At 56.3% G+C, this 461,373-nt stretch carries 386 protein-coding genes, 5 tRNA genes, 4 pseudogenes and 2 riboswitches (2 of these 397 cut by a window edge); of the genes and pseudogenes, 217 read left to right on the forward strand and 178 right to left on the reverse strand.

Going from position 1 to position 461,373, the window contains the following annotated elements; genetic code table 11:
* From prfB to P4G45_RS05170, 4 genes are all read left to right on the forward strand, one after another.
* Positions 1-242 (forward strand): peptide chain release factor 2 gene (gene prfB, locus P4G45_RS05155; RefSeq protein WP_348268606.1); it begins 890 nt to the left of the window's first position. Within the gene, positions 1-242 belong to an annotated coding region that runs on past the window's edge; the region does not span the whole gene.
* A gap of 69 nt (positions 243-311) precedes the next feature.
* On the forward strand, positions 312-818 hold the full coding sequence (locus P4G45_RS05160; RefSeq protein ID WP_348268607.1) for a DinB family protein: 507 nt from the start codon (positions 312-314) through the stop codon (positions 816-818).
* Positions 819-831: 13 nt separating this feature from the next.
* On the forward strand, positions 832-1,272 hold the full coding sequence (locus P4G45_RS05165; protein ID WP_348268608.1) for a CoA-binding protein: 441 nt from the start codon (positions 832-834) through the stop codon (positions 1,270-1,272).
* Positions 1,269-3,353, forward strand: a complete 2,085-nt coding sequence (locus tag P4G45_RS05170) for a thioredoxin family protein (protein ID WP_348268609.1) — start codon at positions 1,269-1,271, stop codon at positions 3,351-3,353. The genes P4G45_RS05165 and P4G45_RS05170 overlap by 4 nt, the downstream gene beginning before the upstream one ends.
* Positions 3,354-3,365: 12 nt before the next feature.
* Here the strand turns inward: P4G45_RS05170 and pyrE are convergent, their stop codons facing one another.
* The 3 genes from pyrE to uvrA form a co-directional block, all read right to left on the reverse strand.
* Complete coding sequence (gene pyrE, locus P4G45_RS05175; protein WP_348268610.1) at positions 3,366-4,016, reverse strand: orotate phosphoribosyltransferase; 651 nt, start codon at positions 4,014-4,016, stop codon at positions 3,366-3,368.
* 382 nt (positions 4,017-4,398) lie between these two features.
* The gene (locus P4G45_RS05180) at positions 4,399-5,349 is read right to left on the reverse strand and encodes a type II CAAX endopeptidase family protein (protein WP_348268611.1); all 951 of its coding nucleotides are present in this window, start codon (positions 5,347-5,349) and stop codon (positions 4,399-4,401) included.
* Positions 5,346-8,432 (reverse strand): excinuclease ABC subunit UvrA, encoded by a 3,087-nt coding sequence (gene uvrA, locus P4G45_RS05185; RefSeq protein ID WP_348268612.1) that lies wholly within the window; start codon positions 8,430-8,432, stop codon positions 5,346-5,348. Before uvrA ends, P4G45_RS05180 begins: the two co-directional genes overlap by 4 nt.
* 234 nt (positions 8,433-8,666) lie before the next feature.
* Between uvrA and P4G45_RS05190 the strand changes: the two genes are divergently transcribed.
* A complete protein-coding gene (locus P4G45_RS05190) occupies positions 8,667-8,837 on the forward strand; it encodes a hypothetical protein (protein ID WP_348268613.1) in 171 nt (56 codons plus the stop codon).
* A 42-nt stretch (positions 8,838-8,879) separates the two neighbouring features.
* Here P4G45_RS05190 and P4G45_RS05195 read toward each other — a convergent pair whose 3' ends face one another.
* Positions 8,880-9,464, reverse strand: a complete 585-nt coding sequence (locus tag P4G45_RS05195; RefSeq protein ID WP_348268614.1) for a hypothetical protein — start codon at positions 9,462-9,464, stop codon at positions 8,880-8,882.
* Between the two features lie 169 nt (positions 9,465-9,633).
* On the opposite strand from P4G45_RS05195, the gene P4G45_RS05200 reads away from it, so the two are divergent.
* The 3 genes from P4G45_RS05200 to P4G45_RS05210 all read left to right on the forward strand — a co-directional run bounded on the left by P4G45_RS05200 (position 9,634) and on the right by P4G45_RS05210 (position 12,428).
* Positions 9,634-10,647, forward strand: coding sequence for a hypothetical protein (locus P4G45_RS05200; RefSeq protein ID WP_348268615.1), 1,014 nt, complete (start codon positions 9,634-9,636; stop codon positions 10,645-10,647).
* A gap of 146 nt (positions 10,648-10,793) precedes the next feature.
* Positions 10,794-11,441, forward strand: coding sequence for a nitroreductase family protein (locus P4G45_RS05205; RefSeq protein ID WP_348268616.1), 648 nt, complete (start codon positions 10,794-10,796; stop codon positions 11,439-11,441).
* 27 nt (positions 11,442-11,468) lie between these two features.
* Positions 11,469-12,428: an alpha/beta hydrolase gene (locus tag P4G45_RS05210; RefSeq protein ID WP_348268617.1), complete on the forward strand. Its 960-nt coding sequence runs from the start codon at positions 11,469-11,471 to the stop codon at positions 12,426-12,428.
* A gap of 7 nt (positions 12,429-12,435) precedes the next feature.
* Here the strand turns inward: P4G45_RS05210 and P4G45_RS05215 are convergent, their stop codons facing one another.
* The 14 genes and pseudogenes from P4G45_RS05215 to P4G45_RS05280 all read right to left on the reverse strand — a co-directional run bounded on the left by P4G45_RS05215 (position 12,436) and on the right by P4G45_RS05280 (position 24,053).
* Complete coding sequence (locus tag P4G45_RS05215; RefSeq protein ID WP_348268618.1) at positions 12,436-13,035, reverse strand: UbiX family flavin prenyltransferase; 600 nt, start codon at positions 13,033-13,035, stop codon at positions 12,436-12,438.
* Positions 13,036-13,049: 14 nt separating this feature from the next.
* Positions 13,050-13,643 (reverse strand): YkgJ family cysteine cluster protein, encoded by a 594-nt coding sequence (locus P4G45_RS05220; RefSeq protein ID WP_348268619.1) that lies wholly within the window; start codon positions 13,641-13,643, stop codon positions 13,050-13,052.
* A 16-nt stretch (positions 13,644-13,659) separates the two neighbouring features.
* A complete protein-coding gene (locus P4G45_RS05225; protein ID WP_348268620.1) occupies positions 13,660-14,628 on the reverse strand; it encodes a carboxypeptidase-like regulatory domain-containing protein in 969 nt (322 codons plus the stop codon).
* A 358-nt stretch (positions 14,629-14,986) separates the two neighbouring features.
* Complete coding sequence (locus tag P4G45_RS05230; protein WP_348268621.1) at positions 14,987-16,051, reverse strand: SDR family oxidoreductase; 1,065 nt, start codon at positions 16,049-16,051, stop codon at positions 14,987-14,989.
* 116 nt (positions 16,052-16,167) lie between these two features.
* On the reverse strand, positions 16,168-17,475 hold the full coding sequence (gene purB, locus P4G45_RS05235; protein ID WP_348268622.1) for an adenylosuccinate lyase: 1,308 nt from the start codon (positions 17,473-17,475) through the stop codon (positions 16,168-16,170).
* Between the two features lie 31 nt (positions 17,476-17,506).
* Positions 17,507-17,764 carry a glutaredoxin family protein gene (locus tag P4G45_RS05240; RefSeq protein WP_348268623.1) on the reverse strand — a complete coding sequence of 86 codons (258 nt, stop codon included), beginning with the start codon at positions 17,762-17,764 and terminating at the stop codon, positions 17,507-17,509.
* A 70-nt stretch (positions 17,765-17,834) separates the two neighbouring features.
* Positions 17,835-18,605, reverse strand: a complete 771-nt coding sequence (locus P4G45_RS05245) for a glucose 1-dehydrogenase (protein ID WP_348268624.1) — start codon at positions 18,603-18,605, stop codon at positions 17,835-17,837.
* Between the two features lie 27 nt (positions 18,606-18,632).
* A complete protein-coding gene (locus tag P4G45_RS05250; protein WP_348269217.1) occupies positions 18,633-18,998 on the reverse strand; it encodes a DUF3175 domain-containing protein in 366 nt (121 codons plus the stop codon).
* 39 nt (positions 18,999-19,037) lie between these two features.
* Positions 19,038-19,487: pseudogene (tadA, locus tag P4G45_RS05255) on the reverse strand (tRNA adenosine(34) deaminase TadA); the annotation flags it as partial.
* Positions 19,484-19,813, reverse strand: a complete 330-nt coding sequence (locus tag P4G45_RS05260; protein ID WP_348268625.1) for a hypothetical protein — start codon at positions 19,811-19,813, stop codon at positions 19,484-19,486. The gene P4G45_RS05260 and the pseudogene tadA, both read right to left, overlap by 4 nt.
* The gene (locus tag P4G45_RS05265) at positions 19,810-20,904 is read right to left on the reverse strand and encodes an agmatine deiminase family protein (RefSeq protein ID WP_348268626.1); all 1,095 of its coding nucleotides are present in this window, start codon (positions 20,902-20,904) and stop codon (positions 19,810-19,812) included. The genes P4G45_RS05260 and P4G45_RS05265 overlap by 4 nt, the downstream gene beginning before the upstream one ends.
* Positions 20,905-21,314: 410 nt before the next feature.
* On the reverse strand, positions 21,315-21,572 hold the full coding sequence (locus tag P4G45_RS05270; RefSeq protein WP_348268627.1) for a hypothetical protein: 258 nt from the start codon (positions 21,570-21,572) through the stop codon (positions 21,315-21,317).
* A gap of 32 nt (positions 21,573-21,604) precedes the next feature.
* Positions 21,605-22,888: an NAD(P)/FAD-dependent oxidoreductase gene (locus tag P4G45_RS05275; protein WP_348268628.1), complete on the reverse strand. Its 1,284-nt coding sequence runs from the start codon at positions 22,886-22,888 to the stop codon at positions 21,605-21,607.
* Between the two features lie 205 nt (positions 22,889-23,093).
* On the reverse strand, positions 23,094-24,053 hold the full coding sequence (locus P4G45_RS05280) for a carbon-nitrogen hydrolase (protein ID WP_348268629.1): 960 nt from the start codon (positions 24,051-24,053) through the stop codon (positions 23,094-23,096).
* A 264-nt stretch (positions 24,054-24,317) separates the two neighbouring features.
* On the opposite strand from P4G45_RS05280, the gene P4G45_RS05285 reads away from it, so the two are divergent.
* Positions 24,318-25,745 (forward strand): glutamine synthetase family protein, encoded by a 1,428-nt coding sequence (locus tag P4G45_RS05285; RefSeq protein ID WP_348268630.1) that lies wholly within the window; start codon positions 24,318-24,320, stop codon positions 25,743-25,745.
* Between the two features lie 82 nt (positions 25,746-25,827).
* Here the strand turns inward: P4G45_RS05285 and P4G45_RS05290 are convergent, their stop codons facing one another.
* The 4 genes from P4G45_RS05290 to P4G45_RS05305 form a co-directional block, all read right to left on the reverse strand.
* The gene (locus tag P4G45_RS05290; protein WP_348268631.1) at positions 25,828-26,736 is read right to left on the reverse strand and encodes an aspartate/glutamate racemase family protein; all 909 of its coding nucleotides are present in this window, start codon (positions 26,734-26,736) and stop codon (positions 25,828-25,830) included.
* Positions 26,733-27,461 carry a GerMN domain-containing protein gene (locus tag P4G45_RS05295; RefSeq protein WP_348268632.1) on the reverse strand — a complete coding sequence of 243 codons (729 nt, stop codon included), beginning with the start codon at positions 27,459-27,461 and terminating at the stop codon, positions 26,733-26,735. The genes P4G45_RS05290 and P4G45_RS05295 overlap by 4 nt, the downstream gene beginning before the upstream one ends.
* A complete protein-coding gene (locus tag P4G45_RS05300) occupies positions 27,458-28,210 on the reverse strand; it encodes an N-acetylmuramoyl-L-alanine amidase (protein ID WP_348268633.1) in 753 nt (250 codons plus the stop codon). Before P4G45_RS05300 ends, P4G45_RS05295 begins: the two co-directional genes overlap by 4 nt.
* 382 nt (positions 28,211-28,592) lie before the next feature.
* Positions 28,593-29,927 (reverse strand): DUF1015 domain-containing protein, encoded by a 1,335-nt coding sequence (locus tag P4G45_RS05305; protein WP_348268634.1) that lies wholly within the window; start codon positions 29,925-29,927, stop codon positions 28,593-28,595.
* Positions 29,928-30,223: 296 nt separating this feature from the next.
* On the opposite strand from P4G45_RS05305, the gene P4G45_RS05310 reads away from it, so the two are divergent.
* The 4 genes from P4G45_RS05310 to P4G45_RS05325 are packed head-to-tail and all read left to right on the forward strand — an operon-like array spanning position 30,224 to position 34,512.
* A complete protein-coding gene (locus P4G45_RS05310; protein ID WP_348268635.1) occupies positions 30,224-31,291 on the forward strand; it encodes a VWA domain-containing protein in 1,068 nt (355 codons plus the stop codon).
* Entirely contained in the window at positions 31,275-32,408 is a 1,134-nt protein-coding gene (locus P4G45_RS05315) for a VWA domain-containing protein (protein ID WP_348268636.1), read from the forward strand. The genes P4G45_RS05310 and P4G45_RS05315 overlap by 17 nt, the downstream gene beginning before the upstream one ends.
* On the forward strand, positions 32,408-33,322 hold the full coding sequence (locus P4G45_RS05320) for a cysteine synthase family protein (protein WP_348268637.1): 915 nt from the start codon (positions 32,408-32,410) through the stop codon (positions 33,320-33,322). Before P4G45_RS05315 ends, P4G45_RS05320 begins: the two co-directional genes overlap by 1 nt.
* A gap of 29 nt (positions 33,323-33,351) precedes the next feature.
* Complete coding sequence (locus tag P4G45_RS05325) at positions 33,352-34,512, forward strand: PLP-dependent aspartate aminotransferase family protein (protein ID WP_348268638.1); 1,161 nt, start codon at positions 33,352-33,354, stop codon at positions 34,510-34,512.
* Between the two features lie 123 nt (positions 34,513-34,635).
* Here P4G45_RS05325 and P4G45_RS05330 read toward each other — a convergent pair whose 3' ends face one another.
* The 3 genes from P4G45_RS05330 to P4G45_RS05340 form a co-directional block, all read right to left on the reverse strand.
* Complete coding sequence (locus P4G45_RS05330) at positions 34,636-36,792, reverse strand: M28 family metallopeptidase (protein ID WP_348268639.1); 2,157 nt, start codon at positions 36,790-36,792, stop codon at positions 34,636-34,638.
* A 95-nt stretch (positions 36,793-36,887) separates the two neighbouring features.
* Positions 36,888-37,283, reverse strand: coding sequence for a large conductance mechanosensitive channel protein MscL (mscL, locus tag P4G45_RS05335; protein ID WP_348268640.1), 396 nt, complete (start codon positions 37,281-37,283; stop codon positions 36,888-36,890).
* A 105-nt stretch (positions 37,284-37,388) separates the two neighbouring features.
* Positions 37,389-38,000, reverse strand: coding sequence for a D-sedoheptulose 7-phosphate isomerase (locus P4G45_RS05340; protein ID WP_348268641.1), 612 nt, complete (start codon positions 37,998-38,000; stop codon positions 37,389-37,391).
* 152 nt (positions 38,001-38,152) lie between these two features.
* Here P4G45_RS05340 and P4G45_RS05345 point away from each other — a divergent pair, with 152 nt between their 5' ends.
* The 10 genes from P4G45_RS05345 to P4G45_RS05390 all read left to right on the forward strand — a co-directional run bounded on the left by P4G45_RS05345 (position 38,153) and on the right by P4G45_RS05390 (position 50,548).
* Positions 38,153-39,100, forward strand: a complete 948-nt coding sequence (locus P4G45_RS05345) for an alpha/beta hydrolase (protein ID WP_348268642.1) — start codon at positions 38,153-38,155, stop codon at positions 39,098-39,100.
* 2 nt (positions 39,101-39,102) lie between these two features.
* Positions 39,103-39,381, forward strand: coding sequence for a hypothetical protein (locus P4G45_RS05350; RefSeq protein WP_348268643.1), 279 nt, complete (start codon positions 39,103-39,105; stop codon positions 39,379-39,381).
* Between the two features lie 193 nt (positions 39,382-39,574).
* Entirely contained in the window at positions 39,575-40,999 is a 1,425-nt protein-coding gene (locus P4G45_RS05355; protein WP_348268644.1) for an ammonium transporter, read from the forward strand.
* Positions 41,000-41,042: 43 nt separating this feature from the next.
* Complete coding sequence (locus tag P4G45_RS05360; protein ID WP_348268645.1) at positions 41,043-41,381, forward strand: P-II family nitrogen regulator; 339 nt, start codon at positions 41,043-41,045, stop codon at positions 41,379-41,381.
* 69 nt (positions 41,382-41,450) lie between these two features.
* On the forward strand, positions 41,451-44,111 hold the full coding sequence (gene glnD / locus P4G45_RS05365) for a [protein-PII] uridylyltransferase (RefSeq protein ID WP_348268646.1): 2,661 nt from the start codon (positions 41,451-41,453) through the stop codon (positions 44,109-44,111).
* Between the two features lie 138 nt (positions 44,112-44,249).
* Positions 44,250-44,867: an NADH-quinone oxidoreductase subunit B family protein gene (locus P4G45_RS05370; RefSeq protein ID WP_348268647.1), complete on the forward strand. Its 618-nt coding sequence runs from the start codon at positions 44,250-44,252 to the stop codon at positions 44,865-44,867.
* A 214-nt stretch (positions 44,868-45,081) separates the two neighbouring features.
* The gene (locus P4G45_RS05375) at positions 45,082-46,710 is read left to right on the forward strand and encodes a hypothetical protein (RefSeq protein WP_348268648.1); all 1,629 of its coding nucleotides are present in this window, start codon (positions 45,082-45,084) and stop codon (positions 46,708-46,710) included.
* Between the two features lie 115 nt (positions 46,711-46,825).
* Positions 46,826-48,901, forward strand: a complete 2,076-nt coding sequence (locus P4G45_RS05380) for a hypothetical protein (RefSeq protein ID WP_348268649.1) — start codon at positions 46,826-46,828, stop codon at positions 48,899-48,901.
* 31 nt (positions 48,902-48,932) lie between these two features.
* The gene (gene mqnE / locus P4G45_RS05385) at positions 48,933-50,084 is read left to right on the forward strand and encodes an aminofutalosine synthase MqnE (protein WP_348268650.1); all 1,152 of its coding nucleotides are present in this window, start codon (positions 48,933-48,935) and stop codon (positions 50,082-50,084) included.
* 338 nt (positions 50,085-50,422) lie between these two features.
* A complete protein-coding gene (locus tag P4G45_RS05390; RefSeq protein WP_348268651.1) occupies positions 50,423-50,548 on the forward strand; it encodes a hypothetical protein in 126 nt (41 codons plus the stop codon).
* Between the two features lie 363 nt (positions 50,549-50,911).
* On the opposite strand, the gene P4G45_RS05395 is transcribed toward P4G45_RS05390, so the two are convergent.
* The 6 genes from P4G45_RS05395 to P4G45_RS05420 all read right to left on the reverse strand — a co-directional run bounded on the left by P4G45_RS05395 (position 50,912) and on the right by P4G45_RS05420 (position 60,116).
* Positions 50,912-52,993 (reverse strand): beta-galactosidase, encoded by a 2,082-nt coding sequence (locus P4G45_RS05395; RefSeq protein WP_348268652.1) that lies wholly within the window; start codon positions 52,991-52,993, stop codon positions 50,912-50,914.
* Between the two features lie 168 nt (positions 52,994-53,161).
* Positions 53,162-53,833 (reverse strand): DUF4142 domain-containing protein, encoded by a 672-nt coding sequence (locus tag P4G45_RS05400; RefSeq protein ID WP_348268653.1) that lies wholly within the window; start codon positions 53,831-53,833, stop codon positions 53,162-53,164.
* Between the two features lie 103 nt (positions 53,834-53,936).
* Positions 53,937-55,160 carry an MFS transporter gene (locus tag P4G45_RS05405; RefSeq protein WP_348268654.1) on the reverse strand — a complete coding sequence of 408 codons (1,224 nt, stop codon included), beginning with the start codon at positions 55,158-55,160 and terminating at the stop codon, positions 53,937-53,939.
* A gap of 139 nt (positions 55,161-55,299) precedes the next feature.
* Positions 55,300-56,373 carry a LacI family DNA-binding transcriptional regulator gene (locus tag P4G45_RS05410; protein WP_348268655.1) on the reverse strand — a complete coding sequence of 358 codons (1,074 nt, stop codon included), beginning with the start codon at positions 56,371-56,373 and terminating at the stop codon, positions 55,300-55,302.
* Positions 56,374-56,467: 94 nt separating this feature from the next.
* Positions 56,468-57,748 carry a UDP-N-acetylglucosamine 1-carboxyvinyltransferase gene (murA, locus tag P4G45_RS05415; protein WP_348268656.1) on the reverse strand — a complete coding sequence of 427 codons (1,281 nt, stop codon included), beginning with the start codon at positions 57,746-57,748 and terminating at the stop codon, positions 56,468-56,470.
* Positions 57,749-57,821: 73 nt separating this feature from the next.
* Positions 57,822-60,116 (reverse strand): TonB-dependent receptor, encoded by a 2,295-nt coding sequence (locus tag P4G45_RS05420; protein ID WP_348268657.1) that lies wholly within the window; start codon positions 60,114-60,116, stop codon positions 57,822-57,824.
* A 241-nt stretch (positions 60,117-60,357) separates the two neighbouring features.
* Here P4G45_RS05420 and rpsO point away from each other — a divergent pair, with 241 nt between their 5' ends.
* The 6 genes from rpsO (at position 60,358) to P4G45_RS05450 (ending at position 66,467) form a co-directional block, all read left to right on the forward strand.
* Positions 60,358-60,624, forward strand: a complete 267-nt coding sequence (rpsO, locus tag P4G45_RS05425; protein WP_348268658.1) for a 30S ribosomal protein S15 — start codon at positions 60,358-60,360, stop codon at positions 60,622-60,624.
* 332 nt (positions 60,625-60,956) lie between these two features.
* Complete coding sequence (gene pnp, locus P4G45_RS05430; RefSeq protein WP_348268659.1) at positions 60,957-63,380, forward strand: polyribonucleotide nucleotidyltransferase; 2,424 nt, start codon at positions 60,957-60,959, stop codon at positions 63,378-63,380.
* Positions 63,381-63,489: 109 nt separating this feature from the next.
* The gene (locus P4G45_RS05435) at positions 63,490-64,377 is read left to right on the forward strand and encodes a hypothetical protein (RefSeq protein WP_348268660.1); all 888 of its coding nucleotides are present in this window, start codon (positions 63,490-63,492) and stop codon (positions 64,375-64,377) included.
* A 33-nt stretch (positions 64,378-64,410) separates the two neighbouring features.
* Positions 64,411-64,821, forward strand: coding sequence for a hypothetical protein (locus tag P4G45_RS05440; protein ID WP_348268661.1), 411 nt, complete (start codon positions 64,411-64,413; stop codon positions 64,819-64,821).
* 134 nt (positions 64,822-64,955) lie between these two features.
* Positions 64,956-65,951, forward strand: a complete 996-nt coding sequence (locus tag P4G45_RS05445; protein WP_348268662.1) for an IS1595 family transposase — start codon at positions 64,956-64,958, stop codon at positions 65,949-65,951.
* A 219-nt stretch (positions 65,952-66,170) separates the two neighbouring features.
* Positions 66,171-66,467, forward strand: coding sequence for a hypothetical protein (locus tag P4G45_RS05450; protein ID WP_348268663.1), 297 nt, complete (start codon positions 66,171-66,173; stop codon positions 66,465-66,467).
* Positions 66,468-66,578: 111 nt separating this feature from the next.
* Here the strand turns inward: P4G45_RS05450 and P4G45_RS05455 are convergent, their stop codons facing one another.
* Positions 66,579-66,824 carry a DUF4177 domain-containing protein gene (locus P4G45_RS05455; RefSeq protein ID WP_348268664.1) on the reverse strand — a complete coding sequence of 82 codons (246 nt, stop codon included), beginning with the start codon at positions 66,822-66,824 and terminating at the stop codon, positions 66,579-66,581.
* 29 nt (positions 66,825-66,853) lie between these two features.
* Positions 66,854-67,564: a hypothetical protein gene (locus tag P4G45_RS05460; RefSeq protein WP_348268665.1), complete on the reverse strand. Its 711-nt coding sequence runs from the start codon at positions 67,562-67,564 to the stop codon at positions 66,854-66,856.
* Between the two features lie 621 nt (positions 67,565-68,185).
* Here P4G45_RS05460 and P4G45_RS05465 point away from each other — a divergent pair.
* Positions 68,186-68,737, forward strand: coding sequence for a PEP-CTERM sorting domain-containing protein (locus P4G45_RS05465; protein ID WP_348268666.1), 552 nt, complete (start codon positions 68,186-68,188; stop codon positions 68,735-68,737).
* A 29-nt stretch (positions 68,738-68,766) separates the two neighbouring features.
* Here P4G45_RS05465 and P4G45_RS16970 read toward each other — a convergent pair whose 3' ends face one another.
* Both P4G45_RS16970 and P4G45_RS05470 read right to left on the reverse strand, forming a co-directional pair.
* Positions 68,767-68,922, reverse strand: a complete 156-nt coding sequence (locus tag P4G45_RS16970; protein WP_373694160.1) for a PEP-CTERM sorting domain-containing protein — start codon at positions 68,920-68,922, stop codon at positions 68,767-68,769.
* Positions 68,923-69,138: 216 nt separating this feature from the next.
* Positions 69,139-69,912 carry a dienelactone hydrolase family protein gene (locus P4G45_RS05470; RefSeq protein WP_348268667.1) on the reverse strand — a complete coding sequence of 258 codons (774 nt, stop codon included), beginning with the start codon at positions 69,910-69,912 and terminating at the stop codon, positions 69,139-69,141.
* Between the two features lie 143 nt (positions 69,913-70,055).
* Between P4G45_RS05470 and P4G45_RS05475 the strand changes: the two genes are divergently transcribed.
* Positions 70,056-70,916 carry an SCO family protein gene (locus P4G45_RS05475; RefSeq protein WP_348268668.1) on the forward strand — a complete coding sequence of 287 codons (861 nt, stop codon included), beginning with the start codon at positions 70,056-70,058 and terminating at the stop codon, positions 70,914-70,916.
* On the opposite strand, the gene P4G45_RS05480 is transcribed toward P4G45_RS05475, so the two are convergent.
* The 6 genes from P4G45_RS05480 to uvrB all read right to left on the reverse strand — a co-directional run bounded on the left by P4G45_RS05480 (position 70,913) and on the right by uvrB (position 78,265).
* On the reverse strand, positions 70,913-71,950 hold the full coding sequence (locus P4G45_RS05480; protein ID WP_348268669.1) for a methyltransferase: 1,038 nt from the start codon (positions 71,948-71,950) through the stop codon (positions 70,913-70,915). The two genes, P4G45_RS05475 and P4G45_RS05480, sit on opposite strands and share 4 nt — an antisense overlap.
* A 122-nt stretch (positions 71,951-72,072) precedes the next feature.
* Positions 72,073-73,971 (reverse strand): alpha-L-arabinofuranosidase C-terminal domain-containing protein, encoded by a 1,899-nt coding sequence (locus tag P4G45_RS05485; RefSeq protein WP_348268670.1) that lies wholly within the window; start codon positions 73,969-73,971, stop codon positions 72,073-72,075.
* Between the two features lie 129 nt (positions 73,972-74,100).
* Positions 74,101-74,769 carry a YdcF family protein gene (locus tag P4G45_RS05490; protein ID WP_348268671.1) on the reverse strand — a complete coding sequence of 223 codons (669 nt, stop codon included), beginning with the start codon at positions 74,767-74,769 and terminating at the stop codon, positions 74,101-74,103.
* Entirely contained in the window at positions 74,762-75,160 is a 399-nt protein-coding gene (locus P4G45_RS05495) for a DUF302 domain-containing protein (RefSeq protein WP_348268672.1), read from the reverse strand. The genes P4G45_RS05490 and P4G45_RS05495 overlap by 8 nt, the downstream gene beginning before the upstream one ends.
* A 282-nt stretch (positions 75,161-75,442) precedes the next feature.
* The gene (locus P4G45_RS05500; RefSeq protein WP_348268673.1) at positions 75,443-75,967 is read right to left on the reverse strand and encodes a transposase; all 525 of its coding nucleotides are present in this window, start codon (positions 75,965-75,967) and stop codon (positions 75,443-75,445) included.
* A gap of 309 nt (positions 75,968-76,276) precedes the next feature.
* Positions 76,277-78,265: an excinuclease ABC subunit UvrB gene (uvrB, locus tag P4G45_RS05505; RefSeq protein ID WP_348268674.1), complete on the reverse strand. Its 1,989-nt coding sequence runs from the start codon at positions 78,263-78,265 to the stop codon at positions 76,277-76,279.
* A gap of 36 nt (positions 78,266-78,301) precedes the next feature.
* On the opposite strand from uvrB, the gene P4G45_RS05510 reads away from it, so the two are divergent.
* On the forward strand, positions 78,302-78,889 hold the full coding sequence (locus tag P4G45_RS05510) for a histidine phosphatase family protein (RefSeq protein WP_348268675.1): 588 nt from the start codon (positions 78,302-78,304) through the stop codon (positions 78,887-78,889).
* A 6-nt stretch (positions 78,890-78,895) separates the two neighbouring features.
* Here P4G45_RS05510 and P4G45_RS05515 read toward each other — a convergent pair whose 3' ends face one another.
* Entirely contained in the window at positions 78,896-80,122 is a 1,227-nt protein-coding gene (locus P4G45_RS05515; RefSeq protein ID WP_348268676.1) for an FAD-dependent oxidoreductase, read from the reverse strand.
* A gap of 45 nt (positions 80,123-80,167) precedes the next feature.
* Complete coding sequence (locus P4G45_RS05520; protein ID WP_348268677.1) at positions 80,168-80,878, reverse strand: HAD hydrolase-like protein; 711 nt, start codon at positions 80,876-80,878, stop codon at positions 80,168-80,170.
* A gap of 102 nt (positions 80,879-80,980) precedes the next feature.
* Between P4G45_RS05520 and P4G45_RS05525 the strand changes: the two genes are divergently transcribed.
* On the forward strand, positions 80,981-81,616 hold the full coding sequence (locus P4G45_RS05525) for a carbonic anhydrase (RefSeq protein WP_348268678.1): 636 nt from the start codon (positions 80,981-80,983) through the stop codon (positions 81,614-81,616).
* On the opposite strand, the gene P4G45_RS05530 is transcribed toward P4G45_RS05525, so the two are convergent.
* From P4G45_RS05530 to lexA, 3 genes are all read right to left on the reverse strand, one after another.
* Positions 81,617-82,468: a DUF4097 family beta strand repeat-containing protein gene (locus P4G45_RS05530; RefSeq protein ID WP_348268679.1), complete on the reverse strand. Its 852-nt coding sequence runs from the start codon at positions 82,466-82,468 to the stop codon at positions 81,617-81,619.
* 36 nt (positions 82,469-82,504) lie between these two features.
* Positions 82,505-83,713, reverse strand: a complete 1,209-nt coding sequence (locus P4G45_RS05535) for an efflux RND transporter periplasmic adaptor subunit (protein WP_348268680.1) — start codon at positions 83,711-83,713, stop codon at positions 82,505-82,507.
* Between the two features lie 183 nt (positions 83,714-83,896).
* A complete protein-coding gene (gene lexA, locus P4G45_RS05540) occupies positions 83,897-84,502 on the reverse strand; it encodes a transcriptional repressor LexA (RefSeq protein ID WP_348268681.1) in 606 nt (201 codons plus the stop codon).
* 479 nt (positions 84,503-84,981) lie between these two features.
* On the opposite strand from lexA, the gene P4G45_RS05545 reads away from it, so the two are divergent.
* The gene (locus tag P4G45_RS05545; protein WP_348268682.1) at positions 84,982-85,173 is read left to right on the forward strand and encodes a hypothetical protein; all 192 of its coding nucleotides are present in this window, start codon (positions 84,982-84,984) and stop codon (positions 85,171-85,173) included.
* Positions 85,174-85,466: 293 nt separating this feature from the next.
* On the opposite strand, the gene P4G45_RS05550 is transcribed toward P4G45_RS05545, so the two are convergent.
* Together P4G45_RS05550 and P4G45_RS05555 are read right to left on the reverse strand one after the other, a co-directional pair.
* Complete coding sequence (locus P4G45_RS05550) at positions 85,467-86,378, reverse strand: IS1595 family transposase (protein ID WP_348268683.1); 912 nt, start codon at positions 86,376-86,378, stop codon at positions 85,467-85,469.
* Positions 86,379-86,389: 11 nt separating this feature from the next.
* Entirely contained in the window at positions 86,390-86,632 is a 243-nt protein-coding gene (locus tag P4G45_RS05555; protein WP_348268684.1) for a hypothetical protein, read from the reverse strand.
* A gap of 249 nt (positions 86,633-86,881) precedes the next feature.
* Here P4G45_RS05555 and P4G45_RS05560 point away from each other — a divergent pair, with 249 nt between their 5' ends.
* From P4G45_RS05560 to P4G45_RS05680, 26 genes are all read left to right on the forward strand, one after another.
* Positions 86,882-87,625 carry a response regulator transcription factor gene (locus P4G45_RS05560; RefSeq protein ID WP_348268685.1) on the forward strand — a complete coding sequence of 248 codons (744 nt, stop codon included), beginning with the start codon at positions 86,882-86,884 and terminating at the stop codon, positions 87,623-87,625.
* Positions 87,612-87,878, forward strand: a complete 267-nt coding sequence (locus P4G45_RS05565) for a hypothetical protein (protein WP_348268686.1) — start codon at positions 87,612-87,614, stop codon at positions 87,876-87,878. The genes P4G45_RS05560 and P4G45_RS05565 overlap by 14 nt, the downstream gene beginning before the upstream one ends.
* A gap of 5 nt (positions 87,879-87,883) precedes the next feature.
* Positions 87,884-89,197, forward strand: coding sequence for a sigma-54 dependent transcriptional regulator (locus tag P4G45_RS05570; protein ID WP_348269218.1), 1,314 nt, complete (start codon positions 87,884-87,886; stop codon positions 89,195-89,197).
* Positions 89,198-89,303: 106 nt separating this feature from the next.
* Positions 89,304-89,666: a flagellar basal body rod protein FlgB gene (gene flgB, locus P4G45_RS05575; RefSeq protein WP_348268687.1), complete on the forward strand. Its 363-nt coding sequence runs from the start codon at positions 89,304-89,306 to the stop codon at positions 89,664-89,666.
* A 3-nt stretch (positions 89,667-89,669) separates the two neighbouring features.
* Positions 89,670-90,179: a flagellar basal body rod protein FlgC gene (gene flgC / locus P4G45_RS05580; RefSeq protein WP_348268688.1), complete on the forward strand. Its 510-nt coding sequence runs from the start codon at positions 89,670-89,672 to the stop codon at positions 90,177-90,179.
* Positions 90,180-90,203: 24 nt separating this feature from the next.
* Positions 90,204-90,530, forward strand: a complete 327-nt coding sequence (fliE, locus tag P4G45_RS05585) for a flagellar hook-basal body complex protein FliE (RefSeq protein ID WP_348268689.1) — start codon at positions 90,204-90,206, stop codon at positions 90,528-90,530.
* 26 nt (positions 90,531-90,556) lie between these two features.
* A complete protein-coding gene (gene fliF / locus P4G45_RS05590; RefSeq protein WP_348268690.1) occupies positions 90,557-92,356 on the forward strand; it encodes a flagellar basal-body MS-ring/collar protein FliF in 1,800 nt (599 codons plus the stop codon).
* Positions 92,356-93,444 carry a flagellar motor switch protein FliG gene (fliG, locus tag P4G45_RS05595; RefSeq protein ID WP_348268691.1) on the forward strand — a complete coding sequence of 363 codons (1,089 nt, stop codon included), beginning with the start codon at positions 92,356-92,358 and terminating at the stop codon, positions 93,442-93,444. The genes fliF and fliG overlap by 1 nt, the downstream gene beginning before the upstream one ends.
* Positions 93,428-94,180: a FliH/SctL family protein gene (locus P4G45_RS05600; RefSeq protein WP_348268692.1), complete on the forward strand. Its 753-nt coding sequence runs from the start codon at positions 93,428-93,430 to the stop codon at positions 94,178-94,180. Before fliG ends, P4G45_RS05600 begins: the two co-directional genes overlap by 17 nt.
* On the forward strand, positions 94,180-95,505 hold the full coding sequence (locus P4G45_RS05605) for a FliI/YscN family ATPase (RefSeq protein WP_348268693.1): 1,326 nt from the start codon (positions 94,180-94,182) through the stop codon (positions 95,503-95,505). The genes P4G45_RS05600 and P4G45_RS05605 overlap by 1 nt, the downstream gene beginning before the upstream one ends.
* 2 nt (positions 95,506-95,507) lie before the next feature.
* Complete coding sequence (locus tag P4G45_RS05610) at positions 95,508-95,990, forward strand: hypothetical protein (RefSeq protein ID WP_348268694.1); 483 nt, start codon at positions 95,508-95,510, stop codon at positions 95,988-95,990.
* A gap of 64 nt (positions 95,991-96,054) precedes the next feature.
* Positions 96,055-97,815 (forward strand): hypothetical protein, encoded by a 1,761-nt coding sequence (locus tag P4G45_RS05615; RefSeq protein ID WP_348268695.1) that lies wholly within the window; start codon positions 96,055-96,057, stop codon positions 97,813-97,815.
* Between the two features lie 68 nt (positions 97,816-97,883).
* Positions 97,884-98,213, forward strand: coding sequence for a flagellar hook capping FlgD N-terminal domain-containing protein (locus tag P4G45_RS05620; protein ID WP_348268696.1), 330 nt, complete (start codon positions 97,884-97,886; stop codon positions 98,211-98,213).
* A gap of 90 nt (positions 98,214-98,303) precedes the next feature.
* Positions 98,304-99,740 carry a flagellar hook protein FlgE gene (locus P4G45_RS05625; RefSeq protein ID WP_348268697.1) on the forward strand — a complete coding sequence of 479 codons (1,437 nt, stop codon included), beginning with the start codon at positions 98,304-98,306 and terminating at the stop codon, positions 99,738-99,740.
* Between the two features lie 286 nt (positions 99,741-100,026).
* Entirely contained in the window at positions 100,027-100,473 is a 447-nt protein-coding gene (fliL, locus tag P4G45_RS05630) for a flagellar basal body-associated FliL family protein (protein WP_348269219.1), read from the forward strand.
* Between the two features lie 47 nt (positions 100,474-100,520).
* Positions 100,521-100,853 carry a FliM/FliN family flagellar motor C-terminal domain-containing protein gene (locus P4G45_RS05635; protein WP_348268698.1) on the forward strand — a complete coding sequence of 111 codons (333 nt, stop codon included), beginning with the start codon at positions 100,521-100,523 and terminating at the stop codon, positions 100,851-100,853.
* Between the two features lie 183 nt (positions 100,854-101,036).
* Complete coding sequence (locus P4G45_RS16975; RefSeq protein WP_373694179.1) at positions 101,037-101,213, forward strand: flagellar biosynthetic protein FliO; 177 nt, start codon at positions 101,037-101,039, stop codon at positions 101,211-101,213.
* A 47-nt stretch (positions 101,214-101,260) separates the two neighbouring features.
* Positions 101,261-102,118 carry a flagellar type III secretion system pore protein FliP gene (fliP, locus tag P4G45_RS05640; protein WP_348268699.1) on the forward strand — a complete coding sequence of 286 codons (858 nt, stop codon included), beginning with the start codon at positions 101,261-101,263 and terminating at the stop codon, positions 102,116-102,118.
* 44 nt (positions 102,119-102,162) lie between these two features.
* The gene (locus P4G45_RS05645; RefSeq protein WP_348268700.1) at positions 102,163-102,408 is read left to right on the forward strand and encodes a flagellar biosynthetic protein FliQ; all 246 of its coding nucleotides are present in this window, start codon (positions 102,163-102,165) and stop codon (positions 102,406-102,408) included.
* A gap of 7 nt (positions 102,409-102,415) precedes the next feature.
* Positions 102,416-103,198, forward strand: a complete 783-nt coding sequence (locus P4G45_RS05650) for a flagellar biosynthetic protein FliR (protein ID WP_348268701.1) — start codon at positions 102,416-102,418, stop codon at positions 103,196-103,198.
* Positions 103,195-104,340 carry an EscU/YscU/HrcU family type III secretion system export apparatus switch protein gene (locus P4G45_RS05655; protein WP_348268702.1) on the forward strand — a complete coding sequence of 382 codons (1,146 nt, stop codon included), beginning with the start codon at positions 103,195-103,197 and terminating at the stop codon, positions 104,338-104,340. The genes P4G45_RS05650 and P4G45_RS05655 overlap by 4 nt, the downstream gene beginning before the upstream one ends.
* Positions 104,341-104,420: 80 nt before the next feature.
* The gene (gene flhA, locus P4G45_RS05660) at positions 104,421-106,460 is read left to right on the forward strand and encodes a flagellar biosynthesis protein FlhA (RefSeq protein WP_373694180.1); all 2,040 of its coding nucleotides are present in this window, start codon (positions 104,421-104,423) and stop codon (positions 106,458-106,460) included.
* A 65-nt stretch (positions 106,461-106,525) separates the two neighbouring features.
* Positions 106,526-107,428, forward strand: a complete 903-nt coding sequence (locus P4G45_RS05665) for a FliA/WhiG family RNA polymerase sigma factor (RefSeq protein WP_348268704.1) — start codon at positions 106,526-106,528, stop codon at positions 107,426-107,428.
* A gap of 57 nt (positions 107,429-107,485) precedes the next feature.
* The gene (locus tag P4G45_RS05670) at positions 107,486-108,511 is read left to right on the forward strand and encodes a FliM/FliN family flagellar motor switch protein (RefSeq protein ID WP_348268705.1); all 1,026 of its coding nucleotides are present in this window, start codon (positions 107,486-107,488) and stop codon (positions 108,509-108,511) included.
* A 14-nt stretch (positions 108,512-108,525) separates the two neighbouring features.
* Positions 108,526-108,831, forward strand: coding sequence for a FliM/FliN family flagellar motor switch protein (locus P4G45_RS05675; protein ID WP_348268706.1), 306 nt, complete (start codon positions 108,526-108,528; stop codon positions 108,829-108,831).
* Positions 108,819-109,790 carry a hypothetical protein gene (locus P4G45_RS05680; protein ID WP_348268707.1) on the forward strand — a complete coding sequence of 324 codons (972 nt, stop codon included), beginning with the start codon at positions 108,819-108,821 and terminating at the stop codon, positions 109,788-109,790. Before P4G45_RS05675 ends, P4G45_RS05680 begins: the two co-directional genes overlap by 13 nt.
* Positions 109,791-109,859: 69 nt before the next feature.
* On the opposite strand, the gene P4G45_RS05685 is transcribed toward P4G45_RS05680, so the two are convergent.
* From P4G45_RS05685 to P4G45_RS05720, 8 genes are all read right to left on the reverse strand, one after another.
* A complete protein-coding gene (locus P4G45_RS05685) occupies positions 109,860-110,291 on the reverse strand; it encodes a peptidoglycan-binding protein (RefSeq protein ID WP_348268708.1) in 432 nt (143 codons plus the stop codon).
* 231 nt (positions 110,292-110,522) lie between these two features.
* Positions 110,523-112,187 (reverse strand): trypsin-like peptidase domain-containing protein, encoded by a 1,665-nt coding sequence (locus tag P4G45_RS05690; protein WP_348268709.1) that lies wholly within the window; start codon positions 112,185-112,187, stop codon positions 110,523-110,525.
* Positions 112,188-112,806: 619 nt separating this feature from the next.
* Positions 112,807-113,568 carry a succinate dehydrogenase iron-sulfur subunit gene (sdhB, locus tag P4G45_RS05695; RefSeq protein ID WP_348268710.1) on the reverse strand — a complete coding sequence of 254 codons (762 nt, stop codon included), beginning with the start codon at positions 113,566-113,568 and terminating at the stop codon, positions 112,807-112,809.
* Positions 113,569-113,891: 323 nt separating this feature from the next.
* Entirely contained in the window at positions 113,892-115,667 is a 1,776-nt protein-coding gene (gene sdhA, locus P4G45_RS05700) for a succinate dehydrogenase flavoprotein subunit (protein ID WP_348268711.1), read from the reverse strand.
* Positions 115,668-115,748: 81 nt separating this feature from the next.
* On the reverse strand, positions 115,749-116,567 hold the full coding sequence (locus P4G45_RS05705; protein ID WP_348268712.1) for a succinate dehydrogenase: 819 nt from the start codon (positions 116,565-116,567) through the stop codon (positions 115,749-115,751).
* Between the two features lie 132 nt (positions 116,568-116,699).
* Complete coding sequence (locus P4G45_RS05710) at positions 116,700-117,317, reverse strand: non-canonical purine NTP pyrophosphatase (protein ID WP_348268713.1); 618 nt, start codon at positions 117,315-117,317, stop codon at positions 116,700-116,702.
* An 18-nt stretch (positions 117,318-117,335) separates the two neighbouring features.
* Positions 117,336-118,682, reverse strand: a complete 1,347-nt coding sequence (locus tag P4G45_RS05715) for a hypothetical protein (protein ID WP_348268714.1) — start codon at positions 118,680-118,682, stop codon at positions 117,336-117,338.
* 77 nt (positions 118,683-118,759) lie between these two features.
* Positions 118,760-119,089, reverse strand: a complete 330-nt coding sequence (locus P4G45_RS05720) for a hypothetical protein (protein WP_348268715.1) — start codon at positions 119,087-119,089, stop codon at positions 118,760-118,762.
* 78 nt (positions 119,090-119,167) lie between these two features.
* Here P4G45_RS05720 and P4G45_RS05725 point away from each other — a divergent pair, with 78 nt between their 5' ends.
* Positions 119,168-119,599, forward strand: a complete 432-nt coding sequence (locus tag P4G45_RS05725; protein ID WP_348268716.1) for a secondary thiamine-phosphate synthase enzyme YjbQ — start codon at positions 119,168-119,170, stop codon at positions 119,597-119,599.
* Here P4G45_RS05725 and P4G45_RS05730 read toward each other — a convergent pair.
* Genes P4G45_RS05730 through P4G45_RS05740 form a run of 3 tightly spaced genes read right to left on the reverse strand, consistent with a single transcriptional unit; the run spans position 119,565 to position 121,396 of the window.
* Positions 119,565-120,320, reverse strand: a complete 756-nt coding sequence (locus P4G45_RS05730) for a flagellar motor protein MotB (protein WP_348268717.1) — start codon at positions 120,318-120,320, stop codon at positions 119,565-119,567. The genes P4G45_RS05725 and P4G45_RS05730 overlap by 35 nt on opposite strands.
* Positions 120,317-121,096, reverse strand: a complete 780-nt coding sequence (locus tag P4G45_RS05735) for a flagellar motor protein (RefSeq protein ID WP_348268718.1) — start codon at positions 121,094-121,096, stop codon at positions 120,317-120,319. Before P4G45_RS05735 ends, P4G45_RS05730 begins: the two co-directional genes overlap by 4 nt.
* 21 nt (positions 121,097-121,117) lie before the next feature.
* Entirely contained in the window at positions 121,118-121,396 is a 279-nt protein-coding gene (locus tag P4G45_RS05740) for a flagellar FlbD family protein (protein WP_348268719.1), read from the reverse strand.
* 251 nt (positions 121,397-121,647) lie between these two features.
* On the opposite strand from P4G45_RS05740, the gene P4G45_RS05745 reads away from it, so the two are divergent.
* The 3 genes from P4G45_RS05745 (at position 121,648) to fliS (ending at position 125,145) form a co-directional block, all read left to right on the forward strand.
* Complete coding sequence (locus P4G45_RS05745) at positions 121,648-123,156, forward strand: flagellin (protein ID WP_348268720.1); 1,509 nt, start codon at positions 121,648-121,650, stop codon at positions 123,154-123,156.
* Positions 123,157-123,308: 152 nt separating this feature from the next.
* Positions 123,309-124,667, forward strand: a complete 1,359-nt coding sequence (gene fliD, locus P4G45_RS05750) for a flagellar filament capping protein FliD (RefSeq protein WP_348268721.1) — start codon at positions 123,309-123,311, stop codon at positions 124,665-124,667.
* 4 nt (positions 124,668-124,671) lie between these two features.
* Entirely contained in the window at positions 124,672-125,145 is a 474-nt protein-coding gene (fliS, locus tag P4G45_RS05755) for a flagellar export chaperone FliS (protein ID WP_348268722.1), read from the forward strand.
* Here fliS and P4G45_RS05760 read toward each other — a convergent pair whose 3' ends face one another.
* The 3 genes from P4G45_RS05760 to cyaY are packed head-to-tail and all read right to left on the reverse strand — an operon-like array spanning position 125,146 to position 127,953.
* Positions 125,146-126,888, reverse strand: a complete 1,743-nt coding sequence (locus P4G45_RS05760) for an ABC transporter ATP-binding protein (protein ID WP_348268723.1) — start codon at positions 126,886-126,888, stop codon at positions 125,146-125,148. It lies immediately after the preceding gene.
* Between the two features lie 53 nt (positions 126,889-126,941).
* Positions 126,942-127,592 carry an FKBP-type peptidyl-prolyl cis-trans isomerase gene (locus tag P4G45_RS05765; RefSeq protein ID WP_348268724.1) on the reverse strand — a complete coding sequence of 217 codons (651 nt, stop codon included), beginning with the start codon at positions 127,590-127,592 and terminating at the stop codon, positions 126,942-126,944.
* A gap of 22 nt (positions 127,593-127,614) precedes the next feature.
* Complete coding sequence (gene cyaY, locus P4G45_RS05770; protein ID WP_348268725.1) at positions 127,615-127,953, reverse strand: iron donor protein CyaY; 339 nt, start codon at positions 127,951-127,953, stop codon at positions 127,615-127,617.
* A 69-nt stretch (positions 127,954-128,022) separates the two neighbouring features.
* On the opposite strand from cyaY, the gene P4G45_RS05775 reads away from it, so the two are divergent.
* Complete coding sequence (locus tag P4G45_RS05775) at positions 128,023-130,278, forward strand: Tex family protein (protein ID WP_348268726.1); 2,256 nt, start codon at positions 128,023-128,025, stop codon at positions 130,276-130,278.
* Between the two features lie 18 nt (positions 130,279-130,296).
* Here the strand turns inward: P4G45_RS05775 and P4G45_RS05780 are convergent, their stop codons facing one another.
* The 5 genes from P4G45_RS05780 to P4G45_RS05800 all read right to left on the reverse strand — a co-directional run bounded on the left by P4G45_RS05780 (position 130,297) and on the right by P4G45_RS05800 (position 136,218).
* Positions 130,297-130,992, reverse strand: coding sequence for an SGNH/GDSL hydrolase family protein (locus P4G45_RS05780; RefSeq protein WP_348268727.1), 696 nt, complete (start codon positions 130,990-130,992; stop codon positions 130,297-130,299).
* Positions 130,993-131,103: 111 nt separating this feature from the next.
* The gene (locus P4G45_RS05785) at positions 131,104-132,366 is read right to left on the reverse strand and encodes a sialidase family protein (RefSeq protein WP_348268728.1); all 1,263 of its coding nucleotides are present in this window, start codon (positions 132,364-132,366) and stop codon (positions 131,104-131,106) included.
* An 18-nt stretch (positions 132,367-132,384) separates the two neighbouring features.
* Positions 132,385-135,237 carry a carboxypeptidase regulatory-like domain-containing protein gene (locus P4G45_RS05790; protein WP_348268729.1) on the reverse strand — a complete coding sequence of 951 codons (2,853 nt, stop codon included), beginning with the start codon at positions 135,235-135,237 and terminating at the stop codon, positions 132,385-132,387.
* Positions 135,238-135,305: 68 nt separating this feature from the next.
* Entirely contained in the window at positions 135,306-135,698 is a 393-nt protein-coding gene (locus tag P4G45_RS05795) for a DUF2946 family protein (protein WP_348268730.1), read from the reverse strand.
* Positions 135,699-135,837: 139 nt separating this feature from the next.
* A complete protein-coding gene (locus P4G45_RS05800) occupies positions 135,838-136,218 on the reverse strand; it encodes a hypothetical protein (RefSeq protein WP_348268731.1) in 381 nt (126 codons plus the stop codon).
* A 182-nt stretch (positions 136,219-136,400) separates the two neighbouring features.
* Between P4G45_RS05800 and P4G45_RS05805 the strand changes: the two genes are divergently transcribed.
* The 4 genes from P4G45_RS05805 to P4G45_RS05820 all read left to right on the forward strand — a co-directional run bounded on the left by P4G45_RS05805 (position 136,401) and on the right by P4G45_RS05820 (position 140,179).
* A complete protein-coding gene (locus P4G45_RS05805) occupies positions 136,401-136,898 on the forward strand; it encodes a hypothetical protein (protein ID WP_348268732.1) in 498 nt (165 codons plus the stop codon).
* 59 nt (positions 136,899-136,957) lie between these two features.
* Complete coding sequence (locus tag P4G45_RS05810; protein WP_348268733.1) at positions 136,958-138,133, forward strand: oxidoreductase; 1,176 nt, start codon at positions 136,958-136,960, stop codon at positions 138,131-138,133.
* Between the two features lie 1,405 nt (positions 138,134-139,538).
* The gene (locus P4G45_RS05815; RefSeq protein WP_373694162.1) at positions 139,539-139,766 is read left to right on the forward strand and encodes an energy transducer TonB; all 228 of its coding nucleotides are present in this window, start codon (positions 139,539-139,541) and stop codon (positions 139,764-139,766) included.
* A gap of 324 nt (positions 139,767-140,090) precedes the next feature.
* Positions 140,091-140,179: transfer RNA gene (locus P4G45_RS05820), tRNA-Leu, on the forward strand.
* A 196-nt stretch (positions 140,180-140,375) separates the two neighbouring features.
* On the opposite strand, the gene P4G45_RS05825 is transcribed toward P4G45_RS05820, so the two are convergent.
* The 4 genes from P4G45_RS05825 to P4G45_RS05840 form a co-directional block, all read right to left on the reverse strand.
* Complete coding sequence (locus P4G45_RS05825) at positions 140,376-141,236, reverse strand: universal stress protein (protein WP_348268734.1); 861 nt, start codon at positions 141,234-141,236, stop codon at positions 140,376-140,378.
* A gap of 217 nt (positions 141,237-141,453) precedes the next feature.
* A complete protein-coding gene (locus P4G45_RS05830) occupies positions 141,454-143,286 on the reverse strand; it encodes a heavy metal translocating P-type ATPase (protein ID WP_348268735.1) in 1,833 nt (610 codons plus the stop codon).
* A complete protein-coding gene (locus tag P4G45_RS05835; RefSeq protein WP_348268736.1) occupies positions 143,283-144,284 on the reverse strand; it encodes a zinc-dependent alcohol dehydrogenase family protein in 1,002 nt (333 codons plus the stop codon). Before P4G45_RS05835 ends, P4G45_RS05830 begins: the two co-directional genes overlap by 4 nt.
* 213 nt (positions 144,285-144,497) lie before the next feature.
* Entirely contained in the window at positions 144,498-145,106 is a 609-nt protein-coding gene (locus P4G45_RS05840) for a hypothetical protein (protein WP_348268737.1), read from the reverse strand.
* Positions 145,107-145,369: 263 nt separating this feature from the next.
* Between P4G45_RS05840 and P4G45_RS05845 the strand changes: the two genes are divergently transcribed.
* The 9 genes from P4G45_RS05845 to P4G45_RS05880 all read left to right on the forward strand — a co-directional run bounded on the left by P4G45_RS05845 (position 145,370) and on the right by P4G45_RS05880 (position 155,988).
* A complete protein-coding gene (locus tag P4G45_RS05845; RefSeq protein WP_348268738.1) occupies positions 145,370-146,263 on the forward strand; it encodes a universal stress protein in 894 nt (297 codons plus the stop codon).
* Position 146,264: 1 nt separating this feature from the next.
* On the forward strand, positions 146,265-147,131 hold the full coding sequence (locus P4G45_RS05850) for a polysaccharide deacetylase family protein (RefSeq protein ID WP_348268739.1): 867 nt from the start codon (positions 146,265-146,267) through the stop codon (positions 147,129-147,131).
* Complete coding sequence (locus tag P4G45_RS05855; RefSeq protein WP_348268740.1) at positions 147,131-148,426, forward strand: putative glycoside hydrolase; 1,296 nt, start codon at positions 147,131-147,133, stop codon at positions 148,424-148,426. The genes P4G45_RS05850 and P4G45_RS05855 overlap by 1 nt, the downstream gene beginning before the upstream one ends.
* A gap of 788 nt (positions 148,427-149,214) precedes the next feature.
* Entirely contained in the window at positions 149,215-150,105 is an 891-nt protein-coding gene (locus P4G45_RS05860) for a DmsE family decaheme c-type cytochrome (RefSeq protein WP_348269221.1), read from the forward strand.
* Between the two features lie 11 nt (positions 150,106-150,116).
* Positions 150,117-152,309 (forward strand): hypothetical protein, encoded by a 2,193-nt coding sequence (locus P4G45_RS05865; protein ID WP_348268741.1) that lies wholly within the window; start codon positions 150,117-150,119, stop codon positions 152,307-152,309.
* A gap of 54 nt (positions 152,310-152,363) precedes the next feature.
* A complete protein-coding gene (locus P4G45_RS05870) occupies positions 152,364-152,684 on the forward strand; it encodes a cytochrome c (RefSeq protein ID WP_348268742.1) in 321 nt (106 codons plus the stop codon).
* Positions 152,685-152,839: 155 nt separating this feature from the next.
* Positions 152,840-153,307: a ubiquinol-cytochrome c reductase iron-sulfur subunit gene (locus tag P4G45_RS16980; RefSeq protein WP_373694181.1), complete on the forward strand. Its 468-nt coding sequence runs from the start codon at positions 152,840-152,842 to the stop codon at positions 153,305-153,307.
* 13 nt (positions 153,308-153,320) lie between these two features.
* On the forward strand, positions 153,321-154,787 hold the full coding sequence (locus P4G45_RS05875; protein WP_348268743.1) for a cytochrome b N-terminal domain-containing protein: 1,467 nt from the start codon (positions 153,321-153,323) through the stop codon (positions 154,785-154,787).
* Positions 154,788-155,100: 313 nt separating this feature from the next.
* Entirely contained in the window at positions 155,101-155,988 is an 888-nt protein-coding gene (locus P4G45_RS05880) for a universal stress protein (protein ID WP_348268744.1), read from the forward strand.
* Positions 155,989-156,023: 35 nt separating this feature from the next.
* Here the strand turns inward: P4G45_RS05880 and P4G45_RS05885 are convergent, their stop codons facing one another.
* From P4G45_RS05885 to P4G45_RS05920, 8 genes are all read right to left on the reverse strand, one after another.
* Positions 156,024-156,671, reverse strand: coding sequence for a pentapeptide repeat-containing protein (locus P4G45_RS05885; RefSeq protein WP_348268745.1), 648 nt, complete (start codon positions 156,669-156,671; stop codon positions 156,024-156,026).
* 213 nt (positions 156,672-156,884) lie between these two features.
* Positions 156,885-159,071: a glycogen debranching protein GlgX gene (glgX, locus tag P4G45_RS05890; RefSeq protein ID WP_348268746.1), complete on the reverse strand. Its 2,187-nt coding sequence runs from the start codon at positions 159,069-159,071 to the stop codon at positions 156,885-156,887.
* A 77-nt stretch (positions 159,072-159,148) separates the two neighbouring features.
* Positions 159,149-161,662: an alpha-glucan family phosphorylase gene (gene glgP, locus P4G45_RS05895; RefSeq protein ID WP_348268747.1), complete on the reverse strand. Its 2,514-nt coding sequence runs from the start codon at positions 161,660-161,662 to the stop codon at positions 159,149-159,151.
* A 54-nt stretch (positions 161,663-161,716) separates the two neighbouring features.
* The gene (locus P4G45_RS05900; protein WP_348268748.1) at positions 161,717-162,592 is read right to left on the reverse strand and encodes a universal stress protein; all 876 of its coding nucleotides are present in this window, start codon (positions 162,590-162,592) and stop codon (positions 161,717-161,719) included.
* A gap of 82 nt (positions 162,593-162,674) precedes the next feature.
* A complete protein-coding gene (locus P4G45_RS05905; protein ID WP_348268749.1) occupies positions 162,675-164,144 on the reverse strand; it encodes an efflux transporter outer membrane subunit in 1,470 nt (489 codons plus the stop codon).
* A 12-nt stretch (positions 164,145-164,156) separates the two neighbouring features.
* A complete protein-coding gene (locus P4G45_RS05910; RefSeq protein ID WP_348268750.1) occupies positions 164,157-165,239 on the reverse strand; it encodes a biotin/lipoyl-binding protein in 1,083 nt (360 codons plus the stop codon).
* The gene (locus P4G45_RS05915; RefSeq protein WP_348268751.1) at positions 165,229-165,945 is read right to left on the reverse strand and encodes an ABC transporter ATP-binding protein; all 717 of its coding nucleotides are present in this window, start codon (positions 165,943-165,945) and stop codon (positions 165,229-165,231) included. Before P4G45_RS05915 ends, P4G45_RS05910 begins: the two co-directional genes overlap by 11 nt.
* Before the next feature lie 2 nt (positions 165,946-165,947).
* Positions 165,948-167,084, reverse strand: coding sequence for an ABC transporter permease (locus P4G45_RS05920; protein ID WP_348268752.1), 1,137 nt, complete (start codon positions 167,082-167,084; stop codon positions 165,948-165,950).
* A gap of 250 nt (positions 167,085-167,334) precedes the next feature.
* Between P4G45_RS05920 and P4G45_RS16985 the strand changes: the two are divergent.
* From P4G45_RS16985 to P4G45_RS05930, 3 genes and pseudogenes are all read left to right on the forward strand, one after another.
* Positions 167,335-168,117: pseudogene (locus tag P4G45_RS16985) on the forward strand (peptidoglycan-binding protein); the annotation flags it as partial.
* Positions 168,118-168,398: 281 nt separating this feature from the next.
* A pseudogene (locus P4G45_RS16990) lies at positions 168,399-168,608 on the forward strand (murein L,D-transpeptidase); the annotation flags it as partial.
* A 51-nt stretch (positions 168,609-168,659) separates the two neighbouring features.
* Positions 168,660-168,914, forward strand: a complete 255-nt coding sequence (locus P4G45_RS05930) for a hypothetical protein (RefSeq protein WP_348268754.1) — start codon at positions 168,660-168,662, stop codon at positions 168,912-168,914.
* A gap of 140 nt (positions 168,915-169,054) precedes the next feature.
* Here the strand turns inward: P4G45_RS05930 and P4G45_RS05935 are convergent, their stop codons facing one another.
* The 4 genes from P4G45_RS05935 to P4G45_RS16995 all read right to left on the reverse strand — a co-directional run bounded on the left by P4G45_RS05935 (position 169,055) and on the right by P4G45_RS16995 (position 173,992).
* Positions 169,055-169,948, reverse strand: a complete 894-nt coding sequence (locus P4G45_RS05935; protein ID WP_348268755.1) for a universal stress protein — start codon at positions 169,946-169,948, stop codon at positions 169,055-169,057.
* An 827-nt stretch (positions 169,949-170,775) separates the two neighbouring features.
* Positions 170,776-172,377, reverse strand: coding sequence for an oleate hydratase (locus P4G45_RS05940; RefSeq protein WP_348269222.1), 1,602 nt, complete (start codon positions 172,375-172,377; stop codon positions 170,776-170,778).
* A gap of 77 nt (positions 172,378-172,454) precedes the next feature.
* Positions 172,455-173,381, reverse strand: coding sequence for a universal stress protein (locus P4G45_RS05945; RefSeq protein ID WP_348268756.1), 927 nt, complete (start codon positions 173,379-173,381; stop codon positions 172,455-172,457).
* 266 nt (positions 173,382-173,647) lie between these two features.
* Positions 173,648-173,992 (reverse strand): hypothetical protein, encoded by a 345-nt coding sequence (locus tag P4G45_RS16995; protein WP_373694182.1) that lies wholly within the window; start codon positions 173,990-173,992, stop codon positions 173,648-173,650.
* 449 nt (positions 173,993-174,441) lie between these two features.
* Between P4G45_RS16995 and P4G45_RS05950 the strand changes: the two genes are divergently transcribed.
* The 4 genes from P4G45_RS05950 (at position 174,442) to P4G45_RS05965 (ending at position 175,688) form a co-directional block, all read left to right on the forward strand.
* Entirely contained in the window at positions 174,442-174,681 is a 240-nt protein-coding gene (locus tag P4G45_RS05950; RefSeq protein ID WP_348268757.1) for a BON domain-containing protein, read from the forward strand.
* Positions 174,665-174,880 (forward strand): BON domain-containing protein, encoded by a 216-nt coding sequence (locus tag P4G45_RS05955; protein ID WP_348268758.1) that lies wholly within the window; start codon positions 174,665-174,667, stop codon positions 174,878-174,880. Before P4G45_RS05950 ends, P4G45_RS05955 begins: the two co-directional genes overlap by 17 nt.
* Before the next feature lie 48 nt (positions 174,881-174,928).
* Positions 174,929-175,093: a BON domain-containing protein gene (locus P4G45_RS05960; RefSeq protein ID WP_348269223.1), complete on the forward strand. Its 165-nt coding sequence runs from the start codon at positions 174,929-174,931 to the stop codon at positions 175,091-175,093.
* Between the two features lie 76 nt (positions 175,094-175,169).
* On the forward strand, positions 175,170-175,688 hold the full coding sequence (locus P4G45_RS05965; RefSeq protein WP_348268759.1) for an Hsp20/alpha crystallin family protein: 519 nt from the start codon (positions 175,170-175,172) through the stop codon (positions 175,686-175,688).
* A gap of 203 nt (positions 175,689-175,891) precedes the next feature.
* On the opposite strand, the gene P4G45_RS05970 is transcribed toward P4G45_RS05965, so the two are convergent.
* From P4G45_RS05970 to P4G45_RS05995, 6 genes are all read right to left on the reverse strand, one after another.
* Positions 175,892-178,396, reverse strand: coding sequence for an AMP-binding protein (locus P4G45_RS05970; RefSeq protein ID WP_348268760.1), 2,505 nt, complete (start codon positions 178,394-178,396; stop codon positions 175,892-175,894).
* A 292-nt stretch (positions 178,397-178,688) separates the two neighbouring features.
* Positions 178,689-180,776, reverse strand: a complete 2,088-nt coding sequence (locus P4G45_RS05975; protein ID WP_348268761.1) for an ABC transporter permease — start codon at positions 180,774-180,776, stop codon at positions 178,689-178,691.
* Between the two features lie 5 nt (positions 180,777-180,781).
* The gene (locus P4G45_RS05980) at positions 180,782-182,056 is read right to left on the reverse strand and encodes an efflux RND transporter periplasmic adaptor subunit (RefSeq protein ID WP_348268762.1); all 1,275 of its coding nucleotides are present in this window, start codon (positions 182,054-182,056) and stop codon (positions 180,782-180,784) included.
* 27 nt (positions 182,057-182,083) lie between these two features.
* The gene (locus P4G45_RS05985; RefSeq protein WP_348268763.1) at positions 182,084-182,617 is read right to left on the reverse strand and encodes a hypothetical protein; all 534 of its coding nucleotides are present in this window, start codon (positions 182,615-182,617) and stop codon (positions 182,084-182,086) included.
* A gap of 724 nt (positions 182,618-183,341) precedes the next feature.
* Positions 183,342-184,454, reverse strand: a complete 1,113-nt coding sequence (locus P4G45_RS05990) for a hypothetical protein (RefSeq protein ID WP_348268764.1) — start codon at positions 184,452-184,454, stop codon at positions 183,342-183,344.
* Positions 184,455-184,749: 295 nt separating this feature from the next.
* Positions 184,750-185,631, reverse strand: coding sequence for a universal stress protein (locus P4G45_RS05995; RefSeq protein ID WP_348268765.1), 882 nt, complete (start codon positions 185,629-185,631; stop codon positions 184,750-184,752).
* Positions 185,632-186,001: 370 nt separating this feature from the next.
* Between P4G45_RS05995 and P4G45_RS06000 the strand changes: the two genes are divergently transcribed.
* Together P4G45_RS06000 and P4G45_RS06005 are read left to right on the forward strand one after the other, a co-directional pair.
* A complete protein-coding gene (locus P4G45_RS06000) occupies positions 186,002-187,957 on the forward strand; it encodes a PAS domain S-box protein (protein WP_348268766.1) in 1,956 nt (651 codons plus the stop codon).
* A 53-nt stretch (positions 187,958-188,010) separates the two neighbouring features.
* Positions 188,011-188,436, forward strand: a complete 426-nt coding sequence (locus tag P4G45_RS06005) for a response regulator (protein ID WP_348268767.1) — start codon at positions 188,011-188,013, stop codon at positions 188,434-188,436.
* Here the strand turns inward: P4G45_RS06005 and P4G45_RS06010 are convergent.
* Positions 188,425-189,861 (reverse strand): sigma-54 dependent transcriptional regulator, encoded by a 1,437-nt coding sequence (locus tag P4G45_RS06010; RefSeq protein ID WP_348268768.1) that lies wholly within the window; start codon positions 189,859-189,861, stop codon positions 188,425-188,427. The genes P4G45_RS06005 and P4G45_RS06010 overlap by 12 nt on opposite strands.
* A 267-nt stretch (positions 189,862-190,128) precedes the next feature.
* Here P4G45_RS06010 and P4G45_RS06015 point away from each other — a divergent pair, with 267 nt between their 5' ends.
* On the forward strand, positions 190,129-190,743 hold the full coding sequence (locus P4G45_RS06015; RefSeq protein ID WP_348269224.1) for a Crp/Fnr family transcriptional regulator: 615 nt from the start codon (positions 190,129-190,131) through the stop codon (positions 190,741-190,743).
* 151 nt (positions 190,744-190,894) lie between these two features.
* The gene (locus P4G45_RS06020) at positions 190,895-192,007 is read left to right on the forward strand and encodes a zinc-dependent alcohol dehydrogenase family protein (protein WP_348268769.1); all 1,113 of its coding nucleotides are present in this window, start codon (positions 190,895-190,897) and stop codon (positions 192,005-192,007) included.
* A gap of 128 nt (positions 192,008-192,135) precedes the next feature.
* Here P4G45_RS06020 and mgtA read toward each other — a convergent pair whose 3' ends face one another.
* Positions 192,136-194,679: a magnesium-translocating P-type ATPase gene (gene mgtA, locus P4G45_RS06025; protein WP_348268770.1), complete on the reverse strand. Its 2,544-nt coding sequence runs from the start codon at positions 194,677-194,679 to the stop codon at positions 192,136-192,138.
* 685 nt (positions 194,680-195,364) lie between these two features.
* Positions 195,365-195,438, reverse strand: a tRNA-Gln gene (locus tag P4G45_RS06030).
* Between the two features lie 155 nt (positions 195,439-195,593).
* Here P4G45_RS06030 and P4G45_RS06035 point away from each other — a divergent pair.
* Positions 195,594-196,040 carry a DinB family protein gene (locus P4G45_RS06035; protein WP_373694163.1) on the forward strand — a complete coding sequence of 149 codons (447 nt, stop codon included), beginning with the start codon at positions 195,594-195,596 and terminating at the stop codon, positions 196,038-196,040.
* A gap of 17 nt (positions 196,041-196,057) precedes the next feature.
* Here the strand turns inward: P4G45_RS06035 and P4G45_RS06040 are convergent, their stop codons facing one another.
* The 4 genes from P4G45_RS06040 to P4G45_RS06055 form a co-directional block, all read right to left on the reverse strand.
* Positions 196,058-197,251 carry a VWA domain-containing protein gene (locus P4G45_RS06040; RefSeq protein ID WP_348268772.1) on the reverse strand — a complete coding sequence of 398 codons (1,194 nt, stop codon included), beginning with the start codon at positions 197,249-197,251 and terminating at the stop codon, positions 196,058-196,060.
* A gap of 73 nt (positions 197,252-197,324) precedes the next feature.
* Positions 197,325-198,287, reverse strand: a complete 963-nt coding sequence (locus P4G45_RS06045) for a carbohydrate kinase family protein (RefSeq protein ID WP_348268773.1) — start codon at positions 198,285-198,287, stop codon at positions 197,325-197,327.
* 265 nt (positions 198,288-198,552) lie between these two features.
* Entirely contained in the window at positions 198,553-199,695 is a 1,143-nt protein-coding gene (bshA, locus tag P4G45_RS06050; RefSeq protein ID WP_348268774.1) for an N-acetyl-alpha-D-glucosaminyl L-malate synthase BshA, read from the reverse strand.
* Positions 199,692-200,588, reverse strand: coding sequence for a ChbG/HpnK family deacetylase (locus P4G45_RS06055; RefSeq protein ID WP_348268775.1), 897 nt, complete (start codon positions 200,586-200,588; stop codon positions 199,692-199,694). The genes bshA and P4G45_RS06055 overlap by 4 nt, the downstream gene beginning before the upstream one ends.
* Before the next feature lie 322 nt (positions 200,589-200,910).
* Between P4G45_RS06055 and P4G45_RS06060 the strand changes: the two genes are divergently transcribed.
* Positions 200,911-201,549: a PEP-CTERM sorting domain-containing protein gene (locus tag P4G45_RS06060; protein WP_348268776.1), complete on the forward strand. Its 639-nt coding sequence runs from the start codon at positions 200,911-200,913 to the stop codon at positions 201,547-201,549.
* A 473-nt stretch (positions 201,550-202,022) separates the two neighbouring features.
* Here P4G45_RS06060 and P4G45_RS17000 read toward each other — a convergent pair whose 3' ends face one another.
* Entirely contained in the window at positions 202,023-202,223 is a 201-nt protein-coding gene (locus P4G45_RS17000; protein WP_373694164.1) for a helix-turn-helix domain-containing protein, read from the reverse strand.
* A gap of 486 nt (positions 202,224-202,709) precedes the next feature.
* Here P4G45_RS17000 and P4G45_RS06065 point away from each other — a divergent pair, with 486 nt between their 5' ends.
* The 7 genes from P4G45_RS06065 to P4G45_RS06090 all read left to right on the forward strand — a co-directional run bounded on the left by P4G45_RS06065 (position 202,710) and on the right by P4G45_RS06090 (position 210,345).
* The gene (locus P4G45_RS06065; RefSeq protein ID WP_348268777.1) at positions 202,710-203,018 is read left to right on the forward strand and encodes a helix-turn-helix transcriptional regulator; all 309 of its coding nucleotides are present in this window, start codon (positions 202,710-202,712) and stop codon (positions 203,016-203,018) included.
* Between the two features lie 77 nt (positions 203,019-203,095).
* The gene (locus tag P4G45_RS17005) at positions 203,096-203,455 is read left to right on the forward strand and encodes a permease prefix domain 1-containing protein (RefSeq protein ID WP_373694165.1); all 360 of its coding nucleotides are present in this window, start codon (positions 203,096-203,098) and stop codon (positions 203,453-203,455) included.
* Positions 203,412-203,567 (forward strand): hypothetical protein, encoded by a 156-nt coding sequence (locus tag P4G45_RS06070; RefSeq protein WP_348268778.1) that lies wholly within the window; start codon positions 203,412-203,414, stop codon positions 203,565-203,567. The genes P4G45_RS17005 and P4G45_RS06070 overlap by 44 nt, the downstream gene beginning before the upstream one ends.
* A gap of 73 nt (positions 203,568-203,640) precedes the next feature.
* The gene (locus P4G45_RS06075) at positions 203,641-204,249 is read left to right on the forward strand and encodes a transposase (RefSeq protein WP_348268779.1); all 609 of its coding nucleotides are present in this window, start codon (positions 203,641-203,643) and stop codon (positions 204,247-204,249) included.
* Positions 204,250-204,705: 456 nt separating this feature from the next.
* Positions 204,706-208,398 (forward strand): TonB-dependent receptor domain-containing protein, encoded by a 3,693-nt coding sequence (locus tag P4G45_RS06080; RefSeq protein ID WP_348268780.1) that lies wholly within the window; start codon positions 204,706-204,708, stop codon positions 208,396-208,398.
* A gap of 1,097 nt (positions 208,399-209,495) precedes the next feature.
* Entirely contained in the window at positions 209,496-209,939 is a 444-nt protein-coding gene (locus P4G45_RS06085) for an RHS repeat-associated core domain-containing protein (protein WP_348268781.1), read from the forward strand.
* The gene (locus P4G45_RS06090) at positions 209,920-210,345 is read left to right on the forward strand and encodes a DUF4105 domain-containing protein (protein WP_373695299.1); all 426 of its coding nucleotides are present in this window, start codon (positions 209,920-209,922) and stop codon (positions 210,343-210,345) included. Before P4G45_RS06085 ends, P4G45_RS06090 begins: the two co-directional genes overlap by 20 nt.
* Positions 210,346-211,175: 830 nt before the next feature.
* Here P4G45_RS06090 and P4G45_RS06095 read toward each other — a convergent pair.
* Positions 211,176-211,252 (reverse strand) — tRNA-Val (locus tag P4G45_RS06095).
* A 256-nt stretch (positions 211,253-211,508) separates the two neighbouring features.
* On the opposite strand from P4G45_RS06095, the gene P4G45_RS06100 reads away from it, so the two are divergent.
* From P4G45_RS06100 to P4G45_RS06115, 4 genes are all read left to right on the forward strand, one after another.
* Positions 211,509-211,850, forward strand: coding sequence for a hypothetical protein (locus tag P4G45_RS06100; RefSeq protein ID WP_348268783.1), 342 nt, complete (start codon positions 211,509-211,511; stop codon positions 211,848-211,850).
* A gap of 249 nt (positions 211,851-212,099) precedes the next feature.
* A complete protein-coding gene (locus tag P4G45_RS06105) occupies positions 212,100-213,209 on the forward strand; it encodes an efflux RND transporter periplasmic adaptor subunit (protein WP_348268784.1) in 1,110 nt (369 codons plus the stop codon).
* Positions 213,209-216,397 (forward strand): efflux RND transporter permease subunit, encoded by a 3,189-nt coding sequence (locus P4G45_RS06110; RefSeq protein ID WP_348268785.1) that lies wholly within the window; start codon positions 213,209-213,211, stop codon positions 216,395-216,397. The genes P4G45_RS06105 and P4G45_RS06110 overlap by 1 nt, the downstream gene beginning before the upstream one ends.
* Before the next feature lie 100 nt (positions 216,398-216,497).
* On the forward strand, positions 216,498-217,790 hold the full coding sequence (locus P4G45_RS06115; RefSeq protein WP_348268786.1) for a TolC family protein: 1,293 nt from the start codon (positions 216,498-216,500) through the stop codon (positions 217,788-217,790).
* 12 nt (positions 217,791-217,802) lie between these two features.
* On the opposite strand, the gene P4G45_RS06120 is transcribed toward P4G45_RS06115, so the two are convergent.
* The 3 genes from P4G45_RS06120 to P4G45_RS06130 form a co-directional block, all read right to left on the reverse strand.
* Entirely contained in the window at positions 217,803-219,083 is a 1,281-nt protein-coding gene (locus P4G45_RS06120) for a M20/M25/M40 family metallo-hydrolase (protein WP_348268787.1), read from the reverse strand.
* Between the two features lie 57 nt (positions 219,084-219,140).
* The gene (locus P4G45_RS06125) at positions 219,141-219,965 is read right to left on the reverse strand and encodes a tRNA pseudouridine synthase A (protein WP_348268788.1); all 825 of its coding nucleotides are present in this window, start codon (positions 219,963-219,965) and stop codon (positions 219,141-219,143) included.
* A 150-nt stretch (positions 219,966-220,115) separates the two neighbouring features.
* Positions 220,116-221,309 (reverse strand): L-rhamnose/proton symporter RhaT, encoded by a 1,194-nt coding sequence (locus P4G45_RS06130; protein WP_348268789.1) that lies wholly within the window; start codon positions 221,307-221,309, stop codon positions 220,116-220,118.
* Between the two features lie 132 nt (positions 221,310-221,441).
* Here P4G45_RS06130 and P4G45_RS06135 point away from each other — a divergent pair, with 132 nt between their 5' ends.
* The 12 genes from P4G45_RS06135 to P4G45_RS06190 all read left to right on the forward strand — a co-directional run bounded on the left by P4G45_RS06135 (position 221,442) and on the right by P4G45_RS06190 (position 235,617).
* Positions 221,442-222,182 carry a (Fe-S)-binding protein gene (locus tag P4G45_RS06135; RefSeq protein WP_348269225.1) on the forward strand — a complete coding sequence of 247 codons (741 nt, stop codon included), beginning with the start codon at positions 221,442-221,444 and terminating at the stop codon, positions 222,180-222,182.
* Positions 222,179-223,636 (forward strand): LutB/LldF family L-lactate oxidation iron-sulfur protein, encoded by a 1,458-nt coding sequence (locus P4G45_RS06140; protein WP_348268790.1) that lies wholly within the window; start codon positions 222,179-222,181, stop codon positions 223,634-223,636. The genes P4G45_RS06135 and P4G45_RS06140 overlap by 4 nt, the downstream gene beginning before the upstream one ends.
* Complete coding sequence (locus P4G45_RS06145; protein ID WP_348268791.1) at positions 223,626-224,303, forward strand: LUD domain-containing protein; 678 nt, start codon at positions 223,626-223,628, stop codon at positions 224,301-224,303. The genes P4G45_RS06140 and P4G45_RS06145 overlap by 11 nt, the downstream gene beginning before the upstream one ends.
* Positions 224,304-224,412: 109 nt before the next feature.
* Positions 224,413-225,621, forward strand: coding sequence for a TIM barrel protein (locus P4G45_RS06150; RefSeq protein WP_348268792.1), 1,209 nt, complete (start codon positions 224,413-224,415; stop codon positions 225,619-225,621).
* Between the two features lie 250 nt (positions 225,622-225,871).
* On the forward strand, positions 225,872-226,984 hold the full coding sequence (locus P4G45_RS06155; protein ID WP_348268793.1) for a substrate-binding domain-containing protein: 1,113 nt from the start codon (positions 225,872-225,874) through the stop codon (positions 226,982-226,984).
* Between the two features lie 147 nt (positions 226,985-227,131).
* Positions 227,132-229,339, forward strand: coding sequence for a bifunctional rhamnulose-1-phosphate aldolase/short-chain dehydrogenase (locus tag P4G45_RS06160; RefSeq protein ID WP_348268794.1), 2,208 nt, complete (start codon positions 227,132-227,134; stop codon positions 229,337-229,339).
* Between the two features lie 26 nt (positions 229,340-229,365).
* Positions 229,366-230,820: an FGGY-family carbohydrate kinase gene (locus P4G45_RS06165; RefSeq protein WP_348268795.1), complete on the forward strand. Its 1,455-nt coding sequence runs from the start codon at positions 229,366-229,368 to the stop codon at positions 230,818-230,820.
* A gap of 36 nt (positions 230,821-230,856) precedes the next feature.
* Complete coding sequence (locus tag P4G45_RS06170; protein WP_348268796.1) at positions 230,857-232,320, forward strand: RNB domain-containing ribonuclease; 1,464 nt, start codon at positions 230,857-230,859, stop codon at positions 232,318-232,320.
* Between the two features lie 120 nt (positions 232,321-232,440).
* Entirely contained in the window at positions 232,441-233,526 is a 1,086-nt protein-coding gene (gmd, locus tag P4G45_RS06175; RefSeq protein WP_348268797.1) for a GDP-mannose 4,6-dehydratase, read from the forward strand.
* A gap of 9 nt (positions 233,527-233,535) precedes the next feature.
* Positions 233,536-234,495: a GDP-L-fucose synthase gene (locus P4G45_RS06180; protein WP_348268798.1), complete on the forward strand. Its 960-nt coding sequence runs from the start codon at positions 233,536-233,538 to the stop codon at positions 234,493-234,495.
* Positions 234,496-234,649: 154 nt separating this feature from the next.
* On the forward strand, positions 234,650-235,420 hold the full coding sequence (locus P4G45_RS06185) for a CAP domain-containing protein (RefSeq protein WP_348268799.1): 771 nt from the start codon (positions 234,650-234,652) through the stop codon (positions 235,418-235,420).
* Between the two features lie 122 nt (positions 235,421-235,542).
* Positions 235,543-235,617 (forward strand) — tRNA-Asn (locus tag P4G45_RS06190).
* A 173-nt stretch (positions 235,618-235,790) separates the two neighbouring features.
* Here the strand turns inward: P4G45_RS06190 and P4G45_RS06195 are convergent.
* Entirely contained in the window at positions 235,791-236,228 is a 438-nt protein-coding gene (locus tag P4G45_RS06195) for a hypothetical protein (protein WP_348268800.1), read from the reverse strand.
* A 248-nt stretch (positions 236,229-236,476) separates the two neighbouring features.
* Positions 236,477-238,357 (reverse strand): winged helix-turn-helix domain-containing protein, encoded by a 1,881-nt coding sequence (locus P4G45_RS06200; RefSeq protein WP_348268801.1) that lies wholly within the window; start codon positions 238,355-238,357, stop codon positions 236,477-236,479.
* Between the two features lie 90 nt (positions 238,358-238,447).
* Between P4G45_RS06200 and P4G45_RS06205 the strand changes: the two genes are divergently transcribed.
* The 5 genes from P4G45_RS06205 (at position 238,448) to P4G45_RS06225 (ending at position 242,984) form a co-directional block, all read left to right on the forward strand.
* Positions 238,448-239,308 (forward strand): hypothetical protein, encoded by an 861-nt coding sequence (locus tag P4G45_RS06205; protein ID WP_348268802.1) that lies wholly within the window; start codon positions 238,448-238,450, stop codon positions 239,306-239,308.
* Between the two features lie 66 nt (positions 239,309-239,374).
* Positions 239,375-239,653, forward strand: coding sequence for a hypothetical protein (locus tag P4G45_RS06210; RefSeq protein WP_348268803.1), 279 nt, complete (start codon positions 239,375-239,377; stop codon positions 239,651-239,653).
* A 185-nt stretch (positions 239,654-239,838) separates the two neighbouring features.
* A complete protein-coding gene (locus tag P4G45_RS06215) occupies positions 239,839-240,948 on the forward strand; it encodes a DUF2130 domain-containing protein (protein WP_348268804.1) in 1,110 nt (369 codons plus the stop codon).
* 243 nt (positions 240,949-241,191) lie between these two features.
* The gene (locus P4G45_RS06220) at positions 241,192-241,929 is read left to right on the forward strand and encodes a DUF6088 family protein (RefSeq protein WP_348268805.1); all 738 of its coding nucleotides are present in this window, start codon (positions 241,192-241,194) and stop codon (positions 241,927-241,929) included.
* Complete coding sequence (locus P4G45_RS06225) at positions 241,926-242,984, forward strand: nucleotidyl transferase AbiEii/AbiGii toxin family protein (RefSeq protein WP_348268806.1); 1,059 nt, start codon at positions 241,926-241,928, stop codon at positions 242,982-242,984. The genes P4G45_RS06220 and P4G45_RS06225 overlap by 4 nt, the downstream gene beginning before the upstream one ends.
* 38 nt (positions 242,985-243,022) lie before the next feature.
* Here P4G45_RS06225 and P4G45_RS06230 read toward each other — a convergent pair whose 3' ends face one another.
* From P4G45_RS06230 to P4G45_RS06240, 3 genes are read right to left on the reverse strand one after another with little or no spacing between them, the layout of a single operon-like run.
* Positions 243,023-245,293 (reverse strand): DEAD/DEAH box helicase, encoded by a 2,271-nt coding sequence (locus P4G45_RS06230; RefSeq protein ID WP_348268807.1) that lies wholly within the window; start codon positions 245,291-245,293, stop codon positions 243,023-243,025.
* A complete protein-coding gene (locus P4G45_RS06235) occupies positions 245,262-246,557 on the reverse strand; it encodes an ATP-binding protein (RefSeq protein WP_348268808.1) in 1,296 nt (431 codons plus the stop codon). The genes P4G45_RS06230 and P4G45_RS06235 overlap by 32 nt, the downstream gene beginning before the upstream one ends.
* The gene (locus P4G45_RS06240; protein WP_348268809.1) at positions 246,557-249,832 is read right to left on the reverse strand and encodes a TerB N-terminal domain-containing protein; all 3,276 of its coding nucleotides are present in this window, start codon (positions 249,830-249,832) and stop codon (positions 246,557-246,559) included. The genes P4G45_RS06235 and P4G45_RS06240 overlap by 1 nt, the downstream gene beginning before the upstream one ends.
* A 451-nt stretch (positions 249,833-250,283) precedes the next feature.
* Here P4G45_RS06240 and P4G45_RS06245 point away from each other — a divergent pair, with 451 nt between their 5' ends.
* The 7 genes from P4G45_RS06245 (at position 250,284) to P4G45_RS06275 (ending at position 261,340) form a co-directional block, all read left to right on the forward strand.
* Positions 250,284-251,216: an ArdC family protein gene (locus P4G45_RS06245; protein ID WP_348268810.1), complete on the forward strand. Its 933-nt coding sequence runs from the start codon at positions 250,284-250,286 to the stop codon at positions 251,214-251,216.
* Between the two features lie 171 nt (positions 251,217-251,387).
* Positions 251,388-252,083 (forward strand): hypothetical protein, encoded by a 696-nt coding sequence (locus P4G45_RS06250; protein WP_348268811.1) that lies wholly within the window; start codon positions 251,388-251,390, stop codon positions 252,081-252,083.
* A gap of 278 nt (positions 252,084-252,361) precedes the next feature.
* Positions 252,362-252,778, forward strand: a complete 417-nt coding sequence (locus P4G45_RS06255) for a hypothetical protein (protein WP_348268812.1) — start codon at positions 252,362-252,364, stop codon at positions 252,776-252,778.
* Positions 252,778-253,683 carry a hypothetical protein gene (locus P4G45_RS06260; protein ID WP_348268813.1) on the forward strand — a complete coding sequence of 302 codons (906 nt, stop codon included), beginning with the start codon at positions 252,778-252,780 and terminating at the stop codon, positions 253,681-253,683. Before P4G45_RS06255 ends, P4G45_RS06260 begins: the two co-directional genes overlap by 1 nt.
* A gap of 471 nt (positions 253,684-254,154) precedes the next feature.
* Positions 254,155-256,914, forward strand: coding sequence for a MobF family relaxase (mobF, locus tag P4G45_RS06265; RefSeq protein ID WP_348268814.1), 2,760 nt, complete (start codon positions 254,155-254,157; stop codon positions 256,912-256,914).
* An 83-nt stretch (positions 256,915-256,997) separates the two neighbouring features.
* A complete protein-coding gene (locus P4G45_RS06270) occupies positions 256,998-257,306 on the forward strand; it encodes a helix-turn-helix domain-containing protein (RefSeq protein ID WP_348268815.1) in 309 nt (102 codons plus the stop codon).
* A 128-nt stretch (positions 257,307-257,434) separates the two neighbouring features.
* Positions 257,435-261,340, forward strand: coding sequence for a hypothetical protein (locus tag P4G45_RS06275; protein ID WP_348268816.1), 3,906 nt, complete (start codon positions 257,435-257,437; stop codon positions 261,338-261,340).
* Positions 261,341-261,366: 26 nt separating this feature from the next.
* On the opposite strand, the gene P4G45_RS06280 is transcribed toward P4G45_RS06275, so the two are convergent.
* The 4 genes from P4G45_RS06280 to P4G45_RS06295 form a co-directional block, all read right to left on the reverse strand.
* Positions 261,367-262,467, reverse strand: coding sequence for a tyrosine-type recombinase/integrase (locus P4G45_RS06280; RefSeq protein WP_348268817.1), 1,101 nt, complete (start codon positions 262,465-262,467; stop codon positions 261,367-261,369).
* 763 nt (positions 262,468-263,230) lie between these two features.
* Positions 263,231-265,261: a dehydrogenase E1 component subunit alpha/beta gene (locus P4G45_RS06285; RefSeq protein WP_348268818.1), complete on the reverse strand. Its 2,031-nt coding sequence runs from the start codon at positions 265,259-265,261 to the stop codon at positions 263,231-263,233.
* Positions 265,262-265,420: 159 nt separating this feature from the next.
* Positions 265,421-266,173, reverse strand: coding sequence for a universal stress protein (locus P4G45_RS06290; RefSeq protein ID WP_373695301.1), 753 nt, complete (start codon positions 266,171-266,173; stop codon positions 265,421-265,423).
* Between the two features lie 340 nt (positions 266,174-266,513).
* On the reverse strand, positions 266,514-267,035 hold the full coding sequence (locus tag P4G45_RS06295) for an Hsp20 family protein (protein WP_348268819.1): 522 nt from the start codon (positions 267,033-267,035) through the stop codon (positions 266,514-266,516).
* Positions 267,036-267,253: 218 nt separating this feature from the next.
* On the opposite strand from P4G45_RS06295, the gene P4G45_RS06300 reads away from it, so the two are divergent.
* Positions 267,254-267,922, forward strand: a complete 669-nt coding sequence (locus P4G45_RS06300) for a BON domain-containing protein (RefSeq protein WP_348268820.1) — start codon at positions 267,254-267,256, stop codon at positions 267,920-267,922.
* Between the two features lie 135 nt (positions 267,923-268,057).
* On the opposite strand, the gene fdhF is transcribed toward P4G45_RS06300, so the two are convergent.
* From fdhF to P4G45_RS06325, 5 genes are all read right to left on the reverse strand, one after another.
* A complete protein-coding gene (fdhF, locus tag P4G45_RS06305; RefSeq protein WP_348268821.1) occupies positions 268,058-270,733 on the reverse strand; it encodes a formate dehydrogenase subunit alpha in 2,676 nt (891 codons plus the stop codon).
* Positions 270,721-272,193, reverse strand: a complete 1,473-nt coding sequence (locus P4G45_RS06310; RefSeq protein ID WP_348268822.1) for an NADH-ubiquinone oxidoreductase-F iron-sulfur binding region domain-containing protein — start codon at positions 272,191-272,193, stop codon at positions 270,721-270,723. The genes fdhF and P4G45_RS06310 overlap by 13 nt, the downstream gene beginning before the upstream one ends.
* A 47-nt stretch (positions 272,194-272,240) precedes the next feature.
* On the reverse strand, positions 272,241-272,528 hold the full coding sequence (locus P4G45_RS06315; protein WP_348268823.1) for a hypothetical protein: 288 nt from the start codon (positions 272,526-272,528) through the stop codon (positions 272,241-272,243).
* Between the two features lie 315 nt (positions 272,529-272,843).
* Positions 272,844-273,620, reverse strand: a complete 777-nt coding sequence (locus P4G45_RS06320; RefSeq protein WP_348268824.1) for a metal ABC transporter permease — start codon at positions 273,618-273,620, stop codon at positions 272,844-272,846.
* Positions 273,617-274,339, reverse strand: coding sequence for a metal ABC transporter ATP-binding protein (locus P4G45_RS06325; RefSeq protein ID WP_348268825.1), 723 nt, complete (start codon positions 274,337-274,339; stop codon positions 273,617-273,619). Before P4G45_RS06325 ends, P4G45_RS06320 begins: the two co-directional genes overlap by 4 nt.
* 344 nt (positions 274,340-274,683) lie before the next feature.
* On the opposite strand from P4G45_RS06325, the gene P4G45_RS06330 reads away from it, so the two are divergent.
* Both P4G45_RS06330 and P4G45_RS06335 read left to right on the forward strand, forming a co-directional pair.
* Positions 274,684-275,250, forward strand: a complete 567-nt coding sequence (locus tag P4G45_RS06330) for a nitroreductase family protein (protein ID WP_348268826.1) — start codon at positions 274,684-274,686, stop codon at positions 275,248-275,250.
* Between the two features lie 49 nt (positions 275,251-275,299).
* Positions 275,300-275,461 carry a hypothetical protein gene (locus P4G45_RS06335; RefSeq protein ID WP_348268827.1) on the forward strand — a complete coding sequence of 54 codons (162 nt, stop codon included), beginning with the start codon at positions 275,300-275,302 and terminating at the stop codon, positions 275,459-275,461.
* A 28-nt stretch (positions 275,462-275,489) separates the two neighbouring features.
* Here P4G45_RS06335 and P4G45_RS06340 read toward each other — a convergent pair whose 3' ends face one another.
* Positions 275,490-276,455: a bifunctional enoyl-CoA hydratase/phosphate acetyltransferase gene (locus P4G45_RS06340; RefSeq protein ID WP_348268828.1), complete on the reverse strand. Its 966-nt coding sequence runs from the start codon at positions 276,453-276,455 to the stop codon at positions 275,490-275,492.
* Between the two features lie 225 nt (positions 276,456-276,680).
* On the opposite strand from P4G45_RS06340, the gene ppsA reads away from it, so the two are divergent.
* From ppsA to P4G45_RS06360, 4 genes are all read left to right on the forward strand, one after another.
* Positions 276,681-279,098 (forward strand): phosphoenolpyruvate synthase, encoded by a 2,418-nt coding sequence (gene ppsA, locus P4G45_RS06345; protein WP_348268829.1) that lies wholly within the window; start codon positions 276,681-276,683, stop codon positions 279,096-279,098.
* A gap of 505 nt (positions 279,099-279,603) precedes the next feature.
* Positions 279,604-280,509 carry a phytanoyl-CoA dioxygenase family protein gene (locus P4G45_RS06350; protein ID WP_348268830.1) on the forward strand — a complete coding sequence of 302 codons (906 nt, stop codon included), beginning with the start codon at positions 279,604-279,606 and terminating at the stop codon, positions 280,507-280,509.
* A gap of 121 nt (positions 280,510-280,630) precedes the next feature.
* Positions 280,631-281,704: an alcohol dehydrogenase catalytic domain-containing protein gene (locus P4G45_RS06355; RefSeq protein WP_348268831.1), complete on the forward strand. Its 1,074-nt coding sequence runs from the start codon at positions 280,631-280,633 to the stop codon at positions 281,702-281,704.
* Positions 281,697-282,491: an alpha/beta hydrolase-fold protein gene (locus P4G45_RS06360; RefSeq protein WP_348268832.1), complete on the forward strand. Its 795-nt coding sequence runs from the start codon at positions 281,697-281,699 to the stop codon at positions 282,489-282,491. Before P4G45_RS06355 ends, P4G45_RS06360 begins: the two co-directional genes overlap by 8 nt.
* A 104-nt stretch (positions 282,492-282,595) precedes the next feature.
* On the opposite strand, the gene pdxS is transcribed toward P4G45_RS06360, so the two are convergent.
* Positions 282,596-283,549, reverse strand: coding sequence for a pyridoxal 5'-phosphate synthase lyase subunit PdxS (pdxS, locus tag P4G45_RS06365; protein WP_348268833.1), 954 nt, complete (start codon positions 283,547-283,549; stop codon positions 282,596-282,598).
* A 229-nt stretch (positions 283,550-283,778) separates the two neighbouring features.
* Here pdxS and P4G45_RS06370 point away from each other — a divergent pair, with 229 nt between their 5' ends.
* Complete coding sequence (locus P4G45_RS06370) at positions 283,779-284,501, forward strand: glycosyltransferase (protein WP_348268834.1); 723 nt, start codon at positions 283,779-283,781, stop codon at positions 284,499-284,501.
* Here the strand turns inward: P4G45_RS06370 and P4G45_RS06375 are convergent.
* Positions 284,498-284,986, reverse strand: coding sequence for a PaaI family thioesterase (locus tag P4G45_RS06375; RefSeq protein WP_348268835.1), 489 nt, complete (start codon positions 284,984-284,986; stop codon positions 284,498-284,500). The genes P4G45_RS06370 and P4G45_RS06375 overlap by 4 nt on opposite strands.
* 97 nt (positions 284,987-285,083) lie before the next feature.
* On the opposite strand from P4G45_RS06375, the gene P4G45_RS06380 reads away from it, so the two are divergent.
* Positions 285,084-285,734: a DUF4126 domain-containing protein gene (locus tag P4G45_RS06380; RefSeq protein ID WP_348268836.1), complete on the forward strand. Its 651-nt coding sequence runs from the start codon at positions 285,084-285,086 to the stop codon at positions 285,732-285,734.
* A 56-nt stretch (positions 285,735-285,790) separates the two neighbouring features.
* Complete coding sequence (locus P4G45_RS06385) at positions 285,791-287,473, forward strand: 30S ribosomal protein S1 (RefSeq protein ID WP_348268837.1); 1,683 nt, start codon at positions 285,791-285,793, stop codon at positions 287,471-287,473.
* On the opposite strand, the gene P4G45_RS06390 is transcribed toward P4G45_RS06385, so the two are convergent.
* Genes P4G45_RS06390 through P4G45_RS06405 form a run of 4 tightly spaced genes read right to left on the reverse strand, consistent with a single transcriptional unit; the run spans position 287,470 to position 292,277 of the window.
* Complete coding sequence (locus P4G45_RS06390; protein WP_348268838.1) at positions 287,470-288,879, reverse strand: amidase; 1,410 nt, start codon at positions 288,877-288,879, stop codon at positions 287,470-287,472. The two genes, P4G45_RS06385 and P4G45_RS06390, sit on opposite strands and share 4 nt — an antisense overlap.
* Positions 288,880-288,883: 4 nt before the next feature.
* The gene (locus P4G45_RS06395; protein WP_348268839.1) at positions 288,884-290,008 is read right to left on the reverse strand and encodes a DegT/DnrJ/EryC1/StrS family aminotransferase; all 1,125 of its coding nucleotides are present in this window, start codon (positions 290,006-290,008) and stop codon (positions 288,884-288,886) included.
* A complete protein-coding gene (neuC, locus tag P4G45_RS06400; protein ID WP_348268840.1) occupies positions 290,005-291,159 on the reverse strand; it encodes a UDP-N-acetylglucosamine 2-epimerase in 1,155 nt (384 codons plus the stop codon). The genes P4G45_RS06395 and neuC overlap by 4 nt, the downstream gene beginning before the upstream one ends.
* Positions 291,156-292,277 carry a polysaccharide biosynthesis protein gene (locus P4G45_RS06405; protein ID WP_348268841.1) on the reverse strand — a complete coding sequence of 374 codons (1,122 nt, stop codon included), beginning with the start codon at positions 292,275-292,277 and terminating at the stop codon, positions 291,156-291,158. Before P4G45_RS06405 ends, neuC begins: the two co-directional genes overlap by 4 nt.
* A gap of 499 nt (positions 292,278-292,776) precedes the next feature.
* Here P4G45_RS06405 and P4G45_RS06410 point away from each other — a divergent pair, with 499 nt between their 5' ends.
* The 5 genes from P4G45_RS06410 to P4G45_RS06430 all read left to right on the forward strand — a co-directional run bounded on the left by P4G45_RS06410 (position 292,777) and on the right by P4G45_RS06430 (position 303,220).
* A complete protein-coding gene (locus P4G45_RS06410; RefSeq protein ID WP_348268842.1) occupies positions 292,777-296,466 on the forward strand; it encodes a carboxypeptidase-like regulatory domain-containing protein in 3,690 nt (1,229 codons plus the stop codon).
* A 121-nt stretch (positions 296,467-296,587) separates the two neighbouring features.
* Entirely contained in the window at positions 296,588-298,315 is a 1,728-nt protein-coding gene (locus P4G45_RS06415) for a tetratricopeptide repeat protein (RefSeq protein ID WP_348268843.1), read from the forward strand.
* The gene (locus tag P4G45_RS06420; protein WP_348268844.1) at positions 298,302-300,026 is read left to right on the forward strand and encodes a CRTAC1 family protein; all 1,725 of its coding nucleotides are present in this window, start codon (positions 298,302-298,304) and stop codon (positions 300,024-300,026) included. The genes P4G45_RS06415 and P4G45_RS06420 overlap by 14 nt, the downstream gene beginning before the upstream one ends.
* A gap of 153 nt (positions 300,027-300,179) precedes the next feature.
* Positions 300,180-301,766: a lipase maturation factor family protein gene (locus P4G45_RS06425; RefSeq protein ID WP_348268845.1), complete on the forward strand. Its 1,587-nt coding sequence runs from the start codon at positions 300,180-300,182 to the stop codon at positions 301,764-301,766.
* Between the two features lie 143 nt (positions 301,767-301,909).
* Complete coding sequence (locus tag P4G45_RS06430; RefSeq protein ID WP_348268846.1) at positions 301,910-303,220, forward strand: sugar MFS transporter; 1,311 nt, start codon at positions 301,910-301,912, stop codon at positions 303,218-303,220.
* Between the two features lie 44 nt (positions 303,221-303,264).
* Here the strand turns inward: P4G45_RS06430 and P4G45_RS06435 are convergent.
* Positions 303,265-303,342: transfer RNA gene (locus P4G45_RS06435), tRNA-Glu, on the reverse strand.
* Positions 303,343-303,616: 274 nt separating this feature from the next.
* On the opposite strand from P4G45_RS06435, the gene P4G45_RS06440 reads away from it, so the two are divergent.
* The 3 genes from P4G45_RS06440 to P4G45_RS06450 all read left to right on the forward strand — a co-directional run bounded on the left by P4G45_RS06440 (position 303,617) and on the right by P4G45_RS06450 (position 309,088).
* Positions 303,617-304,711 (forward strand): efflux RND transporter periplasmic adaptor subunit, encoded by a 1,095-nt coding sequence (locus tag P4G45_RS06440; protein WP_348268847.1) that lies wholly within the window; start codon positions 303,617-303,619, stop codon positions 304,709-304,711.
* 95 nt (positions 304,712-304,806) lie between these two features.
* Positions 304,807-308,001, forward strand: a complete 3,195-nt coding sequence (locus tag P4G45_RS06445) for an efflux RND transporter permease subunit (RefSeq protein ID WP_348268848.1) — start codon at positions 304,807-304,809, stop codon at positions 307,999-308,001.
* A 199-nt stretch (positions 308,002-308,200) separates the two neighbouring features.
* Positions 308,201-309,088, forward strand: a complete 888-nt coding sequence (locus P4G45_RS06450; RefSeq protein WP_348268849.1) for an arginine deiminase-related protein — start codon at positions 308,201-308,203, stop codon at positions 309,086-309,088.
* A gap of 8 nt (positions 309,089-309,096) precedes the next feature.
* Here P4G45_RS06450 and ligD read toward each other — a convergent pair whose 3' ends face one another.
* The 4 genes from ligD to P4G45_RS06470 form a co-directional block, all read right to left on the reverse strand.
* Positions 309,097-311,940 carry a DNA ligase D gene (gene ligD, locus P4G45_RS06455; protein WP_348268850.1) on the reverse strand — a complete coding sequence of 948 codons (2,844 nt, stop codon included), beginning with the start codon at positions 311,938-311,940 and terminating at the stop codon, positions 309,097-309,099.
* 26 nt (positions 311,941-311,966) lie between these two features.
* Entirely contained in the window at positions 311,967-312,902 is a 936-nt protein-coding gene (locus P4G45_RS06460; RefSeq protein WP_348268851.1) for a Ku protein, read from the reverse strand.
* Positions 312,903-312,989: 87 nt separating this feature from the next.
* Positions 312,990-313,799, reverse strand: a complete 810-nt coding sequence (locus P4G45_RS06465) for a fumarylacetoacetate hydrolase family protein (RefSeq protein WP_348268852.1) — start codon at positions 313,797-313,799, stop codon at positions 312,990-312,992.
* Positions 313,800-313,830: 31 nt separating this feature from the next.
* Positions 313,831-316,611 carry a PIG-L family deacetylase gene (locus P4G45_RS06470; RefSeq protein ID WP_348268853.1) on the reverse strand — a complete coding sequence of 927 codons (2,781 nt, stop codon included), beginning with the start codon at positions 316,609-316,611 and terminating at the stop codon, positions 313,831-313,833.
* A 138-nt stretch (positions 316,612-316,749) separates the two neighbouring features.
* On the opposite strand from P4G45_RS06470, the gene msrP reads away from it, so the two are divergent.
* Both msrP and P4G45_RS06480 read left to right on the forward strand, forming a co-directional pair.
* Positions 316,750-317,739 carry a protein-methionine-sulfoxide reductase catalytic subunit MsrP gene (msrP, locus tag P4G45_RS06475; protein ID WP_348268854.1) on the forward strand — a complete coding sequence of 330 codons (990 nt, stop codon included), beginning with the start codon at positions 316,750-316,752 and terminating at the stop codon, positions 317,737-317,739.
* A 152-nt stretch (positions 317,740-317,891) separates the two neighbouring features.
* Positions 317,892-318,611 (forward strand): protein-methionine-sulfoxide reductase heme-binding subunit MsrQ, encoded by a 720-nt coding sequence (locus P4G45_RS06480; RefSeq protein ID WP_348268855.1) that lies wholly within the window; start codon positions 317,892-317,894, stop codon positions 318,609-318,611.
* A gap of 166 nt (positions 318,612-318,777) precedes the next feature.
* Here the strand turns inward: P4G45_RS06480 and P4G45_RS06485 are convergent, their stop codons facing one another.
* A complete protein-coding gene (locus tag P4G45_RS06485) occupies positions 318,778-321,369 on the reverse strand; it encodes a transglycosylase domain-containing protein (RefSeq protein WP_348268856.1) in 2,592 nt (863 codons plus the stop codon).
* Positions 321,370-321,393: 24 nt separating this feature from the next.
* On the reverse strand, positions 321,394-323,190 hold the full coding sequence (locus tag P4G45_RS06490) for a proline--tRNA ligase (protein WP_348269227.1): 1,797 nt from the start codon (positions 323,188-323,190) through the stop codon (positions 321,394-321,396).
* A gap of 386 nt (positions 323,191-323,576) precedes the next feature.
* Here P4G45_RS06490 and P4G45_RS06495 point away from each other — a divergent pair, with 386 nt between their 5' ends.
* Positions 323,577-324,308, forward strand: coding sequence for a Crp/Fnr family transcriptional regulator (locus tag P4G45_RS06495; protein WP_348268857.1), 732 nt, complete (start codon positions 323,577-323,579; stop codon positions 324,306-324,308).
* Positions 324,309-324,384: 76 nt separating this feature from the next.
* The gene (locus P4G45_RS06500; RefSeq protein WP_348268858.1) at positions 324,385-324,870 is read left to right on the forward strand and encodes a hypothetical protein; all 486 of its coding nucleotides are present in this window, start codon (positions 324,385-324,387) and stop codon (positions 324,868-324,870) included.
* A 423-nt stretch (positions 324,871-325,293) separates the two neighbouring features.
* On the opposite strand, the gene P4G45_RS06505 is transcribed toward P4G45_RS06500, so the two are convergent.
* Positions 325,294-326,286, reverse strand: a complete 993-nt coding sequence (locus P4G45_RS06505; protein ID WP_348268859.1) for a KpsF/GutQ family sugar-phosphate isomerase — start codon at positions 326,284-326,286, stop codon at positions 325,294-325,296.
* 106 nt (positions 326,287-326,392) lie between these two features.
* Between P4G45_RS06505 and P4G45_RS06510 the strand changes: the two genes are divergently transcribed.
* From P4G45_RS06510 to P4G45_RS06525, 4 genes are all read left to right on the forward strand, one after another.
* The gene (locus P4G45_RS06510) at positions 326,393-327,046 is read left to right on the forward strand and encodes a TlpA disulfide reductase family protein (RefSeq protein ID WP_348268860.1); all 654 of its coding nucleotides are present in this window, start codon (positions 326,393-326,395) and stop codon (positions 327,044-327,046) included.
* Positions 327,047-327,532 carry a protein-disulfide reductase DsbD N-terminal domain-containing protein gene (locus tag P4G45_RS06515; protein WP_348268861.1) on the forward strand — a complete coding sequence of 162 codons (486 nt, stop codon included), beginning with the start codon at positions 327,047-327,049 and terminating at the stop codon, positions 327,530-327,532.
* A 108-nt stretch (positions 327,533-327,640) separates the two neighbouring features.
* A complete protein-coding gene (gene alaC / locus P4G45_RS06520) occupies positions 327,641-328,822 on the forward strand; it encodes an alanine transaminase (protein ID WP_348268862.1) in 1,182 nt (393 codons plus the stop codon).
* 25 nt (positions 328,823-328,847) lie between these two features.
* The gene (locus P4G45_RS06525; protein ID WP_348268863.1) at positions 328,848-329,255 is read left to right on the forward strand and encodes an OsmC family protein; all 408 of its coding nucleotides are present in this window, start codon (positions 328,848-328,850) and stop codon (positions 329,253-329,255) included.
* Between the two features lie 125 nt (positions 329,256-329,380).
* On the opposite strand, the gene gltX is transcribed toward P4G45_RS06525, so the two are convergent.
* On the reverse strand, positions 329,381-330,856 hold the full coding sequence (gene gltX, locus P4G45_RS06530; RefSeq protein ID WP_348268864.1) for a glutamate--tRNA ligase: 1,476 nt from the start codon (positions 330,854-330,856) through the stop codon (positions 329,381-329,383).
* Between the two features lie 81 nt (positions 330,857-330,937).
* Here gltX and P4G45_RS06535 point away from each other — a divergent pair, with 81 nt between their 5' ends.
* Positions 330,938-331,327: a DUF309 domain-containing protein gene (locus tag P4G45_RS06535; protein WP_348268865.1), complete on the forward strand. Its 390-nt coding sequence runs from the start codon at positions 330,938-330,940 to the stop codon at positions 331,325-331,327.
* A gap of 7 nt (positions 331,328-331,334) precedes the next feature.
* Here the strand turns inward: P4G45_RS06535 and P4G45_RS06540 are convergent, their stop codons facing one another.
* The 6 genes from P4G45_RS06540 to P4G45_RS06565 are packed head-to-tail and all read right to left on the reverse strand — an operon-like array spanning position 331,335 to position 335,859.
* Positions 331,335-332,093, reverse strand: coding sequence for a DUF169 domain-containing protein (locus P4G45_RS06540; RefSeq protein WP_348268866.1), 759 nt, complete (start codon positions 332,091-332,093; stop codon positions 331,335-331,337).
* A gap of 57 nt (positions 332,094-332,150) precedes the next feature.
* Complete coding sequence (locus P4G45_RS06545; RefSeq protein WP_348268867.1) at positions 332,151-332,453, reverse strand: heavy metal-associated domain-containing protein; 303 nt, start codon at positions 332,451-332,453, stop codon at positions 332,151-332,153.
* Between the two features lie 20 nt (positions 332,454-332,473).
* A complete protein-coding gene (locus P4G45_RS06550; RefSeq protein WP_348268868.1) occupies positions 332,474-333,532 on the reverse strand; it encodes an ABC transporter substrate-binding protein in 1,059 nt (352 codons plus the stop codon).
* Positions 333,522-334,304, reverse strand: coding sequence for an ABC transporter permease (locus P4G45_RS06555; protein WP_348268869.1), 783 nt, complete (start codon positions 334,302-334,304; stop codon positions 333,522-333,524). Before P4G45_RS06555 ends, P4G45_RS06550 begins: the two co-directional genes overlap by 11 nt.
* The gene (locus P4G45_RS06560) at positions 334,301-335,059 is read right to left on the reverse strand and encodes an ABC transporter ATP-binding protein (protein ID WP_348268870.1); all 759 of its coding nucleotides are present in this window, start codon (positions 335,057-335,059) and stop codon (positions 334,301-334,303) included. Before P4G45_RS06560 ends, P4G45_RS06555 begins: the two co-directional genes overlap by 4 nt.
* Before the next feature lie 41 nt (positions 335,060-335,100).
* Entirely contained in the window at positions 335,101-335,859 is a 759-nt protein-coding gene (locus P4G45_RS06565; RefSeq protein ID WP_348268871.1) for an ABC transporter permease, read from the reverse strand.
* Between the two features lie 313 nt (positions 335,860-336,172).
* On the opposite strand from P4G45_RS06565, the gene P4G45_RS06570 reads away from it, so the two are divergent.
* The 4 genes from P4G45_RS06570 (at position 336,173) to P4G45_RS06585 (ending at position 344,222) form a co-directional block, all read left to right on the forward strand.
* Positions 336,173-339,709: an FG-GAP-like repeat-containing protein gene (locus tag P4G45_RS06570; protein ID WP_348268872.1), complete on the forward strand. Its 3,537-nt coding sequence runs from the start codon at positions 336,173-336,175 to the stop codon at positions 339,707-339,709.
* Positions 339,706-341,502 (forward strand): CRTAC1 family protein, encoded by a 1,797-nt coding sequence (locus P4G45_RS06575; protein WP_348268873.1) that lies wholly within the window; start codon positions 339,706-339,708, stop codon positions 341,500-341,502. Before P4G45_RS06570 ends, P4G45_RS06575 begins: the two co-directional genes overlap by 4 nt.
* The gene (locus P4G45_RS06580; RefSeq protein ID WP_348268874.1) at positions 341,499-342,389 is read left to right on the forward strand and encodes a hypothetical protein; all 891 of its coding nucleotides are present in this window, start codon (positions 341,499-341,501) and stop codon (positions 342,387-342,389) included. The genes P4G45_RS06575 and P4G45_RS06580 overlap by 4 nt, the downstream gene beginning before the upstream one ends.
* Positions 342,390-342,455: 66 nt before the next feature.
* Positions 342,456-344,222 (forward strand): CRTAC1 family protein, encoded by a 1,767-nt coding sequence (locus P4G45_RS06585; protein WP_348268875.1) that lies wholly within the window; start codon positions 342,456-342,458, stop codon positions 344,220-344,222.
* 26 nt (positions 344,223-344,248) lie between these two features.
* Here the strand turns inward: P4G45_RS06585 and P4G45_RS06590 are convergent, their stop codons facing one another.
* Genes P4G45_RS06590 through P4G45_RS06600 form a run of 3 tightly spaced genes read right to left on the reverse strand, consistent with a single transcriptional unit; the run spans position 344,249 to position 348,377 of the window.
* Complete coding sequence (locus tag P4G45_RS06590; protein WP_348268876.1) at positions 344,249-345,805, reverse strand: FAD-dependent oxidoreductase; 1,557 nt, start codon at positions 345,803-345,805, stop codon at positions 344,249-344,251.
* Positions 345,802-346,764 (reverse strand): hypothetical protein, encoded by a 963-nt coding sequence (locus P4G45_RS06595; RefSeq protein WP_348268877.1) that lies wholly within the window; start codon positions 346,762-346,764, stop codon positions 345,802-345,804. The genes P4G45_RS06590 and P4G45_RS06595 overlap by 4 nt, the downstream gene beginning before the upstream one ends.
* Positions 346,765-346,772: 8 nt before the next feature.
* Positions 346,773-348,377, reverse strand: a complete 1,605-nt coding sequence (locus P4G45_RS06600) for an asparagine synthase-related protein (protein ID WP_348268878.1) — start codon at positions 348,375-348,377, stop codon at positions 346,773-346,775.
* 20 nt (positions 348,378-348,397) lie between these two features.
* Here P4G45_RS06600 and P4G45_RS06605 point away from each other — a divergent pair, with 20 nt between their 5' ends.
* The 3 genes from P4G45_RS06605 to P4G45_RS06615 all read left to right on the forward strand — a co-directional run bounded on the left by P4G45_RS06605 (position 348,398) and on the right by P4G45_RS06615 (position 354,215).
* Positions 348,398-351,736, forward strand: coding sequence for an FG-GAP-like repeat-containing protein (locus P4G45_RS06605; protein WP_348268879.1), 3,339 nt, complete (start codon positions 348,398-348,400; stop codon positions 351,734-351,736).
* An 82-nt stretch (positions 351,737-351,818) separates the two neighbouring features.
* The gene (locus P4G45_RS06610; protein WP_348268880.1) at positions 351,819-352,208 is read left to right on the forward strand and encodes a hypothetical protein; all 390 of its coding nucleotides are present in this window, start codon (positions 351,819-351,821) and stop codon (positions 352,206-352,208) included.
* A gap of 60 nt (positions 352,209-352,268) precedes the next feature.
* On the forward strand, positions 352,269-354,215 hold the full coding sequence (locus P4G45_RS06615) for an ABC transporter ATP-binding protein (protein WP_373695303.1): 1,947 nt from the start codon (positions 352,269-352,271) through the stop codon (positions 354,213-354,215).
* Positions 354,216-354,280: 65 nt separating this feature from the next.
* Here P4G45_RS06615 and nth read toward each other — a convergent pair whose 3' ends face one another.
* Together nth and P4G45_RS06625 are read right to left on the reverse strand one after the other, a co-directional pair.
* The gene (gene nth, locus P4G45_RS06620) at positions 354,281-355,054 is read right to left on the reverse strand and encodes an endonuclease III (RefSeq protein ID WP_348268882.1); all 774 of its coding nucleotides are present in this window, start codon (positions 355,052-355,054) and stop codon (positions 354,281-354,283) included.
* Between the two features lie 6 nt (positions 355,055-355,060).
* On the reverse strand, positions 355,061-355,900 hold the full coding sequence (locus P4G45_RS06625) for a chlorite dismutase family protein (RefSeq protein ID WP_348268883.1): 840 nt from the start codon (positions 355,898-355,900) through the stop codon (positions 355,061-355,063).
* A 76-nt stretch (positions 355,901-355,976) separates the two neighbouring features.
* Here P4G45_RS06625 and P4G45_RS06630 point away from each other — a divergent pair, with 76 nt between their 5' ends.
* From P4G45_RS06630 to P4G45_RS06640, 3 genes are all read left to right on the forward strand, one after another.
* Positions 355,977-356,603 (forward strand): DedA family protein, encoded by a 627-nt coding sequence (locus P4G45_RS06630; RefSeq protein ID WP_348268884.1) that lies wholly within the window; start codon positions 355,977-355,979, stop codon positions 356,601-356,603.
* An 88-nt stretch (positions 356,604-356,691) separates the two neighbouring features.
* On the forward strand, positions 356,692-357,144 hold the full coding sequence (locus P4G45_RS06635) for a hypothetical protein (protein ID WP_348268885.1): 453 nt from the start codon (positions 356,692-356,694) through the stop codon (positions 357,142-357,144).
* 457 nt (positions 357,145-357,601) lie between these two features.
* Complete coding sequence (locus P4G45_RS06640; protein WP_348268886.1) at positions 357,602-358,942, forward strand: inositol-3-phosphate synthase; 1,341 nt, start codon at positions 357,602-357,604, stop codon at positions 358,940-358,942.
* A 76-nt stretch (positions 358,943-359,018) separates the two neighbouring features.
* Here P4G45_RS06640 and yihA read toward each other — a convergent pair whose 3' ends face one another.
* The 3 genes from yihA to P4G45_RS06655 all read right to left on the reverse strand — a co-directional run bounded on the left by yihA (position 359,019) and on the right by P4G45_RS06655 (position 361,015).
* Positions 359,019-359,630, reverse strand: a complete 612-nt coding sequence (gene yihA / locus P4G45_RS06645) for a ribosome biogenesis GTP-binding protein YihA/YsxC (RefSeq protein ID WP_348268887.1) — start codon at positions 359,628-359,630, stop codon at positions 359,019-359,021.
* 80 nt (positions 359,631-359,710) lie between these two features.
* Positions 359,711-360,538, reverse strand: coding sequence for a hypothetical protein (locus P4G45_RS06650; RefSeq protein ID WP_348268888.1), 828 nt, complete (start codon positions 360,536-360,538; stop codon positions 359,711-359,713).
* Positions 360,539-360,676: 138 nt separating this feature from the next.
* A complete protein-coding gene (locus P4G45_RS06655; RefSeq protein ID WP_348268889.1) occupies positions 360,677-361,015 on the reverse strand; it encodes an L-rhamnose mutarotase in 339 nt (112 codons plus the stop codon).
* A 196-nt stretch (positions 361,016-361,211) separates the two neighbouring features.
* Between P4G45_RS06655 and P4G45_RS06660 the strand changes: the two genes are divergently transcribed.
* The 3 genes from P4G45_RS06660 to P4G45_RS06670 are packed head-to-tail and all read left to right on the forward strand — an operon-like array spanning position 361,212 to position 364,237.
* Positions 361,212-361,961 carry an SDR family oxidoreductase gene (locus P4G45_RS06660; RefSeq protein WP_348268890.1) on the forward strand — a complete coding sequence of 250 codons (750 nt, stop codon included), beginning with the start codon at positions 361,212-361,214 and terminating at the stop codon, positions 361,959-361,961.
* Positions 361,962-362,012: 51 nt separating this feature from the next.
* Positions 362,013-363,317 (forward strand): enolase C-terminal domain-like protein, encoded by a 1,305-nt coding sequence (locus tag P4G45_RS06665; protein ID WP_348268891.1) that lies wholly within the window; start codon positions 362,013-362,015, stop codon positions 363,315-363,317.
* Positions 363,314-364,237 carry a fumarylacetoacetate hydrolase family protein gene (locus P4G45_RS06670; RefSeq protein ID WP_348268892.1) on the forward strand — a complete coding sequence of 308 codons (924 nt, stop codon included), beginning with the start codon at positions 363,314-363,316 and terminating at the stop codon, positions 364,235-364,237. The genes P4G45_RS06665 and P4G45_RS06670 overlap by 4 nt, the downstream gene beginning before the upstream one ends.
* Positions 364,238-364,261: 24 nt before the next feature.
* Here P4G45_RS06670 and P4G45_RS06675 read toward each other — a convergent pair whose 3' ends face one another.
* Complete coding sequence (locus tag P4G45_RS06675; protein ID WP_348268893.1) at positions 364,262-364,753, reverse strand: nuclear transport factor 2 family protein; 492 nt, start codon at positions 364,751-364,753, stop codon at positions 364,262-364,264.
* Between the two features lie 181 nt (positions 364,754-364,934).
* Here P4G45_RS06675 and P4G45_RS06680 point away from each other — a divergent pair, with 181 nt between their 5' ends.
* From P4G45_RS06680 to P4G45_RS06705, 6 genes are all read left to right on the forward strand, one after another.
* Positions 364,935-367,370 (forward strand): Ig-like domain repeat protein, encoded by a 2,436-nt coding sequence (locus P4G45_RS06680; protein ID WP_348268894.1) that lies wholly within the window; start codon positions 364,935-364,937, stop codon positions 367,368-367,370.
* Positions 367,371-367,407: 37 nt separating this feature from the next.
* Entirely contained in the window at positions 367,408-368,460 is a 1,053-nt protein-coding gene (locus tag P4G45_RS06685) for a dihydrodipicolinate synthase family protein (protein WP_348268895.1), read from the forward strand.
* 38 nt (positions 368,461-368,498) lie between these two features.
* Complete coding sequence (kduI, locus tag P4G45_RS06690) at positions 368,499-369,329, forward strand: 5-dehydro-4-deoxy-D-glucuronate isomerase (RefSeq protein WP_348268896.1); 831 nt, start codon at positions 368,499-368,501, stop codon at positions 369,327-369,329.
* Positions 369,330-370,448: a sugar kinase gene (locus tag P4G45_RS06695; protein WP_348268897.1), complete on the forward strand. Its 1,119-nt coding sequence runs from the start codon at positions 369,330-369,332 to the stop codon at positions 370,446-370,448.
* 44 nt (positions 370,449-370,492) lie between these two features.
* Positions 370,493-371,149 (forward strand): bifunctional 4-hydroxy-2-oxoglutarate aldolase/2-dehydro-3-deoxy-phosphogluconate aldolase, encoded by a 657-nt coding sequence (gene eda, locus P4G45_RS06700; RefSeq protein ID WP_348268898.1) that lies wholly within the window; start codon positions 370,493-370,495, stop codon positions 371,147-371,149.
* Between the two features lie 158 nt (positions 371,150-371,307).
* On the forward strand, positions 371,308-372,387 hold the full coding sequence (locus P4G45_RS06705) for a class I SAM-dependent methyltransferase (protein ID WP_348268899.1): 1,080 nt from the start codon (positions 371,308-371,310) through the stop codon (positions 372,385-372,387).
* A gap of 5 nt (positions 372,388-372,392) precedes the next feature.
* On the opposite strand, the gene P4G45_RS06710 is transcribed toward P4G45_RS06705, so the two are convergent.
* The gene (locus P4G45_RS06710; protein WP_348268900.1) at positions 372,393-373,607 is read right to left on the reverse strand and encodes an alginate lyase family protein; all 1,215 of its coding nucleotides are present in this window, start codon (positions 373,605-373,607) and stop codon (positions 372,393-372,395) included.
* Positions 373,608-373,713: 106 nt separating this feature from the next.
* On the opposite strand from P4G45_RS06710, the gene P4G45_RS06715 reads away from it, so the two are divergent.
* The 7 genes from P4G45_RS06715 to P4G45_RS06745 all read left to right on the forward strand — a co-directional run bounded on the left by P4G45_RS06715 (position 373,714) and on the right by P4G45_RS06745 (position 382,235).
* The gene (locus P4G45_RS06715) at positions 373,714-375,942 is read left to right on the forward strand and encodes a TonB-dependent receptor (RefSeq protein WP_348268901.1); all 2,229 of its coding nucleotides are present in this window, start codon (positions 373,714-373,716) and stop codon (positions 375,940-375,942) included.
* Positions 375,943-375,995: 53 nt separating this feature from the next.
* The gene (locus P4G45_RS06720) at positions 375,996-376,832 is read left to right on the forward strand and encodes a TatD family hydrolase (RefSeq protein ID WP_348268902.1); all 837 of its coding nucleotides are present in this window, start codon (positions 375,996-375,998) and stop codon (positions 376,830-376,832) included.
* Positions 376,833-376,859: 27 nt separating this feature from the next.
* On the forward strand, positions 376,860-377,360 hold the full coding sequence (locus P4G45_RS06725) for a YajQ family cyclic di-GMP-binding protein (RefSeq protein WP_348268903.1): 501 nt from the start codon (positions 376,860-376,862) through the stop codon (positions 377,358-377,360).
* 28 nt (positions 377,361-377,388) lie between these two features.
* The gene (locus tag P4G45_RS06730; RefSeq protein ID WP_348268904.1) at positions 377,389-378,378 is read left to right on the forward strand and encodes a polyprenyl synthetase family protein; all 990 of its coding nucleotides are present in this window, start codon (positions 377,389-377,391) and stop codon (positions 378,376-378,378) included.
* Between the two features lie 148 nt (positions 378,379-378,526).
* Complete coding sequence (locus tag P4G45_RS06735) at positions 378,527-380,335, forward strand: DUF885 domain-containing protein (protein ID WP_348268905.1); 1,809 nt, start codon at positions 378,527-378,529, stop codon at positions 380,333-380,335.
* 44 nt (positions 380,336-380,379) lie between these two features.
* Positions 380,380-381,234, forward strand: a complete 855-nt coding sequence (gene proC / locus P4G45_RS06740) for a pyrroline-5-carboxylate reductase (RefSeq protein ID WP_348268906.1) — start codon at positions 380,380-380,382, stop codon at positions 381,232-381,234.
* A gap of 41 nt (positions 381,235-381,275) precedes the next feature.
* On the forward strand, positions 381,276-382,235 hold the full coding sequence (locus P4G45_RS06745) for a COX15/CtaA family protein (RefSeq protein ID WP_348268907.1): 960 nt from the start codon (positions 381,276-381,278) through the stop codon (positions 382,233-382,235).
* A 95-nt stretch (positions 382,236-382,330) separates the two neighbouring features.
* Here the strand turns inward: P4G45_RS06745 and P4G45_RS06750 are convergent, their stop codons facing one another.
* The gene (locus tag P4G45_RS06750) at positions 382,331-382,615 is read right to left on the reverse strand and encodes a hypothetical protein (RefSeq protein WP_348268908.1); all 285 of its coding nucleotides are present in this window, start codon (positions 382,613-382,615) and stop codon (positions 382,331-382,333) included.
* Positions 382,616-383,006: 391 nt separating this feature from the next.
* Between P4G45_RS06750 and P4G45_RS06755 the strand changes: the two genes are divergently transcribed.
* On the forward strand, positions 383,007-384,695 hold the full coding sequence (locus tag P4G45_RS06755; protein ID WP_348268909.1) for a sodium:solute symporter family protein: 1,689 nt from the start codon (positions 383,007-383,009) through the stop codon (positions 384,693-384,695).
* A gap of 10 nt (positions 384,696-384,705) precedes the next feature.
* Entirely contained in the window at positions 384,706-384,951 is a 246-nt protein-coding gene (locus P4G45_RS06760) for a hypothetical protein (RefSeq protein WP_348268910.1), read from the forward strand.
* A 92-nt stretch (positions 384,952-385,043) separates the two neighbouring features.
* Here the strand turns inward: P4G45_RS06760 and P4G45_RS06765 are convergent, their stop codons facing one another.
* Both P4G45_RS06765 and P4G45_RS06770 read right to left on the reverse strand, forming a co-directional pair.
* Positions 385,044-385,271: a hypothetical protein gene (locus P4G45_RS06765; RefSeq protein WP_348268911.1), complete on the reverse strand. Its 228-nt coding sequence runs from the start codon at positions 385,269-385,271 to the stop codon at positions 385,044-385,046.
* A gap of 326 nt (positions 385,272-385,597) precedes the next feature.
* Positions 385,598-385,996, reverse strand: coding sequence for a hypothetical protein (locus P4G45_RS06770; RefSeq protein ID WP_348268912.1), 399 nt, complete (start codon positions 385,994-385,996; stop codon positions 385,598-385,600).
* A 167-nt stretch (positions 385,997-386,163) separates the two neighbouring features.
* Here P4G45_RS06770 and P4G45_RS06775 point away from each other — a divergent pair, with 167 nt between their 5' ends.
* Positions 386,164-386,697: a thioredoxin domain-containing protein gene (locus tag P4G45_RS06775; protein ID WP_348268913.1), complete on the forward strand. Its 534-nt coding sequence runs from the start codon at positions 386,164-386,166 to the stop codon at positions 386,695-386,697.
* Positions 386,698-386,955: 258 nt separating this feature from the next.
* Here P4G45_RS06775 and P4G45_RS06780 read toward each other — a convergent pair whose 3' ends face one another.
* Positions 386,956-387,639 carry a class I SAM-dependent methyltransferase gene (locus P4G45_RS06780; RefSeq protein ID WP_348268914.1) on the reverse strand — a complete coding sequence of 228 codons (684 nt, stop codon included), beginning with the start codon at positions 387,637-387,639 and terminating at the stop codon, positions 386,956-386,958.
* A 333-nt stretch (positions 387,640-387,972) separates the two neighbouring features.
* Positions 387,973-389,358, reverse strand: coding sequence for a signal recognition particle protein (ffh, locus tag P4G45_RS06785; protein ID WP_348268915.1), 1,386 nt, complete (start codon positions 389,356-389,358; stop codon positions 387,973-387,975).
* Positions 389,359-389,515: 157 nt separating this feature from the next.
* Here ffh and P4G45_RS06790 point away from each other — a divergent pair, with 157 nt between their 5' ends.
* From P4G45_RS06790 to P4G45_RS06805, 4 genes are all read left to right on the forward strand, one after another.
* On the forward strand, positions 389,516-390,319 hold the full coding sequence (locus tag P4G45_RS06790) for an EAL domain-containing protein (protein WP_348268916.1): 804 nt from the start codon (positions 389,516-389,518) through the stop codon (positions 390,317-390,319).
* A gap of 128 nt (positions 390,320-390,447) precedes the next feature.
* Positions 390,448-391,389, forward strand: a complete 942-nt coding sequence (locus P4G45_RS06795; RefSeq protein WP_348268917.1) for a site-specific tyrosine recombinase — start codon at positions 390,448-390,450, stop codon at positions 391,387-391,389.
* Positions 391,382-391,672, forward strand: a complete 291-nt coding sequence (locus P4G45_RS06800; RefSeq protein WP_348268918.1) for a hypothetical protein — start codon at positions 391,382-391,384, stop codon at positions 391,670-391,672. Before P4G45_RS06795 ends, P4G45_RS06800 begins: the two co-directional genes overlap by 8 nt.
* Positions 391,669-392,634, forward strand: a complete 966-nt coding sequence (locus tag P4G45_RS06805; protein ID WP_348268919.1) for a tyrosine-type recombinase/integrase — start codon at positions 391,669-391,671, stop codon at positions 392,632-392,634. The genes P4G45_RS06800 and P4G45_RS06805 overlap by 4 nt, the downstream gene beginning before the upstream one ends.
* A gap of 13 nt (positions 392,635-392,647) precedes the next feature.
* Here P4G45_RS06805 and P4G45_RS06810 read toward each other — a convergent pair whose 3' ends face one another.
* From P4G45_RS06810 to pgm, 3 genes are all read right to left on the reverse strand, one after another.
* Entirely contained in the window at positions 392,648-392,974 is a 327-nt protein-coding gene (locus tag P4G45_RS06810; RefSeq protein WP_348268920.1) for a rhodanese-like domain-containing protein, read from the reverse strand.
* An 18-nt stretch (positions 392,975-392,992) separates the two neighbouring features.
* On the reverse strand, positions 392,993-394,249 hold the full coding sequence (locus P4G45_RS06815; protein ID WP_348268921.1) for an arsenic transporter: 1,257 nt from the start codon (positions 394,247-394,249) through the stop codon (positions 392,993-392,995).
* Positions 394,250-394,382: 133 nt separating this feature from the next.
* Positions 394,383-396,029, reverse strand: coding sequence for a phosphoglucomutase (alpha-D-glucose-1,6-bisphosphate-dependent) (gene pgm, locus P4G45_RS06820; RefSeq protein WP_348268922.1), 1,647 nt, complete (start codon positions 396,027-396,029; stop codon positions 394,383-394,385).
* 299 nt (positions 396,030-396,328) lie between these two features.
* On the opposite strand from pgm, the gene P4G45_RS06825 reads away from it, so the two are divergent.
* From P4G45_RS06825 to P4G45_RS06870, 10 genes are all read left to right on the forward strand, one after another.
* Positions 396,329-398,140 carry a DNRLRE domain-containing protein gene (locus P4G45_RS06825; protein WP_348268923.1) on the forward strand — a complete coding sequence of 604 codons (1,812 nt, stop codon included), beginning with the start codon at positions 396,329-396,331 and terminating at the stop codon, positions 398,138-398,140.
* A 109-nt stretch (positions 398,141-398,249) separates the two neighbouring features.
* Positions 398,250-399,014 carry an SDR family oxidoreductase gene (locus tag P4G45_RS06830; RefSeq protein ID WP_348268924.1) on the forward strand — a complete coding sequence of 255 codons (765 nt, stop codon included), beginning with the start codon at positions 398,250-398,252 and terminating at the stop codon, positions 399,012-399,014.
* A 4-nt stretch (positions 399,015-399,018) separates the two neighbouring features.
* Positions 399,019-401,592 carry an alpha-glucuronidase family glycosyl hydrolase gene (locus tag P4G45_RS06835; RefSeq protein ID WP_348268925.1) on the forward strand — a complete coding sequence of 858 codons (2,574 nt, stop codon included), beginning with the start codon at positions 399,019-399,021 and terminating at the stop codon, positions 401,590-401,592.
* Positions 401,589-402,797, forward strand: a complete 1,209-nt coding sequence (manD, locus tag P4G45_RS06840; RefSeq protein ID WP_348268926.1) for a D-mannonate dehydratase ManD — start codon at positions 401,589-401,591, stop codon at positions 402,795-402,797. The genes P4G45_RS06835 and manD overlap by 4 nt, the downstream gene beginning before the upstream one ends.
* Positions 402,798-402,980: 183 nt before the next feature.
* Positions 402,981-404,267, forward strand: coding sequence for a glycosyl hydrolase family 8 (locus P4G45_RS06845; RefSeq protein WP_348268927.1), 1,287 nt, complete (start codon positions 402,981-402,983; stop codon positions 404,265-404,267).
* A 169-nt stretch (positions 404,268-404,436) separates the two neighbouring features.
* Positions 404,437-405,990, forward strand: coding sequence for a 4-alpha-glucanotransferase (gene malQ, locus P4G45_RS06850; RefSeq protein WP_348268928.1), 1,554 nt, complete (start codon positions 404,437-404,439; stop codon positions 405,988-405,990).
* A 63-nt stretch (positions 405,991-406,053) separates the two neighbouring features.
* Entirely contained in the window at positions 406,054-406,239 is a 186-nt protein-coding gene (locus P4G45_RS06855; protein ID WP_348268929.1) for a hypothetical protein, read from the forward strand.
* Positions 406,239-406,823, forward strand: coding sequence for a 3-hydroxyacyl-CoA dehydrogenase NAD-binding domain-containing protein (locus P4G45_RS06860; RefSeq protein ID WP_348268930.1), 585 nt, complete (start codon positions 406,239-406,241; stop codon positions 406,821-406,823). The genes P4G45_RS06855 and P4G45_RS06860 overlap by 1 nt, the downstream gene beginning before the upstream one ends.
* 85 nt (positions 406,824-406,908) lie before the next feature.
* Complete coding sequence (locus P4G45_RS06865) at positions 406,909-408,165, forward strand: ABC transporter permease (RefSeq protein WP_348268931.1); 1,257 nt, start codon at positions 406,909-406,911, stop codon at positions 408,163-408,165.
* A gap of 20 nt (positions 408,166-408,185) precedes the next feature.
* Positions 408,186-409,424: an ABC transporter permease gene (locus tag P4G45_RS06870; RefSeq protein ID WP_348268932.1), complete on the forward strand. Its 1,239-nt coding sequence runs from the start codon at positions 408,186-408,188 to the stop codon at positions 409,422-409,424.
* A gap of 9 nt (positions 409,425-409,433) precedes the next feature.
* On the opposite strand, the gene P4G45_RS06875 is transcribed toward P4G45_RS06870, so the two are convergent.
* Genes P4G45_RS06875 through P4G45_RS06890 form a run of 4 tightly spaced genes read right to left on the reverse strand, consistent with a single transcriptional unit; the run spans position 409,434 to position 415,625 of the window.
* On the reverse strand, positions 409,434-411,419 hold the full coding sequence (locus tag P4G45_RS06875) for a M1 family aminopeptidase (RefSeq protein WP_348268933.1): 1,986 nt from the start codon (positions 411,417-411,419) through the stop codon (positions 409,434-409,436).
* Between the two features lie 45 nt (positions 411,420-411,464).
* Positions 411,465-412,712, reverse strand: a complete 1,248-nt coding sequence (lpxB, locus tag P4G45_RS06880; protein ID WP_348268934.1) for a lipid-A-disaccharide synthase — start codon at positions 412,710-412,712, stop codon at positions 411,465-411,467.
* Positions 412,713-412,733: 21 nt separating this feature from the next.
* Complete coding sequence (locus P4G45_RS06885) at positions 412,734-414,779, reverse strand: ABC transporter ATP-binding protein (protein WP_348268935.1); 2,046 nt, start codon at positions 414,777-414,779, stop codon at positions 412,734-412,736.
* A gap of 51 nt (positions 414,780-414,830) precedes the next feature.
* Positions 414,831-415,625, reverse strand: coding sequence for a DUF1223 domain-containing protein (locus P4G45_RS06890; protein ID WP_348268936.1), 795 nt, complete (start codon positions 415,623-415,625; stop codon positions 414,831-414,833).
* An 82-nt stretch (positions 415,626-415,707) separates the two neighbouring features.
* Between P4G45_RS06890 and hemW the strand changes: the two genes are divergently transcribed.
* Positions 415,708-416,934 carry a radical SAM family heme chaperone HemW gene (gene hemW / locus P4G45_RS06895; RefSeq protein WP_348268937.1) on the forward strand — a complete coding sequence of 409 codons (1,227 nt, stop codon included), beginning with the start codon at positions 415,708-415,710 and terminating at the stop codon, positions 416,932-416,934.
* A gap of 21 nt (positions 416,935-416,955) precedes the next feature.
* Positions 416,956-417,984, forward strand: coding sequence for a GntG family PLP-dependent aldolase (locus P4G45_RS06900; protein ID WP_348268938.1), 1,029 nt, complete (start codon positions 416,956-416,958; stop codon positions 417,982-417,984).
* 458 nt (positions 417,985-418,442) lie between these two features.
* Here P4G45_RS06900 and P4G45_RS06905 read toward each other — a convergent pair whose 3' ends face one another.
* Together P4G45_RS06905 and P4G45_RS06910 are read right to left on the reverse strand one after the other, a co-directional pair.
* The gene (locus P4G45_RS06905; protein ID WP_348268939.1) at positions 418,443-420,236 is read right to left on the reverse strand and encodes an ATP-binding protein; all 1,794 of its coding nucleotides are present in this window, start codon (positions 420,234-420,236) and stop codon (positions 418,443-418,445) included.
* Positions 420,237-420,248: 12 nt separating this feature from the next.
* Positions 420,249-420,623, reverse strand: a complete 375-nt coding sequence (locus tag P4G45_RS06910) for a response regulator (RefSeq protein ID WP_348268940.1) — start codon at positions 420,621-420,623, stop codon at positions 420,249-420,251.
* 160 nt (positions 420,624-420,783) lie between these two features.
* Between P4G45_RS06910 and P4G45_RS06915 the strand changes: the two genes are divergently transcribed.
* The 7 genes from P4G45_RS06915 (at position 420,784) to phoU (ending at position 427,551) form a co-directional block, all read left to right on the forward strand.
* On the forward strand, positions 420,784-421,488 hold the full coding sequence (locus P4G45_RS06915; protein WP_348268941.1) for a response regulator transcription factor: 705 nt from the start codon (positions 420,784-420,786) through the stop codon (positions 421,486-421,488).
* A gap of 14 nt (positions 421,489-421,502) precedes the next feature.
* Positions 421,503-422,855, forward strand: coding sequence for an ATP-binding protein (locus P4G45_RS06920; protein WP_348268942.1), 1,353 nt, complete (start codon positions 421,503-421,505; stop codon positions 422,853-422,855).
* Between the two features lie 161 nt (positions 422,856-423,016).
* Entirely contained in the window at positions 423,017-424,042 is a 1,026-nt protein-coding gene (pstS, locus tag P4G45_RS06925; RefSeq protein WP_348268943.1) for a phosphate ABC transporter substrate-binding protein PstS, read from the forward strand.
* A 111-nt stretch (positions 424,043-424,153) separates the two neighbouring features.
* Complete coding sequence (gene pstC / locus P4G45_RS06930) at positions 424,154-425,209, forward strand: phosphate ABC transporter permease subunit PstC (RefSeq protein ID WP_348268944.1); 1,056 nt, start codon at positions 424,154-424,156, stop codon at positions 425,207-425,209.
* A 67-nt stretch (positions 425,210-425,276) separates the two neighbouring features.
* Complete coding sequence (pstA, locus tag P4G45_RS06935) at positions 425,277-426,131, forward strand: phosphate ABC transporter permease PstA (protein WP_373694189.1); 855 nt, start codon at positions 425,277-425,279, stop codon at positions 426,129-426,131.
* A complete protein-coding gene (gene pstB / locus P4G45_RS06940) occupies positions 426,131-426,889 on the forward strand; it encodes a phosphate ABC transporter ATP-binding protein PstB (protein WP_348268946.1) in 759 nt (252 codons plus the stop codon). Before pstA ends, pstB begins: the two co-directional genes overlap by 1 nt.
* Positions 426,886-427,551: a phosphate signaling complex protein PhoU gene (gene phoU, locus P4G45_RS06945; RefSeq protein WP_348268947.1), complete on the forward strand. Its 666-nt coding sequence runs from the start codon at positions 426,886-426,888 to the stop codon at positions 427,549-427,551. The genes pstB and phoU overlap by 4 nt, the downstream gene beginning before the upstream one ends.
* Positions 427,552-427,560: 9 nt before the next feature.
* Here the strand turns inward: phoU and P4G45_RS06950 are convergent, their stop codons facing one another.
* The 3 genes from P4G45_RS06950 to P4G45_RS06960 are packed head-to-tail and all read right to left on the reverse strand — an operon-like array spanning position 427,561 to position 435,047.
* Entirely contained in the window at positions 427,561-431,163 is a 3,603-nt protein-coding gene (locus P4G45_RS06950; RefSeq protein WP_348268948.1) for a UvrD-helicase domain-containing protein, read from the reverse strand.
* Positions 431,156-433,927 (reverse strand): PD-(D/E)XK nuclease family protein, encoded by a 2,772-nt coding sequence (locus P4G45_RS06955; RefSeq protein WP_348268949.1) that lies wholly within the window; start codon positions 433,925-433,927, stop codon positions 431,156-431,158. The genes P4G45_RS06950 and P4G45_RS06955 overlap by 8 nt, the downstream gene beginning before the upstream one ends.
* On the reverse strand, positions 433,902-435,047 hold the full coding sequence (locus P4G45_RS06960) for an MFS transporter (protein WP_348268950.1): 1,146 nt from the start codon (positions 435,045-435,047) through the stop codon (positions 433,902-433,904). The genes P4G45_RS06955 and P4G45_RS06960 overlap by 26 nt, the downstream gene beginning before the upstream one ends.
* Positions 435,048-435,097: 50 nt before the next feature.
* Between P4G45_RS06960 and P4G45_RS06965 the strand changes: the two genes are divergently transcribed.
* The gene (locus P4G45_RS06965) at positions 435,098-435,991 is read left to right on the forward strand and encodes an SCO family protein (protein ID WP_348268951.1); all 894 of its coding nucleotides are present in this window, start codon (positions 435,098-435,100) and stop codon (positions 435,989-435,991) included.
* A gap of 101 nt (positions 435,992-436,092) precedes the next feature.
* Here the strand turns inward: P4G45_RS06965 and P4G45_RS06970 are convergent, their stop codons facing one another.
* The 4 genes from P4G45_RS06970 to P4G45_RS06985 all read right to left on the reverse strand — a co-directional run bounded on the left by P4G45_RS06970 (position 436,093) and on the right by P4G45_RS06985 (position 440,405).
* On the reverse strand, positions 436,093-436,626 hold the full coding sequence (locus P4G45_RS06970) for an outer membrane beta-barrel protein (protein ID WP_348268952.1): 534 nt from the start codon (positions 436,624-436,626) through the stop codon (positions 436,093-436,095).
* Positions 436,627-436,675: 49 nt separating this feature from the next.
* Positions 436,676-437,227, reverse strand: coding sequence for an outer membrane beta-barrel protein (locus tag P4G45_RS06975; protein ID WP_348268953.1), 552 nt, complete (start codon positions 437,225-437,227; stop codon positions 436,676-436,678).
* Positions 437,228-437,364: 137 nt separating this feature from the next.
* Positions 437,365-439,224 carry a hypothetical protein gene (locus P4G45_RS06980; protein ID WP_348268954.1) on the reverse strand — a complete coding sequence of 620 codons (1,860 nt, stop codon included), beginning with the start codon at positions 439,222-439,224 and terminating at the stop codon, positions 437,365-437,367.
* Between the two features lie 89 nt (positions 439,225-439,313).
* Positions 439,314-440,405 (reverse strand): TonB family protein, encoded by a 1,092-nt coding sequence (locus tag P4G45_RS06985; protein WP_348268955.1) that lies wholly within the window; start codon positions 440,403-440,405, stop codon positions 439,314-439,316.
* 387 nt (positions 440,406-440,792) lie between these two features.
* Here P4G45_RS06985 and galE point away from each other — a divergent pair, with 387 nt between their 5' ends.
* The 5 genes from galE to dcp all read left to right on the forward strand — a co-directional run bounded on the left by galE (position 440,793) and on the right by dcp (position 447,135).
* Positions 440,793-441,761, forward strand: coding sequence for a UDP-glucose 4-epimerase GalE (gene galE, locus P4G45_RS06990; RefSeq protein WP_348268956.1), 969 nt, complete (start codon positions 440,793-440,795; stop codon positions 441,759-441,761).
* A gap of 74 nt (positions 441,762-441,835) precedes the next feature.
* Complete coding sequence (locus P4G45_RS06995; RefSeq protein ID WP_348268957.1) at positions 441,836-442,411, forward strand: YetF domain-containing protein; 576 nt, start codon at positions 441,836-441,838, stop codon at positions 442,409-442,411.
* Between the two features lie 53 nt (positions 442,412-442,464).
* Positions 442,465-442,526: riboswitch (Fluoride riboswitch) on the forward strand.
* Positions 442,527-442,565: 39 nt separating this feature from the next.
* Positions 442,566-442,991 (forward strand): fluoride efflux transporter CrcB, encoded by a 426-nt coding sequence (gene crcB, locus P4G45_RS07000; RefSeq protein ID WP_348268958.1) that lies wholly within the window; start codon positions 442,566-442,568, stop codon positions 442,989-442,991.
* 45 nt (positions 442,992-443,036) lie between these two features.
* Positions 443,037-443,107: riboswitch (Fluoride riboswitch) on the forward strand.
* A gap of 13 nt (positions 443,108-443,120) precedes the next feature.
* Complete coding sequence (locus P4G45_RS07005; RefSeq protein WP_348268959.1) at positions 443,121-444,866, forward strand: chloride channel protein; 1,746 nt, start codon at positions 443,121-443,123, stop codon at positions 444,864-444,866.
* A 97-nt stretch (positions 444,867-444,963) separates the two neighbouring features.
* Positions 444,964-447,135 carry a peptidyl-dipeptidase Dcp gene (gene dcp, locus P4G45_RS07010; protein ID WP_348268960.1) on the forward strand — a complete coding sequence of 724 codons (2,172 nt, stop codon included), beginning with the start codon at positions 444,964-444,966 and terminating at the stop codon, positions 447,133-447,135.
* An 18-nt stretch (positions 447,136-447,153) separates the two neighbouring features.
* Here dcp and P4G45_RS07015 read toward each other — a convergent pair whose 3' ends face one another.
* Positions 447,154-447,348 (reverse strand): hypothetical protein, encoded by a 195-nt coding sequence (locus P4G45_RS07015; RefSeq protein ID WP_348268961.1) that lies wholly within the window; start codon positions 447,346-447,348, stop codon positions 447,154-447,156.
* 106 nt (positions 447,349-447,454) lie between these two features.
* Between P4G45_RS07015 and acs the strand changes: the two genes are divergently transcribed.
* On the forward strand, positions 447,455-449,395 hold the full coding sequence (acs, locus tag P4G45_RS07020) for an acetate--CoA ligase (protein WP_348269228.1): 1,941 nt from the start codon (positions 447,455-447,457) through the stop codon (positions 449,393-449,395).
* 24 nt (positions 449,396-449,419) lie between these two features.
* Here the strand turns inward: acs and P4G45_RS07025 are convergent, their stop codons facing one another.
* The 4 genes from P4G45_RS07025 to sppA form a co-directional block, all read right to left on the reverse strand.
* Positions 449,420-451,816, reverse strand: coding sequence for a PAS domain S-box protein (locus P4G45_RS07025; RefSeq protein ID WP_348268962.1), 2,397 nt, complete (start codon positions 451,814-451,816; stop codon positions 449,420-449,422).
* A gap of 66 nt (positions 451,817-451,882) precedes the next feature.
* Positions 451,883-452,458, reverse strand: a complete 576-nt coding sequence (locus P4G45_RS07030) for a nuclear transport factor 2 family protein (protein ID WP_348268963.1) — start codon at positions 452,456-452,458, stop codon at positions 451,883-451,885.
* 199 nt (positions 452,459-452,657) lie between these two features.
* Entirely contained in the window at positions 452,658-453,008 is a 351-nt protein-coding gene (locus P4G45_RS07035) for an HU family DNA-binding protein (RefSeq protein ID WP_348268964.1), read from the reverse strand.
* A gap of 250 nt (positions 453,009-453,258) precedes the next feature.
* Complete coding sequence (gene sppA / locus P4G45_RS07040; RefSeq protein ID WP_348268965.1) at positions 453,259-454,080, reverse strand: signal peptide peptidase SppA; 822 nt, start codon at positions 454,078-454,080, stop codon at positions 453,259-453,261.
* Between the two features lie 68 nt (positions 454,081-454,148).
* Here sppA and P4G45_RS07045 point away from each other — a divergent pair, with 68 nt between their 5' ends.
* The 3 genes from P4G45_RS07045 to P4G45_RS07055 all read left to right on the forward strand — a co-directional run bounded on the left by P4G45_RS07045 (position 454,149) and on the right by P4G45_RS07055 (position 456,502).
* Positions 454,149-454,277 (forward strand): hypothetical protein, encoded by a 129-nt coding sequence (locus P4G45_RS07045; RefSeq protein WP_348268966.1) that lies wholly within the window; start codon positions 454,149-454,151, stop codon positions 454,275-454,277.
* A gap of 205 nt (positions 454,278-454,482) precedes the next feature.
* Positions 454,483-455,295, forward strand: a complete 813-nt coding sequence (locus P4G45_RS07050) for a dolichyl-phosphate beta-glucosyltransferase (RefSeq protein WP_348268967.1) — start codon at positions 454,483-454,485, stop codon at positions 455,293-455,295.
* Positions 455,296-455,641: 346 nt separating this feature from the next.
* Positions 455,642-456,502 carry a proline dehydrogenase family protein gene (locus tag P4G45_RS07055; protein WP_348268968.1) on the forward strand — a complete coding sequence of 287 codons (861 nt, stop codon included), beginning with the start codon at positions 455,642-455,644 and terminating at the stop codon, positions 456,500-456,502.
* Between the two features lie 30 nt (positions 456,503-456,532).
* Here P4G45_RS07055 and P4G45_RS07060 read toward each other — a convergent pair whose 3' ends face one another.
* The 4 genes and pseudogenes from P4G45_RS07060 to P4G45_RS07075 all read right to left on the reverse strand — a co-directional run bounded on the left by P4G45_RS07060 (position 456,533) and on the right by P4G45_RS07075 (position 457,877).
* Entirely contained in the window at positions 456,533-456,973 is a 441-nt protein-coding gene (locus P4G45_RS07060) for a DUF6526 family protein (protein ID WP_348268969.1), read from the reverse strand.
* Positions 456,974-457,096: 123 nt separating this feature from the next.
* Positions 457,097-457,237: a hypothetical protein gene (locus P4G45_RS07065; protein ID WP_348269283.1), complete on the reverse strand. Its 141-nt coding sequence runs from the start codon at positions 457,235-457,237 to the stop codon at positions 457,097-457,099.
* Positions 457,238-457,291: 54 nt separating this feature from the next.
* Positions 457,292-457,483: pseudogene (locus P4G45_RS07070) on the reverse strand (hypothetical protein); the annotation flags it as partial.
* On the reverse strand, positions 457,422-457,877 hold the full coding sequence (locus P4G45_RS07075; RefSeq protein WP_348268970.1) for an SRPBCC family protein: 456 nt from the start codon (positions 457,875-457,877) through the stop codon (positions 457,422-457,424). The pseudogene P4G45_RS07070 and the gene P4G45_RS07075, both read right to left, overlap by 62 nt.
* A gap of 125 nt (positions 457,878-458,002) precedes the next feature.
* Between P4G45_RS07075 and P4G45_RS07080 the strand changes: the two genes are divergently transcribed.
* Together P4G45_RS07080 and P4G45_RS07085 are read left to right on the forward strand one after the other, a co-directional pair.
* Positions 458,003-458,473 carry a nuclear transport factor 2 family protein gene (locus P4G45_RS07080; RefSeq protein WP_348268971.1) on the forward strand — a complete coding sequence of 157 codons (471 nt, stop codon included), beginning with the start codon at positions 458,003-458,005 and terminating at the stop codon, positions 458,471-458,473.
* A 430-nt stretch (positions 458,474-458,903) separates the two neighbouring features.
* The gene (locus P4G45_RS07085) at positions 458,904-461,006 is read left to right on the forward strand and encodes a TolC family protein (RefSeq protein WP_373695304.1); all 2,103 of its coding nucleotides are present in this window, start codon (positions 458,904-458,906) and stop codon (positions 461,004-461,006) included.
* A gap of 69 nt (positions 461,007-461,075) precedes the next feature.
* On the opposite strand, the gene P4G45_RS07090 is transcribed toward P4G45_RS07085, so the two are convergent.
* On the reverse strand, positions 461,076-461,373 hold the 3' portion of the coding sequence (locus P4G45_RS07090) for a PEP-CTERM sorting domain-containing protein (protein WP_348268972.1). 236 nt of this gene lie beyond the right edge of the window; only the last 298 of its 534 coding nucleotides appear in the window; its start codon lies off the right edge, out of view; its stop codon occupies positions 461,076-461,078.

A 461,373-nucleotide genomic window follows, 5' to 3' on the forward strand; every position in this document is an offset into this window, starting at 1 on the left:
ACAAGAAGAAAGCCGTCAGCCGAAAGCTTGAAGACTCCAAGCTCGACATCAAGTTCGGCTCGCAGATTCGCAGCTATGTCCTTCAGCCCTACCGTATGGCTAAGGATCTTCGCACCCGCGTAGAAGTAGGCGATGTCGATAAAGTTCTCGACGGCGACCTCGAACCTTTCATCCGCGGCTATCTCCGTATGAGACGCGAAGGTAATTTCCCAGCCGAGATCGCTGAGGAGGAAGAAGTTTAAAAGCTCTGATTCGAGGGCCGGTGCTGGCGCATCCAATTTTGAAAGCACCAAGCGGAGGAGCCGAAGCGTATGACGAAATCCAGCGACACGCCCGATGTTCACCAGGCTTTACGCAAGCAGCTTGTAACCCTGATTCAGGGCGGGGAAGCTCATGCCACCTTCGAAGATGCGATAAAGGACTTTCCTGCTGAACTTCGTGGCAAGGTTCCAGCCCATCTCCCCTACTCTGCCTGGCAACTCCTCGAACACCTGCGCATTGCCCAGCGCGACATCCTCGACTTCAGCGCCCCTCCGACCGGTGGCTATCAGCCGCTCGAATGGCCCGATGCCTATTGGCCCAAATCACCCGAGCCGCCTTCAGCACACGCATGGGACCACTCCATTGCCGCGATCCGCAAAGATCGAGAGCACTTCGAGGCGCTCATCCAGAAGCCGGATGCTGATCTCTTCAAGCCCTTCCGCTGGGGCAACGGCCAGAACCTTCTACGTGAAGCGCTCCTCATCGCCGATCACACGGCATACCATCTCGGCGAATTCATCGTCCTTCGCCGCCTGCTCGGTGTCTGGAATAAATAAGGGGAGAGGTGCAGTGAATCAACCCGAAATCATCCGAGCCATGCTCGGCAACCCTGCTGCGAAGCCGGTCGTCATAGCAGTCATCGGCCTGTCGCCGCACCCCGACAAACCCAGCCACTTCGTTCCGGCCTACATGCAGCAGCACGGCTACCGCATCCTGCCCGTCAACCCGACGGTAGACAGCGTCCTCGGAGAGAAGTCTTACGCCTCGCTCGCCGACCTGCCCATCAAGCCCGACATCGTCAACGTCTTCCGCCTACCGCGATATATTTCTGCCATCGTCGACGAGATGCTCCAACTCGGCCTCCAGAGTCTCTGGGTTCAATCGGGCATCATCAACCTCGAAGCCGCCGCTAAAGCCGAGGCAGGCGGCATCCATGTCGTCATGGACCACTGCATCATGGTCGAGCACCGGCGAGTTCTTCCACTTTCAGCCTACAATCTAGCTAAATGAGAATTCGCTACTCCCTGCTCGCTGCGGTCTGCATTCTCTTTCCCATCCTGACTGCTCACGCGCAGCTCCCGGTAGCGGGCGACGGCGGCCCCGGCCCTGTAAAAGCCCAGCATTTGACGGCGGAACTAGTCTCAGCTTCCTCCACCATCGCTCCTGGCGGAACCGTTCAGGCCGGTCTCGTCCTCACGCTTGATCCCCATTGGCACGTCTATTGGATCAACGCAGGAGACTCCGGCGAACCGCCGAAGATCACCTGGACGCTGCCCGCCGGAGTCACTGCCAGTCCCATGCAGTTTCCGGTCCCCAGCCGCCTCCCTCTCGGCCCGCTGATGGACTTCGGCTACGAGAACGTAGCAGCCTTTCCCGTTCAACTCACCGCCGCAAAATCAGTGAAGCCGGGCAATATCCACCTCGACGCCAAGATCAGCTGGCTGGTCTGCCGTGAGGTCTGCATCCCCGGGAAGGCGCACCTCGGGCTCAATCTCACGGTGGCCCAGGACGCTGCCTCAGTTCCGCCTACGGGCGTGTTGGGAGAAGCTCTCAACCTGATCCCACGGCCGCCTCCGGCTGACGTGAAGTTCACGGTCATTGGCGGCAAATCTGATTTCGTCGTTACCATGATCAATGGTCACAGGGAGACCAGCGCAGAATTTTATCCCTTTGATGAGGACCAGATTCTGAATGCCGCGCCGCAGACAGTGGAGTCTCTGCCGAACGGCGTTCGTCTACGCGTCAAGCGGGCCGAAGATCTCGCCAAACTCCCAGCCGAGCTTCACGGCCTCGTTAAACTAAGCGCCACAAAGGCGTACGACGTGACTGCTCCAGTCACGCCAGGCGAAGTGGCTCCGGCTGTTGGCTCCAAGTCGCCGAACAGCAGCAGCGGGATCACTATCGTCACCGCAATTGGCCTCGCCTTCCTCGGCGGAATCATTCTCAATCTGATGCCGTGCGTCTTTCCCGTGCTCTTCCTCAAGGGGCTGGCGCTGGTGCAGTCCTCTGGCGAAGAACGCAGCCGCTTGCGCAGCCATGGCCTTGTCTACACGCTCGGCATCCTGGTGTCGTTCTGGATCATCGTGGCGGTCTTACTCGGGCTGCGGGCGGGCGGCGCGCAGGCTGGATGGGGCTTCCAGCTTCAGTCGCCGGTCTTCATCGCAGTGCTTGCGCTCGGGTTGTTCTTCTTCGCTCTCTCTCTTGCGGGACAGTTCGAGCTTGGCCTTTCGCTGACAAGCGTCGGCGGTGAACTGGCGCAGAAGCAGGGCTTTGCCGGCAGCTTCTTTACCGGAGTCTTGGCCACGATCGTTGCTACGCCATGCACCGCTCCGTTAATGGGAGCGGCGATCGGCTTTGCGCTCGCTCAACCGGCAGGAATTACCTTTGCCGTCTTTACCGCGCTCGGCCTCGGGCTCGCGACGCCGTATCTACTACTCAGTTTTCAGCCTGCGTGGACTCGCATTTTGCCGCGTCCAGGTCGATGGATGGAGACGCTCAAGCAACTCACCGCCGTGCCGCTATTTGCCACGGTAATCTGGCTGGCGTGGCTCTTTGGACGGCTTTACGGCCCGTCCGGCTCGCTGGATCACATGTCTTTTCTGCTGGGCGGCTTTCTTCTTGTAGCGATTGCCGGATGGATGCTGGCTCGTTGGCCTGCACGCTGGGCCTCGGCGATTGCTGCCGTCGTACTTGGTGCGCTGGCGCTTGCTACATCGCTCTATTCTCCGAAGGACACAACGCTGGTCTGGCAGCCCTACACGCAGCAGACTTTGGATCAGGCTCGTGCCGGTGGACATCCGGTTTTCATCGACTTCACGGCTGCGTGGTGCCTGAGCTGCCAGGTCAACGAACGGCTGGTGCTGCGTTCGGCGGATGTGCAGCGGCAACTTGCGGACCACAAACTGACTCTGTTGAAGGCTGATTGGACGCAGTACGACCCGGAGATTACCAAAGAGCTTGCTTCACTGAACCGGAGCGGTGTTCCTACTTACGTCATCTATCCGACTAGCCAGGCAGCTCCCGCAGATGTTCTGCCGGAGCTGCTGACCAAGGATGTAGTGCTGACTGCTATCGACCGCGACGCCCGCTAGAATAGCCGCGCGTTAGGCCTTTTTGAGGGCAATGTGGGCGGCGCGGACGTCGGTTGCGGTGTAGACGGAGAGGAAGGGTGCTCCGGCTGCGGCGGCCTCGATATGGGCTCGGCCACCTTGTTCCCGGTCGACCAGGCAGAGGACTCCCGCTACGTTCATTCCGGCTTCGCGAGCGGCTTCGATGGCCGTGATCGTTGAGCCTCCGGTTGTGCAGACATCGTCGACGATTACGACCTGCGCGCCTTGCTTGAGGAAGCCTTCGATGCGGCGTCCGGTGCCATGAGATTTCTCAGCTTTGCGGACGAGGAAGCCGTGGATGAGGGTGGGGGCTGGGTCGGAGCCGGTTTCGAGTTCCAGTTCGCTGGAGAGTTCGAGAATCTCGGCGTGATCAGCCAGAGCCCAGGCGCTGGCGCTCGCGGTGTTGGAGACGAGGGGATCAGCGCCCATGGTCAGGCCGCCTACGGCCTCGGCCTGCGGGATGTGCTGGCGGATGAGGTCATAGAGGACGAGGCCCGAGAGGCGTCCGCCTTCGGCGTGGAGCGTGGTGGTGCGGCAGTCGATGTAGTAATCGGACTTCTGGCCGCTGGCCAGGGTGAAGTCACCAAGTTTGAAGGAGAGTGTGGCGATCAGATTGAGGAGGTCAGCGCGGGCATCGTTTGGCATGGTCTTCTCGATTGTAGATGGTATCCTCCCCCCCTACTATTTTGTCGCAAAGTCTTCCATTATTGAGACTTAAGTCCGGACTTCAATTCAAAGTCTCGATTTAGCTTGCCGAGCTGCTGCAAAGTCTTCTAAATGAAGGGGTTGTTAAACAAAAAGTCCCGGTTTGAGCCGGGCGTGCTATTTAAGTTGTGTATTAAGCATAGCAAATAGGCGGAAACTCTTTTGCAGGTGAGATGTGGTTTGGTTTCAATGGATTAGATGGTGTTGGGACTTGACAGGATTTTTGCGGCATTCCTGCCCACCTTAGCGACGATAAAGCTGCCGCGAAGGTGGGGCACCCGGCTTGTGCGGTCACTGCATGGGCGAAGAGCGACGGTGTTGGTCAGTGGCCGATGCGGTCGAGGTGGCGATAGCCGCCGGTGACGATGAACAGGGCGATAAAGACCGAGAGGTTGTAGCAGGCATGCACTAGCGCGGAGCAGGCCACCGACTGGGTGCGGATGCGGACCAGGGTGAGGATGAGGGAGACGACGAAGAGGACGATGAGCGCTCCCCAGGCGTGGGCGAGCTGCTCGGCGTGAAGGAGGGCGAAGAGAAGGCTGGAGAGGATCGCGGAGAAGAGCAGACCGGCGGTGCTGAGGTTGGTCGTGGTCTGCCAGCGCTGGTGGGCGACCGGCGTACGAGGCAGGCTGAGCCAGTCGTAGGCGATGGCGAAGGCGGGCAGAAGGAAGCCGCGGAAGCAGATCTCCTCGAAGGCCGGGGCGAGCAGGGTGCCGAAGGCGGTGACCAGCCAGACGTCGGAGGGGGTGTGGAAGAAGCTGTCCATGGGGATGGACTTGGGCATGGGGATAAGGCTGGAGATGGCCTGGACGGTCCAGCCGAGGACCAGACCGAGGCCGATGAGCTTAAACGCGTTGCGGCGGACGGCGCTAAAGTTCCATTGCAGGCCGTCGGGGAACGAGCGATGCCAGAGGAGGGGGAAGAAGAACCAGGAGATGAGCAGGGTCGTGAGATAAGTCACGGCCATGGCGGCGACCAGGAGTTTGGGCTGCTGGGCGGCTGCGGCGAGCTTTTGCGCGGTGTGGATGGTGAAGAAGCCCAGAAGGGTGGCCTGTGAGATCAGCAGGACAAGTCCGGCAAAGGAGACGAAGAGGAAGGCGTGACCGAGGTGGGGGATGCGGCGGGGCGTGTAGTCCGACGAGTCGTTGGGAGTTTCTGGGAGGAACATCGTCGTCTCGTCCTCTGCTCCGGTGGGGCCGAAGGAGGGGATGGCGGGTGCCTCGGGGGAGGGTTGGTCGATGAAGGCGGAGGTGTCGAGTGGCTGTTCGCTCATGCTTTTTTCTTGCGGGGCGCTGGCTTGGACTTTGGCGCTTTCTTGGGTTTCGGCTCTGGTTTTGGAGCGCCAGCTAAGGGTACCCCGGTTTTCTTTGGTGGAACGATGAATTTGCCGCGTGCATCTTTCTTGCGGTCGGCAGCGGCGACAATATTGAGCGCCTGAGGGCCTGCATGGCTGTCGCCGTTGCGGCTGGCGAGAGCTTCTGGCGAGAGGTTGTAGTGGCGGGCAAGGAAGTTGCCGGTGAACGAGTCTGCGACGGTGGCGATCTGCTCCGGGGTGCCGTGAGCGATGATCCGTCCGCCGCCCTCACCGCCTTCGGGGCCCAGGTCGAGGATGTAATCGGCGTTGCGGATGATGTCGAGGTTGTGCTCGATGATGATGACGGTATTGCCGAGGTCGGTGAGGCGGTGGAGAACTTCGAGCAGCTTACGCACGTCATCGAAGTGGAGGCCGGTGGTCGGCTCGTCGAGCAGGTAGAGGGTGCGGCCGGTCTGCCGTTTGGATAGCTCGCGGGCGAGCTTCATGCGCTGGGCCTCGCCGCCCGAGAGCGTGGTGGCGGACTGGCCGAGATGGATGTAGCCGAGGCCAACATCGACGAGGGTTTGCAGCTTGACGTTGACGGTGGGGATGTCTTTGAGGATCGGCACGGCGTCCTCGATGGGCAGATCAAGGAGGTCGGCGATGCTATAGCCGTTGAACTTGACCGAGAGGGTCTCCTGATTGTAACGACGGCCGTTACACACCTCGCAGAGGACGTAGACGTCGGGCAGGAAGTTCATCTCGATGCGGCGCTGGCCTTCGCCCTGGCAGGCTTCGCAGCGGCCTCCCTGCACGTTGAAGCTGAAACGTCCCGGCTTGTAGCCACGCTCACGTGACTCGGGCAGCATGGCGAAGAGGTCGCGCATCGCGGTGAAGACGCCGGTGTAGGTGGCGGGGTTCGAGCGCGGCGTGCGGCCTATGGGGGACTGGTCGATCTGGATGACTTTATCGAGCTGGTCGATGCCGACGACGCGACCATGCTGGCCGGGTTCTTCGCGGCTCCCGTATAGATTTTTAGCTAACGCCCGGTAGAGAATGTCGTTGACGAGGGTGGATTTGCCCGAGCCGCTGACTCCGGTGATGACGGTCATGACGCCGAGAGGGAAGTGGGCGGTGACGTTTTGCAGGTTGTGGGAGTGGGCGTCTTCCACAGTGATCCAGTTGCCGGTAAGCTCGCGAGGCTGGGCGCGGGCGACGATTTCGATCTTTCCGGCGAGGTACTGGCCGGTGATGGACGCCGGGTTGTCCATGATCTGCTGCGGGGTACCGTCGGCGATGAGGTGGCCGCCGTTCTTGCCGGCTCCGGGGCCGAGGTCGAGGACGTAGTCGGCCTTACGGATGGTGTCTTCGTCGTGCTCGACGACGAGAACGGTGTTGCCGAGGTCGCGGAGGTTTTCGAGCGCGGTGATGAGGCGCTGGTTGTCGCGCTGGTGCAGGCCGATGCTGGGCTCGTCGAGCACGTAGAGGACGCCGCGGAGGCGAGAGCCGATCTGCGTGGCGAGGCGGATGCGCTGGCCTTCGCCGCCAGAGAGGGTGGCGGCGCTGCGGTTCAGCGCAAGGTAGCTGAGGCCGACGGCGTTGAGGAATTCGAGGCGCTCGATGATCTCGCGCTGAAGGCGGTCGGCGATGATGCGGTCGCGTCCGGTGAAGTGCATGGCGCGGGCGTGACTGAGGGCGCGGTCGAGTGGAAGGGCGGTGAAGTCGGCGATGGAGAGACCGTGGCGCTGGTCATTTGTCACCCCACTCGTTGCAGGATGAGACCCTGCGATGAATGGGGCACCCGATGTGGTGGCGGGGACGGGGATGGTAACGGCGAGGGACTCCGGGCGCAGGCGTTTGCCGTGGCAGCGCGGGCAGAGGGTCGCCGACATGTACTGCATCATGTACTCGCGGTAGCCCTCGGATTTGGTGTCTTCGAGGTTGCGGCGGAGGTAGTCGAAGATGCCGTGGAAGCCGGTGCGGCTGGCTTCGGCTTTTGGGGGGCCGTAGAGGAAGAGGTTCTGCTGCTCGGCGGTGAGGTCTTCGAAGGGAAGCTTGAGGCTGATCTTGTATTTTTCGGCGGCGAGCTTGATAAGGCGCAGGAGATAGGCGGAGCCGCTGCCGGGGCCCATGGCTCCGTCGAGCAGGGGCTTGGACCAATCGGTGATGGTCTTGGCGGGGTCGAAGTCGTAGATGCTGCCGAGGCCGTGGCACTCGGGGCAGGCGCCGTAGTTGGAGTTGAAGGAGAAGCTGCGGGGCTCGAGACGGGGGACGTTGATGCCGCAGTCGGGGCAGGCCATCGAGGAGGAGTAGAGCGTTTCGTCCATGCCCTGAATGCCGATGAGGACGAGGCCGTTGGCCATCTGCAGAGCTTTGAGGACGCTGGTTTCGAGGCGGCGCGTGTCGAACTTGGTTTCGCCGGGGATGTGTTTGAGAATGATGCGGTCTACGACGGCTTCGATGGTGTGGTTCTTGCGCTTTTCGAGGCGCATTCCGTCAGTGAGCTCGGTCATCTCGCCGTCGATGCGGGCGCGGAAGCCCTGCTGGTCGAGGGCTTCGAGCTCTTCACGGAATTCGCCTTTGCGGCCACGAACGATGGGAGCGTAGACGGTGATGCGTTCGCCGGGGGAGAGAGAGGCGATGCGTTCGACGATCTGCTCGGCGGACTGGCGGGTGATGGGACGGTGGCAGTTGGGGCAGTGGGGCTGGCCTACGCTGGCGTAGAGGAGGCGGAGGTAGTCGTAGATCTCGGTGATGGTGCCGACGGTGGAGCGGGGGCTGCGGCTGGTGGTCTTCTGCTCGATGGAGATGGCAGGGGAGAGGCCGTCGATGGCGTCGACGTCGGGGCGCTCCATCTGGTCGAGAAACTGGCGGGCGTAGGCGGAGAGGGTTTCGACGTAGCGGCGCTGACCCTCGGCGTAGATGGTGTCGAAGGCGAGCGAGGACTTGCCCGAGCCAGAGAGGCCGGTGACGACCGTGAGCGTATTGCGCGGGATGCTGACGTTGACGTTGCGCAGGTTGTGCTGGCGCGCTCCGCGGACGGTGATGTGCGTGATACCCATGGATGATTGTGGCCGGTGTGGGCCAAGTCTCTAGGATACGGCATTTGGAGGGAGGGCGTGGCGCAGGGGCGGCAACCCGAAACGGGAAAAACGTATCCGAAGGAGCAATAGGGTTTGCGTTCGGGTTATTGTAATTGCCGCCGGATTTGTAACAATAGCAACGTTGAACCATTGCTGTGACGTGTCTGGATCCGTTTCTTGGGGCTCGCGGTCGGGTTGAATCAGGAGTAATTTGTGTATTCGTCGATTATGTTGATTTGCGCGGTGCTGGCTTCCCTGGCAATTGGCGTTCTGGCCGCTTATGGCGTTTGTATTGCGATGTTCAATATCTTCCGCATCCATGCGCGGCAGGTGGCGGTGAAGTCGGCCCGCGGAGTGGCTCCGGCACGGGTGGTTCAAGGCTAGATTTCCCCCCTGGCTTTATTTAGTGCGAACTTCCATCTATTTTTATTGTGGGTTTGACTGGCGCTGTTGCTGCTGCTGGCGCATGCGTTCAAGCTGCTCGTAGATCTGCTGCGGGGTCTTGACTCCGTTGGGGGCTTCTTGCGCTGGTGCGGCTGCGGTTGGTGCGGGAGCCGCATTTTCTTCGGGCTGGTTGGCTATGGGATACTGCGGGCGAACGGGCTCGGAGACGGGAGCTTCGCTGTAGCCTTCGGGATTGGGTGGCGTGGGGCCGCCGTGGCGCGGGGTCAGGATGAGTTCGGCCGGCGCGGCGGCTGTGGCCTGCATGAGCAGCATGTTGCTTTCGGTGCCGTCAAGAAGTTCGCCCAGGATTTTTGATGGGGTGGCTGGTCCGTATTGGCCGAAGACACGCTCGTCGGTGACGCCTCCGGTGATCTTCATTCCGGTTTCGTGAGCAATGTCGCGCAGAATCTGATTGAGGCTGGAGTTGTTCGCGGCGACGGTGAGTTCGCCGTTGGCGTAAGTGACCTGGGCGTGCTGCGGTGCCTGCTGCGGGGCCTGGGCTCGCAACAGCGGGGCGAAGGCAAGCGCGGCGGTGAGGATGAAGCGGAATTTGGTGGAGGACTGCATCTTGATTTGGAAGTCGTGTTGATAGGACGTGCTGGAACGATAGAGGTTACTGCTTCTGGGAATCAGTCTATCGCGTGGCCATGAGGTATGGTGGGCTAACGGTGGCGAAGGCAGGTTGTACTAGACTGTCAAAGGAATCCGCGGGCTCGTGCGAGGCTGCATGGTGAAGATGATGATGAGATGCAAGGTTGCTTTGCTGGCGGCGGGGATTCTGTTTTCCGGAATAGCGTCGGCCGAGGTGTGCACCACGCAATCGCAGATGACGTCCGCTGATCGCGATGCGCTGGCGGCGGCAGGACGCAATCTGGCGACGAAGGTGCAGGCGGACGATGTAAAGGGCCTGCAGGCGGCGACAGTGGCGGAGTATGCGAAGGATTTCAGCGGCATCGGCGATGTGGTGGGCACGACTTCGGCGAAGCTGAAGGGCGGCACGATCGCGGTGGAGCAGGTTTATCTGCTGGATGGCACGCAGTTGAAGAAGAATGCGGATGGGTCGGCTCCGGATGCCCAGTTTTTTTGTTCGCTGAACAAGTCTGTAGACGAGGCGGATTTTTTGATTCCGGGGCTGCTGCCGGGACAGTATGGATTTGTGATCGTGAATGTTCAGAGTGCATCTCCCTGGCAGCTCTCGTTTCTGCTGCGGCACGATCAGGGACAGTGGGCGATGGCCGGCTTCTATCCCAAAGCGTTGACGGCGGCGGGGCATGATGGTCTCTGGTATTGGACGCAGGCACGGGCAATGGCAGCGCGCAAGGAACATTGGAATGCGTGGCTCTACTACCAGCAGGCCCAGGCGTTATTGCAGCCTGCGGGATTTGTGCAGAGCAGCCATCTGGAGAAGTTGAAGAGCGAGCAGACTGCGGTTGCCCCTCCCGCGTTGTCCGATGGGATCAATCCGAATACTCCGTTGGTGGTGAAGGGCACGGACGGCACGGAGTACCGATTTATTGGATTAGGAGTGGATGATTCGCTGAGCGCGGCGAAGATCGATGTTGTGGCGCACCTGAAGGTAGACCAGATAGGCGACGCGGCTACAGCGAAGAAGCGTAATTCGGATGCTGCGAGTGCGTTGCTTGCGGCGTATCCGGAATTGCGTAAGGCTTTTCATGGAGTGTGGGTATTTGCCGAAACTTCGGGCCAGAATCCTTATGCAACCGAAGAGTCAATGAGCGAGATTCATTAAGCCTTCAGTGAATTTTCAGGCCCGTCACAGCGGGTGCTATCTTGGAAGTCGTTTTTGCAGAATGATTTGATTGTCCCGGGCCAGAATTGGCAGGCTAAAACTGGCATCTTATGAGCTATTAGTAGATAGAACAGGAAAAAGTCACAATGGCAGAGATCAAAAAGACCTTGAGCGAGGCGATCGAAGGCAGACGGGCGACGCCCAGCTTCGATGGCGAGCCGATTCCGGCAGAAGATCTGCAACAGATTCTGGATGCTGGCCTCCATGCTCCCAGTGGATACAACATGCAGCCGTGGCGATTTATTGTGGTGCAGTCGCCGGAGCAAAAGAAGCGGCTGCGGGCGGCGAGTTATAACCAGGGCAAAGTAGAAGAGGCGTCCGCGGTGATCGTGGCCTGCGGCGATGCGGACGGGTGGAGAAAAGACATCGACCTGATGCTGCAGCAGGGGCGCGAAGGCGGGATGCCGGAGAGCTATGCGGCGCAGGCGCGGAGCAGTGTGACCAACTATCTGTCCAGCTTCAGCAGCGACGAGATGCATGGCTGGCTGAACAAGATGGTGATGATTGCCTTCACGCACATGATGTTGATGGCTGAGGTGATTGGCTATGATACGGCGCCGATGGAAGGTTTTGAGCAGGAGAAGGTGCATGAGGTGTTGCGGCTTCCGCTGAGCTACTGGGTAGTGGCGCTGCTGGGAGTTGGCCATCTGAAGGGCGATGATAAGTTCAACGGCGGCCGGTTTGACATGGCACATACCGTTTTTGGCGAAGAGTTCGGCAAGCCTCTCAAATAAAGAAATGAAGCGGGGAGCGACAGAACGATGAGGCGTGGACTTCGGGTTGTCGCTCTTCTGCTTTTACTTTGTGTTGTTGCGGGAGGCGTGGTTTATTGCTTTCCGCTTCAACTGGCAGACCAGATGGTTCGCTTCCATCTGTGGCGCGCCGGCGTGCAGAGCAGATATGTCCAGGCGGGCGGTTACAGGATGCACTTCTTCGAGGCGAAGCCTTCGGGCGGGGCCGAGGGCACACCGCTGTTGCTGGTGCATGGGCTGGGAGCGCGTGGCGAGGACTGGGCGCCGATGATTCCCGCGCTGACAGCAAAAGGCTTCCATGTGTACGCGCCTGACCTGCTGGGCTATGGGCGGTCGGCGCATCCCGATACGAGCTACTCGATTTCGATGGAGGAAGCGGCGATTGTGCAGTTTATGCAGTCCGTCCATCTGAAGCGCGCAGATGTTGGTGGGTGGTCGATGGGCGGTTGGGTTACGTTGAAGTTGGCGCTGGATCATCCTGAGATGGTGGATCGCCTGGTGGTCTATGACAGTGCGGGCCTTTATTTCCCGGCGACGTTCAGCCCGGACCTGTTTATGCCGACGGATGTAGCCGAGGTGCGGCGGCTGGCGGCCACACTGACGCCAAAACCGCTCGATATGCCGGGTTTTGTGGCGAGGGCTGCGCTGCGGAAGCTGGAAGGAAACGCCTGGGTGATTCGCCGCAGCATGACCGCGATGACTAACGGATACGATCTGCTGGATTTTCGGCTGAACAATATGCAGCGCCCTGTACTGATTGTGTGGGGAGCGCAGGACGCGCTGATTCCGCTCTCTGTCGGCGAGACGATGCACCGGGATATTCCGGACTCTGTTCTGAATGTGATGGAGGGCTGCGGGCATCTCGCCCCGGCGGTGTGCTGGAAGCCGGTGGTGCGGAGTACGGTAGATTTTTTGCGAGCGGAACCGCCGATGCAGGGTGGAGAGAAGACCTTTCCGGCGGAGCAGTAGGTAGATTTCAGTCAGGTCGCCATTGATAGGCATCTGGCTGGGGGAGACCGATGTGGCTGAGGACTCGGTTGATGAACTGGCGAGCCATCTCGGTGGTGTTCTGCGGGTGGTTGTAGAGCGTGGGAATGACGGGGAAGATAACCGCTCCGGCGTCGGATGCGAGCTGCATGTTGCGAAGATGAATGCGGTTGAGCGGAGTTTCGCGGACGCACAGCAGCAGCGGGCGGCGCTCTTTGAGGCAAACGTCGGCGGCGCGCTGGATCAGGTTTGCGGCGAGGCCATTGGCGACGGCGGCGAGGGTTCCCATGGAGCAGGGAAGGATGATCATGGCGTCGGTGGGATAGCTGCCGCTGGCGATGTTGGCGCCGATGTCGGTTTCGGGATGCTGCTGGACTTTGGCTGAGGGTGCGCCGAGGAGTTTTTCCGTGAGGCCATTGCGGCCGCTGAGCTGCATCTCTTCGGCGAAGACACGGAGAGCGCTGTCTGAGACGACGAAGTTGACCTTGGCCACGCGGATATCAGCGGCGAGCGCACGCAGGATCTCGGCGGCGTAAATGGAGCCGCTGGCTCCGGTAACGGCTAGCGTGATGTTGCGGGCGTTAGGCACTGGATGATTATCGCCTACGCGCCTCGAAGTGCGTAGGCGATGAGGGTTTGGCCGTGGAGGCCGTGCGCAGTGTTGTAGGCCTCGTTGCTGGCCTCTTCCTGCGCGGGGATGTTGGGATCAAGCTCGCAGGCGGCGATCTCTTCGGTGCTGGCGTGGATGTAGCAGAGCTCGCAGGTGGCGAGGTTGTCCTCAGCGGTTCGCATGGGCGGCCCGAAGGTGCGGCAGAGGATGGGGCGATGCTCGTAGAGATCGCACGTGCCATGGTCGAGGTCGAGCACGGGACAGGGCTCGTCGTTGGCGAACTCTTCGAAGAGAATGGCGGCTTCGTAGTCTTCGTTGAGGATGCCGGTGTGCAGGTCGCCGGGAAACCAGGGATCGAGGCGGGTCAGGGACTCTTGGACGCGGGCGTTGACGCGGGCGGCTTTGGCAGGGTCGGTTTGGGTGAGGGCTTCGAGGCCTTCGCGGAGCCGCGCAGCGTCTTCGTGGGCGATGGGGAAGACTCCGATGCAGCACTGGGAGCAGCCGGGTTTGCAGACGAGGTGGTGGCCACTGCGGAGTGTGGCAGAGGCGAGGGCTGCGTCTACGATTTGAATGAGGGGCTGCTGCATCGTGCCTTGGTGCCCATTACTTGCCTGTGGCGAAGTTCGGAACAGACGGCTCCAGATGTCTCAGGATAAACTCCCTTGCGAGATTTCCGATAGCGGTTGTGGCTAAGGTTACGCCGACGGTTTGAAAGGTGAGTCCCGCCCCTCTGCTCGACTCCGGATGATAGGTGTTCGCGATTGCACCTGCCGCCATATTTCCGAGGACACGGGAGTAGTTAAATTGCGACTTGCCATTGTCTCCGCGGGTGATCAGCGTGGAACTGATCGCATGCCAGGTTCGCGAGGGGATACTTCCCGAGCCCTGGTAGAAATATCGTGGATCCTGATGCAGCACGGAGGGCAGGATGGCGCTCCCGATGATTCGGCTGGAGACCGAGTCCGCAAGGGCTGCCCCATAGCGCTTTCCGTATCCTTCAATTCCGGGGCCATAGCCTGGATAGGTGTTGTTGTACTGCTCCGCACCCGCCACTCCTGCGAGGATGACGAACGTGGTGGGATCGCCCATGGTGCGGAACGCCAGCTTGTACTTCTGTTTGGCGGTCATCGGTTCGGCCTTCCAGATGTAGCTTGTATAAAAATTCTGAAAGACACCAAAGACGCGCTGCTTTTCCTGCTCCTGAATTTGCGCCTGAGCGACTTGCTCGGGCGACGCGAAGACGGTCGTCGAGGAGGTTGTGGCGATGTTCAGAGCGATTTTCGGGGCCTGGATCGTCTCGCCTGGTCGCACGAAAAACTCCGGAGAGGCAAAGTTCGCATGATCGGGCGCTGTGACGATGAGCCGAAACTTACCGGCAGGCACTGCGGTAAAAGAGAAAGTTCCGTCGCTGGCTGGGGTCGCCGTCCTGTCGCCCAGAATGCCGGGCGCGTCCAGGGTGACACTCGCTGCGGGGACGGGGTTGCCTTGCGCATCGAGAACGACGCCGGTGACCTGGGCCGTACCCTGCGCTTCGCCGGTTTGATTGGGGGCCGGAGCTGACTGGCTCGCCATGTCGGGAGCATCCGGCAAATTCTCGTTGCTTGCCAATGTCTGGCTTATTCCCCGATATGAGCAAACTGCCAGCAACAAAACCACAGCAGTACGATATCCAAAACTATTCATCTACCCTCTATTTCACAACATCGGCAATTAGAACTACCCACGCTTAAGTGAGATGCAATGCAATCCTGCCAAAAAGAGAGAGATTTGTAACAAAATCCCGGAAACCGCAGGCAACCATACGGCTGCAGGTAAGGTACGCCTGCCGGTCGCGGTGGTCACAAGTTGCGCGTCTGGATAGGGTGATTGCCCATCAATTACTGCAGAATCCTTCCCTTCGTGCGGGATGACAAGAAGGAGATGTGCTGTCCTATGGAATGATTCGCCGTTGGCGAAGTGTGGTGAAGAGGTCGAAGAAGCTGTCGTCGGTGGCCTGATAGTCGAGGAAGCCGAGTTTGCGGCTCTTGCTCATGTCGGTGACGACTTCGATGGGTCGACCGAGGTCGGCGTCCGTGTGCCATGGCGAGATGAGTTTGGAGAGATCAGGCTCAAGGAGATTGTTGGCTTGGGCGATCCTTCGCCAAAGGGGAGCGGCGTCGGCGAGCTGCTGCTCGAGTGGAGTGATCTCAGGACTGAAAGGGGCGGGCGAGATGCCAAACCATTCCGCGAGGCGAGACCACATCCAACTCCAGCGGAAGACGTCGCCATTGACGACGTTGAAGGCCTGATCGCGTCCGGCGGGGGTGGTACAGGCCCACAGGAGATGGCGGGCGAGGAGCCGGGCGTCGGTCATATCTGTGAGGCTGATCCACTGTGCGGCTGAACCGGGAAAGAGGAAGGGAAGGCCGGTTTCGCGGCAGATAGTGGCGTAGACCGCAAGGGTGACGCCCATGTTCATGGCATTGCCCAGGGCGTAGCCGATGATTGTGTGAGGACGGTGGATGCTCCAGGTGAAGTGGTCCCGCGCTGCCGCTGCGAAGACTTCATCTTCCTGTGCGTAATAGAAGTTCTCGATGTCGAGACGGCCCTGCTCCTCGCGGAAGGGCGTGGCAGGCAGCTTGCCTTTGCCGTAGGCCTCGAAGGGACCGAGGTAGTGCTTGAGGCCAGTGACCAAAGCGACGTGTTGGACTGACTTGGCGGGTGAGACGGCGTCGAGCAGGTTGCGCACCATGGAGGAGTTGACGCGGATATTTTCGGCCTCGGTGGATTGACGAAGCCAAGTAGTCAGAAAGACGTGGGTAGGCTGGAGGCCTGACAGCGCGGATTGGACGGAAGCAGCATCAAGGAGGTCGGCAGCGATGGGTTGTACCCCATCCAAATCAGAGGAGGGGTGGCGAGCGAGACCGAGCACCTGCCATCCTTTGGAGGTAAGATGCGTCGCCAGGTTGTTGCCGACGATTCCGGTGACTCCTGCGATGAGTGCGGTGGGTGGCATTTTTCCCTTCGAACAGACTCTTCCTATTGGATGAGAGGCGCCACGGTTTGATGCCTGGCCCGTTGAATTTCAAACGACGTGGGCGCGGAGCGGCAAACAAAATCGGAATATAGAGGCTAGTTGGAATCCCCCAGCACGCGGGCAAAGATAGCGTCTACGTTAGCTAGCTGGCGATTATAGTCGAAGGCGCGGGTTAGCTTTTCGGGGGAGAGGCGGGCGGTGATCTCGGGGACTTTGGCTACTTCGTCGCGGAAGATGAGGTCGTTCTTCCACGAGTTCATGGCATGGCCCTGGACGAGGCGGTAGGCGTCTTCGCGGCTCATGCCGGATTCGGTGAGGTCGAGTAGAAGTTGACCCGAGAAGATGAGGCCGCCGGTGGATTCGAGGTTCTTCAACATGCGCGCGGGGTACACGAGCAGCTTGTCGATGAGGTTCGTGGTCTTTGCAAGCAGGTAGTCGGCGAGGATGGTGGAATCGGGCAGAATGACGCGCTCGGCGGAGGAGTGAGATATGTCGCGCTCGTGCCAGAGGGCTACGTTTTCAAACGCCGTCTGCGCGTTGGAGCGGACGACGCGGGCGAGACCGCTGATCTGTTCGGAGACGATGGGGTTGCGCTTATGCGGCATCGCGCTTGAGCCCTTCTGCTTCTCGGAGAAGAACTCCTCGGCTTCGCGTACTTCAGTGCGCTGCAGGTGGCGAACCTCGGTGGCGATCTTGTCTAAAGAGCTTGCTAGAACCGCAAGGGTCGCAACATAGGCGGCGTGGAGGTCGCGCTGGACTACCTGAGTTGCGATGGCTACGGGCTTGAGGCCCAGGGCGGCGCAGATGGCCTCTTCGTGCTCGGGCTTGAGATGGCCGAAGGTGCCGACTGCTCCGGAGAGCTTGCCGACGCGGAGGTCTTCGGCGGCGGCGTCGAAGCGGGTGAGGTTGCGCTGGACTTCGGCGTACCAGAGGAGGAGCTTGAGCCCGAAGGTGGAGGGCTCGGCGTGGACGCCGTGAGTGCGGCCGATGATAGGCGTGTGCTGGAACTCAATGGCGCGGCGCTTGAGGACTTCGGCGAGCGCGACGATGCCGGTGCGGATGATGGCGGAGGCTTCCTTGAGCTGAAGCGCCTGCGCGGTGTCGACGACATCGGTGGAGGTGAGACCGTAGTGCAGCCAGCGGGAATGCTCGGGGTTGTTGATGTGCTCGGCAACGGTGGTGGTGAAGGCGATGACGTCGTGACGGACTTCGGCCTCGATCTCGTCGATGCGGGCTACGGTGAAGTTGCCCTTGTCGCGGATGGCGTCGGCGGCGGCCTGCGGAACGAGGCCGAACTTCGCGAGGGCCTGTGAGGCAGCGGCTTCGACGGTGAGCCAGCAGCGGTACTTGTTTTCGTCAGACCAGATTTTGCCCATCGCGGGGCGAGTGTAGCGGGCGATCATGATGTTCCTTATTCGAACTTTTTTGAGAAGATTACGAGTTGCTGACGCCGAAGAGCTCTGCCATCTCGGCATGGAGGAAGCCGCGGCCGGGGCGATAAGGCTGTATCCATTTGCCGTCGAGAACGAACTGCGGGATGGCGCGCTTGCCTACATTTTCGAGGACCTCGTCGGCGGCGCCGGGGGTCTCCTCGATGTCGATCTCGGTGAAGGGAATGTTGTGTTGGGCGAGGAAGCGCTTGGCCTCGCGGCAGTCGCGGCACCATGAGGCTGAGTAGACAGTCAATTCCATGGTTCTATTTTACCTTTTCCGCGCTGCGCGAGGCCTGTTTGCTGCGTATTGAGCTGCTTTACTGAGCTACTTACTGTTCGTGGTAGTTGCGAATGAGGCCGCCGTCGGTGAAGTAGGTGGAGCCGGTGACGTAGGCTCCATCCTCAGAGGCGAGGAAGAGAGCTACCGCAGATACGTCGTCGACTGTGCCCATGCGGCCCAGCGGAATGTTGGCGAGCAGAGCGTTGAGCTGCTCCTTGTTGTTGAGCAGGTTGGCGTTCATGGGTGTAATGACTGCGCCGGGAGCAATGTTGTTGACCGTGATGCCGAGGGGACCGAGTTCGACGGCTAGGTTGCGCATTAACATACGCATTCCACCTTTGGCAGCGCAGTAGCTGGCGAAGTGAGGGAAGACCATATCTTCGTGCACAGAGCTGACATTAATGACGCGGCCGGGCTGCTTGGCCTCGCGTAGGCGGCGGACAAAGGCCTGAGTGAGAAAGAAAGCACCCTTGAGATTGACGTTGAGAACGGCGTCGTAGTCCTTCTCGGTGACGTCCCAGAAGTCAGCACCGATCTCGATGCCAGCGTTGTTGACGAGGATGTCGCAACGGCCAAGCTGTTTGTAGGTCTCTTCGATGAGATTGTGCGTGTCGGCGGTCTTGGTGACGTCGCCCAGGACTGTGATGGCTTTTCCGCCAGCGGCTTCGGCCTTGGCCTTGGTCTCATTCGCGCCTTCTGGCTTGAGATCGTTGATGACTACTGTTGCTCCTTCGCTGGCGAAACGAATGGCGATGGCCTGCCCAATGCCTGAACCTGATCCACTGATGACGGCAACTTTGCCTGCGAGACGACCTGACATGATTTCTTTTCCTCTATTCTTCGTTATCTATTTCAATTTTGCGCTGGATTTTTTGCTTGCGGTTTTCTTCGCTACTTTTTTTGTAGCAGATTTGGCCGATGTATGCGGTTTCCGTGGCTTTTGTTTTTCGGCTTCAGCCTTTTGTTTTTCAATCAGGGCGGAGAGTTTTTCTTTTGCCTTCTCCAGTTCGGCGTGTCTCTCCTGCGAGAGATTCTTGCCGGCGCGGTTGATGTAGAAGTTCAGCATTCTCATTCCGGAGGCTGGGCCCTTGGGAGAGACTTCTTTCGATGCGAGGGCCTTGGCGATGGCAGTGGCGCTCTTGTTGAAGAGGCCTTCGTCGGGATGAGTTGAGTCGGTGTCTACCTTCGCCGACCACTTTTTCTTCGTTGTCATGGATGCCTTCCCGATTTGTAGGATGCGGGCTGCGGCCTTCTTTTGGCGACGCTGGCGAAAAAAGTTGGTGAGGAGGGTACCGCACTCTTCGGCGAGCAGGCCGGGGTGGACATTGACTCGGTGGTTGAGTTGCGGGTGGTTCATGACGGCGAGGACGCTGCCGCAGGCTCCGGCTTTGGGGTCGGCGGCGGCGTAGACGAGGCGGTTGATGCGGGCGTGGAGGATGGCTCCGGCGCACATCGCGCAGGGCTCAAGCGTGGCGTAGACGGTGCAGTCTTCAAGGCGGTAGTTGGCGAGATGACGGCCTGCTTCGCGGAGAGCGACGATCTCGGCGTGAGCTGTCGGATCGCTGTCCCGGAGGACGCGGTTCTGGCCTCGGCCTATGATTTTTCCGTTGTGAACGACGACCGCGCCTACGGGAACTTCGCCGGAGGCTTCAGCGGCGTGCGCCTCGGCGATGGCTTCGCGGAGGTGATCGAGATCGGTCATGTCTGCGGTCGAACCTGCGGTTTTGCTTCCGGGCCGAAGAAACGAGCTATCTGTTGGGCGAGTTTCAAGAGCGCTGGGCGACGTTGAGCAAGTTGTTCGTCGTTCAACATAAACTGCTTGACCCAGAGTTGTTCGAGAGAGGGGAGTGTCTGCTCTGCAGCGAACTTGCTCGTGGGAAAGCCGATCGTTGCTTCATAAAAATGCTTTGCTTCAGGATCGTACTCATCAAGCGGGCACTCATCAGCAATGAGACCTTCGATGTCTGCTGTCGCGAATAGCTCCTTCAAGGAATCCAGATCCGGAGGCGGGGGCCAGATGGCGGTCATGCAGGCTCCTGTTGAGAGAGGCAGTGGAGCGTGCCGAGGCCCCAGACGAGATCGACGGCGTGGATTCCTACGATGTTGCGGTCGGGGAAGCAGGAGGCGATGGTGTTGAGGGCGTGGCGGTCGTTGGGGTCGTTGAAGGTGGGGACGAGGACGAGATTGTTGGCGATGTAGAAGTTCGCGTAGCTGGCGGGGAGGCGCTGGCCTTCGAAGATGACTGGCGCGGGCATGGGGAGTTCGACGATCTCGAAGGGCTTGCCGCTCAGATTGCGGGCGGAGCGCAGGCGATCTCGATTCTCGGCGAGGGGGAGATGGTTTTCATCGTGGGTGTTGGGTTCGACGGCGGTGAGGATCGTGTTCTCGCCTACGAAGCGGGTGATGTCGTCGACGTGGCCGTGCGTGTCGTCTCCGGCGCAGCCGCGATGCAGCCAGATGGTCTTTTCGATGCCGAGGTAATCGTGAAAGGCCTGTTCGAGATGTTTGCGGGTATCCTCTTCGCTGCCGAGACCGGGATTGCGCTGCTGGATCTCGGAGAGCAGGCACTCTTCGGTGGTGAGCAGGATTCCTGCGCCGTTGGTGTCGATGCTGCCGCCTTCGAGGACGAGGCGGTGAGGCTTGCCGTTCGACACCGTCTCGGGCTTGAACTGGGGCATGTCGTAGTGTTTGGCTACGTGTTGGGGAATCTGGTCGTCGCGATGCCAGTTGTCGTATTTCGCCCAGGCATTGAATTTCCAGTCGGTGATGGCTAGTTCTCCCCTGGGGTTTTTTACAAAGATGGGGCCGGAGTCGCGGAGCCAGACGCGGTCGGTGGGCCAGTGGTGGAAGTGGAGTCGGGCCATGTTGGCTCCCGCGCGCTGGAGCAGACCGGTGGTCCGCCGCTCGGCGGGGAGGTCGTTGACGAGGATATGGACCTCCTCGACTCCAGAGAGGTAACGAACGATTTCGGCGTAGACCCAGGGGATGGGTTGGAATTTTCCTGGCCAGTCTTCGGCGTTATGCGGCCACGCGATCCAGGTGGCGGCGTGGGGAGCCCACTCTGCGGGCATGCGGTAGTTCTGTTCGGCTGGCTTCGTTGTGCTGGTGTCCATAGTCATGCCTCCCCCTCCCCCTTACTAAAGTACGTAAAGTCTTCCATTGAATAGGTTTAAGTCCGGACTTTCGATGGAGTACCGCGCTAAAGTCCGCTATTCAAAGGAGTTGCAGCTAAAGTATTCATTCCAAAAGGAAAGGATCTCACTTATACCGAGATTCCCTCTCTGTTTTCAAGTATAGCTTGTTGGATAGAACTATTTTGCAATGTCTATCCCCTTTGTTTGTATGTACTTATGCAGGTTTTGGGCTTGACAGGATTTAGCGTGGTTTCGCGCTTTCGCGAATGAGGACGAGGTGTTCGGTGCGGGTTTAGATCTGATTTGCTGTTGGTGTGGAGGAAGGCAACCGCAGATTCCCTTCGGGAGTGACAACCAAGAGGCACGGCCCGCCTCTACGCGACCTGCTAATTTGCTCAAAAGGTGGAATGCAGAGACAGAACCAAGATCATTCCGAAGATGACATAGGCCGCGCCGATGAGCTTCCAGTTGGTGGGGGTGATCTGTTCAAAGCGGGAGGCGTTCCGGGTGAAGAGGCGGCGGCCAAGGAGGAAGCGGTAGATGGGGAGGACTTTGGTGGGCGCGGCGAGGTGAATCGTTCCCAGAAGAACGTAGGCGGCGGCGATGAAGAGGATGAGGAAGGTGGCGGCCATTTCAGCGTGTGTTGAGTCCAAGGAGAACATATGTGAGGCCGAAGGTGTACCTCCTAAGTGGATTGTTGAAGGATTTGCTGGGCGGCTCGTTGGCCTGAGCGGATGGCGGCATGGACGGTGCCCCAGTGGCCGGTGGTATCGGTGTGTTCGCCTGCGAAGTAGAGGGTGTTGCCGGCGGGGAGGGTCATTTTGGAACAGGCGTCGAGGGCTCCGGCGGCGATGTAGCTGTAGGCGCCGAGGCTGAAGGGGTCGTGCTGCCAGTCGTGGGTGTGGCAGGAGAGGAGCTGGACGCGGATGTCGGCGGGATTGAGGGAGAAGATCTGGGCGAGGGTTTTGCAGGCGGCTTCGCTTAGCTGGCTGGGGGTGAGGTTGGCGAGGGCTTCGGAGCGGGGCCCGCCGACCCATCCGGTGAGGGTGTTGCTGGAGGCGGGATGGGGCGTCCACCAGACGGGCGGCATGGAGGAGAAGGAGAGGAGGAAGCTGAGTTCGCGGAGGCCTGCGGGTGGGAGGTGCTTCCAGAAGGGCTCGCGGAAGACGAGAGTAAAGCGGCGGGCGTTGCCCATGCGGATGCGGTTGGCTTCGTGGAGGGCGTCGGGGGTGGGGCTGAAGGCGACGGAGTTTTGCTGGAGGACGCCGAGGGGCAGGGTGATGACGGCTTTGGCGGCATCGTGGGTGATGGGACGACCGTTGGTTTGGGCCTGGATGCGGACGTGGTTGGGGGTCCAGTCGATGCGCTCGACGAGGGTGTTGAGGGCGAGGGTTCCGCCTGCGTCGGTGAACTTCTGCGCGAGGAATTGGGGGAGGCGGTCGTAGCCGTCCTTGACGCGGAAGAGGCGGTCGCCTTCGATGGCCTCTTCGGCGGCTTGCTGCAGGCCGAGGGCGTGGGTGCTGATGATGCGGTGGTCGGCGGCGTTGAAGCCTTCGACGTAGCCGATTGCGGCTTGCTTTTGATCTTCAGGGATGGGGTGATGGGTGAGGTATTCGGCGAAGGTTAGGTCGGGGCCGGGGAGGGACTCGAGCTTGTCGAGGATAGGGGTGGACTCCTCTTCTTCGTCGCGGGATTGGAGGCGGCCGTCTTCGTAGGTGAGCATGGAGCCGTCGAGCTCGTAGGTTTCGAGGTTGGCTTCTTCGATGAGGGACCAGAGCTCGGGCGGGCGGCCGTGGATGAATTCGGCTCCTAGCTCGATGGTTTCGTTGGCTTCGCGGAGGGTGTGGATTCGTCCGCCTACTCGGCTGCTGGCTTCGAGGAGGGTGACGTTACGGCCTGCTTCGGCGAGGGTACGGGCGGCGGTTAGGCCGGACATACCGGCTCCGATGATGAGGATGTCGGATTGCATGTTGGTTGGATGCTGGTGTGGGGAGTTTTACTCTCCGATCCTTCGCCAAAGTGCGCGAAAGATGGGGCAGCCGGCGATAGACTGACGTGGATGGTGGCGAGGTTCGCGCGTAGCGCGAATACCCACTCATGCGATGAGACTGCATGAATGGGGCACCCGGCACCCGGCATGAATGGGACTCCGGCGTCTGTTTGGAATCGAACTGCTAATCCAGGAAACGTTTGGCTATGCCTTCGTAGGCGTCGATGCGGCGGTCGCGTAGGAAGGGCCAGTGCTGGCGGGTGACTTCGACTAGTTTGGGGTCGAGGTCGGCGTAGAGGATCTCTTCTTTATCGTGGCTGGCCTGGGCGAGAATGCGGCCGAAGGGATCGGCGATGAAGCTGCCGCCCCAGAACTCGATGCCGGAGTGGGGGGTGTGGTCACCGGGGCCGTGCAGCTCGACCGTGGCGGGGTTGCCGTCGGCGGCGGGGGCTTTGAATTTAACGTCGCCGTGCTCGTGGCCGACGCGGTTGACGGCGCAGACGAAGACTCCGTTGGCGATGGCGTGGGCGCGCTGGGCGGTCTGCCAGGCTTCGTATTGGGCGGTGCCGAACTCTTCCTTCTCGGAGGGGTGCCAGCCGATGGCGGTGGGGAAGAAGAGGGTTTCGGCTCCGCGGAGGGCGGTGAGGCGGGCGCCTTCGGGATACCACTGGTCCCAGCAGACTAACGTGCCGATCTTTCCGGCGGTGGTTTCGGTGGCCTTGAAGCCGAGGTCGCCGGGGGTGAAGTAGAACTTCTCGTAGTAGAGAGGGTCGTCGGGGATGTGCATCTTGCGGTAGGTGTCGGCGATGCGGCCGTCGCGCTCGATGGTGACGGCGGTGTTGTGGTAGAGGCCGGGGGCGCGGCGCTCGAAGAGGCTGGCGACGAGGACGACGTTGGCTTCGCGGCAGACGCGGGTGAGGATGTCGGTGGAGGGGCCGGGGATGGACTCGGCGAGGCCGAAGAGGGCGTGGTCTTCGCGCTGGCAGAAGTACTGGGCGCGGAAGAGCTCGGGCAGGCAGACGAGGGTGGCTCCCTGGGCCGCGGCCTTGTAGACACGCTCAGCAGCGCGGTCGAGGTTGAGCTGGGTGTCGGGGGAGCAGGACATCTGGATGAGGGCAACGCGGGTGTTTTGGGTGGGTGCCATGGGTGCCTTTTTTATCACGGGTGGAATTGTTGTTTTGGTCGCTTCCAGTTGCCAAGGATAACGCGAGGAGCTGGACTCGATGATAAAAGGCTGAGAGACTGGCGGGAAATCGCCAATTCGGTCTTTTTTCGAGTGACGATATCTGATACGTTGGAAGTGCCGAAGAATCCATGACGCTTCTGCGGCTCAACCATCCCACAGCGTTTGTATTCATCACCCGCCAGGTGCGGCCGCCGTGTATTTCATGGCAGAAGGAGTGGTACTTTGACCGAATTACGTGATTTTCTGGAACTTCCCTACGGTGAACTCGAGGACCTGAACCTGCAGGCGAAGGAGCAGCGCAAGAAGCGCGTTGCCGCCGATGTGATTCAGGAAGAGCGTCTGAAGTACCTGACCGACGAGAAGCGGATCAAGGCCGTCACCGTGCTGTTCAGCGACCTCGAAGGCCGTCTGCACATGCTGGACTATGACAAGAAATTTCTGATCAAGAGCTATGACAACCTGACGTTCGATGGCTCGTCGATCCGCGGCTTTACGGCGCAGCGGGAGAGCGACCTGCGGCTCGGCATCGACTGGAGCGCGTTCTACTGGGCGCCCGCCGATGTGTTTGGCGGCGGCAAGGTCCTCGTCTTCGGCGAAGTGATCGACAAGAACGGCGGCATCTATAGCGGCGACATCCGCAGCGTGTTGAAGCAGTTTTCGCAGGAGCAGTTCGACAAGCACGGCTACACGCTGAACGCTGCCAACGAGATTGAAGGATTTCTCTTCGAGGGCATCGATGCTGAGCGGATGTATCACGAGACGGGCAGCTTCGAGTATGTCAACAAGGGCGGCTACTATCACTCGCTGCCGGGCGATCCGCTGCGTGAGTTCATCGACACCACGGCGGAAGTGCAGCGCGCCATGGGTTTCGAGAACGAGAAGGACCATCCCGAGGTTGCGCCGTCGCAGTTTGAGATCAACTACACCTACGGCGAGGTTGTTGCCGCGGCTGACCAGATTCAGCTTTATAAGCTGATCTGCCGCCAGGTCGCCACGCAGATGGGCATGACGGCTAGCTTTCTGCCGAAGCCGGTGGTCGGCGTCAACGGAAGCGGAATGCACACCAACGTCTCGATCACCAAGAACGGCAAGAACCTTTTCTGGGATCCGAAGGGCGAAGAGAAGATCTCCAAGATGGCGTGGCAGTTCACCGACCGCATTCTGACGCATGGCAACGATCTTTGCCTGCTGCTGAATGCCAGCGTGAATGCCTATCGGCGTCTGGATCCTCACTTTGAGGCGCCGAACCAGATCAAGGCTTCGGCTGTCGATCGTGGATCGATGATTCGAATTCCTATCGGCAATGAGAAGTCGTCGCGTGTCGAGGTTCGCTCGGTTGGACCGGATGCGAATCCGTACCTTGTGCTGCATTCGATCTTCAAGACCGGCCTGCATGGGGAGACTGCGAAGATCAAGAATCTGCGCCAGGCGGAACGGTATCTGCCGGACAACATCTACACCGCGCTTGAGAACTTCCGCGATGCGGAGTGGACGGGGACGCTGCTTGGTGACGACGTGAAGGCACGCTATGCCGATCTGAAGCAGGCTTCGGCGGATCGCTGCGCACGGCTGCTGGGGACGATCGTCAAGGCTCCCGAGGTACAGTTCCATCACGATGTTTACAACCAGTTGCTTTGGAATATCTTCTAGGCTGTTCGCAGAAAGATTGAAGGCCCCCTGTTGCAGGGGGCCTTTGCTTTTTGGGACCGATGTTGAATATCAGCGAACCGCTCTAGCCGCCGAGGTCGAGGAGGTGGACTTCGCTAAGGGGATGGCCGAGAAAGCTGGAGCCGAGGCGCTGGAATTTTTCTATGGAGTCGGTCGCGTAGAAGCGGCTGGTTGCGGGTGCGCCGGTGGGGTTGGCGGGGAAGTATTCGGCTACGGTGGCGGCGGTGGCGGCGGCGGAGTCGATGATGGTCATGGGGTGGTTGAGTTCGGCGAGGGTGCGCTTGATAAGCGGCTGGAGTAGCGGGTAGTGGGTGCAGCCGAGGAGAAGGGTGTTCAGGTTGGGAGCTTCGGCGAAGGCTTCGTTGAGATAGATGCGGAGGACTTCGGCGGTGACGGGGTGGTCGATCCAGCCTTCTTCGACCAGCGGGACCAGGAGGGGGCAGGCCTTTTCGATGGCGGCGAGCCCGAGGGCGTTGAGGGCGTGAGCGTAGGCGTGGGACTGGATGGTGGCCGTGGTGGCGAGGACGAGGACTGAGGGTGAGGTCTGGGGCGGTTCCTCCCCCTTCGCGACGGTAAGACTGTCGGGAAGATGGGGCACCCGGTTGGTTGAGGAGTCGATTGCTTGGTGGGCGGCTTCGGCTCCGGGTTGGATGACGCCTACGACGGGGATGGGAAGAGCTTGCCTGATGTCTTCGAGGGCGAGGGCGCTGGCGGTGTTGCAGGCGATGCAGAGGAGATCGGCGCCTTGTTCTTCGAGGAATTTTGCGCTGGAGACGGCGTAGCGGGCGATGGTCTCCTGGGACTTGGAGCCGTAGGGGAGCCGTGCGGTGTCGCCTAGATAGATATAGCTGGCTCCGGGGATGAGGGGGAGCAGATCTCGGAGGACGGTGAGGCCGCCGAAGCCGGAGTCGAAGACGCCGATGGTGGGGTTGGGGGGAAGGAGCTTAGCGGGCTTGGCAGTCTTCGCGGTCATGGCTGAGGGGTTTCCTGCGAGTTGGGCTGGGCTTCGGGCTGGGGCAGCGTTGGAGTTGTGGTGGTGTCGATGGCGGGGTAGGCGCGCTTCAGGTCGGCGTGGCCGCTAAGGGTGTCGTGGGGCTGACCGTCGACGAGGAAGCGGACCTCGGTGAGTTGAGGGAAGGCAGCGTGGAGGGTGCCGATGATGGAGAGCAGGGTAAGCTCTTCTACCTGAATGCCGGACGGATGGTTGTCGACGAAGGCGCCGTGCAGATTGACGACGGCCAGTTCTCCGGTGGATTTTGCGGTGTGGGCGGGAGCGGCTTTTTCCGTTTGGGGGAGCCCGGTGGTTCCGCTGAGGGTGTTGTTGGGTGCGGGCGTGGTGATGGGTAGCGAGAGGAAGAAGACGTCGTCTACCGCGGGGCCGCTTTTGAGGGGGTGGGCGGAGGCGGGGAGAGCGTATTCGGCGAGGAGGTGTTCGAGCAGGGCGCGGGCACGGAGGGTGGGGTCCTGCGGCAGGGCGAGTTGCTCCTGATTGGGGGCGATGAAACCGTCGGCGTCGTTGGCGAGGTAGAGGGTGACGTCCTGAGTGCTGGCGGTGGTGGGTGCGGCGATGGGAGTGGCGTCGTTGAGCGCGGTGAGGCGCTGGTGCGCCTGGCGGCAGCCGTGGATGAGGAAGGCGGCCATAAGGAAGACTCCGCCGACGAGGCTCCAGAAGAGAATGCGCTGGTAGCGGGGGATCATTGGGCGGCTCCATCCGCGGTGTTCTCAGCCCGCCATTTGGTGAGGGCTGTGACGATGGCTTCGGCGGCGTGCTGCTGGTAGTTGGCGTCCGAGACAGGCGTGGAAGTCGCTGTGGTGTTGGTTAGAGGAGCGAGTTCGACGGCGATGGCAGGGCAGGTGAGGTTGTCGAGCGGAGGGACGGTGGCGTGGCCGAGGAGGACGGGCAGCTTGGCATTGAGCAGGGCTACGCCGATCTCGTTGGCGAGAGTGCGGCTTTCGGGGACGAAAGATGCCTGCGCGGTGTTCCAGCGCAGGATGCGCGGCGGTTGGGCTGGGGGCGTAAGGGCGGAGGTGAAGATATGGATTCCCGAGCCACTGCTGGTGGCGTGGAGGACGAGGCAGACGGCGGGGTGGTCGTGATTGGCGATCTCGGCGCGCTGGTCGGTGGTGAAGGTGGTGCCGGGGTCGGAGGTGCGGGTGGAGATGACGGCGAAGTTGGCGCCGGAGAGCAGGGCGCGCAGGCGGTTATTGAAGGCGAGGGTGATGTCTTTTTCGAGGAGGTTGTTGGGGAGGTGGGCTCCGCTGTCGGGACCTCCGTGGGCGGGGTCGAGCAGGATGAGGGTGCGGGTGGGCCTGGGCTGAGGGGCTGCGGGGGCTATCTGCGGGGTTTGTGGGTTGGGCTGGACTGGCGGAGGGGTTTGGGCGAGGGACGCGAGACTGCCGAGCGTGAGCAGGATGGCGGCGGCGAGTTGCTTCCGGGGAGGAGTCAATGTCGTTGATTGTAATTGGTCGGGATGGAGGGCGTGGTTGAGGGTGTTGGTTCCTGCCCTGATGAATGTTGGAGCTGCGGGTTAGGGCATACCCCCAGGGGCTAAAGCCCCTCGGCTTTTTAAGGGGATATAGAGGGCCAAGGCTGAAGCCTTGGCGTACCAGAGCCGTTCTCCTCCAGATGCATTTTGGTGATTCGACAAAAACGCAGATTCCCTTCGGGAATGACAAACAAGGGAAGCAACATCTGAGAGGAAATAGCTATAGAAGCAAGAACAACTGCAACTGCAAAATCAGGCCGCGGGTTCTTCGCGCTGCGCTCAGAATGGCAGTTTTTTGGGGTTGGCGCGGTCATCTTTATGATGACCGCGCCTGTGATGCTGGTTAGTCGAGGGCGTAGATGGCGAGGCCGCTGAGGAGCTTGGGGTAGAAGTCGGTGGACTTCTGCGGCATGACGTCCATTGAGAGGGAGACGTCCTTGAGCTGGTCGAGGGTGATCGGTTTGATGAGGAAGGCGATGTCGGCTTCGCCGCTGGCTACCAGACCGACGGCTTCGTCGGCTTCGCGGATGTAGCGGATGTTGCCGAGCTTGGTGATGGAATCGCTGGTGAGGCCGAGGATGCGCTCGAGCACGATGGAGTGGAGCTGGACGACGTCGAGCTGGGCCTGACGGGCGGGGACGTTGGCAAGTTCTTTTGCGATGACTTCTTTTTTGGCGGAGAGGAGATAGTTGCCGTCTCCGGTGGCGGCTACGAAGGCCACGCCGGGAGTTTTTTCGAGGATGCTGACATCGGGAGAGTCGAGTTCCTTGATGTCAAAGAAGGCTGAGGCCTTGGTGAGGAAGTCCGGGGAGCTGAACTCGGGAATGTCGTAGACGACGCGGTGGGTCGGCAGGATGGTGATGCCGGGGGCTTCCATGTTGACGAAGGTCATCATCATGGCAGCTTCTGGGAAGGGCGGTACGGGAAGATGGCCGGAGCCCAGCTTCTCCTCTTCGTCGCGGGGCTGGTTGAGGGGCAGCTTAAGCTGAGCGCTGCGTTCTTTAGCGTAGGCGACCGAGGTCTCGTAGCGGTGATGGCCGTCGGCGATGATGAGTTTCTTGTCGGCCATGGCGGTGACGAGGAGATTGATGAGCGTGGGATCGGTCAGCTTCCAGACTTTGTGGACGACGCCGTACTCGTCGGTGATGGCGAGGTCGGCGGGGGCGCCAGAGTCGAAGATCAGCTTTTCGGCGGTAAAGGCCGGGTCGGAGTAGAGCATGTAGATCTGCTCGCAGTAGGCACGGGTGGCCTTGAAGAGGCTCATACGGTCAGACTTGTGCTTGGGGAAGGTCTGTTCGTGGCGGTAGACGACCTTGTCGGCGTAATCGTAGAGGTGGCCAAGGGCAATGAAGCCGCGGCGCTCCCGCACCTCGTTGGTGTGGGGAACGGTGTAGGTCTGGGAGTAGCCGTAGAGGGCAGGTTCTGCTTCTTCGCGGAGGATGTGGTCTTTGCGCCACTGGCGGAGGGTCTCGGCGGCGCGGGTGTAGCAGTTTTCGTCGTCGGTGTCGGTGGGGAACTGCTTGCCGAGGATGACGCGGATGAGGTTGTAGGGGCTGGCTTCGTAGTAGCGCTCCTGCATGGCCGGGGTGATCTTGTCGTAGGGCTGAGTGACGACGTCTTCCATTTTGACGCGGGAGGTGTCGTAACGAAGGGCGCGGAAGGGGTAGATACGGGCCATGCTTTTGGTTTTCTCCAAGAGGTAAGTATGGGGTTATTGTACGGTGTTGGCGAAAAATAGAAGGCTTAGCGCCTAATTGCATCGATAACACCGATTAAGAACGGGCGACGGAAAAAGTGACGACTCCGATCGAGAGGGCTGTCGGGTGTGAGGCAGGGAAGGAAATAGAGTCGATGGTAACGAATGATTTTGATGGGGCGTCTATCCTTCGGTGTGACCGGAAACACAGTTGGATTGGAATTACTGAAGGAGTATGGTGATACTTCCCTTCAGGTCGGGGACAGGATGGCGGTCTTATGCGGGACACGCTTCAGGTACGAAGATGGCGGTTGATCCAGCGGTTCGGGTGGGCGTTGGTTGTGGTGATGTTTTGTGCGGTGAGCTGGGTTGGGGTGGGATGGGCGCAGGAGAATCCGCTGGGCCAGGTGCAGACGCAGGCGCCCCCTGCTCCGAAGAAGACCGCGGAGGATTCAAAGCCGGTAATTGAGGGCGCAGCGAACGTTGTGGCCCATGCTACTTCCAACCGGAATGCGCGGATTCGGGTGGATGTGAACCTGGTGCTGGTTCCGGCGACGGTGACGGACCCCATGAACCGGCTGGTAACGGGGCTGGAGAAGGAGAACTTTCAGGTCTTCGACGACAATGTGGGGCAGGTGATCAAGAGTTTCTCTACGGAAGACGCGCCGGTGTCGATTGGGGTGGTCTTCGATCTGAGCGGAAGCATGTCGTCAAAGTTCATGCGGTCGCAGAAGGCGCTGACGGAGTTCCTGCGGACATCCAATCCAAAAGACGAGTTTTTTGTGGTGGGATTCAATGATCGTCCGGCGGTGATTGTGGACTATACGTCCGAGGTGGATGACGTGGAAGCCCGGATGGTGATGCTGAAGCCGGAGAAGCGGACAGCGCTGATCGATGCGGTTTATCTGGCGGTGAACAAACTGAAAGACGCCAAGTATGAGCGCAAGGCGCTGCTGATTATCTCTGACGGCGGCGACAATCGGAGCCGGTACACCGAGGGCGAGTTGCGGCGGGCGGTGCGGGAGAGCGATGTTCAGATCTATGCGATTGGAATCTTTGATATGTATGCGCCCACTCCCGAGGAGCAACTGGGGCCGCTGCTGCTGGCGGATATGTGCGACGCGACGGGCGGACGGATGTTTCGAGTGACCGATGTGGCGGACCTGGGCGACATTGCGACACGGATCAGCGCGGAGCTGCGCAACGAATATGTGATCGGGTATACGCCCTCGCAGATGAAGACGAATGGGAACTGGCGTAAATTGAAGTTACGATTGCTTCCACCGCCGGGACTTCCTCCGCTGACGGTGCACAATCGCCAGGGGTACTATGCACCTTCGGAGTAACGGTTTTTGGCCGCTGGTTTTGGCGGCGGGGATGTTGATGGTGGGGGTTGGCCCGGTGGCCGCGTGGGCCCAGCAGGCAGGGGCTGCGCAGCAACAGCCTTCGTTGACGGTAGACCGCGATCCGGTGCCGTCGCCTGACCCGGATACACAGGCTGCGCCGGCAACGGGAGAGGCGCAGGGCCTCGCTCAGCAGACGATTGAGAAGGGCGCGGGGGGGCGGTATACGCTCCGCGAAAATGCCTATGAGGTGCGGCTGAACGCTACTGTTGTCGACAATGGCGGGCGCTCGATTCAGACACTGAACAAGGACGCCTTTCATGTGTACGAGGACGGAGTGCCGCAGACGATCTCCTCGTTCCGGCATGAAGATCTGCCGGTTTCGCTGGGAATACTGATCGACAGCTCGGGGTCGATGTACGACAAGCGGGCGGCGGTGGAGGAGGCTTCGCTGGACCTGGTGAAGCTGTCGAACCCGGAGGACGAAGCGTTCGTGGTGGACTTCTCCTGGGAGGCGTTCATCGACCAGGACTTCACCAGCGACATCAATAAGCTGCAGAAGGGGCTGGACTATATCAAGTCGAGCGGCGGGACGGCGCTCTACGATGCGCTGGTGGCCTCGGCGGACTATACGGCGAAGAACGCCAAGCATCCCAAGCAGGTGCTGCTGGTGATTACAGACGGCGAGGACAATGCTTCGACGGCGACGCTGGAGCAGACGATTCGCAGGATTCAGGATATCGATGGGCCGGTGATCTACAGCATTGGACTGCTGTTTGGGCAGGATACCGACAAGCGCGAGGCGCGTCATGCGCGCAGGGTGCTGGAGTCCCTGTCGGAGGAGACGGGCGGCGTGGCTTATTTCCCGAAGTCAGTGCAGGATGTGGATGAGATCGCGGCGGAGGTGGCGAAGGACATCCGCACGCAGTACACGATTGCGTATCATTCGACCAAGTCGCCGGCGCTGGGCGGATACAGGCAGGTGCATGTGGAGGCGAAGGAGAAGGGGATGGGCCGGCTTTCGGTGCGGACGCGGGCTGGGTACTTCCCGAGGGTGGCCGATGGAGGGGCCTCGACGGGGGAGAAGGGGTTGACCGATCCAGGAAAGCGGCCACAGTGATGCGGGTTGCGGAGAATATTACAGAGCTGGTGGGGCAGACTCCGATGGTGCGGCTGGGGCGGTTGAGTCCGGCGGGTGGTGCGGAGATTTGGGCCAAGCTGGAGTTTCTGAATCCGGGCGGCAGTATCAAGGACCGGGCGGCGCTGGGGATTGTTTTGGATGCGGAGCGGCGTGGTGTGCTGCGGGCGGGCTCGACGATTGTGGAGGCTACCGCGGGGAATACCGGTGTGGGGCTGGCGCTGATCGGCGTGAATCGCGGCTATAAAGTCATGCTGTACGTGCCGGAGGGGTTTGCCGAAGAGAAGTGCATTCTGATGCGGGGGTTGGGGGCGACGGTGGTGCGGACTCCCGAGGTTGAAGGGATGGCGGGTGCTATTCGGCGGGCGCTGGAGTTTGAGGCGGAGACTGAGGGCGCGTTCGCGGCGTTACAGTTTGAGAATCCGGCGAACCCGGATTTTCACGAGCAGACGACGGCGGTGGAGATTTGGGAGCAGATGGAAGGGCGCGTCGATGCGTGGGTTTCGGGGGTTGGGTCGGCGGGGACTTTTACCGGGGTGGCGCGGTTTCTGAAGGCACGACGGCCATCGGTGATCAATGTGGCGGTGGAGACGCAGGGGAGCGTGTTGCAGGGTGGTTTGCCGGGGCCGCACAAGGTAGAAGGGATTGGGGTGGCATTTGTGCCGGTTACGTTTGATCGCAGCGTGTGTGACCGGATCATCAAAGTGATGGATGAGGACGCGTTTGCGATGGTGAAGCGTTTGGCTGCGGAGGAGGGTGTGTTCGCGGGCTCGAGCGCAGGGGCGATGTTGTATGCCGCGGTGGAGATGGCTCGGGAGTTGGGCGCGGGGAAACGGGTGGTGACGGTGATTCCGGATTCGGCGGAGAGGTATTTGTCGAAGGGGATTTTGGGGTGAGAGTTTAAGGACTAGGACTAGGGGGCCAGATGACAGAGGCGAAGAAGCAGGGATTTGCGACGCGGGCGATCCATGATGGGCAGGCGCCGGATCAGTTGACGGGTGCGGTTAATGTGCCGATCTATCTGACTTCGACGTATCAGCAGGAAGAGATTGGCAAGAATAAAGGGCATGAGTATGCTCGGCTTACCAATCCGACGCGGGATGCGCTGGAGGAGAGCTTGTGCTCGCTCGAAGGCGGGACGAGCGCTCATGCGTTTGCCAGCGGCATGGCTGCGATTACGGCGATGTGCACGATGATGAAGGCGGGCGACCATGTGGTGTGCTCGGATAACGTCTACGGCGGCACGGCGCGGCTCTTCGACAAAGTGATGGCGAACTATGGGCTGATCTTTACCTATGTCGACAGCAGCGTGGCGGAGAATGTGGCGGCTGCGATTACGCCCGCGACCAAGCTGGTGCATATAGAGACGCCGACCAATCCGATGATGGCGATTACGGATATTCGGGCGGTGGCCGATATCTGTCATGCGCGTGGGGTGGAGTTAAGTGTCGATAACACTTTCTTATCGCCCTATTTGCAGCAGCCTATCGCGCTGGGCGCGGACATCGTGATGCATTCGACGACCAAGTTTTTGAATGGTCATTCGGATGGGCTGGGTGGGGCGCTCATTTGCACGAAGCCGGAGCAGGCGGAACGGTTTCGGTTTGTGCAGAAGTGTACGGGCGGGATTCTGTCGCCGTTCGAGAGCTATCTGCTGCTGCGCGGGGTGAAGACGCTGGCGGTGCGGATGAAGCAGCATGATGCCAATGGGCGTGTGGTGGCTGACTTTTTGAAGGGACACAGGGCGGTCAAGCAGGTGTTCTATCCGGGGCTGGCGGAGCATCCGCAGCATGAGCTGGCGAAGCGGCAGCAGAGTGGATTTGGGTCGATGATCTCGATTGAACTTGGTTCGCTGGAGCGGGCGAATATCTTTGCAAAGGCGTTGCGTCTGGGCTATCTGGCGGAGAGCCTGGGTGGAGTGGAGACACTGATCTGTCATCCGGCGAGCATGACTCATGCGGCGGTTGGCGCGGAGGGACGGGCTCGGCTCGGAATCACCGATGGATTGATGCGGATCAGTGTGGGGATTGAGGACGTGGAGGATATTGTGGCCGACCTGGGGCAGGCGCTGGATGGGTTGGGATAATCGGGGCAGGATGATCTGCGGATCACAGCGTGCGTAAGAGAGCATCCCCCAGGGGCTGAAGCCCGCTTTATTGCTCATAAAAGTACCCCAAGGCTAAAGCCTTGGGGTACCCAGAAGCCGAGGCTATTTTGCTGCAGAATCTAATTTGTCAGCGGCGTGGTTGAGGGCTTCGGTGAGGGCTGCGAGTTGGGATTGGGCGCGGGTGGCGTCGTTCGCTTCAATGGCTTCGTTGACGCCGGGGATGACGACAGCCTCGTAGCCGGTGTATTCGCCGGGGGCGTAGATGAGGTGCTTGTACCAGGGGCGGTGGGGTAGACCTTCGGGGTTCAGGAAGGCTTCTTCGGCAGAGCGCAGGGTGCGGTTGAGCGCGGCGGCGTCGGCTGGTGGATTGGCTTGATCGGTGTGAACGGCGGCAGCCGCTGCTGCAAAGCGTTGCGCGGCGGTTAGAGTGGCGGTGAAGTCGAGTTTGAGGTTGTCTTTTGCGGCGTGGCGCTGGGCGGCTTCGATGTAGGAGAGAATCTCTTTGCCGTAGGTCTGGTAGTCGTAGGGAAGGACGTCGGCGTCGGCCATGTGGAGCACTTCGAGGCCGAAGATACGGGCCATCTCCTGTTCGTAGACGAAGGTGGGATCGGCGAATTTGATGAACCAGTTGTAGTCGTCGAAGGTGGAATGATAGACGCCGTAGCGGCCTTCGGAGCCGATGTCTGTGGAGGGCACGCCGAGGTGCTGGATGAATGGGGTGTAGTCGGAGCCCGAGCCGAGATTGTCGATGGGAGCATCGTCTTCTTTTTCTTTGGACGATTTGTCACGATGATTTGCGGTTTCGGTATTTCCTTCTTCGTGTTTCTTCCACTGATCGTAGACGGTGCCGCCCTTGGGGCTGGGAACTTCGCTGGTGATTTCGCGGATGAACTGTTTGAGCGAGGGAACGGCGGCGGCGCTGAAGTTGGGGCCGGAGACGCTGACGTCGGTGTTGAAGTAGGCGACGGCGTGATTGAGTTCGGCGGCGTGTTGCTCGACCCATTCGGTGGAGCCGATCAGACCTTCTTCTTCGGCGTCCCAACTGGCGAAGAGGATGGTGCGTCGGGGACGCCAACCTTGTTTGAGCAGATCGCCGATGCCGTGGACGGTTTCGAGCATGGCGGCGGTGCCGCTGTTGGGATCGACGGCACCGTAGACCCAGGCGTCGCGATGATTGCCGGCGACAACCCAGTCGTTTCTTTCTGCCGGGTCGGTGCCTTCGATTTTGCCGATGACGTTCCAGATGGTGCGGCGGGCGTAGTCCTGCTGGAGATGCATGTGGACGGTGACCTTGCCGGTGCCGCCGAGATGGTAGGTGAAGGGCAGCGCGCCCTGCCAGCCGTCTGGAACATCGGGCCCGTCGAGCGCTTTGAGGATGGGTTTGGCATCCTTGTAGGAGAGTGGGTTGGCGGGGATCGTCGAGAGGTCGACGGGGTTTTTAATGCGCTGGGAGTCGGGAAGATCGGGCGTGGAGGCGATGCCCGGAGTCTCGGGATCGCCGGGATAGATGGGCAGAAACTGGACGGAGCCGCGCTGCACGGCAGAGGCGGGACGGTAGGGGCCCTTGGGGTACGGGTCGCCGCGGAAGTAGCCGTCGTCGGCGGGGTCGGAGTAGATGAGGACGCCCTTGGCTCCGTATTGCTGGGCGATGTAGACCTTCACGCCGCGGAAGTTCTCGCCGTAGCGAACGAGAACGATCTTGTCCTTGACGCTGATGCCGAGGCTCGCGAGTTTTTTGAAGTCGGCGAGGGTTCCGTAGTTGGCGTAGACGACCTGAGCGGTGACGTCGCCGGAGGGAGAGAATCCGTTGAAGGCGGTCAGGATGCGGGGGTCGTTCTGGCCGGGGTCGCCGCCGTATTTTGCAGGGTCGACGTGCTCGGGCGTGGGGCCGGACATGAGCTTCTTGCCGTCAGCGTCGAAGGCTTCGATGAGGATGCTGACGGGCTTGTTGAGCAGGACTTTGTAGGGGACGATGCTGGTTTCGAGGCCTGCAGCCTTGAATTTGTCGGCGACGTAGAGGGCGGTCTTGTAGTCCTCGGGGGAGCTTGCCCAGTGGGGTTCGGCGGTGAGGATTTTGAGGTGCTCGCCGGCGAGCTTCGCGTCGGGGATGGCCATGAAGGCGGCATCCCATTTGGCTTGCTGGGTGAAGTCGCGATAGCCGAAGACCTGCTGCAGAGCGGGGGATTGGGCTAATCCTACAAAGGGGACGGCGAGGACGGTGAAGAGGGACAGAAGGAGCCGAGTGCGTGGAGGTGTCAACGGGGTGCCTTGGAGTGGACTGGTCGGAAAATCTGAAACGTGGCGATGCCCACGGCCGGGCGTGGGCATCGAGGTTTTGTCGCGAAGGTTCCCGCTCAGGCTACCGGCTGGCCGCAGAACTTGCAGCGGTGCGCGGCGAGAGGAATCTCCGAAAGGCACTCTCCGCAGGTCTTGGTGGTAGCGGCTTCAGGTCCTTTGATCCTCGCCAGCAGTCGATTTGCAGGAAGCACAATGAGGAAGTAGATGACTGCAGCGAGAAGGACGAATGCGATGACGGCGTTGATGAAATTGCCGTAGGTGATGACTCCGCCGTGGAGGTGGAAGACGAGGTAGGAGAAGTCTGGTTTGCCGACGATTGCAGCGACTAGCGGATTGATGATGTCCTTAGTGAGCGACGCGACGATGGTGGTGAAGGCGGCGCCGATGATCACGGCGACGGCCAGATCCAGGACATTGCCGCGGAGGACGAAGTCACGAAAGCCTTTGAGCATCGGTTGATCTCCTTGAAGCGTAAATAATAGTTCTGAAAACACGCCGAGTATACGCCAGCAGAATTCAGGTTGATGCAGAATTTGAAGCAGTTAGTCGCGGAGTGACTACTCGCTTAGGATTTGGGGTTTGTTCTCGAAGTCTTCCCCAAAGGTGAAGCGCTCTACGATCATGCAGAAGATGTGCTCGAGTGCAAGGTGCGACTCCTGGATGTTCATAGTGACGGCGGAGGGGATGACGACGTTGTAGTTGCAGAGGCAGCGCATCTGGCCGCCGTCGTTGCCGCTGAAGCCGACCGTGGTGATGCCCATCTTCTGGGCCTGGTGAAGAGCTTTGACGATGTTCGGTGAGTTGCCGGAGGTGGAGATGCCGAGGAAGACATCGCCGGACTGGCCAAGAGCCTCGATCTGACGCTCGAAGAGACGGTCGTAGCCGAAGTCGTTGCCGGTGGCGGTGAGGATGGAGGAGTCGGTGGTGAGGGCAATGGCGCGCAGGGCCGGTCGATTGACGGTAAGGCGAACAACGAACTCGGCGACGAGGTGCTGGGCGTCCGCGGCGGAGCCTCCATTGCCTGCAACGAGCAGTTTATTGCCGGACTTCATGGCATCTGCGGTAAGCTTGCCGACGCTGACGAGAGTGTCGGCGATGTGCTCGTCGGCGAGGACAGCCTGCATGGTGGCGATGGATTGGGCCAGTTGCTTCTTAACGAGTTCCTTCATAGGCCTCCAGTTTGCTTGATCTGTGATTTTATCGTGGGGAATACTGCTATCCCGTAAATGCGTTTTGAATTCCAAGGACAACCGATCTGCGGGATACAATTTGTTCGTTGAGCAATAGGATGCGTCGCACTGCGACAGGAGATGTAGACCGGATGATGACAAGATTGCTGCAGGTGGGTGGAAGTGTGTTGGCGGTGGTCTTGAGCCTGGGCATAGCGCAGGGGCAGCAGGCCCCGGATGCGGCGGCAGGGAAGACGTTGCTGCTTTGGCCCGCGGGTGCTCCGGGAGCACAGGGAACGGCGGATGTGGACAAGCCGACGTTGACGGTTTTTCTGCCGTCCGGCCCAAATGCGACGAAGACGGGAGTGGTGATTGCTCCGGGAGGCGGGTATCAGCATCTGGCGATGGGGTACGAAGGTACGGATGTGGCTCGCTGGTTGAATGAGCGCGGGGTTGCGGCATTTGTGCTGAAGTATCGTTTAGGGCCGAAGTATCACAACCCCATCGAGATTGGAGATGCGCAGCGGGCGATACGGATGGTTCGCGCCAACGCGGCCGAGTATGGCATCGCGCCGGACCACCTGGGGATGTGGGGCTTCTCAGCGGGCGGGCATCTGACGGCCACGGCGGGGACGCACTTTGATGCGGGCAATCCCAATGCTGCTGATCCGATTGACCGGCAGGGTAGTCGGCCTGATTTTCTGATTCTCGCTTATCCGGTGATAACGCTCGAAGCGCCGTATGCGCATGTCAGCTCGCGGAAGTATCTGTTGGGAGATGATCCCGATCCGGCGGAGGTGCAGTCGTTGTCGGCGGAGTTGCAGGTGACCAAGGACACGCCTCCGACATTTCTGTTCTCGACTACCGATGACGGCACTGTTCCGGTGATGAACAGTGTGATGTTTTATTCGGCGCTGGTGAAGGCCGGGGTTCCGGCGGAGATGCACTTGTTTCAGCATGGGCATCACGGCTCGGGGCTGGGGACAGGGAATCCTGAGCTGAGCGTGTGGCCCGATCTGCTGATCAAGTGGATGCGGGAGCGGGGTTATGCCTCTCCTACTGCTACGGCGGCGGGGCCGGGGGTTCCGGCAGGGGACTGACGATGACGGTTGCGGAGTTTGCGGCGGCGGATAGCGGCGAGTTTACTGGTGCTCTGCTGGCTCTCTGGTGGGACGGGCACGGGGACTGGCAGAAGGCGCATGAGATCGCCCAGGATGTGCCCGGGGCGGATGGAGCGTGGGTTCATGCCTATCTGCACCGCGAGGAGGGCGATGCAGGGAACGCCGCTTACTGGTATCGCCGGGCGGGGCGGGGAGTGGCAGAAGGCAATTTGCGCCGGGAGTGGGAAGATATCGTTGCGGAGATGCTTGCGAGAGGCTGAATTATTTGGCGGCGTATGGATTGCGCCTTTGTAATGCAGGGCATCTTGTGTAGATTAAATAAATCAGCGCAAAATGTGGCCTTCGCTCCCATGACGTGGCGATGCGCATTTTTTTGTTCACACCGCCATGTCCGCGGGTTTGCCGAAGTATCTCTTTCATCGTTCCTCAAAATTCTGAAAAGAGTGTAGACACATGCGTCTTCGAGCGGCCAAGGTATTCCTTTCATTTTTGTTCTTGCTGATATTCGGCGGATCGGTCCTGTGTGGATCTGTGGCGATGGCGCAGACACCTGCGACGGCACAGACGGATCGGATTGCGGCGTTAGAGAAACGGGCGGATGAGAACGCGGCTGCGATTGCGGCGGCGCAGACTGCGGGCGATAACGGCTGGATGCTGGTCTCGGCGGCGCTGGTGCTGATGATGAGCGGGCCCGGGTTGGCGCTCTTCTATGGCGGCCTGGTGCGGAAGAAGAACATTCTGGGCACGATGATGCAGACCTTCGCCATGATGGCGGTGATCACAGTGCTGTGGGGGCTGCTCACTTATTCGCTTGCGTTCAGTAGCGGGAATGCGTTTATCGGTGGGTTGCACAATGTGTTTTTGCACGGTGTGGGGCTGGCGCCGGACAAGGCCTATGCGGGGACGATTCCTCTGCAGACCTTCATGATCTATCAGATGATGTTCGCCATCATTACACCGGCGCTGATTACCGGTGCGTTTGCCGAGCGCATGAAGTTTTCTGCGATGTTGGTGTTCATGGTGCTGTGGTCGATCTTTATTTATAGCCCGATGGCGCACATGGTCTGGGGGCAGGGCGGATTTCTGAATGCAACGGGACGTTTTCCCTGCCTCGACTTCGCGGGCGGTACGGTGGTGCATGTCACCTCGGGCGTGTCGGCGCTGGTGACGGCGATCTATCTGGGCAAACGTATCGGATATCCGAAGGTTCCGATGCCACCGCACTCGGTGGTGCTGAGCTTTATCGGTGCCTGCATGTTGTGGGTGGGTTGGTTCGGATTCAATGCCGGTTCTGCGCTGTCGGCGGGTACGCTGGCGACTTCTGCCTTTGTGGCGACCCAGTTCGGCGCGGCGGCGGCGGTCATAGGCTGGACGGCGGTGGAGTGGATTCGCCAGGGCAAGCCCTCGGCGTTGGGTGCGATTTCGGGCGCAGTGGCCGGATTGGTCGCCATCACGCCCGCGGCAGGATTTGTGTCGCCGATGTCGGCCTTGTGGATCGGCCTGATTGCCGGAGCGTTTTGCTTCACGATGGTCGCAAAGGTGAAGAGCTGGTTTGGGTATGACGACTCGCTTGATGCATTCGGCGTCCATGGTGCGGGCGGAACGCTGGGGGCATTACTGACGGGTATCTTTGCGAACAGCGCGATTAATCCCATCTTTGGTCCCGGCAAGGCTACGGGACTGTTTGAAGGGAACTGGCGCCAGTTGTTCCACCAGGCGTTCGGCGTGGGATTGGCCTGGACGATTTCGATCGTGGGAACGCTTATTATTCTGTTCGTCGTAGACAAGACGATGGGCCTGAGAGTAAGCGAAGAAGACGAACGCGTCGGATTGGACCTGTCGCAACACGGCGAAGAAGGATACGATTGGGCACATTAGTATCGCTGTAGAAGAAATTGAAGGTGCGAGAGGATAGACGGCTATGCAGAAGATCGAAGCGGTGATTCAACCATCGAAGCTGGACGCAGTGAAAGATGCGCTGGTGGAGATTGGCGTTGAGGGGATGACGATCACCGAGGCCCGCGGTCACGGGCGGCAGAAGGGGCATACCGAGTTCTATCGGGGCCGGGAGTATTCGGTGGATCTGCTGCCCAAGGTGAAGCTCGAACTGGTGGTCAAGGACGAGATGTTGGACAGAGCCATTACGGCGATTACGACTGCGGCGCGGACCGGAACGATCGGCGATGGCAAAATATTTGTCTCGAGGATCGATGAGGCCATTCGCATTCGCAATGATGAGCGGGGCGAGGTCGCGCTTTAGGGCGATCTGTAACCATCAATGTTCTTCAGCAGCCTCTCTGGGCTTCAAGTTTTCTTTTGAGGAAACCGTATGAGCACAATTGAGTCCACAGGCAGCGGGATGCGCGAGAAGTACCAGCGAAGAATGCTGGAGATTCGCGGCGCGTTCGATTCAGGAGCGTCGGGGGCTGCGACGATTGCTGCCCGGTCAAAGGCCATTGATGAGCTTGCGACGGGGCTCTGGGCGCAGGAGGTCCAGCGCGACCGGAGGCTGGCCACCGGAATCGCGCTGGTCGCGATTGGTGGTTATGGCCGTGCCCAGCTATTTCCTTACTCCGATGTTGACCTGCTGTTTTTGCTGGATGGCAGGCTGGCCGAGAAGGATGTGAAGGACGCGATTCGGCGTGTGAATCAGGAGATGTGGGACTCCGGGATACGCATCTCTCCGGCGACGCGTAAGCTCGCGGAGTGCGAGCGGTTCGACGAGGAGAACGCTGAATTCGCGATCTCGCTGATGGACCATCGCCAGCTTGCCGGCGACGCTCTCCTTTACCGCAAACTGGCGACAGTGACCATACCCAAGCTGCTGCAGCGGGAGCAGAAGGGATTGATGGCCCGGCTGACGGAGTTGACGCGGGCGCGCCATGCGAAATATGGCGACACAATCTTTCATCTGGAGCCGAACATCAAGGATTGTCCCGGTGGCCTGCGCGATATCCATGTGTGCGGTTGGATGATGCTGCTGCGCGGAGTTGGGCCGGATGGGTCAGGCCGTGTAGGGGGAAGCGGAAACGCGGAAGAAGACAGCGAGTTTCTCAAGGCCGTGGAGTTTTTGTGGCTGGTTCGGTGTTTTTTGCACTACCGGCACGAGCGCGACGACAACTCGCTGGACTGGCAGGCGCAGGATGCCGCTGCCGCAGCAGGCGTTGGAATGGGAATGGCAAGAGGAGCGCCACCGAATGTCGAAGCTGCGTACTGGATGCGGTTCTACTTCCGCCATGCGCGGCGGGTCGAACGGCGTGTATCGCAGATGATGGAAGAGTCGCCCCTGGACAAGCCACGGTTGAAGCTGCTGGGGCTGAGGCGCGAACGGCGCACGGAGCCGTTGCAGCAGGGGTTTCGGGTAGAACGCGGGCACATCGTGCTGGACGCGCTGGTCGGGGATAGCAGTGGCGCTCCGGCGCATGATCCGGCGCAGGACCCGGACATTGTGCTCGACGTATTCGAGACCATGGCGCGGACGGGATGCACGCTGGGTGAAGAAGCAGAGCAGCGGCTGCTGCTTGCGTTGCCGGTGCTCTCCGCGCACCTTGAAGAAGGTCCGGCGCTGTGGCAGCACCTGCAGCGTATCCTCACCGGACGGAACGCCGGAAATGCGCTGCGGACGATGCATGTGCTCGGCGTGCTGGAGCTCTTAATTCCCGAGTTTCACGGTATCGATGCTCTTGTGATCCGCGATGCCTATCACCGCTACACGGTGGATGAGCATACCTTTGTGCTGATCGACACGCTGCATGAGCTTGAGGTCGTGCAGGAAGGACCGATGGGGGAGTGGGCCGCGCAGTTCGGGCGTGTGCTGCGCGAGCTGCCGCATCCGGGACTGCTGTATCTGGCGGCACTGATGCACGACACTGGCAAGGGCCGCAGCACCGACGATCATGCGAAAGAGAGCATGACTATGGCGCAGAGCGTGCTGGAGCGGCTGGAACTCGATTCATACGAGAGCGGTATGGTGAGCAACCTGATTGCGAACCACCTGGAGATGTCGCTGGCTGTGCGCCGCGATATCTTCGACCGGCAGACGGTGCGGGCCTTTGCGAACAAGGTGCAGACGCCGGAGGTCCTGCGGATGCTGGCGCTGTTTACCTATGCGGACATCAATGCGGTGCATCCCGATGCATTGACGCCGTGGAAGGCGGAGAATCTGTGGCGGCTTTACATCGCGACGTCGAACTACCTTGACCGCAATGTGGACGAAGACCGTGTGGGCGCGAAGGAAGAGAGCGAACTTGTGCATCGCGTCGCCGCGCTATTGCCGGGGCAGCGTGCAGCGGTGTCTGAGTATCTCGATGGATTTCCTGAGCGTTATGTGCTGACGCGAACGCCGGAGCAGATCCGGACAAACTTCCTGATGGCGACGAAGTTTGCGGAGGATCCCGTGCAGCTCGATTTTCGTCACGCGCCGGGAGTGAGCGAACTGACGCTGGTGACTCCGGACCGCGCGCTGCTGTTTGCGAATATGACGGGTGCGCTCGCGGCATGGGGAATGAACATCGTGACGGCGGACGCTTTTTCGAACCGGCATGGAGTCGTCGTGGACAGCTTCCGGTTCACCGACAGCTTCCGCACGCTGGAGATGAATGCATCCGAGCATGAGGCGTTTGTGAAGAGCGTTCATGAGGTGATGACCGGCGCGCTCAACGTCGAAAAACTACTGAGCGGGCGCAGGCGCGGCAGACGCAAGGTGCCGAAGGTGGTGGTGGAGTCGCGGGTCGAATTCGACGATGAGGCTTCGTCACACAGCACGTTGCTGGAAGTCGTCGCCCAGGACACGACCGGTCTGCTTCACGCGCTGAGTCTGACGCTGGCCCGGCAGAACTGCAATATCGAGGTGGCTCTGATCGATACTGAGGGGGAGATGGCAATCGACGTCTTCTATCTGACGCATAAGGGCACGAAGCTGAATCAGGCCGAGGAACGGGCACTGCGGCAGGCTTTGCTGCGGGCCATCGAAGAAAATGCCCAATCCTGAGGTGTTTTTTGATAATCCGCTGCCCGTAGTAGGCCAAGTGGCATCGCAGAAGATATTTTGACAGGCAATCACGCAAATCTTTGCTTCCAGCATGAGAAAAAGTCGTCGGAAGGCAACATCGGTTTTATTATTAGAGATATGAGCACAGCACCCACTGAAACAACGAGCAGCGGCCGCCCAACGACTGCGCCGCAAAAGAATGACCGCTATTTCTTCGGCGCTCTGGAGAGTTTTGGTAAAAACCGCGAAAAGCTTGAAGAAGTGAGCTGGGGCTACGACCAGCCCGAAGGCATCGTTCTGGCGTCGCTCGATGGCGCAATCAACTGGGTGAGGAAAAATTCCATCTGGCCCATGACGTTCGGCCTCGCGTGTTGCGCTATCGAGATGATGTCGATGGGTGGCTCGCGGTACGATATCGCGCGGTTTGGGGCGGAGGTCTTTCGGCCCTCGCCGCGGCAGAGCGATCTCATGATTATCGCGGGACGGGTCTCGCAGAAGATGGCTCCCGTGATCCGGCGGCTTTATGAGCAGATGCCGGAGCCAAAATGGGTCATCTCCATGGGGGCGTGCGCCACGTCAGGCGGCGTCTTCAATAACTACGCCCTGTTGCAGGGAGTCAATCAGGTGATCCCTGTTGACGTCTATGTTCCCGGGTGTCCGCCGCGTCCTGAACAGTTGTTGTACGCCATTACTTTATTGCAGGAAAAGATACAGCGTGAGCGTGGTTCTCTGAAAAAGACTTTGAATTTAGCATAATAGGGCCAATCTGGGCTGGTTACTTGCAAGGTTCATTTATAGAGATAACTGGGATCTTTTTACGTTCCCGGCTGGTAAAGTATTGAAAAGATGGTCACCGGAAGGTAACTTTTTACTGGTATGGCTCACAACCCACGTAAGCCCTACTGAATCGAACTAAACTAACTAGCCGTAGGGCTTATAAAAAATGAAAGATTTTAGCGGAGGAAGTTCAATGGTTCATCGCCCGTTTCGTAGTGTTGGCCGGTTCGTACTGGCTGCATGTGCAGTCAGCCTTGGAGTAGCCACTCTGGGTGCACAGACAGTGCCCAGCACAACCGCCCCCTTGGGGCCTAACCCTTCGCGTGTAGATATCTTCACTGGTTACTCTTATTTTGGAGCCCATGGGCAGGTTAAGCCGGCGGGAATCAATTACTCCTCGGTCGATCTTGGAGCTATCGGCAGCGGCGCCTACTATTTCAACAAGTATTTCGGCGGCGAGGTCAATTTCGTGGCGCATCCGGACGGCAATAACGATGGTCTGTATTCGGCATCGGCAGGTCCGATCTTCCGCGCACCAATGCAGAACTTCACGCTCTTCGCGCACGGCCTAGTCGGCGGCGCCAAGCTTGGCGGACCGAACAGCGAACCACCATTCGCCTATCACGAGCCTTACACCTGGGGCCCGACCCTCACCGCTGGCGGCGGCATGGACTACGATCTGCCGTTCTTCAGCAACCGCTTCTCACTTCGTCTCTTTGAGGCGGACTACCGTTACGTTCACACCAGCTTCGGCCCCTATACTCCTCCCCCCACGGGTGGCGTTATGGGCGGGCGCGCCAATCTCAGCGGCGTGGATCTCAGCACCGGTATTGTGACGCACTTCGGCCACGTTATTCCGCCGCCGCCAGTCACGTACACCTGCGCTGTCTCTCCTGCACAGGGCTACCCTGGCGATCCTCTGACTGTCACCGGTACGGCTCTGAACCTCAACCCCAAGAAGACTGCCACCTACAGCTGGACTGCTGACGGCGGCACGATCACCGGCACGTCCAACGTTGCCAACATCGACACCAAGAATGCTGCTCCCGGAACCTACACGGCCAAGGGCCACGTAGCCGAGGGTAACAAGCCTGGCCAGATGGCAGATTGCTCGGCCCAGTACACGGTCCAGGCCTTCCAGCCGCCAACCATCAGCTGCTCGGCGAACCCCTCCAGCCTGAATCCGGGAGATTCTTCCACGATTACGGCAGAAGGCGTCAGCCCGCAGAACCGTCCTCTGACCTATAGCTATAGTGCCACCGAGGGTACGGTCAGCGGCAACGGCAACACAGCAACGCTGAGCACAGCCGGCGCAGCACCTGGCACGATTACCGTCACCTGCAACGTGGTTGACGATAAGGGTCAGACTGCATCGTCTACCACCAGCGTCACCATCGCCGCACCTCCGCCGCCGCCGGCTCCTACGGTCAGCACTCTCTGCTCGGTCAACTTCGAGCGTGACAAGCGCCGCCCGGTTCGGGTCGACAACGAAGGCAAGGCTTGCCTGGACGATGTATCCCTCAAACTGCAGCAGTCGTCGGACGCGAAGCTCGCGCTCGTCGGTAACGCTGCCAGCACGGAGAAGCATGGCGAGCACCTCGCCGCTGAGCGTGCTGTCAACACGAAGGACTACCTGGTCAAGGAAAAGGGCATTGATGCCAGCCGTATCTCGGTCTACACCGGTACACAAGACGGTAAGACTGTGACGACGACCCTTATCCCCGCCGGGGCCACGATGGACAGCACTGGTGTCACCGCTGTGGATGAGAGCGCAATGATGGCGAAACCTCATCACCATGCACGGCACCATGCAAAGAAGTAGATAAGACGCAGTAAAGACATAAAGGCTGACTGGGGTGATTCCCAGTCAGCCTTTGTGCTGAGTGCGATTATCGTGCTGCGGCTTATGCTTGTAACATTGAGCTTGTAAGAACTGGATGAATACGTTGACTCGACGGTACAGATTTCAAATTTCTTTCCTTGTATTGTTTCTTGCTTTTACCTGCCTTCGCGGCAACGCTGCCACCTGGCTACCCTTCGGGCCTGATGGCGGGGACGCAAGAACTGTGGTTGCCGATCCACTGGACCCTTCGCATCTATATCTCGGCGCAGTTAATGGCTGGATTTACGAGTCCCACAACCGTGGTCAAGACTGGAAGCGTCTCGCGTTGGTTAGCGGTCGCGACGGTCTCGCGCTTGATTCCATTGTCATCGACAAGGCGAACCCCAAGCACATTCTGGTTGGCGCGTGGATGTTGGGCGGCCGCGATGGCGGTCTTTATATCAGCAATGACGGAGGCGTCACCTGGGTCAGCGACAATGAGATGAAGGGGCAATCGATTCGCGCTTTGGCTGCCTCCTCCTCCGATCCCAGGATTCTCGTAGCGGGTACGCTGCTTGGCGTATATCGATCGTCCGATAGTGGTCTCCACTGGAAGTTGATCAGCCCCGAAGGCAGCAAGGAGCTGCATGAGGTGGAATCGATCGCCATCGACCCGGTCGATCCGCAAATTATTTACGCCGGAACCTGGCATCTGCCGTGGAAGACGACCGACGGTGGCGAACACTGGAAGAACATTAAAGATGGAATCATCGACGACTCCGACGTATTTTCGATCATCGTAGACCCAAAGCAACCCATGACTGTCTACGCCAGCGCCTGCTCCGGCATCTACAAGAGCGAAGACCAGGGTCTGAAATTTCAAAAGATCCAGGGCATTCCCTCGACCGCCCGTCGAACGCGCGTCCTGATGCAGGATCCGCAGCACCTGAACATAGTCTTCGCTGGGACGACGGAGGGCCTATTCCGCTCGAGCGATTCGGGCAAGACGTGGCTGCGCACGACCGGACCTGAAGTCATCGTGAACGATGTGTATGTTGATCCAGCCGACGACAACCGTGTCCTTCTGGCGACCGACCGGGGAGGGGTGCTGGCCAGCAACGACGGCGGCATGAGCTTTCTGCCCTCGAATCGTGGCTTTTCCTCACGCCAGATCGTGGCTTATGTGCAGGATGACGAGCACCCGGCGACGATCTACGTCGGTGTTGTGAACGACAAGGAGTGGGGCGGCGTCTTCGTCAGCAACAACGGCGGCCTCACCTGGGACCAAATCAGTGCGGGCCTGAATGGCAGCGATGTATTCAGCCTCGGCCAGGCCTCCGACGGCACGATTATCGCGGGCACCGGCCACGGCCTCTACAGACTTCAAGGACAGCTGTGGAGCCGCGTCGACGATGTGAGTCTCCAAGCGCCACGAGAAGCCAAAGCCAGCCCCGCAGCACGAAGAAGCAAGCCTGGCGCGAAACGTGCGAGCAGACCGGCGGTCGCTTTGGTCAGAAACTTTCACTCGGATTCATTGGGTGGCGTCAACGCAATTGCACGGTCGGGCGATACCCTCTACGCTGCCACAAACGATGGCCTACTGCAGAGCGTGACCGCAGGCCAGAGCTGGCAATTGACTCCTGGCCTGGAGAGGCAGAGCTGGCGGTTTGTCGCCGCGGCAAGAGCCATGGTGGCAGTCGCAAGCCTCAACAGCGTCGAACTGACGATCGATGGCGGCAAAAAATGGCAGACGGTCAGCCTGCCGGCTGCAGTCACGCAGCTTGCCGCCGTGGCCGTCGATGGCGCGGGTGGTCTGTGGATTGGGGGCCGCGAAGGGGTCTTCTTTTCTGAAGATGAAGGCGGGACCTGGCATACGTTGAGCCGCTTCTCCATTCATGATGTAACCAACCTTTTCTTCGACGCACGGGCAGAGCGCATCCTGATTACCGCCAACAACAGAAACACCATCGTCTACGGAGTCCATCTGCCCGACAGAAAAGTGCAGTATTGGAATGCCGGCTGGTCGCTCCGTCTGGCCCGCCCCGTTGGAGACCATCTGGTGGGAGCAACCTTGTTTGACGGCATCGTCGTGCAGCCGCGTATGGTGGCATCGAAGGAAGTATCTACCAACACCGAAGCCTCGGCCACGACGGAGACTTCCACGAAGCCCGCAATCATTGCTCGACCATAGCGCCGGGCTTTAGAAGGAATAGAATCGTACTATGAGCCTTCTTTCAGCAGACGCCCGGCCGCAACACTCGTTCCAGACAGACGATGCATCCCTCCTGCCCATTGCGGAGAAGGTGCAGCGCGGCGAGCGTCTCAGCTTCGATGATGGCGTAACGCTCTATCGCAGCGGAGATATCCTGGCCGTGGGCTGGTTGGCCAATCTCGTCCGCGAGCGGATGCACGGCGACCTTGCCTACTTCAACGTCAATCGCCACATCAATCCGACCAATGTTTGTGTCGCCTCCTGCCGCCTTTGTGCCTTCGGACGCAAGAAGGGCGAAGCCGGAACGTACACAATGGCGCTCGAAGAAGCATGGGAGACAGCGGGCTCCGGCTACTCCGAGGCGATCACCGAGTTTCACATCGTTGGCGGTCTGCATCCGGATCTGCCCTTTGAGTACTTCATGGACCTGGTGCGCGGCCTAAAGCAGCGCTTCCCCAAGGTGCATATCAAGGCATTCACCATGGTCGAGGTGGCATTCCTTGCCAAGCGTGGCAAGATGACGATTCCCGAGACACTGCAACGTATGAAAGATGCCGGCGTGGACTCCATGCCGGGCGGCGGTGCGGAGATATTCGCTGACCGCGTTCGCCACATCATCTGCGACCACAAGATCGACGGCGGTGAGTGGCTGGAAACCGCGAAGACGGCTCACCAGATGGGCCTGCGTTCCAACGCGACCATGCTCTACGGCCATGTCGAAAATGACGAAGACCGCGTAGACCACCTGCTGAAGCTGCGCGCAGTGCAGGACGAGACGGGCGGCTTTCAGACCTTTATCCCTCTGGCCTTCCACCCCGACCACACCGCACTGGCACATATTCCGCGCACCACCGGAATGCTCGACATCAAGCAGATCGCCGTCGGTCGCCTCATGCTCGACAATTTCTCCCACATCAAGAGCTATTGGCAGATGGTCTCCCCGAAGATGGCACAGATTGCACTCCGCTTCGGGGCCGACGATATCGACGGCACCGTCGTCGAGGAGAAGATCTACCACGATGCGGGGGCGACGACTCCGCAGGGAATGCGTCGCGCCGACCTGGTTCGACTCATCACAGAAGCGGGTCGTGTGCCCTTCGAGCGTGACACCCTTTATCGGGCGGTGACGCGAAGCGAAGACACGTTCACCGTTGCGGTTTGAGCGGGGAACCATTCCTCAAAAATTCGCAATGAAAGAGGTCGGAGTACATTCACTGAATCATTCAGTGAACTGGGGAAAACACTTTCTGTAAAAGTTTGCCCTTCGCAATCCTTTGCAGGAAAAGTTTTTCCTATTTGCATAAAACTCTGTCGCCCTTGCACTATAAAAACCCCATAAACAGGTAAATTCTTCGGCATCTTCATTTGGCACGCCGCTTGCTATCTAACTTCTCGTAACGATACCAACTGCGATCGATTCGCTTGCATCTAAGGCGCAAACGATCACAACAATAGTTTTTTACCGGTTTGCCCTTTGGGCGAGCCCGGGAGAACCTCGCAATGAAACGTAAGACTGCACTTCTTTTATCAGTGATCTGCCTTGCCACACTCTCGGTTTCTGCAGTGGCGGGCACCCTTGTATCCATTAGCGGCGGCAACTGCGGCGGCGAAGACATCGCTTCCTAAAGCAAAAAATATTCAGTTGGTCTGGTGGTAGCTGGTTGCAGCAAAGGCTGTGTGTATCGGGGTGATCGGAGTACTCGCTGACCTCCGCGATAGTCATGGCAGGTAATTCGCTTTACATCGCATGTCCATAAAAGGAGGCTTTATGTACCTGTTGTTCATCCCATCCATGTGTGCAGTAGTCGTCATTGGCTTCATCCAACTCCGGGACCAGTTCACTGTAGCAAAATCGAAGTAGATACTCCGGGCCCAAAATTTTTCACCTTACTTACCGCCCCAAACCCAGGTCTGTACGGATCGGTAAGTAGGCAAGAAGAGAGCCGGGCACAATCGGCCCGGCTCCTCTTTGCCATCTGTGACCTTAATTTACTTTGCCTGCAGGACTGCCACTCCGTAGTGGGGGAGCGATACGGTGCGGACTTCCTTGTCATCGAGAACGCTTCGCATCGCCGATGGCAAGGTGACGGTCTGTGGTGCTTTATTGAAGTTGACGAGGATGAAGACCTTTTTGCCCTCTCCCTCGCGCGGATAGACATCGACGCCCATGGGCACCGGCCCTAACGCCGCGGTCACACCGCTGGTTTCGGCCATCCACTTGGCAGCTCTCAACATAGTTGCATCATCCATCCATGCGCCAATGTAAGTGATCTGCCCTTTACCAACCTTGCGGGTAATCACAGCGGGCTGCCCATCCAGCCAGCCATTGCTCCTGCCATAGCGCATCAGCACCTTCGTATCCGGGGCTGAGGTGCTAAGCTGCTCCGCCCAGATCTTCGAAGTGGTATCGCCCCATATTCCGGTAACGGGAACCGTATCCTCGGGCTTGTCGTCGATGGCATAGAACTGATCGACCCTTCCTCCGAGCAGTTCGGCCAGCGGACCAGGTTCGCGTTCCGGCCACAGCCCATTGTCTTCGTTCTTCATCCCAGTGCGCTGTCCCAGGACAAGGTGTCCGCCATTCTTCACGTAGGCGATGAGGTTTTCGGCCTCGGCCTCCGATATCACCTCAAGGCCCGGCGCAACCACGAGCTTGTAGCCGTCGAGCGGTGTGGTTGGAGGCACAATATCGATTGACTGAGCGACTTCCCGCAGCGGCTTGTAGTAGCTCACAATCTGCGTCACGGGATCGAAAGCCTGGTTGTGCCGTTGCCAGTTAATGGCCCACCGGCTGTCGTACGAGTGCAGAATCGCGACCTGTGAGTGGACGCTCGTTCCCGCCAGGGCCGAACCAGCTTTGGCAAACTCTTTCCCAATCTGTGCAACTTCGGAGTAGACGGGAACCGGCGTTCCATCGGCTCCGATAAGCGTGCCATGCAGCTCTTCCTGCCCATTCAGGTCGGAGCGCCACTGCCAGTAGCTCACCGCATCCGCGCCATGGCCGACATCGTGCCATGCCATCGCCCGCACTTCGCCTTTATCGAGCACCGTATTTACCGGAGCCCAATTAACAAATCCCGGCTGCGTCTCCATCACCCAGAAGTTCTTTCGCAGAAATCCCCGCGTCAGGTCATGCGCCGCTCCATTGCGGTACGGATCGAGATGGCCGCGGCCAACATAGTCGTCCCACGAAGCAAGGTCAAGGTCCTGAGAAACGGTGTAGTGATCGTAGCCGTCGAACCACCCCATCATGTTCGTTGTGATGAACTGCCGCCGGTCGCTGTTGGCGCGAATCACATCGAGCTGGTTCTTCTGGTAGCTCCGGTAGGTATCCGAGACGAACCGCTTCCAGCTCAGCAGCAGCCCCGGATTGCCAGCCTTCTCTTCAATTGGAATCTGCGACCAGTCCGTGTATGTCTCGCTCCAGTAGGCCGTCGTCCAGCGTTCATTCAGATTATCGAGCGTCTTATAGTGTGCCTTCAGCCAGTCCTGAAACTGCTTCTGCACGTCCGGCCCGTACGATTCGGCAGCGTATTCATTGTCGATCTGCCAGCCAATCACATTGGGGTTATGCCCATAGCGCTCGGCCATCTTCTCCGCAATGCCACGGCAAAGCTCACGGTACTTCGGATTAGCCCAGTTGAACTGCTCGCGATTTCCATGCTCATCGCGGCGGCCATCTTCCTTGATGCGCAGCGTCTCCGGATACTTCTGCGTCAGCCACGCTGGAGGAGCAGCCGTCGGCGTTCCCAGAACAACGTAGATGTGATGCTTCGCTGCATCGGCGATAGCATGGTCCACCCAGTCAAATTTATATACGCCCTCGGTCGGCTCGATTGATGACCAAGCAAACTCCGTGATGCGAACGAAGCGAATTCCGGCCTGCTGCATCAGGGTAAGATCAGCATCCCAGCGCGACTCGGGCCACTGCTCGGGATACCACGCGGTGCCAAGATAGATAGGCGGCTGTGCCTCAGGTTGCTGTTGTGCCTGCGCGGGCGAGCGCAATGCAAAAAAAATGAAAAGGCTTACAAAGGCGAGCGGAAGAAGTTTGCGGGTCGGCAGTATCATCTGTGGGATTCTCCAAGGGCGTCCTGCCGCACAGCGGATGCGCGCCAGCAATGCCAATTAAGCGACGCATCCATACTAATTGCAACGCGCTCCCAGCATCTGCCGAACAACAGGAAGGACGCTCTCGAAGGAGCGCCCATCCTGCCTGATACTAGATTCGTGACCTTGTTATTTTGATGACACCTTATTCTTCTGGGCGATCTGCTCGATCATGTGCAGGTGCTGGCCGATGACTTGCTCACCCTGCGAAACAACCTCTTTCAGCGCAGGGTTGGAGGTGTTTATCGCCTCCTGTTTGAATTCCTTTTCATCCTGTTTATGGTCTTTCACCATGTTCTGGATGTAGGCCTTGTCGAACGCATCGCCATTCAGCGCACTGAGCTTGGCGACGGTCGATTTATCTTTGGACGACAACGAGTCAGGCGGTTTGATGTTCATCTGCTGCGCCACCTGTTTCATCTCGTCACCAAGCTTCGTATGGTCATCGACCATCTTCTGTCCAAATTGCTTTACATCGGGATTGTTGCTCTTTTGCGCGGCGAGTTGCCCCATCTGAACTTCAGCCATGCCGCCTTCCAGTGCCTTGCGGACGAATGCCTTGTCCATCATCATGGCTGGACCATTCGGGTCCTGGTTGCTGGAGGGCTGGTCCATGGGAGACGCTCCCGGTTGCGCTCCGGGTTGCGGCATCGGAGTCGTCTGCTGGCTTGGAGAGGATTGTTGCGCGCCGCCGGGAGGCATCTGTGCGATCGCTGAGGCGCTGCTGAGAAACGCCGCACCTGCAAACAGCGCGAGACTGGCGCGTATGAGGCGGTTATTCATCTGACAACTAATTTTCATGGTTTTAGCTCCTGAACAGGGGTTCGAATAGCCATCCCGTAATGGAATGTTCCGTTCGCGATCCACACCTTACAGGTCGCATTCAATAGGGTGCATCGCAGCGTTATCCGGTTGCCTCTGCAGAGGAGCGGGCTTCGCACGTCGTTGTATCTATTGGTCTGTTTGTAATGCTGGTAGAGAGTAGCAATAGCAGGACCGCACCTGTAGCCGGGACGGCAAGCCCGGCGCGCAGTCCATGGAATTGTGTAGAGACCACACCGGTCAGCCACGGCAGCGTCGCTCCTCCAATTGAAGCTGCGGCAAAGACCCGGCCAAGCCGCGGATGGTTTCCCGTCCGTGCAAGAAAGAACGAAAGAATCAGGGGGTAGATTGGAGCAAGCGCAAGTCCGCTCAGAACCGTGAGTGTCACGACTCCGCCAGCACTAAGGTGTTTCGCGACGATCAGCGCGCCCTCCGTCAGGATGAGCAGCACGACGCTGCATCGGTAGAGCGACGCTTCGCCAAACAGGCTCGTCAGCGCAGCCAATAGCATCCGTCCCGTCATCTCCGCCACCCAGAAATAGAGCGCGATTGACGAGGCCAGCAGCGCCTGGCTCGTGCGCACGCCGTAGCTTGGCAGCCAGCCTCCTAACGCATTTTCGATTCCTACATATAGGAGCATTGCGGCAGAAAACATCAGGAGCGGGAGCAGCGGCAACGGCATCTGCCTCTTTATCTTCGCTTCCGCCGGCGACTCTGTTGCAGGGGGCACCACCTTTACATCGTGAGGCAGAACGATCGCAAAGGCAGCCGCAAGAGCAAGACATCCGGAGAGCACAAAAAAGAAGAGTCTCACTCTGTTCGGACCGCATGCTCTCACCAGCAGCGAACAACTGATTGCTCCCGCTCCCCACGCGACATTCAGCAGCGCAATCAGGCGTGTCCGTGCTGAAGGGATGGCGATGCCCGAGATTACATTTCCAGCGGTCAGTCCTGCGCCGAGTCCCAGCCCGACGCAGAACAATGCTATATGGGCGGCGCTGAAATCGGTCCACGCCATTAAGGCGCACCCCACCGCGCTCATGCACGCACCGTACAGCATGCTGGCCCGCAGATTGCGCGTGGCAAACCACGCTCCACAAAGCTGGCCTGCGAAGGTCGCCATAAACAATGTGCCGGCCTGGGCGTCCTTAATATCCCATCGCGCAATCAGGGCAGGGAGCAGAGGCCCCAGCATCACCGTCGCAACGCCGGCTACGAAGAAGTAGAAAAATACCGGCCCCAATGCGCGGAAGGCACCTGCCCGTGTTCTCGAAGCGTCTGTTATAGATGAGGTAGTGTCTGACAATTCATTGCTCTCACGTCGTCATCTTGGACGAAATAGCTATACGCTGTCACCCTGACGAAGCGAACTATCCTCGCATTTGTTCTAGCTTATTTGAGATGGCTCATCGAGCTACGCGCGGAATTCTCACCGGCGAACGCGGCTAATGTTTGGATTTATGCGCCTTCGCAGGACGATCTTCGCGAATTCCGGCCGTGGATTCCCGCACTACCAGTTCAGGCTCGAACCATACGGCATCAGGATAGGGTTCGTCCGGCGACTGAATTCGATTGACCAGCAGTTGAGCCGCTGTCCAGCCCATCTTGTGAAGCGGCTGGCGGATCGTAGTCAGCCGGGGATTGTAGTATTCGGCGACGATAATATCGTCGAAGCCAATGACGGAGATATCACGCGGGCAACTCAGCCCCACATCCTCGATAGCGCGAATAGCTCCAATTGCCGCCGTATCGTTGAAGCAGAAGATGGCGGTAAAGTCTCGTGTGCGGGCGAGCAGCTCGCGCACCGGCGGATAACCCAGCTCAGGCGACCACGAATTCTTTTCAAGGTGAATGCATAGCTCCGGGCGGATGGTAATGCCGATTTCCTGCGCGATGCTGCAAATCGCCTCCCAGCGCGCCGCCGTATCGCTGACGTACTTCGACCCCTTCATGAAGGCGATGCGGCGGTGCCCCAGATCGTATAGATGGCGCAACGCCATCTTCGCCGCGCGGTTATGGTCGAGCACAACGTTGGTCAAGCCGGGCGTCTTGCTGTGCGACGAGATGCCCACCACCGGTAGCGGCACCTTATGCCGGAGTTCCGTGTTCACCATCAGAAAGCCATCGACAGCGCGATTCATCAGTAGTTGCGGATACTCCTCGATCAGGTCGGGCCGTCCCAGATGGCTGACGGTGAAGTAGAGGAAGCCCTCTTGCAGCAAGTATTGTTCGACGCCGAGCATGACACCGGTGAAGTACCCTTCGCTAACCTCCGGCACAATCACGCCAACGGTATTGGTGACCCGCGTCCGCAACATGCGTGCATGGAGATTAGGACGGTACTCGAACTTCTTCGCCGCCGCATGGACGCGTTCCTTGGTCGCGGCGGAGATCGATTTTGCCACCGGGGAATCGTTCAGCACGATGGAGACCGTCGCCGGAGAGAGGTCCAGATACTCGGCAAGGATCTTCAGCGTTACCGGCTTGCCGGCCTCGGATATTTTCTTCTTTCCTGTCATGGTTCTCCAAGGGAACTTTATTGCGAGGTGTGCAACCTTTGTACACCTTTCGGCCGCGAACGCCAGAACTTAAAGATCCCGCAGAAAATTCGAATCATCTCTTACCGAAGACATCCCCCATGCGGCGGATCTGCGCTCCAACTCCGCGCAGCTTCTCCTCCAGTCGTTCGTAGCCCCGGTCCATGTGGTAAACCCGGTCCAGAATCGTCTCTCCGTCTGCTACCAGCGCCGCCAGCACCAGCGAAGCCGAGGCCCTCAGGTCCGAGCACATCACGGCAGCCGACTGCAGCGGCGTCTTGCCCCGTACCGTGGCTGTCCGCCCCTGTACGGTGATGTTCGCGCCCATGCGGTTCAACTCCTGCACATGCATGAAGCGGTTCTCGAAGATGTTCTCCGTAACCACGGTCGTACCCTCAGCCTGCGTTGCCAGCGCCATATACTGCGCCTGCATGTCTGTAGGGAATCCTGGATACTCTTCTGTCGAAATATCCGCCGCCTTCAGATCGCCGCCGCTGCGAACGCGAATATGATCGGTGCCCACATCGATCCGAACACCGCACTGCTCCAGCTTATTAATCAAGGCGCTCAGATGAGCAGGCTCGCAGCAATCGACATTCAGGTCGCCGCCGGTAATTGCTCCGGCAACAAGAAAGGTCCCGGCTTCGATCCGGTCAGGGTTGATGCGATGCCGCGCCCCATGAAGTTTAGTGACGCCGTGCACGCGGATCGTGGATGTTCCCGCTCCTTCGATCTTTGCTCCCATCGCAACTAGAAGCGCCGCCAGATCAGTAACTTCGGGTTCACAGGCACAGTTCTCGAAGAGGCTCTCTCCCTCGGCGAGCGTGGCAGCCATCAGCAGGTCTTCCGTACCGGTAACAGTGATCTTGTCGAAGACAATATGTGCACCCTTCAGCCTGTCGGTGCGGGCTTCGAGATAACCATGTTCCTGGGTGATCGTTGCGCCCATCGCCTCAAGACCTTTGATATGCAAGTCGATAGGACGGCCACCGATGGCGCAGCCTCCCGGCATGGCAACTCGGGCGACTCCAGTGCGTGCGATGAGTGGGCCAAGCACAAGCGAACTTGCACGCATGGTCTTGACGATCTCATACTTCGCGACCGGGTCCGAAAGCACAGCGCAGCGAATATGTGTGCGGTGTTGGGCGCGCCCGTAACCCAGTTCGACCTCAGCGCCCATGCTGGCCAGCAGCTTGCGCTCGGTCTCAATGTCGCGGACCTGCGGGATGTTTTCGAGGATGACCTCATCCTCGGTAAGAATGGCGGCGGCCATGCAGGGAAGTGCGGAGTTCTTGGCTCCGGAAACTTTGATCGTGCCGAGAAGCGGATTTCCGCCGCGTACAACAAACTTGTCCATCCTGCCAGTTTACGGGCCGCTGACGTGGAAATGAGTGCCTACGCTGGTACGGATTGCACGATTGCGGGAAAACCTAGAATGCAAAGCTCAGACGAGCCTGATAGCTACGCGGTACACCTACTGCTGTCCCGGAGAAAAGGCTGGCGAAATTGATCACATTCACGCGATTGCCGAGATTATCGACGTGGAACTCCATCTGCATATCGCGGTCTCCGCGGCGCAGCAGATGGATTCCGCCGGACAGATCGATCGAGGAAGAGGGGCGCACCCGACCTCGGTCAAAGTTGACGGCATCCACGATCTGGTCGCCGTACGCCTTTCTTAACTGGTCCTGATCGGTGTCCGAATCAAGCTCCACTGGAAGCCCGCTGTTGTATTGCGCGTGTGCGCCTGCCCACAGACGGGGCAGGGGAGTCCAGCGGACCTGTGCGCGAAGCGTATTGCGCTGGTCCTGGGAGATGGGAAAGCGGGACGTATCGGCAAGTTCGCCCACTCCTTCATCGCCGAGCAGAAGGCCGCCTGTAATAGGACCGGCGGCCGTGCCGTTCTGATTCGAGTAGCTCAGCTGTGCCGTCAAGTGGTGCGAATCCGGAACACTGAGAGTGATCTCTTCGCCATGGATGCGTGCACTTCTGGTTGTAATGGGAAAAGAAACCCCAGTGTTGAGGAGCGTATCGTCATCCGCATAGTTTTGAACGTCGCGCAGGAAGATGTTTGCCGTGATGGTGAGTTTATCTGCCACCGTATTCGAGAACCCGACCTCAAAGTAATGGGCGCGACTGGGTTCGACAGGGAGTCGCTTGACGAAGCTGCTGACTGAATCGAGTGCGGACGAACTGGCAAGCAATAGATTCTCGACGGCCGGAAATTGAAAGACGCGGTCATAAGAAGCATGCAGCGTGAGATGGGCCACAGGGAAGAAGCGAGAGACGGCAACCCGTGGACTCCACGCATCGTCGTGAACTACAAAGGAATAGTTGTCATAGCGCAGGCCGGCTGCGACATTCCAGTTGCCGAAGTACACGTTGTCTTCAAGAAAAGCGGCGGGCTCAGAGTCCCAGTGCTGCGCCTGAAAATTGAGTTGCTGCTGCGTTCCCGGATCGAAATAAGCAGGGTCGGTGATGGTGTAATTGAGGCGCTCCTGCACATGGCGGAGTATGGAATCCGCGCCGACTTTCCAATTGTGGTTGCCGTGATGTCCGGCGACATCGAAACGCGCCCAGCCCTGGCGGAAGCCGCGCTGCTGATTCACGATGATCGGAGTGGACTGAGTATTGGATTGCAAACTGGCATCGGTGTCGAGAGCGCTTCCGGCGGCGGTCAGCAGCAGGTCAGGCGACACCGTATGCTGCCAGGAAGCGCTGCCGCCATATTGGCTGCTGTCGCGCGCCTGCCGCTGACCGGCTTGCTCCTGCACCGCTTCGTTGGGAACACTGGCGCGCAGAGAGGCCTGCGAAAAATCCAGATGAAGCGTATCGCTTTGCGAGAGTGTGATCTCTTCGTCGACCCGTGAATTTTGGGCGTTCGCGTGATTGCCGAAGTTTTCGAGCACAGGTGGATCGAGATAACGGTCGGTGCGATAGCCCTGGGCGAAGACCGCCAATTGCTGCCGTGCCGTGCCATAGCTTACGTCGACATCGCCGGTTGCCGTAGCAAAGCTGCCTCCGGAGATCGCAAGATTGCCATGCCATCCCCGCGCCGCTCCCGGCGCGGTTGTGATGTCGATGACCCCGCCGAGGCTGCGCCCATACTCCGCGGGAATTCCTGCCGTACGCACCTGCGCGGAGTCCACCTGGTTGGCCGGGATCGGCATGGCGAAGGCGGGCGAAAGGTTCTCTGTCCTCGGCACTCCATTGATCACCAGTTGGGTCTGATACTCCGAGCCTCGGGGATGCAGCACGCCATTGGCTTCAAAGATCCATCCCGGCTGGTCCGCAATGACGTCAAGGAAGCCTCTGCCGGGCTGCGACGGGAGTTTGGCGGCAATCTGGTCCTGTCCGATGGCAACCGCGGAACTCGCCTGAATTCCATCCAGCATATTTGCTGTGGACGAAACAGTGATGCTCTCTTGCACGGGAGCGACATCCAGACGAACTGTCATCCGCAACGGCAATGTTGATCGAACCTGAAACGGTAGTACTACGGGAGTGAAGCCGGTCGCGTCGATCTTAAGTGCGTAGTTGCCAAACAGAAGATGGGTGATATTGAAGCGGCCATCGCTTCCGGTCTCGAAGTGTTTCAAAAATAGTCCGTTCTCGCCTTCCACTGTTCCACTTACCATCAAGGGGGTGGCGCCGGCAACGATCTCTCCGAGGACCTCGCCGCGTTCGCTCTGCGCGAAGAGGTGGGTGCTGAAACCTGTTACCACGAAGATAAGACAAACGATAGAGCAAAAGAACCGGAGTCGGGCAGTGTGTAGGAAAGAGAACAACATGCAGGTTTATTCCTGACGGTAAGCGCTGCGATTTGACTCGATGGGCTCCCTAAATCATGATAACTGCGATATGGATTGCCGTAGAGTTCCTGCTTTTATTGCTGGGTTTCCCTAGCGGTGCTATCCTAACGTAGACACTAAGAGTGGACTAGAAGACTAGGAGTAAAAGACATCTGTGCTGGCATCTGCTAAAAAGACAGACATTATTGCGAAGTTCCGTACACACGACTCAGATACCGGGAGTCCCGAAGTTCAGATCGCGATTTTAAGTGAGCGCATCGGCGAGTTGACGGAGCATTTCAAGACCCACAAGAAGGACCACGGATCGCGCCGCGGGCTTCTCATGCTCGTGAGCAAGCGCCGCGGTTTGCTTGATTACCTGAAGAAGTGCGATGCCGACCGCTATCGCGAGGTAATCGATAAGTTGGGAATCCGCAAGTAGCGCATTGTCTCCGGAGACACCGTTCAATCCTATGGAAGCATGCACGGCCCGCTCTCGTTCGGCTGCAACTTCTCGTGCAAGGTCACGCAAGACCTTGTCGCTGAAGTCGCTGACGATGAGCGGGCGGTGTGCTGTCCAGGCATTTTCCGGAGCCGGACACTTGAACTTTGCGGAAGATCTATTACGGTGCAGCTTGCTGACGGCTCGATAGCCGGTTCAGCGGAGCTGCACTTTTTCGCGCCCGACAGGATGACGCGATACAACAGTTATTGATAGATAGATAAACTCAAGTTCCTTTATATATAGATAGATAAACGAGAGAAGAGGGCAACATGAAGCAGGACGTTACAGTTGAGCTTGCCGGCGGCAAGCAGATTAAATTTGAGACAGGGCGCATGGCCAAGCAGGCCTCCGGCGCAGCGCTTACCACCAGCGGCGACAACGTAATTCTGGCGACTGCAGTCGCCTCGCCCGACCCCAAGGAAGGCATCGACTTCTTCCCCCTCACGGTTGAGTATCGCGAGTTCACCTACGCGGGTGGCCGCATCCCGGGCGGGTTCATCAAACGCGAAGGCCGTCCCAGCGAGAAGGAGATTCTGACCAGCCGTCAGATCGACCGTCCTATCCGTCCTCTGTTCCCTGAGGCCTTCCGCAACGAGACCCAGGTTGTTGCCTTCGTCTACTCCGCGGACAAGGAAAACGATCCCGACGTGCTCGGTATCAATGGCGCAAGCTGCGCGCTCGCCCTTTCGGATATCCCCTTTCACGGTCCTGTAGGTGCGGTACGCATCGGCCACATCGATGGACAGTACATCGTCAACCCCACCTATGCGGAGCGCGCCAAGAGCACGCTGAACATTATGGTTGTCGGCACCAAAGACGGCATCGTGATGGTCGAGTCCGGGTCAAAGGAGACCTCGGAGGAATCGGTTGTCGGCGCCATCGAGTTCGCTCATGTCGAGATCAAGAAGATCTGTGCAGCGATTGAAGATCTGGTCAGCCGCGCAGGCAAGACCAAGCGTCTCGTCACTGCGGTCGAGATCGATCACGAATATCTCAACGGCCTGACTGCAAAGATTGGCGCGAAGTTGAAGGACGCGCTCGACACCCAGAAGCATCCGAAGTTCGAAAGCTACGCGCTGGTCAAGGAGATCAAGGACGAGCTCAAGCGCGACCTCCCCGAAGGCGATGCCGTGGCTGCGAAGAAGCTCAGCAAGTACTATGAGCTGCTCCGCGAAAACATCTTCCGCGAGCAGGTGCTGAAGGAGCGTATCCGCCCCGATCACCGCGCTTTCGATCAGATTCGCCAGGTCACAATTGAGGTTGGAGTGCTGCCCCGCGTCCACGGCTCCGCTCTGTTTACTCGCGGAGAGACCCAGGCCCTTGTCAGCGCGACACTCGGCACGACCGACGATGCGCAGCGCATGGAGAGCTACGAAGGCGAGCAGAAGCGTCGCTTCATGCTGCACTATAACTTCCCGCCGTTCTCCGTCGGCGAAGTTGGTCGTATGACCGGCGTCGGACGCCGCGAGATTGGTCACGGCGCGCTTGCGTTCCGTGCCATCGAAGCTGTTCTGCCGGGCGAAGACGAATCGCCATATACGTTGCGCGTCGTCTCCGACATTCTTGAGTCGAACGGTTCCTCTTCGATGGCGACGGTTTGCGGCGCATCGCTTGCGCTGATGCAGGCTGGTATTCCCATCAAGGGATCGGTTGCGGGCGTTGCGATGGGACTCGTCAAAGACGGCGATAACTACGCCATCCTGACCGATATCGCCGGTGCTGAAGACCACTACGGCGACATGGACTTCAAGGTTGCCGGTACGCGTAAAGGCATCACCGCGCTCCAGATGGACATCAAGATCATGGGCATCACGCCGCAGATCATGCGTGAGGCACTTGAGCAGGCACGTCATGGCCGTCTGTCCTTGTTGGACACGATGGATGCTGTGATCGCCGGCGCGCGCGAAGAGAAGTCGCAGTTTGCTCCGCGCATTCACACCATCCAGATTCCGACCGACAAGATTCGCGATCTCATCGGACCTGGTGGCAAGGTCATCCGCGGCATCGTCGAGGCCACTGGGGTCAAGATCGATGTGGACGACACCGGTCGAGTCAACGTTGCTTCGAGCGACGCCGATGGACTGGCGCGCGCGATCCAGATGATCAGCGACATCACCGCAGTGCCCGAGGTTGGCAAAACTTATCTCGGTAAGGTGGTCCGGCTGGCCGAGTTCGGCGCATTCGTCGAGATCTTCCCCGGCACCGACGGTCTGCTTCACGTCTCCGAGATCGCGGAGCATCGCGTCAAGGAGGTCAAGGATGAACTCCGCGAGGGCGACCAGATTCTGGTGAAGGTACTCGCCATCGAAGGCAACCGCATCAAGCTTTCGCGCAAGGCTGTTCTGCGTGAGCAGCGCGCCAAGCTGGGGCTGCCCGAGCCGGGACAAGTCGGCATCGATGGTGCGGCCGAGGCTCACCCTCGTGCAGCAGCGTCGGAGGAGAATGCCGCCGATCTTGAAGATGGCGACTTTGACGATGACGGCGACGAGTTGGATGAGGAGCCTGACTTCAACCAAGCGGACGAGGCTGTTCCCGCAACTGCCGGACAAGCCGCAGGCGCTCCTGCCGGACCCGGCGGACAGCGTCGGCCAGGCGGCGGCAGACGTCGTCGCAGCGGACGCCGCGGCGGACCAGGCGCAGGTGGTTCGGGCGGTGGTGCCCCTCGTACGGGCGGCAATAGTGGTAATCAGTAGTATTTGTCTGGAAGATAAGAGAAGGGCCGCGCAGATTGCGCGGCCCTTCTGCTTTTTACGCAGCAACCTGCAACTTAGATCATGGCGACCGAAAGGCAGCGATAGAAGAATGAGACGTACGATCTGGATCGCGTTTGGTGCGCTGTGTGTCATGCTCTCGAGTTCGTGGCTGCTTCCCGCCGAGGACTTGAATGCATTGCCGATTGCGCAGCAAGGTTGTTTCTATGGGGTTGTTGGGTTGGCGGCGGGGATGCTTTCGTATCGGCAACTATGGGGGCGATTGAAGCGGCGGGAGTGGCTGTGTTTGCAATTGGCTGGACTGAGTGTTCTGCTGCTTGGTTTGCCCACCGTTCTTAGCGAATGGGTACGCGATGGGATGTCGGATATCAGCCGAGCGGCTCTCTTTGCTTTGGTGCCGTTCGTCGTTGTGGTGGTTGCGGCCGCGCGCGAACTGGAGCCTGGAGTGCGTCGCTTCTTTGTTCCCGCGTTGATTGGCTTTGGAGGCGCTTTATTGCTGCTCCCGTTCAACTTTCCCATGTCGGTGCGCGGACAAGCCATGTTCGGCGTTCTTCTGCTGGTTATCGTTCTGGTCGGCTTTGCCAGTGAATGGATCTATCGGCTGCTTCGCGGGTTCGGCATGATGGAGGCTTTGGCCGTAATCTGTCTTTCTAATGCCGTGTTTCTTGCGGCCTGTCACTTTGCAGGCTTGCCTTTTGCGGAGAGTTGGAGTGGAGCATCGGCTTTGATCTCAATTCACTCGCTGTACAGTTTGCTGGAGCTGCTTCTTCTGGTGTGGTTGCTGCGCGAGATGACGCCTGTGCGTCTCGCTGCGCGGTATCTGGTGGTTCCACTTTTTACCGTGCTGGAAGGTCTTGTATTTTTGCGCCCTGCTCCGACGGTGCGGATGGGGGCGGGACTGGTTTTGCTGGTGTTTGGGGTTGGGTACATTCTGTTTTCGAGGGGTGGAGACTCTGATGCGGTGCTCTCGATTCGGTGACTTTCCTCTTGAGAGAGCGGTACACTTCCTTGAATGGCTGCTTCCATGTACATCGTGGTCGAGGGTGAAGACCCGGGGTTCGATACCTTCGTGAATGGGCGTTCGCTGGCCCGGCATGAGGACGCTCTTGAAAAGCTCGCGCTCAGTCTCGGGGTGCGTCCGCTGATTGAGTTCTTCTCTGCGGACGAGAACTCGATGGCGCTGCTGATCGAGGAGGGTGCAGGCGACCAGGAGTTGCTGCGAAAGCTTCCGCCGCCGCAATGGTATCCGCCTGCCGATGGCCTGAAGACGGTCCAGGCGCTTTTGCAGGCCCTACGGGATGACCCCCAGCAGCTAGGGACCGAAGGGAAACAGGTGATCTCTGAACTGAAGGAGTATGCGGAGGTTCTCGAAAAAGCCCGGGACAGGGAGATGCGCTGGCATCTGGCCGTGAGCTGGCGCTAGTTCGGCGACGTTTTTCTGGCGTTATGTAAGTACCCCCCCTCCCCGTACTTAGGTCCTAAAGTCTTCAAAATAAATGACCTAAGTCGGTATAAATATATTTGACTAACCCATATATTCCTGCTATCGTTCTGTCTATGGAAAGCCCAAAGACATTACTCGAAGCGATTCAATACTTTAGCGATGAGCAGACTTGTATCGACACCGTTGCGATGATGCGCTGGCCGGAGGGTGTGCGGTGTGGTTACTGTGATGCCGACAAACCTTATTACCTGAAGACTCAGAAGCGGTGGAAGTGCCGCTCCTGCCGCAAACAATTCTCGGTGAAGGTGAACTCAATCTTTGAGGATTCTCCTATCTCGCTTAAGAAATGGCTCCCCGCGCTCTGGCTCTTGGTCAATTGCAAGAATGGCGTCTCCAGCTATGAGATTGCCAAAGATTTAGGCGTCACTCAGAAGTCGGCATGGTTCATGCTCCAACGGCTCCGGCTGGCCCTCAGAGCGCGGGATTTCAGCTTCAAGATGGGCAGCGGTGAGGGCGGGGCGGTTGAAGTGGACGAAACCTTCATCGGCGGCAAACCAGCGAACATGCACAAGGAACGGCGGCTCAGAATCGCCCGTATCCAGAGCCAGCAAGCGCGGACGGTCAATAATTATGGCCGTGCTGGTAAAGCTGCCATCATGGGCATGTACGACCGTGAGGCTAGGCAGGTGAGGGCAACCGTCGTCCCCAACGTCAAGCGTGAGACTTTACAGAATGAGATTCTGGCCAATATCGAACACGGCTCTGTGATCTATAGCGATCAGGCTGTTTCCTATAACGCGCTACACGAGAAGTACGTCCATGAGACCGTGAGCCATGTAGACGCTTACGTGCGCGGTCAGGTGCATACCAACTGCTTAGAGAACTTCTGGTCGCTCACCAAGCGCACCTTACGCGGAACCTACGTCGCTGTAGAGCCATTCCACCTAGACCGCTATGTTGATGAGCAGGTATTCCGTTTCAACCATCGCGCCACCCGCGATAACCCATTGAACGATGCTGACCGCTTCTATATCGCACTCTCTCAGGTCGCAAACAAGCGTCTCACCTATGCCGAGCTAACCGGCAAGGTGGGTACGACGCAAGCCTAACCCTTACTTTGCAAAGCGCGGCCCGAAGCCGAAGATTTAGGCTTGGGGCCTTTGGGTTGGCGCACGGATTCGATGGCCGATTGGTCGTGGAGCATGGCCGTCAATTCCGGCTTCGTCACCGTCATCACTGAACGTAAGGCGTCGTTGAATCTCGCCATTTCTGGCGTGGAGGATTTCATGCGGCTATGATAGCGCAATCCTGAAAGGGAGGTCTCTTGAATGGCACGTAAGAGAGGAAGTAGCGTGCCTCCGCACGTTCAAATAGCAATTAACATTTTTGAGATTGCTGATCTTTGCAGGCGCGAGAATAATGCTTTGCGAAGCATTTTGCGTAAGCAGGGTCTATCTGACGCAGCAATTCGGAGTAGAGTGCAGCGCCTGCTCCAAAAGCCGGAAGCTGACGAGACCGGAGCGCAACTCCTGAAGCTAGTATGCGAAGAAAGTCTGAAGCGCTATCAAGACATCGATCTTGCAGGTTGGCTTTCAAAAGCTGAGATAAAAGGTAGACCTCAATAGATTCGCCTTGATTCACAACATGCTCCATGCGAAGATTCGCGTAGAGCGATCACGCCCGATTGCCCATCAAAGATCAGAAACGGCCACCCCTGGCAGGGTGGTCGTTTTATTTTAATCCTCTGTCTGCCGTTTGAATACTGCGTGATACATCCACGGATTCGCAGAATCTATCCCTTTCCACTTCTGCGCCATGGGTAGCGCGGGCAGAAACGAAACCAGCTCCCATCCATCCGCACCCATCTCCTTTAGGTGCGATTGAATAATTTCGCCGCTGGGAGGAGAATCTTCGAGATCCCCCTCGAACGGAACCTCATATTCCGTGTTAATCGTGATAACGCTGTATTCCCACTTAACCACTCAATACCTCCTACGGCGCGATGTCACTGTCATTCTACTTTTAATGTCTTATATGGAGATTCAGCGAGTGTTTTCATTAGACCTGCAACGCGCTGCATAGCGTCCATTGCGTTGTGTTTGTTGTAGTGTCGGCGAGTGTGCATTACATCATTACGGTAGAGGTCTTTTAGATGCGAAAGGGTCTCTCCGCAGTCTGAATAGAAGCGCAATCTATCGTTCTGCGGATAGCTCTTTGGCTCTTGGCGTAATTCTCTCTTGGTCTTGTCAATCGCAGCTAAGACTGTTTCCCAAGTCGCAAATTCTACAGGCAAAGGCTTTTTCCCATCGGTCAACTCAATATCTAACTGGGCTGCAACATGACGTAATCCAAACTCGGCCACACGCATGGAATGGAATACCGAGCCAGTATTTAGATTTGCAGCATATGCGTTACCTGCCTCCAACATATCTTCAGAAGCTTCGGGGAAACTCTTTAGTAGGTCGTTCCCAAATACGCAGGGTGCCCTGTAAAACTTGCTCAGTTCGGGAGACATATAAAAGAACTTGCGATTTCTAAGCAAGTCAATCAGACTGTGTTGAAGAGAGCGAATAAGGGCTTCAATCTCAATGTGTGAGGTCTGCCCAAAATCTTCATCGATCAGGTCTTGCAAATGGTAAATCTGGGCTTCTAGTCCGGCGTCAAAGTTGAGGACAGGCGAAAATTTTCGCAGATCGACGAGGACTGCTTCGAGTCGTTCCATTGTTCGACGATCCTTTACATACCCATCTGAGGTGTAGTTTAAGGACTCGTAGAACCTTAGGCGATCTAGGATCGCAACCAGATCGCTGAGCTTTATTTCGTACATAAGTTCATATAGGGATAGCAGATTATGCTGCTGCTCGTTCCCTCCCAAGATCAGCATAACGAACCGCCTTGGGTTAGGCAAGTATGTTTATGCCCCTAAGTCCGGACTTGAGTCGGGACTCAGGTCAAGTTAGGCTAAATGAAAAAGCCCGGCTAGTGCCGGGCTTCTCTTTTACCTTCTGATCTAATTATATCGGGGCTGTCAATAGGCTGAAACTGTGGGTGGGAGCTAGTTTCCAGATTGCTGGCAATTCGGATGTGAAAAGCCATTGTCGGATTACCTTCCAGTTCGCCAATTTGAGAGGTGAACTTGCCGAAAAGTCGACATTTCAGGAAGTTCGCGCGCTGTCTTAGCAGGCTTGTCGAGGGATTATCACTAGCTCTCCCAAGAATGCAGTTTACTGGCTCTGCGATTCGCTTTGTCGAGGGCATCGGTGTTTCATTTTGACACGAGAAAACGACGTGTGCTAGATTCGGTTCCCGGCCCAGGAGACAATTTTCAAGATGAGGAACCCTTATGAAAGTATTGCTTTCCGCTATCTTACTGATCGCCGGAGCAGGTTTGGCGAAGGCTGACACTATCGAGACGATCACCTTCAATCTGGGTGATTTGCATCCTGGATCAACGCTCTCAGCCACTTTCGACGTGCCCACTTTGATCCCTGGAACTGGGGTGACGCAGAACGTCACCTATTCTTTCAGCGATCCTTTGGACTATGCCGAAGGAAGTCTGACGGGGCCGACGGGAGGAACGTTGGCGGGAACGGTCTCGATTGACCCCAACACGCCGATCAGCAACTATGTCGTAAATTTCTCCGTCCCGGTATTTTTCAACCCCACCGGTAACATGTTTGATCGGGAAAACGTCCTTTCCGAGGATGGCCTTGCGGAATGTGCATCTTTTCCGTGCACAGCTACCGGACAATTCGAAGACAGTATGGCCTTTTCTAACGGTGTGTACACTGTCGCTCCCGCAGCCACGACTCCTGAGCCATCTTCCTTCTTATTGCTGGCTACCGGTCTCGGGGGAGCGAGTCTTCTTTACGCGAGCCGCAAACGTTTCGCCTAGACCATTTCCACTAGCTACAAAAATTGTGTCTAGATCGCAGTCGACGCTTCCGCTAACCTCAATTTTTTGCGAAATCGCCGGATGAGCAGCACGAACATTCCGGCCGTCATCAGGACTGCGGTTGAAGGTTCTGGAACGGTGGTAGTCGTAAGTACGTCGCTCTGCGATGGCAGCGAATAATTCATATCCAACCAACGATTTCGCTATTTATCAGACCAGATCCGTGAACGAGGGTCGCCGGGCGCGCAAACACGCAGCTTCCCCAGTACGGCGACTCCCCATGGTTGCGTATGGAACGAAGGTGTGCCGTCCGAAAGATGCGGAGCCTGCGAGACAACGTTTTTGTTTAGGCATCGTTGATCGATGTTCAGTATGTCGATCAACGATGCACTCCAGTTCGGTTAATCTTTGCGATAGATGGTGGTCAGGTCGCCCTGGCCTAGTTTGCGGTGGAAGAGGTTGAAGACCAGACCGTAGAGGCTGTAGGCAAGCTCGGGATCGTAGCGGGGGCCTTCGTCGCGCATGAAGGCGTGGGCTCCGTTGACCTCGTGCCAGCTCAGGCGGGTGCCAAGCTCGTTGAGCCGGGCAAGGACTTTGAGGCGGCCTTCGAGGGAGATGTGGGGGTCTTGTCGGCCCCAGATCATGAGTAGTTCGCCCTTGATGTCGGCGGCGCGCTGGAGGGAGTCGTCGCTCATGCCTTTACCGAGGCTGCCTTTGTGGATGTCGGTAGCGTAGAAGCAGGCGGTGGCGAGGACTTCGGGATTCATGGCGGCGCGGAAGGCGAGGTGTCCGCCCAGGCAGATGCCGAGCGCTCCGATGTGTCCGGTGCAGTCGAGGCGGGACTTGAGGTGGTCGATGGCGGCGCGGGCGTCGGCGTCGTAGCTTTCGATGGTTTTGGTGGTCTTGAGGGCGTTGCCGCGGTCAGAGCCAGCTTGATCGTAGGCGAAGACGGTGCCTGCGGGTTCGAACTCGTGATAGACCTCGGGCATGGCAACGATGTAACCCTGTCCCCCGAGCAGGCAGGCGGTGCGGTGGATGGGCGCGGTGATCTGGAAGATCTCAGAGTAGAAAACTATGCCGGGGTAGCGGCCGGGTGCGGCAGGACGGACGATGTGGGTGCGCATGGGTCCGTTGGGGGTGGGCAGGTCTACGTGTTCGTCGCTGATGATGATCATGTTTTCCTCTGGGCTGATGGGAAAGAGCGGTTTCTTATACTTTGTCTCCTTATGCTACTCAAGGCTGAAGTCTTCGGGTACCTCAGAATCAAATGCGGTGGGGCAACGGCGTAGCATGGAGAGAGAGTCGGTTGGAGGGTGCTTTGATTGGGTTTCGGCGTTTTGGGGTTCTGGCGGTAGCGGGTCTGGGTCTGTTGGCAACAGGGGCGTATGCGCAACAGATTGGTATGGACAAGCCGATGGGGACGATGGCGCAGCATACGCCGGACTATCTGAAGGGTGCGGGTCTGGTGGAGCGGTTAAATCAGCCGCTGCCGTTGGCGACTGCTTTTGTGGACGATGCGGGGAAGCAGGTCACGCTGGGCCAATATTTTCATCAGCGACCGATTGCGCTGGCGCTGGTCTATTTCAAGTGTGGGATGCTTTGTCCGCAGGTGCTGCATGGCATGGCTGCCGGGTTGAAGGGGACGGGGCTGACGGCGGGGAAGGACTATGACGTTGTGGTGGCTAGTATCGATCCGATGGACACACCGGCGGATGCGGCTGTGGCGAAGAAGACGTTTCTGGCTGGGATCGGGCAGCCGGGGGCGGGTGACAGCGTTCACTTTTTGACCGGGCAGGAGCCTTCGATTACGGCGCTGAGCGAGGCTACAGGGTTTCACTACGTTCGGGTGCCGGGGCCGGATGGGAAGATGGACCAGTTCGCTCATTCGAGCGTGATCATGTTTGCCACGCCGGAGGGAAAGATGTCGGAGTACCTGGCGGGGATTGATTACCCGACGAGAGATGTGCGGCTGGCGCTGGTGAATGCGTCGCACCTGAAGATTGCTACGGCCAAGGATTTGTTTCTGCTGTACTGCTGCAACTATGTTCCGTCGTCGGGAAAGTACACGGTAGCAGTGCTGCGGATACTGGGACTGGCGGCGATGTTGACGCTGATTGGAATTGGATTGGGATTCTATTTCCTTAGCCGGAAGAAGCCGATGTCGGGTGCGGCGGCTTAAGAGCTAGTTCGAGCCTCGATGATGGAGACGTCCATCTCGGCTACGGGAATGAATTGCACTGTGGTGAATCCTGAGGCTTGAAGCAGGGTGGACCACTCGGCTGCGCTGCGCTCTTTGCCTCCGGTGACGGCGAGCATGTTGAGGTCGCTGAAGAGACGTCTCTGCAGTTGCGGGTTGGGTTCGGAGATGATGTCGGGCAGGACGAATTCGATGATGAGCAGGCGGGCGTCGGCGTCCATAACGTCTCGGCAGTTGCGAAGAACCTCGGCGGCAGCGGTATCGGTGTAGCCGTGTAGGACGTGCTTGAGGATATAGGTGTCCGCGCCGCGGGGGACTTCGGTGCGCAGGTCCGCGGCGATTAGTTTGCATCTGGCGGAGAGATCGTTGTTCTGGAAGCGGGGTTTTGCGGCTTCGATGGATTCGGGGCGGTCTACCAGCATTCCTTGGAGATGAGGGGACGTGGACAGGATGGCTGCGAGAAGGGAACCGCCGCCGCCACCGAGATCGGCTATGACGTGACGGCTGGCGAAGTCCCACCGTTTTGCGATGGGTAAGTAATTTTCTGTCGGGGCAGTTCCCATGACGGCGCGGAAGATGGCGTTGGCGTCGGGAGCGGTAGCCCAGTGCGAGGTGATTCCTTGCTGCTGCATGATCTGCATGGCGGTGTCGCCGGTGCGAATGCAGTCGGTGAGGTGAGACCAGTTATCGGCGAGGAGATCGGACCAGAAGACGACGCTGGCCCAGGCGGAGTTCGGTGCGTCTTTGCGGAGTGGTTGGCCGAATGGAGTCAGGGCAAAACGATGGGGAGCGGACTCGGTTGTGATGCCGAGGACGGCGAGGGCGCGGAGGAGACGATAGAGCGAGGCGGCATTGGCGTTGCAGGTTTGAGCGAGTTCCTCGACGGTACGCTCGTCGTTGCCGAGTGCGTCAGCTATGCCGAGACGGGCGGCGGCGCAGAGGATGCAGCTGCGCGAGTAGGACATCGCCATGTCGACCAGTTCGGTGTTTGCGGTGACGTTGCCGATTGCGCTCATGGATCGCTCCGGGCTTTTGAATTTGGCCTGTTCAGATTAGATGATGCTGACGCGATTGCAGATAAGAACGGCCCATCCTTGCGCCTCGATGAGGACGAAAGGATGGGCCGTGTTGGGTTGAATTAGTTGAGGTCGAGATCGAGGATCTGGATGGAGAAGCGCGGGACCGTGTGAGTGAAGGTGGAGGCAGCGTTCGAGATCGTGCTGACGACGGGAACGATGCGCGTGGGGTCGGTAATGGTGTTGGTGGCTTCGGTGGTGGGTGCGCCGAGGGTGGTGACGTGGGCGTTGCTGCGTACTTTTGCGCCGGAGAGGTTGATGCTGACCGACTGCGGCTGAGATGAGCCGTTGACCAGCTTGACGATGACGCGGCGGTGTTTGGTATCGAGGGTTACGGAGTCGAAGAGGCGCGGGTTGGTAGCGTCGAGCTTCGCGTCGAGGACGTGATCGCCGACGTGCGTGCTGAACATGGCCTGAGCGTAGTAGCTGGGCGAGCCGTAGCTGTTGAGTGCGTCGTAGCCGATAAGGTCGCTGGGCCACTGCATGCCGCCGGGGTTGACGTTGACGAAGAGCGGAGCGTAGCTGGCGAGGACGATGATGTCGCTGTTGCGCTCCATGCCGGTCATCCATGCGGCGTCGCCGAGGGCTGCGCCCATGTTGGTGGTGGGAGATCCTTCGCGGGTGGCCCACTCGCCGACCATGACTTTGGGACCGTTGCGGTCGGTGTTGTCGTAGTGATGGACGTCGTTGAAGAACTCCTGGGCAGAGCGGTAGAAGTGGTCGTCAACGATATCGGGACGAATGCCGGTGACCGGTGCGGTGGCGATGATCTGGATGTCGGGATAGGCGGCCTTGATGGCTTTGTAGAACTGAGCGTAGCGGCCGCTGTAGCTGCCGGATTTATCGAACCAATCTTCGTTGCCTACTTCGATGTAGTTGATGTGGAAGGGTGCGGGATGGCCGTCTTTGGCGCGGATGGCTCCCCATTTGGTGGAGGTGCTGCCGGTGGCGTATTCAATCTCGTCGAGGGCGTCCTGAACGTAGGGCTCGAGGGCGGGACCGGCATCGACGTGCTCCTGGCGCATGGAATATCCGGCGTAGACAGCGAGAAGAGGCTGCATGTGCAGGTCTTCACACCACTCGAAGAATTCGAGCAGGCCAAGGCCGTCGGAGGAGTGGTAGTTCCAAGGGCTGGGGTGGGTGGGGCGATCGACGAGCGAGCCGATGGTCTTCTTCCACTCGTAGCGCTCGTTGATATGGTCCCCTTCGAGGTAGTTGCCGCCGGGGAAGCGCAGGAAGGCGGGGTGCATGGCGGCGAGCTTCTGCATGAGGTCGATGCGGTTGCCGTTGGCAGTGTTCTGATAGGTGGGCGGGAAGAGGGAGACGAGCGAGAACCAGGCGGTGCCGGAGTGCTCGACCGAGATTGTGAGGTGGTTGGCGGCGGAGGCGGTGACGGCTCCGGATTTGAGGGTGTACTCGTAGCGGTGCCAGTCGGCGCTGAGGGCGGGGACGGTGGCGGTGGCTTCGATGGCGCCGGTGTCGTTGTTGATGAGACGGATGGTGACGGCACCGATGCTGGCGCTGTCGGCCTTCGCGTAGAAGGAGCCGTGGAATTGCTCGGACGGATGGACGGGGATGCCCCAGTAGCCGTTGTTGACGATGCCTGCTTCAGATTTGGGGGCGGCGTTGTCGACGGTGAGTTTGAGGCTGAGGGGAAGCGCTTCGCTGGGGCCGGTGTTCTTGTCGATGGCCATGGCGGCGCGGGCGTTGCCGTTCTGCAGGATCGTCCAGTCTGCGGTGCTGGGGCCGCGATTGGATTGGAAGGTGCGGTTGTTGACCAACTCAGCGTAGAGGCCGCCATCGTAGGAGTAATTGATCTCTTCCGTCATTAGGCCGTAAAGGGTGGGGCTGACGGCGGCGATGGGCTTGGCAGTGTCGATGGTGAGCGTGGCGGGCTGCTGAGCCATGGCGGCGAGAGGCAAGCCGGCAAGGAGGACTGCGGCGAATTTTCCGAGGCGCATGAATGGGTCCTTCGTGAATTAGGCGGTGAGAGAACGTTTACTTCGGGGTGCACAACGATGCTACCCGAATAAAGGCGCTTTGGGCGCGGAGATTTTTTTCTTGGGATTGAATTTATCTTGAATTGAGCCTTAATTTATGGCTCGATCACGGGGAAGGAAGCGGGAGGAGGGGAAGCCGTTGAAGCGGAGAATGAGGCAGTTGCGGGCTTCGCCGATGTAGAGGATGGCTTCGTGGAAGATGCTGTATTCGGGTGGCCAGGAAGCGGCGTGGGTGCTCCAGTTGATATAGAGGCTGGGCTGGTCGACGTTGAAGGTGTTGACGACGAGGGCGGCGCGGGGAAGATGGCTGGGGGAGCTGATGATTTCGGCGGAGTTCATGTCGTACTGATGCATGATGCTGGCGGAGTAATAGATGTTCTGGATCGTGTTCTGGGCCTGCACGTCTTCGAGGATTGCCGATGCGGGGACGCCCTGGCTGCGGGCCAATTCTGCCATGACGTCGGCTTCGATGTATTGGTTGTGGGCGGCGGCGCCGGTCATGAGGATGTACGGGGCGACTCCCGCTTTGTACTCACGCACACCTTCGAGGACACGCTCGCGCTCCTCGGGCGAAGGGGTGCCGTCGGCGTTGGCGGGATAACCGAGGACGATGAGCGTGTCGAAGTGAGAGGCGGCGGTGTTGTGTGTGGGGATGGTGAGATAGATGCCGGCAGCGAAGAGCGCGATCGCAAAGACAGCGGCGCCAAAGTAGAAGAGGATTCGGGTGAGGATCTTCACGGAGATTAGGGTATCAGGCAATGGCTTGCTGGATAAGGACTTCGAGGCCGCTGATGGGCTTGAGAAGATCGTCGTTGAGGGCATAGCGGCTTTGCAGGTAGCGAGGATCGTTGAAGCTTAACCAGACTTTGCCTTCGGTGTCCTGCCAGGCCAGAGCTTTGAGGGGAAGATCGATGGCCGCGAGAGGAGCGGCGAGCATGATCGGTGTGCCGCCCTGGGGATTGCCGAAGATGAGGAGTTGCGTCGGCGGCATGGTGAGGCCGACTTTTGCGGCTTCGCCGCTGTGGTCGATGCGGGCGAAGATGGTGATGCTCTTCGCGCGGAGGATGGACTCGAGGCGATCGAGGGTTTCGGGGACGGTGTAGGGGCTGGGGTGGGAGATGAGGCCGTTGGGTGTGGCGGGGATCGGCATAGGTTTGCGCTCCTGATATCTCTTGGTGCGAGTTATTGATGGTGTCGCATAGCTTGCGTCAATGTCCAGCCCAAACATAGCTTCTGGATAATGATGACTTCGGTTTGCTGGTCATGGGGTATCCCCCCCCCCGTACTTTTTCCGCAAAGTCTTGGAATGAAAAGGTTTAAGTCTGGACTTCGGTATGAGGTGGGCATACTTGGGCCTGGACCTAAGCCTTTGGTGGGTTAAATGCGAAAGCCCGGCGGATGGCCGGGCTGAATCTTTCCCTCTATGGATTAATTATAGCTGGCGGGTCAAGTGTTTTGGTTGGTCGGCGATCCGTCGGCTGAAGGTCCAGTGGGATTCGATCTCTACCGGAGCGATTTCTCCGGTGAGCCAATGCCGGAAGCTGCTCCATGGCCAGTCTTCGGGTCTTTGAACGAGGCCGCGCTCGACTGGGTTGCGGTGAATGTAGCGGAGCTTTTCGACGAGCTTGGCCTGTGTCAGTACGTTGAAGTCGTGGTAGCGGCGTTGCCAGAACTGTTGGCGGTCGCCTTTGAGACGTTTGGAGGTTTGTGTTTTCAGGGCGCGGAAGATGTCTTCGAGCTTTGATTGTTTGGGCTCGCCGAGCAAGAGGTGAACGTGCTCGGGCATGAGGACGTAGCCGAAGACGTAGAAACAGTGGCGTTGGCGGAGCTGTTCGAAGGTTTCGAGGAAGACTGTGCGGGAGTGGTCGTCGTTGAGGTACGGAAGACGCTGGTAACAACTGAAGGTCACGAAGTGATCGTGGCCGAAGCCATGATAGCGCTTGAGACGGCTCGGCATGTACGGAAGTATATCGGACGAGGAATGAAGGTTTGGGTGCCCCATTCATGCGCGTTCTTTGCGTATGAGTGGGGTGTCGTCAGAGATGTCTGCGGCGGTACGACCCCACTCATGACGATAGAGCCGTCATGAATGGGGCACCCAGATCTGGTGAGTGGGCCACCCGCCGACGTCCTCACAATCGTTCGCGATGATGTAGCCGATTGAATGGGGTGTCCCCAGAGATGCCTGTGGTGGTACGACCCCACTCATGACGATAAAGCTGTCATGAATGGGGCACCCAGATGTGATAGTGCCCAGATGTGGTAGCTAACTGAATAAGAATTCTTTGGTGCGGAGTTCTTTTACGGTGTCGCGGAGTTTGGCTGCTTTTTCGAATTCGAATTTTTTGGCGGCTTCGCGCATGTCGGATTCTAGTTTGCCTATGTAGGTGTCGAGTTCCTGCTGGGTGGAGAAGTCGGGCATGCCTTCGGCTTCGTCGGTGAGGTCGGCGTAGTCGGCTTTGAGGATTCCGGCGAGACCCATTTCGAGTGGGCGGATGATGCTCTCCGGGGTGATGCCGTGTTCTTCGTTGTAGGCGACTTGCTTTTCGCGGCGGCGGTCGGTCTCGTTGATGGCGCGCTGCATGGAGTCGGTCATCTTGTCGGCGTAGAGGATGGCGCGACCTTCGAGGTGGCGGGCGGCGCGGCCGATGGTTTGAATGAGGGAGCCTTGCGAGCGGAGGAAGCCTTCTTTGTCGGCGTCGAGGATGGCGACTAAGGAGACTTCGGGGAGGTCGAGGCCTTCGCGCAGGAGGTTGATGCCGATGAGGACGTCGTACTCGCCCTTGCGCAGGTCGCGGAGGAGCTTGATGCGCTCGAGGGTTTCGATCTCGGAGTGCATGTAGCGGCAGCGGACTCCGACCTCGGTATAGTAGCTGGCGAGGTCTTCGGACATGCGTTTGGTGAGGGTGGTGACCAGGACGCGCTGGTTTTTTGCGGTGCGGTCGCGGATCTCGGCGAGGAGATCGTCGATTTGTCCCTTGACGGGGCGGATCTCGACTACGGGATCGATGAGGCCGGTGGGACGGATGATCTGCTCTACAACTACACCGGCGGCTTTGGTGAGTTCGTAGGGGCCGGGGGTGGCGGAGACGTAGATGATCTGGCCGGTGCGGGACTCGAACTCTTCGAAGCGCAGGGGGCGATTGTCGAGCGCGGAGGGCAGGCGGAAGCCGTAGTCGATGAGGTTCTGCTTGCGGCTGCGGTCGCCGTGCCACATGCCGTGGAGTTGAGGGACGGTGACGTGAGACTCGTCGATGAAGATGAGGAAGTCCCGGGGGAAGTAGTCGAGCAGCGTCGGCGGCGGTTCGCCGGGGAGGCGGCCGGACATGTGGCGGGAGTAGTTCTCGATGCCGTGGCAGTAGCCTACGGATTTAATCATCTCGAGGTCGAAGCGGGTGCGCTGGTGGATGCGCTGGGACTCGACGAGGCGGCCCTCTTTTTCGAGCTGCGCTTCCCACTCGAAGAGCTCTTCGAGGATGGATTCAGAGGCGGCTTTTTTGCGCTCGGGCTGGACTACGTAGTGGGACTTTGGGTAGATGGGGAGGCGGGAGTATTTTTGGCGGACGCTGCCGAAGAGGGGGTCGATCTGCGAGAGCGAGTCGATCTCGTCGCCGAAGAGCTCGATGCGGTAGGCGTTTTCGTCGTAGGTGGGATAGACCTCGATGATGTCTCCACGGACACGGAAGGTGCCTCGGCGGAAGTCGACGTCGTTGCGCTCGTAGAGGATTTCGACCAGGCGGCGGGTGATGTCTTCGCGCTTGATCTTCTGGCCTTTTTCGAGGAGGAGCAACATGCCGTAGTAGGCTTCGGGTGAGCCGAGGCCGTAGATGCAGGAGACGGAGCTGACGATGATGCAGTCGCGGCGTTCGAAGAGGGAGCGTGTGGCGGAGAGGCGGAGCTTGTCCAGCTCTTCGTTGATGGTGGCCTCTTTTTCGATGAAGAGGTCGCCGGAGGGGATGTAGGCTTCGGGCTGGTAGTAGTCGTAGTAGGAGACGAAGTATTCGACGGCGTTGTTGGGGAAGAAGGTCTTGAACTCGTGATAGAGCTGGGCGGCGAGGGTTTTGTTGTGCGCGAGGATGAGGGCGGGGCGGTTGGACTCGGCGATGACCTTGGCCATGGTGAAGGTTTTGCCGGAGCCGGTGACGCCGAGCAGGACTTGATCTTTCTCTCCGGCGTTGAGACCGCTGACGAGTTCGTCGATGGCTCGGGGCTGGTCGCCCTGGGGTTTGTAGGTGGTGGAGAGCTGGAAGTCCATCTTTGTAGGATAGAGGAATCAGCGTGGAGGTTGTGAATGAGTGACGGAACTGAGCTTTGGTTGATTCGGCATGGGGAGACGGAGTGGAGTTTGAACCGGAAACATACCAGCCGGACGGATGTTGGGTTGACGGAGCATGGGCGGCAGCGGGCTGAGGAGTTGCGGGATTATCTTGCCGGAACGGAGTTTGCGGCGGTGTTTACAAGTCCGATGAAGCGGGCTCGGGAGACTTGCACGATAGCCGGGTTTGGGGATGTCGCCAAGGTGGATGAGGGGTTGATGGAGTGGGACTATGGGGTGCATGAGGGGAGGACGACGGCGGAGATTCGGGCGGAGTCGCCGGGATGGTCGGTTTGGAAGGATGAGATTGTTGGCGGAGAGACCGTGGAACGGGTGGGCGAGCGGGCAGATAGTGTGATTGAACGGGCTTTGGCGGCTGGTTCAGGCGGGCGTGTGGCTTTATTTGCACATGCGCATATCTTGCGGATATTAGGGGCGCGTTGGATTGGGCTGGAGGCGCGGAAGGGGGAGTTGTTTGTGTTGGGAACAGGGAGCGTGAGTGTGTTGGGGTGGGAGCGGGAGACGCGGGTGATTGAGGGCTGGAACCGGGGGTTTGAGGGGTAGCTGGGATTAGTGTCCGCCTGATATATGTTCGGGGCGGACGCCCATGCCTATGAATCGCGCCATGAAGCGGCGGAAGCTGGGATGAGGGGATAAGAGTCGGAGGACCAGTGGGGGTTTGATCGCGGCGGGGTGGCCGAGGGTGCGGTTCAGGAAGTAGTGAACCATGACCTGAAAACGCTGAGCAATTCGGGTGGGGAGTTCACGGCGGCTCTGGACGTGAGCGAGGGTGAGTTCGGTGACGATGCTGGTTTTGAGCGGGGGCGCGAGGATGCGGGCCGCGGCCACGGCATCCTGAATGGCGAGGTTGATGCCAATGCCGCCTACGGGGGACATGGCGTGAGCGGCGTCGCCGATGCAGAGGAGACCCGGGCTGTGCCAGCGGGTGAGGTGGTTGACCTGGATGGAGAGCAGTTTGAGCTGATCCCAGCTGGTGATTTCGTTGACGCGATCGCTTAAGAACGGGACGAGGCGCACGAGGGAGTCGCGGAAGGCGTCGAGCCCTTCGGGCTGGACGCGGGTGACGAAGGTGTCCTTGGCGATGATGAAGCCGCACTGGTAGTAGTCGCCGCGGTTGATGAGGATGAGGAAGTTGCCGAAGTTGATATTGCCGAGAGCGTTCTCGGGCTCGCCGTCGCGGCGGGGGAGCCGGAACCAGAGGATGTCGATGGGCGCTCCGGTGTCGTGGACGGGAAGATGGGCGGCGGTTCGGGTGGTTGCGTGACGGCCGTCGCAGCCTACGACAAGCTTGGCATGAATTTCGACTGGACCTGCGGGGGTGTTGGCGCGGACTCCGGTGACGCGGTTGTGGGACTCGATGAGACCGGTGACCTCGTGCTCCATGAGGAGGTGAAATGTGGGGAGTTTAGTGGCTTGTGCGGAGAGGAAGTTGAGGAAGTCCCACTGGGGCATGAGCGCGATGAACTTTGCTTGCGTGGGAAGTTGGCTGAAATCGCTGATGGGCAACGGCTGACCGCCGATGGCGATGGTCAGGCGGGTGAGTTGCTGGTGCGGGAGGCTAAGGAATTGGTCGAGCAGACCTAACTCGTACAGCAGTTGGAGCGTTGCAGGGTGGATGGTGTCGCCACGGAAGTCGCGGAAGAAGTCCTTGTGTTTTTCGAGGACGGTGACTTCGATTCCGGCGCGGGCGAGGAGGAAGCCGAGCATGATGCCGGCGGGGCCTCCGCCGACGATGCAGCATGCGGTCGTTGAAGACGTGCTGGGAATTGCGGCCATTGTGCCGCAAGAGTAGCAAGGGGTAGGTGGCGAGTCAAAGTGAAATTATGCGGAGGGATCGATGCCGAGAACGGTGAGCCAGTCCGTGGGAGTGTGGGCGAGGTGGTCGGGTGGAGTGGTCGCCAGGGACTGGGGTGCGAGGCCGAAGGTGCAGCCGATGGATCGTGCTCCGGCGTTGCGGGCGGTGAGGATGTCGACATGGGAGTCGCCGACCATCAGGGTTTCTGCCGGGGAGATCGTTTGGCCGGTGATGGCGGAGGCTTCGGCGATGAGGGTGAGGAGGCCGTGGGGATCTGGCTTTTTGGTGTGGAAGCTGTTGCCGCCGTAGTTCTGGAAGAAGAATGGCGTGAGGCCGAAGTGGGCGCAGATGTCGCGTGAAGGGTTGACGGGTTTGTTGGTGAGGACGGCCATCAGGGTTGCTGGCCACGCTGCGCGGATGGCTTCGAGAGAGGCGAGAACGCCGGGGTATAGGTAGGTGAAGTCGAGTTTGTGGATGCGGTAGTAGTCGAGGAAATATGTCAGGACTTCGGCCACGTATTCTTCATCGTGGACGTCGCCTTCGGGGTCGCCGAGGGCGCGGCGGACGAGCATGGAGGCGCCGTCGCCGATGTAGCTGGCGATGACAGGCTCGGGGAGAGGCGGCTTATTGAAGTGGGCCAGGGCGGCGTTGATGGAGTTGCAGAGATCGACGCTGGAGTCGATGAGAGTGCCGTCAAGATCGAAGACGATGAGGCGGGGTTGGGATGGGGATGCCATTTCTTAACGATAATCGACGGGACTGCGGTAAGCTCTGTGCGGGCGTTCAGGAGGCAAATGATGAGCGATTTGAGGAGCAATGATTGGACGCGCCGTAGGTTTATGACAGCTGTTGCGGCGAGTGGCGTTGCAGGTGCGGCGATGATCCGTGGCGTCGAGGTGCAGGCGAAGTCATCGATTGGGGTGGATGAGGCGATACGGGAATTGACGGCGGGTAATGAGCGGTTTGTGGCAGGAAAGCTCACCTCATTTGACCTTGACCTCAAGATATTGCGGGAACGGACGGTGGAAAAGCAGGAGCCGTTTGCGGCAATCCTATCGTGCGCGGATTCTCGTGTTCCAGCCGAGCTGGTTTTCGATCAGAGTATCGGACACCTGTTTGTGACGCGGGTGGCGGGAAACATGATCACTCCGGAGATTATTGGCAGTCTGGAGTATGGCGTGGCTGTGCTTGGGGTCAAGGTGATTCTGGTGCTGGGGCATGCGAAGTGCGGCGCGGTGAGTGCGGCGATGAAAGCGCAGGAGGTCCCGGGACAGATCAGCGTGCTCTATCAACACATCGTACCGGCGATCAGAGAGATTGAGGACGTTGAGTCTGCGGTGAAGGCGAATGCCAGGTTTCAGGCCAGCCTGCTGCGCGAGAGCTCAACCGTAATTGCCAAAGCAATCAAGGATGATGGGTTGAGGGTCGCAGCGGGATACTACGACCTTGGGACTGGCAAGGTTACAGTGCTCTAACTATTTGATATCAATATCGCCGGAACCGGTGTTGGCGCGGATCACGGGGCCGCCACCGTTGACGGTGCCATTGACGTGGTGCTTATTAATTTCTCCCTGCATGGCGATGGGTTGAGCCGTATTGACGGAACCGGAGCCGGTGCTGGCGTTGAGAGTGTAACGGGCAGAGGAGCCGAGGGTCAGTTGGATGGAGCCTGAGCCAGTGTCGAGTTTCCAATCGGAGTTCGGCTGGCCGCTGGCTTCGATGTTTCCGGAGCCGGTGCCGGCTTTGAGTCCGCCCGAGAGTCCATTGAGATGGATGGAGCCCGAGCCGGTCTGGGCGCGGACGTCACCGCTTGCGGTTTGCTGAAGGTAGATGTCGCCTGAGCCGGTCTGCAGGTCTGCGGGGCCGGGAATGCCTTCGGCACGAACTGTGCCCGAGCCGGATTGCGCCTTGAGGGTAGAACCTGCGTCATGGATTTCAACATCTCCCGAGCCAGTGGTGGCGCGAATGTTTGAAGCATGAGGAAGGGTGACTTCGTAGTCGATGCTGATGTTCTGAAAGAGTTCGTGGGAGTGGTTGTCGCCAATGGTAATGTCGTTGCCGTTTTGAGTGATAGGTGGGTTGTTGGCAATCTGCTGGACACGAGCGTCGCTGTTGCCGCTGAACCATGAATTGCTGGCATGAACATGGCCGACGACATGGACCTGATTGTCGGAGCCGGGGCGCAGATGAATGTAGCCCGAGCCGGTGGAGATGGCGACGCTGGGCGCGGCGGTGACGTTGAGAGTGCGGTCGAAGTCTTTGCCCGCGGCGAAAGCGGTAGCTGCGGCGAGGGTGAGGACGGCGGCGGTGAGGATGCGCATTTTCATGGGGACTCCTTAAGTTGGGGGCGAAGCCCTGATCTTCTATTGCTGGAGGATGACGGGATCGCCTGCGTTCAGGCCGGAGAGGAGCTCGGTCTTGGTGCCGTTGGAGATGCCGGCTTTGATGGCGACTTTGCGCCTGCCATTTTTCTGTTTCGGATCGGGAACTTCGACGGAGGCATTGCGGTCTTTATCGTAGATAACCGATTGTTCGGGAACGGTGAGGATATTTTTGTGCTCCTCAAGAATGATTTCGGCGTTGGCGGTCATATTGGTCTTAAGTTCACCGCCGGGATTGTCGATGGAGACCCGCACCTCAAAGGTGGTGACGTTGTCCTTTTCCACACCGAGGGGGGCGATCTTGGTGACTTTGCCGTAAAAGGTTCTGTCCTTGAAGGATTCGACCTTGATGCGCGCGGGCTGGCCGAGATAAACCTTGCCGATGTCAGACTCGTCTACCTTGCCCTGCACGTAAACCTGGGTCGTGTCGCCTACGGTCATGACGAGGGTCGCGGTCGAGCCGAGGACGAGGATGGAGCTGACGGCATCGCCGACTTCGACGTCGCGGGAGAGGACAGTCCCGTCCATGGGCGCGGTGATGAGGGTGTAGCTGAGCTGTTCTTCAAGCTGCCGGAGTGAGGCTTTGGCCTGGTTCACCTGGGCCTGAGCCTGGCGGAGTTTGGAGTCATCAACCGTGATCTGGGCGATAGCCTTATCGCGAGTGTTAGCGGCGAAGAGATATTTCTGCTGAGCATCGTCGAGGGATTGCTTGGAGACGACACCCTCTTTAGTCATCTGCAATGCACGCTCGTAGGTATTCTTGTACATCGGCAGGTCCGGGGCTTCGGCGTTGACCTTGTCGTACTCGATGGAGGCGGAGGCAGCGTGGGCATTGGATTCAGCGGCGGCCAGCTGGGCCTTCTGGGCCTCGACCTGGGCGAGAATTTCAATCTGATCGAGCTGGGCGAGCAACTGGCCCTGATGGACGTGGGCGTTGATGTCGACGAACAGCTTGGTGACGATGCCGCTGGCTTTGGATTTGACCTCGACTTTGGTGATGGGCTGGACTTTACCGGTGGCGACAACTGATCGGGCGATGTCTCCGCGTTCAACCTTGGCGAGTTGGGAAGGATCTATTTTTGTGCCGCTGCCAGTGGTGGCAAAGGCAATGCCGATGGCGGCGGCGACGATCAGGACGGCAATGCTGCCCCAGATCCATAATTTTCGTTTATTTTTTTGCGATGTCGCCACTTGGTTGCTCCGAGGAACATTGATTGGACTGAATAAGAAACGTCTCGGAGAAGTTTACGCAGAATGTGGAAGGATGGTTCCGTTGTCGATGTGAAAAATGCTCCCGGAATGCTCGGAGCGCACACAATTATGAGTGCCGGTATCAACCGGTATCTCGACGAGTCAGAGGATTCTGAGGATCACTCAGGCGTATTTGCGGAGGACGCCCAGCACTTTGCCTTGGATCCTGACGTTGGCGGCAGGGGCATAGATGGGGGCCATTTCAGCGTTGGATGGCTGCAAGCGGATCATGCTGCCTTCGCGATAGAAACGCTTGAGGGTGGCGTCGGCGCCGTCAATGAGGGCGACAATAATCTCGCCCTCTCGGGCAGTGCGGGTGCGCTCGACGAGGACGTAGTCGCCGGAGACGATGTGCTCATCGCGCATGGAGTCGCCGCGGACCTCGAGGGCAAAGACTTCGCGGTTGCCGATGATGTCGTTGAGGGAGATGCTCTCCGCGGTTTCGATGGCTTCCACAGGCTGGCCGGCTGCGATGCGCCCGAGCAGGGGGAGGCGGTCGGAGCCTTTTTTGCCGGTTCGGGCAGGCAGGACGTCGATGGAGCGGCTGCGATTGTGAGCGCGTTGCAGCATCCCCTTGTTTTGCAGATTGGTGACGTGTTTATGCACGGTGGCTAGTGAACTAAGGCCGAGGCCACTGGCGATCTCCTCATAAGACGGTGAGTAGCCGTTCTTTTGTGTGAAGCCGGAGAGGAAGTCGAGAACCTCTTTTTGTCGCCGTGTGATAGCCATGCGGAGATTGTAGCGAATAAAAAGCGAATTGCAATACCTTTAAATGATTATCCCTTTGACTCACGTTGAGCGGGTTCTCACTAAACAAGTAGAAATAGTCTTGACACGGAAAGGCTTCATCCACTGTGTCAACTTATTTTTCGACTGTAATTATCCCTGCAAAGGGTCATTTAGGAACGGTGTCGGTTCCAAGTCCGACAAACCCACAAATTCGACATTCTCCGTTGTTACGTGGGTGGTCGAACCGCATGTTGAGCCATCATCGCAAAGATAGGGGCAGGTTTGGAAACCCCCTAGTTTTTGTTCCTGTTCTAGTTTGGTTCGCAACTCTTCGATTTGAGCGTCGGCGGGGAGATCCACGAAGTCAACTTGGAGCATTCTTCCGCAGTTCCAGCACTTTACTCCGTAGACACGCTTTTCGAGTTTATCGGTGGGGATTCGAGACTGGACTGATTGGCTCATACGCGGAAGAATAACGCATGGAAGACGAAACTCTCTACGATAAAGATAAATTTGACGCTGTTCTACGCCGCATGGTGAACATGAAACCCATGACGGTCAAGGAACTAAGCGCAAAGCTAAAGGTCGAGAAAGCGGCCAAAGCCACCAAAGAAGCGGAAGCCTTGAGAGCAAAAATAGCTGAAAGACGTGTCCAGAAAATGGACAAATAGGTTCTGAGAATAGACACAATCCGGTACCTATTCCTTTGCGCGGGAACCACCCACGGCAGCGATTCAACACAGCAGGTCTACATTGCCTTACGGCTTTTTAGTTTTCACCCAATCTGAGTAATCCAACCCAGACCAGAAGGATGCGTCATCACTAGTAAATAACGGCTTTGTAGTCAGCCTCTCGCTGTAGAGGAAGGGTAGGCCCCGTGACTACTTTGCACTGCGTGGTGCCGGGACCGAGCAAAAATTTGGCCGATAAAGCCTCCAATCCGCCGTTTCCGGTCACCCGCAGTCTAGAACGTCAGATCCTTATAGGGCAATGGCTTTTTGTTGAGCATGTTGGTCAATGCCATATCGAATAGCCAAGGCTGCATCTTGCGGCGATTGTATCTCCAACAAAATTCACCCAGGTAACGATCCAGATGGTCGGCACTGAGTTTGTGATAGTTGCCGACGATACCCCGTTTGAAGAGTGAAAAGGCGTTCTCGACTGTCTGTGTTCGCGTCCAGTTTTTATCTTTCAATTCTTCTGCATGGTTGCCGCGTTCGTGTTTTGCTCTGGGAATAGCGCCTTTGTAGAGTTGGTTGCCGTCGGTCACGATCTTTGGGGTTTCAGGATCAATTTTGGTGTTTACCGTTTCCCGAATGTTTTCCAATGACGCCCGATTGACGCGCTGCATGTGAATCTGGCCATCGCGTTCAGCCAACCCGAGCACTACCGCTTTCGCGTTCTTACCTGCTTTCACGCCGTGTAGCCGTTTGCGGCCGCCAACATACATCTCATCCATTTCAACAGTTGTAGCTGGTCCGCCAACCTTGAAGCTAGGATCTTCCTGCATGGCTTCTCTGATGCGATGACATACATACCAAGCGGTCTTGTAGCTCATCGGAACATGACGCCGAACCTGATTAGCTGAAATGCCTTTCTTCCCCTCCACCATGAGGCAAAGCACGGCAAACCATTTCGTTAGTGGCAGGTGAGAGTCATGAAATAGCGTATTGGCTGTTGCACTGAATTGCAGCCCACACTCCGCACATTGGAAGAGTTTGCGCGGTTTACCAGTCTTTCCCTTAGCTTCGATCAGCCAGCAACGGTCATGGTCACAAGCTATGCACCGAACCCCATGAGGCCAGCGCGTCTTTATCAAGTGCAACAGCGCCATATCTTCATTGGGGAATTTCTTAGCCAGAGAGTAGAGATTCATGAATTGCCTTCCTATTTCGCCTGCGTTGCTTGAGAAAATGTCTCGGATGTCTCTTGAGGATCGGGAACGAGTACAACATGCTTGGACGCTCGCAGCCTCTCCAGTTCCGCCAGATATAACTTGTCAAACTCAGGTGAAATGCGCGAGAGAGCTATTCGGGTCGCGTGAGCAACGTCAAAAGCAAGTTCCGCGAAGGCTATCGGTGTCAGTGCTTGTTCTTTCATTGAAGCGATTAGTTGGTCTATTTCGTTCATGGCTAAAACTCTTTCTAATTACCGAACCATAATGCTCTTTCACTCAACATGAGTCAAAGGGATAATCATTTACCTTTATTAGTTTCTCGTTTTTGCAGGTACCAAAGATGGGTCATTTATTCCATAATTCCCATTTTGAAATTGACCCATGCAAAATATTTCACATTCGCCTTGTCACCTCGTTCCCGATCAACCAAGGTAGTTACACGCCGTCGGAGATTGGAACACGACGGGTTGGGAGGCAAGAACATGCAGGTATTGATTGTTGAAGATGATTTGGCCTTGGGATCGTTTCTACAGAAGGGGATGAAGCTGGAGGGACATGATGTGGAGTGGGTCGGGGACGGAGAGGCGGCACTGCTCCACGCCGAAGAGCACCGCCCGGACCTGATGGTGCTGGACCTGAGCCTTCCGCGGAAGGACGGAACCGAGGTACTGGCAGAGATGCAGGGCCGTTTCAATGAGATGGCGGTCCTGGTGCTGACCGGACGGAGCCAGGTTGAGGAGAGGGTGAAGTGCCTGAATCTCGGCGCGGATGATTGCCTCTTGAAGCCGTTCAGCTTTCATGAGTTGACTGCCCGGTGCCGGGCGCTGCTGCGACGGCGTGAGCAGTTTGCCGATCCGATGCTGCGGCACGGTGACGTTGAACTGAACCGCATGGATCGGCGGGTGGCGCGGAGTGGAGTTGGAGTGGAGTTGACGGTGAAGGAGTTCAACCTGCTGGAGTTTCTGATGTTGCGGCGCGGGCGATGCTGTAGCCGGACTGAGCTGCTCAAGGAGGTCTGGCATATGTCCCCGGATGCAGGGACAAATGTTGTTGATGTGTACATCAATTACCTGAGAAAGAAACTGAGCGCGGCGAGCGGAGGCCTCGATGCGGGATACTCCGTTATTGAGACGGTGCGCGGCGAGGGGTATCAGATGGGCAGCGTGAAAAGGCTGTCGCAGCGGGTCAACGAGTTTCCGCGGCGCGCGGTATTTGCCAGTGCCTGATGCGGGGAAACAGCTCCAGGCAGGCCTTGCGGCGCGGATGGATGATGCGCTTCACGAGCTTTGCCAACCGTTGACGGTTCTTCAATGCAGGCTGGCGATGGGCGAGTTGATCGGTGGCCCGGATGCTATGCGCAATGCGATTGCCGAAGCCTTGGTGCAGTGTACGCGGGTAAACCTGGCTGTGGAGTTAATGCGTGGGATATTGCAGCGCGCTTTGCAGGCAGATCGAGATGAGCAGGAGAGGATGAGGTGAATCAGATGGGCGCAGGACAGGTGATGTTGGCGGGTGTGGGCGGAGTGGATGCGGCAATGCGAACGGTTGTGCTGGCGAGCGCGGATGCAGGACTACGGCAGCGGTTGCGGCGATCGCTGACGGACCTGCGGTGGCAGGTGCGTGAAGCGAGCGGCGGCGCTGAGGCGATGGCGCAGTTGGAAGCTTCGCGCCCGGAGGCGCTGCTGGTGGATAGCTGGCTACCTGATCTCGAGGTAGGTGAGTTCGCCGGGCAGGTGAGGATGATGTATCCGGCGATGGAGATGCTGCGGGTGGATGGCGGCGTGGATGGTGGGGCGCGCAGTCCGAGGAGGAACGAGTTGCTCCATGCGTTGCGGGAGGCGCAGAGTGCTCCGCTGAACGATACGGCGGCGTGGAAGGCTGCTCCTGTGTCTGTGCCTCGGATTGCGGCACGAGCGCCCGCGGTAGCAAAGAATTTTGATCAGGAGGCGGCGAGGCGCGCACTTTCGGTTCTGCTGGGAGGCGATGAGCCTTTGCGGCAGGAGAGTGTTGCGGGAAATGCATTGCAGGATAACGTTCTGTTGCCAGAGATGGTGGGTTCGAGCGAGTCGATGCGGGAGCTGGCGCGATTGATTCGTTTGGTGGCTCCGCGTTCGACTACGGTGCTGATCGAAGGGGAGACGGGGACGGGCAAGGAGGTTGTAGCGCGGGCGTTGCATAGATTAAGTGAACGCGCGGGGAAGCCGTTTGCGGTGCTGAATTGCGCGGCCATTCCAGAGGCTCTGCTGGAGGCGGAGTTGTTTGGTCATGCTCGCGGTGCGTTTACTGGAGCGGTGCAATCGCGAACGGGACGAATCGAGGCGGCACATGGAGGGACGCTGTTTCTGGATGAGATTGGCGAGATGCCGATGGCGTTGCAGGCGAAGATGCTGCGCTTTCTGGAGTGCGGAGAGTTGCAACGCGTAGGTGACAATGAGACGGTGCGCGTGGATGTGCGGGTGATTGCGGCGACGCATCAGCCCTTGCAGCAGAGATCCGAAGAGCGCACATTTCGATTAGATCTTTATCATCGGCTCGCTGTGTTCCCGGTGGAGGTTCCTGCGCTGCGCGACAGGATGGAAGATATTGGTGCATTGGCCGAGCATTTCCTCGAGAAGATGGGGCAGGAGATGCCACGGAAGCGGTTGAGCGTGGAGGCTGAGGCCAAGCTGCATGAGCATCACTGGCCAGGAAATGTGCGGGAGCTGATGCATGTGTTGGAGAGAGGTGCGATTCTTTCCGGTGACAGGATGGAGATTGGCGCGGAAGAGATTCGATATCGCAGGGCAACACGGGATTAAAGGGTAAAGAAAGTCAGTGACTTGCCGATAGATAAGAGCGCTCTCATCCGAGGGCGCTTTTGTTTGGGCGTTGACCTGCATAGGTAATCGCGTGGAGGTGACGAGTATGGAAGTGACTACTCCTTTGAGCGATGCGCTGAACCGGTATTTGGATCTGACCAGCGAGCAGATGAAGTTGACGGCGAGCAACATGGCCAATGTCGATACGCCTGGCTATAAGACTGAGGGCTTCAATTTTGAGCAGCAGTTTATGCAACAGATGAATGGCAGCGAGCAGGCGGACTTTGGTGCGGGGGCGACGGTGCAGGATGTTGACGGTCTGGTGGCGCGGCCGGATGGCAACAATGTCTCGATGGATCGCGAAGGAATGCAGATGGCGAAGTCACAGTTGCAGTTTCGGCTGGGCGTGGAACTGCTGAAGCAGCAATTTACGAATGTGATGGATGCAATTCACGCGGAGGCGAAGTAGGCAATGAATTTATTTGGCGTGATGGATGTAAGTGCGTCGGCGTTGAAGGCAGAGCGGGTGCGGGCTGAAGTGGTCGCCTCGAATATGGCGAACGCAGAGACGACACGGACACCGGAGGGCGGCCCTTATCAGCGGCATCATGTGGTCTTCGAGGCGGAGGGTGATGCGAGTTTTCAGCACTCATTGATGAGCCAGATGGGTGGCGTTCTCAGCGATGGGGCTGATGGGTTCGGTTCCGGTTTTAGCAGCTTGTCCGGCGACGTAACCGCAGCGGGTGAAACACCAGGCGGGGTTGCGGTAACGGGAGTGATCGCGGACAACAGCGCTCCGCTGCGTAGATACGATCCGCAGCATCCCGATGCGGGACCTGATGGATTTGTGGCTTATCCGGACATCAATCCGCTGACGGAGATGACGGACCTGATGGGCGCGACACGATCGTATGGGATGAATGCTTCCGCAGTTCAGGCAGAGAAGAACATGGTCACGTCATCACTGGACATTTTGAAGTAGAGAAAAGCAAAAGGGGCTTGAACAATGATTGACGCTGGAACAATTGCCGGGGTGATGAAGGGGATTCAGGGTGGGGCCGGATCCGCGGGCTTTCTGGATACCACAACGAATACAGCAGCGAGCGCGGGTGACGCGCCCTTTGCCGGGATGTTTCAAACGATGGTGCAGCAGACGAGTGCTTTGGACAAGAAAGCTTCGCAGGCAGTGACCGGCGTGTTGACAGGGCAGGGGGTAGAGATTCATGACGCGATGATCGCGACGCAGAAGGCTGATATGGCTTTTGAGCTGGCGTTGCAGGTGCGCAACAAGGCGGTGGCGGCGTACCAGCAGATGATGGGCATGCAGTTCTAACGAACCTGAAGGATTGCTGAGGCGAGATGGCGGAGACGGAACGAGCAGGGCTGGAGAGGACTGGGCAACAGGGCGCTGCCTTGGCGGGCGACGGCCCCGTCGAGAAGGCGTCGGCGATGGCTTCGGCGATGCGGCAGCGTTTGATGGCGATGCCTGCCGGCAAGCGGACCTGGCTGATTGCATCGGCTGCATTTCTGGCGGCGGCATGTGTCGGCATGATGTGGTTTGTGCAGCGTCCGGACTGGCGTGTATTGTTCAGCGGTCTTGATGGGAAGGACACGCAGCAGGTATCGCAGGAGCTTGCAGCAGCGAGTATTCCTTTTGAGATGACCGCGGATGGGACAGGCGTTGAAGTGCCAGCGGACATGCTGGACAAGGCGCGGATGGAGGTTGCGGCGAAGGGAATGCCGCAATCGGGTCGGCTGGGGTTTGAGTTATTCGACAAGCCTAACTGGGTGGGGAGTGAGTTCGACGAACGAGTCAATTATCAGCGAGCGCTTGAGGGAGAGTTGGAGCACACGATTGAGACGCTGGATGTGGTTCGGTCGGCGCGAGTGCATCTGGTGCTACCGCAGCAGAGTCTGTTCGCGTCGGAGGAGAAGATGGCGAAGGCTTCCGTCGTGCTGAAGTTGAGGCGTGCGACGGTAGCTCCGGAGCAGGCCGATGCTATTCGCAGCCTGGTGGCTGGGGCGGTCGAAAATCTGAGCCCGGAACAGGTGACGCTGGTGGATGCGGATGGGCGGGCGAACTTGAAGCCGAGATCGGGAGACGCCAGCAAGGACGAGGCAGAGCAGGAGATGGAGGCGAAGCTGGTCGCGATGCTCGAGCCGCTTGCGGGGCATGACAATGTGCGGGCGACGGTGAACGTCAGTTACGACGAGGGCAGCGAAGAACGGACAGACGAAGTCTACGATCCGAGCCAGACGGCAACGCTGAGTATGCAGAAGAAGGAACAGGTTTCGGCGCTGCCTGCTACAGCCTCGGGGGTACCAGGGACGGCGAGCAATTCTCCAGGGGGCGCACCGGCGGGTTCGGTGGCAGGCTCGCAGGCGGCTGCTGCTCCGGGAACTCCACCCTTGTTGCAGAAGCAGGCGCTGCCGGTTTATCCGCAGCAAGGTAATGGAAGAGACCAAAGCATTCAGGAAGAGAACGGCACGTATGGAGTGACGAAGCATCTGCTGCATTCGGAAGAAGGGCCGGGGCGAGTGCGAAGAGTGACTGCGGCTGTGGTCGTAAATGATCGTGCGATGACAGAGGGTACGGGCAAATTAGAGCACACGGTGTGGAAGCCGAGAAGCGCTGATGAGATGCATCGGCTGGAGCAACTGGCACAGGCAGCGGTGGGTTTCGATCCGCGACGGGGCGACCAGGTTGTGATGGAGAACATCAGCTTCAGCACGAATGCGGCGGAGATGAAGCCGCCGGTGATGGATAGGGTGATGGAAGAGACGCGCACGCTTGCAGCCTCACAGCCGGGAATGATGCGGACGATATTGATAGGAGTATGCGGCATCCTGCTGGTGATGTTTGTGCTGCGTCCGGTGGCGAGACAGATGACTGCAACGCTGCGTGAGCCAATAGTGCTGACCGCAGGGGCGAAGGCTTCGGCTGCCTTAGGAGGTCAGCAGGAGCGGATGCTGGCAGCGGAGCCGGAGTGGAGCGCGGACGATACCGATCATGGGGCAATCCCGCTGCCGGTCAAAAGCAGGGCGCAGCGGCAGCAGCAGGGGATCTTCGACCATGTATCCGAGCATATTCGGCGAGAGCCCGTACAGAGTACGCGGCTGCTCGAGGCGTGGATCGGTTCAACAGAGGACGGTGAGTAATGAGTGCAGCGATACAGATGCGAGAGGCTGAGAGTGTGCGGCATAATCCGCTGCTGTTGCCGGCGGAGTCAGGATTCGCGCCAGCGGAGATTCCGGGATTGCGAAAAGCCGCCATCCTGATGGTGGCGCTGGGAGATGAACTTGCGAAGACTCTGTTTCTGAGCTTGTCCGAGGCGGATGTCCGGCGGGTGACCGAGGAAATTACGCGGTTGGGAGAGATTCCGGCGCAGCAGTTGACCCAGGTACTGACAGAGTTCTACGGCTTGCTGGAGACGCAGCAATACATGGTGCGTGGTGGGCCGGAGTATGCGCTGAAGCTGCTGACCGAGGCGTTTGGGTCGGGCAAGGCCGAGGACCTGCTGGCGCAAGTTAGGAAGATCAGGGAGCGGACCAACGGGGACATGGCAAAGCTGCAGAAGATGGACCCACAGCACCTGAGTAAATTTTTGGAGACAGAGCATCCGCAGACGATTGCTCTGGTGCTGGCGCATCTGGATGCGAAGCGGGGATCGGCGGTGCTGATGAGCCTTCATGGCCAGATGCGCGTGGAAGTGGTACGCAGACTGGCCGAGATGCGGCAGTTTTCGCCGGAGATGGCGCAGACAGTTGCCCTTGTATTGCATAAGCGGATGGAGGGAGATGGAACGAGTGGAAGAAAATCCTACTCAGGCTTTAAAGCGGTGGCGGAGCTGCTGAACCGGTTGGACCAGATCGAGAGCAAGGGAATTCTTGAAGAGATTGAGCATGACGAACCGCAACTGGCCATTGGGATCAGAAACCTGATGTTTACGTTTGAAGATCTGGTGACGGTGCCGCCGGAGAGCATCCGCGAGTTTGTTGCGGCCGCCGACAAGAAGGTGATGGCACTGGCGTTGAAGGGCGGACGCGACAACGTGAAATCTCACCTGTTCAAAGCAATGAGTTCGAGGGCGGTGGAGATGCTGAAGGAGGATATGGAGGTGATGGGGCCGGTGCGGCTGAAGGATGTCAATCATGCGCAGCAGGAGTTGCTGGCCCTGGCGCGGCAGCTTGAAAGTGAAGGCCGCATGATTCTGAAGATGGAGGTGGACGATGACCTCGCTATCTGAGAACGCGGAGGACGTGGGCTCATACAATCCTCTGCCGGGAATGCCTGACAGATGGATCAAGGATGCAAGGAAAAGCAAGAACGTATCCAGGCTTGAGTTTCATACGCTCGATTGGCTGGAAAAGGATGCAGCTCAGGATGTGGATACGGCGGCGCCTTTGAATGCGGCGGAAGCTTCCATCGAAGAGCGAATCGCGGAGATGGAGCGGCAGTTGAAATTGCAGCAGCAGGAAGCGCTTGCGGAGATTGAGGCGGCGCAAAGAGTAGCGAGAGTCGAGTCGCGGCAGGAGTGGAAAGAGGAGTTGGAAGAGCGAGTAGCAATGGAACGTGCTCGCGTGGCGCGAGTTTGTGATGAGTTTGGAAGGGAACGCGCTCGTTACTTTTCCGATGTAGAGGGTGAAGTTGTGAAGCTGGCGTTGGCGATTGCGGCACGTGTGTTACATCGCGAGGCCAACCTCGATCCGCTGTTTCTCACTGCAGCGGTGCGAGTTGTGCTGGAGAAGGTGGCGGACCAAAGCACGATGCAACTGCGTGTGCCTGCCGAAGAGGTGGAGAGATGGAAAGAAGCCATGTCGGCTGATGCGGAATCGAGATTGCAATTCATCGGAGAAGAGCGGATGAGTGCGGGGGAATGCGTTCTTGAAACGAGTGTCGGGAGAGTGGAACTGGGTGTGAAGGCCCAGTTGGAAGAGATTGAAAAGGGATTCTTCGATCTTCTGCAGCAGAGGCCAGCTTGATGCTGGTCGTGCATCCGGCAAAGGAGAGGCTCTCCTCGTATTTCACGCGGCTGGCAGATCGTTCAGCATGGCGTTGGAGTGGACGTGTGGTAGAGGCTAATGGGCAAACCATCGAGGCGGAGGGTCCTCTGTGTTCGGTGGGTGAGTGCTGCGAGATATTGGATGGAGACGGCAGACGGCACCGCGCGGAGGTGATTGGCTTTCGCGGACGGCATGTGTTGGCGATGCCGCTTGAGGCGACGCAGGGAATTCGCTATGGCGACACGCTAAGGGCAATGGGCGTTACACCTGGGATTGCGGTTGGGGAGGAGATGGAAGGACGAATTTTGAATGCGCTGGGTGGGCCGCTGGATGGTTTGCCAGCGCCGAGAGTAGCGCAGATGTGGCCGCTCGATGGCGCAGTACCTCACCCGATGGAGAGAGAGCCGATTCGCGAGCCATTACAAACGGGACTGCGCGTGCTGGATGGGATGTTGACGGTCGGCCGTGGGCAGAGAATAGGCATCTTCGGTGGCTCGGGTGTGGGCAAGAGCACTCTGATTGGAATGATGACGAGAAATACCGCGGCGGACCTGACTGTAGTGGGACTGGTCGGTGAGCGTGGGCGCGAGGTGCGAGAGTTTGTCGAAGATTCATTGGGCGAGGAGGGACGGCGGCGTTCGGTAGTGCTGGTGTCTACTTCGGACCAGAGTCCGCTCTTGCGGATGCGAGCGGCAATGGCGGCTACCTCTGTTGCGGAGTTTTACGCTGCACGGGGAAAACATGTGCTACTGGTGTTGGACTCATTGACCCGGTATGCGATGGCGGCGCGGGAGATTGGTTTGGCTGCGGGAGAGCCTCCTGCCAGCAAAGGGTATACGCCGTCGGTGTTTGCGCGGCTGGCAAAGCTGGTGGAGCGCGCGGGGAATTTTCAGAATGGCAGTATTACGGCGTTCTATACGGTGCTGATGGAGGGAGATGACCAGCAGGACCCTGTGGTGGACGCCGTGCGTTCACTCTTGGACGGACATGTGGTTCTGTCGCGATCAATGGCGGCTGGGGGATGGTATCCGCCGGTGAATGTTCTGGATTCGTTAAGCCGTTTGATGCCTGCGGTCACGACACCGGAGCATCGGGGAAAGGCGGCGATGGCACGGAGACTGCTCGCGGCCCACGCCCGGTCAGAGGACCTGATTCGCATTGGGGCGTACAAAACAGGGACAGACGAAGAACTGGATCGTGCGATGCGCGCGATGCCCGTATTGCGTGAGTTTCTCGAGCAGGGAAGCCAGGAGCGCGTGACGATGGAGCAAAGCGTGACTCGATTAAACGCAATGGAACTCTAACGATGCATTCGCGGGTAGATGCGCTAAAGCGGCTGATGTCTCTCTACGTCCGCATCGAAGAGATGCATTCGATAGAACTGCAGCGGACGACCGCAGCGGTTAAAGAAGCGGAGCAGGCAATTGATGCGCAGGAGGAGACGGCGCGCTCTTCGAGTTACCTTGGTCGCGATGCGCTGATTGCAGGGGACCAGATGGATTGGGCGGCAGCCCGCACACAGCGGGAGGTCGCGGAATGGAAGCAGCAACGATTGCAGCAGATTCGATTGGAACGCGAGATGTTGAGTGAACAAGCGGGAAGAATGTATCGCTCAAGCCATCTTCGAAGTGAGCAGATTCGACATGTCGTCGATGATGCGGCAATGCAAATTGCGAGCAAAACAGATCGGCAGGCTCAGGCGGCACTAGATGACCGATTTCTTGCTCGACGAAGATGGACGGACGCACGCGAAGATTTGCGTGCAGCGGCAGAAATAAATATTTCCTAATGTTTTCAGCGGTCATTTCGGCGCGTGAAATGCACTTCGTTGATAGAGCGTAAGAGGAAGAGACATGCTGACAGCAACGACGGTTTTGACGTCACTCGGCACCGATTTGGTGAACGTTCGTGCTCCGGCCGAACGCGCTAATTCCGCTGACATTTCTTTTGCGAGAAGCTTTGATGAGAGCTCGGCTCTTGCGGTCGGTGTGCCATCGCAGACTGCCGATCAAAAGCTGAAAGATATTGTCGAATCTGAAAGTAGCGTTCCTGTGAACAGCGCTGGGAACAGCCGAAGAGCGACTGCTGCTGTTGCCGACCTAAAGATGAAGCAGGATGCGAACGCTGGAGACGAGACGCAGAAGGAATCTACTGCCGCAAAGAGCGGATACTCATTCCCGAGCCAGAAAGGCACAGCACCTACAACCGTCGGAGTAATAATTCCTTCAATGGGCGTAACTGTTCAGCATGGCCAAAGATCGGATAAGGATTCGTCACCACCCATTTCAATGGAGATGTCTGAGGTCCCGATTCCATCGGAGGATGTGAAGGATCTCGATCATAAAAATGTGTCATCAGTCATTGACGACACGAAGACGGATGCTACGAAGATAATCGCAGAGCTTCAGACGGATGGGACTGATTCGCAAGTAGCCGATATTCCAGGGAAGCAGGTCACGCCTGTCACCCAGAATCTCAAAGAGACGCCCACGTTAAATAAAGACCAAGGAAAGGTGTTAACTAAAAGAGAAGCAAATGACCACGGCCGCTCTGTAAAAACGGAGAAAAGCGCCAAGGCCGAAAAGGGAAAAGCTGTTCTGGTTGTGGAGAATGCGACGGCAGTCGAAGCGCAGCCCGTTGCTACCACGTCTCCTGTTTCCATACCGATCATGGTGCCTTCGGTAGATGGACCACAGCATGGGTCGAAAGCCGTTGCTGAAGATGGTGCGGTCTCCTCTACAAGTTCGTCGGCGCCCACTTGCGGTGTCGGAACAACGGCGGTAAAGCCTGACGGGCACGACACAAAGACTGAGGACATCAAGAAAACGGATGACGGCACCGTGAAAACACAAGGCCCCGTTTTGACGGATAATTCTGTCTCACGGAAGACAGGAGTTGATGAACCAAAGACAGCGTTGGCTCCGATCAAGGCGACCGACGGTGAGAATGCAGACACCAAGAGTACGGCGCAGCCTCTGGCAGTTAGCGTTGCGGCCCATGGTGAGTTAAGGGTGGCCGGAGTTCCTGGCGGTGGTGCTGCACACGTGATTGCTACGGGCAGCGCGCAGACGACGGAGGCCAGCACCCATACGGCGACCGGGCAGTCCGGCTCGGGTGTGATTGACAGTGCGGCGTCGACGGACGCTACGCATAAGACATTGATGGCGACGCCCACGTCGCTCGAAATCGGCGTTGTCAATGGAACACACGGATGGCTGAAGATTCGCGCTGACATGACAGATGGTGGCGTGGTGAATGCATCCTTGTCGACGGCTACATCGTCGGGACAGGAGATGCTGCATCGGGAACTTCCCTCGCTGACAGCGTATCTCCAGACTGAGCGGGTTGCGGTAAACGCGGTTGTTATACAGCCGCCGATGGCGTCGGGTACTGACTTCCGGGGATTTGACGGGGGAAGGAACGGTAATGGACAAGGGTCGGCTCAGCAGAGCGGTAATCAAGGAGGAGACAGCCGGCAGGGAGCAGCGAGCTCGGCTCCGAATCGCGTTGAAAAGGAGGGATTTTATAGCGGCGTGAGCGGAGTGGGAGGAGATGAATTGTTGTCATTAGCCTCGCTCGCGGGCGGAGGAAATTGGCTGAACGTAAGAGCCTGAATGGATGTCCTGTTCAACCGCTTTTGTAAGTGAAGCAACTACGAACGACTTAATTGGAAAGGATGAAGATGAGCGCATTACAGATGAATTCGATTACGGGAGCAGGATCGGCAGCGGCAGCTAGAGTTGCTTCAGCGTTGGCGCCGAAAGACACCAGCGGGACAGGGGGGGCGGCAGCAGGCAGCACGACAAATTCCGCGTCATCCTCGGCAACGATCACATCGGCCGATTTTATGACGCTTCTGGTGACGGAACTGAAAAATCAGGATCCTACACAGCCCACAGATCCGAATGCCTATATTCAGCAACTGGTGGGCGTGAACAGCCTGCAGCAGTTGATTTCAATCAATCAGGATCTGACACCGGTGACGACACCTGCGCCAACGACCGGAACGTAGGATTCGGCATAGAGACGGAACAAGAAAGACGCAGCTCGACGGCAGCGGACAACGATAACGAAGATATAACCAGGAGCAAGGAGAGCGACGATGGGATCATTTTCAACGGCTTTGAGTGGTTTGAATGCTGACTCGGTGGCGCTGAACACGATTGGAAATAATTTGGCGAACCTGAATACAACTGCTTTCAAAAAGCAGACAACGAATTTTGAAGACCTCTTTTATCAGCAGATTGGCGAAAACGGATCGAACGACGCGTTACAGGTCGGTGTCGGCACAAAAGTGGCAAGCACGACGACGAGCTTTCTGCAGGGAAGTGTCAACCCGACGAGCGATTCAAAAGACATGATGTTGACCGGAGATGGTTTTTTCGTTGTGCAACAGAATGGTGTTCAGTCTCTGACGCGGGCTGGTGCTTTTCAACTCGACGCAAATGGCAACCTAACGACGGCCGAAGGGGAGAATGTGATGGGCTACAACGCCGCGAACGGTGTTATCAGTGGCAGCAGTGCACTGGGAGCCCTAGTGCTACCGACTGGATCCACTGAATCAGCGAGGGCAACCCAAAACTTCTCGCTGACAGCAAATTTGAATGCCAGTGCTGCTGTGGGAACTTCGTTTTCTACTCAGGGGGTACAAGTATTTGATTCACTCGGACAGACACATCAGGCGACGCTCTCGTTTACTAAAACTGCGGCGAATACCTGGAGCTATGATGTCACGCTCCCTCCGGGCGATTTTACGGGAGTTGCGACAGGGAATACGGGCACGTTGACGTTTGATTCGTCGGGCAACCTGCTTATGCCGACCGCAGCCGCGTGGCCGGCAGCCACCGCTGCAACTCCGGGAACTACCATTTTGGACTCCAACGGCAACTTAGAAAGAGTGACGTCAATCAACGGTACAGGCACTACCGGAGCTGCGGCCCCGGCATGGAGTACGACTGTTGGAGCGTCGACTACGGACAACGCCGGAGCAAACCAGGTAGTGTGGACAAATCTGGGCCCCGCAAGTTCTATTGGAAACCCTCTTACGTTCCCTGGTCTGCCGAATGGAGCAAGCAATCTCAGCTTCAAATGGAATTTGGATGATGCCAATGGCAATCCGACGATCTCTCAAACTACGGCAGCCTCGGCAGGCAGCGCAAGCAGCCAGGATGGGTTTACAAGTGGCGTGTATAACGGGTTTTCAGTCGATTCGAGTGGAATCATCACGGCCAGCTACAGCAATGGGCAAAAGCAAACAGTTGGCCAGGTAGCTGTGGCAACGGTGGCAAATAATCAGGGCCTGACTGTCACCGGCAATAATAACTTCGCTACGACGGCAGCTTCCGGTCAGGCGAACGTTGGAGTTGCGGGGACTGGCTCTCGGGGAACGATTACGGACAGCGCATTAGAACTGTCGAATGTCGACATATCCTCCGAGTTTGCCGATCTGATCGTGGCGCAGCGTGCCTTTGAGGCGAACTCGAAGACGGTGACTACGTTCGATACGGTGACGCAGGACACACTTGCGATGATTCGATAAGCATCATTGCAGCGCTCATGAGGCGGGTGCAGCTTGAAAGATCGAGTGCGCCCGCCTCGTCCGACTCTGTCAGGTCGCGTCAGTCGTAGTGACGACGTAACGCTCGGTTCTGGTCGTTTGATCCTGAAGATTCACTAATGTTCGAGCAGAACAAATTGGCGCTTGACTTGCATCGTTGTTCAGCATCATGGCTACTTCCATTCCAGTTACTGACACAGCTTCATCTTCTCCTGGGGTCGCTGCCACTGGACCGGTTAGGCCATCGATTACATACTTACTGATTGCGATGCTGATTGGCGCAGCGATTGCATCCCTGGCATTTGGCGGTGTTGTTTATTACTTTGCACGATCGGGACGGTTGTCAATACGCAGAGATGCTGCCCCAACCACGCGGATTCCATCCGAGCCCAGTACACACCTTCTAGTGCTTGATCCGCTCCTTGTGAACCTGGCCGGTGAGGGTGCCTATTTGCGGTTATCCGTAAGCTTGCAAGTGGCAGATACCCCCGCGAAGAAAGAATCCGGAACGAAGAATGACAAAAGTGGAGACGAGGCAATCGCGGCGGTTCGCGACACGGCCTTGACCGTTCTCGGCAGGCAAACGGCGGATGGCCTGCTCGCGCTGGATGGCAAAGAGCACTTAAAAGTCGAGCTAAAAAAAGCTCTTGCCGAACACAATGCTGATTTGAAAGTCACCAAGATATTTTTTACGGAATTTCTGGTGCAACGGTAGCCATCGTACATCTGCGCGTATGACCAGCAGATCAAGTGGAGAGAGTGATGACGGAGACGGGACTGATGGCACACGCGGCAGCCGCGTCGAACGCTGAGGTGAAGCCAGAGGCAAATCCGGAGATGCCCTGGATGTCGCGAATCGAAGAGCACTCTTCGTGGCCGATTCTGTCGCAACTGGCTGTGACGATGACAGTCGAAATACCGCTAAGCCGGTTCAAGGTGCAGGACCTGCTGGGATTGAAAGAAGGACAGATTTTTCAAAGCGCTTCTCCGGACACGGAGGACGTACCCCTGAAAATTGGCGACGTGCAACTGGGTTGGACCGAGTTTGAAGTGGTGGAACAGAAGATCGCCCTTCGACTGACGCGCCTGGTTTAGCGGTGCCAGGAATATAAGACCGGGATGATTTTAGAGATTGGGAATGGAGCAGGAATGCAATTTCCGCAAGACGCAGCTCGAACGGGTCGAACAAGGGTTTCGCCAAATGTTGGTGGCATTGGCGCATGGCTGCTGGATCTTCTACGAGGTATACGTAGCGAGCGTCAATCTGCGATGAGGCAAATGCATTTACTGGAGACACTGTCGCTCGGCGGGAAAAAGACATTGATGCTCGTGAGCTGTGGGGGGGAACGCTTTCTAGTGGGGGGTGGGTTGGAAAGTGTCGAGACGATTGTGCCGCTAAAGAGCGAAATTTCGCTGGACGTCACGGCGAGAAAGTCGGATGGCCCATGTCTTTAGCTCACCGGCGGCGTCGATGTTGCGTGCTGCTGCTTGTGTTGGGAAGTGTGTCCCCGAAGCTCCATGCGCAGCAGGTCCAGAGTTCTCGATTTCTTGTTGCTTTTGTCTCCCCCGAGTCGTTCTGGGTAAACCACGCACCTGAAGCTGTGAAGTCCGTGCATGGTAATGGACAGAAATCTGCTGGAGCGGTGAGAGGCAAGATCAACAAGAGCCAGAGCTCCATTTCAGGGGTTGCTCCGGCGTCGAACGGTAAAGATTCGATTACGCAGGCGATTGAGGCAAACAGAAGCGTGCCTTGGTCGATCGTTCTGGGTCTCACGCTGTTGACCTTGCTCCCGGCGATACTTTTATCGATTACGCCGATGGTGCGACTACTTGTCGTATTTCACTTTCTGCGGCAGGCCCTGGGGACACAGACTGCCCCATCAAACCAGATCCTGATGGGGCTGGCGCTGATGATGACCTGGTTTCTGATGCAGCCGGTGTTGCAGAAGGTAGAACAGGTTGCGGTGGTGCCTTATCAGGCCGGGACCATTTCAGGGATGGAGGCCATGGATCGTGGTCTCGCTCCGGTCAAGCAATACATGCTTCGGTACGCGCGCGAAAAAGATCTTGAGGTCTTCGCTGCGGCAGGGATGGGGACACGACCCCAGTCTCGGGAGGATCTTCCAATCCAGGTAGTCGTGCCGGCTTACATCCTGAGCGAGCTGAAAGCGGGGTTCCAGATTGGGGCGGTGCTGTTTCTTCCGTTTCTGCTCGTAGACCTGGTGGTGGCGAGCGTAACGACATCGGTAGGCATGATGCAACTGCCTCCGGTGGTGATCTCTACCCCCTTGAAGATTCTGTTGTTCGTGATGGTCGACGGATGGAACTTGTTGGCGCACCAGTTGATTAAAAGTTTCTAATCTTTATTTCCGAGGCCGAATTGGGACCTGACCAGACAGTCGAAATGATGAGAAAGGTGCTTATGGAGGCGATGATGCTGAGCGCGCCGCTGTTGGTGGCGGCTTGCCTGGTAAGCCTCGTAGTCAGTCTTCTGCAGACGCTGACCAGCGTGCAGGAGCAGACATTGACCATTGTTCCGAGATTAGTGGTTGTGTTCGTTGTGACGATGGCGACGCTCCCCTGGATGGTGCATCGGTTAGTAAGTTTTACGGTGCGTATGTTCACCGACTTCCACAGGTACCTGGGATAGAGCCGGCATGAACGCTGAGACGAATACGTTGATACAGGATTGGCCGCAGTTTCTGATAGCGGCGGTGCTGGTGATGATTCGGTTAAGCGGCCTGATGATGTTTGCCCCGGTGTTCTCCTCTGCGGCGATCGCGCCGCGGATCAAAGCAGGATTTGTCATTGCTATGACGGTGCTGCTGGCGCCCGCCATCGCGACGGTACCTAACGCGAGGGCCACGCTGGATGTGCAGGCGGTGCTGGGCGAACTGGGTGTGGGGTTGGTCTTTGGCCTTTCGCTGATGTTGCTGACAGAGGCGCTCATGTTTGCGGGGATGCTGCTGGGAATGCAGTTCAGTTTTTCGCTGGTGAATCTGATGGATCCGAACTCCATGATCGAAACGCCGGTTCTGGGACAGATGCTCAATTGGTTAGGCGTTCTTGTCATCATTGGTTCTGGATTGGATCGGAGCCTGCTGGCGGCATTGGTGCGGAGCTTTCGAATCGTACCTGTGGGGCAGGCAGTGATTCAAGCAAAGACTGGTGCCGGATTGGCGATGATGGCTGGCGGGATATTTTTGGCGGGGTTGCAACTTGCGGCACCCGTGATTGCAGCAGCGCTTGCTGTCGAGATGACAATTTCGCTGGTGGGACGACTATCGCCGCAGCTACCGGCGATGGTGATGAGTATTCCACTGAAGACGATGGTGTCTTACGCCGTTCTGATCGGAAGCCTGGCGGTGTGGCCGGGATGGATCGAGCACCACTTCACAGCGTTGCTCGACGCGGCCGGAAAATTGGTGGCAACCCTATGAGTGAAAAGGGAACAGAACAGGCCACACCCCAACGGAAGAAGAAGGCGAAAGAAAAGGGAGACGGCGTTCGCAGTCGTGAACTCCTCTCCGCGATTGCGATGCTTGGCGGCGTGTTGATGCTTGGAGCTACAGCACATGGATTTGTCTCAAGTTGGGGGAAGGTCTATTCAGAAAGCCTGCACTCCGCGGCCGTGGGCGAGGTGAATGGTGAGCAGCGGTGGAATGAGGCAATTCGAAAGATGCTCGAGCCTGCGCTGTTGCCCGTGGGCCTTGTTCTGGCCGCGAGCTTTACCGGAGCGCTGATGGCTGGCGTGGCCCAGGCAGGAGGTGTAGAGATTCATCCGAATGCAATTGAGCCGCAGTTCTCGAAGCTAAATCCAGCTACTAATCTGGGTCATCTGTTCAGTCTGCGGTCTGCCACACGGGTGATGAAGTCGCTGGTGCCCGCTGCTGCGATGGTCATGCTTGGATGGAGCGCGCTAAAGGCGCTGATGCTGCCGATGCCGGTGATGAGTCTGGTGCGGCTTCCGGCTACGTTTTCGGCGGCGTACGGGCTGGCGTTAGATGCGGCATGGATCACGCTTGCGTGGTCGGCGCTGGATTATGCGATCGAGTGGAGAAGCTGGAATGAGCGGCTCAAGATGAGCAAGCAGGAGATGCGCGAAGAGATGAAGGATGCGATGGGAAATCCACAAATTAAGGGACGAATCCGGCAGATACAAAGGGCGATGCGCAAGCGCAAAGTGAAGGCGGACATGTCGAGAGCAAGTGTTGTCATCACCAACCCCACGCATTATGCAGTGGCTCTGGAGTTCAGCTTCGAGACGATGCAAGCCCCTGTCGTGCTGGCGAAGGGGCGCGACCTGCTGGCCGCGGAGATTCGTGAAGAGGCGCGCTGGGCGGGAATTCCAATTATTGAAAATCCTCCATTGGCGCGCAGTCTCTACAAAACTGTCGAGCAGGGGCAATCGATCCCATTTGAACTCTACGCAGCAGTGGCAGGAATCTTGGCATATCTGTATCGACAAAAAGTAGAAGAACGAATGAAACGGGAACGTCAGGCCCAGCAGGCACAACAGGAAGCCGGGCATCGAGGAACGGTTGGACTGGTTGGATTGCGCGGTTACGGAGGTGGGATGTGAGTGAAGCGTTGATAAAGAAGAGCGGGACTTGGGAAGCCACCAAGCTAAGGCCGCTACTGCTGCCGGTGGCGGCGATCAGCATGATCTTTGTCATGCTGATTCCAGTGCCGAGTTTTGTGCTGGACTTGTTGCTGGCAGCGTCGATTACGGCGTCGGTGATTGTTTTTCTGACCGCAGTGCAGGTACGTCGCGCAGTGGATTTTTCTGTATTTCCGACGCTGCTGCTGTTGTTGACCATGTTTCGGTTGTCTCTGAATCTGGCGTCCAGTCGAAGGATTCTGTTGCACGGACACGAGGGAACACATGCTGCCGGTTCGGTCATCGAGGCCTTTGGGCAGTTTGTGGTCGGTGGCAATTACGTGGTGGGATTCGTGTTGTTTCTTGCCCTCATCGCGATCCAATTTCTCGTAGTCAGCCATGGTGCCGTACGAACGGCTGAGGTGACAGCCCGCTTCACACTGGATGCGTTGCCCGGTAAACAGATGGCCATCGACGCGGACATGAATGCCGGCCTAATCGACGAGCAGGGCGCGAGAAAACGGCGGCAGGCAATCGCGCGCGAGGCTGAGTTCTATGGCGCGATGGATGGCGCCGCGAGGTTCAACCAGCGCGACTCGATGGCAACCATTTTAATTACGGCGATTAACATCATCGCCGGCTTACTGATTGGCGTGCTTCAGCAGGGTGCGGATCTAACGACAGCCGTCAAGACGTATACGATTCTCACCGTCGGCGATGGCCTGGTGACAATGATTCCCAGCCTGCTGGTGTCGATTGCAGGGGGCATCGTACTCACGCGCGCCTCTTCTTCGGGGTCACTCGACACAGAGCTTGGGACGCAGTTGCTGCGAGGAAAAAACACGCTCTGGATCGCCTGTGGGGTTCTACTGGCGCTGGCTCTGATTCCGGGATTGCCGAAGCTGTCGTTTGTGCTGATGGCTGTGGGAGTTGCATTGATTGCGCGAAAACTGCCCGCGGCAAAAGAGGAAGCAGTCTTGCTGGCGGATGAGGCGGCGGAAGATGGAGCCACACCAAAAGATAAAACCAAATCGATCGACAGCGCTAAGAACGAGAACTTGGCTTCACTGCTGAAGATGGACGAACTGACCCTCGAGATCGGCTTCCAATTGATTCCCATGGTTGATGAGAAACAAGGGGGGCAGATGCTCAATCGCGTGAGAGCCCTCCGTCGTCATCTTGCGACGGAGCTTGGGTTCATTGTCCCCCCTATCCACATCACGGACAACCTGCGGCTGAAGCCGCGAGAGTATGTGGTCAGTCTCCGTGGCATTGAGATAGCACGCTGGCAGACGGAACAAAATTGTCTGCTGGCGGTGAATGCAGACTCGAAGGCGCGTGCGTTGCCTGGCGTAGAGACGCGAGAACCCGCGTTCGGCGTGTTGGCTCGATGGATTCAGCCAGGGCTGGAAGAGCAGGCATTGGCGGCTGGCTATTCCGTGGTTGATCAGACCACGGTCATCGGAACTCATCTCGGCGAGTTGATTCGTCGTCACGCCCACGAACTGCTGGGCAGACAAGAGGTCAAGCGTCTTCTGGATAGCATGAATGATAGCTATCCCAAGCTGGTCGAAGAGCTGGTTCCGAAGCTGATGACGCTGGGTGAGGTTCAGCGGGTGTTACAGCAGTTATTGCGCGAACAGGTATCGATCCGTGATCTCGGCTCAATTCTCGAGTATCTGGTAGAAGCGGCACAGTCGTCGAAGAACGTGGTGCATCTGGTGGAGACGGTGCGCCAGTCGCTTGGACGAGGGCTTATCCATCCGCTGCTTGACGGAGAAGGCAGTCTACGGGTGCTGATGCTGGAGCCGATGCTTGAGGCAGATCTGCTGAACACATTCGATCCGAAGAGCACTCTGCTGTTGGGCGATGGTGCCAAGCCAGGAACGATGCCTGTGGATTTTCTGCGTCGGCTTGTTGAATCTGTGAAACGCCTAACCGGAGGGAACTCTACATCGGCACTTCCCGTGCTCTTATGTCCGAGTCCGGCCCGTTATCATGTGCGGCGTTGGCTGGAGCCGTTTCTGCCGAAGGTGACAGTACTGGCCCCGGCCGAGATACCGAATGAGATTCGAGTACGAAGTATGGGAACCGTTGGTTGAACAGAAGAAATCGCAGGTGAGCGGAAGTGAAAGCACGAAAGGCAGAGCAAGACACGGAGGAAGTGATGAGCACAGGCAGTGCGGTTCCGGTACAGATTTTGCATGGGTTGTCTCAGGGGCAGCTGCTCGGTGACGGACAGGCGACAGAGGCAGCGGTCTTTATTCCATTTACAGACAGTGACAGGCCAAAAGGAAAGCTTGTGAGTGAAAGCGTGATGGACCGCGATCTCATGTTGATGGAACATCTCCCGACGGTGCGTTATCTGGCGCGCCGCATCCACGAGCGACTGCCGCAGCACGTGGAACTCGATGATCTCATCTCCGCCGGGGTGGTGGGACTTATCGATGCTTTTTCAAAGTTCGATCACACTAAGAAAGTCCAGTTCAAAAGCTATGCACAGTTCAGGATTCGCGGTGCGATCCTCGATTCACTGCGAACGCTCGACTGGAGTCCAAGAGAGTTGCGTAGAAAAGGAAGAGCGGTGGAAGAGGCGATCCGCTCTGTCACGCAGCGAGTTGGGCGCGCACCATCGGAACAGGAGATCGCCGGCGAGATGGAGCTGAGTCTGGCCGACTATCAACAACTCCTCGGCGACCTGAAGGGACTGGAGATTGGCAGTCTGCATATAGAACGCTCGGAGGATTCGGGAGATGAGGAACTGGCATATATTCCGGGGTCTCCAGAGGAAGATCCATTGTTTCGCTGCCTGAAAGGGGAGATGAAGCAGCGATTAGCCGATGCCATTGACGAACTCCCAGAAAAAGAGCGAATGGTATTGACTCTCTATTACTACGAAGAACTGACCATGAAGGAGATTGGACTCACACTCGGAGTTGTGGAATCGCGGGTCTCACAGATCCATTCCTCTGCTGTCTTGCGGCTGCGCACCGCGCTTGCCGGATTGCGTTCTACTCAATCTGCCAAAGGTGACAAGGCTGCGAGTGGCAAGCGGCGCGCTTCGTCCTAAATCCGGCATCAACTCAATCGAACCAGCGAGAAATAGAGAAGCAAGGAAAGAGGTTTCATGGGCAAGCAGCTTGAGCAGGGCGATATCGATGCATTATTTGCGGCCGCTGGAGCGAATGTCGCCACCCATGCCACGGCAGACGGAGATTCAATTCCGCCTGAGAGATATAACTTCAGCAGAGCAGGTCAAATCAGTAACGAACAGATGCGGGCCATCAGTACAGTGAACGATCTGTTTGCGCGTAATCTGATGCATACCCTTGGAGCGTGGTTGAGGACTCCGTTGCGGGTGAAGCTGGTAGCGGGTGAGCAGTTGCCGTTCAAGGAGTTTCTGGAGCGGCTCTCGATTCATACCTTTGTCTGTTCGCTTCGATTGGAACCGCTGGGCGCCGTCGGTTTGCTGGAGCTTGAACTTGCCATTTCGTCACCGATCGTCGATGTCTTATTGGGCGGCGCGGGCAAAGCGTGGCCAGTACGTGAATTGACCGACATCGAGGAGGCGATTCTCACCTCGGTCGTGCAGCTTACTGTGCAGGAACTTAATCTCGCCTGGCAATCGGTCGGACTCGAATTTGTCTTTGAGAAGCGGGAGACGGAGGCGGCAGTGGCTCGCATGATGACTCCAGGTGAAAAGACCTTGTGTGTGAGCTTCGAAGTTCGGATGCCAGAGGCTCAGGGTGTCCTTAACCTTTGCCTACCGGCTGTTGTGCTCAATGCAATTCTCAGGCGGCTGATCTCAGAAGGAGACCGCCCGCGCAGGCGATCGAAAGAAGCGCATATGAGGATCAGAGAGTTGTTGGGACAGATGAAAATCGGGACACTGTTGCAGTTTCCACAGATGCGTTTACGCGCCAGCGAGGTGGCGACGCTGGTGCCCGGCACGGTGTTGCGGCTGCCGCTGCCGCGTACGTCGGCTGCGGAGTTGCGCGTGGGCAACCTGCATCTTGGACGTGCACATCCTGTACGGACGGGAGAACATCGGGGAGCTCAATTGGAAGGCGAGATCGATCGCGATGAAATCAGCGGACATCTCGCCCATGCTTTGGGTCAACAGGCGGATGAAGCAACAATGAGTGTGAATTGAGCGAGGACGTCGATATGGATCAGGCGATGAGTGCAGGTGAAACAGCACGAGCAGAGGCGATAAGCCTCTTATGCGATATTGAGCTCGATGCGTCGTTGCAATTTGGTTCGCGGGAGATGCCTCTGCAAGAGGTGCTGGAACTGGGGCCCGGAGATGTAATTGAACTTGACCGGCATGTGTCCGAACCGGTGGATCTTGTGATCGGAGACCGGATCGTGGCTCGTGGCGAAGTGGTGATTGTGAGCGGCAACTTCGCTCTTCGGATTACGGAAGTAGCAACGCCGCAACTGCGGCTGGAGAGCATACGATGCCTTTTCTAAACAGGACGAGTCATAGTCAGGCAGGCGAAGCCCTGTTGTGGGAAGGCGATGCGTACCTGCCAAATAGTTCGCCTGAGCGTGGACTAAACGAAGTTGGATTGCCTGCGTTGCTGGCGCAACGACGTTTGTGCGGACACGTCGATTGCTCGAATGGCTGGACGATGCCCTGGCGAAGCCGTCGGCGGCCAATCTTTGAGGACCAGTGGGGTTGCAGTGGACGCTGCGTGCTGGCGATGGTTCGCGAGGCGCTTCGCCGGGAAGCCGGAGATGGAATCACGAGGGCAGCAACAACACCTCACCGCCATAGAGTTCCGCTGGGACTGCTGATGCTGGCGCAGGGTTGGATCACGCATCCTCAGCTACAGCGAGCGCTTGAGGCACAGCGTCGGAACGGCACCGGAAAGATCGGTGAGTGGCTGATTGCTGAGTGCGGGCTTGAGGCCGAGCAGGTTACTCGCGGTTTAAGTATGCAATGGAACTGTCCCGTGCTGAGCGCGGAGGGATTTTTGCCTGAAACAATGGCGCTCGTGATGCCCGGATTTTTTGTTGAAAGATTTGGGTTGATGCCGCTGCGGATTGCAGGAAGCCGTATTCTCTACCTCGCCTTTGAAGATGGCCTTGACGCTTCGGCTTCGCTGGCCGTCGAGCAGATGGCTGGACTTAAGGTTGAGAGTGGAGTCCTGAACGAAGTTCATCTACGGGCTGCGCGCCGCAGAGTGTTGCAGTGCGATTCGGTTGAAACGAAGCTCGAAGCGGCTTCCGATGCGGACACGCTTGCGGGACGGATAACCGCGATTCTCGAGCAGAAGCAGCCTGTCGCATCCCGCCTGGTGCGGTTGCACCAATACTATTGGCTGAGACTGTGGCTCGAGGAGGGAACAACCGGGAAGTTGGGCAGGCTTCCCATCAGTCGCGAGGACATGTGTGACTATGTCTTTTCTGTCGGCCCGCAAAGCTGATGCTGTGCCAAACGTTGAGCAGTAAAAAGAGGGCCAAGTGGCCCTCTTTTTACTGCGGCGAAGGACAATCTATTGCGAGATTGTGGATGCCGAAGCGGATTCCGTCGTACCCAGCGTGGATGCTGCCGTTGCTCGATCCGCATCATGATCCGGACCGAGGCCCAGTTTGATGATGGCACGGGAGTCTGGGACCAACTTGGTCTGCCAGCCATTATCGGCCTGATACTTCTCCATCGCAGCTGAGGTGTTAGCGTCCCAGTGGCCGGAGGGGTCGGAGAGGTAGCCCGATTTGACGAGCGCGGCTTGAATCTGGGTGGCGCGACTGTCATCAATGGAGCGTTGCCCAATCGACCTTGCAGCTATCTTGGAGTGCTTCTGGCCGCGGGCATGGAACAGGCTGTGATGCGATGTGGGGCCGCGGCGAGCGTGAACTACCGCCATCGCGGGCATTGCCGTAGCTATAACGAGTCCAGTGCACAGGACGAGTTGAGCAAACCTCATTAAATAGACCTCAAACTTCAGTATGGAATAGATGATGCTCTGCTTCTATTCACCCTTTAACCAGACTACCGCTAGAGTAACTCTTGCACAATAGGAATGATATTCCCCATTTGCGGCACTTTTGGCAGTCAGGATGGATGAAAACTCCAAGGTTGCTCCTTTTGGGAAGAATTATCTCAATAGGAAAAGGGGTGCCGAGGAACGGCACCCCCTCTCTTGTACCAAGTAGTTCTACGGAAGTGTGCCGCCGATGTAAGAGTTTCCGCTGTTCTTCTGCATGGGGAAGTGAACAACGAAGACCACATCGTCTTTGGATTTGAGGGTTGAGACGATGGCCCTGTAGCTGGCCTCGTCAGTAACCGGCTTTTTGTTGATCGCGGTGATGATCAAACCTTTGCCCAGGTTGATCTCATCGGCGAAGGAGCCGGGACGAACGCTCGTGATAATGACACCTTTGCTGATGCCGGTTTTGGATGCGATGTCCGGAGGAATCGCCGAGACGGTGATTCCAAGCGTGGCCTGTCCAGCATCGGACTGCTTCGGCCCGGCATTATTGTCCTCTCCGCCGAGGATATCGGCGTAGGTCTTGGCGCGGTCTCCAATGACTACGTTGGCAACGTCCTGCTTCCCGTTGCGGATGTAACCGAGCTTCACGGTCGATCCAACGTGACGCGCAGAGATGTCATTGACCAGATCGTCGCCGCCTTTGATGTTGCGTCCATCGATCGAAACGATGATGTCGCCTGGCTGTATGCCAGCCTTGGCGGCGCCTCCGCTGGGAGTGACCGTGCTGACGATGACACCATTGGAGAACCCATACATGCGGTTGACCGCAGAGTTGACCGCAGGCTGGAAGCTGACGCCGATGGAGCCGCGTACGACCTTATGCTCCGGCCCGATGAGCATGTTGTAGATATTCGCAATGGTGTTGGACGGCATGGCGAAACCGACACCCTGCGAGCCCATGGATTGGGTATAGATTGCGGTATTCATGCCGACGACCTGGCCAGCCATATCGACCAGCGGGCCACCGGAGTTGCCGGGGTTGATGGCAGCATCTGTTTGGATGAAGCGCTGGAACTGGCTCTGCGAGATGCCGTTGGGGCCGGGTTCATCGATGGAACGGTCCTTCGCAGAGATGATGCCGGCGGTGACGGTTTTGGAGAGTGCAAATGGGCTGCCGATGGCAAGTACCCAGTCGCCGACCTGTGCGCCGTCCGAATTACCGAGCTTGACGGTGGGGAGCGGCTTGTCCGTATCGATCTTGATGACGGCGATATCAGTGTCTTTATCGACACCTACGACTGTGGCGCGACGGCCTTCATAGCCGGACTGGCCATCGGGGTCGGTGGACAGCTTGACGAAGATCTTATCGGCCCCATCGACTACGTGATTGTTGGTGATGATGTAGCCGCGGGGATCGACGATGAAGCCGGAACCGAGAGCGCGTCGCTCTCCGCCAGCCATGCCGTCTCCTCCATCTTCGTCACCCTGGCCGCCCTGACCGCCGAAGAACCGCTTGAAAAAGTCCTGCATGTCGCCCTGCTGGTCATCGCCATTCCCATCCTGGGAAGGAGGACCTTGCAGACCGCGACGCCCGTGCGGGTTCATAGACTGTTTCGGGATTTCTTCGGTATTAATGTTGACGACGGCTGGTCCCACTTCCTTGACGATCTGGGAGAAGCCGTTGGAGAGCGCTACCGGGGAGGGAATCACGATGGGTTTCGCGTCGGAAGTATCGACGGCGGCCTGCTCCTTGCCGCTGACATTTCGCGTGAGAACGGAACCGACGAGGATGCCGATAGAGAGTGTGGCGAGGAGGGTGAAGGTCGTCGTGAGGCGGTGGGTGCGCATGCGATCCAGCAGGCTCGGAGAAGGGTTGTTTCGTATATCCATTAGAAAGTCTGACCTCTTTTCGTGCATTCCGTTGCGCCCGTCCGGTGCGCGGGCGAAAGTCTGAGTATAGTCAATTGTTTCAGATACCCATCTGGTTAGAGGGCATCAATGTCTTCACAGTTGTTTAGACGATAGCGACAGCTAAAGGTGATTTGGTTTGCGGTCGGATACGACGGTTCTGATTTGTGCCGAAAGGTCCGTCTCATTTCGTATTTAAGGTGAGATCTTGTATGACAGAGTTAAGTGGTCGATACTTCAGGGGGTACCCCTGTACTTTATCGGCAAAGTCTTGCATCTAAAAGACTTACCGGTAAAGTATTCTTTCTAAATGAGTTAGGCCCAGCGTAACCGCTGGGCCTCTTGCATTTATCTACTTTCATTAATAGTAGCAGACTTGAGGAAACTCTTTTGCAAAGTCTATTTCTTTTGTTTTGTGTAGGTTAGGTGGCATTGGAGCTTGACAGGACTTTGAGGGGAGTTTGCCGAATCGGGCGAATGCAAAATATGGGGGGCTTTCCACTCCGCTCCGGTCGAGATGACGTGCTGTTGTATCTTGCAAAATAGCGCTTCAGGTCACTTAGGGTTGCTACGAAAGCTACGACATTAGAGGCGCTCTGCTCTATCGCGTGAAGAGGTCTTTGACCTGCTGGATGAAGACGTCGCGGCCCATGTCGGAGATGGCCTCGGTGAGAGGCAATTCCTTGGGGCAGGCCTGAACGCAGTTCTGGGCGAAGCTGCACTCCTGAATGCCGCCGTCTCCGGCGAGGGCGCGGAGGCGATCTTCTTTAAGGACGGAGCCGCTTGGGTCTATATTAAAGAGCTTTACCTGGGCGATGGTGGCAGCGCCGACGAAGTTGGTGACGTCGTTGAACTGGGGGCAGACCTCCATGCAGATGGTGCAGGAGATGCAATTGGAGAGCGGGTAGCGCTGCTCCTGAATCTGCGGGGCCTGGCGGGGGCCGGCTCCGAGATCGTAGGAGCCGTCGATGGGGACCCAGGCTTTGACGCGCTTGAGGTTCTCGAAGAGGACGCTGCGGTCGACGGCGAGGTCGCGGACTACGGGGAATTTGGAGAGGGGAGCGAGCGTGATGGGCTGGTCGTTATTGGGTCCGCGTAGCTTATCGACCAGAGCGGAGCAGGCCATGCGGGCCTTGCCGTTGATGAGCATCGCGCAGCTACCGCAGATCTCTTCGAGGCAGTTGGAGTCGTAGGTGATGGGCGTGGTCTGTTTGCCGGAGACGTCGACGGGATTGAGCGCGATTTCGCCGAGCAGTGAGGTGATGTTCATGCCGGAGCGGTAGGGGACCTCGAACTTCTCGGTGGTGGCGGGGGAGTTCGGGTTGGACTGACGCTTGATCTCGACTTTGATGCTCTGTGCCATGCAAATGCTCCCGTAAGACCGGAACTCACCCTACGCCTTCGACGCGTGGAGAGTGTGGAGGCCTTTCTTGCTATAGATTTCATTCGCCGGCAGGGGTAGATGCTTGCTGCGGCGGTGCGCTAATGGTGGCCGATCGGCGGATGGGGTCTCGATCTGAGGGCCTTCTGCCGGTTGTTGGTGCGGATGTTGTACACAAACATATACGTGAGGAAGCAAGCGAATATGAGTGCAAGGACGAGATAGACAACGTGTATGCCTGACATGTCCGGTTAGATGGTGCGAACGAGTTTTGAGGCGATACGTTGTTTGCATCTTGCTGAACCTTAGGCGGTGGCGTCGTAGCGGCGCGGCCGGGGTGGGATGTGGCTGATGTCGACGGCTTCGAACTCGAAGGCGGGGGCATCGTCTTTGAAGGCTGCTTTGGTGGTCTTGAGGAACTTTTCGTCGTTGCGCTCGGGGAAGTCGGGCTTGTAGTGGGCTCCGCGGGACTCGTCGCGGAGGCGTGCGCCCTGGACGATGACGCGGCCGAGCTGGAGCATGTTGTAGAGCTGGCGGGTGAAGGCGAAGCTGGTGTTGGCCCACTGGCTCTTGTCGGAGAGGTTGACGTTGCGGTAGCGGTCGAGGAGCTCGACGATCTTGGCGTCGGCTTCGTCGAGGCCCGCGTTGTAGCGGATGATGGTGGCGTGCTTGGTCATGGTCTCGCCAAGCTCGCGCCATAGCTTGAAGGGGTTCTCGGTGCCGGGGTTGTTGAGCAGGAGATTGTTGCTCTCCTTCTGGCGTTGGAGTTCGGCGGCGTGGCCACCGTCGCCTTCCTGTGCGGGGAGCGATTTGGCGTAGGCCAGAGCCTGCGGCCCGGCGACGAAGCCTCCGTAGATGCAGGAGAGCAGGGAGTTGGCGCCGAGGCGGTTGGCTCCGTGGATGGAGTAGTCGGCCTCGCCCGCGGCAAAAACGCCGGGGATGTTGGTCTGCTGGTTGAAGTCGACCCAGAGCCCGCCCATGGTGTAGTGCATGCCGGGGAAGATCTTCATGGGGACCTTGCGGGGGTCGTCGCCGACGAACTTCTCGTAGATTTCGAGGATGCCTTCGAGTTTGTGCTGGGCGGCGGGCGGAAGGTGGGAGACGTCGAGGTAGACCATGGGCTGGCCGTCGATGCCCATGCCGTGCTCGTAGACGACTTTGAAGATGGCTCGGGTGGCTACGTCGCGGGGGACGAGGTTGCCGTATTTCGGGTACCACTCTTCGAGGAAGTACCAGCGGTCGCCCTCGGGGATGGATTGCGCGGCTCGCTTGTCGTTCTTGTCGCGGGGCACCCAGACGCGGCCGCCTTCGCCGCGGGCCGACTCGGACATGAGACGGAGCTTGTCTTCGCCGGGGATGGCGGTGGGGTGGACCTGGATGAACTCGCCGTTGGCGTAGAAGGCTCCCTGTTGATAGAGCGCGGATTGGGCGGAGCCGGTGCACACCACGGAATTTGTCGATTTGCCGAAGATGGCTCCGTTGCCGCCGGTGCAGACGATGATGGCGTCGGCGGGGAAGGTGCGGGTCTCCATGGTGCGGAGGTCCATGGCGCAGATGCCGCGTGCGGCTCCCTTGCTGTCGAGGACGGCGGAGAGAAACTCCCAGCCTTCGTACTTGGTGACTTTGCCCTCGGCCTCGAAGCGGCGGACCTGCTCGTCGAGCGCATAGAGAAGCTGCTGGCCGGTGGTGGCTCCGGCGAAGGCGGTGCGGTGGAAGAGGGTGCCACCGAAGCGGCGGAAGTCGAGTAGACCTTCGGGCGTGCGGTTGAAGGGGACGCCCATGCGGTCGAGCAGGTCGATGATGGCGGGGCCTTGCTCGCACATCTGCTTGACGGGGGTCTGGTTGGCGAGGAAGTCGCCGCCGTAGACGGTGTCGTCGAAGTGGGCCCAGGTGCTGTCGCCTTCGCCCTTGAGGTTCTTGGCGGAGTTAATGCCGCCCTGCGCGCAGACGGAGTGCGAACGCTTGACCGGGACGATGGAGAAGAGGTCGACCTTGCCGCCAGCTTCGGCGATCTTGATGACGGCGGAGAGTCCGGCGAGGCCGCCACCTACTACGATGATTCTGGGAGTTGCTGCTGCCATTTGATTCTTACCTCAGGGGCTAAAGCCCCTTTCCGTGGATGGCGTTCGGTGGCACGGCTGAAGCCGTGCCCTTAACAAAATTTACTGTTGCAAAGACGATGGCTCCGGATTGGTTGATCCGGGTGGCGGAGTCGTTGGAGCAGGCATGGTGACTCCTGCGGGTTGGGCAGGCATAACGTCTGCCGGGGCGTTCTGGTACTTTGGCCCGACGAAGGCGTAGATGCTGACGAGGCCCATGATGCAGAGGGCTGATCCTGCCGCGGCGCAGACGTAGCCGAACTTCTTGCGGGCCTTGTCGCCGGGGGTGATGCCCCACTTGGCGGCGAAGAGCCAGACTCCAGCGGAGAAGTGCCAGCAAGTCGCGATCATCGCAATAATATAGATAGCCAGCATCCAGGGGTTGTGGAGCTCGTGCTGGACTTTGGCGAAGGCTGCGCCGGGATGCTCGGGCAGGCTGACGCCGGAGAAGCGCTGCCGCCAGACATGCTGAATGATGTAAGCCAGCGCGATCACGCCGGTGACTCGCTGCATGAGGTACAGCTTGTTGCCGACCCAGGGGTAGACATTGACGTTGGAGCGGCCGCGCAGCCAGATGAAGACGCCGTATCCGGCGTGGAAGGCGAGGGGAATGAAGATGAAGGCCCACTCGAGGATGCGGACAAGCGGAAGGCTGTTGAGGAACTTGACCTGCTGCGCGTAGGCGAGGGGGCCGTTGATGGCTTCGAAGTTGGAGATGATGTGCTCGACCAGGAAGGCGCCGATGGGGACGATTCCTGAGAGCGAGTGCAGCTTGCGCCAGAAGTAGGAATGACCCTCGCCGGCACGAAGCGGCTGCACGCCGCCTTTAATCCCGTGGGGATGAGGTGCGGCAGGGGTTGCTGGCGGTGCGGCTGCGGCCATGAGGACTCCTTGAATATCTTGAAGGGTGCACTGCTGAAGATATAGTGCAGCATGGTGATTATTCCGCTGCGGTCTTGTCAGCGTCAAGAAAAGTGGCTGGATTTGTGCGGTTATCGTTTCGTTTGTGCGAATTTATAGTGCGTGACTCGTCAGGGCAGCGAGGAGGGCTTTGAAGGCGCGTCCGCGATGGCTGAAGGAGAGCTTGGTTTGGGGGTCGAGTTCGGCCATGGTTTTGCCGCGTTCGGGTAGATAGAAGAGAGGGTCATAGCCGAAGCCTTCTGAGCCGCGTGGGGCGCGCAGGATTTGGCCTTCGACTTCGCCGCTGCCGATTGCGAGGACTTTGCCGTCGCGGGCTGCGGCAAGGACGCAATGGTATCGGGCCTGGTGGTGTTCGTGCGGGGTGGCTCGGAGTGCGGCGAGGAGGAAGAGGTTGTTGCGTTCGTCTGTCGTGGTCTGAGATGGTGCGGGGAAGTTCTCGTCTTCCGCGTAGCGGGCGGAGCGGACGCCGGGTGCGCCTTGCAGTGCGTCGACTTCGAGGCCGGAGTCGTCGGCGATGACGATTGCGCCGGGTGTGAGCAGAGAGTAGTAGATCGCTTTGGTTCGGGCGTTGCCTTCGAAGGTGGGTTCGTCTTCGGGAGGCGGGGGGATTTCTTTCAGGTTGGGCAGTGGGGTTAGTGAAATGTCTTGTGTGGCGGCAGCGGCGAAGTCTCGTAGTTTGCCGGGATTTGAGGTGGCTATGTAGAGGATCATTTTTATCTTCGAACCAGTTTAGTGGAGGCGAAAGCGGATGAAGGCGACGACTCCGCAGGGGTGATGTCCGTAAGTGGAGATGAGAGGATGGGGAGCGATGTAGGTGGTGAATTGTGCTCCGGGGGCGGCTAGCAGGTGCGGGGCTAAGTGGAAGTCGCGGTCGTAGCCGACGGTGTAAGCCTGAACGTGGCCGATGGGGGACTCTTCGAAGTTGGGTGGGAGTTGGCTGTCGGGAGAGAGAAGGAGTTCGTTGGAGCGGCCTGCGTTTTCGATGCGGGTCCAGAGATAGTTGCGGTTGGCGAACTGGAGTAGTGATTCGGCGAGGTAGCTGTTCTCTTTGCTGTTGTCGGAGAGCGAGCGAGTACGTCCCCAGAGGAGCGTGCTCGACCAGTTGCCGGAACGGGTGCCGTCGTGGCGGGTGCCGCCGAAGGGCTTGTTGTACATGATGGAGGCCGTCTGGCGCTGCTGGTCTTCGTGGGGGTAGAGGGCTTCAGGGCTGACGATATGGGCAATGGAGTATTGGCCACTCCAGTTCGGCGAGGGCGAGAACGTAATGCGCGAGGAGTAACTGTCGATGGCGTGCCCGTTGGGAGAGGGTTGGAATCCCCAGCGCTGCTCGGAGGGCTCGCCGCCGTGGAAGCCGGACTCTTCGAAGCGGAGGCCGCGCCAGGTGATGCCAGCGGTGAGGACGTTGTAGGCAATGTGCGTGGAATCTTCCTGATGGTGGCCGAGGGCGGCGATGGGATCTTCTGATGCAGAGAGGCGGTGGGGATAGGCGGTGGGGCCTATGGCTGGGTCGCCGATGGGCGCTGCATAGAAGCTAAGCAGAGTTTGCTTGCCGAGAGGGATGTCGTAGAGAGCGGTAACTTCCATGAAGAAGTTGTGAGGGTGCTGGCCGTCGATGATGGGTTTGCCGAAGGCGGTCTCACCCTGCTGGAAGAGTTCGGGATATTGGCGGCCACTGACGGTTGCGGGCTCGAGCGAGAACATTGTTCGCAGAGTGAGTTGGCCGGGGCCGAGATGCCTTGTCGCCATGGGCATGAGCCAGTTTGTGGAGAAGAGTTTGTCGGCGCCGCGGGGGCCTGATTGCTGTGTGTCGGAGAGAAAAGCGGTGCCGTGGAGCATCAGCATCCATTGGCCGTGGTGCGACATGAGCATGGGAGTTGGCGTGGAGGCAGGCTCTGCGCTGGTGCCGGAGGAGGCATGGTGGAGTTCTGCTTCGATGAGCGTGGATGGTTGGTGCATGCTGCTCATCTTCATCGGCATGGAACCCATGTTCATGCCGGGCATGTCGGGTTGCTGCGCTCGGGTGCCGGCCGGGAAGAGGAAGAGTGCAAGAAGGACTGCGGCGAGGGTGCAGGGCATAACGGATTCTTCTCCTGAAGATTGCGTGGTCGGCGTACAGCGTGAATCGCTGTGTGACGGCGAGGCTCAGGGTGGAATCAGATGCGAAGCGTGAGACGTGGGAGGAGCGGAGGCGGCCAGATGAGTTGATCGGGAGGCGACAGGATAGCGAGGGTGCTTATGCGAATGGCCGAAGTTTCAGCGACTGTGATTTGAGCAGGCTGTTCGATTGTTATGGTGGTTGCGGTAGCCGAAGGTTGATGGTGGGCGTCGCAGCATACAGGAATCTGCTGGTTGATCGGCTGATGTTTTGTGCAGTGACTGCACGATGCCTGGCGATGACTCGCTATGTCCATGCAGGATGCAGAGCTGGCGATCAGCATCAACATACAGAGGACTGCGGCGAGACTGCGTATGGCTTGCTTCATTCAGCACCGGCTCATTTGCAGTATAAATCGAGTAAGACGTGTCGAGTGTCGATACAAGATTGAAGAGCGGAGTTCACCATGTCAACGATAAAAGCGCATACCGAATATCTGTCCTTCCATACGGACGAACGCTACGAGATGGTCCACATTACACCGCAGATCGAGGAGATTGTGCGTCGCAGCGGTGTTGAGGATGGCCTTTGCTTTGTGTCTCCGATGCACATTACGGCGGCTATTTATGTGAACGACAATGAGGATGGGCTGATCGAAGATATTGGGACGTGGCTGGAGAAACTTGCTCCGGCGTGGCCGGGATATAAGCATCATCAGACCGGCGAAGATAATGCCGATGCTCATCTGAAGGCGCTGCTGCTGCATCATGAGACGACGCTGCCGGTTACCAAAGGACGGCTGGATCTGGGGACATGGCAGCGTATCTTTTATGCGGAGTTCGATGGGCAGCGGCGCAAACGCGTCATCGTGAAGCTGCTGGGCGTCGCAAAAGAATAATGTCTACGCGGCGGTTTTGGGCGCGTCCATCTTCGGTTGCGTTGCTGGCTACGGGATGAAACTCCGCATATCCGGCGGCGGAGACATTGGCCGGATCGATGGGACCGCGTTCGAGGAGAAGGCGTGCAATGGCGGTGGCGCGCGCGGTGGACAGCTCCCAGTTGGTGGCGAATTGAGTGGTGTGGATAGGCACGTTGTCGGTGTGACCTTCGATACGCAATGGGCCAGTAGGCAGAGTTTTCGCCAGACTGGAGAGCAGGGGAATGGAGGCGGCGCGGACCTCGGCTGAGCCGGAGGGAAAGAAGCCGGCCTCATGCAGAGAGATGACGAGGCCCTCTGTTGTGATGCGCATGGTCACGCTGCCTGGTGGAATGTGTCCGGCGGCTACTTGTGCGGCCAATAAACGGTTCAGGTGCTTTTCTGTCTCCTCTGCTGTTTCTACTCGTATGGAGGGGAGGGGAAGTGGCATTGCGGCTGGGGTCGAGTTGGCGGGAGCGCTGCGGCGATCGGTAAGGGGAGGGGTTTTTGAGTGGGCCTCAAAGACGCCGAGAGGCGTAAATGCCGATTGCATTGCGGTGGATAGCTCGGTCTGCTTGGATTTATTTGCCTGGCTGGATGCGAACAGGACAACAAAAAATGCGAAGAGAAGGGTGATGAAGTCGGCATAGGAGACCAGCCAGCGCTCGTGATTGACGTGCTCGTGTTTCTTCTTGCGGCTCATGCGGCGATGACCTCGGCTGGTTTTTCAGGTTTGCTGTCGAAGAGGAAGGTGCGGAGTTTCGTTTCGATCATGCGCGGGTTCATCCCCTCGAGAATGGAGATGACACCTTCGAGCATCATTTCTTTGATCATCTGCTCTTCGCGCTGGCGAATCTTCAGTTTGCCAGCGGCGGGGAGAAAGACGAGGTTTGCGAGCGCCACTCCGTATATTGTTGCGACGAACGCGACGGCGATGCCGCGACCGACTTCGTCGATGTTATTGAGGTGCTGCATGACCTGAATCAGGCCGATGACCGCGCCGATGATGCCGACGGTGGGAGAGTATCCGCCGGCGGCTTCGAAGACTTGCGGGATTTTTTCTTCCATCTCGGTTTTGTTGTCGATCTCCATCTGCATGATCTTGCGAACTTCGCTGGGTTCGGTCCCGTCGATGGCGAGCATCAATGCCTGTTTGAGAAAAGGGTCTTCTACTCCAGAGAGATCCTGGTCGAGCGAGACGATTCCACTTTTTCTTGCCTTGTTGGCAAACTTGACGATCTGCATCACGACGGCTTCACCGTCGGAACCGTGGGAGAAGAAGATAGATGTTGCCTGCTTAAGTGCGGTCAGGAAGATCTTCATGGGAAACTGAAGCATGACTGCGCCGACGGTGCCTCCTATGACGATCATCGCTGCGGTGGGCTGGGTGATCTGAGAGATGCTGCCGCCTTCGATCATCATGCCTGCCATGATGCCGACGATGGCAAGTGCGATGCCGCCGATGCTGGCGAAATCCATATAAAGTCCTCTCCCGGGGGCTTAGTCTTTCGATGATTGGCGTTCGAGGTCGCGGATGGTTTTTTGCGCGTCGTGGGCGGACTTCGCGCTGAGCGAGGCCGCAGCTTCGGGCCACGCTGCGGCGAGGACGCGGGCGCGGTAATCGAGTGTGCGCCGCGAGATCTCGATGGATGGCTCCAAGACAACGAGCTTCTCCCCGGTAATTAGAGTCAGCACGGTGTCTGGCGCGGATTCGGCGTATTTAATCAGGTCGCAGTTGACGATGAGGCGACTGCCGTTCAAGCGTGTCAGTTCAATCATGCGGAGAGGCCCTCTGTCTTGTTCTATCGGCAACGATGCCGCCATCAATAGGAGAGGCAGTCGTGTTGACCAAAAGTAATGGGACAGCGGCTAAAGTGCCTATGCGCCGGGCCGATGAGGTGTGTGAACGCGGAGTCTTCCGCAAGGTGAACCGGAGCTTCTGGCTGCTTGATGGCAGGAGGAGTTTCAGATCAACACCCGGGGACAGTCGACGCGGTAGTTCAAATCGAGCAATACAGGAGTGTTTCCTCATGTCCTTGGGTGTCTTGAACAACATCGCAGCAATCTACGCGCAGAACAATCTGAACCAGACGCAGAATAGTCTTCAGAATGTTTTGCAGCAGCTCTCCTCCGGTTCGCGCATCAACAGTGGCGCGGACGACGCGGCCGGTCTTGCCCTGGCAGACGGTCTTCACGCAAACGAAGCAGCGCTGAATCAGTCTTCGCAGAATGCCTCGTCGGGCGTTGGATTGTTGCAGACCGCCGATGGAGCGCTTTCGCAGGTGACTAACCTGTTGAACCGCGCGGTTACTCTGGCGACCGAAGCGTCCAACGGAACGCTGAACTCCAGCCAGGTCAGCTCAGCGAATCAGGAGTATCAAAACATCCTGACCGAGATCGGCAATATCGGATCGACGACAAACTTCAACGGGAACAGCGTGTTTTCCAGCACTGCGAAGACAGTATTCGTGAGCGATGGAACATCGTCCGGCGCGACCACCTTCAATGAAGTTGTTGGAAGTCTCAGCGCTGCCAGCGTGGGCACGACAGCTCCTGGCGCAGGTGTTACGTCAGCAATCACCAACCCAGTCCCAGGTGCATCGGTGGCTGCGGTCCAGTCGACCAGCACGTTGACCTTTTCGGCGGGTGGCACGGAATCCGGCACTCTCTCGTTGGGAGTGGGAACGGGATCTCAGCACGTTATTACAATCGCTGCAGCCACCTCGCAGGCTGCTCTGGCGGCTCAGATCAACGGCGATTCCACCTTTGCAGCAGAAGGGATCAGTGCATCGCTCGCGGGCAATGTATTGACATTAAAGGGGCCCGCGAACGGATCGGGCAGCCTTGTGATAGGCACGAGCAATGTCGTGGACTCGACCTCCGGTGCGATCACGCCGACTGTTCCCTCGACTGCATCAGCCGCGATTGCCTCCACTGGATCCATCACGCTGGGTGCGACCACGGACACCATTTCTGGCACACTGAGTATTGCGGTGGGAGCCGGAGCGGCGCATAGCATCGCCATCGCAGCCGGCACCACAGGTGCGGGCTTGGCTGCTCAGATCAATGGAGACAGCACTTACAACACGGCGGGTGTTACAGCGGCGTACAACTCCACCACGGGCGCTCTGACGATCTCCGGACCGGCAGCAGGAGCCAGCAACCTCAGCTTTACCGGCACCTCCCTCAGCCAGACGACAGTCCTGGGACCCGGAGCCGGAGCCGACTTCACCGGCTCTAGTGCATCTCTCACCGCAGCAAACGCGACGTCAGTTTTGACCACTGTGACCTCTGCGATCCAGAACATTGACTTCCAGCGCGGTAACATCGGCGCCAACATCAATGAGCTGAATGCGGCATCGAACGTCGCCAGTTCGGAGTCGGTGAACCTTACCTCTGCCGAAGATAGCGTCCGTTCGACCAACTACGGTCAGGCGACCAGCGACATGGCCAAGTACCAGGTGCTGAGCCAGACCGGTATCAGCGCGCTGGCGCAGGCCAACAGCGTTCAGCAGGAGATCCTCAAACTGATGCAATAGGTTCTATTGAAGGCGCGGTGGCTGCGGGGTTGTTGGCGTGGCCGCCGCGATTTCATCTTCGATGAGATGACATTAACTGCTTCTAATTCGCCCAAGGTCTGCATGGCCTGGTGATTGCTACGGACTGCATGGAATGGTGACTGGAAGGTGACATGGGTACGGTCGGAATAAATTTTGGAGCGGCCAGCAGCGGGCAGGGCTTTGATGTGGCGTCCACTGTCACGGCAATTCTCGCGAGTCAACAGGCGATTGAAAGTCCTTGGAAGAGCCAATTGACCGCGTTGCAGGCACAGGATGCAGTCTTTACGACGCTCGGCACTGATCTTTCGACACTCACGACTGCTATGCAGTCGCTGACCGACTTCAACGGCGTGCTGGCGCAAAAACAGGGGGCCAGTTCCGATACCAATGTGCTGGCGTTGACTTCGGCTACTTCCACCGCTATCGCCGGCAGCCATACTATCTCCGTCACTGCGCTGGCGCAGACATCGTCCGACTACTCGGACACGCTTGCGAATGGAGCGGACACGTTGTCCGGCAGCCTGACTATTCAGGGACATACGATCACGGTGGACAGCAGCAGCAACACGCTTGCGTCGCTGGCAGGGGCCATCAATCTGGCTGGGATAGGCGTCAATGCCAGCGTTATTACCGACGTCTCCGGTTCGCGACTCTCTCTGGTGAGCGGAACCAGCGGCTCAGCAGGGCAGCTTACGATTACCGGCAATAGCCTGACCGATGCGACTACGAGTACAGCCATTGGGTTTAATACTGGACAAACCGGACAGGACGCCAGTCTGAACGTGGATGGGGTTGCTCTCCAGAGTGCTTCCAATACTGTGAGCAGCGCGATTCCGGGTGTCACCTTTCAACTGCTGACCTTGTCCGCGGCGCCGGTGCAGGTACAGATCACCAACGATACGTCGGCGGTGGGGACAGCCATAGGGAGTGTCGTGGCCGCTTACAATGCCGTGGTCAAAGACATCAATGGTCAGGAAGGGAACGATTCGAGCGGGAACGCTCAACCGCTCTTTGGCAGCACCACATTGGCTTCGCTGCAGAACGATCTATCGAGCGCGCTCCTTGGCGGAGCCGCGAGCGGTTCCATCAGCAGCATTACTCAATTAGGCATCGGGTTCAACCAGGACGGGACATTGAGCCTGAACGCTGACAACCTCAATACGGCGTTGAACAACAACTTCTCCGACGTTGTTGGATTTCTGCAGAATGCGAGCAGCTTTGGACAGACCTTCGCCAACACGCTGAACAACCTTGGTACCCAGTCGCCTAACGGCGCCATTTATCTCGCCCAACAGCAGAACAGCGCGCAGGAAGCGACACTCACGCAGAGCATCAGTAACGAGGATGCGCTGCTGGCCACGGAAAAAACCACACTTACAACGGAATTGAATACGGCCAACCAGGTTTTGCAGTCGATTCCCGCTCAACTCAATCAAGTCAACGAGATGTATAGCGCCGTGACTGGCTACAACACAACTCCAGGAGGATAGTCACATGAATGAGACGAGCTATCAGCAGCAGGCTTTAGTAGGAGCGACAGGGGTGGAACTTGTGGTCGCTCTCTATGACGCGGCTATCCGCTTTCTTTATCGGGCGATGCAGTGCGTGGAAGAGGGAGACGTTCGCGGGCGGCGGGTTGCCGTGAACAAGGTGATCGATATCCTGATGTATCTACAGGCACGGCTGCGCCCGGATGTGGGTGCGAGCGTTGCGTCGTCGCTGGCCGACTTCTATGCTGCGATGTTCACCATGACGCTGGAGGCATCGCATATTGCCTCGAAGGAGCAGTTTGAAGAGGTGATTGCCTGTGTGCGGAACGTTCGCGATGCATGGGTGATTGTCGCTCGCGATCCGGAGGCGGGAAGGGTACTGCCCCGAGAACTGCGGACGAGAGAAGAGAAGTTTGTGCGGGTCACAGAGATTCAGACCACGACGAGCGAACCCGTCGTATCGCGTTGGCTTGCTTAATTATGTAGCGATGGATAATTCTTCTTCGAGCCGCTGCTTTTCAAACAGGCTGGTGTAATAGCCATTTCGTGCAAGCAACTCATCGTGTGTTCCTCGTTCTGCGATGCGGCCGTTGACCAGCACGGCGATCTGATCGGCGTTGCGCGCAGTGGAGATGCGATGCGAGATGAAGACAGTGGTGCGGCCCCGCATGCCTTGTCGCAGCCCGCTCAGGATGCGCTCTTCTGTATAGGTATCGACGCTGGCAAGAGCATCGTCGAGAACGAGAATGCGGGGGTCGCGGATGACTGCGCGGGCGATGGAGGTGCGCTGTTTCTGCCCTCCGGAGAGCGTCACACCGCGCTCACCAACCATGGTATCGAACCCTTTTGGGAACTCTAGAATCTCGGTGCTGATGTGGGCGATGCTGGCGGCATCCTCCACTTCTTCGCTGGTGGCGTCAGGCTTGCCAAAGGCAATGTTTTTGCGGATGGTCTCAGAGAAAAGAAATGTCTCCTGTGGGACAAACCCGATGCTCTTGCGAAGTTCGTCGAGCGTGAAGTGGCGAATGGGTTGACCGTCGATGAGGACCGAGCCGGGTGGTGCGTCGTGCAGGCGGGGGATGAGGCTAACCAGGGTTGACTTGCCTGAGCCGGTGGGTCCGACGATTGCCAGGCTGGTGCCGGCAGGAATGTGAAGGTTGATGTTGTGCAGGACGTCGGCCGAGTTGGGATACGCGAAGGTGAGATTGCGGAATTCGATGTCGCCGGTGATAGGGCTGTCGGTGGCGTTTGGATCGTCTGCTATCAAAGGCTTCTGCTTGAGGAGTTCGTCGATGCGGACGACTGAGGCGGTGCCGCGCTGGAAGAGGTTGACGACCCAGCCGACGGCGATCATGGGCCAAGTGAGCTGCACCATGTAGACGATGAATGAGGTGAACTGACCGACTGAGATGCGGTGGGAGACGACTTCGTGACCACCTACGAGCAGCGTAATCATGAGCGACAGGCCGAGGACGAATTCAAGCGTCGGCCAGAGCATGGCCATGAGACGGACGAGGTAGAGGCTGCGACGGATGTATTCCTGGTTGGCGGTCTCAAAGGAGGCTATCTCGGCCTCTTCCTGAACGAAGGCACGGATGAGGCGGGCTCCTGAGAAGTTCTCCTGCGCTTTGGCAGAAATGTCAGAGAACATGGCCTGGATGCGCTCGAAGCGGCGATGGATACGCGCGCCGAAGTATTGCACCAGGACCGAGGCGATGGGGAGGGGAACGAAGGCATAGAGGGTCAGCTTTGGGCTGATGCGAATCATGAAGGGCAGCGCGGCGGCGGTGAAGACGATGGTATTGGCGCTGTACATGATGGCCGGGCCGAGAAGCTGCCGGACGGCGTTGAGATCGTTGGTCGTGCGAGCCATGATGTCGCCGGTGCGGTGTGTGTGGAAGAAGCTGGCGGACTGGCGTTCGAGATTGGCGAAGAGATCGTTGCGGAGGTCGTATTCGATGTCACGTGAGGCGCCGATGATGACCTGTCGTGTGATGTAAAGAAATATGGCGGATAATACGGCAATTACGACAAGCCGGAGTGCGTGGTGGACGACTTTGGCTTCGGTGAGGCCATGTTGCATGTCGTCGATTGCGCCGCCGATGACAAGCGGGATGAGGACTTTGATGACGTTGTAGAAGATGACAGCTACGCCGCCCCAGGCGAGGCTTTTCCAGTATCGCCGGAGGTAGGGGAAGAGCGGTCTGAGTCTTTCGAGCATAAGCGTTGGTCTAGGTGGGCCAGTCGGTTTACGTTGCCTCGGATTAGACGCGATTAGAGGGCCTCTGGATGCGAAGAAGATTGGGTCTGGGCACCGGATGCTGCCGCGGCCGGTTTGGTCTCCTGTGCGGGTGATTCTGCCGGAGCGGAGCCGGCTTCGGGCTGCGATGTGGAATCTGCGGCGGCGGGCTTGGGGGCAGGAGGTTCCGGCTGGGTGTCGGACATGCTTACCAGTTCGACATCGAAGACGAGGTTGGACTTGGCGGGAATGACGGGTGGGCGGCCTGTTTCTCCGTAGGCGAGCTGATAGGGGATGAAGAGACGGCGTTTGCCACCGACGTGCATGCCTTCAAAGCCGGTGTCCCAGCCGATGATGACTCGCTTGGCTCCGTAAGGAAAGCTGATGGGTTCGCCGCCGGGATGGTCGTAGGAGGAGTCGAACTTGGTGCCATCAGGAAGCCAGCCGGTGTAGCGGACCGTGTACCACTTCTGGGTCTCGGCGATGGGGCCTTTGCCAATGATGATGTCGATGTACTTCAGCGAGTAGAGGGGCTTGGGAATTCCGGGCACTCTCGGGATTTTGGGGACAGGGGATGTTGTTGCGGGGTGATGGTGAACGACGGTAGTTTTATGGGTTGTAGTCTGGGCGGTGGAGGCTACAGTGATGGTGGCCAGCAGGGCGAGCGAGGAGAGCATTAGCTTCATTGGGGGTCTCAGATTCAGGGAATTAGGAGAGAGTGATGCTTGCGTCGTTGAGGTGCTCGCGCAGGAGGCGTTGTGTGAGGGTCTTCAGGTCTTCTCCGGTTTTGGGGAGGACGAAGGCGCTGGTGGCCTCGGACCATTCGAGCTTGAAGCTGGTGGAGGTGGCGGAGATCCAGAGCTGGCGGACGGGGGTGTTGGGCGTGAGAACGAACTTGCTGGTACCGTCTTCGAAGACGATGTTGAGCACGCCGTTGTTCTCTTCGGCTTCGAAGGCCTCGGAGTCCTCTTCGGCGACGATGAGGGATTGCTTGAGAGCTTCGAGGGCGCGGTCGTATTCGCGGCGGAACGTTGTTTCGTCGAGCATAGCTTTAGTTTAGCGCGGGTGAGTAAGAACGGATTTTCCAGATGGTTTACCGCTAGGATGGGAATATCCATGGCCGATCCTAAAGTCCTCTCCCCTGAAATTCTTCTTCATATCGCTACTTCGTTGAATGTGCCCATGCGTGGGTTGGTTGCTGTGATTGAACTGCTCAATGAGGGTGGAACTGTCCCTTTTATTGCGCGGTATCGGAAGGAAGCTACCGGAAATCTTGACGAGGTTCAGATCCGCGACATCGAGGAGAAGCTGGCTTACTTTCGCGATCTGGTGGCTCGGCGGGAGACGATTCTGGCCTCCATTCTGGAGCAGGGTAAGCTTACGGATGATCTGAAGGCGCGCATCGAGGCCACTTTGGATAAGAGCGAGTTGGAGGACCTTTATCTTCCTTACAAGCCGAAGCGGCGGACCAAGGCTACGATTGCCCGAGAGAAGGGGTTAGAGCCGCTGGCGCTTTATCTGATGGCGCAGGAGAGCGGGGCGCAGTCACTGGCTGAGTTGGCTGCTGGGTTTGTGAATGCAGAGAAGGAAGTGAACAGTGTGGACGAGGCGCTGGAGGGTGCGCGACATATTGTTGCCGAGGTATTGAGCGAGGATGCCGACTTGCGAAAGGCGCTGCGGCAGCTGATGTTTGACGAAGGCGTGATCGTGAGCCGTAAGGCGATGGACGCGGTGGATGAGCAGGAAAAGTTCAAGATGTACTACGAGTATCGTGAGCCGGTGAAGACGATTCCGTCGCATAGAATGCTGGCAGTGCGACGGGGTGAGAGCGAGTCAGTACTTTACTTTCTAATCGAGATGGAGCCTCTGCGGGCGTTGGGTGTGATGCGTGCGCGAGTGCTGCGAAGAGAGGGAGATTGGACGGCGCAGCTTGAGCTGGCGATCGAGGACGCATGGAAGCGGCTGCTGAATCCTTCGATCCAAGGCGAGCTTCGGCTGGAATTGAAGAAACGTTCGGAGACGGATGCGATTCAGGTCTTTCGGGATAATTTGCATCATCTGTTGCTGGCTCCTCCGGCAGGGCCGATTTCGATTCTGGGGATCGATCCTGGGCTGCGGACTGGCTGCAAGGTTGCCGTGGTGGATGAGACTGGCAAGTTTCTGGCGAATGACGTGCTTTATCTGCATACGTCGAAGGGCGCTGCGGATGGCGCGGCGAAGGTGCTGGAGAAGTTGCTGGTGCAGCACAATGTTCGTGCGATTGCGATTGGTAATGGAACGGCTTCGCGAGAGACAGATGCTTTTGTGCGTGACTTTCTACGCGAGCGGCGGCTGGACAATATCTTTTCGGTGACGGTGAGCGAGTCGGGCGCGAGTATTTATTCGGCTTCGGATATTGCGCGGCAGGAGTTTCCTGATCTTGATCTGACGGTGCGGGGCGCGATCTCGATTGCGCGGCGGTTGCAGGATCCGCTGTCGGAGTTGGTGAAGGTCGATCCGAAGTCGATTGGTGTGGGGCAGTATCAGCACGACGTCGATCAGCGGCAGTTGCAGCAGTCGCTGGAGACGGTGATTGAGAGTTGCGTGAACCGTGTCGGTGTGGATTTGAATACCTCTTCGTGGACGCTGCTGCGCTATGTTTCGGGGATTACGGAGCGGACTGCGCTGAATATCGTCAGCTATCGGAATGAGCATGGGCAGTTTCGCTCGCGGGCCGAGTTGAATAAAGTTACCGGGATTGGCGCGAAGACGTTTGAGCAGGCTGCGGGATTTTTGCGGATACGCAATGGAGAAAATCCGCTGGATATGACGGCGGTGCATCCTGAGTCGTATGGAGTGGTGGAGGAGATTGCGCGGTCGCTGGATGCTCCTGTGGGCGAGCTGATTCGCAGGCCGGAGCTGCTGGCGAAGGTGGATGCGAAGCAGCTTTCGGCAGGGACTTACACGCTGAAGGACATTCTTGAGGAGCTAAAGAAGCCGGGGCGTGATCCTCGCGACAAGTTCGTTGCGCCGAGCTTCAATGAAACGGTACGGGAGTTCGCCGATGTACAGCCGGAGATGGTGCTGGAGGGCGTGGTGACGAATGTGACGAAGTTTGGCGCGTTTGTCGATATCGGTGTGCATCAGGATGGGCTGGTGCATGTCAGCGAGTTGTCGAACCGGTTTATTAAGGATCCTTCAGAGGCTGTGAAAGCGGGACAGATTGTTAAGGTGAAGGTGTTGAGCGCGGATGCGAAGTCGAAGCGGATTGCACTTTCGATGAAGGCGCTGATGGGACCGGCGCAGCGCGTACAGCGGGAGGCTCCGAAGAAGCCTGAGGTTTCGATGAACGACAAGTTGAATATGCTGAATACGAAGTGGAAGGTTTCTTAGGGTGATGTCGCGAGCTCTTTAACGAGCCGACAATAGTTTTTCGATAATTTGCTGGACTTGTTTTGCCTGTGCGGCGCTGCCTGCTTCGGTGTAGTGAACGCTGCCGTTGTGCAGGTCGTCGTGAGCGGCCATGAGGGCGTGCTGATCGTCGATGGGGATATGAAAGCGCTGCATGGTGCGGAGGGATTCTGCGTTGCGCTGGTCGATGCGCGGGTTGGTGGCTCCGCCGGAGTCTGCCGTGTGGACAGGTGTGGTGGTGGCCCAGACTAACTTTGCTCCATTGGATTTTGCTTGCAGAGCTTCAACAAGTTTGGGAAGGGAACTGCCGTAGGCGGCTTCGGTGTACTTCCATCCGTGCATTCCGTTGTTGAAGTGAATGACGGCAAACTTCAGCGGCATCATTGCGAAGTAGTCGTCTACCTGCTGGATGAGGCGAGGATCGCCGGAGGCGGCGGAGGTGGCGAAGAGATAACAGTTGGCGCGGCCGGCGAGCAGTTTCGTGACCTCGGGATAGTAGCCGCGGGTGATGGAGTCGCCGAGGAGAAGGACGTTGGGGAGCGCGGGATTGGGGTTGTCGGGTTTCGCGGCCCATGTCCATTCGATTGTTTCGAGGATGCTTTTTTGTGCAGGGTCTTTTGGAGTCTGTGCGATAGAGGCTGGAAGGGCGAGGATAGCGCTCAGGAGAAGAACGACGGTGCGGAGATTACGTTGCATGAGTTCCCCTGTCAGTATTATTTATATGTGAAATTATAATTTCGCTTGTGGTGGCTAGAGATGCTTATAGAACTTCGCTCCCGGCGCTGTCAAATAGTTATGTGCGTTGGCTTATAGAGAGGCGCCGCGGATGAGCGCGGCCTGGGGAGCATCAGATCCGCTCCAGATTACGTAGATGTCTCCGTCAGGGGAGAGGCTGGCGGTTGGGTAGCGCTCTCCTGACGTGTCGGCGGGGATGTGGGTTGTCGCTGAGACGTGACCTTTGGTATCGATGCGGAGTGCATAAGGAGTGAGACTGTTCCAGTCGCCGCTTTTTGTGGATTGGCGACCTGAGAAGACGAGGGCGATGGTGCCGTCGTCGGCCATGGAGAGATAGGGGTGGTTTGCACCTTCGATGCCCTTGCTGACGGAGATTTCTTTTGAGAAGGTTTGGCCGCCATCGCTCGACGACGTCAGGCGGATGCCGGGGTGACCGCCTGTGGCGGTGTACCACGCGACGATAAGCTTATCGCCCTGCACTGCCAGGACTGGGCCGGATTCGGGACAGCCGAAGAGCTTCCAGCGATCGTTGGCGATGCGGACGGGCGCGCCGAAGTGTTCGCCGTGATCGGTGGAGGTAGCGACGGCAATGTCCCGCTCGTTGTCGGCGTAGACATGGCGGTAAGCGACGTAGACCTTGCCGTTGGCTGCGATGGCGACCGAGGGACGGCAGCAGGGACAGGCGAGGGTTGCTACTTTTACGTTGTGGTGAAAGGTCGCGCCGCGATCGGTGGAGCGGGCCAGGTAGACATTGAAGGTTCCGGTGGAGCCTGAGGTGTTGTCGCGGCCATCGAGCCATGCGGCGTAGACGTCACCGTTGGGAGCGACGGCGAGAGTGGCGAAGCCGGAGTAAGACTTGTCCGTGGCTGGCTTGTCGGTGACCAGGGTCGTCACTGGCGGCGTTGTGCCCATGCCGGAAGAACGGGCTTCTACGAGTTGAGTTTCGTCGGAGTCGTTTTTCTGCTGCCAGAGTGCGAAGGCATACATCCCATGTGCGACTAGTTGTGGAGCGTTTTCTGCGGAGGTGTTTACGGTTTCGCCGGATGAACTGAGTGTGGTTGGAGGCATCCAGTGTTCTCCGGCCTCGTGGGACATGCGCAGGATGAGTTCTGTCTTTTCTACGGCGAGGAGATAGAGGCCGCCGGTGACGGTGGCGGCAATGATGGGACGTTTTGCCTCGATGCCGAGTACGTGCGGATGGGGTTCGAAGACGAAGGCCTGGTGCTGCGTTTGGATGAGAGGCCGCGTGTACTGCCAGAGAAGAAACGCAATGATCAGCAGGAACGCTAATGTGAGACTGATTGCAATGGTGCGGTTGATCGAGCTTCTGGTCATCACGTTTCCTTTTGATTGTTAGAAGTTCAGGCGGGCTGCGAGTTGGACCTGTCTGGGATCGCCGACTGCGGTTGGGTGGCCGAAGCTGGAGTTGGATGCGTTGGGGTACGTGCCTGTGCCGAAGGTCCCGTTGGGGATAAGGTCGTTGCGGTGGTTGAGTGCGTTGAAGGCTTCGGCGATGGCTTCGAGACGGAAGCGGTTGCCAAGTGGAAAGGTACGGCTAAGACGGGTGTTCATGTTGAAGAAGTTGAAGCCTACACCGGAGTTGCGTGCGATGACAGTTCCGGGTAGCGCACGGGTGCAATTGGTGATGCCGGGCACGCAGGGGCGCAACGTTGTGCCCTGAATGCTGTTGGTTCCTGTAGTGATGTTGAGGGGGAGCGGCGAATAGTACTGAAGCATGGTGCTGAGGAGGAAGCCGTTGGAGAGGTGGCTCCATAGGCTGTGTGATGGGTTCATCGAGCTATGAATGGTGCCATCAAAGACGAGGCGGTTTCGCTGGTCGTCGTCGGAGAAACCGCGGTCTTCAGCTATGTCAAAGTTATTGATAGGAGAGCTGAAGAAGAACTCACCCACGTCGTCAATAGCCTTTGACCAGTTGTAGGAGATGCGATAGGCACCCCAGCGTGTGGGCTTTTGCTGGAAGGAGACGGAGAGGCCATCGTAGTAGGAGTCGCCTGCGGACTGGTACTGCTTGTTGTTACCGTAGGCGGCGTTGGGGCGGCAGCCGTTGTTGTTGCCGGTGGCGATGCAGGTGGGAGTGTTCTGGTTGATGGAGGCTAGTAGATGGAGCCCGCGCAGGTGCTGGTAGCTTATGCTCAGAGTGCTGCTGGCGTTGAGTTGCTGCTCGACTTCGAGGCTGGCCTGTTCAGAGTATGCGTTCTGGATATGTGGGGCCATCGTCGTGAAGTTGACCAGAACTCCGGTGGGGAGCGTAGTGAGAATGTTGGGGAAGGCGGGGGCTCCGGTTTGCGTGGGTGAGACGCTGACGGTGACGAACGTCGAGCTGTTGATGTTGGTTGTGTTGCCGCTGGACTGGAGCGCGTTTGAGAGCGGTCGCAAGGGAACTCGATCGTAAAAGATGCCATAGCTGCCGCGCACGACGGTGGTGCGGTGAGTAAAGGGTGACCAGGCAAAGCCGAGGCGCGGGGAGATATTGTTGGTGTCGGTGGCGATGGATTTCAGGAATTGCAGATCGTAGCGCAGACCGGCGTTGAAGGTGAGGGATGGTGTGAGTTTCCACTCGTCCTGCGCGTAGAGGCCGAGGTTGGGGTTGGTCTGAGGGACGATGGGGTTGCCGAAGGATTGCGTATATCCGGAGTTGTTATAGGTTCCGTTGAGGAAGTTACTGAGAGACGAAAAGGAGTAGCTGCCTCGGTTGGACATGGGGAAGGTGATGGTGAGGTCGTTGAAGAGGAAGTCCGTACCGACTCGCAGGGAGTGATTGCCTGTCTGATGAGAGAGGTTGTCGACTACTTCGTAGAGATTGTCGAGTCGTCCGGTGGGCGACGCGGAGAGTGTGCCGAAGGATGCAATGCCGGAGATGCTGACGGCGGGACCGATGGCATCGTTGGGCAGCGCGGTCAGGTTGCTTCGAGTGAACTGGCCGCGAGTTTCGTTGACGGTGCGAGGAGAGATGGTGAAGATATTGCTGATGGCTATGGTCTGGTCGAGATCGTGGAGCGACGCGGCGGCACTGACGGCGCTTAATCCACCGACGCCTCGTGAGTTCTGACTCTCTACTTCATAAAGACTGTAACGCGCGCTGAGTTGGTCGCTATCGTTGAGGTGATGGTCGATCTTGGCGAAGATGTTATTGGTGCGGATTGGGTTGGAGTAAAGCCCGGTGGTGATCTGTGGACCTTGGTATCCGATGGTTTGGAGGTGGCTGTTGATGGCGGCAACGTTGGCGGGAGCGATGGTGATAAGGCCGTCCTGATTGAGCTGCTTGCGCTCAAAATTGGCGAAGTAGAAGGTGCGATTGCGCAGGATTGGGCCGGCGAGGCTGGCTCCGTATTGGGCTTGCGTGATGGGGAGTTTGCTTTGCGAGAGAGCGTTGTCGGCGTTAAGGCGTTGATTGCGCAGGTAGCCGTAGAGACTGCCGTGGAGTGCGTTGGTACCGCTCTTGGTCACCATGTTGATGTAGCCGCCGAGGGCGCGGCCGAACTCAGCCTGACCGCCGGAGGTGACGACCTGAAACTCGCGGACGACGTCGAGGGCATAGAAGGTTCCGGTGAGTCCGGCCGCGTCGTCATTGGCAGAGAGACCGTCGACGACGAAGCTGTTGGAGAAGTTGCGCTGGCTGCCGATGGAGATGCCCTGGCCGGGAACGGCGGATGTTTCGGCGAAGAGTTGAGTGCTGGCAGTGTTGGTGGCGGAGACGCCGGGGACGAGAAGAGCGAGGTCGAGGAAGTTGCGGCCGAGTAAAGAGAGGTTTTGGATCTCTCCGGGTGAGATTGTATTGGCTACTTCGCTTCGGTTGGTTTCCAGTATCGGGGGTTGGCTGGATACGTTGACTGAGGTTTGGGTTCCGGCAAGGGCGAGTGAGATTTGCAGGTCGAAATCAGCGCCGACGGTGAGGGTGATGGAGCGGTTCGCTTCGGCGAAACCTTGTTGATGGACCAGGACGTTGTAAGTGCCAAGGGAGAGATAGGGAAAGCGGAAACGTCCGTCTTTGCTGGTTGAGGTCGTGCGAGAGAAGTTGGTTGCTGTCTGGGTTGCCGTGACGTGCGCGCCGGCGATGACTGCGCCCGATGGGTCGGTTACCCTGCCGCTGAGAGAGGCATTGTTGACGGTTTGCTGCGCGCCGGCTATTGCGATAGCTGCAAAGATAAATGCGATGACTGCAAGGTGATGCTTAAGAAGCTGCACTGATTCCTCCGGTGGTTCGGGTGCGGCGGACAATTCTTGTGGCATGCCGCACTGTCCATTTCCTGCGCTTAGGAGCGGGAGAGGATCGGTGAAGGAGGGCCGCGCTTCTGGTGGGAACGGTCAGGGGAGAGGCTAAAGGGAGCTTCTGTTTGGGGCAGGTTAGTCCGAATGCTGACTGTGTCTGCGGAGACTGCTGTCTGAACCTCGTCGGAGACGAAGGGAAGATTGATCGCTATGACCGTGAAGAGGTTGTAGGGGCAGGTCTCTTGAATGCTTACGGTGTGTGCTTGGCCGGTGTCGCTGGCGGAACGCTGCGCTAGCTTGGCCATCATGCAATGGTGCTTGCCGTCGCGGCGGCAGCAGACGGGCACGTTCGCATCTACCGCAGACGCCGTGAAGAGCGGCGAGACCAGCGGCAGCGTGAACAGCAACAGCAGCGAGAGGGAGAGAAGGCGGCGCACGAGCGACCCGATGCAGCGATAGTTGGAGATTGGCTTTAGCCGATGACTGGAGGTGATTCGGGTTCGCTGAGGCGTTCCATCAGTATCGGAACCTTGAGTTGCACGGGCGAACGAAGCGGAGTCAGATCGGCTTCAGAGACTAGGAGGCTTGCGTGGGAGGGCCCCGCTTTTGCCATGCCGTGTCGAGCACAATCCGGACGTGAGCGTAGATAGGCGCCTTGATTGTGGCGTGATGAACTGATTCACGAAGCAGACGCGCAGTGGCATTAAGCCGGGCATCATTATGCCGGACCAAGGTGGCTGGTTTGGGATAGAAAGGGCACTTCGTCGAAAGAGTGGAGATTGTGACCTGATGGGCGGAGATGTTCGACCGCCGCATCTTCATCTGGCAGTGATGAACTCCATTGCGGCGGCAACAGGCTGGCAGGTTAGCGTCTGAATTTGTGGAGAGCGCAAGTAGAGGTGACACCAGCGGAAAGCTGAAGAGCAGCAACAGCGAAAGTGCCAGAAGGCGGCGCACACTGCGATTGTAGCTGACGGCACTTGCAAGGATTTTGCATTGGGAGCGACCCGCGCGAGGCTTCTGCGTTTATTGAGAGGGTTATCCATCGGGTTCCTGCGAAAGACAGGGTGATTCGCCAGGGTTAAACTTGGTAGATGAATCAGAGATATTTCAAAATGTGTTTGCTGGGGATGATGACGTTGGGACTCGCTGGAATGGCACGCGCGCAGACGGCGATTTATGGTGAGTTCACTGCGGCCAAGCTCAGTGCTCCTAATACGTCGTGGATGTATGGACCGACGATCGGTTTGTATCACGACTCAGGACATGGGTTGTTGGCCACTGGGCTTGATGTTCGAGGAACCTTTGCGGGTCGTGGAAACACAAATGGAGCGTATTCCAGCGAGACGCTCGATACCCTGCTGGGCGGAGTGCGGCTTGCGGTGACGCCTCGTGTTTTGCCGTTCAAGCCGTATGGAGAGGTGTTGGGTGGCTTCGGACATTTGAAGACCGGACAAGGGACAGCGCGGACTTCGTCGACCAAATTTGCCTATCAGTTTGTTGGTGGTGTTGACTTTACCATTTTGCCGAGGTTGGATTGGCGGGCGGTGGAGTTCAGCTATGGCAGGCTTGCGGGACTCGGCGACAGCTTCGTTCCGAAGACGCTGAGCACGGGAATTGTGTTTCGGCTGCCGTAAATGGGCAGCCTCGTACGAATGTATTTTGCGGAATCGCCATTACCTTTTATCATTTAAGGATGACTGAGGTTTTGGAGCAGGAAGCTAAGGGAGCGCAGACGCACGCGCCGAAGTACACACGCAATAATCCGTATTCTTCGACGGTTACTGTAAACGAGCTATTGACGGCTGAGGGATCGGAAAAAGAAACTCGGCATGTCGAATTATCGCTCGAAGAGGGAATGACTTATACCCCCGGAGATGCGGTCGGGATTATCCCCGAAAATCGCCCTGAAGCCGTTGCAGAGGTTTTGGCGGCGCTGGGTTTCAAGGGTGATGAGCGTGTGCTCGACCACTATAAGGTCGAGATCAGTCTCGAGGAGGCGCTGCGGACGCGGCTGGGTATCGGAAAGCTGGCGCGTGGCAGCGTGAACCAGTACGCAAAGCTGGCCCCCGAGATTGAAGGGCTGAAGGTGATGGTCGGCCCGGAGCACAAGGCGCGCGCAGAGGAGTATTGCTGGGGACGCGAATTTGTTGACCTCGCGACGGATTTTCCGCATGTGGTGAAAGATCCGCAAGAGCTGTTCCATGTGCTGCAACGGCTGACGCCGCGGATGTACTCCATTGCTTCGAGCCAGGCAATGCACAAGGACAATGTGCAGACGACGGTGCGGGTGGTTCGGTATGACGCGCACGGCCGCACCCGCCAGGGAGTGGCGAGCGGCCATCTCGGCGACCGCGCCGGCGTGGGTGTGAAGATGCCGATCTTCCTTCATGCGAATGGCAACTTCCGGCTGCCGGAAGACACGTCAGCTCCCGTCATTATGATTGGACCGGGAACCGGCATTGCGCCGTTCCGCGCCTTTCTCGAAGAGCGGCAGGCCAAAGGCGAACCGGGCGACAACTGGCTCTTCTTCGGCGAACAGCGAGAGGCGCTGGATTTTCTGTATAAGGACCAACTGCAGAAGATGCACAAGGATGGCGTGCTGACCCATCTGGATACGGCATTTTCACGGGATCAGGCAAAGAAGGTCTATGTTCAGGATCGCATGCAGGAGAAGGCCGCGGAGTTGTACGCGTGGCTGGAGCGCGGCGCCTATTTCTATGTCTGCGGAGACGCGACGCGTATGGCGAAGGATGTGGAGACAGCTCTGCTGGATGTGATCGCCAGGGGGTCGAACGGGACGCTTGATCATGCGACAGAGTATCTGGCGGCAATGAAGAAACAGAAGCGGTATCAGAGAGACGTGTATTAGAGAGGTTGAGTCTGTCAGCTAAACAATAATTCAGACCAGTTTCCGGATTCTGGAAGTTGGCCTGAGTTTCTTGACGGACTTTTTCGATCCTGGCTTGTTAGCGGGTTCAGCAACAGGTGTAGTCCAATTTCTATCTGTGGATACACGTCAATTTACGAGGAGACTCGATTTACTCGACTTCACACGCAACCATTATTAAAGCGGGATCCATCATACTCAGATGTCTTTCTTTCTAGACACACAGGAGACGACCCAGCGCTTCGGCAGTCATGTCACGGAGCTCGGCTCTCTACTCGATATCAATCACATCAGGCATGGCTCGCCTAACGACCTCTTCGAATTTGCAAGAACCCTGGACAGCAGCAGCCAGTTTCGATTGGAACTTTCGGCATGGGTCAAATCGGTGGTGAAACGAGCGAACGATGAACTCCTTCTCACAGATATGATGAGTATCATCGCTGCATCTGTTGGCGGCCCCTCGGTTACGGAAACCAACGCCGACATCACTGGGCCGACAAGAACCTTGATGGAGTTCCTCCTGGGCACCGGTTGCTGGAGGCAGTTCGGCGCAGCGTCCCGGCCAATCTCCCCCCGACCCCAACCGCCGACGAAGCAGCGTGTTCCTGCTGAGGAACCGACGTCGGTACGGATCTCTCTGCCCATATCTACTGGGGGCAGCAGCACCGACGATCGTAGTAGTTTGATTGACATTTCCAATGAACTTCGCCAGACGCTTTCTCGTCTGGAAAGCAGTACGGAGCAGGTCAAACATCATCTGGACTCCATTGAGCAGCGAATCAGTAAAATAGCACCTACACCTGGGCTTCCGCCTGCACTGGCATCTGTGGGGCTTGAACCGCTTGTGCATCGTGACATCGGGACTAGCAAGCCCTCCAAGGTTGGACAATCCAATGTAGTTGATATACCCATATCTGATCCAGAACTGCCAAATCGGGGGCGCGCCGTATTCTTGCATTCAGCCTCTCTCGCTGAATCTCATCCTGAGGAGGATGAATTCTCCTCTCCAACTTTTACTTATGGCACCGACAGAGGAAAGAGCACCATTGCTCTCTGGATTTTTCTAGCTCTGGTAGTGATTGGCACGGCGATCTTTTTCTTGATTCATTCCGGACAGGGCGTTGCAACACCCGCAGTCTCGAGTTCAACGTCATCGGCTACAGGGCCGTCACCTTCTTCTCCCGCAATCGAGTCTCATCCCGGCGTTACAGAGAGTGCAGTCGGAGCTACAACTCCACATTCAATTGCATCCGATGGAGCCTCCTCGAAGGGCGCATCCGGGGATCAGGCTGGTCCCAATCGGCCCACAGTCAGGTATGTCCCCGCTAATGTAATGGAAGGATATTTAATTTCGGCACCCAGGCCTCAGTATCCTCCACAAGCTCGGATGGATCACATCGAGGGGCAGGTAGCGTTGCAGGCTACGATATCGAGGAGCGGTTCGATTGAAACGTTACATGTGGTCAAGGGGCCTCCCTCCCTGCGCGGCGCGGCGATCGACGCTGTGCGCCATTGGCGCTACAGGCCATACACTGCGGATGGGCAGGCCGTGAAAGTTGCCACTATGGTGTATGTCGATTTCACCTTGCGACCCCCTCCTGCGATGGCTCACTAAGCGTTCATTTAGCTTCTCGGGTGTTCATTGCATGGTAAGTCTGTAGACTGTGCCTGCAGGCCCTTTTGCAAATCAATTATTAGAAGCTTTCGGTCTCTGAGGCGTGTGTCGAAATGCCTTGCCGTTTCCCGCAAATTATTTCGCCGACGTTCGCCATAAGACTCTTTGTTCGCGTGAGCCTAGGGTGAAAGACCTGCTTATTTAGAGAGTTAGGCATTGCGATTGCTGGACCTAAGTGTTCCGTATTTTGGTGATCGATTGTCTGCGTGTTTTTCCGACGTCGTCAGCGGAAAAGGTAAGCTGAGTTATGCTTATAGACGGAATGCCCGGATGGTGGAATCGGCAGACACAGCGGACTTAAAATCCGCAGACCCTAATCGGTCGTGGGGGTTCAAGTCCCCCTCTGGGCACCATAGAATCAATGACTTAGAGTCGTTAATTATTTTGGATTTTGGTGATTTTTTTGCTTGGTGACTGTTTGCTTCTATGACGACTAGGGCGAGATCAAAGCGTATGCGACTCTCCTGTTGCTACTCTCGCCTGAACATGGAGCAAACTGTTTAGTCTGGCATTCCCTCGATATTTGATTCTGCAATTCTGAAATTCAAGTCAAGCGTAATGACCTCGAACGCCAAGTACGGCGACCTTGACTTCGCGGGTTACTTGAGCAACGGTTGACCAAGGAGCGTGGTCTCCAAGAACGTGGGCTCGAAGCCCAATGACGATCAAGCTGGCGCACTCCGATTCGGAAACAGCGGCAATGACTTCGGCGACCTTACCATATTCGACACGTACGTCGGCCTTACAGTAGCAATCTGCATCCGGCGGAATTAGTCGTTTGAGGTCAGCGATAGGCTCATCTTCGCGGCTGGGCGTGGGGCGCTGTTTCATCACATGAAGAAGAGTGAGCTTTGAATGAAAACGTTCTGCAAGCCCTGTAGCATACTGTGCTGCACGCAATCCGGTTGTCCTCAGGTCGGTCGCAAACAGAATGGAGCGGAAAGGATATCGTTCGGGCCTGCATTGGGGTCCGACGATCAGGACCGGACACCTCGCCTGGTGCAATACAGCCTCGGCAACCGATCCCAGGGCCAGCCGTTCTAGGCCGCTGGCGCCGTGAGACCCGACGACGATCAGGTCTATATTATCTTTGCGTGAAACTTGATTGATGAGATCTACCGTTTCGGCATAAGCAACAGTGATACTGGGCTTTAGCTGGCCGAGCCCTGGCTCGCTTAGAACGAGTTGATTAATCTGTTCCTTATCTGCATCCAGGTTGGCGTTCAATACTTCGATGGGAACGGCGCCTGTATCGATTCCGTATCCGACTGGAGTCGCGGCATGCACTATGGACAGCTTCGCTCCGAATGTCTCGCTGATCAAGATTGCCATCTTCAAAGCTAGGGTCGCGGGTCCCGAGAAATCGGTTGCAACGAGTATCCGTGAGAAAATAATTTCGCTGGTCGCCAAATGCGGTTCCTGGTCGACGGTAGGAAGGGTGGTGGCTGCGTCTCGGGAGTCCATAAGCATGCCTTTCGAACCGAAATAACGGTTATAAATTGCGATCGAAGCTCAGACTATTGCTTCAGGTCGATGGGCGCGGTGATTTAGATCACAAAATAGACGAGGCAAAGGCTATTGGAAACGCAGTGTGCGACCTGTTCCCGCATGACCATCGTCCCCTTCTTTAGAAATCCATCAGCTCTTTTGTTGAAACTGATGCACGAATCGCATTGAGGACGGCAAACAAATCGATGATCTCTTGGCCGATTGACCCCACAAGTGGCGAAAGAAAACCGAGGGCTGCGGCGATCATTCCAAGTGAACTGAGTAGCATTCCTCCTATTGCGCTTTGGAGTGCAATTCGCCGCATTCGTCTTCCGATGTGAAGAAGTTCGTCGAGCTTACCGAGCGTGGGTTCAAGAATCACAGCTCCGGCCGCTTCTGCCGTAATATCGCTGTTCTGACCGAACGCAACTCCCACGGTTGCAGCCATCATCGCCGGGGCATCATTAATACCATCTCCAAGAAAGAGTGTCGGTGCTTTCCTAGTTTCGGCGCGCACGATCTCGAGCTTTTCTTCAGGGGTTAGATTCGCACGGACATCTGCAATCCCGACGATAGCGGCAAGATGCTGGACCTCACTGTCACGATCTCCGGACAGGATCATCAGGTGCTTCACGTGATGCTTTGGTGTAAGGTGGCCAATAAATGACTTTCCTTCTTTTCTGGGGCGGTCATGAAATCTGAGTAGGCCGGACAAGCGACCATCCACAACGACTACACACTCCATGCCTGAAGTGCTCGGCGGCAAAAGAGTCGCCATTTCGGAGGGAAGCTTGCGTCTTCCCGTGACGAGGATTTTCTGTCCCCCGATGTGTCCCGTCAAGCCTTCGCCTGGTTTTTCGCTGATGTTCTCCACGTTTTGCAGAACAACGCTCCTTTCTTCGGCGGCGCGAAGAATGGCCGCCCCAAGCGGGTGCTTCGAATACTGTTCGAGACTTGCTGCCAAGCGGAGGATATTGATGGGGTCGGCGTCAGCAAGACAGACGATGTCGGTGACCACTGGCTCGCCGTGAGTCAATGTTCCTGTTTTATCGAATAACATCGTCTGAATCTGTCCGACCTGTTCGAGAACCAAAGGCTTTTTGATGACAATTCCCCGTTTTGCTGAGAGCGAAATGGCTCCAATGATCGATATGGGAATCGCTAACAGGAGGGGACAAGGTGTGGCGATGACGATGACAGCCAAAAACCGTCCCGGGCTACCACTCGTCAACCATGCAGCCGTGGCCACGATGAGCGCGATCGGCGTGTAAATAGCGCCTAAACGGTCAGCCAAGCGACGTATCCGGGGAGGATGCTGCTCAGCCATCTTCATCACCTTCATGATGCGTGCGTAGCGTGAATCGGCGGGAAGCTTCTCGGCCACGATAGTGAGAGCAAAATCTTCATTCAACGCACCGGAGATTACCTGGGAGCCAGCAATTTTCCGCATCCGAAATGGCTCACCTGTCAGAAATGATTCATCCATTGTTCCGGTCCCCGATTCAACTGTCCCGTCCACAGGACATATTTCATGCGGGAAGATAATGAGGCGATCACCGATAGCAATATCAGTTACGGCGATCTCATAGGCTTTGTCATCTATGACGTGATGAGCTACGTTAGGCATGCGTTTAGCTAGCGCGTTCAAAACGGAGGATGCGCGCTGTGTCGCGTAGTCCTCCAGTGTCTGCCCTCCTGAAAACATCAGGACAATAATGGTTGCGACCAGGTGTTCCCCCAGCATAGTGGCCGCAATGATCGAAAGGCCTGCCAAGAAATCGGAACCAAATTGCCGCTTAAGCGCTTCCCGGGATAGAGCGTATAACAAAGGCAACCCACCGACGATGATTGCGAACCATAACGGCAGAGTCGAGATCCTGTTCTTGACATGGAACGTGTAGTGCAGCAGAAGATACAGAATGATCGCCAGGAACGACACACTTACAGAGATACGATTGTATTTTTCGGTCATAGTCCATTAGGGAGAATGACGGCCGGGCCACTCAACCTGTCTTCCTTCAGACCACGGAGAGCTTCATTGATCTGATCCAGGCCAAAGGGCACGACTGCAGGTTTTAGACCGATTTCGGTCGCGACTCTCAGGAAATCTGTCCCATCCTGCCGGGTCATGTTTGTCACGCTGCGGAGTTGTCTCTCGCCCCACAGGAGCGAGTCATAGTCAAACTGCGGCATGCGATCCAAATGGATAGCATTAATCGCAACGATTCCGCCCTTATCGATCGACCGCAACGCCGCGACCACAACATCCCCCGAAGGAGCGAAGGTAATTGCAGAATCTAAGAGTTCAGGTGGAACTTCTGTACCGCCGCCGACCCATTCCGCCCCGAGAGTACGTGCCAGCCGCTGGTGATGCGACTCGCGGGTGGAAACATAGACAAGGCAATTCCACGCCTTGAGTACTTGAAATAAAAGCTGTGCTGACGAACCAAAGCCAAAAAGACCAACGTGCTGGCCCGGTTTGACTTCCGCAATTCTAAGACTTCGAAAGCCAATGATGCCGGCGCAGAGTAAGGGGGCAGCAGCGCGGTCCTCGAGCGCTTTTGGTAAGGGGAAGAGAAAGTCCGTTCGTGCAGTCATGTACTCCGCGAACCCGCCATGTTGTGTGTAACCGGTATAGGTGGGATGATCGCAAAGATTTTCGCGGCCGGTTCGACAGAAATGGCAGGATCCATCTGTGCCCCCAATCCAGGAGACACCCACTCTGTCACCCTTCTGAAAGCTGGGATCGGGAGACTGAACAATCTCTGCAACAATCTGATGGCCCGGGATGACCCAGTCCAGCTTTGGGGGCAACTCGCCTTCCACAATATGAAGGTCGGTACGACACACGCCGCAGGCATGGATTTTGAGAAGAGCATGTCCTGGCCTTGAGATAGGTATAGGAATCTCCTCAATCCTCAGGGAAGTTTCGTTGAGGGGACCTGGCGTTCTCAAAATTGCCGCTTTCATGACATCCCTATTCCGCAACTAGCCACGGGCACCGAACGATAGCCAGGAAGGCGAAAACCTTAAGGACAAAAATAGCTATAGTCCACAATTCCTCTGGCCAAGCCCAATCCTCTGACATGGTGAATTGCGATGAATACCCACCGCAAACTGCCTGCGGTGCTGTGAATGATTTGGAGAAGGAATATTGTGAATGTGCCATTTCTGTCCTCCGGCCTATAGACCACGTACATGTGCTAACTCGACGACCTGGTAATCGGCGTACAACATCCGCGCTGCCGTCAGGCACTGTGCCATACCGAATGCGACCAAATAGCCGTAGATAAGCCACGCGACGTCACGGGACGAAAGACGTTCCCCAAGAACTGCTGCAGCTGCAGCATAAGTAATCAAGAAGAGCAACGCCACGCTTGCGGCCGCATAATTCCAATGCGATATTGATCGAGTGAAAGCATGCCGCGCAACAATTGATTCTGCCATGGCTGTACAAAGAGCCTGGAATGCAATGAGGTATAGAAACCAATGAAGAGGAAAGCGGTTGTAAACGACAAAGAATAGAAGGAGGCCGACCAGCACGCCGCAAGCGCCTTGAAGTCGAAGTGCAATTCGTGGACGTCGGAGAGAGACCATGAAGCTGCTGACAAAGATCACCGTGCTATCCAACACACCATATGCAGCAAGACAGAGAATTGAAACCGCAACGGCGAAGGGCATCAGTAGCAAAGTGGAGGCCATATCTGGGATCACCATGACAGCGCTGCCTACAATTAGGGCCAGCGCGCCGCGAATCAGAATTGCAATCCAAAAATGGACATCGTTTTTCATGAGTAACCCTCCCGGATTCACATCAACAGACAAATGGCTCTCAACAACTGAGCGGTGAATTAGATCATGACGAACGCGGTACTCCGTATGGCCTTGGTGGCAAATCATCGGCCAGACAACCGTAAGTTTATGTGCGGATTTACAGCAGAGATGTGACAACCATCACACGCCCGAGTACAAGCGGTCACACTTCAGAAAGCTTAGTGAGCAATACTCTACAAGTAATGACGAGAGGTTTTGTTCCATCGACGAAGAGGTGACAAATGGCTGTGATCGGAGACCAAGTAGGACTGACGGTGGACCGCATTGTTTTGGCAACAGATTTCTCGCCGTCTTCTGAGTCGGCAACTAAATATGCAAAGCTGCTAGCCAAGCGCTTCTCTTCAAACCTCACCCTTGCTCACGTTGTAGATCTCTCAATGGCTGCCCGTTCCGAGCAAGCAGTAGTTGGGTATCCAATCGGTGATATGCGCCGAGCCAGTAGCGAAAATTTGGAACGGCTGCTCAAGGACCTGACCTCCGACAGAATTCGCGCCACGGCCCAGATACTGGAGGCCCATAATCCTGCTGCGGCGATAGTGGGTTTAGCAGAACAACTCAAGGCCGATCTGATCGTGACCGGTACACACGCGCGTCATGGATTGAATAAGGCGATCCTGGGGTCGTGCGCGGAAGGTATTTTTCGGCATGCAAGCTGTCCTGTCTTTACCGTTGGGCCAAAACTAAAGGCTCCTTCAGCGGAGAATATTGCTTTCGATAGGATCGTCTTTGCGACCGACTTCACCTCCAGCGCCGCCGAGAAAGCTGCCGTGGCTCTAGCATTCGCACAAGATAGCATGGCGACGATTTATCTCTGCCATGTTCTAAAAGACGCAGGTGCGGACATCTCCGAGATGTTTGAACTGCAGGTCAAATTTCAGTCTGCGCTCAAAAAAATGGTCCCACAATCGACCTTGGATTGGTGCACCCCAGAATGCGTGGTGGAATTAGGTGAAGTTGCTCCCCATATTCTTGGGCTAGCCAAGAGGGTTGGAGCTGACGTCATTATTTTGGGAGCTCGACGCAGTTCCACGTGGTTCGCACATTTAGCTGACGGCGTGGTTGGACACGTGCTTGCGAATGCCGAATGCCCCGTGATGACCATCTGCTCGAGCTAAATTGCCAGACAAATTGTTCCACCTTGGTTTCCTTAAGGTGAAATACAAAGCAGCGATCCGAGACAAAACGATGAAACTGAGGAAAGGATTCTTGACGAATTGGCGTCAAATGTTCGTTGTCTGTTTGCTGCTGGTGTTGTGTGGAAGGCTGATAAAAGCTCAGGAGTTTCCCATCCTTGTCTATCATCGCTTTGATTCCGCAATGCCTGGATTGACAACCGTACGAACATCCACATTTGAATTGCAGCTCGAATGGCTCGAAGACCATCATTACCAGATACTTTCTTTACGTACAGTCACCGACAAGTTAAGGACTATGAGGGATACTAATGCGCCGGCGGTCGCGATTACAGTCGACGATGGTCATCGTTCGATCTATGCAGAGATGTTTCCATTAATTCTCAAGCACCACATTCCGGTGACTCTATTTATCTACCCCTCCGTTATCTCAAATGCTTCCTATGCTCTTACATGGGAACAAATTCGACAAATGAAGCGATCCGGTCTGGTCGATGTCCAGTCCCACACTCTCTGGCATCCGAACTTTCGAAAAGAGCGGGCACGGCTTTCGGATGCTGAATATGAAGCTTTTGTTATTAAGCAACTGACACGTTCTAAGGATATCCTTTCCAGTCGGTTGGGTGGCCAAATAGATAGTCTCGCTTGGCCTTTTGGAATCCACAATTCTTATCTCGAAAACGCGGCCCAGCGTGCCGGATATAAAACCGCATTTGCGTTAGGAGGGGCCCCCGCCCGTGCCGGCGGTAATATGCTCGCCATCCCACGAATACCGGTCTCAGACAACGATACCGGTGCAAGGTTCTATCGATTGTTGATGGACCCGAGAAGAAATAGGAGAGAGAAGTAATGCAAATGCTTGTTCGACATTACCTGCTCGTTCTTTTGGTGTTGTTGGCATCATCGGCCTCTCAGGCGAGTGATGGACGAGTGATCGATGCAAGCACTCATATCGGGATCCCAAATGCTACGGTTACTGTCGGGAACAGCGTCGTTACTACCGATGGCAGCGGTAGGTTTCATTTCAAAGAGGCGAGCGGGACGATTATGGCTCGAGCGCCCGGGTACCGCGCATCTCGTGCGATGGCGAAGGACACGGTGACGGACGGCGCAACTATCCCGCTCATTTCATTTTTTCCTAGGGCGCTGTATTTAACGGTGTATGGAATCGGTTCACAGACCTTGCGAGGTGGAGCCATGGCGTTTGCGCGAGGCGGACAGATCAATGCACTGGTGATCGATTTGAAGGGAGACAGGGGTCTTATCCCCTATCCAACTGCAGTGTCCCTGGCTCGGAGGAGCGGTGCGCGCCGTCTTACAACAATCCGTGATTTGCCTCGACTTGCCAGCGAACTCCATCGGGCGGGTATTTACGCCATCGCGAGGATTGTTGTCTTCAAAGACAATCCCCTTGCCGAAGCGCGGTCAGATTTGGCTGTAAAGCGGCGTGACGGCAGTCTATTTCGAGATCGGGAGGGGCTCGCATGGGTGGATCCATTTCAAGCAGAAGTCCGAACATATAATATCGAAATCGCCGTCGAAGCTGCTGAGGCGGGCTTCGATGAGATTCAGTTCGACTACGTACGGTTTCCCGATGTATCACAAAAACTGCGCTTTGCTCAAGCGCCAACAGAAGAGATGCGTGTGCAGGCGATTGATCGCTTTCTTACAGAGGCGCGTGAGCGGCTAGTGCCTTACAACGTCTTTCTTAGCATCGATATCTTCGGCTATGTCTGTTGGAATACTAATGACACAGGTATAGGGCAACAACTTGAGCAAATCGTCAAGATTGTCGACTATCTTTCGCCCATGGTATATCCATCCGGATACAAATATGGGATACCCGGCTGCCAAGAGCCCGTCTCTCATCCCTATGAGATCGTCCACGATACTTTGGAGAATGCGCGACGACGTGCAAATGTATCGCCTCAGCGATTTCGTCCATGGTTGCAAGCGTTCAGGGACTACGCATTTGATCATCGTGCCTTCGGCCCGTCTCAAGTCGCAGAGCAGATTCGTGCAGCTGACGAGTTTGGAACAGACGGATGGATGCTCTGGAACCCTCACAATCGATATGACGATCTTGGATTAGATACTCTTCATCCTCTCACTAGAACGGCAATACCACCTCGGCCGGACCAGTAGCGTCATGGTGAGCGCGAACGCTTTGTAAGAGGTGTTTCGGATGACGCAAACAAGGGTTTCGATTTCCATAATCGTTAGAGACGGATTTCTGGGATGCAGACGAGAATCTTCCCGTGAACCATCGATTGTTCTCTATGTTGTTGATGGAGTCGTGTATTTCTCTCTCAATTCGGCGGGCCACTTCCAGTTTCTTATTTCGGGTCTGTCCTGCCCTTCGGTGTATGCGTAGGCAATACTTTCGATGATCTGCCCTTTTCCAGATAGCAGTTCGAAATACTAGCAGGCGCTCCATGGCCCGGACCGCCAATAGGCATCCATTCTCTGAAGGTCTTGAGCAGTCAATACCCGATCGGAAATCGCCAATGGTGATTCGTTGCCCTGGGATAATTCCATAACTTTCACGCTCCTACTCTTAAATTCGACTGGTCCCAATCTTGAGTTAGCACCTCTCAGGGGGTCTACCAAAATCTGATAACTAATATTGGGGCAGTCTTTTCACGTAGATGGTGACGATTGTCACAATGAGTTGGTGGTGGATCTGGGTAATTGCTGCGAACAGAACTAGTTTATTAGCCCTGATCAATCGGCACTCTGATGAGTGCTAACGCCCTACCATGCACATCTTTTGGAGTCTTGTGATGCGCGTCACAGTCGATTTCCTACATCGAGTCGTATCCTTCACTCGTTATTCAAGTGGGTAGGTAATCCTCTGTATGTCGTACTCTCGCGTCCTTTGAGGAAAATTGCACATGCGGCATTGGTTCTATACGCTCGCGATTCTACTATGGATGAGCGGGGCAGGGGGAGTCGTGTCTGCGCAGGCGGATGGCGCGTTGCAACCGCAGACTGCAATATCTTCCCGAAAGGCAGTTTTGAACCCGACAGATTACGTCGGTTCGGAAACCTGTGCCCTGTGCCACGCCGATCTCACAAAAAAGTTCGACTCCAATCCTCATTCGAAACTTGTGCTAATGCACGGCGGCAAAGGTGTTACTTGCGAGAGCTGCCATGGTTCGGCCAAAGCCCACGTGGAGTCGGGTGGTGATGTAACCAAGATCTTTCGATTCACAAAGGCAACACCAAAAGAGGTGGATCAAAAGTGCCTCAGTTGCCATCTGGGGACACACGCTAACTTCGATCGTTCCGCTCACGGCGCAGCCGGCGTCAGTTGTATCGGTTGCCACAGCAATCATGCCTTCCAGAGTGAGGCGCATCTCTTGAAGGTAGAAGAGCCGAAGTTGTGCTACAGCTGCCATACGGATGTGAAGGCCGCCTTCGCCCAGCCCTTTCATCACAAGGTAAATGAAGGTCTGCTTGTTTGCACTGATTGTCATAATCCCCATGGCACTTTCCAGGACAAACTGCTCAAGACGAATGCAGATCAGAATGCCGTCTGCACGAAGTGTCATGCGGAGACTCTTGGTCCATTTGTCTACGAACATCCTCCGCTGAAGCTGGAGGGTTGCACCTCTTGCCATCTTCCTCATGGTTCGCCGAATGCAAGGCTGCTCAACCGGAGCAACGTCAATTCGCTGTGCCTGCAGTGTCATTCGGCGTCGATGAACTTTACGGCACCCGGTACGCCTTCGTTCCATAACCAGGCTAATCAGTATCAGGCCTGCACCAACTGCCACGTTCAGATACACGGCTCAAACGCCAGCAACGTTTTCTTCAAGTAAGGGAGGGCCACATGATGAGCTCAAATTCCATGATGTCGCTCCTCCCGAATCGATGGCGCATGGCTTTGGCTGTTTCGTCCATCTTCATCACTGTGGGTCTCATTATGGGTACTCCGTCAAGCGCACAGGATAAATCCCCCGTAACCATGCCAACCCCTTCGGACAATATTCGTTATGGATACGTCATCCATCAGTCGGTCGATCTCGGCGGACACATCGTGGATCATTCCGGGAGTGGCGCAGTTTACGACACGATGGTCAACCTGCAGTCAGGGCCACGCATACTCAATCAATCCCTGGATTTGCGCGCTGTGAATCCATCCCATGCGATCCTGTTCGATCACCTCTCCACGAGCAGCTTCGGCTACGGAGGCGATCCCAACAGTGTCTCGTTTCTCAACGTCGTCAAGGGTAAACTTTACGATTTTCGGGGAAGCTTTCGCCGGGATCGCCAGTATTTCGACTACAACCTATTGGCTAATCCCCTGATCCCACCGACGTCGAGCCCCTACGTTCCTCTCCTGGACACGCCACATCTCTACAACACTGTGCGTCGCATGACCGACCTCAATCTCACATTGGCTCCGCTGTCAATTGTCAGTGTGCGCCTCAGCTACAACCACAACATCAGCGAAGGGCCTTCCAACAGCACACTTCACTATGGCACCGAAGCCCTTCTTAGCCAGTTCTGGCGCAACTCGACTGACAGTTGGATAGTCGGCGCTGACTGGAAACCCGTCCAGCGCACCTCATTCAGTTACGACGAGTTCATTACACATTACAAAGGGAACACCAGTTGGCAGCTTACGGGGCTTAACTACCAGCTATCCAATGGAACTCCGGTCAGCCTGGGAATAGACATATCTTCTATCTGGAAGACTCCCTGCGCAGCGCCCTTCAGGGTAGATGGCACAGTCAGTCCAACTTGCAACGGCTATCTCGCTTATAGCCGTTCCGCACCCACACGCACACTAATTCCAACCGAGCAACTTCGTTTCCAGAGTGCATCTATTCCAAATATAACGATGAATGGACGGCTCCTCTACAGTGCTGCCACCAACAATCTGGATCATTTAAACGAAATGTTCAACGGCCTTTCTTCGAAGATCCGTGAATCGCTCATAACGGGGGCTGCCCGTGTCCATCGCATCAACGTCAATGGCGACTACAGCCTCACATGGCAGATCACTCCTACGATTATTGCCACAAATCTCTTCGACTTCTGGGATTTCCGCATGCCGGGAACGAACAACTTCACCACGACTACCTATGCCGGGACTACAATGCTTGCACCTCCTGGTGCCGCAACCACGACAACAGCGTCTGATTACCAATTTCTCAATCAGAAGACGAAAACCAACACGTTTGTGGTTGCGTGGGATGTCACGGGCCGTGCACGTGTGTCGGTCGGCTACCGCTATCGCAGCCGCATTATCACGGATGCTGGCGGAGATTTCATACCCATTCACGAAAACTGGGGACTCTTCGGAGTCTCGCTCAGGCCAACGCCTCAATGGCGCATCAACCTTAATGTAGATGCCATGTACGCCGACAATGCCTTTACACGCATCAGCCCACGCCAGTTGCAACATTACATTATGCGGACCACCTACAAGCCGCATCTATGGCTCACTTTTTCCGGAACGGTCAACATCCGCGAGAGCCGAGACAATATTCAGACGGTTAATCATCTGGAACACAATCGCGATTTTTCTTTCGGGACGTCGATCTCTCCCAGTGAGCATTGGTCACTTGACCTAAACTACGCCTACGACAGCGTGTACTCCAGCACCATTGAGTGCTATGCGTCTACTCCCGCTCCGTCTTTATCTGGAATAGCACCGCCAGTCTGCGTTGCGGCAGGAACTCCGTGGCTCAGCACCGGATATTACAATGCGCCTACGCAATTCGGCTCTATCGGATTCATGTTGTCGCCCGTCAAGCGTGTACGTCTCAATGGGGGCTACCAGATGTCGACAGTCAACGGTACAAGTAACTTCATCAATATTCGTCAGGTGAGCGGCTCACTTCAGTCGCAGTTTCAGTCGCCATACGCCAATCTAGTTATAGATATTGCGCCCAACTGGTCCTGGAAGGCCAACTACAACTATTACGGCTATGGTGAAGGTTCACCCATCGGCCCCACGCTGCCTCGGAGCTTTCGCGGGAATGTCTACACTCTCGCGGTTCATTATGCTTTCTAGTTTTAACAATCGGACGTCATTTCAGTCCGCCAAACTACCAGAGGAGTATTCCAGATGATGAAGTACATTACTCACGGTACCGCAATTGGCTTAGTTATATTGTTCGCTGCGCTTACGAGTTTCGGTCAAAGTGGTGTCGATATCTACAAAGCCAAATGCCAGATGTGTCATGGCGCTGACGGATTTGGTAACACGCCGGCGGGTAAGGCTATGAAAACACGCCCACTCAATTCCCCCGATGTTTTGAAAGAGTCGGACACCGATCTTATTACCGTGATCAAGAATGGAAAAAACAAGATGCCTGCTTTTTCCGGCAAACTCACTGATCCGCAGATCCACGACATCATAGAGTATGTTCACACTTTGCAAAAGTGAAAGACATTACGGGCAAGAAGACGCGGTCGCTGAAATGACGCCAACTAAAATCTCGCAAACCAAGGAGTGGATTAATGGAACTGATACCAGAGACTAAGGACGAATTTAAAGTGGAACCTTCGGGGCGTCGTTCATTTCTGGGTGCGTTGCTCGGGATGAGTGCAGTAGGGGTGAGTGCGCTGTTGGCGATTCCACTCGTGCGGTTTTCCACGTATCCGCTGCGTAGACGTGCGACAGAAACCGACTGGTCAGACGTAGGACCGGTGGACGAATTCAACTCGCTCACGGAGCCGCTAGCGAAGACCATAACTTTGGAACGCCGAGATGCCTGGCAGACCACTTCGTCGCAGACCGCGGTCTATGTATTGCCATCGAAGACTGGGCAATTCCGTATATTGTCACCCATCTGCCCACATCTGGGATGCTCGGTTCGTTGGGAAGGGACTCAAGATAAATTCATTTGTCCATGCCACTCTGGATCGTTTACGGCAGGTGGACAACGCATTGCAGGGCCGCCTCCTCGCTCTATGGACATCCTTGAATCTAGAGTGGAGGGCGGAATGTTGAAGGTGCGCTACCAATATTTTCGCCAATTAGTTTCCAACAAAGAAGTAATGGCCTGAGGCGGATGAGTCTATGACGAACCAACCTTCACCTAAGTCGACAGGGAGCCCCAACATCGCAACCAAGCTCGATGACTGGCTGGACCAACGCACCGGCATAGACTCGATCTTGCATGAGACTCTCGATGAGCCTATTCCGGGAGGCGCCAGCTGGGCTTATATTTTTGGCTCGGGGTTGCTCTTCCTCTTTGTTTCGCAAGTCATTACCGGCGTCTTCCTTGCCCTATACTATGTTCCGTCAGCCGATCACGCGCATACAGTCGTATCGTACATTGTGAAAGAAGTGACCTCGGGATCATTCATTCGTAGCATTCATGCGTATGGATCGAGTGGCATCATTATTCTGCTTTTGCTGCACATCGGGCAGACCATCCTCTATGGTTCCTACAAAGGGCGTCGCGAACTGCTTTGGCTCTCAGGCTGTATTTTGTTGGCGCTGATGCTTGGAATGGCCTTCACCGGCTATCTACTACCCTGGGATGAGAAAGCGTATTTTGCTACCGCTGTCGGAACAAACCTGGTTGCAGAAGTGCCTTTTATCGGCCCAATATTACAGAAGCTTTTACGGGGAGGTGATCAAATGGGCACTTTGACGCTCTCCCGTTTCTATGTGCTGCACGTCTTCGTGTTGCCAGCAATGATTATAGGTTTTGTCGCAGCGCATGTGTTTTTCTTTCGCAAAGCTGGAGCAGCCGGCCCGATCAGAGAGGATCCAATCAAACCCAAGCTTCCGGCCGTTCCGTTTTATCCCCGTCAGGTATTCATGGATGCGGTCTTTGCAGTGGTGTTGATCGGGATACTGGCGATCATCGCAAAAGCCATTCCGATGAGCTTGGGACCAGCTGCTAACCCGGCGGACACGCATTTTCTCCCACGTCCCGAATGGTATTATCGACCAGCCTTTCAATGGCTTAAGTATCTGAGTGGGCACTGGTCTTTGATGGGTGGCATTTTTCTGCCAGCGTTGCTCGCGTTGATCTTTGCCGGAGCGCCATTTCTGGATCGGAGGCTCGAACGTCGTCCACGGCGAAGGCCAATCTCGGTGGGAGCATTCGTTATTTTCTTGCTCGCCTATATATCTCTCGGCATAGCCAGCTACAGAGATGACTACCGCGACCCTGGCATGGCGGTGCAGATGCACAAGCAGGATGAGGATGCGAAGGCCTTCATGCAGAAGCCTTTCGTCCCGGAAGCGGCTGCGGGAAGCCCAGTAGCCGCGCTGGCTGCTGCTGATCCGAAGGTGCTGAAGGGACTAGCTATCTTTCAGGCTCAGTCATGCAACTCATGCCACGGAGAAGGTGGGATAGGAACAGCGGCTGCTGGTCCGTTGACAGGTGTCGGCCTAAAGTACACAGATGCGCAACTTATCGCGCTGATTCATGCTCCCAATAGCTCTATGACCAACGGCGGCATGACTCCGGTCACTTTGAAGGCGGAGGATCTCGAGGCCTTGGCGGCATATCTAGACACACTGCGCTGACCCGCAATCATCATTCGCGACTAGACATCGCTTTACGGCAGACCACAAGCTCATCGAATCTGCCAGAGTGTCAAGAGTTATTAAGCAATGATTTCACACAAAGCGTGCGTTGCTACTACTTTCATTGTTGACAAAACTTCGACCGCACTTAATGCAGGCTGCCACCAGATTCCATGAGCCGTTAAAGATGTATGGATGTTTTTTTGAATATTTATGGTGTTCAGTTGATTGGTTTTCCTATTGTGATGACCATCACATTTTATTGCCTACAACCCAAGATATGGTGAAGATCTGATCCTTCGGAGGAACGAAGATGAGACTATTTGAGGACCACCTTGAATTTGGCTCCAACTCGATATTACTTGCGACAGATTTGTCTTCATCTTCTGACACGGCAACGGTGTATGCAGCGCAACTTGCGCGAAGATATAACGCCAAGATTACCGCCTTAGAAGTCTTCGATTATGCCTGGGCAGGTAGCCCAAAGACCGGAGGGATCCCCATCGGTCTTGCCGTCATGGAATCTGCAGCCGAAGATGCCTTGGAGGAATTGCGGGTTAATTTGTGCAAGGAAAAGGTGCAGTGCGATGCCATGCTCGTTGATGGCGATCCAGCAAGTGAAATCCTGAAGGCAATTGCCCAAAAGAATGTTGATGTTGTCGTCTTAGGGACGCATGGTAAAGAGGGATTCGATCGTTTCGCCTGGGGTTCTGTGGCTGAGGAGGTCTTACGAAAAGCGAGTTGCGCGGTTCTAATTGTTGGCCCCAAAGTTCCCAGGCCCACACAGTACGAATTAACACTTCGGAATTTAGTATTTGCTACAGACTTTAGTCCTCCATCGAGGAGAGCCGCCTCTTACGCGTTCACGCTAGCCTCTGATTTCGACGCATGTCTGCACCTGGTTCACATTTTGCCCTCTTCGATTGAGGGATGTTCAGATGAAACAGAACTTGCAAATGCTTCTAAGCAAGCTTTGATAGTTATAAGTCAGAACCAAACCTCGGCTTGTCACAATTTAAGCAATGAAGTCAGTTATGGTGAACATGTTGACGACGCGATTCTTGCGCGTGCAGACGTGGACAGTGCCGATTTGATTGTCTTGGGAGTACGGAGGGCATCCCAGTTGGCATCTCATGTTCCCGACATCACATCTCACATCATTGGTGAAGCGAAATGTCCTGTTCTGACTATAAGTTCATAGTAATGAGGAAAGTCGAATACCGGAGGAGCTTTCTGTTATCCGACGCAATGCGCTGTAGGGAGGTTCTCTTTCCGGATGACAGAGATATTTGCATTCCAGACTGCATCGGCATTAATGGTTGCATGTTTGAAGGTCGTATTTTCATCGAAAACTGCGCCTCGGAAGCTGGCTCCTAAGAGCTCTGCATAGCTCAAATCGGCTCCAGTAAGGATGGCATTACTCAGATCAGCCCCACAAAGGTTCGCGGCCCTAAGCTTTGAATCGCTCATATTTACGCCTTTGAGGTTAGCGCTCATCATATCTGCGTCGGTGAGATTGGCTTCGATAAGTATAGTACCGCGCAGATCGGAATACCTGAGTGTGGCGTGTGGCAGATTGGCTTTATGGAGATTCGCGCTTCTGAGCCTAACTCCCTTGAGGCTGGCGGTTGCAAAATCGGCTCCCTGGAGGTCTGCGCCGCGAAGATCAGCACCCGCGAGATCGGAGCCTGTGAAGTTAACATGGCTAAGATCGGCATGCCTAAAATCAGTTCCGCACAATTTTGCACCCACGAGGCTTGCATTACGTAATTGCGCACCGCGCATATCATCTCCCGCCAAATCGAGACGTATTCCCTCTGTCCCCAAAGTCTTCAGCCAGACTGCATGCAGTTCAAGTCTCTTCGAGATTGAAAAGTCTTTCATGACTAGCTCCATCTTTGTCAGGTCAAGGTCCAGACCGCTGTTAAGGGCTGTATCAATTGACGACGAAACTTGCCCCGGATTTTTGAGATCCTAAAGAAAGAATCTACGAGTCAGGGTGTGCAAGATCTGTGATGTCGATCACAGTGCGCAATCGATATGATTGCACCCAGACGATTCAGATGCAAGCATCGGAGAAGCGGAATGTCAGATGGATCAATTTGTAGACTCTCCGAAGTTTTCTTCTTCTGAAGATCGAGGCAGACAGTCTATTTGTATCGAATGGTTATTCATGATGTAGTTGTAATACAAGATGACGATGGATCGCGGATTGACCGCATAACTAGTCCCGTCGACCCGTATTCCATTTCTTTCCTCAACGATATCGTCAGGAGAGGGCAGCGAGGTGTCAATTAGACGTAGCCAGCCTCCGTTCGGTTCGTTCGTGACAGGAGGGAGTTCAAACTCCAATGGTTTCCAATAGGCATTGATCGCGATGTAATGGACCTGGCCAACCGATGAGTCTTGCAATGAGAAGGCAATACTATGGGAGTTGCTGTTCCAGTCAGGCTTGCCCAGTTTAACCCCATGCCATTCGATACGGGTCCTGCTCAAATACTCTTCCAGAGTCTCTTGTCGATCTCCGCCTCTCCCGCCAAAGTTGAGTCGAATGCGAATCATGAGCTGTACAAACCGGAGGAGATCGCAGTTGGCAGCACAGAGCCCCCAATCGAACCAAGAGGTCTCGTTATCCTGGCAGTATGGATTGTTATTGCCGGATTGCGTTCGTCGAACTTCATCTCCCATAAGTATCATCGGCGTACCGGCCGAGATCAGTGTGAGAGTGAAGAAATTCTTCATCTGCTGCGCCCGGAGGATCGTAATCTCGGCATTGTTAGTTGGGCCTTCGATTCCGCAGTTCCAACTGAAATTTACGTCTGTGCCATCGCGGTTAAGCTCATGGTTTGCTTCATTGTGTTTGCTGTTGTAGGAGACCAGATCATTGAGAGTGAAGCCGTCATGGCACGTAACGAAGTTGATACTCTGCGCTGGCGAATGAGTGGCCGTTCTATACAGATCGAGGCTACCGGTTAAACGTTCCCTAAGCTTAAGGACAGTATTCGGATCACCTCTAACAAAACATCGAATGTCATCGCGAAATTGTCCGTTCCATTCCTTCCACTTGTCCTGTCCGAAACTGCCGACCTGATATAAGCCACCTTTGTCCCATGCCTCAGCAATTAGCTTCGTACCTGCGAGGACGGGATCCGAATCGATTTCCCAAACGATCGGAGAATTTACCATTGGCTCACCTGACTCGCTTCGGGAAAAGATCGAGGCGAGATCAAAACGAAAGCCGTCTACGTGCATCTCTGAGACCCAATATCTTAGACTATCGAGAATGAGGCGTTTGACCACTGAATGGTTTGCCTTGAGAGTATTGCCGGCACCAGTGTAGTTTGCATACGTAGATTTATCCTTATTAAGTAAATAGTAAAAACTGTTTTCTAGTCCACGAAAACATAGAGTGGGGCCGTGCTCATCAGACTCAGCAGTGTGGTTGTATACAACATCGAGGATTACCTCAATCCCAGCACGGTGGAGTTCCTTTACCATAGTTCTAAATTCATCGAGACAAGCAATAGGATCACTCGAGGTACTATAGGCCAGATGAGGAGCAAAAAAAGACACTGGACTATAGCCCCAGTAATTGCTAAGTCCCGGCGGAGCGTCTTGGGCGTCAAACTGGAAGATGGGTAGTAGTTCGACCGCCGTGATCCCTAACTCTTGGAGATACGAAATCTTTTCGATGACCCCAAGATAGGTACCTCGCTTCACCCTATCTAGACCCGAGGCATGGTGTCGTGTAAAACCTCCCACATGCATCTCGTAGATGACAGTCTCGCGGAAGGATCGGTTGAGTGGCCTGTCTCCCTCCCAATCGAAGTTGCTGAGATCAGCCACAACGGTCTTCATTGCGGAAGCCGCATTATTCCCTGGTTGGCTGGAAGCCGCGCGGCTATAGAGTTTACCAACGGCAACACTCTTGCCATAAGGATCGATCAGGACTTTCTGACTGTCAAAACGATGTCCGCTTGAAGGATTGTCTGGGCCATAGGCGCGATATCCATAAAGTTGTCCCGACCGTATTGCGGGTACAAAGATGTGCCAGTAATGAGACGTGCGATGGAGATCTGGATCAAGACGGATGATGCGGGCTGGCTGAAGGGAATCCACATGGTCAAACAGAACAATCTCCATTCCCGTGGCGGTAGCTGAAAAAACGCTAAAGTTTGTACCGTCAGGACTCACTGTAGGGCCAAGGGGATAGGGATGGCTGACAGATCTCTCCTGAGAGGTAAATTTATGCGGCTCTGCACGTACGTGATGCCAGTTACCCATCCTGCTCTCCGTTAGACGCAAATGCTCATATCTTTGGCTCGCCCTAACACTGTAAGTCCAAATGGTGCGCTCGGTTACTATCGTCCCCATAAGATTCGCTCAGTTTCGAGCGGCACAAAAGCATTCGCATGATACGGGATGACCCGTGGAGTGAAGTCGCTAGCGGGACGAGCTGCAGATACCTTTGCCAAGTAAATCTGTGAGTTCGGGTCCGAGCATCCTTCACATGCAGTCATTACTTCGCGAACCGGTACGCTACCCTGCGCTGCATTCGCATACAGCTCTACTCTCAGTTCATGTGGATCGAGGTCACCAAGGAACACCTGAATGCGGAAAAAATGTTGATTATCATGCGTTTCGCTGTCCATTGTTCCAAATCGCATGTTGCTCCATTTTTCTGCAATCTTTTTCTGCCAACGGAGCAAATCAATACCCAGCTTACTGTTGTCGGATGCACGTTCGCGAAAACCGATAGCGGCGGGAAGATAATAGTGGTCAGTATATTCGCGAACGGCGCGCCCCGCAGAAAATCTTGGGGTAAGCCGAGCCATACTTTCGCGGATGCGCCCCAACCACTGGGACGGCATTCCCTTGTCATTTCGGTCGTAGAATTCTGGAACTATGACTTCCTCTAGTAGCCCATACAGGGTTTCGGCTTCCACTGCGTCTAATGCAGGATCACCACCGTGTTCTCGCCCGTCCCCTATAGCCCATCCAACCTCGGGGGAGTAAGCTTCTGCCCACCAACCGTCAAGTTCAGAAAGATTCAGTCCGCCATTGACAAGGACCTTCATTCCACTCGTCCCGCAAGCCTCCCAGGGGCGCTCCGGTGTGTTGATCCACAGATCGATACCTTGTACGATTTCCTGTGCGAGCAGCATGTCATAATCGCTTAGGAATAGGACATGAGCGCCTACCTCTGAGTGTTTGATGAAGTTGTTCCACTGCTCGATCAGTGCCTGTCCCGGAAAATCCTGAGGATGGGCCTTACCAGCCAAAATTAGCTGCAGCGGACGCCCCGGATTAGAAAGAAGGCGGATCAGTCTCTCAGGATTGTGTAGCAGAAGATTGGGTCGTTTATAGGTGGCGAAACGCCGCGCAAAACCAATTGTCATCACATTGTCGTCGAAGATTTTGGTGGCGACAAGTTGTCTTTTACCCTCCGATGCAAGTTGCCGCTCGTACCGCACGCTTATCCGATCGATCAATGCTTTTCGGCTTGCAGTACGCAGTTGCCACAGTTGAGCATCGGTCAACTGGCGAATGTCATCTTCTACAGGGCGATCTCCACGCCAGCGCTTCTTGCCGCAAGCTGTGGTCCAGAGTGTGTCTGCCGCAGCTGAATCCCATGTCGGTACATGAATGCCATTGGTCACGGAGCCTATGGGAACTTCTTCTTGCGGCCATCGCGGGAAAAGCGATTGGAAGATTTGCCGGCTAACCTGGCCATGCAGCTTGCTCACGCCATTTATCTGGCCGCTGCCACGGAGTGCGAGATAGGCCATGTTGAAACATTCCGAAATGTCGGTTGCGTTCTGCCTGCCCAGTGCAAGCAGATCCTCAAGCGGAAGAGCGAGCTCTTCCTTCGCGTAACGGCTAAGATACTTGCGCACAAGTTCAGGGTTGAAACGATCAAACCCCGCGTCCACTGCAGTGTGCGTCGTAAATATATTTCCGACCCGTGTGACCATCAAGGCCAGATGGAAGGAGGTTGCGTGATCTTCCATATAGCATCGTGTTCTTTCAAGAATGGCAAAGGCGGCATGACCTTCGTTCAGATGGCATACTTCAGGCTGTATCCCTAAGGCTCGCAGCAAACGCCAGCCCCCAATGCCAAGAACGATCTCCTGTTTTAAACGCATCTCTGCATCGCCTCCATAGAGCTCACTTGTAATACCTCTATAAGCAGCGGTATTGGCGAAATCGTTCGAATCGAGCAAATATAGCTTAGTCCTTCCGATCGAGGCCTCCCAGCAACGTATCCAGATTTTGGATCCGGGAAGTTGAATCTGCAGCCGTAACCATTCACCATCCGGTTGCCGTAGCGGGCGTATGGGTAATTGGCCTGGATCATTAACCGGATAGAGTACTTGCTGACGGCCTTCCGCATCGAAATTTTGACGGAAGTATCCTTGGCCGTAGAGTAGTCCGATTCCGATTACTGGAACGCCTAGGTCGCTGGCAGCTTTCATCTGATCTCCTGCGACGTTGCCGAGTCCTCCTGAGTAGATTGGCAGGGCTTCTGTCAACATGAACTCCATGCTGAAGTAGGCGACTGCCGTGAGAGAAAAACCAGGGTGCTTTTTCTGGAACCATGCATCGGATTTATAAGACTGATAATTTGTGCTGAGCAAGTCGTCGAGGTGTTGACGAAATTCTAACGTTGTCAACGCAGCCCGGATCTTCTCTCTAGATACCGTCTGTAGGACGACCCATGGATTTTGCGTAGCCTCCCACAATTCGGGATCCAGATATTTCCACAAGTTATCCGCCGCATGATTCCAGGACCAATGCAGGTTCAGCGCAAGCTCCGCCAATGCATCGAGTCCTTCTATCTTCGACCAACCGGTGACTGCCTTCGGATCGTTCATTGGGTACTCCGGATGTTGATCATGGTGTGGAACCAGATACATCTTGATCCGGACTCAGCAGACAGTTAGAACCGGGCAGTTCGCAGCTGCGAGCAGCGCAGGTGTAAGACCAGTCCGAACATATTCAACCCAGAAGGAAGGCTTCCTCGCCCCGAGCACAATGAGATCGGCATTGACCCGGCTTGCAAGTGCAAGGATTGCTTCCGATGATTTTCCGTGTTCCACAATACATTTCGGATTGCACCAGTCGTGAACGGATTCAGGGATCAGTGCCTCGAGGGAGGAGATAGATCTGGCTTCGCTGTCATCATGGTTCAACTTGTCCTCTTCAGTAAGGACATGGCATAGATACACCTTGGCACCACATGTTTGCCCCAGAGAGAGCGCAAGGCCGGCCGCTTTTGACGCTTGCGAAGAGAAGTCCGTCGCATACACAATGCGCTCAAAGCAAACCGGAAAGTTGGGTGGAGGTAGGACGTGCGGACCTACCGTTAGTATCGGGCAAGGTGCTGTGCGGATGACTGCTTCTGCTGTGGAGCCGAGAGCGAGCTTCTTAAATCCGTGTTTGGATGTTGTCCCAAGGACAATCAAGTCGGCATTGGAGTTGACGGCCTCTTCAACGATCAGAGATGCCGGCTGAAATCCTTCAATTACTTTTCTGGTGACTGTTATTCCGGCAATATGTTCGGCAAGCCGTCGCAAGTCATTTTCACTGGTGCGTCGAAGCGCCTCGAGAGTAGATTCATGGATAACTTCCATGGATGGCAGAGTGAGAGAGAGATCGACGATCGTCGCGAGTTCTAGCGTAGATGAATAATGCAAGGCCAGCCCGACGGCGTAAGCCTGCGCTATCTCGGACGCAGGAGAGAAATCCGTCGCCAACATAATCCGCTCAAACTTGACTGGTCGTTGCAGGTCAATTGCTGCCATAAGTCCTCCGTTGATCTCGACACATTTTGAAGTTAATCCTGGCCTAGCAAACGTGTTGTGATTCTGGTCACGAAATGTCAGGCTAATGAGAAGCCTGTTTTGGAGAGGGAAGCTTGGTAGTTTCCCATCCACCCCCCAGAGCCTCAATCAGTTGCACGGTTGCAAGCTTCTGTTGCGTTTGGAAACCCACGTAGGTCTGTTGGTAGACCAAAAGACTCACCTGGGCGGTCAAGACGTTCAGATATGGGTCGAGTCCAGCTGTATTGCGTGCCATAGCCTGAGACACATACCTTCTGGCTGATTGCACGGCCGCATCCTGCTCCTGCAGATCCTGCGACAGGATGCGAAGGGCTGCAAGATTGTCTTCCACTTGCTGAAAGGCTGTAAGGGCTGTCTGCCGATAATTTGCGACGGATTCGTCATACATGGCCCTATACTGAGCGGCAGTCGCCCTACGTAATCCACTATCAAGGAGGGTCTCCATGGCGGCTGGGCCGATCGACCAGAAGCGGCTTGGCCACGCGAACCAATCCGCGAAAGACAGGCTCTCAATCCCTCCTGTAGCACTCAGCAGGACGTTCGGAAAGTAAGCGGTCCTGGCCACGCCGATTTGTGCGTTCGCTGCTGCTATGGCCCGTTCTGTCGTGGCGATATCCGGTCTCCGCTCCAACAACTCGGCAGGAACTCCAATGGGTATCTGCGGAAGATGAACATCCTTCGTCGCTGCCGGAAGTGAAACGGCGGAGGGGGGCTTTCCCAGCAGAACGGCGATTGCATGCTCGTACTGAGCGCGAGCGATGTCGAGATTCGTGTCCTGCGCCTGAGCCGCTTTCAATTGTGATTCTGCGGCTGCCACTGCCTCCTCGGTGGCCAAGCCGCTCTTCATGAGACCTCGGGTCAGGCTCAGATACTTCTGCCAGGCCATGAGTGTCGAGTCTAGAATTTCCTTTTGTGCCTCGACACCGCGAAGCTGAAAGTAATCAGATGCCAGGTCGGCATGGGCGAGGAGGCGGACATTCTCCATGTCGGCGGCACTGCTCTGCGCGGTATATGCATTTACCTGGACATTCTTCCGGACGCGGCCCCAGAAGTCCGGCTCCCATGATGCAGTCACTGGAAAGCTGTACTCGGTGTAGGTTGTCCCTGAAGCCGCTACTGTATAAGGAACGACAGCTACCCTTGAATTTGAAAGAGCCGGAGTGGTTGTGACTGTAGGGAAATATTGTGAGCGAGTCTGCCGCACCACTGCGCGAGCCGCGTCATAACGGGCAATAGCGGCAGCAATGTTCTGGTTTCCTGCGTCAACGCGCTCTTCCAGTGCGTTTAGTTGCGGATCTTGAAACATCTGCCACCATCGCCCCCGGATGGCTCCGTCCTTCGGCTCGGCAGTTTTCCAGAGGGAGGGCCCCTTCTCTTCGTAGCTTGGAGTTGTAGGAACAGCCGGTAGGCGATACGCAGGTCCAAGGTGGCAACCGCTCGCAAGCAGGCACAGCATTACCAGAGAGGCTCGTGCCACATGAGCAATAACAGTATGAAATCTGGGTGCATTCATCGTCTTCCTCGCCTAGTGGCCGATATACACATCGACCAATTCACCCGGATAAAGGTTCACGTTTTTTGGCCGGTCGAGTTGAAAGATGATTGGAAGCACCCTCACGTCGACGCGCTCCTGCCTCTGATTGGAGAGTTCGATCTTGGGTGATATGAATGGCTGAATACGGTCGAAGGTAAGTGGAATTTCTGTCGTCGTTCCACGAACCGTCATGCGGGCCTTGATTTGCGAACTCGGGGGTAAATGCGATACCAGGATTTCATCGACATAACAGCGCACATTGAGATGATTTCCCGAATTGCTCAGCGAAATGATCGGATTCGATCCCTGAGTGTATGTGTCGTACGCGCCCTGCTGGGATACGTACGCCCCCGCAACAGTGTTGACCACGAGGACCACGCCATCCTGAGGAGCCAGCAGCATATACTTCGCGAGCAACGCGCGGGAGGAGGCATATGCCTTCATAAGTGCGTCATACTGCTTCTGCTGATTGGCGATGTCGTAGACCCAAGCGCCGGCTTTAGATAGATCGTATTGTCGTTTAGCTACATCGAGGTTCCGTTCGGCTACAGCCTTCGCGTTGATGGCACCATCGAGAGCATCCTTGCTGATTGAGCCGGGGTCGATCTTGTAAGCAGCCAGCTGCTTATCCAACTCATCCGATGCCGTTTTGAGACTAGCCCCTGCAGCATTCATCTGTGCCACGGTTACGTCCAGAGTCTCTTTCCGAGGCTCGGCTTTCAGTTCGTCCAGCATTGCGTGGGCAGCCTGCGCCTGCGAGAGTTGCTGCTCGGTCGTAGCACGCTGGATCGAATCGTCGATGAGCAACAGCGGGGTACCCTTTTTCACCAACTGACCTTCACTTACAAAGATCCGTTTCACTGTGCCCGGGACTTCGGGATACATATTGATGTTTTCGCCGCTAGTCTGCACACCCTCTACAATGCCTTCGGCGTAGATTCCATCAAAATAGGGATTCGCGGCAGGATTGAACAAAGGCGGTTGAGCGGCCCGCGTGATCGTGGCAAAGTAAGCTACGTAGCAAGCACCGAGCAGCCCTAACGCTGAGAGAATGAATAGCCATTTAATTTTCATCGTGCCTCCCGTCCTCTTCGCTTCTCAGCCTACCGTCTTCCATGTGCAGGATTCTGGTCGCGAATTCGTAGATTCTGCTGTCGTGAGTAACGATGAGGATGCAACGATTTTCGTTAAGCACCTTCTCCTTGACGAAACTAACTATCGCGCGCCCGGTATCTCCGTCGAGCGAGGCCGTCGGCTCGTCCATTATAAGAATGTCTGGCTGACCGACGATCGCGCGGGCGATGGCTACGCGCTGCTGTTCGCCGCCGCTGAGCTTCACAGGCGGAAGATTCGCACGTCCTTTGAGCCCTACAATTTCAAGATATTTCATTGCCTCTTCGATCGCCTTGTCCCATTCGATGTGCTTCAGGATAAGAGGAATGGCGACATTTTCCGCCACAGTCAATCTCGGAAAAAGGTGGTAATCCTGAAAGGCGAACCCAATCTTGTTGAGCCGAAAGGCTGCCAGCTCATCGGTCGTGAGAGTCCAAAGATTCATTTTCTCGGCGATGACAGTGCCCGCATCTGGCCGCAGAATTCCAGAGAGGACGCTGAGCAGTGTTGTCTTGCCGCTGCCCGAAGGACCGACCACATAGATCATCTCGCCAAAGCGCATCTCCAGATTGACGTCCCGTAATGCGGCGGTTCGAACCTCTCCCTCGCCGAACCACTTTGTGATTCCATCGGCCTTGATCGCTATCTTAGTGTCGATGGTTGGCATTTCTAGCCCCTGAAGATGTCAAATGACTCGATGCGAAGAACTCTTCGTATGCCGATGTAGCTGGAAAACCCGGCGATGATGACAACCATGCCGAGGGCAAGGAGCAGATTTTTATAGGTAAGCATCGCGGCGTAGTCGGGAAGCCGCATCTTTGCCAAGGTCATGGCGAGAGTGGAAAGTCCGATGCCAAGGCCGTAGCCTGTCAACGCGGTGAATGTGGCCTGAAAAAGGATCATGAAGATCAGGACGCGGCTGCTTGTGCCGATCGCTTTTAAGGCACCGAACTTGTCGATGTTTTCGAGGATGAACGTGTAAAACGTTTGCCCCGAGATTGACAATCCCACGATGAAGCTAATGGTGGTCATCAGCATGATGTTCATGCCGAGACCGGTCTGAAAAACGTAGAAATTTGAGATCCTTCGCTCAAACTGCTCACGCGTCAGCGCAAGATAGCCGAGCGACTGCACCTGGCGCTGAATTTGTTGAACGTCGGCCACGTTCTTCGGCTCCACCAGGACATAGGAAATCGTATATCGGGGGTTCGGGATATACTGGATCGCTCGGTAGTAGGTCGTATACAGGGTTGGAATGCCGAAAAGACTGCTGGTTGTAGCTTGCGCGGTGCCGACGATTACTCCACGGTGGTCGTTCAACTCAAAGGTGGTCCCTTTTGACGGATTGCCCAGCTTCGAGAACTCAGAGTCGCGCACTGCGATAAACGAGTTTTCGGCATAGATATCCTCAATGCGCCCTTCGGCCATCGCGGGTCTCCCGAAGAGGCTCGAGTCGTCGAGGCCGATCACAGTGACTGGCTGGTAGGTGCCGTTGTCCAACTTGACCAGTGCACCACCGGAGAAGAGCGGTACCGCATATTTGACGCCGTGCATGCTACGCACTGCGTCCAGAGTATAGTCAGGCAGTCCTATAGAGTTGGATACGGTGTTGACCGCCGGATCCATAACCCAGATCTTCGCTCCGATATTGATGACCGTGGAGGACGCCCGGTTCAATACGCCAGCAAACATCGATAACATCATGATCATCAGGAAGACGGAGAAGCTGATGCCGACCAGGAGCGTAACGAACTTTGCCCGGTCATTGACGAGCAGCTTGTACGCCAGTTTGAGGATTCCGCGCATACTCAAAATCCTGACTGAACATTACAGAATGTGCGGGGTGGCTTATCACTAGTGGGTGTGATCGAGGTCACATTCAAATGAATGTGACAGCGATCACAATCCTGTGTGTAGACGCTCCCTTGGCGGATCGGGGGCGACAGACTTAGTCTTCTGGCAAGCTCCTCCAATCCGGCGGCGGCCTAAAATGAAACTCGCTCTATGCATCCTCCTGCTGCTGAGTCGCCCTTGGAACCAAATGCACGCTGCTCCTATGACGGCGTTTCCGGAGTATTGCCATTCCATTCCTGCATCACTAAACGAGGAAGACTATCTCCTGAGTGCAAAGATCGCTCAGAGCATCTTGTTGTTGCCGACGTCAGATGCGCAATTGCTGGGCGCCTTCTATAGAGCTTGCAGCGATGTTCCTGCCTGGGTATTGAACGGTAAAGTTACTCCTTCGGCGCTCGCCATGTTGCAGGTGTTCCGAGATGTGTCTGGAAGGGGATTAGATCCGGACGATTATCCTATTTTTCTCATACCGCCTCTGGGCAGTATGGAAACGACACCAAATTCCGTTGTCACTTTTACCGATTTTGAACTTCAACTCAGTCTTGGAGCGTTGCATCTTGCGGGTGATCTGCGATGTGGGCGGATCGATCCCCATGCTCTTCACGTCGATCTGCCTCACTCCTGTGAAGGCTTTCGGCCAGTTGAATTTGTGTGGAATCTTTCGCACACCCAAAATCCATCGATAGAGTTTGATTTCTTGGAACCAACGACTGCTGGATATCTCAGGACAAAGACTGCCTTAATAAAGTATCTAAACTTCGCTCGTACTCCTCAGACGGTTCTTTCTCCATTCCGTGGAACGGTGCATCCGGGGCAACTCTCCGAAAGCGTCGTAGCTTTACGAACGGCTCTGACCAGGACAGGAGATCTCCCCGGCGTTCAAGATGCTAGTAACTCCTTGTATGACGATGCGTTGGCTGCTGCAGTCCGGTCCTTTCAAGTACGGCACGGTCTCATGCCAGACGGACTATTGACTACAGAGACATACAAACAGCTTGGAGTGCCGATGCAAGAACGCGCGGAGCAACTCGAACTCACACTAGAGCGGTGGCGTTGGTTTGAAAGGTCCTTTGCTCAACCACCCATCGTGGTGAATATCCCAGAATTCAGACTTCGTGCTTACGGAAGCGACATGCGGGTTGCACTTTCCATGAAGGTAATCGTCGGCGGCGCTTACCATCGCAAGACTCCTGTCTTTGAGAATCAGAATCGTCCGTCATCTTTCGCCCATACTGGAATATCCCTCCGAGTATTCAGCGCAGCGAAATCGCACCAGCGATGCGACGGGATCCGAAATATCTTGAAAAACACGGGTATGAACTCGTACATGAACCTCGAGGCTCTGTTCGCATCCGGCAACGGCCGGGAGATCAAAATGCTCTCGGCCTGCTCAAATTCTCCTTACCTAATGTGCATGACGTCTATCTTCACGGCACGCCGGCACAAAGTCTATTTGATAAGCCACGACGTGATTTTAGCCACGGATGCATCCGGGTCGAAGATCCAGCGGCTCTTGCAGTTTGGGTCTTGAGGAACAACCCTGGTTGGACACATGAGAAGATCGAAGCCGCCATGTACGGTTCGGAGACACTGTCCGTTGCAGTGAGTCATCCGATTCCTGTTCTCATCGTGTATGGAACAGGGTTCGCCGCAGAAGACGGAGCTGTGTATTTTCTCCCCGATATCTACAACGAGGATGCGGCCCTGCGTGCTGCTCTCCGAAAATTGACGATGCACAGACAGGAAGAAATTCGCGCTATCACCAGTGCAGTTCGCCCATAAACAGTAGGAGTGGAAGCCTCCAAGTTAATCCTTTGTTGGCGGTTGCCCCAATCTCCATCGAAGCCCTATGCTCACAATTGAAAGAAAGAGGCTTAGTAGCCAACCCGCCGAGGTTGGGAAGATAAAACCCGCTCTTGCTGTCAGCTAAGAGCGACTTCCTCATGTCCCTGCTTATGTATGATCAGGACAGGGCATGGCGTATCTGTAATAATTTGCGGCACGAGCCCACGCATGAGATGTGTTGCAGTGGAGGAAGCGGTGTGTGCACCCATCACAATCAGATCTGCGTTACGATCCGTCGCGAAATCAACGATTGCAAAGCCTGCGTTTCCTGGACTCATGTTCCGAAATGCGACGATTGGACTTGGTTGATCGGGAAGAATGTGTTCGAATGCCTTTTCGAATAACTGCAGATCGCTTTTTTTTTCTTTTTTAACGGGATCTTGGACATGCAATAAAGTGAATGCAGCCTGAAATTCACGAGCGATCATATAGGCATAAGCCGCTATTGTCGCTGTATCTGGATTGAGATCGCTAGCACAAACGATGTTGCTGGGGTGCCAAGCCAGATTGCTCGGAGATTGCGTGACAGGGCCAATAACCAACACGGGGCAGGGTGAATTTCGCAATAGAGCCTCCGCATCCGACCCAAACAATAGACGCTCGATCCCGGTCTCGCCGTGGGTACCAAGCACAACCAGGTCAGCTTTCTCCCTATTCACTGCTGAGAGAACCTCCTCTTGTACCTTTCCCGTAACCGAGATTGTTCGGACGTGGAATCCTTCAGATCGCAGCTCTGCTCCTTCCTGTTCAAGTTGCTGTTCGATCGCCTGTTGAATCGCATTACTAAGTCCCCCTTCATCAATAGGAGGGGCCGAATGAACCTGCTGATTCACGTGCGTAAGCAAGATCTGTGCGTTATAACGAGTGGCAATGCTCTTGCCATATTCGATTGCGCGCCCAGAGACATCCGAGAAGTCAGTCGGGATGAGAATTCGCTCGAAGGTAATTTGGGCTGGTGCAGAAGTGATCATCTTTTCCCCTTTCTATCGCTTTTGTCGAGCAAATTTCATCGCACTGACTTCAACAAGTTAAGTTGAAGAATGCCCCTTGTCCGATTTACATCAACCCTATCTGCATCCGTGGACTGGGTAACTCCATGTGGCAGAGCTAACTAGCAGAACCTTCGCTATGCTTCAAATCCCTTCCGCTCTTATCTTTAATGTTGAGCGTCATTTCGCGACCGTTCGGTGATTTCGGTCACATCGCCGGACGAAGTCTCTGCTCTATATCGCAGTGATGCTGATCACCGTAATCTCCCCAATTGCTCCATACGATCATTATGTCGGACCGAGGAGATACTTTCGTTCAACTGGAATCTGCGATACGACCTGATTCGTCATGCCTTGTTTATGGAAAAGTCTCTTTCCATGCCGCATGCTTTTCAGGACTTACAGTATCTTTGTGAAGAAATTGCCACGGCTCTCCGTGAGCCAGGCGTGACGGTCTCAGAATCGCTGCTGTTCGGAAAGCCCGACGGAACCATAGTCTCGCGAAGCCAAGAACTGCAAAGCTCATTCATTTTGATTCCACTTAAAATCAGAGAACGCACTTCTGCAACGAAGTCTGACAATGTCGCTGCGAATGTTATTAGGGTGACTTACAGAATGCGCTAGCAATGCTAAATATCATTAGTATTGGATGGAGTTGTGGTCGTCAGACAGAGACTTCCAACGAAATCTTTCGATACTGGAAGCTGAATCTTCCGTGATCCTTCAGCTTCCGGCAGAGATCAATCGAAAAATGGTGTTGTCATCCAAGTAAAAATCCCTGTCACCAGAAGCTTTCGACTTATAAGTCTTTACGGGCCTTCTTGCCTGTCGTGCAATGCAAAGAAAGCCTTGAATAAGATGCGTGGATCGTGATATCCCTTGTATACGGGCGGTGGGTCCCTAGGCAGTCCCAGTAACGCATAAACTGCAGTTTGTGCCGAGCGAATTGAATATTCTATAGTGAATACTACATCGTCCGGAAGTTCACAAAATTGTCCGACAAAGGCGAGATTCTTTGAGCGCTTCGGTACTACCTGAGGACGATCTCCTTTGGCTCGACATAAAAACTGGCTAGTAATGAAGGGCATCATACAGGGGATACAGATGCATTTACCTAAAATTTGTTGCGCATCAGACTCAATCCTCAGGTGACCCATAATTTCCGTCATAATCTCTCGTCCCGTACATGAAGACATAGGTTTCTTCACAAAATTTCCGGGTTTATCCACAAAGAGACCGTAGCCCCAAAAGACCTGAGTATCAGTTGGCTGTCCTATGAAATGGGGCTGCTGGGGTATGACGATCGATGCTAGCCAATTGGAGTCCGGAAACGTTACGAGGCCTCCTTCTCCAGGAATATTTCCTGTCATGTCTTTAACGAGACGAAAGAAAGTTGGATCGTAGAGTGTTGTGGTGAAAGAAATCCATTTGGACTGGTCTATATGATCGGCGAAGGTTGCAGGACAGCCAAATTGCGGATGGCCATCTGCTATTTTTTCCCACAAAGCCCAAGACCCTTCTCTCGCCTTATTTTTTAGCACAGGCGCTAAATCCATGGATCCCAAACTAGAACTCTCTGTCATCGACCCCAAAGTAACTATGACCGAGTCTTTTCCTTTTATCAGGATTTGTTGTTTGCGACCCTCGCACTGACAAGTAATGCGATCGACACGATAGCCTTCGGCATCATGACAAAATCCAAGATCTGTGACGCAGGTAGCATACTCAAATCGCACGCCGTGGGCCTCCAACCACCTCTGGAGCGGACGAATCATGGAGTCGTATTGGTTATAGGGGGTTCGCATGATCCCGCCGAGCGTGTTGAATCCTGAAACCAGGTGGGTGAAGCGCAGCAGATAACGCTTGAATTCGACCGCACTGTGCCAGGGCTGAAAGGCGAAGGTCGAACACCACATGATCCAGAAATCTGTTTCAAAGAATGAAGGTTCGAAATGATCGGAAATACTGGTGCGCCCTAGTATCATTTCTGGTTGGAGTTCGAGACGTTCGATCGCCAGAATATGTCCTTCGCTGAGTCCAAATTTAGGGGCATTTATCCTATGTCCCTCTCGAAAGAGGCGGGATTTCGACGAGATTTTCATCGCTCTGTTCCATTCGAAGATCTCTTCCGTGACTGTTTTGCTGTCATCGAGGGTTGGAATTGAAGAAAATAAATCATATGTACAGAGATATTTACTTTCGATCATTCGACCGCCACGTATAACGTAGCCATTTCTCGAGGTTCCGGCGGCGTCAAGGCTGCCGCCGATTTTCTCTGCCTCTTCGAACACGATGATGTTACCGCCCCGTACGTCTCCGTCGCGAATGAGGAAGGCAGCCGCTGCAAGCGATGCGATTCCGCCGCCCACCAGGTAAATGAGAGAGTTCTTATCGGCTGAGTTTTGTAGCATCGAGATCACGCTTTCTTTTCGTTCAGAACATTTTTATCGAGGTTTGAAGAATGACCATCGATTTGCTCATGGAATGCTCATAAGCACGTTGCCTGGTGCGGGTGTAATTTCGATGCGTAGGCGATCGTCAGTACCGAGCATGGAGACTCCGTGATGATACGGTACGCAATGTGATCGGGAACATGCGACGCGAGAATTGATGCCCGCTGAATGCCGAGGACAATTAGCCATGCCCTGTGCTGCCTAGCATATTCGCTGATTGCTTTTGCGACGTCGTTGCCATAGGTAACGCTGTAAATAGCAGGAGGATCTGCTGAGCTCTTTTCGATAGCGACGTGATGCAACGCCTCCGTCATGATCTGCGGAACGATTTGGCTTGGTGTGCCGGATTCAAGCGTTTCTGGGAGTACATGGAGGCAATGCAGTGGCGATTGTGTTGCCTTACAGAAAACCCCCGCATAACGAATTGCATGAGTCGTCGTGTGATCGAAGTCAGTCGCGAAGAGCACCGGGCTCTTACACTCATCTTGCATTGCTTGATCTGTCACATGAGGGCCTACCGTCAATACCGGGCATGAAGCTTCACGAAGGACGGTTTCGGCAGTTGAACCGAAGACAATACGTTCAAACCCGTGGGGGTCGCTCGTTCCCAAGATAACCAGATCGTACTTGTTATGTGAAAGGGCCTTCAGGATTGTTAGGGATGGGATTCCAGTAGACATTGTCGTTTCGCATGTGACCCCCTCTTGTTTAGCTGTTGTACGGAGCCTTTCAAGTGATATTAGAGCGACTTTCTTAAGGGAGTCTAATTCAAGGATCTGACCTCTCCGCTCGGATGCAATAGCCTTGGGGTACTCAAAGACGTGCAGGATGGAAAGACTCGCTTTGAACGCTGTGCACACACGAAGGGCCACGGGGAAGGCAGCTTGCGCTGCCTCAGAGAAGTCACTCGCGAAAATAATTCGTCCAAACGTCCGTGCTGTTTCATTCTCTGAGGCCTGCATACTTGCCGTTCCTTTCTGTCCTGTTTGGAGATTTCATGAAAATGCATCGGATGTTTAAAATTGACATAGACCGACCTTTCCGGAATGCGCTAATTCCCTCGGTCGGCTGGCTTGATACGATGATGTATACTCCGCGAAGTCGGGAAGGAATTGAGTCTTCGCGAATCGTCTTTCGACACCATCGTGATGTAAAAGTGTGAAGTGTTTCTAGACTTCGGTCCGGCAATCAGGATATACACAGGAGTTAATCGTGGTCACCTCCGCATTCAACGTATGAGGCGACCAGAGATCATGCTGTGACCGCCGTCACAGAACGGCCGTTCGGGGAGGCTGTAGAGGTAAAACATGGCGGAGTAGAGCATGCCTAGGCAAATAAGAGGGTTCATAAAGACCAGCGGAAGTACGGTTATCATTCTCCCCACATCGGACTGCAGCGAACTGCACCTGATCCAAACCGACCTGACTGCTTCAACTGCAACGGCAGCAGCGTACACCCGCACACATCGCCTTGACGAATCGTCCCAGGAAATATTGTCGCGGTCTTTGAAGAGCACTCCAACTGGTATGTGGATGGCTCGCTCGAGATGGTCTGTAGCAGGCGGGTTGTCCATGAAAGTTAAGGTGCTGGTGATCAAATAAATCCCATAATCTCGCTCTCTATTCACCAACTAGGAAAGAGAGTGGACCTTAGTAAACCAGTGCGCGCCGACTGAGCAGCAAGAGGGATCTGCCCCGATGAGGAAGAAGAAGTCCGCAATTTTAATATTAACGAATCTTATCAATCGAAATGCAGCGTGACGTTACCAGGAGAGAAGCCAGGAATCAGCCGAGTAGTTGGTTGGAAGAGTTAGTTATTGGGATGCGGCACTTCGATCATGGCTATTGGCACCGCCCTCAAGCGTGACAGACGTCACAGCATAGACGAGAGGTTAGTCATATTTTGTAATCTAAGTTCCGCGCGCGGCCTCTGTTGGGCGGCCGGATCGGCTATGTCTGCTGTTCTCGATTCGGCAACTCACCGGTAACGAGGAATTTGATGTAACCCACCATAAAGTTATTTATGAAAACCGGGGACCGACGTATTCAGGACGACGTGACACAACAAATTGCGTGGCAACCGGAGGTTCATTCTAAAGACATCAGCGTCAAGGTGCGTGACGGGAATGTAACTCTTACCGGTTTTTTCCACGGATATCTGGAAAAAATGGCCGCGGAACGCGCAACGCAGGGGGTCTACAGTATTGTCTCCTTAGCGAACGACATTGAAGTTAAACCAGTGGGGCATGCGCACCGCTCCTGAAATAGCACGTGATGTAGTGGAAGCCCTCCGTCTCCATGCCGGTGTGCCAGACAAGAAAATCAAAGTTATTGTCGCCAATGGCTTCGTAACCTTGACCGGAACTTCGGACTGGCACCACGAACTGGAAAATGCGGAGATTGCGGCACATTCGGTCAATGGAGTACGCGGCATCGTGAATATCCTGGAGATCAAGCCGTGAGCCTCCAGTCAACAGGTGCGCGAGAATATCGAGGACGCGCTTCGGCGCATGGTCGATCTTGACGCGCGTTCCATGTCTGTGGAGACAAGCGACGGAACGGTAACGCTTTACGGAAATGTACATTCCTGGTCCGAGCTCGAAAAGGCTGAACGCGCTGCCTGTCAGGCCCCCGGTGTCCAGCAAGTATCCAATCATCTGACGATTCACCCTTAGGCTCTTCACAGTTGGAAGGTTGCTGGCCCAGCATTGATGATTCTCATCATTTGTCCAAAAAAAAGGAGAAAGAAACATGTCAACCGCGATTGCCATTCAACCCAAAACCGCTGGAAGATCTATTATTGATTTTCCGCAAAGCCGGAGTATTTTCGATGACTTCGAAGCCATTACCAACCAAATTGCTCAGCGTGCCTTCAGCTTGTTCCGGGAGAGAGGCACTGAAGGCAGGGACTTGGAGGATTGGTTTCGTGCTGAGTCAGAACTCCTGAAACCGATGCCTGTGGAACTGAGTGAGAGCGATAAAGACTTCACAGTGAAGGCCGAGGTCGCCGGATTCTCAATCAAAGACCTAACTGTTCGAGCTGAACCGAACTCCGTCTGTATCCATGGCAAGAAACAGGAAACCAAAGAGGAGAAGGAGGGCAAGAAGGTCAGATACAGTGAAGTGTCATCGAGCGAGATCTGCCGGCGCATTGACCTTCCTGCCTCCATCAATCCCGACAAGGTGTCTGCCAACTTGAATAACGGTGTGCTTGAACTGAACATACCAAAAGCCGCGCCTCCGAAGACCATTGAGGTCACGGCTGCGTAAAGCAATTTGTGATATCCCGAAAGGCGCCGGCTTCCGTGAGGCTGGCGCTTCTTTTTGAATGGGACATTCATCCATGGATGGTTTGCTCCGGCATCATAGCAAGAGACAAACGGAGCCCCTCAAGCGTAGCCCTAAGTGGATTCTGCAAACCAACAGAGTCTATGTTTCTCTCTGAAGAGAGACAGGCTAACGGGCTATTGTGTTTAGAGGCTGCGGACGGCATTTTCTACCTGTTTCGCGAGATCGGAATAGGCTTGTCCTTTCAGCGTTATCGGAGCGCCAAACCGCACGTCCACGCGACCGGGGTGCAGCTTTGCCGAGCCGCGATGCAGGACCTTATCCAGACCGATAAGACGAATAGGTATGATGGGCACCTGCATGCGAGAGGCGATCATGGCTATGCCGGGATAGAAGTGACCGATGTCGCCGGTCATGGTCCGCTCTCCTTCAGGGAAGATCAGGATGGACCATTTTTCTTCGGTAAGTTCACCAATATAACGCAGGGTCTGTCGTGTGCCTGTTTCCGCTTGGGATAGCGGGAATGCGTTGAAGAGGAAGGTTAGCAAACAATAGAGAATCGTGGTGCCGAGTCGCGTAGAGAATGGAAAACGCTCCGGGTGGAAGTGCGGATCAAAATACTCCATCCACATTGCGGGGGCTATATGGTAACGCCAATCTGAAGGGAGGCTTGCCAGAATGACGGATGCGTCGATGTAGCTCTGGTGATTGGCAGCGAAAATGATAGGGCCTTCTATTCCACGAAGATGATGTCGTCCTGAAATTGCAGGGCGGGCGATGACGCGAGTGAGAGGCAAGAATATGGATGGAAGAAGAATTCGACGGGCGAGCTTCGCTATCCAGGTGCGGTTATAGGTGGGTTCGGGGATGGGTTCAGCCAAGGTGAGAGGCTGTGCGAGATCGGAGACTTTGCTTACGGAGGAGAAGGCGCTGTCATCGATGGTGATATTGAGCTTCTCTTCAAGGTCGAGGATCAGTTCGACACGATCCAGTGAACTGAGTCCCAGCTCGTCCAGTGTGGTATCGGTTGTGACTTTGCGTCCGGGTGCGTACTTCTGGACCAGATCGATGATTGATAACGCGGGCTTTGCTGTGATTGTGCCCCCCGTGCGGATTGCGGCGGCGATATCGTTGCGGCGAAGCTTCTGCGTAGAGCTGGTTCGGGGGAGTCCAGCCTGCGGCCAGATGGAGAAGGAGCGGATTCTCTGGTAGGCTTCGAGTTGCTGGTTGGCCTGATGTATGACTGCTTCGCCCTGAGCCCCGGGCTCGAGGATGAGTACTGCGTACACTCCGTTGTTGTCGATGACGGCGGATTCGCGCACGCCGGCGATGCCGTTGAGAATGTGTTCGACGTCGCTAGGATGAATTTTTAGGCCGGAAGGAGTGACGATGAGATCCTTCTTTCGGCCGCGGATGATGAGATCGCCTTTCGCGGTAAGCTCTCCAATGTCGCCGGTGTGTAACCAACCGTTCTCAAATGCTGCCGCGGTTTCGCCAGGAAGCTGGAAGTAGCCGGGCGTGACATTGTCCCCGCGTACAAGCACCTCCCCGTCGGGGCCGAGCCGAAGCTGCAAGCCAGCGATGGGTTTTCCGACAGTGTTCTTTTCAGCGTGAAAGGGATGGTTGAAGCTGATGATCGGCGCGGTTTCAGTAAGCCCATAGCCCTGGGCGACGACAAAGCCGAGGGCCAACCAGAACTGTTCGACCTCCGGTGACAGCGCGGCTCCGCCGACGTAGAGGCAGCAGAACCTACAGCCGAAAAAACGATGAACGGTACGATAACGCCACCAGCGCTGGGGCCAGGCTCCCATCTCGTTCGCGGCGTTTGCTGTCTCGGGAAAGCGATGCAGCACATACTTACGTAACACTTCGAGTATCTGTGGCACAGATACGATGGCGCAGATTTTTCGCCGGCGGATCTGCGCTGCAATTTCTTCCGGGCTGGTGCTATCGAGAAAGACAGCCGTGCCTGGGATCAGTGGCAGCACGAAGAGAGTAACCGCTTGCCCGAAGAGGTGGCTCATCGGAAGCAGGTTAAGCACGCGAAATGGGTGTATTAGGTTGAGATATTTGCGATAGGGTGCGAGCTGCGCTTCGAGCGGCTGAAGGGCTGCGGCCAGATTGCGGTGGGTCATGATCACGCCCTTAGGCTCCGCGGTGCTGCCGGACGTGTAGATAATTTCCGCGACGTCGTCTCGGTAGAGTGCTGGCCGTTTCTCGGGAGGCTGGGCGCGGTCTGTTTCCACGTCGCGAAGAAATCGGACGGGGAACTGTGTCGTGTCTTCGATATAGGTGACGAGGTCGCCAAGTAGGACGAGCCGAGGTCTAATCTGCTGCTCGATGCGACGCAGCAATGCCAGCGTTGCATGAAACTCGACCGGAACAAGTATCACGCCTTCGAGCAGGCACGCCCATAGAGCTGCGATCCATCCGGCGCGACTTTCCGACCAGATCAGCACGTGGTCGCCTTTGCCGATGCCAATGGATCGAAATTGTGCGGTCAGCGCTCCAGCCATCTGTGCTACATCGCTGTAACGGTAGGTCCAACCCCGCCACCCATCGTCATAGACGATGAAGTCGCTATCAATCTGTGCGATGCGCTGAAAGAATTCTGATAATGCGCTTGGGGTTCCCGGCTGTGTGGCGTGCGCTGGTTCGAGATGCCTAGATGGGGCTGAAGATGCGATCATGGGTTTCCTCCACATCCGTGAACCGCTTTTCGGGGGATGGAGTGGTGACCGTTAGTAATTGAATTGTTATTGGACGCAACCGGCCGGATTCTATGCGTGTTATATCTTCCGCTCCATGATTGTTTTATAGATAGACAAGCAAAGCCTCGCGAGACAAGATTCCCTGCACGACTATAGATCAGCGACAATGCTGGCCTAGAACCGAAGCGATGATCGTGAAGACGTGCGTTCGACCTCATCATTCTTCAAACTCAGCAAGCCCTCAGTGATAGCTGTCACACTTACCAGCATGCTACTCGAAACGAAGTGCATCGATTGGATTCAAAGCGGCCGCCTTCCTTGCCGGATAAAAGCCAAAGAAGACGCCAACTGCCCCCGAGAATAGGAAGCCCCCTATCATGGACGATGGAGCCAGCATCGTCGGCCAATGGCCGATTGATGAAAGCAGTTGCGTTACCAGAGAACCTCCGAAGATCCCTGCAACTCCGCCAAAGCCGCTTAGAAGGACCGCCTCTACGAGAAATTGCATCAGCACTTGTCTGCGCTGCGCTCCAATAGCCATACGTAGCCCGATTTCTCTTGTCCGCTCCGTCACCGAGACGAGCAAGATATTCATGATGCCGATGCCACCCACGAGTAACGAGATGGATGCGACAATCGCCAGCAACAGTGCCATTACGTGACTGCTGCTCTCCGCCGTCGATGCGATCTGACTCAGGTTGCGCACCGCGAAGTCGGGCACGTCATTGGGTTTGAGATGATGTTGACGAGTGAGTGTAGCGGTCACCTGCTTGATCGCGGACTGAACGTCCGATGGTGCGTCGGCCTGCACATAAATCTGATTCACCAGCCCGGTCAATCGAGGTGGTATTCCGAAAGGGTTGGCCGGTGGAAGGTATGCCCAGTTGGCGTCTATGGATTGACTGGGGGCTGCGACGCCCAAAACACGTCGTTCCGCGGTTGTGAAGGGAATCATGACGATGTCATCCTGATCCTGACCGTATGTGGATTGCCCCTTCGCCGCGAGTAGCCCAATCACCTGCACAGGCACACCTTTGATGAGGATTCTTGCTCCGACCGGGTTGGAGTTGCCACCAAAGAGCTGCTGAGATACGGACTGGCCGAGCAACGCAACCGAAGCACCACTGTTCTCATCGGCTTCTGTGATCGAACGTCCCTCGGCGATTTGCCAGTTCGTAGCAGGAGGATAGTTAGCTGTGACGCCTTGTATAGAAGTAGTCCAGTTCTGATCGCGGTATTGCACCTGTGCGGACTGACGAATCAGATACGCCACTTGGGATACCGATGAGTCCTCGCGCAGGATGGCCTTGGCATCGTTGACGCGCAGGGTGGAGGCGCTTCCGAAGCCGCCCCGCACCCCCGAGGTCGTGACCGTGCCTGGTACGACAACCATTAAATTAGTGCCGAGGCTCGCGATCTGTTTCTGGACAGCGAGGTTTGCTCCACGTCCCACCGCTACCATCGCGATCAGAGCTGCCACACCGATAAATACCCCGAGCATAGTCAACGCAGAGCGCATGATGTTTCGCGTGATCGCCTGAAATGCCACACCAAGCACCATAGTGTTAATGTGGGACGAGACGGCACTTGCAGCGGGGCGCGCCATCTGTCGCCTGATTGGAGCCTTGTTATCTCGAGGCACAGCACTCCTCTGCTGGGCGTCGGAGATGATGAGCCCATCCCGCATCGTGATGATACGGTCTGCGAAAGCAGCAATACCGCTGTCGTGAGTCACCAGGATGACGGTAACGCCCTGTTCGCGATTCATGCGCACCAGGATGTCCATGATTTCATGTGCTGTTTTCGTATCGAGATTTCCTGTCGGTTCATCCGCCAAAAGGACAGTGGGATGCCGGATAAGCGCGCGAGCGATCGCGACGCGCTGCTGCTGGCCGCCTGACAACTGCCCGGGAGTGTTTTGAAGCCTTTCCGCCATGCCCACGGCCGCTAGAGCTTCGCGTGCTCGTGTTGTGCGGTCTGGCGCCTGTTCGCTGCGCAAGCCATAAAACAGCGGAAGCATTGTGTTCTCGAGGGCCGTGGTCCGAGGTAGCAGATTGAAGGTCTGGAATACAAAGCCAATCCACTCGCTCCGGAGGTGTGCCAACTCAGGTTCCGCGAGATGCGAGACATCACAGCCCTGAAGCCGATACTCGCCGGAAGTGGGACGGTCGAGGCAGCCCAAAATGCCCATCAGCGTGGACTTGCCGGAACCGGAGCTTCCCATGATCGCGAGGAACTCGCCTGCTGAAACCGAAAAGCTCACGTCCTGAAGTGCGAGCACCGAAACGTCGCCCAACTCATAGACCTTGCGCAGGTGGCGTACTTCGAGAATGGACGGGCTGGCGGGGGATAGAGGCATAGGCTTCACAGTCGAGGAGCCCCCGTCGCGGGGCGACTCTGGGAACTCACTTGCTCATTAAGAATGACCGCGTCGGATTCGTGTAGGTCACCTCCGGTTACTTCAGTGAAGGTGTCGCCCTCCAGACCGAGCTGGACGGAAACCGGATGCGGAGCGCTGTTTTTCATGACCCACACTATTCCTGATCTCCGAGCCTGATCGGTGCTCTCCTTGCCCCTCGGAGTTCCGGAGGGCACAAAGCGCAGCGCCTGGTTCGGCACACGCAAAGCATTTGAACGCTGATCGGTCACAATGCGCACTGTCGCTGTCATTCCCGGCTTCAGTTCGAAATCCTTATTGCTCACTCTGACTACCACGTCGTACGTAACGACGTTCTGAACCGCTTGCGGTGCTTGGCGGACCTGTACTACTTGTCCGTGGAAGGGACGGTCAGGATAACTCTCGACAGTGAAAACTGCATCATTGTGGTCGGCTAGGTGTGCGAGATCGCTTTCACTCACGTTGGTATCGACCTGCATGCTGGTGAGGTCCGTGGCGATCAGAAAGAGGGTTGGCGTCTGAAAGCTTGCGGCCACAGTCTGCCCGATCGTTACGTTCCGCTGAACCACCGTACCGCTCACCGGCGAACGTATATCCGTATAGGAGAGGTTGACCAGGGCGCTCTGGAGTTCGGCTTGATGCTGTGAGATCGTGGCCTGATCCAGCGCAACCTGTGCCCTCAAAGCGTCCCGCGCACTGCGGGCGTTGTCCAGCGAGTCTTGGGAGGTAACCCCCTCGCCGAATAAAGCCGACTGACGAGAGAAGGTCAGTTCGGCATAAGCCAGGCCGGCTTGATCTTTCGCCAACTGAGCGTCTGCAGTCATCACATTCGCCCTGTCTTGATCGACGATTGTCTGGTATGGACGAGGATCGATCTTTGCACAGAGTTGACCCTTCGACACGCGGGTATTGAAGTCGCAATAGAGGCTCTCAATTACCCCGGAGACGTAGCTGCCAACGATGATGTTCAGCACGGGATTGACAGTTCCGGTGGTGGTGATGCTCTGTGTCACAGGACCACGGTCAACAGCAACCGTCGTGTAGCCAACACGCGCAGCATGTTGTGCCCTCCACAACGAAGTGAGAAGAACAGCCGCGACAGCGAGACCGAGGATCGTCGCCCATACTAGCCACGATTTGTACCGCTTATGAGATCGGGATCCTATAGTGGCCGGCGGAGAGGAAATAACCGGGAGATCGAGAGCGGCGCCTTCTGGTCCGATCTGTACATCTGCTCCCATGCCGTCCTCCACATTCTTCGCGCTTCGTCATCGCCCCCAATACTGGACGTGCACGTATACGCCAGTATTGATGTTGTAGAGCAGGTACCATCCGATGTGGACTGGATCTTCGTAGATCACAAAGTCCTCGCCGCAATCCCAGCACCAGTCGAGAAACAGAGGCCAGTCCCATGGAGCGACAACGAAATAGAACCCACCCGGAATCCAGAAGCGATGCATATTTCGGTCAACTCGCAGAAGAGGATAACGAAAGTTGCGGCCGGTGCGGGGGAAAGTGCCGTGTTCAAAAGGCCTCTGCAAACGATACCGTGCATCGCCTGCAGAATCGTGTCCAAACCATTGGTCGTGATTGACGTGCGGCAGACTGTTTGTGCGGCCATCGGAGTACCGTTCAGCGGACTGTCCTTGCGCTCCGCCTTGTGAAGGCGGCGGCGGAAGATGTCCTTGGTTGGCTCGAGGCAGAGAGGTATGCGTTGACGGTCCTGTTCGCCCCGCGTTCCGCTGTAATGGAACGAAAGATGCCAGAAGAAAAGCGCACGCCAGTGGGGCAAGCTTGAACATATTAATCCTCGATCTTTCGCTAATCACTGTGCTCCGCAACATATGCCCACGCTGTGATGCGCATCACACGGAACAATGCTTGTCCGAGGAAAGTCCTACGCCATACCTTCCCTGAGGCCTCATTGTCGACCGCTCTCAATACCTTAGAAGCGCTGGCCAGCGTGTTGCGCAAAAAGATGTCCGTGTAGCCCGCCAGCGAGACGACGCCCTCCGACTTCGTATGCCTGATAGTGCTCCTCGCTGGCAGGAGCAATGATCTCTGCGCCGCTCCAGCAGCGCTTGGCAACCGATAAATTCGTCGATGGACACTGGATTTAGTTGCTGTCCGGAGCAGTAGATACACTGAGAGGACATCCCGGGCCGTGATCTTCCGCAGGCTGGGTATTCGATGAGTTCTCCATCCGGTATGGAACCCAGAAAGAGTTTGTGAACGCGGCCGCTATCTAGGCACTCCAAAAGTTTCTCAGATCCGACCGCGCTATGCCCCGCGACGCGGCAGCAAACTCTGGATAGGAAAATGACCGACCCGATCGGCGGGTCCTTTTATGCTACGGACGCCCCGAACCCATTCGGTTGCCGCTCCAGCGGCTCCACAAGAAGAGGAAGGTTGAAGAGCAGGTTTAGCGCATATTTTTGGTATTGTGCAGGCCGCAGGCGCTCCCATCGCAAATGAGACCATCCCATATTGGCGCCCCTACACAGTCAAGCCATGGCTTCTGATTAGTCAAAAAAGCTTTCCCCTAAATAGGAAGACCAGTTCCACGATCAGAATGATCACAACGGTTAATTCAAGAAAGAAAGCACGGCTCTGGTTAAACTGATCCACCATGAAACGGTAAAGCTCTTCAGCCGTCCGAACTTTCTGAGTCACGAGGTCTTTGTAATCCGGGACACCGACCTTCGCCGCAGCCAGCTTGTACAGTCGCGCAGAAAACATGTCGCTGAGAAACTTGATGGCGTTATCGGCATGTTCAGTCAGTTCCGCGACCTCGAGAAGCGTGGTGTGGAGGTGAGTTGCTGACCGCGCTAACCGCCAGCGCGCGAACGTTCCGGTTCCTTCTTCCAGTTGCTTGTAAACGTGTTCCAACTCTCGCGTTAGCAACTCGTCATAATGACGAAACTCCAGCAACTGGGAGTTTGAGTACTCCAACAATTGGATAGCTGTCTCCGCTCCGGCACTCGTGTCATACAGGAACGCTGCGTTCCATCCGATTACTGTCAGGTCCGTCGTATAGTATGAGATGCGCGACTGCATCACTTCTGCAATCTCGCTTTCGGCGAGCTCAACCAAATCGCCGCGCACAACCTGGGCAATACGTCCCCCATACTTTGAAACCGCATGCTTCGCTGACGGGGCCCCGGAAATGTCCGTCACGTGGAAGATGAGGTAGTCTTCACTCAGATACTCCGCATAAGGTTTGCTCATTGCTGCTGCGGCACGCTTTATTTTTTCGCGGACAATGCGTTCAGCATGTGAAGCGAAATCGACATCCCATACCCAGCGGCTTGCCAGTCCGACCAGCCGCCTCCAGTCTCCGGAAAACGGAAGCTGAAAGACGACGCTCACAACCCCATAATCGTAATACTTGATTTCGCCGCTCAGTCTTTCCCCGCTTGGGAGTTCCAACTCTTCAATGCCTTCGACTACAGGGGGTCGTTCGTAGCGGACGTAGCCAAGCGCAGGATGTTTCGGCTGCATTACTGTGCCCGCACCAAGAATCGCACCCAACCGATCCAGTAGAATCTCTTCGCAGACATCAAACTGCACCAGGACCAGCACGGCGCCTGTGAGGATGGGTCCAGTCGACTCCGCGCCTTCTAGGGGTTCTGCTGTCATATCCAAAGTCTATTCGATGAAAGAGACGGTTTAATTGGCCTGCGGCTAGATCGAGATTTTCGCTATGGGTGTAGAAAGCAGATTTGTGGAACGGGATGTTACCGCGCGCAAAAAGCGGGGCAGGCAAAAATAGTTCCATAAGCGTTCCCAAGGCTCCTAGAGGTTCCTCTTAAGACCAGCCGTTTCTATCGTTTCAGAACAACCCTTTCACGGCGGTAATACGGGTTTCCCCAACATGTTCATCAGTCTCTCTCTTGATCTCTAGATAGCCCAGATGTTCTTTGCAGCAATCTCGTTACGATACAGTCAGTACTGGACAACGCGCCTCTGCCACTAGATTGGGTGTTACACCCTGATCGAGATTCGTTAGCCAAAATGAAGCACTACGCGTGCCGAGGACGATTAGGTCTGCCCGAATTCTAGCAGCGAGTTCGAGAATGGCTTTCGCCGCATTTCCATGCTCCACTACAAATTCCGGATGGCAATGATCGGAAAAATATTCAGGAACTATTTTCTTTATAGCGGATCGAAAGGCGGTGTCCAGTAGCTGTCTCTTTGGGGAGTTATCTGCTTTCAGACCCCGTACATAACAGAAGTAAAGGTGGGCGCTGCTATCTGCGGCGAAAGAGAGAGCATACTGCGCAGCTTTCGTGGCTTCAGATGAGAAGTCGGCAGCGCAAACTATCGTCTTAAAGGCTATCGGAGCGTCTACAGGGAGCGTGACCTTTGGGCCTACGGTAAGGATCGCACACTCGGCATTGCGTATGAGTTGTTCTGCCGTCGAGCCAAGGACCAGCCTCTCCTTTGCAGACTTGGATCCCGTACCAGCCACTATAAGATTGACCTCCTCGTCCCTCGCAAGTTTGAGGAGGCCAGCAAACGGCCGATATCCCTCCGGTAATGCAGTTCGAACCGCAATCTCTGAAAGGCGGAAGTCGGCACACAGATCCTGGAGATACTCCTCACAAACGCGCCGATTTTCTGGTAGATTGGCAATTCCTTCTGAGGAGGATAAGTATTTACCGGGATTGAAGACGTGTGCGATTTCGACGGTCGAAGAGAAATGGAGAGCTAAAGCTTTTGCATACAAGGCGGCTTTGTGCGATGTAGCGGAGAAGTCTGTGGCAAATAGTATCTTTTTGATAGAAATAGAGGCATTTTCTACAATGACTGACATAGACCCCCAATATCTTTTAAAGGTGTTCTGCGCCCAACTTCACCGACAGTGCGGCTTCTATCTAAGGTGCTAACGCATACTGCGTCGGTGACGACCATCACATTGGTCAAAGAAGCTCTTGGGTTTCCTGAGATTTATTAGTCTTACATCCTCTTCTCTTGGTGCAGATCAGTTGAAACCACAATGAAGGTCACCTCTTAATGGAGAGGTTCAGGTACTCGAACGTGATATACCTCTTCCCGATGGTAGAGTGCCGACGATCACAGGTGCATGAAGCTCGGAGTAACGCTTGATTTCGGGTCATGTCGAAGGATTGTCTATATTACGGAAGTAGCAGTAAAATGCACAGCTATGACGTCCCTGTGTGAAAATGCCCCCAATTCAACGACCAATCCGGCAAATCGACGAGGCGATACCCTCGCAGAGCCTACCTTATATACCTGATGCCCAACAATGGCTTGCGTCTATTGTCGAATCTTCTGACGATGCGATTATCGGCGAATCTCTTGAAGGCATAGTGACAAGTTGGAACAACAGTGCTAAGAGAATCTTCGGTTACGAAGCTTCTGAAGTGCTTGGAAGGCATATTTCTTTATTGGCGTGGCCGGGAAATGAAGAGGATACGCCGCGGTTCATCGAAGCAATCCGTCGTGGGGAACGAGTTGATCATTACGAGACAACAAGACGTCATAAAGATGGCAGCCAGATATTTGTCTCACTCACGTTGTCCGGCATTCATGATGCGGAAGGCAAACTGATCGGCATTTCGAAGATTTCTCGTGATCTCTCAAGCAGGAACGCTGCTGACGCAACTCTCGTTCGGCAGGCTCGGCTCCTAGATCAGGTCTACGAACCAATTCTGGTGCTGTCGAGAGATGATCGCATTATGTATTGGAATAAGGGCGCCGAGCGGGTCTATGGGTGGACTGCTACGGAAGCGATCGGCCGAACCGGGAGGGATCTCCTTCAGACGGAGTTCCTCGAACCGGAATTATCAATGCGTGAGGCACTAGAGATCGAAGGAAATTGGGAAGGCGAGCTAGCCAATGTAACCCGCGATGGTGTGCGGCGAACGATGTTAAGTCGACGAAAGAGGCAAGAGGGGACTGTTGGCTGGGAAGTTATCGAGACCAGCTTCGATATTACGGAACGAAAAATTGCCCGCGAACTGGAAGAACAGACTCGAGCGATCGTGCTCGCTGAGGCGAAGTTTCGGGAGCTAATAGAAAATGCTCCTGATGCGATTCTTCAGGTCGATCCAAGCGGAAAAATTCTTGTGGCCAATCATACTGCGGAGGTTATGTTTGGCTACACACGACAGGAACTGCTTAGTCAAAGTGTGGACGTCCTTGTTCCAAATGCGGTGCGAGGACCTCATATAGAGCATAGAGCCTCCTTTGCCAAATCTCCGATGGCGCGTCCAATGGGGCGCGGTATGGAACTATCCGCTTTGAGAAAGGATGGGATTGAAATCCCGGTAGAGATCAGCCTCAGTCCCTCTCAGAGAGAGGGTGGCCTTAACGTCACAGCAGTTATTCGGGATGTCAGTGAACGCCGGCAGGTGGAGGCCCAGATACGGACTCTCCGGGAAAATTACATGGCAGAACTGGAGGCCCGACAACGAGAAGCCGAACGGTTGAACCTTTTGAAGAGTGAATTTCTGGCGAGCATGAGCCATGAACTGAGGACTCCCTTACATACGATTATGGGTTTCTCAGAGCTGCTGAGTGAAGAAGGGGAGGGACCTCTAAACGACAAACAAAAACGCTTTCTCCAGCACATCCGGGAGGACTCAAAACATCTTCTTGGATTGATTAACGATGTTCTGGATCTAAGTAGGATTGAGGCGGGAGCGATTTCGTTAAGGATCGAACATATCTCTCTTGCCGATGCAGTTTCAGAAGCAGTCAATGCGATCATTCCTAATGCGGCGATGAAGTCTCTGGCTTTGGAAAGTCATGACATTTTCAAGGGCCTGGTTGCCGTTGATCCGATGCGCCTCAAAGAGATACTTTACAATCTGTTGGGAAATGCGGTGAAATTTACTCCGCAAGGGGGAAAGGTCACAGTGCAAACGGAGGAGGAGGGGCGATTCGTTCGTGTCACGATCGCGGATACTGGGATTGGCATACCGGCAGATCAATTAGAACAAATTTTTGAGAAATTTTATCAGGTAGGTTTTGCCACAAGTGGCGTTCGCGAAGGAACTGGTTTGGGATTAGCTATCTCCAAGCGTTTGATTGAAATGCATGGAGGCTCAATCGGGATTGAAAGCAAACTAGGTTCTGGAAGTCGCTTTTATTTTACGGTTCCAAAAGTGATGTGATGAAAATCACGTCAGCATGTCATTGTCTGCTGTAAGACTAGGAGTTGAATTAGTTGAAATACGGCAGGCCTATTGTGCAATCTAATCAGATTTCCAGCCTTCGACGGGTCATACTGGTCGCGGACGATAAGCAAAGCAGCCGCGACCTTCTACACGCCATTCTCGACGACAAATATGTAGTGGTGGAGGCTTCCGACGGGGAAGAGGCTCTTCTGATGGCTTTTGAATCTATCCCTCACCTGGTGATTTTGGATATTCACATGCCGAAGAGGGATGGATTTGGCGTAGTGACAGAGTTGCGAAAAGAACCGGCTCTGCAGAATGTCCCAATCATGGCGCTGACGGCAAGCGCTTCGCTAGATGAGAAAGACAAAATCATGAATTCTGGCTTTGATGCGTGTTTTGTCAAGCCAATCGGACCCGCAAAACTGCGGGAGGCTGTAGCTGCTTTGCTGCAGAAAAAATCGTTAATTACGTAGACCGAAGTCGTCGACTTGACGCTCCAGACTGTATTTCTTCAGCTTATAGCGAAACGCATCTCGGCCGATTCCTAGCCGCCGAGCAGCTTGCGATTGATTTCCGCCTGCCTCGGAGAGTGCGCGAGCGATAAGTTGCGATTCGTGTGCAGCCAATTTCGAACCGCCAGGGTCATTACTTAAATTGAATTCGGCATGAGAAGTGGCGGGCATCTCAAATATCCCATCGGGATGCCCCAGCCATGATTTACAGGCCTGTACCATCCGCTCGGGTAGATCCGGCACATCAATTCGATCGCCAGTTGCCATCATGCAGGCATGACCGATAGCATGTTCAAGTTCGCGCACGTTTCCAGGCCAGGTATAGCGTTCCAACAGAATCATGGCTCGGGGCGCTATGCCGTGAATGGGCTTGCCGTACTCCTCAGAAAAGCGTTGCACGAAATGCCGGACGAGCAAGGGCAAATCTTCCATTCTCTCCTGCAAACTGGGAGCGACAATTTCAACCATCGACAAACGATAGTACAGATCCTCACGGAAGACTTTGTCCCGGATGGCTGATGGCAGGTTCTTATGTGTGGCAGCAATGATACGGACATTCACTCGGCGACAATCGAGTGAACCGACGCGGGTAATCTCCTGGTTCTGAACCGCTCGCAACAATTTGGCCTGGGTAGACATTGGCATGTCGCCAATTTCATCTAGAAAAAGTGTTCCTTGATCCGCAAGCTCGAAAAGGCCGGTTTTGTCGCGATCCGCTCCGGTAAATGAACCTCGTACATGTCCGAATAATTCACTTTCAAAGAGGGTCTCTACGACAGCAGAACAATTCAGAACAACGAATCTTCCTTTTACTCCACTCAGACGATGCAGTGCTTGTGCCAGCAGATCTTTGCCAGAGCCGGTTTGGCCATTGATGAGCAACGAACGATAGTGCGGTGCGACTCTCTGCAACCTAGCAAAGATATCCCACATTAGGGGACTCCTTGCAATCAGGCCTTCAAATTTCACAACATCAGGTCTGGAAGCATCAGCGTTTAGCGCACTCTGTCTCCGCTGTGCAGTCTCCAGCAGCCTATTCACTCGATCCCTAAGAAGAGATAATTGCACCGGTTTTTCGAGGTAATCTGCGGCCCCGTTACGAATAGCCTCGACCGCAGTTTCTGTTGTGTAGTGCGCTGTCATAAGAATGACATCAATTGCCGGATCAGTCATCATCACCCGGTCTAACACTTCCAGGCCGCTGAGACGGGGCATAACAAGATCAGTAATGACGAGACGAGGGCGTAGCTTTCGAACGAGTTCCAGCCCCACTTCGGGACTACTGGCTGTATGGATCTGGATTCCGTCGCGATCTAATGCCGCTGAGAGCAGTTCAAGACTGCGCACATTGTCATCTATCACCACGATCTGTATGAGATCCGCCATGGACCGCGTTGCCTCGAAAGATAAATCTATCTTAGACCCACTGCTGCGCCAGATGGCGCAATGAATTGGGCTTCTTGGCGCAATTAGCCGTCTGCTCGATGGGAAAACTATGCAAACTATTGAAAACAAACGCTCTAGTTTGGCATTTTAGTTGCAGAGTAAGCAAGCGTAACTCCCCCTAGGAGCAGAGCGATGCAAACCTGTCAGAACTGCACCCCAAAAAACCAGCATGCATTTTGCCATCTTGGCGAAGACGCCAAAGCATTTATGGAATCTGTCTCGATCTCTACCGAATGCCCGCGTGGAGCGACATTCTTCCGGCAGGGAGACCGATGCGACGCTGTCTACATCCTCTGTCGAGGTCGAGTAAAGCTCACAACGACATCGAGGGAGGGACGGACGATGATATTGAGGGTTGTGGATGCCGGCTATGTGCTCGGCCTGAGCGCGATCTTGTCTGAAGGGATTCATGAGGTCACCGTAGAAGCTCTGGAACCTTGTCAGGTCAGGGTCATCAATCGCAGGCCGCTGATGGAAATGCTGGAGAAATACAGAGAAGCCAGTGTCGGCGCGGCAAGGGCTCTCGCCCAGGAATGTTGCAGTGGCTTTAATGAAGTTCGCCGGATTGCGCTTCCCGCGTCTCCGGCGGGTCGGGTGGCCCGCTTATTGCTCGACTGGACAGCAGAAAAATCAAATCCCCAGTGCACGAAGGGGGTGGCGTTACCACTCACCCATGAAGAAATTGCATCAATGACCTCCACTTCGCGCGAAACGGTTACTCGTACACTGAGTCGCTTCCGCCGTGACAATTTGATCACCTTCAAAGGTGTTCTCCTTACGGTGATGCAGCCAGATGCGCTAGAACGTCTCTCCGCATGCTGAATCGCTCACATGTTGGAAAAGATCGGTATAGCGTGTTTCATCCCTAAGCGCATTGGTCTCCGAATCTGGACTTGCTGGGTAGGCAATCTATCAGGAAGAGCGAAACCCATAATTTGAAAACTTATTATTCGCCAAGTGTGAGGTAATCGGCATGGCAACAATCGGACATCAATTGAGCACCGGCGTCACACCCGTTACGCCTATCTCCACCATGAAAGCATTGGTGTATCACATGTCTGGCAATGGTTCTGGCCAGCATGCATGGGAAGATCATCCAACTCCATCGATCAAAGGACCGGGAGATGCGATCGTTCGAATTACGACATCAACAATCTGCGGAACTGACCTTCACATCTTAAAAGGAGATGTGCCTTCTGTGACCGATGGTCGTATCCTTGGACATGAAGGCATCGGGGTAATTGAGCAACTCGGAGCAGGAGTTACAGAGTTTCAGGTGGGAGAGAAAGTCATAATTTCGTGTATTACTTCTTGCACAAAGTGCGAATTCTGTAGAAGAGGCATGCCATCGCATTGCCGGCATGGGGGCTGGATCCTCGGTAACACTATCGATGGGACACAGGCTGAATATGTGCGTATTCCTTACGCTGACGGAAGCCTCTATCACTTTCCTGCGGGCGGTGACGAAGAAGCTCTGGTGATGCTCAGCGACATCCTCCCAACCGCATTTGAATGCGGGGTCTTGAATGGGCAAGTGAAGCCAGGAGATTCAATCGCCATTGTCGGTGCCGGACCGATTGGGCTAGCGGTTCTGCTTACAGCGCAGTTTTATTCACCGGCTGCGATTTACGTGATCGACGTGGACGACAAGCGGTTGGCGGTTGCAATGAAGCTTGGCGCGACTGCTGTAATAAATGACAGAGATGGAAAAGCAGCTGCACGCTTCCTTGAGTTGACAGGTGGTGCCGGGGTTGATGTCTGTGTTGAAGCGGTCGGGATTCCCGAAACCTTTGGAATTTGTCAGGTTCTCATCGCACCGGGTGGACGAATTGCAAACATCGGCGTGCATGGCAAACCCGGGATTCTACATCTGGAACAGTTATGGGATCGCAATATCACATTGACCACACGTCTCGTCGATACCACGACGCTGCCATTGTTGCTGAAAGTTATTACATCAGGCAAACTGCAACCGAGGAAGCTAGTTACCCACCGTTTTCATCTTAACGACATCCAAAAAGCCTATGAGACATTTGGCAATGCAGCTCAACAGGGCGCTTTGAAGATAATTCTGACGAGCAATTAACCGAAAAGATCCATGGACCCATCCCAAAAGTATGAGGAAGCATAAGGGTTTCTTACTAGGTCCTGATGCTACTAGCCTTAGCTGATGGGCGAGCTATATGTTCTGTAGCTTTAAAGTGACTCGTACGATCAAAGCAGTGCGTGCCGGCGATAGAACCAGGCCTTTACAATTTGCACGAGCACCAGATATGTAGCGGTAAGAAGAGTAATCATGCCCAGTAGCGATATGGGCAACGGTGTAAAGCGCAGCAATCCTCCGAGTACAGTGTATGGCAGTACAACTGCCACGGTGACGACCAGCAGTACACTAAACAACAACGCACGGCTGGGATGACTCTTAAGGGGATTGGCTTGGGTTCGGATCACAAACACTACGAGAGTTTGGGTCGCCAGAGATTCCACAAACCAACCAGTGTGGAAGAGAGACTCGTTTGCGGACGCATGAAACAACCAAAGTAATATACCGAAGGTCAGGAAATCATAGATGGAACTGATTGGTCCGATAATCATCATGAACTGCCTGATAAATTCAATCCGCCATCGTTTCGGTCGTCGTTTTGCGGCCAAGTCAACATTGTCACTGGGGATACTGACTTGCGACACATCATAGAGAAAATTATTTAAGAGTATCTGACTCGGTAGCATCGGCAAGAACGGCAGAAAGAGCGATGCGGCAGCCATGCTAAACATATTGCCAAAGTTCGAACTGGTGCCCATGATGATGTATTTCATGATGTTGGCGAAAGAACGCCTTCCTTCTGATACACCATCGTTCACAACGGAAAGATCTTTTTCCAAGAGGATAATCTTCGCAGCGTCCTTAGCTACGTTTACGCCATTCATGACGGAAATTCCAACATCTGCGGTATGCAGCGATGGGGCGTCGTTGATTCCGTCTCCCAGGTAACCGACAACGTGTCCGCGGCCCTTTAGGGCCAGGATGACCCTATTCTTCTGTTCAGGCGACATGCGGGCAAAGATAGCGCCGCTTTCTGCCTGATAGGCAATAGAGGCATCGTCCATCGCGTCAACCTGGTTTCCGATGAGAATGCGGTCCACATTAAGTCCTACTTCATGGGCTACCTTTTGGGTAACGTACTGATTGTCCCCCGTCATGACGATCACAGAAATGCCATTCTGCTTCAATGCTCCAAGGACGGAAAGAACTCCTTCTTTGGGTGGATCGAGGAACGCCGCGAATCCGACCAGTGTCATCGCATGTTCGGCCGTCACAGTATAGAAGCTCTGCTTTTTAACATTTGACTTTGCCACACCAAGTACGCGATATCCATCTGCGCTTAGCTTCTTAAGCGTACATTCTGCCTCAGCCCGTCGGCTGTCGTCGAACGGTTGGGGAACACCATCTATGGCGACCGTTTCGCAGATTGCAAAAACACTCTCAGCCTCGCCCTTGGTGATGAGGCGGTAGTCTTCACCGTATCGCACCACGACTGAGAGACGCTTTCGGTTGAAATCGAAGGGGATTTCATCTATCTTTTCGTAACCCACTACGGAGGGGGCATCGTGCTTCAAAATGGCATCGTCAAGAGGGCTTTTAATACCCGCTTCAAAGTGACTGTTTAGGTAAATGAGTTGCAGCACATTCTCATTGTCGTGGCCTTGATAATCCACGTGCCGGTCAAGCACGATCTCCCCTTCGGTGAGAGTTCCTGTCTTGTCGGTACAAATAATATCGATGCTCCCAAAATCCTCGATAGCCGCGAGCTGTTTCACCAGAACCTTTTTCCTCGTCATACGCTTTGCTCCCTGAGCCAGGGTCACCGTAATGATCATTGGCATCATTTCAGGTGTCATCCCGACTGCGAGAGCAGCCGCAAAGAGGAAAGATTCGAGCACGGGACGATGAAAGATGATGTTCACCATCAAGACGAAGAGGACGAGCAACAGGGTTACCCACGTCAGCATCATCCCGAAGTGACGTGTGCCTCGAGTAAATTCTGTTTCTGGCGGCCGCATCGCCAGACGATGTGCAATTTCGCCACAGGCGGTGTGCTTTCCAGTGCGAACTATGATGGCGGTGCCGATACCCGTTTGGACGGCGGTTCCCAGGAAGACACTGTTACTTGCCTCTGCGATGCCGTGCTTCTCTTGAGAAAGATCAGCGACCGTCTTCTCGACCGGCAAAGACTCGCCGGTCAGCATGGATTCGCGCACATGGAGGTCCTTTACATTGATTAAGCGGGCATCCGCAGGTACAAGGTCTCCCGCCTTGAGTTGGATGACATCTCCAGGGACTAGTTCGGCTGTCCGCAGATCAACTAGTCGGCCATCTCTCGTCGTACGTGCTGTGATTGCAATCTGCTTCTGTATCTCTTCGACCGCATGACGAGCCTGAAATTCCATCAAAAAATTCAGAAGAACACTGAACATTACGATGGCGATGATAATCAGTCCACCGATATGCTCTCCAAGGACCAGGGATATCACACTGGCGATGACAAGGATGATCACGAGCGGACTAGTGAAGAAGCCAATAAAACTAAGTAAGGCGGTGAAGTGGTGTTCCTGATCCAGACTGTTAGGGCCATAGAGGCGAAGCCGCCGGTTGGCTTCTTCTGATGTCAGACCATTGGAAGCTGTCTGGAGAATCTGAAGCAATTCCAGTAACGGCAGATCCCAGAAGTCAGCAAAAGCCTTTGGTTGAATTTCCATCCCATATTCCCTCGGCTACTACTGTCGGATCCGTAGGCCACAGATTTAATTGTTTGAAAGGAGATTCTGGTTTTTGCCTCTGTACAAATGAGGTTAGCGTCTCAAACTATGCGGTTATTGTGATCTTCATCACAGTAGAGGCAGAACGTTGCGGAGATTAAGTCGAGAGAGCTGAAACGGAAGCAACTGGTGTATATCGGTCGATGCCAGCAGTCTACGAGGTGATTTGCGTAGCTCTGTCGGATTTGGTTGGCGCATACACCTGAACAAGTTCACTATCTGCTCAGGTGTATGCGCTTCATCGCCATAACAAGCTCATTTGATTCAACTCGTACAAAGGCACTGGGCAAACCACTCTGAATTGGAAAAGGAAAAGCATAATTTCGGCGAACTGTCGACTTCAGGGTCGAAATGCCGACGATACAATTTGGGGGTCTCGATAAGAAATTCTGTTTGACCGGTCAGTGCCAACAAGTCCCGATGGCCGATGACTATCAGTTGGCTGATTATTCACCTCCCCGCAAGCGAATTTCGATCTCTTTATCTTTTTCGATCGCTTCATCGGAGGGGAGATATTCGCCCAACAAGTCGCGGAGTCCCTCACCCTTCTGGATGATAAACCCTCGTAAGTTATTGATTTTTATTATTGGACAAGGGTTTGGGAAGCACGAGAAAGTGTTATCTTTGGTTGCCCCCCAGGGATTCGAACCCCGATTGGCCGAGTCAGAGTCGGCAGTCCTACCATTGAACGAGGGGGCAACAGGTGATCTAGGGGTCGCGAATTGGTGCTCGCTGACGGCCTTTTTAGAGTGTACGGGGCGGCTCGATTCTGGTCAACGTCCTTCAGCTAGAATGCGGAGATGGAAAACGAGATCGCTGGACTATTCCTGAATTTTTCTTGCCGCAGGTTGGACATGGTTGCGACAAACATGTCGACCTGTCTGGGCAAACTGACGGATGAGCAAATCTGGAGTCGCGGTGGAGCACATGAGAACGCCGTGGGAAATATCGTGCTGCATCTTTGCGGAAATATCCGGCAGTGGGTGATGCATGGCATTAGCGGCACCGAAGACATTCGTGTACGTGAGGCTGAATTCAGCGCCGACGGTGGTGTCAGCGGAACCGTGTTGGCGGAGATGTTCGCTGCCACTGTGGCGGAGGCGCGTACGATTATTGCCAGGCTGCCGCCGGAGCGCCTGACCGACCGCACCAGTCCACAGCCAGGACGGCCTGAAGTGAGCGTTCTGGAGGCCATCTATCAGGTGGTGGCGCACGCTCATGAGCATGTTGGCCAGATCATTCTGGTGACGAAACAGATGATCACGACAGATCTCGATCTGACGATGCCCCGGCCTCGTTGAAGTGCGAAGCTGCGCAGCTATTCGACGGGAAGTTTGGCCTTGTAGCCGTCGCGGGCGATGATGGAGTATTTCAGTGGCTTGCCTTTCTCGTCCTGCATTCGCAGGGGGTGGCCCTCGTTGTCTACAAGTAAGACCTTGATCTTGCGGTAGGAGCCGTCGTCGTTGGAGTTTGTAGGCCGATAGGTAAGGACATATTGATTGCGGATCGAGTTATTGATCTGCGAAAAGATGTCGGGCAGCTCTCCCTGAAAGAGAGGGCTGAAGCTGAGGCCTCCGGTCATGGCGGCGAAGGTCTTTAGCTGATTCTGGGCCTGGAGGTAGTTCAGGTCGGCCATGCCGCCGCCCATACCGCCGCGGCCCCCGTACATCTCGTTGAGCAGTGCCCCGGTGCTGATGGTGAATATGGTCACATTTGGCGTTGCCTTGACCTTCGCGAGAATCTTGTCGAGGGTGAGCTTGGAGAAGGTATCGCGGCCGCTGCCGATGAGGATTACGTATTTGCGGCCTTCGATGCGGCTGAGCCGGTCGAGCGTCTCGTAAAGCGCGTCAAAAACGTTGGTGTCCGAAAAACCGGGAATGACAAGGGATTGCAGCGCCTGGGCGACGATCTCCCTGTTGTTGGTGAAGTCGGTGAGAATGTGGGTGTGCAGATCGTAGGTGACGACGGCTACATAATCGTCGGGACGCAGCGTGCGAAAGAAGCTGTACGACGCGTTCTGCATTTCATTGATGAGATAGTAACTGTTGGCTGCGAACTCCAGCAGCATCACGGCAGTGATGGGCGTCTGTGTCATGCGGACGCTGGTGATTGTCTGGGGGACGCCATCTTCGAGTACAAGGAAGTTGGCCGGTTTTAAGCCGGGGATGAACTGGTGAGTCTTATCAAGGATCACGTTTACGTTCAGGTTGACGATGGGCACGTCGACGCGCAGCGAAAAGGTCTCGTTATTGGGGTTTTTGACCGTCGGCTCGGCGGGTGCGGGGGGCGGTGCAGGTTCTGTCTCCTCTGGCTTCTTGCGAATGACGAGCGGGCCATTGTCGGTTTGGGGTCCGCCTTCGTCGGTGGTCTGATCCGGCTTGGTCTGTTGCTTCGGCGGTGTCTGAGTAGCAGGGGCGTTCTGGGCGTGGCTAGCCGGTATGGCAAATATTAGCGTCACGAGGACAAGAAAAGTGGCCGGAATGCGGAGGCAGTTCGCGCGGTGATTCATCATGGAAACTTTACTCCGTACTGTTGGACGGTGTTAAGTGGTACTCGTGAGAATCTAGGGATTGTAACCTGCCGCTCTACCTTACCTCTTTCTCCATGACCATAGGTACATAACGGGGAGCGGGGTAGTGGGTGCCGGTTGCCATCAGCTTTTCAACGGTCTCGACTGCTCGAATGCCTCCCCTGGCCCCGACCGCCATACAGTTTAAGGCTCCTGCTGCGCAGGCGAAATCGAGTTGCCGGTCCAGCGGCCAGCCCCGGTGCAATCCATAGATGAACCCGGCACGGAAGGTATCCCCAGCGCCCGTCGTATCTACAACCGGTACCTGATAGGCGGGGGTGTAGTGTAGCTGCTTGCCGTCCCATGCGAGCACACCGTCCTCGCCCAGCGTCGCCGCGGCCAGCCGGCATCCGTAGTGGCGTTGCATTCTGCGGAGCGCCTCCTCCAGGTCAGTTTCCTTCATCAGACGGCACGGAAAATCTTTATTCACTATTAAATAGTCTACGTTCTCAATCAGGCCTTCGACACCTGGGTAGAGCTCGTCCAGATCGGCGATAACCGGAATGCCTGCTTCGCGCGCCCAGGCCGCCGCTACGGTCGCGGTGGCTGTGTCGTAGCCATCGACGTGAAGCGCTCGCGCGTTGACGATCCACTCGCGGTCGAGGTCGCTGGGCTTCAGGTCAAGCCGGACGTCCTTTTTCCAAAGGACGGTCCTGTCGCCCCCGCCGTCGACCAGAATGACCGATTGACGGCTGGCGCACTCAGAAACCGTGATGATCTGCGTCTCTACACCAGCCTCCGCGAACGCCCTGCGATGAAGCCTGGCGGCGCTATCGTCGCCCAGGCTACCCACGTATCTGGTGCTCATGCCCCATTGCTGACAGGCAACAACCGTACTCGCGACTTGGCCGCCGGGCAACACGTCCGAGGTGCTGAACTCAACCTTTGAGCCTTGTACCGGGTAGTTTGCAAGCGAGATCACGGTATCGGTGGCGTTCAAGCCAACGCCAACAAGGTCAACCTTCGACAAATTCACCATATTATTACTGTAAATGGAACGTGAGTGTCCGAATAATAGGGTTGGTTGGTAAAGTGCCAATTCCTTCAAGAAGTGTTGTAAACATGCAACGACGAACTACAGGGATTTCTCCACTGCGGTCGTAAAGCACCGCCTTGCACCCCTGACGAGCCAGTACGCACGCCGGACTTGCGCGCCTTCGGTATAGATGACGTGAGTTTGGGTGCAGATAAGGAAAAACTTGCAACCGCAAGAGAATCTGTTCATTGGAGCCGCAGGCAGTTTCTTAGAGGGTGGTTCGAGCAATCACGCGATCGTAATAATCCTCGTAGAGAGGAATGATTCGGGAGGCACAAAATCTGTCCTGCGCAGTCTTGCGGGCAGCCTGAGACATGGCGGCTAGGCGGCCCTCGTCGTGGAGGAGCGCGATAGCGGCGGTGGACATGGAATCGACATCACCGACGTTGAAGAGGAGGCCGTTGCTTCCGTCCTCGATGAGCTCGGAGACGCCGCCGACCTGGGTAGCAATGGAAGGGACGCTGCACGCCATGGCTTCGAGCGCCGCCAGTCCGAAGGATTCCATTTCGCTGGGCATCAGCATAAGGTCGGCGAGCGGAAGCAGCTCATTGACGTTGTCCTGTTTACCGACGAATTGGATGCGGTCTTGCACCTTAAGCTGGAGAGCCAGATGCTCGGCGGCGCTGCGGTCAGGACCATCACCGATCAGCATGAGGCGTGCAGGCATGGCGGCGGCAACGCGGGCGAAGACCTTGATGACATCCTGAACACGCTTGACCGGACGGAAGTTGGAGAGATGAACCAGAAGACGCTCGTGCGGAGCAGCGAAGCGAGGGCGCATGGCGGCGACGAGATCGGGATTGCGGACGTAGACGTCGCAATTGACGAAGTTAGGGATGACCTCTATTTCTGAGGTGACGGCGAAGGCCTCGCGGGTTCGGTCGCGCAGATGACCGGAGATTGCGGTAACGCCGTCTGACTTGACGATTCCAAACCGGGTAATGGGAAGGTAGGAGGCGTCGAGGCCGACGAGCGTAATGTCGGTGCCGTGCAGGGTGGTGATGAATGGCAGCTTGCGGCCGTTCGCGGCGAGCATTTGTTGGGCAAGTAGAGCACTGACAGAATGCGGAATTGCGTAGTGGACGTGCAGCAGATCCAGAGAGTAAAACTCGGCGACCTCGGCCATGCGTGTAGCGAGAGCAAGATCGTAGGGTGGATGCTCGAAGAGAGGATAGTTCGACACCGCGACTTCATGAAAGTGGATGTTGGCCTCGCGGCCGGTCAGGCGAAAGGGCTGGGAGTAGGTGATGAAGTGAATGTCATGGCCGCGGGCGGCGAGCTCGATGCCCAGCTCGGTGGCGACAACTCCGCTGCCGCCATAGGTGGGATAACAGGTGATGCCGATCTTCATGGAAGTCTCTCGTGGCTATGAGTGGGCTGGTCTATCTGTCCATAATGGATGAGTTCCAGGCCGGGAAGGGTGCGGACTGCCTGCGGAATTTCTTTGAGCAGGGCCTCGCGCTCGATGTTCCGGGTTGTGCGGAGGCGAGTGGCGACGCTGGCGAGCGCAGCATCGTTGTAGCCAGGGTGGCAGACAAGCTCCCATGTGCCTTCGGGCATGGCGTAGAGGATTTTTCGGAGCGAGTCCTCATTGAGTTCGCCGGTTGCGGAGACGCCAATGGTGCCATTACTGGTGAGGACCTGGCCATCGCCGAGCTGAGGCAGCGACTGGAACGACTTTTTGCCAAGGATGCTGAGGATGTGGAACTCAAGCCGACGGACGAATGCGTTGGGGGCGAGTCGGGAGCTCCACGCGGGCTCGAAGGGATTTCGGACAGCCCCGATGGAGCAATGCTGTGCAAGGCGAAGCAATGGGCGAGCGACGGCAGGGAAGAGGTGGGTATGTTTGTGGGTATCGAGGTGCGTGACCGTTATCCCGGCTCGTTGCAGCTTCTCAATCTGTGCGAGCGCTTCGCGCTCAATGTCGTCTTCGTGAATGACGCCGCGCACGAGCGCCTGGATGAAATCGAGGAGAGACGGTCGGAAAGTTTTGCCGTCGCTACCGAGAAGCGTGGGGACGTTTCGAGGGTCGGAGACTGGCGCGCCGTCGGTGAGGACGATGTGACAGCCAACGCCAAGAGTTGGATGAGCGTGGGCGATGGCGACAGCATCGTCGAAGGCTGCGCCGGTTGCCATAAGGGTTGCAGAGGTGAGAGCTTTCGCGTTGTAAAGTTCCGCGATGGCACGATTGACGCCCGGCGTGAGGCCGAAGTCGTCCGCGTTGATGATGAGGCGGGGAGGCATGTGAGGGTAGGTTGCGGACTGAAAGGTAAAAAAGTGTTGGCAGCCAGAGACTCTCAGACTGTAAGGAAAATGGTCTTTATTTTGTATAACTTACATTTGGTAATCTTACACCGGCTTTCATGAAGCTTCTTTATACGGCATGTGCAAATATTTACCACGTATGTGGGAAGTCTCGTACCCAAAAGTGCCTCGCAGAGCATGAGATCAACCGGCCCGTTGGCCGAAGCGGACATTTTTACCTGAAAATAGGTATTTGCAAATGGCCAACAACTTGCTATAGGGAGATTGTCTGCATCTTGTGAGGCCCGAGGAGAAATACCAAATGAAGAAAATTGTTTATTTGTTACCCGCTATCTGTCTTGCAACTCTCGCTATGTCTTCCATGTCTGCACATGCAGACACTCTCAACCTAGCTCCATACGTCGGACAAACCGTGTCCATGACTGTCGAGCCGTATGCGTCAGGAGAAAATAACGGCTCGTTCTATGTTGGCCTTACCCAGGCCAATTTCAGTCAGAACGGATCTCCTCTTGGATCTCTCGAAGCATTCTGCGACGACTTCAATCACGAAATCACTGTACCAGCCACCTACAACGTGACAGTTCAGGCCGTCGCGGGCAATACCACTCGGGAGCAGGAAGCCTATTACGGCATGTTGTTCGGATCCACGCCGTCGGGCAATACAGCATTGGACACCGACATCCAGGAACTGATCTGGAACTTCAGTTCCCCCGGACAATATGCGCTGAACACTGAGATGACCACTTTGCAGACGCAAATGTTGGCGAATTACCAGAGTGTCAACTACTCCGGCTCTTTCTATCTGAATGCGGGCGACGGCGGACAATCGTTTATGACAACGGATCCCAGCCCAGTACCCGAACCAGCCAGCTTTGCGTTGCTTGGCACTGGCATCCTCGGATTGGCTGGCGCCGCACGCCGTAAGTATTTCCAAGCGTAGCCAGGGTCAACAATAAAAGCCCCACACCAAGTGCAGGCTATGCGGATGGTGTGGGGCCTTTGCTGCTACAGCGAGAACAGCCGATTTCTAGGGGATGGGAGAAGTTCCGGCATTCACGTTATAGCTGCCTGCTCTCGACACGCCCAACGATAAAATGCTGCAGCTCCTGAAACGATGTGTAAGACGGGCGGGCTTGAATTGTGGCCACTGTTCGGGATGCTGCGGAACTAAAGAGTGCTCACAATGGAAGATTAAGACGTTTTGCAGCACTTATTGCTCGCAATGCTTGCGCGCCGGTGTGGACCCTCGGACCCTGATGCAGTGGACCGGCCACGAAGACTTAGCAACGCTACTCAAGTACCTGGCTGCCTCTCGAGATCCAAACATGCAATAAAGGGTATCAGCTATTCAATGGACGTAAAATAAGAAGGCCACCCTCGCGGGTGCCTTCATAGCTTAAACGGTGTGATCCTTCAGCCATTGCGCGGTGGTCGCCGGGTCGAACGGATAGTCGAACGGATAATAGATCCAATCCTGATTGCCGGCAGCTGGCGTTGCTTCACCCATGCGTATATGGACTTTTTACTGCAATCCAAAAACTCCGCAAGCACTTCTGCTTTCCACGCTCCACGCTTATTTCGAATCAGTGCCGCCAATTGGTGCGTTGATTCCATTTACTACCCATTCCACTCTCTATCTCCTTGATGGTATCGTTGACGACGACGTGCGGTCGTGGACCCGCGACATCATCATTGTTATCGAGAATGGCAGCAACGATCTTTTGTCTCGGCTTCGACATTGGTCGATTTCAGCTTTCTAAAGTCTTGAGGACTTCACCGTCAATAGGTAGGCTCTTCTTATAGAGATAGGCCATCTCTCGAACTGTCCTACCAGAAAGCCCAAGTCCCCGCCAATCACAACGGAAGCATCCATCCAAGCTTCCATGGCACAAGATCATCCCTATAGGCGGATAGGGCCTTCCCTAGTGCATATCTGGAGTTGCTGAAACCCTCGGCTGCTTTGATGAAGGTTGCTTACGCAGCAACTGAACCGAGGTTGTGTCTGCTGAATCCCCTGCATCAAGACGGCTCCAGCAAGTTCGTACGGCGATGTACCTTGACCTTCTACACCTGGAAACTGCATATGTAGAAGCCATAGGCATGCAGAAGACAAACGACAGCTTCGATCTCCCGCAGGGCACTCTCGACCTCCTCATCATGAGGGCGTCGCCCTTGGGCCCCATTCATGGCTATGCCATCGCGCAAAGAATCCAACAGATCTGGCGAGACGCACTCCAAGTCCCGCAGGGCTCTCTCTACCCCGCGCTTCATCGTCTGGGATATAAAAAGTTGCTCAGCTCTCGCTGGAAGCCCTTCGAGATCGGTAGGGAAGCCAAGTTCTACGAGCTCACTTCCAAGGCCCGAATCCACCTCAAAGCTGAAACCGAGGGTCTGGATGCGCCTGACTGATGTAGTGAGCCTCATTCTCAAAGGAATGCTGGAGGGAATTTGATGGGCTGGTTACGGAGGACCTTCTCCGCGAACGATTGGAAGCCGATCTGGAGAAGGAGCTGCGCTTCCACTTCGAATCTCAGGTCGCCGACAAGATTCGCTCCGACATCCCGAAGACTGAAGCCCGTCGGCTCACACGGATCGAGTTTGGCGGGATCGAGCAGATTAAGGAAGACGCGAGCGTGGAACTATGTGGTTCGAGTCGTTTCTGCAGGATGTCCGTTACGGCTTTCGTCAGCTTCGAAAGGTACCGAGTTTTACGCTCACTACAGTGCTGGCACTCGCGTTGGGATTGGTGCGAACGCGGCCATCTTAACCCTTGTAAACGCAGTACTGCTGAGGAGCTTCTCGGTGGTCGACCAGAAGGCGCTGGTGCGAGTGGGCGACCGGGCTGACTGTTGTCAGAACTCCGGACCGAGCCTGAAGGGAGACTCCAGCATGTTTTCGACCGACACCTATCAGCAGATGAAGAAGAATACGCCGGAGTTGATCCAGATGCATCGCTAGCGAAAAGCCAGTTTTTGTTGTCCGACCACGATTTCAACTTGTGAGAACAGTCAGTTTGGAGTGACCGGCGCCGATGTGCCGACCGTGGGTTAGGCTACGATTTTTAGGTTTGGATGTCCATGGCGAGACGATCGCTGTAGCGGTTGCTGAACCCGACGGCGAAGTGCGAAGTTTGGGAACGATTCCGAACCGCGCCGAGTCGATCCGCAAGCTGATTAATAAGCTTGGTTCGGCGGCGAAGTTGAGAGCCTGTTATGAGGCCGGACCAACGGGCTACGTCGTGTACTGGCAGTTGGCGGAGCTGGACATTCAGTGCGAGGTTGTGGCGCCCACGTTGGTACCGGTTAAGGCGGGGGATCGAGTCAAGACGGATCGGCGGGATGCTGAAAAGCTGGCACGTTGCTATCGATCCGGGGATCTAACGGCGGTATGGGTTCCGGATGAAGGTTCCGATGCCCTATGCGACAGGCTCGACCGGACTCGTGATAACAGTCAGAGGCAGCTCCCGACGGATCATGATTATGCGGTTCCGACCCGCAAATATCAGACTGATCAATCGTCGCCCAAAACTGCTCCAACTGCTCGCTCTGTCTTCGGGAAAAGAAGCGCAAACCACCGAAACAAACTCACAGATCTCGCCCAGTTGACACGGTCACTCATATCAGGCCAATGCACTTATTGACCGCGATTTGGTCGGAGTTCACCAGATAGGCAATGATGAAAAGCGCTTTTGATCACTTGTTTGAATGGAGAAGTCGCTGGTAAGGAGCCCTTGGTGTACAAGGGCTGCACCCAGCAATCAATGGCCCCGGACCCCTGCCGGTGGCTGGATGTCGTCGAAACGGCTCGAGACAATCTGGTCGTTGGCCAAGTTTGATGCGAGCCGAACTGAGCCAGCACTCTGTGTGCCAAATAATTAGCAAAGAGTGCGCCGCTTGATTAGAAAAACAACAGGTGGCCGTGCGCTTTCGGCCAGATATTCCGAGTATTCGGGAGCGGGACAATTGCCATTAGCCTCCCAATTGCAGTGCCCCTTGCAAGATGAATGTTCATTCATGTAGAACTTCGCTTTACTAAACGCGCCAGCGCCTTAGCTTGTGAGCTGCGCGGCGCGGCTGAGCGACAAGGGGGCAAATCCATGTCCACTCGCAAAAAGCGGCATCTTTCTATGATCTGTCTTGGCGCAATACTCACCCTAGTGTGTATCCGGACCGCCAGCCTACAGGCACAGAGCATCTCCACCGCACAACTGAGTGGCACGGTGCGCGACCAGACCGGCGCCGTAATTCCAAAGGCAGCCGTAACTGCGACGGATGAGTCCAAGGGCTTCTCCCGCTCCACCGCAAGCGACGATCAAGGCGATTACCAACTTCTCCTTCTGCCCCCCGGCACCTATACCGTCACGGCCACCGCTCCGGGCTTCAACACCTTTGTCAGCAAGAACGTCGTTCTTACTACGGGTGAAGAGGCCCAGCTGTCCCTTTCCCTCACGGTTGGCAGTACCGAGACCGTCACCGTCACCTCCGGCGCCGACATCATCGAGACACAACGCAGCTCGCAGTCCACCACTGTCGATCAGATGCGCATCAATAATCTGCCCATCAACGGCCGCAACTACATTAACTTCACGCTCACCAACTCCCAGATCGCTCGTGATGCAGCACCTTCCATCGGAGCCATCCCCACCTCGGGTCTGAACTTCGGAGGTGTCCGCGCCCGGTCAAACTCCGTCAACGTCGATGGCGCGGACGTCGGCGACTACATCTCCGGAGGAACCCGCTCCACCGTCTCGCAAGACGCGGTGCAGGAGTTCCAGATCGTCACCAACGGTTTCGTCGCCGAGTACGGCCGCGCCGCCGGAGGAGTCGTCAATATCGTCACCAAATCCGGAACCAACACCACGCACGGCAGCGCGTTCGGCTTTCTCCGCAACAGGTATATCCAGGCCACAAACCCATTCAGCACCGTCTACCAGCCTGCATATACTCGCGTGCAAGCCGGTTTTACGCTAGGCGGAGCCATCAAGCCGGACAAGACCTTCTATTTCTTCGCAACCGAGATCACTCGTCGGCAAGAGTCCGGCTTCTCCGTCATCGGCAGGAATAACTTCAACCTCACCAGCATCGATGTCAGCAGATTTTACGGAGTTCCCGCAGGCGCGCTGACCGTTCAGGGAACCGCACAGCAGAAGTCCTTCCTTACCGCGGTACCGACCGCTACTCCCGGAATCCAGCAATATATCGCGCTGGTCGGCTCCAGCTCTTCGCTCGCTCTTACGGGCCAGAATCCCGCATTCCTGCAGGCGACCATCGGTGCAAACAGATTCGTCACCTCGGGCCAGGTGACGCCGGCCTCCTTCACTCCGCTCAACAGCCTTATCGGCAACTTCCCCATCTCGGATAAGACCGAGATTTATTCGCTGCGTCTGGACCACAAGCTCACCACGAACCAGCAATTGATGCTCCGCGGTAGTGTCAGCCCAAGCTTTATCAGCGGCATCCAGGAGAGTGCCGCCAACCAGAATCTAGGCGAAAACTCTTTCTCTCGCACTGCCACGCAGACGTACCACGACTACTCCATCGTCGGTCAGCACACCGTCACCCTTGGTTCGAACAAGATCAATGAACTCCACATCCAGTTCGCCCGCCATCCGGTTCGGTTTGCCAACTCTCCCTCGCCCGGCGGCAGTGGCGTGGCTGTCAATATCCCCGGCTTCGGCTACTTCGGCAAGACCCCTTTCTCTGTAGTCGACCGCATCGAGTATCAGACTCAGCTTCAGGACAACTTCACTTACACCCGCGGTGCCCACACCTTCAAGATCGGCATCGACCTCCGCTATATCCCCATCAATTTGAAGCAGGGACAGCTGTACGGTGGTGGTGACTACACCTTCGCCGGCCTCAACTCGACAGACATCTCGCCCCAGTTGGCCGGCCTGCCCGGTTTCTCACCGATACAGGCGTACGGCCTCGGCATCCCCCAGTCCTTTGTGCAGGGCATTGGCATCACCCAGTTCTATTACGATTTGAAGGTTCTCGGCGCTTTCCTGGAGGACAGCTGGCGCATGACCAACAAACTCACGCTGAACGCAGGCATCCGCTACGACGTGGAGGCCTTCCCCACTAAGAGCGCGCTCAACGCCAACACCAACGCGGCCGAGCGAACCTATGGCGTTCGCGAGGGTATCCGCCTGCGGGACACTAACTTCGCGCCGCGTATCGGTCTCGCCTACGACCCACGCGGGGATGGCAAGACGGTAGTCCGCGCCAACTATGGCATATTCTATGACCGGGCCCCGGGAAATCTCGAGTCGCAATCCATGATCTTCAACTCCCACACGGTGCCCCTGGTCATCGTAGCCGGCGGAGCGCCCTGCACCGCGGCAAGCACCATCGGCCCTTTGAATCTGAACGCGACCAACACCTTCCAGGGCTCGCTCTCGAACGCTAACTGCCTCCCCGTCGCAGGCCTGAACTACCTACCCGGCCAGCAGCGATTCGACACCAACAATCCAGCCTCCCTCTTCGTCAATCAGACCTTCCTCTCCACCGGCTTCCCGCTCGCCATCCTCCCGTCCGGCCTGCCTGCGGATCTCAACTACGTCACCCCGTATGTCCAGCAGATATCCTTAGGGATCGAGCAGGACCTCGGCCACGACCTCTCCCTGAACATCGCCTTTAACTCCACCGCCGGCCGGCATCTCAACCGTCCCATCAACGTCAATCCCGTCAATCCGTCGCTGCTGGTTGCCAATTGGCGCAATGCCGTCGCAGCCGTCAACGCCGGAACCGCCTCCGTCCTGCCCGGAACTCCGCAGACCGCCGTAGCCAGCGGTACATCGAATCCCCTCACGGTCGCCACCGGCAGCGGCACCATTCCCTGCGGAGCCGGTCCCCGCGGCCCCTATGTAGCGCCGCCACTGCTCAATTTCTTTCGCAAGTCGGGCATGAACGCCTCGCTCGGCCCCTTCCTCGCCAGCCAGGGTGCAGGCGCGTGCGTCACCCTCGCTGGCCAGATCGCTACCGCGGACGGCCTCGGAGTTGGCCTCGCCGTCCCCTTCGGCGACATGTCGCCCAACCTCACCAGCGGGACATCCAGCTACAACGGCCTCAGCGTGAACCTCAGGAAGCGCTTCTCCTCCAAGTACGAGTTCCTCTTCAGCTACACCTGGTCGCACGCGATCGACGATTCCACCGATGTCGTCTCTACCTCCGATGCTCCGCAGAATAACTTCAACCCCAACGCCGAACGCAGCAACTCCACCTTCGACCAGCGCAACCGCTTCGTCCTCTCCGGGGTCTACAATTCCGGCCGCGTCGGTGGAACCGGCTTCGTCCCTGCCGTCTTCTCGGAAGTCGCGGTCGCTCCGATCTTCGAAATATCTTCCGGTCGTCCCTTCAACGTCCTCACCGGCACGGATACCAACTTCGACTTCGATCCCCTCACCGACCGCCCTAACGCCGTCCTGCCTGGTAGCGCGCCTACCAGCTGCGGCACCAGCCCTGTGCTCTCGAAATACTCGCCTACCGGAGCCTTCAATCTACCCTGCTACATCGACGCGCCAGCCAATGCTGGCATTGGCAGCAGCTTCTTCAACGGAACGCTCGGCCGCAACATCGCCACCAAGCCTTATACCGTCTTTACTGATCTCCGCATCGCCAAGGCATTCACCTTCTCACACGAGCTGTCGCTGCAACTCACGATGGACCTCTTCAACATCATCAATAAAAACAATACGCTGGACGTCAATCTGCTCTATACCGCCGCCGGTCAGGAAACCGCCGCCTCTGACATGCGGCAGTTCCAGTTCGGTGCAAGACTTTCCTTCTGACTGAATCGAGTTTCATCTGGTTGTTTTGAGAGTAGTCTCACGATTGGCCGGGGCAAACTCAGAAACCAGCGACGCTAACAAGGCTCCAAAATCTTTTTTACATGGTTCCCCCTTGGCTTAGACCCATGCGACTTGGCGCCAGCCCGGAACTCTGTAAGAACATCTTCTGGCGTCAATCTTCGCAGCGTCTCCAGTCCTAAAATGAGCACCAGCACGTCATCCACTTGACCAATGACCGGAATTGCTCGTGATTTCAAGATCCAGTCCGATTTCTCGTTGCCCTTTCACTGCTCGGAGGAGTTGATGTGCGTTCGTGCATATCCCCTGTCAAACCGCGCTTCTTATCTCGGTTTACACGCTTAGATTGGCGATTCAGTGCATTAGTTCAATAGCGGGGAGTTGCGTGCCGGCCCCTGTCCATTGAACCCCAAGACATCGAAGGCGGACTGGCGTCCGGAGCATAGCTCCGCTCGGGAGGCGTGTCAATTGGTGATAACAGATGGGATGAGAAGGGCGGTCTCCAGCGGGATGCGTTAAGCTCCCAGTTATCGACGCGCGCGAAGCGCGGGAGACAAGGATACCGGCGATGAAGAAGCTTACCACCACGATGATGCAGGAGACACTCAACAAGTAGGACCGACGCCTGACAGTCGGTCTGGATCTGGGCGACAGGTCGAGCTTTTATTGCGTGCTGGATGAGAAGGTGACGTGCTGCTGGAGCAGAAGGTGAGCACGACATCCAAGGCGATAAACGAGATTTTCGAAGCGATGCCTCATAGGAGTCTCGTTCACGAGAACATCACGCAGCATACCGCCCAATCCGGGTCAACATCCCCATAAGTGCAGCCATCACGGGGTTGAGTTCGGCGGCCAACTCTTTTTGTGTACCGGTAACAGCGAACTGATACGCCTACGGGAAGCTCTGGACCTTACTATAATTTTATGGCTTATATCGACGGCGAGCTGATCGGGTCTTGGGAAAACCAAACCTTCTTTTGGGCAGGAAAGGACTGGTTGGGAACAAAGCGATATGAAGCAGCGGGGAAGGAGATATAGGCTCAACGGCTGTACCCGTATACCGTAATGCCTATACCAGCTTGCCCTTCGGCGATGCTCTTAGCTCCATCGGCTTTGATCCTCTGCACTTTACCCGCAAAGAAAGAGACGCTGAAAGCGGCTTGGATAACTTCGGTGCTCGCATGTACGCGTCTACGATGGGCCGCTTCATGTCGCCCGATCCGCTGAACCTCACAGATGACCGCGTGCTCAATCCTCAGACCCTCAACAAGTACGCTTACGCCGCCGACAATCCATTGAAGTATGTGGATGATGACGGCAAGGACATAACGGTCTTCTATGAGAAGTCAGCTCCACTTGAGCCGACAAGTTTCGGCCACATCATGTTCGTGGCTGAGAATCAGCAGACTGGGGATGCTGCGGCAATGAGCTTTGGCCCAGTTCACGATTCGGAATATGGCTTGACGCCATTAGGGGCACCGGTAAACAGTACGAATTCATTTATTGCCCCAGGGCACATTTAGCGCTGATGATCTTCGTCAGAACTTCGCGTCCCTGACGATCCAAACGAGTCCGGAAGAAGCTCAAAAGGTGATCGAGTTCATTCGCAATTTATCCAATTCTTCCAATCCCTACATGTTGTTTAAAAACAACTGCACCACGACCTGCGTACAGGCTCTGAAAATCCTTGGCATATTGCCCAGTAACAACAAGATCATTACGCCTAAAGGTCTCTGGAACAATCTTTTTCCTAAATATTCGGGTACGAAGAACACGAACTTCTTCGGCCAACAGAAGGCACCGACAAACGGCGTCAATTATGGGTATCAGTCCGGCTACGACCCCTTCCAGCTAATGGATCTTTTGGAGAAGCACTGCACCGATAGTTGGGACGATAAGACGAACACGCTGACAAGTACCTGCAACTGAGGGGCCAAGATGAACAATCAAGCGATAGAGCAAAACACGAAGACACAGCGGAATGCATATCGGATTTCGGCTCTTATCGCCACCCTTGTGTTCTTGATTAGCGCTTATGTATGGTTCCAGGCATGTATCCAAGAGACCAATTTTTGCTCTTTGCTGCCGCAGCAGTCGTTCTGATCGCATCGCTGACGGTCGGATCGTGGTGGATAAAGAAAGCTCCCCTCGCAAAGTGGCCGGTTGATCCGTTGATCGGAATCGTACTTCTCTTTGAGCTAGGAGAATGTGCGTTCGGAATCTTCAAGGTGCTGTCGTTAGCCTTCCGCTGATCAGAGTCCTTGTCTGGCTTCTGTGGTGTGCCTCTTGAAAAGCACGCTGCTACGCAGCGGAATAAGGGTGACAGCTCAACCCTGACTGCGGGTGAGGTCTTGCCCTTGCCATCGATCTCCACGAAGACAGAGAACTGCTTGTGGGCATCGCATCCGATCACTGCTGGCATAGTGCTCTCCTATGAGGCGCAAGTGGCGCTTTCATAGGTTCACCAAACCTGAAAGGGAGCTGACGAGCAAACCTAACATAGCCGCAGCATCCCCGACGTCACAGCCCCGGCTCATCACCGGGGCGTTTCGCGTCTGTGATGCTGATCAAATTCAGGCGATCCGGTGGTCTTATGGAGTTTTGTAAGGCTTTGTAAGGTGACTCTGATTTTGTAAGGTAAAACAGGGGATTGGCCGAAATTAGAGGGTACTGTAGGGACTAGAGGGCATCAGCCATCGTACTGTAAGGTGCTGATTCTAAGGCTATTGTGTGAGATCTAAAGATCTTGCGGAAGGGTTTGGTGGGCAGTGAGGGACTCGAACCCCCGACATCCTGCTTGTAAGGCAGGCGCTCTAACCAACTGAGCTAACCGCCCATTCCGGTTATTCCATGACTGGATTCAGTGTATGGGAGGGATGGCAGAGATGCAATGCGTGAAATTTGTTGCCGAAGTCACCATCCGTTCAGGGAAATAAATTCTTCTGATTCAAGAGCTTTGCGAAATTTGAAATTTTGCACCATACTAAAGTTGTGTTGCGAGAGTCTATTTAGTGGAAAGCTCTCCAAATTGACATGACCCAACTGAACTGATGAATGTTGAGCAGACAAGACGGCGCGGCGGTTCGCAGTGGATGATCGTTGCCATTGCCATGCTTGCGTTCGCAGTCTTCTCGTGGGGCGTTCGTTATAAGGTTTCCCTCTATAATCCCGCAACCCATATGTCAGCGGCAAAGCTGCTCTCGCAACGGGAAAGGCCCGCTACGTTTGAAAGTGCAAAGCTAGCCGCTGATCCCGCGGTCAACCTTGAGCCGGTCACGTTTTTCGCCCTTGCAATGGGTGTCGTGCTGGCATGGGTGTGGTCGCTGAAGCCCACTTTCTCCCCGAGAAGTGTAAGGCATCGGGCTAAGGCCCCTAAGCAGCCCGACCAGACCTTCTTCTTCTTTCGTCCCCCGCCTGTACCTCTCGTTAATTAATCCCCGCACATAGCGTTTGCCTTGAGCACAATTGCTCAAGCACAGTTTCAGGTTCCTGTCCGGAGGACCTGCGGCTGCGTATTTTTCTATGCCGGCTTCCGTTTCAACACAGGTGTTTACAACATGTGCAAGCGAATTTCCCTGACCTCGGCAGGGATCCCCGTGCTAGTTACTTTGGCGTGTTTAGTCTCCATTGGCTGTAAAAACAGTAGCCATCAAGCAACCCTCTTGGCTCCGATAGGTGCGTCGGTGGTTCGTGTCACTCGGGGCAATCTCGCCAGCACACTTACAGTAGCCGGACAGTTTCAGCCGTATCAGCAAGTTGATCTTCATGCCAAGGTATCGGGGTATATTCGGCATATTAACGTGGACATCGGTGACCGCGTATACGCTGGGCAGGTAATTGCGACACTGGAGGTTCCTGAACTCAACGCACAACTGGCAGGAGCACAGGCTGAGGTGCGACATAGTCAATCGGAGATCAACCGAGCCAAGAGCCAAGTTGCCGGAGCTAAGTCGAGCCACGCTGCGCTGCACGATGCGTACATGCGTCTGGCTCAAGCTGCACAGCAGCGGCCGGGCTTGATCGCGCAGCAGGAGCTGGATGATGCACTGGCGAAAGATCAGAATTCAGAGGCTAGCGTCGATGTTGCAAAGGCTGCTCTCGAAGCTACGGAAGAGCAATTAGGTGTATCGAGTGCCGACAAGCAACGAGTTCAGGCCTTGTCCGACTACTCCGTTGTCACTGCCCCATTTAGTGGAGTCATTACGAAGCGCTATGCCGACACGGGGTCACTGATCCAGGCTGGGACAGCCTCGAATACACAGGCAATGCCTGTCGTGCAGCTTGCACAAAGCGACATGCTGCGGTTGCGTATGCCGGTGCCGGAGGCAGACGTCCCGTACATCGAAGATGGTGGAACTGTGCAGGTGAAAGTACAGGCTACCGGGAAAGACTTTACTGGCAAGGTAATCCGATTTGCTCGTGCATTGGATCCTACGACCAGAACGATGATTACTGAGGTAGACGTTGCCAATCCTACGCTGGAACTTAGCCCTGGAATGTATGCGGAGGCGATTATTTCGCTCCAGCAACGAAAAAGCGTCCTGACTCTTCCCATTCAAGCGGTTGTGCAGGGAGATTCACAGTCATACGTTTTAGCGCTTGACTCAAGTAATCATGTGCAAAAAAAGATTGTCACCTTGGGGGTACAGGGGGCGGACAAGGTTGAGATTACCAGTGGCCTTACCGAGGGCCAACTCGTGATTGTATCTGCCCAGGCAAACTATCAGGTGGGACAGCCCGTCAGTCCGAAGTTCGAATCAGTTTCGATGCCGAGCGAAGTGGGAGGTAAGTAATGTCATCGTTTGCCATTAAATATCCCTTCTTTGTCTTGATGATGTGTCTCATCGTTGTTGTTGTAGGTGTGACGACTGTCATCGGCATGCCGGTTGACCTATTTCCGCAGGTGAATATCCCGGTGGTGGTAGTGGCAACATTTTATTCAGGGATGCCGCCGCAGCAGATTGAATCCGATATTACGAACAGCTATGAGCGCTTCTTTACACTTGGCAGCGGAATTGATCATATTGAGTCTCGTTCATTGCCCGGTGTAAGTCTGATCAAGATTTATTTTCAACCCGGCGTTGATAGTAACGCTGCGGTAAGTAATATCTCGAACCTCGCCATGGCGAACTTGCGTCGGCTACCTCCGGGAACGCTGCCACCTGTTGTCCTCAAATTCGACGCTTCCAACATGCCTGTCTGCCTGATCACGTTAAAAGGGCAGGGTCTCAATGAGACGCAGTTGAAAGATCTTGCGCAGTTCAGTGTGAGGAACCAGGTTGCGAATGTTCCCGGAGCCTCAGTCCCACAGCCATATGGCGGAAAATATCGGCAGATTCAGGTGTATGTCGATCCGGTAAAGCTGGAAGCCCACCAGATGAGCGTAATGGATGTGGTGAAATCCCTGAACGCGTCGAACCTGATTTTGCCTGCCGGGGATGTTCGGATCGGACCCAAGGACTACAACATCTATGCAAATAGTCAGGTACCTATCGTCGATCAGATTAATGATTTACCACTTAAGACGGTGGGTAACTCATCTGTGATGGTGGGGGATATCGGGCAGGCGAAAGATGCAGGACAGTTACAGACCAATATTGTTCGGGTGGATGGGCAGAAATCGGTCTACATTCCGGTATTGAAGCAAGGCGGCAATTCAAACACGATCACCATTGTTAATGGTGTCAAGAACGCTGTAGCTCATTTGCTGGACGTTCCTAAGGTGCTGAAGACGGATGTGGTCTTCGACCAATCGGTGTTTGTCAAGATCGCAGTGAAGAACGTGATCAACGAAGGCATGATTGGTCTTGTGCTCACGGCACTCATGATTCTGTTATTTCTCGGTAATTTCCGCGCAACGATTGCTGTTTTGCTCTCCATTCCTATCTCTTGTCTGGCAACGTTTCTTATTTTGAATATGGGCGGCAGTTCCATCAACACGATGGTCCTTGGCGGTCTTGCGCTTGCGCTTTCTCGGCTTATCGATAATTCCGTTGTCGTGCTGGAAAACATATTTAGACATATGGAGATGGGAGAGTCCCCTGTTGTTGCCGCCGAGCGAGGTGGAAAGGAAGTGCAACTCGCTGTATTGGCGGGAACAGTTTGTACTTGTATTGTCTTTTTTCCTGTGGTGCTTCTATATGGAGTGAGTAAATATCTTTTTACCGCATTGGCATTATCTGTCGTGATTGCATTGTTCGCGTCCTTTATCGTCGCGATGACTGTTGTCCCTTTATTTTGCGCACGCTTCATTCGTATGGATGAGACACATGAAGACTTCGAAGAAGTGGAATCGAAAACGGACCCGGCCAGCGCTCTGAACGAAGCGAAGAAGCGAAATCCATTTCGCGCTGTCATCTTCCACTTCAATCGCGGGTTCTATGCGCTTCTGGCCTGGTATGAACGTGCCATATGGAAATGCCTCAAAAAGCCAGGTATTGTTGTTGGCGGCTTCTCGTTCATGTTTATTCTCAGTCTTGCGATCTATCCGTTTATGGGAAAAGCATTCTTTCCACGGACCGATCCGGGGCAGTTCGTTATTAACGTGAAGGTACCGGCGGGAACACGAATTGAGCTGACGAATGAATATGTTGCCAGGATGGAGCAGGACATACGAGGCATCGTAACTCCTCATGATCTGAACATTATTGTTTCAAATATTGGTATTACCCCAGATCTCTCGGCCATCTACACCTCTAATTCAGGAATGCATACTGCGTTTATTCAGGTTAGCTTGAAGGAAGATCACAAAATCGGTAGTTATATTTACATGGACCGGGTTCGACGTAAGCTCACCGAAGACTTTCCAGATGTCGGAACTTACTTTCAGGCGGGTGGTCTAGTAGATTCGGTTGTAAATCAAGGTAAGCCGGCGCCTATCGATATTCAGATAGCGGGCAATAGTCTTAAGGAAGATTATCAACTGGCGCAGGCGACGGCTATGAAACTGCGAAAGCTCAGTTCTGTCAGTGATGTGCTGGTTCCTCAGGATCTGGACTATCCAGGGCTTGAACTTAATATCAATCGAGAGCGTGCTGCCCTGCTGGGCGTTTCGCCGAAGGATGTCGTTGACAACGTTATTACCGCCCTTACTTCGGACGGCATGATCGCTCCCAGCTTCTGGGTCGATCCGAAAAGCGGTAATAGCTATATGTTGACTGTCCAATACCCGGAGAATCAGATCAAAACACTTACTGATTTTATGCAGATTCCTTTGCGTTCGCCAGATGGCCTTAAAACCACTCCACTGGAATCGCTCGCAAGTATCAAGCAAATCAATACACCCACGGAGGTGGACCACTATCAGCTTCGGCGCCTGATTGACATCTACGTGATGCCGAAGACGGAAGATCTAAGTCATGCCAATGCTGATGTGAATAAGGTCTTATCGGAGACAAAGGTCCCTGAAGGCGTGATTGTGAAGGAGGTGGGAGCGATCCGGGATATGCAATCTTCTTTTTCCAGTTTCGGCATAGGTCTGATTCTGGCGATTGTGCTCGTCTACCTTGTATTGATGGCGCAATTCGCGTCCTTCTCTGATCCTTTTGTCATTCTGTTAGCGGTGCCACCTGGAATTACAGGTGTGCTTGTCTTTCTGTGGATGACGGGTACGACTGTGAACGTGATGTCACTGATGGGTGCTGTAATGATGACCGGTATTGCCGTATCAAACAGTATCTTGATCGTGGAATTTACCGGAACCTTGCGCGAGAAGGGAATGGGGCTTCTCCAGGCTTTGATTGAAGCGAGCAAAGCCAGGTTACGACCGATTCTGATGACCACACTAGCGACCGTTCTGGGGCTAATTCCGATGGCATTGGCTCTCGAACCAGGCAGCGAACAGTATGCTCCGCTGGCGCGTGCCATTCTGGGCGGCTTGGTGGTTTCAGTTGTTGTGACGGTGTTTCTCGTTCCGTCAGCCTATTTATTGATTCATCACAAGGAAGAAACGGCTGCTGAGCAGGAGGCCCAACATGGTTAGAAAGCTACGTACTTTTGTTTTGCTATGGCTTGCATTCTGTGTTTCAGCGATAACATGGGCGCAGGTTCAACCTGCTATCCGGTTGCCGAATGCGCCGTCAGTGAGTGGCTCTCTGCTTGCGGCGGCGCAGGTTGGAGCCATCCCGGAGGCTTCCAGTTCAGGTGCTCCGGTTCTGCTGACTCGTGCGCAGGCGGAGACCATTGCTCTGGCGAACAATCCTCGTATTCATATTGGCCAGTTGCTGGCTAAGGTGCAGCACCAGGTGGTGAGAGAGACTCGTTCGAGTGAGTTGCCGGACCTGAGCGGAAATCTGACGGCGGTTAAAGCTGAGGAGGCAAGCCGTATGTCGGCGGGTAGCCTGACTGCTTCGCGGCTGTTGGAACATGCTGGAATGGGGGTTCAACTAAACCAGTTGATTACCGATTTCGGTCATACGCAAAATCTGGTAGCTTCGGCGAAGCTAAACGAGAAGGCTCGATTGGCGGATGCTGAGGCGAGCCGGGAAGACATCATCCTGGCTACGGACCAGGTGTTCTATCAGGCTATCGAGGCGGAAGCTACGTTGAAGGTTGCCGAGCAGACTGTTTCAGCAAGGCAGACGCTGGTCGATCAGGTTAGCGCGCTTACTTTGGCGAAGTTGAAGTCCGACCTCGATCTTAGCTTTGCACAGGTAAATTTGTCTCAGGCAAAATTACTGCAACTGGATGCCCAGAACAATTTTGATGCCGCAAAAGCGGCGCTTGACGCCGTGCTTGGCTATGATAGTCGGACTAATTACAGTCTGGTGGCCGGATCGGATCCGCTGGCCGCATTGCCTCCGGATGTTGGGACGCTGATTGCATCGGCGCTTCAGAATCGGCCCGACCTTCAATCATTGCAGTGGAACGAGCAGGCGGCGCGGAAGTATAGCCGGGCGCAGCATGAACAGCTTTTGCCTACGATCAGCGCACTGGGAGTAGTCGGGAAGACACCCGTTGGTTCGAGCCAGTATTTTCCTACTGACTGGTATGGGGCTGTGGGCGTCAATATGAGCGTTCCGATCTTCAACGGATTCCGCTACTCTGCGGAGGCTTCTCAGGCTTCGCTGGAGGCGAAGGCTGCGGCCGAGCGCACGCGCGACCTGCGCGATCAGGTGGTTCGCGATGTTCGGACGGCGTGGCTGAATGCTAACACTGCTTTGCAGCGCGTGACGGTGACGGGAGAGTTGATGCGTCAGGCGAATCTCGCACTCAATCTGGCGCAGACGCGGTATCAGCTTGGGTTGAGCTCCATCGTGGAACTGAGTCAGGCACAGTTGCAGCAGACGCAGGCGGCGATCGGCGACGCGAATGCGCGGTCTCAGTATGGCTTTGCAATGGCGGATCTGCGGTTTCAAACCGGAAGGCAGCCTTGATGTCTTGCAGGGCTACTGAGGGCTGCGAGTTTCGGCGGTCACCTGAGTGGCATCGAGCAGCGTGAGGAGGATGCGGCGGAGGGCGGTTTCGCGGCCAGTGGGATCGTACCACTCTTGCAGAGTGTGGATGCCGCCTCCGCTGCCTCCGCTGCCGATGGCCATGGCGGGAATTCCCAAGGAAAGAGGGATATTCGCATCGGTGGACCCGAGGTGGGTTTCGGTGCGCAGGGTGAGGTGGCGGTCTACCGCGCGCAGGGTTTCGAGCAGGGGTGAGTCGTCGGGAAGGACGGCAGCGGGACGATTGCCTATATTTTGAACCGCGACTTCGGGTGTGGCTGTCGTAGCGTTTTGTGAAGTAGCTGTGGCCAGGAAACTGTTGCAGATTTTGTGGACGGCGGTCTCGGTGGCGTGTAAGTGGTCAGGGTTAGTGGAGCGCAGGTCGAGCAAGGCGGTGGCGGATTCAGGGATGGAGTTGATGGAGTGTCCGCCGGAGATTTGTCCGACATTGAGAGTGATAAGGGGCTTGCTTGGCAAGTCGATGTCGGCGATGACAGTGAGGATGCGGCTGAGAATGATTATAGGATTGGGTGCTCCGGCGTTGGCCCAGGAGTGGCCGCCTGGCCCCTTTACAGTGATACGCAGACGCAGGCTGCCGAGGGCGCGGGTGACGACAGTGTTGGTGCCGCCGCCTTCGAGGACGAGCGCGGCGGCGATGCGGTTGCAGTAGGGCCCCTGCTCGAAGAGATGCCTCATGCCGCGAAGATTGCCTTCGCCCTCTTCGCCTACGTTAGCAGCGAAGAGGATAGGGATCGGAGGCGTGATGTTGGCATAGCGGAGGGCAGCTGCGATGCCAAGCAGTGCGGTGAGTCCGGCGGCGTTGTCGCAAATGCCGGGAGCGTAAATGCGGGAACCGGATTCGGTGGGGTCGCAGAAGGTTCCCCCCGGAAAGACGGTGTCGAGGTGGGCGGACAGGAGGATGACGGGGTCAGAAGCAAGACCGACCGCGGATTTCGACGAACAAGTTACCGCTTGATGGGGGGGGGCCTTTCGAGTAAGTTCGGCTAAGGCGTTGCCTTCCTTATCGAGGTGGATGTTGCTGAGCCCGAGTTGCTGGAAGCGACTGAGGAACCAGGCTGCCCGGTCAGATTCTCCGAAGGAAGGCGCGGGGATGCGGACCATCTCTAACTGCCATTGGCGGAGTTGAGGCTGGTGGAGGTGCAGCCAGTGGAAGGCTCGGTGGACGGCGGTAAGAGTCGCCAGGCGGGTGATTCGCTGTTGGGCATTGGCGGACATTTGGCGGGTGTTGAAATCCTTTTAGCGGATGCGAATTACCGACTTGTACGAGCTTACTCAGTATTCCACCTTGACGAGGAATAGGCCGGACGCGGGAGCGGTGGGCCCGGCGGCGGAGCGATTGCGGGCAGCGAGGATGGTGGGGATGGAATTGGCCGGGATACGCCCTGTGCCTGCTTCTGCAAAGGTTCCTACCAGGTTGCGGACCATGTGGTGGAGGAAACCCGTGCCGGTGACCCTGTAGATGAGAAGGTCTTCGTGTTGGCGCCATGCCGATTCGTAGATAGTGCGGGTGGTTAAGGCAGAGGCGCTTTGGAAATTTACGTCGGAAGCTCCGGAGGGGGGGCTGGTAGAGCTGTTCTCATCTTTTAACACGGCGATACGGGCGGTCAGGTCGGGGTCGACGGCGGCGAAGGAGGTGAAGTCGTGGGTACCGAGGATGTAGGTGGCTGCCTCTTGGAGTTGCTCCATGTCGAGAGGGAAGGGGCAGGGCCAGACGTAGGGGGCCTGCATCGGCGAGCAGATGCTGTTGGTGGGGTGGATGCGGTACTCGTAGGTTTTGCCGATGGCGCTGTGGCGGGCGTGAAAGCTGGGCGCGGCGTGCTCGATGGAGAGGACACGGATGCTGGGTGGAAGGGCGTGGTTGAGGGCTCGGAGGAAGTTTGCAGGGGGGATCGGGGATTCGAGGAAGAAGGAGGCTACCTGGGCGAGAGCGTGGACTCCGGCGTCGGTGCGGCCTGAGCCCTGGGGGAGGACCGACTCTCTCGTGATGTGATGGATTGCGTGGGCGAGGGTTCCCTGAATGGTAGGGAGGTTGGGTTGAACCTGCCAGCCGTGGAAGGGGGTTCCGTCGTAGCTGAGGATGGTTTTCCAGAGAGGCATGGACGTCTTTGGACGGTATCACGGATGGTTTGGGGAGGGCAGGTTTAGTGGTTCAAGGACATGGAACTACATCAGCGGGATGGAGTGTGCCCTATCCTTTGCGCTGACCTACAAAGGATGGGGCACCAGAGTTCTATTTGCTGAGCCAAGCTAGTGGAGCATCGTGGTTGTGACGATGACCTGCGTGGCCTTGAGGTAGTTGCCGTACCCGACGATGATCGTCGAGCTCACGAGGAGGAAGAGGCCAGCGGCGACGAGCCATCGCGTACGGCGGCTCGTGCCTCTCCACTCTTTTAGTGCCAAGCCCCATAAGGTGGCGAAGATGATGATGCTTGCCATGTGCAGGGTCCAACTGGAGAAGTCGTACTTTCCCATCTTGGTCTGGCCCATCGAATAGAAGAAGAATTGGAAGTACCAGATGACGCCGGCCATGGCAGCGAAGAGGTAATTGGCAACCAGCGTTTTGGGGGCAAGCCGGTCGTAGGTGGAAGCGTCGAGCGGATCGAAGTCGACAAGGGTATCGCCGGAGGCGTGGGAGGCGCGCATGGGGTTGGTGCCAGGTGCGCCGAAGAACTGCTTGACGGAGCTGTTTTTGACGATGAGGATGGCGGACCAGATGAAGTTGGTGAGGAAGCCCCCCCAGAGGACGACGATCAGGATGGGAAGATTTTGCCAGAGGTCGAGGCGGTGGTGAGCCAGGAGCTGGGTTTTGGCGATGTCGCCGATGGGCTTGCCGGCGGCGAGGCCAAAGGCGAAGAAGCTGCTCATGATGCCGGCGAAGATGGCGACGGCGATGCCTTTGATAAACGAGAAGTCGGATTCGCCTGCTTCGGCCTTCTCTTCGGGGGTGATCTCTTTTTCTTTGGACCAGCCTGCGGCTCCATTGACGGCTACGGCGATAAGGCAGATGGCGACGCCGAGGAGGATGATCTGGCCGGAGGTCTCATGCATAATGGTGGTGATCTGGCCGCTGTATATGGGCGGGATCAGCGTGCCGAAGGCGGTGCAGAGGCCGAGGGCGATGGCATAGCCTAGAGCGATACCGAGATAGCGGATAGCAAGGCCGAAGGTGAGGCCACCAATTCCCCAGAGTGCACCGAAGAGGAAGGCGTAGAGGCAGTCGGACGGATGCGTGGCGTAGGCAGTATGGAGAATGCCGGCGAGGTTGGGTACGAAGATGGAGGCAAGAACTACTGGCGCGACGATCCAGGCAGCGAAGCCTTGGATGAGCCAGTAAATCTCCCATGACCAGCGTTTGATGGCGCGAAAGGGAATGAAGTTAGTGGCGGAAGCGAAGCCGCCGATCCAGTGATAGATGACGCCGATAAACGGATTGGTTCCCACGCAGACCTCGTTGATGGTGCAATGATAGTGACGGTGCTGTGTCGGGTACTATCCTACCTGACGAAATTTGCGTTGGGGAAATATACTCTCTATTGAATTTGACGCCGCTGGTAGTGCGGCTGGAGGTCGGCTCTGCGAGTTTCATTATTCATTACCTGCTACAACGACACGCTGTTTCCTGAGACGGGTAAGTCCGTGGTGAAGGTGCTGGAACGGTTGGGGCATAGCGTGGAGTTTCCCGCTGGACAGACCTGTTGCGGGCAGATGCATTACAACACGGGCTATCAGTTCGAGGCGATGCCGCTGGTGCAACGGTTCGTGGATCAGTTTCGCGGGGCCGAAGCCGTGGTAGTGCCCTCTTCGAGTTGCGTCGCGATGATGAAAGACCACTACCCCAAGATGGCTGCGTCGCTGAAGGACGAGAAATTGAGGGCGGATGTAGATGCTCTACTGCCTCGGGTGTACGAGTTTTCGGAGTTTTTGACGCGAGGGCTGGGGCTCGTGGATGTGGGAGCTTATTATCCGCATCGGGTGACGTATCACGCGAGTTGCCACGGGTTGCGGAATCTTGAGCTGGGCGATGGGCCCCTTCGGTTGTTGAAAGCTGTTCGAGGGATTGATTTGGTTCCGCTGGAAGGGCTGGAGCAGTGCTGCGGGTTCGGGGGGACGTTTGCCATCAAGAATGCCGAAGTTTCGAGCGCTATGTTGTCCGAGAAGACCACGGCAGTGCTTAATACAGGTGCGGAGGCTTGTACGGCTTGTGACAATAGCTGCCTGATGCATATTCAGGGAGCGCTGCATCGACAGAAAACCGGGGTGAAGACAGTGCATCTGGCGGAGATATTGGCTGGGGATGAGGGAACAACGCGATGAGTGGAGTAGCTTTGGACCCGAAGACGGCGCCGGTGTTCCCAATGGCGGCACGGACTGCGTTGGCCGATACGCAGATGCGGAAGAATGTTCGTCATGCTACGGACGTGATTCAAGCGAAGCGCGCGCGGGTGGTTGCGGAAATGCCCGATTGGCAGCAATTGCGCGAGGCAGGGAAGCAGATCCGCCAGCACACGATGGAGCATCTGGATTTCTATCTGGAGCAATTTGAAGAGAACTGTACGCGGGCGGGCGGCGTGGTTCATTGGGCTCGCGATGCGGAGGAGGCCCGGAAGATTGTTACCGCTCTCGTGAAGGCGAGTGGGTCGGACGAGGTCATCAAGATCAAGTCGATGACAACCGAAGAGATTCATCTGAACGACGCTCTTGAGGCTGCGGGAATTCATGCGTATGAGACCGACTTGGCGGAGTTGATCATTCAGCTTGGAGAAGACCAGCCTTCGCATATCGTGGTTCCGGCGCTGCATAAGAATCGGCAGCAGATTCGGGAGATCTTTCAGCGAAAGATGAACCTGCCGGAATTAGGTGAGACTCCGCAGGACTTGGCCGATGCGGCGCGGATGTTTTTGCGCGAAAAATTTCTGCGGATAAAGACGGGTGTGAGTGGAGCGAACTTTCTGATTGCCGAGACCGGCGGGGTCTGCATCGTCGAGAGCGAGGGCAATGGGCGTATGTGCCTTACGCTGCCCGAGACGCTGATTACGATTGCGGGCATCGATAAGGTGGTGCCGCGGTTTCAGGATTTGGAAGTGCTCCTGCAGTTGCTGCCTCGGTCGGCCACCGGCGAGCGAATGAATCCGTATAACTCGATCTGGACTGGAGTTAAGCCAGGCGATGGTCCGCAAACATTTCATGTGGTGCTGATGGACAATGCTCGGACGGACATTCTGGCGGACAAGGAAGGTCGGCAGACGCTGAACTGCATTCGTTGCGGAGCTTGCCAGAATGCCTGTCCGGTATATCGGCAGACGGGTGGGCAGGCTTATGGAAGTGTATATGCCGGACCGATTGGCGCGATTTTGACGCCGCAGTTGCAGCAGATGCACCACGCGCAAAGTCTTCCGTTTGCCTCGTCGCTGTGCGGGGCCTGCTATGAGGTTTGTCCGGTGAAGATCAACATTCCCGAGGTGCTGATTCATCTGCGAGCAAAGGTGGTGAATCAGAACACGGCGGGAATTACGGGTTTGTTTGACTTTGAGGCCGCGGCGATGACTGCCATGGCGATGATCTTCAAGAGCGAGCGGCGGTTCCGGGCGGCGCAGCGGCTGGGGCGGATGGCCGAGACTCCGCTGGTGCGCAAGGATGGACAGGGTGTCGGGTGGATTAGCTGGCTGCCGGGGATGCTTGGCGGATGGACGCAGGTGAGGGACTTGCAGGAGATGCCGAAGGAGACCTTCCGCGACTGGTGGGAGAGACGGGGCAAGAATGGGAACTGACATGACGACTGCTACGACTATCTCTACATCGGCCAGAACTGAGATCTTGCGACGGATTAGTGTGGCCAATGGCGGAACTTCGGATGCGGCCGCGGCGGGGGCCGCCTGGGAGCATTTGGCACGGGAGTATCGGCGGAAGGCTGTGCTGCAGCCTGAGTCGGTCCTGGACTTGCTGGAGGACCGTCTTCGCGACTATGACGCTCATGTAGAGCGCGTCAGGCGTGGCGATGTGGCTGACGTTGTCGCAAAGATGCTCGCTACGCGTGGGAAACGGCGCATGGTGATTCCGGCGGGAATTGCGCCAGAGTGGCTACCTGCCGGCTTTGAGTTTGTCGCGGATGAGGGAATGACTGCGATCGAGCTCGATGGATTCGATGGTGTGATGACTGGTTCCACAGTTGCGATTGCCGAAACGGGAACAGTGGTGTTGCAGAACGTACCGGGGCAGGGGAGGCGAGCTGTCACGCTGGTCCCTGACTATCATTTGTGCCTTGTAAGTGCGGCTGATGTCGTGGAGACGGTGCCGGAGGCGATGGAAGGGCTCAGAGGGAAGGCGGAGTTGGCAACTACCTTCTTTTCGGGCCCGTCGGCTACGGCGGATATTGAAATGACGCGGATTAAGGGAGTCCATGGCCCACGTCATCTGGATGTAATTCTTATTTTATAAGTCTCCGTCAGAATCTCTTTGACAAAAGGCGTAGGGGTGGTGCAGTCTTTGTATGTTTCAATAGAGAGTATATTTCCATGTTTAGTTTCTTTAGTTGAGGTGATTTGCGATGACGACGAGCAACGGGACAGGTACGGCGGAGCGGGAGGCGGCGAAGATCTGGGCCGCGCTCGATGGTTTTCGGATTGAAGTGCCTTCGTGGGGATTCGCCAACACCGGCACACGCTTTGGGAAGTTTATACAGGGCGGTGCAGCTACCACGACCGAAGAAAAGTTTGCCGACGCTGCGCAGGTCAACGCGCTGACCGGAGCCAGCCCGACCATTGCATTGCATGTGCTGTGGGACCTGCCGGGTGGAAAGGCCGATGTTCCGGCGATTAAGGCGTTGGAGAAAAAGTATGGAGTGAAGTCGGGTGGAATCAATCCAAACCTGTTTCAGAACTCCGAGTACAAATTTGGCTCGATTGCGAACCCGAGCGCTGAGATTCGTGAGATTGCACTGCAGCATGTGCTGGATTCGGTAGAGATCGGCAAGGCGCTGGGCTCGAAGGATGTTTCACTTTGGATTGCCGATGGTTCGAACTATCCGGGAACGCAGAGCATACGGCGGCGCATCGAGTGGATGCAGGAAGTGCTAGGTAAAGCTCATGCGGCGCTCGGCCCTGACCAGCGGATGCTGGTGGAGTACAAGCCGTTTGAGCCCGCCTTCTATCACACCGACATTGCAGACTGGGGCATGGCGTTGGAATTGGCGCGCAGTGCAGGGCCCCAGGCCAAGGTACTGGTGGATACAGGCCATCACTATCAGGGAACGAACATCGAGCAGATTGTGGCCTGGCTGCTGCAACTGGGTCAACTGGGAGGCTTCCATTTCAACGATCGCAAGTATGCCGATGACGACCTGACGCTGGGGTCGATCGATCCCTATCAGCTGTTCCGCATCTTTCATGAGATTGCGAGTGCGACCCCTGAAGAACGGAAGGACATCGCCTTCATGATCGACCAGAGCCATAACCTAAAGGGCAAGATGGAGGCGATGGTGCAGTCGGTGGTGACAGCGCAGGAGCTTTACGCGAAGGCTTCGCTGATCGACCAGGAGAAACTGGCGGAGTTGCAGGATGCGTGCCGTTTGATAGAAGCCGAGGAGTGCTTCCGCACGGCGTTCTGGCAAGATGTGCGTCCTGTGGTCCGCGAGTGGCGTGCGGCGCGCGCATTGCCGGTCGATCCGCTGAAGGCCTTGGCCGACAGCGGATATGTGGAGAAGGTGACGCGCGAACGTGGCAGCAGGAATACCAGCAGCGTTTCTAGCTATGCCTGACCCCAGCGGATTGCGTTCTTTGCAGAACAGGTTAAGCAAGTAGCAGCGGCAGCAGGAGGACCTTTGGGGTCGATTGCTGCCGTTCATCTTTCTGTTATTAGGAGTTGCAACATCGGTGAACAAGACGTTGTCCGTACGGGGCGAAGACTCGCAATTGTGTTGGTAGATGGCTTTCTTACTCGCAATTCAGAAGTGAATTTTCATTTCATTAACGAAACGCAGCCGCTTTGTCAGATAATGGAGCGGCTGAGTGGACGCTCCTCAGCGGGAGACCATGCCGGTGCGCAAAACGACGAAGAGACTTTATTTGATTCCTGTGCTGTCGAAGGCACTGGATATTCTTGAACTTCTGCAGGAAGAGAACCAGCCGATGACGCTTGAGGCGATTCACCGCAAGACACGCATCTCGAAGACTACGGTTTACCGGATACTGAAGACGTTTGTGCATCGCGGCTATCTTTCGCAGTCGAATGATGGGCTGTATCGGCAGGTGACCCGTCCTAAAAAGATGCGTTTCGGGTTTGCCGGGCAGAGTGCGGACATGCCCTTTTCCAACGAGGTGACTGAGAGCCTGAAAACTGCGGCGGCTTCAGTAGGAGTGGATCTGATGATTCTGGATAATCGCTACGATGCGGCGACGGCGCTTAAAAATGCGGAAGAATTTGTTCGCAGCAAGGTCGACCTAGTCATCGAGTTTCAAGTGGAGCAGGAGGTCGCGCCAATGATCGGGGACAAAATTGCGGGAGCAAACATTCCTTTGATTGCCATCGATATTCCGCATCCTCACGCGACCTATTTTGGGGTGGACAACTATCGCGTTGGCATTGAGGCGGGAGAGACACTGGCGGCCCATGCGGTAGCGAACTGGGATGGCAAGGTGGACTGGGTGCTGGGGCTGGATCTGGCTGAGGCCGGTCCACTGGTGCAGAGCAGAATTACGGGAGCGTTCGAGGGAGTTCGTAATGGGATCGCCGATCTGCCGGTGGAGCTGTTTGTCCGCATGGATGGGCGCGGAATGCGGGAGCGCAGCAAGAAGTTGGTCACTGACTTTTTGCAGCGACATCCCAAGGACAAGCACATCCTGGTGGCGGCGGCTACCGATTCGAGCGCACTGGGCGCGGTTGATGCTGTGCGAGAGCTAAAGCGGGAGAAACATGTTGTGGTGGTGGGACAGGACTGCATTGCTGATGCGATGGCGGAGATGCGGAAGGACAAGTCGCCGCTGATCGGCTCGGTGTCGCATGAGGCGAGTTCGTACGGTCCAAGCCTGATTCATCTGGGGCTTCAACTGTTGCGGGGACAAACGGTTGCGCCGTATAACTACGTTGCGCACAAAATGGTGACGCAGAAGATGCTGGAGTAGGCCAAGTCGGGTCCATTGTTTCGAGTTTTGAAGAGATGAAATTTAGGGAAGCTTGCTGATTTATTTTTCATATAAGAAATAATTGCCGTATTGGTGTTCCGTGTGGAATGATGAAGGGGAAATAGATTCAGCGAAGAGGTCAATACGATGACGGCGAAGAGTGATCTGCGGTTTCTTGAGGATCGTTGGGATGATGCAGTGGCAGCGAAGCTGGATGGGCCGGAGCTGCTGCGATACCGGTCGAACCTACTGGGCTCGGACCTGCGCATCACGAACTTTGGCGGAGGAAACACCAGCTCGAAACTGGACCAGGTCGATCCACTGGATGGCAAGACGAAGAAGATTCTATGGGTGAAAGGAAGCGGAGGCGACCTCGGCAGCATCAAGCGGACGGGATTCGCGACCCTCTATCTCGATAAGCTGTTGGCGCTTGAGAAGGCCTATCGGGGTGTTGAGTTCGAAGACGAGATGGTGGATATGTATCCACTGTGCACGTTTGGGAATAACCCTGTGGCGGCTTCGATTGATACATCGTTACATGGCTTTCTGCCCTTTCCACATGTGGACCATCTGCATCCGGACTGGGGGATCGCGCTGGCGGCCTCGGCCAATGGCAAGATCAAGATGGAGGAGTTCAACAAGGAGTTTGGGCACAAGCTGGCCTGGCTGCCTTGGCAACGTCCCGGATTCGAATTGGGCATGATGCTGAAGAAGATTGTCGAAGACACGCCGGGCTGCGATGGTGTCGTGCTGGGTGGACACGGCCTGTTTACCTGGGGCAATACGCAGCGCGAGAGCTACCTGAATACGATTACGATCATCGACCAGCTTGGTCAATTTATCGAGCGACACGGTGCGTTGAAGGGGCATGAACATTTCGGTGGATCGAAAGTGAAGAGACGCGAAGACCGGGCGGAGATTGCCCTCAATATCATGCCGTATCTGCGTGGTGTGGTCTCGCGCAGGCAACGCTGGATTGGAAGCTACTCGGACCTGCCGCAGGTACTCAACTTTGTGAACTCGGCACAGGCGGAGAAGCTGGCCCACTTGGGAACGAGCTGCCCGGACCACTTTATCCGCACCAAGATCCGTCCAATGTTCATCAAGTGGAACCCTGCAGGAAATCCCGCTGAATTGAAGGAGTTGGTGGAGACCGCGCTTGAGACCTATCGCGCCGAGTATGCGGAGTATTACAACAAACATGCTCTGAAAGATTCCCCCGCGTTGCGCGATGCCAGTCCGACAGTAGTGCTGGTGCCGGGAGTAGGCATGTTCAGCTTCGGCAAGAACAAGACTGAGTCGCGCATTACCGGGGAGTTCTACATCAATGCAATCGGCGTGATGCAGGGTGCAGGAGCGCTGGGGGCAGGCGTGGAATGCAAGGACATTCCCCAGGCAGGACCGGCAGCCTCAGCCGACCAGTTCTCGACCTACTCGAATTACGTCGCGCTGCCGCCGAGCGAAGCATTCCGCATTGAGTATTGGAAGCTCGAAGAGGCGAAGATTCGCCGTCAGCCTGCTGAGAAGGAACTAAGTCGCCGCGTAGCCCTCATCGTCGGCGGGGGCAGTGGCATTGGACGTGAAGTTGCTTTGCTCGCTGCAGAGCGTGGTGCGCATATCGTAATTGCTGACCGTGATGTCAAGGGCGCTGAGGCAGTCGCTGAAGAGACGAAAGCGATCGCGGGTAAAGAAGCTGTGAGTTGGGTGAGCATCGATATCCGCGATCGCAAGGCCATTAAAGAGGCCCTGGATGCGACGATCAGGCAATTCGGTGGTATCGATATCCTCGTCAATACGGCAGCTCTATTTCCTTCGTCCCCTGATGGGGTCATCAGCGACGCTCAGTGGGCGCTGACGCTCGAGGTCAACGTAACGGCAAATTATCTACTGACGGATGAGGCTTCAAAGATCTTCGCGGAGCAGGGAATCGATGCCAGCGTGGTGCTGACGAGCTCAGCCAATGCAGTCGTTGCCAAGCGAGGCAGCGAGGCTTATGACGTCAGCAAGGCGGCGTTGAGTCATCTCGTCCGGGAGCTTGCAGTCACGCTCTCGCCAAAGGTGCGCGTGAACGGAATCTCTCCGGCCACTGTGGTGAAGGGCTCGACCATGTTTCCGCGCGACCGGGTGATCGCATCGCTCAAAAAGTACAAGCTGCCGTTCGACGAAAATGATACAGATGACGGCCTGCGCAACGAGCTGGCGAAGTTCTATGCGACACGCACTCTTACACACCAGCCGATTGATCCAAAGGACTGCGCACAGGCGATCCTGTTCCTAGCCGGACCGCTGGCCCGCTGCACGACTGGCCACCTTATCCCTGTCGACGGAGGCTTGACCGAGGCCTATCTGCGATGAAGCGTGGCCGTCATTGTACAGGCGATATGGCGTTGCACCCTGCGGATACGCGGGCATCGATTGCAGTCGACCTGGGAGCGGAGAGTTGCCGGGTCTCGCTGCTGCAATGGATCGACGGCATGGCAGCTATTACGTTGGTACACCGTTTTGCCAATGCTCCGCGTGAAGTCAATGGTGGCTTACGATGGGACCTTGCCATGATCGAGGCGGGCCTCGACGAAGGCTTGCGGCGGTGCGCGGCGATTGCCGTGGAAGGCGTTCGCTCGATCGCTGTCGATGGATGGGCGGTTGATTATGTTCGGCTCGACGCCGAAGGAGTGCCGCTGGCCGATCCTTTCTGCTATCGCGATGAGCGCACGTTGGAGGCCGAGCAATCGCTGTATCGTAGGATCAGCCCGGAGAAGCTGCGCGAGCTGACCGGCGTCCAACTGCTTCGGATCAATACGCTCTATCAGCTTTACGCAGATACCCTACAGGGACGACCAGCGGGAAGCCAATGGCTCAACCTGCCCGAGTACATTCTCTCCCGCTGGGGCGGTGCACGTGTGGCGGAGCATACGAACGCCACCCACACTGGGATGGTGGAGTTGTATCAAAGACAGTGGTGTCGAGAGATCTTCAGCGCGGCGCAGCTCGATCTGGCCAGCGCACCGAAGATCGTTCCTCCGGGCACCGAGGTCGGTAAGTTGAGCGGTCCGTTGGCGGAGCTACCCGCCTTTCGCGATACTGTTTTAATTGCACCGGCGTGTCACGATACCGCTTCTGCGATTGCAGGGATTCCGGCAACGGGAAACGATTGGGCCTACATCAGCTCCGGCACCTGGTCGCTGGTGGGAACGCTGCTGGAGCAGCCGTGCAACGGCAAGGAACCCGCCGCCGAAAACTTCACCAATCTTGGCGCGGTGGGCGGCAGGACCTGTTTTCACAAGAACGTGAACGGCATGTGGCTGATCAAACAATGTATCGATCAGTGGACGGCTGACGGGCGCCTGTGGAGCGTGCCCGAACTGGTGGCCGTGGCCGAGGCTGCTGCCAAGCCACATGGCATGCTCGATGTCGATGAGCCGGACCTGATGTTGGCCGGACGGATGCCGAAACGCATCAACGCCCAGCGCCTGCGCAAGGGCTTCGAGCCTCTGGACGAGAATCCTGAAAGTGCTCCCGCATTTGCCAGTTTGATCTTCCACAGCCTGGCTGCTCGCTATGCGACGGTGCTCGAACGCGTCGCGCTGCATAGCGGCAAGAAGCTGAAGCGGCTATTCATTGTCGGCGGCGCGAGCCAGAATGGATTTCTCAATCGGCTGACCGAGCAGGCCACCGGCCTCGAACTGTTTCGTGGCTCCGCCGAAAGCTCGACCGTGGGAAATTTCGCGGTGCAGATGGCGGCTCTCGAAGGCAGCCGCGATCCTATCACCGGCGTTTATGCAGAACAGGTCTCCCGCTGGGCAGCATTGTTTGTCGCTGCGCTGGAGCAGGTGTAAGCAGGCGATAAGCTTTGCGTGGTAGCCTTCCTTTGCATGTCCACACACACTTTTGATCTTGCAGCATCTGCGTCGGCGGAGATGATCCGCGAGGGATTTCAGCCGGACTTTCCATCAGGAAGTGAGCAACAGGTCGAAGATATTCGCGCCGATGGCCATGCAGCGCGGTCTAAAGCCAATGTCCACGATCTGCGCCTGCTGCTTTGGTCCTCGATCGACAACGACACTTCGCGCGACCTCGATCAGATTGAGGTCGCCGAACGGGTTGACGTCGGCATTCGCGTTCGGGTGGGTATCGCGGATGTGTCCGCTTCGGTGCTCAAGGATACGCCGATTGACGAATATGCGGCGGAGCAGACGCAGACCGTCTACACGGCCGTGCGGAACTTTCCCATGCTGCCGAAAGAGCTCTCCACCGACCTGACTTCGTTAAACGAAAATGAAGATCGCGCGGCGTTGGTGGTGGAGTTTGTTGTGGATATGCAGGGCGCAGTGGGGAAGACCAAGATCTATCTCGCGGCAGTGCGCAACAAGGCACAGCTTGAGTACAGCAAGGTTGGCCCGTGGCTTGAGGGAACGGGAACAGGTGATCCGAAGGTTGCGGCGTCAACTGATTTACAGGCCCAGTTGAAACTGCAAGATGAGGCGGCAATTGCACTGCGTGCAGAGCGCGTGCGACAGGGAGCGCTCGAATTCAATCGGAGTGAGGCTGATCCGGTGGTGATTAATGGGAAGGTGCATGAGATTCTGACCGCCGAGCCTAACCGAGCGACAGACCTGATTGAAGAGTTCATGATTGCGGTGAATGGAACGATGGCACGGACATTGCGCGAGGGGCATCGCTCGTGCATTCGCCGCGTGGTTCGCTCTCCAAAACGGTGGGACCGCATTGTGGAGCTGGCGGGACGAAATGGAACGCAACTGCCGTCGCAGCCTGACTCCGGCGCGCTGAATGCTTTTCTGAAGGAGAAGCGGACAAGCGATCCGGTTCATTATCTGGATCTCGCTTTGGCAGTTGTGAAGCTGATGGGGCCGGGCGAATATGTATTGACCCGCAGCGATGAAACGGACCCGCCGGGGCACTTTGGGCTGGCGGCGCAGGATTATGCGCATTCGACCGCTCCGAACCGGCGATTTGCCGACCTTGTGACGCAGCGCGTGGTGAAGGCGATGCTCGATGACGAGCCTCCCCCATATACGGACGATGAACTAGCTGGGATTGCGCAGCGGTGCAATCTGCAGGAGGCGGCGGCGCGCAAGGTCGAGCGGGCGATGGAGAAGCGAGTGGCGGCAGTGGCGTTGGCCGGCAGCATTGGCCAGACCTTCCACGGCGTTATCACCGGCTCGGGCGACAAGGGAGTTTATGTTCGCGTCTTTCATCCACCGGTCGAAGGCAAGGTGATTCGCGGAGAGCAGGGACTGGACGTTGGCGACACCGTCGACGTGACGTTGCTCTATACCGACCCGCAGCATGCATTTATTGATTTTGGGCGCGCCTGATTTCAGTGTTGATTGGGGGTCGATTTATCGATTACAAATCGGTCTCATCGGTGTCATCTCTTCGTCTCAAGTAAAATCACTTCAGCGCACCCTGTTTCAAAAAAAAGGAGAAACGTCGCTTTGAAGAAAGCCCTCATCACAGGAGTTACCGGACAAGACGGCGCTTATCTCGCTGAGTTCCTCCTCGCCAAAGGCTACGAAGTACATGGCATCAAGCGCCGTTCCTCCCTGTTCAACACCGCGCGTATCGATCACATCTACGAAGATCCGCACAATCCCTCGCCCCACTTCATCCTCCACTACGGCGATCTCACAGATAGCTCGTCCCTTATCCACATCGTCCAGAAAGTACAGCCAGACGAGATCTACAACCTCGGTGCGCAGTCGCACGTCCAGGTCTCGTTCGAACAGCCCGAGTACACAGCCGAGGCCGACGCCCTTGGTCCTCTGCGCCTGCTTGAGGCCATCCGCATTCTAGGCCTCGAAAAGAAGACGAAGTTCTATCAAGCCAGCACATCGGAGCTCTACGGTCTGGTTCAGGAGATTCCACAGAAGGAGACTACGCCCTTCTACCCACGCTCGCCCTATGCCGTGGCCAAGATGTACGCGTATTGGATCTGCGTGAACTACCGCGAGGCCTACGGCATCTTCGCCTGCAACGGCATCCTGTTCAATCACGAATCGCCACTGCGCGGCGAAACCTTCGTCACTCGCAAGATTACCCGCGGTCTCTCCCGCATCAAGGTTGGCCTACAATCGCAGCTGTTCTTGGGCAACCTCGACTCCAAACGCGACTGGGGACACGCCCGAGACTACGTCGAGATGCAGTGGCTCATGCTCCAGCAGGAAAAGCCGCAGGATTACGTCATTGCCACAGGCCAGCAGTACAGCGTACGCGAGTTTGTCCAGCGTTGTGCCAGACTTTTGGAACTAGACCTCACATGGCAGGGAAGCGGAGTAGACGAAAAAGCCCTCGACGCAAAGGGCAACGTAGTCATAGCGGTTGATCCTCGCTACTTCCGTCCCACCGAGGTCGAGACCCTGCTTGGCGACCCCAGCAAGGCACAGCGTGAATTAGGCTGGACCCCTCGCACCCCCTTCGACCAGCTCGTCAAAGAGATGGTCGGTTCTGACCTGAAGGCCGCCCAGCGCGACGCTCTGGTACGCAAACATGGCTTTGATGCCTACAACGTCCGCGAGACCTAGACTCTTCCTATGAATAAGGACTCCCGCATCTATATCGCCGGCCACCGAGGACTTGTAGGGTCCGCTATCCATCGCGCACTCACGGCCCAGCGTCACACTAACCTTATTCTTCGGACCCACGCCGAACTGGATCTTCTCAACACTAATGCCGTCAATGCTTTTTTCGCCAAAGAGAAGCCTGAATTCGTCTTCCTCGCCGCGGCCAAGGTAGGCGGAATCCTGGCCAACAATATTTACCCTGCCGATTTCATCCGCGACAACCTCATTATCCAGACCAACCTCATCGAGGCCAGCCGAATTAATAGCGTAGAGCGTCTGCTCTTTCTTGGCTCCTCCTGCATCTATCCAAAATTCGCTCCCCAGCCCATGCCCGAGTCATGTCTCCTCACCGGGCCGCTAGAGCCCACCAACCGCCCTTACGCGCTGGCAAAAATTGTGGGCATTGAGATGTGCTGGAGTTATAACCGACAATATAAGACAAAGTACCTGGCCGCGATGCCGACCAACCTTTATGGCCCAGGCGATAACTTCGACTTGGCAAACTCGCACGTATTGCCTGCACTCATCCGCAAGACCGCCGAAGCCGTTAAAACGGGCGCTGCAGAAATTACTGTATGGGGTACCGGCACTCCGCGCCGCGAGTTATTGTATTCAGATGACTTAGCCGAAGCCTGTCTTTTTTTGATGAATCTGGATGAGACCTGCTATAGCTCTCTCCTTACCGACGAGGCTCCGCCACTGATCAATATAGGCACCGGTGAAGACGTCACCATTCGGGAGCTTGCAGAAACTGTGGCTCAAGTTCTCGATTTCAAGGGACAACTTGTGTTTGACGCCACCAAGCCTGATGGCACTCCTCGCAAGCTTATGGATGTGACCCGCCTGCACAATCTTGGCTGGCACCACACCACTAATCTCGAACAGGGAATCCGTCGCACCTGGGAAGCAGTCCGCACTCAACTCTCTTGACTTTTTCATTCAGCGGTAGGCCGTACAACGTGCTACCCCAAAAGTGCTATGCCCTTAGCTCTGCTCGAATCCTAGAATCAGCCGCATGGAGCCCTCCCCAGAGCGCCGTGCTCACTCGTCATCTTCAGGCTCTGCATCTTGCAGATTAAACTACATGCTGGCTGCCGCGGCCTTGATTTTGTTGATAACGACTCCGGCTTTGCATGCGCAGAGTATCTTCAACACTCCTCCCAATGTTGCTGAACAGTTTCTCCTCGCTGCCGCCAATCGGGACCGCGCAGCCCGTGGCTTGCAGCAACTTCATCTCGACCCCACCCTAACGCAGGCCGCGTGTGCTCACGCCCAAGAGATGGCGTCCCATCGCGATATCTCCCACCAGTTTCCCGGCGAACCTAAATTGTCTGAACGGGGGGCGAACGCTGGCGCACGATTCAGCCTTATTTCAGAAAATGTAGCCGAAGCTCCGATTGCGACAATGATTCACGACCTCTGGATGCAATCCGAGGGTCACCGGGAAAATCTTCTCGATCCCAGCGTAGACGCTGTCGGCATCGCAGTCATTATGCGCGACGATGAGTATTACGCGGTGGAAGATTTTGCCGAATCGGTGCAGTCGCTCAGCTTCAACGCGCAAGAGTCTGCAGTCGCCAGCCTCCTCGCAAAATCCGGCATGCAGATAGCAAATGGCAAGATCATGAGCGAGAAGGACGCCCGTCATACCTGCCGCATGTCCACTGGTTATGTGGGTCCGCGCCAACCGTGGTACATCATGCGCTATACGGCCCACAGTGTCACCGAACTCCCCGCAGTACTACGGGCTCGGCTAACCTCGGGCAAGTACCACCAGGCAGTTGTGGGAGCCTGTGCTGAAAGTACCTCCGTTCCTTTTGCGTTCTACAATATAGCTGTTCTTCTCTACCCCTAATGAATGACTAGCAAGGCTAGGAACTGCTTGTCCACCAAGATTCCTTGAAGCCTTTGACCCCTTCGTTCGCATTTGTTATAACTGTCTTAGCACAACGCGATCTGCTTTCGCGTCCCCCAAATTCCTGAGTAGCTCAATGGCAGAGCATTCGGCTGTTAACCGAAGGGTTGTAGGTTCGAGTCCTACCTCAGGAGCCATAAGCACCATAAGAATGAGCAAGTTGCAAAGGCCACCCGAAAGGTGGCCTTCTTCGTTTTGGTCAGGTGGCTGTTTTGGTGGCTGTTGCCAATTCTGCTGGCTGTTTTTTTGAAGCTGGTGAATGCACGGAGAACTAACGCGGCCTATGCAGGCCCACCACGAATCGAGTTGATTAGATATCGACTGACCATACCTCGACTCCGTGCTCCTCGAACTGAGACAGGCGATTGTTCCCCTTAAAGAGGGGCGAAATGAAAAACACATATCGATGCAGCTCCGAGCGCGTAGACAGCTTCAGAAGGTCTTTGGCCAGCTTTCCGTTGTTCTGGGGCGTAACGGCAGCGAAAGTTTCAGCGCCGACGCAACCTTCCTTCACGCTCATAATGTCGAGAGCCTGACAAGCATCGGCTCCCGGAGCCAAACGAAGGCCACCCACGTCCGGGTGCAAAACAAGCAGTTGGCGCGCCGCCGCCAGCGCCACACAGAACGTCCAAGTCTGATTGACCTGTTCGACGATGTTCAACGCATGACCCTCAATTGGATGGAAACCGACGGGCTCGAACTTCATCCGACGCAGCATTTCAAGCGGATCGCCGGACTGCGCCGCCATCCAACTCCGGACCGACGCAGCCGTGTTTCGGATCTTATCCATCAGAGCATCGGCGTCCGCAACATTGCGAACAATCAAGGGACCGCCTGCAATTTTTCTTGCCATAATCCAATAGTACGAGCCGCTGGCAATGAATGCGGAGCTGGCTCTATTGGCGCTCTCACTTCTTCGCTATCAGTGACAAGGCTTGCCCGACACCGAATCAGATCTCGTAATACGCTTTCAAATGAACTCGACAAAGTGGAGTGTCAATGGTGGAATGCGGCTGGGTCTCCCTTTGAACTTATAACTCTCGCTTTTATGTCCGGGTCGGCCTTGTTCCACATGCTCAGCACCGAGGCCAAATGGCTTTCGGCATCAGCATCTCTTCCCAGCCTGCGATAACAAATGCTCAAGTCATACTCAGCAAGCGGAATCAATGCAGCAGGGCCGTCAATGATCACCGCTCCTCGATCACTGAGAAGATCATTCAACGAATCACTTGCCCCCTGCCAATCTCCCTGCTCCATCTCAGCTTGCGCCATAAAGTATGCTGTTTCGGGGCTTGAGTCCATGCGATTGGAATTGGCTAGTTGCGCGACTGACTCTTCGGTTTCGTGTCTTTGAAGCGCCTCTAGTCCGTTAACGAACTGCTCGGCGGCAGGAAACGACTGTCCCAGGGTTGCTGCATCTTCGCTATGTTCGTGGAGGACGGTCCGCGCAGCAACGAAGTCATCCGCCATAGCGAAGGTTCTGGCCAGGGAGATCGCAAGTTCGCCTGAATGCGACAATGAGGGGACATTCAGCAGATCATCCTTTCCCTCAGCCTTGTGCCCATACAGGATGTTTATCTTCGCCATCAGCAGAAAGTAAGCTGCTTTGGAGTAGCCAGAGCTTGCGGTTTCCAGTGCACTCTTGAGCTGTACATGCGCATCGCTCCGCTTTCCTTGGTAGGCATCGACAGTGGCAATTCCATCCTGTGATGCTCTGAAGTGGACAGCGCTTGCAAGAGTATGGCTGGAGACTGCCAGCGCATTGAAGCGCCGCAGTGCGCTTGCTGTGTCGCCCATTGCGAGCTCCGCATCGCCGACCGCCGCATCTAGCCAAGGATACTTCGACCCCTCTTGGATCAGTCGGGCGTATTCCTTGATTGCGAGATCGTAGTGACCCTCATAGGTAAGCGTCTCGATTCGCTGGTAACCGCAAAACGGGTTACGGTCGTCCACTTTGAAGCACTTCTGCAGCGCTTGATCCGCTTTGTCGAAGTTGTCGTTGGCCGTAGCGACTTCCGCAATGTGAAACAGTGCATCGGTATCGTTCGGAGCAAAACCTAGTGCCACGTCAAATTTGCTTAAAGCCCCGTCTGCGTCACCCGCGAGAAGCATTGTCAGACCCTCCCCCATCAAACGGGTCTCCTTGGCCTTCGCGATGTCGGGTGAGGGAGTTTCCGACTTTCCCATTCGGGTTAAGTAGGGGGTGGCTTGGTCATCATTGTCGGCTTCATAACACAGCCAGGCAGCTCGCAGAAGAGCCTCGTTGGAACCGGGATTGAGCTTCAGAGCCTCATCCAAGCTTGCCAACGCGAGCTTGTCGTCGCCTGCGGCTTCAATCTGGATGGCATTCCGCAGTAGGGTTTCGTATGCGGGCACCCGAGACGACTGCCAAAACCAGAGACCAACGCCGACGAGAAGTAAAGCCAGCGTAACGAGCCCGAGCTTGAAAGACCGCTGCCAAAAGACGCGCTCGGGGGGAGCAACTGGCACCGTAGCGGGCTGGGAAGGCTCCTCTGTGGGCCGTGCTCCGGTGACTTCCGAAGTGACCGGAGTTGTGAAGCGGTAGCCCTTTTTCGGGACGGTTTCGATGTACTGGTGCTCAGAGTCTTCTCGAAGCGCTCTGCGGATCATCGAGATCGTGGTTGTAATGTTTGATTCCGCGATGCTGACATCCTGCCAAATTGTGTCCAGGATTTCGTCCTTGGTCACGAGTTGTCCGCTCCTGCTGACGAGCAGCACAAGCAGATCGAAAGCCTTGGCAGTCAATTCGATACGCGAGGGGCCGTCGCCAGAAATTCGTCTCTGCGCCGGTTCCAGAGTGTAAGGTCCGAACCTGTACTCCGTGTTGCCGCCCTGCCCCATGTCATTGTCCAGCAAGTATTTATGAATTCTTTGAGATCTATTTTAGGACTCTTCCGTCCGGCCTGCTTAGTGTCGCAATCAGGCAGACCCTATAGAGGAGGAAAGATGAAAAACCAATCACTGAGCGGCGTCAACATGCGCCCACAGCAGCAAGCGTTCCAGAATTGTGGAGCGACAGCCTCGCCGACAGCCAGTCGATGGATGCGGAGTGGCCTGGTGCTCTTCGCGTTGACTTGCGGCATCACGGCGGTTGCTCAACAGGTGAATCAGTCGGCGGCTGCTTTTCAGCGCAGACTCAATGTTACGGCCTGCGGCTATGGACTCGGCCAGTGCGATGAAGCTCTACTCACGCCGAGCGAGGTCGCTCAAGTATCGGCGATGCGTCACCGGCAGAACGTATCAGCTTGCGGGTACGGGCTGGGGCAGTGCAACGAAGGCCTGCTCACGCCGGGGGAAGTCATCCAGGTCACAGCGATCCGACATCGCCAGAACGTGTCAGCTTGTGGCTATGGTCTTGGCCAGTGCAATGAAGGGATGCTCACAATATCTGAATCCGCCCAGGTGAGCGCAATTCGCCATCGGCAAAACATATCGGCTTGTCAATATGGCCTGGGTCAATGCAATGAAAGCCTTTTGTCTCCCCTGGAACTCGCTCGCGTCCGATCTGCTAGGACTCAACGAGTTGGACTCTTGTCTGCATTCCCGATGCCCAGTCCAGGCCAGACGGCGATACTCCCACCTGTTCCAGTGATTGTTCCCGCTCCCAATTCATCTGTTTTAAGCGTTCTACGCCGTTCGATCATTGCGCCGGTCGGTGCATCCGTAGCCGAGAATGGTTCTTACTACGGAGAACCAAACATGAATGGCGTTCCAAAAACGGTACTTGTGCAGGGCTATACGAAGAGCAACGGAACCTATGTGCAGGGGTACTATCGAAGTGCTCCCGGAACAAATCCAGTCCCATGATTCACTTCAACTCTGTGCAGTTGAGAGACATACTGAACAGCTATAGAGGCACTAAAGGGAGGCAATATGAATGACCGTACACACGACAAGGACAGTCCGGCGTTCCAAAGAAATCGAATCACTCAGCTCGCCTCGCAGCTTGATGAGTGCCTTGGAGTAGAGTTCTACGACAACAAACCCTATCCAGCGCGTACGGACATCCGATTCAGGCTTGTCGATACGTCCATGGGCATCAGAAAAATCGTGGGTTCCATACGACAGGATTGCGAATGGTCTGCGAGCGAGATCGCTGACAAGAGCGACTCGGAAGTGATCCGAATGATTGCGGCACTGAGAACAACGTAGCACCTTATCGTCCGCGAGAGTGAACACTGTCCATAGCGGTATATCGGTAAGGGGAACACGCCTTGCTGTAGCCTCAACAGGCGCGTAACCTCTTTCAAAGCCCAATGTTCTGTGACTAAGAATTGCCAGGAGTGTCAGGTATGCCCGGTCGGTGCCCTCTATGTGGTCAAGCGCTTCCTCATGCATTGAACTCAGATGAACTGAAGTCCCGCATTCAGAAGCTAGCAACTCCAGCCCTTGCTCTTGAGAAGAAGAAGCTGAGCCAGGAGTTTGAGTCACGCTTGGGCGCTGAAATTGAAAAGGCAGAGCGCGCCGCACAACGTCTGCACGAACGCGAGCTTCGGGCAGCGACGGAGCGCGCCCGAATCGCAGCAAAGCGTGACTTTGATAAGCAGTTGATGAGTGCCCGTCGTGACGCCGAGAATCGTATGAAACGCGAACTGGCCCAAAGCATAAAAGTGAAAAGCGCTCAAAATGAGACCAAGCTAGCGAAGTTGCAAAGTGATCGAGAGCGTGATCGGTTGCGTTACGAGGCGGAATCTGCTCGTCTCCAAGGCAAACTGGACGATCTCTCCCGCAAACTCGAAAAGCAGAGCGGAGAGCAGCACGGATCAGAGGCGGAACTCGACCTTTTTACGAACCTTCGGCAGGCGTTCCCGCATGACCGTATTCAGCGCATCACTCGCGGTGTTAAAGGTGCCGACATCCTGCACGAAATAGTCGAGAGTACCAAGGTGGTTGGCAGGGTGGTATACGAGAGTAAGAACACGACGACTTGGCAGCAAGGCTTCATTGCGCAAGCAAAGAAGTATCAAACGCAATACGAAACGCCAAACGTAATTGTCGTGAGCAGGGTGTTCCCAGCGAAACAAAAGGGTTTTTGCATCGTGAAGGGAATCCCGGTCGTGGCGACCCAAATGGCTGTTCCGCTCGCCACGGTTGTCAGGGAGGGCATTGTCGAGATTGCCCGACTTCGACTGAGCGGCACCCAAAGCAATGAGAAGTCTCATGAACTCTACGAGTACATTGTTGGCGATAAGTTTTGCACGCGTTTCCGGGAGATGGCGGAGTGCATTGACAGCCTGCGAGATTTTCAGCAGAAAGAACGTACCTGGCACGAAAACGTGTGGCATACCGAATCGACGATCCATGACCGAATCGCGAGTCGCCACAGAGAAGTAGACGCGCACATAAGAACGATCGTTAGAGGTACTCCCCGCTACGAAAGCTCAAGACTATCCGCCCAATCGGAACCTAGGCGAGAACTTGGAACTGGCATCCGCAGGACAGGCTAATGAAAGGGGATAGTGAGCATCTCTCTGGGAAAGCGGTGACAATTCCCTCTAAAACAGCTCTAGGTGCGACTCCGTGGAGAACGCTGTGCGACCGTAAAGAGCCAGGCTGAAATGGTGGCGTCGGCTTACGATCAGAAAATTCCGGCGGTGACCGTAGTCAGAACTGTGTTGCAATTTTCTGACATTGGACTAAACTGTAGGAGTCATAGGTTTGTTGCATTTATCTGACACTAGGTTAACCAATTGTCCAATACTGCATCCAGCATTCCAGCCGCCATCCGGGACCGCATCTCGGCCCCGACGCAGCCCCGCGTCTGGACCCCGGAGGACTTCGCCGATCTGGGGCCGCGCACCGCAGTCGATCAGGCTCTCCATCGGCTCGTTGCTTCCCGAAACCTGCGGCGAATTGCGCGCGGCTTCTACGACATCCCCCAAGCCAACCGGCTCACCGGAAAGCCTACCTATCCAAATCCTCGCGATGTGATCGACGCGCTCGCCCGCAAGGGCAAAGTTCGGATCGTGGTCGATGGCCTCACCGCCGCCAACGACCTTGGCCTCACCGACGCCGTTCCGGCGCGCATCGGAGTCCTCACTGATGGACGCCTGCGACCCATCACACTCGGCAACCTCACCCTCGACTTCCAGTCTGCCGCTCCCAGCCGCCTCTACTGGGCGGGCCGCCCCGCTATGCGCTTTGTGCAGGCGCTCCATTGGCTGCGCGATATGCTTCCGTCTGATGACGGAAGCCTTCGCAAGCGCCTTGTTTCTATCCTCAAAGACCCGGATCATGGACATGCCATCCAGAACGATTTGCGCGGAGGACTCTCGGCAATGCCGGAGTGGATGCGGATAATCGTGCGCGACCTGCTCCAGCAGGTTAGTGCTGGAGCGCCGCCGTCGGTAAAGAAAGCGAAGCCCGCCAGACGCGCACCAGCACCGCCCCCTATCATTCAGAAGAAGCGAGTTTTACTTAGCAGATGATCAAGGGTTTTCAAACCGTACTAGCCGCGAGCGACGAAGAGCGCCGTGACCTTTTCGTGGGGGCCGCCGACCGGCTACGCACCAACGAGCAGAACATCGAGAAAGACTTCTGGGTCTGTTGGACACTCGATGCGCTCTTCAATGAACTAGAGCCCGGTGGCCCACGCCTGCTCTTTAAGGGTGGCACGTCGCTCTCAAAGGGCTATGGCTTGATCGAACGATTCTCCGAAGACATCGACATCACCGTCTTTCGGGAGGATATTGGACAGCCCACGACCTTCGAGGAACTGGAGGCTATGAGCGGGAAGAAGCGTAATGCCCGCCTGGAGGCCATCAAAGCAGCGTGTCAAGAGTACATCCAAGGCCCGATGCTGGAGCGGTTGAATGTGCTTTTACAGCAGACCCTAAAGACCGCAGGCATGAATCAAAATCGGGCGCGAGTGGAATCCGACCCCGATGACCCCGACGGTCAGAGCTTGTTGCTCTGGTATCCCACTGCTACCGCAGATGGAAATGCTTACATCCGTCGCGCCATCAAGATCGAATCGGGTGCGAAGTCGGCTCTCGATCCTCATGCACCAGTGGTCGTCAAGCCGTATATTGCAGACGACCTTCCGAATCTCAATTTGGCAGTCGGCAATGTCACCACTGTCGATCCCAGCCGTACCTTCTGGGATAAAGTCATCATCCTGCACGGCCTACGCAGGTGGTGGGACCGCCGTGGCGAGTTGAAGGGAGGAGGGCAGCGCGTCTCGCGTCACTACTACGATGTGTACCGGCTGTTGGCTTCGGAGGCTGGCCTGAAAGCAACTGGCGACGCGGAGATGGCTGAGGATTGTGTGCGACATGCGCGGATGTTTTTCAATCGGCCCGATCTGGACCTCGCCTCAGCCGTTCCCGGCAGCTTTGCCTTGACTCCTCACGACGGGATGCTCGCCGATCTACGGCGCGACTACGAAGCGATGTCTGGCATGGTCTTCGGCCCGATACCGAATGTGGATGCGGTTGTTGCGGCCATAGAGGAGTTGGAGCAGCGCCTCAACCGGGAACATTAATCAGCCGACCGTAAATTCGCGGAGATTTGACCCAAACCTTAGTTGTCAGTCAACAACTCTTGTGCGGTTGTGTGTGCGCCTTTGATATCCAAAACGGAAGAGGCAAACGAAGCAAGTCGTAGCGAATCAGGCAAAACCCAATCCCATTTCTCCCGGATCACATGCTCCGGCTTGAGACGCAAATCCTCCATAGAAATTTGAGGCAAAGCCGCAATTTCCTCAAGTACGGCCTTCAACTTGAGATGATCGACGGACGAGACTCGGAGAGCGACGCCCTCGTTTGAGGTTGCAAGCCCCTTGGCCGTCAGCAGTAAGGCGAGCGCATCATTTGTCCAATCCCCTCGCCAAGTCAGGACTAGGAGACTATTGCCTTCCACGAACCACTGTTTCTGACCAAGCCCGCGTGTATGGAAATATAGCTTTGCTTCGTCTAGCAATTCGACAGCCTTCGAGTCTAAGAATGTCAGGGTTTCCGATCCTGCCAGGACGCTTCGCATCTCCTGCCTCACTCTGTCATTGACTGAGCCAGCACCACCATCAAACGCTGGCGGACTGCCGCCACGATCGGCTGAGACAAAAACAACTTTGCCCTTGGTGTCCACATCTCGAACGCGCCAGCGCCGCCCCCCGAATATAAGGCATTGACCGATAGTTAGAGGACGATCAATTGGTAAAGACCCTAAGACGCGCCCCTCAGCAAGTAGCCGAAACTCCTCTCCAGAAGCGAACGCGCTGTAGAAATCGTAATGATTGATAAGCTTTTCACCCGACACTCCTGGCAGCAACAATCCTGAACTGTCTTGTTGAAGAATGTCACGAGCACCGAGCTCTCTGAGCAAGCTGGCGAACTCTTCTCGGGAGATGTTTTCGAATATCTTGCTCTTTATAAGGACGGTCCAAAGCTCCTCGGCTGTCGCTCCACCCTTCTGTGCTATCACTGAAAGACTTTGTTGGACGAGGGTTGATGCGTGTAAGGCTCCCTTTCGCGGAGGCTCAACCCAAGACTCCAGCAGGAGCCGAACCATCGCAGTAGTTTGCAACAGCCCCTCACGAATCTGATCGGAGAATGAGGATTTTGCTGTCAGCTTCTTCTCTATCGAGAGACAACGTAGAATGGCCGACTCTCCTGGCCTGCGACCCGATCTTCCAAGTCGTTGACGCAAGCTGGCAACAGATGGCGGAGGACCGATCTGAACAACGCTCTTGATATTTCCTATATCGATTCCGAGCTCAAGCGTGTTCGTACAAATAGCTGTTGCGGCTGTAACGCCAGCCTTTAGAGCAGTCTCTGATTCCTCGCGAAGTTCCCGCGATAGGCTGCCATGATGCGTCCAGAACTCGTTAGGAACGCCGTTTCGTTCGCACTGCCTCCGAAGTTGATCCGCATAGTATTCGACCTGTGAGCGGCTATTCGGGAAGACAAGGTTATTTGTTCCTCGAAGTTGGGTGTAGAGGTACTTCGCTATTGCCAGCTTCGCCACGCTGACGGTTTGCTTCTGGGGCTGCTTTTGCGAATCGGTGTTGAGATCCGAGGAAGACTCCCCCACTTCATCGTCTGGAACCTCTTCTTCCAGCCACTCATCCGCGTACCCTTTGACGATGAGTTTGAGATCATAGCCTTCGCCGGCTGCGTCGATTGTTCGGACCATCGTCCCGCTGCCAGGGCGCAGGAATTCAGCCGCCAACAGCTTGTCTCCCAGCGTTGCCGAAAGGCCGACTCGCGGTATTGTGTGACCTGCGGCAAGCTCAATCCGTGTCATGAGTGATTGCACTTGCTTGCCGCGCTCCGTTCCGATGAAGGAATGCAGCTCATCGACGACAATATAGCGAACTGCTCTGGCGAGTGCGGGGATCGTGGTGCCCTTGTTTACGAATAGCGCCTCAAGGGATTCCGGCGTAATGATGAGAACTCCCAACATCGCTTTCAGAAACTTCTGCTTGCGTGAGGCCGGCACATCCCCATGCCAGCCAAGTACCGGCAAATCCAGCAATTCGCAGAGGTCGGTTAGCCTTTGCGTTTGATCGTTGATGAGCGCCTTAAGAGGGCTGATCGATAAGACGAAACCCGGCTCCGTACCTTGCTGCAAGAGCCGCGTCAAGATTGGAAAGAATGCCGCTTCTGTCTTTCCCGCTGAGGTCGCGGCCGCAAGTATTACATCCTCCTGCGCGGGCAGAAGTGCGGGAATGGCGAGTTCCTGTACTGCTCGAAGGCTCGTCCAGCCGTGTGACCAAATCCATCGCTGGATTCTTTCATCAAGCAAGTAGAAGGAGCTGGTTTCAGAGTTTGAAGCTGGCAAGCTCATCTTCATCTCCAACCAGTTTGTCCGAATCGCCGCCGTGGTCCGGCGCAACGTCGATCTTCTGAATCAAATCCTCCCACCGCACCTGTGGGTTTTCCTGCAGGATTGTCAGTAAATCGATGAAGGACGTGATCGTGGTTCGTGGCGTTCGAAAATAGCTATTGCCAAGTCTTTGGCTGCAATGCTGCATAAACGCTGGAATGGCTTCATCCGGCAGAAGATACTTGTCTGGATCTCCGTATGCGAACACGTTACGGAGCTTTTCGAGCAGGACATAGAAGTCTTCAGGCGTAAGAGCAGCCAGACGAATTACGGGGCCAGAGAAATCCGCAAGGCCATCCCGTGCAAAGGAGTTTTGCGCCAAACGGGACTGCAATGCCGTGTAGCTGTACAGACCGCGTCTAGTGTCGAGCAGGAAGTCAGGAGTTCCTCCAAAAACAAAGCCGAGACCAACGGCTGAGCCCTGCAATGAGTCATTCAGAATGCGAAGAATCTGCTCATAATTCGCAGTACGCGCTTGCGTGTTCGCTAGCTTATAGAGGTTGACCATTTCATCCAGGCAAACGAGCAGCCCGCTATACCCTGCGAGACGGACAAACCGTGCAAGGAGCTTTAGTTGATCGTAGACAGAAGCATCGTCCACAATCGAACGGATACCGAGAGCTGCACGAGCGTCGGTCTTAGTCGTAAACTCACCACGCATCCAGCGGACGGCGTCAGCCTTGAGTTGGTCATTACCTTCTTCAAAACCCTTCCAGTAGGCCAGAACGACATCGGCGAAATCGTACCCGTTCACCATCTCCGCAAGCTGCTCGGTTTGTCGTCGGACGACTCGCTCGGTGGTGGAACCCAGTAATCCAGCCTCTTCTTTGGCTTGGGCGATGAACTTCTCAAGAATACCAGCCAGCGCACCACCTTCCGGTTTTGTGCGCGTGGCAGTATTCCGTGTCAGTTCGGCATACAACGATCTCGCTTGCCCACCAGAGGCGTGTAGTCTCCGATCAGGATTCAAATCAGCGTGCATGGTGACGAGTTTCTTTTCAAGAGCGATTGAACGAACGAGGTTTAGGAAGAAGGTTTTGCCTGCGCCGTATTCCCCGATGACTAAGCGGAAGGTCGAGCCTCCATCTGCTATTCGATCAATATCGGTAATCAGAGAGCGGAGCTCTTGGGCACGACCGACTTGAATCAGGTGCTGACCGATGCGCGGGACGACGCCCGCATGTAAAGACTGAAGGACAGCATCGCGTTCTCGTGGTCGAATGAGGGCCATTATTGGGCGTTCTCCAAGGCAGATTGTTGTACGTAGAGCGGATCGTCGCCTTCAATCAGGACTTCGCCCGAAAAATCCAAGGCAGCTTCATTAATCCGTTCGAGGGCTCCATCCAGCATAATCTGACTTTCCGACGCGGCGCGAAGCAGGTCTGCTCTTGACCACACTGAGTTTGTCAAAAGTAGCGACAGAAACTTGTCGTGAGCCGTATCTAGCCCGGGCAATCTGATGCCGACCACTAGCGATTTGTCTTCTTTGCGCATCTCTAGCGTCTCTTCTGGGGCAAGTGTATCGGTCTCTTCCTCAACGAAGACGCCTGCTAACAGCTCCGTCACTGCGTCCGTTTCCTGCCGCAACTCGATAATCCGCTTTGCGTCAAGAAATGCGGAAGACTTCGCCGATGTGTCCGAAGGGGAACTCAGCGGTGTCGGCTGCCATTGCTTCGCAGCACCGCCATGAAGATGGCTGTACAGCATTTGGGGCTCCAACTCCAGAGTGCGATAGACCTGTTCTAGCAGCTTGACCTCTTCCGGGGAGACGACTCCATCTACATTTGCGAGAGCCGACATAGACAGCGCCAAGTCTGTACGGTCTTCTGTTGTCAAACCGGTAAGGCGTGTCTTAAGGCTAGCGAGAGAGCTTGGCTGATGAACCTGAAATCGATATTGGGCCCGTAGCCGCGCTCTTAGGTCGAGGTGAAGATGGCCCCACCGCGAAATCATTTGATCGACGGCTTCCATTTCCAAGTCGGAAGCGTGGCCATCCGCAAGGGCGACGGTCGCAGCGAGGGCAATAGTGAGAGAAGCCTTCTTGTATGTGGGAGTCGTTCGGTCAGTATCGTCACTTGTAGACAGTGTGAAGAGAACGACAGTATCGGACGGGCGTGGACGCTTCGCGCCCGCCAATACATCAGGTTCAAACCCGAGGGATACATTCGATAGACTCTTCACCAGCTCTGTGGTTCTGCCTGACGACAACTCTTCTTCACATCCGAGCTGGTGGAGAAACTCTTTATACGGAACCGGTTGCAGCTTCTCCGCGATCGTTGTTTGAATCTCTTGCAAGCGTTGCTTTGCATTCTCCGGCCAGAGAACAAGTGGAAGCGTTAGGTACGCCTCCAATGAACCAGCCTTGGAAGTATTTCTACCAAGAAAGCGACTGTAGGAATCCACCATCGCCGTACTCTGTTCAACGATCTCTCGTAGAGACTGTTGTGGAGCGGTCAAAGCTCGCACGTCTGGTATTCCGGTAAATTTACATTCGATTCCAGTCAGGCCTGACGAGTAGGACATCGGCTGATAGTTGATCTTCAAGATGGTTTTGTTTGGAGATATGACGAGACCTGTCCCGTAACGCTCCTTGTAGACGTAAGCAAATGCCGCTTCATATTCGCTTCTGCATCGTGTGGCGGGTGTCCGCAGGTAAAAGGTCGGCTCAAGATAAGCCCAGCGAAGTGCCCAATCCAATGGAATCGGTTCCTTGGCTTGAATCAAATAACCCAATCCATAAAGCAGTGAGGGGGGCAGTTCGTATCCACGCTCCCACAATTCCGGGAGCTTGGGGAGCGAAGAACCGGACAGGCCGTATGCCTTTATGAATTCAAGCAGGCGGCGAGCTGAATGAGTAACCGATCCCCGGCTGCCTTGAAAGAGATTGGCTAGACGCGAAACCTCACTCAGAATATCCTCTCGCTCCTCTGGAGTGGAGAAGGTCTCGTGCCCCGCGAGAGCTTGGGTGATACGACGTTCCAGACCTCCTAAGTACAAAAGACCGAATCCCGGATCATCGTTGCTTGATGCTCCCTCCGAAAGCCACTTCAAATAGTGGAATCTTTGTTCGGGGGTAAGGCCAAAATAGCTGTAGTAGTAGCCAGGGGATTCTTCTGAGGATTGATCGCTTCTTCTTACTTTTAGATTGGGATTGATCGCCCACTGCTCGCCTCCAGAGGGTTCGTCTCTGAAGTACAGCAAACCCCTAGTAATTGGAATTCCCTGGACAATGATTGCCTCGCCCTTTTTCATCCAGCGGACACGCTTTGATGTCTTCGGCGTATTGGCGGGAAGGATAAACTGAGCCGGTACTGATGGTTGGGCGGCACCTACCCTAAAGGCCGTCAGAGATTCGGTAGTAGCATTGTCGGACCGACCCAGCGACTGTTGAATAGGCTCTTCGATTGCCTTCGGCAAAGCTGCATTCGATACTTCGACGCGGAGTCCATTGGCGAATGAAGTCTTTGGCTGCTCGGGTATATCCAGTGTTTCTTCATCTGCCATTCGTTTTGCCGGGCTAGGCGAGTTGGGCGGGAGTTCCGAAGGTGTTTGCAAAACTGGTGCCGCACCACTCAACACTCGTCCGAACTCAACGTGAACAACATCTCCGTCTGTGGCCGGTGATGTTGTCATAAGAGTTGCCATCGCAGGACGTTCGCCCAGTTGCCCCGAGTTTCCCAGGTGTTTAGCTAGTGTCCACTCGTAAAGCGGTTTCCTTGTTCTGTAATCCGCGAGGACTAGCTCAGGTTCAACACGATTGGAGCAGACGTTTCGGCAAGTTGCCAAGACCGTTGAAATTTCGCCACGGAGTTTGGCCGCAGAACCATCGCCTTCCAGATCGCTGCAAATGGTTTCTGCCGCCGCGATGCCACTTCTGACAGTCTCGTTAGCTCCGAAGCTCCAGAGCCAACGCGAGAAAGTCGTTGTTGCGACTACTTGGGACAGCCGCTCCTCAAAGAGCCTAGTCGTGTTGTCGAATTCCTTGCGATGTGGTGATAGATGGATTTCAAACCAGCAGTCTCGATAGATTGCTTGCAGAAGAATGCGCTCACGATCCAGTGCAAAGGGAGGCGTTGGCGAGGGGATGGGGAGGGCGTTGGACGCGGAACTAAGTTTGTATACAAGGCGGGCTATGGAACTTGCCGATTTCGGCCCGACGCCTTTCACCTGCGAGATTCGGTTTTCGTTCCATCCCTGGATATCGGCCAGCGTTCGGACACCTGAATCCTTGAGTGCTTGGAGGCGTAGTCCTCCCTCATGTTTCTTCAATTCATCAAGGGGAATGCTGCGGAGTCTTGCAGCCCGAACCTCTTGAATGAAGCTTGTTGCCGCTTGGGAAATCGAATTTTGGATGTCCTGATGTTGCGACCGCAGTTCCGTATCAAGTATTTGAAGTGTGGCAACGGCTTTGGTCGCACGCTTCCTTGCTCCCGAGGCAGGGGAGAACTTGTGTGCGATAAAGATCCCCGCAGCGACGAACAGAACGATTGGCAGGAGCAAGATCATGAGAAGGAATTTCTATATCGACGATATCAGTATCAGGTCGGGCACAATCAACGTTTGAATCAGTACTGTGGTGGCAGCAAAGGCAGACAGATTTGAGGCAAAATCCCGCCTGATGGGATGAGGTTTCCTCCCTATCTCCGGACCGCCGGTCCTCCGCCACCCACCTCTGCGGGGAAGTCATACCACCCCGCAACGCCCCTCCGCAAGTGCAAAGACGCTAAGGGGAGGTATCCCCTCGCGCCCGCAAGCCACTCCCCAGTCTTCCGTGCTTCGCTTGTGCAGACCTCCGCTGCGCTACGCCCTTTCCACTTCCGCTGCGCTCTCGTTGCAAGGGTGGGGATACCCCTCGGCTTGCAGTTGCTACCCCCCACCTTCGCCAGGAGGCGTTCGGCATGTACATGCCGCGTTTCAACGCGGAAATGCAAAGGCCAACGCCAAGGAGGAAGCACCCATGAACACCCATGCCACCACCGCCACCGTCACCCCGTTTACCAAGAACCTCAAACAGCCGCAGCCAAAGCAACAGACGGCGAAAGAGGTTATCGCGGCCAACGTCCAAGCCCTCATCGAGCAGTTGGAGCGGGGACATAGCGAAGGACTCACCGCCTACCTCTTGGCGATGGGGAAATTTCACAATTACAGCTTTGGGAACATTTTGGAGATTGCACGGCAGAAGCCGGACGCAACCCGGGTTGCCGGAATGTATGCGTGGAACCAGCTTGGCCGCAGGGTCAAGAAAGGCGAGAAGGGCATCCGCATTCTCGCGCCCATGATTGGGATTCGCCGGAAGAAGGACTCGGAAGCCGACAAGGATATTCGGACTCAGAACCAGCCCGTTCTCGTCGGATTCCGTTCAGCCTACGTCTTCGATCTCAGCCAGACCGATGGCGCAGAACTCCCCGAACTGTCCGAGCGCGTGAAGGGTAATGTTGGAGAACACCGTGAACGTTTGATAGATTTTGTCATTGCTCAGGGTATCGACCTTGATTGGAAGGAGAGCATTTCCCCCGCGTTGGGTGTCAGCTTTGGCGGGAAGATTGTTCTCTTTCCCGGTCAGGAAACCGCCGAGGAGTTTTCGACCCTCGTTCACGAACTCGCGCACGAGATGTTGCACAAGGCGGAGCGCCGCACCGCAACCACCAAGACCGTACGCGAGACGGAAGCCGAAGCTATCGCCTTTGTTGTCGGCAAGACCATCGGCCTCGATACCGGACGGGCTTCCGCCGATTACATCCACCTGTACCACGGCAACGCTGCACTTCTGGCCGAGAGCTTGGAAGTGATTCAAAAGACCGCCGCCGTCATCCTTTCTGCGCTGGAAACAGCGGCAACGGAAGACACCACCGAAGCAGAAACAGAACACGAACTGGCGCAGGCCAGGTAAGCGAACGGAAGTTCACTGGGGAGTCTGCCAACCAGCAGGCTCCTTTTTCGTGCGCCCGTCTTCCCACCCTGGGCGTGGCTCCTGCGAGTGCGGCAGGAGCGACTATGCCCGCCCACCCGACGGGCCATCTTTCTACAGTTTTGTGCGTCATAACTATAATTGTGTGCATCAATGATTCGACGCCTGCATGTGCCTGTCACAAAGCCTGAAGATGTCATTCCTCACCTCGCAAAACAGGAGTTTCACTGGCGGGCCGGGTACTCTGCTCAGGAGCTGGCGGTGGCATGGGCTGATGCCGGCAACAGCTTTCCGGCATCCGTTCGGAATGTCCTGAAGACAGCTCCGGAGTATGCTCACGCCGAGCTGGTTGATGCCTTTTTTGAGCGCGAAGTGGAACTGGGAACCCCGGGCCGAAACAGCCAGACCGACCTCATGGTCGTGGCAGGTCTGGGTAAAGAATTGGGCATAATCGCGATTGAGGGAAAGGTGGAAGAGTCTTTCGCCGACCCTGTGAGCGAGTGGAATACTTCACCCGGAAAGCACGCTCGCTTGGAGAGGCTTTGCGACACGGTCGGAGTTCGTCTGGAGGATGCATCCGATCTTCGCTATCAGCTTTTCCATCGGACGACGTCGGCGGTTTACGAGGCACACCGATATCGGTGCCATCATGCCTTGATGCTCGTCCACTCCTTCAGCTCGACGCATCGATGGTTTGAGGACTTCGCCGCCTTCGCGCGGGCGATGGGCATACCGGTCGATCAGCCCGACAAATGCTCTCCGGCCAAGGTTTGCGAAGGGGTCAGTCTGCGCCTCGCTTGGGCAAGCGACAATGTGCGCCCCCTGCCAACCGTCGGAGTCGCTGGTTAGGGATTCGCCTCGCTCCATATCATCGCGAGGAAGAGCCTACGCTGCTTCGCAACGGGTATAAGCTGACACGTCATCCCCAATAGGGAACTGCAAAACTACCTAAAGTTCACGATTGATAACGTGTTTGCTTTCAATTACTTGGAGTTTTTACGTTTCCGGCTGTAAACGTCGTTGCGGTGGACAACATTTCTCGTCAGCGACGGCGTTTGCAGAAACCGGTTGTGCGGTGGAAGCATCCAAGCGTTTCAAGGGACTATCTGTTCCAGGTGGCAGACCGAATGGCCTCCGGTAACGACAAGCCGCAAGAAACTGCTACGCCGTCGGCATCTACGGTCTCGATAAATGAGACGTCCCGTGCCAGATCCATTGCCACGCGCCTTACCGACGCGGAGTTCGGTGAGGTTGAGGCAGCAGCCGCCGACGCCGGTAAGAAGGTGGCGGAATGGCTACGCGAGGCGGCGCTTGCCCACGCCCGTGCGAGTGCTGGTGCCGAGGAGCAAACCGATCCGATCTTGCTGGCGGAGATTATGGGGATGCGCTCGCTCATGCTGAATCTATTTGCGAGAGCGTCAGAAGGTCCACTGACAACCGATGACTTACGCAAGATGTCGGCCTATTCGGACTCCATTAAGGAGCAAAGGGCGCAGGATTACATGGCGCAGAGGCGTCGCCGAAACAGTGCGGACAAGCCGTAATGAAACTCTCCCGCATTCGGTTTGCGTTTCCTTGGCGGATCGCGTTGATCCTGGCTCTGCTTCCGTGCCTCCCATTACTCGGCTTCTGGGCATGGTTGCATTGGGAAGTACCGCCGCTGCAGCGGTATTATCTGGTGGCATATTGGCACAGTTCCGAACACGCAAATCAACCTGACGCCAGGACTCAAATCCGATGGGTCATGGAGACGGCTCCCGGACGTAAGAGACAGTGGCTGTTCGCCCCCGATGTCACCGAAGGAAGCCAGAGTGATCTCCCTTTGGAACTCTCGCCCTTTGCTGTTGAACAAGGATGGACGGGAATAGAGAGAACCGCCGTGGAAAGCATGGACTCCGCCGGACTCGAAAAGCTCCTGCGAGAAGACTTTTATGACGGCGCAAGTTTCCGCAGACTCGTCAATGAACCGCTGCTTTATGGTGTCGCGGCCTGGCTGATCGTCGCCTATTTGGGATTCGTGATGAGAGGGGACATCGGGTACGAATGGAGACAGCTTCGACGCGCGGTTAAGGAGCTCCAATGGTCATCGAATTATGGAAGGGATTGGCCCGAGAATCGAGACGGGATTGTTGCTCGAATTCGGTTGCGAATTGCCCAATGGATTAGTGAGCAGGCGACAGAGCTTGAGTGGTCAAGTTTCGGGCCTGCAATAAGTCGCAGATTCGGTCTCAAGAAGTTGCCAAATCCAGACACGCTTCGTGTAAGTGACCCGCCAGCATCGACTCAAGTTCGCGACGAGGTTTCTACTGCACGGCAACTCGCTACTCCATCCCATTCGCACTCCCCAAAACCACAGTCTCAGCGTCGTACTATCTTCCCCGGATCGTCTCCATCGGATGCAGCGCATTCGCAATCGGAACCGTGGGATGAATTGAAGTGGATTGATTGACGAAGAGACTTCCGATGTCTCCGCGTATTCGAGTTCAAATCTTCCACCAAGTTCGCATCTCTTTGCTCAACTTCGAGCAGTATCGAGAGCCCTCACGCTAGTCTCCCTTCTACTCATCTCAAAGAGCTGCTTGTCGAGAGCTATTTGAGAGGCTGAATGTCCCCGTCTTGAGCATGGAAAACACCAGTTAGGACTCACGACGAATGGTGTTGTTTGAGACTGTTCACAAGCAGCGTATCAAGCCTCTATTAAGTTAGCTATAACTCTTCCGTTGGTCGAGTAATTGCCACTCAAATCACTGGTCCATTACTCCGCTAGTATCTTCGCTTAAGATAGAAATAACCAATGGTCATAAGGGTTTTGTCGATTATGAGCCGAAAAAATATTTGGCAATAATGACCCACTTATCCACAAATCTCGGCTACGATGTGAATCAAGACAGTAACTATTTGCTGTCTCGCGGGCCAAGATATGTTGACGATCTCTAAATCGCTGTCTGCTGGACAAGCACGGACGTATCACGCGCGTGAGTTCACCTCGGAACGACAGAACTATTGGAGCCGAGATCAGCAAGGGCATAGCGAGTGGCAAGGGAGCCTCGCAAAGGAGTGGGGCTTGCGTGGCAACGTAGGGGCTGAGGAGTTTGCTCGTTTGAGCGAAGGACGGCACCCAGCGAACGATGCGCAGCTCGTCAAGCACCAGCCTGCCAGGACCTACGAGAATCAGTACGGCAAGCAAATCACCAGTTCTGAACACCGTGCAGGATGGGATGCGACGTTCTCCGCACCCAAGTCTGTTTCGCTAACAGCCCTTGTGGGTGGCGATGATCGTGTACGTGAGGCGCATCGTGAAAGTGTTCGCGTGGCGTTGCAGGAGTTGGAGCGGTACACACAGGCCCGCATTGGGAACGTCCATGCGCCGGAGACAACAGGCAAGTTCGTCACCGCTACCTTCGAACATGACACCGCTCGTCCTGTAGACGGCTATGCTGCGCCGCAGCTTCATACTCACGCAGTCGTCTTCAATGTGACTGAGCGAGACAATGGGCAGACGCGCGCATTGCAAGAGCGCAGCCTCTTCCAGTCGCAACAGTACGCGACAACCGTGTACCGATCCGAGCTTGCGATGAAGCTGCAAAGTCTCGGATATGAAATTGAACGCGGCAAGCATGGTCAGCCCGAGATCAAGGGCTATTCGCAGGAGTATTTGGAAGCATCGAGTCCACGTCGTGTGCAGATCAAAGAACACCTACAGGAGATTGGAAGAGAGGGCGCGGGCGCGGCGCAAGTAGCTGCTCACCGCACACGCGACAGCAAGGAAATCCATTCGCCTGAAGAAGTGTTGCAGCAGCACCGCGACCTGGCTGCTCGATTCGGCCATCAAGCAGATCGTGTCGTTGCAATGGCACGGGAGCCGCGCCATGAAGTGCAACTGGAAAAGACGGCGCAACAGTCAGTGACATATTCTCGCAACCATGTCTTTGAACGCTCTGCTGTTCAGGACGAACGCGCAATCCTGCAAGCAGCGATAGACCGCAGCATGGGACAGGCTTCCCACAGCCAGGTGCGACAGGAGTTTGAGCAGCGGGTAGCGCGTGGGGAGTTTCGGGAGATTACACGTACAGATGGCCGGGCAGCGCCACTGTATACGACTGCCGAAATGATGCGGATGGAGCGAGAGATCGTTGGCCATATGCAGCGCGGCAATCAGTGGAGCTATAGCGACCCGATGTTGGTGTCGTCACAGTTGCGAATCTGGACAGAAGATCGTCACCCCGAGTTGAATCGTTCGCAACGCAAGGCGGTGGATGAGATCTTCATCAGTCGCGAGAAGATTGTTGGACTCGATGGTGTCGCTGGTGCAGGCAAGACCACGACGCTCTCCGTTGTCCGCGAGGGTGCCGAAGCCCAGGGCTATAAAGTCGAAGGATTTGCACCGACATCTCGCGCAGCACACAAGCTGGCTGAGGCCGGCATGGAGACCTCAACTCTCCAGCGTCATCTTGCGAAAGGGACGCAGACTGACACTGGAGAGAAGTGCTTATATGTACTTGACGAGTCTTCGCTGGCGTCCACGCGCCAGATGCATGAGTTCATCGAGCGTCTCCATCGAAATGATCGTGTGCTGTTGGTGGGAGATAGCCGCCAACATGAGGCCGTGGAAGCTGGCCGTCCGTTCGCGCAACTACAGGAAGCCGGTATGCGGACGGCGACGTTGAATGAGATCGTTCGCCAGCGCGATCCAGAGTTGAAACAGATCGTCGAGCAGCTAGCGAGCGGGCAGGTTAGAGCCGCAGTCGAAAGCCTTGACCAACAGGGTCGTGTACATCAGGTACAGGGATACGAGGAACGCATCGCGGCCATTGCGCGGGAGTATGCAAAGTCTCCCGCCGGAACATTGGTCGTTTCGCCGGATAATCGTTCGCGCAGCGAGATCAATCAGCGGATACACGATGAGCTGCAATCGCGTGGACTTGTGGACAGGCAAGAGCATTCCGTGCGGACGCTTGTTCCGCGTCAGGAGATGACGGGCGCGGATCGCGGTTGGGCACAGCAGTACAAGGTCGATGACATCTTGCGGTACTCGCGCACATCGAAGGAGACTGGCATCGAGAAGGGAGAATACACCCGCGTCGTTGCCGTGAATGCCCAGGAGAACACTCTGACCGTGGCGCGGGCGAATGGGGAACAGACGACCTATGATCCGCGTCGTCAGGTTGGAGTCTCCGTTTACCGGGAGCAGGAGAGAAAGTTCTCGTTGGGTGATCGAATACAGTTCACAGCGCCCAGCCATGAGATGAAGATTGCCAATCGTGACCTGGGGACTGTCGAGAGCATCGGGCGGGATGGAACGATGCGGCTGCGGTTGGATGATGAGCGCCACGTCGATTTCAATCCGCAACACCATCCGCATCTTGACCACGGTTACGCCGTGACCAGCTACTCCAGCCAGGGCCAGACTGCGGAGCGCGTGCTGGTTCATGTAGACACGGAGCTTGCCGCAAAGGATTTGCTCAATAGCCGCATGGCCTATGTCTCGATCTCGCGCGGTCAATTCGACGCGCAGATATTTACCGACAATCTGGAGAAGTTGCCGAAAGCGTTAGGGCATGACGTTTCGCACCAGAGCGCCTATAAGCCGGAGCAGAATATCCCGAAGATACCGGCAAAGAGTGTGCCGACTCTGCATCAAGAGCCCGAGATCAGCATGGGGTTTGGATTAGGCCTGTGAAGTGCCAGGCGACGGATGAATGCGGTCGAACGCGGGCCGGGTCAGGTAGTGAGCAGTTAGAAACATCAAAGGGGAACCGGGCCATGGCAGGAAAGAATCTCGTTGAATTCACCAGAGGTAGATTGCTGTCGTCCACACAGGAAGCGGACGAGCTTGTCTTCGAACCGGGTCGTAGAAAGCCACCCCGGCGCGTGACCATTGCGCCCGAGGACAAAATTCTCGTGAGCCGCGAAGAGGCTGCACAGCTTCTATCCATCAGCCAGCGTGGACTGGACTACCTTGTTGCCTCGAAACGTCTGCCGACAAGACGGATCGGCGGGCGTGTTCTCATCCCTGTAGCTGATCTACGCATGTATGCTCGCTGTGATCATCCTGAAAGGATTGTGAGCTGACCGATAAACTCTTACCCAGCAAGGAGACTTTCGGAGCCAACGTTTGTGCGCCTACGACCTATACTTTCCTTATGAGCGGGAGCGGCGGAGGAGGAGGCTACGACAACCAAGCGGACGCCATAGCTTATGTGGCAGCACATGCCCTAGCGGAAGTGCCCCTGGGTTGGTTCGAAGACACGGAAGATGTTGTCTCTGCGTGGGAGGCAGAGACGGGCGGTCCGGGTGACGATATCGCCGTCACGACACTAGCTGGGCGACGGATCGAAGTGCAGGTGAAACATCGTTTGCGAAGAGGAACTGATTACAACGAGACGTTTCAAAGAATCTTTCAGGGGCTTCGTGTCCATCAAGAATTGCGGGCCGTCCTTCTGATTGACCGGCACTCAAGCGAAGTCATTCGGAACGATCTGAAAACCGATATTCCCCGCATAGGTCAAGGAAGGCTGGACGGCCTCAAACAGATCACTCTCGACCTGATCTCCCAATTGCAGATGGAGCCAGAACCAGCAATTTTCGCAAGATTTCGGATCGTGGTCGTCGACCTCGATCAAGGCTCGGACGGGATGGCCGCGGCGCAATCCCTTCTGTCGCGGATCGTACCTGAGAGACGTGCTAAGACAGCGTACGAAGTCCTCGGAAAGCGAGGCCACACTCTCATCAAGACGCGAGGCAAGGATGACACCTTGAGTTCCGCGCGGTATCTCGATGGGAAGATCGGTCTCATTCCTTCCTCTGCGCTCTCCACGGTCTCGTTAGCGCGTTTTGTTGCTTTCGTTCAGAAGACAAATAGACTTTTTTATTCTCCTGCTCTCCGAGTGCAACTTGACATTACGGCTGCGTGGTCAACTGTTTCTCCTCTCGAAGACGACACGGACTCGGATGCGAACTCGACTGAATCTCGAGGTCTTGAAGATGAACTGAGGAAATACCAGGAATGGTCGCGACTAGCAAGTCAAAGAACTAGACGGAAGGAACTCGAAGCGGACTTGCTACTGGATTCCAGACATCGCCTCGTGATCGTCGGAGGACCCGGTTCTGGAAAAACGACGCTCAGCAGAAAACTTGCTTACCTGTCCTCTCGTCAACATCTCACACTACGGGTGAGGCTGCCGACTATAGCCGCTCTTCTCCGGAAAGGCGAAACCTTTGAGGCAGCGCTCATTGAAACGGTTCTTGACTCGTCAACATTGAACAAAGAGGACGGTAGGCGGATCGTTAATTCCGCCGAGGTACTGATTGCGGATGGACTCGACGAGTGTGATCCAGATCGAGCGGACGTGGCCGCTGGTTTGATCCAGTGGGGTATCAGTCATCCCGGAACGCACATCTGTGTTCTGACTCGGGCCGTTGGGCATAGTCCAGCTTTGCTGCCCAACTTCTTCCATGCAGAGCTTCAGCCCCTACAGGACATTGAAATTCGGAAGATCGCGACGGAACTGATATCCGCAGTCGAAAAGAATGAATCGGTGCGCGGCGCTCTGATCGAGCAGTTTATCGAGACAGTGAAGACCAGAGAGTCGCGCACGGCAGCCGCGATTGCTGCACGAAATCCGCTCCTGTTGAGCTTCCTTGTCAGGCTCTTTCTGGATCATGAGCCGTTGACCGGCAATCGTTCGGCCTTGTTTTCCCGCATTATCGAACTCATTCGCAAATCTTCGCCGACAGATCGCCGCTTGGTTCAAGAAGCAGCTGTGAGTTATGGAGAGGCATGGGAGGTTGCAGAAATACTAGGGTGGATCACCATCGAGTCGCCAGGGAGGACTGCTGAGGATCTCTACCACGAGGTCGTAAATCGGTCTGAGCACAATGCAATCGGGTTGAAGGCAGCTGAGGCCTGCGTTACTTTCTGGGAAGACAGGGGGCTGGTCGAACGTGTATCTGTCGGTTCTCGCGACACCCTTGTCTTTGTGCACCTTTCACTAGGTGAATATTTAGCAGCTCGTTACATTGCTCGCTCGGGTCCCGATTTTGTGCGTTCTGAAACGATTCGATTGCGGCAGCGAGCCAAGTGGCGCGAGCCGCTATTGCTGACCGCTGGACTGTCAGGGGGCGCCGAGGTCATCCGAACGCTCTTAAGCTTGGATGAGCCAGACAATCCTGAGTCAACAGAATCCGTGCTTGCGGCAGCGTGTCTTGCCGAAGCGGGGAAGGACACGAAGTCGGCGCACGAAGCGCTTGATGTTGCCGACAGACTGAAATTGCGACTTAGTTCCTCTGTTCCTTTGGTTTCCCTCGAAGCTGGTCATGCGCTGCAAATGATTGCAGTTCTGGTGCCGGATCTGATTGGAAAAATCGCAGTTGAGTTGTGCAATCATGCCCAGCCTTGGACCCGATTTTCGGCAGTTCTCCCGAGCCTCGCCTTAGGTCAAATCTTCATCTCAGCCGATTGGATTATCCATTGGCTAGAGAACTTTGGCAATTATGTTTCCGAACGCCGAGAGTCGGGAAGCGATGCGATCTCGAGCCATATACGCGCTTTGGAGAGCGCTGCATTGCCGCTAGCTTTGAGGCGTGTAGCGTCCGAACTTCACGAGGACAAGGCACGGCCGATCGTTTTCGAATTCCTGAAGAAAGGCCCTGTCTCCCTGCACGCCTATGAACACATTTGCGAGACCCTTACGGACGAGCCAGCGAAGAAATGGGTCGAGGAAGCCTGGACGGCAATGATGGCTTCAGTAGTACGCAAAACCTCGTGGGAGGGGTTTTCGGTAGAAGCATTTCTCAACTTTCCGAATAGAATGCAAGACGCAGAAGATGTCCTATTCAAGTGCGTAATAGAGGCTTGTGGAGCTGCGAACGCAGAAGCTCATTCGGAACAGCTTGCCGACTACCCCGAACTAGGAAAGCTGATCGGGTCAATGGGATTGTGGGAAATGGGCCTCGGAGACGTTCTCGTTCTCACCCAGATCGAAACCCCGCCTTTGGTCGCAGTGATCTCCGGCATCATCGAGGTTTTGTTGCTTGACAGGAGATTGCTAGGTGCAGAAGCTCGATTGATATTGAATGAGCCCGACCAAGAGCGGCGCCTGTTCAAGTCCATCCGGCACGATGAACGTCAGTTTCCTCCGGAGCGGCTGCCGAGCATTAGACTTGACCTTCCTCTGCTCGCCAAAGCACTCGATTACCGCTCTGAGCTGGGAGCCTGGAATGCCGCACGACTCCTAGAGGCGCGCAGATTTACGGAGCCGGAGCGAGAAACGATTCGCAGAGAGTTCTTAGCTGCTGTACATCAACTGCGTTACTTCGCAGTCATTGCTGAACAGGTGTGGGGCGAGAGAGCGTTCTCCATAGTCCAAGAACGCCTGTCCGGAGATACTAGCCTCATACGAGGAGAGCTTTTTGCACCACTGTTACGTCTGGCTAACACGGTCGAGGAAAAAAGCCAAGCGCTCTCTTATCTGTTGGGAGAACTGGATGCTCCTGACCCATCGCTCGCTGCTCTGGCGGGCAAGGCTCTGCGCGACGTCGAACCAGAGCGCATTAGCGAGCACGCTGAGGCGATCCGGCATAGTCTGGAACGCTGCCGCAAAATCGGCTCATGGTGTTCGAGCTGCAAGCAGGTGGTGATGACATATTCGTGCCCCCGCTGCAATATTGTGCCTCCGAACCCGAGAGAGGAAATGCTATTTTTACTAGCTAGAGCCGGTTCAGTAACGCTTTCTGAACTGCTTCAGATCGGTGAAACGACGGAATCTCCCGAGCGAAACGTCGCAGTTTCCCGTGCCGCATCCATGGCCTTCGAAGACGACCACTCACTCGAATCTGTTATCAACTTCGTTGAAGCCAGAGGCGGTGTGAAGGTCCTCGACGCTCTGCTTGTAGAGTTTCGGCAAGAAAAGGGTCGACTGGCTAGGTATCTTGTGAGGCTTCTGGGTGCTGAGTTTCCCGAGGTGCGCGCGCGCGTCGTCCGTTCGCTAGCTCTGGGCTGGGTGTCGTTAGCAGAAGGCCTGAAACTAGCGAACGAAGCAACCGGCGATGCTGATCCGGCTGTACGCTCGGCAGCGGTGGAAACTCTACGGGAGCTTAACCGCTGAAAAAAATTTGCTAGATAGCTGTTGCCTTACATTGCCGGTTGAGTAGTTTGACCCAGTTCTTGCATTCTCCTGTGCTCGGCGAGTCGATCAACAGCCGCGAGTTTGTGTGACGGAGCCAGGTGAGCGTAACGGGTCGTCATCTTGATGTCTTTATGGCCCGCCAACTCTTGTACAGTCCGCAGATCAACTCCTGCCATCACCAAGCGAGAAATGTATGTGTGCCGGAAAATGTGCCAGGTCACATCGTGCAGAGCCGGATTCTTCTTGATGGCTTCTTCCATCACAAGTTCAAACCACGCTCGTGGAGAGACCATTGGCTCTCCGTATCGGGTGAGGCAAACTTGTTTCCAGTCAGGATTGCGCCTTATTCGCAGTTTTTCAAGAGCTTTCACCGCAGAGGCCGTGAGGATGACCACCCGAGCCGTCCCGTTCTTCGTCCGGAGGAGGAGCAACTGGCGGCGCTCCAAGTCCACCCGGTCCCACTCCAAGGAATACTGTTCGCCGCGCCGCATTCCAGTTTCGAGAGCCAGCGTCAGCTCAGGCTCGTGAACTGGGCATCGCTCGCGAATGATCCGCCGAATCATAGCCTCTTCTTCGTATGTGACGAACCGTACTCTACCGTTATCTTCGCGATGCAACCGAACGAGGCGAGCGGGATTTTGCTCCACCTTCCCGTTACGGATGGCTTCCTGGAAGATCATCGAGAGCGTACCGCGGTACCGGTTGATCGTCGTCTTGGTCAGGTCATCCCGCGTATCGAGATAGGCTTTGATCGACTGTGGGGTAATTTCGGCGACGGGTGTTTTCCCAAAGACTGGCAGCAGCTTCCCGACAGTTGAGCGGTCGCCTGGATAGGAGGCTTTATGCTCTTTCGAATAGACAAGGGCATCTTCCGCGATTTCCTCAAAGAGAATTGCCCGCCGTGGCCTTACCTCCGGCAACTTGATTCCCATACGGGCGTCCGTTTTTCGCTTCTGATAGAGTGTGACTGCATCGGAGCGGCGACCAACTTTTTCGCGGTGTCTTCGTCCTTCCACGTAATAGTTGATCCACCAGATACCACTATCGACGGGATGCTCGTACACTCCTTTTATCGGCTTCGGTTTCTTGCTCGATGCGTTTGCCACGGGGCCTCTCCTTCAACATCCTGCTCCTTAATAATGACACCGAAGGTGGGTAGTGGTGGCTGTTTTGGTGGCTGTTCAAATTGAGAATCTATGCGATCCACTGCAAGAATCTGCGGTCGATAGTTATACAAGTCTTTTGTAATCAGCAAACGTGCAACGCACTGCGAGGCGTTGCAAACCACAAAATGCCCCTGTTAACCGAAGGGTTGTAGGTTCGAGTCCTACCTCAGGAGCCATATTTATCAATCACTTAGGAGAGCTCCTTTCCTAAACTTCACTAAATTGTTCGGACCCTAAAATGGCTCTGGGAGCTGCTTCATATTCCGACCCATCCCTTAGCGCCGTCGAAGTGTGATAGACAATAGACAACCGCAAGTGCTCCGAAGGCGACAACAAAAGATGCTGACGCTTATTGCATCTAAAGTGCTCACTACGATTGTTTGTTTCTGGGCAACGTATGTTAGGTTGATCAACTTCGGACGAGGAATTTGTGGTGGCTTGGAAGATTTCGTGTGTGCCGCGGAGGCACGCTTGCTCGCAGAAGACGTCATCGCTCCAGGAGGACTGAGCCTTCGCTATCCCTAGGGAACGCCAATCTTCTCGCGTTGATAAAGAGCCTCTTGATCCGGCCTAGGGTTATTCGCGCAGATTAGTTGCACATCGAGTGACGCCAGCAGTCTGCTTTGTCGACGGTTACGGTAGAGTCAGATAGATTGACTTGATGATTCGGTCGCCTTCAGTATCCATGAACGGATGCTGCGTCTTAGTAAAGCAATGTCTGTTCGATAGCAGCGCGGAGACCGCCCACTGAAGGCAAGACCAGCGCTTCTAGCGCGGGCGCCGACGGCACAAAGGAATCCTTCGCGGTCACGCGAAGGACCGGAGCATCCAACGCGTCGATGCAGTTTGCGGCAATGCGCGCGGCTAACTCTGCGCCAAAGCCCATCGTCAGTGAGTCTTCATGCGCTATCACGATGCGGTTGGTCTTTCGGACACTCTCATAGATCATTTCTTCGTCGAAAGGAATGATGGAACGTAGATCCAATACCTCAACTGATTTCCCTTGTTGTTGCAATTGACGCGCAACCTCAAGAGCGTGATAGACAGTTATGCCCCAGGTGACAATCGTTGCATCTGTTCCTTCGCAGAGTATCCGACCGCGTCCAAACGGCACCACGTAATCTGCATCCGGCTCAAGGCTCTTTGCCTGCACGAGACGGTAGAGGCTCTTGTGTTCAAGAAAAATAACCGGGTCCTGAGAACGGGCCGCCGCCTTGATAAGACCCTTTGCGTCTTCGGCGCAACTCGGAAACACAATTCGCCAGCCCGGAATGTGCGAGAAGAAACTCTCGACACAGGTTGAATGCCAAGGCCCGCCTTTGATGTATCCACCGACCGCAATGCGGACAACCACCGGACATGTCCATGCTCCGTCGCTTCTCCAGCGCACGGTCGGGATTTCATTCCGTAGCTGCATCGCAGCGGGCCAAAGATAGTCTGCAAACTGAATCTCGACGATGGGCTTATATCCGGCAAGCGCCATTCCTCCAGCCACGCCAACAATGCTTGCTTCCGCCAGTGGCGAATTGCTTACCCGCTCGCCGAACATGTCCCGGAGTCCACGAGTCACACCAAAAACGCCGCCTTTGGGATCAGCAATATCTTCCCCCCACATGACGATCTTGGGGTTTCGCTGCATTTCCTCACTCAGTCCATGGTTGATTGCATCGATGAAGGTGACGGATTTCTCAGAAACATAGCGTGGACACGGAACTGCTGTTCTCTCAGGTTTTATCTCAGCGTAAATGCCGGCACACAGGTCATGGACGTCAGGCCCAGGTTGTGCATCTGCCCAATTGGCGGCGCTGTCTACTTCTTCTTTTATTTCTCGTCGAATTTGCTCTATCTCCGTGGAGCTGATGGTCTTGTTTTCCATCATCCATCGCTCCATTTGTTGCAGTGGATCGAGTTCAGCAACATGGCGGAGTTCTTCTTCACTCCGGTATTTTCGCTGGTCATCAGAAGAAGAATGCGAATCCAGCCGGACAACCTTCGCTTCGATCAAGACGGGGCCATTTCCTTGCCGCACAGACCGAATCAGATCTGGAGCGGTCTCATACACGCATTCGTATGAGGTTCCATCGATCTCCACTGCATGAATGCCGAAGCCCTCCGCTATTTTTCGAATTGAGGAAGCCGTCTGTATCCGCTGCGGAACGCTGATTGCGTATCCATTGTTCTGGATCACAAATAGCATCGGAAGTTTCTCCCTCGATGCCCAATTTAATGCCTCAAAGAATTCTCCTTCGCTGGCTGCTCCGTCTCCGGATTCCACATAGACGACAGCGTCTGTACCCTCTGCTTTTACGGCTTTGGCGACGCCCACAGCGGGAAGAAACTGTGAACCCACGCATGCGGTCCGTGACACTAAATTCAATCGCCGGGAAGAAAAATGCTCAGGCATATTGCGTCCGCCTGAACTCGGGTCGCCCTCCCGGCTTAACATCCCCAGAAAAATATCTCTGAAAGAAAGCCCAACCCCAACCACGGTACCCTTCGAACGGTAATAGGGAAAGAACCAGTCATGGCCTGGCCTTAAGAAAGAAACGACTCCTAATTGGGTTACTTCATGACCGCGACATGACGCCCAAAATGAACATTTACCGTGTCGAGTGAATGCCTTCATCCGTTCTTCGATGTAAAAGACGGCAAGCACCTTCCGGTACAACGCCACTGTAGCCTTTGTCGGAACTGATACTTTCGGCAGGAATTGGGTAATCGGGGGAATACTCATGGCATAGTCCTTTTTCCACCTTCAACCCTCTGACGCCTTCTCATGCCGGCTGGAGTTGAGGAAACCATTGAGGGCAAATGTTCCAGACTGAATAATGGCTCAAGAAATGGGTATTCACGAATCGTGGTTAGCCGCGATACTTTCCACTAATCTGTATGCTTACGCTTCGCGTATGGTGAAGACAGGACAATCAGCACTGGCGGCGACCTTATATGCTGTACCACCGCCAAAGTGGGACACGACTGACGCAAACGCGCCAACACCCCGAGCCCCGATCACGATGAGATTGGCTCCACGATTCTTGGCTTCTGCGAGGATTACCGCATCTGATCTCCCGAAGCCGACGATACAGGTTGTTTTATTGGCAGGGGTAAGCTGATGAAGTTTTTCTAAAGGCTCCTCGCTTGCCATTGTGCGCTCGAAAGAAAAGGGAACATCATTATCATCTTTCACATATAGAAGAATCAGTTCCGCCTGATGTTCCTTGGCAATCGACAAGGCATACGGCAAAGCAATCGTGGCACCAGGCGAGAAGTCTGTCGCGTACAGTACCGTCTTAATTACAGCTTCTCCTTCCCCACCACAACGACAATGCGGTCCAACGGTGAGTACCGGAATCCTCGAGGAGCGAAAGATCGTCTCTGCAACCGATCCAAGGGCTGCCTTTTCCAAACCGGTCTCACCCGATGTTCCGACCACGATCAGGTCGGCATTGCTCAGGTCGTCCAGCAGATCCTTGCTCCCTCCTACACGAAGCAGTGTGGTGCACTTGATGTCGTGAAGGAAGGCGGCTTGCGTCTCTTTGAGCAGACGGTTTTCTAGGCGGTGCCGCAGATCCTCCATTGCCTCGCAGGCGAGGGAGATCTCGGGATCCGCAAAGGCACTCGTCGGGGGGATATAGGCATGCGCCAAAACGATGCCGGCTCCGTATGTCCGCGCAAAAACCGCTGCATATCGCAGAGCAGTATCTGCCCCCCGAAGAAGTCGGTGAGCACCGCAATCTTTTTGATCCTCAGTTGTGACTCTAGTGGGATTTCGTTAGCTGTGACCATGTGGATCTCCTTAGCGAACCGGTACATCCGGCATGATATTTGCTAATCACCGCTAGATGGGAAGTGATTGTCGTCACAAGCACCCCGCGGATTGCTAGGTTCAACCTTGATGCAATGCCCTGGACCTCGCGCAACATAATGCCAACCCAGGAAATCGGAAAACCGATCTTCTGGGTTGGACAGCAAGCAAAATTTAGCGCTTATGCCGCTTTAACTTCGATCGTCTTGGGTGGCGCCGCCTTGGGCAGGGTGAGTTTCAGAACTCCGTTCGTCAAATCCGCAGTAACTCTGTCCGGATTGATAGATCTGGGCAGGTCAATACGGCGGCATAGTTCACTCGCAGATACTTCACTGTACTTAATCTCCTTTCCTGCTTTTTCCTCTTTCTGTTGTTCTCTTTTGCCATGGACGCAGATGGAATTTGGCTCCGCTTGAACAGTCAGATCCTTGACACTATAGCCAGGAACTTCGGCTCGAATCGTGTAGTTTTCATCGGATTCGCTGATTTCTATCGGGACCTGCTTGAGTAGTTCCGATTCGGCCCGGAGCCAGTCATCCCAAGCCCCGCCGTTACTGCCTCCGCGCTGCTCAAAGAATCCAAAAGCGCGTTGAGCGATCGCTTTGGTAAGAGCATCAAAATCCTCAAAGATATTGCTGATTCTCGGAAACTCGATCATCGTTCTGCCTGCGGTGCTTGGCTGTATCGCCACTGAGGTCGACATATATGTTCTCCTTATGTAATGGGTTGCGCAGGTTTGCGCTTTAGATTAAGTTAATCTACCTATTCAAAGCCCACAGTGATGCCAGTCACATCTCAAAGAGTTACATCAGGCGGATAGTGGAAGGGATGGCAAGGATGCCCTAGAACCTATCGATTTGAGGATCGTCGCGTCTTGCCCCACTAAGTCCCATCAACTGACTCTTAGAAAGGAAATAATCCATGACAAACCAGGTGAAACAACCCCAAACAGATGAGCAGCTTCGAGACGTTGTACTTCGAGAAATCGAATGGGAACCGGCGATCGTGTCTAGGGACATAAGCGTAAAGGTCAAAGACGGCGTCGTGTTACTTACGGGATTTGTCCATAGTTACCCCGAAAAATTCGCAGCCGAAAGGGCGGCAAAATCGGTGTACGGAGTTAGCTCCATAGCAAATGACATTGAGGTGAAGCCTGCGCCCTCGCGCACAGATCCTGAGATCGCACGGGACGTATCGATGGCATTGAAAATGCACGCCCTTGTGCCCGACGATCGGATTAAAGCGACGGTGCGCGACGGCTTTGTGACTCTGGAAGGCAATGTGGAATGGAACTATCAGCGCAGCAATGCCGAATCTGCCGCGCATACCGTAACGGGCATTCGCGGCATAGTCAATGACATACGGATAAAGCCTGCTGTTTCAAAAGCGATTGTCAAAGAAAAAATTGAGGATGCTCTTCGCCGAAGCGCAGAAGTAGATGCCCGACGCATTTATGTGAGCACACACGATAACAGAGTGGAACTCAATGGCTATGTTCGTTCGTGGTTGGAGCGCGATGAGGTGGAGCGGGCGGCCTGGGCGGCTCCTGGGGTTAGTCAGGTTGTCGACAATCTCGTTGTTTCACCTTAACCGTCGCCCGGCTGCACCGCTCTGGAGTGAGACTATCGCAATGACGTAGTCGTTCCCAAGTGCCGGCGGACCCGCATGCTGGGGAAGTGGGCGTATTTCCCTAGCTGCACACACTACTTTTGTCCCCTTCAGAAATCACAGACCGGAATAACGTTCGATCCGTACGGCAGTGAGCTTATATTCCGGCGTATCAACAAACTTGTCGCGATGTGGGCCGGTCAAAAAGTTCAAGAAGACGTGCGGAGTATGGAAGCTGGCAAAAAGCTCTCCGGGAGCAACTGAATCGGTGATTCTAATTGGAAGCACCGCTTCCCCGTAACGGCTCCGGACTCGTACAAGCTCGCTTTCGAATAGCTCTAGGCGTTGAGCATCTTGGGTTGAGATATCCAGAAAGTCCCCGCCGCACAGCAGCGAGTTAGGGGTGCGTGCAGTCATGGTTCCGGCATTGAATTGATAGAGAGTCCGGCCGGTATTAAGAATGAAAGGGTACTCATCGTCAGCAGATTCCTCGGGCACCTTGTAGTCGACTAGGCGGAGTGCTGCTTGTGTGCCGGTTGAAAATGTCGTTTTATGAAGTATCTGCGTGCCAGGATGATCTTCTGCAGGACATGGCCACTGCAGACCACCATATTCCATACGTTCATAATTTATCCCAGCTCCGGCCTTCCACACGGAGCGAATTTCATTCCAGATTTCTTCCGGGGAACGAAAGCTGAAAAGATCTCCTTTCCCCATGGCACGAGCGAGGTCGCAGATAATCTCCCAATCAGGTCTGGAACCGCCGACAGGCTCAATCGCTTTTCGTACGCGCTGTATACGTCTTTCAGCATTCATGAATGTTCCTGTCTTTTCAAACGACGAAGCAGCAGGCAGAAAGATGCTGCCAAATTCCTTCGCTGTTTCGTTCATAAACATGTCCTGCACGATCACGAGTTCCAGGCGCGAGAGTGCGCGCCGCGTCGCGTGCGCGTCGGCATTCGTTAAGAAGATGTCATAACCGATAGCCCATAATGCTTTGAAATGTCCTTCCTCGGCGGCGTCCATCATCTCGAGCAGATTGAGGCCTTGCTGTGTCGGGATCGGCCTCTGCCATACGGTTGCAAACAAGTCGCTCCCCTCCTTGATGGGAATGGAGCCCGTCAAAGTGCCGGGATCGCATCCCATATGAGCTGCACCCTGAACATTATTCTGCCCGCGCAACGGGTTGATGCCGGTGCCAGGCTTGCCGATATTTCCGGTCAAAAGCGCAAGGTTCACGAGACACATGACACCTTCGGTGCCTTGTATGTGTTCAGTTACACCCAGGCCATGAATACACATGGCAGGTTTCTCCCGGGCGTAGATGTGCGCTGCTTCGCGGATTTTACGCGCTTCTACTCCGCACAAAAGTGCTGCCCTTTCAGGGGTCCACTCCTGAATGAAATGCCGAAATTCCTGAAATTGGGAAACCCGCTCGTTCAAAAATTCCTCATCCTGTATATCCTCCTCGAGAATCGCGCACGCTATCGCGTTGAGAAGTGGAATATTCATTCCTGGACGAAGCTGCAGGTGTAACGCCGCATACCGTGTCAGCTCGATCTTGCGCGGATCAATGACAATCAGACGCGTGCCATTCAGGGCTGCTTGCTTTATCCGCGCACCTAGAATGGGATGGTTTTCCGTGGGATTTGCTCCACAGATCAAAATGGTGCGCGCTCGCTCAATATCGTCAAACGAATTCGTGGCGGCGCCCGCGCCTAACATTAGCTTCATGGCTGCCGCAGTAGGGGCATGGCAAACGCGTGCACAGCAATCGACATTGTTCGTTTCGAGAACAGTTCGCGCGAATTTCTGAGCCAGATAATTTTCTTCGTTGGTTGCCCGCGCGGACCCAAGGACGCCAACGCTGGCGGAGCCATGCCGCGCGACGATGCGCCCTAGCGCGCCTGCCGCAAAGGAAATTGCCTCGTCCCAGGATGCCGGCTGCCAAGAGCCGTTTACGCGAATCATCGGATGGGTGACCCGGTCCTGAGCATGCACGAAATCGAAGGCATACCGTCCCTTGGAACAGAGGTGTCCCCGGCTCACAGGAGCATCTTGCACCGGTCTGATCACAACGATCTGGCCCTCCCGTGTGCCCACGTTCATTTCACAGCCGGTTCCACAATAAGCACAGGTGGTCCTCGTCCAATTGCTCGCAGCTCCCAAGGATAAGACGCTCTTATCTTCCAGCGCTCCAGTGGGACATGTATCCACGCAGGCACCACAGCTCACGCACGAGCTTTCCCGTAGATTGGTTTCTGAGTCGGGAAGAATCCGGACGGCATCTCCACGGTTCCAGATCTTCCAGACAAATTGTCCCTGCATCTCTTCGCAGATCCGCACGCAACGATAACAGTAAATGCACTGCGACATGTCTACACGTATATACGGATTCGACTCGTCAATCAGTTCGGGTGAGGTCTTTCCCGTGCACTCCTCTTCAAGACCGTATGCCCGAATCAGGCGATGAAATTCCTTATCCGGAAACTCTCGCACGAAATCCGCCGGATACCGATGTGCCAGAAGCTGCAGAAGTGATCGTCGTAACTGCTCAATTTCATGCGTATGGGTTTCGATTACCATGCCATCGGAGATCTGCGTACTGCAAGCAATGACGGGGTGAGGACTACCATTCGCTTTCACGATGCACAGCCGGCAGCCACCTAAAGGTTTCATCCGTTCGTCATAGCATAAGGTTGGTATCTCAATCTTCACGAAGCGCAAGGCATCGAGGATGGTGAGGCGCTCTTGAAAACGATGCAGCTGGCCGTTGATGGCTATCTGAAGCAAGATTCCAACTCCTCCGCGTAGTAACGCAACACACTCTTAGCAAATTCAGCTAGTCCGGTTCCAAATCCACAGAGGCTGGTCATCTCCAAAGCAGATGTAATCTCAAGGAGTCCCAGCTTTTCGCGTGCGGAGGTCTGCCCAGTTTCGACGACTCGCCGAAACATCTGCTCAATTTCTCGACTTCCTAATCGGCATGGCGTGCATTTGCCACAGGATTCGAAGGCAGCAAAATCGAAGACATGGTGAACCAGTTCAGCGATCGAAGTATGCTGATCGAACGCAAGCACTCCACCATGTCCTACGCTCGCCCCAATGCTTGCAAGTTCTTCGAACCCCAGGGGAGTGTCAAACAGGTGCGGAGGGATGATGCCCGCAAGTGGCCCCCCGATAATTACACCCTTTATCGGCTTCCCAGTTCTTAAGCCACCGCCTAGGTTTTCTACGATCTGGCGGACACTGGTACCGAACTCGACCTCATACAGACCGGGAGAACGAAACAAAGAGTTGAGCGAAAGTACTTTAGTGCCTTGGCTGTTGGAAAAACCCAGATTGCGGAATGCATCTCCTCCGTGACGAACGATCCATGGGACATTCGCAAGTGTTTCAACATTGTTGATCAAGGTGGGCTTGTGGAAGAGGCCATCTTCAGAGGGATAGGGTGGTCGCAGCCGCGCCTCCGGCCTGCAGCCTTCGATGGAATTAAGAAGCGCTGTTTCTTCCCCACATACATAACTACCGCGACCAACGACCAGTTCAATGTCGAAAGTGAAGTCTTTCCGGAGGATACGGTCTCCCAGAACGCCCTCTCGATGCGCCTCTACAAGTGTCTGTTTCATGACTGCACAAGCTTGGGGGTATTCCTTTCGCAAATAGATATATCCCTTCGCGCTACCAACCACGTATCCGGCGATAGCCATCGCTTCAATCAAGCGATGCGGAATATCTTCAATCAGATACCGGTCGATGTAGGCTCCGGGGTCTCCTTCATCGGCGTTTGCGACGACATATTTCACAGGAGCACATTGTGCGGCAACCGCACGCCATTTCTTCCCGGTTGGAAAACCTGCACCCCCACGTCCGCGTAAGCCTGAAAGCTCCATCGTCTCGAGAAGTGCATCCCTCGTTCCATCCAGTGCGTGTTCAAGCGCCTGGTAGCCCCCTAACGCAGAATACGCAGCAAAGGACCGGCATGGTCCGTCTAGGATGTCTCCGAGGGCTATAGACTCGCGGAAATGGCCTGACATTTGCGGACGAACAACATCGCTGCTCGCCGCCGGCGCCACAAAGCAATTACCCAGGCAATATACGCGCTGATCCTGATGTATAGCTTCGGTCCACCGGCCCGGGTTCAGATGACGGGCGACAAAGCAGGCTGTGCCCTGACAGAATTGTTCGGCCTCAGCTTCCCTCGACAGGTGATAAAAGGAGTCGATATGTGCCCGTTCTCGTTCGCTTTGCATATACCTGCCCTATGTTAATAAATCGATTGAAGAATGCCTTCAGTACTTCACCAAAGACGACGACAGAACATGCTCCGACCGTGTAGGTCAAACTGCTCACCATTCAGCCCGTCGTCTTCGCTGGTGTTCAACAACGCCTCGCCTTTCTGCGCCATATCTTCCTGTCTTTCAAAGACAAGATTTTCGCAAAAGTTGTTGATCATCACAGAGAGGTCTGGATCGCTCCGGGAGCCTACGTCGGCCGCAGCTGCTTTTTGCTCCGGTGTCTCGAGAACATGCCATATCTGCGGCGGCGTGACCATCGAGGATCGCCTATCGTAGATCGCGGGAAGCATATGCGTTGTCATCGCACTCACTGTCCCGAAGCCTATTCTTCTCTCGCTGATAGGCGCAGTGACGACAATCACAACCTATATGTCCAAGCCCGCCAGCGAGGGCTTCACCCCAACCGTTTCGACCAAACTTCGCAAATGTGATCCGGAGAATAACTTTCAGAGGGTGCTTTCTAAATGCTTTGCCAAACGTTCCACAGGCCTTATCAATGTCATTCAATGTAGACACGCGATCCTCGATGCAGCAATCACATTGCTAATGAATCCAGCGTTGATGATCAAACCGCTGAGAGTGCCAAACCAAAGACGCCGTCAATCTTAGGCTGATTTGCGCAGCAGGCTTACTGCAAAGAGCGCAGCCGCTGCCATCGTGGTGGCTGGCCCAAGACTAAGGCCTCGAAACATATAGTCGCTTGATATTAATCCCAGTGCAACCGCTACCATTCCCGCTATAGAAGAAGTCCACAAAAAACCCGAGAGGTTATTTGACAATTGGCGTCCAGTTGCTGCCGGAAGCATAATCAAAGCTCCCGCAAGCAGCGCGCCCATGAACCTTAAGCCGATGAGCACAACCAGCGAGAAAACGAGCAAGAAGTATAGGTTGAGACGGTTCGCTTTGACACCCATCGCGACCGCTAGTTCAGGAGAAAATAGAGTTAGCACCAACTCATCTTTGAAACGAAATATGAAGAAGAGGATAAGTAAGACCGCCAGTAACCCTCCCGTAAAACTGAAAAAGGAAAGCGGTTGGAATTTCCCGAAAAACGCATCCACAAGATCTTCCTGGGGTGTTAGAGCCGCCCCGATTGCCAGAGAACTGGCAAAGACGACTGCGATGGTCGCATCGGTTGCGAGACCAGTTCGTTTCTGCAATTGCGCGATCAATAGGGTTCCCAGAAGGAGCGAGCAAGCTCCCCCCGCCAAAGGATGTAGATGAAACATGAATGCGAGCCCGAGGCCGGGAAGCGCGAGGTGGGAGATCACATCTCCTGCGAGAAGCATGCGCCTCATGAGCGCGAAACAGCCTAAGAGTCCCGCCGCGGTCGCGAATAATAAGGTCAGCAACACTGCATAAATATTGTGCGGGTGATTCATGACTGCGGCTCCCGATGACTGTCTCGGTGCATATAATATTGCTGCGGTGCGGCGTAGGCAGCGGTCAGAACGTCTTGCGTGAGGATTTTGTCAGGAGTGCCGATACAGGGCGCTCCCTTAGACAAGCACAGGACCAGATTCGCCGAACGGTGGACGACGCTAAGATCGTGGGATACAAGAAGAATCGTCAAACCCCATTGCGTCTTCAAATTCTCCACCAATTCATAAATCCGTTCTTCTTCGAGTTCGTCCAGGCTCGCAGTAGGTTCATCAAACAAGAGGACGGTCGGCTTTCCCAGAAGTGCCATTGCAATCAAAAGCTTTTGAAATTGTCCTCCGGAGACTATGCCTATACTCGTTTCCATAAGTTCGGTGGTCATGCCCACTTGGTCAGCCACGTCCTGAATGTTACCCCGTGGCAACTTCAGATAATGCGCCTTTGCCTCAAGCAAATCACGAACCAGTAGGGGAATTTGACGATCAGCACTGATCTTTTGTGGAACGTAGCCTAACCGGACATGAGAGGGCCATAGAATGACCCCTTCATATGGAACCAGGTGTAGCAGCGCCTTGAGTAAGACTGTCTTGCCAGAACCATTTGGACCAATAATCGCAAGCGTGTCACCGGACGGTATGTCGAAGCTCAGATCGCGGATAACCGCATGATCTCCAAATGCAACCGTCAAATTGCGTACTGAAAGGAGATTGTCTCTATTCACGCAGTATCCTATCGGTCCCGGTAATCAGGCGATTTCGGAGTCGACCCGTGCTCCATAGAACTAACGCAAACACAAACGGCAATCTGTGATGTAGGTCACCTTTCCATAATGCCGAGTCAGAGCAACCACGACTGGAATCCTGTTGTCGATCAACTCAGCCTTTGATGACTACCTACAAACGGGATCGCATCGACTCGTTATATCTGCTATTATTCCCTCGCCGACAGCCGCCACCCCACGTCAGCCTTGCCTCGAGCACCCTGAAGTGAAATCCGCCGTTAGGGTGATTGAAAACGACTGATAATGGGGTGTCGAATGGATTTCCGGGCAAACGAGGTAGAGCCATGGAGTTCAGGGATGTTCTTCAGAATAGACGCTCGGTGCGGGAATATCAGGACACACCGATAGAGTCCCAAACAGTTCAATCTCTCATCGATGCAGCGATTCTGGCTCCAAGCGCAGTGAACAGTCAACCATGGGAATTTTGGGTTGTGCTCGGAAGGCAACGAATTGATGATCTTTCAGATAGAGCCAAGACCTGGCTCGTTGAGAAGGTCGCACACAATCCCACTGCCGAAGCGGGCCAGCAACGGCAGTTTCTTGCTACGCCTAAACTTTCGCTGCTGTACCACGCTCCAGTACTCGTGCTTGTTGCAGCAAAGTCATTTGAGAAGCAGGCCAGCGAGGATTGTTGTCTGACGGCGCTCTCATTGATGTTAAGCGCCCGAGACTCAGGGATCGGAACATGCTGGATCGGATTGACCAGGCCTTGGTTCAATCTCGCCGCGACGAAGATCGAATTGGGAATTCCGGAAACCGATAATGTGGTCGCTCCTCTTGTACTGGGATATCCGAAGGAATGGCCTGAGGCGCCTGGCCGGAATCCGGCGGTCATACATTGGGTTCCTTGAGGTGCGACGAGAGACGCGTCCGGTCCGCCTCATTCTGAGGATGAGGTGGTTGCCCACGATCAACCAGACTCGCCAGTTCGGCAGCTTTTGGGCAGTGGACCAGATTTCGCTGACGATCTACGCCGGTAATGGCGGTAGATTTTATGCCGCACTTTGCCGCGACGGGCAAGGCTTTTTCGTGAATGGCGGCGCTATGGGTCTTGACACGTGATTACCCAGTCCACTGAGCAATACGGATTTTAAGCATTCTGTCCCTTTGCTGGACGATGCACAAGTACAGACGCTACAGCACACGATGCGACTCTTGAATTGACTGAGTCGGCGCGACTGGTGAGGATAATCGGCACTTTTGCTCCCATAACGATTCCCGCCGAGCGTGCTCCTCCGAGGTATTCAAGCTCCTTGGCAAGCATGTTTCCGGCTTCTAGATCGGGCGCAACGAGAATATCTGCTTCTCCAGCCACCGGCGACTTCAGGTCTTTTCGGAGTGCCGCCTCTGCACTTACTGCAGTATCAAATGCCAGTGGGCCATCCAGGATCGCTCCCGTAATCTGACCGCGATCTGCCATCTTGCAAAGCGCGGCGGCATCCACAGTCGACATCATCTTCGAACAGACCGTTTCGACGGCGGACAGAATGGCAACTCTAGGCTCCGAAACGCCGAGGGCATGAGCGAGATCGATCGCATTCTGTACTATATCGACCTTGTCTTCGAGCGATGGGGAGATATTGAGTGCGGAGTCGGTGATGAAGAGTACCTGCCGGTGATAAAGCGGAGCTTCCATAATAAAGATGTGACTGATTCGACGAGATGTGCGGAGACCTTGTTCTTTCAATACCGCGTGCATCAAAACATCCGTATGCAAGCTGCCTTTCATCAGCGAAGCGGAACGACCCGACCGGCAGAGCTCAACACTTTGGATCGCAGCATCTTCCTCTGTATTCGCCTCCATGATCGGATAAGTCTCAATATTGAGACCTTCTCGATCGGCGATTTCCCGAATTTCTCGCTCATTCCCCACCAGTACCGGCAGTATCAAACCGCTCCTGGCCGCCTCCACCGCTCCCGCAAGAGATACAGAACTGCAGGGCCAGCAGACGGCGACAGGAATCGCCTTCTGACGCTGGCAAGCTCGAATCAACGATTCGAACAGGTCCTCGTTCTGCAGTACCTGGGATGATTCAGAAAGAGACGCATCCGACATTTTTCACCTTCGACTTTGCGCTGAAATTACAGTGACTGAAATTGTCGCGCTGCGCGGTGATGCATATCACAGATACGACAATGGGCCCATTCTCTTTCATGTCACGGTAATCCAGCGCGGGCGGAATCTGGACCTGCGCGAATGTGACTGGCGTCACGGTCGATTTTGGTCGAATCCGCTATCGTTCGAAAGATATTGCTTCCGCAGATTCACGGGGGAGTTACCATGAACCGGTCCTTCATCTTGAACTTCTCTGAAATACGAATCAGTGATTTACCTCGGGTCGGCGGAAAGAACGCATCCCTTGGCGAACTATTCGCTGCATTGAAACCGAAGGGTGTAGGTGTTGTGGACGGATTTGCCATTACTACTGACGCTTACTGGCTGCTGTTGGAGGCAAACGGATTGAGGTCAAAACTGGAACAGATTCTCTCTAATCTGGATCCTGAAGACCTGGAGAAGTTGGCTGTGGCTGGACAGGCTGCACGAAGCAGCATTCTGGAGACGCCGCTCCCAGAAGGTCTACGACTTTCAGTTTCAGGCGCCTATAAGGAGTTGGTGCAGCGCGTCGGACGAGAGGTCGAGCTTGCGGTCCGCTCGTCGGCAAGTGCAGAAGATTTGCCGGAAGCGTCCTTTGCGGGTGCCGCAGAGACCTTTCTCAACATTCGAGGCGAAGACGCCCTGCTTCGAGCTATACACCAGTGCTTCGCTTCTTTATTTACAGATAGAGCGATCAGTTATCGCGCTCGGCAGGGCTTTGGCCAACTCAAGGTGGCACTCTCAGTCGGTGTAATGCCGATGGTCCGGTCGGATCTTGCTACTTCGGGTGTGATCTTCACGCTGGATACGGAGTCGGGTTTCCGCGATGTCGTAACAGTCACTGGCTCTTACGGATTAGGCGAGTTCGTGGTCCAGGGCGTGGTAACACCTGATGAATGGCAGGTGTTCAAGCCAACGCTGCGACAGAATTTCGAACCTATTATCTCCAGACACGTAGGGTCAAAAGAGGTTCGGCTGGTCTATGCCCATGGTACCCGCTCCACCCAAAGTGAGGCGACACCCCCATCTGAGCGCGAGCGGTACTGTTTGAATGATGCGGAGGTCCTTCAGCTAACGCGATGGGCTTGCCTGATAGAAGACCATTACTCGGAGCTAGCAGGCCGGCCTCAACCGATGGACATTGAATGGGCCAAGGATGGATCCACGGGAGATCTATTCATAGTTCAAGCTCGCCCAGAGACAGTGCATTCGGCCAAGTCAGCCAAGCGAAGCGTCGCCGTCTATCAACTGCGCGCGAAACCCCCTGCCCCACTTGTTGCCGGTCAGGCCGTAGGAGAAAAGATTGCTGTTGGGCCGGTGCGCGTAATTACAGATATTGCCAAGCTGCAGGAAGTTCAAGCGGGAGATGTCCTTGTGGCAGAAAACACTGATCCCGATTGGGAACCGGTAATGCGCCGAGCGGCAGCAATTGTGACCAACCAGGGTGGTCGCACCGCACACGCTGCGATTGTCTCACGTGAGTTTGGGATCCCTTGCATCGTTGGTACCGGAAATGCGACCTCCATCCTGGAAAACGGGCGGGAGGTGACAGTGTGTTGCGCCGAAGGCAGTGAAGGTCATGTTTATGCTGGTCGAATACCATTCGACGTCAAGCTGATTGATGCCAGCGTCGTTCCTAAGACTCGAACCAAAATCATGTTAATCATCGGTGATCCAGGCCAGGCATTTCATCTGGCGGCAATTCCTAATGAGGGAGTGGGGCTCGCCCGCATTGAGTTTATCGTTACGAATCACATAGGGATTCATCCGATGGCTCTCGCACAATTCCCTAATCTCAAAGATTCGAAGGCCGTCATAGAGATTCGTAGACGGATAAACTGCGAAGATCCGAAAGAGTACTTTATCAGCCGCTTGAGCGAAGGCATAGCGCGAATAGCTGCTGCTTTTTATCCCAAACCGGTCATTGTGCGCACAAGTGACTTCAAAACCAATGAATATGCGGGCTTGCTCGGAGGAGCGGAATTCGAACCGAAGGAAGAGAATCCTATGATTGGGTTCCGCGGAGCGTCGCGTTACTATGACCCACGTTACTCACCCGGCTTTGCCCTTGAGTGCGCCGCGCTTGCCAGGGTGCGGGACAAGATGGGCCTCACAAATTTGAAAGTGATGATTCCTTTCTGCCGCACGGTTGACGAGGGTCGCAAGGTGGTAGAAATAATGGCCCACAACGGGCTCCGCCAAGGGCAAAACGGACTGGAGATCTATGTGATGTGTGAGATTCCGGCCAATGTCGTTGCAGCCGATGAGTTCCTGAAGGTATTCGACGGGTATTCCATCGGTTCAAACGATTTGACCCAACTCACGCTTGGACTTGACCGGGATTCAGGCACCGTAGCCCATATCTTCGATGAAAACAATCTCGCGGTGCGGCGCCTGATAGCTGAAGCTATTCGCGCGGCACATCTGGCAAAGAAACCCATTGGTATCTGCGGGCAAGCACCCTCGGACTTACCTGATTTCGCAGAATGGTTAGTGGAGCAGGGTATCGACTCCATATCGCTTAACCCCGATACCGCCATCAAAACAACACTACACATTGCAGCGGCGGAAGCCCGAAGCTATGTACTCGATCGTTCCGCCTGAAGCAGTGGCGGTCTGCGCCCCTCACTCTCGGGAGTCCCGTTCTTCTCTCTCAGGACCGACACGCGGGTACCGTTTTCGATCCCTCAGACTTGAATGCCGATGTCCAGATTGCAGCATCGACCTGATCCTGAGAACCCCAAATGTGCATATGGATTTTGAAGCAAACCTTCAAAATGCGGATGGAAGCCTTGGAAATCAAGGACTGGTGTTTGTATGCGTGGCCTCTGCGTTGATGCGGGAATTGAAAATAGCTCCGGTTAGTCGGCGGGTAAGATCATCTGGAGTGAGGTGAGCATCTCGATGAGATCGATCAACTTCTACGCAACTGCACCTTGAATTGGGGCGATCAGACCGAAAGATGCGCACCCCTCTTGCGGGCGTCGATTTCACATAGGTACGATAGCGCTGCCAGCAATAATATCGTCTTGACACATTTGCAAGCTGCTGCGCAATCGTAACTGATGAAATGCTTCATCACATTTCCGAAACTCAAAGGATGACGACGATGATGGACAGGGAAGACCAATACCGGGAGCTGGATTCACCTTTATCTTTGACGGCGCAGCAGATCGATTTCTATAACCAGAATGGCTACATCAAGCTGAAGCATGTGCTATCGCCGGAGTTGCTGGAGGACTACCGTCGCGTCATTACGGAGTGCGTCGCCGAGTTGTCCGCCGATGCGGTCCCGATGGAAAAGCGGAGCACCTACGGCAAAGCCTTCCTTCAAGTCATGAATCTCTGGACTCAGTCCGAAAGGGTGAAGGAGTTCGTCTTCGGCAAACGGCTGGCGCGCATCGCCTCTGACTTGATGGGCGCGACCGGCGTGCGTATTTATCACGACCAGGCCCTCTACAAGGAAGCAGGTGGGGGGATTACCCCGTGGCACGCTGACCAGTACTATTGGCCCGTAGCGAGCGACAAGATGGTGACCGCGTGGATACCACTTCAGGACACTCCACTGGAGATGGGACCGCTTGCATTCTGCGAAAAGAGTCATCGGTTTCAGATTGGCCGCGATCTCGAGATCAGCGATGAGAGCGAGATTACGCTCAAGCAGGCACTCAGCACTTTCAAACTGGAGGAGAGTGCCTTCGATCTCGGGGAGGTAAGTTTTCACGGAGGATGGACGTTTCATCGCGCAGGAGCGAACACCACAGATCGTCCACGCGAGGTGATGACCATCATCTACATGGATGAAGATATGCGGCTTGTCAAGCCAAAGAACAAGAATCAGATCGCCGATAGCGAACGTTGGTGTCCCGGCATAGAGATCGGAGGGGTGGTCGCGTCATCCTTGAACCCGATTATTTACTCGACTAAATCTGCTCAGCCGCTACATGGAAACCAGCTTGACACGTCCAGCAAGGAAGAAATCTTCGCTGATGTGGGTTTGCCGCAAGGAAACTGACTCCCGGCGATCCACGCCGACATCTCGCATGAATACGTCATGTTGGCCATTTTCTCCTATTGGCCACGCCGCGGGGACAATCGAGCCACATTCCGGCTCACGGATCTAATAAAGGAGAAGCATGGACGTAAGCGCAGCAGTTACTGATGGTGAAGGAGTATTCGTAATTGAGACAATTGGTATCGACGCGCCCGCGCGCGGTGAGGTGCTGGTCGCCATCAAAGCAAGTGGGGTCTGCCACACGGATTGGGACTCGCTTTACTGGAAGAAGCGGCTGGTGCTTGGTCACGAGGGAGCGGGAGAGGTGCTGGCCGTCGGCGAGGGAGTTACGCAGTTCGAGCCCGGCGACCGCATCATGTTGAACTGGGCGATACCATGCGGCGTCTGTTTTCAGTGCAAGCGGTGCAACGAAAATATCTGCGAAAACCGCGGCACCGTGCCCGATGAGCGATATCATCATGACCGCGGGCCGCTGAATGCATCGTTCAACCTGGGCACAATGGCGACGCACGCAATCGTGCCCGAAGCAGCCGTGCTGAAGCTTCCCTCCGGAGTTCCTTATGAAGTGGCCGCCATTATGGGTTGCGCGGTGATGACCGGCTTCGGGTCAGCGGTGAATGCGGCACAGGTCGCGGAAGGCAGCACCGTCGTAGTGCTCGGTTGCGGCGGCGTCGGGCTCAGCACGATCCTAGGCGCGCTGTACCGAAAAGCGGCGCGCGTGATCGCAGTCGATGTCAATCCTGCGCGGCTTGAATTTGCCACGCTGTTCGGTGCTACGGAGACGCTGCTGGCCGATCGCAAGGACAAAGGACTGCTCGATGCTGCGAAAGAAGTGAAGCGGCTCAATGGCGGCCGCGGCGCCGATTACGCCTTCGAGTGCACTGCAGTTCCGGAACTCGGTGCCGCGCCTCTCGCCGTGGTACGCAGCGGCGGTACCGCGATCGGCGTCAGTGGAATAGAACAGGTGGTCCCTTTGGATATGGAACTCTTCGAGTGGAATAAGACCTACATCAATCCGCTCTACGGTTCCTGCCGTCCCCAGCGTGACTTCCCGCTGCTGATCGATCTCTATCTGAAGAAGCAGCTGCCGCTTGATGCGATGGTCACCCGTACCTACCCGCTCGTCTCTCTCGACCAGGCGTTCAAGGACATGCACGCCGGCATCAACTCCAAAGGAGTGCTTGTCTTTGATTAAATCGTTCCATACTGTGGAGCTCTCCGACCCTGCATACGAGCGCGAGGGTTTGCGAGTTGCAACCGTAAAGAGCCGCGCACTGGGCCGTCGCGCCGATGTAACGGTGTGGGTGCCCTCCGCGCAAAAGATCGACAGACTATTAATCCTTCTGCATGGAGTTTATGGCAGTCATTGGGCGTGGTCGCAAAAGGCCGGCGTCCATCGCACGGCCCAACATATGATGGATGCCGGTGAGATCGCGCCGATGGTCATCGCCATGCCAAGTGACGGCCTTGGCCGCGACGGCAGCGGTTATCTTACGCAGCCCCATGGCGAAGACGCAGAACGGTGGATCGTTGACGAAATGCCTGCGATCGCGCAACTCGCAGCGTCAGCCCTGTGTACAGATGCGAAGATCGCAATCGCGGGCTTGTCGATGGGCGGTTATGGAGCGCTGCGGCTGGGTGCGAAGTATGCAGATCGCTTCAGCGCAATCTCCGCTCATTCGGCAATTACCGATGTGATGGAGATGCAGAGCTTCACCGAGGAGCCGGTGGGCGAGTACCTGCAATGTGGGCCAAGAGAAGAGCTGAGCGCCATCTACTGGCTTCAAAAACATCGCATGAAGTTGCCAAAGCTACGCTTTGACTGCGGCGTGGATGACCCCCTGATCGAACGCAATCGCGCACTTCATCGCGCATTACAAATAGAAGCCATTGCGCATATCTACGAGGAGTTCGCAGGTGGACATGAATGGCCATACTGGCAGAAGCACGTTGCGGAGACCTTGCGCTTCGCCAGTGAATAATGAGGGAGATTGTGAGCGGTGGATACGCGCTTGGAGAGAAGACACAAAAAGCGGTCACGATTCTGAATCGTGACCGCTTTGGCATCTGTTGTTAGAGGCAGGCTCTACCAGCCGCGCGTTTGCATGAGATCGCGCTCTTCGATGGCGGCTGCGGCGAGACCCTTCATGGTGCCGGTGACGGCTTCTGAGGCTTCGGCCACGATCTGGGGATCGTTGTAGTGGGTGGTCGCGATGACGATGGCCTTGGCGCGGGAGACGGCTTCGGCGCGCTCCTTCGGGTCGTTTTCGACGTCGAGCGGAGTGGCGCGCTCCTTCATGAAGATGCCGGAGCCGACGAAGATGGACTCGGCTCCGAGCTGCATCATCAGGGCCGCGTCGGCGGGCGTGGCGATGCCGCCTGCGCTGAAGTTGGGGACGGGGAGCTTGCCGGCTTTGGCGACCATGCGGACGAGCTCGTAGGGCGCCCCGTGGACCTTGGCGGCGTTGTAGAGTTCGGAATCGTCGAGGACGGTGAGGGCCTTGATCTCGCGGACGATCTGGCGCATGTGCTGGACGGCGTGGACGACGTCGCCGGTACCGGGCTCGCCCTTGGTGCGGATCATGGCTGCGCCTTCAGCGATGCGGCGCAATGCTTCACCTAAGTTGCGGGCTCCGCAGACGAAGGGAGTGGTGAAGGCGTGTTTGTCGATGTGGTAGACCTCGTCGGCCGGGGTGAGGACCTCGGACTCGTCGATGAAGTCGACGCCGAGGGTCTGGAGCACCTGGGCTTCGGCGAAGTGGCCGATGCGCGCCTTGGCCATGACGGGGATGGAGACGGCCGCGACGATCTCCTTGATCAGCTTGGGGTTGGCCATGCGGGCGACGCCGCCCTCGGCGCGAATCATGGCGGGTACGCGCTCGAGCGCCATCACGGAGATGGCACCAGCCTCTTCGGCGATGCGGGCCTGTTCGACGTTCATGACGTCCATGATGACGCCACCTTTGAGCATCTCGGCCAGGCCGGTCTTGAGGCGAAGGGAGGATGAGCCGAAGTTGCCGTTGGTGGTGGGGTCTGCCATGACGATATCTCCTTGCCGCGAGAGACGCGCTGAGGGGTGATTCAGGCTGTTCGCGGGAAAGTTAAGTTTATCAGTTTTAGAGCGATGGATGGAGTCGCGGGAGATTGTTGATGGGGATGAGTCCAGGGGAGAAAGATTTGCTGAAAATTCAAGAAGTATTTATGCGGTGTGCAGGGTCATCTCGTCAAACTAGGCAGAGAGTCAGGTATTGCCAGCGCACGGAGGGCACATGGAAGCTGAGTTGACGATTGTGATTCCTGCGAAGAACGAAGTGAAGATGCTGCCGAAACTGCTGAAGTCGCTTTGCAGGCAGGACTATGAAAACATGGCTCGGACCAGGGTAATTATCGCGGATGCGGGGTCGACCGACGGGACGGCGGCGGCGGCGCTGGGATTTCGCGATCAGTTGAATGTCGAGGTGATTCCGGGAGGATTGCCTTCGGTGGGGAGGAACGCGGGAGCACGGCTGGCGACGACGAGGTTCGTGTTGTTTCTGGACGCGGATGTGGAGCTGCCGGAGCCGACGCTACTGCGGCGGGCGCTGGCGAAGATGCGGCGAGGGGAGCTGCATCTGGCTACGACGAATATAGCGTGCAGGCATGGCGGGTTTTTCGACGATGCACTGTATATGGGAAATAATCTGATGCAGCGGGCGAGTTCGTTCGTGAGCCCTTTTGCTACGGGGATGTTTATGCTGTTTGACCGCGAAGCATTCTGGCGGCTGGGTAGCTTCAATGAGCGGGCGCTGTTTGCGGAGGACTATCTGCTGTCGAAGGGGGTGGCGCGGCAGCGGTTCGGGATCGTGCGGGGTAAGGTGTTGACGACCAACCGGCGGTTCAAGAAGCTTGGGCACGGGCGGATGGTCTGGATGTTCTTCAAGACGATGCTGCATAGCTGGGACGATGGATATTTCTTGCAGGATCAGGGATATTGGGAAGAGGCTGAGGCTTAGATCTGCGGCTGGGTGAGGCCGGCGCGGGCGAGCAGCCTCTCGTCGATGATGATGAAGAGGCCCTTACCGCGAGCGAGCACGGAGCCGTCGGGATACTGGAGTTCGGCGTGGTGAAAGAGCTTGCGGCCTTCGCGGCGAAGGTGTCGGCTGATGAGGAGCAAAGGCTGGTGGAGAGGTGCCGGACGGAGGTAGTCGATCTCCATGTGGCGGGTCATGGCGAGGACTTTGAGCGGGCGATTGAGCTTGCTCATAGCTTCGTCGAGGAGCGTGGCCACGATGCCTCCATGAATGTATCCCGGCGGACCTTCGTGCCGTTGCGTTAGTTGGACGTGAGCGGTGGCCCTAGGAGCATCAGGGTGGGTGGCGTCGATAACGAAGGCGAGATGGAGTCCTTGCTGATTGGCGGCGCCGCAGCCGAAGCAGTGGCTGGCCCGCTCATCCAGCGTTTTATGCAACGTCTCATTCAGTGTTGGGTCTGTTTTCATGGAGGGAAGGGTCTCTTTGATCAATGTATTCGGGCTTTGGAGGTCAATATATACCTCAAGGGCGATTGTTTCGGCAGAGGTATAGAATTCCGTGCACATGGACTTCTCGCCAGCCAATATTACCGGTCTTGTGATTGCTGCCAGCTTTGCGGCAGGGCTCAATATCTATGTTACGGTGCTTACGCTTGGCATCCTGGCGCGGACGCACTGGGTTGCGCTGCCGGCGGGGCTGGATTCACTAGGCTATACGTGGGTGCTGGTGGTGTGCGCGATCATGTTCGCCGTTGAGTTTGTCGCGGACAAGATTCCCGGCTTCGATATTTTTTGGAATGTGCTGCACACTGCTGTTCGTGTGCCGATTGCGGCGTTGGTTGCCTACCATGCGAGCGCGCAGCTTTCACCGCAGATGCAGATCATCGCTACGGGATTGGGCGCGGCGATTGCACTGGCTACGCATAGCTCGAAGACGGCACTGCGAGCCGTGGTGACTCCTAGCCCTGAGCCTGTGTCGAATATTGCGTTGAGCAGCACGGAAGATGTTGTTGCCGTGGGGCTGACGTGGTTTGCCACAGATCATCCTGTGGTGGCGGCTTCGATTGCGGTGGCCTCGTTGGTGGTGGCTGTGTTGGCGGCGCGGGCGCTTTTACGGGCGATCCAGAGGCCTTTGCGGCGATTGTTCGGGACGCCGCCGGTGGATGCCAGGGTGGTCAGCAAGCCTTCTGCTAAGTCAGCGGAAACCGCACGATAAGCGGACGCAATGGTATTCTAGCCGGAATCACCGTGATAGCGAGGCTGTAACTTTTCATGTCCAATCCAGATGTTTCGGCAGCAGAATCAACCATCGAAAACAACGAGTCATTCGACAAGATTCTTTCGCAGTATGAGCAGAGCCATTCGCACCGGGTGGGCGAGGACGGCAGGCAGCTTGAAGGAACGGTCATCGCCGTCTCGGCTGAATCGGTGTTTGTCGATATTGGCTTTAAAACCGAAGGCATTTTGCCGCTGACTTTGTTTCAGAACGCCAATGAGACGGTCGAGGTAGGGACGAAGCTGCTGGTGACGGTGAAGGGGCGCGATGCCGAGGGCTACTACGAGCTTTCGCGGCAGCGGGTGGAGCGTCCGAAGGACTGGACCTCGTTGGAGAAGGCGTTTGCCGACAAGGCGATCATCGTGGGTACTGTCACGGGTGTAGTTAAGGGTGGACTTTCCGTGGATGTGGGCTCGCGGGCGTTTATGCCGGGCTCGCGTAGCGGAGCGCGTGATGCCGCGGAGATGGAGAAGCTGGTCGGGCAGGAGATTACCTGCCGGATCATCAAGCTGGATGTGGCCGAAGAAGATGTGGTGGTCGACCATCGCTCGGTTGCTGAAGAGGAAGAGCGCTCGACGAAGGAACAGCGGTATGCCGAGATTAAGGAAGGCGACACCGCGCTGGGGACGGTGCGCAGCCTTGCGGATTATGGAGCGTTTGTCGACATCGGCGGAGTCGATGGGCTGCTGCACATCAGCGACATTGCGTGGGGACGCGTGAACAAGCCTACGGATGTGCTTTCTGCGGGGCAACAGGTTGAAGTGAAGGTCTTGAAGATCGATGCAACGAGCAAGAAGATCTCGCTTGGAATGAAACAGCTTCTGCCGCATCCGTGGGACGCGGTGGAAGGGAAGTATGTTGCGGGAGAGCGGGTTCGCGGTACGGTAACGCGGGCGACGGACTTTGGCGCCTTTGTCGAACTGGAGCCCGGAGTTGAGGGGATGGTTCATCTCTCCGAGATGTCGTGGGCGAAGAAGGTTCACAAACCGAGCGACATGCTGAAGCCGGGTGAGACAGTCGAGGTGATGATTCTTGGCGTCAACGTAGCTGAGCGGCGCATGTCGCTCGGGCTGAAGCAGACGCTCGGCGATCCTTGGGCCGAGGCGCAGGAGAAGTTTGCAGTTGGCTCGACGGTGGAAGGGCCGGTCGTCAGCCTCACCAAGTTTGGCGCATTTGTGCAGCTTGTCGAGGGTATTGAAGGCATGATTCATGTCAGCGAGATCAGCGCAGAGAAGCGTGTGGAGCGTCCGCAGGATGTGCTGCGGGTGGGCCAGGTGGTGCAGGCTAAGGTGCTCGATATCGACAAGGAGAAGCGACAGATCAAGCTGAGCATGAAGCAGCTTGTGCCGACCGGCCTTGATGAATACATCGCCGAGCATAAGGAAGGCGATGTGGTGACCGGACGGCTGATTGAAGTCTCTGGCGACAATGCGACCGTAGAACTGGGCGAAGGGATTCGCAGCAAGTGCAGGATGGTCGCGGCGGCTGCAAAGGAAGAACAGCCTGCGGCTGCAGGTCAGCTTGATCTTTCGGCGTTCAGCTCGATGTTGAAGGAGCGCTGGAAGAGCGGTGCTGTGAGCGCGGCCAAGACGGATGAAGTCCGCGCAGGACAGATTCGCAGCTTCAAAATTACGAAGCTCGATCTGGATGCAAAGACGATTGAGGTGCAACTAGTTTAGGAGCGTGCCATCGGTGGGGGCTGGTATCCGAAGTCGCGATCGATAGCCGCTGCAATGCCGAGTACGGCCTCGTCCTGATAAGGTCGGCCTGCGATCTGGATGCCTATAGGCAGACCTTCGGATGAACGCCCAACCGGCACGACAGCGGCGGGTGCGCCGAGCAGGTTGAACCATTGGGTGTAGCGCATCGCGTCGAGATAGGCGACCTGCTGCCCGTCGATATTCCATTCCCGTTCGCCGTGGCGGAAGGCGGGGACTGAGCAGACCGGCATAAGCAGGATGGGAAACTCGCGCATCTCTTTGAGCAGGATGGCTCTTAGGGTGTCGCACTCCGCCCATATGGTGAGTAGCTCATCGCCGGTGAGCGGCGGGTCCTGACGGGCGATGGTGAGGAACTCCTGAAAGGTTGGGCTGAGGCGCGATTCTTTGCCTCCAAAGATGGGATTGAGCAGCATGGCTCCGCAACGCACAAAATAATTCCACCAGAGTTTGCGTGCCTGTTCGAGTGCACGAGGGCGGAACGGCACAACGCGGAAACCCTGGCTGCGCAGGCAACGGACTGCATCCTGTATAGCCTGACGTGTCTCCGGAGTTACGGGTGTGATGTCGTCGTCTTCGAAGAAGCCTATGGGAATTCGTCGCAATTCTTCCGTGGTGTAGCGCTGAAGAGATACCGGAGCGCCAGTGGGGTCGGCGTCAGCGTGCCCAGAGAGGACATTGAAGAGTAAGGACACGTCAGCGATGGTTCGAGCCATGGGGCCAACCGCACCGAGCAGCGAAAACGGGCCGACACAAGGTGGCAGATGTCCGACTGCTGGAATTCTGCCAGGTGTTGGCTTGAGTGCGCAGATGCCGGTGAAGTGTGCGGGTTCGCGCACGGAGCCTCCGCCGTCGCTGCCGAAGCCGCAGGCGGAGAGGCCCGCGGCGATGGCTGCGGATTCGCCGCCGCTGGAGCCTCCTGCGGTGCATGTGAGGTCCCACGGGTTTGAAGTGCGGCCGTAGAGGAGATTGTCCGTCTCGTAGGCCATCAGGAATTCAGGACAGTTTGTGGTGCCAAGAATGACCGCCCCCGCCTGCGTGCTGCGTGCGACGATGACAGCGTCCTCGCGGGGGATGTGTCCCTTGTTGAAAAGGCTTCCTGTCTCGCAGCGATGACCTGCTACGGCGATGGACGCCTTGATGGTCATAGGAAGGCCGTGCAGAAGGCCGCGAGGGGCCGAGCTTTTTTCGAGGGCGCTGGCTTGAGCGCGAACGCGTTGCTCATCGAAGTCGATAAGGGCATTGAGCTGCGGATTCAGCCGCTTGATCTGGAGGATGTGTTCTTCGGCAAGTTCGAGCGGCGAGAGCTTGCGGGCGGAGATCATCGCCAGCAGATCAACGGCGGGTTGCAGGACTAGATCGCTCATGTGTTTATTTATTTTGTATCTGAAGTAGTGCATTGCGCAGGGTATCGCGGACCTGTGCAATTTCATCTTCGGTGATGCGATTGAAGAAGGGAAGGGCGATGGTGCGGCTGGCTTGTGCTTCGGTTACAGGAAGGGAAGCAATATTGCGCCATGCGGCGTAGCTCGGTTGTAGATGGATGGGAGCAAAGTAACGTCCGCAGCCGATGCCTACGCCGGTTAGAGTAGCGACAATGCTATCGCGGTCTTTTTCTGTGAATGAGTCGTCAAGACGGACGACATACACGAACCAACTGATACGTATGTCGGGAATGTCGGTCGCGGGCAGGATGAGGCCGCTTATGTTTGCGAGTGCCTTTTGATATTCCCGGGCTACTCTTTCCCGCTGTTGCAGGATGGGCTCGATGCGCTTCAACTGCGCGAGGCCGAGAGCGCAGTTGATCTCGGAGAGACGATAGTTATAGCCGACTTCAGCATGTTGCAGCCAGTCCACGCTGTCGTAGCGGCCCTGGTTACGTAGTGCGCGGATGTGCATTGCCAACTCTGGCTGCCGGGTGACGACCATGCCACCTTCCCCGGTCGTGATCTGCTTGTTGGGGTAGAAGGCGAAGACTGCGGCGTCGCCGAATGAGCCAGCCTTGCGTCCCTGATAGGTTGCGCCGATGGCTTCGCAGGCGTCTTCTATGACGAGAAGATGATGGCGGCTGGCGATGTCCATGATGGCTGCCATCTCGGCGGGGCGTCCGAAGGTGTGCACGACGAGAATAGCGCGTGTCTTTGGCGTGATCACCTGCTCGATGCAGGATGGGGACATGTTCAATGACTCGGCATCGATGTCGACGAAGACAGGCTGGGCACGTTCGTAGCGAATGGCGTTGGCGGCAGCGATGAAGGTGAAAGAGGGTACGATTACCTCGTCGCCTTCGCCGATGCCAAGTGCCTTTATGCAGAGGTGCAGTCCTGCCGTACCTGAGCTGACAGCGATGGCGTGAGGCACACCGACATACTCTCCGAGGACATCTTCAAACGCTTCCATCTGCGGCCCGAGACTGAGCCGCGAGGTGCGCAAGACGGCGGTGACGGCTTCGATCTCGGATTGGGTGATGTCAGGCGAGGAGAGAGGAATCGTCATGATTGGATGGAAGTGGCTCGCTTGCGAAGTAAACCTTCGAGGGGCACGGTGGTGAGGATCCGCACGATTCGCTCGGCGGCGTGGCCGTCACCATAGGGGTTCGCCATGCCGCGCAGCGATTCGCGGAAAGCAGCGCTATGCGCTGTCTCGATCTTCCTGAGGATGGAATCGACGTTGGGATCAGCGTCGAGCACGTTAGGTGCTCGCTCGCGGCCATACTGACGCAGGCCAACGTTGACCACGGGCAGCGCGAACGACGCCGCCTCCATGATGCCGCTGCTGGAGTTGCCGAGCAGCAGACCAGCCTGCTTCAGGAGGCTCCAATAAGTTACAGCGCCGAGGTTTACGAAGACGTGCGCATCGGTGTGCTGCCGGATAAATTCATGGGTGCGTTGCATGAGGCTGTGGCTGCCCGCGTCTGCGTTGGGATAGCAGAAGATGATCTGCCCTTTGATCTGTGCGAGTGCTGCGAAGAGCGCATCCGCCTCTTCGGTAGTGTTCTGTAATAGGGTGACGGGATGGTAGGCCACTACGGTCGGAGCTTGTTTCAGGTTTATCTTCAGCGCCTCCTCCAGCAGCGACCGCGTCAGCAACGGGCTTCTCGTGATGTGATCGAGGGAAGGCGCGCCTGCGCGGGTCACTCGCCACGGCTCTTCGCCCATGCTGATGACGCGTGCGCGCGCCTTATCGGTAGAAGTGAAGTGGATGTGAGCCATCTTAGTGAGAGCGTTGCGGACAGCATCGTCGATGGCGCCTTCGCTGACCTCTCCGCCTTCGATATGAGCCACCGGGATACGCAGGGTCAAGGCCACGCTGGCGGGCGCGAGCATCTCGTAGCGGTCAGCGATCAGGAGCAGCAGGTCAGGATGTATCTGCGCTAATACGTCGGTCAATCCCAGTACCGCAAGTCCCAGCGTCTTTGCCATACCGACGTCAGTGTCTGAGTTCAGAAGGCACTCAATACGTGAGGCAATGGTAAAGCCGTCCTGTTCGATCTCGTTGACCGTGTTGCCGAACGCGGGCGACAGATGCGCAGCAAGCACGATCAGTCTCATGTCTACCTCGGGATGCGCGGCTAAGTCCTTCAGCGGCCAGTAGAGATGGCTGTAGTCGGCACGCGAACTTGTGATGACCGCGATTGTGCGCTTCATGCATTCACCATTAGACTCGAATCCGTGCGGAGACCCAGGCTTGGGCGATAGTCCGGTACCATGCGCTGCACCGCTTGTAGCAGCGAGGACAGGTCTTGCTGCTGTAAAGCCACTCGAAGAGCATTTAGGGACGTTGACAGCTCGTCGGGCGAGAGTGTCGGGGTATTGACGGCGCGCAGTGGGCGGCTCGAGACCTCCTGGTACGACTCACGCGATGAAATGAGAGATTCTTCCATCTTATCTCCCGAACGAAGTTCTGTGAAAACGATCGGGACTTCATTCTGTCCGATCAAGAACTTCGCGAGATCGAGAATACGGATTGGTTTCCCCAACTCAGGCACCTGTAAGCCTGAAGGCGACCCGGAAGACAGCGCAGCGAGTAACGTGTCCACCGCCTCCGCGAGCGTCATGAAATAGCGGCGTACGTCCGGATGCGAGACAGTGACCGGACCGCCCTGCGCGATCTGCCGCTGAAAAAGTGGAACTACGCTGCCCGAAGAGCCGAGCACGTTGCCAAGACGTACCACCTTCATGACGATGGCATTCCTGCGCGGAGCGAGAAGGATGAGTTCAGCGATCCGTTTCGACGCTCCCATGATGCTGGTGGGAGCGACCGCCTTGTCAGTCGAGACCATCAGCATCTGTTCGCTGCCGTATTTCGCCGCAGCATCCGCAACGATCTCTGTGCCGAACGCGTTGTTCGCAATAGCGGCAAATGGATTCCTCTCCATCAATGGCACGTGCTTAAAAGCGGCGACGTGGAAGACAACTTCGGGCCGGTGCTGCTCGAAAAGTCGAGTGACCGCGACGGGGTCGCAGACGCTGGCCAGGACGGGGATGCGCCGCGGAGCAATTTTCAGGTCAGGGAGAGCCTGCTGAATTTCGTAGAGAGCGCCTTCGGAGCTGTCGAGCAGAACCAACTCATCCACGCCAGACTGAGCGATCCATCGCGACAGTGCCGAACCAATACACCCACCGGCTCCAGTTACCAGTACTCGCCTTCCCGCCAGCAGGGCACGAGATCGTTCGCGCCGAAGTTCCAGCTCCAGCGGAGGGTCCCGGTGGAGATATGCATACCAGTCCGGGGCATCGAGATCGATCTTTGGGGGTGAAATCAAAATGGTCGTTGATCCTGTAAATGCGCTGTGCGCTAGGTACGATAAGTCCTTTTATGAGACTACACGGGGCCAGGATGGGCACGACGATGAGGTGGTTTGTACTTTTTGCTTGACAGCAGTGTCGGCTGACACGTAAACATGATTGTTCCTAAAACGCTTTAGTTTAACGATTCATCTCTTCCATTTTAGGGTGGGATCGTGGTTAGAACGCCTTCGTATGCGGTTGTCCTAGACCAGAAGGACGAGGTTCCTGAATCAGGGCAGAAAATCATTGACAGGCGTTGTTGCGGTCATGTAAACGCTTCAATGTCGAACTGAATCGTTTTAGTTTGTTAGCGCTTAGGCAGTGTCGGGCCAGTTAAAGGGCAAACAAACAGTAACCGGCGGATACGAATCGTGCCGGAGAGTGAGAGCGGACGAAATTCTGTTCCGCAATCGCTAGTTGAAGGTTGTGTCCGATGTCTGGGCATTGATGCAGTGGAAGGTTTTTGGAGGCAGTATGCAATCTATGCAGGATCGTGGGAAGTATTTCCCGACGTTGTGGCGGCAGGCATCGCTAAGCCTGGCGCTTGTCTTAGCCCTGTTTCTGGTGTTTCTGCCCTCGGCAGGTGCCCAGGTGTCGGCAACCCTCAATGGCACAGTAACTGATGGGACGGGGGCAGTGATTCCCGGCGCGAACGTTACCTTAACCAACGAGGCCACCAAGGAGGCCCGCAACAGCGTCAGCAACGACAGCGGGTACTTTGCCTTTCCGGCGTTGTTGCCCTCAACCTACACGGTCAAGATCGACGCAAAGGGCTTCAAGAGCTATGAGCGGCATGGCATCGTGCTGCATGCTGCTGACCTCATCAAGCTCTCCGACCTTACGCTCACCATCGGTCAGACGAATGAGACGGTTACCGTCGAAGCGAACACACAAATCATCCCGGTCGAAAACGGCCAACGCGCTGCGATCCTGGACTTCAAGGACATTCAGCAACTCGCTATCCAGGGCCGTAACCTTTCAGAGTTGCTGAAGGTTCTTCCCGGAGTCACCAACACTCCCAACGGCCTCGGCAATGGTTCGTCGTTTGATCCTACTGTTGTCAGCGTCGGTTCGAGCGCAGTAGGCAATGGCTTGAACGCAAACGGTGCGGTCAACCGCGGAGGAACCAGCCAGCTTTCAGACGGCGTCGACGTAGACGATCCCGGTTGCGATTGCAACTCGATTGCAATTCTCAATCCTGACATGACGCAGGAGGTCAGCGTTCAGACCTCGAACTTCGGTGCGGATGCGCCGCGTGGTCCGGTAGTCATCAATGCAATCAGCAAGTCAGGCGGATCCGAATATCATGGCGAGGGCTACTTGTATGCACGCAATGACGTTCTAAATGCCAACGACTGGCAGAGCGACCATGCCGGAAATCCAAAAGGCAGCGCTCACTACTATTATCCTGGCGGCAACTTTGGTGGCCCGGTGCCGTTTACGCATAAAAAGCTTCGTTTCTGGACTGGCTACGAGCGCATTCTGCAGAACACAGGCAATTCGAACCGCTTGCAGTCCTTCATTCCCACGGCAGACATGATGGCCGGAAACTTCACGAACACCCCGGCAAACGTAGCGTTCTGCCAGGGAGCCCTGACCGCTACTGCAACCAACGGCTGCAACAACCTAGCCCCAACGGATACCAGTTCCCCGGCAAAGATTCAGCAGACAGGAACGGTACTTCCAGACGGTACGATCGTGGGTTATGGATCGAGGCCCGCAGGTATGATTCCTGCCGAGTTTCTGGATCCCGGTGCGGCATCGCTTGCAAGTTTCTGGCCCGCTGCCAACGCCAACCCGGCCACCACCCCAGGCGGCTATAACTACAATCAGGTCATTCCCGGACAGCACAACGGCTATCTGTTCCGCGCCCGCGTGGACTACAACCTCAGCGATAAGAGCAGCTTCTTTGTCTCCTACCAATATGGCCAGGATTCAGCTCCTTCACAGGGGAATGGCGCTCACATCTACTGGACGCCAGGAAACTCCATACCGTACCCCGGTGGCGGCCTCATCAGCAGCTCGTTCTCTAAATCAGTTGCAGGACACTTCACCCACATCTTCAGCCCGACGCTCACCAATGAGTTCATTGCGAGCTGGGGTTTCGGCAACTTCCCGGTCGGGCCCCCCAAGGCTTCTGCCGCTTACAAGACAACCCTCGGCTATCCGTCCGGTTATGGCACGATCTTCAAGACAGGATCTCCTCTGATCCCGTCCTACAGCAGCGCCGGAACCTTGACCTTCCCCGATTTTTCGCAGCAGGACATCTTTGAAACGGGCGGCAAGTACCTTGTTCGCAAGGAAATGCCTGCATTCTCGGACGATGTGACGAAGGTCATTGGAACGCACACCATCAAGGCCGGAGTTTATGCCGAGAACGTCGGCAATATTCAAGGCGCTTCTGAATCGCCCAATGGTAACCTGAGCAGCTTCAGCCAAGGTGGCACGGTTCATAACAATGTCTTTAGTCCGGCTGGTGCGCCACAGCCACTCGGCTCCGCAAACAATCCCACAGCGAACTTCGTGATGGGCGTCGCCAGTGGCTATAGCGAGAACAACTCTTCTCCGATCAGCGATATGGCTTATCAGACGTTCTCCTTCTACGGCAATGATTCATGGAAGGCGACCAAACGTCTCAACATTGAGTACGGCATCCGCTTCGACCATATTGGTCATTGGTATGATCGGCAGGGCAACGGCCTTGCGGTCTTCATTCCTTCACTCGTCACATCCGACTACAACTCGGGTAAGCTGAATCCCGGCGTCTACTGGCACGGCATCAACCCCGGCATTCCAAAGAGCGGTCAACCGGATCGCTTCCTCCTTGTGTCTCCCCGTTTCGGAGTTTCCTATGACCTCTTTGGCACAGGCAAGACCCTGATACGCGGCGGATGGGGCGTTTATCGGTTTACCGATCAATACAACGACTACACCGGCGCCTTGACGACGGCCCAGAGCATTCAGAGCTATGGGTTGCCGGGACAGACCAGTGTGCTTCTGTCACAGATTGGTAACATCCCTGCGCCAACACCTGGTGGCATCAACGGCGGAGTCAACGCGTTGGACCCCACAGATTATGGCATCCCAGAGAGTCGTGCTTACAACATGACCATTTCGCAGCAGGCACCGTGGAGTTCCTTGGTTGAAGTTGCCTATGTCGGCAGCACAAGCAAGGAATTGGTGATGGGCGGCGAGAGCACCTCAGGCAGCGGCTTTGGTGATTTCACCAATCAGAACAAGGTCCCGCTTGGCGCGTTCTTCAAAGCCGATCCGGTCACTCACGTAGTCTCACCAAATCCGGAGAACCTTTCGCAGGGTGCTTCTAGCAATCAAGAAGCAGACTATCGCCCCTACGGTAAGGAATATGGAACCAACTCGATCAACGTCAATACGAATAGCGGTTACGCAAACTACAACGGCCTGCAACTGAGCTGGGTCAAACGTTCCGACCGTCTTACGTTCAACTTCAACTACACCTGGTCCAAGACCTTGGGCACAGGCCAGCAGATCGATCCGTTCACCGTCCAGGGCAACTATGGCGTTTTGAGCATAGACCGTCCCTACGCCTTCAACTCCTCCTACTCGTATAACTTCCTCAGGGTCTATAACGGCGAATCGCACATTATTAGTGGTGTGGCGAATGGCTGGACGATCTCCGGAATTACATCGTGGCAATCGGGTGGCAACCTGCAGGCGATCAACAGTCCGAACTTTGGGCTTTCGATCACCGGTCTCAGCCAGAACACATACTTCGGTACATCGGCTGCAAAGTTGATCATGCCGGTTCTGACTTGCGATGCGGGTGCGCACTTGGCGGATAAGCAGCGGGTGAACGAGTCCTGCTTTGCAGCTCCGGCGATTGGAAGCAATGGCCCGCGGAACCTTCCTTACTACAGGATGGCGGACTACTTCGATAGCGACCTGGCGGCATACAAGACGTTCCATGTTACGGAGCGTCAGACTGTGCAGTTTCGTGCCTCGGCATTCAATTGGGTCAATCATCCGCTACCCCAGTTCAGCGGAGGAAACCAGCTGGCGCTCCACTACAACAACGATTTGACGCCGAATAACGCCTCGAACTCCAAGACTCTTGGTTTCCTCGATACCAAGACTGGCGGACACACGCAACGCACCATGGAACTGGCTATCAAGTACAACTTCTAGCTTGTTCTTCAACCTGGGTGGGGCGGCTCTCTTTGAGTCGCCCCATTTTTTCTGCTACAGAATTATGAAGAGATATGGATTCGATGAAGAGCATCATCACCCTTCGCTATACTTTGGTTCAATGCCGGTAATACCCACCACGACTGATGTCCCACGCAGTTATTGCCGGGTGCTCTTCATGCGCGGCTTGTGGCTGGTGCTTCTACCGATGATGTTCTGCTTTGCCATTTGCCAGCCGAGCTTCGGTCAGCGCGCAGACAAAGCAACTCCTGCTCCCGATCTTCAGCAAATGTACGATGCGGCCCAGCGCGCTCAATCCGCAGGCAATCTGACCACCGCCGCAGGGGACTATCAGAGCTTTCTTGCAGGCGCACTCCGCCATCTTGCGGACGACAATGTGCGGGCTGGCGATTATCCGGCTGGCGCGAAGCTCTATAAAGAAGCGCTGGCTGTCGTGCCGGAGAGCGGGGCCACTGAGCTACGCATGGCCTATGCGCAGGCTGCTCTCGTGGCCCGCGATATCCCTACAGCGAAGGCTCAGGCTCAGGCCGTAGTTGCAGCCGACTCGAAGAATTCGACCGCGCGATTGATTCTTGGCGAAGCACTGCTGCAAACGGATGAGAATGAGGAGGCTCGCAAGCAACTGGAGGCCGCGGTCGCTCTCGATCCCAACTATAAAAACGGACTCGCGCTGGCTACTGCCTATCTCGCATTGTCCGACACGAAGAACGCGTCGAAGCTTTTCAATGAAATGTCCACAGGATTTGGCAATACAGCGGCGATTCATCTCGACTTTGGCCGCTCCTATGCCGAGGCTGGGAATCCCGATCTTGCCATCGTTGAGTTTAAAAAATCTATCGCGCTCAATCCGCGCCTGCCCGAGGTGCATTACTGCCTTGGAGCATCCTATCTGCTGAGCCAAGGCCAGGTTGGTTTTCCTGAAGCGATCAAGGAGTTTCATCGCGAACTGGGATTGAATCCGAATGACTATTTCAGCCTTGCGCAGCTCGGCTACATCGCATTCAGCGAGCGCCATTTTACCGAAGCGGAACAAGACTTGAAGCGCGCAGCCAATTTAGACCCGCGCAACCCAGACAATCCTCTGCTTCTGGGGCAGGTATACCTTCAACTGAATCGGCCGGCAGATGCGGAGCTGGCACTGCGCCAGGCCATCGCCCTGACGACGGACCTTTCGCGCAATCACTATCAGGTGCAGCGCGCGCATTATCTGTTGGGACGGCTGCTGGTGCAGACCCGCCACCTCGATGAAGCGAAACAGGAGATGCAGGTCTCCGCGAGCCTGCTCAAGCAGAACATGCAGCGCGATCAGGCAAAGCTGAAAGGTACTTCCATGGGAGGGGCGGCGAGTATTGCGCCGTTCCAGCCTCTGCCCGATCCCGCGCCGATGGACTCCAAGGCGAGGACTGCATTGAACGCCTTTACGACGCGTGCCGCGCCTGCGATTGCCGATAGCTATAACAATCTCGGCGCCATGGCTGCAGGTGCCAGTGAGTTCGCAACTGCCACCGGATACTTCGCGAAGGCGGCGAAGTGGAACCCGGCGCTCGAAGGACTTGACTACAACTGGGGCAGGGCAGCGTTTTCAGCCCAATTCTATGCCCAGGCCGTACCTCCATTGAGCCGCTATCTCGCAGCACATCCCCGGGAGGATGGAGCGAGACGGGTGCTTGGTATCAGCTACTTCAGGGTCAAGGACTATGCCGCCGTGGTGCGCACGCTAGCCCCAATCGCACCATCGCTTTCTTCGACCCCGCAACTGGCTGATATGTACGCTCAGTCACTGACCCTTGCGCATTCAGAGAAGAAGGGGGCAAATGTTCAGCCCTGATGCGGCAATTCGCAAGGGCATCTTCGCCGTTGCGATGGCGATGCTTCCTTCGGTCGCGGTTTATGCGCAGAACGCGACTGCACTCCACTTTCGCGATATTGGGCAAGAGACTGGCCTGACAACGGTCCCTCACTCCGCGCCGGTGAAGCAGTATCTGGTCGAGATGATGGGCGGGGGCGTTGGCCTATTCGACTGTGATAACGACGGCAAGCTCGATATCGTCACCGTGACCGATTCGACGGTGGATGCCTATCTGCATAGCGGCGACCTGATGGTGACGCTCTATCGTCAGGACACGCGCCCGAACGGACCTGTTCATTTCACCGATGTCACGCTTGCATCCGGATTGACGACGCGAGGCTGGGGAATGGGAGTCGCCATCGGGGACTTCGACAACGATGGTCTCCCTGATATTTACGTTACGGGCTATGGTCACAATGTTCTCTATCGCAATCTTGGCGGCTGCAAATTTGCAGATGTGACGGCGCAGCAAAAGGTAAGTGGCGGAGGCTTCAGCGTAGGTGCTGCATGGGCGGACTACGATCGTGACGGCAAGCTCGATTTGTTCGTTTCGCGCTACGTAGACACCGACCTGTATCATCTGCCGAAGCCCGGAGAGAAGGCCTTTGAATATCAGGGCCTACCGATGGAGGTGCCAGTGCTGAATGGCGAGACCGATCTGCTCTTCCATAACGTTGGCAGCAGCTTCGAGGAGGTGGCGCAGAAGGCGGGCGTCGATAATCCCGATAAGCGGCTCGGCATGGGGGTCGTTTGGGGAGACTACGACCATGATGGCTGGCCCGATCTGTTTGTCAGCAACGATATGGGGCCGAATTTTCTCTACCGCAACAAGCACGACGGCACGTTTGAAGAGGATGGCCTCATCTCCGGCACTGCCTTGAGCGCGGAGGGCCGTTCGATGGGCAATATGGCTGCTGACTTTAGCGACTACGACCGTACCGGTGCGCTTGATCTTGTCGTCACCCGCTATGGCTATCAACCAATGAGCCTCTACAAAAATCAAGAGGCATTAGGCTTCACCGACCGCGCTTCGGCGGCGGGACTGACGCGAGCTTCGGACCAGCTTGTCGCCTGGGGCGCTGGATTTGCGGACTTCGATAACAGTGGCTGGCCAGACATCTTCGTAGCCAACGGCAACGTCAGTTCGATGGTCGACAAGCTGCCGCACGATCTGAAGTATCGCGAGCCAATTCATCTCTATAGGAACCAGCACGATGGCAGGTTCGACGAGGTCGCCACTGCCACCGGCTTGAATGATGGGCCGCTGCATTCGCGTCGGGGTACAGCCTTTGGGGACATCAATAACGATGGCAATGTGGATGTCGTGGTCTATAACGTCGGGGGGCCGCCGTCGCTGTTTTTGAACGAGACGAAGAATGCGAACCATCGCGTCCTCTTTCGCCTGGTCGGTACGAAAAGCAATCGTGCCGCTATCGGCGCGCGGGTTACGGTCACGGCCGGAACGTTGGTCGAAATCGACGAAGTGCGTGCCGGGGGGAGCTATCTGTCCTCGAACGATCAGCGTCTTCACTTTGGGCTAGGCGCCGCGCCTGTGATGAAGCAGGTAAAGATCGAGTGGCCGAGCGGGGCGACCGAAGAACTGCACAATGTTGCGGCGGACAATCTCTATACCATCGTCGAAGGCCAAGGCATCACGCAGACGATCAAGCTGAATGAGCCAACCCGATAGGCACAGCACGGATGGAATATCTTTGCCCTTTGCGCCGGTTTGAAATCCAGTTACCTTCCCGGCTGTGCGACTATCCGGGCTGAGCCTGCGGGGGAAACTGATCTTGTCGGATGTCCATGTTTTATCGCGGCCGCATCTTAATGGCTGGCCTATATGGAACAGTTGACTCATCTTTATCGGTGGCTCTTCGATTCCCGGAGTGGGGAGGGGAAGTCCCTTGCTCCGCGATGGCTTTTTCTCAGGGCGCTGGGCGCGATTTATTTTTCGGCATTCTTCTCTCTCGCCTTTCAGATCAAGGGACTCATCGGTCCGAGCGGTGTTCTCCCGGCGTGGCAATATCTGGCCGCGGTGGCCCATTATCTGAGCGCGAGCCGATATTGGAGCGCGCCATCGCTATTCTGGATCTCGGCTGGCCCGCATATGCTGATGGCAGTCGTATGGATTGGATTGCTGGCCTCTGTGCTGGTGTTCTTCAACGTTTGGCCACGGCTGAATCTCTTTATCTGCTTCGTCTGCTTTCTATCGTTCGTTGCAGCGGCGGGGGACTTCTCAGGCTATCAGTCGGACGGCATGTTGCTGGAGGCTGGATTTCTGGCGCTCTTCTTTGCCCCGCCGGGATTGTTACCTGGCTTTGGCGCGGACCATCCGCCATCGCGCGCAAGTCTATTTCTGCTGTTGTGGGAGTGGTTCAGAATCTACTTCGAGTCCGGTATGGTGAAGATCCTCAGCGGTGATGTGCAGTGGAGGAACCTTACCGCGATGGATGGGTATTACCAAAACAGCCCTCTGCCGACGTGGATTGGATGGTACGTCGGGCATCTGCCGCATTGGTTTCAAGCCGCCACCACCGTGCTTACGCTTGTGCTCGAGTTTGGCATCGTGCTGATGGTGTTCTTTCCCCGCCGGGTGAGACTGGTCTGCTTCTGGATCGTTACGCCGTGGCAGATTGGCGTGATTCTGACCGGCAACTACACATTTCTGAACTATCTGGTGGCCGCGCTCGGCTTACTGCTGTTGGATGATTTCAGCCTGCGTCATTTGATTCCGGCGCGCTTCCGTCCGCGGGTGCCAGTCGAGGACGTGAAGGCAGGACCGGAAAGCGCGGCATCGCTGCCAGAGCGGCTGCGCGCCGTAGGCGTGGCCGTAGCGGCGGTGCTCCTAACCTGGGTGGCGTATACCACAACTGTGGAGATGGGGGCCATGGTGTTGTCCCGGGTACCGCTGCCTCTGGCCCCTGTGAAGGTGCTCGAACCGTTCCGCATCGCCAACCAGTATGGGCTGTTTGCGGTCATGACTCGCGGACGCTACGAGATTGAGTTTCAGGGCTCGAACGACGGCACCAACTGGCAGCCTTATTTATTTCGATACAAGCCGCAGTTATTGAATGAGGCCCCTCGAATTTATGCACCGTACCAGCCGCGGTTTGACTGGAACCTGTGGTTCGCGTCCCTGGGAGACTGGCGGCAAAGCCAGATTGTTCTGCTGACGGAAGAGCGGTTGCTGGATAACGATAGCGATGTACTTAATCTCTTTCGCAGCAATCCGTTTCCCCAGTCGCCGCCACGTTATGTACGAGCGGTGCTGTGGCAGTACTGGTTCACGTCGATGGACGAGAAGCGGCGGACGGGAGACTGGTGGCGGCGTCAATTGCTGGGGCTGTATGCTCCGACGATTACGCGCGCCGCAGATGGGGAACCCGCGGCGGTTCAGATGCCTACGGAACTACCACCACACGATTAGCCGAAATGATATCTATAGGGAACTTGTTTCAATTGCAGCATAATTCTTCCGACACACAGCTGCGGCGGAACATCTGCTTAATCAGGATATGATTCTCAAAGTATCGTCTTGCGCCTGATGCGCGGGATAGAGGAACTTAAGCAATGGCAATGACGAATGTAGGCAGCTCAACGCAGATAGCCGCAACTCCGGGAACTGGATCGGCTGGCAACTACCGCAACGCTTTTGCGATGGTCACCACGCTGTTTTTTGTGTGGGGATTTCTTACCTCGCTCAACGATATTCTGATTCCGCACCTCAAGGCGATCTTCGACCTCAACTACGCAGAGGCGATGCTGGTGCAGTTTGCGTTCTTCTCTTCCTATGCTGCGTTCGGAATTCCGTCGGGCAAGGTGGTGGAGTGGATCGGCTATCAGCGAACGATGGTGCTGGGGCTACTTACGATGGGCGTAGGCGCGGCCCTGTTCATTCCGGCTGCAAATATGCCTTCGTTCCCGCTCTTTCTTGCGGCGCTCATCGTTCTGGCGGCAGGCATTACGGCGCTGCAGGTTGCGGCGAATCCTTACGTGACGGTGCTGGGACCGCCGGAGACGGGATCAAGCCGCTTGAACCTGACCCAGGCGTTCAATTCGTTGGGCACAACCATTGGGCCTCCGCTCGGCGGCTGGCTGATTCTGCGTGGCGCTGAAAAGACGGTCGAAAATACCAGCAATATGACGCCGATGATGTTGCATGCTTATCGGATTCAGCAAGCGGCGACGGTGAAGTTTCCCTACATCGCGATTGCACTGGCATTAGTGCTGCTGGCGCTGGCGATCTGGTTTTACAAGTTTCCCCGGCTGGATGCGACGCAGGATTATCGTCCAAGCAAGGCAGGTGAAAAGGGACATGGCATCTGGCACTACCGGCATGTCGTGCTTGGCGCGGTCGCGATCTTTGTGTACGTGGGCGCCGAGGTTTCGATTGGCAGTTTCCTGATTAACTACTTCAACCAGTCATACATTGCCGGTTTGTCGGCGCTGGCGGCGGCGAACCTGGTCCCATTCTATTGGGGCGGGGCGATGGCAGGCCGCTTTATCGGATCGGCTGTGCTGCAGAAGGTGAAGACTGGAACCTTGCTGTCTCTGTGCGCGATGGTTGCGATGGTGCTGGTGGTGATTTCTATGCTCAGCTTCGGCCACGTGGCCGTGTGGAGCATCCTGCTCGTGGGTCTTTTCAATTCGATCATGTTCCCCTGCATCTTTACGCTGGGCATCGCCGAGATGGGGCCGCTGACGGGCGAAGCCTCCGGGTTGCTGGTTACGGCTATCGTGGGCGGGGCGTTGATTCCGGAAGCCCAGGGAGTTCTGGCCGACCACATTGGCATCCACCATGCATTTATCGTTCCGGTGCTCTGCTACATGTTCATTGTTTACTATGGTTTAAGAGGGTCGCGGGTGATTCAGCCTGCGTAAACCCGCGGCTTGATCTCAATCGATGTGGTGAAATGATTGGTAGTTGGCGTCCCTGACAAGATTTGAACTTGTGTTAACGCCGTGAAAGGGCGGTGTCCTGGGCCGGGCTAGACGACAGGGACGCTATGATGGGCTCACCCGATCCCTCATCTTTTCAACGCTATCAATATAGATAGGCCGTGTCAAAATACCTATCCGCAGCTAAACTCCATCCCTACTTTCTTTTGCAGAATCCTTAAATATTGCGAACCTTCCTTGGGGAGGGTGTCATCTAAAATTGAAACTCCCAGTGCTCTTGCGGAATCAGACACTTGACCTATCTACGGTCGTTCTTCCGCAGGTTTTGACCGGGAAGGGCGTTGTAATTGATGTTTTTGAATTTGAAGGAGAAACACCGTGTCCTCGACTCTGAAGCCCCGTCGCATTCTGCCGTTTGCTATCTGCGCCACCATCTGCCTTCTTGCAGGTTGCAAATCTGCTCCACCGCCGGTCGCTGCAGCGCCCCAGGCGATGCCTGTCCAAGTGGCACCGGTGACACTTTCCCCGGTGCCCAATAGCGACACCTACGTCGCCACCATCAAGAGCCGTCGTTCCGCCACGATGCAGCCTCAGGTCGACGGTAATCTGACCCGAATCTTCGTGAAGTCAGGTGACGTCGTCAAAGCGGGGCAACTCCTAATGCAGATCGACCCGCTCAAGCAGGTTGCGACCGTTCAGCAACAGCAGGGAACCGAGGCGCAGAAGAAGGCCGTCTACCAGTACAACCAGGGCGAGGTGGAACGCCAGCGCAAGCTCTTTGAGGCAGGCGTCACTTCAAAGCAGGCCTATGATCAGGCGGTGCAGGCGTATCAAAACTCCAAGGGAGATTTTGATTCTTCCGCCGCTCAGACCAATACGGCGAAGCAGCAGTTGGCGTATTACCAAATTCGCGCCCCGTTCGCAGGTGTCGTCGGCGATATCCCTGTGCATGTCGGAGACTATGTCTCCGCAACCACCATACTGACCACGGTGGATGAGAATGCCGATCTCGAAGCGTACATCTACGTTCCCACGGAACGCGCCACCGAGGTTAAGCCCGGGCTCCCCGTCGATATCCTCGATAACGACGGGAACGTCGTCGTTAAATCGAAGATCAGCTTCCTCTCCCCCCAGGTGGACAACGGATTGCAGAGCATTCTCGTCAAGGCTGAGATTCCCCGTACGACCGAGCGCCTCCGCAACGAGCAGCTGGTCAAGGCGCGCATCACCTGGAACTCCAATCCCGCGCCGGTGATTCCAGTGCTCGCCGTCTCGATGGTCGGAGGCCAAACCTTTGTCTTTATCGCGGAACCTAAGGGTGATGGCTACGTAGCCCATCAGATACCTGTGAATGTCGGCGAAACAGTAGGCAATACCTACCCAGTCCTCTCCGGTCTCAAACCGGGCGACAAGGTCATCATCTCCGGTCTGCAGTTCATGCAAGAAGGTGCTCCCGTCAAGCCGTTGGGCTAGGCGGCACTGTTCAGCTACTTCTGCGGAGCTGCCATCAGCTCCGCACCGTCTTTCGCTTACCGCCGGGGCCTAAGCCCGCTGGCTAGAGGTGCACCTTGGTAGATTTCTTCATTCGCCGCCCGATCTTCGCCACGGTCTGCGCGCTGCTCATCGTTCTCGCCGGCGCGGTCTGCATCCCCACTCTGCCGATCTCCCTTTACCCGCAGCTCGCTCCGCCTCAGGTCATCGTCACCGCCAACTACATCGGTGCGAACTCCAAAGACGTCGAATCTGCCGTCACCACAATCCTCGAGCAGTCGATCAACGGCGTCGAAGGCATGCGTTATATGAGCTCGACCAGCTCTAACGACGGCACCTCATCCATCACCGTCACCTTCCAGACTGGCTACGATCTGAACATAGCCGCCGTCGACGTCCAGAACCGCGTTGCCTCCGCCCAGGGACGTTTGCCTGCCGTCGTAAATAACACTGGCATTACCATCACCAAGGCCAACTCCAACTTCGTTCTTGCTGCCGGCTTCGTCTCCCCCGACCACTCGCTTTCCCCCGCCTTTATCTCCAACTATCTCGATGTCTACGTTAGCGATGCTCTAAAGCGCGTTCCCGGAGTCGGCGCCGTCGTCATCTTCGGTGAGCGCAAATACGCGATGCGCATCTGGCTTGATCCCAGCCGCCTCGCCGCTCGTGGCCTCACTGCTCTCGATGTCACAAATGCTCTCGCTGAGCAGAACGTCGAAATTCCTGCCGGTCAGCTTGGTCAACAGCCCTCAGATCCAACGCAGAACTTCCAGATGGCCGTCCGTGTCAGTGGCCGACTTTCCGATCCCAGACAGTTTGAGAACATCATCGTCAAAAACAGCACCACGGCGAGTGGGATCGTCCTGCTCAAAGATGTGGGACGCGCCGAAGTGGGAGCGGAAAACTACGATACCCGGCTCAAGTTTGCGGGCGGCGGCCTGGTAGGCGGAGATGCCGTCGGCATCGGTGTTCAGCAGCTCTCCAACGCAAACGCTCTCGACGTCGACAAACGCTGCCGCGCCGTCCTCGCAGAACTCGCAAAATCCTACCCCCCAGGCATGAAGGGCATTATTGCCGTCGATACCACTACGGTCATCGGCGACTCGATTCGTGAAGTCGTCCAGACCATCGGCGAAGCGGTCATCATCGTCATCATCGTCATCTTCCTCTTTCTGCAAGACTGGCGCGCGACCATCATTCCCTCCGTTACCATTCCTGTCTCTCTGATAGGAACCTTCGCCTTCATCAAGCTCTTCGGTTTCTCCATTAACTCTCTTACCCTCTTCGGTATCACTCTCGCTACAGGACTCGTCGTGGACGACGCAATCGTCGTCATTGAAAACGTCCAGCGCCACATTGAGAAAGAACATTGCGATAGCCATCAGGCCACCTCGGAAGCCATGGCCGAGGTCACCAGCGCCGTCATCGCCACTTCGCTCGTGCTTATCTCGGTCTTTGTTCCGGTCAGCTTCTTTCCAGGAACCACGGGTATTCTCTACAAGCAGTTCTCGTTGACGATTGCCTTTTCCATCGCCATCTCGGCCTTCAACGCTCTTACGCTCTCACCCGCGCTTGCCGCCATCCTGCTGCGTGGAGAACAAGAGCATACAGGCATCATGGGGTTGATTCTCAATCCCGTTGAAGACTTCATTCAGTGGCTCATCCGCGTCTACGCGAAGATGGTGACCTTTGTTGTACGCATGCGTTACGCCATGCTGGTGCTCTTCTTCGCAGCCCTTGGCGCTACTGTCTTCATGTACAACCATGTCCCCACTGCTTTCGTTCCGCAGGAGGATCAGTCCTACTTCCTCATCATTGTTCAAACGCCTCCGGGAGCCTCGCTCAGCTACACCAGCGAGTTTGCAGACCGCGTAGCCGCTCTTGTCCGCCAGAATGACGGAGTCTTCGGCACCTTCTCCGTCATGGGCTTCTCGCTTGCCGGCGGCAGTTCCCCCAACTCCGGCCTCATCTTCGCTCCCCTCAAGCCCATCAACGATCGCGCAAAGATGGGTCCTCAATTCAGCGCCAAGGCTATCGTCCAGTCCGTTGGGCCGAAGCTCTTCGGTGTACCCGGCGGCATCGCCTTTGCTGCTGAGCCGCCCGCCATCGCCGGCATCGGCACCGTCGGCGGCTTCCAATTCATCCTGCAGGACGGCGGTCGCAATACCTTCGGAGACATCGATCGCGTCGCCCACACCATCGTCGCCCAGTCTCGCGCTCCGGGTTCCGGCCTTACAGGTATGAACACCACCTTCACCTCCAACGATCCGCAGCTCCACGTCACCATCGATCGCGAGAAGGCCAAGACGATGGGTGTTCCTCTAAACCAGATCACTGCGGCGCTTGGCACCTTCATGGGGTCCAGCTACGTCAACGACTTCGATTTCAACAATCGTTCCTATCGCGTGTACGTCCAGGCCGACCAGCAGTTCCGTCGTAATGCCCAGGACATTCGTCAGTACTATGTGCGTTCCAACTCGGGCCAGATGATTCCGCTCGACAATCTCATCACTCTGCAGGAGACCTCCGGGCCGCAGGTCATCAATCACTACAACCTCTTCCGCTCTGCCGAAATCGATGGCTCGCCCGCACCCGGCCTCAGTTCCGGTCAGGGACTACAGGCCATGGAGCAGCTCTTCAACAAGAACAAGATGCAAGGCATGACCTTCTCATGGACCGGACTCGCGCTCGAAGAAGTCGAATCTGCCGGTAAGGCCATCATCATCTTCGGCCTTGGCCTGCTCGTCGTCTATCTCACACTCTCAGCGCAGTATGAGAGCTTTGCCCTACCGTTCATCATCCTGCTTGCCGTTCCCATGGCTGTCCTCGGCGCACTTGGACTTGTCGCCGCGCGTGGCCTCGTCGACGACGTCTACGTTCAGATTGGCCTGGTCATGCTCATCGGACTCGCAGCTAAAAACTCCATTCTTATCGTGGAGTTTGCCGAACAGCAACTGGAGATGGGCAAGTCGATCATCGATGCTGCGATCATTGCGGCCGAATTGCGACTCCGTCCCATCCTGATGACTTCGATCGCCTTCATCCTCGGCGTTGTTCCTCTTTACTTCGCCACCGGTGCGGGAGCCTATGGCCGCCACTCGGTCGGCACCGCGATTATCGGAGGCATGGCTCTTTCCACGATCCTCAACCTCTTCTTTATTCCGGTCCTCTACGTTCTCCTTAAGACATTTCTTGGCAAGTTCAAGAAAGAGCCTAAAGAAACCATAAAGCCCTGTGACGAGGAACTGCTACCGTCTGAGTCGATGCACTAATCTCTCATTCCTGATGTGCGTGACTTTGTTTCGCGCACATCAGGCTCCTCTCAAGCAAGATTGCATGGATGAGTGACGATGAGATTAGAGCTTGTCATCTCGTAATTTAGAGATGCATCTATATTCGTTAAAGACCGCATAAACATTCAGGTTGACGAAGGTTGAGTACTGCTGCAAAGCTCATCATGAGGTACTTCGGATGAGTACCAGTATGAGCTCGTCTCCCGATCATTTCATCGCCCCTGTCCATACTCCGGACATCGCGCCCGTTCCAGTTACTTTTCTGATGTGTTCCCCGAAATTATATGACGTGAATTACGTCATCAATCCCTGGATGGCCGGTCACGTTCATGACTCCTCGCGGACTGTAGCCATGGCGCAGTGGAAGCGCCTTTATGAAGCTGTTACCCAGTTAGCAGATGTTGTTCTTGTTGAACCCCAGCCTGGTTCGCCCGACATGGTCTTTACCGCCAATGCCGGGCTCGAGCACAACGGGGTCGTCGTTCTCAGCAGCTTCTTTCATGCAGAGCGGCAGGGCGAAGAGCGGCATTTTCGCCGCTGGTTTCAGCAAGCTGGATATACCGTCCTGAGTCTTCCTCGCGAAACCCCGTTCGAAGGGGAAGGAGATGCACTTTTTGCAGTGGATGGATCACGTCTATGGGCCGGTTACGGTCCGCGCACCAGTAAGTCCAGCCATCATTACCTGAGCGAGGCATGGAAGATCGAAGTTGCTTCGCTCCATCTCATCGACGAGCGCTTCTACCATCTGGACACTTGTTTCGCGCCGCTCGAAGGTGGTTCAGTTCTGTACTACCCCCCGGCATTCGACCAAGCGTCCATCATGCAGATCGAGGATTACTACGCCGCCAACAAACGCATCGTAGTCACAGAAGCGGACGCTCTGCGCTTCGCCTGCAACGTCATTAATATCGATCGCACCGTCATTCTCAACGAGGTCAGCAGGGAATTGAGCGATCAGCTCAAATCGAATGGTTTCCGCGTGATCGAGGTGCAATTAAGTGAATTCCTCAAAGCCGGCGGAGCTGCAAAATGTCTGGTCATGAGACTGAGCGGTGCAACACACTAGCTCCCAAGCTATGCCGAGCGCCTCGTTCTCACGCGGTCCAATGCCTCAGCTGGAATGCTTTGTTTCATTCCCACCATCGCCTTCCATGGATCGGTCTTCAGCCGTCCCTTCCAACTCTCAAACTCCGCCACCCGGAACACAGGTCTCTCTGGCAGCTTCAAATCCGACCACTTCAGAGGCAAAGAAACCGGGCCGCCAGCCCTTGCACGCGGAGAGAAGGGGGCGACCGATGTCGCTCCTCGTTCGTTCCGCAGGTAATCCAGATAGATCTTTCCCTTGCGTGCAGACTTCGTCATCTTCGTCAGGTATAGCGATGGATTAGCCTTCTCCATGACATTCACAAATTCATGAGCGAACTCTTTAGCCTCAGGCCAGTCCAGCTTTGGCGCAATCGGTACGACGACATGCAACCCCTTGCCGCCGGTGGTCTTCAGAAAACTCTCCAGCCCGATCGCCTTCAGTCGTTTTCGAACATCTGCCGCGGCGCCAGTCAGCACATTCCAATCAAGCGTCTCGTCAGGGTCAAGATCGAAGATCAGCCGGTCAGGGTGTTCAAGGTCTTCGTTCCGCGATCCCCACGGATGCACCTCCAGCACGCCCATCTGCGCTAATCCCGCCAACGCCTCCGCGGTCGAAAGCGTAATGTATGGCTCGATCTTTCCGTTCTTGTCCGCAATATCCACGCTGCCGATGCCCGGTGGCAGCATCGCATTGACGTGCTTCTGAAAGAAGCACGGTTTGCCCGATCCTTCGGGGCACCGGACGAGGCTCAATGGCCGGTCTGCAATATGCGGCAGCATATCTTCGGCGACAGCCCAGTAATAGTCCGCAAGCATCTGCTTGGTCAATCCCGATGTTTCATCCAAAATTTTGGAAGGATGAGTCAAGCGGACCGGGGCGTGTTCCATCGTCGTTAAATTCTTCGCTGCGACTCCGCCTTTGACAATATGCGCTGCGGCAATTTTTTCAGAAGGCTTTGCGTCGAAAGTCGTTTTCCCTGAGCGCTTGGGACGCGGTGCAACGGTCGCTTCCTCCCGTACCACCTCGCGTGCGCTCTTGTCTTCGCGCACGCCAAGAAACGCCGCTTGTCGAACCAGATTATCCGCAGTCCACGTAGCGAATCTCACCTGAACCACCAACTCTGGCCTGACCCACTTCGCCCCGCGTTTCGCATCGCCAGGCAGTTGTTCAAATGGCGTAGTCGATTCGATCAGCTCATCCAGCTTTTTGCGAAGTATTTTGTGCGTCTTCTGCGTAAAGCCAGTACCGGTGCGCCCTGCGTAAATCAACTTGCCATCGCGATAGTACCCGAGCAGCAGCGCTCCCACTCCCTGGATGCCATTGGACGGCAGCGTGAATCCGCCCACGACAAACTCCTGCTCATGGAGGCACTTCATCTTCAACCAGTCCCCGCTGCGTCCGGAAGAATACCGCCCCATCGCTTTCTTCGAAACAATGCCTTCAGCATGTAGCTCGCAGGCCTTATGGAAAAGCTCCTCCCCGTTCGTCTCCAGATGCTCGCTCATCCGCAGGTGGTCGCCATTCGCACCATCCAAAACGTTGCCCAGCATCTCTTTGCGCTGCTTCAGCGGAAGCTCTCTCATGTTGTGCCCATCTACATGCAGGAGGTCGAAGCAGAAATATGTCAGCAGGTTTGTAGCACCGTCTTGAAACGAAGCCTGTAAATCCGCAAAGTTTGTCGTGCCATTCTCCGCGAGCACGACGACCTCTCCATCGAGCGTCACCTTGTCCACCGCAAGCTTCGCCACTTCATTCGCAACGGAGCGGACCCGGTCAGTCCAATCCAGTCCTTTGCGCGTCAGCATCTGCACGCCGGAGCCGTCCTTGCGCGCCTGCATCCTGTATCCATCCAGCTTCAACTCATGCAGCCACCCTTCGCCGGTAGGTGGCGATATCGCCTGCAATGCAAGCTGAGGCGCGATGAAACTTGGCTGGTGTTCTTTGGGCAGCTTGCTCAAGCTCTTTTCAAATGCACTCACATTCATCGATCGCTTTTTCTCGATGGCCGCGCTCTCCGCCTCCTCGGACGTTTCGCTCCGGCCAACCTGCCGATACCAGGCCTTCCCTTTGGCCGTATCCTTCGAGTTCCACACATGGTCTTCATTGTGGGCAATCTGGTCCATCGTACGTCCGGTTACAACACTATTCGGCTCGTCCACAGTCACGCAGGGATCGGCTTCGCCACGTTCAAATTCATCATGTTCCTTGATCAACAGCCAATTCGGCTTGCGTTCGTTCGCCGCCTTTCCGCCCATCCGGATCAGCGCCCACTTACCTTTGATCTTCGTACCATGCATCACGAACTTCAGGCTGCCGTCGCGCAATCCTTTGTCGACGTCTTCGTGTCCAGGCTGCGGCTCCCATGTTCCCTGGTCCCACAGCATCACCGTTCCGCCGCCATACTGGCCGGCAGGAATAATCCCTTCAAAGCCGCCGTACTCCATCGGATGATCTTCGACCTGCACCGCCAGCCGTTTGTCGCCGGTAAAGTAGCTCGGCCCCTTGGCGACCGCCCAGCTTTTCAGCACCCCATTCCAGCCCAGACGAAAGTCATAGTGCAGGTGCGAGGCGGCATGTTTCTGGATGCAGAAGGGAAGATGCTCAACTTCATTTTTAGTCTTCTCGCTGCCACCGCTCGGCTCCGCCGTAACTTGAAAATCACGCATTGACCGATATCGTTCCAACTGCTCGTCCACAGCGTCCGAAGCACGGTTGGAACTTATCGGCTTTGCCTTCGCCAGCGATTTCCTGGGAGCCTTCTTCGCCGCAGATGTCTTCGAAGCAGCCTTCTTGCCCGCGGTCTTTTTTACTGATTTCTTCGCCCCCGCCATCCTGACCTCCGCTTGTTCCAATCAGACTATGCCGACTTCCGCTTTCTGCTGCCTGTTGTCGCCGACTTCCCCGAGGCCGTCACCAGCGAGAGACCCTTTTTGGGAACGCTCTTCACCGAGGCAGGTTTCTTTTTTGCCTCCGCAGCTTCTCCTCCATGGACGCTCTTGCGCAGCGCATCCATCAGGTTGATCACATTTCCGCGTTTGGGCGTGGAGACTTCATCTTTAGGAATAGGAGCATGTTTGATCTTGGCCTCTACCAATTCCTTCAGCGCAGCCTCATACCCATCGGTAAATTTTCCCGGATCGAACTTCGCCGTTTTCTTCTTGATGAGACTCTCAGCAAGTTCAAGCGAATCCTCGTTTACCGCTACTTTTTTAATATCGCGAAAGTACTCCACGGGATCTCGCAGTTCTTCCTGGTAGCGCATGGTGTAAGCCATCATGCCGGGGAGCGCGTCATCGTCGGGCGCCGTAATAGCGAGTACATGTTCGCGTCCGCCGAAGGCAATTTTCCCCAACGCAGCCTTCTTACTCTTCTGCAGCGCTTTGCGCACTACCGCGAAGGCCTCTGCTTGGGTGTCGTTTTCAGGAACTACGAAATAAGGCTTCTCCAGATACTCCGGCTCGAGTTCATCCAGCCCCACGAACTGAGTCACCTCAATGGTGTGCTTCGAAGGCACCCGGAGGCCTTCAATCTCGCTCGGCTCAATCGCGATGTACTCGCCCTTGCGGTACTCATACCCCTTGACGATCTCGTCCTTCTCCACCGGTGCGGCGGCCTCGTCGGGAGCATCTTCGAGTGCCGACGCCAGCACCTTCTGGTGGCGGACCCGCTCACCTGTCTTCCGGCTTATCTGATGAAAACGAATCTCACCCTTTGCCTCGGTGGCGACAAATAGCTTCACTCCAAACGAGACCAGCGATATCTGAATCTGCCCAGACCAATAAGGACGCGCCACAGGGAACCTCGCAAGACGGAGAACTCCGTCTCACTTTATGATTCCCGGCCCATCGTCAAAGATGCCCACTCTCCATCAGTCCGGCGATCAATCAGGCAGCGCCGAGCCCTCGACTCCGAACCGCAGATTAACCTTGCCCACCGTGGAGAATTGCACATCCACGGCCGAGCCAGGCGAGGCCACAGTACACCCGGTCCAGCTTCCCGTCGTAATCCAGTCGCCGCGCTTCAGGCCGCCCGTACGCGCAGCCCCCTCATTGGCGAGGAAAGGGAGCAGTCGCAGCAGATCTCCAGACGTGTTCGAACCCGTCCGCTCTACCCGCACCGCGCCATCGACGGCCAGCGTTACATGTTCCTGCGAGAAGTCGATGCGTTGCCAATCGGGACAAGCCGGCCCATAGACAAAGCCGCCATGCAGCTGCAAATCGGCAATCATCGACAGGCGGGCAACTTGCATGGGATCGATAAACGCAGTCTCCAGAACCTCAATCGCCGGATGGCAGCTCGCAATTGCATCCAGAACCTCATCGCGCGAATAGGGAGTATTCCTCGGAGGCAGATCTTCGCCCATCAAGAAAGCGATCTCCGCTTCGATACCGCGATACCGGTGCGTCCTGCCGCGCATCTCGCATCCACTGCACGAGATCCACGCCGCTGGCATCGGTGCGAACATAGGCTCAGCGTCCCCCGTGGGAGCGCCCACCTTCCATCCGCCAATCGCCTCATACGCCCACGACATCTTGTCTTGAACCAGGTAGGCCTCTTCGACCGTCTGCGGACGTACATCTGCCGGAAGCTCCACAAGCGGGCGGTTAGTCCTGCGGGCATCGAGCAGCATATCGGCTGCGTTCATCATCTGTCGTTCCTGAGCGCCATTGATCATGCAGACAGTTTGCACCAAACTGCCTCGTTCTGTCTCGCCTTAGGATCTACTTTGTCTCTTTTCCAATGCTCAACAGATTGGCAAACAGGCGATAGGCCCCGGGAACATTCTCCGGCAACTGCCGATACAGCGCATAGGCAACATAGACGTAGGCCCCCTTGCCTGTTCGCGCATAGAGCAGGCCGCCCTTCTGCGGGTCTTGACCTGGATCGTGCGTCTCCAGCAACGCCTGATAGTGCGGGTCCCAGCTCTCTAGAAACCCATGCCCTCGCTCTTCAACCCAACCGTCAAAATCCCGAGTCGTAATCTTATTGGGCCACGTCAGCAAAGGACTGGAAGAGTCCACCAGCCGCACGGGATCGGTTTCATTCACGACCTTCTCCGCACTCCCCAGCGAAAGAGGATACGGTGCGGAGTCATGGTCATACTCAGCCGTGTTGTACTGCACAATCACAACACCGCCGTTCTTCGCGTAGTTCAGCAACTTCTCATTCGCCGCCGCAAGCTCTGGATGCGCCGCATAGGCGCGCACACCCAATACCACCACGTCATATCCCGAGAGCCGCCCCTCTGCGACATCCTTCATCGTCAGTGTGGTGGAGTGTACCCCGATATTCTCCAGAGATGTTTGAACGGCGTCGCCCGTGCCCGGCAGGTAGCCGATCTTCAGTCCCGGAGCTATCTTTACGTCCACGCCGCGCGTCCGGTAAGTAGCAGGGGAGTAAAGATTCGACAGCGTCAACCCTGCATATCCCACGGCCCTGTAGCCTTCGGTATACGTTCTATGTGTAACGCTGGAGGTTGCCTCCGCCGTCAAGGTATAAGCCTTCTCTCCCAAGGTTGTTGGAGTGACCACGAACCGCACTGCCTGCTCCTCGCCCGGCCCCTTCGTTAGAAATGTCGCCGACTCCGGCTGCGACCGCCATCCCGTCGGCATCTTCAGCCGCACCGTCCCTCGCGCTCCGACCGGCTCTGCGCTACGCACCCGCACGGTCAATGGAAAGCGGCTCTCGCTGAGAGGAATCACTCCCGCCGAAGGCTGCACCGCGACGTTCAGCCCCGGTTCAAACATAAGCGGCTGCGATGCGATCCCCGCTCCCGCCACAGCTTCGGCGGCCAAAGCTACCTGTCCGAAACGCACCTCCACACCGTCATATTTCGCCGTCACCCAGACCGTCTCAGCGGGCAGCGGCAGCGGAGCCAGACGCATCGCTGCCGCATGCACGTCATAGTAAGGCTGCTCTATATCTTTCACCGTAAAGTAAGGCCGCGTCGCTCCGTTGCCATCGGCATTCTCGGCGACTTTGAAAGCGCAATCGAGCGTCGCCCCCGCCTTCAACACGCCATCGCCGGGAACCACCTTCGATCCGTCCATCCATTGAGTCCCATCCATCGAGCGATCGTCGCTCGCAACTACACGAACCGCATTCTTCCCGCTGTTTGCGATCTTCACCTTCACGTCAACCGACGAACCCGGCACCACAGCGCTGCCCGGTGCAACTCTCGCCTCCACCCGCAGTCCCAGCGCTTCCACCAGCGCATCGTTGAACTGCGTCTCCTTCACCCTCAGCTCGTGAAGCACGTCGTACTTCTCCCTAGCCGTCAGATTCTTTGCCGTCTCCACTCGGGCAATCAGTGCTCGTGTCTCCGCCAATCCATCCTTTAGTAGAGGTGCGATCTTCTCCGGAACGTCCGCCGAATATCCACTCTGAGCTTCATCTACTACTTTAGCTATCTGCTGCAATCCGATCCGGAGAAAGCTTTTTTCGGCCGGAGCCAAATCCGCAATTCCCACCAGCGAAACATCCACGCCGTCGAAAAATCCCTTCTCAGACTCCGCTCCTCCCACCCGCGAGCCATACCGCGTATAGCCCACGTCAAAGCGTCCCGCCGGAGCCGTACGCCCACCGGGACCCATCTGCGACCGCTGAAGCGACAAGCCGCGCCGGGCAAACTGCACATAACTCATCCCCAGTAGATCGCTGTGATCTCCTTCCGGTACCTCCACGTTTTCGTGAGGCGCCTCGTTAGACCATGTCTTCGTCACGTAGTTATAAAAGCGTGCCGGAGCATACTTACCCGTCGCATAGTCGAACATCCCCTTCTCCGTCACCCGCGAGAACGGCACTCGCGCATACACCTTCGCCGGCGCCCACGGCTCCAGCCCCATCTTGGGAAAGACCTTCGGATCAGCAGCAGCTGTAAAGACCTCCTGTGCAATCTCTCCGCTCACCTGATGCTGGCCATGCCCATCGGTCACGCCACCCACAAATACGGCGGTCACCACCAGCGGGCGATACAGCCGCACCGCCCGCACCGCGTCATAGAGGACGCGCTCGTGCGTCCACTTCGCAAAGGCTTCTTCCTTCGTCTTCGAGAAGCCGAAGTCCACCTCGGTCCCGAACATCTGGTCCACGCCCATATAGCGGTCTGCGGCGAGCAACTCCTGCGTGCGCAGCAGTGCCAGTGCGCCGTCGAAGTCTCCTGACATGGCATTCTGGCCGCCCTCGCCGCGCGTCAGGGTCAGCATTCCCACCCGCGCTCCCTGCCCGCGCGACTCGTACGTCAGCATCCCGCCATCCTCATCATCGGGATGCGCGACGATCATCAGCAGGCTCGCCCTGGTCGAAAGCTTCTTCAAGGTCTGCTGCAATGCGGTCGCACCGCCGTTCACTGGCAACGGGTCGGCCACCACCGAGGCCTTGACCCGCTCTCCGGCAAGATTTGCTGGATCATGCGACGTCTGTCCCCATGCCGCCGCGCCCGCTAAAGCGAGCACAATCACCACAAATATCCCAAATGCAGAAAAATTTCGTCTAATCATCATTTCGTTCTAATCTCTCACATTCGGCTCTAAAAAAGGCGCATCCAAGCCTAGCGTTCAGACGTAATCTAGTAGTAGCAGTACCTCGCACGCCTACCGGCTTCTCCTGCCGATCCCGCCGCGAGGGAAGGGAAGAGCATCATGCTTCTACGCAAGTCCAATAACCTCGGCCCCAGCATTCCCTCCTCGGAGATCACCCCGAAGGAGGTCTTCGAGCAGCATCACCAGACCCGCCGCCGTTTTCTCACCGGCGCAGCAGCCCTTGGAGCAGGCGCTATCGCAGCCGCCCACGTCCCTGAACTCCTGCATCCCTCTCAGGAGGTCCATGCCGCGGCCCAGCTGCAGACGGTTCCCAGCCAATACACTGTTCCCGACGCGCAGACGCCCTTCAACAAGGCAACCAACTACAACAATTTTTACGAGTTCGGCACCGACAAGTCAGATCCCGCGCGCCATGCCCACACGCTCGTCACACGCCCCTGGACGGTGAAGATCGACGGCCTCGTCAAAAAGCCCCAGACCCTAGACATCGACGGCATCATGAAGTATCGCCCCATCGAGAGCCGCGTCTACCGCCATCGCTGCGTTGAGGCATGGTCAATGGTCATTCCCTGGGACGGCTACCCGCTCTCTGAGCTCATCAAGTTCTGCGATCCGCTGCCCAGCGCCAAGTACGTGGAGTTCACGACGCTACTCGACCGCAAGCAGATGCCCGACCTCCCCGGCGGCTTCGACTGGCCCTACACCGAGGGCTTGCGCATGGACGAAGCCATGAACCCGCTCGCCCTGCTCACCTTCGGCTGCTATGGACAGCCCTTGCCCAACCAAAACGGCGCGCCGATCCGGGTCATCCTGCCATGGAAGTACGGCTTCAAGAGCTGCAAATCCATCGTCAAGATCAGCTTTAAGGCAAAGCAGCCGCCCACGCTCTGGAACGAGATGGCGCCCAACGAATACGGCTTCTACTCCAACGTCAATCCGCAGGTCGATCATCCCCGCTGGAGCCAGGCCCACGAGCGCCGCATCGACTCCAGCTTCCTGCCCCACACCATCCCGACCCTGATGTTCAACGGCTACGGCGATCAGGTGGCCAGCCTCTACAGCGGCATGGACCTCAAAAAGAATTTCTGATCTTCCACGATTTTTTTTTGCTTCATCTGTACTCTTTTTTACAAGGCCAAAGGTTCTTTCCGAGCTACGCCCTTCCCGTTGGATATCTGCGGGAGGGCGTAGCTCATCACCCACGCAATCCATCGGCCACACACGAAGCGAACAAACCATCCATGTCGAAACGATCCATCATCGCCCTCAAGGTTCTCCTCCACCTTCTCTGCCTCGCACCATTTGCTTATCTGCTGCACCTCTACCGCAACGGCGCGCTCGCGCTCAATCCCGACCCGGTCAACTACATCACGCACTTCACCGGCAATTGGACGCTCTACATCCTCCTCGCCACGCTCGCCATTACGCCTCTGCGCCGGCTCTCGCCGCGCATCAGCTTCCTGGTTCGGTTCCGCAGGCTGATCGGCCTCTACGCCTTCTTCTACGCGACGCTCCACCTGGCGACCTATGTCTTTCTCTTCTCCGGCTACGACATCGTCACCGCTCTCGGCGGCGTCCGCGCAGGTCACCCCGGCGAGATTGTCACGCAATGGAAGGTGATCTGGCCAGCCATCGTCGATGATCTGCTCAAGCGCCGCTTCATCCAGGTTGGCCTTCTAGCGTGGGTAATCCTCTTTTTGCTCGCCGCCACCTCTCCGGCTTTCATCATGCGCGCGATGGGAGGGAAAAACTGGCAGCGGCTGCATCGCCTGATCTACGTCGCCGCTATCGCCGGAGTCATCCATTTCTGGTGGCTGGTCAAAACCGGCGTCCGCACGCCATGGAAAGACACCGCCGTCTTAGCCGTTCTGCTTCTTGCTCGAATCGTCTACACCGCATGGAAACGCACCCACAAACGCACTCCGGCAGTAAGAATCGGCGTTGCCTCCGTGAGTAAATAAGCCCACAACCTCAAACGCAGGTCCTCTCCCTCCCTCGGCTCTGTAGCACAACGCCATTGGTTTAGAGTTTTTTTGTTATTCCGCAGCGAAGCGGAGGAATCTGCGGTTCGGGTGCCTCTACATAATCGGTGACACTGCCGCATACTCCTTACAAGCGCGTTAGCACCTACTGAGGCGGTGCGGCAGACTGTGGCTGTCCATCCTTGTCCTTATCGCCACCGCCGCCAAAGATCTTCTGAAAGAAGTTCTTCTTCTTTGGCTTAGGTGGCTCGGTCGACGGAGTCTCCGGAGCATTTCCCGGCGGCGCAGTGTTAGGCGCAAGCGCAGGATTGTAGGGATGGGCTGCCTGCGGATTCGTCTGTGCATTGGGGACAGGAGAGACGACAGGCTTGTTACCGCCGATACCGAAGATCCTCTGAATAAAGTTCTGCGGGTTCTCGCCCATCTGGCTGCAATAGTTCTGCGGCGCCGTGCCATCGAGAAACGCCGCGCTATAGTCATTGGGGCAGCTGGCGTCGGCGAGAAGATTGCTGGTCTTGTCGAGGGTAGCCACCGTAATCCCGCTGGGCGGCGAGAACGGCTTGACGTCGGAGTACTGTGGCAGTTTGATGGCCCGGTTCATGAACTCGGCCCAGACAGGCGCGGCAGCATCTGCGCCCTGGATTTTGATATCGGTATAGTCGTCGTTGCCGATCCAGACAATGCAGATAAGGTTCGAGGTATAGCCGACAAACCATGCGTCATGTTCGGTGCCGGTCTTGCCGGCGGCGGGGGCTGTGAAGCCGCTCCGGCGAGCGGCGATGCCGGTGCCGTGGTTCATCACGTTTTCCAACATCGATTGGGTCAGGTAGGCGGCGCGCGGGTCGAGCACCTGGCGAGCCTGAGGCGCGAAATCGGCGACGATGTCTCCGTTGGCGTTGCGTACCGATGCCAGCAGCCAGGGATCGAGATGGACACCGTTGTTCGCGAAAACGGTGTAGGCCCCTGCCATATCGATAGGCGTGGCGGTGTAGGTGCCGATGGCGACCGAGGGTGTGCCGCGGGCGTTCACGATGCCGGAGGCCCGGGCGAGGGCGGCAACGTTATCGAAGCCAACCATCTGCGCAAGAGAGATGGTGGCAATGTTGAGGGAGTGGTCGAGAGCGTCGGTAGCCGTGACCATGCCGGGGTATTCGCCCTTCACGAAGTTTCCGGGCGTGTAAGGCTTGCCATCGAACATGAAAGTAGTTGTATCGTCGTTGAGCAGGGTGGCAGCGGTAAAGACCCCATTGCCGCCAAGCGACAGTCCATTGAGGCTGGTGTTATAGGCGGCAGCGTAGACGAAGGGCTTGAAGATGGAGCCCGTAGGCCGCTTGGCGACAGCGTGATCAAGTTGCGAAGCGGTGTAATTGCGGCCCCCCACCAGCGCAAGGATCTGCCCGGTATGTGGGTTGATGGCAACCAGCGACACCTGAGGATAGGTGATATTCGTAGCGCCCTTCTTATACCGTTTGCGGACAAGTTCATCGACATGCTTCATGCCGACCTCAACTGCCTCGGAGGCAGCGCGCTGTAAATCCGGATCAAGCGACGTGTAGATGCGCAGCGTCTGATGGTTCAAGTCCTGGTCGCCGATCTTGCGCACGAGCTGGTCATGAACGAGGTCGACAAAATAAGGTGCTTCATTGGCATCCAGGTTGGGCGGAGCCAGGCGAATCGGTTCCGCCTTGAACTGGCTCGCTTCGCTCGCCGTAAGCGCTCCTGTCTCGACCATCGAGTCGAGCACGACATTGCGCCGCTCCATCGCCCGTGCAGGATGACGATACGGATTCAGCCGATTCGGACTTTGAATCATGCCCGCAAGCAGAGCGCACTCTGCCGTGTCGAGCTGGCGCAGATTCTTGCCGAAATAGGTCTGCGCCGCCTCTCCGAAGCCATTGATGGCATAGCTGCCGCGCTGCCCCAGGTTGATCTCGTTGGCATACATCTCGAAGATCTGCTGCTTATTGAAGCGCGCTTCGAGTTGGAACGTAATCATGATTTCAATCAGCTTGCGCTTGAAGAGCTTGTCCGGCGAAAGGAAGAAGCCGCGCGCAAGTTGCATGGTCAGGGTCGACCCGCCACACTCCTTGTGGTGCGTCATCAGGTCCTCGACCGCGCACTTGCCAATGCGAAGGTAATTCACCCCGCCATGCTCGAAGAAGTTACGGTCCTCGATGGCGGTGACCGCCTGCACCATGCGCGGCGGAATGTCCTTATACGTGACCAGACGGCGCTTGGTGCGGTTTTTATCTTCAGAGAGCGCCGTAATGAGCTGCGGCTCCAGATCGTAAGCCGCCAGCGCAACCCCATTCTCCGCCGTGATCTTCTGCACCACGCCCCCAGTGGTGTCGATGGTCGCCCCATCCGTGCTGTGATAGCTCTCCGGCCCCGGCTTGATGAAGATCGTATCGCCCTCCAGCTTGAAAGTCCCTAGCTGAGGGTTGCCGTTATAGTTGACGCGGCGCAGGTCGGCTGCAATCGATGCGGCGGTAAGCTTCTGCCCCGGACGTATCTCTCGCGGAGCCGCATAAATCTGCGATTCGCTGGCGAAGATCGGCCCGGCAGCAAGCCGGTCATCGACCACTTTCTGGTAATGAAAGTAGGCGTATCCAAAGATCGCGACGCCCACGGCCAGGCACCCGAGTACAGCGATCAGCAGACCGCGCATGAGGCCGGAGGCGAAGCTGCCCTGTCCGGATTGAGGTCGATTGTTTCCGTATTTGAGTTTGACAGGCAAGGGTGCTCTTTCGTTGGACGTTAATTAGATGGCTGCCGGAAGCACCGTGCGCAGACTGGAGGTTATCTCTGTAGTTACCCTGTTGGCAATCTCGTTCAGCGGAATGTCCTGACTCTGGCTCTGCAATCTATCCACGAACTCGACTTTACCCTCAGCCACTCCCCGCCCGATGTTGATTCGATAGGGGATACCGACCAGATCGGCGTCTTTGAACTTCACCCCGGCGCGCTCGTCGCGGTCGTCGAGCAGCACATCAAGCCCCGCAGCCTCAAGCTCAGCGGCCACCTGTTCTCCTGCCGTCAGCAGCGCCGCGTCGCCGACATTCGTAATCGTGACCACCACTTGAAACGGCGCAATCGCCGGATGCAGAGCATACGCCGCTCCTCCATTCGCCGCTGCCGAGGTCTCGATGGCCGCCGTAAGAATGCGCTCTACCCCAATGCCATAGCTTCCCATGATCGGCGTGACCTCCTTGCCGTCGCGATTCAGCACGCTCGCCCCCATCGACTTCGAGTACTTATAGCCCAGCTTGAAGATATGGCCGATCTCGACCGCCTTGCCCAGCCGCAGCGGCGAGCCGTCGATAGGACAGCCTTCACCTTCAACAATATTGCGCACATCGGCGACAGTCGTCGGCTTGAAATCTCGGTTCGGAGTTACGTTGCGTAGGTGATACTCCTCTTTATTGGCTCCGGCGATGAGGTTAGTGCGACCTTCGAGGGCCTTGTCCAGAATAACCAGAGTGCCTGGCTTCTTCGGGTGCGGCGCGGCTACGATACCGATGGGGCCGAGATATCCCGCAGGCGCATTGAAGGTCGACTGGAGCTCTTCGGGAGTCATGGGGCGCAAAACGCCTCCGGCGATAGCGAGCAGCTTGGCCTCATTTAAGGAGTGATCCCCGCGCAGAAAGACGACAACGGGGCGTTGTTTACCCAGCTTCGCATGGTCAGCCTCTGGAAGCTCGGTCATATAGGCCATTGTTTTAATTTGGTGATGTGGCTGGGTATTGAGGAAGGCTCCGACCTCTTCAATGGTGCGCTGTCCGGGCGTGTGGACGAGTTCGGGTTGGCCGTCGCCCGTAGGCGCAAGATCTTCCACCGGAGCTAGTCGGCTCGTCGCCTTCTCCAGATTGGCCGCATAACCCGAGGCGCTGCTGGCGATCAGGTCTTCGCCCGCATCGGTATAGACCATGAACTCCTGCGAGGCCGATCCGCCCATCGCCCCCGAATCCGCATCGACCGACACAAATTGCAGGCCGCAGCGGCTGAAGATGCGCCGATACGCGGCATCGTGCTTGTTATAGCTCACATCCAGCCCCGCCTCGTCGATATCGAACGAATACGCGTCCTTCATAATGAACTGGCGAACCCGCAGCAACCCGGACTTCGGGCGCGGCTCGTCGCGAAACTTGGTTTGAATCTGATACCAGATCTGAGGAAGCTGTTTATAGCTGCGCAGCTCCTTACGCGCAATATCGGTCATCACCTCTTCATGGGTCATGGCCAGGCAAAGCTCCGCGCCCTTCCGGTCCTTCAGCCGGAACATGTTGTCGCCCATGCCTGCCCAGCGCCCGCTCGCCTCCCATACCTCGCGCGGATTCAGCGCAGGCAGCAGAAACTCCTGCCCAATCTTGTCCATCTCTTCGCGAATAATCGCGACTATCTTATTAATGGAGCGATTGCCCAGAAAGAGATAGCTATATATACCCGCGCCTAGCTGCCGGACATATCCGGCGCGGAGCAGGAGTTTATGGCTGGCGACCTCGGCATCTGCCGGAGCTTCACGAAGAGTAGGAATAAATAGTTGGGACCAGCGATGCATGGACAAAAGAGGCACTTTCCTGCCGCTGCATATAAAGATGCGCGGACTCGAGAGATGAAGTATTCATTCTAAACAATTCAGCCTGCCTCCACAGCCTTGAAGGGATCGCGGCCCTCTCCTCACATGCACTTATGGGTCCCCATGTCGCTCATGGCGGACAGGTTGGGCTCGATGCCTTCGTTATCGTTGAGTACTGTGAGCCAAACCATATACTTTTCCGCTGTAAAGGCGTACCCTCCGACCCAATCGCAATAAACCCGCCCCACATGCCGTGGGCAACCAGTCGTTGCGGCCAGAGGAGAAGATCCTCCTCGCGCAAAGGAAGACCCACGGTGTCCATTCAAAGCATTACAACGGGATCCACGTTGCGCCCCAGAAATGCAATCTTGTCTCAGTTGCCGGAAGCCGAATACGCCGCCCTGGCGAAATCACTTGTGCCGATTGACTTCTCTCTGGGCCAGAAGCTCTCCGAACCGAATGAGCCCATTGAATACGTCTACTTTCTGAGTACTGGTCTGATCTCGACCGATGCGGTAACCAAAAACGGAGACTCTGTGGAAGTCGGGGTCATCGGACGCGAGGGGTTCTCCGGCCTGGCCGCCCTTCTCGATCAGCCGCAGATGTCTCACGCCGTCATGATTCAGGGAATTGGCAACGGCCACCGCATCCGGTCGTCGATCGTCCGCGACGAATTCAAAAAAGGCGGCGTCCTTCAGCAACTGGTCCACACTTTCTCCTATCTCCAAATGGTGCAGGTCACGCAGTCGGTTCTTTGTAACAGACTGCACGAGGTCGAACGACGACTGGCTCGCTGGCTGCTTACCTCAGCCGATCGCATGGAAGCGGAAGAACTGAACCTGACCCAGGAGTTCCTCGCCCAGATGCTGGGCGTGCAGCGCTCCACCGTAACTGTGGCCGCAAGCGCACTCCAACGCGCAGGCTTTATCAGCTATTCCCGCGGCAGGATTCATATCCTCAACCGCCCCAATCTCATGAAAGCCGCCTGTGAGTGCTATAACACTGTGTCCGAGTCTTACCGCCGGCTGTTAAAACATGGCCCAGATGAATCTTTGACGTATGTCGTGTCGCAGACAGACAGCATTCGTCGTAACGCCTAAGTTGTACGCATCTGGATCGTCTCCGGGGCTGTCACACAGTCTTGCCGACAGGGGCGCTCCGCCGGAGGAATTCCAATTGCTGACTATCCTTGCTGTGGGAGAAGATACGGGCCTTCTTAAGACGCGTGCTGAGGTTCTACGCAAGACAGGCGCGAATGTGCTGTGCTGCTCGGGGGAAGCGGCCTTGAAATATATTAACGAATGGGAGTTCGACCTGATCGTTCTGGGCCATACTGTGCGGCAGCAGGACGCGGATCGAATCTCGGAGGCCGCCCATCGCAATGGAGCGAAGACCCTCGTCTTATTACTGATTACGGACAAGGTTCGCGAGGAAGAATACAAAAGCGTCAATATTGACGCCAAGTCGTTCGCCGAGCCGGGTTGCCTCGTTCGGTCCGCAACCGAGCTGCTGGCGGGGCGGGGAGGGCGCCGTCTGGTGCATATGCCTTCGGTCAAACCAACTGCCTCCCATTTGACCGGCAAGAAACCTGCGAGCGAACCCGCCGAAATTGCGGCACGGCAGTCACTCAAAGGGTCCTTCGAGCGCCGTCGGGCGGTTTAGCATCCGCCTGTTCGATCGCAATATCGCATGAAGGTATCCAGAACCAGCGACTCAAAGAAGTGGTGCAGGGCTAACCTATGGTTAGTCTGCGCCACTGGTAAAGCCTTTCGACCAAAAACATTGTCAAGCCCCGGAGGAGAATTCTCTGGGGCTATTCTCCTGCTAACAGCAACAAATACTGCAACTTGCCGTCAGAAATTAAATTCGACCGATCTGCAAAACAGTTTCAGTCAACTTGATATCATGGAAATAGAAGGACCAAGTCTCCCGCTCGCGCTTGGCGACCATAACTACCATTAAATCAATGGTTTGCCTCTAAGTCGCTTGGATTGAAGACTTTACAAAATAAATCCCCTGTAATGAATACTTTAGAAGAAAAGTATGGGGTAGGGGGTACCTGCTGCGAGACCTAGCCAAGGCCGTCTAAATCGTCCAAAGGTCATGCAGGTGGAGGACACCCTGGACCTGCCCTCGTTCCCCGAGAACGATCAGCGAAGTAATCTTCCTCTCCTCCATCAGGGCAAGAGCGGCGGAGGCAAATGCATCCCCCTCAATCGTTAGAGGATGCCGATTCATCATTTCTCCTGCCGAACGTTCCAGCGCATGAGAGCCGTCCCGCTCCAGCAGTCGGCGCAAGTCGCCATCGGAGATCATGCCCAGCAACGAGTCTCCATCGAGAACAGTTGTCATCCCGAGCTTCTTGTGCGACATCTCGTGAATGACCTGCGGCATCGGCGTCTCGGCCGAAACGCTGGGCAAAGCATCTCCTCGATGCATCAGGTCCCGAACCCGCGACAGCCGCCGGCCAAGCCGTCCTCCTGGATGCAAATCGGCAAAATCTTCCGCTTTCCACCCGCGTCGACGACTCACTTCCAGCGCCAGCGCGTCGCCAAGCGCGAGCATGACTGTCGTCGAAGCGGTAGGCGCAAGGTTCAGCGGACAAGCCTCGGCGGAGACGCTGATGTCGAGAAAGATATCGCTGGCCTGAGCAAGAGTTGAAGCCGGACAGCTGCAAAAGGTAACAAGCCGAGCGGCAAGACGCCTCAGCGTCGGCAGTAAACGCAGCAATTCCTCGGTCTCACCGCTTGATGAGAGCGCCAGAACGACATCGCTGCGCGAAACCATGCCAAGATCGCCGTGTATAGCTTCGGCAGGCTGAAGAAAGTGAGCCGATGTTCCTGTCGACCGTAGCGTCGCCGCAATCTTGCGGGCGATGATGCCGCTCTTGCCGATGCCCGTAACGACGATATTCTGCCGGTTATCCGCCGCGCGGATGAGCAGCTCGACAGCCTCGGTAAAAGGCGCAAGCATCGCGCCGTCAAGCCGACTGGCAAGATCGTTGAGAGCCGCCGCTTCGATGCGCACGAAGCTCGAAGCAGGAAGGAAGCCGGAAGGTTTAGGTGCTTCAGTCGCCATGAATGTTGAACCATGTCGATGCTAGCAGAGCGGCGGCGAACGTCGCATTGCGTCTAAACTGGTAACAGGCCTGCGCGAAGCGCTTGCCGGAAGGACATCCAATCAAGTGAAGCGAAATGCGCTGGTTCTAGGTGTGATGATCGTTGGAATCTCGCTGATGTTGTGGGCGGGATGGCATAACCTGCGGGAACGGCGCATCGCGATGCAGAAGGCCGAGGCGAACCATGTGGTTCTAACGCCTGCCGCGCCCGGTCAGTCAACGCAGAATAGTGACTCCGAGGAGGAAGATCCGGGGGCCAAGCTGCGAGGGAAGGCCGCTCCGGCATTTACGCTGTCGAGTCTCGATGGCAAAAAGGTCTCCCTTGCCGATTACAAGGGCCGGCCTGTGCTGGTGAACTTCTGGGCTACCTGGTGCGCTCCCTGCAAGGTAGAGATGCCCTGGTTTGAAGAACTCAGAAAGCAGTATGCGGGCCAGGGCTTCGAGATCCTCGGCCTGACTGCCGATGCCGACGCAGGCAAGGACGTGATCGCCAAGACGGCACAGAAGACAGGGGTAACCTATCCCATCCTGTTGACCGATGATAAAGTGCAGACCGCTTACGGCGGAATCGAATATCTGCCAATGTCGTTCTATGTGGACAGAAACGGCAAAGTGGTTGAGGCGACGGCAGGACTAAGTTCGAAGGATGAGATCGAGGCGAACATCAAGAAGACCATTGCCTCGGTAACGACGACGGCTGCTGTAAAGGGGGGCGAATAAATGCGGCTCGGCGTGGCGCTCGCGGCCCTGATGCTCGGCGCTGGAACTCTGATGGCCCAAATGGGAAACCTGAATGGCGCTCGCGTCGTGACCAGGTCTTACGTAACTTACGACGCAGAGCCGCAGGTTATCCAGGCAGGGAAACGCAGCATGTTGGAGATGCGCTTTCAGGTTGCTAATGGATACCACGTCAATTCGCATACACCTAAGTCGGAACTACTGATTCCGACGAATGTTACGCTGCAGGCAGCAGCCGGGGTGAAGGCAGAGGCGGCGGAATATCCAGCAGGAACGGAGTTCAGCTTTAGCTTCAGTCCGAAGGACAAGCTGGATGTTTATGAAGGCGGCTTTACGGTAAAGCTTCCCGTCGTGGCGGCCGCCGGAATGCATGAGATGGATGGAACGCTACGCTATCAGGCCTGTGACCACGCCGCCTGCTATCCGCCGAAAAGTCTGCCGGTGCATGTGCTTTTTACAGCAAAGTAGTGGCGTGGCGGGTTCCGATGGAGCGGATGGTCAAAGCGGATTCTGCTTTCACTTCTCCGGCATGGCATCATCGATTAAGCAAAATAAGTTGGGAGCGAGCAGGGCGCAATGGACGAGTTTAAAAGGCTGACACGGTTGCCGGCGTATGTGTTCAACATAACGGGCGAGTTGAAGGCCGCGGCACGCAAGCGCGGCGAAGACATCATCGACTTCGGGATGGGCAATCCCGATGGAGCGACGCCCAAGGCAATCGTCGACAAGCTGATCGAAGCAGCACAGAAGACGACAACCCATCGCTACTCGCTCTCGCGCGGAATTCCGCGTCTGCGCAAGGCCATCTGCAACTGGTACAAGACTCGATACGACATCGATCTCAATCCCGAGACCGAGGCGATTGTGACCATCGGCTCGAAGGAGGGCATCGCTCACCTTTGCCTCGCGGTGCTGGACGACGAGGACACCGTAGCTGTGCCGAATCCGAGCTATCCGATCCACATCTTCGGACCGGTGATCGCCGGATCGAAGGTGCAGAGCATTCCCGCGGCGGACGGCGATGCCAACACGCTGCTGGCGCAGCTCGAGTATGAGCTGCCGAGGATGCAGCCGCGTCCGAAGATGCTGATTCTGAACTTTCCGTCGAACCCTACGGCGCAGTGCGTCGAGCTTTCATTCTTCGAGCGGATCGTCGCACTGTGCAAAGAACTCGGAATCTACATCGTGCACGACCTGGCTTATGCGGACATCGTCTTCGATGGCTACCGCGCGCCCAGTGTGCTGGAAGTTCCGGGCGCGAAGGACATTGCGGTCGAGTTCTTCACGCTCTCGAAGAGCTACAACATGCCGGGTTGGCGCGTGGGCTTCATGGTAGGAAACCCGAAGTTGGTTGCGGCGCTGGGCAGGATTAAGAGCTACTTCGACTATGGGACGTTTACGCCGATCCAGGTGGCTTCGATTGCCGCGCTGGAGGGGCCGCAGGACTGTGTGGCTAAGATTCGCGACAACTATAAGGCCCGCCGCGATGTTCTGGTGCCGGGCTTGAACAAGCTGGGCTGGGCCGTCGATCTGCCTAAGGCCACAATGTTCGTCTGGGCGAAGATCCCTGAGCAGTACCGTGCTTTGGGCTCCGTGGAGTTCTCAAAGAAGCTACTGGCCGACGCAAAGACCGCGGTAAGTCCCGGTATAGGATTTGGCGAACATGGGGATGGTCACGTGCGCTTCTCGCTGATCGAAAACGAAGAGCGCACGCGCCAGGCGCTGCGCGGCATCAAGCAGATGTTCAAGGCTGGATAGGGTTCACACCTTCAGAGGAATCACTATGGTCGTCATTGAGTTGGAATATGAAGGAGATCTGCACTGCCGAGCCGTACATGGTCCGTCAGGAACGGTGCTATCCACCGACGCCCCGAAGGACAATCAGGGGCGCGGGGAGAGCTTTTCACCGACTGATCTGGTGGCAACCGCTCTTGGCAGTTGCATTCTGACGATGATGGGCATCATGGCGCGCTCACTTGGGGTCGACCTTGCCGGAACAACGGCAACAGTTGAAAAGGAGATGGCCAATGCACCTGTGAGGATGATTGCAAGACTGGCAGTCACAATCCACGTCCCGCATCCTGTCAGCGAAGAGCACAAGCGGAGGCTGGAGACAGCAGCGCATACCTGCCCCGTGCATAAGAGCCTGCATCCGGACGTGCAGAAGCCCATTCAATTTATATGGGGATGACCGGATATTATTCTCATGAGCGCGTAATGCTGTAAAGCTTTCGGCTGCCGTTCCCCTATTTCTTGCTCGCTCGCATCGAAGGATAGCTGATCTGGGAATCTGTTTACAGTCGATTCCCAAGTCAGTTATTTCTTTTGGTTGGCTAGTTTCTTTTGCGCTTCAAGGAAGCGGCGGACGCGGTCAAGCGAGCGGGCCTTGCCGAAGACGACGAGGCTTTCAAGCAGCGGTGGCGACATAGTGCTGCCTGTGATGATGGCGCGCAGCAGCATGAAGTTCTCTTTGACGGACCATCCTTTTTCTTCGCCCAGTTTTTTGAGGGCTGGCTCCATGGCTTCGTGGGTCCAGTCAGTGGCTTCGAGAACGGTGAGTTGCTCTGCGGTGAAGGCGAGGGTGTCTTCGAGGGTGCGCTTCTTGGGTAGGAAGATCTCCTGCGTGGGCATCACGTCGTCGCGAAAGAAGAAGCTGGTAAGGTCGCCGAACTGGCCGAGGGTCTCGACGCGCATCTGGATGAGCGGGGCGATCTCGCGGAGGTAGGTGTCGGAGAGCACAGTGCTGCGCAGGGCGCTGAAGAAGGCCTCGGGGGAGAGTTTACGGAGGTACTCGCCATTGAGCCATTTGAGCTTGGTGAGGTCGAAGACAGGGCCGCCAAGACGGATGTTGGTGAAGACGAAGTGCTCGACCATCTCGGTGAGGCTGAATTGCTCGGTGCCGCCGTTAAGGTCTGCCGGTACGCCGCCGCCCATGAGACCGAGGAAATTGATGAGAGCTTCGGGAAGAAAACCGGCCTGACGATAGTAGATCAGCGAGACAGGATTTTTGCGTTTGGAGATCTTGGATTTGTCAATGTTGCGCAAGAGCGGCATGTGCCAGAAGCGCGGGAACTGCCAGCCGAATGCTTTGTAGAGCAGGACGTGTTTCGGTGTGGACGAGATCCACTCCTCGGCGCGAATGACGTCGGTGATCTGCATGAGGTGGTCGTCGACGACGTTGGCGAGGTGATAAGTGGGGAAGCCGTCGGACTTCATCAGCACCTGGTCGTCGACGTTGCTGTGATCGAAGGTGATGTCGCCGCGTAGCTCGTCGCGGAAGGTAGTTGCGCCTTCGGCGGGAACAGCCATGCGGATGACAAAAGGCTTGTCGGCCGCGAGGTTTGCTTCGATCTGATCGACGGGCAGATGACGGCAGGTGCCGGGATAGCGTGGTGGGAGCTTCGCAGCTATCTGCTGTTTGCGGACTGCGTCGAGTTCTTCTGCCGTGCAGAAGCAGCGGTAGGCTGTGCCGTTGGCGAGCAGCAGATCGGCGTGCTGGCGATAGATGTCGGTGCGTTCGGACTGGCGATACGGGCCATAGGGGCCGCCGACGTCGGGGCCTTCGTCCCAGCCGAGGCCGAGCCAGCGAAGGGTGTCGAAGATCATCTGCTCGGAGGTGGGGACGAAGCGGGTGCGATCAGTGTCTTCGATGCGGAGGACGAATGTGCCGCCACGTTGACGGGCGTAGATGTAGTTCAGCAGGCCAATGTAGGCGGTGCCGACGTGGGGGTCGCCGGTGGGGCTGGGAGCGATTCGGACGCGGATAGGGGCTTCTGTGCTGTTCGTAGTCATGATATGGGCTAGACTTCGATGCTAGCAGAGCGAGGGGTATGTCGTTGCGTGATGTCGCGAGGGAATAGAGATAATAGTTGGATGACGAACCTTGACTGGAGTGGAGGGGCACTGGCCGAGGGGCTGCGATGTTATCGCAACGAGGAGTTTTTTCTGGCCCATGAACATTGGGAGGGCGTCTGGCTGGAGGCGCGGGAGCCGGAGAAGACTTTCCTGCAGGCGCTGATTCAGACAACTGCCGCGTTTCATCATCTTCAGCGGGGGAATCGAAGAGGCACAGCGTCGTTGCTGCGGGCGGCGCTACGGCGACTTGGGCCGTATGAAAGTAGTTTCGGTGGCGTTATGGTTGGGCCGCTTCGCGAGGAGATCAGCGCGTGGTTGCAGGTGCTCGAAGCGGGTGATGCGTCGCTGAGGTTGGCGTTTCCGGAGATACGACTGGAGCATGGGCCGAAGCTCATCTCTCCAGTCTGAAATATGGTCAAGATCCTAAGGCAATCAGCGATTCTTTGACCGTCGGGGTGCGTCCGGCTTCGACATCGGATCGGCGGATTTGATGGAATTTCGAAAGTAATGCATTGGCTTGGGCGAGGGCTTCGATGCGCTTGGTGTACTGTGCGAGCTTTGCGCCGGGAATGGCAAAGAGAGCTACGCTATCGGTGAGGACATCGAGATAGGCGCGGGCTCCGCAGCATCCCAGGCTGAGCGCGGCACGGCCGGTGTTCATGACCTGCGGCACAACGGCGCAGGCAGGGCGGCCCATTGCGGGAGCATTCTGGTTTTCTACCTGCTGCGTTGCCTCGGTGAGGATGAGAGACTGATTGGCATTGACGAAGAGCATCACCACATCGGGAGGCAATGGAGTTTCAGCCAGCGGTGAATAGACGACAAATTTGGACTGTGACTGAAGAACCGGAATGGATGCGAGATCTTCTTCTCTGACATAGCCAAGATCGCCGAGAACTTTCAGCGTGTCTTGCAGATCGATCTGCTGCCTTGATGAAGTTTGAAGATTGTGGGTGTAGACGCCGATGGAACACATATCGTGATCGGCTGCGGTGGTTGCAAAAGATGCGGCAGCAGCGTCCTCCCAGAAGCGGCAGCCTGCGGAGACCCGTTCGGCGTGACCATTCACGCCGTCAGGGACGGAGTCTGTGAAGGTGATTGCTATGGGAGGTTGGCGGAGATCCAGCGATTGAGAGAGGACTGCTGCAAGCTGTGAATAAGAATCTTCTGACATATTTTCCATTGCTTTCGTGGTTCTGTAGTTGTCCGCTGACCGCTGACAGTGAGTGGATCAGGCTTTCGGATTTTCTATTGCCTTGAAGCCCATACTGGCGATGTAGGTTTTGAGTGCATCCTGAGTAACTTCTTTTGGATCGAATTTAATGACCACGTTCGCGTCCGGATAGCTTGCCTTTGCCCATACGACTCCTTTTTCCTGACGGAGCAGGGTCTCGAGGCCTACGGCGCAGGTGATGCAGGTGAAACCGGTGACGCCATAGGTGACGGTCTCTTTGCCGGTTGCTTCAACGGCTCCAAGTGCCGCCAGGCTGCCGGTACCAAGGGTGATGAGTTCGATGAATCGTCGGCGGATCATGGTTCTCCTTGTTCGAGCGGCTAACGCGCCACTCCGCTGCCTATCTCGTACTTCCAGGCGGTTTGAATGCTTGCATTGTCAGAGAAGCGGGTATCGGTGTATTGGCTGAAGTCGAGCTTCTTTTTGAGGATGCCCGTCTCCATCATCAGGTCGCGGACCATGTCGAAGTCTGCTTTGCGCGGCGCGAGCGGACTGTAGGTCACTCTGTCCATCGGCTTGGTAAGTGCCCAGCGCAGGAGGGCGGGCTTTTGGTGGTAGTAGAAGCGACCGACAAAATCGGCGGCGTCGTCGCGTTGGGGTTTGCCCTTGTCCAGCCACAATCCCGATCTCGCGATGCCATCGACCAATGTCTGGACGACTTCGGGCCGCTGGTCGATCAGGTCCTGACGCACGACGAGAATGCAGGACATGTAGTCCGGCCAGTAGTCTCGGGCCTGAAAGAGGACGCGGCCATAACCCGCCATCTCAGCTTGAGAGGGAAAAGGCTCGCCCATGGAAAATGCATCGATTGCCCCTGCTGCGAGCGCTCCCGATACATCGGGAGGCGCCATTTCAACCATCTTGATGTCGCCGGGCTTCATGCCCGAGACTTTCATAGCACGGAAAAGGATCAATCGCTCGTCGGAGAAGCGACTTGGGATGGCAACCGTTTTTCCTCGCAGGTCAGCGACGGTTTTGATGGGGCCATTCTTGCGAACGACTACGGCGCTGCCGTAGCGATGGCCGAGATAAACCACCTTGATGGGTACGCCCTGAGCTACAAGCTCAATCGCCATGGGCGCGACGATGAAGGCGGCCTGCACCTTATTGGAGATGAGCGCTTCCTTCATCTCCGGGAAACCCTGAAACATGCGGGGCAGAAAAAGTTCGCCGTTCTCTGAATATTTGGAGATGTAGTCCGTCACTGGGCAGGTGAGTTGGCAGGTGACGGGGAGATAGGCGACGGTGATCTTTCTCTGGGCTATGGGTCGATAGTCGTTCAGAACGGCTGCCCAGTTGACGTTCAGGTAGGCGTGAAGACCGGAGACCAGAACAAGCCATCCGATGGCGCAGATCAGGATTTTGGTTCTAAGCTTCATTGCGGAATCCCCATCGAACGGATTTGATCTTCTCTGATCTGCGGAAACATAAGTCCAGGGCGAGACCGATCACGCCGATTAAAAGCATCGCGGCGACGACGAGATCGTAGCGCTTGCCGGAGTTGCGGGAGTCGATGACGAGATAGCCAAGGCCGGAATCGACTGCAATCATTTCGGCAGCAACAACTACAAGCCATGCGATACCCAATGCGATGCGCAAACCAACGATGATCTGCGGAAGGGCGGCAGGGAAGACCACCTTTGTTAGAAGTTGCTGAGGGGAGAGTCCAAAGTTGCGCCCGGCCCGGCGGTATACGGACGGCACATTGGATACGCCATCGATGCAGGCAACGACGATGGGGAAGAAGGCTCCGAGAAAGATGAGGAAGATGGCTGCGTCATCGCCAACGCCGAAGAAGATAATGGCGACGGGAATCCACGCGATGGGGCTGATAGGGCGGAGTATCTGCATCACAGGATTGATCACGTGGTCGGCTTCGGGATACCAGCCGAGAACCAGTCCAAGGGGGATTCCAAGTACGGAGGCTGCACCGAATCCAATGGCGACGCGGCGCAGAGAATCGGCGATGTCGCGCCAGAGGACGTTCTCACGGATCAATTCAGCCATGCCTCTCTCGACTTCGAGCGGGGACGGGAAGATTTTAGTGCCCGTCCAGATAACGCAGTAATGCCATGCGGCAAGAAGCAGCGCGGAGACGAGCAGCGGCCAGAAGATTTTCTCCCATTTTCGCGGTTCGGCGAGTGAGTTCATACCTTGTGCGCCAGTCCGATCTGCTGAAAGATGCCATCGCGCAGTTCAAGATAGCGCGGCGAACTGATGTCGCGCGGATGTGGAATGTCGATGGTTACGATCTGTTGAATGGTGGCAGGGCGGGCGCTCATGACAACGACACGATCGGCCAGCTGGACTGCTTCATCGATGTCGTGAGTTACAAAGATGATGGTCTTGCGCTCTGCTTCCCAGATGCGGAGCAATTCGGTTCGCATGATGAGGCGCGTGATGGAGTCGAGCGCACCGAAGGGCTCGTCGAGAAAGAGCATGTCAGGATTGACCGCAAGAGCGCGAGCTACTTCGAGGCGCTGCTTCATGCCTCCTGAGAGCTCGGGCGGATAGGTCTTCTCAAACCCTTCCAGCCCTACCATTTTGATGTAGTACGCGATCCGACGCTCGCGCTCCTGGCGTGGCAACTTGAACAGGCCGAATCCAATATTGCCTTCGACAGTGAGCCACGGAAAGACACCGCGCTCCTGAAAAACGAAGATGCGGCGGGGATCGGGGCCGCGCACGGTTTCACCATCGACCGTAATCTGCCCGCTGGTCGGAGAGAGAAAGCCGGCCATAGTGTTCAGTAGCGTCGATTTGCCGCAGCCGGAGGGGCCGAGCAGGCACACGAACTCACCGTCGCCTACATCGAGATTGATATCTTCGAGGACCGGCGTATTTTTTCCATCGCGCTTGAACACCATGTTGATGTGCTCGGCGCGCAGTTTTGTTTTTGTTTGCAAGGCTGGACTTATTGCGATGGTTTCCAATGACGACACGACGATCAATCCTCCGAATAGCTCCAGCGAGACGACTTTATATTTTCAAGCGACCGGATTCCCATATCGAGGAGCAGGCCAATGATGCCGATCAAGACCATTCCAGCCACGACGAGGTCGTAACGGTTGCCGGCGTTGCGGGCATCGACGATAAGGAAGCCAAGGCCGGAGTTTACGGCGATCATTTCGGCGGCGACCACAACAAGCCATGCGATGCCGAGAGCGATCCGCAGACCAACGATCAACTGCGGCGTGACTGCCGGATACAAGACTCGGTAGATGAGATCGAAGGAGCTGAGACCAAAGTTACGGCCTGCATTGATATATACCGTGGGAACGCTTTGCACCGCATTGATGGCCGTCAGCAGCAAGGGAAGGAAGCAGCCGAGGAAGATGAGAAAGATGGCAGCAAGATCGCCGACGCCAAACCACAGAATCGCAATTGGAATCCAGGCAAGCGGAGAGATGGGACGCAGTAGCTGGATGATGGGGTTGAAGGCCATCTCGGCGCGGCGGTACCAGCCGATGGCGAGTCCGAGTGGAACAGCTACGAGGACCGCCAGGACAAAGCCCCAGGTGACGCGAAACAGGGATGCGACCACGTATTTGAAGAGAACCCCATGGCGCACCAGATCTGCGACACCGCCGACGACTCCCCAAGGCCCCGGCAGAAGATGGACAGAACTACGGCTAATCGAAATCTGCCATGCCGCAAGCAGAATGACGATGAACAGTATTGGGCGAAGTCGAATTCGCAGGTTCACCCTCTGTGGCCTCTTTCAGTTTCGGTGCTGTTGCCCCGGCGCATTTTGAAATCTCCAATGTTTCTGGCGTGAGCTACTGACGAAGAGAACGCCTAGGTTATCAACAGCATATACGGACCGAGTTTCGACTGCTAAATAGTAGTCTTTGGACGCTATTTCTTCTATCCATCTAAAGATGGAGATATCTGTCAATATAAAGATTGCTGCCCGCCATTGAAGCGTTTTGTTGTGTTCTAAATTTGATTCGGGTTATGGATAACTTTTAGGTTCGGATGCTATATGTTCAGTACAGCCTCCTAAAATAGAAGACCACATGAGAACTCTTGTACCTGATGTCGCCGTGGTGAATAAACAGCACACACGCACTCATAGATATCGCCAGCTTGTGGCCAACGTACTGATGGCGGGAATATTTTTTACTGTGGGGTGTCACTCGGGCGGACGACTGCCAGATAAGTCCTCGCAGACGTATTCAGATTTTGTTTCTAGCTTCTATGTGGGGTTGGCTGCGCTGCAGGTGGGAGACGATGTCCGGGCCGACAGTAGTCTGGCACAAGCTACGAAATTGGTTCCTGCCGAGCCTGCGGCGTGGGCCAATTGGGGTATTCTGGCCCTGCGACAACGAAACTTCGACGTAGCGGCACAGAGACTCGATCGTGCTCGCTCGCTCGCTCCCAAAGATGATCGCATCTATTATCTGCTCGGACTGCTCGAAAGCAATCGCGGGGATTCGGCCAAGGCGATTGTGAATCTCCAGACGGCGATCAAACTAAATCCTGCTAATTTGCGCGCAACCTATCAACTGGCATCGGAGGTGGAACGCCAGGGAGGCGCGACGAGTGAGGTGGATTTCGAACGGCTGATTCAGCAAATTCTAGTTGCCAATCCAAATAATCTTGCTGCTCTGGTTGATTTGAGCCGTATTGCCGCCAAGCGCGGCGATGCCGCGATGCTGCACGCGACCATCGATAAAATTGCGGCGCAGTCGGGCGCATGGCCGTCAGATGTGCGACAGCAATTGCTCTCTTTGCAAGCGGCAGCTTCCGGGCCTGATCCGAAGAGTGCGGCTACACGATCAATCTTCTTGAGAAATGTGCTGATGCAGGTGCCGGAGTTCCGCCAAAGCTTATCTGCGATCAAGCCGCAGCCCGGAGAAGAGGCCGAGCCGTTTGCACATTTTCTGCGGCTTGAGTCGCCAACGTTCAAACCAGCTCCAGCGGATGAAGGAATGACGTTTGTCTCCCAGCCACTGACCAAGATTCCCTCAGACAACTCGGACAAATGGAGTTGGATTGGAGCTATTTCTCTAAATGGCACGGGCGCGCCCACGATAGCGGTAGCCAATGGGCATCAGGTGCGCCTCGCGACCGGGGCCACGTTTGCCTTCCCGGGTGGGAAGGCTGCGGTGAAGCCAACTCCGGAAGGCGTATTGCCGGTTGATTTCAACTATGACTTCAAGACCGATGTTGTGTTAACTGGCGCCGGTGGTCTTCGTTTTATGCGGCAGGACACCCCCCAGACTTTTGTGGATGTAACTAGTCAAACGAAGCTGCCTCGCTCTGTAACAGATGGTAGTTACACAGGTGCGTGGGGTGTGGATATTGAAGCCGATGGGGACCTCGATATCGTTGTAGGTGCACCGACCGGCCTTCCGCTGGTACTTCGCAATAACGGGGATGGAACATTTCTGGCAATGCATCCGTTTGCCGATATCTCAGGTGTGCGGCAGTTTACATGGGCGGACCTGAATGGCGATGGCAACCCGGATGCCGCGCTTATCGATGGGGCAGGACAGTTGCATGTCTTTATCAATGAGCGCTCGGGCAAGTTCCGTGAACAGGTTTTGCCAAGCGGATTTTCTGCTGTCAGCGCGATTGCAGTTGCTGATGTGAATCACGAGGGGCCGCTTGGGCTCATTGCAGTTCGCAAGAGCGGTACGATTGACAGCTTGGTCGTTAAAGCTGACGATCGCGGTTGGACGGTAGACGAACTTGCCAATATTCTGGATGCAGCGAGCTATCTTGCTGAAGATGTTCGGCTGCGAGTGGCTGATCTGGACAACAACGGCGCCTTCGATCTTCTACTCTCGCCTATTGCCGCAGCGCACAGTCCATTAATCTGGCTGCAGGGTGAGGATGGAAAATTTCAATCAGCGGGCAAGCCGCTTGATGCTGCGATGGTTTTTGGTGCGGCCGATTTGAAGGGGAACGGAAGGATCGATCTACTTGAAATTTCGCCGGAAGGGCAGCCCGTGGAAGCTGTCAATCAGGGAACGAAGCAATATCATTGGCAGACCATTCGACCCCGTGCGCACCAGGCAACCGGCGATCAACGCATCAATTCGTTTGGTATTGGCGGCGAGATCGAGATCCGTTCCGGCTTAGCGGTGCAAAAGCAGGAGATCAGCGGGCCGGAACTTCATTTTGGACTGGGCGAACAAAAGGACGTCGATGTGGCGCGAATCATTTGGCCTAATGGTTCCGTGCGGGCTGAGTTTGCGCTCAAGGCTGATCAGGAGTTTGTGGCTGAGCAGCGATTGAAAGGCTCCTGTCCATTTCTCTTTGCATATAACGGAAAAGACATGGCGTTTGTTAAGGACTCAGTTCCGTGGGGATCGGCTATTGGACTACGAATCGATTCGCAGGGAACAGCACGCATCGATGCCACGCAGGAGTGGTACAAGATAGGACGGAATGAACTGGTTCCACAAGATGGCTATTATGACCTGCGGGTTACTGGTGAACTGTGGGAGACGTATTACTACGATTACCTAGCGCTCATGACAGTCGACCATCCGGCTGGAACAGAGATTTTTACGGATGAGCGTTTTGCTGTACCGCCGGTGAAGCTGGCCATCACTGCGGTCGCAACACCCCAACCGGTGAAGCGCGCCGTGGATGACAATGGGCACGACGTAACCGCCATTTTGAGAACGCTCGATGGAAAGTACCTTGATAACTTTGGCAGGGGACAGTATCAGGGAGTAACTCGCGATCACTATGTGGAACTAGATCTGGGCGAGAGTGCGCCTAAGAACGGTCCACTCTGGCTGATTGCCAAGGGCTGGCTGCACCCATCCGATTCCTCATTGAATGTAGCTATGAGTCAGGGACAGCATGAACAGCCGAAGCCACTCAGCCTGGAAGTGCCCGATGGCCATGGCGGCTGGAAGGTTGCACGCGCCAATCTCGGCTTCCCCGCGGGGCGTAAAAAGATTTGCCTGATCGATCTGGCAAATGTGTTCGTTCCAGGGACGGCTCGCCGCGTGCGGCTGCGCACGAATCTTGAAATCTATTGGGATTCGATTGAGTGGGCCAAAGGCCTACCTGATACTCCGCTGAAAATTGAGCGCCTGACACCAAGCATGGCCAACCTTCATTACCGTGGCTACTCTGTTATCCATCAGGCGAACGCCTCGTCGCCTGAAATTCCCGACTACAGCCATCTTATGTCGACTACGCAGATTTGGCGCGACCTTGCGGGCTACTATACGCGTTATGGAGATGTGCGCAAATTGCTGGACAGTGTTGACGATCGCTATGTCATTATGAATGCCGGTGACGAGATGTCGTTGCGTTTTGCCGCGCCGGCGGCTCCTCCCGAGGGGTGGGTGCGCGACTATGTGCTTGCGGGTGATGGCTGGATCAAGGACGGCGACTATAACTCCAGTTACTCCCAGACCGTATTGCCTTACCCGCATCACGCCAGAAAGGAATACGATACGCCGCCGGGAAAGCTGGAGGACGACTGGGAATATAGGCATCATAAAGAAGACTGGCAGACCTACCAGACACGTTATGTGACACCGCGCATATTCGAAGAGGCTTTGAGAAATGAGGTGGCCAAATGAAGCGGCTACCCATAGCAAAGGTTTTAGTCAGTATCTTTTTTGTGGCATTGTTGCTAACTCCGCTCATCGTCAGGAAACTATCCCGAAACCAGGTCTCTACGCAGGTGAAACCTGATATGAAGGCCGCTCTGGCAAATCACGGCTTTTATCTTACGGAAGTCTCGCACGCAGTGGGCATCGATTTTATTCATCAGGGCCCGACGCTCGATCCAAAACTTTCCTCTATCATGCCCGAGGTCGCTTCGATGGGTGCCTCCGTTTCTATTGTGGATTTTGATCGCGACGGGTGGCCTGATATTTACGTGACAAACAGCGCAGAGGGCAGCAAAAATCACTTATATCGAAACATGCATGATGGGACGTTTAAGGATGTTGCTGAGGAGTTAGGAATTGCGGATGTCAACCAGCCTGGCACGGGCGTTTCTATGGGAGCGGTTTGGGGCGACTATGACAATGACGGCTATGAGGACTTATTCCTCATCAAGTGGGGGCGGCCTGAACTGTTTCATAACGATAATGGTCACGGATTTACGCGGGTAAGTGAAAAGGCTGGATTGCCTTCATGGATCAACGCGAATACTGCGGTCTGGTTTGACTACGATGGAGATGGGCTGCTTGATTTATTCGTTGGCGGCTACTATCCGGAAGATGTGGACCTTTGGCACCTGAAGTCGACAAAGATGATGCCGGATAGTTTTGAGTACGCTAACAATGGTGGCCGCAAATATCTCTTTCATAATCTTGGAAATGGAAAATTCGAAGAAGTAAGTGCAAAAGTCGGGATAACTAGTCGTCGTTGGGCCCTAGCCGCGGCTGCCGCTGATTTGCGAGGAACCGGGCATCCCGATCTCTTTGTTGCAAATGACTACGGAGTGTCGGAACTCTATCTCAACGACGGCACTCACTTTCATGAGGCGGGCGAGCAGACAGGTGTGGGTTTCGCACCAAAGAGCGGCATGAATGTTGCATTCGGGGATATCTTCAATAAGGGACAATATGCGGTGTATGTCTCTAACATCTCAGAAGATGGTGTACTCATTCAGGGAAATAATCTCTGGGTGCCCACAGAAGGATCCAGTGGGAGCATCGTTCGGTTTGAAAACCTCGCTCGTGATATGGGCGTTGAACTTGGCGGATGGAGCTTCGGAGCGCAGTTCGGTGATCTGAATAACGACGGAACGTTAGATCTTTATCTTACCAACGGCTATGTCTCGCTTGATCGGAAGAAGAGCTACTGGTATGACTTCACGAAGATATCCGGTGGCAACTCTACAATTATTGGGGATGCCAAAAACTGGCCTGCGATGGATGGACGGAGTTTGTCCGGGTACCAGCAAAAACACGTCTGGTTGAATGATGGTGCGGGGAAGTTTGTAGATGTCGCGCAGGCCGTGGGAGTGAGTGACACCTATGATGGTCGGGCAGTGGCTCTGGTCGACCTATGGAATACTGGCGTGCTCGATGTGGTTGTCGCGAATCAAAGGGGGCCCCTACTCGTCTACAAGAACACAGTAGCACCAGGCGAGGATTGGATTGAATTTCAACTGGAAGGAACAAGGAGTAATCGCAGCGGAATAGGCGCACAAGTTACTCTGTATTGGAATGGACAGGAGCAGATTCAACAAGTCTCCGGAGGAAGCGGTTTTGCGGCGCAAAATGATCGGCGATTGCACTTTGGGTTAGGAAAGACTCCGCAGATTGATAAGGCCATCATTCGTTGGCCTTCCGGTAAGATACAGACTCTTCATGGCCTTACTCCGGACAAACTGTATAAGATCGAGGAATCGGAATGAGCCATATAACCATTACAACGCCGGTGCCGCCGGACAATGGCGCTCAATGGAAACGAATATTCAGCCTCGATAACCGATTCATGCCCCCGCTGTTTATTACGCTCATTCTTCTGGTGGGCAATGTGTCGTTTGGCATTCTCGAGAGTTACCAGAAGACGCTGCTTGCGATTATGACAAGTATTGTGGCTGAGATGATTCTCGGCCGAATCTTTTTGCACAAGTGGCCTCACCTTGCCAGTGCCTATATTACCGGCATCAGCATTGGCATTCTGCTCCGCTCGCCCTTCTTTTGGCCATACGCACTATGTAGCCTGCTGGCTATCACGTCAAAATATGTGCTGCGCGTAAAGGGACGGCACATATGGAATCCGTCTAACTTTGGTATCTCAGCGATGGTATTCCTGGCAGCAGAGTCGGTTGCCACCTTAAGCATCCAGTGGGGAAATAATCTTGGGGCGATGCTGGTCATCTGGCTGCTTGGGTCGATCATTATCTGGCGGCTTCGTCGTTTTCACATCTGCGCCGTCTATGTTATTTCGTTTGTCGCACTGGCTTTTCTACGTACATGGATCACGGGGGATCCCTTACTTTCCGAGATATCTCCCATAACCGGACCGGAATATCAACTTTTTATTTTCTTCATGATTACCGACCCGAAGACCACTGTGCGATCAAAGAGAGGACAATGTGTTGTGGCGTTTGCCGTGGCCGCGGTTGAGATGCTTTTACGCCTGGATCAAAGCGTTTATGCTCCCTTTTATGCACTGTTTATGGTGGGACCGATTGCTTTGCTTATTGAAATGTGGCTCAACTCGCGCCGCTCATCCGCCAATACTTCTGGAAACCTCGATAAAAGCATCGCATACCCATTACCGCATTCTGGCTAGAGGTTTAGTAAAGGAAACACTTTGATGCTATTGCGATTTCGATCCGCTGTTTACCCTGCGCTGGCTATGCTTCTATTCATTTCAGGCTGTAAGCAGCACCCAACCGCTCCTATCGCGCAGGTTCCTACTTCACCTGCCAGCCATCCTACAACTGTCGAGGCACGCCGGACGGCAGATGTTGAACCTGCCTCAGTGCGTCCCTCAGGTCCGGTTGTGTTTGTGGACGTGACGGCGCAAGCGGGAATTCATTTTCGTCATAACAGCGGAGCTTTCGGGAAGAAATATCTTCCCGAAACCATGGGCAGCGGAGTCTGTGCTCTTGATTATGACAATGATGGTTGGCAGGATCTTTTGTTCGTCAATTCAATGGATTGGCCTGGACATCAATCGGCAAAGTCCTTACCAGCGCTTTATCACAATAATGGAAACGGGACATTCACGGATGTAACGCGCCAGGCCGGACTAGCGACGACGATGTATGGGCTTGGCTGCGCAGTTGCGGATTACGACAACGATGGATGGGAAGATATCTATATTACGGCGCTCGATGGAAATCATCTCTTTCGTAACATGGGCAATGGAAAATTTGCTGATGTTACAGCCAAAGCTGGAGTACGCAATCCCGGTTTTTCCACGAGTGCGGTATGGTTCGATTATGACAATGATGGAAGACTGGATCTCCTTGTTTTGCACTATGTGGATTGGTCCGTCGCGACGGATCAGTTCTGTTCGCTTGATGGAAAGAATAAGTCGTACTGCACGCCAGAAGCTTACAAGGGACAAAGTGCGACTCTTTATCACAACAAAGGCAATGGAACGTTTGAGGACGTGACAAAGAAGGCCGGTGTTTACGATCCGAGCGCCAAGTCGCTCGGAGTTGCACTACTGGACTATGACAACGATGGTTGGCTTGATCTGTTCGTAACCAACGACACACAGCCTAATAAGCTTTATCACAACAATCACGATGGGACGTTTACAGACACAGCGTTTTCTGCAGGGGTGGCCTTCAGTGATGCAGGCAAAGCGCGTGCAGGGATGGGTACGGACGCTGCGGACTACGATGGCTCTGGACGACAAAGCCTTGTTATTGGAAATTTCACGAACGAAAGCATGTCGCTCTACCACAACGATGGCTCCGGATTGTTTACCGATAAGGCGATGGACTCTGGCATCGCCGCAGCATCTGCGAAGTCTCTGACATTCAGTTCGTTCTTCTTTGACTACGATCTAGACGGATGGCCGGATATCTTTGCCGTCAATGGTCATGTCGCTGACGATGTAAGTTTGACGCAACCAAATCTTCATTATGCCGAGCCTCCGCTACTCTTTCGGAATAAGGGTAAAGGAAATTTCGAAAACGTTTCAGACAAGGTTGGGCCGGCTCTACGTCAGGCTATTGTAGGGCGTGGGGCAGCTTATTTAGATTTCGATAATGATGGAGATCTTGATCTGGTCGTTACGACGAGCAATGGCCCTGCAAAGCTTTTGCGCAATGATAATGGCAATCAAAATGACATGTTAAGGGTCAAGACGGTTGGCACGCGATCAAATAGAGATGGCATCGGTGCGAAAGTTACGGTCAAAACAAATAAAGGACTGCGCCTTTTTGAAATGGTAAAGACCGGTTCCAGTTATCTTTCACAGAGCGAAATGCCACTGACTTTTGGGCTAGGGAAGCCCGATGAAAGTAAAACTGTGACTGTGGAGATCGTATGGCCCCGCGGGAAAAAAGAGTCGATTCCAAATATCAAGCCGAACCAATTCATAACCCTGAAGGAGGGTAGTGGCGTCATTTCCGCCCAACCAATTAAATTTACGCAACACAGATAAATCTGCTCTGCCACATTTGGCGAAAGCTACTCATAGAAGCCGCAGCTCTTCAGCAGATGCGCAATCTCATCGCGAGTCGCCTTCACTTTATGAGCAGACCTGATTAGATCTTCTGCATCGACAGGATGCCAGTTACGTCGCTGTCGATTGCAGAGGCCAGCGACGTCGATTGGTTCGATCGCACATAGAATATCCTCAATCAACTGAGTTGATTCTTGTTTATTCTGTAGGTGCTGAGCGCGATCGAGTAATTTGCTGCATGCGGGACCAAAGCTCGCATGATCGTGAAGCAGGAAGGAGAGGGCGAGCTGTGACTTATTCAACCTTCGTGCCGTTTCTGAAAAGCTGGCCGCAGCGAAGTAAAGTAGGGATAGAGCGGTAAAGACTTCAAAGTCGTGCATGTTGGCATACAGGCTCGAGAGCAATTTTGAGGTAGCGAGTAACTCATTAGTCGTTTGTTTAGCGTAGCTTGTCAATCGAGCGCTAAAAGATGGTTTGGCCCAATCGTTTTCAAAGATGTCCGCCAGCCTGCTAATCCCCAATAAGGTAAGGGGAAACCCGGTTGAAAGTAACGGGTCCACGAATCCAGCCGCCGATGGAAGCAACGCCCACTTTTCTCCACAGATAGTTTCGCTCAAAAATGAAAGCCTCTTCGCATGCGTGAATGGCCGCTCCCGGGTCGCTGTCGCGAACTGGTGCTGAAGTGCGGGTATGGATTCAAGTAGCTCTTTCCATGCGGTTTCCCCTTCCCATAGATGCAGCCGAGCAAAGACCTCGTTCGTTGCTGCCACTCCGGCACTCGTTAAGCCATTGTTGAAGCGGAGGACCCATATCCAGCCGCCTTCGAAGACATGATGGACTGCCGCGTCGTCGATCGGATACGGAGTTATTTCTGTGACTGCGTGTTCCGGCGCGTCGCCGAGCCTTTTGACGTTTGAAAAATGACTGAACAGCGCCTGTGTGCTTGGATAGTTCGGCAGCGGCATCTCGGGCAACTGTAAGGTACGGTGCAGGAAGCCCCTTGGGCCGGTAGCATCCACTACAAATCTGGCTCGAATCGTAATTGCGAGCCCATTCCTTTTACCTGCCAGCGCTACGTCATTCCCCTGATCGAGAAAACTGTCGAGTTTGACCTCATCAACGTAGTCGACACCAATATCTTGAGCCTCATGCACTAACATTTCATCGAAGTCTGAGCGGAACCAATGTGTATCTGCAATTCGATTATGGGGACTGGCAGCTACAAGAAGTTGTCTCATACGATCGGGATCAGGAGCATCGGGACATCCGAGTTGGTGATGATAAAAAGTAAAGCCCCGTTTCAAACCGCACGCGATATTTGGATAATGCTCCTGCCATGTACCCCATTTGGTAAGTGGATTAAGGCGCGGAAGATCATAACGAGTTGCGATGTCTTCAAGGAGCAAGTTAGAGAGAGGAGTCGATGACTCCCCAATGACCACACGGGGGTGCCTGTCTTTCTCTAACAGAACGACGGAATGGCCCAGACGTCGGGCGATCATGGCGGTAAGAGAACCTGCAAAGCCGGATCCTATAACGGCGATATCGTAGGCGGGATTCAACTAAGGCCTTCGCAATGGATGCAGTTAATGGGATCCAACACATGCTGGCGAAGATTCATCTCGCGGAGCCTATTGATGCGTGGAAAATAGCAAGGACATACCGGCGCCGCGATGCCTAAATCCCAAAGGTCAACGAAAACACGACCGCGATTGAGGGTTAGTCCGTATCTTGCTGCGGCCTCCACTGTATCGAGACGCGGCGGGGAAAATTCGCCCAACTGCATTAGTGCTTCCATTGCTCCATTATTGGCGCGCGTTGGAATCAATGTTGCCGCCGTTGCTCCGCAATCAAATGCAAAGTCCAAAGAGCGCTGTGCCCAATAGAGTGCCTCCTGGACCTTCATAAAGGGAGGTTGAACGAGGATAAATACGCGAAGATCTATTTTGTTGAATCGTAAATATGCTGCTGCCTCAGAAAATTGAGATAGAGTCATTCGCTTATTCAGCTTGTCCAGGATCTCTGGATGAGCTGTTTCAAGGCCCATGGCAACTTCCAACTGGTTTGAAAGTAAGTCGCGAAATTGGAGACACTCTTGTTTGAGGAGTGACGGATGGCTTTCAACAATCGTTCTCTCAAAAGATTTTGTTCGGGTCGCAATTGCCGGATAGTCTTCCACCGGAATTGCATTGCGATCAAAGAAGCTTCCGCTGTTGTAGAGCTTAATCTGGCGCGCCGGAGGCAGTTGTTCCAAAGCATAGTCAATTTGCTGTGGGACGGATCCTGCCGGAACTGCGTCCGGGAGTGTATTGCGCCAGAGATCACACATTACGCATCGCCATGGACATTCGCGGTTGGTCAAAAATACCGTAGCTACTGAAACGACTTCTCTTGCCGCGGAGCATTCCTCTTCCACCAGGAATGCATAGGGGACACGGGGATCGAGAGTTGCCCGCGCTGGACGTTGAGCGAGAATCCATTGATCTCGTTCAACGCCGCGAGCCGGATAGGGTGGGATCATTGCTGCCTTTACAAGTAGAGCGACAAGAACTGTTTCCTATACTCCGCTTCCCGAAGCGGCAGCCTTCTGCGCAAAGCTTCTTCGGGCAGCGCACCGTGTTGAAACCGTCGCTTTGGGAAGGCAGGCATCTGCAAGCCTGTGAGCTGCGCTACCCCCTTAGATACGATCTCTCCCTTTAGGTCATAAAGTTTTTCAACGTTATAGTCTGTCAACTTTATGAATGGAATAGCTTCCGCTACTGCCACGACGTTTGGCCGGGTGAAAGGACTGAATCCGGTGAATCCATAATGATGCGCCGGGGCATAGGTGCGAGTGTAAGACCGGCTCAGCCCGCCGCTATAGGTCAGCGAATGCTTGATCTTTCCTACCCCCCAGCCTTCCTGATAGAGCATTTGATTATTGATGACACTCCGAATGGTGAGTTCAGGATTTTCTTCGATGGGATAGTCTTTCAGGTTCTCGTCGCCGCCATCGCCGTCCAGTAAATACTGCCAGTCAGGATAGCGCTCGCGAATGCCACGGCATAGCGCGAGAGACATAGTTGCAGACTCAATATCGAGGGGCTTGTAGTCTTCGACTATACGAATCGTCTCCTGCGCATCGAGAGTGGAAGCGTCTGCTTCGATAGATTCGAGAAAAAGGCCCAGTCCAAGAGCTTCAAGGAACGACCGCGCCTGTTGTACGTCGGGTCCATTGCCTAGATCTAGAACAAAGGCTTTCAGTCGGCTCAAATTCATGCCGGTTTTTTTCATTACATGGTAAGTCGTCACAAAGACGCTGCCACTGTCGATACCGCCCGAAAAGCAAACACCAATTGGCTCTTCAGCGGGAACGCAGCTAAGCCATTGGGAGATCTCTTCCGCCAGAGCTGCGATATACTTTTCTCCAATTTTGTCGAGGTCAGGCGGCAGCGTGCCGAGTTCGGGAGTGAAGAAACGTGTGTAGACAGGATCGGGATCGGGGCAACCCACAAGTTGAATCTCGACTACATAATGGGCGGGCACCATTCGTGTATAGCTGGGATGAAACTGTCCGTGAAGGCCTTCGCTCTTGAGCCAGTTGTAGATAGCGTCAATGCGCGGCGCGACAACTAAAACGGGCCCTTCCTGCCGCTTTGCCAGGAAATATCGCATTGGCCGGTCGAGCGACCGCGCCATTTTAACTGTCTTTCCGGATCGCGCCAGCAACGCGAAGGATCCTGCAATCTCGCGCATCGCCTCGGCAGGACTATCGAGCAACAGCCGTCGGGCTTCTTCAATCGTTAGATTGTGAATCTGGTTTGCTTCGGGCTGTGTCAGATCGACAACGCGTTCAATGTATTGGTGCACAAGGTTTCCTCTGGAAAGCCGTTCTTTTGAGACCAGTTTACGCTCTTCGGCCTGTCCCGCACCACTGAGAGGGGAGCAATCAGAAGGCGTGCTGATGTTGTTTCTTTTGTGGCACGATCTGCATATATCAGTGAGGCGCGGGTGTTCTACAATGTGCGCTGACCATGTTAGTGAAAAATATTCCATCCTGCCGGAGATTGCTGCGCCTTCTCTTTGATCATAAGTGTTTAGCGAGTCTGTTGCTGCTGGGTCTGTGTACTCAGGCGTTTCGATGCGGATGGTCACTGGAACCATCGAACGATTTTGTGGCGGCTGCGCGACTGAACAATATTGGTGTTGCCCTGATGGGCCAGCAGTTTACTGAAAAAGCGCTGCAAAAGTTTGACGAAGCGCATAAGAACGATCCGACTTCTGCTGTTCCTATGCTGAATCAAGGCATTGCTCTGCTCTACCTACGAAAGCTCCCTGAAGCAGAAGCTGTATTGAAACAGGCAGCAACTAACAATCCCCAAAATGTGCGCATCTGGTACTGTCTTGGGCTGACCCATCTGGCCGAGAGCAAATCTGATCTCGCTGTTGAAGATTTTAAGCAGGCGATCAAGCTCAATCCGGCGGACGCAGACAGCCACTATTATCTGGGCTCGCTCTATCGCAGCTTGAAAGATTACGATCATTCAATCGTGGAATTTGAAGAAGCTCTGCGCTTAAATCCTTTGCATGCTTCGTCGCAGTTTGGCTTGGCCAGCGCTCTACAGCGTTCAGGGAAGACCGCTGAAGCGCGCGAACATCTCAAGCGCTTTCAGACCATAACGCAGACCAAGGTCGGAACCCCGCTTGCAGTCACATATGGAGAGCAAGGTGATTACGCTACTGTGCAGAACATGCGAGTGGCGGAACAACCTGTGGGCTCCATGATTCCCGTGAGCTTCGTTGCGGTCGCAGCGACCAAAGGTCCGTCTTCCGCTCTTCCTTCGGCAAACCAGGAAGGCGGGGGAGCCTGCATTCTCGATGTGGATGGCACCGGGAAGAAAGATATTGTTGCAATGGGCGACGGCGAATCCGCCATTCGTGTTTATAGGACCCTATCGAACGGAACCATGCAGGAGGTCCCATCTCAACAGACTGGGCTTATCGCAAATGGCCATGGAATGGCTTGCGCAGTTGGTGATTATGACAGCGATGGCCGTCCCGACCTGGCTGTCGCATTGAGTGACCGAGTCGTCCTCTTCCACAACCTGGGGCACGGAAAATTTGCGGACACGACAAAGTCAGTTGGTATTCAGCAATTGAATCACCCGGCGGGATTGACGTTTGTCGATTTCGATCATGACGGAGATCTCGATCTCTTTGTAACTGGTTCGCCGGTTACTTCTGGCGCGGGACCTGACGTCCTCTGGCGTAACAACGGAAATTCAACCTTTACTGAATGGAGCGCACCCACGGGGCTTGCAGGAAAGGGAAGTACGACTGGTGTCACGATCTCAGATGTGAACAACGACCGGGCAATTGATCTGATCGTTACGGGTGACAGTGGTTCGCCCACTATCTTCGAAAATAAGCGCGAAGGACCTTTCGAGGCGGTTCCTCTTTATACAGATGCGAACCTTTCTCCTACGCGTGGCGTTCTTGTCTTCGATTTCAACAAAGATGGATGGATGGATGTTGCCGTCACGCATGCGGGCGCTCCCGGAATCAGCCTTTGGCGCAATGTGGAGGGCAAAAGCTTTGAGCGCGTGCCGCTGCCTCTTTCGGGGGCCAAGGCTGCATGGGGACTTACTGCAATCGATATCGACAACGACGGCTGGATTGATATCGCGGCAATTGTAGAGACTGCCAATGGGCCTGAACTGCACGTCTGGCGCAATCGCGGTTCACAGGGCTTTGAAGATGTAACGAAGACTGTGGGGCTAAATACGCTTAAGCTGCACAACCCTCGATCTGTCATTGCGGCGGATATCGATGGAGACGGTGCCGCTGATTTGATTGTCACGCAATTGAATGCTCCTCCTATCGTGCTGCATAACGTTGGAGGAAATCGCAACCATTCCTTGCGTCTGACGCTCGCCGGTCTTGCCGACAACAAGACGGCAATTGGTACGAAAGTAGAGGTGTTTTCAAACGGAAGCTCGCAAAAGTTTGAAGTCGCCGGCGGCTCTGGTTATCTCAGCCAGGGGGCGACGGAGATACTTGCGGGCTTGGGTCACGCTGACCGAGCGGATGTTGTCCGTATGTTGTGGCCTACCGGTGTTCCTCAGGATGAGTTGGATGTTGCGTCAAGCAAGCCGGTAACTCTCACCGAGCTTGACCGGCGGGGAAGCTCTTGTCCTGTGCTGTTTGCATGGGACGGAACTAAATATCAATTTGTCTCTGACGTAATAGGCGCTGGGGTCATTGGTCATTGGATATCACCTTCAGCGACGAACCAGGCTGACCCTGACGAATGGATCAAGGTGGAGGGTTCGCAGCTTAAGGAACGTGGTGGCCTGTTCAGCCTGCGCTTTGGCGAGCCCATGGAGGAGATCAACTTTATCGACCAGCTGCGACTGGTTGCGATCGATCACCCCGACGGCACTGAGGTCTACCCTGACGAACGCTTCCTGAATGAACGTCCCTTCGCCTCCGGTTCAACGGTGGTCGCTTCTTCGGATGCGCGCTTGCCTGCCGGGGCGTGGAATGACAAAGGTGAGGACGTCCTCCCGCTTCTTGCTGAACGCGATCATAAATATGTTCGCGACTTTACCAATCTCACGTATGCGGGCTACGCGAAGATGCATACGCTTACGCTCGATCTGGGCGACTGGAAGCAAGGAAATCCTCTTCGTCTCTTCATGAGCGGGTACATCGAATATTTCAGTGCCAGTTCCATGTATGCGGCATGGCAGGCCGGGTTGAAGCCCATCTCGCCTTACGTCGAAGCGCAGATGCCGGATGGAAGCTGGAAGCGGATTGTCGACGATATGGGCTTTCCTGCGGGCCTTCCCAGGACGATTGTGGTCGATCTCACCGGAAAATTACCAGCTGGCGCACACCGCATTCGCATGACGACAAACCTGCAAATCTATTGGGACCAGGTGTTGGTCGATAACGGCGCTGACGTTTCGAAAAACGTTAGACAGTTTGAGTTGCCATTGGCCACCGCACACCTTGCCTTCCGCGGATATCCGCAACAGGTCGAGGGTGCGACCCCAGGCGATCTGACCTACCGTTACGACCGTATCAGTGCGACAGGGCCTTTTCAGTGGCAGCGTGGAAGTTATACGAAGTATGGCAACGTCACTCCGCTGCTGCATCAGGTAGATAACCAATATGTCATCTTCGGCAGCGGGGAAGAGATCGACGCGGAGTTTAGTGCTGCTTCGCTGAAGCCTCTGCCAGCCCACTGGAAGCGCGATTATTTCTTCTACGCAAACGGCTTCGTAAAAGATATGGACTTCTATGAGGCGCTGCCTTTTACTGTGGCGCAGATGCCCTTCCATCAGATGACTGCCTATCCGTATCCAGCCGATGAACATTATCCGGAGAATTCCAGCACTTTGAAATATCGATTGGACTGGAATGATCGTTTTGAATCTGGTAAGCGCACGCAGTTATACCAGTTCAACTACGTACCCACGCTATCGCAGCCGACCGTTGCTAAACCATGATGACTAAGCGTCATATCCGGGCTCAAGCCGCGGATTCAGGTATTCTGTGTTTTCGAGTGCATATAAGGAGTACGACGCCACCATGGCTAAATTGACGATTGTTTTCGGTATTCTGCTTATCATCCTTGGCGTCATCGGTTATGTTTATACTGGCAGCGCGCATCCCACGGCGCTTATTCCTGCCGGTGCGGGTATTCTCTTCATCATCTTCGGGGTATTTGCCACCAGCGATAATGCAAAAAAACGTATGCTGTGGATGCATGTCTCCGTCACGGTCGCCCTGCTTTTGTTCCTCAGCCTGATCCGTGCCGATATCGATGTCATTCGCCTTAGCCGTGGTGTCTCTTTCCCTTATCCCGCCGCCGTTATTGAAAAGTCGGCGACGTCGCTCCTCAGCCTGTTGTATGTGCTGTTTTGCGTTCGTTCCTTTATTGCTGCGCGACGCCAAAGAACCCTGAATCCCGGTGCGTAGCTCCTCATCTAAAAGGCGTAAGCTTTAGCAGGGTTCTGGCAGATCTACGCCTTCTTTACTATGTCCTCTTTCGGTCCATCCAAATACGGCGGCGGTATGAAGGCCGCCGATCGTCCGTCCCGGGGTACCGGCCGCGCTGTGGTGGCCGATCTCAGCGCGTCGCGGCCCAAACCCAAGCTGAAGAAGGTGCTGCCAGAGGTGTGGCAGCTGATCAAGCCGCGGCGGGTCCTGCTTGGCGGCAGCTTCCTGCTGATGGTCATCAACCGCGCCAGCGGACTTGTTCTGCCTGCTTCGACGAAGTACCTTATCGACAATGTCATGGGCAAGCACCCGATCAAGTCGGCTTTCATCGCCGGCTTCATCGCGAAGCACCATCTCGCTCTGCTGCCTGTCATCGTTAGCGTTGTTGTCTGCGCTACTATTTTGCAGGGCATTACTTCTTACGCACTCACTCAGCTTCTGTCCAAAGAGGGCCAAAGGCTTATCGCAGAGTTGCGGAAAGTGCAGGCGCACATCGGGCGGTTGCCGGTTGCGTTCTACGACGAGAACCGGACCGGCACTCTGGTTGCGCGCATCATGACCGACGTAGAGGGTGTGCGGAACCTTATCGGGACCGGGGTGGTCGACTTTGTAGGCGGCGTGCTCACGGCGATCTTCGCATTCCTCTTTCTCATCTTTCTCAGCGTACAGATGACGCTCGTCACGTTCGTTATCCTGCTCGTGTTCGGACTCATTCTGCAGCGCGCCTTCAAGGTGATTCGGCCTATCTTTCGGGAGCGCGCCAAGATCAACGCCGAGGTTACAGGCCGTTTGACCGAATCGCTTGGTGGCGTCCGCGTCGTCAAGGGGTACCATGCCGAGGCCAGCGAGGCTAAAGTTTTTGCGGCCGGGGCCAATCGGCTGCTGCAGAACGTCATATCTTCGCTCACTGCACAGTCGCTCATGTCGCTTGCTTCAACTGCCGTGCTTGGCGTGGTTGGAGCGCTGGTGATGTATCTGGGTGCCCGCCAGGTCGTCGCCGGACACCTTACGACTGGCGGCTACGTCACCTACGTCATGTTCCTGGCGTTCATGATCGCGCCGATTGTTCAGCTCGTTTCGATAGGGACGCAGCTTACGGAGGCCGTCGCCGGACTGGACCGGACGAATGAGATCCTCGCCGAGCGGCAGGAAGACTCCGAGGCTGCGCGCACGCACTCGCTATCCGTCATCAGGGGCGATATTGCCTTTCGCGACGTTAAGTTTGCCTATGAGGAGGGGAAGCCAGTGCTGCATGGCATCAGCTTTGAATCGAAACCTGGTACCGTCACCGCCTTGGTCGGCTCGTCCGGCTCGGGGAAGTCAACAATCATCTCGTTGATTTGCGGCTTTCATACTGCGAGTTCAGGGCAGATCCTGGTCGACGGCGTCGATCTCTCCACCATCCGGCTTAGTAGCTACCGCGAGCAGCTTGGAGTAGTGCTGCAGGAGACCTTCCTGTTTGACGGGACTATCCGCGAGAACATTTTGTTCAGCCGACCCAACGCGACGGAAGAACAACTTTTAGAGGCCTGCCGGATTGCCCGGGTGGACGAGTTCGCCGAGCGGTTCCCCGAGCGTTACGAGACGATCGTCGGGGAGCGCGGCGTCAAGCTTTCGGGCGGCCAGCGGCAACGGCTTTCGATTGCTCGCGCCATCCTCGCCGATCCCCGAATTCTGATCCTTGATGAGGCGACCAGCTCGCTGGACTCTGAATCAGAGGCCATGATTCAGAACGGTCTCAACTTCCTTATGCAGGGACGCACGACCTTTGTGATCGCACATCGACTTTCAACTATCCGTCGGGCCGACCAGATCCTCGTCGTTGAGCAGGGATTGATCGTCGAGCGAGGAACCCATGAGCAGCTTTATCGGATGGGGGGACGGTATTACGACCTCTACACCCGGCAACACGGCCTTGAGGCGAATCTGTTCCTTGCCCCGGGCGAGGGTGATACATCGGATGAACCGGTGACGGCTAAAGCGTGATTGGGTATCGTCCCTCAAAGACAGAATGAAAACTCATCTCTATCTACAGTCACTATGAGAATTCTTTAGTGAGACGTCCATGTCTTGTCCGAGGAATTGCATAACTTTTCAAGCGTGCAATCGACGCACTTTGGCTTACGCGCGATGCAAATCTGCCGTCCATGATGGATTAGCTCATGGGAGAAGGCAATCCAATGGTCCTTGGGGATGATCTTCATCATGTCCCGTTCGACCTTCTCAGGCGCGGTCTCATTGGTTAGCTCCAGTCGTCGAGTGAGACGCATAACATGCGTATCTACAACAACTCCGACGGCAATCCTAAACCATGACCCGAGGACTACATTGGCGGTCTTGCGAGCTACGCCGGGCAAGCGCAGTAGCTCTTCCATGGTCTGGGGGACTTTACCACCGAACTCCTCGACCACTGCCTTGGCCGCGCCCTTTATGGACTTGGCCTTATTGCGATAGAAGCCGGTTGTGCGGATCAACTCTTCCAGTTCCGGGAGAGAGGCAGCTGCCATTGCCTTCGGCGTGGGGAATGCCTTGAACAGGGCAGGCGTGACGAGGTTCACGCGCACGTCCGTACACTGTGCAGAAAGGATCGTGGCCACCGTTAACTCCCAGGCATTGCGATGGTTCAGAGCGCAGACTACACCGGGGTAGGTCTTCTCCAGCACCTCCAGAATTGCGGTGACGCGCTTTGGGTCGAGAGGGTTTGCCGTCTTGCCGAGCTTCTTCTTCGGAGATGCAGATTCGGTTGCAGCAATCGCCCGTGCCTTCATTCCCACGGGCGATTGCTGCACCGGTTTCACTACTGTCGTCGTCTTAGTCCGCGGCATATCGTCCTAGCCCAGCCGGTTCAGCATCTCTTCTGCAGCCACGCGAACGCAACTGAAGACCGGGGTGTCCTTCAGGGTGTAGAGGCTGATCTCGGTCTCGCGCAGTTGCTGGACGAGGTCTACGAAATCCTCAGGGAAATTGGTCTCAAACGCGACCACGAACTCCTGATCGTCGATGCCGAAGGAGTAGGTCGTATTCAACTTGACTCGCGGATAACTTAGTCCAACTCGGATGTGCTCATCCATCAGCCGCTTCCGCTCCTCGAGCGACAGCAGATACCAGGGCCGCGTCTTCCAAAAGGGATAGATGAAAATGTACTTCTGGCCGCCGGGACGGATCGCGCCACGGCTCTCGCCCTCGCTCTCATCGGGACGGCCAATCTGATACTGAGAGCGCTTGGTCATCGCCAGAAAATTATGCGGCGAGTTGAGATAGCCGCCGAGCCCCGTGCCCATTAACTCACTGCGCATCTGGTTCATCTCATCGACGGCGTAGCCAATCGACCAGACGCACATATCCACATCGCCCCGTGTGCCGATGGTCGAATAGGTTAGTGAGAGAAACTCGCCAGTTCGGTTCCAGCGCTCGAGCACGGCGGCAAACTCGGCCTTGTGCGCCGCCTTTTCGTCTTTGGGCAGCCTGCGCCACTCGGGCATCACCTTATAGAAGCTGAAGGCCACGATCTGCCGCTTCACCGGCGGCTTGGATGGATCATGCGGTGCCGCTCCATAGCTGCTTGCGGGGCGTCCGGATACCGCCGCAGTGGGAGATGTCTTTGCTGCGCTCGCCTGCGGCTCTTCTGCTTCCTGTTTCGGTGCAATTGTCTGTGCCATTTCTTGGGCCATACCTCGATTGTCTCCCGAACCTGCGCACGCTGGCAAAGAACTGTATTTTCACGCCAACCCGATATACTGCACCTGCATGTCAGAAAAAATCATTGCCCTCCTTGTTGGCGCTATCGCCAGTGGTGGCTACCTGAGCGTTATCGTGCTCATGGCCATCCAGTCCGCCTGCATCCCCATTCCTTCCGAAGTCATCATGCCGCTGGCTGGCTACGCTCTGGCCCACACCCAGCTCCAGCTCATCATCCTGGCGACCGTGGCTTCTCTGGCCTCGAACCTCGGCTCAATCCCTGCTTACTGGGTAGGGGCGCGCGGAGGCCGTCCCATGGTGGAACGCTACGGCAGCTATCTCCTCCTCAGCCGCCGCGACCTTGACCTCGTCGACCACTTTTTCGCCCGCTACGGCTCCATCACCGTGCTCATCGGCAGAATGCTGCCCATAGTGCGCACCTTCATCGCCTTTCCGGCGGGCGTTGCGAAGATGAACCAACTCCGCTTCCATATCTACACCTTCATTGGCTCATGGCCGTGGTGCTATGTGCTCGCCTACGTCGGCATGAAGCTCGGCGCGCAGTTCAACACCAACCCGCGCTTCAAAGATGTCTTCCACCGCTTCCATCTTGGCGTCGAAGCTACCATCGTCATAGGTTTCATCTGGTTCGTGATCTCGCACTGGAAGAACCGCATCCGCACCGAAGCGGCATAAAGTTCAGGCCCACAGAAAACATGAAGCTGAAAAGACAACTCCCCTTCATCTTTTGGGTCTAATAAGGTGGTCGTGGAGGAGTAACTATATGTCCATCTGGAAGATGTTCGCACTTTCTGCACTGGGTGCCGCGTTGCTTGTCGGTACGCCTGCCACCCCCGCGCAGGTTTCCATCAACATTGGCGTGGCCCCGATATGTCCCTACGGGTACTTCGACTTTCCCCCTTACGATTGCGCTCCTTACGGCTATTATGGCCCGGATTGGTTCGTCGGCGGAGTGTTCATTGGAGCCGGCCCGTGGTTTCATGGTCCGCGCGGCTTCTACGGCCATGTCGATAACCGCTTTGATCCTCGTCACGGTTATAGAGGCCCGCTCCCGGAGCGTGGAGCCCAGCCGTTCCAGCATTTTCAAGGAAACGAAGCGCGGGATGGACGCGGTCATGTAGGCACTGCGAACCATGACGCCCGCAACGAGCACAGCGCCGGGTACCGTGGCGCAGGCCATCCTGGCGGTCGCGGTCGTGACGGCGGTCACCGGTAAACGATTGAGATAAGCGCGAACAAGGCCCTCTGTCGCTCAGCGGGCCTTTGCGTTCGCACTTGACTTGTTTCCGACCACATAGCTTTGTCCGCTTATGCTGCACAGTTAAACCAGATTCGCCTTCATCTCTACACCTTCATCCATCGCTTCTTGACCCTGCTACGTTGCGTGCGTCGGCATGAAACTCTGCGCGCAGTTCAATACCAATGCCGGTTCAAAGACGTATTCCATGGCTTCCAACACCGCCCGGAAGCCCTCATCGTCCTTGCCTTCATCTGAGTCGCGATCTCGGCACCGGAAGAACCGCATCCACGCCGAATATGCCTGATTGCCGGGAAAAACGCGTTATCGCTAACGTCTAAACAATCATCTACTTTGTTTGCGCCTGCTCTTTTCGTGAGCAATACTGGGGATTCCGCACCAGCGGAAATTGCCTCACGAAGGATTTTGCTCAGTTATGTCTACACCTGAAGCCGCCACACCAAGCGCGGCCAGCATCAAGCCCGCAGCTGGAAAATTAGGCGTCATGGTTCCCGGTATGGGAGCTGTCGCCACCACCCTTATCGCCGGCGTAGAAGCCGTTCGTCGTGGGCTGGCCAAGCCCATCGGCTCCACCACGCAGATGGGCACCATCCGCCTCGGCAAGCGCAACGAAAGCCGCAGCCCACTCATCAAGGACTTCGCCCCCATCGCACAGCTCGACGATCTCGTCTTTACCGGATGGGATATCTTTGGCGGCAACCTCTACGACGCAGCCAAAACCGCCCACGTGCTCGACCGCGACCAGCTTGAACAGATTCGCCCCTATCTCGAATCCATCGAGCCGATGCCCGCCGCCTTCGACCAGCACTATGTCAAGCGTCTTGAAGGCAAGAAGATCAAGACCGGCAAGAACAAGTGCGACCTCGCCAACCAGATTCGCAACGACATCGCCGAGTTCAAGACCAAGACCGACCGGCAGGTCATGATCTGGACCGGCTCCACCGAGATATTCATCAAGCCCAGCGCGGTTCACCAGACGCTCGAAGCCTTCGAGAAGGGCCTCGTCGAGGATGACCCGAACATCGCACCGTCGATGCTCTATGCTTGGGCGGCGTTGAAGGAGGGTATTCCCTTTGCTAACGGCGCACCCAATCTGACCGTCGACATCCCTGCGCTGCAGGAGCTTTCAAAGAAGATGAACGCTCCCATCTGCGGCAAGGACTTCAAGACCGGCCAGACCTTCATCAAGACCGTTCTCGCTCCGGCCTTCAAGGTTCGCAACATCGGCGTCAGCGGATGGTATTCCACCAACATTCTCGGTAACCGCGACGGCGAGGTGCTCGACGATCCAGAGTCCTTCAAGACCAAAGAAGAGTCGAAGCTCGGCGTACTCGATTACATCTTTCAGCCGGAGCTGCACCCCGATCTCTACAAGGATCTCTATCACAAGGTTCGCATTAACTATTACCCTCCACGTGGTGATAATAAAGAGGGTTGGGACAATATCGATATCTTCGGCTGGCTCGGTTATCCGATGCAGCTCAAGGTCGATTTCCTCTGCCGTGACTCCATCCTCGCCGCACCTTTGGCGCTCGACCTCATCCTCTTCATGGACCTTGCGGCACGGACGCCAAGCCTGCGCGGTCTGGGAATTCAGGAGTGGCTCAGCTTCTACTTCAAGGCACCGCAGCATGCCGAAGGACTGTACCCGGAGCACGACCTCTTCATCCAGCACACCAAGCTGAAGAACACGCTTCGCCACATCATGGGCGAAGACCTTATCACGCACCTTGGACTGGAATACTACGATCAGTAACCAGTAGAAGTGGAATACAAAGATTACTGGTGTTTAGTGGGTTACGGCGGCTGCGAGATTTTCGCAGCCGCTTTTTTTATTCTGTGACAGCTATCAAGCGTGCCCAAAGAGCCTTTGTTCCCACATCGGTCTTCGCCGAGACGGTGAGGACCTCATCTACCCCATGCTCCCGCTTCAATGCCGCAACCGACTTTGCCAGCACGTTATTTGAGAGGCGGTCTGCCTTCGTCCCCACGACGAGAAAAGGCCGCTGCGTCTGTTTGAAGTAGTTGATGAGTTGAGTATCGTTCGGCTGCGGTGGAATATTTGTGTCCACAAGGCAGATGCATAACGCGAGGGCATCGCGGTCGGCCAGATATGGTTCGATAAACTTAGGCCATTCCGCTGAGATCGACTTCGAAATTTTGGCATAACCGTAGCCCGGCAGGTCGGCGAAGATCAGAGTCGGCCTCTGCTTCATTTTGTCACCCGCGCCCTCATGCAGTGCGAAGAAGTTGATCGCCCGCGTGCGTCCCGGTGTGGACGAGGTGTGCGCCTGCTTCGACCCAAGCAGCGAGTTGATGAGCGATGATTTGCCGACGTTGGAGCGGCCAAGAAAAGCCACTTCTGGCGCCCCATAAGTTTTGGCATCGGAAGGGAAGTGAGCAACGTCGGTTGCGGACAGCAGAAACACGGGAGTCAACGGCATGGCTTCAGTCTATCGTCCATGCAGCAAAAAGCGCACCGGCAGCGAAGCCTGATGCGCTTTCCCGAACGGGAAGGATCGAATTACCGGACGGTGAGCGGAGAGGTGAGCCGGAAGGTAATCTGCGATTCAGCCGGAATCACGACATCCTTGTTGCCGGTGAATGCGGAGCCAGCCGTACCTGCGCCAGCACCAGCCAGACCGCCAATCAGAGCGCCCTTCCCGCCGCCTGCGATGCCGCCGATGATCGCTCCGAGGCCAGTGCCGCCGCCTGCCATAACGGCGGTTCGTTTGCCTTTACCCTTTGCGACCTGCTCAAATTCAGAGGTTTGCACCGGAATTCCGGCAATCGAAGTCAACTGGATGCCCAGATCGCCAGCCCCCTTGAAGCGTCCTTGCCCTTTGGATGCAACTACAGTTCCGGTGACCCGTGTACCTCGTTTGAATAGGCTGCCGCCGCCTCTTGTCCGCAGCGGCTCGCTCAAAACACCACTGAAGCTGTCACCGACGTTGTTTCGCTTTGCACTCAGCGTCTCGGAGATGCTGACCCGTACTATTGTCCCGCTAGGTACAACTGTCGCTACGGAAGTCGGAGCTACTGGAGCTGCCTCAGGTGCCGGGGCGGCTGTACTTGCCGCCGGAGTTGGAGCCTCCTGTTTTGCTGCCTGTGCCGGTGCTGTGCCCGCAGGATAGGTCACGGAGCCATCCGGGTTGGTGATGGACCCGTCCGCATTCCTGGTAGCCACCGCTGGCTTGGTCCCTGCCGGATAGGTTACAGATCCGTCAGGATTCGTAATGGATCCGTCCGCATTTTTCGTGCCCGCTGGAGGAGCACTATGGCATCCGCTTAAAATCATTGCCGCGCCCAGGGCCAAAGCTGCCCACATCTTCATCGGCTTGGTATCTTTCATGGTCGTCCTCCGTAATTTTGCGAAGAGCTGCTAACTCAAGCTTCCCCTGTCATTTGATGCACCCTAATACCTTAGTGCAAAGTCATGCAGCGCGAAACTCCTAAGTTGTGGTAAATAGGGAAAGCGATTGCTATGCTGCTACTGTGCAGCCAGGCTGAATATCTTTTCCATCGCCACCCACTTCTGCCCGGGGTTAGACTGCGGCAGCTCCTGCTGAAACTGCTCCATCAGCCTCTCCCACTCCTGTACTTTTGCGTTGGAAGCATCTGCGGCTGCCTTGGCCGACAGTGAGAACTGATCGTCTACCTCCATGATCATGAACAATCGCGTTCCGGTCAGATAAATCTCCATATCGACAATTCCTGCATCAAGCAAACTCTTCTTGACCTCTGGCCAGATTTTGACGTGATAGCGCTTGTACTCCGAGATGGCGTTCTCGTCGTTCTTAAGATCCAGGGTTAGACAATGACGTGGCATTCTTCCTCCGATTATTCCTTTGACATTGTCCGCTGCGTGCAGACAATGTCAACGGCAGAATGGCATTTTCATCGGAAACTCTTTCTACTCGACGAGGAACCCTTCTCTTTACTATAAGAAGGCCAAAAAATATCTTTTCAGCGGCTTCACGAAAACGAGTTATCCTTTCTTCTATGTATCAATCGGATTTCAACCTATGACAGATACTTTTCGCCTGGAAAATAAAATTGCCCTCGTTACCGGCGGAGGCAGCGGCATCGGCGCCGCTACTGCCCGCGAACTTGCTCGCGCCGGTGCGCATGTCCTGATCGCCGACCTTAATCTTGCAGCGGCTCAAGCATTGGCCGCCGAGTTGCCTGATGCCCGCGCCGTCGCCATGGATGTCACTGAGTCTGCGTCCATCGCCTCTGCATTCGTGAGCATTCCTCAACTCGACATCCTTGTCAACAACGCCGGAATAGGCCTGGTGGGCGATATTACGCACACGTCGGAAGAAGACTTTGCCCGAGTGATGAAGGTCAATGTTCACAGCGTCTTTCTGGTGACACAGGCCGCCCTTCCACTACTGCTTGCCTCGCATGGCAGCATCGTCAATATCGGCTCAGTGGCGGCCACGGTGGGAGTGAAGCAGCGTTTTGCCTACTGCGCCAGCAAAGGTGCTGTGCTGGCGATGACCCGTCAGATTGCTGTCGATTACCCGAAAGAGCTGCGGATCAACTGCATCGCTCCCGGCACGGTTCAGACTCCCTTCGTTGAGGGCTATCTGGATAAGTACCATGCCCACGAAAAGGAAAAGGTTCGCGCCGAACTTGTCGCCCGTCAGCCCATCGGCCGCCTCGGAACGCCTGAGGACATCGCTTCGCTTGTCCGCTATCTCTGCTCCCGCGAGGCCGAGTTCATCAATGGCGCTCTCATCCCGATCGACGGTGGCTGGACCGCAGCCTGACCTGCGTCAACTCGACGCCTATCAAATTTTAAAGACAGGAAAGCCGCCACGTTGAACGACCTTTTCATTACTGCCGTCCGCGTCATCGATCTTCGTTTCCCTACGTCACGCGAGAACATCGGCTCCGACGCCGTCAATAAAGATCCCGATTACTCCGCCGCCTATTGCATCATTGAGACTAACTCCGACCTTCGGGGTCACGGCCTCTCGTTCACTCTCGGCCGTGGAACCGATCTCGTTGTTCAGGCTGCCGAGTATCTGTCGCGCTATGCCGTCAATCGCACCCTTTCCTCTATTACTGAAGACTTCCGCGCCTTTGCCCGTCAACTCACCGACGACACCCAATTTCGCTGGCTTGGCCCCGAAAAAGGAGTCATTCAACTGGCCGCCGCCGCGCTGATCAACGCTGTCTGGGACCTCTACGCCCGCGTGGAGTCGAAGCCGCTTTGGCAACTCCTCTCCGAGATGGAACCGGCGCAGCTCATTAAAGCCATCGACTTCCGCTACATCGACGATGCACTCCCTCCTGAAGAGGCGCTCGACATCCTAACCACTCGCCGTCAAGGTCAGGCCGAGCGTCTGGCGCTGCTCAGGAAAGAAGGCTATCCCGCCTACACTACCTCTGCCGGATGGTTCGGCTACAGCGAAGAAAAGATTCGTCGCCTCTCACGCGAAGCCCTTGCCGACGGCTGGACCTACTTCAAACTGAAGGTAGGCGGCGACGCAGCGGACGACCTTCGCCGCGGCCACATCGTCCGCGAAGAGATCGGCTGGGTCAACAAGCTGATGGTCGATGCCAACCAGAAGTGGGGCGTCCTCGAAGCAGTCACGCGTACTCGCCAGCTCGCCGAGCTCCAACCCTGGTGGATGGAAGAGCCCACGAACCCTGACGATATCCTCGGCCACGCACGCATCCGCCGCGAGGTTCCCGAGGTACGCATCGCCACCGGCGAGCACGTCCATAATCGCATCATGTTCAAGCAGCTCCTCCAGGCACAAGCCATCGACGTCCTCCAGCTCGACAGTTGCCGGGTCGCCGGAGTTAATGAGAACCTCGCAATTATCCTCATGGCCGCCAAATTCAACGTGCCTGTTTGTCCTCATGCCGGGGGAGTAGGTCTCTGCGAGTATGTTCAGCATCTCTCGGTCTTCGACTTTCTCAGTGTCTCTGCCTCACTTGAAAACCGGGTCATCGAGTTTGTCGATCACCTGCACGAGCACTTCGTCGATCCGGTCCGCATCCGCAACGGCCACTATCTTCTGCCTGAGCAGCCCGGTTACAGCATTGAGATTCGCAAAGAATCCCTAACCCGCTTCGCCTTCCCGCACGGCGCAGCCTGGAGCACCTCCGAATGAAACTCGTCACCTTCTCTTCCAAGATTGAAACCGGCGACGTGAAGCTCAGAACCCTGGGCACCTCTGTCTCAGCCGAGTTGCTGAACTTCGGTGTTCCGACGCCCGGCCTTCTCGTATCCACTGAGGGAAAGGAAGACGAGGTGGTGAGCCTCTCTTCACTCGGCTACCGCTCTGTCCGCAATATCATCGAAGCCGGAAAAGACGCCCTTGAAGAGGTTCAGGCGAAGGTGACCAATGCGCCTCGTTTTCCTATGTCGCGGGTCACGCTCCACGCGCCCATTACCCGGCCGCCGCGCATCTTCGCCATCGGCCTCAACTATCAGAAGCACGCCAACGAATCGAACATGGCTGTCCAGAAGGTTCCGACGGTCTTCATGAAGCTCTCCAGCTCTGTCGTCGGACCCGATGCTCTCATCATTCTGCCCAGGATCAGCACGCAGCCAGACTACGAGGCGGAGTTCGCTGTCGTCATCGGCAAGCCCGGATACCAGATCGCGGCTAAGGACTGGCAGCAGTACGTCTTCGGCTACACCATCCTCAACGACGTCAGCGCACGCGATATCCAACTCGCCACCAGCCAGTGGACACTGGGAAAATCATTTCCCACCTTCGGCCCGCTCGGCCCAGCCATTGTCACCGCCGACGAAGTTCCCGATCCGCACTCGCTCGACATCTCACTCACCATCAACGGCGAAACCCTGCAAAAATCCAACACCAGCGATCTTATCTTCAAGGTTCCTGAGTTGATCGCCCATATTTCAAGCCTCACCCCGCTTCAGGCCGGAGATATCATCAGCACCGGAACCCCGGAAGGCGTAGGCCTTGGCCGGAATCCTCAACGCTGGCTCAAGCCGGACGAAGAGATCGTTATCACCATTAGCAAGCTAGGGCAGCTCCGCAACCGCACAGTCGCGGAGTAGCCCTTTCGAGCCGTCCTTCATGCATCAGTTCCGCAGAGATTCATGATCGTAGCTGATGACACGCGTCACCTTCCAAATGCCGTTTTTGTTCTGCCATAGCGTGATGAACTTCGCCTCGCCGAGATCATCATCCAATCCCGGATGGGTGAAGCGGTGCACTCCAATCTCAACTGCTCCATATCCATTCAGTGGATACACCTCCAGCGTTCCCGGAACCAACTCCCGGTGCACCTTGCCGCAGATATTCTTCTTGATGGCCTCTATAAAGATCGGCTTGCCGACCGACAACCCCGTTTTGTCGTGATAAAACTCCAGATCGTCCGAAACCATCGCGCCCAGCGTATCCAGATCGCACTTGTTATAGGCATTGAACAATTTGGTATCTAAGACCGACACCGTCTGAAAGAGCGCATTGGAAGTTGCTGCGGTGCTCTTGGTGTCGGGAGTTTGACCAGTCATGCACACGCCGGTCGTAGTCAGCACAGACAGCACAAGTAGAGCGATTTGCGTTCTCATAGATTTCTCTCACGTGGAATAGGTGACATGAAATACGTCACCGTGAAAGAGAAAGTTCCGAAAACTGAGAAATCGGTCATATGCTTTCGCCGGATTAATGAGGGCGACGAGTTCGATTCAGGTAAAGTAAGACTGATCCGAAAAGATGTAATCACTATCGGTACATTTCAGCTAACTCCCCATGGGCCAGAAGAGTATCCCGCAGTCATTGCGCCGCCGCGTTCCCACTTTGCTATGGATGGCGTTTTTTCTGTTTTTGCCCGCTCGGTTCGCCCATCCTCAAACGCAAGCCACCAACGTTCCCCTTATCCTCCCCTCCGCTATTACCTACGACTCGCAGGGCAACCTTTATATCGCTGAAACCGGTAATCACATCATTTGCAAGGTAGCCCCGACCGGCATCATTACAACTATCGCCGGAACCGGAACCCAGGGCTTCTCCGGCGACAACAGTCTCGCCACGGCCGCGCGCCTTGACTCGCCACAGGGGCTCGCGGTTGACGCCAACATTCTCTATATTGCAGATACCCACAACCACCGCATCCGCAAACTCGACCTGATTACTGGCATCATTGTCACCATCGCAGGTTCGACCGCAGGCTTCAGCGGCGACAATGGCGCCGCCGCCGCCGCACAATTCAACCTGCCCACAGCCCTCACCGTCGATGCAAACCATAATCTCTACATCGCCGATACCCAGAATCACCGCATCCGCAAGATCACCGCTGCGGGGCTCATCACCACGGTAGCGGGTAATGGCGTACAGGGCTTCTCAGGCGACAACGGCGCAGCTATCGCCGCCACCATCGACTCTCCAGCCGGTCTGGCCGTCGATGCAGCCGGAGATCTCTATCTCTCCGACACCCACAACCACCGCATCCGCAAAATTACCGCTGCCTCCGGACTAATCACTACCATTGCCGGTGCATCTCCGGGGTTCTCGGGCGACAATGGCCCAGCGACTGCCGCCACGCTGGCTCTTCCTCACGGCCTCAGCATCGACAGCGCGGGAAACCTCTACATCGCCGACACAGCAAATCATCGCATCCGCCGCATCGACGCCACTACCGGAGCTATCACCACCGTCGCCGGCAATGGCACGCAGACCTTCAGTGGCGACGAGGGCCTTGCCACGACTGCCGCGCTCGATTCACCTCGCTCCACCGTTGTGTCCCCTGCCGGTCTCGTTACCCTCGCCGACACCAGCAACCAGCGCGTTCGCCAACTCGATGTCCAACCCGCTCCGAACATTCACACCATCGCCGGACTCTCTACCAGATCAGTCAACCTGCTCACCCTCACTGCCCCGCCAACCATCGTTTACGGCACCGGGCAACTCACCGCCAGTCTCGCGTCGCCCACGGCGACTGGCTCTATCAACTTCACACTCCTCAATCCCGTAACAGCCACCGGCACCACGCTTGAAACTGAGCCCCTCACCGCGAGTACGGCAACCTTCGACACCAGCGCCCTCCCAGTCGGCACCTACAGCATCCTTGCTGCCTATACCGGAGACCCCACGCATCCCGCAACGCAAAGCCAGCCGCTTGCCGTCACCATCACGCCACGCCCTCTCGTCGCCGTACCCGATCCGATCACTCTCCTCTATGGCCAGCCGATTCCGATCCTCACAGGCTCTCTTATCGGCGATCTGCCCCAGGACGACGCTAACCTGACCTCTACCTTCACTGCGCAAATTGCTCCATTGTCTCCTGCAGCGACCTATCCCATTTCGGCCACCCTCACGGGCGCAGCAGCCAAAAACTACATGTTCACCTCATCTCCCGCCAGCGTAACTATTGTGCCCGCACCCACACTTACCACGCTCATACCATCCGCAACCTCCATCACCGCAGGCATCCCCATCACCTTCACTGCACAAACGGTCAGCACAACCTCCGGAATACCCTCCGGCACGGTCACTTTCAAGGACGGGGCAACCACCCTCCTCACCGCACCTATCCCAGCAATCTTCACTACCACGACTCTCAGCCCCGGCCCACACACTATTACCACCCTCTATGGCGGAGACCGAAACTTCATCGCGAGTACCTCTGCACCCGCTTTGATCACCGTCATCCCTGCGCCCGCGAACGCGCCTGACTTTACGCTTACCCCAACCGGCGCAGTGACGCAGACGATTCCTTCGGGTGGCAGCGTCAGTTTCAACTTTAGCCTTCAGATTCAGGGCTCCACTCTGTCCAGCCCCATCACGCTGGCCGCAACAGGCCTTCCGCCCTTGGCGACCGCCTCATTTACCCCCGGTTATCTGCCGCCCGGAACAACGCCCAACACGTTCATCCTGACTATCAGCACTCCACAGACGACGGCTTTCCACAGCAACTCCGGTCCCACCGCCCTTCTCGCATTTCTCCTATTCCCCCTTACTGGTCTGGCCCTTCGCCTGCGCATCCGCGGCAGAGCAGTCACCATCGCGGTTCTCGGCAGTGCACTCGTCCTCTGCTCCGGCTGCGGGAGCCGCATCAACACCGGTGGCGCCACCACCAATCCGGTCAAGACCTACACCATTACGATCACCGGAACCGCCACCAGTCCCACCGGCAGCATCCTCCAGCATGCCACGACGGTTAGCCTGCTCGTCGAGTCGGTCAGCTAACTCAAATAAAAATCGATCAACTGGCTAGAATAGAAAGATGCTGCTTGAAGGTCTCCATCTCCCTCTGACCACGCCGTTCTATCCTGATGGCCGCTTGAACCTCCACAAACTCGAACAAAATGTCGCCAGCTACTCCAAAACTCCCGTCGCTGGACTTGCCGTCCTCAGCACTCACGGCGAGCCGACTATGCTCTCTGACGAAGAGACGCGCCAGGTCCTGCAAGTTGCGATCAAAGCCGCTTCGGCCGAGAAGGTGATGCTTGCCGGAGTCTCCCGCGATAGCGTCCTTCAAACGTTTACTCTTACGAACTACGCGGCGTCTCTTTCTTACGATGCAGCCCTCATCGCGCCGCCTTCTTTCCTGCAAACAGGCGATGGTGCAAAGCGTACGAGAGAGCTGCTTACTTATTTCCAATCTGTGGCTGATCAATCCGCACTTCCAATCGTGCTCAATGCCACCATGTCGCTTCCCATCGAAGTGATCATCGAACTGGCCTCTCATCCACGTGTTATTGCACTGCTCGACAGCGTCGCAACTCCCGAACGAGTCGCACACTTAAAGCGGGCTACAGCTTCAATCAAGCACGATGTAACCGTAACTTCCATTTTTTCAGCGGTCACGAGCCGTATGCTGGCGCAGCGAGAGGCCGCGACAATGCTCTCAGCCGATATGCTTATGGGTGATGGCGCCGCACTCGCACTTGCGCTTTCGCCTCCTGCCCCGAATGCACTGAAGACCCGTACTAAAGCCGTGGGCTTCCAGATACTGGCTGGCACCACTACGACGATGCTGGACGCGCTGCTCGCCGGAGCCGTCGGCGTAATGCCCGCCTTCGCCGCCAGCGCCCCGCAGGCCTGTTACGAGGTGCTCGCAGCCTGGAAGGACGGCGACCGCGGTCTCGCCGAAGAGAAGCAGGAACGTCTACAGTCTGCGGCAAAATATCTCGAAGAAGACTTAGGTGTGGCCGCAATCAAGTTCGGCTGCGACCTCAACGGCTACTTCGGTGGTCTGCCCCGCCTGCCCCTCTTGCCGCTTAGTGGCGAAGATCGCACAAGAATCGAATCGCTCATGCACAGCCTTCGCAACTGAACTCATATACTGAACGAGTTGAATTAAGGAGAAATGCGATGAGGCTGTATCAAATGGCGGACGCAGTCCGGTATGAACTAATGAATACCGAAGATTTGCGCGATACATTTCTGTTGGAGGAGCTCTTCCAGCCCGGTGAAATCGAATTCGCTTATGTGGACCTCGACCGTACGGTCATCGGTTCCGCAGTGCCGACGAAGGGTGCGCTGAAGCTTGAGACTGAGCCCGAACTCCGTGCCGATTATTTTCTTGAGCGCCGCGAGCTAGGCGTTCTCAACGTAGGCGGCCCCGGATCGGTCACGATAGACGGCAAGACATTCGACCTTGACAAGCTCGACTGCCTCTACGTAGGACGCGGCTCCAAAGACGTCTCATTCACCAGTAACGATGCCGCCAATCCCGCGAATTTCTATCTCCTCAGCTATCCTGCCCATGCAGAGTACCCGACCGCTATGGTGAAGTTCGCTGACCTCAAAGGTCTCGAACTGGGCAGCGTCGAAACCTGCAACAAGCGGACTATCTACAAAGCCATCTACAAAGAGGGGATCAAGAGCTGCCAGCTTGTCATGGGCTTCACTCTGCTCGCCTCCGGCAGCAACTGGAATACCATGCCCGCGCATACGCACATGCGCCGCAGCGAAGTCTACTTCTACTTCGACGTTGACCCTGCGCACCGCGTCTTCCATTTGATGGGGCCCCCGGAAGCGACCAGTCATCTCGTCGTTGCCGACAAGGAAGTAGTCGTCTCCCCAGGCTGGTCGATTCATGCCGGAGTAGGCACAAAGAACTACGGCTTCTGCTGGGGCATGGGTGGAGAAAATCAGGCGTACGACGACATGGATGGTATAGCCATCGCGGAGCTTAGGTAAATGACAGCCGGGAGGTCAGCAAATGGTCTGGTCCTTCGCTCGAAGGATGAGTGCAAATGGGATTTGGTCAGCCTCGGCGAAGTCATGCTCCGCCTCGATCCCGGCGACGTGCGCGTGGCCACAGCGCGCCAGTTCAACGTCTGGGAAGGCGGCGGCGAGTACAACGTAGCTCGCGGCCTTCGTCGCTGCTTCGGCCTCAAAACCGCAATCGTCACGGCGCTGGCCGACAATCCAGTGGGCCGTCTGCTCGAAGACCTGATGCTGCAGGGCGGCGTTGACCAGTCGCACGTCGTCTGGACCAGGTACGACGGCGTGGGCCGCACAACACGCAACGGCCTCAACTTTACGGAACGCGGCTTCGGTGTTCGCGCCGCGCTGGGCTGCTCCGACCGTGGGCACACCGCAGTGAGCCAGTTGAAGCCGGGCCAGATCGATTGGGACGAGATCTTCGGCAAGGAGGGCGCACGCTGGTTTCACACCGGCGGAATCTTCTGCGCGCTCAGCGAGACCACCCCTGAAGTTGCCAAGGAAGCAATGATTGCCGCGCGCAAACACGGCACGATCATCAGTTATGATCTCAACTACCGCGACTCTCTGTGGAAGTCGATCGGTGGGAAGGTCCGCGCTACCGAAGTCAATCGTGAGCTGGCCTCTTACGTCGATGTCATGATCGGCAACGAAGAGGACTTCACGGCTGCCCTCGGCTTCGAGATCGAAGGCGCAGGCGATGATCTCGCCGAACTCGATACCGGCAGCTTCCGCCGCATGATCGAAAAGGCCGTTGCCACCTTTCCCAACTTCAAGGCCGTAGGTACTACTCTCCGCCATGCCAAGACAGCCAGCATTAACGATTGGGGCGCAGTCTGCTATTACGAGGGTGCGTTTCACGAAGCTCGCCCCATGCCCGATCTCGAGATCTTCGACCGCGTAGGCGGCGGCGACTCCTTCGCCTCCGGCCTGATCTATGGCTTCCTCAACGAAAAGGGCGCAGACTGGGCGGTCAACTGCGGGTGCGCTCACGGCGCTCTGGCAATGACTACCCCAGGCGACACGACCATGGCTACGCTGGACGAAGTTCTGCGAGTCATGAAAGGCAGCGGCGCAAGGGTACAGCGTTAAGAGACGCAGCAGGGAATCGAGAGCACAAGCAAGTCAGGAGAATTATGCGTAAAGAAGAAGTATTGAAATCGCTGCGCGATATAGGACTGGTTCCTGTTCTCCGCGCCGAGTCCGTCGACAAGGCTCTTGCCCTGGCCGAAGCCATCGCCGCCGGCGGCGTCACCGTCCTTGAAATCACTATGACCGTGCCCGGAGCCATTCAGGTCATGCGCAAGCTCGCCGAGCAGCGCCCCGACATTCTCATCGGGGCCGGCACCGTCCTCGATGCAGAGACTGCCCGCATGTGCATTCTCGAAGGTGCGAAGTTTGTCGTCAGCCCCGCGCTCAACCTCGGGACCATCGAGATGTGCCACCGCTACTCCGTGGCTGTGCTGCCCGGCGCGCTCACCCCGACTGAGATCGTCACCGCCTGGCAGGCCGGGGCCGATGTCGTCAAAGTCTTCCCGGCAAGTGCAATGGGGGGAGCCAAGTACCTCACCGCTCTCAAAGGACCGCTGCCCCAGGTAGATTTGATTCCTACGGGCGGCGTCTCGCTCGCCACCGCAGCCGAGTTTCTTTCGGCGGGGGCCTTTGCGCTCGGGGTAGGCTCAGACCTTGTAGATGCGAAGGCTATGGCCGCAGGCAAGTCCGAAGTGGTCACTGAGACTGCCCGGAAGTATCTGGCCATCGTCAAAGAATACCGGACGTCTAAAAGAGCGTGAGCCACCAGTTGCAGAGAGGCGAAGATCACTCATCTTTGCCTCTCACCGCTCGATTTCATACAGCTTCCAATGCTCGCTATCGCCCAAAACTGTTTGTGTCTTCGCTCTTGTAAATGGTGCTCGCGGAAGATTACCATTCGCTTGCAAAGGAGGCTTTTATGGGATCCTTGGGCACACCTCTTCCAATTGACGAATCAAAACTCCACGCGTTCATGAACCATGCCGTAGGCGATATGGGGGCGGCGATGCATGCCGTCTTAATCGTGATCGGCGACAAGCTAGGCTTATACAAAGCGATGGGTGATTCAAAGCCAATCAGTCCTAGCGAGCTTGCATCGCGTACCGGTACCAGCGAACGATATGTACGCGAATGGCTGAATGCTAACGCGGCTGGCGGATATGTAACCTACAACCCCGACGCCGCAACTTACACCCTGCCGCCGGAGCAGGCGCTCGCACTGGCAGTGGAAAATGGCCCGGCCTTTTTGCCCGGCGCGTTTCAGATTATCTCCTCATGTTTCAACGACCAGGGAAAGATCGAGGAGGCATTTCGAACCGGAAAAGGCGTCGGCTGGCATGAACACCATCACGACCTCTTTCATGGAACAGAACGTTTCTTCCGCCCAGGCTATATTGCGAATCTGACGTCGCACTGGATTCCAGCGCTCAATGGTGTGGAAGACAAATTGAAGAAAGGAGCGAAGGTTGCCGATATAGGTTGCGGCCTTGGTTCATCGACGATCCTGATGGCGAAATCATTTCCAAAGTCGGAGTTTTTTGGCTTCGACTATCACAGCCAATCGATCGAGCTCGCCCGGCAGGAAGCAAAGCGCGACGCGGTAGAGGATCATCTGCACTTCAGTGTGGCAACAGCAAAAAACTATCCGGGGAGCGACTACGACTTTGTAACCTGCTTCGACTGTCTTCACGATATGGGGGATCCTGTCGGAGCAGCCAAGCATGTGCGCTCCACAATGAAAGATGATGGGATCTGGATGATCGTCGAGCCATTCGCCGAAGATGCGACAGAGGCCAACTTCAACCCCGTAGGCAGAGTATTTTATTCAGCTTCAACCCTGCTCTGTGTGCCCGCTTCCATCTCGCAGGAGGTCGGTCTGGCGCTCGGTGCGCAGGCTGGAGAAAAGCGAATCGGCGAAGTTGTCCGGTCAGGTGGCTTCACGCATTTCCGCCGTGCGACTCAGACGCCTTTTAACTTGGTGTTCGAGGCTAGGCCTTAGTCCCATTAAGGTTTTGGCCTAGTCACCCAAAGCAGGGGTTGCCGAATCGGGAAAGCCCGCTGAAGTGCAGGAATATCCGTGTTCGCGGGCAGTGTCTTCCAAAGATCGGCATACTCCGGCCGTGCATAGGCTCGGGCACAGAATAGCAGGCTCGGCCGCCGCAGCGGCAGATCATCGAAGTACATAGCATCCGCCATGTATGGCCACGCGGCCTTGTTTTTAATGTAAGGAAAGTGCCGCGCAATTGCCGCCCGCATTCCCGGCCCATCCTGCAGATCGTAATCCCATACGCTGTCAAACGGCGTGTAGAGCAGTAGACAGACCGCGGCCAGCATATCTAGATTGAACAGCGACAGCCGGTAAGGATTACGCGTCGTCAGCTCATGCGGAAAAGCTCCGTCGGCGTTGATCTGGGCACGAATCGTAACCGACTTATAGTGGTGACGCAGTTCGCTCAGCGGCGCATCGTCAGCATTTGGCAAAAGCTCAAGATGCAACCGTGTGAAGGCAATCGTCTGCAGCAGCCACGAACTTCCATGATGGTCCTTCTGGTCGCGTGCAAGGCCTCCAAGTTGAGAGGTGGTGAGCCATTCGAAGTAAGCGCCAAACCACTTTGTCAGACCGTCCAGATCTGCCTTCGTGAATGCCTCCGCATCAGCCAGAAAGATAATTGCCTGCGCCACCTCCGCCAGATGGACGGTCTCCAGAATTCCCTCGAAGCGTCCCACTTTGGCAGGAAGAACAATCCCCGCATACAGAAGGTCCGGCGTCATGCTCGTATCGGGAGTGACAAACCACGCGCGAAGATGGCGAAGCGCCTGTTCTGCATAGCGCTCTTCTTTCGTCAGTACAAATGCTGCCGTAAGTGCGGGAACCCAAATGCTGAGATCGAGCAGGGCATCGCGATGAGCGGTAAATGCCGCAGGATTTGCCGCTCCCTGACGTTCTACATACGCTCCGGCGGGATTGGGCCAGTAGTCATCGGCCTCAGAGTAGAAATCATGAAGCGTCCCCGGACTGCGCTTGCAAGCCAATGCCGTAATCGGCACAGGAGAAATCGTAAGATAATTCTGCGCCTCCGTGAGGACGCGGCCGTGGTCAATCGCAGCGACGTTTGGGCGCGCAGTAGACGTCTGCGCCCCAAGCGTCCGCGGCAAAATTATGCCCGCAGTAAAAAATTCAGCGGCCTGGGTACAAAAAATCCTGCGACTTATCGACATGGCGTCAGCCTTCTTGTGCGGAAGAGTATCACGGACTGGAACACAAGGAGATTTCAGTGTCCACGCGGAAAGAACGTCGTAAACGATAGGATGATATAGAGAAACCATGTCGATTCGATCTACACTTCTAGCTGCGCTTTGTCTTTTCTGCTATATATCAGCGGCCCTTGCCGCCGAGCGCAAGGTGCAGATTTGCGTTCAGGACGAGCGCGGAGACCCCATCTCCGGTGCACTGGTGCAGGTCCAGACCGGTTTGGCGGATGAGGTTTCGAGTAGCGCTGACGGGTGCGTATCCATCACCGCAGAACCCGGGGCAAAGGTACGGATCAGCCATGCTGGATTTGCCGACGTTGTTGAATCTGTCGGGAATCAATCTCAATTGACCGTCGTAATGCGTGTAGCGGGAGTCACTCAAAAGGTTGAGGTGACAGCGGCGCGAATGCCGTTGGCGCTCGATGCCAGCGCCAGCAGCGTGCGCACGATGACTGCCGAGCAGCTTCACGAGGCACCCGGCTTTACCCTGGATGATCAACTTCGCCAAGTCGTCGGATTTCAACTCTTCCGTCGGACCAGCTCGTGGGTTGCGAACCCGACGACACAGGGGACCTCGTTGCGTGGGCTCGGCTCTACGGCGGTCAGTCGAACGCTCGTTTTGATCGATCAGGTTCCTCTCAACGATGCTTTTGGCGGATGGATTCACTGGAACGAAATTCCGCAGTTGGCCGTGCGCGATGTCGAACTGATGCGGGGCGGGGCGTCGGACCTCTATGGTTCAAGCGCCATCGGTGGCGTGATCGACGTCGTGCCTGTGGTTCCACAGCATTTTGCTTATGCGGCGGATGTATCAGGCGCAAGCGAAGCGACGTCCAACCTCAATGCTCTCCTCAGCGCAGACAGACATGGCTGGAGCGGGCTCGGCGCAACGACGCTGTTTCGGACTGATGGGTATATTCTCACCGCTCCGGCAGTACGTGGCCCTATCGATGTAGCTTCTAACGTTCACTCACAGAGCGGTCGCGCTGAGGTTCGTCGTGCTCTAGGCAGTGACGGCAATATATTTCTGCTCGGAAATATTCTGAACGAAGCACGCAATAATGGCACCCCTTTACAGACAAACGGCATGCGCTTGTGGCGATATGTCGCCGGGGCAAACTGGTCTCCCGCCGATGCTGGCCGATTCCTGTTGCGGGTCTATGGATCTGATCAAAACTACCGGCAGAGCTTCTCTTCGATTGCCGCGAACCGGGCCTCGGAGAAACTGACAAATCTGCAAAGAGTTCCGTCGCAGCAGGTTGGCGGAGCGGTGCAGTGGGCGCGCGGTTATAGCCAGTTCACTGTAGTTGCGGGGGGCGATCTGCTGGATACGCGTGCTACTGACAACGAGACCTCAGTCAAGAGTGGCATTGACCAGCCTACCGTGAGCATCAGCGCCCGGCAGCGCGGGGACGGCATTTATGGCGAAGTCCTGTGGCAGCCCTCAAGCTGGTCAATCGCCTTCTCTTCGCGACTCGATCGCTTTGGAAATTTCGATGCGAAGCAGGTGAGCAGCGGGACATCAGCGCCGCTTCCGGGCATACAGGAGACAGTCTTTGACCCGCGGCTGGGCATTGTGAAGAAAGTAGCTGGCGGTCTGTCGCTTACTGCCTCAGGTTTTCGGGCATTTCGCGGACCTAGTCTGAACGAGCTGTACCGGAAGTTTCAGGTCGGCCAGCAGATCACACTGGCCAACGGCAATCTAAGATCGGAGCGGGCGACTGGGTTCGAGACTGGTGCTCTGATGGACCTTTCCCGCTGGGGATCGGTGCGCGGCAGCTATTTCTGGACCCAGGTAAACCGTCCGGTTGCCTCTGTCGCGCTGAGTTCCACGCCTACAACCCAATTATTGCAGCGTCAAAATCTGGGCCAGTTGGAGAGTCGCGGACTCACCGCCGAGTTTGAACTCGAGCCTGTTTCGTTTCTCTCGCTTACCGGCGGGTACCAGTATGCCGTCTCGACGGTCACAAAGTTTCAGGCTGATCCGACGCTCGTGGGCAAGTGGACTGCCGAGGTGCCTCGAAACACAGCCACGCTTCAAACCCGGCTTCAGAAGCAGGGACTTGGCACCTTAAGCGTTGCCCTGCGCACCAGTGGACAAGCATTTGACGACTCGGCCAACCAGTTCAAGCTGGACGGCTATGCCCAGATCGATCTGTACGCGGAACACGCCTTCGGGCGCAGATGGCAGATTTACAGCTCGGTGCAAAATCTTTTGAATAGTGAAGTTCAGGCAGGGCGCACCCCGCTCCTTACGCTAGGTGCTCCGAGACTATTGTCGGTCGGGGTACGACTTCACTAAGCGTCCAACGACCAAGCTTTCAAAACCACTTGCCGTAATCTGAATACTCACATATGTCATTGATAGATTCCCACGCACATCTCGATTTCTATACTGAAGACAGAGAAGAAGTTCTCCATCGGGCGTACGCCGCGGGAGTTAATACGATTCTTGCTATTGGTATCGGCGAAGGCCCTGCCTTTATGCATCAGGCGCTCGAAATCGCTCACGCGAGTGCAGGCAAGCCAAAGATATATGCGAGCGCCGGTATTCATCCTCAGGAAGCGGCGAACGCCAATGAAGAGGCGCTTACTAAACTGACCAGTTTGGCCGCCGATCCAAAATGCGTTGCCATCGGAGAGATCGGGCTCGACTATTACCACGTTGAAAATCCTGAACCTGCGATACAGAAGAAGGCTTTCCTTGCCCAGATGGAGATAGCCGCAGCGGCTAAGAAGCCTATCCTCATCCATTGCCGCACCAGCGAGCTGGCCAGCCCGGAAGCCAAAGCTAAATTCGGGGCCGCAGACGCCTGGGAAGACCTGCTTACGCTCCTCGCCGCCCACTGGACGCCACACAAACTCGGCGGCATTATGCACTGCTTCTCCGGCACCGTCGAACAGGCGCAGCGCTCGCTCGATGCTGGATTTTATCTCTCGTTCGCGGGTAATCTGACCTATCCGAAGTCCCAGTCCATTCGAGACGCCGCAGCGATGGCCCCCGGCGACCGCATCCTGATAGAGACTGACGCTCCTTTTCTATCGCCGATTCCTCACCGGGGCCATCGTAACGAACCTGCCCTGGTCACGCACACCGCCGAAACCCTTGCTGCCCTTCGGGGCATCTCATCAGATGAGTTGGCAATGATCACAACTGAAAACTTCCACCGGCTCTTTCCCACAACGGCCTGACATAATAGAAGAGGACAGAGGAAAAATATGGCATCCGACAACAGCTTCGATGTAGTCAGCAAAGTAGAACTTCAGGAAGTCAAAAATGCTATCGACCAGGCCAGCAAAGAGGTCCACGCACGCTTCGATCTCAAGGATTCCAAGTCGACGATCGAACTGGAAGGTACAGAAGCCATCCAACTGGCGTCGCAGAGCGAGTACACGCTGAAGGCAGTCATCGAGATCCTCTCGCAGAAGCTGGTGAAGCGCGGCGTCTCGCTCAAGAACCTTGAGTACGAGAAGATTGAGCCGGCAGCGAACTCCAGCGTCCGTCAGAAGATCAAGCTGGTTCAGGGGATCCCTTCCGAGAAGGCCAAGCAGATCGTGGCGCTCATCAAGGAGTCGAAGAAGAAGGCGCAGGCCAGCATCCAGGGCGACACTGTTCGCGTCGTGAGCAAAGATCGCGATGTTCTTCAGGATGTGATGGCGCTTCTCCGCGGCAAAGACCTCGGCGTCGACCTGCAATTCACCAACTTCCGCTCGAACTAACCGTGCATCCTGATACCCTTAGATACGAGTGAGTACCCTCTCCATCGCGACTGCAGCCGAGGTCTTCGATCTTCTGCGTGACGATCTTGCCGCCATTGAGCGCGAGTTTGCCACGCAGTCAGCCTCGAACGTTGCCGTCATTACGGATATCGCCCAGTACCTCATCTCAGGCGGCGGCAAACGCATCCGTCCTCTTCTGCTGCTGCTCTCGGCCAAGGCACTGGACTGTACCAGTCATAGCCGCATCCGGCTCGGCGCAGTAGTCGAGATGCTGCACACGGCAACCCTCGTTCACGACGATATTATCGACGAGGCTGATACACGGCGGGGACGCCCCTCTTCTAATACGACCTGGGGCAATTCAAAGTGTGTGCTTGCGGGTGACTGGCTCTACATGCAGTCTTTTGCCACGGCACTTGAAGAACGTAACTTCCGCGTGCTCGACCTGCTGATCTCGCTGACCCAGCAGATGGTCGAAGGCGAACTGCTCCAGATTGAGAAGCTCGGCCACCTCATCAATGAAGAAGAGTATTTTGATCTCATCTTCCGCAAGACTGCCTGCCTCTTCAAGGTCTCAATGCAACTTGGAGCGGCTATTACACGGGTGGGCGACGAGGTGGAGTCTCAGTTAGGTGAATATGGACGCAACCTCGGCCTTGCCTTCCAGATCGTTGATGACGTTCTGGATCTGACGGCTGCCGAAGATGTGCTTGGCAAACCGGTGGCTTCGGACCTGCGTGAAGGAAAAGCAACCCTTGCCGTGATTCACGCGCTCGAGCGCGGTACGGGCGCCGACCGCGAAGCCATCCGCACCGTGCTGGCGGATCGGAGTTTCGAGAATGCCTCCCATCCGCAGATCCTCGAAATTCTGCATCGTCACGGCTCGATTGATTACGCCATGGATACTGCATGCGCATATGCCGAAGCGGCCCGGCTTAGCATCGCCGACCTGCCGGACTCCGAAGCCAAACGGGCGCTCCTTTGGGTGCCGGGCTTCGTCACGACCAGAGACCGATAGACCGCGTGATGAATAGGCTGCGAAGCAAGACAGCCGCGCTTCACGGCAACCTTCACATAGCCAGCAGATGTGAATTATTCAGAACCATTGCTTCTTCTGCCATTGCCAGACATCCTCACGTAAACTGGCAAAGGAATTGAGGATAGGGATGACGAAGATTTCGCTTGGGCTGGTTGGCGGTTTGGCCTTGATGTGCTGCATGAATACAGTGCCGTTGAGTGCTCAGATTCAACTTCCTCCCGCAGCCACGGCGGCGCCACAGTCGGTGGCTGATCGCAGCAAAGCCTTGAGTGCGCTGTTTGACGAGATATGGCAGGACAAGCTGAAGCACTCGCCGGAGTATGCTTCTTATCTCGGCGATAAGCGGTATAACGATCAGCTTACGGACTACTCCGTGCAGGCGGTGAATGCTTCGCTTGCGCGTGGACGCGGGTTTATCGAGAAGCTTGGAATGATCGATACCACCGGTTTGACGGACCAGGAGAAGTTATCCGCTGAGCTGATGATGCGGTCGCTGATCGATGACCAGGAGGCGGCGAAGTTCAAAGGGTGGGAGATGCCGGTCAACCAGTTCAGCGGCTTTCACACGGACTTGGCACAGATGCCGACCGACCTGAGCTTCGATTCTGTGAAGGACTACGACGATTACATTTCACGGTTGCAGAAGGTGCCTACTGCCTTTTCGCAGATTACGGCGAACATGCAGTTGGGGATTGAAGATGGGCGGATGCCGCCTGAGTATCTGCTGGAGAAGGTGCTGGTGCAGGGGCAGACTCTGGCCAATCAAAAGCCGGAGGACAGCCCGTTTGCATTGCCCTTGAAGAAGTTTCCCAAAACGATCAGCGTTGCCGACCAGAAGCGCATCTCCGGCGATCTGTTGAATGTGATTACGACGGATGTACTGCCTTCTTATCAGCGTTTCGCGAGATTCATGAAGGCGGATTATGTTCCGAAGGGGCGTAAGGACCCGGGGGCATGGGCTCTCCCCGATGGGGATGCCTACTATGCGTTTCGCATCCGCCAAAGCACGACACTGAATAAGTCGGCGGCGGAGATTCATCAGATCGGGCTCGATGAGGTGAAGCGCGATGAGGCGGAGATGCTCGCGATTGTGCATAAGCTGGGCTTCGCTGACCTGAAGAGCTTCAATGCGGCCTTAAAGACGAATCCGAAGGAGCATCCTACCTCGAAGGAGCAGTTGCTCGACGCATTCCGCGGATACATCGCTCAGATGCAGCCTAAGCTCCCGGAGCTTTTCGGCACTCTGCCGAAGGCAAAGCTGGAGGTTATCGAGATGCCGTCGTATATCGCCAAGGACCAGGCAGAGGCGTTCTATGATCAGGGCAGCGCGGATGGGAAGCGCCCCGGCAAGGTCGATGTGAACACCTACAACTTTGCGGAACGGTCTCTGGCCGGAGTCGAGGCTGTTGCGTATCACGAAGGGATTCCCGGGCACCACCTGCAGATCTCTATCGCGCAGGAGTTGACCGGTTTGCCGGAGTTCCGCAAGCAGTCTTACTACACCGCATATACCGAGGGCTGGGCGCTTTACAGCGAGCGACTGGGCAAAGAGATCGGATTTTACCAAGACCCTTACAGCGATTACGGGCGTTTGGAGGCGGACATCTGGCGGGCGATCCGGCTGGTGGTCGATACCGGAGTCCATTCGCAGCACTGGACGCGGCAGCAGATGGTCGACTACTTCCACGAACATACGGCGATGGACGATACCAACATTCAGGCCGAGGTTGACCGTTACATTGCCTGGCCGGGACAGGCGCTGGGATACAAGATGGGGCAGTTGAAGATCCTCGAACTGAGGGAGCGCGCGAAGACTGCTTTGGGGACGAAGTTCGACATCAAGGCGTTCCATGATGAGGTGCTGGATTCAGGCGCGCTGCCGATGGATGTGCTGGACCAGCGGGTCACCGATTGGATTGCTGCACAGAAAAAGTAGCGTCTCTGATAATTAGTTAAAGGGCACTCTGGTAGCCTTTCTATATGAGCGACGAAACGTACGAGGTTATGACACCTGCTCCGGTGATGCCCGGACTGCGGGTAGCGATTCTGGGCACGGGTAAGATGGGCGGCATTCTGTTGCAGGCCTTTCTGAAGAACAATCTCGTGTCTCCAGAGCAGATCTTTGCCACCGTGCATCATCCGGAACGAGCGCAGGCGCTGTCCGCGCAGTTTGGGGTGGAGGTCACCACGGATAATCTGGCCGCGGCGCAGCAGGCGGACGTGATTCTCCTGGGCGTGAAGCCGATTCAGGTACCGGGTGTCATTGAGCAGATCAAATCGGCGCTCTCTCCGGATAAGCTTGTCCTTTCGTTTGCAGCTTCGGTAACAACGCGGAGCATCGAGGATAGCGCCGGGCATGATCTCGGAGTGATTCGCGCGATGCCGAACACGCCTGCTATGTTGGCTGCGGGAATTACGGCCCTTTGCGCTGGCAGATTTGTTTCAACAGGACAGATGGCGATCGCCCAGCGCATCTTTCAGACCGTTGGGCGGACGGTGGTCGTCGATGAAAAGCATATGGACGCGGTTACCGGCCTCTCAGGTTCGGGACCAGCCTTTTTGTACATCATCATCGAGGCGCTGGCCGAGGCAGGCGTGAATGTTGGATTGCCTCGCGATATCGCCACTCTGCTGGCGGCACAGACTACGCTCGGCTCGGCGAGAATGGTGCTGGAGACGGGATATCATCCAGCACTACTCAAGGATGCAGTAACTACTCCTGCGGGATGCACGGTCGACGGGATTCTCGAACTGGAAGAAGGCGGCTTGCGAGTGACTTTAATCAAGGCCGTCAAGCGGGCCACGCAGCGGGCGAAGGAACTGGCTAACGGCTGACGAATATCGGCCATCGATTTTGCGCTGCGTAGAATGAGGATATGGCAACGGTTGCAGCTATGGCAGGGAAGCGGATTCCGAAGGCACTCGTTGGTTATGCGTGGTTGGTTGTTGCGTACAACGTGCTGGTCATCCTGTGGGGAGCCGTAGTACGCGCCACAGGATCGGGGGCGGGCTGCGGGGACAACTGGCCGCTCTGCAATGGCGACTACTTTCCACATCATCCCCGTCTGGCTACAGTCATCGAATTCGCCCACCGGTCGATGACGGGTGTCAGCACAATTCTGGTGATAGGGCTGGTGGTTTGGACGTTCTATGCAGCCATGCGAGGACATCGTGCCCGACGTGCGGTTGTGGCATCTGCAATTCTGCTGGTGACGGAAGCATTGCTTGGGGCAGTGCTGGTGCTGGGCAAGTTTGTCGGGAATAACATCTCGACCGCGCGAGTGGTAATGCAGTCAATCCACTTCACCAATACTCTGCTGTTCCTGGGGTCACTGGCGTTGACGGCATGGTGGCTGGGCGATGCAGATGACTCCGCTGGGCAGAACCATGCGATGGAATCAAATAGTAAGGACCGATCATTGTTCTGGCCTGCGTGGGTGACGATCATCGCAACAATTGTGGTGGGCGCCACTGGATCTGTCGCAGCTCTGGCAGATACGCTGTTTCCTTCCCCCAGCCTGCTGGCGGGCTTCGCTTCTGACTTCGCTCAAAACTCACCGCTGCTGGTTCGGATGCGGTGGGTGCATCCTGCTGCCGCGCTTATAGGATTTTTTTGTGTGATCTGGCTGGTGATGAAGGTGAGGTCTCGGCTGGCCTGGATTGTGGCGGGATTGCTATGCTTGCAGTTTGTCCTTGGAATTGCGGATGTTCTGCTGCTAGCCCCCACGTGGATACAGATTGTCCATCTGCTGGGCGCAGATCTTTATTGGGTGGCGCTCGTCTGTCTTGCTGCCGAAGCGCTTTGGGGAGCAAGGAACAAAGTTTTCAGTGCCTGAAACAATATAAGGACGGCCTCGTTGATTCTGCAAATGGAGAACGGCGCAACCCAATTGGGCTGCGCCGTTCTCCATTTATGCGCGAATTAAAGCCATTACTGTTGGGTGGTGCGATCCCTATCCGTGCGTGTCTCTCGCGGTGTATCAGGATCCATCTTGCGGTGGACCTTTTTCACCCCATGTTTGGTCTTGTGATACGCCTTTTTCGTTCCCTGCTTGACACCGTGGCCGGTGTCTCTCGCTGCATCCTTGGTTTCGTGACCAGCGTCCCTCATGCTCTGCTTTGCTCCGCTATCATTCTGCGCAAGGGCGAAGCCGGATGATACGCCCATAGCAAGTGAGACTGACAGGATGGTGGTTCCCAATCTGTAAAAGCGCATTATTATCTCCCAGCGGGCGTAAATATGACCCGACAGAAGGTAGATTCGGATTTTGGGTCACGAGTTGTAACAGAGAACAGACGACCCTGCCCTAGCCGGCAGGGAAGACGGCGAAGTAAAACGATTTAGTAAAGAAAATAGGGCGAACTGCGCCGTATTTAAATACTGGAAGCTCCTGAATTTAATCCTGTATAGTTGCTACGAACGGAAATTACCGGAATACGCTTACTGGAAGGTTTTGCCGCTGCCAGAAATTCGTTCCGCGACCTCCGACAGATACAAAAAGCTCTAACTGAGAGGGTGTGGACGCTCCCTGCCGTTGGCATGGACTGTTCGCCTGGGGTTTTGACTGATGCAGGTTTTTGCTGCGCTGCTGATGATGAAGGGGCAAATGACCAAGCTTGCCCCGGTGGACATCCTGATTCTGGCGTTGTACTTCGCGCTGGTCGTATTCATCGGCTTTTACGCGAAGGGCAAGGCGAACACCAGCGAGGACTTCTTCCTGGCCGGACGCGAGATGACGGCCTGGATCGCGGGGCTGAGCTTCGTGTCGGCCAACCTGGGATCGCTGGAACTGATGGGCTGGGCAGGTGCGGCGTACCAGTACGGCATTCTTGCTATGCACTGGTACTGGATCGGTGCGATTCCTGCGATGCTATTTCTCGGCATCGTGATGATGCCGTTCTATTACATCTCGAAGACACATTCGGTACCCGGTTATCTGCAACTGCGGTTCGGTGAGCCAGCCCGCGGGTTGTCGGCGATCTCGTTCGGCATCATGACGATTCTGATGAGCGGCGTGAACATGTATGCCATGGCCGTGGTGATGCAAACGGTTCTTGGCTGGAACATCAGCTTCAGCATCTGGGTGGGCGCGGCCACGGTGGCGCTCTATGTGATGCTGGGCGGCTTGCGGTCGGCCATCATCAATGAGGTCTTGCAGTTTGTGCTGATCTGGGCGGGCGCGGCGATGATCCCCATCCTTGGGCTGATCGAGGCCGGTGGATGGACGAACCTTAAAGCGCAGATTGCCGTGAACGTAGGCCGCAGCGACTATACGCATCTGTGGAGCACGCTGGGTCATTTCAAAGACAACCCCATGGGCGTGCATTGGACCGGGATCGTCTTTGGGCTGGGATTCGTCATTAGTTTCGGATATTGGACAACCGACTTTCTCGTCGTCCAGCGTGTACTGAGTGCGAATAATCTGCGCGCAGCAAAGATGGCTCCGGTTATCGGAGCAGCCTTTAAAATGGCGGTTCCCTTCATCGTCATCGTGCCCGGCCTGCTGGCATTGGCGGTGCTGAAAAACCCCGACGGCAGCGTGATGCACCTGGTGCCCGCCAGCATTGCCCAGGTCACCGGACAACATAGCTACGACGACGTACTTCCGCTGATGCTGATCCGCTACTGTGGACCGGGCCTGCTGGGATTAGGCATTACCGCGTTGGTCGCCGGATTTATGAGCGGCATGGCGGGCAATGTCAGCGCATTCTCGACGGTGTGGACGTACGACATCTACGGCGCCTTCATCAACAAAAAAGCCAGTGACAAACACTACGTCGCCATGGGCCGCTGGTCGACCGTGATCGGCATGTTGGTGAGCGTTGCGACTGCTTACCTCGTCATGAACGCGGCCAGCATCATGGACTACGTTCAGGCGCTGTTTACTTTTTTCATCGCGCCGCTGTTCGGCACAGTAGTGCTCGGCATGTTGTGGAAACGGGCGACCCATGCCGGCGGCTTCTGCGGCCTATTGGCGGGAACGGTGTCTTCGATCGGCATGTTTGTCTGGACGCATAGCGATCCCGGGGCGTTGCGCTATATCGCCCTTAGCGCGGATGCGAAGCCGATGGCAGAGAACCTCTATCGCGGACTGTGGAGCTGGCTGATCTGCGTGAGTGTCACGGTGATAGTGAGTCTGGTGACCAAGCCTGTTCCAGTAGAGCAGCTTGGCGGGCTGGTCTATGGCGTTACGCCGATCCCAGATGATGGATCGAAGACGCTTTGGCAGAAGCCAATCTTTTGGGCCATCGTGGTCATCACCATCTTCTTTATTTTGAATTTGATGTTGTGGTAGGAGCTTGGCTATGAACGAAAAACGCGATGTGGAGACAGCCGAGCTGTCGATCTGGTTCTTTTGCGGAATTCTGATGCTGACCTATGGAGTGGTGCTGATTGCCACAGGAATCCTGGAGTATCACAATCCTCCGCCGAATGAACTTTTGTTGCCATGGTTGGAGTCATTGCATCCGACGCTGTGGTGGGGCATGGTGATGGCGGTATTTGGCGGAATCTACACATTCAAATTCTGGCCGAAGCACCCTCTATTTTAGGGGGCAGAGCTAGGGGAAAGCAGTTGAAGCCGCTCTTCGATCCGGACCTTTAATGAGGCATTGCTCTCGTTCACCAGCGACGTGTGGAAACGCTAAGGTAATTTAGCGGCAAAGCGTTCCCTTACATTCTTGCTGATGAACGTAGCGAGTCCCTTACTGCGTTTGGCGAGGGACTTCATTGTTTCCACTTCCTTCTTTCCAGGAATGGTGTAGTCGTAGCGATATCGCTGCTTACCCTCAAATTCGATATTGATGTGATCATCTCCAGCCTCGAATGCGACTACACCGGAAGTTCCGCTCAGGTTTTTGTAGGGCTGCATATTTGCACTCCATTCGACGGTCCAGTACCCCCTCCCCGTACTCAAGTCCTAAAGTCTTCGAACGAGAGGCTTTAGGTCTGGACCTCCTTAGGACTTGTGGAAGCTGGCTGGCACTCCTCTGGGGACACAGTGCCTTCCGGAGGCTGGCTTAAGTCAAGTTTTGCGCAATGGGTTTCGGGCTGGGTGGCTCGCTGATTTGGGTGACGCGAATTCGGCTCCGAAGCGAGGTTTGCGACGAGTGAGCAACTGGTTCGTCTTTGGCCGTGGAGGTCGCACACCTCAAGATCGAGAGTTGTGGGACATCCGGTTTCGAGTCGATTTAGCCCTTACTTCCAATCCCATATTTTGGAGATGGTGCTTCCGGAAGCGTCGACATCGTATTTGAAGGCTCCGCAGGTGTTGTTGAGGCGCTCGAGCTTCTGAGACGTTGTTTGGAAAAAGAGCATGCCGCGGTAGCTGATGGAACCGCCAGGGCCGAATGTGCCTATGCCGGTTCCGGTCCAGGTAATGGTCTCGCCATCCTGGGTCATGTTGATGCCTTGTCCCTGGCCGAGGACGGAGCCGTCGGGACGGATGACGGAGGTGTAGGTCCCCATGCCGGTGGTGGGGATACCAAGCATCTGGCCGGCGTCCTCGAAGGACACTTCTGCGGTTGGGGGGTCGATGGAGACGACCCTGCGGACTAGTCTTCTTCCTTTGGTTTCACCAATCTGTTCTCCGATCATGATTGATCTCTCTTTCGTGAGATTTGAACTATGAATCCCCGGGGTGCGTAATTGTAGTCCCAGAAGAGAGGGCTGGCGGGATTAAATCTGTTTATAGAGGTTTGGGATGCGTCGGGAGTTAGAAACCTATGGCGGCGGATTGGGATGGGAGTCGCGCTTTCGGGCGAATGCCCACTCATGCGATGAGACTGCATGAATGGGGCACCCGGCACCCGGCGGCTGGTGACTTGATAGAGTGGTTCGGTGCGGGCTTTGACGGAGGGACGATGGGAATCATCAGGACGTGTAAGAGTTGTGGGCAGAAGAACCGGACGGGCGCGGGGCATCTGGCTGATAAAGGACGGTGCGGGGCGTGCAAGGCAGACCTGGGGCCGGTGGATGAGCCTATTGCGGTGACGACGGCGGAGTTCGACGAGATTGTGCAGGGGGCGAAGGTTCCTGTGCTGGTCGACTTCTGGGCTGCGTGGTGCGGGCCCTGTCGCGCGGCTGCTCCGGAGGTGGCGCGTACGGCGAAGGATATGGCCGGGCGCGGTGTGGTGCTGAAGGTGGACACGGAGAAGGAGCAGGGACTGGCGGCGCGGTATCGCGTGCAGGGAATTCCGAACTTCATGGTCTTTGCGGGAGGAAAGGCGGTTCGGCAGCAGGCGGGGCTGGTGGGGCACGAGGTGATGGAGGGGTGGATGCGGGAGGCGGCAGGCTAAGAGCTGAGTGCTGCGCGTCGTAGATGTTCCAACGTGGGGAAGTAACCCGCTCTTCCTACTGAGAATTCCCAGGGTCTTCGAAGCGAGACTTAAATCTGGATGTTGCGTGTGACCTCCCGGGGTGCGGAGGATGATTTCAGCGTATCGGGTTCGCGCTTCGCGAGAATGCCCACTCATTCGATGAGACTGCATGAATGGGGCACCCGGCCTGGAAGCCGAATCGAGGAGGCAGAGCAGCCCATCAGAGGCCGCATTATCTCAAATCTTTATGCCATGCCAGGTAACAAATCGCTCTTTCCCAAACCGTTCGAACTGGTTCGGGATCAAATCAAATCTGCTGGCAAGCGTTTCAAACATTTCGTGCCCTGTACGACTAATCACTGGCTTCAGTTCGAATCCGTGGAACGCTTCCAGGACCTTCTCGTCTGTCATCTCGATTGGCTCGGGTACGGTGGGCGCGTGATATTCCACTTCGAAGTCAATACTTCCGCCCGGCTTCACTACGCGGTGCATCTCGGAAGCAACCTGGCCGAAGTCGTCTACATGATCGAGCGCATTGACTGAAATGACGGAATCGAAATAGGCGTCAGGATAGGGCATCCGCTCCCCGCCCATGCTGACAAACTTCGCGTCGTAATCATATAGGGGCCATCCGGCAGCCATATACATGTTCACCAGAGGGTCGAGACAATGTCGAATGCATCCGGAAAACTGAAGGATGGGAGCGAGAGGGCCGCTTCCGACTTCCAGTACGCGCTTGCCGCTGAAATGAGCTCTTTCCAGCCGCAACTCTTCACAATAACTGGGGCGCACGTGATGCAGCGTCATGACGGCATTTACCACCCAAAGATCAGATCGATTCTGCCGCTGGTTTGGTGAGGGGGGTCTGACACCCCACCAATCCCTGGTGCCATCGACGAACCAGTCCTTCAGGTGATCCAATTCACCCCGCCAATACGCGATCTCGTCTTCATATTTTCTCTTGGATCGCCACGCCGGGACTAGCTTTCTCGCCACTTGGTCAGTGGTCGATCGGAGAGTTCTCATAAAAGTGGGGTCAGCATAGCACTTCAAAACATTGACCACAAGAAACTTTTATGTTTTTCGGTCTGCCATTGAACTCGCAGTCTTCCATCCTGCCTGTGGCGGCGATCAGTTTTAGGCAGGTTGTGCAGCGGTTTTCTCCTATGGCTGGGCGCAAACAGCGGATCGAAGTGCCTTTTCCTAAAAGGGCGTCCAGACTCCGGCTTTGGTGCACCTCTTTGACGTTCCGCTCTACCTCCCGAACTTCTGCCGCCCTTGCATTTGGCTCATCATGCGTTGCTGGGCTTTGATGCCGCCGCCTGAGCCCATGGTTTTGAACATCTTTCGCATCTGGCCGTATTGGCGGAGGAGGTTGTTGACGTCCTGCACTGTGGTGCCGGAGCCTGCGGCGATGCGCTTGCGGCGGCTGCCGTTGATCAGCTCGTGGTTCTGGCGCTCTTTGTTCGTCATCGAGTTGATGATGGATTCGACGCGGGTGAACTGGCCTTCGTCCACGTTTTCGACGGCCTGCTGCATGCCCGCGAAGGGGCCGACCGAGGGTAGCATCTTGAGGATGGACTTCATGCTGCCCATCTTTTTAATTTGACGGAGCTGCTCGCGGAAGTCGTCGAGCGAGAAGCCGTCGCCGGAGAGGGCCTTTTTGGCGAACTGCTCGGCTTTACCGCGGTCGAGGGTTGATTCAGCGCGTTCGAGCAGGGTGGCGATGTCGCCGTGGCCCATGATGCGGCTGACGATGCGGTCGGGGTGGAAGGGCTCGAAGGCGTCGGGCTTTTCGCCGGTGCCGAGGAACTTGATGGGCGCGCCGGTGACGTGGCGGATGGAGAGAGCAGCGCCGCCGCGAGCGTCTCCGTCCATCTTGGTGAGGATGGCTCCGGTGATGGTGAGATGGTCGTTGAAGGCTTTGGCGGAGTTGACGGCGTCCTGGCCGGTCATGGCGTCGGCGACGAAGAGGATCTCGCTGGGGTTGAGTAGCTTTTTGAGCATGGCCATCTCGGCCATGAGAGCGTCGTCGATGTGGTTGCGGCCAGCGGTGTCGACGATGAGGATGTCGCAGCCGTAGTTGGCGGCTTCGCGCTTGGCCTCTTTGGCGAGGCGTTCAACGAGTTTGGAGTCTGCTGGCTCGCCCTTGGTGTCGCCTTTGTAGAGCTGCGCGTTGATGGAGGTGGCGACGATGGCGAGCTGCTCGCGGGCGGCGGGGCGATAGACGTCGACCGAGACGAGCATGGGTCGGTGACCTGCTTTTTTCAGCCACTGGGCGAGCTTGCCGGAGGTCGTGGTTTTACCGGAGCCTTGCAGGCCAGCCATGAGGATGACCGACGGCGGCTGCGAAGACTTCTGGAAGCGGGCGGTGTCCTTGCCGAGGACGTTGACGAGCTCGTCGTGAACGATTTTGACGATCTGTTCGGAGGGAGAGAGGGCGGTGGCGACTTGCTCGCCGAGGGCGCGGGCGCGGATGTGCTCGATGAGTTCGGTGACGACGTTGAGGTTGACGTCGGACTCGAGCAGGGCGAGGCGGATCTCGCGGAGGGCGTCGGAGATGTTCTCTTCGGTGATGGTGCCCTGGCCGCGGAGGTTCTTAAAGGAGCGCTGGAGTTTGTCGCTTAGATTTTCAAACATGACTGTGACTCAGTTTATCAGTGTGGGATGGTCAACAGGATGGCAGGGTTGCAGGCGGCCGAATCGTGCGGCGAAGTGACCTCGAATCACGCAAAGGTGGTAGGGCGGCACTGCTTCGGGAGATAAATTTACAAGGGAAGTTGGATATGATCGGAAAATGATCATCGGCCCACAAGGCTGTGGCGCATGCAAGGATGGCGTTCACGAGCCGTTTCCGTTCAGTATGGCTTTTCAGCCAATTGTGCAGGTAGATACGAGACGCGTCTTTGCTTACGAAGCATTAGTTCGAGGCCCGAATGACGAACCCGCGAGTACGATCTTCGGGCAATTAACAGACGAGAACAGGTATAGCTTCGACCAGAGCTGCCGGGTCAAAGCGATCACGCTTGCGCGCCGGTTGAACCTGGCGGAGACGGGCGCGGCGCTTTCGATCAATTTTATTCCGGGAGCCGTGTATAGTCCGGTGGCTTGCATTCAACTTACGTTGAAGACCGCGCAGAGTGTCGGATTTCCATTGGATCGACTGATCTTCGAGATTACGGAGGTCGAGAAGATAGCTGACCGGAAGCATTTGCTGGGTATTGTGAACGAGTACCGCCGGCACGGCTTCAGGGTGGCGATTGATGATCTGGGCGCTGGTTATTCGGGCTTGAACGTGCTGGCAGATGTGCCGGTAGAGATCGTGAAGCTGGATATGGATTTGACTCGGAATCTGGACAGGCGGCCAGTGGCCATGGCAATTGTGCGGTCGATGGTGGAACTGTGCCGCACTCTCAATATAGAGTTCATTGCCGAGGGTGTGGAGACGATCTCGGAGTTCGCGGCGCTGCAGGATTGTGGCGTGAACCTGATCCAGGGTTATTTCGTCGCCAGGCCTGCCTTTGAGGCGTTGCCGGAGTTTTCGCTGCCAGAGGATGGCCCCGGTCCTATGGGCGCTTCTCATGAGCAGACGGTGAGGTAGCGAGCGGTAGGGTGATGCGGGTAGAGAGTTGGCGCGGTTGGCAAGTGCCGGGGTGGGTGCTAGCGAGGTGGATACCGTGCTTTTTAAATCAAAGACTTGCGCAGTGGGAACGCCGATAATCGAGTTCTATGCGGGATACGACCCAGAACTCAGGAAACGTGCGGGTTATGCAGGAGTTTATCGCGTACCTGCGCGTGGAGAAGGGGCTGCGCCCGGCCAGTTGTGAGGCGTATCAGGTCGATCTGGAGCAGTTCGCGGAGCATGTCGAGGGGCGGAATGGGGTGCTGGTGTCGGCGGTGCAGGCCGATGTGAGCGCGTTTATGGAAGGGCTGCGCGGGCATGGAGTCGAGTCGCGGTCGATTGCGCGGAAGCTGAGCGCTCTGCGGGGGTTTTATCGCTGGCTGCTTATGGATAAGCGGATCGACCATGATCCTACGGTCAATATTGAGACTCCGTCGAGCGGGAAGGTGCTACCGAAGTCCCTTGCCGAGGGTGAAGTGGGCGAGATGCTGGAGCGCACCGGCGTGGCTGCGCGGGCGGCGGATGCGGATGGTCTGGCGCTGCGCGACCATGCGATTCTGGAGCTGCTTTATGCGGGTGGATTGAGGGTTGGGGAGATCTGCTCGCTGCATGTGGAGGATTTGCATTTAGATCAGGCTCGGGCGCAGGTAAGAGGCAAGGGTGATAAGGAGAGGATAGTTCCTCTGGGTCGGAGTGCAGTGGAAGCGCTGGAGCGGTATCTGTCGCTGGGGCGGCCTGGTTTGGTGCGTGGGATGCAGCGAACCCTGTTTCTCAGTGTGCGCGGGAATGCGTTGACGCGGCAGTGGGTTTGGGAGATGGTGAAGAGCGCTTCGGGGACAGGGACGAAGGCGAGTCCGCATATGCTTCGGCATAGTTGCGCGACACACATGGTCGAGCATGGTGCGGATTTGAGGAGCGTGCAGACGCTGCTCGGCCATGCGGATATTGCGACCACCCAGGTTTATACGCATGTGGCGCTGGGGCATCTGAAGGCGGTGCATCGGGCGCATCATCCGCGCGGGAAGAAGAGGTTGAGAGTTGATGCCTAAACTTCAGTCTAAGACGCTGATTTGGATTTGGGCAATCTCTGGTTGTCTGGCTGCACTTTCAGTTTTGGCATGGATGGGTATCTGTAGTGAAGGGCCTTGCGCTTGGTTTCTGGGTGTATTCGGGGTGATTGGATTTGCTGGGGGAGTTCTATCTGCGATGGTGTCGAATCTTCATGATCCGAATCCGGTACTTATCGTTCTTTTCAATTGGATTCTTTTTGCTCTAGTGGCTATCGCCATTGCTAAGTTTAGAAAGCGCCGCAAAGGAGCGCCGATTGCGTGAGGACAGACAGCTTCAGTTTCGATGGACTGGCTGACGGTTTTCTCGCGATGCTCGCGAATGAGCGCGGAGCGTCGGAGCATACGGTGCGAGCTTATGCGCGTGAGGTGCGTGGGTTTGCGGCTTATTTGAATGAGACGCTGGGGAAGGATGCGCGGATTGATGCGGTGGAGCATCTGCATATTCGGGCGTATCTTGGCGTGCTGTACGAGCGCGGGCTGACGAAGGCGAGCGCGGCGCGGGCGCTGGCGGCGATTCGAAGCTGGTTCAAATGGCTGGCGAAGGAAGGGAAGGTCGCGCAGAATCCAGCGTTGCTGGTGAGTACACCGAAGCGTCCACTGCATTTGCCCCGGGTGCCGAGCATGGAAGAGGTGAACCGGGTGCTGGATTCGCTGGAGAAGCCGGCGAAGCGGGATGAGGCCGAGGCGGCGGCGTGGCCGGAGCGTGATCGCGTGATCTTCGAGCTGCTCTATGGGTGCGGGATTCGCAACTCGGAGTTGGTGGGTTTGAATATGGGCAGCGTGAAGTGGCGCGACGATGCTGTTCTGGTTCGAGGCAAGGGGAAGAAGGAGCGGTTAGTTCCTCTGGGAGATGAGGCTGCGGCGGCACTGATGATTTATTTGCCGCTGCGCGAGGCGAAGCTGACGGCGGCGGGTAAAGGTGGGCTGGTGCATGAGGGGCCGCTGGTGACGAACCTGCGGATGCGCGGAGATTGCCGTTTGACGACGCGGAGTGTAGGCCGGATCGTGAAGGCGATTGCACTGAGTCGGGGGCTGGCGGCGGATGTGCATCCGCATACACTACGGCATGCATTTGGGGCGCACATGCTGGAGGAGGGCGCGGACCTAAGGGCGATTCAGGAGATGTTGGGGCATGAGCGGCTGTCGACTACCCAGCGGTACACGCAATTGACTGTGGGGCAGGTGCAGCGTGTTTACGACGAGACCCATCCCCGCGCCAAATAGTGGATCGCTGCAGTTAGTACAAAGGGACACTCGGATCGATAACGCGGGACCAGTGATCAATGCCTCCGGCGAGAGACTGTGCGTTGTCGAAGCCTTGGTTGCGTAGCCACATGGTGACAGAGAGCGAACGTGCACCATGATGGCAGAGGACGACGATGTGGGCATCGGGGTCGAGTTCTTGATGAGCGCGTGAGGTGACTTCGCCCATCGGCATGAGCAGGCTATCAGGCAGGCTGGCGGTCTGGAACTCCCAGGGTTCGCGGACATCGAGCAGGAGGGGCGGGTTGGGTTGCTGGCGCTGCTGGATGAAGGCTTCGGCTGTGATCTCGGGTTCTAGCATGTTTCTATTATCAGGGATTTAGTGTGTGAAGAGAGCTGCGGCAATAGTGGCCAGTGCCAGGGCTGGGGGCATGACGAGGATGCCTGCCTTCAGGAACTTCCAGGCGCTTACGTTTTGTCCTTCTTTGCGGATGGCGATCAACCAGAGGATTGTGGCGAGGGAGCCGGTGACGGATAGGTTGGGGCCGAGGTCGATGCCCACGAGGATGACGCTTCGGAGTGCTCCGGTGACGTGCGCGGCTTGAATACTGGCGGCGGCGATCAGACCCAGGGGCAGATTGTTCACGAGATTGGTCCCGATGCCGGTGCCGAAGGCTGCTGCCATGGTTCCTGCCATAGGCTTCAGGTGTTGCAGGGTTTGGAGTGCGGTCTGTGAGAGGTGGAGTGCGCCGGCGCTGTCGATGGCTTCGACCATGATGAAGAGGCCGGCGACGAGGGGAAGCACACTCCATGAGATTTCGGAGAGGATCGCCGAGGGCCGGGTTCGTTTGCGGATGGAGATGACTACCGCGATGAGGATTGCCGAGATGCAGGTGGGAAGGCCGAGGTCTTTGCCCATCGCCGAAGCGGTGAGGAGAACGGCGGCGACGATGGCTATGCCTATGAGGGTGAGTTTTCCGGCTTCGGCGAGATGCGGCGTTTCATTATCGTCTGCGATGGTGCCTTTGAGGTCTTTGCGGCAGTACCAGCGGAGCGTGAAGTAGGTGGCCACGATGGAGAGGATGGAGGCGATGATGAAGAGGCGCAGCCACTCGCCGAGCGGCGGCATTCCGTGGTGGAAGACGACGAGGTTGGCGGGGTTCGAGATGGGAAGGACGAAGCTGGCGGCGTTGGCGATGAAGGCGCAGATGAAAAGGTAGGGAAGTGGCTCTACTTTTGACTTTCTGGTGGCGGCGAGGACGGCGGGAGTGAGAACTACGGCTGTTGCATCGTTGGACATGAAGATCGTGACAAACGTTCCGACGATGTAGATGAGCGTGAACAGGCGGATGCGCGAGCCTCGGGAGTGCTGGATGGCGATGGTGGCGAGCCAGTTGAAGACGCCGTGCATCTGGGCGAGTTGGGACAGCAGCATCATGCCAGCGAGGAAGAGGTAGACGTCGGTGCCTTCAGCGATGGCGTGGCCGGCGAGGGAGAGTGGTATCAGGCGGAAGCCTACGATCACGGCGGCACCGAGGCCGATCCACCACGCTTCAGCAATGTTGCGTGGGCGGAGGAGCATCAGCAGAATGCTGATGCAGGAGATGATCCAGATGGCGACGTGGGCTGGAGACAAAAACGTTCCTCGGGGCTAATGCCCGCTTATATCGCGCGGTGACGGCACGGCTGAAGCCGTGCCCTTAAGCAACACTGCGCGGTAATGAAATCGAGCTGGTATTTCTTTGATGAAAATTTCTGTAGAGATTCGTTCAGGCGATGGCGGTATTGACGAGGTGTTGGGCTTCGGTCTGGATTTGTTTGAGGTGAGCTTCGCCTTTGAAGGACTCGGCATAGATCTTGTAGACGTCTTCGGTGCCGGAGGGACGGGCAGCGAACCAGCCGTTTTCCGTGGTGACTTTGAGGCCGCCGATGGGTGCGTGGTTGCCGGGAGCTTCTGTGAGGATTGCTGTGATCGGTTCTCCGGCCAGTTCTTTGGCGGTGACCTGTGAGGGAGAGAGCTTGCCAAGCTTGGCCTTCTGCTCCTTGGTAGCGGCGGCGTCGATGCGCTGATAAGTTGGGTCGCCGTACTTTTGCGTGAGCTCGCGATAAAGTTCGCCGGGATCGCGGCCGGTGCGTGCGGTCATCTCGGCACTGAGCAGGCCGGGGATGAGGCCGTCTTTGTCAGTGGTCCAGACCCGGGCATTGCGGCGGAGGAAAGTGGCTCCGGCGGATTCTTCTCCCACAAAACCCAATGTCCCGTCTACGAGACCGTCTACGAACCATTTGAAGCCGACGGGAACTTCGAGCATGGGGCGATTGAGGCCCTTGGCTACGCGGTCGATGATGGAGGAGGAGACGAGGGTTTTGCCGATGCCCACTTTTTCCGACCAGTCGGGGCGGTGGGTGAAGAGGTACTGGATGCAGACGGCCAGGTAATGGTTGGGATTGAGCAGGCCCGTGGTACGGGTGACGATGCCGTGGCGGTCGTGGTCAGTATCAGCGGCGAAGGCTACGTCGTACTTTGATTTGTTGGCGATCATGCTGGCCATCGCGAAGGGGCTGGAGCAATCCATGCGGATGCGGCCGTCCCAATCGCAGGTCATGAAGCGAAAGGTGGGATCTACGTTGGGGTTGAGGATTTCGAGGGGGAGTTTGTATTGCTCGGCGATGCGAGGCCAGTAGTGAACTCCGGCTCCGCCGAGTGGGTCGACTGCCAGCTTGAGTGAAGTGCCGCGAAGGACTTCAAAGTCGATGACGCTGCCGAGATCGTTGACGTAGGCGGAGGTGTAGTCATGGCGGTAGGTCTTATCCGCTGCGAGTGCGCGGAAGTAGGGGATGCGCTTTACGTCTTTGAGCCCGTCGGCAATGAGCTCGTTGGCGCGATTTTCGATCCACTTGGTGGCGGAGGTATCAGCTGGGCCGCCGCTGGGAGGGTTGTATTTGAAGCCGCCGTCTTCGGGCGGATTGTGCGAAGGGGTGATGACGATGCCGTCGGCGCGGTGGAGCTTGGGATTCTGGTTGTGAGTGATGATGGCGTGGGAGAGCACGGGGGTAGGGGTGTAGCCGAGGTGCTCGTCGATTATGACCTCGATGTCGTTGGCAGCGAGGACCTCGAGGGCGGTGGTGAAGGCCGGTTCGGAGAGAGCGTGAGTATCTTTGGCAAGGAAGAGAGGCCCGAGAGTGTGCTGCGAGGCGCGGTATTCGACGATGGCCTGGGTAATGGCAGCGATGTGATCGTCATTAAAAGATGCGCCGAAAGAGCTGCCGCGGTGGCCTGAGGTGCCGAAGGAGACGCGCTGGGAGGCAACAGTGGGGTCGGGATGGAGAGAGTAGAAGGCGGTGATGAGATGGGGAATGTTGACGAGCGATGCCGGGGAGGGGAGTTGCCCGGGTTGATTGGCTGGGGCGGTGTTCATGCTTTAGTGTCCTCGCGGATAACGATGCCGACAATTGCACTATATGAGATGCGGGTTCGAGAGGGAAATTGCAGGGGCACGGGGAATAACACGGAAGTCGTAAGCAGGGGGCTTGTGTTTCGGATGCGGTTGGCCTAAAACGGTGATGCTCCCTGGTTTATGGTTATCACGATTAATTGCATGGGCAGTCCATGCCCAGCGCAACGTGCATCGCTGAGATTCGATCGTTGGAAGTTGGCAGGCCGGCTTTTCGTTGCATGGCGAAGGGTCGGCCCCTGCTGAGGTTTTTGATGGTTGGAGTGCGGAAAGCTTTACTGCGGGCGGGTCTGGTGGCGTGGCTCTTCGCAGCTTTGCCGGTGTGGGCGGCAGAGGCGACCCTGGTCGCGGATGCACACGTGAACAGCGCGCTGCCTGGAGTGAACAGCGGGGCGATCTCGAATTTAAATGTAGGCGCGGGATATACGGCGCTCCTCCAGTTTGACCTGGGAGTATTACCTGCCGGGACGACAGCGGTACAGGTGTCGCGGGCAACTCTGCGGCTATATTGCAACCGGGCGGATGCAGCGGGTCTGGTGAGCGTGCGTCCAGTGGATGGCGGATGGGGTGAGTACAGTGTGACGTATGCGACGCTGCCTCCTCTGGGAAGCGCGGCGCAGGTAGTCCAGGTGAATGAGGCCGGGGCCTATGTAGCCGTGGATGTGACGTCGCTGGTGCAGGGTTGGCTCACCGCTCCGGCGACGAACCACGGCTTGGCGTTGACCGCGGATGCGGCGGTGCTTCAGTTCGACAGCAAAGAAAATGATTTGACCGGCCACGCGGCGGTGTTGGATGTGACGCTGGCTACGGCGGGCCCGGCTGGGCCTGCCGGGCCAATAGGGTTGATGGGAGCTACGGGAGCAGTCGGGCCTGCGGGTGCGCCTGGCTTGCCGGGAGCCGCGGGGAGTGCGGGACCTGCTGGGCCGAAGGGAGATGTGGGACCGATGGGGCCGGCGGGGGCTTCGGGGTCTCAAGGTCCTCAGGGCACTGCAGGGATTCAGGGGCCTCGCGGCTTACAGGGAGTGGCTGGATCCGCTGGCCCCGCTGGACCTTCGGGCCTTCAGGGGCCTGCCGGTCCGATGGGGCCCATCGGACCCGCGGGGACCGCCGGGATCATCTTCCGGGGGAATTACATATCGAGCGTGAATTATGCAATGAATGATGCAGTGAGCTATCAAGGAGCGAGTTATATTTCGGTGGCCGCAAGCAATCAGGGAAATACTCCGGGTTCGAACCCGGCTCGCTGGAGTCTTCTTGCTGCGCCAGGAGCAGCAGGTGCGCAGGGGCCGGCAGGAGCTACCGGCGCGGCCGGGCCACAAGGTACTGCCGGACCGCAGGGACTGCCCGGCGCTGCCGGAGCGAATGGTGCTGTTGGGATCAACTATCGGGGAGCGTGGAATTCTGGGGCGAGCTATCAGGCCAATGACGCTGCGTCGTTTGAAGGGAGCACATATCTGGCGCAGGTGAGCAGCTTCGGGATGCAGCCGGATTTATATCCTGCTGCCTGGGCAGTATTGGCGCAGAAGGGGAGCGCGGGACCGACAGGGCCTGCGGGTGTGGCGGCAACCGTGAGTATGGGAACGGTGACGACTGGCGCGGCGGGCTCGCCCGCGGCGGTGACGAACAGTGGAACGGCATCGGCGGCTGTGTTGAACTTTACGATTCCGCAGGGCGCGGCCGGAGTAAATGGGGTGGGCGCAGGCACGGGTAGCGCTTCTGGAGCGTTGTCTGGTTCGATGTATCACGCGGTGTCGTTCTCCAGCCTCTACTATTCGGTGAGCAACACAAACGCCGCCGGGAGCGAAGATGCTTCGGTGCTGACCTGGGTGCCGACGGGGTGTATGGCGACCATGCTGAGTGTCTATTCGCAGCAAATGCAATCAATTACTGTGACGCTTCGCCAGGGAACTCCGGGGAACATGGCGGACACGGCGTTGGTTTGCACTGCAGCTTCGGGTGGAAGCTGTTCTATAACGGGAAGCGTCGCCGTCCCCGCGGGGAGCTTTGTCGATTTTCGTGTGAACAATGCAAATGGGACGCCCGCCGCCGTGTGGATAGCTTTAACGTGTAACTAAAGGAGATTCTGGGCTAATTGTTCCGTATGATCGGTGTGCGTGAATAAATTGGATTTGCTTGAAGCAGATCTTCGCGTCGTTGGCGTTGTGATTTTGAGGGGAGCACGGAATGACGTTCGATCTCACCGGAAAATGCGCGGTGGTCGTTGGGGGAACCTCGGGTATCGGAAGGGCCATAGCGGTGGGATTGGCCTCTGCCGGGGCGGATGTTATCGCGTCTTCCCGGTCAGCGAAGTCGGTGGATGTCATGGCCGATGTCCTGGAAGCGTCGGGGTGCAAGACACTTAGGGTGGCGTCGGATGTTACGGATCGAAGATCATTACAGGAACTGCATTATGTCGTGAGGTCCAGCTTTCGCCGGATCGATATTCTAGTGAATTCGGCGGGCATCACCAAGCGGGTCCCCACGCTCGATTGCCCGGAGGCGCTGTGGCAAAGCATTATGAACGTCAATCTGAATGGCACACTGCGCGCATGCCAGATCTTTGGAGCGTCGATGCTGGAACAGGGATGGGGCCGCATCATTAACATCGCATCGCTCTCTACCTTTGTTGCATTTCGCGACGTAGCTGCCTACGGGGCCAGCAAAGCCGCGGTTGGAGCGCTTACGCGTTCGCTCGCCGTTGAATGGGCGGAGCAGGGCGTGTGTGTCAATGCGATTGCGCCGGGCATCTTTCCTACCGATCTGAATCGCGCGTTGCTGGATTCGCCGCGCGGACAGGAGCTTCTACTGCGGACGCCGATGAATCGCTTTGGAGTGGTCGACGAACTTGCGGGGACCGCGGTGTTTCTTGCATCGGATGAGTGCTCCTACATGACCGGGCAGATTGTAACGGTCGATGGCGGCTATCTTGCGAGTGGAGTGAATCGATAGCTCAATGGCCATGTTGATGATTGAAGAAAAGCGGGATAGAAAAACTGGCGTGTGCGGATTACGCCGGTTTCTGCGCTCTATTACACTTGCGGTCCTTTTTGGTTCGACCGTTTGGGCGGCGCAGGCGGAGACTGGTTCTGCGGGCTGGCTGCGCTATAGCCGGATTACGGATCCATCCGCACTTCAGCAATATCGCTCACTGCCGCGCCAGATTGTGCGGGCTGATACGTCTCCTGTGGGACAAAGCGCATCGGGCGAACTGGCGCGGGGCTTGCGCAGCATGCTTGGCGGGGAATTTCGAGTGAGTTCTGCTCTGCCTGATGGCGACGCTTTTGTGCTGGGAACTCCGCAGGAGTTGCATCATCTATTGCCGCAATGGAGAGGGCCGGACCTCGCCGAGGAAGGCTTTGCGGTGTCGAAATTAAATGAGCATGGACATCGTCTCTGGATTGTTGCGGGCGGCAGCCAGAGGGGCGAACTCTATGGGGTCTTTCATCTGCTGGAGCAGGTCGCGGAGTTGCATGAGATCGCTCCTGACGCGGAATCTCCCTCTGCACCGATTCGATGGGTCAACCAATGGGACAACTTCGATGGCTCTATTGAACGCGGCTATGCGGGGCGCAGCATCTTCTTTGAGGGCGGCCATGTGCGCGGCGATCTCACGCGCGTTTCGGAGTATGGCCGGCTGCTGGCCTCAGTTGGCCTGAATGGCTGCACAGTAAACAATGTGAACTCCGATTTGCGCACGTTGCAGCCGGAGATGTTGCGTGAACTGGCTCGGATCGCCGATGCTCTGCGTCCGTGGGGCGTTCGCATGTCGCTCTCGGTGGACCTGTCGAGCCCGCAAGCTGTCGGTCACCTTTCGACCTTTGATCCGCTTGATCCGCAGGTTATTGCCTGGTGGCAGCAGAAGACGGATGAGATTTATAAACTGATTCCGGACTTCGGCGGCTTTGTCGTCAAGGCTGATTCCGAAGGACGACTTGGGCCATCGCATTACCGCCGCAATCCTGCGCAGGCTGCTAATGTTCTTGCCCACGCGCTGCTGCCGCATCACGGAGTAGTTCTTTATCGTGGATTTGTCTACAACCAGCATCTGGACTGGCACGACCTGAAGGCTGATCGGGCGCGTGCCGGCTATGACAACTTTCGCGCACTCGACGGCAAGTTTGAGCCGAACGTAGTCATCCAGATTAAAAATGGCCCGATCGATTTTCAAGTGCGCGAGCCGGTCTCTCCGCTTTTTGCGGCGCTGCAACATACCAATCAGGCGATTGAATTACAGGTGACGCAGGAATATACCGGGCAGCAGCGGCACATGGTCTTCCTTGTGCCCATGTGGAAGACGGCGCTCGATACGGACATGCGAGCGCAGAATCGAAGCACTCCGGTCAAAGAGATTATCGAAGGAAAGAGTTTTCATCGGCCGCTGGGAGGCTTTGTTGCTGTCGTCAATGTTGGATTGGATGAGAACTGGCTGCATCATCCCATGGCCATGGCCAATCTTTATGGCTATGGCAAATTGGCGTGGGACCCAGACCTCACGACGGACCAGATCATCGATGGTTGGACTCGACTTACCTTTGGCAATAATCCGAAGGTGGTCTCTACGATCGACGATCTTCAGCGCAATTCATGGCATGTCTATGAGGAGTACACCGGACCGCTTGGCCTGGGAACGCTGACCGATATCATAGGCATTCACTATGGGCCAGGGATCGAATCGGCGGAACGGAATGGATGGGGACAGTGGATTCGCGCCGACCATCAGGGTATTGGCATGGACCGGACCGTCGCTACAGGGACGGGATATATCGGGCAATATCCGCCGGAGCTTGCGAAGATTTACGAATCACTTTCTACCTGCCCGGATGAGCTTCTGCTCTTTATGCATCATGTGCCGTACAACTATGTTCTGCATAGCGGCAAGACTGTCATTCAGCATGTTTATGACTCGCACTACGATGGCGCTGCCGCTGCTGCGACCTATGCTCCTCGCTGGCAGACACTGCATGGTCTTATCGATGAAGAGCGGTATCAGCGAACGCTTGCACTCTTCGAGTATCAGGCTGGTCACGCCATCGTCTGGCGCGATGCGGTGAGCGAGTGGTTTCTGCGGATGTCGGGCATTGCTGATGCGGCCGGCCGGGTGGGGCACTATCCCGATCGGATTGAAGCCGAAGCGATGCAGAGCGATGGTTATACACCGGTCGAGGTTACACCCTGGGAGACTGCTTCCGGAGGCAAGGCCGTGACGTGCAATCGGGCCACCGCCTGCACGCTTACTGCAAAGCTGAATAAACCCGCGGGAATCTACCAAATTGCGGTCCAGTACTTCGATATCCATCCGGGGGCCGCGCAGTATGAAGTCCTGTTGAATGGCAAGGGCATCGCCCATTGGACGGCGGACAATACGCTACCTCCCGCTGTCGCCGATAAAACGCTCGATGGCCACACAAGCACGCGCTTTACTATACCGGGTGTTAAGCTTGAGCCCGGAGATACGCTTACGTTGCGAGGCATCCCAAATCGGGCCGAGCCCGCACCTGTTGACTACATCGAGATCACAAAACAATGAAAATCACCGCCGCCCGCCTGATCGTCTGCTCGCCTGACCGCAACTTCGTCACACTCAAAATCGAAACCGATGAGGGGATTTATGGACTTGGAGACGCGACCCTCAATGGCCGTGAACTGGCGGTTGCGAGCTATCTGTCCGAACATGTCCTCCCGTGCCTGATCGGCCGCGACCCGTTTCAGATAGAGGACATCTGGCAGTATCTGTACCGTGGAGCATACTGGCGACGCGGTCCCGTCACTATGGCTTCCATCGCCGCAGTGGATGTTGCTCTTTGGGATATCAAAGGCAAGGCGCTCAACACTCCTGTCTATAACCTGCTCGGCGGCAAGAGCCGGAACGGCGTGCTGGTTTATACGCACGCGAATGGCCGCGACATTCCGGAGGCGCTCGATTCCGTTCGCAAACATATGGACGAAGGCTACCTTGCAGTGCGTGCGCAGTCTGGCGTGCCCGGGGTTGCGGGCAGCTATGGTGTGCCCAAGGGGGGCAAATCGTATGAGCCCGCCGAGCGCGGCCTGCCTTCGGAGAGTTTGTGGTCCACCGAAAAGTACCTCAACTGTGCGCCATCGCTCTTCGAGAAGCTTCGCGTAGAACTTGGACCGGATGTTCATCTGCTTCACGATGTACATCATCGGCTTACTCCAATTGAGGCGGCGCGTCTTGGCAAAGCGCTGGAGCCCTATCATCTCTTCTGGATGGAAGATCCGTGTACTGCCGAGCTGCAGGAAGGCTTTGAGCTGATCCGCAAGCACACCACCACACCGATTGCCGTGGGCGAGGTCTTCAACTCGATATGGGATGCGCATGATCTCATCCGTCGGCAGTGGATCGATTACATCCGCATGGCCATTGTCCACGGCGGGGGGATTACTCAAGTCAAGAAGACCGCAGAGTTTGCAGCGCTCTACCACGTGCGAACTGGCTTCCATGGAGCGACCGATCTCTCTCCTGTGACGATGGCCGCCGCTCTGCATCTTGGACTTGCCGTCCATAACTTTGGAATTCAGGAACACATGCATCACAGTGTGCTGACAGATGAAGTGTTTCCCCATCACTACACGTTTGACGCCGGTTATATGTATCCGGGGGATGCGCCGGGACTGGGTGTCGATCTCGATGAGACCCTCGCCGCGAAGTATCCGTATCAACGAGCTTATCTGCCCATTGCACGTAAGCTCGATGGCACGCTTACGGACTGGTAGTTTTACTGTTCACTGCATTATTCGATACGGCGAGTGAGCAGATTAAAGGCACCCGCCAATGGAGCCCCGTTCATTATGCGATCTGTCTGTATATTGTCTTCCTCCTTAGCTGCTGCGGTTATCTTCACCTTGCCTGGAGTTACACGCGCGCAAGGTAAGGCTGTGAGAGATGGTGTATCACCCATGTTCGCGCAGACGGCTGCTGGCAGCGATGGCTCGGGGGCCTACCGCACGGGGCACTATCGCGATCTTTTCGCCGAGCAGGGCCACAGTCAGAAGCAGAGCCGCGCCAAGATCGATGCCGCCTTCCAGCAACTCTTTCATGGAGATAAGAACACGCAGGCTCTCTACTACGAGGTAGGTCGCAATGAGAACGGGCCACTTGCGTATATTACGGACGTCGCGAATCGAGACGCTCGCACAGAGGGTATGTCTTACGGCATGATGATTGCCGTTCAGATGAATAAAAAGCATGAGTTCGATGCCATCTGGAACTGGGCGAACACCTACATGCTCATCAAAGATCCGGCCAATCCGTCAGTCGGTTACTTTTCGTGGTCGATGCATACGGATGGGACGCCGCGCTCCGACTCGCCTGCTCCTGATGGTGAAGAGTATTTCGTCATGAGCCTCTATTTCGCGGCGAACCGTTGGGGAAACGGGACCGGCATCTATAACTACAAGGCGCAGGCAGACCGCATTCTTAGCCTCATGCGGCATCACCCGGTTAAGACAGGCATCCCTCCATTTCGTTTGAAGCCGAACGAACCGCCTTACGTCCCGGCCGCTCGTCCCGGCTTGCCTCCGCGCAACCGCCCGCAGAAGGTTGGCCCGATGGTCAATGAGCAATACAAGATGATTCTTTTTGTGCCTGGCCAGGATCGAAATGGTTTCACCGACCCCTCGTATCATTTGCCTGCCTTTTATGAACTGTGGTCGCGGTGGGGGCCGATTGAAGATCGCCCGTTCTGGGCCGAGGCCGCAACTGCCAGCCGCGGTTTCTTTCAGAAGGCTACAAATCCTACTACCGGCCTTGCGCCGGACTATGCCGACTTCGATGGTAAACCGCATGGCTCCGGCTTTAACCCGATGTCGGCTAACTTCTCCTATGACTCCTGGCGAACGGCCAGCAACTGGTCGGTTGACTATTCCTGGTGGCACAAGGATGCGGAGGAGACTGTTCTGAGCGACCGCATTCAAAAATTTCTATTCAGTCAGGGCATCAGCACTTTTAGCGACCAGTACACGCTGGAGGGCAAACCGCTCTCGCACCGACACTCCACCGGGATGGTTGCCACAGCGGCGACTGCAAGCCTCGCTGCTACCAAAGGACCGATTTCTAAAGCCTTCATCGACGAGTTGTGGAATTCACCTATTCCATCAGGAGAACAACGCTATTACGATGGCATGCTTTATATGATGAGCATGCTTCATTGCAGTGGGAACTTCCGTATATGGGGGCCGAAGTAGCGTCTCGCAGGTGCTCTTGGGGGATTTGAAGGCGACAGGTACTGTCTCGACGGGGTCTGTTCCTCTACTATTTACGGTGGCGGGACAGACTCCTCGTCATTTTTCGAGTAGCGATAATTTCGCATCATAGGTTAGCAGTGGTACGGGGGCAAAGATGAGTGGGGAAGCGATGAACGTAAACCGGATGTCGGGAGTTTTGCTGCATGTGACGTCGTTGCCCTCGTACGGTGGGGTGGGAGATTTTGGGCCAGCTGCGTATGCGTTTGTCGATTTTCTCGCGGCGGCGAAGCAACGGCTGTGGCAGGTATTGCCGCTGAACCCCACGGGGTATGGCTCATCGCCGTACTCGGCGCTGTCGGCATTCGCCGGAAATCCTCTATTTATCAGCCTGGAACGGCTGGTGCGGGAAGGCTGGATTGGCGCGGACCGGATCGAGGGACTGCCCGGGCACGACGGGCCTGCGGATTTTGTGGAAGCGATGCGGGTGAAGCTCCCGCTGATCGAGGAAGCGGCTGCGAATTTTCTCGACCACGCGCCGAACGATCTGAGAGCACGGTTTCAAAAATTCTGTCACGACAATATCTCCTGGCTCTCCGACTATGCGATGTTCAACGTGCTGCGGAGAATGCACGGCTACGTCAGTTGGATAGATTGGCCTGAGGACTATGCGCGGCGGAAGAACGATGCCTTGACGGCGGTATTGAACTCGCATGGCCGCGAACTGGCGGTAGAGCAGGCGATTCAATTTTTATTCAATGAGCAGTGGTGTGCTCTGCGAACATACTGCACGGAGCGCAAGATTCGGATTCTCGGCGATGTCGCCATCTTTGTGAACTACGACAGTGCCGATGTGTGGACGCATCCCGAAATATTTGAGCTGGACGACGATCTGAAGCCAACGCGGGTGTCGGGCGTGCCGCCGGATTACTTTTCAAGTACGGGCCAGCGCTGGGGCAATCCATTGTACAAATGGGGCCTGATGAAGGAGCGCGGGTTCGACTGGTGGGTGGCTCGGATTCGGCGTTCGCTGACGCTGTATGACTCGATACGGCTCGACCACTTTCGCGGCTTCGAGGCGTTCTGGTCGATCCCGGCGGAGGAACCGACGGCGGTCAATGGACTGTGGGTGAAGGCGCCGGGGCACGAGCTTTTCGATCGATTGAGAGAGGTATTTGGGGAGCTTCCATTCATTGCAGAGGATCTTGGCCTGATCACGCCCGAGGTGGATGAGCTGCGTGAGCATTTTGGCATGCCGGGGATGCGGATTCTACAGTTCGGCTTTTCGGACAGGGGAAGTCACCTTTATCTTCCTCACCGGTTCGTAAAGAACACCGTGGTCTACACCGGCACCCACGACAATAACACGACCCTGGGCTGGTGGCGCGACGGTACCGGCGAGACGGAACGGGCCAATGTGCAGACGTATCTGCAAACGATTGAGCACGAAGGTGACATCGTATGGGCGATGATTCGTGCCGCGGCGAGATCCGTGGCGAATCTGTGCATCTTTCCGATGCAGGACATTCTGCACCTGGGCAGCGAGTGCCGGATGAATACGCCGGCGGCAGGGGCGGGGAACTGGACGTGGCGCTATGAATCGAACGCACTGCATCCTGACTTTGCAATCAAGCTGGCGGCGCTGATGGAGATGACGGATCGCGACGGCTACGAAGCTCCGAAGGAAGGCGTGGAGGCAGGTCACCCGACAGAAGAGTCACACTAGCCGGGCAGACCTGGGCTCAAGCGTTTAGACTGAAGTTGAGCACATTAAATTTTAGGAGCATCCATGCCTCTTTCTGGCGAAGCCATCCGCACGATGAATTATGTTGACGATATTTCGGTGACGCTGCGCCGTATTCTTGCGGTCCTGCCGTCGTTGACCGACGATGAGCGTCAACGTGTTTCTGACCACATTAAACAGTCCCAGCCGAGTTACGAGTCGGTCATCAACGCCGTCGCGAGCAAAAAGTAATGCAACCGGTAGCACCAGGGTCGCCGTTCGAGATTCGCACTGTCGCAATCATCGGAGCTGGGACGGCGGGCCGAAGTTTCGCTTTGGCGTGTGCTGCGGTGGGCTACCGTGTTGTGCTGGAAGATGTAATGCCGGCAAATCTGCGGCGCGCCGAGGCGGATTTTGCGGAGATGGATCTGCGCGATTCGTCCGGTACCCTTGGTCTCGCTTTGACTGTCGAAGATGCGGTCCGGGAGGCGGACATTGCCATCGATTTTGTCCCCGATGAGCTGGAGTCAAAGCTGGAGATCTTTAGCATGATCGACCGCATGGCTCCGCCGAAGACGATCCTGTGTACGCCGAGTAATGCCTTGAGCATTACCGATCTGGCATCCTGCGTCTATCGTCCTGAGCGGTGTTTTGCAGTGCGGGGAGATCGTCTGGCGGCAAGTTCAGCGGTCCGGCTGTTGTATTCGCCCTCTGCCGATGAACGGCTGCTGGTAGCCACCGTCGACTTTTTGCGCTCACTGCGCATCGAGGTGCAAAGTGAGCCAGACCCGGATATGCCTATACTGCTGAAGAACTTGGCCCATTCGGCGCTCTAATTTAATTAGCAGCGAATAACCGCGAAGTGGGAACTGTTTCAGTGGAATTTACGTAGCTGAAGGTGGAGAATAGGTCCACCTCGTCATGCGCGCGTTTCTCGACATCTTCGCTCAGGTCTTCCAATCGATTGGAGCAAACAAGCTCCGATCGTTCCTCACGATGTTCGGCATCGCGTGGGGAGTGGCTTCGCTTCTTCTGTTGATTGGGCTGGGTGAGGGATTTCGTTCCGGACAGCGCCGGGGGTTGTCGGAACTGGGGTCCGACGTCATCATGCTTTTCAGCGGGACGGTGCCTGCGCTGCCGAATCAGCATACTGGGATGCGGCCCTACAAACTGACGCTCAGTGATGCCGACGCTATCCGTGCCGAGGCGTCCCATGTCCGCAACGCAACTGCGTTTGTCGATCGCGGCGATCTGAAGGAGGTCAGCGAGTTTTCGAGCGCAGGCGGCCCCGTGTTGGGTGTAGAGAGGAATTACCCCGAGATACGTCATCTTCCCGTCTCCAAGGGACGTTTTCTGAACGCCGATGACGTCGCACAGCGCAGGCAGGTTGTCTTCCTGGGGGAGAAGAATAACAAGCTGTTGTTTCCGGGAAGGCCTTCCATTGGGTCTTTTATTACGCTGAATGGATATCGCTTTCAGGTCATAGGGGTTGCGCCGAAGATCGGGCGGGGCAATAACGATAGCGACAACCAGAAGATTTATATTCCGCTCTCGACGATGCTGCAACTCTTTCCGATCCTCGGCGACAATATCCCGGCAGATGCGGTCACCTCAATCCAATATCAGCCGACAACCGAGGACATGAATGAGGCGGCAAAGGCGGACGTGCACCGCATTATCGCCGAGAGGCATGGATTCGATCCCGGACTGACGGACGCGTTTGAGGAGTGGGACACGATCAAGGCGAACAAGACTGTTGGCCTAATCTTCACCGCGATGGATGTTTTTCTCGGCGGCGTCGGCATCGTTACGCTGGCGCTGGGTGCGGTGGGTATCGTCAACATCATGCTGGTAACCGTGACGGAACGTACACAGGAGATTGGTCTGCGCAAGGCGCTGGGCGCGACCAATCGCAGCGTTCTGATGCAGTTCTTTCTGGAGGGCCTGATGCTCACCGGAATCAGCGGCCTGATTGGAATTGCGGGTGCAGGCTGCCTGATGCTGGTGCTGGGGCATGCGATGGGAGACAACCAGATGGGATTCGATCCGCCGCGGCTGGTGCCGTGGTCGGCTGCAATGGCGATGGGGACTCTGGTGCTTTGCGGTATTGTGGCCGGCATTTATCCGGCGAGCCGCGCGGCCAGGATGCAGCCGGTCGAGGCGCTGCGCAAAGATTAAAGGGGCAGGGGAGTAAGACGATGCTGCGAGATATCTTCGGTCAGGCAATGGAAGCGATGCGGCACAATGGAAGACGGACCGCCATCACGATCGTTGGCATGGCGTGGGGCATCGCCACGGTCGTCCTTCTGCTGGCCTATGGTGCCGGTTTCGGCAGGGCGTTCGAGACGATCTTCGCTCAGTTTGGCACCAACATGATCGGCGTGTTTCCCGGCACTACCAGCGAACAGGTGGGGGGGACCAAGGCAGGCGTGACGGTGCGTCTGCAGCAGGATGACGTGGAGCGCATTCAGGAGACGGTCCCGGGTGTCCAGCATGTGTCGCCGGTGATGTGGAAACAGGTACCGGTGCAGAATGACCTCCATACCTACACGTGGGAGGTCGATGGCGTTACCCCAGCATTGCAGGACATCCAGAAGATGAATTTAAGTGAAGGTCGTTTTATAACGGCGGCGGACGTGCAACAGCGGAACCATGTTGCCGTCATTGGATCGCAGGCGAAGACTAAGCTTTACTCCGGAATGTTCCCCTTGGGGCAGACGGTGCGGTTGAACGGCATCAGCTTTGAGGTGATTGGGGTACTGAAGGCCAAGATGCAGGAGGGCGATGACAATATCAATCGCCTCGTCTATATCCCGTTTTCAACTATGGGGGACATCAAGGACACCAAGTATCTCGACGGCATCTGGTTCAACTATCGTGGCGATCCCAAGGCCGTGGAACATGCGTTGCGGAACACGCTCGCTGCATCGCACGCCTTCAGGCCGTCGGACCGAAACGCCATCTATGTGGCTAATATCATGGAGCAGCTCGCGCAGTTCCGCATCATATCGCTGGGTCTGCAAGTGCTGCTGCTCTTTATTGGGACCCTGACGCTGGGTATCGCCGGCATCGGGCTGATGAACATCATGCTGGTCAGCGTGCAACAGCGAACGCGAGAGATCGGCGTGGAGAAGGCGCTGGGTGCGCGGAAGCGTCATATTCTGCTTCAGTTCCTCGCCGAAGCCATGGTCATCACCGGGGTTGGCGGTGTAGCGGGGATTGCCCTGGCTTATGGAGTCAGCACGGCGGTAGGCGGCATCACGTTCTATAGTGCGATTGCTGCCAACGCGAGCGCAGCAGACATCTATCTGATCATCTCGCCGCATATTGTCATTCTGGCGACCGTTGTTCTCATTGTGGTGGGCACGGTGAGCGGTATGATCCCCGCGATTCAGGCCGCGAACCTCGATCCGATTGAAGCGCTGCGATATGAATAGAAGGTAGGCCTAATCGTTGGTGCTTGCGCGTTGGTAGGGCTTCTGCATCAGGGCGCGGGCTTCATTGACGGCGCCCTGGGTGTTGTCGTTGGTCTGTACGGCGAGGCGATATTCGTTGACGGCACGGTCGCGTTGACCCGTGAGATCGAAGATGCGGCCCAGTTCGATGTGGCTCCAGACGTCGACCCATTTGGGATCGCCATCTCCGCGCAGCGCATCGCGGAATGAGTTTGCCGCCGACTGATAGTTGCGCTGCATGAAGAAGACCTCGCCGATGCGGTAGGACGCGAGGGAGCTGTTCTTGTTGGCGTCGAGTGCCTTCTGGTATTCGACCAGCGCTGCGGTCAGATCGCCTTGGGCAACCTGTTCCTGCCCGCGCAGGACGGCTACGCGAACAGCGAGATCGGGGGTGCTCTTCAGCAGCCAGTTTTCCGGGTCGATGCTGATGCGCCGGGGGCGGCCAAAGGTCTCAATTGAGTATTGCGACTCGTTGCCGCTTACAACGATGCGTTGGGTTTCGGTCTTTCCATCGGTCTCGATGCGCAGCTCGACTGGCATGCGGAAGAGGTCAAGATCCTGCGTAATGGCCCCGACAGTGCGGAACCCCTTGTTGTTTCCAAGACGGAAGACGGTGTATTTGTCTCCGAAGGAAGGTGCGCCGGTGCCGTCGATCCACTGCGAGAAGAAGGGTGTCAGCTGCAAATGCGACTGGGCTTCGGCGACGGTCTGAACGTCGGAGCTGCGGATGGGCTTGTCTGTATATTGCGAGAGCAAGCCGCGTAGAAATTGATTGAAGGTGTCGTTGCCCATCTCCCAGCGGAGCATGTGGAAGACCATCGCGCCTTTTTCCAGCGTCATGGACTGAAACTGCGGGGAGAATGGGTCCAGACGTCCGAGAGAGGTGAGGGGAACTGTATCGTAGGCCAGAGCCCCGGCGGAGACGTCGGTGATGGCCGATTGGAAAGCTGTTTTGCCCGCCGAATCTTCGAGGTACATCAGCTCGGCATAGCGCGACATGCCGTTGGTGATCCAGGCGTCGTTCAAGGTCGCGGGCGAGACCTCACTGCCCCACCATTGATGGGCGATGGTATTCGAGAGCAATCGCTGGGCGTTGCGCGCGGCAATGCGACCACCACCGATAGCCGCAATCTCCGGCGCCCATGCGGCGGAGACGGCATCGTCGGGCAGTTCCACGAGGTTGAGGATAGGGGATTCAGGCTGGCCGAAGGCGCTGGTCATGAACTCAAACTGCTTGTCGGCGGTCTGGGCGAAGTCGGTAGCGAAGGGTTTTCGCTTGTCTGTAACGTAGACGTGGATGTTGTTGACGCCCGGGATGCTGATCGGATCGAGGAACTTGCCAGCGATGATGGTTCCGGGAAAGCCGGGCTTGGTCCAGTTAAAGTCGTATTCGGTACGGTTGCCGGAGAGGGTCTTCTGCCCGGCGACACCGCTGCCCACTACCCGCTCGTCAGAGGGGACGCTGATATGCATCTGGGCCGTGAAGCGATCGGTGTAGAGACCGGTCATGGGGAACCATGCACCCGGATAGAGGAGGATGCTAATGGGGTCGTCGACGGAGGCGAGTTTGATTCCGCTTACCGGGCTGGTATCCGCTCCTGTGAGTGTGCCGGAGTATTCAAAGTTGTAGGTGGTGCTGGTCCCCTTTGGAATGGGATTGGCCAAGGTGAATCGGACGGTGCTGTTGTTGGTGAGGCGCTCCGATTCGAGCGGTTTGCCGCTGGCGTCCGTGACTTTGGTGATCTGGAGGCCATTATTCAACTCGAATATGGGAGAGGTGAGATCTTCGAGCGCCGTGAAGGTGACGGCGGCGGTTGCCGTGAGGTGGTGCACGGCGGGATCCAGATCGGCGGTGATGACATAGCCCGTGACGCGCAATTGAGGCCGCACCGGCGCTGCCCACAGCGGAGCGCCAAGGATACATATGGGGAACAGGGCCGTGACCAGGACTCGGAGATACCGGGAGGGTAGGTGCATATCGGGCGAAGATCCTCAAAAAGAAATGGTACAGCCTTCGTGCTGTTAGACGCTTGCCGTTGAAGTTCGGCCTCTTGTGGTCTGGTTCTGCTCCAGGAGTGCTTCGACCGCGTCACATACCTGAATGATGGGGCTTGATCCGGAGGCGGGAAGCAGTTTAAGGTTCGTTTCGGCGAGGTCCGCCCTCATGGCTTCGCGCTGCGGCCCGTCAGCTATCAGTGGGCTGAGCTTCGCCACGATATTTTCGGCGGTAAAGTGGGCCTGCAGCAACTCGGGCACAATGCGCCGCCCTGCAATGAGATTGACCATGGCTATCGGGAGATTGCCGTCCTTATCAACCTTAGCCGGGATTTCAACGGGATATCGGATAAGGCGTTTAGCGAGCGCAAAGGTTAAAGGGGAGACGCGGTAGACAACGATGAAAGGATTTCCCACGACCGTGGCCTGTACCGTTGCGGTGCCGCTGGCTACGATGCTGGCGCGAGCGTGATGGAGTGCCTCCCGGGCGTCGTCGACCAGGGTAACCTTTGCCTTTGGTGCCGGGAATGTCGGATCTTGCAGGAAGTTGCGGATGTAGGCGGTACTTACTGTGGAGGCGACTGGAATCACGAATTCGTACCTGCCCTTCGTGTTCAGGACTGCGGCTGCCCGCAGCATCTCCGGCAGATTAAGTTGCACCTCTTTGCGGCGGCTGCCGGGCAACAGTGCGATCCAGGTTTTTTCGGGATCGAGCTTGTGCTTTTCGGCGTATTCCGAGCGAGTGCTTGAAGGCTGCGGCAACTGTGCCAGCGGATGGCCGACGAACGCGGCTTCAACTCCGCGAGCACGATAAAAGCGCTCTTCGAAGGGGAAGATGACCAGCATGCGGCTGACCCGCTGCTGCACCCAGCGGAGTCGTTTGCGCTTCCAGGCCCAGAGTTGAGGGCTGACGAAGTAGATGACCGGGATGTTCAGTTTGCGAAACTCCCGCGCGAGACGAAAGTTGACGTCAGGAAAGTCGATGAGGACTGCGACGTCGGGTCGGTGCTTCTTGATGGAGGCAACCAGGCGGCGGTACTCGCCGTAGATATAGGGCATGTGGCGGACCACTTCGGTGATGCCCATGTGGGCCACGTCTTCAGCGCGGACGATGCGGTCCATGCCTGCGTCCGCCATCTCAGTGCCGCCGAGGCCGAAACAGGTGAGCTGCGGCATGCGGCTGCGCAGTTCAGAGATGAGCTGGGCGCCGTAATAGTCTCCGCTTGCCTCGCCGGCGGAGAGAAAGATGTGCGGAAATGGGTTGGTCTCTGCCACGTTAATCTTCTGCCGGTGTGATCAGGGTAAAACAGCGCCGGAGAGTTGGGACGGCAGAACATTCTCCGCCGGTATCTCCTGATCTCTATATTGAAGCTGGTAGAGCTTCCAATATAGGCCACGATGGGTGAGCAGTTCCTGGTGGGTGCCGCGTTCACGTAACTGCCCTTTGTGCATGACAAGAATAGTATCGGCCCGCTGGATGGTGGACAACCGGTGCGCGATGAGAACGGACGTGCGGCCTGTGACCATGCGGGAGAGCGCATTGCGCACGCGAAGCTCCGTATCGGTATCAACAGAGGAGGTGGCCTCGTCGAGAATAAGGATTCCGGGGTCGTGAGCCAGGGCGCGGGCGAAGCTGATGAGCTGCTTTTGGCCGGTGGACAGGGTGGCTCCCCGCTCTTGCACAGGCTCGGCGAATTGCAACGGTAGCGAGCGGATGAAATCCCCGACATTGACGTCGTCCGCCGCACGCTGGAGGCGCTCATCCGTAATCCACTTTGATCCAAGGCGGATGTTGTCTGCGATAGTGCCGGTAAAGAGGAAGGGGTCTTGCAGTACGACAGCGAAGCGCCGGCGCAGAGCGTGCATGTCCTGCAGGCGAACGTCGACGCCATCGACGAGAATGCTGCCGCGTTGAATGTCGTAGAAGCGCATCATCAGATTGATGATGGTCGTCTTGCCCGCTCCGGTGTGTCCGACGATGGCGGCGGTCTCGTTGGGCTCGACGACGAAGCTGACGCCGCAGAGTATCCATTCGATATCGGCATAGCCACGCAGCTCCTCGTCGGTTGCCGAAGCTACGCGGGCGCGCTGCTGCTCATCAAGGGCCTGATAGGTAAACCAGACGTTTCGAAACTCGACGCGGCCAGAGCCGTCACCCGGAGAAGGGTCGGGGGGAGATAGGATCTCCGGTTCCGAATCCAGCAATTTGAAGACGCGCTCGCTGGCGGCCATCGCGGCTTGCAGAATGTTGTACTTCTCGCTGAGGTCCTGAATGGGGCGGAAGAACCTCTGGGCATATTGGATGAACGCGATAAGGATGCCGAGCGTGACTGTGGCTCCCGGTGCGCGCATGGGATGCAGAAGGTATTCGTAGAATGGCAGTCCCGCAGCGAGAGGAGCGCCGGTGAAGAGCGCACTGATGCCGCCGCGCCAGATGACCAGCGCAATGGCGATGGAACTCAGCAATTCGACCGCTGGATAGTAAAGCGCGTAGGCGAAGATGGCGTCTTTGAAGGCATCCATGTGCAGACGATTAACCGAGGCGAACTCATCGAAGGCGTGCTGCTGGCGGTTGAAGAGTTGCACGATGGACATGCCGCTGACATGTTCCTGCATGTAACTGTTGATTCGAGCTATTGCTGAGCGAATACGGCGATAGCTCTCGCGTACATGTTTGCGGAAGATCCCGGTGATGTAGAGAATCGCCGGTAAGACGGCGAGCGTCAGCAGCGCCAGCGGCCAGCTCATGCGCAGCATGATGATGATGATGAAGGCGAGGACGAATACGTCTTCGAAGATCGCAAGGACGCCCGAGGTAAACATCTCGTTCAGGGCGTCTACATCGGAGGTCACGCGGGTGACCAGTTTGCCGACGGGGTTGTGGTCGAAGAAGCCGGGATGCATGCGCTGGAGATGGCGGAAGATCTGGCTGCGCAGATCGAACATGATCTTTTGGCCAGTCCACTGCATCAGGTAGGTCTGGACAAATTCGAGGACGTAGGTAATCAGCAGTGCGCTCAGGTAAAGCAGCCCCAGTTGGGTGATGCCTTTCATGGGCTGCGGACTGAGGTGGTGGGCCAGCCAGGAAAGCTTCTCCGGCGGCGTGTGAGTCATGTAGGTGTCGACGGCCACTTTGACGAGGTAGGGTCCGACCACGTCAGTTCCGGCTTTAAAGATGATGGCGACGGCGGAGAGGGCCGTCTGCAGCTTATATGGGCGCAGATAGGTCAGTAGACGGCGCATGAGGCGGCTGTCGTAGGCTTTGCCGACGATATCGTCGTCGTGGGCTGCCTTCTTTGCGGCTTCCTTGTCCGTCTTTTTGGATTTCTGCTCGTCAGCCATCTAAGTGTCTATTTTAGATGGCTGAAGGCTAAAGAGGATTCCAGAGAAACACTATTGTTCCGCGGAGGCGTAGGTTACGCCTATTACCTGACCCGGTCCGGAGGACTGGGCAAAGACAACCACGGACACGTTTTTGGGGTTTGCGTCGGGGGGAGCGGTCAAAGTGGCTTCGATTGGCTTGGAATTGAGATTTTCGAGTTTGCCAATCCGTTGCAAGGATCTGACGACAGCAACGTGGTGCAGTTCGCGTCCGCGGTTCTCCCCGCCGCCGACGCTCGTTGTATCCGAAACATCTACGACCGCGGCATAGAGGTCTGCTTTGGATGATGGGCTTGGGATTGGGGTGGAGACGATGATCTTGACTTTATGCCCATCCACTACTGGTTTTGCAAGCACAAGGGCAATCTTAGATGTCTGGCCCGCGTGAGCGATAGCGCGGAGAGCGTGGGGCGCATCGTTGCCGACAAACTGCTGTGTGCCGTCGACGACCATCTGCGGCGTGTAAATGTCATCGAGCTTGAAGCGAAAACCATAATCATGTTGACGTTCCGTGTATTGGGGTGACGAGAAGCGGTCGCGCCAGCCCAGTTTGTCCCAATAATCTACGTGCTCGCCCAGCACAATAATGTCGACACCGGCGACGGGCTGCTGACTCTCAAGCTGTGCCAGCAAGTCGTCTGCAGGCGGGCAACTGGAGCAGCCTTCCGCCGTAAACAGTTCGACCAGAACCGGAGTGCGGCTTGGCGGTCGATTTGCCTGTGCCGTAGCTGAACGATGAGCCGGCAAAAGGAAAACTGTGAGGGTTGCAGCTGCGGTAAGAGCGTGGAACCACCTGGTTTGCAACATGGTGAATCCTTTCCTGCTACCGGGCGCGTCCATGCCGGGTACGACAGTCAAAAACCATATCCATGAAACAATTACATGTGAAATGCGTTCCAATCATATGACAACTCCTGCGGGGATTTACATTTCGATTCCGTTCTGCAAGGCGAAGTGTACGTTTTGTAACTTTGCCTCAGGAGTGTTTGGTGCCGACCGGATGCAGCCTTATGTCAATCGCATCTGCGACGAAATCGTAGCTGCGCGAGTTGCGGCCGAGCGTTTGGGTGCGAGACTGCCAGAGTGTGGGGATTCGCTTTATTTTGGGGGCGGAACCCCCAGTTTACTTAGTGGGTTGCAATTCCGCCAGATCTTTCAGCGTTTGCGGGGCGAGTTCGAGTTGTTGCCAGATGCTGAAATCACCCTTGAGTGCGCGCCCGGCCAGCTTGAGCAGGAGACGCTGGACGAGTTGCTAAGGCAGGGCATGAACCGCGTCAGCTTTGGAGTGCAGTCCTTTGTCGATAAGGAGACTTCGGCTGTGGGGCGTCTCCATACGCGGTTGGAGTGCGAGGCGGAGATTGCGCGGATTCGCGCGGCTGGAGTTGAGGACATCAACGTTGATTTGATCGCCGGCCTTCCGTACCAGACACGGGAGAGTTGGCAGTATTCTCTTGGGCAGGTTGTTAATAGTGATGTGCCTCATATCAGCGTTTATATGATGGAGGTCGATGAGGATTCGCGTCTCGGCGAGGAAATGCTCGCCAAGGGAACGCGGTATCATGCGTCGGCTGTTCCGTCCGAGGATGAGAGTGCCGAGTGGTATCAGATGGCATGTGAACAGTTCGACGCGGCGGGACTGAGGCAGTACGAGATCTCGAACTTTGGTCGGTCGGGTCATGCGTCGCGGCATAACCTCAAGTATTGGCAGCGTCAGCCTTATATAGGCTTTGGCCTGGATGCTCATTCGATGCTGGCGACCGATGCGGGTGCGGTGCGGTTTGCGAATACAAGCGATATGGATACTTATCTTGGTAAGGCGGCATCTGCTTTCCCTCAGGTTGGGCAGAATGTTGTTGATCCGGAGTTCGATGTGATAGACCTTGAGCGCGCCTTCGAAGAGTCACTCTTTCTTGGGTTGCGGCTGAACGAAGGTGTCAACCTTCAAGCGCTGCGATGGCAGTTTGGCGAGACGATGGTTCAGGATTCGATGCCGGCGCTTCTGGAAGTGCGGGAAGCCGGTTTGCTGGAACTGGAGAGTGATCGGGCACGTCTGACGGCGCAGGGGCGAATGGTTTCGAATGAGGTCTTCAGCCGCCTTCTTATTCCTGCTGCATGATTTAAGACCGAAGCGAGGAACATGATTGATCTGCGAAGTGACACTGTTACCAGGCCCACGCCCGCGATGCGCGAGGCGATGTTTGCCGCCGAAGTGGGCGATGATGTATACGGCGAGGATCCTACCGTCAATCGGCTGGAACGCGATGCCGCTGAGTTGTTCGGCAGGGAAGCGGCAATCTTTGTGCCGACCGGCACTATGGGAAACCAGATTGCCATTCGTCTTCATACCCAGCATGGGCAGGAAGTCATCTGCGAGTCGCGGGCGCATGTGATGGACTGGGAGATGGCGATGGCCGCGGCGTTCTCGGGTTGCCAGTTGCGCACCGTTGCTGGGCAGCGGGGCATTCTTACATGGGAGCGTATCCAGCAGGCGATCGGGCCGAAGCTCTATTACCGCGCTCGGACCGGCCTGGTTTGTATCGAAAATACGCACAATATGGCTGGAGGCACCGTCACTCCGCTGGCGGTCATGCGGGAGATCTGCGAGGGCGCTCATGCTGCCGGTCTGCCGGTTCATCTTGATGGCGCGCGTGTCTTTAATGCTGCCGCAGCGCTCGGCGTCAGCGTGGCGGAGCTGACCAAGGGTTGCGACACCGTCATGTTTTGCCTGTCGAAGGGCCTCGGTGCTCCAGCGGGCTCCATGCTGGTTGGGAGCAGGGAGGCGATGGAGCGGGCTCGTATCTTCCGCAAGGCGCTTGGCGGCGGGATGAGGCAGGTCGGGGTGCTGGCTGCCGCCGGAATGATTGCGCTGCATGAGATGCCTGCGCGGCTGACCGACGACCATGCCAATGCCCGCTTGCTGGCAGAGGCGGTTGCGGCTGAACCCAATGCGGAGATCGATCTGGACGCCGTCGAGACCAATATCGTCATATTCAATCTTCGGGGCGAGGGCGATGCTGCGGCATTCTGTGCCGGTTTGAAGACGAAGGGTGTATTGGCCAGCGCTATTGGGCCGCACTCCATTCGGTTTGTGACTCACTATGACGTGAACCGTGAGGCTTGTAGAAGAGCTGCTGAAACTGTGGTCGAGTTATTGCGGGCTTCTTAGGCTCTCGGTTAGGGGACTTCTGAAGTCCCCCCCCTGGTACTTAGTTAGTAAAGTCTTGATTTGTAAGGACTTAAAATCCAAAGTCTTGATTCTAATAGAGTTACTTATAAACTCTTGATTACAAATAATTTATGTAGCTGGGTTCGGTTGGCGCGCGGTGATGTTTTTCTCCCTGAATCTATTATCGAGGATTGACTGGAACTAATTTGCAATGTCTATTTCGCTTGTTTTGTGTGACTTGAGGGATTTTGGGGCTTGACAGCTTTTTTACTGGTATTTTGGCAGAGTGTGGTCATAAGTCATTGGAAATAAGCTGTTTATTTGGTCGCATTGACCCGGCGCTTTGAGAGAAATACAGGGGTCTCTCCATTGTGGCGGCAAAAGCGCAGATTCCTCCGCTTCGCTGCGGAATGACAACAAAAAGGAAAACAAAACTCTACACCAATCAGCAGGGCGCCTTAGTCGCCGCCGGCGTTGATGGTGGGCTTGGTGGCGAGAAAGACGCTTACGGCTGTGCCGTGCCTGGCTTCGCTGGTATCGCTGGCTAGTTCGATGGTGCCGCCGTGCTTGGTGACGATGCCGCGGCTGACCCATAGGCCGAGTCCGGTGCCGCGCTCGCCTTTGGTGGTGAAGAATGGCTGGAACAGATGGGGTCGAACCTCTGCAGGAATGCCCATGCCGTTGTCCGCAACCGTTACCATGGCGCCTGCCTGTCGATTGTGGCCGTTGCCGGAAGAGGCTGGCTGTGGCGTAAGGCTGACGCGTACCTCGCCGCCGGGTCCTGCGGCTTCAGTGGCATTCGTAATCAGGTTGCTGAAGACCTGCCGCAACTCGGCCGGGAAGGCGTCGACCGCAACGCCGGAAGGCAGATCTGCGTGGAGGGTCACACGCTCGTCGGCGAACCGCCGCTCCATGAGGAGAAGTATCTCTTGAAGCATCTCCTTCAGGTCGACCAAGACGGGAGCCTTGGATTCGCGGTAGAGGCCGAGCATGGCACGGCTGATCTGGGTGACACGGGCCAATTCCTGCTCGGCCATATCCATAAACTGCACTGACTCTTCTTCGGTGGCTCCGTTGCGCATGAGATAGAGCAGATTGGATACCGAATCGAGCGGATTGTGAATCTCGTGCGCGATAGTGGCGGCGAGGCGACCAGCGACCGCCAGTTTTTCATTGGCAATCAGCGCGTCCTGGGTCTTGCGTTCGAGCGTGATGTCGCGGAAGACCAGGACGACACCGGCGATGCCGTCGGTGCGGTCGCGAATGGGTGCGCCGCTGTCTGAGATATGGAGTTCGGTTTTGTCCTTACGAATAAGAATGGTGTGGTTGCCGAGGCCGACGATGCGGTTCATTCGCTTGACCTTGACGACTGAGTTTTCTACAGGCCGACGGGTCGATTCGTTAACAATATGGAAGACCCTTTCGAGAGGCTGGCCAAGCGCTTCGGCCTGTGACCAGCCGGTGAGGTGGACGGCCACGGGGTTCATCATCTGTACTTTGCCGCCGATGTCGCAGGTGATGACACCGTCGCCGATGGAGGCAAGGGTGGTTCGTAATTGCTGTTCGGATTGGAAGATCTCTTCGGCGCGGCGGCTGAGAACATCGAGCGAGGTTTTGTAGGCGCTGGAGACGGAGTGCAGCCGATTGCGGGTGAACAGGCCGATAGAGATGCCGACGCAGAGAGCGAGCACAAGCAGCAGCCATTCCATGTGACGGACCTGGAGATGCCAGCGCTGGATCCGTGCTGCGCGGCGCTGTTCGGCGTTGTGGGTCGTATTGGCGATGTCCTGCCGGATACTGTCCATCATCGACTTTCCGCGCAGGTTCAGGTCCACATCGCGGGTCTGTCCGCCGGCCTGAATCGTGGCAATGACTGGAAGGGCGAATGCATCGAGCCAGAGTTGATGCTGGTCGGTCAGATCGTTAATGTAACGCCTCTCGGTATCATCCAGTCCAGGGAGTGTCTTCATCCGGTCGAACTCTGCGTGTAAACGGGGCGACGCATCGAGATAGGGTTGAAGAAACCTGGCGTCGGAGGTGTTTTCGTAGCCGCGAAGCGCGGACTCTTCATTCAGGATGAGGGTTTCGATCCGGCTGATCTGCGCGATGTGGGCATCCGATTCCTGAATCAATTGAACGGTCGAATTTGCGCCCTGGATCTGCAGAGATAACGCTACCGCGCCCAGCAAAAGAGCGATCACAGGCAACAAAAATACCTGCCGCAGGATTCGATTGAATTGATTTAGATTCACAACCCTCTCGTTCTAAGCGTTACTCAACGGTTGTAGGAGACTGCTCAGCTTCTGAAGAAGAACTGGTGGACCCTCGCCCTTGGTCATATACATGTCGACCGTCGAAAGCACCTCGGGTGGCAGTCCGATATAGGCGGAGAGGAGAAGGATGGGGATATGAGGTTTAGCCTTCCGCATCCTTGAAGCAACCTCGCCGCCATTCATTCCGGGCATGGAATAATCCAGCACGACCGCCTCCACGGGCTGATTTGAAAAGAGTTCGAGGCCAGCGGAGCCGTCGGGTGCGGTGAGGACACGGTATCCGGCTCGCTCGAGTAATATCTTGCGGACCTTGAGGCCGATCAGTTCGTCATCGACACAAAGGACGAGATGTGGTTCTTGTGCCATAGGAACTCGGTTCCAGCTAATTACTGTAACTACTATTCAGGATAACGCCTGGGCGTATAAAAGTGACACCTGCTAAAGAACTGACGCTAAGGATTCATCATACGTTAGCAATCTTTCTGGTCACAGTAGGTTAACCTGACGGTAACACCGAGGTTACAAATTGAGTCAGACGATCTTTGTATTGGAAGACGATGCCGACATCTCGCGCCTGGTCCAGTATCACCTGGAAAGTGTCGGGTACACCGTCCGCGCTTATTCGACGATTGGGCAAATTGTTCCCGATGCGGACCGGCAGCCGCCCGCGCTCTTTCTGCTGGATATTATGGTGCCCGGCGGCGACGGGCTGGACCTGTGCCGGAGGCTGCGGCAGAACCCCACACTCAGCGTCATTCCTATTATTTTTCTGACTGCGCGAGCGGCTGAGAACGATCGTGTTCAGGGCCTGGAGATGGGCGCGGACGACTACATTACCAAACCATTCGCGACACGCGAACTGGTGGCGCGGGTGAAGGCAGTGCTGCGCCGGTTCGAGCGGCCGACTTCGTCACCGGTGCTTAAGTTTGAAAATATAGAGATCGATGCGGGCGCGATGCAACTGCGTGTCAGCGGCGAGTTGGTGACGACGACGGCGACAGAATTCCGCCTGCTGGATTATCTAGCGCGTCATCCTGGCCGGGTGTTCAGCCGCGACCATTTGCTGGATGCCGTGTGGGGTGATGCTCGTTTTGTTACACCGCGTTCAGTAGATGTTTATGTCCGGCGCATCCGCGAAAAGATCGAAGCCGATGCCGAGAATCCGCGCTATTTGAAGACAATGCGTGGCGCGGGCTATCGCTTTGAAATTCCCAAAACTCCGCAGGCTTGAACGCAGGTGCATTTGTGAGGCGCAGTCTCTTTCTTTCGTTTCTGGTTCGCATGATGATCGCCCTGGTCATCGTTGTACCAGTGTGTGTCTGGCTTGCTCCGCGTGGCTGGATCATCGCTGCTGTCTTTCTGCTTGGTTGGGCGGCTCTGAGTGCGTTGCTGATGACTCGATCGGTGGGACGTGACGTTTCGGTGCTGCGTAATTCCACCGCTGCTATCGTGGAGTCGCCCGTTGGAGCGGTTGGGAATCAGTATGCCGACTTTGATGAGATTGGTCGCGCGATCTCTCTCGCCTCGGATGAGCTGCATCGGCGGCTTGCGGAGGCCGCGGAGGGGCGCCACAAGCTGGAGGCGATGATCGACAGTATGCAGGACGCTGTAGTCGCCGTGGATCAGGCAGGGCGAATCCAATGGACCAATCAGTGCATGCAGAAGCTAATTCCTGGATCCTTCGCCAGCGGCGTGGTTCGCGTAGGACATGCCCTGGTGCAGACGATCCGCGATCCGGATGTTCTGCAATGCGTTCGCACTGCGCTCGAAGACCGCAGTGTGTGTGAACGGCGATCGACGTCGGTTGTGCCGGGCCGTATCTTCGAAATTGCCGCGTCACCTATGCCGGGCGGCGGCGCGGTGGCTGTTCTGCACGACATCACTCGTGTTGAACAGGTCGAGCGTATTCAACGGGACTTTGTTGCAAATGTTTCGCATGAGCTGCGCACGCCGCTTACCTCGATCACTGGATACGTCGAGACGCTGCTTGACCATGAGGCGAGTCTGAGTACCCAGGCGCGGGAATTTCTGACCACGATCCTCAAAAATGCGAACCGTATGAACCGTTTAACGGAGGACCTGCTGGTGATGGCGCGGGTGGAATCGTCAGAGCAGGAGCTTCATCCGGTGCTGGTGCAGGCGGATATTCTGATTCGCGATGCCGTGCAGGCTATGAGCGGCCTGGTTCAAGACGCCGAGGCTGTGCTCGAAATTGGCGAAGCGACTACTGTTAGTGTGCTTGCCGACACAGATGCGATCGTGCAGGTGCTCAGCAACCTTATCGAGAATGGCATCAAATATGGTCAGACACGCAGTGGATCGAAGGGCCGCGTGATTGTCAGTGCGCGCGAGGTGTCAGAGCCAGTCGATTCGGTGGAGTTTCGCGTGCGCGACTTTGGACAGGGAATTGCTTCTGAGCATCTCAGCCGGATCTTCGAGCGCTTCTATCGCGTGGATAAAGCCCGTTCGAGGGAGTCTGGAGGCACGGGTCTGGGGCTGGCGATTGCCCACAGAATCGTGCAGGCCCACGGGGGAACCATTCGTGCGGAAAGTACATTGAATCATGGGAGTACTTTTATATTTACGTTGCCGAAATAATCTGGCATGAAGCCTTGGTGTGAAAAAGAAGCCTAATCTTTTCACCAGCATTCATATCTTTGTAACCTTCGCTTAACATAGCTGGGCGAGACTCAAATAGAGACAAATCTAATTTCCGAGGTAACCAGGTGGATCGAGTAAGTTTGAGAATCGCTGCCGCGATGTTGATTGCGTTCTGTGTTACGGGTTGTAAGCAGTCTGCCAATACGTCCGCGACAGCAGAAAACCAGAGCAGCGCGCAGAACCTGAATGGCGCGGGCGCTACGTTTCCCAACCCCATCTATTCGAAGTGGTTCAGCGAGTATGCTGCTGCACATCCCGGAATACATATCAATTATCAGTCTGTCGGCTCGGGTGCTGGCATCCGGCAGGTGTCGGAGGGTACGGTTGATTTTGGAGCGAGCGATGGCCCGATGACGGACCAGCAGATCGCCGAGTCGAAGGTCCCGGTAATCCATATTCCTACCGTGCTGGGCGCGGTAGTTCCTGTCTACAATATTCCGGGCGTTACGGGAAATCTCAATTTTGCTCCCGATGTGATTGCCGATATCTATCTTGGCAAGATCACCAAGTGGAATGACCCGCGCCTCGCGAAGGACAATCCCGGTATTAAATTTCCCAGCACCGCTATTCTTCCGGTGTATCGCTCGGATGGTAGCGGAACGACGTATATCTTCACCGACTTCCTCTCCAAAGTCAGCCCTGACTTCGCCAAGAACATAGGGAAGAGCACATCGGTTAAGTGGCCTGTGGGTATCGGCCAGAAGGGCAACGAAGGAGTTGCCGGCATGGTGCGCCAGTCGCCCTCGTCCTTCGGTTATGTGGAGCTGATCTATGCGTTGCAGAACAAGATGACGTATGGCGCGGTCCGCAATGCTTCGGGTAAGTTTGTTCTTGCCACTACGGATGGCGTTACTGCGGCGGCTGCGGGTGCGGCTAAGACGATGCCTGCGGATTATCGCGTATCGATCACGAACGCACCGGGCGATACCGCTTATCCGATCAGCAGCTTCACATGGCTTCTGATTCCGACGCATTCGACCGATGCGGCGAAGACGCAGACGCTGAAGGACTTTCTTACCTGGATGCTCGATCACGGCGAAAGTGAAGCGTCCTCCATGGACTATGCACCGCTTCCGGCGGAGGTTCAGACCATGGTTCGAAAGAGCATTGCTGACCTGCACTAGACCGATCTGCCGCACGGTCGATAAAACCGTGCGGCATCTTTGGCTCTTGCGCGGATACAATCACTTACAGAGCCTCAAATTACAGGATTCAGGATTGTGCCTTCGAGCCGCATGACTACCGAACGAGAACCAGCACCCTCGATACCGGCTCCGTCGTCAGTCGCGCCGGCTGTCGCTGCTGCCACTGATCCGGCTTCAGGCAGTGCGGCTCCTTCCCCTATACGCGACTATCTAAGCAAACGTGGCAGCGGTCGGATCGCGGACAACAGTTTTGCCGCGCTGATGCTTCTTTGTGCATGTAGCATCTTTGCCATTGTTGCCTTCATATTCTGGATATTGGTCGTCCGCTCTCATCTCAGCCTCGTTCAATTTGGCTGGAAGTTTTTTTCTCGTGCGGCGTGGGATCCGGTCTCGGGAGACTTTGGCGCGCTGCCGTTTATCTACGGCACGCTTGCGACCTCTTTTCTTGCTCTTCTGATGGCGGTGCCGCTCGCACTTGGCGTGGCTGTTTTTGTTACGGAACTTTGCCCTAAGCCGTTACGCGCGCCCATCTCTTTTCTCACTGAGTTGCTGGCCGCGATCCCCAGCGTTGTATATGGATTGTGGGGCGTCTTCGTTCTGGTTCCTCTCATGCGGAATGTCATTGGCCCGTTTTTATCTAAAACGCTGGGATGGACTGGCTTCTTTGAAGGTCCTAACTTCGGCGTTGGAATGCTTACGGCAGGAATCATTCTTGCAATCATGATTCTGCCCATCATCTCTTCGTTGACACGCGATATCATGCTGGCGGTGCCGAACAGTCAGCGGGAGGGTGTTCTCGCGCTGGGGGCGACGCGGTGGGAGATGATTCGCGTCGGCGTACTTCGCAACTCACGCATCGGCATCGTCGGCGCGGTGATGCTAGGCTTGGGACGCGCGCTTGGCGAGACGATGGCAGTCACCATGGTTATCGGCAATCACCCTAATATCAGCAAGTCACTTTTTGCTCCTGCGAACACTCTTGCCAGTGTGATTGCAGGAGAGTTTACCGAGGCTACAGGCGACCTGTATCTGAGCGCGCTGATTGAGATCGGTCTTGCGCTTTTCCTCGTCACCATCATTGTGAATGCGATTGCTCGCTTGATGGTGTGGGCGGTCACGCGCGGCGCGCCTGTGGGAGCGGCCTGATATGAGCACGAAGCCCGTCAACACTCCTCCCTCACATCCAAGTCCTATGAACTTTCAATCGAAGGCGATGCGCTTCCATACCGCGCGGCGCGCAGCGACTAATCACTTCATCAGTGGTCTGGCGATCCTTGCTACTGTGATTGTCCTCGTCCCCCTCGCTGCCATTCTTTTTTATCTGATCTATAAGGGCGCAAGTTCACTCAACCTCGCTTTCTTTACCCACATTCCCGCTCCAGTGGGTGAATCGGGTGGCGGGATGGCGAACTCCATTTTGGGATCCGGTGTCATTCTTGTTCTAGCCAGCGTGATGGGGATTCCTGTCGGAATTGCCGCTGGAGTTTACCTTGCGGAGTTTGGCCGCGGCAGGATGCTTGCCAATGCCGTGCGCTTCACGGCCGATGTTCTCAACGGGGTCCCTTCAATCGTGATGGGCATCGCCATCTATTCGTTAGTGGTGATGCCGCAGAAGCATTTTTCGGCGCTGGCCGGCGGCATCGTTCTCGCCATCATGATGGTACCGACCGTGACACGCACCACGGAAGAGATGCTGTTCACGGTGCCGCACGCAGTGCGCGAAGCCGCGCTAGGCCTGGGCGTTCCTAAATGGCGGACGGTCTTGTCGGTCAGTCTTCGTACCGCATCGCCGGGGATCATCACCGGCTGTATGCTCGCGTTCGCGCGTGTGGCCGGTGAAACGGCGCCTCTGTTGTTCACTGCCTTCGGCAACCAGTTCTGGAGCCTCAAACTGAACGAACCCATCGCCGCGCTGCCATTGCAGATCTTCGTCTACGCCATCTCGCCCTATGATGAATGGCATCGACTGGCGTGGGCAGGTTCGCTGGTTCTTATCGCTATGATTATGGTTTCAGTCACGCTCGTCCGCATCTATGCCAACCGCGGCGTACTCAAGGGAGGAAGCTAGTGGGAGTAGGCATTCAGGTCGAGAATCTAAACGCGTGGTACGGCACCAACCACACCTTGCAGGACATTAATCTTCACATTCCGGCGAACCATGCCACCGCGCTGATCGGGCCGTCCGGTTGCGGAAAATCTACTTTTGTTCGCTGCCTTAATCGGATGCATGAGACCAATCCCATTGCGCGGGCTACGGGCGTGGTGAAGATGGGCGAGATCGACATTTACAAGGATGCGTCTCCCGTGGAGATTCGCCGCCGCGTCGGGATGGTCTTTCAGCGGCCCAATCCATTTCCAACGATGTCGATCTACGATAATGTCGCCAGCGGGCTCAAGCTGAATGGCTTTCGCAATAAGCGCGTTTTGGACGAGACGGTCGAACGGTCATTGAAGCAAGCTGCGCTTTGGGAAGAAGTAAAAGACGACCTGAAGAAAAAATCCGGCGCCAGCCTCTCGGGTGGCCAGCAGCAGCGCATGTGTATCGCGCGCGCGCTTGCGGTCGATCCGGAGGTGTTGCTGATGGATGAGCCGGCGTCGGCGCTTGATCCTGTATCGACTTCGAAGATCGAAGACCTCATCTTCCAACTCAAGAGCCAGTACACGATCGTCATCGTGACACATAATATGCAGCAGGCCGCGCGCGTGGCCGAGAACACGGGTTTCTTTTTAAATGGAAAGATGGTCGAGTTCGACTCTACCCACAAGATCTTTACCAACCCCCGCGACAAACGCACGGAGGATTACATCACGGGGAGGTTCGGATGACACGGATTAAATTTCAGCAGAATCTGGACGACCTCAAGGAGCGGCTGCTCATCATGGCAGGTATGGCGGAGCAGGCCATTCAACGATCCATTGAGGCTTACAGTAGCCGCGATCTCAGCATCTGCGAGCTTGTCTTCCGCTCTGAGCCCGCCATCAATCGGCTGGAGCGCGAGATCGATCAGTTGGCGCTTGACCTGCTTGCCATGGAGCAACCCATGGCGATCGACCTTCGCTTTATTCTGTCGGTCATTCGCATCAATGCCGATCTCGAGCGTGTCGGCGATCAGGCGGTGAACATCGCGATTCGTGTTCGCGAGATGGGCGCCTTCGCCAACACGGACCTTCCAGTCGACATACCCAAGCTGGCTTCGCTTGCTTCTGCGATGGTGCGCAAGGCGCTGCAAGCGTTTATCGAAGCCGATGCGGAACTGGCCCAGTCGGTGCTTCTGCTCGATGACCAGGTGGATGAGATGAACGATGCTGCGTTTTATGCACTCAGTTCGCTGATCAAGGAAAAGCCTGAGTTGACTCCGCAATCGCTCAACGCGCTGATCATTGCGCGGAATCTTGAGCGCGTTGGCGACCACGCTACCAATATCGCCGAGGATGTTATCTTCTGGGTTCGCGGATTTGATGTCCGGCATAATCCACGCGCAGATTAGTTCGAGCGGTCACGGTGCCCACCAGATGAGTCGCGGCAGAAATGGGTAGTACAGTGCCAGGCGAACTTTGCCTGCGGTGGTAATCGTTTGGGCATAGGCCTCTAGTTGCGCGCAGTACTTCACCCGCTCGGTTGCGAGAAAAGCGTCGATACCCTCGCTTCCGTGCGTGGCCGTTTTGTAATCCACAATCCAGAGGTAGTCGTTGCCGGGGGCCAGCGGTGTTGGGCCTGCACGAAACGTTCGATCCAGCCGCACGCTTTTGCGTGTCTCAGCCCACGAGATGAGCGCAAATTCGCTGGCTGCATCCTCGCGGGGCCCCAGTGTCCATAGGCCTTCGGCATCGCGCAACATATTTTCGAGGGCTGTCCGTACGCGCGATGCCAGTTGCTTTACCCGGACAGCGGTTAAGCCGTCGCCGCGCAAAACCGCCGCGATACGCGGCTCCCAGGCTGCCACCTCGATAAGCATCTGCTCTGCGCTGAGACCGCGTGCGAGTTGCTCTGTCACAATTTCTAAAAATCCATGAACGGCGTTTCCCAAGGCTCGTGCCTCGAATGAACCTTCTGGACGATCGAAATGAGCCGCCGTTTCGATGGGGATGTCACCGTAGGATAGTCGTTGCGCCTCAGCAAAGCGTGCAGCCGGCAAAAAATCGAGCGGTAGCCGCTCCAGCATCACGGGCCGCTCATTCGCGGTTACTGCAGCTAGATCGCCGATGAAGGTGTCGTCAGCGATAGACGGAGGGGTCTCCTGATTAGACAGGGCAAACCGCTTCCGAACGTTATCCGAGGATTCGCTGCCGGCAGCGAAATGCCGCTCCGCTACTGGCCATGCGGCGCTCAACAGACTTCCGTACGCCTGACTGATCGATCCGTCTGATTTGGCTTCGGGGGCGGCAAAGAGATGCAGCTCCTCCCGCGCCCGGGTGCAGGCAACGTAGAATAACCGCTTGCGCTCCGCTGCATCGCGTACCTTCTCGATGCTATTCAGCCAATCGTTAAGCTCGCGCGATTCTTCTCCCTTGCCAACAATCGGGGCGAGGACGACATGCGCCGCGTCCGCTCCGCCCGAATCCACCTCGTTCCACGTCAATAGCCGTCCGCCGGATACGCGTGCCTTCTTCTCCAGCCCCGGCACGATCACCACATCCCATTCCAGCCCCTTGGCTCCGTGAATCGTGATCAGATCAACCGCGCCTGCGCTCACGGCTGCTTCCGCGTAGAGCTTGTTCAGTCGAGTCTTCAAAAGGGTTAGATCGATTGCTCCCGCCTGTTCTTCCACCTCGTCCAGAAGCTGCAGGTAACGGCGTGCGTTCGACATCTCGGCGGGTCTCAAATAGGCATCGCCGCCCAGCGAGCGCCATGTCCGCTCTACCCATTGAGATGTTGTCAGTCTGTTGCGCTGTGCAGAAGCGGCCTGTAATACGGGCCAGATCCGCATCAGCCGCTCACAGCTTTCGTCGCTCAGCAGATGCCCGCGTTTGGCGAGTACATCGTCGATGCAGCGCTGTGCCCATGTATCGTCGTCCGCGCCGGCGAGCATATGTAACTCAGACAGTCCCAATCCGCACCACGGAGCGTGGAGCACCGCCAGCCACGCCACCCTATCAGCGGGATGCAGTAGAGCCCGAGTCAGCGAGAAGAGGTCGAGGACCTCGCGGCGTTCACCCAGCGGCTCGATATCGACGGCACGAAAGAGAATTGCTCCTGCTCCATTGTCTTTTTTCAGGGCGGCGATAACGTCGGTTAAGTGATTGCGGCTGCGTACCAGCACGGCAATCTTCCACGGGTCTGTCCGTCCTTGCGGCAGCGGGCGAGCTTGCCATTGTTCGATGATTGCGCGTATGGCCTGCGCGTCTGTTTTGGATTGACGTCTGCGAGCTACAGAATCTGCGGCAGGTAATACATTTCCGTGCCATACGACATCGTTTGCGCCACTCGTTGACGAACCGCGTATTGCATCCGCCGAAACATATTCCACCTCGCTGATATTTGCTGCGCTTATTGCTCGGGGAAACATCAGAGAAAAATCATCGTTGAATGCGTCCACCAAGCCACGCTGCGAGCGAAAGTTCGCGGTCAAGCGCAGACAACGCATCGGTACATCGCCTAACTGCTCCGTGAGCATCGTTTGTACGAACCGCTCGACTCGCGCCTGCCGGAAGAGGTAGATCGATTGCTTGGGGTCGCCTACCAGGAAGACCGTCTGGCTGTGACCATCCCAGCTTTGTGTCAACAGTTGAATCAGCTCATATTGGCTGGTCGACGTATCTTGCATTTCGTCGACCAATAGATGCTGGAGCTGCATGCCTAAGGCGGCCTCCAGATCATGCACACCGTCCTCTCGTCGCAATGCTGTCTTCGCGAGCAGCCCCAGCTCAGCGAAATCGCACTCTCCGCGCTCGGCAAAGATAAGTTGCAACTCGGCCAGAGCATGACTGAGGACGCGGAACAATGCCTTTGCAACCACCCACTGCTCCTGCGGGTATCTTGGAGGGGGAAGGGAATTCACCGCCTGGATTGCTGCCAGTATGTCATCACGATCGTGCAGTTCGACGACGAGATCTTTAAGCCGCGCGGCATTTTTTTTGTCGAGATCGAATTTCAGCCAGTCGCTGCGAAATCCCGATCGCCAGCCTCCGTCGCCTTTCGTCATCAGGTGAATCAGTGCACGCCAGTGCTCGAGGTGCTCCGCGGATTCTTCAGGAGCGGTATGCAATCCGGCGCAGATCGCAATGGGAGAGGCCGAGCCTTTGTATCCGTCCGCGTGTCCCAATTCGCCGGCAAGGTGTGACAACTCACGGAGGAGGTCATCGGGAAGGGTCTGCGAAAGCCGCGTCAACCCAGTACAGATCGCTTGCTCGAGCGCTCGCTCGAGGCGAGGCAGTACGGTCTCATCCAGGTAGGAGTCGTCCAGATCGCGTCCAGTGAGTGGAACAAATTCGCCCCACTGGTCGCGCAGAGCCAGCATTCCCGCCAGCAGTCGCTCGCACTCTGCGAGGTTTCCATCGCGGTGCAGGAGCACTAATCGGAGGGCCGCGTTCAGGGCAGAGTTCGTGCCGCCGAGTTGCATCAGCGTTCGCCGAGCGGCTTCGCGATGAAGCCCTGAGGCGTCAAGTACGGGTGCCCGTCCGCCGCCGCCACCGCTAAGCACTGGCAGCGAGCCTGCGATCTCGGCGCATACGGAATCGATAGTGCGCACCTTTAGTCTGCGCGGGCGCTCCAACAGTCCCCACTCCAGCATTTGGTCGCGTTGCAAAACAGACTCCGCCAGCGCTCGCGTCTCTCGCTCGAAGTCGCTGTCATTTTGCAACGGCTCATTTCGCGATGCCTTTTCTAATTGGGCAACAACCCGTTCGCGAATCTCGCCGGTGGCTTTCACCGTGAATGTAATCGCCAGCACTTGCTCGGGTTGTTCCACGCTTTCGTCGCCTAGCAATTTGAGATATCGCTGAATGAGAAGGCCGGTTTTACCAGAGCCCGCAGGGGCTTCTACTATCCACGACTGCGTGATGTCGAGAGCACTCTCGCGTTCACGCCAATCGGGCGGCCTTCCAGCGTCTGTTCGATCTTGTGTATCTGCTTCGGGCCCGACAACGAATAGCTTAGTCACTCTCCGCCTCCGTTGCTTCTTCGTCATCCATGGCTTCTTCAAACGACGCTGCATCGATGCGGCAGAGTAGACGCTGCGTGCAGTAGGTGCAGGTTGTTGGAAAGCTCTTCGGCCTTACGCGTGTATCGCCGTTGTAGAAGTCCTCGGCGAGCGAGGTCAGCACCTGTCGCCACTCCTCTACCTGTTCTGCGAGATTCGCTGGCCGCTGTCTTGGCATTCGTATTCCAGACTCCTCGCTGATAGAAAAGCCTTGCAGGCCCATGTCCTTTCCTGCGCGCACCTGGCCGAATGCCACGGCCTCCAGTTGCACGGCTTCGGACAACACCGCATAGAGCGGCAACTGCGGAGCGTCGGGGCGATCGGATAGCCACTCGCTCGGGTTGGCAACGCCTGTTTTGTAGTCGATGATGATCTCTCCCGACTCGCCAATATCCACGCGGTCCACACGCACACTCAGGCGGAGAGGGCCAATCTGCACATCCTTTAATTCTTTCTCGCTGAGCTTCACGGTGAAGGGCGGGCGAGTTAGTTCAAGCTCCAGCCACGGCCCCAGAAGATTTCGCAGGCGCTCACGCTGCATGTCGAGATAAGCTGCATCCCACGGTGTGACGCTCAATTTTTCGCTCTTTTCGAGAGCAGTCGAGATGCACTGGTCCAGCAAAGCTGCTCGCTCTGACGACGGCATGACCTTCAGTGCGTTCTGCGTCTTGACCACCTTCCAGAACTCTTCGAGAACAAGATGAACGATTGTGCCGCGCTCTGCCGCGTCTAGTCCCATTTCTGTAGTGCGAAGCTCCGTTGACCAAAGCCGTCGCTCCGCGAACGCACGAAATCCGCAGGCTGCCTGCAATTTCAGGATCTCCGCGCCTCCGTGGATCACCTGATCTGGAAGTTGCGGCAAGGAGCCAGTGTCCTCCACCTTCTCGGTCTCAAGGAATGTCGGCTGCGCTTCAGCCATCGCAATTTCTTCAATTGCAACAGGCTCCAGGTCCAATCCGTTCATCGTGGAGGACTGACGCTGTCGCCCTTCGGCGGACTCATTTGCATAACTGAACACGACTGTTGCTGCGCTCTCCGCAATTCGCTTTGTGATGCGTCGTGCTTGCTCCGCATCCAGCTGCGCATCCGTACCCGGCATGGCGAGGTCTCGCTGCAGTGGCCAGGGCAGCAGGGGATTGGAGCTTCTCGGGACAGGCCAGCTCAACTCGCCGCTTCGCAAAAACCAGATCGCATCAAACGTCGAACCTGCTGCCTCGAGTGGGCCGATGATCTGGACGGGCGCCTCGCGTGACTCGGGCGCAAACATCGTCTGTTGAGCAATCCTTGATACAGCATCCAGAGCCTCAAAAAATCCAACTCGTTGCCCGTCAAAATCGAGGGTTGCCAGTTCATCCAGAACGCTGTCCCATTTGCGTCGGGTTTGAAACTCTACGCTGTCCTCGCCTTGGCCGGATCCCCAGCCGGCGGCAGACAGAAGTTCTCGCATCGTTTCAGCCCATTCAGAATGCGACCGCTGCTCGTTCTTCGTCAGGCGCTTTGCGGCGATCAGCATTGTTCGCAATTTGCCAAGCAGGCCAGTCAGTTTTGATTTGTGCCTCGAACCTTCTAGAGCTGAAATCAACCACTCAAGTGAAATCTCGGGACGCAGCAGTTTCGCTCGACGCAGTTCGAATGCATCGAACTCGGCTCGTGCTCCGTTTTCAGTTGCGATTGATGCAAGATACGGCGATAGCAGAAGACGGCTTACACGTTCCAGCGGAAGCGCGCCGGTGCACCATCGCAGCAGGTCCAAAGCCGAAGTGATAAGGGGAGTATTCGCAAGCATTACACCGACGGAGAACTCAAAGGGGCCCGAGTTCGGGCTGGCCGTAATGTCCTCCAACTCCGGAGCCAGGATCTCTCTGAAGGTTCGGTCGATCTCCGCGCGCTGTTTCTCCAGCCCGGACGTAATCACTGCCACACTGGCATGCGGACGCTCTTCAAGGAGTCTCCGTATTCCGAGCGCCGCGGTTCGTAGCTCCTCCCGTTCATCCGCTGTCGCGATCAGCATCTTTCGATCGGCCGCGATGGAGATTGATAACTCCTCAATATTTACCCCGGTGGCGCGCAGTCCTTCGAGCAGACTTGATTGTGCTGGAGTCAGCGAGTCAAATCCGACAAGCGCGATCTCTGTTGCCGTCTCAGCCGCAAGCTGCCCGGCCGACGCTGCGGCTCGCAACGCGGACTCCAACTGAGCCCGCGCCAGCAATCCATCTGCTTTACACTGTTGAGCAAACTTCAGCGCCCATCGGTGAAACGCGCGCGTATCCGCGCTCACAGCCGAACCGCGCAATCGCTCCTGCCCGTTATAACTGCACAGCAGGCTCCACGCCTCCGCGGCCATCTCTGCGAGTGTGTCTGGTGTCTGCAGGCTGTGCAACTCCGCATCCGCAGTCAGGATGCGTCGCCACACTGCATGTTCCTGCGATCGGTTCAGTAGGAGCTTTGAAGTCTGTCCATCGAGCAGTAGCCCACGCCAGAGCCGCGTTATCCAAGTGTCCCAGGCCATCACTGCAGGGGGTTGCCAGCTATTTAACCCGAGCGCGCGATTGCGGCGGTCAAAAGCAATACGCAGGGTTCGCGCTGCCCGCTGATTTCCGGTCACGACGGTCGCGCCGCGATCCAACGCCTGAGCAATTTTTAGCGGCAGCAAGTCCTCACCATCCATACTTCGGTTATACGCCCGCTGCCGTTGGAAATCAGCTTGCCAAAACTCGATGGGCATTTCTCCATAAGCTCATGGCGAGCAGCATGATTGCGGCTGCCAGCGGTAAGGCCAGCGCTACCTGCAACGATCCTGTCCGCGTCGAAACAACCCCCATCAGCCACGGCAATGCTGCTGCACCCAATCCTGACACGGCGAGTACAATTCCGGCCTGCCGTGCCGCTGGCCTTTCAGCCATGAGCAGAGCAAACGTGGACGGAAAAAATGGAGAGAGGCTGAGACCAAGCACGACCGCAAACATTGCAATCGCCGCAGCCGAATGCGCTGTCGCCAGCCCAGCGGTAAAGATCACCGCAAGCGCTAATCCCCAGCGCTGGACTGTCTTCTCTTTTATCCGCAGCATTACGAGAGAAGAAACGGCCCGGCCTACGGTTAGAGCCATCCACAGCAGCAGCGTTGTGTATTCGCTTACGGCCAGGGTTTTGTCGCCATAGCGCAAGGCGTATGTCGTCAGCCAGCCGCTCAGGCAGGTTTCCAGTCCGCCATAGAGAAGCAGGAGCCCGGCAAAATAGAGGAACGCAGTCTGTGGCAGGCCTTTGTTGTCGGACCCAGCATCCGTTGCACGGATCTCTTCCTGTGTTCCCCGTATCTCCGCTGTCATTGCTATGGCTGCGACCGTGAATAGGGCAGCAAAGCACTCCAGCATCCCGCGCAGTGCAAATCGCGGGAGCAGCCACGCTGCCAGCAAGGGGGAGAGCATCGCTCCGAAGCTCCACGAGAAATTCAGCAGCGCCAGGGCCGATCCTCGATGTTCCGTATACCGTCGCCCTGCAAGAATATTTGTGGATGCAATGATCTGGCCCAATCCGAATCCGCCGAGAGACAGGCCGATACACGCCACTGCGAGTCCTGGTGCGATGGCAAATACGCCAAAGCCCCCCGCTGCCGCTGCGAGTCCGGTGAGCAGGCTTCTCCGCAGATGCCGCGAAACGCTGACGCCACCGACAAATGAGCCGCAGAATTGCGCCAGCAGCAGCAAACCGCTCTGTGCGTCCTGCAAATGCCATTGCCGGGTCAACAGCGGCAGAATAGGCCCCAGCAATGCGGTCCCCAGTCCAGTCAGCACAAACCCAAAATGCATCAATCCGGTGGATGGAGCGACCTTGATCCGTTGAGCCATGCGACCCCCACCAAGTTGCTTCCATTATCATTAATCAAGGAGTCCCTGCCGTGCCCAGAAAAGCCGTATTTGTCGTCCTCTTCGTTGCGCTCCTCTCGGGCTGCCGCAAGTCCTCTACTCCGGCGGCAAACAGCTCCACTGCCGCACAGGTAACCTTTCATATACGCGGCAAGGTGGTCAGCACCGACGCCGCACACGTCACTCTCGACGGCGAGGCGGTCCCCGGTTTTATGGATGCCATGACGATGCCATACAAGCTCAAGGATCCGATTGTCGCGACGGAACTCCACCCCGGCGACCGCATCACGGCGACCATTCTTGCCGCTAGAGACGGGAGCGACTTCGCCAATGTCCGACTGGATAACGTTGTCATCATCTCGCAGGCGCGCCCCGACTATAAACCCGCCGTCCAGTACCATGTTCCCAAGGCCGGCGATGTGGTGCCCGATTTCAAGCTGCTCAACCAAAGCGGCCGTACCATCGATCTGGCGCAGTTCAAGGGCAAGGTGCTCCTGCTCACCTTTATCTATACCCGTTGCCCTCTGGCTGATTTCTGTGTGCGTATGAGTCGCAACTTTGCCGAAGTCGATAAATCCCTGGCAGCCGATCCAGCCCTCTACAAGCAGACGCATCTTCTCAGCATCAGCTTTGACCCTGCCTACGACACGCCGAAGGTGCTTCGTAGCTATGGCGGCGCTTACACCGGCCAGTACACCAAGGAGAAATTCCTCCACTGGGATTTTGCGGCTCCGACTGAAAAAGAACTTCCTGCGGTCACGCAGTACTTCGACGTAGGGGTTACGCCGGGAGACAGCAAGACACTGACTCACTCACTCTCGACCGTACTCATCGGCAAAGACGGAAAAATAATTGCGTGGTATCCCAACAACGAATGGAAACCTGCCGATGTGGTGGCCCAGATGAAACAAGCGGCTGGGATTTGAGGACTTGTGTGCAGGGGCGTTGAGCTTAGTAACTTCTTCCCAGTTCTCGCTTCAAGAAAAATACCCCAGCTAAGCCGGGGTATTTTTCTTGAAGTGAGGAATTAGAAGTGATAAGCAGCCCCAAAGGTAAGCAGTGAAGGGGTCAGACCGTTTTGTGGGAAGCCAAGCCATCTCTGGTACTCGAAGTCGGCGCGTGCGCTGACATGCCGCACAATGCGGTAATCGAGCCCCACGCCACCGGCGAAGAGATTGTACGCAAGGTTAGCGTGAGGATAGCCGGGATATGCCGGAAAGTTGAATACGCCGCGGCCATACATGAGCTTGCCATAGGGTGAGAAACGCCCATAGGTGCGATGGTAGCGCGCACCAATCTCATAGGTCTTTTCATAGACCTCCGACCCTTTTCCATCCTGGACGAAATGGAATACGCCCTCTACGCCAAGGTTGTGCATGAAGTCGAAGTCAAAATAGCCTGCGCCGCCATTGATACGGTTGGGAAGGTAATCGGAGTGGGCAGTTGTAAAGCCGCCTCCAATTTGCAGATCAGCGGTACGGGAAGCGGTTGGCCTGGCTTGTGCGAAGATCGTGGATGCTGCACTAGCCAGGCCGATGAGAACAAGCACTTTGATGAACAATCACATCTCCTGGAGTGTTGGCTGGCACTCCAATTGGATCAAAGGAGGGCTATCGGAAAGAATACGCGACTCCGACCGTCATGACGACAGGGGAAAGCCCTTTGCCTCTATATCCGGGCCAGTCCTGATATTCGAAATCGAAGGCGCGAACGTTGAGGTGCTTGGTGGCGCGCAGGTCCACTCCTCCGCCGAAGGACATGAGCCCATACGTATAGGTTGAAGCTTTATTTCCGTACTGGCTGGGTGCCTGATATCCAAAACGGCCAAAGCCAAAGAGTGCTTTGGCATAAGGGGTGAAGCGATTGTAGTGAAAACGGTATCTTGGACCGATGAGGTAGGTATCTTCGGAGATGTCGGTAGGGGTAATGAGATTGACGAAGTGCATATCGCCCTCGACACCGAGATGCCGCGTGAAATCATAGTCCCCATAAATGGTGAGACCGGCAATTCCTTTCGGACCGTAGTCCGGGCGGGCGTAGGTGACACCTCCGCCGATTTGCAGACTGCCCGAGCGAGTAGCAGTGGGAACAGCTTGTGCGTGTGACCACGTAGTGAGGCCAAGCACGCAGGCGAAACAGCCGATAAGGGTATGCAGTTTCAAGTGAGGTCGCCTCCTGTTGAAAATAATATGTTTTGGGTTAAATCCGATTCAGAAGAGAATCGAAAGCAGTTCACTCAGTACGGAGGCATAGGGGACCAGCCAAAAACGGCCGGTTCCCCCATGCACTCTCGATAAAGTTACTGCTGTGGAGCCGTGGCTTGAGGTTCCGAGTTTGCAGTTGCAGTTGCAGGGGCAGCCGCCGAGGGCTCAGCGGTATTAGTACCCTGCGTTGTTGGATTCGCCGCAGGTGCTCCAGCCGGGGACGGCTCCTGGTAGGCGGTCAGTTTCAGATAGACCGGTTCGACTTCAAATGGCATCTTGTCAGACGGGCTGAGTAGAGGCTCATAGGCGGTATGCATCACCGTCACCTGATCTGTCCAGGGGTTGAAGCGTAGGAAAGCAGAAAGCGGCATGGCTGCCTGCTGCTTGAGGTCGTTCGCGTTGAGCTTGGGACTCTTGCTCTCCAGCGCCTGCATCCAGAAGGTTGCGTCCTTGTCGTTCCTGACCAGGCCGTCTCCAATTTGCGGCTGATTGAGCGCCTGCAGCCCCTTGATGCGCTGCTGGAGCTGCTGCAGATAGAGACCAAAGTATTGCTCGCCGCCAACCAGTTCCTTGGCGTTCAGCAGTTCGATCGCTTTCTTGGCGGCAGCCTCGTTATCGGCGTCCGTATGGTGCATGGGAATGCGCTTGAACACTGAGGTTGAGGGAAAGAGTAGCTGGTCGTTGAAGGCGTACTTGGTGTCAAGACGGTGCCCGAGGATGATGTGAGCGACCTGAAAAGCCAGCAGGGCATTGAGATCGCCCATCTGTTGTGCGCCATCTTGCGTCACGATGCCGGTGGTGTCGATCAAGCCCTTAGAGAGAATGATCGTATTGCCGATCGCCAGCGATTCCAACGGCTGGGTGAGCATCGTCCGCACCCGGATAGGCTTGGAGAGCGCGATGTTGTTATAAGCGAGGATATTGTTGGCGAGATCTCCGAGTGTCTTGTCGAAATCGCTGGGGGCATCTATCAGGCCGGCCTGATAGAGACGGTCGACGATATTGTCCTCTGCCTGCTGGACCCATGCGCGCTGAGCACCAAGCGGACTTATGTCCTGAGCGTCATTGCTCACGTCGGTCGCGCCAACGACTTCGAGCGATGTGTTCTGCGAGTCCTTGGTCGGGACCTTCAAAGAATATCCCCAGATATGATTGATCGCTTTGAACTTCAGGGTGTGGGAAGGGCTGTTGGGATCGCTCTCTTCGACATAGGCGGAAGTTGGCAGCCAGAGGTTCGGCTGAACGTTAGTGCGCCAGCTATCGAAGTGATAGTACTCGCGGTAGCCCTTCTCGCTTCCGGCGAAGTCGCCGTTGAACCGGACAATGTTGCCGTCGCCTGTCTCTATCCAGATTCGGCCGAAGAAGCGGCCTTCCGACTTTGTTCCCGGCATGGGAGCGACATCGAAGACGGCGGTCGGCGTGTTCCCGAGAAATTCATTTCGGACGAAACCAAAGATGTAGTGCTGCCGGTCAAAGTCATTCGAATCGACGAGCAACATCTGAACAAAGCCGGTCTGATTGAAGTTCAGATGCAGGCTGTTGCCCAGGCCTGTGATGTAGGAACCGGAGTGTTTGAAAAAACCAAGCGGGCCACTGGATGTGGACTTGTTCTGGTAGACGTTATCCCCAATGACATTACTGAAATCGACCCGACCGAGGAAATGCTGGTCGGAGTCTGGAACCTGGCCCATGACAGGATCCGGTTTCATGTTCTGGATGTAGGTTTCGACGAGGGGAGCGCGTTGTTTGAGCGTCGCGATGACTACCTTTTCACGAGCGATAGCTTTGTCGATCAGCGCATTTTCCGATGGAGTAAGCTTGCGCGAGGAAACGACGTTCTGTCCCTGCTTGTTCTTTCCAAAGTGCGGGAAGGCGACTGCTGCACCGGCAGGGAGAGTGGTTGCGACAAAGAGCGCCAGCAGCACACCGGCGGTAGATTGTTTCCCGTAAATCATTGTTTGCGGCTCCTGCGGCGACCTTGCGGTCGGCCTTCGTAAAATAACCTTCACGTTAGCTGATCGATCTGCGATCAGACAAAATAAGTTTACCCGGCAAGCTGGAAGGCGACATTGACGACGCCCTCCCAGTCAACTGGCCGTCCGGATGCATCGGTGGCGGGAGAAAAACGAGTACCCTCTACGGCGCGGACGGCAGATTCACCGAGCCCGTAGCCAAGATCGCGGGTGACGCCCAGGACTTGGACGGCTCCCGAAGAAGAAACGCGGAGGCGAACGGAAACAGTGCCTTCGATGTGCTCCTTGATAGCCTCAGCGGTGTACTGTGGACGCGGTTTGTACAGAACCTTAGGTGCGGACCCCGCATGGGCAGAGGTCGGTGCGGAGGACGGAGCCGCGGGAGGGGGGGCGACGCGGCCAAGGTTGACAGGACCCGCAGCCTCACGACTCCGGGAGTTCATCGGTCCATTGCTGTTGGCAACGCCAAGATGAACACCGCGGACCGCACGGCTGGCGTTGTCCCTGCCGTTCAGGTCCTGACTGCCGGGCGAGCCAGAGCCGAGAGTAACGGATTTGGCAGCGGGGCCGGCACCTGAGTTCGACGCAGGCATGCCGGCAAGGCCTCTCTGTCCAAGATTGACAGAACTGACCGCGGGCCGGTTCGAAGGTGCGATCGGATTGTCAGGCCGCCCCAGCGCTACTGCGGAGGGATGGGGTGAGTTATTCACCACCGAAGCTGGCTGGGCACGTCCGAGATTGACGACACGCGGCGCGGGTGGGGGCTGAATCCGCTTGGGGGGAGCAGGGATCACGACAGGCGCGGGATGAGTCATCCGAACGGTCGGGATCTTTGGTTCAGGCACCTTGGTCTCAGGAATCTTTATCTTTGGCGGCTCGGGCTTAATCACAGGCGGCCGCGGGAGAGGCCTGGTGATGACCTTGGGAGCGGGTTCCGGCTTCTTGAGCGGCAGCGGCTCGACAAGGGTGATGACTTTTTGGGGTGGGGTGATCGTATTTCTGACCGCGGCCCCAATGATAATGATGACAATCGCAATCAGGACGTTGATGACGATGGAACTGAAGAGCGAGCCTCTGCTCTGATTGCCGTCGTTCAAAATGCCAAAATGGGTGAACTGTATATTCTGCGGTGCTGGGTTGTCGCTGCGAAGCGGCTTTACCATAGAAATCCTTCGAAAGGCCCCTTACTTATAGTGGCGGAGGATGAGCGGATTCCGGTGACAAAACCAGAACCGGGAGAACGGGAGAAAAAACTCCGCATCTAGCTGACGGAGAACCGTCGAGTGATCGAACTTCGCCGATCTACTCGATAAACTGTTGGCGACGGCAAGATGTTCTTCCGTCGCGCTGCGTATATATAGACAGACGAGAAAAGACGAGGAAAAGGTTGTAGCAGGCGCCGTGCTTTGGGGAGTAACTTTGCTTGATGTGCCGGCACTCTGCGAATTGCCTACTATAAGTATAGTGCCGGAAGGCTATCTGATTGACACTGATACTTTTGTGGTATCCAAGAAAAGGGCATAAACCGCAGTCAGGAGAGAGTTTCCTTTATGAACATTTTAGTAACGGGCGGCGCTGGATATATCGGGGGAACAGTAACGAGGATGTTGTTGGCAGCGGGGCATTCGGTGACGGTGCTCGATAACTTGTGCCACAGCAAGAGATCCGCGGTCGCGGAAGGCGCAGAGTTCGTGTTTGGAGATTTGGCGGACCGTCCGCTGGTGGAAAAAACGCTGAAAGATGGGCGTTTCGATGGCGTCATGCACTTCGCAGCTTTGATCGAGGCCGGCGAGAGCATGAAGAAGCCGGAGATTTATTTTCGGAACAATACAGCCTCGACCCTGACGCTGCTGGAGGCGATGCTCGCTACTGGCCACGACAGGTTGGTCTTTAGCTCGACGGCCGCCTGCTATGGAGAACCTGAGACAACACCGATTGATGAGGATGCGAAGTTGCAGCCGACCAATCCTTATGGGGAGAGTAAACTCCTTGTAGAGCACATGCTTCGATGGATGAACCTCATCCATAACTTTAAGTATGCCAGTCTGCGCTATTTTAATGTCGCGGGGGCGATTGAGGGATATGGAGAGGCCCATGAACCCGAATCACACCTGATTCCGCTCATACTCGACGTGGCGCTGGGGCGGCGCGAGAACATCAAGATCTTTGGACGAGACTATCCGACGAAGGATGGGACCTGCATCCGGGACTATATCCATGTGCGCGATCTGGCCGAGGCGCATCTGCTTGCTTTGGAAGCACTTAATCACAATAGCCGATTGATTTACAACCTTGGCAACGGACAGGGATTTACGGTGCTGGAGGTGATCGAATCGGTCCGACGCGTGACCGGAAAGCCGATTCCGGTTGAGGAACACGAGCGTCGGCCAGGCGATCCCGCGGTACTGGTTGCGAGTTCGGAGAAGATCAAGGCGGAGTTGGGCTGGAAGCCGCACCTGGCTGAGCTGGACACGATCATTGCCAGTGCCTGGGAGTGGCATCAGAGGCGCTATGTATGACAATTGGCGGTTGAGGAGACATTGCTTTTTATTAGGTCATTGAACTGCCATAAACGCAAAGGAGCAATTTTTTCGTGATCGAGAGCATGTTTCACCTTCACCTGCCGATTCTTGAGAAGCTGCTGCGGCCCATGATCGTCTACCTGTTCCTGATTGGGTTCCTTCGGCTGTTCGGCAAGCGCGAGTTGGCGCAGTTGAATCCGTTCGACCTGGTGGTTCTGCTGAGTCTGTCGAACACGGTGCAGAATGCGATGATCGGAGACGACAACTCCGTCACCGGTGGCATTATCGGCGCATTCGCGCTGCTGGCGATCAACTGGCTGCTGACGCTTGTGCTGTTCAAAAGTCCAAAGCTGGACAAGATCATCGAGGGCACAGAGACCGTGCTGATCCGGCATGGCGTCGTGGATGAGACGGCGATGAAAAAAGAGGCACTCACGGACGTGGAGTTGAAGTCGGTGCTGCATAAGCAGGGACTCAATGAATACTCTGAGGTGGAGAAGTGCGTTCTCGAGCCAAACGGCACGTTCTATGTGGAGGCGAAGGTTCCAAGTTCCGATGATGCGGAACGGATAGAGATACTGGCTCTGGTGCGGTCGCTTTCAATTGAGGTGCGGGAACTGAAAGGGCTGCTGGCGGCGCGAGGTTAAGTGATGCGATGATCGCTGTTTGTTTGCGCAGCGAATGGTTGTGCGGATAATATCAACCCGAGGGGAATGGGGTTTCCCGAAACCGTCCACCAGGACTGATGACTCCTGCCAATTCAATACGCTCCGCCAAGGCGGGGCATACTACGAGGGCAGGATGTCTACCTATTTCTGGATAACACTGGGCAGCGCACTCGGTGGTGTCCTGCGTTATGCGCTTACACGGCTCACTCTGGACAGCAGCACGAATTTTCCATGGGGCACGATCCTCATCAATGTGCTCGGCTGCTTCGTCATCGGATTCTTCGGCACGTTGACCTTTCCGGGTGGCCGGTTCGAAATTCCGGAAAACATCCGGCTATTTGTAATGGTGGGATTATGCGGCGGGTTTACGACCTTCTCTTCCTTCAGCCTGCAGACCTTTGACCTGCTGCGGACGGGGGAGTGGAGCCGTGCTCTGGCGAACGTCACACTATCCGTCGTGCTATGCCTCGGTTCCGTGGCCCTGGGGCATATGGTCGCTCATCATAGCAATAAAGTCTTTGCTGTCGCCGCGAATCAGGAAGAAGAATATACCGGCTGATAGAACCTCGTTGACCTCTAATCTTGCGCTTGATAGTCTACGGCTACAACTCTGGGTGATGGAGTTCGCCCTAACCGCCTGTGCTTCCTGCGCAAGCTGATGACTCCTACGACATCGTAGGGGGTTACTTTGCCAAAAAATAACGTGGTGTGGTCTGGCGGCGAGCAAGCGCACATCCTTGTCGATCTGCTTCGCTGGCTGGTTATTGCGACCTTGGCTGGAGTTTTGGCTGGCTCGGCTTCCGCACTGTTGCTTGCATCACTGGAGTGGGCGACTGCGGTGCGCGAAAGCCACAAGTGGATCATCGCCTTGCTGCCGCTGGCGGGTCTCTTTGTTGGCTGCCTCTACAAATATCTCGGCAGTTCGGTTGAGGCGGGCAACAACCTCATTATCGATGAGATTCATGATCCGAAGGCGGTGCTTCCCCTGCGGATGACCCCGCTCATTCTGTTGGGAACGGCGATTACACATCTCTTTGGCGGGTCGGCTGGGCGCGAAGGAACGGCAATCCAAGCTGGGGCGTCGTTGGCCGATCAATTGACCGGAATCTTCGGTCTCGATGCGAGAGACAGGCGCATTCTGTTGATGGCAGGGATCAGCGGCGGGTTCGGCTCGGTGTTTGGCACTCCTCTTTCGGGAGCCATCTTTGGCATTGAAGTGCTGGCGATTGGCCGCATCGGATACGACGGGATCTTTCCATGCTTTGTGGGAGCATTCGTGGGCGACTTTGTTACCCGCGCTTGGGGCATTCACCATACGGTCTACCGGGTCACCTCGGTTCCTTCACTGACCTTCACAGGCTTTCTTTGCGCAATTGCCGCGGGCGTTGCCTTTGGGCTGGTTGGCATGGCATTTGCAAAGACGACGCATGCAATCTCTCACTGGGGTAAGAAGACGATTGCATGGGCGCCGCTGCGGCCATTTACTGGAGGCGTCATTGTTGCAGTGGCGGTCCTTGCGGTTGGCACGACGAAGTACATTGGCCTCGGGATACCGACGATTGTTGCCGCGTTCGCGACCCATCTACCGCCATATGATTTTGCCGCCAAGTTTCTCTTTACCGCGGTCACGCTGGGCTTCGGGTTCAAGGGCGGCGAAGTCACTCCTCTTTTCTATATTGGAGCCACTCTGGGCAACGCCCTTGCATGGCTGCTTCCGTTGCCGTCGACACTGCTAGCAGGGATGGGGTTTGTGGCGGTCTTCGCCGGAGCGGCCAACACTCCGATTGCATCGTCCCTGATGGCTGTGGAGTTGTTCGGCGCCGAGGCTGGGGCATATGCAGCGATTGCCTGCGTCGTCAGCTATCTGTTCTCGGGGCACGCCGGTATCTACCACTCGCAGCGGGTTGGCCGCAGCAAGCACGCCAAAACGATCGGCGAGGAAGGTATGTCGCTCGCCTTTGTAGCGAAGGGAAGACTCGGACGGGTGCTCAATCCTTTGACGGACCTTAACGATTTTGGATTCTTGAAAGGAGAATCGATGAGTGAAGTTAGCGTATTGAGGCTTTACTTTGCGGCCTCGGACGTACACGGCACGGATTCGTGGTGGAAGCGGTTGTCGCCGCAACCGCTTGGCTCTTACCTGTTACGCCAAGCGAAAGAGATGGGTATCGAACAGGCATTGCTGCACCGCGTGATCGGCGGTTATCTCAAGAACCAGAACCTTGTGATGGATACGGGAGAGATTTCTCCGGCGAGACTGCCGCAGTGTCTCGAACTGGTGGGAGATGAGGAGCTGTTACATGCGTTTCTGAAGCAGAATAGCGAGCAGTTGAAGACGGTGCGGCCAGTTTTTCTGCGGGCCGAAGATGCCCGTATTGAGGCGGAGATTGAGGAGAACGAGATTCAAGAGATGCTCGATCTTGAAGGAAGATAAACTTTCAGATCCAAATAATGGACGTTAATGGCTTTTCCGCAGGCGGCTGGACAGATGGTGTCCTCTACAATCGAGCGAGTGAGGAACATGCCCAGTTATGAGCCCAATTCGCCCGCGCAAGAACGATTCCAGGATGTTGAGGATATTTTTTCTGACTGCCTTTAGCGCCATTGCCTTAAGTTCAGCCGCTGCACCTGCTTTTGCTGCCGGGGTGGAGTTTGGACCATCCAATCCGTTTTATGCACAGAGCAAGCTGCCGTTTCAGGCGCCCCCATTCGACAAGATCAAAGACAGCGATTATCAGCCGGCGATTGAGGCCGGCATGGCGCAGCAGCTTGTGGAGATGAAGGCGATTGCTGATAATCCCGCCCCACCTACATTCGAGAACACACTGGTTGCGATGGAGAAGACGGGCCAGTTGTTCGATCGCGTGATGATGGTGTTCAACGGCGTCACCGGCGCGAACATGAATCCTGTATTGCAAAAGGTGCAGGATATCGAAGCGCCGAAGCTGGCTGCGCATGACGATGCTATCTATCTGGACTCGAAGCTGTTTCATCGCGTCGAGACGGTCTACAAAGAGCGTGAGTCGCTCAAGCTCGATCCTGAGTCGTTGAAGCTGGTGGATTTTTACTACAAAAAGTTTGTTCACTCCGGGGCGAATCTCTCGAATTCAGACAAGGCGGAGCTGAAGAAGCTGAATGAAGAGGAATCGACGCTCTCGAATGCCTTTATCACCAAGCTGCTGGCTGCGACGAAAGATGCAGCCTATGTAACCACCGACACGGCTGCCCTGGCAGGCCTCAGCGAGGCGCAGATTGCCGGGGCGGCAGAGGCCGCGAAGGAGCGGGGGAAGCAAGGTTGGCTGCTTCCGCTGCAGAACACCACGCAGCAACCGGACCTGATTTCGTTGAGCAACCGCGATACGCGGAAGGCACTGTTCGAGGATTCGTGGACGCGGGCGGAACGAGGCGGCGCAGACGATACGCGCGCCACCATTGCCCGGCTTGCTCAAATTCGTGCGGAGAAGGCAAAGCTGCTGGGTTATCCGAACTTTGCCGCGTGGACGCTGGAGAATCAGATGGCGAAGACGCCCGAGGCCGCTCTGAAGTTTATGAACGATCTCGTTCCCGCTGCCACAGCGAAAGCAGCTTCCGAAGCGAAGGACATTCAGGCAGTCATCGATCAGCAGAAGGGCGGTTTTACACTACAGCCGTGGGACTGGGAGTTCTATTCGGAGCAGGTGCGCAAGGCCCGCTACGATCTGGACGAGGCGCAGGTGAAGCCGTACTTCGAGTTGAACAATGTGCTGCAGAATGGCGTGTTCTATGCCGCGAATCAGCTCTATGGACTGACGTTCAAAGAACGGAAGGACATTCCGGTGTACAACCCAGACGTGCGCGTCTTTGAGGTGTTTAACCCGGACGGCAAGCCACTGGCGCTGTTCTATTGCGACTATTTCAAGCGCGACAACAAGAACGGCGGCGCGTGGATGGATGTCTTCGTCGGCCAGTCAAAACTGCTGGGCACGCTTCCCGTGGTGTTTAACGTCGCCAACTTCACTAAGCCTGCGGCAGGCGAGCCAGCGCTGATCAGCTTTACTGATGCAACGACGATGTTCCATGAATTCGGCCACGCGCTGCATGGCATGTTCGCCGACACGGAGTATCCAAGTCTCTCCGGCACGTCGGTGCCACGCGACTTTGTCGAGTTCCCGTCGCAGTTCAATGAGCACTGGGCGACCTATCCGGCGGTTTTCAACCACTACGCAAAGCATTACAAAACCGGTGCGCCGATGCCTGCGGAACTGGCGGCGAAGATCAAGAAGGCGGCGACATTCAATCAGGGATATCTGTTGACCGAACTTTTGTCTGCAGCTGAGCTGGACATGCAGTGGCACACGCTTCCTGCCGACGCGCCGCTGCAGGATCCCGATACATTCGAAAAAGCGGCGCTGGAGAAGACGCACCTCGACATCAGCTATGTGCCGCCGCGCTATCGTTCCAGCTACTTCATGCACATATGGGGGACCGGTTATGCGGCTGGCTACTACGCCTACCTGTGGACGGAGATGCTGGACGACGATGCGTACCAGTGGTTCGAGGACAACGGCGGCCTGACCAGGGCCAATGGCGACCGCTTCCGCCAGATGGTGCTCTCACGAGGCAACACCGAAGACCTCGCAAAGATGTATGCGACATGGCTTGGGAAACAGCCTTATGTTGAGCCGATGCTCAAAGACCGTGGTCTGGAGCCTTCCGGTAAATAAATCAGAGTGGGCTCGCTGTCAGTCTTTCTTCGGAGAGACTGACAGCTTTTCCCTCGCGTGACGATAGCGCTCCGGCGGTGTGTCGAGCTGCGAGTCGCGGATGGCGGCACGATAACCGCCCATGTAGATGGAGTACATGACGGCCAGCGCGCAGCCTACACCGAAGGCAAAGCCCAGAAAAAAACCGATTGAGGCTGTCAAGTAAAAGGGCATGATGTTGAAGTCTATCGCGTGCCGGTTTGCCGAGGGTGCAATGGATGCTATACCTTTTTTCGATAAGGGACCTGGAGGTTTTTGCGTGGCATCGTCTGTTGAGCATATGAATCTGGATTCGAGTTTGAGGGAAAATCGGGTGTTTGCGCCGCCCGCGGAGTTTGCGGCCAAAGCCTATGTAAAGAGTCTGGAGCAGTATGAGGCGATGTATCGCCGCAGCGTCGAACAACCGGAGAAGTTCTGGGCAGAGGCTGCGTCGGAGCTGGAGTGGTTCGCTCCCTGGAATAAAGTGCTCGAGGGGGAAGGCAAGGACGCGAAGTGGTTTGTTGGGGGCAAGCTGAATCTCTCGCATAACTGCGTCGACCGGCATGCACTGGGGGCGCGCAAAGACAAGATTGCGCTGCTGTGGGAGAGCGAACCGGGCGAGGTGCGACGTCTGACCTATGGCGACCTTCACGATCAGGTGCAACGGTTTGCGAATGTACTGAAGGGGTTGGGCATCAAGCGCGGCGACCGCGTTGCGATCTATATGGGCATGTGTCCCGAGTTGGCGATTGCGCTGCTTGGCTGTGCGCGAATCGGAGCGATTCATTCGGTGATCTTCGGCGGATTCGCCGCTCATGCGATTGTGGATAGGGTGAACGACTCACAGTGCGTCGCTGTGCTGACGCAGGACACGAGCTATCGACGCGGCGGCGAAGTGAAGCTGAAGGCCATTGTGGATGAGGCGCTGGAGAAATGTCCGTCGGTGAAAAACGTAGTTGTATATCGGCGTTCCGGCTCTGGGATCAAGATGAAAGAAGGCCGCGACATCTGGTGGGATGAGGCGATGCTGCAGGCCGGGCACGAGTGCGCTCCGGAATGGATGGAGGCTGAGGATCCGCTGTATTTGCTGTACACGTCGGGTACAACGGGCAAGCCCAAGGGGCTGGTACATACGACGGGCGGCTATTCGGTACAGACATATCTGACGAGCAAGTATGTCTTCGATCTGCGCGAAGAGGATGTCTATTGGTGCACGGCTGACATTGGCTGGGTGACGGGGCATAGCTATGTTGTGTATGGCCCGCTGCAATGCGGCGCTACAGTCATGATGTACGAAGGGGCCCCCAACTGGCCGGAGAACGACCGTTTCTGGAAGATCATCGACGACCATAAGGTGACGGTCTTCTACACCGCTCCGACGGCGATTCGTGCGTTTACGAAGTGGGGCAACGAGTGGGTTGCGAAGCACTCGCTGGCGTCGCTGCGATTGCTTGGAACGGTAGGCGAGCCGATCAACCCTGAATCGTGGATGTGGTATCACCGCGAGATTGGCAAAGAGCGCTGCCCCATCGTCGATACCTGGTGGCAGACTGAGACGGGATCGATCATGATCGCCCCAATTCCGGGCGCCGTACCTGCGAAGCCGGGCTCAGCGACGCGACCGTTCTTTGGGATTGTGCCAGAAGTAGTCACGAGATCAGGCGAGCCGGTCCCCGACGGGCAAGGCGGCCTGCTGGTGATTCGTAAGCCGTGGCCTTCGATGGCGCGGACGATCTATGGCGATCCGGAGCGGTATGAGCAGGCTTATTGGAGCGAGATTCCGGGGAGCTACTTTACCGGCGACGGCGCACGGCGCGATGCCGATGGCTATTTCTGGCTGATGGGGCGCGTCGATGACGTCATCAACGTGAGCGGCCACCGGCTGGGAACGATGGAGGTGGAATCGGCTCTCGTCGCCCATCCCAAGGTGGCTGAGGCGGCAGTGGTTGGCCGTCCTGATGAGATGAAGGGGCAGGCGATTGCCGCGTTTGTCACGCTAGAATCCGGGCATGTTGCCAGCGAAGAACTTCGGCAGGAGTTGCGACAGTGGGTGGCTAAAGAGATTGGCGCGCTGGCTCGTCCCGACGATCTAAGATTTACGGACTCGCTGCCGAAGACGCGAAGCGGCAAGATCATGCGACGGCTGCTACGTGAACTGGCCGCTACTGGCGAGGTGAAGGGCGACACGACCACGCTCGAGGACTTTGCCGTGATTGCGAAGCTGCGCGAAGGAGAGGAATAGGGAAGAGACCTACCCTCGCAATGCCTAGAGAAGATTATTTGGTGGTTTGGTCGGCAAGGTGAAGTGGAACGTTGTGCCTCTGACCGGGTTGCTGGTGGCCCAGATGCGGCCTCCGTGCTGGGTGACGATGCCTCGACAGATGGCCAATCCAAGGCCGGTACCGCCCAGGTCGCGTGAGTCTGAAGCGTCGACCTGGTGGAAGCGCTCGAAGATGGTCTCCAGTTTATCGGCGGGGACTCCGCGACCCTGGTCGCTGACTTCAATGATCGCTTCGTTCTCGTCGAGGTTGTAAGCTGTCAGGCAAATTTGGCCGCCGGGGTATGAGAATTTGATGGCATTCGAGATGAGATTGTTGAGCGTTTGAAGAATGCGATCGGAATCGGCCCAGACTCTGACGTCACCTGTATCGAAGGAGATGCGGACATCCGGTTTGGGAATTTCCGTCTGCTGAAGGCCGGCTGCGCGTTGCAGCAATTCTTCTATACTGCACATGACCGGTCGGAATTCGGCCTTGCCGCTGCCGATGCGTTCGAGGTCGAGGATATCGTTGACCAGCCGGATGAGACGGTCGGAGTTGCTGATGGCGATATCGAGCATCTGTCTCGCCTTATCGGGACGATCAGCCAGGACGCCGCCGCTTAGCAGTCCCAACGCTCCGCGAACCGAAGAGAGCGGAGTACGCAGTTCGTGGGAGACAGTGGAGATGAACTCGTCTTTCATGCGGGTCAACGCATGACGTTCAGTCGTATCGGTGAACGCGACGACGACGCCGACAGCCTTGATTTTGCCGCGGTCGAGCGTTTGCGAATCAAGCTGTGGGCGCGCCACATAGTCAACAGGAAAGCTGGTACCGTCCTTGCGCCAGAAGACCTCATCAGAGACACGCACGGTGTCGAAGTGGGTAAGGCTCTTGCGGATGGGCGAGTCCTCGCTGAGATAAGGCGTGCCATCGGCGCGAGTGTGGTGGATCAGCTCATGCATCCTGCGGCCAAGAATCTCGCTCTGCCTGTAGCCCAGCATCTGGGCGGCTGCCGGATTGACGATGGTCACTCTGCCTTCGAGATCGAGCCCGTAGATGCCGTCGCCCACCGATTCGAGGATGGAATCTGATTGATTGGTAAGCCTTCGGAGGCGGCCTTCGACTCTGACCTGCTCGGTGATGTCTACGCCGAAGCCAAGGACGTAAGGGGCGCGGCCCGACGCAAGGATGAGCTTATTGCGATATGCGACGACGCGGGTTTCACCATCGGTATGCGCGAGGTGGAGAAAACCCTGCGCTTCGCGGGTCTCAGCAATCTGTGCGAGGTAGGTCTCGAGAAGAGCTTTGCGTTCAGGAACGATGAATTCCTGGAGCGAATGGCCAACCATCTCCGCCACGGTCCGCCCAATCGTCTCTGCGCCGTGGACGTTGACGGAGAGCAGGACACCGCGCAGATCGTGGGTACAAACCATGCCGAGCGAGCCCTCGACGAGCAGGCGGTAACGGGCCTCGCTTTCGCGCAGCGTGGCCTCGGCGGCCCGTTGCGTGGTGACGTCAATGCCGGTGGCGATGATGAACGTGATCTGTCCCTGCGGGTCGCGCAGCGCGGTGGCCGTCCACGCGATGCGGCGAAGACTTCCGTTGCGGTGCAGCCATTGGTTCTCAAAGGTGGCAGGAAAATCGCCGGAGCGGAGGCGCTCGAAGTCTTCGATGGCTTCAGGGATCTCGTGGCGAGGAATGAGCTTGTCCCAGGGATAGCGGCCGACCAGTGTAGTGAAGTCATAGCCGGAGGCCGTCTCGCAGGCGCGGTTGAAGCGGACGATGCGGCCAGCCGGATCAAAGACCGCAACCAGTGCGCCAACCGTATCGAGGACCGCTGAGACGAAATTGCGCTCTACAGTCAGAGCGGACTCCACGCGCTGGCGGTAGCGTGCCGCGCGGCCAATCTGACGGATCCTGCTGTTGAGTTCAAGCCGGGTGATCACCTGCCGCCCCAGAACATTCAGCGCCGAGGACTGCTCCGGCGTGAGTGTGCGAACGGGATGATCAAGAACGAACAGCGCACCAAGGTTGATTCCGCCCGGCGTAATGATCGGTACGCCGGCATAGAAGTTGTAATGCCGTCCCTCAAGGAGGATGCCGTCGGGTGTGTAGTTGGGATCAAGGCGCGCATCGCGGATCTCATAAAGAGTGTCGCCCAGAATTGTCGTCTCGCAGGGCAAGCTGCCAAGTGCAACATCCTGCGCGTATGTCCCGAAGCGCGACTTCAACCAGATGCGGTCGTCGCCGATAAGCGAGATTGCAGCAACGGGAGCATTGCAGACCTGGGCAGTCAACTGGGTGATGCCATCGAGGATGGAATCCGACGCAGCAGTGAGCACCTCATATTGACTAAGGGCTTCGATCCGCAGGACTTCGTCGCTGACATGGAGAGGATTCATCTAGCCTCTCGATGGTAGGGGAAGCCATAAGTGCTGACACTGCTACTTTTGGGGTACCGGGCCGAGCTAAGGTTTGGGTAAAGTGCAGCACTCGCCTGCTCCTGGAGGCTCATCTGCACTGGCGTCCATCGCGACCTTCCAGCTTCCATCGGCCACTTTTTTCCAGACCGTGAAGTAGCGCCCGGAGATGACGACCGGCTGGCCATTCTTGTCCTTTGAGTGGCCTTCATAATGCCCCCAGGTAAAGCCCATGTCGTTCGATGGGCCCATCTGAGCTCCCTGGGGAGTCCAGGTGAGCTGATAATTCGTCGGATCCCATTGTGCCTGTGCGGCGATGGCGGCGCGTCCCATCACGGGAGGGCGGCCATTGTTGAGAGTAACGGCATCGTCCGCAAACCAGCTTGCGAACGCCTTGCCACCGCCGGCAGCCACGGATTTCTCAAACTTGCCGTCAAGCTCCAACAGCAACAGGACGCCAGGGGAGAGTGTCGGTTCGACGAGCGGGCTGACAATGCCGGCCGAGGGTTTAGCGACAGAGTCGAACCCTGGAGCGACGGAGACCGGGCCGGTCTGTGCCGCAAGCGGAAGCGCGAGAGCCGCGCAAAGAACCAGACCAATGCTAAGACTCGAAAGACGCCGCATATATGACTATGCTACCAGCCGGAGAATGGGAGGCGGGTGAAGGGTGCAAACCGGCGCCCCAAGAGCATGGCGCGACATTTTTTGCTTGCTTATGGGCAACGATTCCGTGGTTAGACAACGCTCGAAATGCGAAACTACCGGTAAGCCAAGCACGGGTATGGCTGGAATGGCGATTCGTCGGTCATTCATGGTTCTCCCCTTACATGGCAGGAGGATGGTGCGGATCGATGTGGCCTGTGTCGGGCACTTCATCAGCCTTCGGCCCCTTGTTGCCGGATGGATTGACGGAGTCGCGCAGCTCTTTCGACGGTTTGAAAAAAGGAACGCGTTTTGCCGGAACGTCGACCTTGTCTCCGGTCTTCGGATTGCGCCCGGTGCGTGCGTTACGCTGGCGCGTACGAAAGCTCCCGAAGCCGCGGATCTCGATCTTGTCGCCGGACTTGAGAGCGCCGATGACAGCCTCGAAGAGGGTATCGACGATGACCTCCCCATCGCGGCGGGTGAGGTCGCCCAGGGCGGTCACTTTGTCTACGAGGTCTGCTTTGGTCATGAGCGGGTTCCTTTCGTGCTTGGGAGGGCCATAAAGTTTTGATGCAAGATAGTTCCTTAGCGTTGATTGTAGACGGGATGGGAGCCATTCGCGGCCTAAATTGCAACGAAAAAATAACCAGTCAACTGAATGAATTGAGATGCGAAAATCCCCCGGTCTGTCACACCGAAGGATAAAAAAGATCCGCTTTTATTCCGGGCCTTCATTCAGATCGCTGACGATTCTCCCCTAAAGGCGGCAGGAGAGTGTTTTACTTCCACATAAAGTAGAAACCGGGAGCATGGTCGAGGAGCTGGCCAGGATTGGAAAACAGGTCGTCGGCGTTCCCGGTCAGCAGTGCAAGTATTCCACTCTTATTTTTGGGTGAGCGCACAACGTTCGGCTCACCCGAGATCCCGACGCTCCGGGCGGTGTCGATCAGCGCGATGCGGAATCCACCTACTTTGTCGATGAGCCCCAGCGGAAGCGCTTGTTCGCCCGTCCAGACCTGGCCGGTGGCAAGCGGCTTGATCTTGTCATCCGAAGTGTGGCGGCCGGTGGCAACGTCGTGGATGAACTGTCCGTACATATTGTCGACGAGAGATTGGAAGTAAGCCTGCTCCTTCGGTGTGGCGTCGCGGCTGGGGTCGCCTGCATCCTTGAGTTCTCCGGCGTGAATTACGACGCTCTTCAACTTGGCCCAGTGCATCAGGTCGCCGTAGTTGGTCCACTCCATGATGACGCCGATCGAGCCGACAACGGAGGCATCGTTGGCGTAGATTTTGTCGCAGCCGCTGGCGATGTAGTAAGCGCCGGACGCGCCCACCGACTCGACCGACGCGACGATCTTCTTATGATTGTCCTTCCTGACACGAAGGACCTCGTGGTAGATCTCCTGCGAGGCAGCCGCTCCGCCGCCGGGTGAATTAATGTGCAAAATGATGGCTTTGACTGAAGAATCCTCGCCGAACTTGCGGAGCTGGGTGTTGATATCGTCAGCTGACAGGATGACGCCGTTGATGTCAATGACGGCGATCCGGCTTCCGGCTCCTAGATCGAGGCCGTCCGTTCCAGTGGCCGAGCGTACAGTCATCCAGACCATGAAGGTGAACAGCAAAACCACGGCTGCAAGCGAACCGGCTATTATGCCGATGTAAAACCATGGCGAGCGTCGCGGCGGTGGAATATATTGCGGTGAATACCCTTGGTACTGAGGAGGGTAAGCCTGGACAGGCGGGGCATACGGAGCGGCGGTATAAGGGGGAGGCGGCGGTGGTGGCTGAGGTATAAAATCTTCCGGCATGGTGAGGAGTGTAGCAAAGACAGCGGCTGGCTATATAAGTCAGCCAAACCAAGGAACTGAATTTGTACAAGCTGCGCCTTAATTCGTGTATCGGCGTCTAAATATTGCAGTATGATGAACAACGGTAGTTTCAGTCGCTCTCATTAGTCATTTGCGCACCAGAAACCTGTTTGCCGAAAGTTTGGTCGTCCGATGTCGCATCCTCAGTTAAGTATTGTTATTCCGGCGTATAACGAGGGAGCGCGCATCGAAGCCGCTCTCGAACGGGTGACCTCTTGTGTCGCCGCACAGGGATGGGACGCCGAAATTCTTGTTGTGGATGATGGCTCGAAGGACGATACCGCCGCAATCGTTCAGCGCTGGATGGAAAACTATCCACGCCTTCACCTGGTTCAGAACCCCGGCAACAAGGGCAAGGGCTACTCGGTGCGCAATGGTTTGCTGCAAGCCGCTGGGGAAATTGTAATGTTTACGGACGCCGATCTCTCCGCCCCCATGGAAGAGGCGGAACGCCTTATCGCCGCGTTGGCTGCCGGCGCCGACGTCGCCATCGGCTCGCGATGGATGGACAGGACGAGGCAAACGATTCACCAGCCCCTATACCGCCAGTTTTTCGGGCGATGTTTCAATTGGATTACGCGTACCGTAATGAATCTGCCTTTCAAGGACACGCAATGTGGATTCAAGGCATTCAAGCGGCCTGCGGCGCAGGTGATCTTTCGCCTCCAGACTATCGAACGCTGGGGCTTCGATCCAGAAATTCTGTTCATCGCCCGCAAGCTGAAGTATGTCGTCCGTGAGGTGCCGGTGACCTGGGGACATGATGAGCGTAGCCGCATGAGCTATCTAAAAGATGGCCTCAAGATGCTGGAGGACATGGCAAAGATTCGAGCCAATTCACTCGTCGGCCGCTATGATGAGGCAATCGCCGCGATGAAGGACACAAGCACCATGGTCACGGCGCCCGTGGAGCACGTGACCAAGGTGAGTGCTGAAGTTCGGTAGCGCACGTCTCCCTCTGGCAATACACAACGCATAACTCCCGTTTTAAATACATCGTAAGTTCAGCGGAACCACTATGCTCTGTCTGAACTGCTGGTGACGCAACGGTGCGAACCACGGACAACTACATCAACAGCATCTTTGAGTACATCTGCGCCGCTGCGCCACCCCGTGACGCCTGCAACAGGCGGTGAAGAGCAGGACCATGGGGCAGCGCCCCTGATCGTCTTTCACCTCGACGCGACGGGCATGGGACAATACCGAAGAACGGGGGTTGCCTTTGCTGCGATCTGCACTGATTGCTCTTTCTCAAAGTAAGAGGCTCCGAGCATTCTCTGAGCGTTCCTCTATGGGTCGCAAACTCTCCGGCAGATTTATTGCCGGCATGTCAGTCACAGACGCACTCGCCGCCTGTGACCATGTAAACCGTGAAGGCATCGCCGTCAGTCTCGATTCCCTCGGCGAAAGCGTCACTGTCGAAGCGGAGGCCCGTGCATCGGCGGCCATCTATCACCAGTTGCTCGATGCTATTCACGAACGCGGATTGAACGCGAATGTAAGCGTCAAGCTTTCGCAGATGGGCATGGACTTCGATCCTGCACTGGCTGAGCGCATCGTTGGCGAGATCGTAGATCATGCGTCCCAAGTCGGCTCATTTGTGCGCATCGACATGGAAGGCTCGCTCTACACCGAGGCCACCATCGCCATCACCGAACGGCTCGCCGCCCGCTTCCCCGATCGGGTAGGCACCGTATTACAGGCATATCTTTACCGAACGGCACAAGACACCGAACGGCTGCTCGCACAGGGAATTCGAATCCGTTTGTGCAAGGGTGCCTATAAAGAAGGACCCGACGTCGCCTTTCCTACCAAAGCCGAGGTCGATGCGAACTACGTGAGGCTGATGAAGCGGATGGTTACCTTTGCCAAAGACGGCAGCGGCGTCTTCTGCGGCATCGCCACTCACGATGAGGTAATCATTGAAGAACTGCTGGCCTTCGTACGCACCAACAACGTGCCGCAAACGGCCTTCGAGTTCCAGATGCTCTACGGTATACGGCGCGACCTGCAACGCCAGTTGGCCGCGGACCGATTCGGTGTACGCGTCTATATACCCTTTGGCCCGGAGTGGTATCCCTACTTCATGCGTCGGCTGGCAGAACGTCCCGCAAACCTCATCTTCCTGCTTCAGAATTTCTTCAGGGCCTGAACCGCTCGTCTGCCGGAAAGTGGAGAGTACTCAGACGCGGAGGTTGTCAGCTCGCCAGTTGACGATAGCTTGTTTGATCGCCTTGGGTTCAAGGTTCTGGGTAAGGGTGCGACGGGCCAGATCCGGTAGTTCGGCATCAGAGGCGAAGCGGAGGGCAATGAGTTGACGGGTCGTGAACTCATTAATGTGCATGTGTTCGCTAGCGGGCAGCAGCGTGGCCAGTCGGAGACGCTCCTCAAGTCGGATGATGCGGTCCTGCGCAGTGAGGGCCTGTCTCCTGCCGAGGAGCGCCAGAAGGATGAGGGCGATCGACATGACGATCCACCAGTGGAAGAGATATTTGTGCTCTGGGTAGCGGTGGAGCGTGTCGTAGACAGAGAAGATGAAATTGAGAACGAGGATCGGCATCAGGACAAAGTGAAAGGGCGGATAGAAGCGGGTGTGGTTCTTGAAGTTTTGCGGTGTGGACATGAGCAGTCCTTTCGGCATTCAGATTGAGTGCAGTGCAAGATCCCCAGGAGCCTGAGCGACGAATCAGCATACCATTTCGCCTTGGTTTTTGAGGCTGTCCGGTTGTGGAGAGCGGCAATGCGCTTAATCTTCGACGAAAGACTTCAGCCGGGCGAGCGCCTGCTCCCATTGCCCGGAGACTTGATTGAGGTAATGTTTCATCTCTTCGAGCGGTGCTGGATTGAACTCGAACAGACTCTCGCGCCCGCTACGTACGCCGCGCACGATTCCTACGTTCTCCAATACGCGGAGATGCTTAGTGATCGCCTGTCGGCTCAACGAGGAATTTTGGGTTAGCTGAGAGATAGAGTGCGGCTGTCCGTCACAGAGCTTGATTATGAGGGACAGCCGGGTTTCGTCCCCCATTGCGGCAAAGACGGGGGCATGGGCTTGTAAGGAGGCGATGCTACTAGGGCTTTTGGGCGACATGGATCTCGATATTCTCCATCTGCTGGGACCAGCCGCCGTCATTCATGCGGAAGGCTTCAGAGCGCCGGTCGCTGGGGATCTTGTCGAAGCCGGATTCTGTGAGCAGAAGCAGGGTGCCGTCTGGGATCGCTTCCAGCTTGAATTCGACCAGGGTGGGCGATTCGTGCGAATAATCCATCTTGGGATCGATTGCATAAGGGTGCCACGTGAAGGAAAAGAGTCGGTCGGTCTCCATCTTCTGCACGACGGCTACCCATTGGAGATGCTCGTAGCCGGGATAGGTGATATGGCCTCGTGAGGTCTCGCCGGGTACGAAGGGGCCATCGAGCTTGACGCGGAACCACTCGCCAAACTCGCGATAATCCGTTAGGGCACGCCAGACGCGTGAGACTGGAGCCTTGAGTTCAATACGCTTTTCGATACGGTTATTTTCCATAAGCAACCTCGTGGTTGCATAATAGCGTGATTCGAACTTAAGGGCAACCTTATGGTTGCACTTAATCGATGGCGAATGAGTTGCTCTACCATGGCGGTACAAGACGTATTCAAGGAGGATCGTTCATGACTGCCAGCGTTGCTCTTATACCGCCGTTTACACGTGAGATTGCAATTCAAAAGGTGCGCATGGCCGAGGACGGATGGAATTCGCGCGACCCGGAACGAGTTGCGCTGGCATACACCGTGGACAGTCGATGGAGGAACCGTTCGGAGTTCGTTACCGGACGTGATCAGATTGTCGAGTTTTTGACGCGCAAGTGGAGCAGGGAGCTGGAGTATCGGCTTATTAAAGAGATGTGGGCCTTCGATGCCAACCGAATTGCCGTGCGCTTTGCATATGAGTCTCATGATGCATTGGGAGATTGGTTTCGCTCGTATGGGAACGAGAACTGGGAGTTCGATGAGAAGGGACTGATGAAAGTGCGTCACGCGAGTATCAACGATGTGCCTATAAAAGAGACTGACAGAATGTTTCATTGGCCGAGTGGACGGCGTCCAGATGAACATCCTGGCTTGAGTGAACTAGGGCTCTAAGGTCTCAAAGGTTCAGCTTTGGATAGCTATTAGAGAGCACGAGACTGATGCGGATGTAGGTCTGTGGGAGCGGGGAGGGGGCGTTCGACCGGGAGGATTTCTTTGGTGCAATCTCTCGGTTGGAGGCGCAAATGGGGTTGGTATACTTGGCGAGTTGAAAATCAGGGCAAGATTTGACGCGGTTGCCGGGAACGAAGCGGCAGGTTCGTGCGTATTGCTGTCCATGTCCGGTTTGTCACACGAGGACCATTGTTTCTTTTAAGAATCGTGTGGAATGTGCGGCGCGTCTTAAGTGAATTGGAAAAGTTAGATGTGTAACGGCAAGCCTGTGGATTTTTGCTGGGCTTGCTAAGAGTTGAAGGACTCCGGAGAGGCTGCCTGTGCGAAAAGGCGGCGACGGAGAAGAACCAGGAAGAGTTGGAGAGCCATCGTGAGATTAAGGGACATGCAGGCGGCAGCGAGTATTGGACTGTTGCTGATGAGCGTGAATATGCAACCGGCACTGGCGCAACAGACGAATCCGACCGCGCCGGCGACACCGCAGACGGTGGTGAACGACACGACGGGGCAGGCCGGTTTGCCGCAGGCGCCGCAGCCAAAGCTGACGGAGCCGCTTTTTCTGCGGAGCACGAACCGCGACTATTCAAAGCCAAAGAGCCATTTCTGGAACCCGATTGCACCCTATACGGCGACCCAGGTGCCGCTGCCCAGGTTGGGCAATACGCCTAATCTGGATGCGCTGCTTCGTGACGGGAAGATCTATCTGAGCCTGTCGGATGCGGTGACGCTGGCGCTCGAGAACAACTACGACATTGCGATTGCACGAATCAATCTCGATATTGCAGATACGGATATTCTGCGGGCTAAGGCTGGTTCGACATTGCGTGGAGCCCCGGCAGGGGTGGTGACGAACACGATTGGCGGGTCGGGAACGACGGTGACCCAGGGAGGCGGCCCTGGTGGCACGACGAGTGCGGCAGGCGGCGCCGGCACAGGAGCGCAAGGCCTGGTGCTGAGCACGAATGGTGGCGGTCCTTTGCCTGAGTTGCGGGACCCAGTGTTGACGGGGCAACTGGAATATGAAGACCTGAAGCAGGAGCAGAGCAATACGCTGTTCAGCGGTGGATTGCCCCAGTTGACGACGGACACGGGAACATACGATTTCGGGTATCAGCAGGGTTTCGTTACAGGAACGGCATTGAACGTGACGTTCAATAACAACCGGGTGACGACGGATAATCCGTTTTCGAGCTACAGCCCGCAGTTGAACTCCAGCTTCAGGGCACAATTGACCCAGCATCTGTTGCAGGGGTTTGGCTGGGGAATCAATGGGCGCTTCGTCGTACAGGCAAAGAACGACCGCAGAATTACCGATTCGGCTTTCCGGCAGCAGCTTTTGTATACGGTCAATCAGGTGGAGAGCATCTACTGGGGACTAGTGAGCGCGTATGAGGACGAGCAGGCCAAGGAGCGGGCGCTGGCGCAGAGCACGCAACTAACGTCAGATAACCGGAAGCAGTTGGAGATTGGAACGCTGGCCCCGCTCGACGTCGTGAACTCTGACGCGGCTGTGGCGAGCGATAAGCAGGCCTTGGTTGCTTCGCAGTCGAATCTGGAGTATCAGCAGTTGATTATGAAGCAGGCGATTGCGCGAAACCTCAACGACCCGCAGCTTTCGAGCGCGCCGGTGGTTCCTACGGACCGCGTAAGCCTGGACCGGCTGCCCGAGGAGGATATGTCGGTGGAAGATCTGGTAAAGCAGGCTTACACCAACAACCCGCAGATTGAACAGGCGGTGTTGAACATGAAGAACAATGAGATCACCATTAAGGCAGAGAAGAATGGCCTGTTGCCGACGGTGGATGCGTATGCGTTTTACGGTGGAAGTGGTCTGGGTGGTGCGCAGAATCCGAAACAAATCTGCAATTTCTCCAATCCTTCGGCTCCATGCCCTCCCTTTGCGCCTACCAGCTACAGGAATACGTTTGGCAGTCTGTTCGACAGCTCAAGTCCAGATAAGGGCGTAGGCGTGAACATCTCGATTACGCTGCGAAATCGGACGGCTCAGGCCGACCAGGCGCGATCGCAGATGGAGTACCGGCAGTCGCAGATGCGGTTGCAGCAGCTTTATACGCAGGTGCGAATCAGCGTCATCAACGGGCAATATGCGTTGACCAACGACCGGGCTCAGGTCACGGCGGCGCAGGCTGGACAGGATTATGCATTGCAGAGTCTTGACGCTGAGCAGAAGAAATACAAGCTCGGGGCTTCTACTTCCGCCAATGTGCTGCAGCAGGAGCGCAATCTTGCGATCGCCGAGAATACGCTGATCTCCGATACGGCGGTATATGCGAAGGACAGGGCGGCATTATCGCAACTGCTGTCGAACACGCTGGATAAGTATGGGATCAGCATTACGGACGCGGCGAAGGGCGATGTGACACAGGCTCCGGTGATTCCTGGCCTGACTACACCGAAGGCTCCGGCAACGGTCAAGCCAATCGTGGTAGGTCCTGCACCGACCGTTCAGTAAAGAAGTGCAGCAATTACAAACAACGGCCGTCTCGTAAAGAGGCGGCCGTTGTTTGTTGACTCTCGTTGCTTACGATTGGGAGATAAATTTGCGCCGTGTCGCGCCCGCCAGGCCCAGTATGCCGGTGCCTAAAAGAATGAAGGTCGAAGGCTCGGGCGTTGCCGCCGGAGCAGGGCTCGTGGGAGTTGCTGCCGAAGCAAGGCTAAAGCTCACAGGAACGGTTTGGCTGAAATTGTCTTCATCATTCAGATGGGCGAAGTATCCGCTGCCATTGTTGAAGATATTCACGTCGAAGTGATCCGGGCCGTTTACATCGGTGAAGCTGAATCCGTGCGCGTCCAGCGTTGGCGTGGCCGCTGGAAAAAGC

Origin of the sequence: Edaphobacter paludis, from assembly GCF_039993895.1 — a bacterium.
GTDB classification, from domain to species: Bacteria; Acidobacteriota; Terriglobia; order Terriglobales; family Acidobacteriaceae; genus Edaphobacter; species Edaphobacter paludis.

Coding starts and splice junctions, on each gene's coding strand:
- P4G45_RS05160 (WP_348268607.1), top strand. CDS start 312: ATGACGAAATCCAGCGACACGCCCGATGTTCACCAGGCTTTACGCAAG.
- P4G45_RS05170 (WP_348268609.1), top strand. CDS start 1,269: ATGAGAATTCGCTACTCCCTGCTCGCTGCGGTCTGCATTCTCTTTCCC.
- pyrE (WP_348268610.1), bottom strand. CDS start 4,016: ATGCCAAACGATGCCCGCGCTGACCTCCTCAATCTGATCGCCACACTC.
- P4G45_RS05180 (WP_348268611.1), bottom strand. CDS start 5,349: ATGAGCGAACAGCCACTCGACACCTCCGCCTTCATCGACCAACCCTCC.
- uvrA (WP_348268612.1), bottom strand. CDS start 8,432: ATGGGTATCACGCACATCACCGTCCGCGGAGCGCGCCAGCACAACCTG.
- P4G45_RS05195 (WP_348268614.1), bottom strand. CDS start 9,464: ATGCAGTCCTCCACCAAATTCCGCTTCATCCTCACCGCCGCGCTTGCC.
- P4G45_RS05200 (WP_348268615.1), top strand. CDS start 9,634: ATGATGATGAGATGCAAGGTTGCTTTGCTGGCGGCGGGGATTCTGTTT.
- P4G45_RS05205 (WP_348268616.1), top strand. CDS start 10,794: ATGGCAGAGATCAAAAAGACCTTGAGCGAGGCGATCGAAGGCAGACGG.
- P4G45_RS05210 (WP_348268617.1), top strand. CDS start 11,469: ATGAGGCGTGGACTTCGGGTTGTCGCTCTTCTGCTTTTACTTTGTGTT.
- P4G45_RS05220 (WP_348268619.1), bottom strand. CDS start 13,643: ATGCAGCAGCCCCTCATTCAAATCGTAGACGCAGCCCTCGCCTCTGCC.
- P4G45_RS05225 (WP_348268620.1), bottom strand. CDS start 14,628: ATGGCGAGCCAGTCAGCTCCGGCCCCCAATCAAACCGGCGAAGCGCAG.
- P4G45_RS05230 (WP_348268621.1), bottom strand. CDS start 16,051: ATGCCACCCACCGCACTCATCGCAGGAGTCACCGGAATCGTCGGCAAC.
- purB (WP_348268622.1), bottom strand. CDS start 17,475: ATGATCGCCCGCTACACTCGCCCCGCGATGGGCAAAATCTGGTCTGAC.
- P4G45_RS05240 (WP_348268623.1), bottom strand. CDS start 17,764: ATGGAATTGACTGTCTACTCAGCCTCATGGTGCCGCGACTGCCGCGAG.
- P4G45_RS05245 (WP_348268624.1), bottom strand. CDS start 18,605: ATGTCAGGTCGTCTCGCAGGCAAAGTTGCCGTCATCAGTGGATCAGGT.
- P4G45_RS05250 (WP_348269217.1), bottom strand. CDS start 18,998: ATGACAACGAAGAAAAAGTGGTCGGCGAAGGTAGACACCGACTCAACT.
- P4G45_RS05260 (WP_348268625.1), bottom strand. CDS start 19,813: ATGACCGCCATCTGGCCCCCGCCTCCGGATCTGGATTCCTTGAAGGAG.
- P4G45_RS05265 (WP_348268626.1), bottom strand. CDS start 20,904: ATGACTATGGACACCAGCACAACGAAGCCAGCCGAACAGAACTACCGC.
- P4G45_RS05275 (WP_348268628.1), bottom strand. CDS start 22,888: ATGCAATCCGACATCCTCATCATCGGAGCCGGTATGTCCGGCCTAACC.
- P4G45_RS05280 (WP_348268629.1), bottom strand. CDS start 24,053: ATGGCACCCACCCAAAACACCCGCGTTGCCCTCATCCAGATGTCCTGC.
- P4G45_RS05290 (WP_348268631.1), bottom strand. CDS start 26,736: ATGACCGCGAAGACTGCCAAGCCCGCTAAGCTCCTTCCCCCCAACCCC.
- P4G45_RS05295 (WP_348268632.1), bottom strand. CDS start 27,461: ATGATCCCCCGCTACCAGCGCATTCTCTTCTGGAGCCTCGTCGGCGGA.
- P4G45_RS05305 (WP_348268634.1), bottom strand. CDS start 29,927: ATGGCCCGTATCTACCCCTTCCGCGCCCTTCGTTACGACACCTCCCGC.
- P4G45_RS05310 (WP_348268635.1), top strand. CDS start 30,224: ATGCGGGACACGCTTCAGGTACGAAGATGGCGGTTGATCCAGCGGTTC.
- P4G45_RS05315 (WP_348268636.1), top strand. CDS start 31,275: ATGCACCTTCGGAGTAACGGTTTTTGGCCGCTGGTTTTGGCGGCGGGG.
- P4G45_RS05320 (WP_348268637.1), top strand. CDS start 32,408: ATGCGGGTTGCGGAGAATATTACAGAGCTGGTGGGGCAGACTCCGATG.
- P4G45_RS05325 (WP_348268638.1), top strand. CDS start 33,352: ATGACAGAGGCGAAGAAGCAGGGATTTGCGACGCGGGCGATCCATGAT.
- mscL (WP_348268640.1), bottom strand. CDS start 37,283: ATGCTCAAAGGCTTTCGTGACTTCGTCCTCCGCGGCAATGTCCTGGAT.
- P4G45_RS05340 (WP_348268641.1), bottom strand. CDS start 38,000: ATGAAGGAACTCGTTAAGAAGCAACTGGCCCAATCCATCGCCACCATG.
- P4G45_RS05345 (WP_348268642.1), top strand. CDS start 38,153: ATGATGACAAGATTGCTGCAGGTGGGTGGAAGTGTGTTGGCGGTGGTC.
- P4G45_RS05350 (WP_348268643.1), top strand. CDS start 39,103: ATGACGGTTGCGGAGTTTGCGGCGGCGGATAGCGGCGAGTTTACTGGT.
- P4G45_RS05355 (WP_348268644.1), top strand. CDS start 39,575: ATGCGTCTTCGAGCGGCCAAGGTATTCCTTTCATTTTTGTTCTTGCTG.
- P4G45_RS05360 (WP_348268645.1), top strand. CDS start 41,043: ATGCAGAAGATCGAAGCGGTGATTCAACCATCGAAGCTGGACGCAGTG.
- glnD (WP_348268646.1), top strand. CDS start 41,451: ATGAGCACAATTGAGTCCACAGGCAGCGGGATGCGCGAGAAGTACCAG.
- P4G45_RS05370 (WP_348268647.1), top strand. CDS start 44,250: ATGAGCACAGCACCCACTGAAACAACGAGCAGCGGCCGCCCAACGACT.
- P4G45_RS05375 (WP_348268648.1), top strand. CDS start 45,082: ATGGTTCATCGCCCGTTTCGTAGTGTTGGCCGGTTCGTACTGGCTGCA.
- P4G45_RS05380 (WP_348268649.1), top strand. CDS start 46,826: ATGAATACGTTGACTCGACGGTACAGATTTCAAATTTCTTTCCTTGTA.
- mqnE (WP_348268650.1), top strand. CDS start 48,933: ATGAGCCTTCTTTCAGCAGACGCCCGGCCGCAACACTCGTTCCAGACA.
- P4G45_RS05390 (WP_348268651.1), top strand. CDS start 50,423: ATGAAACGTAAGACTGCACTTCTTTTATCAGTGATCTGCCTTGCCACA.
- P4G45_RS05395 (WP_348268652.1), bottom strand. CDS start 52,993: ATGATACTGCCGACCCGCAAACTTCTTCCGCTCGCCTTTGTAAGCCTT.
- P4G45_RS05400 (WP_348268653.1), bottom strand. CDS start 53,833: ATGAAAATTAGTTGTCAGATGAATAACCGCCTCATACGCGCCAGTCTC.
- P4G45_RS05410 (WP_348268655.1), bottom strand. CDS start 56,373: ATGACAGGAAAGAAGAAAATATCCGAGGCCGGCAAGCCGGTAACGCTG.
- murA (WP_348268656.1), bottom strand. CDS start 57,748: ATGGACAAGTTTGTTGTACGCGGCGGAAATCCGCTTCTCGGCACGATC.
- pnp (WP_348268659.1), top strand. CDS start 60,957: ATGAAGCAGGACGTTACAGTTGAGCTTGCCGGCGGCAAGCAGATTAAA.
- P4G45_RS05435 (WP_348268660.1), top strand. CDS start 63,490: ATGAGACGTACGATCTGGATCGCGTTTGGTGCGCTGTGTGTCATGCTC.
- P4G45_RS05440 (WP_348268661.1), top strand. CDS start 64,411: ATGGCTGCTTCCATGTACATCGTGGTCGAGGGTGAAGACCCGGGGTTC.
- P4G45_RS05445 (WP_348268662.1), top strand. CDS start 64,956: ATGGAAAGCCCAAAGACATTACTCGAAGCGATTCAATACTTTAGCGAT.
- P4G45_RS05450 (WP_348268663.1), top strand. CDS start 66,171: ATGGCACGTAAGAGAGGAAGTAGCGTGCCTCCGCACGTTCAAATAGCA.
- P4G45_RS05460 (WP_348268665.1), bottom strand. CDS start 67,564: ATGGAACGACTCGAAGCAGTCCTCGTCGATCTGCGAAAATTTTCGCCT.
- P4G45_RS05465 (WP_348268666.1), top strand. CDS start 68,186: ATGAAAGTATTGCTTTCCGCTATCTTACTGATCGCCGGAGCAGGTTTG.
- P4G45_RS16970 (WP_373694160.1), bottom strand. CDS start 68,922: ATGAATTATTCGCTGCCATCGCAGAGCGACGTACTTACGACTACCACC.
- P4G45_RS05470 (WP_348268667.1), bottom strand. CDS start 69,912: ATGATCATCATCAGCGACGAACACGTAGACCTGCCCACCCCCAACGGA.
- P4G45_RS05480 (WP_348268669.1), bottom strand. CDS start 71,950: ATGAGCGCAATCGGCAACGTCACCGCAAACACCGAACTGGTCGACATG.
- P4G45_RS05485 (WP_348268670.1), bottom strand. CDS start 73,971: ATGCGCCTCGGAAAATTCGCCGCAGTCCTCCTTGCCGGCTTGCCTCTC.
- P4G45_RS05495 (WP_348268672.1), bottom strand. CDS start 75,160: ATGCCGATCCCCGCCACACCCAACGGCCTCATCTCCCACCCCAGCCCC.
- P4G45_RS05500 (WP_348268673.1), bottom strand. CDS start 75,967: ATGCCGAGCCGTCTCAAGCGCTATCATGGCTTCGGCCACGATCACTTC.
- uvrB (WP_348268674.1), bottom strand. CDS start 78,265: ATGGACTTCCAGCTCTCCACCACCTACAAACCCCAGGGCGACCAGCCC.
- P4G45_RS05510 (WP_348268675.1), top strand. CDS start 78,302: ATGAGTGACGGAACTGAGCTTTGGTTGATTCGGCATGGGGAGACGGAG.
- P4G45_RS05515 (WP_348268676.1), bottom strand. CDS start 80,122: ATGGCCGCAATTCCCAGCACGTCTTCAACGACCGCATGCTGCATCGTC.
- P4G45_RS05520 (WP_348268677.1), bottom strand. CDS start 80,878: ATGGCATCCCCATCCCAACCCCGCCTCATCGTCTTCGATCTTGACGGC.
- P4G45_RS05525 (WP_348268678.1), top strand. CDS start 80,981: ATGACAGCTGTTGCGGCGAGTGGCGTTGCAGGTGCGGCGATGATCCGT.
- P4G45_RS05530 (WP_348268679.1), bottom strand. CDS start 82,468: ATGAAAATGCGCATCCTCACCGCCGCCGTCCTCACCCTCGCCGCAGCT.
- lexA (WP_348268681.1), bottom strand. CDS start 84,502: ATGGCTATCACACGGCGACAAAAAGAGGTTCTCGACTTCCTCTCCGGC.
- P4G45_RS05545 (WP_348268682.1), top strand. CDS start 84,982: ATGGAAGACGAAACTCTCTACGATAAAGATAAATTTGACGCTGTTCTA.
- P4G45_RS05550 (WP_348268683.1), bottom strand. CDS start 86,378: ATGAATCTCTACTCTCTGGCTAAGAAATTCCCCAATGAAGATATGGCG.
- P4G45_RS05555 (WP_348268684.1), bottom strand. CDS start 86,632: ATGAACGAAATAGACCAACTAATCGCTTCAATGAAAGAACAAGCACTG.
- P4G45_RS05560 (WP_348268685.1), top strand. CDS start 86,882: ATGCAGGTATTGATTGTTGAAGATGATTTGGCCTTGGGATCGTTTCTA.
- P4G45_RS05570 (WP_348269218.1), top strand. CDS start 87,884: ATGGGCGCAGGACAGGTGATGTTGGCGGGTGTGGGCGGAGTGGATGCG.
- flgB (WP_348268687.1), top strand. CDS start 89,304: ATGGAAGTGACTACTCCTTTGAGCGATGCGCTGAACCGGTATTTGGAT.
- flgC (WP_348268688.1), top strand. CDS start 89,670: ATGAATTTATTTGGCGTGATGGATGTAAGTGCGTCGGCGTTGAAGGCA.
- fliE (WP_348268689.1), top strand. CDS start 90,204: ATGATTGACGCTGGAACAATTGCCGGGGTGATGAAGGGGATTCAGGGT.
- fliF (WP_348268690.1), top strand. CDS start 90,557: ATGGCGGAGACGGAACGAGCAGGGCTGGAGAGGACTGGGCAACAGGGC.
- fliG (WP_348268691.1), top strand. CDS start 92,356: ATGAGTGCAGCGATACAGATGCGAGAGGCTGAGAGTGTGCGGCATAAT.
- P4G45_RS05600 (WP_348268692.1), top strand. CDS start 93,428: ATGACCTCGCTATCTGAGAACGCGGAGGACGTGGGCTCATACAATCCT.
- P4G45_RS05605 (WP_348268693.1), top strand. CDS start 94,180: ATGCTGGTCGTGCATCCGGCAAAGGAGAGGCTCTCCTCGTATTTCACG.
- P4G45_RS05610 (WP_348268694.1), top strand. CDS start 95,508: ATGCATTCGCGGGTAGATGCGCTAAAGCGGCTGATGTCTCTCTACGTC.
- P4G45_RS05615 (WP_348268695.1), top strand. CDS start 96,055: ATGCTGACAGCAACGACGGTTTTGACGTCACTCGGCACCGATTTGGTG.
- P4G45_RS05620 (WP_348268696.1), top strand. CDS start 97,884: ATGAGCGCATTACAGATGAATTCGATTACGGGAGCAGGATCGGCAGCG.
- P4G45_RS05625 (WP_348268697.1), top strand. CDS start 98,304: ATGGGATCATTTTCAACGGCTTTGAGTGGTTTGAATGCTGACTCGGTG.
- fliL (WP_348269219.1), top strand. CDS start 100,027: ATGCTGATTGGCGCAGCGATTGCATCCCTGGCATTTGGCGGTGTTGTT.
- P4G45_RS05635 (WP_348268698.1), top strand. CDS start 100,521: ATGACGGAGACGGGACTGATGGCACACGCGGCAGCCGCGTCGAACGCT.
- P4G45_RS16975 (WP_373694179.1), top strand. CDS start 101,037: ATGCATTTACTGGAGACACTGTCGCTCGGCGGGAAAAAGACATTGATG.
- P4G45_RS05645 (WP_348268700.1), top strand. CDS start 102,163: ATGATGAGAAAGGTGCTTATGGAGGCGATGATGCTGAGCGCGCCGCTG.
- P4G45_RS05650 (WP_348268701.1), top strand. CDS start 102,416: ATGAACGCTGAGACGAATACGTTGATACAGGATTGGCCGCAGTTTCTG.
- P4G45_RS05655 (WP_348268702.1), top strand. CDS start 103,195: ATGAGTGAAAAGGGAACAGAACAGGCCACACCCCAACGGAAGAAGAAG.
- flhA (WP_373694180.1), top strand. CDS start 104,421: ATGATCTTTGTCATGCTGATTCCAGTGCCGAGTTTTGTGCTGGACTTG.
- P4G45_RS05665 (WP_348268704.1), top strand. CDS start 106,526: ATGAGCACAGGCAGTGCGGTTCCGGTACAGATTTTGCATGGGTTGTCT.
- P4G45_RS05670 (WP_348268705.1), top strand. CDS start 107,486: ATGGGCAAGCAGCTTGAGCAGGGCGATATCGATGCATTATTTGCGGCC.
- P4G45_RS05675 (WP_348268706.1), top strand. CDS start 108,526: ATGGATCAGGCGATGAGTGCAGGTGAAACAGCACGAGCAGAGGCGATA.
- P4G45_RS05680 (WP_348268707.1), top strand. CDS start 108,819: ATGCCTTTTCTAAACAGGACGAGTCATAGTCAGGCAGGCGAAGCCCTG.
- P4G45_RS05685 (WP_348268708.1), bottom strand. CDS start 110,291: ATGAGGTTTGCTCAACTCGTCCTGTGCACTGGACTCGTTATAGCTACG.
- P4G45_RS05690 (WP_348268709.1), bottom strand. CDS start 112,187: ATGGATATACGAAACAACCCTTCTCCGAGCCTGCTGGATCGCATGCGC.
- sdhB (WP_348268710.1), bottom strand. CDS start 113,568: ATGGCACAGAGCATCAAAGTCGAGATCAAGCGTCAGTCCAACCCGAAC.
- sdhA (WP_348268711.1), bottom strand. CDS start 115,667: ATGGCAGCAGCAACTCCCAGAATCATCGTAGTAGGTGGCGGCCTCGCC.
- P4G45_RS05705 (WP_348268712.1), bottom strand. CDS start 116,567: ATGGCCGCAGCCGCACCGCCAGCAACCCCTGCCGCACCTCATCCCCAC.
- P4G45_RS05710 (WP_348268713.1), bottom strand. CDS start 117,317: ATGATCCTCTACATAGCCACCTCAAATCCCGGCAAACTACGAGACTTC.
- P4G45_RS05715 (WP_348268714.1), bottom strand. CDS start 118,682: ATGCCCTGCACCCTCGCCGCAGTCCTTCTTGCACTCTTCCTCTTCCCG.
- P4G45_RS05720 (WP_348268715.1), bottom strand. CDS start 119,089: ATGAAGCAAGCCATACGCAGTCTCGCCGCAGTCCTCTGTATGTTGATG.
- P4G45_RS05725 (WP_348268716.1), top strand. CDS start 119,168: ATGTCAACGATAAAAGCGCATACCGAATATCTGTCCTTCCATACGGAC.
- P4G45_RS05730 (WP_348268717.1), bottom strand. CDS start 120,320: ATGAGCCGCAAGAAGAAACACGAGCACGTCAATCACGAGCGCTGGCTG.
- P4G45_RS05735 (WP_348268718.1), bottom strand. CDS start 121,096: ATGGATTTCGCCAGCATCGGCGGCATCGCACTTGCCATCGTCGGCATC.
- P4G45_RS05740 (WP_348268719.1), bottom strand. CDS start 121,396: ATGATTGAACTGACACGCTTGAACGGCAGTCGCCTCATCGTCAACTGC.
- P4G45_RS05745 (WP_348268720.1), top strand. CDS start 121,648: ATGTCCTTGGGTGTCTTGAACAACATCGCAGCAATCTACGCGCAGAAC.
- fliD (WP_348268721.1), top strand. CDS start 123,309: ATGGGTACGGTCGGAATAAATTTTGGAGCGGCCAGCAGCGGGCAGGGC.
- fliS (WP_348268722.1), top strand. CDS start 124,672: ATGAATGAGACGAGCTATCAGCAGCAGGCTTTAGTAGGAGCGACAGGG.
- P4G45_RS05760 (WP_348268723.1), bottom strand. CDS start 126,888: ATGCTCGAAAGACTCAGACCGCTCTTCCCCTACCTCCGGCGATACTGG.
- P4G45_RS05765 (WP_348268724.1), bottom strand. CDS start 127,592: ATGAAGCTAATGCTCTCCTCGCTCGCCCTGCTGGCCACCATCACTGTA.
- cyaY (WP_348268725.1), bottom strand. CDS start 127,953: ATGCTCGACGAAACAACGTTCCGCCGCGAATACGACCGCGCCCTCGAA.
- P4G45_RS05775 (WP_348268726.1), top strand. CDS start 128,023: ATGGCCGATCCTAAAGTCCTCTCCCCTGAAATTCTTCTTCATATCGCT.
- P4G45_RS05780 (WP_348268727.1), bottom strand. CDS start 130,992: ATGCAACGTAATCTCCGCACCGTCGTTCTTCTCCTGAGCGCTATCCTC.
- P4G45_RS05785 (WP_348268728.1), bottom strand. CDS start 132,366: ATGACCAGAAGCTCGATCAACCGCACCATTGCAATCAGTCTCACATTA.
- P4G45_RS05810 (WP_348268733.1), top strand. CDS start 136,958: ATGACTGAGGTTTTGGAGCAGGAAGCTAAGGGAGCGCAGACGCACGCG.
- P4G45_RS05815 (WP_373694162.1), top strand. CDS start 139,539: ATGGATCACATCGAGGGGCAGGTAGCGTTGCAGGCTACGATATCGAGG.
- P4G45_RS05830 (WP_348268735.1), bottom strand. CDS start 143,286: ATGACCGAAAAATACAATCGTATCTCTGTAAGTGTGTCGTTCCTGGCG.
- P4G45_RS05835 (WP_348268736.1), bottom strand. CDS start 144,284: ATGAAAGCGGCAATTTTGAGAACGCCAGGTCCCCTCAACGAAACTTCC.
- P4G45_RS05840 (WP_348268737.1), bottom strand. CDS start 145,106: ATGAAAAACGATGTCCATTTTTGGATTGCAATTCTGATTCGCGGCGCG.
- P4G45_RS05845 (WP_348268738.1), top strand. CDS start 145,370: ATGGCTGTGATCGGAGACCAAGTAGGACTGACGGTGGACCGCATTGTT.
- P4G45_RS05855 (WP_348268740.1), top strand. CDS start 147,131: ATGCAAATGCTTGTTCGACATTACCTGCTCGTTCTTTTGGTGTTGTTG.
- P4G45_RS05860 (WP_348269221.1), top strand. CDS start 149,215: ATGAGCGGGGCAGGGGGAGTCGTGTCTGCGCAGGCGGATGGCGCGTTG.
- P4G45_RS05865 (WP_348268741.1), top strand. CDS start 150,117: ATGATGAGCTCAAATTCCATGATGTCGCTCCTCCCGAATCGATGGCGC.
- P4G45_RS05870 (WP_348268742.1), top strand. CDS start 152,364: ATGATGAAGTACATTACTCACGGTACCGCAATTGGCTTAGTTATATTG.
- P4G45_RS16980 (WP_373694181.1), top strand. CDS start 152,840: ATGAGTGCAGTAGGGGTGAGTGCGCTGTTGGCGATTCCACTCGTGCGG.
- P4G45_RS05875 (WP_348268743.1), top strand. CDS start 153,321: ATGACGAACCAACCTTCACCTAAGTCGACAGGGAGCCCCAACATCGCA.
- P4G45_RS05880 (WP_348268744.1), top strand. CDS start 155,101: ATGAGACTATTTGAGGACCACCTTGAATTTGGCTCCAACTCGATATTA.
- P4G45_RS05885 (WP_348268745.1), bottom strand. CDS start 156,671: ATGAAAGACTTTTCAATCTCGAAGAGACTTGAACTGCATGCAGTCTGG.
- glgX (WP_348268746.1), bottom strand. CDS start 159,071: ATGGGTAACTGGCATCACGTACGTGCAGAGCCGCATAAATTTACCTCT.
- glgP (WP_348268747.1), bottom strand. CDS start 161,662: ATGAACGATCCGAAGGCAGTCACCGGTTGGTCGAAGATAGAAGGACTC.
- P4G45_RS05900 (WP_348268748.1), bottom strand. CDS start 162,592: ATGGCAGCAATTGACCTGCAACGACCAGTCAAGTTTGAGCGGATTATG.
- P4G45_RS05905 (WP_348268749.1), bottom strand. CDS start 164,144: ATGAATGCACCCAGATTTCATACTGTTATTGCTCATGTGGCACGAGCC.
- P4G45_RS05910 (WP_348268750.1), bottom strand. CDS start 165,239: ATGAAAATTAAATGGCTATTCATTCTCTCAGCGTTAGGGCTGCTCGGT.
- P4G45_RS05915 (WP_348268751.1), bottom strand. CDS start 165,945: ATGCCAACCATCGACACTAAGATAGCGATCAAGGCCGATGGAATCACA.
- P4G45_RS05920 (WP_348268752.1), bottom strand. CDS start 167,084: ATGCGCGGAATCCTCAAACTGGCGTACAAGCTGCTCGTCAATGACCGG.
- P4G45_RS05935 (WP_348268755.1), bottom strand. CDS start 169,948: ATGATCACTTCTGCACCAGCCCAAATTACCTTCGAGCGAATTCTCATC.
- P4G45_RS05940 (WP_348269222.1), bottom strand. CDS start 172,377: ATGCTACAAAACTCAGCCGATAAGAACTCTCTCATTTACCTGGTGGGC.
- P4G45_RS05945 (WP_348268756.1), bottom strand. CDS start 173,381: ATGCAGGCCTCAGAGAATGAAACAGCACGGACGTTTGGACGAATTATT.
- P4G45_RS16995 (WP_373694182.1), bottom strand. CDS start 173,992: ATGGACAACCCGCCTGCTACAGACCATCTCGAGCGAGCCATCCACATA.
- P4G45_RS05950 (WP_348268757.1), top strand. CDS start 174,442: ATGAAAACCGGGGACCGACGTATTCAGGACGACGTGACACAACAAATT.
- P4G45_RS05955 (WP_348268758.1), top strand. CDS start 174,665: ATGCGCACCGCTCCTGAAATAGCACGTGATGTAGTGGAAGCCCTCCGT.
- P4G45_RS05960 (WP_348269223.1), top strand. CDS start 174,929: ATGGTCGATCTTGACGCGCGTTCCATGTCTGTGGAGACAAGCGACGGA.
- P4G45_RS05965 (WP_348268759.1), top strand. CDS start 175,170: ATGTCAACCGCGATTGCCATTCAACCCAAAACCGCTGGAAGATCTATT.
- P4G45_RS05970 (WP_348268760.1), bottom strand. CDS start 178,396: ATGATCGCATCTTCAGCCCCATCTAGGCATCTCGAACCAGCGCACGCC.
- P4G45_RS05975 (WP_348268761.1), bottom strand. CDS start 180,776: ATGCCTCTATCCCCCGCCAGCCCGTCCATTCTCGAAGTACGCCACCTG.
- P4G45_RS05980 (WP_348268762.1), bottom strand. CDS start 182,056: ATGGGAGCAGATGTACAGATCGGACCAGAAGGCGCCGCTCTCGATCTC.
- P4G45_RS05985 (WP_348268763.1), bottom strand. CDS start 182,617: ATGTTCAAGCTTGCCCCACTGGCGTGCGCTTTTCTTCTGGCATCTTTC.
- P4G45_RS05990 (WP_348268764.1), bottom strand. CDS start 184,454: ATGACAGCAGAACCCCTAGAAGGCGCGGAGTCGACTGGACCCATCCTC.
- P4G45_RS05995 (WP_348268765.1), bottom strand. CDS start 185,631: ATGTCAGTCATTGTAGAAAATGCCTCTATTTCTATCAAAAAGATACTA.
- P4G45_RS06000 (WP_348268766.1), top strand. CDS start 186,002: ATGCCCCCAATTCAACGACCAATCCGGCAAATCGACGAGGCGATACCC.
- P4G45_RS06010 (WP_348268768.1), bottom strand. CDS start 189,861: ATGGCGGATCTCATACAGATCGTGGTGATAGATGACAATGTGCGCAGT.
- P4G45_RS06015 (WP_348269224.1), top strand. CDS start 190,129: ATGGAATCTGTCTCGATCTCTACCGAATGCCCGCGTGGAGCGACATTC.
- P4G45_RS06020 (WP_348268769.1), top strand. CDS start 190,895: ATGGCAACAATCGGACATCAATTGAGCACCGGCGTCACACCCGTTACG.
- mgtA (WP_348268770.1), bottom strand. CDS start 194,679: ATGGAAATTCAACCAAAGGCTTTTGCTGACTTCTGGGATCTGCCGTTA.
- P4G45_RS06035 (WP_373694163.1), top strand. CDS start 195,594: ATGGTTGCGACAAACATGTCGACCTGTCTGGGCAAACTGACGGATGAG.
- P4G45_RS06040 (WP_348268772.1), bottom strand. CDS start 197,251: ATGATGAATCACCGCGCGAACTGCCTCCGCATTCCGGCCACTTTTCTT.
- P4G45_RS06045 (WP_348268773.1), bottom strand. CDS start 198,287: ATGGTGAATTTGTCGAAGGTTGACCTTGTTGGCGTTGGCTTGAACGCC.
- bshA (WP_348268774.1), bottom strand. CDS start 199,695: ATGAAGATCGGCATCACCTGTTATCCCACCTATGGCGGCAGCGGAGTT.
- P4G45_RS06055 (WP_348268775.1), bottom strand. CDS start 200,588: ATGCCTCCCCGCCTCATCATCAACGCGGACGACTTCGGCCTCACGCCG.
- P4G45_RS06060 (WP_348268776.1), top strand. CDS start 200,911: ATGAAGAAAATTGTTTATTTGTTACCCGCTATCTGTCTTGCAACTCTC.
- P4G45_RS17000 (WP_373694164.1), bottom strand. CDS start 202,223: ATGGAATCAACGCACCAATTGGCGGCACTGATTCGAAATAAGCGTGGA.
- P4G45_RS06065 (WP_348268777.1), top strand. CDS start 202,710: ATGCAGAAGACAAACGACAGCTTCGATCTCCCGCAGGGCACTCTCGAC.
- P4G45_RS06075 (WP_348268779.1), top strand. CDS start 203,641: ATGTGCCGACCGTGGGTTAGGCTACGATTTTTAGGTTTGGATGTCCAT.
- P4G45_RS06080 (WP_348268780.1), top strand. CDS start 204,706: ATGTCCACTCGCAAAAAGCGGCATCTTTCTATGATCTGTCTTGGCGCA.
- P4G45_RS06100 (WP_348268783.1), top strand. CDS start 211,509: ATGATCGTTGCCATTGCCATGCTTGCGTTCGCAGTCTTCTCGTGGGGC.
- P4G45_RS06110 (WP_348268785.1), top strand. CDS start 213,209: ATGTCATCGTTTGCCATTAAATATCCCTTCTTTGTCTTGATGATGTGT.
- P4G45_RS06120 (WP_348268787.1), bottom strand. CDS start 219,083: ATGTCCGCCAATGCCCAACAGCGAATCACCCGCCTGGCGACTCTTACC.
- P4G45_RS06125 (WP_348268788.1), bottom strand. CDS start 219,965: ATGCCTCTCTGGAAAACCATCCTCAGCTACGACGGAACCCCCTTCCAC.
- P4G45_RS06140 (WP_348268790.1), top strand. CDS start 222,179: ATGAGTGGAGTAGCTTTGGACCCGAAGACGGCGCCGGTGTTCCCAATG.
- P4G45_RS06145 (WP_348268791.1), top strand. CDS start 223,626: ATGGGAACTGACATGACGACTGCTACGACTATCTCTACATCGGCCAGA.
- P4G45_RS06150 (WP_348268792.1), top strand. CDS start 224,413: ATGACGACGAGCAACGGGACAGGTACGGCGGAGCGGGAGGCGGCGAAG.
- P4G45_RS06160 (WP_348268794.1), top strand. CDS start 227,132: ATGACGGCGAAGAGTGATCTGCGGTTTCTTGAGGATCGTTGGGATGAT.
- P4G45_RS06165 (WP_348268795.1), top strand. CDS start 229,366: ATGGCGTTGCACCCTGCGGATACGCGGGCATCGATTGCAGTCGACCTG.
- P4G45_RS06170 (WP_348268796.1), top strand. CDS start 230,857: ATGTCCACACACACTTTTGATCTTGCAGCATCTGCGTCGGCGGAGATG.
- P4G45_RS06180 (WP_348268798.1), top strand. CDS start 233,536: ATGAATAAGGACTCCCGCATCTATATCGCCGGCCACCGAGGACTTGTA.
- P4G45_RS06185 (WP_348268799.1), top strand. CDS start 234,650: ATGCTGGCTGCCGCGGCCTTGATTTTGTTGATAACGACTCCGGCTTTG.
- P4G45_RS06195 (WP_348268800.1), bottom strand. CDS start 236,228: ATGGCGGCGCAGTCCGGCGATCCGCTTGAAATGCTGCGTCGGATGAAG.
- P4G45_RS06205 (WP_348268802.1), top strand. CDS start 238,448: ATGAAAAACCAATCACTGAGCGGCGTCAACATGCGCCCACAGCAGCAA.
- P4G45_RS06210 (WP_348268803.1), top strand. CDS start 239,375: ATGAATGACCGTACACACGACAAGGACAGTCCGGCGTTCCAAAGAAAT.
- P4G45_RS06225 (WP_348268806.1), top strand. CDS start 241,926: ATGATCAAGGGTTTTCAAACCGTACTAGCCGCGAGCGACGAAGAGCGC.
- P4G45_RS06230 (WP_348268807.1), bottom strand. CDS start 245,293: ATGAAGATGAGCTTGCCAGCTTCAAACTCTGAAACCAGCTCCTTCTAC.
- P4G45_RS06235 (WP_348268808.1), bottom strand. CDS start 246,557: ATGGCCCTCATTCGACCACGAGAACGCGATGCTGTCCTTCAGTCTTTA.
- P4G45_RS06240 (WP_348268809.1), bottom strand. CDS start 249,832: ATGATCTTGCTCCTGCCAATCGTTCTGTTCGTCGCTGCGGGGATCTTT.
- P4G45_RS06245 (WP_348268810.1), top strand. CDS start 250,284: ATGAACACCCATGCCACCACCGCCACCGTCACCCCGTTTACCAAGAAC.
- P4G45_RS06250 (WP_348268811.1), top strand. CDS start 251,388: ATGATTCGACGCCTGCATGTGCCTGTCACAAAGCCTGAAGATGTCATT.
- P4G45_RS06255 (WP_348268812.1), top strand. CDS start 252,362: ATGGCCTCCGGTAACGACAAGCCGCAAGAAACTGCTACGCCGTCGGCA.
- P4G45_RS06260 (WP_348268813.1), top strand. CDS start 252,778: ATGAAACTCTCCCGCATTCGGTTTGCGTTTCCTTGGCGGATCGCGTTG.
- mobF (WP_348268814.1), top strand. CDS start 254,155: ATGTTGACGATCTCTAAATCGCTGTCTGCTGGACAAGCACGGACGTAT.
- P4G45_RS06270 (WP_348268815.1), top strand. CDS start 256,998: ATGGCAGGAAAGAATCTCGTTGAATTCACCAGAGGTAGATTGCTGTCG.
- P4G45_RS06285 (WP_348268818.1), bottom strand. CDS start 265,261: ATGAGTATTCCCCCGATTACCCAATTCCTGCCGAAAGTATCAGTTCCG.
- P4G45_RS06295 (WP_348268819.1), bottom strand. CDS start 267,035: ATGTCGACCTCAGTGGCGATACAGCCAAGCACCGCAGGCAGAACGATG.
- P4G45_RS06300 (WP_348268820.1), top strand. CDS start 267,254: ATGACAAACCAGGTGAAACAACCCCAAACAGATGAGCAGCTTCGAGAC.
- P4G45_RS06310 (WP_348268822.1), bottom strand. CDS start 272,193: ATGCAAAGCGAACGAGAACGGGCACATATCGACTCCTTTTATCACCTG.
- P4G45_RS06315 (WP_348268823.1), bottom strand. CDS start 272,528: ATGCTTCCCGCGATCTACGATAGGCGATCCTCGATGGTCACGCCGCCG.
- P4G45_RS06320 (WP_348268824.1), bottom strand. CDS start 273,620: ATGAATCACCCGCACAATATTTATGCAGTGTTGCTGACCTTATTATTC.
- P4G45_RS06330 (WP_348268826.1), top strand. CDS start 274,684: ATGGAGTTCAGGGATGTTCTTCAGAATAGACGCTCGGTGCGGGAATAT.
- P4G45_RS06340 (WP_348268828.1), bottom strand. CDS start 276,455: ATGTCGGATGCGTCTCTTTCTGAATCATCCCAGGTACTGCAGAACGAG.
- ppsA (WP_348268829.1), top strand. CDS start 276,681: ATGAACCGGTCCTTCATCTTGAACTTCTCTGAAATACGAATCAGTGAT.
- P4G45_RS06350 (WP_348268830.1), top strand. CDS start 279,604: ATGATGGACAGGGAAGACCAATACCGGGAGCTGGATTCACCTTTATCT.
- P4G45_RS06355 (WP_348268831.1), top strand. CDS start 280,631: ATGGACGTAAGCGCAGCAGTTACTGATGGTGAAGGAGTATTCGTAATT.
- pdxS (WP_348268833.1), bottom strand. CDS start 283,549: ATGGCAGACCCCACCACCAACGGCAACTTCGGCTCATCCTCCCTTCGC.
- P4G45_RS06370 (WP_348268834.1), top strand. CDS start 283,779: ATGGAAGCTGAGTTGACGATTGTGATTCCTGCGAAGAACGAAGTGAAG.
- P4G45_RS06375 (WP_348268835.1), bottom strand. CDS start 284,986: ATGAAAACAGACCCAACACTGAATGAGACGTTGCATAAAACGCTGGAT.
- P4G45_RS06380 (WP_348268836.1), top strand. CDS start 285,084: ATGGACTTCTCGCCAGCCAATATTACCGGTCTTGTGATTGCTGCCAGC.
- P4G45_RS06385 (WP_348268837.1), top strand. CDS start 285,791: ATGTCCAATCCAGATGTTTCGGCAGCAGAATCAACCATCGAAAACAAC.
- P4G45_RS06390 (WP_348268838.1), bottom strand. CDS start 288,879: ATGAGCGATCTAGTCCTGCAACCCGCCGTTGATCTGCTGGCGATGATC.
- P4G45_RS06395 (WP_348268839.1), bottom strand. CDS start 290,008: ATGACGATTCCTCTCTCCTCGCCTGACATCACCCAATCCGAGATCGAA.
- neuC (WP_348268840.1), bottom strand. CDS start 291,159: ATGAAGCGCACAATCGCGGTCATCACAAGTTCGCGTGCCGACTACAGC.
- P4G45_RS06410 (WP_348268842.1), top strand. CDS start 292,777: ATGCAATCTATGCAGGATCGTGGGAAGTATTTCCCGACGTTGTGGCGG.
- P4G45_RS06415 (WP_348268843.1), top strand. CDS start 296,588: ATGCCGGTAATACCCACCACGACTGATGTCCCACGCAGTTATTGCCGG.
- P4G45_RS06420 (WP_348268844.1), top strand. CDS start 298,302: ATGTTCAGCCCTGATGCGGCAATTCGCAAGGGCATCTTCGCCGTTGCG.
- P4G45_RS06425 (WP_348268845.1), top strand. CDS start 300,180: ATGGAACAGTTGACTCATCTTTATCGGTGGCTCTTCGATTCCCGGAGT.
- P4G45_RS06430 (WP_348268846.1), top strand. CDS start 301,910: ATGGCAATGACGAATGTAGGCAGCTCAACGCAGATAGCCGCAACTCCG.
- P4G45_RS06450 (WP_348268849.1), top strand. CDS start 308,201: ATGAGTACCAGTATGAGCTCGTCTCCCGATCATTTCATCGCCCCTGTC.
- ligD (WP_348268850.1), bottom strand. CDS start 311,940: ATGGCGGGGGCGAAGAAATCAGTAAAAAAGACCGCGGGCAAGAAGGCT.
- P4G45_RS06470 (WP_348268853.1), bottom strand. CDS start 316,611: ATGATGATTAGACGAAATTTTTCTGCATTTGGGATATTTGTGGTGATT.
- msrP (WP_348268854.1), top strand. CDS start 316,750: ATGCTTCTACGCAAGTCCAATAACCTCGGCCCCAGCATTCCCTCCTCG.
- P4G45_RS06480 (WP_348268855.1), top strand. CDS start 317,892: ATGTCGAAACGATCCATCATCGCCCTCAAGGTTCTCCTCCACCTTCTC.
- P4G45_RS06490 (WP_348269227.1), bottom strand. CDS start 323,190: ATGCATCGCTGGTCCCAACTATTTATTCCTACTCTTCGTGAAGCTCCG.
- P4G45_RS06505 (WP_348268859.1), bottom strand. CDS start 326,286: ATGGCGACTGAAGCACCTAAACCTTCCGGCTTCCTTCCTGCTTCGAGC.
- P4G45_RS06515 (WP_348268861.1), top strand. CDS start 327,047: ATGCGGCTCGGCGTGGCGCTCGCGGCCCTGATGCTCGGCGCTGGAACT.
- alaC (WP_348268862.1), top strand. CDS start 327,641: ATGGACGAGTTTAAAAGGCTGACACGGTTGCCGGCGTATGTGTTCAAC.
- P4G45_RS06525 (WP_348268863.1), top strand. CDS start 328,848: ATGGTCGTCATTGAGTTGGAATATGAAGGAGATCTGCACTGCCGAGCC.
- gltX (WP_348268864.1), bottom strand. CDS start 330,856: ATGACTACGAACAGCACAGAAGCCCCTATCCGCGTCCGAATCGCTCCC.
- P4G45_RS06535 (WP_348268865.1), top strand. CDS start 330,938: ATGACGAACCTTGACTGGAGTGGAGGGGCACTGGCCGAGGGGCTGCGA.
- P4G45_RS06540 (WP_348268866.1), bottom strand. CDS start 332,093: ATGTCAGAAGATTCTTATTCACAGCTTGCAGCAGTCCTCTCTCAATCG.
- P4G45_RS06545 (WP_348268867.1), bottom strand. CDS start 332,453: ATGATCCGCCGACGATTCATCGAACTCATCACCCTTGGTACCGGCAGC.
- P4G45_RS06550 (WP_348268868.1), bottom strand. CDS start 333,532: ATGAAGCTTAGAACCAAAATCCTGATCTGCGCCATCGGATGGCTTGTT.
- P4G45_RS06555 (WP_348268869.1), bottom strand. CDS start 334,304: ATGAACTCACTCGCCGAACCGCGAAAATGGGAGAAAATCTTCTGGCCG.
- P4G45_RS06570 (WP_348268872.1), top strand. CDS start 336,173: ATGAGAACTCTTGTACCTGATGTCGCCGTGGTGAATAAACAGCACACA.
- P4G45_RS06575 (WP_348268873.1), top strand. CDS start 339,706: ATGAAGCGGCTACCCATAGCAAAGGTTTTAGTCAGTATCTTTTTTGTG.
- P4G45_RS06580 (WP_348268874.1), top strand. CDS start 341,499: ATGAGCCATATAACCATTACAACGCCGGTGCCGCCGGACAATGGCGCT.
- P4G45_RS06585 (WP_348268875.1), top strand. CDS start 342,456: ATGCTTCTATTCATTTCAGGCTGTAAGCAGCACCCAACCGCTCCTATC.
- P4G45_RS06595 (WP_348268877.1), bottom strand. CDS start 346,764: ATGATCCCACCCTATCCGGCTCGCGGCGTTGAACGAGATCAATGGATT.
- P4G45_RS06610 (WP_348268880.1), top strand. CDS start 351,819: ATGGCTAAATTGACGATTGTTTTCGGTATTCTGCTTATCATCCTTGGC.
- P4G45_RS06615 (WP_373695303.1), top strand. CDS start 352,269: ATGTCCTCTTTCGGTCCATCCAAATACGGCGGCGGTATGAAGGCCGCC.
- nth (WP_348268882.1), bottom strand. CDS start 355,054: ATGCCGCGGACTAAGACGACGACAGTAGTGAAACCGGTGCAGCAATCG.
- P4G45_RS06625 (WP_348268883.1), bottom strand. CDS start 355,900: ATGGCCCAAGAAATGGCACAGACAATTGCACCGAAACAGGAAGCAGAA.
- P4G45_RS06630 (WP_348268884.1), top strand. CDS start 355,977: ATGTCAGAAAAAATCATTGCCCTCCTTGTTGGCGCTATCGCCAGTGGT.
- P4G45_RS06635 (WP_348268885.1), top strand. CDS start 356,692: ATGTCCATCTGGAAGATGTTCGCACTTTCTGCACTGGGTGCCGCGTTG.
- P4G45_RS06640 (WP_348268886.1), top strand. CDS start 357,602: ATGTCTACACCTGAAGCCGCCACACCAAGCGCGGCCAGCATCAAGCCC.
- yihA (WP_348268887.1), bottom strand. CDS start 359,630: ATGCCGTTGACTCCCGTGTTTCTGCTGTCCGCAACCGACGTTGCTCAC.
- P4G45_RS06650 (WP_348268888.1), bottom strand. CDS start 360,538: ATGAAAGATACCAAGCCGATGAAGATGTGGGCAGCTTTGGCCCTGGGC.
- P4G45_RS06655 (WP_348268889.1), bottom strand. CDS start 361,015: ATGCCACGTCATTGTCTAACCCTGGATCTTAAGAACGACGAGAACGCC.
- P4G45_RS06660 (WP_348268890.1), top strand. CDS start 361,212: ATGACAGATACTTTTCGCCTGGAAAATAAAATTGCCCTCGTTACCGGC.
- P4G45_RS06670 (WP_348268892.1), top strand. CDS start 363,314: ATGAAACTCGTCACCTTCTCTTCCAAGATTGAAACCGGCGACGTGAAG.
- P4G45_RS06675 (WP_348268893.1), bottom strand. CDS start 364,753: ATGAGAACGCAAATCGCTCTACTTGTGCTGTCTGTGCTGACTACGACC.
- P4G45_RS06680 (WP_348268894.1), top strand. CDS start 364,935: ATGGGCCAGAAGAGTATCCCGCAGTCATTGCGCCGCCGCGTTCCCACT.
- P4G45_RS06685 (WP_348268895.1), top strand. CDS start 367,408: ATGCTGCTTGAAGGTCTCCATCTCCCTCTGACCACGCCGTTCTATCCT.
- kduI (WP_348268896.1), top strand. CDS start 368,499: ATGAGGCTGTATCAAATGGCGGACGCAGTCCGGTATGAACTAATGAAT.
- P4G45_RS06695 (WP_348268897.1), top strand. CDS start 369,330: ATGACAGCCGGGAGGTCAGCAAATGGTCTGGTCCTTCGCTCGAAGGAT.
- eda (WP_348268898.1), top strand. CDS start 370,493: ATGCGTAAAGAAGAAGTATTGAAATCGCTGCGCGATATAGGACTGGTT.
- P4G45_RS06705 (WP_348268899.1), top strand. CDS start 371,308: ATGGGATCCTTGGGCACACCTCTTCCAATTGACGAATCAAAACTCCAC.
- P4G45_RS06710 (WP_348268900.1), bottom strand. CDS start 373,607: ATGTCGATAAGTCGCAGGATTTTTTGTACCCAGGCCGCTGAATTTTTT.
- P4G45_RS06715 (WP_348268901.1), top strand. CDS start 373,714: ATGTCGATTCGATCTACACTTCTAGCTGCGCTTTGTCTTTTCTGCTAT.
- P4G45_RS06720 (WP_348268902.1), top strand. CDS start 375,996: ATGTCATTGATAGATTCCCACGCACATCTCGATTTCTATACTGAAGAC.
- P4G45_RS06725 (WP_348268903.1), top strand. CDS start 376,860: ATGGCATCCGACAACAGCTTCGATGTAGTCAGCAAAGTAGAACTTCAG.
- P4G45_RS06735 (WP_348268905.1), top strand. CDS start 378,527: ATGACGAAGATTTCGCTTGGGCTGGTTGGCGGTTTGGCCTTGATGTGC.
- proC (WP_348268906.1), top strand. CDS start 380,380: ATGAGCGACGAAACGTACGAGGTTATGACACCTGCTCCGGTGATGCCC.
- P4G45_RS06745 (WP_348268907.1), top strand. CDS start 381,276: ATGGCAACGGTTGCAGCTATGGCAGGGAAGCGGATTCCGAAGGCACTC.
- P4G45_RS06750 (WP_348268908.1), bottom strand. CDS start 382,615: ATGCGCTTTTACAGATTGGGAACCACCATCCTGTCAGTCTCACTTGCT.
- P4G45_RS06755 (WP_348268909.1), top strand. CDS start 383,007: ATGACCAAGCTTGCCCCGGTGGACATCCTGATTCTGGCGTTGTACTTC.
- P4G45_RS06760 (WP_348268910.1), top strand. CDS start 384,706: ATGAACGAAAAACGCGATGTGGAGACAGCCGAGCTGTCGATCTGGTTC.
- P4G45_RS06765 (WP_348268911.1), bottom strand. CDS start 385,271: ATGCAGCCCTACAAAAACCTGAGCGGAACTTCCGGTGTAGTCGCATTC.
- P4G45_RS06770 (WP_348268912.1), bottom strand. CDS start 385,996: ATGATCGGAGAACAGATTGGTGAAACCAAAGGAAGAAGACTAGTCCGC.
- P4G45_RS06775 (WP_348268913.1), top strand. CDS start 386,164: ATGCCCACTCATGCGATGAGACTGCATGAATGGGGCACCCGGCACCCG.
- ffh (WP_348268915.1), bottom strand. CDS start 389,358: ATGTTTGAAAATCTAAGCGACAAACTCCAGCGCTCCTTTAAGAACCTC.
- P4G45_RS06790 (WP_348268916.1), top strand. CDS start 389,516: ATGATCATCGGCCCACAAGGCTGTGGCGCATGCAAGGATGGCGTTCAC.
- P4G45_RS06795 (WP_348268917.1), top strand. CDS start 390,448: ATGCGGGATACGACCCAGAACTCAGGAAACGTGCGGGTTATGCAGGAG.
- P4G45_RS06800 (WP_348268918.1), top strand. CDS start 391,382: ATGCCTAAACTTCAGTCTAAGACGCTGATTTGGATTTGGGCAATCTCT.
- P4G45_RS06810 (WP_348268920.1), bottom strand. CDS start 392,974: ATGCTAGAACCCGAGATCACAGCCGAAGCCTTCATCCAGCAGCGCCAG.
- pgm (WP_348268922.1), bottom strand. CDS start 396,029: ATGAACACCGCCCCAGCCAATCAACCCGGGCAACTCCCCTCCCCGGCA.
- P4G45_RS06830 (WP_348268924.1), top strand. CDS start 398,250: ATGACGTTCGATCTCACCGGAAAATGCGCGGTGGTCGTTGGGGGAACC.
- P4G45_RS06835 (WP_348268925.1), top strand. CDS start 399,019: ATGGCCATGTTGATGATTGAAGAAAAGCGGGATAGAAAAACTGGCGTG.
- manD (WP_348268926.1), top strand. CDS start 401,589: ATGAAAATCACCGCCGCCCGCCTGATCGTCTGCTCGCCTGACCGCAAC.
- P4G45_RS06845 (WP_348268927.1), top strand. CDS start 402,981: ATGTTCGCGCAGACGGCTGCTGGCAGCGATGGCTCGGGGGCCTACCGC.
- malQ (WP_348268928.1), top strand. CDS start 404,437: ATGAACGTAAACCGGATGTCGGGAGTTTTGCTGCATGTGACGTCGTTG.
- P4G45_RS06855 (WP_348268929.1), top strand. CDS start 406,054: ATGCCTCTTTCTGGCGAAGCCATCCGCACGATGAATTATGTTGACGAT.
- P4G45_RS06860 (WP_348268930.1), top strand. CDS start 406,239: ATGCAACCGGTAGCACCAGGGTCGCCGTTCGAGATTCGCACTGTCGCA.
- P4G45_RS06865 (WP_348268931.1), top strand. CDS start 406,909: ATGCGCGCGTTTCTCGACATCTTCGCTCAGGTCTTCCAATCGATTGGA.
- P4G45_RS06870 (WP_348268932.1), top strand. CDS start 408,186: ATGCTGCGAGATATCTTCGGTCAGGCAATGGAAGCGATGCGGCACAAT.
- P4G45_RS06875 (WP_348268933.1), bottom strand. CDS start 411,419: ATGCACCTACCCTCCCGGTATCTCCGAGTCCTGGTCACGGCCCTGTTC.
- P4G45_RS06885 (WP_348268935.1), bottom strand. CDS start 414,779: ATGGCTGACGAGCAGAAATCCAAAAAGACGGACAAGGAAGCCGCAAAG.
- P4G45_RS06890 (WP_348268936.1), bottom strand. CDS start 415,625: ATGTTGCAAACCAGGTGGTTCCACGCTCTTACCGCAGCTGCAACCCTC.
- hemW (WP_348268937.1), top strand. CDS start 415,708: ATGCGTTCCAATCATATGACAACTCCTGCGGGGATTTACATTTCGATT.
- P4G45_RS06900 (WP_348268938.1), top strand. CDS start 416,956: ATGATTGATCTGCGAAGTGACACTGTTACCAGGCCCACGCCCGCGATG.
- P4G45_RS06910 (WP_348268940.1), bottom strand. CDS start 420,623: ATGGCACAAGAACCACATCTCGTCCTTTGTGTCGATGACGAACTGATC.
- pstS (WP_348268943.1), top strand. CDS start 423,017: ATGTTGATTGCGTTCTGTGTTACGGGTTGTAAGCAGTCTGCCAATACG.
- pstC (WP_348268944.1), top strand. CDS start 424,154: ATGACTACCGAACGAGAACCAGCACCCTCGATACCGGCTCCGTCGTCA.
- pstA (WP_373694189.1), top strand. CDS start 425,277: ATGCGCTTCCATACCGCGCGGCGCGCAGCGACTAATCACTTCATCAGT.
- phoU (WP_348268947.1), top strand. CDS start 426,886: ATGACACGGATTAAATTTCAGCAGAATCTGGACGACCTCAAGGAGCGG.
- P4G45_RS06955 (WP_348268949.1), bottom strand. CDS start 433,927: ATGCCCATCGAGTTTTGGCAAGCTGATTTCCAACGGCAGCGGGCGTAT.
- P4G45_RS06960 (WP_348268950.1), bottom strand. CDS start 435,047: ATGGCTCAACGGATCAAGGTCGCTCCATCCACCGGATTGATGCATTTT.
- P4G45_RS06980 (WP_348268954.1), bottom strand. CDS start 439,224: ATGATTTACGGGAAACAATCTACCGCCGGTGTGCTGCTGGCGCTCTTT.
- P4G45_RS06985 (WP_348268955.1), bottom strand. CDS start 440,405: ATGGTAAAGCCGCTTCGCAGCGACAACCCAGCACCGCAGAATATACAG.
- galE (WP_348268956.1), top strand. CDS start 440,793: ATGAACATTTTAGTAACGGGCGGCGCTGGATATATCGGGGGAACAGTA.
- crcB (WP_348268958.1), top strand. CDS start 442,566: ATGTCTACCTATTTCTGGATAACACTGGGCAGCGCACTCGGTGGTGTC.
- dcp (WP_348268960.1), top strand. CDS start 444,964: ATGAGCCCAATTCGCCCGCGCAAGAACGATTCCAGGATGTTGAGGATA.
- P4G45_RS07015 (WP_348268961.1), bottom strand. CDS start 447,348: ATGCCCTTTTACTTGACAGCCTCAATCGGTTTTTTTCTGGGCTTTGCC.
- acs (WP_348269228.1), top strand. CDS start 447,455: ATGAATCTGGATTCGAGTTTGAGGGAAAATCGGGTGTTTGCGCCGCCC.
- P4G45_RS07025 (WP_348268962.1), bottom strand. CDS start 451,816: ATGAATCCTCTCCATGTCAGCGACGAAGTCCTGCGGATCGAAGCCCTT.
- P4G45_RS07030 (WP_348268963.1), bottom strand. CDS start 452,458: ATGCGGCGTCTTTCGAGTCTTAGCATTGGTCTGGTTCTTTGCGCGGCT.
- P4G45_RS07035 (WP_348268964.1), bottom strand. CDS start 453,008: ATGACCAAAGCAGACCTCGTAGACAAAGTGACCGCCCTGGGCGACCTC.
- sppA (WP_348268965.1), bottom strand. CDS start 454,080: ATGACTGTACGCTCGGCCACTGGAACGGACGGCCTCGATCTAGGAGCC.
- P4G45_RS07045 (WP_348268966.1), top strand. CDS start 454,149: ATGGCGAGCGTCGCGGCGGTGGAATATATTGCGGTGAATACCCTTGGT.
- P4G45_RS07050 (WP_348268967.1), top strand. CDS start 454,483: ATGTCGCATCCTCAGTTAAGTATTGTTATTCCGGCGTATAACGAGGGA.
- P4G45_RS07055 (WP_348268968.1), top strand. CDS start 455,642: ATGGGTCGCAAACTCTCCGGCAGATTTATTGCCGGCATGTCAGTCACA.
- P4G45_RS07060 (WP_348268969.1), bottom strand. CDS start 456,973: ATGTCCACACCGCAAAACTTCAAGAACCACACCCGCTTCTATCCGCCC.
- P4G45_RS07075 (WP_348268970.1), bottom strand. CDS start 457,877: ATGGAAAATAACCGTATCGAAAAGCGTATTGAACTCAAGGCTCCAGTC.
- P4G45_RS07080 (WP_348268971.1), top strand. CDS start 458,003: ATGACTGCCAGCGTTGCTCTTATACCGCCGTTTACACGTGAGATTGCA.